Raw genomic sequence first — 455938 nt, 5'->3', positions numbered from 1 at the left:
GCAGCATGTCCGTCAGCGCTTCGCCAGCCGAGACAAAAGTTGGAAAAGAGGTGCTCATGCCGCACCGCCAATCACGTTCAGCACTTCATAGCAGGCGCCCATGGTGTGGTAATCGGTCTTGCCGGCCGGACTTTTCTCGTTGCTGATTTTTTGGTTCTCGGGCGTCAAGATGCGGTACCAGGCGCCGTGTTCATGGTCGACGAAGTGCTTCCAGCTGTAGTCCCATATCTTGTCGTAGCTTTGCCAGTAGGCGTCGTCGCCCGTGCGCGCGGCCAGCACGGCGGCTGCGGCGAAGCTTTCCGCCTGCACCCAGAAGTATTTGTCGCCATCGCAGATTTCATCGTGCGGGCCGAAACCGTAGTGGATGCCGCCATGCGCGCCATCCCAGGCCCTGGCCAGGGCCGTGTCGTACAGTTCGCGCGCGCGCGGCAGCAGCCAGTCGGAAGGACCGGCCATGAACTTGGCGTGCCGCTCCATGATCAAGAGCAGCTTGGCCCATTCCGTGAAGTGGCCGGGCTGGTAGCCCCACGGACGGAAGATATTGCTCTTGTCGTGCAGGTTGTAATCCCGGTCGATAGCCCAGTCGGGCGTGTAGTGTTCCCAGATCATGCCGTGCGCCAGGCCCGCCTGGCGCACGGTGATGTTGTGCGCCAGCGTTTCCGCACGGTGCAGATAGCGCGCCTCGCCCGTCGCTTCGAACGCGGCCAGCATCGCTTCGCACGCATGCATGTTGGCGTTCTGGCCACGATAGCCATCCAGAGCAGACCAGTCGGCGCTGGCCACGTCCGCGTACAGGCCGTGTTCGGACAGCCAGAAGCGCTGTTCCATCAATTCGAACGTTTCGTCCAGGTAGGCGCGCGCTTCCGGCATCCCCGCCTGCAAGGCGTGGGCATAGGCCAGCAGCACGAAAGCCAGGCCGTAGCAGTGGTTGGCGCCGTCTTCTACAGTCTTGACGCCGTCTTTCCATGACAGTTGCCAGGCGTAGCCGCCCGTGGCCGGGTCGCGGTGCGCGTCACGCAAAAAGGCCACGCCGTGGCGCAGGGCCGCCTGGTAATCGTCGCCGCCGAAACGGCGGTACGCCATGGCGTAATTGAAGATGAAGCGCGTACTGCTGACCAGGTGGCGCGTGCTGGCGTCGTACACCGTGCCATCGTCGAGGAAGAAATGATAAAAGCCGCCGCTGGGGTCAATGGCGCGCGGGTGATAAAAGTGCATCGTGTGCAGGATATGCGCTTCGAGCATCGCCTTGGAGCGGAAATCGGGATTCATGGTTCTCTCATGATATTGTTATCGATAACAATGATGATAGCATGCCGTTTCCGCGCCGTCATGCCCGGTCAAGGCGTCTTGGCCAGCCTGAGCTTTTCACGCCACAGTGCGGCCTGCGCGGGGTCGGCCGCCTGTCCCAGTTCGCCCTTATCGTACACCTTGACCAGCCGTTCGATGGCTTCAGCATCGCCCTGCTTTGCGGCCAGCAGGTACAACGCGAACGGTTTAGGAGCCGGCCCTTGCCGGGTCGGGCCGCCACGGCCCTGCTCCAGCAGCCGCGCAAAGCCCGTCTGCCCCGGCGGGCTTTTGGCGATGGCCGCCATCTCGTACCAGCCCAAGGCCGCTTCGTCGCTCTGCGGTGCGCCCTGCCCCACCTCATACGAGTACGCGACATTGTTCAAGCCGGACGGATCGAGCGCCTTGGCCGACTTCATGTACCAGCCGAACGCTTCCTTGCGCTGCGCATCATCCTTCGCCGTCATCATCAGGCGGTAGCCGATTTCATTGTAGGCGGGGATGAAGCCATTCTCGGCGTAAAACTTCAGCCAGTGCAGCGCATGCGCCTGTTCTTCCGCGCTGCTGTGGATGTTTTCAAAGTGCTGCGCCACCATGAAGTTGGCCAGTTCCACGCCTTGCGCGGCGCCCTGGCGCGACCAGTATTCGCCCAGCTTGCGGTCGATGGCCATGCCCTGTCCCAAGGTATAAGCCACGCCCAGGAATGCCTGCGCCGGACCATAGCCGCCTTCGGCCGATTTCTTCATCCAGGCCAGGCCGGCGTCGGCATCGCGCGGCGTGCCCTCGCCCTCATGCAGCATCTGCGCCAGTTCCAGCTGGGCGGCGGTGTCGCCCGCTTCCGCAGCGATACGCGCTTTCTCGAAGGCGGCGACCTTGTCCAGCGACAGGTCGGCCGGGCGGTTGATCACGGCCTGCACCTTTGCGCGCATGTCATCGAGGCCGTGTGTGTCGAATTCGGCCAGCGCCGGATGCTGGCGCGGTGCTTTGGTGGCTGCCTGTTGCGCCAGGACGGGCTGCGCCAGCGCCAGGCTCAAGATGAACAACATGGTCTTCATTTGTTTTCCTTTTCAGCCAATTTGCCGCGCCATCCGGCGGCGTCTTCGGCATTCGCCTGTTGTCCCAGTTCGCCCTTGACGTACACATCGACCATGCGCCGTATGGCGGGCACGTCGTCGCTCCATCCCGCCCGTTCGTACCACACCAGGGCCAGCTTGTCCGACTGTTTCACGCCCAGGCCCAGTTCGTGCGCGCGGGCCAGGTTGCGCATGCCGGCCGGCTCCTTTTCACGCGCCGATCTGTCATACCAGTGGAAGGCCTCGCCGCGCTGCTGCTCATCGGTGGCGGCGCGCATCAGATGCTCGCCCAGCGCATTGTAGGCGGGCACAAAGTGCTGCTCGTTCGCCGCCGCCTTCAGCCAGGTGATGGCCAGCGCCTGTTCTTCGGCACTGCTGCCGCCATCGATAAATTCCAGCGCCAGGATAGTTTGCGCCAGTGCGTCGCCCTGCGCCACGCCCTTGCGCAGCCAGTATTCTCCCTGCACACGGTCGATGGGTACCTTGCCACCCACGGCATAGGCCAGGCCCAAAGCCGATTGCGCCGGCGCATAGCCGCCCTCGGCCGACTTGCGCACCCAGGCCATCGACTGCGCCGTGTCTTGCGGGGTACCGACGCCCAGCTGCAGCATGCGCGCCAGGTCCAGCTGCGCCTCCACGTCGCCCGTTTCCGCCAGCCGCCGGGTCTCGGCAAATTCGGCGATACTTTGCGGGCTATGGCTAGCCACATCCGCCCTGGCCTTGATGGCGATCAGCTGCAGGTCGAGCAAGGTGGGCGAGGTTTGCGCCAGGACGGGCAGCGGCAGCAGAAAAGGAATCAGACAGAGTAATTTCTTGGGCATGCGACGGTGTCGGAAAGAAGAAAACACGCATGGTAGCCGATGGCTCGCCAAGAAGGCGCGCACGGTACGGGAAGTTTGACAGGGCACACCGGCGGGCTTACATTGCACGGGCCCACCACTGATACAGGAACACTATGAACCATCTATCGAAAACCGCCCTGACCTTGCTCCTTGCCATCGCCGCAAGCGGAGCCGCCAGCGCCGCCGACACCCAGCTGGCCGGCTGCGCCGCCAAGCGCGAAAGCATCCGCAGCGAATTGCGCCAGGCCAAAGAACAGGGCTTGTCCGACAAGGTCGCGGGCCTCACGCGCGCGCTCGATGAAGTCAACGCCCACTGCCGCGACAGCACCTTGGTCGAACGCAACAACAAGAAAATCGTCAAGGCGCAGGCGAAAGTCAACCAGACGGAGCGTTCGCTGCGCCTGGCCCAGGAAGCCAATAAACAGCCGAAGAAGATCGCCAAGCTGGAAGGCAAGCTGGAAAAAGCCAGGGCCGACCTGGCGGCCCTGCAGGCACAACAACCTTAAGCTTTTTCGCCCAGCAGTTGATAAATGCTGGAAAAATCCAGCGCGCCCGATCCCGCCTTGCTGTGCAAACTGTATAAATTGCGCGACAAGGCGCCCAGCGGCACGCTTGCGCCGCTGGCCAGCGCGCTTTCCACGGCCAGGCCCAAGTCTTTCAGCATCAGGTCGACGCCAAAGCCGCCCGTGTAGCCGCGCGACGCGGGCACGTTTTCGGCCACGCCCGGGCACGGGTTGTACACGTCCAGGGTCCAGTTGCGGCCCGAGCTTTTTGCCATCACGTCCGACACCACTTTGGGATCGAGCCCATTGGCCACGCCCAGGCGTATCGCTTCGCTGGTGCCGATCATCAGTATCCCCAGCAGCATGTTGTTGCAGATCTTGACCGTCTGGCCGCAACCCGAGCCGCCCGCGTGGAAGATGGCCTTGCCCATGACGTCCAGATAGGGCCGCGCCGCCGCCAGCGCGGATGCTTCGCCGCCCACCATGAAGGTCAAGGTGCCGTTGGTGGCGCCCGCCGTGCCGCCCGAGACGGGCGCGTCCAGCATGGGCATGCCCTGCTCCTGCGCCGCGCGGCCCACCTGGTGTGCCGCCTCGGTGGAAATCGTCGAACAGTCGATCAGCAAGGTGCCGGGCCGCGCCTGCGCCAGAATGCCCGTGTCTCCAAGATACGCGCCGAGAACATGCCGGCTGGCCGGCAGCATGGTGATGACGATATCGGCGGCCTGGATCGCCGCCGCCTGGTCATCGGATACGAGGCCGCCGCCGTCGGCGAACTGCCGCACGCTGGCCGGCACCAGGTCAAAACCCGTCACAGCATGGCCGGCCCGCACGAGGTTTTGCGCCATGGGCAGCCCCATGTTCCCCAGGCCGATGAAAACGATATTGGTGCCCATGGCGTCCCCTTATTTCATCGAGATGGTGGTATTGACGCCGCTGCCGCCGTCGTCCGGGGCGAACCAGCGCGCCGTGACGGTCTTCGTTTGCGTCCAGAAGTACAAGGCCTGCTTGCCGTTCGGACCCAGATCCCCAAGTTTCGACGCGCGCGAGCCCGTGAAACTGAAGTAGGCGACGGGCACGGGAATGGCCACGTTGATGCCCACCTGCCCCACGTCGATCTCGTTCTGGAACTTGCGCCCCGCCCAGCCGGACGAGGTGAAGATCGACGTGCCGTTGCCGTTCGGGTTGGCGTTGATGAAGGCGATGGCCTGATCCAGCGTGTCCGTCTCGACGACGCACATGGCGGGGCCGAAGATTTCCTGCGTATAGACGGAGTTCGATGCGGCCACCTTCGAAAAAATCGTCGGCCCCATGAAGTTGCCGCCTTCGTAGCCGGCCACCTTGTGGCCGCGGCCATCGAGCAGCAGTTGCGCGCCTTCGTCCACGCCCGCCTGGATCAGATTTTCCGCCCGCTGCATGGCGGCCTTGGACACCATCGGTCCCAGGTCGGCCGTGCGATCGCTGCCCGGCCCCACTTTCAGCGCTTGCGAGCGGGCGACGATTTCCGGCAGCCAGGAGCGGGCCTCGCCCACCAGCACCACGACGGAATTGGCCATGCAGCGCTGGCCGGCCGCGCCGAACGCGGCGCCGATCAGGTTATTGATCGCCTGTTCCTTGTTGGCGTCGGCCAGCACCACGCAGTGGTTTTTCGCGCCCATCATCGATTGCGCGCGCTTGCCCGATTCGCTGGCGCGGCGGTACACATGCGTGCCCACATGGGTGGAACCGATGAAGGAGACGGCCTTGATGTCGGGATGGTCGCACAGCATGTTGACGACGTCCGCGCCGCCATGCACGACATTCAGCACGCCGGCCGGCAAGCCCGCCTGGTACATCAGTTCAACCAGGTACATCGACGAGGACGGATCCTGCTCCGACGGTTTCAATACAAAGGTATTGCCGCAGGCGATGGCGATCGGGAACATGAAGCACGGCAGCATGACGGGGAAGTTGAAGGCCGTGATGCCGGCGCCCACGCCCAGCGGCTGGTAGATGTTGTAGACGTCGACGCCGGTGGCCGCGTTTTCCGCAATCTCGCCCAGCTGCAAGGTGGCAATCGAGCACGCGTGCTCCACCACTTCCAGGCCCCGCATCACTTCCCCTTCCGCGTCGGGCAAGGTCTTGCCGTGCTCGCGCGTGATCAGTTCGGCCAAAGTCCCAATGTTTTCGCGGATCAGGTGCTGGTACTTGAGCATGATGCGCATGCGCGCCGCCAGCGGCGTGTTGCGCCAGGTCTTGAATGCTTCCTTGGCCGTGGCCACGGCCAGGTTGACTTCATCCGGCGTGGAAAACGGCACCTTGGCGACGATTTCCTGCGTGGCCGGGTTGATGACGTCGCGCCATTCGGTGCTGGTCGAAGCGTGGTGCTTGCCGCCGATGTGCAGGGGGACAGCAGGGACTTGGGTGAGGGCTTGGTTCATTGTTTGACTCCGTGATTATTTTTTAACGAGGTTGCACGCGGCCGCATCCATCGGCTTGAACGCCTGGTCGGCGGGGATGGTCGACAGCACTTTCAGGTAGTCCCACGCGCCTTTCGATTCGGCCGGGGTTTTGACCTGCACCAGGTACATGTCGTGAATCACGCGGCCGTCGGGACGGATGGAGGCGTTGTTCATGACGGCGTCCTTGATCGGCAGCTGGCGCATTTTGTCGGCGACGATCTTCGAGTCGTCGCTCTTGGCGGCCGCCACCGATTTCAGGTAGTGATAGACGCTCGAATACACGCCCGCCTGCACCATGGTCGGCTTGGCGCCCTTGTTGAGCGCTTCAAAGCGTTTCGCAAACGCGCGGCTGCGGTCGTCGTAATCCCAATAAAAACCGTCCGCGTAGACGAGGCCCTGGGCCGTGTCCAGCCCCAGCGCGTGCACGTCCGACAGGAACACGAGCAAGGCGGCCAGGCGCTGGTCCTTGCCGCTGCCGATGCGGAACTCGCGCGCCTGCTTGATGGCCGATACCGTGTCCGCGCCGCCGTTGGCCAGGCCGATCACCTGCGCTTTCGAGCCTTGCGCCTGCACCAGGAAGGACGAGAAATCGGAAGCGTTGAGCGGATGGCGCACGGCGCCCACGACGGTGCCGCCATTGCGCTTGACGACATCGCTGGCGTCCTTTTCCAGCGAGTGGCCGAACGCGTAATCGACGGTGACGAAGTACCACGACTTTTGTCCCAGCTTGGTCAGCGCCGCCGCCGTGCCGGCCGCCTGCGAATACGTGTCGAACATCCAGTGGAAGCCGTTCGGCGAGCAGTCTTCATTGGTCAGGCGCCCCGTGGCCGGGCCGCTGAACATGGCGATGCCGCCCTTCTCTTTCATCAGCTTTTGCACGGACAGGGCCACCGAGGAATTGGTCAGATCGGCGATGGCGTCGACCTTGTCGCGGTCTATCCATTCGCGCGCCTTGGAGGCGGCGATGTCGGCCTTGTTCAAGTGATCGGCCGACAGGATCTCGATCTTCATGCCCTTGCATTCGGCCTTCAAACAATCCTCGACGGCCATCTGGCTGGCGACGACGGAGCCGCGCCCGCCCATGGCCGAATACGGACCGGACATGTCGGTCAGGATGCCGACCTTGACGACGCCATCGGAAATCTGCGCGTGCGCGCCAAAGGACAGGGTAAGCGCCAGCGCGCCCATGGCCAGAACGGTTTTTTTCATGCGTGTCTCCAGGTGGATGGGGTTTTCTTATATGTGTAGATGCATTCTGCATGTGTAAAAATATGCGCTCAAGTGAAATTAATGCATAATTCCTTTGCAAAAATGCACAGAGAGGGTTTGCCATGCTCGATTGGGACAATGTACGGGTCTTCCTGGAACTGACGCGCAGCGCCGGCCTCGTCGATGCGGCGAAAAAGCTGGGCATCGACCACTCCACCGTGTCGCGGCGCATGCGCAAGTTCGAGGAGCAGGTGGGCACGCAGCTGTTCGACCGCAACTACGTGGGCTACCAGCTGACGCCCGAGGGCCATCGCCTGATGGAATACGCGGAAACCATGGAAAGCACGGTGTTTGCCGCCACCGAGGAACTGGGCGAACATAACCGGCTGCTGTCGGGCCAGGTGCGCCTGGGCGCCACCGAGGGCTTCGGCGCCATCGTGCTGGCGCCCCACCTGGCGCAGTTTTGCGGGCGGTACCCGCACATCAGCGTGGACCTGATCGCCGTGCCCCGTTTTGTCAGCCTGTCCAAGCGCGAGGCGGACGTGGCCATTTCCATCGAACGCCCCCTGTCCGGCCCGTACGTGGTGACCAAATTGTCCGACTACCGATTAAAACTGTACGCCACGCCAGCCTACCTGGCGCGCCACGCGCCGATCACCAGCGTGGCGCAACTGGCGCAGCACCCGATCATCGGCTACGTGGATGACCTGGTCTTCAGTTCGGAACTGCGCTACATGGACAACGTGGCGCCCGACTCCCTGCGCGCGTTTCGCAGCACCAGCGTGATCGCCCAGTACCACGCGGCGCGCGCGGGCCAGGCGCTGGCGATCCTGCCCTGCTTCGTGGCCCAGCAGTCGAACGAACTGGTGCCCGTGCTCGACGGCGAGATCGACCTGCTGCGCGCCTTCTGGATGATTTCTCCCAGCGAGCGGCGCAACATCGCCAGGGTCAGCGCCCTGTGGAATTACCTGCGCAGCGCCATCGATTTGAACCATGCCTACCTGATGGGCGAAACGGCCACGCCCAGCTGGCCAGCTTGAGCACGCTGCGGCGCGCTACACTGTCGCCACATACTAATAAGGAGAACGCCATGCTGATGGATGCGAACCAGGCCGTGCTGGTCATTGTCGACCTGCAAGGCCGCCTGATGCCGGCCATCCACGATGCGGGCCTCGTGCTGGCGCAAAACCTGCGCCTGGCAAAGATCGCCCGCCTGCTCGACGTGCCCGTGCTGGGCACGGAACAGAACCGCCAGGGACTGGGGCCGAACGTGGAAGAGATCGCCGCCCTGTGCGAACGGACCTTGCACAAGACGCATTTCGGCGCCTGTTTTGACGGCTTGCAGCAGATGCTGCCCGCCGGGCGCAAACAGATCGTCGTCACGGGGTGCGAAGCCCATGTGTGCATGCTGCAGACGGCCATCGGCCTGCTGGAGCTGGGATACGAGGTCATCATCGCCATCGACGCCGTCGGTTCGCGCCAGGGGGCCAGCCGCGACGCGGCGCTGGCCCGCCTGGGCAAGCTCGGTGCCCATCTGGTGACGGTGGAGATGCTGGCCTTCGAGTGGCTGCGAGACTGCAAGCACCCGCGCTTCCGCGACGTGCTGGCGCTGATCAAATAGCCATACTTTACGCAGGATCAAGCCCGACCGCTGCTCATTTGCTAGCTTGGTAACAGCGCCGCCATTCCGGGCGGCGCGCCGTCCACATCAGCAAGGGAGCCATCATGGCCTATATCCTGCGGGGCAAGCTATGCGGCTTGATCTGTGCCGAGTGTCCTGAAGCCTTGTCTCACGTCATCGTGCGCCTGTACCGGCCGCGCGAGTCGCAAAACGTCACGGCCCTGGCCATGGCCAGCGCCAAGGAAACCTTCGCCATCCTCACGGAAGAAGAGGTGCAGGCGAAAGCACCGTTCCTGCTGGCCGAAGCGCGCACGGACGAGGACGGCAACTACAATTTCACCTTGGCAGGCGATTATCAGGGCGAGGCGGTCGAAGTCGATATCCTGTGCCCTACCGTGCCGCAGTTGAAACCGGGGCCGAAAGACCCCGTGCCGCTGCAGTTTTCCATCACCACCATCCAGCCCCGCTGGCGCCAGGCAGAGAACGACTTCCTCGCCATCTGGGACTATTGCCTGCCGCAACGCTTCTGGTGCCTCGTGCGCGCCCGCTTCGGCGCCTGGACCATCTGCGGCCGCCTGCGCACCTGCGACGCTCCCCACGCGCCGATCGCCGGCGCCACCGTGCGGGCATTCGACGCCGACTGGCTGCAGGACGATGCGCTCGGCGTCGCGGTGACGGACGCCAGCGGGCGCTTCCGCATCGATTACCTGACGTCGGACTTCACGCTCACGCCCTTTTCTCCGTTCATCAACGTGGAATTCGCCAGCGGACCCGACGTGTATTTCACGGCGCAGCTGGGTAGCGTCACCATCCTGTCGGAAACGCAGGCCAACGGCCGCCAGCCGGGGCGCGAAAACGTGGGTCACTGTTTCTGCGTGGAATTGTGCTCGAAAGAAGTCTTGCCGCCCGACGTGGAAGGCGTGCCCCACTGGCAGCAGGTGGAAATCTTCGACATCCACCCGTTTCCCTCGCTGGCCGGCTTTTCCGCGCAAGGCTATGCGGGCGGCGCCGGCGCCTCGTATGTGTTCGCCGGCGGCGTGACATTGAAAGGCAATTGCCCGCTGCGCAACAGCGTCATTCCCGCCAACCCGCTCGAATACCGCTTCCTGATCGGCGAATGGTCCTGGCCCGGCGGCAGCGACGACCCGGCCGCCATCCCCTCGGTGGCGCCCGCCAGCCTGGCGCCGTTGACGCAAATCCTCGGCACGCATGTCGGCTATGTGTTTTATACGAACGGGCTGGGCCTCGGCGATTCGGCGCCCGTCATCATCGATGCGGGCGATTTGAAGCCGGGCGGCTGGATACGGGTGGACGGCAAGCCCGTCACCGTGGACATGCGCGACGGCACGACGGCCATCGTCAACGTGGCGCCCAACATCTTCCTGCGCACGTTTGACTTGCTGACCGTGAATACGCCGGCCATCACGAGCCTGCATCCGGCCAAGCTGCCGGGCGGTTTGCCCATCCTCGACGCGGGCCGCAGCCTGACGGCGGCCGAGAGCGAACCGATACGCCGCTATCGCCTGGGCTTCGAAGTGCGCGACGGCGTCAGCATGGCCCTCGTGGCCACGGACGGGCTCGATTCCATCGTCTTCGACAACTCGCCCGTCATCGTGGCGCTGGACCTGGAAGAGCTGCGCAGCAATGCCTGCAACCCCATCGCGGGCGGCCTCGTGCATATCCTGTACACGATAGACCACCCGCATCTGCGCTTTTTCAATGTCACGATTTCCAACAACAACGGCATCACGCACCCGCCGCCACCGCTGCCAGCCGCCAGCTTCACGCCGCCACCACCGTCCAGCAATTATCTGTTCCGTGGCGGCGCGGGCGGGCTTCACCTGTCGGGCAACAATGGCGGCTTCCCCGTCAACGTGGCGCTCGATCCGCCGTGCGCCTACCGGGTGGCCATCGGTTGGCAGACGCGGCATTACCTGGCGTCGCCGCACAGCATTGACCGCCTCTACTGCAAATAGGCGAGCTTAGAAGTAGCGCACCCAGGCCTGCTTCGACGTGCGCTTGTAATTGGCGAACGCGCGGCAAGGAAAGTACAACACGGGCATCAGAGCCAGCGCGATCAGCCACACTTGCCAGATGTGCTCGACGCCATAGCGGGCGCCGTGATTGGAGCCCAGCACGGCCGTCAAGGTAGTGCCGATGAGCAGCAGCAGGTACAGGTGCAGCAGATAGTAGAACATGGGCGCGCCGCCAAAGGTGGCGCAAGCGCGCGTGAACCAGTTATCGACGCTTTCCAGCCAGGCCATGCCCAGCAAGCCCAGGCCCAGAGTGAACAGCAGGAAGTCCAGCGACGGCGGATACTTGGTGAAGTTCAGCACGCTCATGGCCGTGCGCAAGGCCGTGTCGCCGGCCACCCACGGCAGGTTTTCACCGTAAATATTGAAGCCGCGCAGCACGGCCAGCAGCAGCAAGCTGCCGCCGCCCAGCGCCAGCAGCAGGCGACGACGCCGGTCGGCAGACAATCCCCGTGCATACAGGGGCCCGGCCGCATAGCCGAGCACGATGACGCCTATCCATGGCAGCAGCGGATAACTGACCTTGATCTTCATGGCGCCATCGGCGACCAGATAACCGCGTTGCAGCAGCACCGTCAGCAGATAGTAGCCAAGGCTGCCCTCTTCCGCGTGCAGCCAGGTAAACAAATGCTGTCCCGCGATGATCGCCACGCCCAGCACGAGCAGCACTTTCAGCGGCAGCTTGTGCAGCACGGCCAGCGCCATCATGGCCAGGCCGATGACCCAGATCACCTGCAGATACAGGATCGCCGGCGTGAAAGTGCCCATCCAGGCAAAGTTGACGAACACCAGTTCAAGCACCACCAGCAACAAGCCCCGCTTGAACAAAAAGCCGCTGGCGCTGCGCGGACCGGCGGCCGGATGCGCATACAGCCAGGCCGACAAACCCGTCAAAAAGACGAACATGGGCGCGCACACGTGGGCCGCCAGGCGCGTGAAGAACAGGGCCGGGTCGACGTGGGCAGCATCCATCGGGTCGCCCACCTGGTGGTGCAGGAACACCGTTTCGCGCACATGGTCGAACAGCATGATCAGCATGACGAGGCCGCGCATGACGTCGATGACGGCGATGCGGGCGCGCAGGGTGGCGGGGGAAGTCAGGGAAGCAGTCATTTATTCATTTTTAATGTAAGGGTAAGAGTAGCGTGCGTACCCCAACGGCAGAAACTGGGGTCGGACCTTAAGGTCCGCCCCCCAGCACTTTGCTGTTGGGTAAATACATCAAAACCTGTAATGCGCATTCAACGTCACCGTACGCTCCGCCCCCGGCGCCACCCACAGCTGGCTATAGGAACTCGCATAATAGCTGCGGTTGAACAGGTTTTCCACGTTCAGGGCCAGGCGCAGTTTGGGGTTCGGCGAGTACGATGCCAGCAGTTTGGCCGTCGTATAGGCCGGCAAGGTAAATTTGCTGCTGACGGCCACGTCGCCCGGGCGCTCGCCCACGTATTGCACGCCGCCGCCCACGCTGGCCGTGCCCGTGCCCAGCGCGAATTGCTGCGTGGCCAGCAGATTGGCGCTATGGCGCGGCACGTTGGCGAAGCGGCTGCCCGTTACGATCGTATTGTCGCCGCGCGTGACGGTGGCGTTGGTGTAGGCATAGGCGCCCGAGACGCGCAAGCCGCGCGCCACTTCGCCCGATACGTCGAGCTCCAGTCCCCGGCTGCCCACCTCGCCCGCCGCGATGGCGAAGTCCGTGTTGGCGGGATTGGTCGTCAGCACATTGCTCTTGCGGATGTCGTACACGGCCACGGTACCCGTCAGCTTGCCCGTTTCCAGCTTGGCGCCCAGCTCATACGAGCGGCTGCGCTCGGCCGGGAACGCCTGGTTGGCTATGCTGATGCCGCTGTTGGGCCGGAAACCCTTGGCCGCGCTCGCATACAGCGACCACGCTTTCGACGGCTGGTAGACGAGGCCAGCGCGGGGGCTGGTAGCCGACAGCGACTGGCGGTTGCTCACGTGCAGGCGATTGTTCGTCACGTCCTGCGTGTAGCTATCGTGGCGCACGCCGACCAGCGCCTTCCATTGCGCGCCCAGGTCGATCTGGTCCTGCGCATACAGGCCGCGCGCCCTCTGCCCTTCCTGCGTATCGATGGACAGGGCCAGCGGATCGGCCTTGCCGCCGTACACGGGATTGAAAATATCGATGGCATAGGCATTCGCGGCCGAGGGATTGCGGCGCAGCTGCACCCGGTGGTCGTCGAAATGATAGGCGTCGACGCCGGCCAGCACCTCGTGCGCCAGCGCGCCCGTCCTGAACTTGCCCAGCACCTCCACGCGGGCGGAGACGTCGGTGGCCGAGAAATCGCGGTGGCGGCGCTGGCGGTTCAAGGTGCGGCCATCGGCCAGCAGCCTGTTCGCCTCGGTCGAATAACCGCGCAATTCGCTGTCGCGGTAGGAAGCGCCCGCCTGCACCGTCCAGGCGTCGGAAAGCGCGTGGTGAATGAACAGCTGCTGCCCCAGCGACTTGACCGTCATGGGCCCGTCGCCCGCCTCGCCCAGGAAGCGCGACACTGGCACCGCCCCCAGCCTGCCATTCACGGCGACGACGCCGCGGTCGAATGGCGCGCGCTGCCGCACGGCTTCGATTTCATACGACACGGTCGTGTGCTCGCCCAGCAGCCAGAGGAAGGAGGGAGAAAACAGGCTGCGCTCGACTTTCACCGTATCGCGGAAGCTGTGCCCCTCTTCATGCGCCGCGTTCAGGCGGTAGGCGATGGTGCCGCTCAAGGGTCCCGTCAAGTCGACGGCGGCGCGGCGCGTCTGGAAACTGCCGAGCGAGACATCGGCACTGGCTTCGGGCGCGAACTTCGGCTTTTTCGTCGTGATGTTCACCGTGCCGCCCGGCTCGCCCCGACCGTACAGGGCCGACGCGGGGCCTTTCAGCACTTCCACGGCCTGTGTATTGCCGCCGTCGCGCATGCCGTTGTAGCCGCGGCTGGAACTGAACCCGTTGACCATGTAGTCGGAGCCGAAATTCGGGTCGCCCGTGAAGCCGCGCATGGCGTAGCTGTCCCACAGGCCGCCCAGCGGGCTTTGTTTTGCAATGCCGCTGGCCAGGTCCAGCGCGCCAGCCAAAGTCGTCACGCCCGCGTCGCGCAGCAGGTCGCCAGTCAGCACGCGCACGCTTTGCGGCAAGTCCATCAGCAAGGCATCCGTCTTGGTGGCGCCCGTGGCGGACAAACTGCGGTAATGCTGGCGCTCTGCCTTGACGGTGACGACGTCCTGCGCGTCGGGTTGGTCGGCGGCAGGTTCGGCGGCCAGCGCCAGGGGGCTGGCGGCGGCCAGCAAAAGCGCCACGGGGCGGCGTAAAAACACGGACATGGGATTCCTGAAATGGGCAATTCAATGCAATAGGCTTGCATTATAATTGATAATCAATTCTCATTAAAGTCTTCATCAAACATCTGCGCCAAAAACTCCACGAACACTTGCACCTTGGCCGCGCGCAGCTGGCGCGGGTGGAACAGCGCCCACAGGTCCGGCCCGCGCGTGCGGAACGGTTGCAGCACGGGCACGAGGCTGCCCTCACGCAGCGGCTGCTGTACGGAAACGGACAGCGCCTGGACGATGCCGCAGCCGGCCTGGGCGGCGGCAATCATCGACTCGATATGGTCGAAGGCCAAGGCGGCCGGCGGCGTGTGCGCATATGCCGCATCGCCCTTCTCTCCCGCCTCGGCCTGGAACAGCCAGGGCCGCACCTGGCGCGATTTCGGATACAGGAAATGCAGGCAGGCAAACTGGGCCAGCTCCTGCGGCGTGCGCGGCAGGCCGTGCCGGGCAACAAAGGCGGGCGAGGCGCAGCACAGGTAATCCATGTTCAGCAGGCTGCGCGCGACCAGTGACGAATCCTGCGGTTCGCCGATGCGCAACATCACGTCGATGCCCTCTTCCACCATGTCGACCAGGCGGTCGCTGACGGTCAGGCGCAGGGAAATGTCGGGATAAGCGGCCATAAAGCGGGGCAAGGCGGGCGCCACCAGGTTGCGGCTGATGCTGCTGGGCATATCCACGCGCAAGCTGCCCGAGGGTTTCCCTGCCGCTTGTTCAAGACTGGTCTCCAGCGCCGCCATATCGGCCAGCATCTGGCGCGCCTGTGCGTGGCATTGCTGGCCTTCGGCCGTCAGCGACATGCTGCGCGTGGTGCGCTGCAAGAGCCGTACGCCAAAGTGTTTTTCCAGCGCCGCCACCTGGTTCGTCACGGACGAGGTCGAAATACCGAGGCGCTGCGCCGCCTTGCTGAAACCGCCCGCCTCGACCACGGCGCAAAACACCTGCATCGCTTCCAGCCTGTCCATGCATTCCCCTCCTGTTTGACTATGATTATCCACGATATCGAAATAGTGCATGGGGCCGCGTCCCGTTTTTCTTTGTGCCGGCCCCGCCTAGACTGGGGCATCAACCACAGGAGAACCCCATGCAAGCCCTCGTCCTCACCACCTTTGCCACCCCCATGAGCATCGAAAACGTTCCCGTGCCGCAGCCCGGCCCCGGGCAAGTCCTCGTGCGCATCGCCGCCAGCGGCGTCAATCCGCTCGACACGAAAATCGCGGCCGGCGCCGCCCCGCACGCCCGGCCCCGCCTGCCCGCCATCCTCGGCATCGATGTGGCCGGCACAGTGGCGGCCGTCGGCGATGGCGTGACGACTTTTCATAGTGGAGAAACAGTGTATGGCATGGCCGGCGGCATCGGCGGCATCCAGGGCTCGCTGGCCGAGTACGGCGTCTTCGATGCAGCCCTGCTGGCGCCCGTGCCGCTTGGGCTGAGCATGCGCGAAGCGGCCGCCCTGCCCCTCGTCTTCATCACGGCCTGGGAAGGGCTGGTCGACCGCGCCCACGTGAAGGCGGGCGACAGCGTGCTCGTGCATGGCGGCGTGGGCGGCGTGGGCCACATGGCCGTGCAGCTCGCCGTCGCCCTTGGCGCCACGGTGTATGCCACGGGCAGCGCCGCCAGCCGCGATGCCATCGAAGCGCTGGGCGCCCGTTTCATCGATTACCGGACCAGCACGGTGGACGACTACGTGGCCGAACATACTGGCGGCGCCGGCTTCGACATCGTCTACGACACGGTGGGCGGCGGCACCCTCGACGCCAGCTTCCAGGCGGCACGCCTCTACGGCGGCCACGTCGTCAGCTGCCTGGGCTGGGGCACGTTCGCGCTGAGCCCGCTGACGGCGCGCGCGGCGACGTACTCGGGCGTGTTCACCCTGCTGCCCCTGTTGAGCGGTGAACATCACGCGCGCCATGGCGCCATCTTGCGCGAAGCCAACAAGTTAATCGAGGCTGGCAAGCTGCAGGTGCGGCTCGATCCACGCCGCTTTACCTTGCACACGGCGCACGATGCGCACGCGGCGCAAATCGACGGCAGCGCGCGCGGCAAGCTCGTGGTGGAGGTGCAGGATTGAACGCGGGCTTGTTACTTGCAAGCGGAAACGTTAATATGCAAGAATAAACTTGCATATTAACGGGACTCTTGATGCGTGAAAATCTGGAAAAACGGCTGGCGCAGGGGCGCGACAACGCGCTGCTGCGCTTTGGCCTGGGAGATGCCTGCCTGAAAGACCATGACGCCGAGCAAGCGGCCCTGCATCTGGCGCAAGCCACCGTGCAACAGCCCGGCTATTCCGCCGCCTGGAAACTGCTGGGCAAGGCCTTGCACCAGCTGGGCCGCCTGGACGAAGCGCAGGCCGCGTGGACCACCGGCGTGACAGTGGCCCAGCAGCAAGGCGACTTGCAAGCCGTCAAGGAAATGACAGTGTTCCTGAAACGCCTGCACAAACAGCGCCAGACGGCAGAGTAAAAAAATTAATGCACATGCGCGGTGCCCTTGGCATCGAGAGGCGCCGCTTCGCCCCGCTCTTTCGCCAAGCGCTTGGCCAGCAAGCCGCCCGCTTCGGCCGCATAGGCGCGGCAGGCGTTGGCGTCGATCAGGGGATTGTCCGAGCCGCTGCGCCTGGCGGCCTTGCCCAGCACGTCCGTCGTGCCCGGATGCACGGGGATGATGATGTCGCATGGCAAGGCAGCCACCTTGGCGATGCTCGCTTCGAACGAGGCCGAAATATCGGGCGTGCCGCCTTTGCCCGCGCCTTTGCCCGTATAGCGGAAATCGCCGCTCGCATATGGGTTCAGGCTATCCGCATACACGACGTCCAGGCAGCGCTGGCCTTCGCACGACGTCCACGTCCACGTCGTGCCGCCGGGGGTGTGGCCCGGCGTCATGTGGGCCGTCAGGGCCAACGGTCCCAGCTTGACGGTATCGCCCTCGGCCACCACGCCGACCTTGCTCACCTTCGCCACATGCACGACAGGATTGGCCTGGTACTGCGGATCGTCCTTGCCATTGGTGCCGCTTTGCAGCACCGGGGCGGCGGCCGCGCTGGCCATCACGGTGGCGCCGCTGGCCCGCTGCAGCGCGGCGATGCCGCCCGCATGGTCCCAATGGGCGTGGGAGTTGAGGATGTATTTCACATCTTCGATACGAAAGCCCAGCGCCTTGATGTTCGCCACGATCAGGGGCGCCGATTGCGGCAGCGCGCCGTCGAGCAGGATATGGCCCTGCGGACTCGTCACCAGCACGGCGGATAGCCCACCCGTGCCCACATACCAGGTATTGCCAAAGACATTGAATGGCTTGACGGGCGCGTTCCATTCCTTGCAATTGTCGCAATTAACCGGCTTATCCTGCACAGTCGCCGGCGTCTTCGCCTGCACCGTACCAGCCGCCATGGTCGCAACCGTAGCCAGCATCAACTTCGCCAATAGTGTCATCTTCATCTCCAGAGTGTAAAAAAGAAGGGCGCCCGCACTGGCGCGCCCGGGGGGGTATCAATACATGCGGCCGGTCCTGTCGGCCAGAGTGTCGCGGATGTGTCCGGCGTCAAGCGAGCGCCGCTGCGCACCGTCGGCGTCCAGCAGTACGACGGTGACGTGCTTGCCGCCGCTGCGCATGCGCATGCTCAGGCAGCTGCCCGCCTCGTGGCTGCTGCCCGTCTTGGACAGCACAATGTCCCAGCCCTTGCCACCGACCAGCGGGTTGGTGTTGTGCAAGGTGCGAGTCTTGCCATTGACGGCCACGCTCGCTTGCGGATGGCTGGTGATGCGCGCAATGTCCGGATAGCGCGCGGCGGCCGCGACGATCTTCGCCACCTCGCTGGCCGTGGACGTATTCGCCGGCGAACTGCCGACGGGGTCCAGCAAGGTGGTGTGGCGCAAGCCCAGGCTGCGGATCTTCGCCTGCAAGGCCTGGTGAAACGCCGCGCTGCCGCCAGGATAGGTGCGCGCCAGCGCGGCGGCGGCGCGGTTTTCGGATGGCAGCAGCGCCAGTTGCAACAGCGCGCCGCGCGACACGGCCGCGCCATCGGCCAGCAGGCTGTGGCGCTGCAAGGACACATCGCCGTCGGCGCGCACGATGCGCAGCTGTTCATCGGGGTCGAGGCCCGCATCGAGCACCACCATGGCCGTCATCAGCTTGGTGATCGAGGCGATGGGCACGACGGCGTCCGCGTCTTTTGCCATCAATACCTTGCCGCTGGCGTCATCGAACACCAGCATGTGTTTGGCGCTGACGGGCAAGTCCAGCATGCCGACGGCGGCTGCGGCCAGGGTCGCCCCGCTGACGGCAGGCTTGCCCTGCGTCTGCAGCAGCAAGGTGGCGCAGGCCAGCAGCAAGGCGGGCACGGCCATCTTCCAGCTGCCGGTATCAAGGCCGGGTGTCATCAAGCGTTCGATGCGTGTGAGCAATGCCCCGCCCCGGGCCGACATCAGCAGGCCGGCATGCTGCGGCGCGGCAGTGTGCAAGGACAGCGCATGCAGCGCCGTGGCCAGCTGCTGCGGATCTTGCAGCGCTTGCGCGGCCAGGGCATCGGCCACCTGTTCGCGCTCGGCCCGCATGCGCGCCGACAGCCACCAGACAACGGGGTGAAAAAACAGCAGCGCCTCGGCCACGCTTTGCAGCAGGTTGACCAGGTAATCCCAGCGCCGCACGTGGGCCAGTTCATGTGCCAGCAGCGCTTCGAGCAAGGCGACGGGCATGCCGCTCAGCAAGGCGGCCGGCAGCAGGATGACGGGGCGCCAGAAGCCCACGGTCACGGGGCTGGACAGGCCCGCATGCAGCTTCAGCGGCGGCCGCCGTTGCAAGCCCATGCGCTGCGCCAGCGCATCGAGGCGCGCCTGCCAGACGGCCGGGGCCGCCACTGCCTGGCGGCGCAGCTTGCCGACCCACGCCAGACCCAGGCACAGGCGCAAGCTCATCAGGCCAACGCCAGCGCTCCAGGCCAGCACCAGGGCCGGCATCCACGCTTGCAGCGCGGCGCGCCAGGCAGGCGGCGCGGCCATCGGCAACTGGGCCAGTGATGTGCCCGACAGCAGAGACAACAGGTGGAGCGAGGGAATACCCAGGCACAGCAGCAGCGCCAGCGCGCAGACGGCGTAGCGCCAGCGCGCGCTGGCGTGGCGCAGCAACCACAGCAATACGGCGGAAACGGCGCCGACGATCACGCCCTGCCAGACGAAATACAGCAAGACCCAGCCCAGCGCAGGGACAAGCTTGCCCAACTCAATGCCCAAGCCCATGTCCAGGTTCATGGCGCGCCGCCATCCTTGCTGCGCAGGATTTTTTCAATTTCCAAGCGTTCCGCGTCGCTCACGTGTTCGCGCAGCGCCGTCAGCACGAGCGCCTTGCCGGAACCGGAAAACACCTTGCCGATCAAGTCCTTGAGCAAGCTGGTCTGTAACTTTTCCTGCGCTTCGACGGCAGCATACAGTTGCGGACGCTGGCTTTCATCGCGGCTCAGCAAGCCCTTGCCATGCATCAGCTGCAACTGGCGCAGCACGGTGGCGTAACTGGCGTCGGCACGCTCGGCGGCCAGGGCGTCATACACGGTGCGGGCGTCGGACGGGCCGCGCTGCCACAAGATGCGCAGCAGGTCCAGTTCGGCGGCCGTGGGATGGGGAGTGGAGGTATTTTTTAACATGCCGCCAGAATACCGATTCTAGAACTCAATGTCTAGAACTTTTTTTCTAGTTCGTGAAAAACTAAAATTCGCGCGAGCGGTCGAACAAGTCCAGCAAGGCCGTCTCATCGACGAGCGCCGCACCCTGCCCGCCCAGTTGCTGCCGCAGCTGTGCCAGCAGTTCCGCCAGCACCGAGTAGATTTCCTCGCGCTCGACCGTCTCGATGATGCTTGCCCGCCGCTCGATCTTGTTGAATGCATCGACATAGGCGGCGACCATCGCCTCCAGCGCGGCAGCGGCCGCCGTCGCGTCCATGGCGGCATCGATGCCGCGCGTCACGGCCAGCATGTTCTTGTAGGCCAGCGCCGCCTTTTTTGCATACGCAGGAGAAATATGTTCGCGGCCATCCCAGTCGCGGAAGGGGTTGAGCAGGTTGTCCGCCAGCCATTCCGGCTTGCGCGCCTTGGACACCGACAAGTCCAGCCCCAGCGCCGCCGCCCTCTTGTAGCCGGTCTTGATGGCCTTGGCCACATCAGCAGGCAAGCTGGTCAGCCACAAGGCCGATAGCTGCGGCAATTGCGTGGCCGATGGGAATTCCTCCGCCGTGTAACCGAACAGGTCATAGGCGGTGAACATCCGCAGCTGGCTCAGCTGCGCCAGGCTGGCCATCTGCGACGCCAGCCCCGGTTTGCCCCAGATGCGCAAGGCCGTCAGATGGGGAAAGCGCCGCGCCACTTGCGCCAGGTCAACTTCCTTCATGCTGACCAGCGACAGGCCGCCCAGCTGGCCGAGGCCGTGGAACGGCGCCAGCGTCTGCGTGCACTGCAGTGTCAGATGGCGGCCATCGGCGCCATCGTCGATGCGCAGCGCCGGCGATGGCGCGCCGCGCAACGCGAGCAAGCTCAAGCCTTCGTTCAAGACCAGGCTGGTAACGCCATCGGGCTGCAGGATCAAACGGCTCAAGCCGCTGCCGCTGAAATCGAGCGCATGCACCGTCGATGATTGCCACTGCAGCTCATTGATGAAGGGATTGCCCTGGATAAACTCCATCAAGTCTTGCGTGCCTTCGCTGGTCTCGATGGACATCAGGCAAGGCAGTTGTTCCAGCTCGGATATGTCGCCCAGCGCCTGCAAGACGCTGTCATTGATTTTCGTCGCGTCCTGCCGGAAGACCTGACCGCCGAGCGTCACTTCACGCTCGTCCGACGCAGCCTTGAATTGCTGGCGCCGCAGCGGATCGATGCGCTCCCAGTTGCGCTGGCGCAGCACGCTGTCGCCCACGTTCCAGCCGCTGCGGTAGCTGTTGACTTCCACATCGACCAGCGGCGCGATATTGCCCACGAGGGTATGGCCAGGCGGCACGTTTGCCGTGGCATAGCAGTGGTCGTGGCGATTATTCCAAAAGAAATAATCGCACAGCAGCGGCCGCATGGCTTGCACGGCCGCCGCATCGGGCAAGGCGTCGCCGGTCCAGTCCAGCTCCAGCACGGCAGCTACGGGCCTGGACGAGGAAGCATCCTTGATGCGGGTGACCTGGCAAGCCACATACTGCTGCAGCTCGGACGAAAACACACTATAAACATCGCCAACATTCGGTAGCACGCAACTTCCTTTCAAAACACCTGACGGTCAAATGTTGAAAGATAGCAAATATGACAGCGCAGCGTCGTCCTGTTCAGTCCGCGTGCAGCTTGTGGTGCATGCGCCGCAGGCCCAGCCAGACGGCGGCCGCCACGAACGGCACCAGGGCGCCGACGAGGATTTCCGGATTCACGGGCAGTCCCATCACCTTGGCCGCCTTGCCCGTGTAGCTGAACAGGCCGATCACGTAATACGAGATCGCCGCCACGGACAAGCCTTCCACGGCTTGCTGCAAGCGCAGCTGCTGCGCCGCGCGCGCGTTCATCGATTGCAGGATTTGCCGGTTCTGCAATTCCTGCACGATGCCCACGCGCGTGCGCAGCAAGTCATTCGTATTGGCAATGCGCTGCGCCATCGCTTCCTGGCGGCTGGCCATCGCTTCGCACGTGTTCATCGCCGGTGTCAGGCGGCGGTCCATGAATTCCTCGACCGTCGGGATGCCTTCGATGCGTACTTCGCGCAACTCGTCGATGCGCGCCTTGACGAGACCCATGTAGGCTTTCGAGGCGGAAAAACGGTAGCTATTGTCGAGTGACAGCTTTTCAATGCGGGCGGCCAGGCGCGTGATGCGGTCGAGCAAGCCTTGCTCGGAGACACCGTCGTCCGTCTTTGCCAGGCCCGGTGCGTCGTCCGTGTCGACCATGGCGGCGGCCAGGGTGGCCAGCTCATTTTCGATGGCGTTCAACGATGGCGCCGCCTGCATGGCGTAGGGCAGGCCCAGCAAGGCCATCATGCGATAGGTTTCGATTTCCAGCACGCGCTGCACGAGGCGGCCCGACTGCTGCGAACGCATGCCCGCATCGCGGATGACGAAACGGCTGAAACCATCGGACTGGATCGTGAAATCCGTCCACAATTCGCCGCCCTGCAGCACCTTGCTGCCGGCCAGAGTATTACCCTCGAACACGCGCGACAAGCCCTGCATGAAGATCTCGGCAGGCTCGGTCGCCTGCTCGAGCACCACGTGGGCGGCCACCATCAGCTTGCCCTTCAAACCCACCAGCCATTGCTGCGGCAATTGCTCCAGGGGCATGCGCTCGAACGCCTGTTCCAGAGGCAAGGCGGCACCAGGATGCTCGGCGAAGGTAAACGTGGCAAATTCCGTGTGGCATTCCCATTTCAGGCGGAAGCGGCCAAAGTCGTAATAAAAATACTTGGCTTCGGCAGCGGGCGGCGTGACGCCGAAATGCGTGCACAGGGCCGCCAAGGTGGCGTGCTGGGCCGCCATATTCGACGCACCGGGCGCCGCGCTGTCATCTTTATACACGGCCAGATGAGTGATCAGCTCGGGGGCGTCGAGCTGCAAAAACGGCCGCGAGTGGATTTCCGCAGCCAGCGGCACGCGCAAGGCGTGGTTCAAACTGGAGTTAATCAGGTGCATGAGAGCCAAAGGTAAAGTTGCAAAACTGCTTAGACCCTTGCGGGTCTGATTGTCACAGTGTAACAAAGCAGGAAGCATGCCTACCTTTTCAAACCTCGATCATGCCGTTTTAACAACCCCAGTCGCACCGAGCGCCGCGGTCTGGCGCGTGCCCAGCCACCAGAAAAACGCGGCCAGCGCCACGGCCGAGGCTTGCCCCAGCGCCAGCTTGAATGCGCTGTCGAACAGCAATGGTGCGACAAAACCGGACACCAGCGCAAACACCAGCATTTGCACGAAGTTTTGCAAGGAGGCGGCCAGGCCCCGCATCTGCGGGAATATGTCGAGCGTCGACATGGTCATGCCCGGCAAGGCCAGCGACATGCCGAACGCGTACAGCATTACGGGCACGACGGCGAACGGGATGCTGGCCGCGAACCAGTGGTTGTAAGCAATATTGAGCGCGCCCGTGGCCGCCATGGCCAGCAAGCCCCAGCGCACCAGCACGGTGCTTTTCACCGCGTGGGCCAGCTTGCCCGACAGCGCCGAGCCGCCCACCAGGCCCGCCACCATGGGGATGAACATCCAGCCGAACGCCGTTTCCGGCAGGCGCAGCAGTTCCAAAATAAAATGCGGTGCCGACGCGATGTACAGGGCGAAGCCGCCAAAGGCGAAAGCGACGGACAGCGAACGCAAGAGGAAAGCCCGGTGGCGCAAGGCCAGCCAGTAATTGCGCGCGATGTTGCCCGGATGAAAAGGCTGGCGCTGTTCGACGGCCAAACTTTCCGGCAAGCCTTTCAGGCAGGCCAGCAACAGCAGCACGGTGACGGAAAAGGTGAACACGAACGTCGATTGCCAGCCGTAGGCCACATGCAGCCAGCCGCCGATGATGGGGGCGATGGCGGGCGCGATGCCGAACACCATCATGATATTGGCCAGCATCTTTTGCGCGGCCGCGCCCGACAGGCTGTCGCGCACGATGGCTTGGCCGATGACCCTGCCCGCCCCCGCCGAGGCGCCCTGCATGCCGCGGAAGAACAGCAGCCAGCCAAAGCTGGGCGCAAACGCGGCGCCGATGGAGCCGGCCGCAAAGATCAGCAGGGAAGCGAGGATCACGGGACGGCGGCCAAACGAATCGGACAAGGTGCCGTAGAACAAGGTCATGAAGGCATACGCGGCCAGGTAGACGCTCAGGGTCTGCTGCACCAGCACGCTGCTGACGTCGAAATGCGTGCCGATCGCGGGGAACGACGGCAAGAAGGTATCGGTGGCGAACGGGCCCAGCATGGCCAGCCCGGCCAGCACGAGGGTCAGGTTTCTCGTCTTCATGCGACCGCCTGCGCAGGATGTTGGCGGCGCAAGCCGTCGAGGGCCGCCAGCGAAAACGCGGCGACATGCCGGGCGATATCGGCGATACCCGCCGCGTCATAGGTGATTTCAGGTACCACCAGCTCATGCACGATGCGCGAACGGGCATAAAACACCACCTGGCCAATCACGCTGAACACGCATTTCTGCACCACGTCGTCGGGCATGGCCGGCCCCACCACGCCACGGATCAGGCGAGTGAACAGCGCATGCTGCGGCCGCACATTGCGCTCGGCCAGCTTGTGGATGGCCGCCGTCGGCTCGATCAGTTCGCGCGCCACCAGGCGGCTGAACAGGGATGCGGAACCGGAGCGCAGCATGTCGGAGACGAGCGCCTCGATAGCCAGACGCAACTGTTCCACGGGCGGCAGCTGCGCCTGCGCACTGGCGGCGGCCACGTCCGCAGCCGAGGCGCGCGCCAGTTCGCGCGCATCGTCGAAGGCGGCCAGATACAGCTCTTCCTTGCCATGAAAGTAATAATTGACCATCGCCACGTTGACGCGGGCCGCCTCGCAGATCCTGCGCACGGACGCGAGCTTGTAGCCCTCATCGGCAAACAGCTGGACCGCCGCCTGCAGGATGCGCGTGCGCGCCGGTTCGCTTTCCTTGTCTTGCGTCATGCCATTCCCATCGTTTAAACAGCTGTTTAATATTGTGCGAAATTATATCAAACAACCGTTTAACTTTCAGGCGGGCGCAAAAAAGCCCGGCGAACCGGGCTTCTGGCCAGAATGATGGCGATCAGTGCTTCATCGCCGGCATCGGAGCCGAGGCGGTGCCCAGCGGACGGGCCACGGCATTGACTTCGATGGTTTCACGGCGCTTGTCCTCGCCTTCGACGACGAGGGTCAGCGGGATCTTGTCGCCCGCCTTTACCTGTCCTTTGAGTTCCAGCAGCATGACGTGGTAGCCGCCCGGCTTCAGCTCGACGGCCTTGCCGGCTGGCAAAGCGATTTCCTTGACCTGGCGCATGCGCATCATATTGTCCGCCATGCTCATTTCATGGATTTCCGCCACGCCGGCCACGGGCGAGCGCACTTCCAGCAAACGCATGGCTTTCGGCGCCGTGATCTGCATGAAGGCGCCCGTGGCTTTTTGCTGCGGCACGGTGGCGCGCACCCACGGGTCGGTGATCTGCACGGAGGTCTGGGCAGCGGCGGAGAAGGACAGCACGGCCAGGGCCGTGGCCAGCAGGGTTTTCAAATGGGTCATGATTATTTCCTCGCAATGGTTATAAGGTGTATTTCGATTTCATCAGGGTCTTGATGTCCTGCACGCACTCGTCGCCCGTCAACTGGTGCTTCAAGCCCAGGCGCATGCGCCCCTCGGTGTCGAGCACATAGCTGATGGCCGTGTGGTCCATCGTGTACGAACTGCCGCTGGGCACGCGGCGGTAGAAAACCTTGTAATTGAAGGCCGTCTGCGCCGTCGCCTGCGGGTCCGTGCGCAAGCCGAGGAAGCTGGGGTCGAAGGCGCGCATGTACTCGCCCAGCAACTCTGGTGTATCGCGTTCGGGGTCGATGCTGATGAAGATCACTTGCAGCTTATCCGCGTCCGGCCCCAGCTTCTGGCGGATTTCCAGCGCGCGCGACAGGGCTGTCGGGCACACGTCCGGACATTGCGTGAAGCCAAAGAAGACCATCACATACTTGCCCTTGAAGTCGGCCAGGGTATACACCTTGCCGTCGGGGCCGCTCAATTTGAAGTCGGGCTTGTAATCGCCTCCCGTCAAGTCGAGGCCGTTGTAATGGGGTTTCGGCGCTTGTTCGCAAGCGGCAAGCGTGAGCAATCCCGCCGTGCCGGCGAGAAGGAAAAGACGACGTTTCATGGCATTCTGGCCCGATGGGCGTAGTGGAGACAGTTAAGACGTGGAAGGCGTGACTGGTAAGTTCAGGCAGCCGAAGGGGGACCGCGCGGGCTGGCGGCCAGCCACGCGAACGGGGCTCGCGGCGCCTGGTAAAACAAGGGCGGATAGTCGTCGTGGCCCGTGATGACGGGCAGCGGCGATGAAGACGGCGGCGGCAGGCCCACGCTGCCCGCATGGCTGATGCAGAATGGGCAATGCTCGATGTGGTGCAGCACGGAACCGGTGGTGGATGTGGCGGCAGGCGCCAGATCGGCCTGCGTGTAGACGGCGCCGCTGGCCGAGCAGATGTCGACGGCGGCATTGTTCGCGTTCGCATGCTGCGAGGCAAACGCATATGACAGGGACGGCGACAGCGCATTGAGCAGTATCGCCAGGCAGGCGAACCACATGTGCCACTGTTTGCGCTTCAATAAATATCCCATGGTCCGATTATAACGGAGTCTGGCTATCCGGGCGCCTGGCCGCGCAGGAACAGGCTGGGGCGCACCCCGGCCACGTCCACGCAGGCGTCGCAAAACGCGGGGATCGAGGCAAAACCGGAGCCGGCCGCTACTTGCGCCAGGTCGCGCTCGCCATCTTCGCCATCGGCGCCCGCTTGCGCCGCCGTGTGCAGCGCATGCGCCAGGCGCTGCTCGCGCACCAGGCTGAGCAATGCCTCGCCTTCGGCAAACAGGCGCGCGCGGGCCTTGTGCGGCGTCACTTGCCACAGGGTGGCCAGTCGCGCCGCCGTCCATTTGCCTTGCGGCGTATCAAAGATATGCTGTGCCAGCGCCTGGCTCCAGCGCTTGCCGCCGCCGTGGCCGCCATCAGGCTCATCGTCTTCCAGCGCCAGGGTGAACACGGCCGGTTTGCCCCGCCCCGGCATCACGTCGCAGGCAAAGCGCAAGAAGGCGGGCACGACGAAACTGTCGCCGCTGGCCAGTTTCTTGGTCGTGATTTCATTATGCAAGGTCACGTAACCCTGGCGCACGGTGACGCGCAGCCGGAGCGGAAAGCGCAAGCCCAGCAAGTGCAAGGGATGATCGGAAACGAGGGCCATGCGTCAAGTCAATATGGTGAACGAGCCGCCAGCATGCCACACATCGCGCGTCCGGTCTGTCATCACAGCGACGCTACGCCATAACGGCGCAAGCCGTCGAGGTCGACGACGCGGATCGACTGATAGGCAATGCTGATGAGTTTCAATTCGGCCAGATGGCCGAGCGCCTGGTTCACGCGCTGGCGGGAAATGCCGGTCAGCAAGCCGATTTCTTCCTGTGACAGCTCAAGCACGCTGGAGGTGCGCGGATATAACATGGGGTGGAACAGCTGCGCGATGGCTTGCGCCACTTGCGCGTCGACGGCCAGCAGGCGCTGGTTCTGGATGGTGGCGATGAATTGCCCCATGCGTTCGTTCAGCTGGCGGATGACGAAGGCGTTAAAGGAGAGGCTCTCGGCCAGCAGCAGATGGAACATATCCACCGGCACGAGGAGGATGCTCGACGCACGCACGGCCACCACGTCGTAGCGGCGCAGTTCGCGCTTGAGCACGCTGCCCTCGCCGCACCAGCCGCCGGCCGGCACGCCGGAAAACGTGGCGCCGCGCCCATCGGCGTTGTAGACGGCCAGCTTGATCAAGCCCGTGTGCACGCCGATCCAGTGCGCGGACGGTTCGCCGCGCCGCGTGATGACGGCGCCCGCTTCGTAATGCCGGAGCACGCTGCCGGCACGCAACAGGGTCTGATGCCGGACATCGAGGACCGCGAACCAGTCGTGGCTGTCGAGTTCGGGCATCGCACGTTCTACACTATCGTTGCTATCCATTCCATCCTTCAGACCTGTCACTAAGATGACAGTGATTTTCCAGCACCGGTGCTATGCTAACCGGTATCAATCCCGAAACAGGGAGCTACAAGATTCTTTTACCAGGAGACAAGCATGACAGCTGATTTCAACACCGGCCTCGGCAAAAACAGCGCCAACTACGCCGCCCTCACCCCGCTCGACTATATCGCCAGGGCAGCCGCAGTATATGGCAATCGCCTGGCAATTGCACATGGCAGCCTGCGCCAGACGTGGCGCGAGACGTATGCGCGCACGCGCCGCCTGGCCTCCGGCCTCATCAAGCTGGGCGTGGGCACGGGCGATACGGTGGCCGTGATGTTGCCGAACACGCCCGCCATGGTGGAAGCGAGCTTTGGCGTCCCCATGGCCGGCGCCGTCCTCAATGCCCTGAACATCCGCCTCGACCTGGCCTCATTGACCTTCATGCTGCGCCATGGCCAGGCGAAAGTCTTGCTGGCCGACACGGAATTTGCGGAACTGGCGCGCCAGATGGCGGCGCAGATTCCCGGCTTGCGCGTGATCCAGGTCAACGACGTGCTGGGGCCCGAAGTGGAACCATTTGCCGAGCTCGACTATGAAAGCTTGCTGGCCAGCGGCGACCCCGATTACGACTGGCAGCCGCCGGCGGACGAGTGGGACGCCATTGCATTGAACTACACGTCCGGCACCACGGGCGATCCGAAAGGTGTCGTCTACCACCACCGTGGCGCGGCCCTCAACGCCCTGTCGAACATCCTGGAATGGGACATGCCCAAGCACGCCGTGTATCTGTGGACCTTGCCGATGTTCCACTGCAATGGCTGGTGCTTCCCGTGGACCGTGGCTGCGCGCGCCGGCGTGAACGTGTGCCTGCGCAAGTTCGAACCGAAGCTCGTGTTCGACCTGATGCGCGAATTGCGCATCACCCACTATTGCGCCGCACCCATCGTGCACGCGGCCCTGGCCAACGCACCGGCCAACTGGCGCGAGGGCATAGCCTGGACCGTGCGCGGCATGGTGGCCGGTGCGCCGCCGCCAGCGGCCATGGTGGCAAAGATCGAAGCCATGGGCTTTGACTTGATCCACTCGTATGGTTTGACGGAAGTGTATGGCCCGGCCGCCATCTGCGCGGAGCAGGACGAGTGGGCGGCCTTGAGCCAGGAAGAGCGCGCCGTATTGAAATCGCGCCAGGGCGTGCGCTACCACTTGCAAAGCGCCGTGGCCGTGCTCGATCCGGAAACGATGGAGCCCGTGGCGGCCGATGGCGAACAGATCGGCGAGATCATGTTCCGTGGCAACATCTGCATGAAGGGCTATCTGAAAAATGAAAAGGCGACGCTGGAAGCGTTCGCCGGCGGCTGGTTCCACACGGGCGACCTCGGCGTCATGTATCCGGACGGCTATATCAAGCTGAAGGACCGCAGCAAGGACATCATCATTTCCGGCGGAGAAAATATTTCCAGCGTGGAAGTGGAAGATGCGCTCTACCACCACCCGCAAGTGCTGGCCGCCGCCGTCATCGCCCAGCCGGACGAGAAATGGGGCGAGACGCCGTGCGCCTTCGTCGAACTGCGCGAGGGCGGCACGGTAACGGAAGCGGAATTGATCGCCTTTTGCAAGAACAACCTGGCCGGTTTCAAGGTGCCGAAAGCCATTTATTTCGGTCCCCTGCCCCGCACGTCGACGGGCAAGATCCAGAAGTTCGAACTGCGCAAGCGCATGCAGTCGGACAAGGCCATCGACGTCTAGGCGCTTAACTGCCTTTGCCTTGCAGCCACGCCGGCTGCGCCACCACGAGGCGCGAGAAGCTGGCGATGCTGGCCACGGCGGCGAACCCTGCCGCCAGGCACAGCGCATACGTTGTGCCCCGGCTGGCCGAGACCGTAAAGCAATACGCGACCAGCGCCGCACCCGTGGCTTGCCCGATCAGACGCGACGTGGCCACCACGCCGCTGGCGCCGCCGGCCCGTTCGGGCGGCGCGCTGCCCATGATGGCTTTCAGATTGGGCGCCTGAAAAAAGCCGAAGCCGATGCCGCACAAGGCCATGCGCCAGCCGATGTCGAACACGCTGGGGTGGGCCGGTATCCACACCAGAGTCAGCAAGCCGCCAGCCAGCGCCGCCAGGCCGATGCCGCCCAGCACGCCCGGCGAATACCGGTCGCTCAGGCGCCCGGCCAAAGGCGCCATCACGGCCACCAGCACGGCCCATGGCGTCATCAGGAAGCCCGTCTCGACGGGTGAACGGCCCAGTGTCACTTCAAAATAGAATGGCAGCGAGACAAAGGCCAGCCCCTGCGCGGCAAACGTGCAGATGGCCGTCAGCGACGACAGCAAAAACAATGGACGGCGAAACAGGTCGATCGGCAGCATGGGCGCCGCATGCCCCGCCTGGCGGCGCAGCAGCAAGACAAAGAAGACCGCCACGGCCACCAGTTCCGGCAGCAAGGTCGACAGGGCCGCGTGATGGGCCGCATCGCCAAACAACAGGATCAGCAAGCCAAAGGCGCCCACGTTGTACAGCGCCGTGCGCGCATCGAGCGTGTGGCCAGACAACTTGGTGGCCGGCAGCATGCGGCTGGCCAGGAAAAAACCGGCCACGCCCAGCGGCACATTGATGGCGAACAGCCACGGCCACGAGGCCGTCGCCAGGATCAGCGACGCGGCCGTTGGCCCGATGGCGAACGCGACGGCCACCACCAGCGCATTGTTGCCAAACGCGCGACCCAGCAAATGTTTCGGATACAGGGCGCGCAGCAGCGCCGTGTTGACGCTCATCATGGCGCTGGCGCCGACGCCTTGAAACAGCCGCGCCACCACCAGCGATGGCAAGGACCAGGCCAGTGCGCAGGCGAGCGAGGCCAAGGTAAACAAGAACATGCCGGAGATAAACACGCGCCGGTAGCCGGCGATTTCGCCGAGTGCGGAGAACGGCAGCAAGGTCGCCACCATGGCCAGCTGGTACACGTTCACGATCCAGACGGAGGCGGCCGGCGTCGTGTGCAGCTCGCTGGCGATGGCCGGCAAGGCCGTATTGGCGATCGCCGTATCGAGCGAGGCCATGCCCACGCCGATGGCCAGCGCCAGCATGGCCCATAAACGGGCGCCGGGCGGCAAGCCGTCCTCGCCTACCATGACGGCTTGCGTGTGCCGCTGCCTAGTCTGCTGCATAAACGACCTATTCATCTTGCTGATCCGGGCAATACACTAGCATGGATGGGCGGACTCTGCCGGGCAGGCAAGGTCCATCACTTCTGGCAATCGATGACCTTGAAATCTTTCGAATAACAGATGCGCAATTCGCCCGAATGCTTTTCATAGCCGAGCCAGCGGCCTTTCAGCTGCGGGTTATGCTGCTTCATCCACTGGAACAGCTCATTCTTTGGCATGGTGGAATCAGGCAACTTCAAGGCCTGGAACAGTTCGCGTTCCTTCTCGAAATATTCCTTCGCCGTATCGAAATCGCAGGCGCCATGCTTTTCCCATTCGCCCTGCAGCAAGGCTTCGCCCGGCTGCATGCACATGTAGGGCAGGATGTCGGACGGCGCCAGTTTCGGCAAATTGCCCTTGCAATAGCGCGGATGCATGTCCGTCTTGCGCGGCGGCGTCACGGAAATGTCTTCGCACGTGGCGGGATTGTTCGACTGCGCCCACAGCCCATGCACGATCCAGCCGAACTGGTTGCTCTCGGCGCACTGGAAGGCGGCTTTTTTCGACACGGCGCCACGGCGGCGCTGGCTGTCGCAAAAGCCTGGCGACCACGACAGCGCCAGCATGAAGTAATCGGTGGGCACGTTGGTGCTTTGCTTGTAGCACGTGTTTTTCTCGTCCGACGGCTTGACGTCGTAATCGTAGTAACTGACGTTGCGGGGAATGGCGCAGCTGGCATCAGCCGCATGGACGGCGCCAGTGGACAGGCTGAGGAAAACGGCGGCCAGCGCGGGCAGGACAGAGTGAATTTTCATCATATTCCTTCAGGATATAAAAACGCCGGCAACTGGGTGCCGGCGCGGTATCAGTCAAACGAGTGCATCAACAAACTTTATGCATCCAGCCATGCGTATCGGCCGCAGTGCCATGCTGCAGACCCAGCAGCGCTTCGCGCAGGGCCAGGGTGACGGCGCCGTTTTCATTGTTGTTGATCGTCATTTCAAAGCCATTGGCCTTGGCCACGCCCACCGGCGTGATGACGGCGGCCGTGCCGCAGGCGAACACTTCCGTCATGCGGCCCGAGGCGATGTCGTCGCGCCATTGCTGGACGGACAATTTACGCTCTTCCGTCGCATAGCCGAGGTCTTTCGCCATTTCCAGCAGGCTGCGGCGGGTAATGCCTGGCAGCAAGGTACCCGTCAGTTCCGGCGTCACGACGGTGATCTTTTCGCCATCCTTGTAGACGAAGAACAAATTCATGCCGCCCATTTCCTCGATGAATTCACGGTGCACGGCGTCCAGCCACACGACCTGGTCGCAGCCCTTTTCTTGCGCTTGCGACTGGGCCATCAGGCTGGCAGCGTAGTTGCCCGCGCATTTGGCTTCACCGGTACCGCCCGGCGCGGCGCGCACGAAGTCTTCGCTGATCCATACGGTGACGGGTTTCACGCCTTTCGGGAAGTAGGCGCCGGCCGGCGAGGCGAACAGCACGAACAGGTATTCTTCCGATGGACGCACGCCCAGGTACGGGTCGGTAGCGATCATCAGCGGACGCATGTACAGGCTCTCGCCCGTGTTCTTCGGCACCCAGTTGCGGTCTTGCGAAATGAGCGCGTCGCCCGCTTCCAGGAACAGCTCGACAGGAATGGCCGGCATGGCCAGGCGCGCGGCGCTGCGGTTGAAGCGCTCCGCGTTTTGTTCCGGGCGGAAAGTCTTGATGCTGCCGTCCGGCTGGGCAAACGCCTTGTAGCCTTCGAAGATGGCCTGGCCGTAGTGCAGGGACGAGGCGGATGGGTCCAGCATCAGCGGGCCGTAAGCCTTCAGTTCGCCCTGCTGCCACTTGCCGTCACGGTAAGGAATCACCACCATGTGGTCGGTGAAGATGCGGCCAAAGGCGGGATTGACCATGCGTGCGGCGCGCTCGGCGTCGGACAAGGGGTGGGCGGATGGAGTGACGACGAGATTCGATGTGGAAGTGGTCATGGCAGCAATGGGAACTAGTGAACAGTATCCCTATTGTAGCGCCTATGACGACCAATCAGGCAAACGAGGATGGCCCCCGCCCCGCGAACACAGGCTGCCATCATTTGCGAATGATTCTCGTTTGCGTTAAAATACCAGCCTTCCTTCTTCCCGCCATGCCTGACGCACTGCATGGCGGCGCTATCGAAAGCCGCCATGACCACTTCCTCCCTCCCCCAGTTGCGCGCCAGCACCGACGCCGTGTCCGCAGTGCGTCAGTCGAGCGCCGCCCCGCAACAACGGCGCTGGCACTGGACCTGGAAGCAGGTGTGGTTTCAATTGCATTGGTTCATCGGCATCACGGCCGGCACGGTGCTGGTGATCATTGGCCTGAGCGGCGCTACCCTGGCCTTCAAGGAGGAATTACTCGATGTGATGAACCCCGGCGTGCGACATGTGTCCTTGGAAACCCGGGCCCCGCTGACGCCGGCCCAGTTAAGTAGCATTGCCGCAGCCGAACACGGCCAGCGCGTGGCGTCGATCACCATGTATGCGCAAGCGGGCGCCGCGCCCCGTTTATTCTTCGCGCCGAAGAACGGCCAGCGGCGCGGCGAGTCCATCTATATGCATCCGTACACGGGCGCGACCCAGCCTGCGCTGGCGGGTGCGGAATTTTTCGAGTGGACGGAATCGCTGCACCGCTGGCTGCTGCTGCCGCGCGATCCGGGCCGGCAAGTGGCGGGTGCGCTGGCCCTGTGCCTGCTGGGCCTGGCATTGTCGGGCCTGTATCTGCGCTGGCCCCGCCGTCCGCTGGACTGGCGCACATGGCTGACCTTCGATCCCGCCCTGAAGGGCCGCTCCTTTTTGTGGAATTTGCACGCCGTGGCCGGCACCTGGTGCCTGGTCGTCTACGTGGCCCTGACCCTGACGGGTATTTACTGGAGCTATGACGTGGTGCGCGACAATATCGACGCCTGGGCCGGCAAGCCGCCAAGGATGGCACAGGCGCCCGCGAAAAAAGGCGGCGGCAAGGAGAAAGCGCCCGCCGTCGACATCAGCCTGGCCTGGACCAGCTTCCAGCAGCACGCCGCCGGCTGGACCCTGGCCAGCGTGCGCCTGCCCACGCGCGCCGGCGAAGCCGTGCAATTCACGTGGCTGGACAGCGACGCGCCGCACGAGCGGGCGCGCAGCCGCATGAGCATCCTGCCGGCCGACGGTACGGTCACGGAAAACGAGCCGTACGGCCAGCAGGGTCTCGGTGCGCGCCTCGTCAACATCATTTATCCGCTGCACATGGGCACGTATTTCGGCTTGCCGGGCCGCATCATCGTTACCTTGGCCAGCCTGGGCCTGCCCTTGTTCGCCATCACGGGCTGGATGCTGTACCTGGTCCGCCGCAAGGCAAAACGGGCAGTCCAAGCGCAGCGCGCCATGCTGGGTGCCGGCGCAGCGGACAAGCAAAATACCGGCTTGCCCACCCTCGTCGCCTATGCCAGCCAGTCGGGACAGGCCGAGCGCCTGGCCCTGGAAAGCGCGCGCGCCCTGCAGCAGGCGGGCGTGGACGTCGACGTGCAGTCGCTGGACCGGTTTGATCCCGCGCAATTGCGCCAGTACGAACGGGCGCTGATCGTCGCCAGCACCTTTGGCGAAGGCGAGGCGCCGGACGGCACGCGCCGCTTCGCGCGCCTGCTGCACGCAACATCGGGCACGCCGCTGGCGGGCCTGGAATTCGGCATGCTGGCCCTGGGCGATCGCCATTACAGCGCCTTCTGCGGCTTTGGCCATGCGCTGGCGCAGCAATTGCAAGCGCTGGGCGCCCATGCATTATTCCCGCTGATCGAAGTGGACAAGCACGACCCCGCCGCCCTGGCCGACTGGTCCCAAGCGCTGGCCCGCTGCAGCGGCAGCGCCATCGACGCCATCGGCGTACAGGAAGAAGCGTCGTATGCCGAGTGGTGCCTGGCGCGCCGCGTGCTGCTCAACCCGGGCAGCCTGGGCGGCGAATTGCATGAAATCACCTTGACGGGCCCGGCCGGCGCCACCTGGGAAGCGGGCGCGCTGGCCGAAATCATCGCTTGCAACGCGGACGGCAGCGAGGGCGACGCGCATCACGGCCAGCACGCGCCCCGCAGCTATTCGCTCGCTTCGCTGCCGTCCGATGGCGAACTGCAGTTGCTGGTGCGCCAGGAACGCCATGCAGGCATTGAGAACCAGGGATGTGGCGTCTGTTCCGGCTGGCTCACGCGCTTCGCCCCGCTGGGCGCCAATATCCGCTTGCGCCTGCAAGCCAATCCGGCCTTCGCGCCCACCTTGGTCGACGTGCCCTGCATTTATATCGGCAACGGTTCCGGCCTGGCCGGCCTGCGTGCGCATTTACGCGCGCGCCAGCGGGCGGGGCTGGCCCGCAACTGGCTGCTGTTCGGCGAGCGCCAGCAAGCTTTTGACAGCATCTGCGGCGAAGAGTTGCAAGGCTGGCTCGACGCTGGCCACCTAGGGCGCCTGGACAGGGTCTTTTCGCGCGATGGTGACACTCGGCAATACGTGCAAGACCGCCTGCGCGCCAGTGCAGACGAACTGCGCGAGTGGCTGGCGCAAGGCGCCATCATCTACGTGTGCGGCAGCCTGCAAGGCATGGCGGCAGGAATCGATGCTGTACTGCAAGAAGTGCTGGGCCAGGATGGCCTCGACACCCTGCTGGCGGCCGGCCGCTACCGCCGCGACGTGTATTGATCTGGCTCAGCCTATCGCCAGTACCGCCCGGCTATGTGGGCAGGCGCACGGTCAGCACCAGCCATCGGACTAGAGTGGAGGCATTCCCACCCACTGCCTGCGAGACTAACCATGAAAAACCCCTGGATGAGCATGTACCTGAGCGCGGCCAACCGCATCGCCAACACGGCGCGCGGCCACGCCACGGCCGCCGTCAAGCGCGAGGCGGCGAAAAATACGCGGCAGTTGACGCAAGTGTGGTTCGATTCCCTCCTGCCTCCCGCAGGCAAGCCACGGCGCAGCCGCAAGGCAAAATAGAGCGGTAACTGGTGCAGTGCACCACAGCAATAAGTTGAAGTTACGACCAGGTGAACTAAACTGCAAGCAGGGTAGTACATAAGGAAGTGACCGGCAGGCGCCGCATCCCCGCGCCGCCGCCGGGACACCGGGAGACGACCATGTTGACGCTCAAAGTGCTGGCCTGCCTTGCCCTGTCGGCCCTGATGCTTGCCCCCCTCGTGTTGAGGGATACGATGCAGCTATCCGCAGGGCAGCAGTTGCAGGTGCCCAATGTCGATGCGCATGCCATGTGGAGTCATTGGCCTCGGCAATAAGACGCGTGGCTGAGAAAACACCGCTGACCGCGTTGCCGTGCCTCGTCGTACATTCGTACTGCCTTCGGCACGGCGCCTTGCCAGCGGCGTTTTTCAGCGGCGCTCGGTAACGCGGCGCATCGCTGAAACCGCTTTATTACGGAGGGGAAATTGGTTCCTACATCCATTTGTTTTTGCTTTGTTTTCCTCGCCCCCTCTTCACCATACTTTTGATCCAGGTCATGGATTTCCCTCTTCGCTGCGCCCACACTGGAACAGTCCGCTTTGCACCGCGACGGACTTAACCGGGAGCATCGGCATGGGTAAATCGCATTGGAAGGATGAGATGGCGCTGGGTGTTCCCGTCATCGACGAGGCGCATGAGGCGCTGTTTCAGGAGCTGGCGCGGCTGCAGCAGTTGGGCGACCAGCATTTCAGCGTGGCGTTTCGCGAGCTGATTGCGGCCGTCGAACGCGATTTCCGCGAGGAAGAGGATTTGATGGAACAAATCGCCTTTCCCTCGCTGGCCAACCACCGCGAACAGCATGCGCGCGTGCTCAGCGGCTTGCACCATGCCTGGGCCGCCGTCGATGAAGGCGACCTGGAACAGGGACGCCATGCGCTGTCGCTGTTGCCGCAATGGCTGATCTTCCACCAGGCCACCATGGACCTGGCCCTGGCGGCAGCGCTGGAACTGGTGCAGCGCCAGCCGAATTAGCCCCTACAGCAGCAGCACCGTCGCCTGCTCGGGCATGACCACGCGGTAGTGTCCCGGGTATTTGTCTTCGCCATCGAAAATCTTGCAAAATACGGGCTGGTTGATGTCGTTGACGGCCGCTTCGTTCATGGGCAAGGTGGCAATCAATTGCTCGCCATCCATCAACTGCAAGGCGCTGCCCCGCTCGGCCGCGCAAAAGGCCAGCGATTGCACGTCGCTGGCGAACGGGCGCTTGTACCACGGCGTGATGGCCCGCACGGCGCGCCGGGCGTCGTGCAAGACTTGCCCCACGCGCGTGACGTTCCACGCATCGCGCGCCACGGCGGGCTGAAGGACGATATTCGCCGTCAGTTCGCCCCTGCCCTTGTTCACCAGGAAAGTGCCATCCTGCGCGGCGATATCGTCGTTGAGCGGCACGACAAACACGCCGCCGTCCGATACCTTGATCGGCATGGGCGCGCCATTGCCTTGCAAGGCCACGCGCACGTCGTCAATAGTAGCGCTCAGCTTGGCAGGAATCAGGCGCAGGGCCATGACCACGCTGCCGCTCGATACTTGCCACACTTTCCTGGCCGTCAGATAACTCTCGCGGTAAGCCGTGAAGCGCACGCGCGGCGCCTTGGCGTCGCTGCTGGCCGTGATCGTCACCGTTTGCGCAGGCAAGGCTTCCTCGGCGGGCGCCGTTACCTCGGGCGCTGACGCTGCGGATGTGGCTGGCGCAAGGGGTGGCGACACGGTATCGGCGGCGGGCGGCACGCTGGCGCTTTGCAGCTGTGCAGGAACAACCGGCGGCGGCGCGTGGTCCTGAGCCTGGCCCAGCGACACGACACACAACCAGCCGGCAGAAGCGATCCATGTACGCATGCATTTCTTTCAATGAGAAAAATATTTTGTCAGCGCCTGCATTATCGCAGAAGGCCGGACGTTACGCCGCCATGGGCTTTCTGCACAGTTTTGGTGCGCATGCTTGATTATTTGGCAAATATCACCTATATCGATAATGATTCCTATTCAAGAAATTGACGGGAATCGCGCGCCCTTCCTTTCCACTGCCCGTCCGCGCCGGGCCTTGCGGTGGAACTGCTATCCAAGCCAGACCACGGGCCAGCGTCACGCCATCCCCCCAGCTACTGCGCACCTCGCCAGACGAGATAGGAACACTCACGATTAAAAATATTCCAGGAAAATGATGCCATCAACGACAGTCCTCCCTTCTTCGCGCCAGCCCGCCTTGCGCCCCCTCCCCCATCTGTTACACCTTGCCCTGCTGAGCCTTGCCGCCGGCGTGGCCCTGCAGGCACAGGCTGCCGACGCGGCCGCGGCCGCCGTCACCATGCCGGCCATCACCGTGCTGGGCCAGTCGGCCGCGACGACGGAAGGCACGCAATCGTACACGGCGGGCGAAGCGCGCAGCGCCACGCGCATGGAGCTGACTTTGCGCGAGACGCCGCAATCGGTCAGCGTCATCACGCGCCAGTTGCTCGACGACTTGGGCGCCGTGCGGCTGGACCAGGCACTGGCGCAGACGACGGGTATCCAGGTGGGCCAGAACGACACGGAACGCACGCGGTTTTATGCACGCGGCTTCGGCATCAACAATCTCCAGATCGACGGCATGGCGCGCGGCGGCAATGCGCCGCTGCAAGACACGATCCTGTACGACCGCATCGAGGTCGTGCGCGGCGCCACGGGCTTGATGGGCGGCATGGGCGACCCGTCGGCCACCATCAACATGATACGCAAGCGGCCCACGAAGGAGTTCCAGGCCAGCGCCGGCCTGATCATGGGCCGCTGGGATGACCAGCGCTTCGAAGCCGACCTGTCCACGCCGCTGAACGCGGAGGGCAGCGTGCGGGCGCGCACGGCCCTGGCCTGGCAAAAACGCGATTCCTACCTGGACATGTATCACGAGCGCAAGACGGTCGGCATGGTCATCGTCGAGGCGGACTTGCGCCCCGGCACCCTGCTGACGGCCGGTGTCGACTTCCAGGACAACAAGCCCACGGGCGCCACCTGGGGCGCCGTGCCTTACTGGAATACGGATGGCAGCCTGGCGAACTTGCCGCGCAACACCAGCCTTACGACGCCATGGAGCACCTGGGCCAACAAGCAGCACACGCTGTTCACGTCGCTGGACCAACGCCTGCCCGGCAACTGGAATATGCACCTGGGCTACGCGCGCACGGAAAGCACGAACCGCACCACGGTCGCCTATGCGGGTGGCGGCCATCCAGACCCGGCCACGGGCGCAGGCATGCTCCTGTGGACAGGCGCTTATGGTCCGGGCAAGACCACCAACGACAATTTCGATCTGTACGCCAGCGGCCCGTTCACCTTGTTGGGGCGCAAGCATACGGCCATCGTCGGCTGGAACGGCGGCAACCAGCGCGCCCGTTCGCTGGGAGGCGAGGCGGACATCGATTACCCGGCCTTCGTTCCCGATTACCGCAGCTGGACGGGCAACATTCCCCGCCCCGTCTTCCATCCGGACGGCTCGCACTCGGAAACCGTCACGCGCCTGGCGGGCGGCTATGTCGCCACGCGTTTGCGCCTGGCCGATCCGCTGCATGTCATCATCGGCGCGCGCACGAGCACTTACCGCACGGACACGCGCAATTACGATACGCGCGGCGTACACACGGACAATAGCGACTTTGCCGAGACGCGCAATGAAGTGACGCCCTATGTCGGCGCCGTATTCGACATCAACAAGCAGTATGCCGCCTACGCCAGCTTCACGCAGCTGTTCAATCCGCAATCGAGCAAGGACCGCAACAACAAGTTCCTGGCGCCGGAAACAGGCGACAATGCGGAACTGGGCGTCAAGGGCGAATTCTATGAAGGCAAGCTGAACGCGTCGGCCGCCCTGTTCCAGACGAAGAAAAAGAACCTGGCGGAACTCGACCGCACGGTGCCGCCCGGCTTCTTGCTGCCCGATGGCGGCCAGGCCATGGTGGCCAACGGCAAGGGCGTGACGGCCAAGGGCGTCGAGTTCGACGTTGCCGGCCAGATCACGCCCGCCTGGGAAGCGAGCGGCGGCTATACCTATCTGCATGCGGCCGAGGCCGATGGCCGCCGCGCCGCCACCACGCAGCCGCGCCATTTGCTGCGCCTGGCCACCAGCTACCGTTTCGACGGCAAGCTGGCCGGCTTGAGGGCGGGCGCCAGCATGACGGCGCAAAGCGCCACCTACAGCGAATCGTGGTATGGCCGCCCGCCATCGAACGCGATCACGAACATCCCGCAAGCGGGCTACGCGCTGGTCAATGCCATGGCCAGCTACGCGCTCAGCAAGCATGCCAGCGTGCAGCTGAACGTGAATAACTTGCTCGACAAAAAGTACTACCGCAACGTGGGCTTCTTCGACGGCGTGTTCTGGGGCGAGCCGCGCAACATCAGCCTGTCCGTGCGCACGGCGTTTTAAGCACGCCAGTGCGCGGGCGCGGGCAAGGTAAAGCCTGCGAGCAAGGGACCGCCGACCGGTGCCAGCACGGCGGCGGCGACTTGTTCGAAGGCACGCTGGCCGGCCGGCAAGTCGCTGGCGACCAGGCGCAGCGCGCCGTCGAGCTGCGCGGCGATCGTGGCGTCAAATGTCTGCAGGCGCCGGAACAGATGCTTGCCGCCGCCGCTCCATTCGCCGGCCGCGCGCAAGCGCAGGTCGGCCAGCGCTTCGTACAGCTGGCAAGCGACGGCCAGCGCCTCGCCCGGGTGCGTGCTGTCGACGAGGTCTTCCAGCGCGGTGGTGATGGCATAGCGGCGGCGCTGCAGGTTTTCCACGTCGAGCACGGGCGGCCCGGCCGTGTCGATGGCGTGCGCCAGCGCATGCAGCCGGGCGTAGGCGTCGCCGGCAGCGACGATGTTTTCCCCTTCGACCACCATCATCGCCAGCGGCACCGTGCCGCGAGGCGCGTCCATCTCATGGCAAAAATATGTGAACGTGGCCACGTCGTGCCCGAACAGTTCCACCGTGCGTCCTTCGGCCACGAACGTGTCGCGCCAGGCGCAGTCGACGTGGTCGAACAGCAGCAGCAAGTCGATATCGGAAGTGGCCGTTTGCCGGCCCGTGGCGAACGAGCCGCCGATGATGGCCGCCATGGCCGTGGGATAGCGTTCGTGCACCAGCCGCATGGCAATGGCGCGGATATCGTCATAAGTAGGGATCGTCGTCAAAGCCTGTGCTCCGTGCCGAAAACGCCATCCTACACGCAATATGCGGCATGCCGCCATCCTGCTACACTGGCGCCATCTGACCGAGGAACAAACATGGAATACGACTGCATCGTGGTGCCCTCGCCCGTGGGCGAGCTGACCCTGGTGGCGCGCGGGGAAGCCCTGACCGCCATCCTGTGGGAAAACGACAAGCCGAACCGGGTGCGCCTGGGTGCGATGCGCGTCGATGACGGTTGCGCCGTGCTGCAAGAAACGGCGCGCCAGCTCGCTGAATATTTCGCCGGCACGCGTCAGCAATTCGACGTGCCGCTCGACTTTGCCGGCACGCCATTCCAGCAGGAAGTGTGGCGCGCGCTGCTGACGATACCGTACGGCCAGACGCGCAGCTATGGCGAGATCGCGCGCCAGATCGGCCGCCCCGCCGCCGTACGCGCCGTGGGTGCCGCCAATGGCAAGAATCCCATCTCCATCATCGCCCCCTGCCACCGGGTCATCGGCGCCACGGGCGAGTTGACGGGCTTTGCGGGCGGCCTGCATGCGAAGGAAACGTTGTTGGCGCTGGAAGGCATTTCCCTGTCCAGCGACCGCGAAGCGCTGAAGACGGGCCACGCCCGGCGCCGCGCTGTTCAAATAGATACGGCGCAAGGTTGTCTGTTTTAGGCTGCGGCATGGCGCCCCTTGTGGGATACTGACGCCCTTCGCTCAAGCAAACACATCCTATGCCCTACCTTGTCATCCTGTTCTTTGTCGTTGTGTATTTGCTGGCCACGTTCTTTTTCCACATCCCCGCCCTGGTCGCCCTCGTGTATGGCGTGCTGAGCCTGAGCTGCTTCGTTGCCTATGCGATCGACAAGTCGGCCGCCAAAGAGGGCCGCTGGCGCACGTCGGAGCGCACCTTGCTGCTGCTCGGACTACTTTGCGGCTGGCCCGGCGCCGTACTGGCCCAGCAATGGCTGCGCCACAAATCCAGCAAGCGCTCGTTCCGCGTGCTGTTCTGGCTCACGGTCGCCATCAATATCGGGGCCTTCGTGTATTTCAGCATGCATTACGCGGCGCCCGATATCGGCACGGAAGTCGCACCGATCGAGCTGTAGGCCTACTCGCCCAGCAAGCGCAGCGATTCCAGCCAGTCCGCCTTCCACTCGCGCAGCAACGGTTGCGTGGCGAACGCCTTTTTCAGATGCGCCATCGGCACGCGGTGCACGTCGTGCAAGCCGAATGCCAGGGTCACCGGATGCCACAGGTGGCTGTTCTTGCCGCCGCGCGAATTCTTGCGCACGCGCGCGCCATCGTCGCCAAAGATACCCACGCCGCTGGCCAGCCCCTGCTCCAGGTCGACCTTGCCCACGCCGGCAAAGGCCATCAAGATCTGCTCGCGCCCCAGGCCCTTCAGGGCGCTGGGCAGAACGACGGGCACCTTCTCCGCTTCCGCTTCGGCCGGCTGCGGGCGCTGCAACTCCTTGAGCAAACGCAACAGATCGCGCTCCTGGAAATGCAGGCCGTCCAGCGGCACGCGCAGTCCCGGCGCCTTCAGTTCGATGGCGATGTTGCTCGAATCGCGCGTAAAACGCAGCCACACGTCATCGGCGCCCGAAGCCAGGTGCTGCTTGTCGCCGATGAACACGACGGGCGCCGCATAGCGCGTCACGCCGTCATGGAACAGCTCGGCCCACGCTTCGCTGTAATCGAGCCAGACGTACGGCAAGCCGCCCTGCTCCAGCAGACGCGCCAGGGTCCACGGCGTGCCCGTCTGTTGCGCCAGCCAGGCACAGGCGTCAAGTGCGGTAGCGCGATATGGCAGGGAAAGGGAGGTCATGGCGGTTCCGTCGATAAAAGTGGAGCGCAGTGTAGCAGACGCCGCCCTCATCGCTTCGGCAGGCGCATCCGGCGCGCCATTCCTGCGCGATGTGCTAGGCTGGAAACAGCAGCACGCGCCACGGCCACCTCGGCAGCATGGCGCACCACCGCGAGGAGATCATCATGCATTCGAGCACCAACGCCGCCACCGCACCCGCCCCGCCGCCTGAGCGCGATTCACCCACGCCAGTGAGCGAAAGCCATGCCGAGGAAATCCTTGACGAAGCGCTGAAGGAAAGCTTTCCGGCCAGCGACCCGATTGCCGTGGCCACCCCGAAACCGGCAAACAAGGCGCCGGCCTGACGGTCACCGGCCACATCCCGAATAAAACTGCCCCGCCGGGCACGCAAGCGCCGGGCGGGGCAAGTCAAGCCGGCACGCGACTACTTCGGCGTGTCGCGGTATTGCTCGGGCGTCGTGTCGCCATCGGCGATTTCATACCACATCGCATTGAGCACGGCGAAAGTCGCCGCCAGCGGAAGACCCAGTATCCAGGCGAAATACCACATAGTTAATTCCTTTCTTCAATTCCAGCTTGATCGTTTTTAATATCAAACTAACGACACCTAACAAAACCGTAGCGAGCGGCAGCGATTGTGGCCGGGAAGCGCAACCGTACTCTAGTACGGTGAGCATCGCCGGCCGCAAAGTGCGACGCGCAGTAGGTTTGGTTAGGTGTTTCAATAAGCGTGACCGCTGTCGTCGTTGATGGCTTTTGCATCAACCTTACCCCACAGCACTTTATATACCCACGTCGTGTACGCCACGATGAGGGGAATGAAGACGGCCGTGACGACCAGCATGATGAACAGGGTCATGTGGCTGGACGAGGAATCCCACACCGTCAGGCTGGCGCGCGGGTCGATCGACGATGGCAGGATGAACGGGAACATGGCCGCGCCCACGCTGAGGATGATGCCGGCGATGCTGGCCGCGCTGGCCAGCAAGGCGGGCACTTCGCGGCGCGCGCGCAGCAAGGCGAACGCCAGCAAGGGGCCAAGCAAGCCCAGCGCAGGAGCGATCCAGGTCCACGGATGGGCGGCAAAGTTGAGGAACCAGGCGCCCACGTGCACTTGCGCCGTTTTCAGCATCGGGTTCGACGGGCCATCGACGACGACGGCGCTGGTGACGCGGTAGCCATCGACCCACAGCCACAGGGCCACGCCGGCCAGCGCATACAGCACGACGGTGGCGATCGCCGCCACGCTGCCGTAGCGGCGCGAGCGTTCAGCCACGGCACCGTCCGTTTTTACTTGCAGCCAGGTGGCGCCGTGCATCACCAGCATGGCCACCGAGACGAGGCCGCACAGCAAGGCGAAGGGGTTGAGCAGCGCAAAGAAAGTGCCGTCATAGAAGATGTGCATGTCCGGCGAGAAACGGAACGGCACGCCTTGCAGCACGTTGCCGATCGCCACGCCGCAGATCAGGGCCGGCACGAAGCCGCCCACGAACAGGGCCGCATCCCAGCGGGCGCGCCAGCGCGGATCTTCGCGCTTGCTGCGAAACTTGAACGCCACGGGACGCACGATCAGCGCCACGAGGATGACGAACATGGCCAGATAAAAGCCCGAGAACGAGACGGCGTACAGCTGCGGCCATGCGGCAAAGATGGCGCCGCCGCCGAGGATCAGCCACACCTGGTTGCCCTCCCACACGGGGCCGATACTGTTGATGATGACTCTGCGCTCGAGGTCCGTCTTGCCGGCGAACGGCAGCAAGATGCCCGTGCCCAGGTCGAAGCCGTCCGTGATGGCAAAGCCCACCAGCAAGATGCCGATCAGCAGCCACCAGATCAGGCGCAGGGTTTCATACGAAATCATTTCATGCAAAATCATGGTCTGGTCCTCCTCAGGCGCGTTGAGTATGAATGGCTGTGGCCGCTGGCACGGGGGCCGGCGCCGTCTCTTCCGGCCCCTTGCGGATGGCCTTGAGCATGAGCTTCATTTCAATAATCAACAGCACGGTATAGATGGCGGCAAAGCCGGCAATGGTGATGAGCAAGGTCGTCGCGCCCAGGTTAGAGACGGCCACGGCCGTCGGCAGCACGCCTTCGATGACCCACGGCTGGCGGCCCACTTCGGCCACGATCCAGCCCGCCTCGATCGCCACCCACGGCAGCGGGATGGCGAACACGGCCAGCTTCAGCAGCCAGCGGTGCTTGTCCAGCGTACGGCGCGTCGACAGCACGAAGAAGGTGCCGGTCAACAGGATAAAGAACATGCCCAGGCCCACCATCACGCGGAAGGACCAGAACAATGGCCCCACGGGCGGCACGGTATCGAGCGCGGCCTTGCGGATCTGCTCGGGCGTGGCCTGGCGCGGGTCGTCGACATAGCGTTTCAGCAGCAAGGCATAGCCCATGGACTGGCCTTTCGATTCAAACACGTCCTTCGCGTCCTGCGGCACGGGCGCGCCTGGCGCCACGCTGCGGATGGTTTGCAGCGCGTCATACGCCTTGATGCCATCCTGGATCAGCAGCTCGCCGCGGTCGACCAGCTGCTCGATGCCGGGAATTTCCGTCGTCAGCGAACGCGTACCGATCAAGCCCATCACCATCGGAATGTGCACGGCGTAATACGTCTCGCGCGCTTTCGCGTCGGGGAAGCCGATGGCCGTGAAGGCGGCAGGGGCCGGCTCCGTCGTCCACATGGCTTCGATCGCGGCCAGTTTCATCTTCTGGTGTTCCGACGACAGGTAGCCGCTTTCATCGCCGAGCACCACCACCGACAAGGTGGCGGCCAGGCCGAACGAGGCGGCTACCGTCATCGAGCGCTTGGCCAGCTGCACATGGCGGCCCTTCAGCAGATACCAGGCGGAAATACCGAGCACGAAAATCGATGCTGCCGTGTACCCGGCCGACACCGTGTGCACGAATTTCGCCTGCGCTACCGGGTTCGTCAGCACGGCGCCGAAATCCGTCACTTCCATGCGCATGGTTTGCGGATTGAAGGCCGCGCCGACGGGATTTTGCATCCAGCCGTTGGCGATCAGGATCCACAACGCCGAGAAGTTCGAGCCGATGGCCACCAGCCAGGTCGTGACCAGGTGGCCCCGCTTCGACAGCTTGTCCCAGCCGAAGAAGAACAGGCCGACGAAGGTCGCTTCCAGGAAGAAGGCCATCAAGCCTTCGATGGCCAGCGGCGCGCCGAAAATGTCGCCCACATAATGGCTGTAATAACTCCAGTTCATGCCGAACTGGAATTCCATGACGACGCCCGTCGCCACGCCCATGGCGAAGTTGATGCCGAACAAGACACCCCAGAACTTGGTCATGTCACGCCAGATGGGACGGTTCGTCATCACGTAGACCGTCTCCATGATGGCGAGCAGCACTGACAGGCCGATCGTCAGCGGAACGAATATAAAGTGGTACAGAGCTGTCAGCGCGAACTGCAGTCTGGATAAAGCGACAATATCGAAGTCCATATGATTTCCTTGGTGTTACCCTACTGTGTGTAAACTTGCTACCTTTCCAATACTGACCGGTTGCCCGTCAGTCCGCCCGCAAGCCCGCCAGAGCAGTCTCGAAGGCATCCGTGCCACGGCGCGCGTCGCCCACGATGTAGCCATTGCGCAAGGTGACCAGCCGGTCCGCCAGCGCCGCTTCGCGCCGCAAGTGGGTTGCGATCAGCAAGCTGCGCCCTGCGCTGCGCGCCCGCAGGCGCTGCAGCACGTCAATCGCCGTCTGCGCATTGAGCGCTTCCGTCGCTTCGTCCAGCAGCCACAAGGTCGATTCATGCAGGAACAGCCGCGCCAGCGCCAATCGCCGCGCCTGGCCGCCCGACAAGCCCAGGCCGCCCTCGCCCAGCATGGTGTCGAGGCCGCCCGCAAACGCGCGCACTTCGTCGTCCAGGCCGGCCGACTGCAGCGCCGCCCACAGCTGCGCATCGCTGGCGGACGGGTCGGCCAGGCGCAGGTTGTCGCGCAAGCTGTCCTGGAACAATTCCGTCTTCTGCGTAAACAGGCAGGCGCGCGGCGCGGCCACCTTGCCCGACAAGGGCGCCAGTTCGCGCGCGGCGATGCCCAGCAAGGTCGACTTGCCCGCGCCGCTGGGGCCGATCAAGGCGACGCGCTCGCCATCGGCGATGTGCAGCGATACGTCATGCAAGATGGCATTATTGCTGCCCGCATGCGCGGCGCTGACGCGTTCCAGGCGCAGGCCCGGTGCGCTGTCAGCCGGCGGCGCAGCGATCTCTTCAACATCGAGGCGCGTCGCCAGACGCCGTACGGCCAGCAGCATGCGTCCCGCTTCCAGCGCGCCGCGGCGCAGTCCCGCAAATGGCTCCACGGCCGTCAGGGCGATCAGCAAGGCCAGGGCCGCCAGCGGCAAACTCATCGTTTGCTGTTCCACCAGCGCGGCCACGGCCAGCAGCACGCCAGCCAGAGTCGTGCTGCCGGCCACGCCATACGCGGCGCCGGCCGCCGTTTCCAGGCGCAGCAGGGCAAAATCGGCTTGCGCCAGCGAACGGTCGATCTGCCCCAGCGCCGCGCACTGGGCGTCGATGCGGCCCGCCATGACGAGATCCGTCTGGCCCGCCACCAGGTCGATGGTGCCGGAACGCAGTTTTTCGATGGCGCGCGAGCGCACGATGGCGGGACGGCGGGCGCCGCGCGCCACAAGCCAGCTGATGCCGCCGCCGGCGGCCAGCAGCCATGCAGATAAGCCCAGGCCCAGCTGCCACTGCATCACGCCCAGCGCCACGCCGGCCAGCAAGGCCGCGCACAGGGCCGTGAAGGCGGGCACGAGCAGGCGCAAGTACAGCGATTCGAGCGCGTCGATATCGGCCGTCAGGCGGAACAGCAGCTTGGCGGGCTGGCGCAGCAAGCGGCTGGCCGCTTCCGGACGCGACCAGCCACGAAACAGGCGCACGCGGATGCTGGCCAGCGCGGCGAACGTGGCGTCGTGCGTGACGAGCCGCTCCGCATAGCGCGAACCCGTGCGGCCGATGGCCAGCAGGCGGATGCCGGCCGACGGGCCGAAGACGTCGAACACGATGGCCGTCGAGGCGTGCAGGCCGGCAATCGACGTGGCCGTGATAAACCAGCCGGACAAGCCCAATAACGCCATGCCGGCAACCGCCGTCAGGGCCGCCAGCAAGGCGCCCACGATCAGCTTGCGGGGCTGGGCCAGCAGCAATTGCCGCAGGACGGGGTTCAAGCTAAGTGAGTTTTTCATGCGCGCAACTCCTGCGTCGGAGCAGCGACCTGCACCGTGCGCTGCAGCCGGCCGGCCAGCACCGGATCGTGCGTGGCGACGATCATCGTCTTGCCTTTTGCCAATGCCAGCAAGGCATCCGTCACGCGCGCCGCCGTTTCGCTGTCCAGATGGGCCGTCGGTTCATCGACCAGCAGCAAATCCGCATGCGGATGCAGGGCCACGCGGGCCAGGGCCAGGCGCACGGCTTCGCCGCCGGACAAGCCCTGGCCGCCATCGCTGAGCATGACGGCCGGCTGCGCCTGCGCCACGCTAGCCAGGTCGGCCAGGTGCAGCGCCTGCGTCACTTGCGCGAGGTTCGCCCCAACGCGGCCCAGGGTCACGTTCTGGCTGACGGATGCGGCAAACACGTGCGGACGCTGGCCCATCCACGCCATGCGCTGGCGCAAGGTATTGACGGTGCTGTCGGTCAGGCGCACGCCGCCGATGCGGATGTCGCCGCCGCTGGCGGGCAGCAAGCCGGCCAGCAGGGACAGCAAGGTGGTCTTGCCGGCGCCGCTGGCGCCCAGCAGGGCCACGTGCTCGCCGGCGCGCACGGTCAGCTCGAAGCCGTCGAACACGGGCGCCTCGCCGGGATGGGCAAAGCGCAGTTGCCGGAGTTCCACGGCGGGCGCCGCCGCCACGGCCATGGCGGCGGCGGAAACGGCCGCGACTTCCACGCTGGCGCCAGGCAGGGGCACGCCATCAGCCGCCAGGTCGTGCAAACCGGCCAGGCCCGCTTCGCCGGCCGCCTTGTCGTGCCAGACGGCGGCCAGTTCGCGCAGCGGTTCGAAGAACGCGGGGGCCAGCAGCAGGATGAACAAGCCCTGCCCCAGGCTCAGCTCGCGGCCCCAGGTGCCGAAATTGATGCTGCCCAGCAGAGAGAAACCGATGAAGGCCGCCACCATGGCCACACCGAGCGCGGAAAACAGTTCCAGCACGGCCGACGACAAAAAGGCGATGCGCAGCACCACCATCGTGCGCCGGCGCACGGATTGCGACGAGGCATCGAGCCGTTCGGCCGTGGCGTCGACGGCGTCGAGCGCGCGCAAGGTAGCCAGGCCGCGCAGGCGGTCCAGCAGAAAGGCATTCATGCTGCCCATTTCCACCATCTGCGCGCGGCTGGCCGCTTGCGCGCCCATGCCGACGAGCGCCATGAAGACGGGAATCAAGGGGGCGGCGATGAGCAGGATCAAGGCGGCGATCCACGACAGCGGCGTCACCACGGCAAGGATCACGAGCGGCACGAGCATGACTTTCCAGCGCGCGGGTTTGTAGCGCACCAGATACGGCACGATGGCTTCGGCCTGCTCGGCGATGACGCTGGCCGCCTGGCCCGACTGGGCACGCTGGCGGTCCAGCGGCGAACGCTGCGCCAGCGCCTGCGCCACTTGCGCGCGCAAGGTGGACAGGTGCGCGCGCGCCGCCGTATACATGCGCCGCGCGCCCCATGCTTCGCAGCCGGCGCGCAGTAGGCCCAGCAGCAGCACGCCAGCGGCCGGCAGCAGGGCCGCGCGCCAGGGTGCGCCGCCCTGCATGGCTTGCACGGCCCAGGCCAGCAAGGCCGCTTGCGGCAGCCACAGCAAGGCGGCGCCGCCTTGCGCCAGGCTGGGGAGACGGGGAAGAATAAAGCGGGGCAAGGACAAGGGCGTGGTCGGCATCTTCTATACTTCTTGAGTTTTCAGAATTTTCTGTAAATTCGATATTTTGTATAATACTGCGAAACATGACATATATCAATTGACCCCACCAGTATGGCGTGAAAAAATTCAGATAATTATGAAAACTCAACATATCCAAATGACGCCGCTGATCCTGACCTTCGTCAGCCATTTCGGCGAGATGGGCAGCCGCTGGGGCTTTAACCGTACCGTAGGGCAAGTGTACGCCTTGTTATTTGTCGCGGAGCACCCTTTACACGCGGATGAAATCGCGGAACACCTGAGTTTTTCACGCTCGAACGTGAGCATCGGCCTGAAAGAGTTGCAGGGCTGGGGCTTGATCCGCCAGTCGCGCATCCCTGGCGACCGGCGCGAGTATTTTTCCTCGCTGGGCGATGTGTGGCAAATCTTCCGCGTGGTGGCCGCCGAGCGCCGCCGCCGCGAAGTGGCGCCTACCCTGACGGTGCTGCGCGAAGCGCTGCTGGCGCCGGCCACGGAACCGGTGGATCAATATGCGCAGGAACGCATGCGCGAAATGTATGAACTGGTCGACCTGGCCAATACCTGGTTCGACGACTTGCAGCGCCTGTCGCCCGAATCGATGGCGCAGCTGATGAAAATGGGCGCCAAGGTACAAAAGTTGCTCAACGCTAAGGATCGCCTGTTTGGCGTCAGCAACAACAACGACTGAAGCACCCGCCTCCCCTCTCCTTCCCAAAAAGCCGAAACGCCGCTAGCACAAGCTGGCGCGCCTTGTCACGCCATTTCCTGACGTCATGTTGTCTTGCGTTAACACAAGCGGACATAGCCGCATGCGATGTTGTCAACAAAACCAATAGTATTATTTAAATTGTATTAATTTACATCAAGAGTAAGCTTGCATTTGCGTACTCGCTACGTGCAGGAAAGAACTAAAAGCAGCTAAAAACGGGCAATGGGATGACTTCCCCGGTATGCAGGGACGCCTCCCAACACCATGAAGCGACTGTCTCAAGCACAAGGGGATTTTCATGAAAAGCGTAAAGAGCATTGCCATCAGGGCATCCATGCTGGCCGCAATGACCGTACTGGCAAGTGCGGCCCAAGCCGCCACCTGGGTGGACGTGGGCCCGGCCAGCGGTTTCGTCATTGACGGCAGCACCGTCACTTATTCGCCATCGCCGGCACTGCAGGTGAAATATTATGACGATAATCTCGTGCCGCAAAGCCCCTCGGACATCCAGGGTTATATCAATGGTGTGTTCGGCACCAGCCTGGGCGCCGCCGTGTCGTTTTGCGACAGCGCCACCTCGGGCTGCACTGCCGGCACCACGGCAGACGTGAGCGGCGGCGTCAATTCGTATACGAGCGCGGCCGCCTATGATTACCTGGCCATCCACTTCGGCCAGGGCGAACTGGTGTTCCACTGGGCCGCTCCCGTGGCTGCCGGCACCACCTTCACGATCTCGGGTCTGCCCAAGGATCTGAGCAACTATCGGGCTTTCATTTCCGCCGTGCCGGAACCTGGAACCTATGCCATGCTGCTCGCCGGCCTGGGTCTGCTGGGCTTTATGGCACGCCGCCGCCAGGGAAAGTAAGCCTCATCAGCGGCAGCGGCGCACCGGCGCCCGCTGCCGCCCTCAACGCCAGCGGCCTGTTTACGCCGCAGTTGCGGCGAAAGTCCCGCTTTTTACACCATCTTTAGACGCCCCTCGCTATGCTCGACGGCATCCACTGCTGACCGACGAGGGAGTACACATGCATGAACAACCGTTTCAGCCACGCGCGCGCAGCGTGATCCGCCAGCACCTGCCCGTGCGGGAACGGCTGCGCCTGGCACGACTGGCCAACAGAAAAATCATTTCGGCATGCTCGGCGCTGCTGTGCGCGGCGCCGCTGTTGTATTTGTTGAGCGTGGTGCTGTTTGCGCAGCCCTGAACAGGTGCGCGGAAATGCAATGAGGTGGAAAGATGAGGTATGTTGCGGCAGCTTGCCGCCAAATGACTTGTGGCCAGTATGAAACTGGTCCGCCCAGAGGGAATCGAACCCCCATTCACGGTTTAGAAGACCGTTGTCCTATCCGTTGAACGATGGGCGGAAAGGTGCAGTATTTTAATCCATGCGCGCCAGCGATGAAATGCCAGCGCGGAATAGAAAACGGGCTGTCATTTCTGACAGCCCGCTTATGACTTTGGTCGGAGTACAAGGATTCGAACCTTGGACCCCCTGGTCCCAAACCAGGTGCGCTACCGGGCTGCGCCACACTCCGAAGACAAGATAATAACGCCCCCACCCAATTTCGTCAATTGCCATAGACGAATTAGATGGAAATAACTATCGGCGCTGCCCCGTGCCTGCCCCTTTAAGCGCCGACTTTATCGGCGATGCGGCGCGCCATGCTCTCGGCCTTTTCCTTGTCCTTCGCTTCCACCATGACGCGGATCAGCGGTTCCGTGCCCGAAGCGCGGATCAGCACGCGGCCCGTGTCGCCCAGCTCGGCCTCGACCAGTTCTTTCTCGGCCACCATGGCGGCATTTTTCTGCCAGTCGAAACCGGGCGCCACGCGCAGGTTGATCAGGGTTTGCGGGAACAGCACCAGTTCGGCCAGGCATTGCTGCAGGCTCTGGCCGCTGCGCTTGAGCGCGGACAACACTTGCAGCGCGGAGACGATGCCGTCGCCCGTCGTGTGGCGATCCAGGCACAGCAAATGGCCCGAGCCTTCGCCGCCCAGTATCCAGCCCTTTTCCTTCATGACTTCCAGCACGTAGCGGTCGCCCACCTTGGCGCGCGCAAAGCCGATGCCCTGCTGCTTGAACAGCACTTCGAGCGCCATATTCGTCATCAGCGTGCCGACGGCACCGGCCACAGGGCCCGTCGCCAGGCGATCCTTGACCATGACGTACAACAACTCGTCGCCGTTGTACATACGGCCCGTGGCGTCGCACATGATCAGGCGGTCGGCGTCGCCATCGAGCGCGATGCCCAGGTCCGCGCCATGCTCGACGACGGCTTCGGCCATGGCCTTGGTTGCCGTGGCGCCGAAGCCCGCATTGATATTGAAGCCGTCGGGCTTGTTGCCGATGGCGACGACTTCCGCACCCAGCTCATGGAACACGTGCGGAGCGATATGGTAGGCGGCGCCATGCGCGCAATCGACGACGATCTTCAGGCCACGCAAGTCCAGCTCGTTCGGGAAGGTGCTCTTGCAAAATTCGATGTAGCGGCCCTGGGCGTCATCCAGGCGCTTGGCGCGGCCCAGCTTGTCCGATGGCACGCAAGTCATGGGTTCGTCGAGCGCCGCCTCGATTTCCAGTTCCACGCTGTCAGGCAGCTTGGTGCCCTGGCCGGAAAAGAATTTGATGCCATTGTCATGGTACGGATTATGTGAGGCGGAAATGACGACCCCGGCCGCCAGGCGCAGCGCCCGCGTCAGGTAAGCGATCGCCGGGGTCGGCATGGGGCCGGCCAGCATCACGTCCACGCCGGCGGCCGACAGGCCCGCTTCCAGCGCCGCTTCCAGCATATAGCCGGAAATGCGCGTGTCCTTGCCGATCAGCACGGTCGGGCGCGCCTTGCCGCCTTGCGACTTGGCCAGCACCTTGCCGGCCGCATAACCGAGGCGCATGACGAAATCGGGGGTGATCGGAGCCGTGCCCACGAGGCCGCGGATGCCATCGGTGCCAAAATATTTACGCGTCATAGTTTTCTCTTTTTGTTGTTTATAATAAATCTTACAGGCTCAGTGCGCCATGCGCCATACCTTCAGTGCATCGACGGTTTCCGCCACATCATGCACACGGATGATTTCCGCACCTTGCGCTACCGCAGCAAGCGCACCGGCAACGCTGCCGGCCAGGCGCTGCTCGACGGGACGTCCCGTGACGGCGCCTATCATCGACTTGCGCGACAGCCCGGCCAGCACAGGCAGGTTCAGGTCGCTGCGCAACTGGCGCGTGGCGCGCAGCAAGGCATAGTTCTGCTCCACCGTCTTGCCAAAGCCAAAACCGGGATCGACGCACAGGCGTTCGCGGGCGATCCCGGCCGCCGTCAGGGTGTCGATGCGCTCGCGCAGGAAGTCGATGACTTCGCGCACCACGTCTTCGTACTGTGGCTGGTCCTGCATGGTTTGCGGCACGCTTTGCATGTGCATGATGCACAGCGCGCAGTCGCTGTCCCGCACGGCCTCGATGGCGCCCGGCGCGCGGAAACCGTTGATGTCGTTGATCATGTCGGCGCCCGCCAGGATGGCTTCGCGCATCACTTCGGGCTTGTACGTGTCGACGGACAGGGGCTTGTCGCAGTCGCGCAAGGCGTACAGCACCGGCATGACGCGCGCAAGCTCGTCCTGCAGCGGCAGCGGTGGCGCGCCGGGACGGCTCGATTCGCCGCCGATATCGATGATGTCGACGCCGTCAACAATCATCTGCTCGGCGCGCGAGATGGCAAACTCCAGGTGTTGATACTGGCCCGCATCGGAAAACGAGTCGGGCGTGATGTTCAGGATGCCCATCACCAGCGCCTGCGTGCCCTGCAGGTTGAAGCCGAAACGGCCGAATTGCAAATAATGTCGCATGTAAATCTTTGTAGTCTTCAGGGAAATCTGGCGCGCCAACGAAAAAGGGCAAGGATTGCTCCTTACCCTTTTGATAGCGCGCCGCCGGTCGGGGCGGCCCTTATCAGGCTGGTGCCGTCACGTTTGGCGAGATGCCGCCCGTGCCGCTGTCGCCCGCATTGCGGCGTGGCGGAATGACTTTCGGCGGACGCGGCTCCAGGCCGGCCATGATGTCATTGATTTGCTCTGCATCAATGGTTTCCCATTCCAGCAAGGCTTTCGTCATCATTTCGACCTTGTCGCGGTTGCTTTCCAGCAAGGTACGCGCCAAAGCATATTGTTTGTCGAGAATGTTGCGGATTTCAGCATCGACCTTTTGCTGGGTCGCTTCCGAGATCGTCTTGGTGGCGCCACCGAAGAAACCTTCGTTTTCGCTGTCTTCGTAGACCATCACGCCCATGCTGTCGGACATGCCGAAGCGGGTCACCATGGAGCGGGCCAGCTTGGTGGCACGCGAGAAGTCGTTCGACGCGCCGGTGGACATTTGCCCCACGAAAATCTCTTCGGCGATACGGCCACCGAACAGGATGGAAATTTCTTCCAGCATCTTGTCCTTGTAGGCGGACAGATTGTCGTGTTCCGGCAGCTGCCACGTCAGGCCCAGGGCCCAGCCGCGCGGCATGATCGTGACTTTATGCACGGGATCGGCCTTCGGCAGCAGCTTGGCGACGACGGCGTGACCGGACTCATGGTAAGCCGTATTGCGACGCTCTTCCTCGCGGATGATCATCGATTTACGCTCAGGACCCATGTAGATCTTGTCTTTCGCATCTTCGAAGTCGATCATTTCCACCAAGCGCTTGCTGCGGCGTGCCGCGAACAGGGCTGCCTCGTTGACCAGGTTGGCCAGATCCGCGCCCGAGAAACCAGGGGTGCCGCGGGCCAGGATATCGGCCTTCACGTCGGTACCGATAGGTACTTTGCGCATGTGCACGTTCAAGATCTGTTCACGGCCGCGAATATCGGGCAAGCCGACGGACACCTGGCGGTCGAAACGGCCCGGACGCAGCAAGGCTTTGTCGAGCACGTCGGCGCGGTTGGTGGCGGCCACGACGATCACGCCGGAGTTCGCTTCAAAACCGTCCATCTCGACCAGCAACTGGTTCAAGGTCTGTTCGCGCTCGTCATTGCCGCCGCCCATGCCGGCACCGCGGTGACGGCCGACAGCGTCGATCTCATCGATGAAGATGATGCACGGCGAATGCTTTTTCGCGTTTTCAAACATGTCGCGCACGCGGCTGGCACCGACGCCGACGAACATTTCCACGAAGTCGGAACCGGAAATCGAGAAGAACGGTACCTTGGCTTCGCCGGCGATGGCGCGCGCCAGCAGGGTTTTACCCGTGCCAGGAGGACCGACCATCAGCACGCCGCGGGGAATGCGGCCGCCCAGTTTCTGGAATTTGCTCGGATCCTTGAGGAAGTCGACCACTTCGTTGACTTCTTCTTTCGCTTCGTCGCAACCGGCGACGTCGGCGAAGGTGACGGTGTTGCTGGCTTCATCCATCATGCGCGCCTTCGACTTGCCGAACGAGAATGCCCCGCCCTTGCCGCCGCCTTGCATCTGACGCATGAAGAATACCCACACGCCGATCAACAGCAGCATGGGGAACCAGGAAACAAAAATAGTTTGCAGGAAAGACGCTTCCTCAGGCGGACGCACATCGAAATGCACGCCATTGTCGCGCAGGTCGCCGATCAGACCCTTGTCGAGGCTGGTGGCGGTGGTACGCACCTTGGTGTCGTCCATCAGCTTGGCGGTGATCGACGAACCTTCGATCACGACATCCTTGACGCGCTTGGCTTTGACTTCATCCAGCAAATCGGAATAAGCGATGGCCTTGCTGCCGCCTGTGGCGCCATGACTGTCGAATTGCTTGAACAGCATGAACAACAGCAGCAATACGACTACCCAGATGGCAGATTTGGAAAACATGTTATTCACGAAGACTCCTTGGATGCAGTGCGCATCTCTTTACCTATAGCTAGAAACACGATTTTACTCGCAATAAGCGGGCCGTGCCAAAGCCCGCCGATCCGTGCGCGCGAAAAAATCGCGTTCACGCAAAAAAATGCAGTATAAACAATTTAGGCTTTTATACCATCAGACGCTACTGCACTTCTCGTTCCCATGTGCGGATTCACGCTTAAATATCAAGGGCGGAATCATCTTCTTCAACGGCATTTTTCAGCGGATTCTTGATTCCACGCCCCATCAGGAAGATTTCCGACGATTTATCGCGGCTGGCCTTGGGCTTTTTCTGCACCACGACCTTGAATTCAGCACGGAATTTCTCCACGATCTGGCTGAAACCCATGTCTTTGAAGCATTTCACCAGCAGCACGCCAGACGGCTTCAGGTGCAATTGCGAAAATTCGATGGCCAGATCGATCAAGTGCTCCATGCGCGCGGCATCCGCCGTGGCGATGCCAGACAGGTTGGGCGCCATGTCCGACAGGACCAGATCGACCTTGCGGCCCTGCAACACCACTTCCAGCTGGCGCAGCACGCGCGCTTCACGGAAGTCGCCCTGGATGAAGTGGAAATCGGCGATGGGCTCCATTTCCAGCATGTCCAGGCCAATCAGGGTACCATTGACCCCGCCGCCGTCCTTGCCGGCCAGCTTGCGCCGCGTGTACTGGGCCCAGCTGCCAGGAGTGCAACCAAGGTCGACAATCACCTGGCCAGGTTTGATCAGTTTCTCGTCTTCATCGATTTCTTTGAGCTTGTATGCTGCCCGGGCGCGGTAGCCCTCTTTTTGCGCCAACTTCACATAAGGATCATTTATGTGGTCGTGCAACCAGTTTTTGTTTAATTTCTTCTTTGCCATTCGCGTAGAATACTGCTTTTAAGGGAATTACTAAATATTATTATGCTAAAACTTACACCCGTAGAGCGCAGCGCACTGCGCGCCGAAGCACACGCGCTGAAGCCTATCGTCATCATTGGCGAAGCGGGCTTGACACCTGCTGTCCTCAAAGAGATCGACCTTGGCCTGGATTCGCACGGCCTGATTAAAGTCCGCGTGTTCGGCGACGACCGCGAAGCCCGCGTCGGAATGTACGATACGATTTGCGGCAATCTCGGCGCCGCCCCGGTACAACATATTGGCAAACTGCTGGTAATCTACCGTCCGAAAAAAGAAGTGGTTAAGGAGAAGGTCAGCGCCGGCAAAGGCATGCGCGAAGTGACCATCGTCAAGGCCAGCGCCAGCGGCACCAAGCGCCCGAGCGTGACGAAAGTCATGATCAAGGGCAATGAGCGCGTTACCGAAGGCGGTTCCATCAAGCGTGCCAAGCCACGTCAGAAAAGCGCCAAGAAAAGCGCACTGGGCAGCAAGTAAGCCTGTCGTTCAGCAGCCGCAAGGCTGTTGAAACAAGAAGCGGAGCACGGGATCTTCCCTGCTCCGCTTTTTTATTGCAATTGCGCTTGTCGGATTACACGGCGCCAGGGCGCCGCTAATCCGACCTACGATATCGACCGATAGGTCGGATTAGCGCCTGGCGCGTAATCCGACAAACAACAGCAATTATTGCTGCTTCCAGATCAGCACGCCCGCCAGCAGGCTTTGCACGGCAAAGATCAAGGTCGACACGCCATGCAGCATGCCGAAACGGCTGCGCATGGCCTCGTCCATGATGCCGGAGGAACCCTGTGCTTGCGCCTTGAGTTCGGCCATCAGCGGCGAGATGCCAAAATGGCTGAGCAGCGTGCACACCAGCATGGACAGCACCAGCGCCCCCAGCAGGCGGCGGCGCTTCAGTTCCAGCGCGCCGGGCGCCCATTGCAGCAAGGCCAGCAGTATCAAGGCGCAAACGATCGACAGCCAGGCCTCGGCGCGGAACATGCTGCCAGCGATATTGCCTGCCAGCACGCGGTCGCTCAAGGAAGCGAACAAGGTCGGCGCCACGATGAAACCGATGGTCCACAAGCTGCCGGCCCACAGGGTGGCAACGAGGATGCGCACGCGGGGGAGCATCAGATGTACAGCACTTCCAGGATTTCGTATTCGCGCGGACCGGATGGCGCCTGCACTTCCACCACGTCGCCGGCGTACTTGCCGATCAGCGCGCGGGCGATCGGGGACGTCACGGAAACCTTGTTCATTTTCAGGTCGGCTTCATCGAGGCCGACGATCTGGTACGTGACTTTCTGGCCCGATTCCAGGTCTTCCAGGTTCACGGTCGAGGCGAACACCACGCGGCCTTCCGCGTCGAGCGCGGTCGGGTCGATGATTTGCGCTGCACCCAGCTTGCCTTCGAGTTCGGCGATGCGGCCTTCGACGAATGCCTGGCGTTCCTTGGCGGCATCGTACTCGGCGTTTTCCGACAGATCACCGTGCGAACGCGCTTCGGCGATCGCATCGATGACGATGCGGCGTTCCTTGGTCTTCAAATGATGCAGCTCTTCTTTCAAGAGTTCTGCGCCGTATTTGGTCAATGGGACTGAGGTCATGTTATCTCTACTATCTGCTAGTTATCGGCGCCGTTTTCCGTGTTGTGCCACGGTTAACGGACTTACCAAGTGAAAACCACAGAGGCCGCGCGCTGCTCTGCACGGAACTCTGTGGTTGATAAGCATGCAGTGTACCGCCTAACGGCGGCCACTGCAAACGCACTTAGTTCAAGGTCTTGTGCAGGCCTTGCAAATCGTACACACGAAGCTCATCCAGGTGACGGATGCCTTCGACGGCCGCTTCCGCGCCCGCGATGGTGGTGTAGGTCGTCACGCGCGACGCCAGGGCCGAAGTGCGGATGGCCCGCGAATCGACGATGGCGCTGCGCTTTTCTTCCACGGTGTTGATCACCAGCACGATTTCATGGTTCTTGATCATGTCGACCACGTGCGGACGGCCTTCGATCACCTTGTTCACTGGCGTGACGGCGATGCCGGCAGCAGCGATCACGGCGGCGGTACCCTTGGTGGCGACCACGGTGAAACCGGACTCGACCAGGTCACGCGCCACTTGCACGGCGCGCGGCTTGTCCGACGCTTTCACGCTGATGAAGACTTTGCCCGATTTTGGCAGGTTGACGCCGGCGCCCAGTTGCGATTTCACAAACGCTTCGCCGAAGGTCAGGCCTACACCCATGACTTCGCCCGTCGATTTCATTTCAGGGCCCAGGATGGTGTCCACGCCAGGGAACTTGACGAACGGGAACACGGCTTCCTTGACGCTGAAGTAAGGCGGCACGACTTCCTGCGTAATGCCTTGCGAGGCCAGCGATTGACCGACCATGCAGCGCGCGGCGATCTTCGCCAGTTGCAGACCCGTGGCTTTCGAGACGAAAGGCACGGTGCGCGACGCGCGCGGATTGACTTCCAGCACGAAGACGACGTCTTTCATTTCGCCATCGATCTCTTGCTTCTGGATCGCGAACTGCACGTTCATCAGGCCGACCACGTTCAAGCCCTTGGCCATCAGCGCCGTCTGGCGCTTCAGTTCTTCAATGGTTTCCGGCGCCAGCGAGTATGGTGGCAGCGAGCAAGCCGAGTCGCCCGAATGGACGCCAGCCTGTTCGATGTGTTCCATCACGCCGCCGATGAACGTCGTTTCGCCATCGGAGATGCAATCGACGTCGCACTCAATGGCGTCGTTCAGGAAACGGTCCAGCAGCACCGGCGAATCGTGCGAAACCTTGACGGCTTCGCGCATGTAGCGCTCGAGGTCGCGTTGCTCGTGGACGATTTCCATGGCGCGGCCGCCCAGCACGTACGATGGACGCACGACCAGCGGGTAGCCGATTTCCTGCGCCAGCGCCAGCGCGTCGGCTTCCGTGCGCGCGGTGCGGTTAGGCGGCTGGCGCAGTTCCAGCTTGTGCAGCATTTGCTGGAAACGCTCGCGGTCTTCGGCCGCATCGATCATGTCGGGCGAGGTGCCGATGATCGGTACGCCATTCGCTTCCAGGTCCAGCGCCAGTTTCAAAGGCGTCTGGCCGCCGTACTGCACGATCACGCCGACCGGTTTTTCGATGGCGACGATTTCCAGCACGTCTTCCAGGGTCAGGGACTCGAAGTACAAACGGTCCGAGGTATCGTAGTCGGTCGACACGGTTTCCGGGTTGCAATTGACCATGATGGTTTCGTAGCCGTCTTCGCGCATGGCGAGGGCGGCGTGGACGCAGCAATAGTCAAACTCGATACCCTGGCCGATACGGTTCGGGCCACCGCCCAGCACCATGATCTTTTTCTTGTCGGTTGGATTCGATTCGCACTCTTCGTCGTACGTGGAATACATGTACGCCGTGTCGGTCGAAAACTCGGCCGCGCAGGTGTCGACGCGCTTGTAGACGGGACGGATGTTCAGCGCATGGCGCTGCTGGCGCACGGCCGTGTCGGTCGTCTGCAACAAAAAGCCCAGGCGGCGGTCCGAGAAGCCCTTCTGCTTCAACTTGTACAAGGTGTTCTTGTCCAGGTTTTCCAGCTTCTGCGTATCGAGCCACAGTTCCAGGTCGACGATTTCCTTGATCTGGATCAGGAACCATGGGTCGATCTTGGTCAGCTGGTGCACTTCTTCCAGGGTGAAACCCTGGGCAAACGCGTCGCCCACGTACCAGATGCGCTCAGGACCAGGCTCGCCCAGTTCTTCTTCGATCTTTTCGCGGTCCTTGGTCTTTTCGTTCATGCCGTCCACGCCCACTTCCAGGCCGCGCAAGGCTTTCTGGAACGATTCCTGGAAGGTACGGCCGATCGCCATCACTTCGCCGACGGATTTCATCTGCGTCGTCAGGTGGTGGTCGGCGGTCGGGAATTTCTCGAACGTGAAACGGGGAATCTTCGTGACGACGTAATCGATCGACGGCTCGAACGATGCCGGCGTGGCACCGCCCGTGATTTCATTACGCAGCTCGTCCAGGGTGAAACCGACGGCCAGCTTGGCGGCGATCTTGGCGATCGGGAAGCCCGTCGCTTTCGATGCCAGGGCCGACGAACGCGATACGCGCGGGTTCATCTCGATGACGATCATGCGGCCATCGACGGGGTTGATCGAGAATTGCACGTTCGAACCACCGGTGTCGACGCCGATCTCGCGCAGCACTGCCAGACTGGCATTGCGCATGATCTGGTATTCCTTGTCCGTCAAGGTTTGCGCAGGCGCTACCGTGATGGAGTCGCCCGTGTGCACGCCCATCGGGTCGAGGTTTTCGATCGAGCAGATGATGATGCAGTTGTCCGCCTTGTCGCGCACCACTTCCATCTCGTACTCTTTCCAGCCCAGCAACGATTCTTCGATCAGCAACTCTTTCGTCGGCGAAGCTTCCAGGCCGCGCTTGCAGATGGTTTCGAATTCTTCTTCGTTGTAGGCGATGCCGCCGCCGGAACCGCCCATGGTGAACGATGGACGGATAATGGTCGGGAAGCCCAGCGTGCGCTGCACGGCCCACGATTCTTCCATCGAGTGCGCCACGCCGGAACGGGCCGAACCAAGGCCGATCTTGGTCATCGCGTCCTTGAATTTCGAACGGTCTTCCGCCTTGTCGATGGCTTCCGGCGATGCGCCGATCAGTTCGACGTTGTATTTCGCCAGCACGCCATTGTTGAACAGGTCCAGCGCGCAGTTCAGCGCCGTCTGGCCGCCCATCGTCGGCAAGATCGCGTCAGGACGCTCCTTGGCGATGATGCGCTCGACGACCGACCAGGTGATCGGCTCGATGTAAGTGACGTCGGCCATTTCCGGGTCCGTCATGATGGTCGCAGGATTGCTGTTGACGAGGATGACTTTGTAGCCCTCTTCGCGCAGGGCCTTGCACGCTTGCGCGCCGGAATAATCGAATTCGCAGGCCTGGCCGATCACGATCGGGCCAGCGCCAATAATCAGAATACTTTTAATATCTAAACGTTTAGGCATTTTTCTTTTTCTCCTCCGCAGCCATCAAGTTGATGAAGCGGTCAAACAGGTAAGCAACATCCATCGGGCCCGGCGACGCTTCAGGGTGGCCCTGGAAGCAGAAGGCAGGCTTGTCCGTGCGGGCAAAGCCCTGCAGGGAACCGTCGAACAGCGATTCATGGGTCACGCGGCAATTCGCAGGCAAGGTTGCCGCGTCGACTGCGAAACCGTGGTTTTGCGAGGTAATCAAGACCTGTTTCGTTTCCAGGTCCTGCACCGGGTGGTTGGCGCCGTGGTGGCCGAACTTCATCTTCAGCGTCTTTGCGCCGGAAGCGATTGCCATGATCTGGTGGCCGAGGCAGATGCCGAAGGTCGGGATGCCCTTCTCGATCAGTTCCTTGGTGGCCGCGATCGCGTAATCGCACGGTTCCGGATCGCCGGGGCCGTTCGACAGGAAGATGCCGTCCGGGTTCAGTGCCAGGGCGTCGGCGGCCGTCGCTTGCGCGGGCAGCACGGTGACTTTGCAGCCGCGCGCCGTCAGCATGCGCAGGATGTTGCGCTTGACGCCGTAGTCGAAGGCGACCACGTGGTATTTCGCGTCCGCGTCAGCCAGCTGGCCATAGCCTGCACCCAGGGTCCATTCCGTTTCGCGGTATTCGTAGGCATCCTTGCTTGAGACTACCTTGGCCAGGTCCATGCCGGCCAGGCCGGGGAAGGAGCGGGCCAGTTCCAGCGCTTGCGCGGCGGACGGTTCGTTGCCTTGCGTGCCGACGAGGATGGCGCCGCCCTGCGCACCTTTTTCACGCAGGATGCGCGTGAGCTTGCGTGTATCGATGCCGGCGATGGCGACGATATTTTCAGCTTTCAGGTAATCGGACAGGGAGAGGGTGGAACGGAAATTGGATGCCAGCAATGGCAGATCGCGGATGATGAGGCCAGCGGCGTGTACCTTGGAAGATTCGACGTCTTCCGGATTGACGCCCGTATTGCCGATATGCGGATAGGTCAGGGTGACCATCTGGCGGCAATAGCTTGGGTCGGTAAGGATTTCCTGGTACCCGGTCATCGAGGTGTTGAAAACAACCTCGCCCGTGGTATGACCGGCGGCACCGATCGAAAAACCTTTAAAGATCGTTCCATCAGCAAGCGCTAATATGGCTGGAACGGCAGGGCCAGAAAAAAATGGCGGCAAGGGCAACTCCTGATAAAGTTACCGTAGCTGCGCCACGTCAGACCGACCGCCTATGTACCCGAGCCAGATGCACTCAGGGTGTTTCAACGGTCATTTTGAATGAGGGGATGGGTAGTCGCTACGGTATATGTGTGATTGGCTAAACCTTTGAATTATAACCAAAAGGAAGCTTTTCCACAAGGAAGAAAATACAGAAGCCCCGGCATTTTTTTGCGCAGCAACATAAATCCCCTGCCCCATGAAAAAAGCCGCCCGGCTTGCGCGGGGCGGCTTGCAAAGCAATATCGGTTACTACTTAGGCTGTCAACGCCGCGATACCCGCTTTCGCGATTTGCGCATCTTCCGCCGATTTGACGCCCGAGACGCCGACGGCGCCCACGTAGTGGCCATCGAACACGATGGGCACGCCGCCTTCGAGCAAGCCGTCGATTTCCGGCGCGCTCAGGAACGACACGCGGCCGCCATTGATCATCTCTTCATAGATGCGCGATTCGCGGCGGCCCAGTGCGGCCGTCTTGGCTTTCGATGGGGCGATGTGCGACGAGATCGGCGCCACGCCATCCATGCGCTGCAGCCACAGCAGGTGGCCGCCGTCGTCGACGATGGCGATCGTGACCGCCCAGTTATTCTTGACCGCTTCCGCTTCGGCGGCGGCAGCGATTTTCTTTACGTCGTCCAGGGTCAAAATCGGTTTCGATTGCATGGTGCATCCTTGTTATGTTGAAACAAAATTGTATACGAAATGCGCAGCGGCGCTCTTCCTTACTGCTCGCGCTTCGCTTTCAGCTTTTGCTTGAGCTGCGCCATCACGGCAAAGGTCGCCTGCTCGCCCGCCAGGATGGCCTGGTTGCGGCTGTTGAAATCGTTGCCCTTCATGGTGCCCAGGCTGGGCTGGATCACCACGTCCGCATCTTTCAATTCAAACTGATTGATGCGCTGGCCCATGATGGCGAACGTCTGCATCAGCACTTCCATCGAGCTGATGGCCTTCTGGGTATCCGTTTGCGACGAAATATTCACGGCGATGATGAAATCGGCGCCCATGTCGCGCGCAAAGCGCACGGGTACGGGAGCGACGAGGCCGCCATCGACATAGGTGTGGCCGGCAATCGTCACGGGCTGGAACACGCCGGGCACGGCCGACGAGGCGCGCACGGCCATGCCGGTGTTACCGCGCTGGAACAGGATCGGCTGGCCATTTTTCAGATCGGTCGCCACCACGCCGAATGGAATCTTGAGTTTTTCCAGCGGCACGCCGCCAACGGCCTTGTTGACATAGCTTTGCAGCGCTTCGCCTTTCAGCACGCCGGACGACTTGCCGAACAGGGGCAAGGCCCAGTCGGAAATGGCCGCCTCGTCCATGTCGAACGCCATCTTTTGCAGGGCAAAGCCGGAATTGCCTGCCGCATACATGGCACCCACCACGCTGCCGGCGCTGGTGCCGGTGACGATATCGGCCTGGATGCCTTGCGATTCAAGCGCCTTGATCACACCGATATGCGCGAAACCGCGCGCCGCGCCGCCGCCCAGGGCAAGGCCAATCTTGATCTTGCGCGGCGTGACGACGATGGGCTCGGGTGGCGTCAATACTTGTATCGGTTTCGGGGCGGTGGTATCGCAACCGGCCAGCACGAAGGCGGCCAGGGCAAGCAGGGTCAGGCGTTTAGGGAACATGGTGGAGAGGGGGAACCGCGCGCGGCAGTGGCAATAAAGGAGAGCCGATTGTAGCGCAAGCGGGGCGACCCGCACTGAAGGCGGTCTTAAATGTTTACAAATGACAATGCTCCGAACCGTGCGCACCCCTCCGGCTGCTAGACTGGTGCCTGGCCTCCCCCTCCCCACCTCCATTTGGCGACTTATGAAAACAGACCTATTCCGCCTCATCGCGCCCCCATGCTTGCTCGCTGCCGTCCTGCTGGGTGCAGCCTGCGCCAACGCCGTCGCGGCGACGGAGCGCCCAGATAGCATCGCGGCAAAAATGGAGAGCTTTACGTGTACGGGAAAGTTGCAGATTCCCAATGATCAAGAGGAGCACACGATTGAACTCAGCTTCGACGCCCCCGACCGGCACGGCGCACAAGGCACCCACCTGATTGACGGGCGCGGTAAAGCAGGTAACTTCTACGGCTGTCGGCAAAGCGGCGACAGCCTGTCTTGCACGTACGACGCGGGGCCGTCCAGCGGACCGCTGACCATGCGCTTTAACAGCGACTTGACGCAAGTAAAGGGCGAGTTCAATTCCCCCTTTGAAAACAGCGCCGCCATGCAATTTTCCGCACGCTGCCAAAAATTGGAGCACTAACAGCGTCCGGCATATTGGCCAAGCGAAGAGCTCCCCTTGGGTAGCTGCTTCGCATGCCAAATCGCCCCAACCTCCCCTCACTCGCCGAATTGATCAACATGTCCGACGAATATCAATTTTCCGACAGCCGCGCCCTGAGCGAACCGTTTGCGCAACAGTTATCACAACAGCCGCCCGACGGCGCCCTCACCTGGCTGACCGCCATCCTCGCCACGCAGGCGCCCGCGCTGCGCTCGCCGAACGCCATCCTGCTGGCCTACACGGGCAATCCGGACGCCATCGCCTGGATCGACGCCAACGTGGGCTCGCCCGTGGCCGGGCAATGGGGCGTGGCGGCTGCCCTGCTGGGCACGCCATGGCCCCGCATCCTGGAATGGCTGCGGCGTGGCGGCCCGCACCGGCTGATGGCGCTCGATACCTTGTACGCCTATCGCATGCCGGCCGCCAACATGTCCCCGCTGGAACGGATCGCCGCGCCAGTGCTGTCGCAAGCGCCACCACACGCCGAACTCGAGCAAGCGATAGGTACCTGCCTGGCAGAGGCCCCCACACCGCGCATCCAGGCAAGCGTGAGCGCCATCACCAGCCACGCCGGCGACATCCTGCGCGGCGGGCCGCGTGGCGTGGCCGTAGCCGACTTGCCGCGCCTGTACCTCGACCCTGAGCCATTCAAGGATGCGCCCGCCATCCTGGCGCAGCACGAAACGGTAGTCAGCAGCATGCGCGAAAACCTGCGGAACTTGCTCAAGGAAATAGTATGAATCGACAAGCCCTCGTGACAATCGACTTGAGCGACATCAACTCGCCGCGCCAGCTGCATGCGGCCCTGGCGGCCGCACTGGGTTTCCCTTCCTTCTATGGCATGAACTGGGATGCGTTCTGGGATGCCATCACGGGCCTGGTGGACGTGCCGCAACAGATCGAGCTGCGCGGGTGGCCAGCCTTCGCGGCACGGCTGCCCGGCGAAGCCGCCATCCTGCAGCGCATCCTGGCGCGCATGGCACAGGAAATGCCGGACGTGGCAGCGCACGTGCTTTACGTGTAGCACGGAAACGCTTGACAGCCCGGCCCGACTTCCCTTACATTGAGTGCATGTCCTCCTTCAAACATCCATCCCCTTCCCTGCTGTCGCTATCGCGACTACACCTAGCACGCGCATAAGTTTGCCGCTTTGCTTCGCCTGGCCACACGCCGGCGTGTTTCAAAAACCCTGGAAGGTTTGATGATGTTTGCACCATCCCCATTCGTACACGTAATCCCCACTGCGACCGCCCCCGCTGGCATCGCAGCCGCTCTGCTACCGCTACCGATCGCTTGCCTGGCCTAGTGTCTCGTGGCCGCCCGGCAAGCTTGCGCCACAACCATTGATTTCCCCCTATCTTCAGGAGTACCCGATCATGATGTTGCAAAACCCAGCTTCCAAATACCGCGCCTTTCCTCCCGTTAAATTGACCGACCGTCAATGGCCGAACCAGATCATCAGCAAACCGCCTATCTGGATGAGCACCGACTTGCGCGACGGCAACCAGTCGCTGATCGAGCCGATGAGCGCGGAAAAGAAGCTGCGGTTCTTCGAAATGCTGATCGCCATCGGCCTGAAGGAAATCGAAGTTGGTTTCCCATCGGCATCGCAGACGGATTTCGATTTCGTGCGCAAGCTCGTCGATGAAGGCCGCATCCCGGACGACGTCACCATCATCGTGCTGACACAGTCGCGTGAAGAATTGATACGCCGCACTGTGGAATCCGTCGTCGGCGCCAAGCGCGCCATCGTCCACCTGTACAACTCCGTGGCGCCCGTGTTCCGCAAGGTCGTGTTCGGCATGTCGCGCGAAGAAATCACGAATATCGCCACCACCGGCACCACCTTGGTAAAACAGCTGGTGGCCCAGCATCCTCAAACGGAATGGGGCTTTGAATACACGCCGGAATCGTTCTCGACCACGGAACTCGATTTCTCCAAGCATATCTGCGACGCCGTCAGCGCCATCTGGAAGCCGACGCCGGCCAACAAGATGATCATCAACCTGCCATCGACCGTGGAATGCAGCACGCCCAATGTGTATGCGGACCAGATCGAATGGATGTCGCGCAAGCTGGCGCGCCGCGATTCCATCATCATCAGCGTGCACCCGCATAACGACCGTGGCACGGCCGTCGCCTCGGCCGAACTGGCAGTGATGGCAGGCGCCGACCGCGTGGAAGGCTGCCTGTTCGGCAATGGCGAGCGCACGGGCAACGTCGACCTGGTGACGTTGGCGATGAATTTGTACACGCAAGGCGTACACCCGGGCCTCGATTTCTCCGACATCGACAGCGTGCGCAAATGCGTGGAAGAGTGCAACCAGTTGCCCGTCCACCCGCGCCACCCGTATGCGGGGGACCTGGTATTTACGGCCTTCTCCGGCTCGCACCAGGATGCGATCAAGAAAGGTTTCGCCAAGCAGCAACCGGACAGCATCTGGGAAGTGCCGTACCTGCCGATCGACCCGGCCGACCTGGGCCGCAGCTACGACGCCGTGATCCGCGTCAACAGCCAGTCCGGCAAGGGCGGCATGGCGTACTTGCTGGAACAGGAATACGGCCTGGTCTTGCCGCGCCGCCTGCAGATCGAATTCTCGCGCGCCGTGCAAGCCGTGGCCGATGCCACGGGCCGCGAAATCGCCGCGCAGGATATCCATGAAATCTTCCAGAAGGAATACCTTGAGCAGACGGCGCCGTACGCCTACGCTTCGCACCGCATGGTGGAAGACACGAGCAGCGACGAATCCGTGCAGATCGACATCAGCCTGTCGCACCGCCAGACGCCATTGGCCCTGCAGGGCGGCGGCAACGGCCCCATCGATGCCTTCGTCAACGCACTCGGTCTCGACATCAAGCTGATGGATTACCATGAGCACTCGATCGGCTCCGGCGCCAACGCGCAAGCGGCTTGCTACGTGGAATTGCGCCTCGATAACGGCCCGACCCTGTTCGGCGCCGCCATCGACAGCAATATCGTCACCGCCTCGTTCAAGGCTGTCTTGTCGGCCGTGAACCGCCGCATCAAGCAGACGGACGCCGAAAAAACAACAGCGGCCGACGTGGCTGCCAGCGCCGCCTGAACACGGATCAAGCATCCCTCATAGGGAGAAAAAGCGGTACGGCTTGATCGCCGTGCCGCTTTTTCATTTCTGTAGAGCAATTAGTAGTGCAAATCAGGTATCGCCAGCCGTATAATCGTTTCATAACAAGACCACCGGAGACAGATCATTAGCTACCGAGGGAATCAGTATGAAATTGACGGATATGAAGATAGGCGTGCGCCTGGGCGCCGGTTTTGGCGTGGTGCTGCTGCTGATGGCAGTGCTGGTGGGCACGGGCCTGCTGCGCCTGGACAAGATCGGCGCGCTCAGCGAAGCCATCATCGAGAAAGACTGGGCCAAGGCCGACGCCATCGCCACCATCCGCAGCACCACGCGCTCGAACGCGGCCCTGGTGCTGGAACTGTTCATCCATGAAGATCCGGCACGCGCCAGCGCCATCCATGGCGAAATCGACGCCAACAAGGCCACCATCACCGATGCGCTGGTCATCCTCGACCGCCTGATTGTACTGCCTGAAGGCAAGGAACTGCTGGCTACGCTGAAGCAGCAGCGCAAGGCCTATGTCGTCTCGTTCAGCCAGGCAGACAAGCTGCTGGTGGCGGGACAGCGCGCGGAAGCGGCCGTGCACGTGCGCGACGATACCCTGCCCGCCCTGAACCAGTTGCAAAAGTCCGTGAACCGCCTCAATGAACTCCAGCGCGAAGTGGTCGTGCAGGGCGGCCAGCAAATCCAGCAGAATATTTCCGCAGCCAATGTGCTGATGGCCAGCCTGGGCACGGCCGCCCTGCTGCTGGGTGTGCTCTTTGCCTGGCGGGTCACGCGCTCGATCACCACGCCGATCGCGTACGCCTTGCGCGTGGCGCAAGCGGTGGCCGGAGGCGACTTGAGCAGCAAAATCGTGGCCGACGGCAAGGATGAAGCGGGCCAGCTGCTGCAGGCGCTGCGCGACATGAACACCAACCTGGCCACCCTGGTGGGGCAAGTGCGCGGCGGCACGGGCACGATTGCCGTGGCGTCGAGCCAGATCGCCAGCGGCAATGCCGACCTGTCGGCCCGCACGGAAGCCCAAGCCAGCGCGCTCGAAGAGACGGCCTCGTCGATGATCGAACTGACGGGCACCGTGCGCAGCAACAGCGACAATGCGCGCCAGGCCGACAGCCTGGCCCGCTCGGCGTCAGCCATCGCGCAGCGCGGCGGCTCGGCCATGGCGGAAGTGGTCGGCACCATGGACGCCATCAATGCATCGTCGCGCAAGATCGTCGACATCATCGCCGTCATCGACGGCATCGCTTTCCAGACGAATATCCTGGCCCTGAACGCGGCCGTGGAAGCGGCGCGAGCCGGCGAGCAGGGACGCGGCTTTGCCGTGGTGGCGTCCGAAGTGCGCAACCTGGCGCAACGCTCGGCCGCGGCAGCGAAGGAAATCAAGGAACTGATCGCCGACTCCGTCGACCGCGTGGGCCAGGGCGCGCAGCTGGTCAGCCAGGCGGGCGCCACGATGGATGAAGTGGTGGCCAGCGTGGGCCGGGTCAGCGCCATCGTCGGTGAAATCAGCGTCGCCAACCACGAGCAAAGCGAAGGCATCGAGCAGATCAATGCGGCCATCATGCAGATGGACCAGACGACGCAGCAAAACGCGGCCCTCGTCGAGGAAGCGGCCGCGGCTGCGGCGGCCATGCATGAACAGGCGGGCGAACTGGAAACCCTCGTCAGCCAGTTCAAGCTGGAGCAAGGCGGCAAGGACAAGGCTGCGCCCCGCCCTGCTCCGTCCGCCCCGCGCTTGAACTAAGCGGGCTATTCCACCTGGCGTGCCAGGCGGATGCCGGAAAATTGCCAGCGCGCGCCGGCGGGGAAGAAATTGCGGTAGCTGGCGCGCGCATGGCCGGCCGGCGTGGCGCAGGACGAGCCACGCAACACATACTGGTTCAGCATGAACTTGCCGTTGTATTCACCGAGCGCCCCCGGCGCCGTGCGGTAGCCCGGATACGGCGCGTAGCTGCTGCTGGTCCACTGCCAGCAGTGGCCGAACATTTGCCGCAAGCCCGCTCCCGGCGCGCTGGCGGCCGGATGCAGCTGGCCAACTTGCAGCGCGACGCCTTGCGCCGCCAGCTCCCACTCCGCTTCCGTCGGCAGGCGCGCGCCGGCCCAGTGCGCATAGGCGTCCGCCTCGAACAGGGACAGATGCGTGGCCGGCGCCTGCAGGTCGAGCGGGCGCAAGCCGAACAAGGTGAATTCCTGCCAGTGTCCCGCCTCGTCGCGCTGCCAGTACAACGGGCATGCCAGCTGCTGGCTGCGGACCCAGTCCCAGCCTTCGGCCAGCCACAAATGCGCCGTGCGGTAGCCGCCCGCCTCGATGAAGGTAAGAAATTCCCCATTCGTCACGAGCGCACTGGCCAGTTCGAACGGCGCCACGTATTGCGGGTGGCGCGGCAATTCATTGTCGAAACAGAAGCCATCGCCCGCATGGCCGATCTGCGCCAGGCCGCCGTCGAAGGCAAGCCAGGCCGTGGGTTGCGCGTGTTCTTGCGCTGGCGCAGGCGCAGGCGCAGTGTCAAGGTAAGCGGGAAACAGGGCGCTCTGCGCCAGCAGGTGCTTGACGTCCGTCAACAGCAACTCCTGGTGCTGCTGTTCGTGCTCGAGACCCAGCGCCAGCAGCATGGTCAGCCGTTCGCGCTCGTCGCGCGCCAGTTCGCCCGCCAGCAGGCGCGCGATGCGCGCATCGACGTCGGCCCGGTAAGCGCGCACCTGGGCCATGCCGGGGCGCGTCAGCAAGCCCCGCTGGGCGCGCGGGTGCTTCTCGCCCACGCCGTTGTAATAGGAATTGAACAGCACGCGGAAGGCCGGGTGAAAGGGCGCGAACGCCGCTTCCATGCTTTCAAGGATAAACGTTTCGAAAAACCAGGTCGTATGCGCGAGATGCCATTTCACGGGACTGGCGTCCGGCATCGACTGGGCGCCGCAATCCTCGTCGGACAGCGGTTCGGCCAGCAGCAGCGAGTGCTGGCGCACCTTGTTATAGTGATCGATCAGCATCTGTTTCTTAATCCCTGATAACCCGCGCGTAGATGACGGCAAACCACTGCTGCGGGTCCGTCCAGACCTGCACAGTGGAAAACCCGGCCTGCTCCAGCAAGCCGACGAAGGTGGCGCGCGTGTATTTGTAGCTGTCTTCTGTATGGATGCGCTCGCCTTTCGCAAAGCGCCGCTGGCCGCCTTTCCAATGCACAAGCTGCTCGCTGCGCGCCTCCAGGTGCATTTCGACGCGGCGCTCGTCGGCGTTGAAAAAGCCGTGGTGCTGCCACGCACGCACGTCGAAGTCGGCGCCGATCAGGCCGTTCACGTGGCGCAGCATGTTCAGGTTGAAGGCGGCCGTGACGCCCAGCGCATCGTCATAGGCGGCGTCGAGGATGGCGTCATCCTTGATCAGGTCGACGCCGATCAGCAGGCCGCCATCGCCGTCCGCATTCGCGCGCAGGCGGCGCAAAAAGGCGGTCGCTTGCTCAGGCGCAAAATTGCCGATCGACGAGCCGGGGTAGAAGAACAGGCGCCGCGCGTCGCGCACGCTGTCGGGCAAGTCCAGGCGGCTGGAGAAATCCAGGCCCAGGCCCGTCATCTCGATGTGCGGAAAGCGCTGCTGCAGCCGGCTCAGCGATTCACTGAGGAAATTGTAGGAAATATCCACGGCCACATACTGTGCCGGGTGCAACAAAGGGAACAGGCTGGCGGCCTTGGCGCAATTGCCCGCGCCCAGGTCGATCAGGGTGCTGCCCGGCCCCACGGCGTGGGCGATCTCGGCGCCGTGGCGGGCGAAGATGGCCGCTTCCGTGCGCGTCGGATAGTACTCGGGCAAGGCGCAGATGGCTTCGAACAGTTTCGAACCGAGCGCGTCGTACAGGTATTTGGGCGACGTCCAGGCATCGCGCGCCAGGAGGCCGCTGCTAATCTCGGCTATCGTGGCAGGAGTGGCGCTGGCCGCTTCTGCGTTGCTGGCGGGATACAAATTGGACTGCTGTTGCGCAAGTGGCATGGTCATGGGCTGGCGTCGTCAATGTTAGGTTCACGAAGGGCTTGCACGGTCAGCCACCGGGCGCGCCGCCCCTGCCATAGCGGTTTGCAGGCGCCTTGCCGATGACTTTTTTCCATCATAGCGGAATCCGCATAAGCCAGCCGTGCGGCAGGTAACTTAAGGTCAAACCGGCAGCGTGCACACAACATTGGTATTACCAAGCAAAAAGCATAAGCCTGTCGTATACTACACATTGCCGGCCAAACAATCCGCGCGCCATTGCAGTTCCCAGGCCCCCCTCTCCCCCGCGTGCCTCCCTTTACGATAGCCGTTAACACCATGCTCGAATTGCGCCATCTGTCGAAGTCCTATGCCAATGCCCGTCCCGTGCTGGCCAACATTTCCTGCCGCTTCAAGGCCGGGGAATTCATCGCCATCATGGGCGATTCGGGCGTGGGCAAGTCGACCTTGCTGAACCTGATCGCCGGCCTCGATACGCCCGATGCGGGTGCCGAAGCGCACCCTATCCTGGTGGACGGCATTGCCATGTCCAGCCTCGATGACGCCGCCGCGACCCGGCTGCGTCGCGCCCGCATGGGCTTTATTTTCCAGGCCTTCCACGTCTTGCCGCACCTGACCCTGCTGCAAAACGTGGCCCTGCCGCTACTGCTCAACGGACTGCCCCAGGAGCGTGCCGCCAGCATGCTCGAAGCCGTCGGTCTGGGCGGACGCGGCGGCGACTTTCCGCAGCAGTTGTCGGGCGGCGAAATGCAGCGCGTGGCCATTGCCCGCGCGCTCGTGCACAAACCGGCGCTGGTGTTGGCCGATGAGCCGACCGGCAACCTCGACCCTGACACGGCGCACAGCATCCTGCAATTGCTGCGCGCCGAAATCAAGGCCAACGGCAGTTGCGCCATCATGGTCACGCATTCGCTGGCCGCCGCTGAAATGGCGGACCGGACCATGATTCTAACGAAAAGCGGCTTACAAAATACAACAACGGTCAGCCAAATTGATCAAACAATCAGTTAATTTAACTGACCATCTGTCACAAGTTTTGTTATCGTAGTATTATTGAAAACACTTGCCTGGTTATCAATGTTGTAACGCGCATGTTGTCACGTCACCTCAGACAGCCGTACTGCGATGACGAACTTTAGCCGGGACCGCATACAGTGGTCTCGTCCCTTGCATAACCTGAAGGAGGAGTAAATGAACGTTCGGCAAAAGAAGCTGGAAATGATTGAAGCGATGAACCGGGCGCGTGCGCTCGAACCATCGAGTTTTGTCCCCAACAAGCTGCTCGATACCTTGATCGAGAAGTTGAACTTGAAAAATGATGCGGAATTGTGCCGTGTCCTGGAAGTTCAGCCTCCCATCATCAGCAAGATTCGACACGGCAAACTGTCGGTCGGTGCAACGATTTTATTGCGCATGCATGAAAAATCGGACATCACCATCCGCGAACTGAAGGAACTGTCCGCCACGCCAGTCCATTAATTTGCCCGCTGTTGTAATGCCATGCCAGGTACCCCAGGCTCCCGGCGCAATGAACTTTTGCCATACAATTCGCGTAGTTCGCTCACCGCACAACATCCGAGCACGATAGCGAAGAGACCCAGCCCAAACCATGCTGACCGTTTCTCTGCCCTGCCGCTCCAGCCCTCCCGGCTTCTCCCCCCCCTGCATTTCCACTCAAACTTGATCTGACACAACACGCATAGTCCCCGCAGGCATCAAGGTCAGCTTTTAACCAGCGATCCCAACCGCATGTCCAGCGATCCCCTTGCGCCGCCCGTGCTGCGCCTGACGCTCACGCGCGATCCCCTCGCCAGCGCCGGCGACTGCCCCGCCGCGCCCGGCTGGCACGCCGAAACCCACGTGCTGTCCAGCGCGCGCGGCATTGGCAGTTGCCGCACCATGCTTGACATCGGTCCGGACGATGTGGCGCAACTGCTGCTGTGCGACGGCAGCTCGCTGCTGGCGGGCAGCCTCGACCTGCCACGCTACCTGGGGCCGGCCACGGTGGCGCGCGACGGTGCGCCCGCCAGCATCGAAGTGGGGCTGGCCCTGCGCCCGCAGGCGGCGCGCCAGCCGCCCGGCGCCAGCCGCGACGGCCTGGGCGCCTGGATGCTGCGGGCCGTGCGCGTGTACCGCTGCGGCGCCGCCGCCATGACGGCGCTGGCGGCGGCGGGCGCCTTCCAGGACCGCCAGCTGGAACAGCGCCTGGGCCTGTACCGCTGCGGCATCGAGGCAGGCAGCATGACGGCCGTCGCCAGCCTGCCCGCCGGGCCGGAACCGGCAATGCTGCTGTTGCACGGCACGGCCTCGTCGACCCAGCGCAGCTTTGGCGGCCTGTGGCGCAACGGCCTGGCACCGCAACTGGCGGCGCAGTACGGCAACCGCATCTACGGCTATGAGCACCGCAGCCTCAGCGACAGCCCCATCGAGAATGCGCTGGCCCTCGTGCGCCAGCTGCCGCACGGCGCCGTGCTGCACCTGCTGGCCCATTCGCGCGGCGGCCTGGTGGGCGAATTGCTGGCGCGCGCGCAGCGCATCGACAGCCGCGGCGCCGTCGACCTGGCCGGCGACGGCCTCGAGCGGTTGAGCGAAAACACCGTGGGCGGCGAAGCGTTCAACAGCCACGATATCGAACATTTCACGGCGCAGGCGCGGCTGGGCGGACGCGGCGGCTACGACGAGGATGCGGCGCGCCTGCGCGCGCTCAGCGTGGAACTGAAGACGCGCGCCATCCGCATCGCCCGCTTCGTGCGCGTGGCTTGCCCGGCGCGCGGCACCACCCTGATGTCGGGCCGCCTCGACCGCTGGGCCAGCGTGATGTTCAACCTGCTGCTGCACGGCGGCGTTCCCGATGGCGCCATGGCCTTCCTGCTGGCCGTGGTGCAGCAGCGCTGCGACGCGCGCATCCTGCCCGGCCTGGAAGCGATGATGCCCGACTCGCCGCTGGTGGCGCTGCTCAACGCGCCCGACGTGCGCGTGTCCAGTCCGCTGCACGTGCTGGCCGGCGCCTGCAGCGGCGATGGCTTGCTGGGCTGGCTGGGCGACTGCCTCGGCGACCAGCTGTACGGCGGGCAGAACGACCTGGTGGTCAATTGCGCCTCGATGGCCGGCGGCGCCACGCGCAGCACGCCGGTGCGGCAATTGCTGCTGCGCGGGCCGCACACGCACCACCTGAACTACTTCGAGCGCGCGCCGTCCAGCGCGGCCGCCGTGCAGGCGCTCACCGGCGACGAGGCAGCCTACCAGCCGCTGCCCGGCATCGAGCACGGCCCGCTGGCGCGCGGCGGCGAAGTGCCGAAACGGCGTGCGCACGCGCCCATCGTGCTGCTGTTGCCCGACATCATGGGCAGCCATCTACAAGTGGGCAGCAACCGCATCTGGTTCGACCCAGTCAACCTGGTCGAAGGGCGCATCGAACGCCTGGCAGTGGGCCAGCCGCACATCGTCAGCGCCGGCTGGATCGAGTCCTGCTATGAACCGTTTGCCCGCTTTCTCGCGCAAAGCCAGGAAGTGCGGCCCTTTACCTATGACTGGCGCTTGTCGCTGCAAGAGTCGTGCCGCGCCTTCCTGCCCGTGCTCGACGACGCCATGCGCGACGCGGAACAGCGCGGCCAACCGTTGCGCATCGTTGCCCACAGCATGGGCGGGCTGGTGGCGCGCCTGGCGCTGAAAGACCGCTGGCAGCGCTTCGGCGCCCTGCCCGGCAGCCGATTGCTGCAGGTGGGCACGGCCAACCGCGGCACGCAGGCGATGGTGCAAGTGCTGCTGGGGCGCGACCGGCTGGTGCAGATGCTGGCCTGCTGGATAGGCTGGAAGCACACGCGGCGCCAGTTTCTCGGCTTCGTGCGCGCCTTTCCCGGCGTGCTGGACATGCTGCCGTGGCCGCAGGCGGCAGGCGGTGTCGATTATTTCGACGCCAATACATGGGTGCAGCTGGCCGTCGGCGACGCGCAAGCGAACCTGCCCGGCGGCTGGCAGGCGCCCGAGGCCCAAGCGCTGGCGGCGGCGCGCGCCACCGTCGCCTTGCTGGAAACGGCCCCGCTCGAGGCCCGCCTTTGCAGCTACCTGGCGGGCAGCGCCGCCACGCCGGTGGCGCTGCGTCTGCGCAACGGCGGCATCGAGACGGCCTGGTCGCCGGACGGCGATGGCCGCACGGCCTGGCAAGGCGCGGTGCCCGACGGCGTGGCGGCCTGCTACCTGCCCGTGGCGCATGGCGATCTGCTGCTGCAAAAGGAAACCTACCCGGCCATCGCGCAGCTGCTCGACAACGGCCATGCCGCCGCCCTGCCGCGCCACCCGCCGCACGCGCCCGGCGGCGCCCCGCCCCGCTTCCATCCGTACGTGCCCGAGGCGACGCCGCTGTACCCGCAGCCGCAGGAATTGCTCGACGCGGCCATCGGCGCCGCCGGCCCGGCCAGCGCGCCGGAAAGCCGCGCGCCGCGGCTGAGCCTATCCGTCATCCACGGCAGCATGGCCTCGGCCGACGCGCCCGTCATGAGCGGCTGCTACGCGTCCGAATCGCTGCGCGGCAGCATGAGTTTTCTCGACCGCCTGCTGGCGGGCAAGCTGCAGGAAATCCACGCGCTGGGCCGCTTTCCGCAACGCCCCGACTCCGCCCTCGTGGTATTGCAGCCCGATGCGGCGCGCCGTCCCGGCGGCGCCATCGTCATCGGCCTGGGCGCGCTGGGCGAACTGACGCCGGGCGAACTGGCGCGTGCCTTTGCCGGCGGCCTGCTCGAATACGCGTGCGTCTGCCTGCAGGTGCGCGCCGCCGGCCACGTGGCCGCGCCGCCGATGGGCGAACACGGCTTGCGCGTGGCCAGCCTGCTGTCCGGTTCCGGCTACGGCGGCTTGAGCATCGCCCTGTGCGCGCGGGCCCTGATCGACGGCGCGCGCAGCGCCAACCGGCGCCTCGAAGACGCGGGCATGGCGTGCCGCATCGGCCACATCGCCATCTATGAACAATCCGAGGCGCGCGCCATCGCCGCCGCCGTGGCCATCGAGCAGATCATGGCAGAAGCACGCTACCAGGGCAGCTTCACGTTCGAGCGGCGCATCCGCCACAGCCCCGGCGGCTACCGGCGCATCCTGCCCAGCCTGAGCGGCGACAATGGCTGGCGCCGCGTGCAGATCGTCGCCGCCGATCTCTCCGGCGCCCTGCGTTTCACCGTGCTGACGGACCGCGCCCACAACAGCGTCGACGAGGAACCGAACCAGCGGCAAGCCGTCGATGGCCTGATCATGGATGCCACCGACAACACCACCGACCAACCGGGCCTGTCGCGCGCCCTGTACGAACTGATGCTGCCCAATGGCCTGAAGGCAGCCATCCCCGAAATGCGCGGCCTGATCCTGGCCGTCGACCAGAGCGCCGCCATCTATCCGTGGGAACTGATGCGCGACGAGGCGGGCAGCGAGGAAAGCCCGCTGTCGACCCGCATCGGCATGGTGCGCCAGCTGGCCAGCCTGCGCGAGCAGCCGTCCGCCGTCAGCCCGCCCAGCAACAGCGTGCTGGTGATCGGCGACACCGATTCCGGCCTGCCCGAGCTGCCCGCCGCGCAGGCCGAGGCGCAGGACGTGGCGCACATGTTCGGCACGTACGGCTACCAGGTGCGCGAGCTGCTGCGCCCGCAGGCCCAGCGCGTGCTCGTGCACCTGTTCGACGAGCGCTATTTCGCCATCCACCTGGCCGGCCACGGCGAAGTGGCCGGCCCCGGCATCGCCCATACGGGCCTGGTGCTGGGACCGAAGACGCGGCTGACGGCGGCGCAGGTGGGTAAATTGAAGCGCGTGCCGCAATTCGTCTTCATCAATTGCTGCCACCTGGGCGACATGCGCCCGGACGCCATCGCGCCGTGGTCGAAACTGGCCGCCAGCCTGGCCACGGCCTTCATTGAAATGGGTTCGCAAGCCGTGATCGCGGCCGGCTGGCGCATCGACGACCAGGCGGCCAGCATCTTCGCGCACAGCTTTTATCACGCCATGCTGAGCGGCGAATATTTCGGCGACGCCGTGCGCCTGGCGCGCGAGGCGGCCTACCTGCAGTTCCCGGCCTCGAACACCTGGGGCGCCTACCAGGCGTATGGCGACGACCGCTACCGCTTTCCGAACACCCAGAGCCGGCCCTGGCAAGCGCCCGACTACCACTACCACGGCCATTTGCTGGCCGACCTGGAAACCCTGCACGCGCGCCTGGCGGGCGCCGATCCTGCGCGCCGCGCGGCCATCGAGGAAAAGCTGGGCAGCATCGAGGAAGCCGTGCGTGCGCGCTTCTTCGGCTGCGCCGACATCCGCGAAAACATGGCCGCCACGCGCGCCGGCCTGGGGGGACTGGAGAACACCCTGCGCGCCATCGAACACTACCGGGCGGCGCACAGCGCGGCCGACGGCAAGGTGGGATTGCGCGCGCTGGCGCACTGGGCGGAACTGGAAATACGCCAGGGCGCGGCCCTGTGCGGCCTCGATGCGGGCGCCGGCATCGAGGTGCCGGCCGTGCCCGATATGGCGCAGGGACGCCAGTTGCTGCAGGATGGAAAACAGCATGTCGACCTGCTGGTGGCGCTGGCGCCCACGGCACAGCGCCTGGCCCTGCTGGGACGCTACTGGGCCTTGCAGGCGCGCCTGGCCTGCCGCGACGGAAACTCCGGCGCACCGGCCCTGCGCGCCATGACGGATGCCTGCCTGGCCGCGCTGGAAGAAGCGCGGCGGCGCACCGGCGTGGCCGACTGCGACCTGATTTTTCAAGTGCTGGCGGGGACCCTGCTGCTGAAAGCCCATGGCGACAGCGGCACCTGGCGCGCGCTCGATCCGCAGCTGGGCGACTTGCTGCACGACGCCATCGCCTATGCGCGCCAGCGCCACGCGGACGAACACCGCGCCATCGACGCCGGCGCCCCCGTGCGCGCCGCCCTGCTGGCGGCCCTGTGGCAGGTGCCGGACGGCCAGCCTTTCGACGCGCCCGCGCGCGCTGCTTTCCTGGCTCTGTACCACGACGCCGTGCGGCGCCACGGCAGCATCGGCGAACCCGAAACGATCACGGCGCCGCTGCGCTTCCTGCTTGAACTGCTGCCATACGACAGCCCGGACACCGGCTTGCGCAGCGCCGTGCAGGCGCTGGCCGGCCAGCTGCAGGCATCATTCCCCGCTATCAGCCAGGCACCACCCCGTAATGGCGCGCATAGCGTTCGTCCAGATTCGCCAGCGGCATCATCATGAACATGTCGGCGCTTTCGAAATCAGGATCCCACGCCGGTTCGCCGCAAATCCACGCACCCGAACGCAGGTAGCCCTTGATCAGCGGCGGCACTTGCGGCTTGTGCGCCGCTTCCACCTGGTGGATGGGGAAAGGCAGATGCGGCGTGACGCGGTATTCGCTTGGGGCCATGTGCTTTTCGGCCAGTGCCTGGTACACGGCGACGGCGTTATGGCCGCCATCGGCCAGGCTGATGCTGGCGCAGCCGACCAGGTAGTCGCAGCGCTCGCGGCGCATGTACTCGGCCAGGCCCGACCACAGCAGCATGATCACGCTGCCGCCCCGGTATTTCGGGTGGATGCAGGCGCGGCCCGCTTCGACCATGCGTCCGCGCAGGTTCTTCAGGCGGCTCAGGTCGAACTCGTTTTCCGAATACAGCCGGCCGATCTTGGCCGCCTTGGCCGCGCTCAGCACGCGGTAGGTGCCCACCACTTTCAGGGTGTCGGCGTCGCGCACGATCAGGTGATCGCAGTGCGCGTCGAATTCATCGCTGTCGAGGCCATCGGCGTTGGCCAGCGACGTCAGCCCCATGGTCTCGATAAACACCTTGTAACGCAAACGCTGCACTTCGCGCAATTCCGCCGATGTCGTGGCCTGGCTCAGCACCAGTTGGACCGGACGGGCCTTGGCTTCGTTTGATGCGATTATGTTTTGCATGGTTTCATCCCTGTGATCAAGACGACTCCAGCGTACTTGCCTAATATGTCAGGAAAATGACAGCCGAATGTCATTTCCGTGACGCAAGTCAATGTCATTCGGGGATCGTGCATAATTACCACACTCGCCCAGCCGAAAGAGCCCATGAAAGACCAGGACGCACCGCACATCACGCCCTACACCAAGCCGGCCGCCGGCTGGGACGCCCTGAAACACGTGGCCATCAGCCTACGCCAGGAAAGGGTCGCGCCCGAGAATCTGAAGGCGCTGCTGGCGCAAAACCAGCCGGACGGTTTCGATTGCCCCGGCTGCGCCTGGCCCGACCGCAACCACGCTTCCACGTTTGCGTTTTGCGAAAACGGCGCCAAGGCCGTCGCCGCCGAAGCGACCAGCCGCCGCGCCGGCCCCGAGCTGTTTGCCAGCCATACCGTCACGCAGCTGCTGGAGCAATCGGACTACGCGCTCGAACAGCACGGCCGTTTGACGGAACCGATGGTGTACGACGCTGCCAGCGACCGCTACGTGCCGATCTCCTGGGATGACGCCTATGCCCTCGTGGGCCGCCACCTGCGCGCCCTGCCCGACCAGAACCAGGCCGCCTTCTACACGTCGGGCCGTGCCAGCAACGAGGCCGCCTTTCTGTACCAGTTGATGGCGCGCCTGTACGGCACGAACAACTTCCCCGACTGCTCCAACATGTGCCACGAGGCGACCAGCCGCGGCTTGCCGGCCACCGTGGGCATCGGCAAGGGCACGGTGACCCTGGCCGACTTCGCACTGGCCGACACCATCCTCATCTTCGGCCAGAATCCCGCCACCAACCACCCGCGCATGCTGGGCGAACTGCGCGACTGCGCGCGCCGCGGCGGCAGCATCGTCTCCATCAATCCCCTGCGCGAACGGGGCTTGCAGCGCTTCATGGACCCGCAAAGCGCGCTGGAAATGGCGACCCTGGGCAGCACGCGCCTGGCCGGCCTGTTCGTGCAACCGACGCTGGGCGGCGACTTCGCCCTGATCAAGGCCGTCGCCAAGCGCGTCGTCGAGCATGACGATGCGGCGCAGGCGGCAGGCAGGCCCGCCGTCATCGACCATGCCTTCATCGCTGAACACTGCAGCGGTTTCGGCGCCTTCCGCGACGATCTGCGCGCAGAGAATTGGCAACTGCTCGTGGCAGAATCGGGCGTGAACCGTTCGCAGATCGAGGCATTGACGGACATTGTCATCAAAGGCCAGCGCATCATCGCCACCTGGGGCATGGGCCTGACGCAGCACAAGCACAGCGTGGCGGCCATCCGCATGCTGTCGAACCTGATGATGCTGCGCGGGCAGATCGGCAAGCCGGGCGCCGGCCTGTGTCCCGTGCGCGGCCACTCGAACGTGCAGGGCGACCGCACGGTGGGCATCGAGGAAAAACCGACGGCGGCCTTCCTCGACCGCCTGGGCCAGGTGTATGGCTTCAATCCACCGCGCGCGCACGGCCACGACGTGGTGGCCACCATCGCAGCCATGCAGCGCGGCGACGTCAAGGTATTCATCGCGCTGGGCGGCAATTTCGCGGCCGCCACGCCCGACACGCCGCTGACTTTTGCCTCCCTGCGCCAGTGCGCGCTGACGGTGCAGGTGGCCACCAAGCTCAATCGCAGCCACCTGGTCATCGGCAAGGAAGCGCTGCTGCTGCCCACCCTGGGGCGCACGGAAATCGACGTGCAAGGCGGCGTGGCGCAGGGCGTGACGGTGGAAGACTCGATGAGCATGGTGCATATCTCGTACGGCCGCAATGCGCCCGCTTCGCCGCAGCTGCGCTCGGAAGTGGCCATCGTGGCCGGCATGGCGGAAGCAACGGTGGGCAACAGCCTGGTCGACTGGCGCGCGTATGCGGCCGACTATGCGCGCATCCGCGACGACATCGAAAAGGTGTTTGACGACTTTTACGACTACAACGCCAGGGTGGCGCAGCCGGGCGGCTTTCATCTGACGGTGGCTTCGCGCGAACGCGTGTGGAAGACGGCCAGCGGCAAGGCCAGCTTCCTCGTCGCCCCGCTGGACCTCGATACGCCGTTGCACCGTGCTAGAGCGCGCCATGGCAAGCGCCTGATGGTCCTGATGAGCACGCGCTCGCACGACCAGTACAACACCACCATCTACGGCATGGATGACCGCTACCGGGGCGTGTACGGCACGCGCAAGGTCGTCTTCGCCAATGCGGACGATATCGCCATGCTGGGCTTTGCCGATGGCGAGCTGGTGGACCTGATCGGCGCCTGGGACGATGGCGTGGCGCGCCGCGCCGACGGCTTCCGTCTCGTCGCCTACGACATCCCGCGCGGCTGCCTGGGCGCATATTACCCCGAGACGAACGCGCTGGTACCGCTGGCCAGCACGGCCGACGGCGCCGGCACGCCCACGTCGAAGTCCGTGCCCGTGCTGCTGGAACGCAGCGGAAGCTACAAGGTAACGCCGGGCGTGTAATCGACGTAGGCATCCTGGCGGCAGAAACCCGCCAGCTTCATGCCCGCCTGCGTGGCGATGGCAATGGCCAGCGAACTGGGGGCGGAGATCGTCGCCAGCAAGGGAATCTGCATGCGCGCCGCCTTGCGCGCCAGCTCGTAGCTGCCGCGGCTGGACAGGAAGACGAAGCCGCGCCGCATGTCGATACCGTGCAGCGCAAGGTGGCCGATCAGTTTATCGAGGCCGTTGTGGCGGCCGACATCCTCGAACACGTGCACGATATCGCCATCGGGCGTGCACCACGCGGCCGCGTGCACGCCGCCCGTTTCCCGCATCAGCGTCTGGTGCTCGCGCAAGCCGGCGGAGGCACGCGCCAGCGCGGTGGGCAGGTCGACGCGGATCAGGGATGGCGGCAGCACTGCGGGCAGCAAGTCGAGCATGTCGATGCTGTCGATGCCGCACACGCCGCAGCCCGTGCGGCCCGTCAGCTGGCGGCGCCGGTCCTTCAGGCGCACGAAATCTTCCTGGGCGATGCGCAACGCCACTTCGGCGGAGTCGGCACGCAGGAACACTTCGCAATCGAAGATGGCATCGGCGGAAGCGACCACGCCTTCCGTCAGTGCGAAGCCGTAGGCAAACGCTTCCAGGTCGCGCGGCGTGGCCATCATGACGACGTGGGAAATGCCATTGAAGACCAGCGCGACGGGGATTTCCTCGGCGACGTGGTCGATGGCGGGGGTAGCAACGCCCGCCTGGTGGCGGACGATGGCGCGCTCGACGAAGCCGGCGCGTTCGATCTCTGTATCTTCTGACATGGCAACCATGGGGGAACTTTCACAGGCCCCCATGGTAAACCAGAACGGCCAGGCAGGGGGCGGCCCCTGCCCGCGCCATCAATCCTTCTTCGGACGGCCCGTTTTCAGCTGCGGCAAGCCGGCCAGCACGTTTTGCAGGGTGGCCAGGTCGATCTGGCTGATCAGCGCCACGCCGATGCGCAGCAATTCGCTTTTCTTGATCTCGAAACCGGCCTTCAGGCAGGCTTTCTTCACCTGGCCCAGGACTTCGTATTCCGCTTCCGGCATGGTGAAGCTGTCGCGCACCAGTTTCGGCTTGCGGGCTTTTTCCTTGACGGCGGCGACCTTGGCGGCCGGCGCTTTTTTCACTGCCGCAGGCTTGGCGACTGGTTTGGCCACCGGTTTGACGGCGGCTTTCGCTGCCGGCTTGGCGGCGGCGGGCTTGGCGGCAATCTTGGCCGCTGGCTTGGCAACGGCTTTCACTGCCGCCTTGGCGACCGGCTTGGCGACCGGCTTGGCGGCTGGCTTGGCGACGACGGCCTTGGCCGCCGGCTTGGCGGCTGGCGCCTTGGCGGCGGCAGGCTTCGCTGCTGCCGGCTTCGCTGCGGCCGGTTTGGCGGCCACCGGCTTGGCTGCGGGCTTAGCGGCAGGCTTCACTGCCGGCTTGGCGGCCGGTGCGGCCTTGGCCGCTGCCGCGTTGATCGAGGCGCTGGTGGGGAACATCGAAACGGGCGCGGTGTCGGCTTTTTTCGCCGGGACGGTTTTGCTCATGGATTTTCCAATCTAGTAAATAATATAAACAATATATACTGTTTTTTGAAAACTTGCTTGCCACACATCAAGTCGTGCAATGGCATGACCCAATGTCCCCTTACGCGCTGGCGCGGATGGTGAAATCGACCCCCACCTCGTCCCAGAACTCCTGCTCCTTCTCGATCCAGAACGACACGGTCGGATGGTGCGCCACCCAGCCGCGCTTGATATCGAGCTCGATGCGGTTCTTCATGCGCAGGCGCAGTTCGCTGAAATCGGCTTCGATGCGCGCATGCATGAGCAGGATCGACAGGCGCAGCGCCAGCACGGCCTTGGCGAAATCGGGGTCGGACAGCACTTCGCCGATCTTGCGCAAATTGCCCTTCTGCGCCAGGATCAGCCGGCTCATGGTCTTCTGTTCGCGCGTGGTAAAACCGGGCAAGTCCGCGTTTTCCACGATGTAGGAGGCATGCTTGTGGTAGCCCGTCTGCGACACGGCCAGGCCCACTTCGTGCAGCAGGCTGCTCCAGCGCAGGGATTTCACCAGGGCGTCGGACGTGGGCTTGAGCTGCGCGTACATGGCCAGCGCCTGCTCCGCCACCCTGCCGGCGCGCTGCTGGTCGATATGGAATTTCTCCATGCAGCCCTGCACCGACTGCTCGCGGCGGTCGCGCTTGGTCGAACGCAGGTACAAATCCCACATCACGCCCATGCGCAAGCCCGCCTCGATCGGCGTCATGGCGGGAATGGCCAGTTCGCGGAACAGGCCGATCAAGATGGCCAGGCCGCCGACGATGGTGCTGGCGCGGTCGGGCCGCAAGCCGGGCATGTCGATGCGGCTCGTGTGACCGAGTTCGATGAAGCGGCGCGCCAGCGCGTCGAGGCTGGCGCTCGTGAGCATGCCGTCGCCGAGCTTGTTGCGGGCGATGATGTCGGCGATGGTGCGGATGGTGCCGGAAGAGCCGTAGGCCGTCTTCCAGTGCTGCGGATGGTATGGCGGCGCGGCATCCTCGAAATGACTGCGCGCCGACAAAATGGCCGCCTCGAACGACGGCGCGTCGATGCGCCCGCCGATGAAGAACGACAGGCTTTGCTTGACGGTGCCCAGGCTGAACGACTCGACCCGCTCGATATCGTTGCCGCGCCCCAGTATCAGTTCCGTCGAGCCGCCGCCGATATCCATCACCAGCCGGCGCTCGCCGGGTATGGCCAGCGCATTGGCCACGCCCATGTAGATCAAGCGCCCCTCTTCCTCGCCCGAGATGATCTCGATCGGGTAGCCGATGGCTTGCTCGGCCAGCGGCAGGAAGACGGCGCCGTTGCGCGCCACGCGCATGGCCGACGTGGCCACCACGCGCACGGCATCGAGTTCGAAGCCCGCGAGGATGGCGCGAAAGCGCTGCAGGCAGGCCAGCGCGCCCTGCATGGCCGCATCGGTCAGGTCGCCATTGGCGTCCAGGCCGGCGGCCAGACGTATCGGGTCGCGCACGCTCTTGACCACGCGGATCGTGTCGCCATCATGCTTGCCGACGTGTAAACGAAAACTGTTGGACCCCAGGTCCACCGCTGCATACATACTGGCCTCTTGTCTTGTCATTGCAATGCCAACTGGAAAAGTTGGCGAACTCAGTTGCTAAACTATATAAATCATTTAAACGATTTAAAAATCCTACCACACTACCCCCATCGTATGACAGCGGCGTGACAGGATTGTGACAAAACGGCGCGTAGCGGTGACGTTTAAGAACGTCTGACAAAACCGTAGCGAGCGGAAGGAAGTTGTGGTTGAGAAGCGCAACTGTACGAAAGTACAGTGAGCATCGCAGACCACAGATTCCGACGCGCAGTAGGTTTTGACAGGTGTTCTACGGCACGATGGTGGTAAATAAATACACGGCGAAAATCACAAGGTGCACCGTGCCCTGCATGACCGTGGTGCGGCCCGTACCCAGCGACAGGGTAGCCACCATCAGCGACAGCAGCAACAGCACCGTCGACTTGATATCGAGTCCCAGGGTAATCGTCAGGCCCGTGGCCAGCGACACCACGACCACGGCGGGTATCGTCAGGCCGATGCTGGCCAGCGCGGAGCCGAGCGCCAGGTTCAAGCTTGTTTGCAAACGGTTTGCGCGCGCGGCGCGCACGGCGGCCAGGCCTTCTGGCAACAGCACGATGGCGGCGATGACGATGCCGACCAGGGTTTTCGGCGCGCCCATGGCGGCAATCGCCGTCTCCAGCGCGGGCGCCAGCGACTTGGCCAGCAGCACCACGGCGCCCAGGCACACCAGCAGCGCACCGGCGCTGATCCAGGCGACGGCGGGCGTGGGCGGCGCAGCATGCACCTCCTCGTCGCCGACGGCTTCCTTGGGCAGGAAATAATCGCGGTGGCGCACGGTCTGCACCAGCACGAAGGTGCCGTACAGGACGAGCGAGATGACGGCGATGAAGATCAGCTGGCTCGAATTGTAGTACGGGCCGGCGGCGCTCGACGTGTAGTTCGGCAGCACCAGGGTCAGAATGGCGATGGCCGCCAGGGTGGCCAGCGAAGCGCTCACGCCCAGCAGGCCGAAGGTCTGTTCGCGGTGGCGCCCGGCGCCCAGCAGCAGGCAGATGCCGACGATGCCGTTCAGGATGATCATGATGGCGGCAAACACGGTATCGCGCGCCAGGCCCGTCGTTTCCGGTCCGCCGGCCAGCATCAGCGAGACGATCAGCGCCACCTCGATCAGGGTCACGGCCAGCGCCAGCACCAGGGTACCGTACGGTTCGCCGATGCGGTGCGCCACCACTTCCGCGTGGTACACGGCGGCCAGCACGCTGCCGATCAGGCCAGCGACCAGCAGGATCTGGTAGGCACCGCCGACATCGAAGGTGGAACCGAACAGGAACAGCCAGCCGGCAAGCGGGGCGGCAAGCGGCCATACAGGCAGGGATTTAAGTATTTTCATATGGGCCTGGCAAGAGTAAAAAAGGGGAACAGCGGTGCGGATTGACCAAGCATAGCCCGGCGTGCATGCCACAGCATAACTTGCCTAGCTTAAATGAAAGTTAGGGAATGCACATGTTCCGGTGACGAAGCCCCGCGCCTGGGTCACCATTCAATCACCTTGCCGCAGTGCACCTGCCTGATACCAGCAACTATAGTTCCTTTGGTAACATGCCGTTGCAATTTCCTTGTCTTTTTGCTTCCGGCTGCCGTCATAATGCAGGGTCCGCCTTCCCGGAACCGACCAAGGACAAACCATGATTTCCTAAACAGCACAGCCATGCGCGCGTTCTTCCTCACGGGCAGCTTGTTGTGCGCCGCCGCGCACGCGGACACGCCGCCAGCGGACGCCGCGCAAGTTGACGCGGACTGGGCCACTGCACCCGCGCCTGCAACAGCGTCAGAGTCACGCTGGCAAGACAGCCTGCCGCCCGCGCCGCCCGTGGCGCCACGCGAAGAAAAGATACTGCCCAAAAGTGAATGGCTCACCGTCGAGCCGATGAAAGCGCCCGACCGGCGCTGCGATCCGGGCCTCGATGCCCTGTTCCTGCCCAAGGAATGCGGCAAGGAACCGAGCTGGCTGGGCTCGCGCAAGAAATAAGCTGGCTTATACGTCCAGGGTGCCGGCGCCCTGCGCTTCCACTACCCTGTTGCGGCCCGCCTGCTTGGCCGCCTGCAGCGCCTCGTCGGCCCGCTTGAACAGGCTGACGGTGCTGTCTTCGGCGCGGATGGTGGTCACGCCCAGGCTGGCCGTCAGCTGCAGCACGGCGCGCTCCGTCTTGACGGGCAGCGCTTCGACGGCGGCGCGGATGCGCTCGGCCACCATCAGCGCATCGACCAGGGTCGTGCGCGGCAGCTGGATGGCGAATTCGGCGCCGCCCAGGCGGCCCATCAGGTCACTGTCGCGCAACTGCTGGCGGCACGTGTCGACGATGGTTTTCAGCACCGCATCGCCCACGGGATGGCCATAGCTGTCGTTGACTCTTTTGAAGTGGTCGATATTGAGCACCACCAGCGCCGTCGGCAAACCGGGCCGGCGCGCCAGCGCCATCCATGGCGCCAGAGCCTGATAAAAGCCGCGCCGGTTCGGCACGCCCGTGGCCGCATCAAGCACTTCCAGGCGCGCCAGCTCGCCGCCCAGTTTTTCACGCGACAGCAGCAGATAGCCGAAGGCGTTCGTCAGCATCATCAGGTACAGGGCGCCGAAGCCGGCCAGTTGCATCAGCTCCGCGTCAAAACCGGGGACGGCGGCGGCCAGCACGCCGCGCGCGGCGATCAGCAGCGACAGGATGCCCATGCTGACGACGAGGAAGCGGCGCAGCATGCTCGCCTCGCGCCACTTCAGGCACAGGGCGGCCACGCCGGAGAGGAAGAAACCGGCCACGATCAGCGAACCGCCGGCGCTGCGCAACAGCGGCGCCACGTCGAACAGGTAGCAGGCGGCAAACAGCGCCACCGACAGGCCCAGCGCCGGCAGCACGGTGCGGCGCCAGCCGCTGCGCCCGGCCGCCTGCCACAGCGCGCCCGCATCGAGCGCCATGCCGGCAAACAGCAGGCTGTTGCCGAGCAGGATGGACAGGAAATCGGGCAGCACGCCGCGGAAATACAGCAGGCACCAGGCCACGGCCTGGCATTGCTTGGCCACCGCCCAGGTGGACATGCTGAGCGACTTCTTGCGCTCGTACTCGAAGAAGAACAGGGCCGCGCACAGGCTCAGGTTGCCGAGCGCCAGGGCCAGTACCAGGGTCTTGATATCCATGGGCTACGCTATCGATGCGCAGGCGCGGCGCGCCAGGTCAGATTTCGTGTTCGACATTGGTGCTGCCGTCGCCGATCTTGCTGGCCCACGCCTGCACGAAATACTGCTTTTCCACTTCGTTGGGTGCCTCGTGCCAGAACACGATGAGGGTGCCCTTGTGGTCGTGAATCTGCGCCACTTTTTCAATGAATCCGACATTGGCGGCCTGGTCGGCCAGCGCCGCCGCGTAGCCATACACGCGCGTCAGCCGCTCGATGCGGTCAGGCTCCGTAAAACTGTTCGTCGCCGTAATGATGGGGTGATCCAAAAACATGCTTGTCTCCATGGTGCCCGACTGCGCGGCCGTGCCGCCGCGCGCCGTAGATATACGCATGCTCGGCGCGGATTAATCGGGTATGCTCACGGGAGCTTATCAGATTTCTCTGAATGCAACAAAGCATCTCCCCCAGCCTACTCAGCGAAGTCGTCCCATGCCGGAAAGCAGAAGCACCACCCCACTTGCCCCGCAGGTGCATACCTGTGGCGACCGGCGCCGCCTGGAATTCCAGCCGGGCATGATCCAGAGCGAAATGCTGCTGTCGCGCCCCGACCATCTGCTGCTGCGCTATGCGCGCGCCATGATGTGCTTTACCCTGTTCGTGCCGCGCCCGCGGCACATCCTGATGGTGGGACTGGGCGGCGGTTCGCTGCTGAAATTCTGCCACCGCCACCTGCCCGACACGCGCATCACGGTGCTGGAACTGCGCGCCGACGTGATCGCCCTGCGCGAGCAGTTCATGCTGCCGCCCGACGACGCGCGCCTGCGCATCATCGAGACGGATGCCGTCAGCTACATCCGCCAGCATCCGGGCTGTGCCGACGTGCTGCTGCTCGACGGCTACGACGAAACGGGCTTGCCGCCCGCCCTCGGCAGTGCGCGCTTCTATGCGGACTGCCTGCGCGCCCTGCTGCCCGGCGGCGTGCTGGTGGCCAACCTGTTCAGTTATGACGAGCACTACCCCGCCATGCTGGCGCGGCTGATGCTCACCTTCCGCGGCGCCGTCTGCCACTTCGACGGCATCGCCGGCAATAACCGCATCGTCTTCGCCGCCAAGCCTGAGCAGGGTCACAGCGGCGATGGGCGCGCCATGCGCGTGGTGCGCCTGGTGCGCTGGCGCCGGATGGCCGGTCTGGCATTCCTGAACCGCTGGCTGCCGGCATGGCAATTGTGGCGTTTGCGCCGCCAGTCAGGCGCGGGCAGCGACTGAAAGTCGCCTTCCCCGGCCATAGATATTGTTGCTTATTTGCAGTGTTTTGGTGCAAAATCAGCATGCTGGATGTGGTTTATGACAAACTACGGCCTGCGTGGGGCCGGCAGGCGCCGCCGAACCCAAGTGTCCATGAAGTGAGATAGGAAAAACCATGCTGCGTGGCCGCCTGCCATTGTCGATTTCCGCCGCGGCCGCACTGACTTTTGCCTGCGGCGTCAGCGTGACGGCCGTGCTGTTCGCCGCCATCAGCCAGCTCGAATACGACAAGATGAGCCTGAGCCTGCAACAGCGCGCCGGCGCCAGGGTGGCCGCCATCGAGCAGGGACTCGACGATGCGGTCGAGGTGCTGACCACGACGAACCAGCTGTTTGCCGCCGTCGTGCCCGTCACGCGCGAACAATTCCACGACTTCACCACGCCGCTGCTGCGGCGCCACCCGTTCATCCAGGCCTTCAATTTCCACCGCGTCGTGCCGCATGCGCAGCGCGCGGCATTCGAAGCGGAGCTGCGGCGCATCGTGCCCGACTACGCCATGACGGAAATGCGCGATGGCGTCGTCGTGCCCGCGACGACGCGCGCCAGCTACCTGGTGGTGGACTACCTCGAACCCTTGCAGGGCAACGGCCCCGCCTTCGGGCTGAACGTCAGCCCGAACGGCGTGCTGGCGCGCGCGCTGGAACAGGCGATCGTCAGCGGCCAGACCACCGCCACCGGCTTGCTGGCCCTGGCCCAGGGACCGCAGCAAGGCTTCGTCATGGTGCATCCCGTGTACCGCCACGGCATGCCCCTGCAGACGGTGCAGCAGCGGCGCGCGGCGCTGATCGGCGATACGGCGGCCGTCATCCTGGCCGGGGAACTGGTGCAGAAAATCCTCGCCGGCGCCGATCTGCTGGGCGACCCGCAGCTCGAACTGAGCGTCTACGCGGACGCCAGCGCCGACCCGCGCCAATTGATCTTCCGGCATGGCCAGGCGCCCGCCGATGAACGGGGCGGCGCCTGGGAATCCTTGCCCCGCTGGCTGCACTTTGCCTATCACAACCATTACGACCGGGCCTTTGCTTCCGCCGGCCGGCCCTGGCACGTGCGCGTGGTGGCCCATCCGCGCCCCTTCCTGGCCGACCACCTGGGCTCCCTGTTCACCCTGATCACGGGCTTGCTGTTCAGCACACTGACGGCCGCCTTCGTGCAGTCGCTGACGCAGCGCTCGCGCCGCGTGCAGCTGCTGGTGGAGCAGCGTACGGCCGACCTCAAGCGCAGCAACGAGCTGCTCAGCGCCGACGTGCGGGCGCGCCAGCGCACGGAGCGCGCCCTGCAGGAAAGCGAAAAGCGCTTCCGCCGCCTGCTGGCCCTGTCCTCGGACTGGTACTGGGAACAGGATGCCAACTTCTGCTTCACCCACATCACCAGCGGCTTCACGGACAAGTCGAACATGCCGCTGGAACGCTTCATCGGCATGACGCGCTGGGACAACAACCCGGAAATGCGCAATTCGCGCTGGGGCAAGCAGCATATCGCCAACCTGGAAGCGCACCTGCCCTTTTCCAACCTCGAATATGCGATGCACGACCGCGACGGCCAGCTGCGCTGGTTCAGCATCAATGGCGAACCGCTGTTCAACGAGCTCGGTGAATTTCGCGGCTACCGGGGCACGGGTTCCGAAATCACGGAACGCAAGCTGGCCGAGCAGCAAATCCAGCACATCGCCCATCACGACGTGCTGACGGGCTTGCCCAACCGCGCCCTGCTGCGCGACCGCCTGGCGCAAGCGATGGCCCTGTCGCGCCGCAAGAACCGCGCGCTGTGGGTACTGTTGATCGACCTCGACCGGTTCAAATTCGTCAACGACAGCCTCGGTCACAAGGCTGGCGACCTGCTGCTGAAAACCATCGCCACGCGCTTGCAGGCCAGCCTGCGCGAAAGCGATACGGTGGCGCGCCTGTCGGGCGACGAATTCGTCGCCATCCTGTGCGAACAGGCGGACGAAGTGCTCAGCAGCGCCATCGTGCAGCGCGTGATGGATGCCGTGGCCCAGCCGGTATTGTTGGATGGCAAGGAATTTTTCGTCACCTGCAGCATCGGCGTGGCCGTCTACGACATCTCGCGCTACGACGCGCCCGGCGACGTGACCCTGAATGGCGAGACGCAGAACCTGATCGAGCAGGCCGACATCGCCATGTACTGCGCCAAGAAACAGGGCCGCAACAACATCAAGTTCTATACGACGGCCATGAACCAGGCCACCCTGGAGCGCCTGCGCATCGAGACGGCGCTGCGCAACGCGCTAGAACGCGAACAGTTCGTGCTGCATTACCAGCCGCAGGTGGACCTGGCCAGCGGGCGCATCGTCGGGGTGGAAGCGCTGCTGCGCTGGCAGCATCCGGACCTGGGCATGGTGGCGCCGCAGCGCTTCATCGCGCTGGCGGAAGACACGGGCCTGATCGTGCCGATCGGCGCCTGGGTCATGCGCGAAGCATGCGCGCAGGTGAAACGCTGGCATGCGGCGGGACTCGATACCTTGCGCCTCGCCGTGAACCTGTCGGCGCGCCAGTTCAACGAACCGAACCTGGTCGCCACGATCGCCGAAGTGCTGCTGGAAACGGGCTTGCAGCCTGCCTGCCTGGAACTGGAACTGACGGAAAGCCTGTTCATGCACGACGTGGCGCTGGCCGTCAGCCAGCTGCATGACATGAAGGCGCTGGGGGTGCAGCTGTCGATCGACGACTTCGGCACCGGCTATTCCAGCTTCGCCTACCTGCGCACCTTCCCCATCGACGTGCTGAAGATCGACCGCAGTTTCGTCGGCGACGTGGCGCGCGACGCGGACGACGCGGCCATCGTCGTCTCCATCATCGCCCTGGCGCACAACCTGAAACTGCGCGTGGTGGCCGAAGGCGTGGAAACGGCCGAGCAGCTAGATTACCTGCGCCGCCATGGCTGCGACGAGGCGCAAGGCTATTACTTCAGCCACCCGCTGCCCGCGCACGAAGTGGAAGCGCTGCTGCATACGGCGATGCAGGACAGCGGCGTCCTGTCCTGAACATACGGCGCGGGCCTTACAGCTTCTGCTGCAGGAATTCGAGGAAGCAGCTGATGCGCTGCGCCAGCTGCGTGTTGCGGTAATAGACGGCGTGAATCTGCTGGCGATAGCCCGTATAGAACGGCTGCAGCACTTTCACCAGGCGGCCGGCCGCGATGTCGTCCTTCGTCATGAAGTCGGACAGGCAGACGATGCCCTGGTCGTGCAGCGCCAGCTGGCGCAGGGTTTCGCCGCTGGAGGCGGCCAGCGCGGGCACGATCTGCAGGCTGTTGCCCGCTTCGTGGCGCAGCGGCCAGTTGTTGCCCAGGTCGTACTGGGCAAAGCCCAGCAGCGCGTGGCCGGACAACTGTTCCGGCGTGGCCGGTTCGCCGTGGCGCGCCAGGTAGGCGGGCGTGGCCAGCACGTGCAGCGGGCTGGCAGTCAAGGCGCGCGCATGCAGGGTCGAATCGACCAGGGCGCCGATGCGGATGGCGATATCGGTGCGGTGTTCGAGCAGGTCGGCGATCTGGTCGTTGCTGGTCAGTTCCAGGCGGATGTCCGGATACATGGCGCGAAATTCGGCCACGTGCGGCACCACGCAATGGAGCATGAAGGGCGAGGCGGCATCGACGGACAGGCGCCCGGCCGGCTTCTGGCGGCGGATGCGGATCGATTCCTCCACGTCTTCCATCGAGGCGAGAATGGCGCGCGCCTTGTCCAGGAACAGCTGCCCTTCTTCCGTCAGCTCCATGCGCCGCGTGGTGCGCGTCAGCAAAGAGGTGGCCAGCTTGTCTTCCAGCCGCGACAGGGCGCGGCTGACGCCCGACGTGGTTTGCCCCAGGTGCACGGCGGCCGCGCTCAGGGTGCCGCTGTCGATGACGGTGACGAAGATTTTCAGGTCGTCCGAAGTGATATCCATTGTTGCCTTATTATTGCCTGCGCTTCACATATCGCGCCATTATAATGGAACCATGGCAACAGTGAGGGCAGGCAACAACGTCAGGCAACGTAGAACAAAATGGCGACAAAATGGCAGCTACTGCCGGCCAGCACGAACAGATGCCAGATGCCGTGGCCATGGCGCAGCTTGTGGTCGGTGGCATAGAAAGCGATGCCGCCCGTGTAGCACAGGCCGCCCGCCACCAGCCACAGGAAGCCGTTCCACTCGAGCGCCGCCAGCAGCGGCTTGATGCCGACGACGATCAGCCAGCCCATGGCCACGTAAATCACCAGCGACAGGATGCGCGCGCCTTTCGCGTACACATATTCCTGCACGATGCCAAACAGGGCCAGGCCCCAGACGATGCCGAACAGCGACCAGCCCCACGGCCCGCGCAGGGTCACCAGCATGAATGGCGTGTAGGTGCCCGCGATGAGCAGGTAAATGGCGCAGTGGTCGAGCCGCTGCAGCACGGCCTTGGCCTTGCCGCGCACGCTGTGGTACAGGGTGGACGTCAGGTACAAGGTCAGCAGCATGGCCGCATACACGCTGCAGCTGACGATTTTCCACGGGTCGCCCGTGCGGGCCGCCACGACGACCAGGATGACGCCGCCGATGGCCGCCAGCGCGGCGCCCACCGTATGGGAAATGCTGTTGAAGCGTTCGCCGTGGTACATGGCTTAAGCCGGGTGGACAGGAACGCAGCAAAATGCCTGGGTCAGACCTTCAAGGTCCGACCCCAGTTCTTGCTTTGGGGTTTCAATCAAGCTTCTTCCGCCTTCTTGCGTGCAGGGCGGCGCGCCGGCGTCTTGCGTGGCGCCTTGGCCGGCTTGTCTTCGCCCACGACAGCCGCTTCGACCGGAGCAGGCTCGATGGTTTCGACCACGGCTTCAGCCGCCTTCTTGGCCGGCTTCTTCGCCGCTGCCGCCTTGCGGGCCGGCGTGCGCGGCTTGGCCTTCGGCTTCGCTTCGGCGACGGCTTCCACGATCGCTTCAACTACCGGCTCAGGCATGGCTTCCACCACGGACGCCACCTCGACTTCGACAACTTCGGCGCGCGCTTCGCGGGCGCCATCGCCATTCTTGCGGCCGCCACGGCCATTGCGGCGCGAACCGCGCTTGGCGTTGCCTTCTTCCGCCACCACCTCGGCGACCGTTTCAGCCACCTCGTGCTGTACTTCCGGCTGCGGCGCCGGCGCATACTGCTCGACGACTGTTTCCGCGTCGGCCACCGGCACGAAGGCCTGTGGCACGGACTCGCCGCGGCGTTGTTCGTTCTGCTTGCGGCCGCCGCGGCCATTGCGGCGCGAATCGCGGCGGCTGCCGCCTTCGCGATGATTGCCCTCTTCCGCCGCCGCGCCGGCCTCGCCGGTGGCGATAGCTTCGCTGGCGGCTTCCCCGTTCACGGGCGCGGCGACAGGCACCAGGCCGCTGCTGCGGTAGACATAGGCGCCCGATTTTTCATCGCGGCCAAATTCCAGCAAGCCGCGCGTCTGCGCTTCTTCCAGCAGGTTGCCGAAGGTGCGGAAACCGTAGTACGACTCGCTGAAGTCCGGCTTGCGGCGCTTGATCGCTTCTTTCAGCATCGAGGCCCAGATCTTGCCGCTGTCGCCCCGCTCCGAGACCAGCGCATCGAAGGTGGCAACGGCCATCTCGATCGCTTCCGTCTTGCGCGACTCGTATTTTTCCTTGCGGCGCACTTCTTCGTCGGGCGAGCGCTTGGCGGCCGGGGTTTCGCGCGCATCGCGCTTGGCGGCCGTGCGGTGGCTCTCGCGCACCAGGTCATCGTAGAAAATGAATTCGTCGCAGTTGGCCACCAGCAGGTCGGAGGTCGACTGCTTGACGCCCACGCCGATCACCTGCTTGGCGTTTTCGCGCAGTTTCGACACGAGCGGCGAAAAGTCGGAATCGCCGCTGATGATGACGAAGGTGTTGACGTGGGCCTTGGTGTAGCACAGGTCCAGCGCATCGACCACCAGGCGGATGTCGGCCGAATTCTTGCCGGACTGGCGCACGTGGGGAATTTCGATCAGCTCGAAATTCGCTTCGTGCATGGTGCCCTTGAAACTTTTATAACGGTCCCAGTCGCAATATGCCTTCTTGACAACGATGCTGCCCTTGAGCAGCAAGCGTTCGAGGATGGGCTTGATATCGAATTTTTCGTAATTTGCATCTCGCACGCCAAGCGCGACGTTCTCGAAGTCGCAAAACACGGCCATGCTGAGGTTTTCTGGGGATGACGCCATAAGGGTGAATTCTCGCTGATGATAAGGGCGGACGGGAAGCGCAACGCCTCCCTTTTCCCCTAGTATATTCGCCCATCCCCCGTTTCGGCGACAACTATCGTGCGCGGCAGCCTATTGCGCGCCGCCGGCGGCGCTCGCGCTGGCGCCGTCGACGGGCCAAACGACGCTTTCATCGACCGAATACAGCTGGCATGGCACGCTGCTGCGACGCTGGCACGAAGCGAGTGCACGCACATCGGGGCTTTCGCCCTCCTCGGCCCAGGCCCAGGCACCGCTGGCCGACAGGGCGAAAGCGCGCGGCGCGGTTTTTTCGAGGAAGTCGCGATAACCCGCACGCCCCTGCTCTTCCAGATAGGGCACGGCGGCGATATCGTCCTGCGGCGCGAAATGCGTGGCGGGCGGCGACGGCGCATCGGCCACGCGGTAGACCTGGCGCACCGGCATGCCGATTTTCTGCAGGAAGTGCTCGGTGGCCGGCAGCCACACGGCCACCCCATCGCGGCTGCCCAGGGTCAGGTGGGCGTCGCGCTTGAACGGGCCATAGGCGACCAGTTGCGCCTGGCCGCCGGAACCCGTGAACGAGCGAAACAGCCGCTGCGCCAGGGCCGGCCCGAAATAGGAATCGTTGGCGCCGTACAGCCACAGGCTGGGAATATGGTTATAGGCGCCCAGGGTGGCGAAGGTCTTCGCCAGCGCCCCTTGCCAATCGCAGCCGGGCATGTCGACGCGCAAGCCGCCGGAAAAATTGAGCACGCCGCGCACGCCGGGCACCACCCGGGTGGCCAGCGCCAGCGCCGCCATGCCGCCATACGACTGGCCCGCGACGACGATGCGCTGCGGGTCGACCCAGCTCTGGCGGCGCGCATACGCGAGCACGGCCAGGATGTCGCGCGCCTGGCCTTGGGCGTTGCCCAGCATGTCGCAGCCGAAATCGCGGTAGGCGCCCGTGGAACGGGCAAAGCCGGCGCGCATGGGCAGCATCACCGCATAGCCGCGGCGCACAAATTCCGTGGCCATATAGATAAAGCGCTCGCGCTGCTGCAGCCGGGCCGGGCCGACCTGCTTGCCGTGATTCATCAGCAGCAGGGGGAACGGGCCGGGGCCGGCGGGACGAAACACCGTCGTCTCCAGCACCTCGCGCAAACCGTCGCCGGCCGGCACCATGATGACGTGCTCGTTCAGGCGAGCGTCGAGCGGCAACGGCGAGGGGACAAGCTGGGCTTTCAGTGGCAGACAAGGCAGGCTGAGCAGCAAACCCAGCAAAATGGGGCGAAACAGGTGGAAAATGGCGGACTCCGTGGATGACTTCCCTGGCAGTCTAGACAGTGAAATGCCACAGAACAATATAAAAAAATTACGTGACGCACATATTTTTTACGGCAACCACCTGCAGGACAAATTGTTGCCTTGCACCAACCACTTTTTCTGTAGACGGGAGTACACTGGGCGCACACTGAAGGAGTTGCCATGTCCATATCCGCCCTTACCACCGGTACCTCGGGGCTGACCGCCAACCAGCGCGCGCTGGATGTGGCCGCCAACAATATCGCCAATGCGAATACGCCGGGCTTCCAGCCGCAGCAAGCCCAGTTCCAGGAAGCCAGCCCGGCCGGCACGGGCGTCACCCTGTCCGTCGAAGGACGCAAGCTGGCTGCCAGCGAAAGCGTCAGCGGCGCCAATGCGAATGCGGCCAAGGCGGCCGAAAGCCGGCCAAACGGCGTGGGCCTCGCGTCCGAACTGACGGATAACCTCGTCTACAAGGCCGGTTTCAACCTGTCGGCGAATGTCGTCAAGGCAGCCGACCAGGCCCTGGGCAGCCTGATCGACGTCAAGACCTGACCGCAGCGACTATCGGCAAGATAGTCTAGTTTTTCATTTCCAGCACCAAAGGCGCCATCGCCGGCCGTATCAGCGCCAGCAGCCGTTCGGCGGGAATGCCGTCGCGCGCCTGCACCGACAAGCCGTGCAGCAAGGCCGCATAGTAGTCGCCCAGCGCCTGCACGTCCGCTTCCGCTTTTAACTCTCCCGCCAGCTGCGCCGCGCGCAAGCGCTCGATGAGGGCTTGCGTCCGCGCGCGTCGGTGCTGCGCCAGCCAGTCGGCGATGCCCGCGTTTTCGGCGCTCGTATTCGTGGCGGCCGTGACCACCATGCAGCCTTGCGGCTGGCCGCCGCGCGTGTACAGCAGCACAGCTTCTTCCAGCATGCGCGCCACCGCATCGCGCACATTCAGGCTGGCCGCCAGCGCGTGCACGGCGAACGCACCCTCGCCCGTTTCATACAATTCCACGGCTTCGCGGAACAGCTGCTCCTTCGAGCCGAACGCCGCATAGATGCGCGCCGAGGCGATGCCCAGCGCCGCCACCAGGTCGGCCATCGACACGCCCTCGTAGCCGCGCGTCCAGAATGCGTCGCGCGCTTTTGCCAGCGCCAGCGCGCGGTCGAATTCCCTCGGTCTTCCTGCCATTTTTATCCTCTGCTTGCGAACTGGCAGCCAGTATAACGCCTGGCACCCGCAGCGCATTCGCGATTTATTTTGCATGGCCGCCTTGACTGCGCAAAAAATTTCGCCTATTCTTTGTCGATCGACAAATAATAGGAGCCGATATGAAAACCATTCAAGGACCGAGCCTGCACCTGGCCCAATTCGCCGCCGACACGGCGCCCTTCAACACCCTGCCCGCCATCGCCGAGTGGGCGGCCGGCATGGGCTTCAAGGCCCTGCAGATTCCCGCCTGGGATGCGCGCCTGTTCGACGTGGCGCAGGCCGCGCACAGCCAGCAATACTGCGACGATCTGGTCGCCATGCTGGCCGGCCATGGCCTCGTCATCAGCGAACTGACGACGCACATCTTCGGCCAGTTGGTAGCCGTGCATCCGGCCTATGACGCGTTGTGCGACAGCTTCGCGCCGGCACACCTGCATGGCCAGCCAGAAGCGCGCACGGCGTGGGCCATCGAGCAAGTCAAGCTGGCGGCCATGGCGTCGAAACGCCTGGGCCTCACGGACATGGGCACGTTTTCCGGCTCGTTCGCCTGGCCCTACCTGTTCCCGTTCCCGCAGCGCCCGCCCGGCCTGATCGAAACGGCCTTCGATGAATTGGCGCGCCGCTGGCTGCCCATCCTCGACGTGTGCGAGGAACAGGGCATCAACCTGTGCTACGAAATCCACCCGAGCGAAGACCTGCATGACGGCATCAGCTTCGAGATGTTTTATGAACGCGTGGGCCGTCATCCCCGCTGCAAGATGCTGTTTGATCCCAGCCACTTCGTGCTGCAGCAGCTCAATTACCTGGAATTCATCGACATTTACAAGGACCACATCCGCATGTTCCATGTGAAGGATGCGGAATTCAATCCGACGGGACGGCAAGGCATTTACGGCGGCTACCAGTCGTGGGAAAACCGCGCCGGGCGTTTCCGTTCGCTCGGTGATGGCCAGGTCGACTTCAAGGCAATCTTCTCGAAGATGGCGCAAAACGACTACGCGGGCTGGGCCACGCTGGAATGGGAGTGCTGCCTGAAAGACCAGGAGGTGGGCGCGCGCGAAGGCGTCGCCTTCATCAACGCCCACATCATTCCCGTGACCGACAAGATCTTCGACGACTTCGCCGGCGCCCCCGTCAGCGCGCAACAGATCAATACCCTGCTGGGCATCCGGCACAACTAATCAAGGAAACCATATGAACGACTTCATTCACGACTACGTCCGCATCGATGGCCAGCGCCTGCATTGCGTGATTGCCGGCGAAGGCAAGCCCGTACTGCTGATCCCCGGCTGGCCGCAGACCTGGTATGCGTGGCGCCACGTGATGGCGGCGCTGGCCGCCAGCGGCTACCAGGCCATCGCCATCGATCCGCCGGGCAGCGGTTACTCTGACCGCCCGGCCGGCGGCTACGACACGGGCGCCGTGGCGACCACCTTGCACCGCGCCATGCTGGCCCTGGGCCATGCGCAGTACGACGTCGTCGGCCACGACATCGGCATGTGGGTCGGCTATGCGCTGGCCAGCGACTTCCCGCAAGCCGTGACGAAACTGGCGCTGACGGAAGCCGTCATTCCCGGTCTGGCCCCCGCGCCGCCGATTTTTGTCGCGCCGTCCGACAACATCTTCCTGTGGCACTTCATGTTCAACCAGGTGCTGGACTTGCCGGAAATGCTCACGGCGGGCAAGGAGCGCGAGTACATCCGCTTCATTTTCGACCGCTGGTCGTACCGCCGCGACAAGGTGGCCGTCGACGTGTATGCGGACGCCTACGCCACGCCGGGCGCCCTGCGCGCCGGTTTCGCCTACTACCGCGCCATACCCGAAACCATCAAGCAAAACCTGGAGCGGGCCAAGCGCAGCCTGACCATGCCCGTGCTGGCCATCGGCGCAGACCATGCGACCAACGACGCGCCCCTGCTGACCATGCAGGGCAAGGCGGACAATTTACAAGGCGCCATCGTCGCCGAATGCGGCCACTTCATCATGGAAGAACAGCCGGAAGCGTTCATCGCCCACCTGCTGCCCTTCCTGGCAGGAGAGCCCACGTGAGCCTCGATCCGCTGATCGCCGCCTGGCTGGAGGAAACAAAGGATGCACCGCCGCCCGCCTCGCTGGCAGACTTGCGCACATCCACGGAAACGGGACTGCGCCGGCTGCACGGGCCATTGGAAGACGTCGCGGCCATCAAGGATTACGTGCTGCCCGGCGAGCATGCGCTGACCGTGCGCGCTTATGTGCCGGCTGGCGCGGACGCGGCCGGGAAGCTGCCGGCCATCGTCTTTGCGCATGGCGGTGGATGGTGTCTGTGCTCGCTGGACCTGTACGACAATCCGTGCCGCGCGCTGGCCAACGCCACCGGCTGCGTGATCTTTTCCGTCGACTACCGGCTGGCGCCCGAGCACAAGTTTCCCGTGCCGCTCGACGATTTTTACCGGGCCTTGTGCTGGGTCGCCGAACATGCGGCGGCGCTGGGTATCGACGCGCGGCGGCTGGCCGTGGGCGGCGACAGCGCGGGCGGCAACCTGGCGGCGGCCGCCGCCCTGATGGCGCGCGACCAGGCCGGGCCCGCGCTGGCGCACCAGCTGCTGCTGTACCCGGCGCTCGATTTCGCCTTCGACACAGCTTCGTATCAGTGCCATGCGGAAGGCTTTTCGCTGACGCGGGAAGCCATGCGTTTTTGCTGGTCGGCCTACCTGAACGAACCGGCCGACGGCATGCAGCCTTACGCGGCACCGCTACAGGCAGCTTCGCTCAAGGACTTGCCGCCGGCGACCGTGCTGGTATGCGAGTACGACCCGCTGCATGACGAGGGGGTGGCGTATGCGCAGCGCTTGCGCGACGGCGGCGTGGCGGCCGAGTGCGTGCAGCTCGACGGCATGATCCATGCGGCTATGCACATGCTGGGTTTGACGCCACAGGCGCGGGGATTGTTCGACGTGGCGGGACTGGCGATGAGGAAAGCAATGACAATGTAAAAAATCCGCCGCCGGGGATGGCTCCACGGCGGCGCTTCTTATTATTCCACCAGCTTGCGCACCTCGATGGCGTTCAACCACTTCACATGGCGCGGCCCCGTGCGGATATCCTTCGCCGAGATCAGGCCAATCTCGCCATCGTTCTCGTCGAGCGCCTTGCCGTTTTTTTCGTAATAGACGATGACGCCTTCGCCGGCCGGCGCGTTATACAGCTCGCCCCAGGAAAACACCACGGCATAACCATCGGTGGCCTTGGCGATGATGGCGAGCTTTTTGACGTCGTTGTGGCCAGGCGCATCGAGCGCCGCCTTGTCGAGGATGTCGCGCAGGCGCACGCCGCGATAACTGGTGATGGTCTCGGCCCTGTCGCCATTGTGGCGGGTGACGGCGAGCTCGCCGCCATTGGCCGGCGGCAGCTGGCGCAAGTCCGCCACCGTCAGGGTCAATGGCGTTGCCACCTTGCCCGTCACGGCCAGCGCGTGGCTCATGTGCTCGCGCGCCGGCGCAGGGTCGGCCCACACGGGCGTCGTTGTCAGCAGTGCGGCCGAAGCCAGGCCAAGGAATATTTTCTTCAACATGCAGCGTCCTTTTATGGAACATTCAATAAATCAGAACTGATACTGCGCATTGGCCAGCCACGTGCGGCCCGCGCCGGGGAAACCGTCTGCCAGCGCGTAATTGCGGTCAGCCAGATTGCTCACGCCCGTTTCCAGGGTCAAGGCCGGCAAAGGCCGGTACACGGCCTTCAGGTTCACGGTCGCAAAGCCGCCCAGTTCCACGGTGTTCGAGACCCAACGCCCGCTGTTCACTTCCGCGATGGCCACCACGTCGACCTGGCGCGAAGCGTGCAGCACGGCGTGCGCCGTCAACTTGTGACGCGGCACGTCCGTCAGGCGGATGGCGCGGTCGCTGACGTTCTGCATGTTCGTGTACGAGTAGTTGCCGCCCCAGTCCAGCCAGGCGCCGGCGCTGCCGCGCAAGCCCAGTTCCATGCCGCTGATGTGCGCCCTGCCCGCGTTCTGCATTTGCGCGCGCACGCCGGAGACGTTCGCCACGCTCTGTATCTTGCCCTTCACGTCGCTGAAGAACAGCGCCGCTTCCAGGCTGGCGCCCTGCGCGTTTCCTTGATATCCCACTTCATAATTAAGCGCTTCCTCGGCGCGCAGGTTCGGATTTTCGATATACGTGCCCAGGCGCTGCGAGTAGCGGTCCTTCAGGGTGGGCAGGCGCGACTTGCGCGCCACGGTGGCGTATACGCGCGACTCTGGCGTCACCTTGTGAAACAGGCCCGCCTGCAGGTCGGTGGCAGATTGATTGCCTGGCAAGGTATAGGCATTGCCGACGCTGTAGACGGTGTCTGGCCGCAGTGCATTGCGCGAGACGCCCAGCGACAGTTCTGTCGCCGCATTCAGGGCGATGCTGTCTTCCGCGCCCAGGGTCCACAGGGCATCCTTGTACCAGCTGGTGCGCGCGCCTTTGCCATCGCGTTCCTGGTGCTCGTCGGCCTTGTAGCTGGCCACTACGCGCAGGCTGTGCGCGGCCAGGCGGAACGATTCAAGTTCCACCGCAGCACCGTTCGTGCGGTCGTTATAGATGCTGCGCCCGCCGCTGACGCTGCCCTGTCCACTCGTCTTGATGGTGCCGTAGCTGCCGTTCGTGTACGAGACGATTTCATTGTCGTAGCTGTCGTGGTACAGGCGCAGTTTCAGGCGTTCAGCTGCACCCAGGTGCGTCTGCGAGACAAAATACACGCTTTCCTTGTTCCAGTACGGCCATTGCCAGTAGCGCGCGCCGACGGGATTCGTCGATGGCGGCTGGCCTTTTTCGCCATGCTGCTTGTAGTAGCTGAGTGCATACTCATCTCCGCCCACCGGCGTGTAGCCCACCTTGAACGACAGCTTGTGGTCCTTGCGATACGCATTGTTGCGCATGCCGCCATCTTCCGTGGCCGTGGGGCGGAAATCCGACGACAGGGGAAAACCGTCGCTGTCGATGTAGGACACGCCCGCCTGCAGATACCACAAGCCCTGGTTCGTGCCCACATTGGCCGACACCTGGCGCTCGCTGCCCGAGCCGAAGCCCACGGACACATCGCCTTCCGTCAAAGCGCTTGGCTTGCGCGACACCAGGTTGATGGCGCCGCCCAGGGTATTGGCGCCATACGCCACGGAGCTGTAGCCCTTGGCGACCTGGATGGCGGCCAGGTCGCCAGTCGTGAAGCGGTTGAAATCGACATAGCCGTCATACGGCACGTAGACGGGAATGCCGTCGATGTACAGCGGCACCTGGCGCGCATCGAAGCCGCGGATGGCCACGGTTTTTTCATTGCGCACATTGGTCGACAGCGACACGCCGGACAGCAGATTCAAGGCGTCGCTCACGTTGTCGCGGTTAAAGCGGCGCATCTGGGCGCGGCTCACTTGCGTCCCCACTTGCTGTTCCATTGCGCCAGCCTGCTCGCGCTGGCCGATCACCGTCACCGTGCCCAGCACGAACGGCGCCGCCACATCCGCGTCTTCCTTGCCGGCGGCCTGCTGCGCCAGCGCCAGCATCACGGCGCCCGCCATTACCTGTTTCAGCATCGCCATCTTGTTCTCTTCCGTCATATATCGCCTTATATAGCGACATGCAAAAAATCGGCCGCTTCTGCAGCGGCCGTCGTCAATAGCGCAATATACAGACGTATATAGCGATGCTCAAGCAGCAAGGCCGAAAACCGCTGCGCAGGTCAATTTTGCGGGTATTTTTCATGCACTGCAGCATTTCGCTGTGCGAACGAATGTTTCACAAAACGATTGACACGCTCCAGTTGGCTAGGCAAACTGATTTCCAGGGAACCTGACAATGAATGCAAATATGATAAATATTCAGACCGCGGCAGATCCGGAACTGATCGTCTTCGGCGATGACGAGGAAGGCAAGGACCGCCAGTTCGTCAACGCGCTGGCACGCGGGCTGGAAGTGCTGCGTTGCTTCCGTCCCGGCGAAGTCTATCTGTCGAACGCGGACATGGCCAAGCGCACGGGCATCCCGAAGCCGACGATTTCGCGCCTCACCTATACCCTCACCAAACTCGGTTACCTCAATTATTCGGACAGCCTGGGAAAATACCAGCTGGGCGCCGGCGTGCTGGCCCTCGGCTATCGCATGCTGTCGAATCTCGACGTGCGCAAGATGGCGCGCCCGCTGATGGAAGAACTGGCGGAACACGCGCAGGCGTCAGTCTCGCTGGGCACGCGCGACCGTCTCAGCATGGTCTACGTGGAAACGTGCCGCAGCAGCGCCAACGTCACCTTGCGCCTCGACGTCGGCTCGCGCATTCCGCTGATGACGACGGCCATGGGCAAGGCCCTGCTGTGCATCCTGCCGCAGGCCGAACGCGACTACCTGATGGACCACGCCAGGGTGCACGAGACGGAACGCTGGCCCCGCATCAAGGCCGGCATCGAACAAGGCTTCAAGGATTACCAGGACCGGGGCTTTTGCATCTCGGCCGGCGAGTGGCAGAACGACGTGCATGCCGTGGGTGTACCGATGCTGGGCGCCGACGGCGAACAGGTGATGGCCTTCAATTGCGGCGGCCCCGCCTTTTTGCTGTCGCGCGAAAAACTCGAATCGGACCTGGGACCGCGCCTGGTGGCCCTCGTCAAGACAGTGGAAAAAAACCTGGGCCGCGGTTAGACTGCGCGCCCCCTCTCAACGACAGCTCAAATCAAAGCGCCGAGGAAACCGATGATACGCGACGAAGAAACCCTGAACATCCTGCTCGACAGCATCGCCCGTTTCGTGCGCGAAGTGCTGGTGCCGAACGAGGCGCTGGTGGCTGAAACGGATACGATACCGCCCGCCATCGTGGCGCAGATGCGCGAACTGGGCCTGTTCGGCCTGTCGATTCCGGAAGCGTACGGCGGCCTGGAACTGAGCATGGAAGAGGAAGTGCGCGTCGCTTTCGAGATCGCCCGTACCTCGCCCGCCTTCCGCTCGCTGATCGGCACCAACAACGGCATTGGCTCGCAAGGCATCGTCATCGATGGCACGGAAGCGCAGAAACAGCACTACCTGCCCAAGCTGGCGGCGGGCGAGATCATCGGCTCCTTCGCCCTGACGGAAGCGGGTTCCGGTTCCGATGCGGCCTCGTTGCGCACGACGGCCGTGCGCGACGGCGACTTTTATATCCTCAACGGCAGCAAGCGCTATATCACCAACGCGCCCGAAGCGAGCATCTTCACCGTGATGGCGCGCACGGATCCCGTCAAGCGGGGTGCCTCGGCCATTTCCGCCTTCATCGTGGAAAAGGATACGCCAGGCCTCTCGCTGGGAAAAATCGATAAAAAAATGGGCCAGCAAGGCGCGCATACCTGCGACGTCATCTTTGAAAATTGCCTTGTCCCGGCCGCGAATATCATCGGCGGCAAGGAAGGCGTGGGTTTTAAAACAGCCATGAAGGTGCTCGACAAGGGACGCCTGCACATCGCCGCCGTCTGCGTGGGCGCGGCCGAACGCATGCTGGCCGACGCGCTGGCCTACGCCATGGAGCGCCAGCAGTTTGGCCAGCCCATCGCGGAATTCCAGCTGATCCAGGCCATGCTGGCCGACAGCAAGGCCGAGATTTATGCGGCGCGCAGCATGGTGCTCGACGCGGCGCGCCGGCGCGACAACAAGGAAGACATTTCGACGGAAGCGTCGTGCTGCAAGCTGTTCGCCTCCGAAATGTGCGGCCGCGTGGCCGACCGCTCCGTGCAGATCCACGGCGGCGCCGGCTACATCAGCGAATATGCGGCAGAACGCTTCTACCGCGACGTGCGCCTGTTCCGCATTTATGAAGGCACGACGCAGATCCAGCAAATCGTCATCGCCCGCAACATGATCAAGGCAGCGCAAAAGTGAAGGAGGCCGCGATGGACATCCCTTCCCTGCTGGCCGGCTTGCCGGCGCGCCTGTCGGCCATCCCCGCCTACTGGGCGGCGCGCGCGCCCGATGCGCCGGCGCTGCATGAAGGTGGCCGCCACTGGACTTACGCGCAGCTGCAGCACAGTGTGGAACATGCGGCGCTGCTGCTGCGCCAGTTGGACGTGCGCGCCGGCGACCGCTTGATGGTGGTAGGCGAAAATGGCGCGCTGCAGGTGGCGCTGATCTTCGCGGCCGCCAACATCGACGCGTGGATCGTCAACGTCAATGCCCGCCTGTCGGCGCGCGAAATCGACACCATCGCCACGCACAGTTCCGCACGGCGGGTGCTGTTCCTGGCCGGCGCCTCGCCGGAAGCGGCTGCCCATGCGGCGCGGCGCGGGGCCAGCGCCGTCACCGTCGATGGCATGGGCGAGCTGCTGGCGGGCGGCATGAACGAAGCAGCCATCGCGGAAGACACGGTTCCCGGCAATGAACAGGTGGCCGCGCTGATCTACACGACGGGCACGACGGGGCAGCCGAAAGGCGTGATGCTCACGCACCGCAACCTGCTGTTCATCGCCGCCGTCTCCAGCACCTTGCGGGGCTTGACCCGCAGCGACCGCGCCTACGGCGTGCTGCCGATTTCGCACGTATACGGCCTGGCCTCGGTGGCGCTGGGCACGCTGTATGCGGGCGCCGCTTTATATCTGGTGCCGCGCTTTTCCGTCGACGGCCTGCTCTCGGCCCTGAAGGACGACGGCTTGACCATCGTGCAGGGCGTGCCGGCCATGTACGCCAAGCTGCTGCAAACCCTGGGCGGCGCAAATACGCCGCTGCCCACGCGGCTGCGCTTTGCGTATGCGGGCGGCTCGCCGCTGGCGCCGTCGCTCAAGCACGAGGTGGAAAAACTGCTGGGCACCGCGCTGCACAATGGCTACGGCATGACGGAAAGCGCACCCACCATCAGCCAGACCCGGCTCGATGCGCCGCGCCATGACAGTTCCGTCGGCATGCCGATCCCCGGCGTGGAAGTGCGCGTGGTGGACGTGCGCGGCCTGGACGTGGCGCCAGGCGAAGCGGGCGAATTGTGGATACGCGGGCCGAACATCATGGCCGGCTACTACCGCGAACCTGCCATGACGGCGGCCACCATGCGCGACGGCGGCTGGCTCAATACGGGCGACATGGCGCGCCAGGACCCCGACGGCGCGCTGTTCATCGTGGGACGCACCAAAGAACTGATCATCCGCTCCGGCTTCAATGTGTATCCGCTGGAAGTGGAAACGGCCCTGAACGCCCACCCGTCCGTGGTGCAGTCGGCCGTGGTGGGACGCACCCTGGACGACGGCAACGAGGACGTCATCGCCTACGTGGAACTGGACCCGCGCCAGCCCGCCAGCGTGGCACAATTGCAGGCCTGGCTGGCGCAGACCCTGTCGCCGTACAAGTGCCCGTCCGCCATCATCGTCATGGAAACGCTGCCGGCGGCGGCCACGGGCAAGATTTTAAAGGGGCAGCTGCGGCAAATGGCGCAGAATGCACGATAAGTTGACCATGTTGTACCAGACCCGACAATAAAACCAAGCCACATCACCGGAGGAGACACGATGAAACGCACCTACACACGCATCGCCATGGCAGCGCTGGTTGCCAGCGCCTGGATGGCGCAGGCCAGCGCCGACGAATTCCTGGTCGGCGCGGAAATTCCGTTGACGGGCAACCTGGCGCGCGTCGGCGCCGGCATGCAGGAAGGGATCATGGTCGCGGCCGAGGTATTCAACAAGACCAACGGCAAGCACACGATCAAGATCATCACCGTCGACGACGAATCGGCACCCGCCAAGGCCATCGCCGCCGTGGAAAAGCTGGCCAGCCAGGGCGTGGTGGCGATCACGGGCGGCTACGGCTCGAACAATATCTCGCCCGCCTCGGACACGGCGAATAAACTGGGCCTCGTCTACATCACTTCGGGCGGCGTGGACGACAGCCTGGTAACCAGCGGGCGCAAGAATTTTTTCCGCATCAATAACACGGCAGGCTACGAAAAAGCCATGCTGGGATTGCTGCAGGACGTGGGCGCCAAGTCCGTCTCCATCGTGTATTCAACCAAGGACGCCACCACGGGCCTGGCCAAGGATGTGGAAAAGGCCCTGGCGGCCAGGGGCGTGAAAGTGACGACGCACTCGTTCGATCCGGCCATTACCGACTTCAAGCCCATCATCAACAAGATCAAGCTGCAGGACAAATCGGAAGTCGTCGCCATGGTCGGCTACGAAAACGATTACGTGGGCATCATCCGCGCCGCGCGTGTGCTCAAACCGAAGATCAAGGCCATGGTCGGCGTGTGGTCGCTGGCCACGCCGAAAATGGCGGCCGACTTTCCCGACCTGATGCCGAACGTGTTCGGCACGGCCCTGCTGCCATTCCCCACGGAATTCAAGACAGCCGACGGCAAGGCCTTCAGCGACGCCTACAAGCAGCTGTACAAGAAGGAGCCGGACTACCTGGGCCAGTTCGGCTATGTGCAGTCGATGCTGCTGTTCGAAGCGATCGCGCGCGCGGCAGACAAGGGCACCATCAAGAAAGGCGGCGTGGCCGAGGAAATGCGCAAGACGGACCGCGAAACCCTGATCGGCCGCGTGCAGTTTGCCGCCAATGGCGACAACCAGAACTTCGTGCACCGCATGGCGCAGCACCAGGACAAGAAAGTGGTCATCGTCTGGCCGAAGGAACACGCGACGGGCAAGCTGGCCTACCCAGCCCTGCCCTGGTAAACGGCAGCCTCCCGCTGCACAAGCGCGCGCCCGCACGGACGCGCACCGATGAACGGCGGCCATGGCGCATGCTTCGCGCTGCGCCAGGGTGGCCTGACGGGATGACGACATGACAGAATTAATCTTGCAAGCCCTGTATTCGGGCTTGCTGCAGGGCGGCTCCTACGCCCTGATCGCACTGGGACTGGCGCTGGTCTTCGGCACCATGAAAGTGATCAACCTGGCGCACGGCGAGCTGGTACTACTGGCCGCCTACATCGCCTACAGCGTGGAATCAGGCCTGGGACTCGGTCCCATGTTCGCCATTCCCATCGCGCTGGTGATCGTCAGCCTCACGTCCGTCGGCGTGTACCTGATCGTCAGCCGCATCAAGAAAGACCGCGAAATCAATTCGCTGATCCTCACCTACGGCATCGGCGTGATCCTCACCAATTTCATCCTGCTCGTATGGAAGGCGGACATCCGTTCGACGTCGTCGAGCTGGCTGCAGGAAGGTATCGAGATCGGCCCGTTTTTCAGCATGCGCAGCGAAGTGATTTTCTTTGGCGTCAGCCTGGTGCTGATGGCGGCCCTGTGGCGCTGGCTGTCGACCAGCTGGTATGGCCGCGCCGTGCGCGCCGTCTCCAGCAACCGCGACGCGGCCAAGCTGATGGGCATCGACCCGGGCCGCACGGAACTCGTGTCCTTTTTAGTCGCCGGCATCCTGGCCGCCTTCGCCGGCGTCGCCCTGTTCAGCTATGGCGTGATCCAGCCGGCCTACGGCGGCGCGCTGACGGTGAAAGCCTTCATCATCACCGTATTGGCCGGCATCGGTTCCATCCCCGGCGTGCTGCTGGCCGCCGTGCTGCTGGGCGTGGCCGAAGCGCTAACCGTCACCCTGGCCAGCTCCGCGCTGCAGGAATTGTCCGGCATGGTGCTGTTCCTGCTGGTGCTGTTCATCATGCCGAACGGCTTGTTCGGCGCACAACGGAGGCGCGGATGAAGCGCTCGACTTTGATTTCCACGGCTGGCCTGCTGCTGGCCGCCTATATCGCCGTGCCGCTGGCCCTGGGCGCTAACCAGTACGTGATGAGCATGGTGGTGGCGGCCCTGGTCATCGGCGGCGTGGCCATGTCCTGGGCCCTGCTGGGTAACCTGGGCGGCATGGTCAGCTTCGGCCACGCGGCCTTCTTCGGCGTGGGCGCGTATGTCTCCGCGCTGGCCACCGTGAAACTGGGCTTGCCCGTGTTTGCCGCCATGCTGCTGGGCGGCGCGGGCGCGGCCATCGCCGCCGTCATCATGCTGCCCGTGCTGCGCCTGCGCGGGCCGTATTTTGCGCTGGCCATCCTCGCCTACGCCCACATCTTCCGCATCCTGGCGACAGAATGGAGCTCGGTGACGGGCGGCGCCGGCGGCATCAACAATATTCCCACCTTGCCCACCGTCTTCGGCTTCGACCTGGCCAGCAAGACAGGCGCCTACCTGGTCGTGCTGACCCTGGTGGTGGCATGCGCGTTTGCCTACAGCCGCATCCGCGCCAGCCACTACGGCATCGCCCTGCGCGCCATGCACGACAGCGAAGACGCCACGCGCGTAGTCGGCGTCAACAGCACCTTGCTGAAAGGCGCGATGCTGCTCGTATCGGCCTTCATGGCTGGCCTGTTCGGCGCCTTCAACGCCCATTACATCAACTTCCTGGAACCGGACTACGCCTTCAACAGCCTGTGGGTGACCTTGCCGATCGTGGCGGCCATCTTCGGCGGCTATCGCACGATACTCGGTCCCGTGCTGGGCGCCGTGGTGGTCTATCTGGTCGACCAGCTCATTTTCAAGTCGCTGATCCCCACGGGCCACCAGCTGGTGCTGGGCATGCTGCTGGTGGCGATGATCGTCTTCAGTCCGAACGGCTTGCTGCCGCTGCTACGCAAAATGTTCAAAGCGAAGGAGAAAGCACATGCTTGAACTCGATAATGTATCCGTGCGCTTCGGCGGCCTGACGGCCGTCGATTCCGTCACGTTGAAAGTGGCCAGCCATGACGTGATCGGCCTCGTGGGCGCGAATGGCGCCGGCAAGACCACCCTGTTCAATGCGATCTCAGGCCTCGTGCGCCCCACCAGCGGCGGCATCCGCTTCGAAGGACGCGACATCATGGCCACGCCTATGTACCAGCGCGCGCGCCTGGGACTGGGCCGCACCTTCCAGATCCCGCAACCGATGCATGAATTGACGGTGCGCGAGAACCTCGTCGTGGCGCAGCGCTTCGGCACGGGCAAGGTGGACATGCGCAAGATCGATGAAATCCTCGATTTCACCAGCCTGGCGGACAAGGCCGGGCGCGACGCGGCCAGCGAACTGGCGCTGACGGAATTGAAAGCACTGGAAGTGGCCAAGGCGCTGGCCACCAACCCGAAACTGCTGCTGCTCGACGAAGTGCTGGCCGGCCTGGAAACGAACGGCAAGCGCCGCTTCATGGGCATGCTGAAGGACTTGCACGCGGCCTTTGGCGTGGGCATCGTCATGATCGAGCACGACATCGAAACGATCAGCAATCTGTGCCAGCGCGTGGCCGTGCTCAATTTTGGCCAACTGATCGCCGACGGCACGCCCGACGCCGTCTTCCGCGACCCGGCCGTCATCGAAAGCTATACAGGGGCGACCCATGCTTAAAGTTGAAAACCTGCGCGCCGGCTATGGTGCCATCAATGTGCTGTGGGATGTGTCGCTGTCGATCCAGAAAGGCAAGCTGACCACCATTATCGGCCCGAACGGGGCCGGCAAGACGACCCTGCTGCGCGCCATCATGGGCTTGCTGCCAGTGGGCGCGGGCAGCATCGCGCTCGACGGCCAGTCCATCAACGGCACGCCGACGTGGAAGATGATCGATGCGAGAGTGACCATGATTCCGGAGGGACGCATGACGTTCCGCGACATGAGCGTGGAAGAAAACCTGATCATGGGCGCGTTTCCGAAGGAACACCGCAGCCACATGCCGGCGCGCCTGGCCGAAGCCTACGCCATGTTCCCGCGCCTGCACGAACGGCGCAAGCAGCTGGCCGGGTCATTGTCGGGCGGTGAGGCGCAGATGCTGGCCATGGCGCGGGGCCTGATGTCGGACCCGTCGCTCCTGATCATCGACGAACCGTCGCTGGGCCTGGCGCCGCTGGTGGTCAATGAACTGTTCGATATCCTCGCGCGCCTGAACGACGGCAAGCGCACCATCATCCTCGTCGAGCAGAATACGGCGCGCGCCGTCGGCGTGGCCGATCACGTCTACCTGATGCAAAGCGGTAAAGTCGCGCTGTCGCAAAAAGCCGATGAGGTCGACCTCGAGCACCTGCACGAACTGTATTTTGCGCGCTGAGCGATATCGGCCGCACGCGGCCGGCATCAGTCCTCGTCGTCGGCCAGTTTGCCAAACGCCAGCAGAGCACTCTTGTCGAGTCCGCTCGTCACGAAAGGATCGTCGGCGGGGAAGCGGCCCGTATCGGCCAGCATGCGCAGCTTGCTCAAGCGCTCGCCCAGCGCCAGCGCTTGCGCCTGCGGATCGGCATCGGCTTGCCCCACCTGCCCGATCGCGCGGGTCACGGACTGGGGAAACTCCCACAATTCGGCGATCCGCACCGACAAGATGCGCGCTTGCGCAAACACCTGGGCAATGAAGGCGTCCGATTGGGGAAAGACATCAGGCGCATGCATCTGGTCGATCAGCCGGAATGCCACCACCAGGCCGACATTGGCCATCAGTCCCGCGAGATAGGCATCGAAGGCGTTGGCATGCATGGCCGGCGCGACCAGGCTGGCCGCCAGCGCACATTTCTCGGACTGGCGCCAGATCAGCGGCGCCGTGCGCACGGTCAGCCCACCGCTTTGCATGCTGACGATGGGACGGAAGGCGACGCGGGCGAGCAGCATGCGCATGCCGTTTTGCCCCAGCAGCATGATGGCGCCTTCCATATTGCTGATCGACGGGCTGGCGTTATAGCGCGACTGGTAGCAGGGCCGGTTCGCTTCGCGGTAGACCTCGGCGACCAGCAGCACGTCCTGGGCCAGCTGGGCCGACAGCTTGGCAGCGCTCATGTTTTCATCTTGCAAGGTACGCATCAACTGCGGAATGATGGCTGGAATGCGCGGTACCAGCGCAGCACCGGCGATCGGTTCACGGGCCAGGCGCGCCAATTCGTCCAGAATCTGCTGTTCGGTCTCCTCCGGCGCCTGCGCCGCACTCGCGGCCGCCAGCCAGCGGTAGTACATGGCATCGATTTCGGTGATGGTGGCTGGCTGCCGTGTCGCCTCGGCAGCCGCCGCTGCCGCGACTGCCGCAGGCTTGTTTTTTTCGTCGCCGCCGTTCAGTAATTTTCCTATCCAGCCCATTTTGCTATCCAAGCCCTATCTGCATCACTATCGCGCAATCCGCTCCATGATTTTACTTGATGATGGCAGCGCTGGTGCGGCTGGCGTGAGCGCTTTGTCCATCTGCCGCAACATGCTAAAGTGGCATTGTATGAACCCTGCCCTGCCCGACAAGCGATCCATCATGAACAATCCACTTGCGCACTACCTCACCAGCCAGGCGTATAACAACGGCTGGGCCAACCACCGCCTGCTGAAGGCTTGCGGACAGCTGACCCAGGCCGAATTCCAGGCCACGCGCGTCAGTTTTTTCCCCACCATTCAGTTCACCCTGAACCACATCCTCACATGCGACTGGTTTTATCTCGATGCGCTCGAACGCGAGCTGCGCGGCGAAGCACCGCATGCCGACTGCTACGTCTTCTTTGAACACGATGAACCGTTCACCGATTGCGCGGCCCTGCATGCGGCGCAGCGCGCGTCGGACCAGCGCCTGATCGCCCATTGCCGCAGCCTGTGCGACACGGACCTGGTGCGGCCCGTGACGATATTGCGCGATACGCCGCAAGTCGACACGCGCCAGCGCCTGCTGGCACACCTGTTCCAGCACCAGATCCACCACCGGGGGCAAGTGCACGCCATGCTGGCCGGCACGCGCATCGCGCCGCCCCAGCTCGACGAATTCTATTGCGCCGGCGAAGCGAATGAGCGGGCGCAGGATTTCCTGGAACTGGGCTGGACGGAAGACGACGTCTGGGGACCGCGCTGAGTTATTCCTCGGCGTGGCAGCAGACGCACAGCTTGTTGCCGTCGATGTCGCGGAAATAGGCGCCATAGTAATGGGCGTGATAATGGGGACGCAAGCCGGGCGGCCCTTCGCACGCGGCGCCCAACGCCAGCACGGCCTGGTAGCAGCGGTCCACCTGCGCGCGGCTGGCGGCCAGCAAGGCCGTCATCTGGCCATTACCGGGCGCGGCCGGCAAGCCGTCATGCGGCGCCGTCAGCACGAACAGGGGCCGCGGCGCATCCTTCGCCATCCAGCCCGCCCAGGGCTTGGCCGGATCATGAAATTTTTCGATCAGACCGAGTTCTCCCAGCAGGGCCGCATAGAAAGCGTAGGCGCGGGGAAAGTCGTTGGTGCCGAGGCAGATATGGGACAGCATGCTGCTCCTTCATGAGTTCAAATAGATGTGCGGCGCAATGCGCCAGCTGATTATAATGGCGCATCGCTTTCCGACATGCTCCCATGCCAGACCTCGACCGCCTTCAGCTGCACCCGCCCTCCAGCGCCGACCTTCCCGCTTTGCTGGCCTTCGAACTGGAAAACCGCGCGTATTTTGAAAACTGGGTCACGGCGCGCGCGCCGTCCTACTACCACCAGGAAGCCATCGCCGCCGCCATCGAGCAGGCGCAGCGCGAACGCGAGCAAGACCGCGCCTACCAGTACTTGGCCAAGCTGGACGGGCAAATCATCGGCAGGGTCAACCTGACGGGCGTCACGCGCCCCTATTTCAACAAGGCAGCGCTCGGTTACCGCATCGGCGAACGGTTCGGCGGACGCGGCTACGCCACACGCGTGGTGGCCCTGCTGCTGGACGAAGCGTTCGGCGCGCTGGATCTGTGGCGCCTGGAAGCGACGGCGCGGCCGCAAAACCTGGGCTCGGTCGCCGTCATGCAGCGCAACGGTTTTCATCAATATGGCAAGTCGGAACAAGCCATGTTTTTCCAGAATACCTGGTCGGACTTGCTGTATTTTGAGCGGCGCAACACGCAAGCCATGGTCTGAGACGCCGCATTTTTCTGGCAGCAACGCGACTTTTCTCCTATCGGGGGCGACTTTGTCACAGCGTAAAGCCGCACCATGATGGACTGATAACGTCAAGGCTCGGGAATCTTCCCAACCTTGCCAAGTCCAACATGAAACTGCGGCTACGCCTGTTCGAACATGTGCTGCTGGTGCTGGCCTTGGCCGTCGTCATCTTTGCCGCCGCCATCGTGCCGGCATCCTTGAAACCGCCGTGGTGATGCGTGCACGCAACAACGGTCACGCCAAGCCTGCCATTTGCCTGCGCAGTGCGCCTATTTAAGACTGGCTTCAGCCTCGCCGTGCATCGTGAACAGGTCGCCAGCAACCATGGCGTTTCCCTTCACCATCACGGGCACAGCCCAGCGAAAGAGCCGACATGAGCACATGGATGCGCGCCAACAAAGGTTTTTTGATGTTTCTCCTGCTGTTCGGCGTGTTCCGCACGGCCGTGGCGGACTGGAATCCCATACCGTCGGCATCCATGCGCCCCAACCTGCTCGAGGGTGATGTCGTCTTCGTCAACCGCCTCGCCTTCAACCTGAAAGTGCCGCTCACCGATATCGTGCTGCAGCGCCTGGGCGAACCGCAGCGGGGCGACATCGTCACCTTTTCCTCCCCGAAAGACGGCACACGATTGATCAAGCGTATCATCGCCCTGCCCGGCGACACGGTGGAAATGCGCAATGAACAGCTGGTCATCAATGGCCAGCCCGCCCAGTACACGGCGCTCGACACGGCGCCCGAAACCATCGCCCACGTGGGCCAGCTGACGGCCCAGCGCATCAGCGAACGCAACCAGACCGAGCAGCACCGCATCCAGATCTTGCCGCAAATCGCGGGCGCGGCCCGCAGCTTTGCCCCCGTGACGGTGCCGGCCGACCATTTCCTCATGCTGGGCGATAACCGCGACAATAGCGCCGACTCGCGCTACTTCGGCTTCGTGCCCCGCGAATTGCTGATCGGCAAGGCCGAGCGCATCCTCGTCTCGGCCAATATCCAGGAGCATTGGCAGCCGCGGCTGCAGCGTTTCGGCATGAAGCTGGAATAAACGTTGCCCTTGCAACGGCGCCGTGCTTTTCGGTTAGCATGGCGCATCATGCAAAACTTTTCCTCAGTCAGCCAGCAGTCCGCCAGCGACGATCCTGCCCTCGGGCAGTTGGCGCAGTTCCTGCAGCGCCATCCCGACGTGCTGCTGCTGACGGGCGCCGGCATCAGCACGGCGTCCGGCATACCGGCCTACCGCGATACGGAAGGCGTGCGGCGCGGCAATGCTCCCGTGCAAGGACCCGATTTTCGCCGCCAGGAAGCCGTGCGCCGCCGCTACTGGGCGCGCAGCATGGTCGGCTGGCCGACCCTGGCGCGCGCCACGCCGAATCCCGGTCACCTGGCCATCGCGCAACTGGCCCAGCGCCAGCAGGTCGGCGGCCTGGTCACGCAAAACGTCGATGGCCTGCATCAGCAAGCCGGCAGCCCCGCCGTCACGGAATTGCACGGCAGCATACATGGCGTCGTCTGCCTCGATTGCAGTGCCCGCCACACGCGCCGCCTGATCCAGGAGCAGCTCGAACGCGACAATCCGCAACTGCTGGGCGCCACGGCCACGCCGGCGCCCGATGGCGACGCCTTGCTCGAGCCGTCCCAGCTGGCCACTTTCCACGTGCCCGTCTGTCCCCGCTGCGGCGGCACCCTGCAGCCCAACGTGGTGTTTTTTGGCGATGGCGTCCCCGCCGCCTGCGCGGCCGAGGCCGAAAGCAAGATGCACGCGGCCAGCGCCCTGCTGGTAGTGGGCTCGTCCGTTATGGTGTATTCGAGCTTTCGCCTGTGCCGCATGGCGGCCGAAACGGGCAAGCCCGTGGCCGCCATTAACATGGGCAAGACGCGCGCCGACCATTTGCTGGCATTCAAGACCGATGCCCCGGCACAAGACATCTTGCCTGCATTAGCGGCCATACTGGGCTGATCCCGTGCCGGCCCTGCGCCGCTCTGGCTATACTGTGGCATTAACGAGGAGAATTCATGCTGGAACTGTTGAGTGAACACGCCTGTTTTGGCGGCGTACAACGCTTTTATCGCCACGACGCGCAAGCCATCGGCTTGCCCATGCGTTTCTCGGCCTTCATTCCCGACACGGCGCCAGGCGCGACGGCCGGCACCAAGCGTCCCGCCCTGTTTTACCTGGCGGGCCTGACCTGCACGGAAGAAACGTTCATGATCAAGGGTGGCGCCCAGCGCGTGGCGGCCGAGGAAGGCCTGATCCTGATCGCGCCCGACACCAGCCCCCGTGGCGCGAACATCGCGGGCGAAAGCGACTCCTGGGATTTCGGCGTGGGCGCCGGCTTTTACGTGGACGCCACCGAAACGCCATGGAACAGCCGTTATCGGATGTACAGCTACCTGCTAGAACTGCGCTCCCTGCTGGAGCAGGAACTGGCGATCGACGCGCAACGTACGGGCATTTTCGGCCACTCGATGGGCGGCCATGGCGCGCTGGTGCTGGCCTTGCGCAATCCTGACCTGTTCCGCTCCGTGTCCGCCTTCGCTCCCATCGCCGCACCGAGCCAATGTCCATGGGGCAAGAAAGCATTCACGGGCTACCTGGGCAGCGATGCGGCCAGCTGGCAGCAGTACGACGCCAGCGCGCTGATGCGCGGCCTGCAGGGCCAGCCGCCGCTGTTCCCCGAAGGCATCTTGATCGACCAGGGCCTGGCCGACAAATTCCTGCCCGAACAACTGCACCCCGACATCTTCGAAGCGGCGTGCCGCGACGCCGGCCAGCCATTACGGCTGCGCCGCCATGCCGGCTACGACCACGGCTATTACTTCATCGCCAGCTTCATGGAAGAGCATGTGCGCTTCCATGCGCGCAACTTGCGCGCCCTGATGGCATAAGCCAGCAAGGCACCGGAACACGCGAACGCCATCAATACCTGATTTTTTCGATTCCTCGCTCACGGCCCGTGACGAATCGGATCAGCTTGAGCCTGGCTAGTCACGACACAAACTTGCACGCCAGACTGCCGGGACCGATTCGGTTGCCACAAGCTTTTCAAGATGCCTGATTGTGTAAAACGGTACACCCGAATAGCAAATAGACCGGCAATACCTGCGCTCCTACAATGCGAGCAGCAGTTCAGGAAAAGACCGTCTTTTTCTGCTCGATATTCTGCTCACTACATAGGAGAAGGTCATGGGTATGTTTGATTTTATTGGCGAGATCATGGATGCAGCCGTGGATGCCATAGGCTCTGCCGTGGACACGATCGCGGAAAATCCCGTCAAGTCCATTGCGATCGGTGTCGCCACGGTCGCCACCGGTGGTACCGCGCTGGCGTTTGCCGGCCCGATTGCCGGCGTGATCGGCACGACAGGCTTGCTGGGGGCTGCCAGTACCGGAACGCTGATCAGCACCACGGCTGGGGCCGCGCTAGTCAACGGGTCCCTGGCAGCCTTGGGCGGCGGCGCTCTCGCGGCTGGTGGCGGAGGCATGGCGGCGGGCACGCTGGTTGTCGGCGCAGGAGGAGCGACGTTGGGAGCAGCGGTTTCCGGTGCGGTGGCGGCCGCTGCCACCTGAGCTGTGCCGCACCAAACCTTCATGAACTACAATCAGGGCGGACACTGAGCCGCCTTCACTTTGGAGCATGGGCATGGCCCGCATATCGGCATCTCACACGGCTGGCCTGGATCTGCTGGATCAATTATTCTTCAACCAGATTCTGGTGCATTGCCTTTTTAACCAGGAACGTCGCTGGCTGAAGAGTCTCGCCGAGGATCTGGATCGTGAGCTTACGGACAAGGGCATGGCCGGCGTACAACGGCAGGTCGTCAAACATGGCGTCTTGTGCCTGATGGAAGCAGAATTGTCCGACTCGCTATTTTTACTGAAAGAGACTTATCCGGACAATGTTCCTCCACTGCCCGAGGACATCACCATGGAGCGGCTTGAGGAAAGCGAAAGATACAAGCTGAACTTTTTTGAAGGGTATGTACTTGCCGTTCTGAGTAAGGCCCATGCGTGCGACAAGGACGTGATCATCGACATCACGAACAATTTGCTGGAAAAATACGCACAGGCACCATCCACCGTGCGTTACCGATTGATGGAGCGCATGTTTGCTTTTGAGTTTGTTGCCGCGCCCATCGATTGCTTTGCCTGGTTGTCCAGGATGGGCGTGCTGAAAAGCGTCAAGCATCCCGGTGCCGCCTTGACATCCTGCCATGCGCCGGAATTCCTGCCACGCCTCGCACTGCTTTGCGAATTCAATGTGCTGCGCGACCACATACGGCGCCAGGTAAAACTGGGCACGCAAGCGGCAGACGTGAGCGTGGAAAACATCAGAAAAATCGTGGAAATCTCGGATAAGACGATCCGCCTGTTATCCGAAAATAAGAGGAAAGAAACGGATGTCAATAACATGGCCAGTACGAAAAACAGCTTTGCCATCATTGACCTTGCGGAAATAGAAAACCCAGCCAAGGTGCATCTTTTTTTTGCCCGTTTGCATGCGTACACCGTACGGTTCCGGGTTTTTCAAGGCTCCTTGGCTAGCTGGGTTGGCATGCTATGTGGCGGCACAGTGGAAGTCTTGCAGCAATCTCAGGATAAAAAAATCCCCATCTTTACGGGTGAGTTCAATGAAGGGACCTCAACGCAAGAAGTTTACGAGCAGATGAGCAAGCGCGGCTTTGAGATCACCCCGCGTGCCATATACGATCGCCATCGTGACTTCAAGGAAACAGCGCTGCGGGCAGTCACGATTTACTACAAGATGAAACTTTTCGAGAACGCAGCTCTTCCCCCCGACGTCAAGGATCTGACCTATGAAGCGGTTTCCTGGCAATGTGAATGCCTGACGCCCACCCCACGGCGCAATGTCAGCTCGCCAAGCTGACAAGGCCTTGCCTCCACAGCAAGCGGACGGCGATCGCTACTGCGTCGTACTGGTATGTCCGTTGAAATGGCGCGTGTACCAGTCTGTTGCCAGCAGGGCCGCCTGGTGGCGCGTGTCGGGGCCGCTGGGCGCGGCGATCTGTTCCAGTTGCTTGTCGCAACGCAAGGTGGCAAATGCCATGCGGTTCAGGCCAGCCACGTCGGGGTCGCGTCCGCCCACGATCAGCAGCGACGGCACGCGCACGTTTTCCAGCGCCGCCTTGCCGGCCATTTCCACCTGGCCATCGCAGACGGCAAGCGCGGCGATTTCCGCGCTGCGCCAGGCCGCCAGTTGCATCACGACGGCCGCGCTGGTGCCATAGCCATACAGGCCGCAGGGCAAGCGCCGCGTGGACGGGTCCACTTGCAGCCAGCCCAGGGCTTTTTCCAGTTGACGCGCGAGCAGCACGATATCGCTGCGCACGAAATACGCGTGGCCATTGCTGCCGCCGCCAGGCTCGACACCGCCCTGGTCGAAGCGCAAGGTGGCGATGCCCGCTCGCAAAAAATCCTGGGAGGTGGCGTGGCTGGAAGCGCCCAGATAATCGCTATCGGCGCCCGCGCCGTGGGCAAACAGGACGATGCCCACGGGCCGCTCGGGCATTTCAAGCACGCCGTCCATTTGAAGTTCATCGGCCGTGATGCTGACAAATTGTTCTTGCATGGCTGCCTCCGCTATCGAGCTGGAATGACGCTGACATCAAGCTGAAATCACGCTGCTAATGCGCTGATCGGCAAGCATCAGTGTACCAGCCTGCGCCAGTTCTCGCGCGGCGCACGTCAAATTCGCCACGCGCGCCCATCAGACGGCGCCGTGCCGGTCCAGCCCCTTGAGCACGGCTTCCGGGCGGATCGGCAAATGCCGCACGCGCGAGGCCACGGCGGCAAAGATGGCGTTGCCGATCGCCGGCGCCACGGCCGTCGTGGGCGGCTCGCCCATGCCCGTCGATGTTTGCGTGCTGGCAACAAATTCGATGTCGAGCTCGGGCACATCGGCCATGCGCAGGGGCGTGTAGGTATTCAGGTTGGTATCCTTCACCTGGCCGTTGAGGAAAGCCGTGCCTTCATGCAAGGCCATGCTCACGCCCCACAGGGCGCCCCCTTCCGCCTGCGCCAGCGCGCCATCGGGATCGACGATGCTGCCCGCATCAATGACCATGAACAGCTTTTCGACTTTCACCATGCAAGTGCTGCGGTCCACTTTCACCCGGGCAACGCACGCCGTCCAGGTGGGCATGTCGCGTTCCTGGCCAAACGTGGCGGCAATGCCCAGGCCCGTGTCGGGCGGCATGGCCGTGCCCCAGCCTGCCTTGTCCGCCACGCGCTGCAGCACATGGGCCAGGCGCGCGGCGCCGCCGACGGCGTTCGGCGCGCTGCCCGCATTGCGCCCCGTCGCCTGCAACAGCGACAAGCGGAACGCCAGCGGATCGACCTTGGCCGCCTGCGCCGCCTCATCCATGAAACTTTCCACAGCCCAATTCGTCCAGCCCGGGCCCACGGAGCGCAGCCAGCCGGGGCGGAAACTGCTGTTGGCCAGGTCGTTCGACACGGCCCGCACGCGCTGCGCACCCACCGAATACCAGTGGTCGGCGCCGGCGATGGCGAACGGGTCATACGGATGGCCCTGCTTATCCTTGGCCAGGAAGGCGGGGATCATCACTTGCGTGGGCCAGCCCGCGCTGGCCTCGTGCACCATCGCCGACACCTTGCCCGCGTCGTCGAACGCCATGCGCACATGCTGCAGGGACGGCGAACGGGGCGAATCGACACGGGCGTCGTCGGCCCGCGTGCATATCATCTTGACGGGCCGCCCCACGGCTTGCGCCGCCAGCGCGGCCGGCACGCAATAATCGCCATTCAGGCGCCGCCCGAAACCGCCACCGAGCAGATAGGTGTGCAGCATGACATGGCTTTCCGGCACCTTCAACGCCTGCGCCAGCACGGGCAGTATCAACGATTGCCACTGGTTGCCCGCATGAATGTGCCAGACGCCGTCGATTTCCTGCGCCAGGGCATTCACGGGTTCCAGTTGGAAATGCAGCACGGTACTGGTCGTGTAGTGGCGCTCCAGCTGCAGGCTGGCATCGTTGAACGCTTGCTCCACGCCATCGTCATCGACGACGCGGGCGCCCAGGCTGGCGTCGGCCAGCTGCTTGGTCGCGTAGTTGACAATATCCTGCTCAGCCACGTGGGCCGCCGCGCCGGCCCGCCATTTGACTTGCACCAGCTCGGCCGCGCGCATGGCGGCCGCATACGTTTCGGCCACCACCATGACCCAGCCGGGTACCGTGCCGCTGGGATCCTGCAAGGCGAACGAACGCAGATAACCCGGCACCTTTTTCGCGTCCGTATCGTCGATGGAGACCACTTTCGCGCCGTAGCGGGTCGGCGGGATCTTCGGGCGCGCAAACAGCATGCCCTCGACTTCCGCATCGATCCCGTACACGGCCGTGCCATTGATTTTCGCGGGGATGTCGAGCGCCTGCACGTGCTGGCCGATCAGGCTGCGCTGCGGCGGCGATTTCAGCACGATGGCTTTCAGTTGCTCGGGCGTGTACTGGCGCGCCAGCTTGCCACGGCGCACGATGTCGCCATAGCTGATCGACCGCCCCCGGCCATGCACGACGCCCAGCCTCGCGTGACAGGCGGACACGGGCACGCGCAGCAGGCGCGCGCCCTCCTCGACCAGCGCGAGGCGCCCGGCCGCGCCGGCGCGGCTGAGCGGATCGAAATTCTGCCAGACGGACCAGCTGCCGCCCGTCACCATCAAGCCCCATTTCGGGTCCGTGTCCACGTAGTGCAGGCGTACTTTGCTCCAGTCCGCTTCAAGCTCCTCGGCCACGATACGCGCCAGGGCCGTGCCGATGTGCTGGCCCATTTCCGCCTTGGCGATGTTGACGGTGACGATGCCGTCGCGGCCGATCTGGAACCAGATGCTGGGATCGAACACGGGCGCAACGCTTTGCTTTGGCGGCACGGACGCCACCTTGCCTGCGGCCAGGGTGCTGTCGGCGCGCAAGAAGGCGAGCGTAAACCCCGTGCCGGCGGCGGCGATCAGGAAACCGCGCCGGCCCAGCGCGCTGGGGCGGGCAGCTGAATTTTCTTTCGGTAACTTAAACACCGGGCGCCTCCTGCATGCCGGCCGCCAGTTTGATCGCTTTGCGGATGCGCACATACGCCATGCAGCGGCACAGGTTGCCGCTCATGACGGCGTCGATATTCGCATCGGTCGGCTGCGGATAGTCTTTCAGCAGGGTGGCCGCCTGCATGATCTGGCCCGACTGGCAATAGCCGCACTGGGGCGCCTGCGTGGCGAGCCACGCCCGCTGCAACGGGTGCGTGCCATCGGACGACAGGCCTTCGATGGTGGTGATGGCGCAGCCGGCCACGGCGGCAATCGGCGTGATGCACGAGCGCATGGCGCGGCCATCCACGTGCACGGTGCAGGCGCCGCACATGCCGATGCCGCAGCCAAACTTCGTGCCTTTTAATTTAACTTCGTCGCGCAGCACCCACAGCAGGGGCGTCTCGGCGTCAACCTCGGTGCCGAAGGGCTGGCCATTCACAGTCATATTGTACATAGAGTCTTTCAGTAATTACTTGCCAGCGCGGGCGCGTGCCACGGCCGCTTCCAGATTCGTCCAGGCCGGCTGGTGGCTGCGGCTGCGGCGCAAATAGGCGGCCAGCTGAGCCACGTCGTTGTCCGTCAGCGAGGCGGCAAAGCCGGGCATCAGCACGCCGGGCATGGCTTCGTCCTTGCTCAAGCCATGCAATATCACCTGGATCAGGTTGGCGGGATCGGGCGCGCTGACGGCGCTGTTCAGGCTCAGTTCCGGCCGCAGCGCCGCGGGTCGGCCATCGCTGTTCGAGTGGCACGACGCGCAGGCGGCCACGTACAGGCTGGCGCCACGGTCGTTGTCGACCAGGCTGACGCGCTGCGAGCGGGCGATGCCGGCTTTTACCACGGTATCGGTATCAACCTGGCGTTGCTCTGCACCGGCCAGGCCGGCAAAATACACGGACAGCGCGCGGATATCGCTGTCGGGCGAGGCGCCCATGCCTTCGTGCACGACGGACGACATGGGCCCGGCCGCCACGCCGTGCAGGGCCGTCGCCCCCGTGCGCAAAAAGGCGTACAGCTCGTCCTGCGTCCACGGCAGCGGGGCCGTATTGGCGCTGGTCAAGGCCGGCGCATACCAGTGGTCGATGGCCGCGCCCAGATAGGATGAGCCGGCAAGCTCGGCGCCCAGCGCATTGCGCGGCGTGTGGCAGGCGGCGCAATGGGCCAGGCCTTCGGCCAGGTAGCGGCCCCGGTTCCAGTCCAGCCCTTGCGCGGGATTGAGTTGATAGCTGGCCGGCTTGAAAAACAGCAGCTTCCAGCCTGCCTGCAGCGGCCGCAAGTTCAGGGGGAAAGGCACGCTGTTGGCGGGCGCCACCGCATACACGGGCGGGCGCGTCATGAAATACGCGTACAAGGCCGCCAGGTCCGCATCCGAAACAAGATTGAAATGGGTGTACGGAAAGACGGGATACAGATGGGCACCGTCGCGGCCCACGCCTTCGCGCATGGCCCGCTGGAAGGCGGCCAGCGACCAGCGGCCGATGCCCGTTTGCCGGTCGGGCGTGATATTCGTCGCATGGATCGTGCCGAACGGCGTGGCCAGACCGTGGCCGCCTGCGTACTCGGCGCCGCCCTTGGCCGTATGGCAGGCGGCGCAATTGCCCATGCCGGCCAGGATACGGCCCCGCTCCACCACTTGCGGGGAAAATGCCGCGACGGCAGGGGGATCGATGGGCGCCAGCGCGGGACGCCAGTAGTACAGATACGCGGCCAGGGCCGCCACGATGAGCAATGCCAGCGACAGCATCAGGCCGGTGAAGATTTTCTTGAGCAAAACAGGAGTCCGGTAAAAGGCCAAGCACGCGCCTGCCGCGCACGGACGGCAGCAGCAGGGCAGATTGTGACAATGAATGGGAGAATCTTACCGCGATTGTGACTTGTTGTATGTACGCAATGACACGCAGATGCCGCCTGCAGGCGGGCTGCGCCTTATAATCAGCGTTTCAGCACGCCGCCGCTCCTTCATGCATACCGTTACCATCATCCTCATCCTCGTGCTGACCGTCGTCCTGTGCGGCTTTCTCGCCCGCTCGCGCTGGGTCAAGCTGCCGTTGCCGCTGATTCAGATCGCCGGCGGCACGGGATTGGCCGTGTTTGGCGTGCAAGTGCCGCTCGATCCCGACATTTTCTTCCTGCTCTTCATCCCGCCGCTGCTGTTTCTCGACGGCTGGCGCATTCCCAAGGGCGCCTTCTTTTCCGACGCGCGTTCGATCCTGATGCTGGCCATCGGCCTCGTGCTGTTTACCGTGCTGGGCATGGGCTTTTTCATCGACTGGCTGATCCCCAGCGTGCCGCTGGCCGTCGCCTTCGCGCTGGGCGCCATCCTGTCGCCGACGGACCCCGTGGCCGTCTCCGCGATCGCCGCAGGCAATCCGATCCCGCCGCGCCTGATGCACATCCTCGAAGGCGAATCGCTGCTCAACGACGCGTCGGGCCTCGTCTGCTTCACGTTTGCCGTGGGCGCCATGATGACGGGCGGCTTTTCCATCGGCGCCGCCTCGCTGAGTTTCCTGCAGGAAGCGGGCGGCGGCATCGTCATCGGCCTGGCCATCTCCTGGGGCGTGGGCCTGGCGAATAAGTGGCTGGTGAGCAAGGTCGGCGAAGAACCTGGCCTGCAAATCCTCATCAGCATCCTGATCCCGTTCGCCGCCTACCTGGGCGCCGAGCAAATCCACGGCTCGGGCATCCTGGCCGCCGCCACGGCGGGCGTGTCCATGCATTACGCCGACCTGATCGGCCGCCCGCTGGCCGCCACGCGCACTCAGCGCAAGGCCGTGTGGGATACGGTGCAGCTGGTCTTGAATGGCGTGATCTTCGTCATGCTGGGCGCGCAGCTGCCCACCACCGTTGCCGGCTTGCCGGCCGCATCGGCCGAAATCGGCGCCGGCAGCGCCTGGAAACTGCCGCTGTTCGTCATCGCCATCACGGTGGGGCTGACCTTCATGCGCTTCCTCTGGGTCTTCATTTCCATGAAACTGACCCTGTTCAAGCACCACAAGAAGGTGGCCGGCGAACCGAAGGATGCGGCGCTGCTGGCCCGTCCCAGCCTGCGATTGCTGCTGGTGGCGTCGTTCGCGGGCGTGCGCGGCGCACTGACCCTGGCGGGCATTTTGACCCTGCCCTTGTTCTTGCCTGACGGCACGCGCTTTCCCGCGCGCGACCTCGTCATCTTCCTGGCCATGGGCATCATTTTGCTGTCGCTGCTGCTGGCCAGCGTCACCCTGCCGCTGCTGACCAAGGGCCTCGTCTTCGCGCCGCCCGCGCGCCGTTCGACGGAAGAGCGCAATGCCCGCGCCGCTGCCGCCGAAGCAGCCATCGCGCGGCTGGAAAAAGTGTGCGAAGGCATCGACAAGAATGACAAGCAGCAAGTCGTCACGGAAGCGGCCAACCGCCTGATCGAAGCCTACCGGCGCCGCCTCGCGTATGGCGAGAGCAGCAACGACGAGGCGATGCGGCTGCAGGAACTGGCCAGGGCCGAGCGCTCGCTGCGCCTGGAAGCGCTCAATGCGGAGCGCGATGAGCTGTTCCGCCGCCGCATCTCGGGCGAGCTGGACGACACCATCCACTTGCGCCTGCTGCGCGAAATCGACTTGCTGGAAGCGACATTGGAAGAATAACAACGATCTGTTGCAGGAAACAATGTTGATCAGGTAATTCTCATGGCAAAGAATGCAAGTTTCCACATTCGTGTTTATAATGCAAGGTTTTATGGCGTCATGCCGTGATTTACTTTCAACATGGACTTCCGTAGAGTATGTGTTGCAGAGTAACTATTTGACTATCCACCGACCTGCATAAAGACACCGACGCCGTGCCCTTCTCCCCTCGCCACCGGCAGCGCCCCGCGCCGCCCGTCCTCCTTGCTGTCGTGCTGCTGGCCTCGCTGCTCGCCTGCGCTGCGCTGGCGCCGTGCGCGGCGTGGGCGCAAACGGGCGCGGCTGCCGATGCCAGGCGTCCCGCCGAAGTGGCCCAGGTCCTGTTTGGCATCATCAGTTATGTGCGCTGGCCCGTGGCGCGCCAGGAAGTGCGCGTCTGCATGCTCGGTGCACCCCGCTACGGCGCGGCCATCGTCGACACGCCCGCCTCCAGCCTGAGCCAGCGCATCCGCGTGAAAAGCCCGGCGATGGCCAGCGCGGCCAGCGAATGCGACGTCGTCTACCTGAGCAGCCTGCCCGAGAGCGAACGCGAGCACCTGCTGGCGCAGATCATCGGCAAACCGATTCTATCGGTCGCCGAACCGGGCACGTCCTGTACCGTGGGCACCATGTTCTGTCTGCGCCTGACCGAGGCGCAGATTGGTTTTGACGTCAACCTCGACGCCATCGCCCGCAGCGGCCTGCGCGTGCATCCGAACGCCTTGCAAATTGCACGTCGCAAGGGACCGCCGCCATGAACGCCCGCATGAGCAACAAACCTGCCCGCCAGCCCCGCCGCACGCTCGACAGCGTGCTGCGGCGCGCCCACCTGAGCGTGTCGCTGATCGCCGTGCTGGCTGCCGGCCTGACCCTGACGGCCGTGGCGCTGCTGGCCCTGCGCGTGTATTCGGACCAGAACCTGCGCCTGGTGGCCCGTTCGATGAGCTACACGGTGGAAGGGGCCGTCGTCTTTGGCGACTCCATGGCCGCCAGGGAAGCGCTGGCCCTGATCGGCGTCAATGAAGATATCGACCAGGCCCAGGTAAGCGACCAGGCCGGCAAGGTGCTGGCCCGCTGGGAACGGGGCGAACACGGCACGCGCTACTACATCGAGCGTGCGTTGACGGGCTGGATGCTGCCCGATTCGCTGACCTTCCCCATCATGCGCAATGACCAGGCCATCGGCAGCATCAAGCTGGTGCCGCACAGCCGCAGCCTGCTGCCCTTCCTGCTCAGCGGCCTGTCCTGCCTGCTCGCCTGCCTGGTGCTGAGCCTGGTCGTCGCCGTGCGCCTGTCGCGCAGCATGGAAACGGAAATCACGTCGCCCCTGCGCCACCTGGCGGAAACGGCCCACCGCGTGCGGCGCGACCGCTCGTTCGAACTGCGCGTGCCGCCCGCCAATATTGCCGAACTGAACCAGATCAATGACGACTTCAACGCCCTGCTCGACGAACTGGAAGCATGGCAAAGCCATCTGCAGAAGGAACACGCCTCGCTGTCGCACCGCGCCAACCACGACAGCCTGACGGGCCTGTCGAACCGCGCCTTCATGGAAGCGGAGCTGGAACGCGCCATCCTCGACGCGCGGGTCGGCAATGGCAAGGTGGCCGTGCTGTTCCTCGACAGCGACCGGTTCAAATACATCAACGACACCTTCGGCCATGCCTCGGGCGACCGCGTGCTGGTGACGATCGCCGCGCGCATCAAGCAGCAATTGCGCGAAGGCGACCTGGTGGCGCGCCTGGGCGGCGACGAATTCGCCATCGTGCTCAAGCCGCTGCGCAACAGCAGCGACGCCATGCACATCGCCGACAACATCATCGCCGCCATGGCGCAAGCCATTGAACTGCCCACTGGCAACAGCATCGTCAGCTCGCTGACCATCGGCGTGGCCGTCTTTCCCGATCACGCCATCGATGCCATCTCGCTCGTCGGCGCGGCGGACGAAGCCATGTACCGCGCCAAGCAGGCGCAGCGCGGCACGCGCCAGGTGGCGCGCCTGCCGCAACCCCATATTCACCCCTGAACCAAGGAGCAACACCATGCAATTCATCTATACGCAATTACGCCGCGGCTTACTCGGCTTGTTCATGCTGGGCCTGCTGGCCGCCTGCCAGAGCACGCCAGAAATCAAACCGCTGTTCAGTGCCGAGCAAGTGGCCACCTTGAAGGAACAAGGCTTCAACCAGACGGACGAAGGCTGGGAACTGAGCTTTACCGACAAGCTGCTGTTCGAATTCGACGCCGCCAAGCTGGTCCCGCCCAGCCGCAACGCCATCCAGAAAATCAGCGCAGCCCTGCTGAAAGTGGGCATCACGCACATGCGCGTGGAAGGCCATACGGATAACGAAGGCACGGAAGCGTACAACAACAAGCTGTCGCTGGCGCGCGCCAACGTGGTGGCCGACGCCATGAGCGCATCGGGCATTCCGCGCGAGAACATCACGGTCAAGGGCCTGGGCATGAGCAAGCCCGTGGCCTCGAACGCCAGCAAGACGGGCAAAGCGGAAAACCGCCGCGTCACCGTCATCGTTTCGGCGCCTTGACCATGGGCGTGCCCGCCGTGCGCTGGATCGTGATGGGCGTGTCCGGCTGCGGCAAGAGCGCCGTCGGCAGCCTGCTGGCCGATGCCTTGCACGTGGCCTACGTGGAAGGCGACGAGGTGCACTCCCCGGAAAACGTGGCCAAGATGGCGGCCGGCATTCCCCTCGACGATGCCGACCGGGCCGGCTGGCTGGCCGCCCTGCGCGAACGCATCGCCACGGCCCGCGCGCAAGGCAGCGGCCTCGTCGTCTCCTGCTCGGCCCTGAAGCGCCCCTACCGCGACGTGCTGCGCGAGGGCGACCCGGCCCTGCGCTTCATCCACCTGGACGGCCCGCGCGTCGTGCTGGAAAGCCGCTTGCAGCGCCCCGGCCATTTCATGCCGGCCAGCCTGCTCGACAGCCAGCTGGCCACCCTGCAACCCCTGCAGTTGGACGAGGCCGGCATGGTGCTCGACATCCGCCAGCCGCTGCCCGTTTTGCTGGAACAAATCCTGCAGGCGCCCTGACAGGCAGCCGCGCGGCTGGACAGCCTGCGGCCCCCTGTGTAGACTGGCGCGCACTTTCATGAGGGATTTTTATGAGCACACCAACGACAAAACCAGCACCGGGACCGGAATTCTGGGAACGCGCCGACCAGGTCATCGCCCTGGCCAATGAGCAATGCATGCACAGCGGCGGCAATGAAGTGGCCACCTCGCTGCTATACGCGGCCGCCCGCTTCAACGCCTTCCTCGTCGCCAGCAAGAGCAACGACGTGGCCAAGATGCAGGCCGAGAAGGAAGGGGCCGTGGCCTTCTTCACGGAACAGTACAAGCGCATGCTGACCGACAACTTCAACGACTACATCACCAACTTCGACAAGTACACGCAACCGTCGTCGGCTCCCAAGGCCTGATGACGGCGGCCAGCCTGGACAGGCACCGCGCCCGCGCCACGCGCGCCGATAGCGTGCTGCACGGCACGGTGCGCTTTGCGCCTTTACCATCGCTATGGCTGACGGCCATGCTGGCCGGCGCCGTGACGGGCGCCCTGTGCTTCTTCAGCTGGACCGGCCTGCTGCTGTTTGCGGCCGGCACGGCCATCGTCCTGCTGTTCGGCCACTCGCTGGGCAGCCACCGCAAGCTGATCCACGACAGTTTTCAATGCCCGCAATGGCTGGAATATGCGCTCGTCTACCTGGGCGTGCTGGTGGGCCTCAGCGGCCCGCTGGGCCTGCTGCGCCAGCACGAACTGCGCGACTATGCGCAGCGCCTGCCCGATTGCCACCCCTATTTGCGCCACGGCGCCGGCTTCTGGCGCGATGCCTGGTGGCAATTGTTCTGCCGCCTCGATCTCGACCACCCGCCGCACATCGCCATCGAGCCGCGCATCGCGCACGACCGCTTCTATCGTCTCCTGGAAAGAAGCTGGATGCTGCAGCAACTGCCATGGGCCGTGCTGTTCTTCGCCTGGGGCGGCTGGGGCCTGCTTTGCTGGGGCGTCTGCGCGCGGGTCAGCGCCGGCGTGCTCGGCCATTGGCTGATCGGCTACTTCGCCCACAACCATGGGCAAATGCACTTCCACGTCGACGGCGCCGCCGTGCAAGGCCGGAATATCCGCCTGACGTCGCTGCTGACGATGGGCGAATGCTGGCACAACAACCATCACGCGTATCCGGGCTCAGCCAGGCTGGGCCTGTTGCCGGGGGAATGGGACCCGGGCTGGTGGATGCTGCTGCTGTTGCGGCGCCTGGGCCTCGTCTCCGGACTGCGCCTGCCGGACGACCTGGCGCCACGGCCGGAACTGCGCCGGCTCGGCGACGCCGACGATCAGGCGTCGTCCTGGCCTGCCAGGTAATTGTTCTTCACGCGCACATAGTGCTCGGCCGAATAGCGCAGGTAGGCGATTTCCGCTTCCGTCAGCGCGCGTACCTTGGCGGCGGGGCGGCCCACGTACAGGTGGCCGCTTTCCAGCACCTTGCCCGGCGACACCAGGCTGCCCGCGCCCAGCATCACGTGTTTTTCCACCACCACGTCATCCATGACGATGCTGCCCATGCCGATCAGGCATTCGTCGCCAATCGTGCAGCCGTGCAAGATGACGGAGTGGCCGATGGTCACGTACTTGCCGATGGTCAACGGTGAACCGTCAGGCTTGGCCGCATTCCTGTGCGACACGTGACCCATGGAAAAGTCCTGGATATTGCTGCCTTCGCCGATGACGATGCGGTTGACGTCGCCGCGCAGCACGCTGTTGCACCAGATCGAGCAGTCGTCGCCGATCTGCACATCGCCAATCACTTGCGCCGTGTCATGCAGGTAGACGCGCTCGCCCACGACGGGGCGGGTATTCAGGTAGGAACTTATGGGCATAGTCTTCTCGTTTCTTCAATATTAAACAACAGGATTCATACCCAGCCGGCGGCCAGCGCAAAAATGGCCAGGCCATGGGCCAGGGACGCGCCCAGCAAGCCGGCACGGCAATATACCAGCCCCGCCACCACGCCTTCGATCACGGTAAAGACGACGATGGGCGCACCCACCTGCGTGACGGTGGTGGCAAGGAAGGCGTGGCACAGGCCGAACAGCAGGCCCGACACGAGCGCCGCGCGCCAGGCCGGCAACCAGGCGCGCAATTGCTGCTGCAGCAAGCCGCGAAACAGCAATTCCTCATAACAGTTGGCGGCCAGTGCAAAGCCCAGCAGCAAGGGTAGCAGGGATGGTGCGACGGGCGGCAGGGACGGCAAGCCGAACAGCGCTTTCAAGCCCGTCGCCAGCGCGATGATCAGTGCGGCGCCCGCCACGCCCAGCAGCACGGACAGGACCGGGCGCATGCCCAGCCAGTGGATCTGGCGGCGCGCCTCGCTTTCCAGCCAGCACGTGGTGGCCACCAGCCCCAGCGACATGGCGCCCAGCGTCAGCAAGACCAGCGGCGGCGCCGTGAAGCGCATACCGCCCGCCGCCACTTGCCAGTAGCCATGCGCCGTCATCGCGTCGCGCGCCAGCACGAAAAACACGATGTGCACGAGCACGCGCAGCAGCGGCACCGTCCGCGGTACCGCCAGCAGCAAGCCGGCGCAGACGAGGAAGGCGGGCGTAATCGCCAGCAGATACTGCGCCAGGGAAGTCAGGTCGGCCATCGCTCACATCGGGAAAAGGACGGTGCCAACGGGCACGGGCGCAGCAATTGTATGCGGCGGCTGGCAAAATGGGCAAATATCCAGGCTATGCCGCCTTGCGCCCCCAATGCATCAGCCCGTGCGCCGCCAGTCCCGCCGCCAGCCCCCACAGGGCGCCGCCCACGCCCAGCAGGGTCACGTTCGCAGCCGTCGCCAGGAAAGTAATCAAGGCCGTTTCGCGCATGCGCACGTCCGCCATCGCCTGCGCCAGGCTGTTGCCGATGGCGCCCAGCAAGGCCAGGCCCGCCAGCGCCGTGATGAAGGGGCGCGGCAAGACCATGAACAGGCTGGCCAGGGTGACGCCGAAGACGCCCACGAGGATATACAGCACACCGCACGCCAGGCCCGCGACATAGCGCTTCGACGGGTCCGCATGCGCATCCTTGCCCGTGCAGATGGCGGCCGTGATGGCGGCCACGTTGAAAGCGTGCGCGCCAAATGGCGCCATGAGCAGCGAACCGAGTCCCGTCACCGTCAGAATGGGATTGGCGCTGACCTGGTAGCCGTCATTGCGCAGCACCAGCATGCCGGGCATGTATTGCCCCGTCAGGGTAATCAGGAACAGGGGCAGCGCCATACCCAGCAGGGACGCCACGGAAAAGCGCGGCATCTCGAACACGGGCGCGGCGAGGGCCAGTTCGATGCCTTGCGCATCGATGCGCCCCTGCGCCAGCAGCAGGGCCAGGCCGATCAGCATGATGCCGACCACGGCAAAGCGTGCCGTAAAGCGGCGCAGCACCGCGTACGACAACAGCAACACCACCACCAGCACGGGATCGGCGCTGGCGCCGCCAAACGCGTTCACGCCGAACTGCAGAAGGATGCCGGCCAGCAGACCGGCCGCGATGCCACCGGGGATCAGCCGCACGAGACGTTCGAAGGCGCCGGACATGCCCAGCAGAATGAAGGCAATGGCGGAAATGATATAGGCGCCGATCACCTCGGCATACGGCGTATGCGGCATGACGGTGGCCAGGAAGGCCACGCCGGGCGTGGACCAGGCCGTGATGATGGGCGCGCGGTAGCGGTAGCTGAGCCAGATGCCCGTCACGCCCACGCCGATGCTCAGCGACCAGACCCAGGACGCCGTCTGCGCGGCACTCAGCTGGGCCAGCTGGGCCGCCTGGAACACCAGCACGAAGGTGCCACCATAGTTGACGAGGACGGAAATGAAGGCGGCCATGGCGGGGGACGCCAGGTCGCGCCAGCGCGCCCGGTCGGCCATGGCGGCGGTTGTTGTGGTCGTTGTCATGTATATGCCTCTGCCATTGAAAGCCAGCATATTAATGGCCACATGGACTGCTCAAGCATGCCAATTCAATCACATACAACAGACCACTTTGACAGCATTAACCCAGCGCGCGGGCCAGGCGGACGATGCCGCTGTCGATCTCGTGCGGCGTGAGCGCCGCAAAACCCAGCAGCCAGCCGCCGCGCGCCGGCGGCGTCGCGTACAGCCGGCTCAGGCCCGGCAGCGCGATGCCCGCCTGCGCCGCCAGGCGTATCGTGTCCAGCTCCACCCTGCCCTCGTGCAGCAGACACGGCATCTGCAAGCCGCCCGGCGGCAGCTGCGCCGTGACCACGTGCGGCAGGTGCCGCTGCACGGCTTGCGCCATCGCATCGCGGCGCACGGCATAGACCTTGCGCATGGCGCGCACATGGGCCGCGAAATGGCCATCGGCGATGAAACGGGCCAGTGTCAGCTGATCCAGTTGCGGCGTGTGACCGTCGAGGATGCTGCGTGCATGGGTCATCGGTTGCACCAGCGCGGGCGGCAGCACCATGTAGCCGATGCGCAGGCCCGGATACAGCGACTTGGCGAAGGTGCCCAGGTAAATCGTGCGCTGCTGCGTGTCGAGCCCCTGCACGCACGCCGTCGGCAAGCCCGCGTAGTGGAACTGGCTGTCGTAATCGTCTTCGATGATCCAGCCCTGGCGCTCGGCCGCCCAGGCAGTCAGGGCCAGGCGGCGTTCGAGCGCCAGGGTGGCGCCCGTCGGATACTGGTGCGACGGCGTGACGTACACCGTGTTGGCCCCGCTGCGGTCCGCGCGCAGGTGTGCGATGGACAAGCCATGCGCATCGACGGGCACGGGCACGACCTGCAATTGCGCCAGCTCGAACGCCTTGCGCGCGCCGAAATAGCCGGGGTCTTCCATCAGGATGGGGCCATGCGCATCGGCCAGCACCTGCGCGCACAGGTACAGCGCCTGGCGCGTGCTGCTCAGCACCAGCACCTGGCCGGCCGTGGCCCGCGCCCCCCGCTCCAGGTTCACATAGTCGGCGATGGCCTGGCGCAAAGGCTCGACCCCTTGCGGGTCGCCGTGCAGCAGCACATGGTGTTCGCTGGCCGCCTGGCGCCGCAAGCGCTCCCACACGTCAAGCGGAAAAGCCCGCGTTTCCGGCAAGCCCGTGGCGAAAGCTTTTACGGTCTGCTGGTCGGCCACGCCGCCGCTGGCGAGAATCTGCGCGCCGCGCGCGCTGAGCGCCACCGGCTGCGCCGGCATGGACAACGGCGCTACCGCCGGCTTGCCCAGCAAGCTCGCGCCTATCGTCGGCGAGACGAAACTGCCCGATCCCGCCTGGCGCTGGATATAACCGTCCAGGCGCAGCTGCGCGTACGCCATTTCCACCGTGTCGCGCGACACGCCCAGCGATTGCGCCAGCGCGCGCGTGGCCGGCAGGCGCAGGCCCGGTGCCAGCACGCCGTCGAGTATCAGCTGGCGCAGCGCGCGCTGCACGCGCACGCGCAAATCAAGCGCCGCCAGTTCGGGCGCGGCGATGCGGATTTTCAGGGTGTCGAGTTCGAACTGCGGCGTCATATGGCCTTGGCGCGGACGGCATCCACGACAGCCATGCTGCTGTCCAGCGAAAAACCGTGCTGCTGCAGCACGGCCACCAGCTGTTCGCCGGCGCAGCCCAAGCGCAGGTTTTCCGCCACCCAGTCTTGCCAGGCGGCGCCGATCTCCGGCATGGGCTCGGGCGCCAACGTGAGGCCGAGTATGCACTTGGCCAGCAAGCCGTTGATGCGCTTCGTGTCGATCAGGTGCTGCACGACGGCGTGGCCCGACTGGGGAAACGGGTGCAGGGTGCATTGACCATAGGCGGCCAGGCGCTGCGCGTGCATGGCGTCGAGGTTGACCGATTCGCTGACGCTGGCGCCAGGGTTAGCTACATCCGGTCGGGCCGCGTCAGGCCGCGTGCCGAACACCAGGTGCAGCTGCGTATGCTCGGTTGCCCTGGCGCGGCACAGGGTCGCCAGGTCGTAATAGCCGGAGGCTGGCGGGTCTTGCGCCAGCGATTCCATCACGGGCAGCCAGCGCAGCTCATGGTACAAGCGCGCCTGCTGCACGTCGAGGAAGGACAGCGGCCCAAAGGCGACGATCTGCTGCGCGTCCAGCAGCAAGCCATACATGACGGCCGCGTACGCACCCATGGACTGGCCGACGGTCGTGACCTGACTGGGCCCGATGCGGCGCACAAGTTCGCGCAAGGCTTGCGCCGTCTCGTCCACATGGTTGCCCAGGCCTGCGATGCGGCGGTGGTACCAGGCATTGCCCGAATCGCGCACGAGGATTTTGTTCAGATGCTGGCCGCTGGCCTGCTCCAGCTTTCTCAGGCGCCCGTAAAAATCGAAGGCGGGACGCGTGGTCCACGAAACAAAGCCGAAGGCGATGACCAGCGGCGCGCCGGGCACGATGCGGTCGACCAGCACGTCGTCGTCAGTGGTGGCCACCAGTCGATTATCCAGCGCTTGCGCTTGCAGCATCGGCCCGGCTCCCCGATCAACGTTAAAGAAAGCATGAGTTTAATGCCAGGACTGGCAAAATGGAAACAATCACCGCTGCCGTGCGCTGAGCGGCGCGAAAAACCTGCTAGTCTGCACGCATTCCCCCTCACAGGAGCATCCCATGCCGCATCGCCTGAAATACCTTCCCCTCGCCGCCGCCATCGCCATGGCCGGTGGTTGCGCCGCCACCAGCGACAGCGCCAAGCCGAACGCCAGCCTGGCGCCGCAGGCCAGCCTGACGAATACCTACTGGAAGCTGACGCAGCTCGATGGCGCGCCGGTGGCGATGGCGCCGCAGCAGGAGCGCGAAGTGCGCATCACCCTTACCGCCGATGGCAAGGTCACCGGTTTCACGGGCTGCAACCGCGTCATGGGCGGCTATACCGTGGCCGGCACGGCCCTGCGCTTTACGCAACTGGCCGGCACCCGCATGGCCTGCCCGCCCCCTTTGATGCAGCTGGAAAGCGCCGTGCTGGCCAATTTGAACAGCGTGACGGGCTACCAGCTCGATGGCGAGAAGCTGATCCTGCTCAAGGATGGCGCGCCCGTGGCCAGGTTTGAATCGGTGTACCTGTAGGCTGTCATCCGGCAGCAGGTCAGATGACCTTGAAGATTTCCGGCCCCCGCTGATTGCGCAAGCAGTACACTTGCTCAGATTGAAATGAGACGACAAATTTGCAGGGGCTCGATTCCACCAGGCAGGCAACGACTTCGCGCAAGGTGCTGCTGCAGGCATCGTATTCATCGCTGTTGTAGCGGAAATTGATCCCGTATTCCACCCGCCAGTCCTGCGGCGACGGCAGAAATTCGGCAAGCACGCAGTCAGGGCTGGCGCTTCCCATACCTTGCTCAATGCTCCTGATACGGACATAAAAACTCAGGCCCGACTCGGGGAACCAGCCATTGAAGCCCCTGTCGCTCGGCTCGACGTCCTGCGCCCCTCAGCGCATCAATACGTCGGTCAATACCCATTGCTCCAGCTGCGCATCCGCTTCCAACGAAAACTCGATTGCCACTATCTGTCCTTGTCCGTATCTTGCCGGCCACGATGACCGGTGCGCTGAATGTAGCACAGCACGCATATTGCGCTTTCACCTTACAATGGGCGCTTGCAAAAAAGCCTCGACCAACCCGCCTGGAAGGAAGCCATGTCCGCACTGCCCTCGCCGTCTTCATCCCCGACACCATCGGCCGCCGGCCGCTACCGCGCTTTTCTGTTCGACATGGACGGCACCGTCATCAATTCCATCGCCGCCGCCGAACGCATCTGGGGCACGTGGGCGCAGCGCCAGGGCCTCGACGTGGCGGCCTTTTTGCCCACCATCCACGGCGCGCGCTCGGTCGACACCATCGCCAAACTGCGCTTGCCCGGCGTCGACGCGCAGCGCGAGTCGCAGGGCATCACGGATGCGGAAATCATCGATGTGGAAGGGATTATTGAAATCGCGGGCGCGCTGCGCTTTTTACAGTCGCTGCCACCCGCGCAATGGGCCATCGTCACCTCGGCGCCGCGCGCGCTGGCCACTGCCCGCCTGAAGGCGGCCGGCATGCCGATACCGGCCATCATGGTGACGGCGGAAGACGTCAAGGCCGGCAAGCCGAAACCCGATTGCTACCTGCTGGCGGCTGAAAAATTGGGCGTGGCGCCCTCCGACTGCCTGGTGTTCGAGGATGCGTCGGTCGGCATCGAGGCGGGCGAAGCGGCCGGTGCAAAGGTCATCGTCGTCACCGCCACGCATGCGCACCCGCTGGCCACCCGCCACCCGGCCATCGACAATTATGAAGCCATCGTGGCAAGCGTCGATAGCGACGGCTTTATTGTCCTGGCCGAGACGGCTGCAGCACGCGCGACAAGATAGCCTGCTCCAGCGCGGCGAAGGCCGCATGGCCGCGCTGGCGCGGGCGCGGCAAGTCCACCTGCACGTCCATGGTGATCTGGCCCTCCTCGATCAGTAGCACCCGGTCGGCCAGGGCCACGGCTTCGGCCACGTCATGCGTCACCAGCACTGCCGTGAAACCGCGCGCCAGCCATAGCGACTCGATCAGCTGCTGCATCTCGATGCGCGTCAGGGCGTCGAGCGCGCCCAAAGGCTCGTCGAGCAGCAGCAGTTGCGGCTCGTGCACGAGCGCGCGTGCCAGCGCCACCCGCTGTTTCTGCCCGCCCGATAACGCCGACGGCCAGTCGTCGGCCCGTTCGGCCAGACCCACCGTCCACAGCGAGGCGGCCGCCGCGCCGACGGAACGGGGCAGGCCAAGGGCGACATTGTCGAGCACCGTCTTCCACGGCAGCAGACGCGATTCCTGGAACATGATGCGGATGTCGGGCGCGCCCACGCCGCTGCCGACGGCAACCTTGCCGTCATCGACGCTTTCCAGTCCCGCGATCGAGCGCAGCAAGGTGCTCTTGCCGCAGCCGCTGCGCCCGACGATGGCGACAAATTCTCCCGCTTCCAGCTGCAGGTCGACGTTTTTCAAAACAGGACGTTCGCCATAGGCCTTGCTCAATTGCGTCAGCTCCAAAGGCACGCCGCGGCGCGCCAAGGGAGCTTGCGGCGCGGCCTTGGCCTGCGGCGGCGCACTGGCCGGGTCGTATTGCACGAAATGCGACAAAAAATCCGTTTCAATCTGGATGGGGGCAAGCAGCATGGTGTCTTCCTTCGTCATTTCGTCACTATCGGTAAGCGGGATTCCAGCGCAGGCAGTGGCGCTCCAGCCGGCGCGAGAACAGATCGGCCAGTTTGCCCAGCAAGGCGTACAGCAAAATCCCCACCAGCACCACGTCCGTTTGCAAAAATTCGCGGGCATTCATCGTCATGTAGCCGATGCCGGCCTGCGCCGAGATGGTTTCGGCGACGATCAGCAGCACCCACACGAGGCCCAGCGAAAAGCGCACACCGACCAGAATCGAGGGCATAGCGGCCGGCAGGATCACGTCGCGGTACAAAGGCCAGCCCGAGAGACCATAGCTTTTCGCCATTTCGATCAAGCCCTGATCGGCCGAACGGATGCCGTGGAAGGTATTCAGGTAGACGGGAAAGAAGACGCCGACGGCCAGCAAAAACAGCTTGGCCGTTTCGTCGATGCCGAACCACAGGATTACCAGCGGAATCAGGGCCAGCGCGGGAATGTTGCGCACCATTTGCAGGGTCGTGTCGAGCAGGGTTTCCGCATGGCGGAAACTGCCCGTCAATAGTCCCAGCAGCAAGCCCAGCCCCGCGCCGACGGCGAAACCGACCGTGGCGCGCCACAAGCTCGTTTTCAGGTGCAGCCACAGTTCGCCCGACACGGCCAGGTTCCAGAAGGCCTTCGCCACGGCCCACGGCTCGGGCAGGATGCGGCTCGACAGCCAGCCCCACTGCGCCGCCAGTTGCCAGGCCAGCAGCAGCGCCACGGGCAAGGCCCACGGCGCCAATGCATTACGCCACGGCGCGGCGCCTGCCCATCGGATGGAGCCGGCCGCCATCTCAGGCCGCCTTTTTCTGCGGTGCGGCCGGCACGATATTGCTGGCCATGACTTCGCCAAAAGGGCCAGTCAGTGACTGCTCACCCACGGCCTTGCCCTTGCCCAGCAGCGGGAACACCAGTTCGGCAAAGCGGTACGATTCTTCCAGGTGCGGGTAGCCCGAGAAAATGAAGGTGTCGATGCCCAGGTCCGCGTATTCCTGCATGCGCGCCACCACGGTCGGCCCGTCGCCGACGAGGGCCGTGCCCGCGCCGCCGCGCACCAGGCCCACGCCGGCCCACAGGTTGGGCGACACTTCGAGCTTGTCGCGCCGCCCGCCATGCAGGGCCGCCATGCGCTGCTGGCCCACGGAATCCATCTTGCCGAAGGCCGCCTGCGCCTTGGCGATGATGTCGTCGTCCAGGTGGCTGATCAGTTCATCGGCCGCGCGCCAGGCCGCCTCGTTCGTTTCGCGCACGATCACGTGCAATCGGATGCCAAACCGGACCGTGCGGCCTTTTTTTGCGGCGCGCGCACGGATGTCGGCAATCTTTTCCGCGACGGCGGCCGGCGGCTCGCCCCACGTCAGGTACACGTCCATCTGCTCGGCCGCCAGTTCATGCGCGGGCTCCGACGAGCCGCCGAAATACAGCGGCGGATACGGTTTCTGTACGGGCGGATACAGGGTTTTCGCGCCCTTCACCTGGATATGCTTGCCCTCGAAATCGTAGCCGGCCGCGCCGCCCTCGCCCGCCAGCGTGGCGCGCCACACTTTGATGAATTCATCGGAGATTTCATAGCGCTTGGCATGGTCGGCAAACAGGCCGTCCGCTTCCAGCTCGCCCTGGTCGCCGCCCGTGACGACGTTGATCAGCAGGCGCCCGTTCGACAGGCGGTCGAACGTGGACGCCATGCGCACGGCCAGGCCGGGCGTGGACAGGCCGGGACGGATGGCGACGAGGAATTTGAGCTTTTGCGTCACGCTGATCAGTGACGACGCCACCACCCACGCGTCTTCGCAGGAGCGGCCCGTCGGCAGCAGCACGCCGTCGTAGCCGAGCGTGTCGGCGGCCACGGCCACCTGCCGCAAATAATCGGCGTCGACGGGGCGCGCGCCCTGCGACGTGCCCAGGTAGCGGCTGTCGCCGTGGGTTGGGATAAACCAGAAGACATTCAATGACATGGTGCGCTTTCCTTTGCTTGTTTATTTTGTGCTGGTGGCCAGTTGGCGCGCCGGCAGCAGCGCGTCCTTGACGACGATCGGTTTCGGAATCAGCTTCAGGCCGGAAAACGCATCGGCCACCCTTTGCTGCGAAGCGATGACGTCGACCGACACGGGTTTGACGCCATATGCATAACGCGAGGCGGCCAGCGCCACGACATCCTTGCCCAGCCCCGTCTGTGCCGACAGGATCGTCGCCACTTCGTCCGGGTTGTTGCTGCCCCAGTCGTCGACCTTGGCCACTTCATCGAGCACGATGCGCAGGATCTCGGGATTTTTTTCCGCATACGTGCGCGAAGCCAGATAAAACTGGTAGTTCGCCACCAGGCCCTTGCCATCGGCCAGCACGCGCGCGCCCAGCTGCTTTTCGGCGGCCGCCAGGAACGGGTCCCAGATGGCCCACGCATCCACGCTGCCCCGCTCGAAGGCGGCGCGCGCATCGGCCGGCGGCAGGAACACGGGCTGGATGTCGGCATACGCGACGCCGGCCTTTTCCAGCGCTTTCAATAACAGGTAGTGCACGTTCGAGCCCTTGTTCAGGGCGATTTTCTTGCCCTTCAAATCGGCCAGGGTGCGCAGGCCGGAACCCTTGGGTACGACGATGGCTTCGCTGGCCGGCGACGCCGGCTCATTGCCGACATACACGAGGTTGGCGCCTGCCGCCTGGGCAAAGATCGGCGGCGCCTCGCCCACGGTGCCGAAATCGATGCTGCCCACGTTCAAGCCTTCCAGCAGCACGGGGCCGGCCGGGAATTCCGTCCACTTCACGCCCACGCCCTGCTCGGCCAGGCGTTTTTCCAGGGTGCCGCGTCCCTTCAGCAAGGTCAGCGTGCCGTATTTCTGGTAGCCGATGCGAACTTCCCCCTTGCCCTGTACTTCACCCTTGGCCTGCGCCTGCGCCGCGACCGGCATGCCGGCCGCCATCACGCCTGCGGCGGCGGCAAACAGCAGGCCCAAAGTGGTACGGCGCGAAAGTCGTTGTGCGTGGCGGTGTGTCATGGCGGTTCCTTGGTCGGTGAATAATCAGGCGGCTTGATAGTGGGGCGCATACGGCTGGTCTTGCAGCGAACGCACGGGGTGCGGGATCTCGGCTGGCGCGGGCGGACGCTGTCCCTGCAGCACGAACAGGCCGGTGGAGAGTTCCTCGATGCCGGCCTGCACGCGGTCGGCAATCGGCGCGTCCAGGCTCAGGCCCCCGTCTTCGTGCCACGCCAGCTGCTGCGCATTGGCATAGATGCTCGTGAAGACTTGCTTGGCGCCCAGCGCATGCAGCACGGGACGCAGCGCATAGTCGAGCGCCAGGGTGTGGGCATGGCCGCCGCCCGTGGCCAGCGGCAGCACCAGCTTGCCCGCCAGGCCGTCTTGCGGCAGCAGATCGAGGAAGGCTTTCAGCAGTCCTGTATACGACGCCTTGTAGATGGGCGTGGCGATCACGATGGCGTCGGCGTCGGCCACGGCGCGCACGGCGCGGGCGATTGCCGCATCGTCGTAGTCGGCCAGCAGCAGGGCACTCGCCGGCAAGTCGCGCACATGCAGCTGGGCGTAGCTGTGGCCTTGCAGCGCCAGCTGTTCGCCGATATGCAGCAACAGGCGGCTGGAACTCGATGGGAGTTGCGGGCTACCGCCCAATAACAAGATGCTCATGTGATGCCCGTCCCTGTAGGTTGTCGAAAGTGGCGTTGCTCGGATGCTTGCAGCCTATCGCCATCAGAAGCCCGGTAAAACGAATGCTTTCGCGCTTCGATATGCGTTTTTTGACTAACCGGGCCTGACGCCCCGCAAGCGAAGGCGCAGGTCTCCGCATGCCTTTTTTCGCATATCCATGCGCGGTTTTCTTCGTGTACGGCGCACGCGGGGCGGTGCAATATCGGCGTCATCGTCTTTCTGGAATCTCACTCATGTCTAGCGTTTTTCTCCATGCCGCCCGCCCCCAGCCGCCTGTGCCGGAACCCCTGCAGGACGCCATCAGCATCGCTACGTCGCTGGCCGCGCGCCTGGCCGAAACGGCCAATGCCCGCGACCAGGCCGGCGGCCATGCGGCGCAGGAACGCGAATGGCTACGCGAGTCGGGCTTGCTGACCCTGTCGATTCCCGTGGAATTCGGCGGCCAGGGCGCGTCGTGGCCCCTCGTGTACCAGGTGATCCGCATCCTGGCGCGCGCCGACAGCGCGCTCGCGCATGTCTTCGGCTTCCACCATTTGCAGCTGGCCGGCTTGCAGCTGTATGGCAGCGCGCAGCAGCAGCGCCGCCTGCTCACCTTGACCGTCGACGAGCGCCTGTTCTGGGGCAATGCCTTGAATCCCCTCGATAACCGGGTCACGGCCACCGACAGCGGCAACGGCTATATCCTCGACGGCATCAAGAGTTTTTCCTCCGGTTCCGTGGGTTCCGACTGGCTGACCGTCTCCGCCTGGCACGCGCCCACGCAGACGGCGCTGATCGCCGCCCTGCCCACGCGCCAGGACGGCGTGACCGTGCAGGCGGACTGGGACGCCTTCGGCCAGCGCCAGACGGACAGCGGCAATGTGCATTTCCACGGTGTCGCCCTGCCGCGCGACCTCGTGCTGCAGGCGCCCGCGCAGGCCGCCACGCCGCAAGCGACCGTGCGCTCGCAGATCGCGCAACTAATCATGAGCAACCTGTACCTGGGCATCGCCGAAGGCGCGTTCGAGGCGGCGCGCCAGTACACGGACGAACAGACGAAAGCCTGGTTTGCCTCGGGCGTAGCCAAGGCAGCGGACGACCCATTGGTGCAGCACCGCTATGGCCAGCTGTGGCTGTTGCTGCGCCCCGCGCAAGTGCTGGCCGACTTGGCGGCGCAGGAACTGGAAAAAGTGTTCCGCAAGGGAGCGCTGGTGACGGCGCGCGAACGGGGCTTGCTGGCCGTGTCCGTGGCCGAAGCCAAGTGCCTGACGCACAAGGCGGGACTGGAAATCAGCAGCCAGATGTTCGAACTGACGGGCGCCCGCTCCACCTCGGCCCAGTATGGCTACGACCGCTACTGGCGCAACGTGCGCGTGCACACCCTGCACGACCCCATCGACTACAAGCTGCGCGACCTGGGACGCTTTGCCTTGACAGGCACGGTGCCCGAGCCGACGGCGTATTCCTGATTCACCCACCAAGGAGCCACCATGTCCATCGCCCGCCGCAGCATCCTCCTCACCGCCCTGACCCTGGCCTTGACGGTCAGCGTCGCCCACGCAAAGGACCCGAAAGACATCACCATCGGCACCAGCGCCGGGCCGTATGCGGACCAGATCAAGCTGGGCATCAAGCCTATCCTGGAAAAGCAGGGCTACAAGGTCAAGCTGGTGGAGTTCAATGACTACATCCAGCCGAACTTCGCGCTGGCCGAAGGTTCGCTCGACGCCAATGTGTTCCAGCACATCGTCTACCTGAAGAAATTCGCGCTGGAGCACAAGCTGGCCCTGACGGACCTGATCACGATCCCCACGGCGCCGATTGCCATCTACAGCAAGAAGCACAAGACCCTGGACGACGTGAAGGAAGGCACGACGGTGGGCTTGCCGAACGATCCGACCAACCAGGCGCGCGCGCTGGTGCTGCTCGACCAGCTGGGATGGATCAAGCTGCGCGCCAGCTTCGACCCCGTGCGCGCGTCGGAAAAGGATATCGCCGTCAACACGAAGAAAATCAAGCTGCTGCCGCTGGAAGCGGCGCAGCTGCCACGCTCGCTGGGCGACACCGATTACTCCTTCATCAACGGCAATTACGCGCTGGCATCGGGACTGAAACTGACGGAGGCGCTGGTGGCCGAGAAAATCTCGCCCAACTACATCAACCTGGTAGCCATCCGCACGGCCGACAAGGACAAGCAGTTCGCGAAAGACCTGGCGGCCGCCTACCGCTCGCGCGAATTCCTCGATATCACGAATAAACACTTTGCCGGCTATTCGAAACCCGATTACCAGCAAGCGTTGCAGACGGCGGCCAAGTAAGCCATGGCAAAGACGATACGCTTCAATGCCTTCCAGATGAACACTGTGGGCCACCAGTCGCCTGGCCTGTGGACGCATGCGCGCGACCGCAGCCACCGCTACACGGATCCCGCGCACTGGACGGAACTGGCACGGCTGCTGGAAGCGGGCCTGTTCGACGCGGTGTTCCTGGCCGACGTGCTGGGCGTGTACGACGTGTACCGGGGCAGCCTCGATGCGGCCCTGGAACACGGCGTGCAAGTGCCGTTGAACGATCCGCTGGCGCTCGTGCCCATCATGGCGCAGGCGACCACGCACCTGGGTTTCGGCGTCACCTGCGCCCTCACCTATGAACACCCGTACACGTTCGCGCGGCGCATCTCCACGCTCGACCACCTGACGGGTGGGCGCATCGGCTGGAATATCGTCACCGGTTATCTCGATAGCGCGGCGCGCAACCTGGGCTTGAGCCAGCAACTGGGCCACGACGAGCGCTACGACCTGGCCGACGAATACCTCGATGTCGTCTACAAGCTGTGGGAAAAAAGCTGGGACGACGACGCCGTCGTCAACGACAAGGCGCGCGGCATCTACGCCGATCCGGCCAGAGTCCATCCGATCAACCATGCCGGGCGCCACTACCAGGTGCCCGGCATCCATTTGTGCGAGCCGTCGCCGCAGCGCACGCCGCTGCTGTACCAGGCGGGCACCTCGCCGCGCGGCACGCGCTTCGCGGCGCGCCATGCGGAAGCGACCTTTGTCAGTGGCCCCAGCAAGACGGTGGTCAAGCGCTACGCGGACGATTTGCGCGCCGCCGTGCGGCAAAGCGGGCGCGATGGCGACGCGCTGCTGATCTACGCGCAGGCGCTCGTCATCACGGGCGCCACCGAGGAAGAAGCGCGCGCCAAGCATGCCGACTACCTGCGTCACGTGAATATCGAGGCGGCGCTCGTGCTGCTGTCCGGCTGGACGGGCGTCGACTTCAGCCGCTACCCGCTCGACGCCACCATCGACTACATCGATTCCCCAGCCGGCCGCTCGGCGCTGGCCTCGTTCAGCCAGGCCGACCCGGATCGCACGTGGACGGTACGCGAAGCGGCCGAATACATCGGCCTGGGCGGGCGCGGGCCCGTCATCGTCGGCGATGCGCGCCAGGTGGCCGACCAGCTGGAAAGCTGGCTCGATGAAACGGGCATCGACGGCTTCAACCTAGCCTTCGCCGTGGCCCACGACAGCATGGCCGACGTGGTGACCCACATCGTGCCGGAACTGCAGCGGCGCGGCCGCTACCGCACCCGATACGAGGAAGGCAGCTTGCGGCACAAGGTCTTCGGCCAGGGCCCGCGCCTGCCTGCCGATCATGCGGGGCGCCTGGTCAGCATCGCACCCGCCGACGCCGCCCGGGCAGCGGCCTGACACATCCAATTTCCCATTCAAGGACACCATGAAACGCAGAACCATCTTGCAACTGGCCGCCAGCGGCGCCGCCCTCACCGCCTTGTCCGGCCTCACCCGCGCCGCCGCGCAAGCACCGCTGAAGGAGCTGCGCCTCGACTACGCCTATTATTCGCCCGCCAGCCTGGTGCTGCGCCGCTTCGGCTGGCTGGAAGAAGCGTTCAAGCCGGACGGCACCAGCATCAAGTGGGTGCTCAGCGCGGGCAGCAACCGCGCGCTCGAATACCTGAACGCCAACAGCATCGACATCGGTTCGAGCGCCGGCCTGGCCGCCCTGCTGGCGCGCGCCAACGGCAACCCCATCCGCGCGCCGTATATTTTTTCGCGTCCCGAATGGACGGCGCTGGTGGTGCGCAAGGATAGCCCCATCCGCAGCCTCGCCGACTTGAAGGGCAAGAAGGTGGCCGCCACCAAGGGTACCGACCCATATCTGTTCCTGCTGCGCTCATTGAAGACGGCGGGCCTGAAACGCGGCGACATCGAACACGTGAGCCTGCAGCATGCCGATGGCCGCGCGGCGCTGGAACAGGGCAAGGTCGATGCATGGGCCGGACTCGACCCGCACATGGCCGCCAGCGAACTGGAAGCGGGATCGCGCCTGATCTACCGCAACGTGGCGTTCAATACCTACGGCTTCCTGAACGTGCGCGAGGAATTCCTTGCCAGCCGCCCCGCCGAAGTGGGCAAGGTGATACAGGCCTACGAACGGGCGCGCGCCTGGATACGCGACTATCCGGCCGAGGCGGCGAAGATCCTGTCGGAGGAAGCCAAGGTCAGCCTGCCGGTGGCGCTGCTGCAGGTGAAGCTGCGCAGTGACTTCAGCAATCCGCAGCCGTCGAACGAACATGTGAAGGCCCTGCTGTTGGCCGCGCCCATCCTCGTCGATGAAGCGCTGGTCAAGCCCGGCGCCGACCTGAACCGCGTCATCGCGGACCTGGTCGACACGCGCTTCGCCGCCCCCTTCATCGGCAAGGCGTAAGCGGTCATGGCCAGAGACACGCTCGCCGCGCCGGCACAGGCTCACGACACGGTCGTGCGGCACAGGCTCTTGCGCCAGCCTTTGCCGCGCGCCGCGCTTGGCCTGCTGCTGCCCGCCCTGGCGCTGCTGGCGGCGGAACTGGGCGTGCGCGCGGGTGCCATTCCCGCCAACCTGCTGCCTGCGCCCAGCGACATCGCCGCCACCATCGCCGACCTGGCGCGCCAGGGCCTGGCCGGCCACGTGCTGGCCAGTACCGCGCGCGTGGCCATCGGCTTTGCGGGCGGCGCGCTGCTGGCCATCATGCTCGGTGCGGCCGTGGGCTTGAACCGCACGGTGGAGGCGCTGCTCGACCCCACGTTCCAGGCCTTGCGCGCCATTCCCTCGCTGGCCTGGGTGCCCTTGCTGCTGCTGTGGCTAGGCATCGATGAAGCGCCCAAGCTGGTCCTGATCGGCATCGGCGCCTTCTTCCCCGTCTACATGGGCGTGGCGTCGGGCATCCGCGACGTGGACCGCAAGCTGATCGACGCGGCCCGCATGTACCGTTTGAGTCGCCCCGCGCTGGCGCGACGCGTGCTGTTGCCGGCCGCGCTGCCGGCCATCTTCACGGGTCTGCGCAATGGTTTGAGCCTGGCCTGGATGTTTATGGTGGCGGCCGAACTGATCGCCGCCAGCCAGGGCCTCGGTTATCTGCTCAGCGACGGGCGCGAAACGAGTCGCGCCGACATCATGCTGGCCGCCATCGTGCTGCTGGCCGTGCTGGGCAAGGCCAGCGACAGCCTGATGCAGCGCCTGGAAACCCGTTTGCTCGCCTGGCGCGACAGCTATGCCACTCCCTGACGAAAGCCCCCACGCATGACTGCCCTGCTTGACATTGCCATCCACGACAAATCCTATGGCGCGCGGCGCGTGCTGCATAACCTGCAATGGCAGCTGCACCGGGGCGAAATCGTCAGCCTGATCGGCGCCAGCGGCTGCGGCAAGAGCAGCCTGCTGTCCATCGTGGCCGGCCTCGATACGGACTTTCGCGGCACGCTGCGCCTCGACGGCAAGCCGCTGGCCGGCGTGCACGCGGACATCGGCCTGATCTTCCAGGAACCGCGCCTGTTTCCCTGGCTGACGGTGGCGCAAAACATCGCCTTCGGCCTCGGTGCCGGCGGCGCAGACGATCCCAGGGTCGCGCAGCTGCTGGAGGAAGTGGGTTTGCAAGGCCACGCGAACAGCCTGCCCAAGCAGCTGTCGGGCGGCCAGGCGCAGCGCGCGGCGATTGCCCGCGGCCTGTTTGGCCAGCCCCGCATCCTGCTGCTGGACGAACCGTTTTCCGCCGTCGACGCTTTTACGCGCATGAAGCTGCAGGACTTGCTGGCCGCCGTCGCCGCGCGCCATGGTTTGAGCGTGCTGCTGGTGACGCACGATATCGATGAGGCGCTGTACCTGAGCGACCGCATCGTCATGCTCGATACGCGCGCCGGACCGCCACGCGCCCATTACGACGTGGCCGCGCCCCGCCCCCGCCTGCGCACGCCGGCGGTACAGGCCCAATTAAAGGAGACCATCCTCGGCGAACTGCACGCCGCGCATGCGATCTGAGGCTGCTGCATGGCCGCCAGTGACAAGCCTGGTCATTCATGTTAGTTTGCCATCTTGAAAACAGACAGGCGGCTACGTGCATCTTCCTTTCCTTCCCGTTCTCGCCATCCTTGCCCTCAGCCACATCGCGGCGCACGCGGATACGCAGGCTGACACGCCTGCCGACGCAGCGGTCGACACCAGCCAGTCCATCCACGTCAGCAGCATCCGCAACCCGGAACTCAAGTCCTACCGCGTGATGACCGCGGGCCTCAATGCCTTTGACGACCACCATGCAATGGCGCCCAAGGCACGCGAAGTGCGCTTCCAGCTGATTCCCGGCCCCGGCGCACCGGACAACGCCATGCAGGATCTGAGCTTGCGTATCGCCGGCAATGAAACCTCGATCGTCCTGTCCCTGGCCGCCGACGGCAGTTTTACGCTGCCGCGCAACGCGCAAGCCGAGCGCGAAGACGCGGACCTGGTCACCAACAGGAGGAAGGACGCGTACCGCTGGCAAGCCAGCGTCCGCAGCGACGACGTACCGCCCGGCATGCGCCGCCTGGGCGACCTACGCCTGCAATGCCAGGTCGGCATCGCCATTGCCAAGAAAGAGACGCCCTTCTGGCTACGCACCCTGGTCGCCACCAAGCTGCGCACCACCGACTGGTGCTCCGCCGTTGAACTCAAGATGAGCACGTACAGCGATCCGGCCATCGCCAGCGCCACCCTGCTCGATGGCGGGCGCCGCGTCGCGCTGCAGGTGAAAAATGGCGGCACGTCCTTCCTGGCCCCCTTGGGCGACACCCGCTATGCGGACGATACCTTGATCGAACTGGTCTACAAGGACACTGGCGCCGCGCCGCCTGCCTCCCTGTAAACGTTTGCGTCGTGCCCCGTTCCGTGTCAGCATACGCCACCTTGGCAACACGGATAAGGATTGCAATGCACCTCACTCTGACACGCGCACTAGCCCTGGCGCTGCTGGTGGCCAGCCCCGCCGCCCGGGCGCAGACACCAGGCTGCGATGTCTGCGCCACCTGGAACGCGGACCAGACACCGTTCCGCATCTTCGGCAATACCTATTATGTGGGCGTGAAAGGCCTCAGTTCCGTGCTGGTGACGTCGCCGCAGGGCCACGTGCTGATCGACGGCGGCCTGCCGGAATCGGCGCCCAAGATCATCGCCAATATCGCCGCCCTGGGTTTTCGCATCGAGGACGTGAAACTGATCCTCAATTCGCACGGCCATATCGACCATGCGGGCGGCCTGGCCGAACTGCAGCGGCGCAGCGATGCGCAGGTGGCCGCCAGCCCGTCGGCCGCGCTGGACCTGGCGTCGGGCGAAGTGGGCCCGGACGATCCCCAATACCACGCGCTGCCCAAGTACCCGCCCGTCAAGGACATGCGTCTGGCGCGCGACGGCGGCCAGTTCAACGTCGGCCCCGTCAACGTGACGGCGCACGCCACGCCAGGCCACACGCCCGGAGGCTTGAGCTGGACGTGGCAATCGTGCGACGGCCCCCGCTGCCTGAACATGGTCTACGCGGACAGCCTCAACGCCGTTTCGCGTCCCGGCTTCAAGTTCAGCGCCAGCAGCGAGTATCCGAACGCGGTGGCGGACTTGCGCCACAGCTTCGAGACCCTGGAAAAACTGCCGTGCGACGTGCTGATCTCGGCCCACCCGGAAGCGTCGCAGCTGTGGGAAAGGCTGGAAGCGAGTGCCACGGCCGGCAGCGAGGCGTTCATCGACCCGCAGGCTTGCCGCGCCTATGTGGCGGCGGCGCGCTCCCTGCTCGAGTCCCGCCTGGAGCAGGAAAAACAGCAGTGAGCTTGTCAACCGTGCACGCTGGCGTGGCGCCGATCTGCTACGCTGGCGCCATTCAATTGAAGAAGGAAATGCCATGTTCACACTCGCCAGACTGATTCCTCTCGCCGCCATCGTCGCCATCACGGCCGGCTGCGCGCAAACGCCCGTGCGCAGCGACGCTGCCGCCGCCGCGCCGGGCGCCACGTCGCCCGCCAAGCCGGCGCCGAAGCTGACCGGCACGCAGTGGAAACTGAAGGAATTGAAGGGCAAGCAAGTGGTGCGCAAGGCGCCCGAGCAGCGCGAAGTGACCCTGCAGCTGGCTGAAGGCCGCGCCAGCGGCAACAGCGGCTGCAACCAGATGATGGGCGGCTACACCAGCGATGGCGTCAGCACCTTGAACTTTGGACAGATGGCCGGCACCATGATGATGTGCCAGCCGCAGGACATGGACCTCGAGCGCCTGCTGCTGGCCACCCTGGGCGAAGTCAATGGCTACCGCTACGCCGACCAGGAATTGCTGCTGCTGAAGGATGGCGTGCCCGTGGCGCGGTATGAAGCGCTGACGGTGAAATAAAACTGTGGGGTCAGACCCGTCGGGTCTGACCCCAGCCCTAACTCTGAGGTTACGCCCCATCCGCCGCACCTAATCGTTGCGCATCTGCGCCTGCGATACATTGCTCTCTGGCGGCACGCTCTGCGTCAGCCACACATTCCCCCCGATAGTCGATCCCGCGCCGATGGTGATGCGCCCCAGCACCGTCGCGCCCGCGTAGATGACCACGTCGTCCTCGACGATGGGGTGGCGCGGCGTGCCCTTGATCAGCGCGCCGCTTGCATCGGCCGGAAAACGCTTGGCGCCCAGGGTGACGGCCTGGTACAGGCGCACGCGCTGGCCGATGATGGCCGTCTCGCCGATCACGACGCCCGTGCCGTGGTCGATGAAGAAGGAGGCGCCGATGCGCGCGCCCGGGTGGATGTCGATGCCCGTCAGGGTGTGCGCGATGTCGGCGATCAGGCGCGCGAGGAACGGTGCACCGAGCGCATGCAGGCGGTGCGCCAGGCGGTGGTACAAGATGGCGATGGTGCCCGGATAGCACAGCATGATCTCGGCCACCGAGGTGGCGGCAGGGTCGCCCGCGTAGGCGGCCTGCACGTCCGACACGAGCAAGGCGCGGATGTCGGGCAGGCTGGCGGCGAACGCACGCGTAATGTCGCGCGCCTGCTGCGCCAGGGCCGCATCGTCGCTGGCGACATCGCCCTCATCGCCGGCCGGAACGGCGTGAGCCGGAGCCGAGAACAGCAGGCCGCGCCGCACCTGTTCGCTGAGGCGGTTCAGGGTCGTGTTGAGGGTATCGCCGACAAAGTAGTCGATACTTTCGTCCGTCAGGTTGGGCCGCCCGTAATGCGTGGGGAACAGGGCCGCCGACAGGCCGTTGACGATGGTGGTGAGCGCTTCGCGCGACGGCAGTTCGCGCACCCTGCCGTTATGGCGGATCTTGTGCTTGTCTTCGCGCGAGCTGCGCAAGGCCTGGATCACGGGCCCCAGGTTCCACTGGGCCGTGTCGTCGGCGGGCGCCGCGGGATAAATGCTGTGCATGGGTATCGCTTCCAGAAAACGGCAAACAAGCCGGGTCGCCCCAGCTTAGCGGCCAGGCAACGCGATTTCAACGAAGAATTCCAAGATTACATATACGAAAAACGCATATCGACCACGTGGCGGCCAGCGATCAAACCCGATTGTTGCCACTAGCGTAAAATGACGGACTAACAAAAACACTGTTTAACATGACTAAATTATTAACATGGATCTTGGCGGGCCTGGCGATGGTCGGACCGCTTGCAATTGACACCTATCTGCCGTCGTTCCCCGCCATCGTGCAAGATTTCAATGCCAGCCCCCTGCTGGTGCAGCAAACCCTGAGCTTTTTCCTGTTCACGTTCGCCTTCATGATGCTGTTTTACGGCACCCTGTCCGACTCGTTCGGCCGCCGTCCCGTAATTCTCGTCTCGCTGGTGCTGTATGTGATCGCCTCCGTGGGCGCCGCGCTGGCGCCGTCGCTGGGCTGGCTGCTGGCCTGGCGCGTGCTGCAGGGACTTTCGGCGGGCGCCGGTTCCGTCATCGGTCGCGCCATCGTGCAAGACCGCTATTCGGGCGCCGCCGCGCAGAAAATCCTCTCGCACATCATGATGGTGTTCGCGCTGGCGCCGGCCATCGCGCCCGTGCTGGGCGGCTGGCTGCAAGTGGGCCTGGGCTGGCGCTGGATTTTCTGGTTCCTCACGGCCTTCGGCGTGCTGATGTTCGTCGTCGTCTGGCGCGCGCTGCCGGAAAGCTTGCCTAAGGAGCAGCGCCACGCCTTCCACCTGGGCGACATCGCCGTCAATTACTGGAAGGTGCTGTGCCACCGCCAGTTCCTGCTGCTGTCGACGGCCATCGGCGCCGCCTTTGGCGGCTTCGCCCTGTACATCGGTTCGGCCGCCTACTTCATCATCAACATCCTGCACCTGCCGGAGACGGCATTCGCCTGGCTGTTCATTCCCCTGATCAGCGGCATGGTGTTCGGTTCGGCCCTGTCGGCGAAAATCGCCCACCGCTACAGCCAGCGCCAGATGATCTGGGCCGGTTTCATTTTGATGCTGGTGGCGGCCGCCGCCAACATCGGCTACAACTATGTCTTTGCCGCCGAAGTGCCGTGGGCCGTCCTGCCGCTGTTCTTCTACTCGTTCGCCCTGTCGATCGCCATGCCGCCGATGACCCTGATGGCCTTGAACCACTTCCCCAACAACAGCGGCCTGGCGTCGTCGATGCAATCGTTCATCCAGATGCTGCTGTTCGCCCTGGTCTCGGGCCTGGTGGCGCCGCTGCTGTTCGACAGCGCCTTGAACCTAGCGTATGGCGTAATGGCGGGGCTGCTGGCGAGTTTGGTTTGCTGGGTGTTTGCGCAAGGGAAGAGCAACGCGTAGGTCGGATTAGCGCGCAAGCGCTAATCCGACGACCAAGATACAGCCACGGTTACGGCCACGGCGCAGGGGTGACGTCAACATATTGCGCCCCGCCCTGCTCCGGTTCCGTTTCATCCTTTTGCGACGGCTGGTTCAACGACCCGGCCGGCGAACGCAAACTCAAGATCTCCTTGCGCGTTTCGACGAAGTCGGCGGAACTGAGCGGGTGCTGCTGGTCTGGCCAGTGGCTCACGGCCCATTCCTGCAAGGCTTCGAAACGCCGCCACAGTTCGGCGATGAATTCGCGGCGCGCTTCTTCCTGCGCTTCTTCCTGCTGCGCTGGCGTCTTGTCGGCGCCTTCCCCGATAGGTACTTGCATGGCTGCTCCCTGGCTGATCAATCGTCCTGCCAGCCTACGCAGGGGCAAGCCATGCGTCTGTTCGCGAACGAACAAAGAACTTATTCCGGCATCTTGCGAAAGCCCACGGCGATGCGGTTCCAGGTATTGATGGTGCCGATGGCCAGGGTGACGTTGACCATTTCCGCCGGCGTCAATTGTTCCGCCAGCGCCGCATAGTCTGCGTCGGACGCGTGATTCTGCGGCAGCAGGGTCAGCGCTTCCGTCCAGGCCAGCACGGCCCGCTCGCGCGGCGTGAAAAACGGCGTTTCGCGCCAGACGGACACGGCATACAAGCGGCGTTCCGTTTCGCCCGCCTTGCGCGCGTCGCTCGTGTGCATGTCCACGCAAAAGGCGCAGCCATTGATTTGCGAGGCGCGCAGGCGGATCAGCTCGAGCAGCGAGTGTTCGATGCCCAGCTTGGCAATCGCCGCTTCCAGCGCGTACATGGCCTTGATGGCATCGGGCGAGGCTTGCATGAAATCGAGTCGTTGCTGTGTCATGATGGCATTCCTTGATAAAGTAGAGATGCATCATTGTAGAAGCGCAAGAAGTACGTGCGGCAGGCCAATCTCCCCGAAAAACAGCAGACCACCAGCAGACACACCATGGAATTACATATCCTGATCGACGGCACGCGCGACCTGGGCGGCCAGCTGTACCGCCAGCTCAGCGAAGCCATCCGCTCGGGCCGGCTGGCGGACGGCCAGCAATTGCCGCCCTCGCGCCTGCTGGCCAGCCAGCTGGGCCTGTCGCGCAAGACGGTGTCCGACGTGTATGACAAGCTCGGTTATGAAAAGCTGCTGGTCGGCAAAGTGGGCGTCGGCAGCTTCGTGCAGACGCCGCACGCCTCGCCGCAACGCCGCCACGCCAGCACGCCGCTGGCCAGCGCGCAGCGCATCGCCCGCTGGGAAGCGACGCCCACGCCCTTGCGCCGCGCCAGCCAGGAAACGCCGGCGCGCTACGCCTTTATCGGCGGGCGCGCCACGCCCGCGCACTTCCCGCAGGATGAATGGCGCGCCTGCATGCTGCACGCGCTGCGCCAGGGTGGCCAGGCGCGCGGCCGCTATGGCCCCGTGGAAGGCTTGCCCGCCTTGCGCGCGGCGATTGCCGGCCATGCCGCCTTCAGCCGCGGCATCCATTGCACCGAGGAGCAAGTGCTCGTCACCAGCGGCGCGCAGCAAGGCTTGCACCTGCTGGCGCAAACCCTGCTGGAACCGGGCGACATGGTTGCCGTGGAAGAACCGGGATACCCGGTGGCGCGCGCCGTGTTCGCCAGCCAGGGAGCGCGCGTGGTGGGCATCGAAGTGGACGAGGATGGCCTGATCGTCGGGCAAATCCCGGATGGCACGCGGCTGATCTATGTCACGCCCGCGCATCAATTTCCGCTGGGTATGCCGATGAGCATGGCGCGCCGCCATGCCTTGCTGGAGCGGGCGCAGCAACTGGGCGCCATCATCATCGAGGACGATTACGACAGCGCCTTCCGCTACGAGGGCCGGCCCGAGGATGCGCTGCAAAGCATGGACCGCTACGGCATCGTCGCGCACGTGGCCAGCTTTTCCAAGATCATGCTGCCGGAACTGCGGCTCGGCTATGTGGTGCTGCCGCAAGCCATCGTGGCCGCCGTGCAGACGGTGAAATACCTGAGCGATTGCCATACTGCCAGCCTGGGCCAGCATGCGCTGGCCAAGTTCATCGGCGACGGCCATTTGCTGCGCCACATCCGCCGCTGCCACGACATCTATGCGGGACGGCGCGAGCGGCTGCTGCACTGGTTCAACGGTCCGCTGGCGCCGTGGTTCCGCCTCGTGCCGGCCAGCGCCGGCTTTCACGTGGCGGCGCTGGCGCAGGCGCCGCTCGATATCGCCGAATTGCAGCGCCGCGCGCGCCTGGCCGACATCAGCCTGTATGCGCTGGCCAGCTTTTACCATGGCCCCGCCCGCCATGAAGGCCTGTTCCTCGGCTATGGCGCCATCGACAAGCTCGATATCGACACGGCGCTGGCCAAGGTGCTGGCGATTCTGCAGGAAATAGCGCCGCTGGCCATCAACGGGGCTGCCAGCGGTAGTGTCCCGTGATCGGATAGCTGAACAGAATATTTTCCTCGCGCGCGCCCTCGCCGATGTTGTGGATGATCAGCGGCACGCCGCCCCACGACTGCTTGTCGCTGACGATGCCGATGTGCGTGAGGTTGCCCGGCAGGCGCCACGTGACGATGTCGCCCGCGCGGTAGGCCTTCTGTTCCTTGCTTGGCGGCAGGCTGGTGCCGTGGCGGGCAAAGTAAGTGCCCAGGTTCGGCACGCGGCGGTGGTCGATATTGCGGTCCGGCCCCTTCATCTGCCAGCGTCCCTGCTGCTGGTACACCTGCCACGCTTTGCGCATGTCTTCGTGCACAAGCACCTGCAAGTCCTGCCCCAGCTGGCGGTAAGCGCGCACGATCACGTCCGTGCACACGCCCCGCTCGATCGGCACGTCGCCGCCCGGATAGGCGAGCCGCTCATAGCGCGGATCGTACTGCACGGTCACGCCCACCTGCTTGCGGGCGGCGACGACGAGGGCTTGCGGGGTGGCGGGGACTGCCGACGCCAGCATGGGCGCCAGGGCAAGCATCAAGGTGGAGAGCAGTTTGATTGGCATCAACGTCGGTATTCGGATGGAAATGCCAACTTTACCTCAGCGGCAAGGAAAACGCCGTACGCTAAGTAACCCCCAATAAATTATTGTGATTTCTGACTTCCATAACCGGCGCTCTGCGGCGTTGCCCGCTGCTAGCAGTGCTCGCACTGCGTCGCAGCGGGCGCCTTGCATAGCATCCGGTTCTGTTCGTCATAATTTCACAATAATTTCCTGAGGATTACTTACGGCCGCCAGTTGCGCCAGGTGGCCAGGGAAATCCACGGCCGTGCCAGCCGCGTTGATGGTGTCGAAGTAATCATGCCAGCCCGTGGCGGCGATGCCGGCCAGCAAGGCGTCCAGTGCCGCCTCGTCCGGGAAGCGCCAGACGGCATAGAATTGCTGGGCAGCCGCGTGCAGCTTGCCGCCATCGATGGCGCCCATGGCCAGCGCTTCGGCGCCCATGCCGGACAAGGCCGCCATGCCGGCGCCGACCCTGTCGAAATACGCCTGGCGCGCGGCGCCATCGAGAGCAAGCCAGGCCGGTTTCGGGCTGTACAGTTCTAACAGATAATGCATGTTTTCCTCCCAAGAATTAAGAAAGCGAGCGCTGGGCGCGCTTGCAGATGCGTTGCGTCGCTGCAGCAGGGCTTTCCTGCAGCCATTGCGCGCACAGGCTGCGCACCCAGTCCGGCTGACTCTTGGCCGCATCGTTGAGCCAGTTGGCCACGGAATCCTGCACGTAGACGGCCGGGTCGGCGCGCAAAGGCTGCAGCAGGGGCAAGGCCAGCTGCGGCTGCGCTGTTAACCGGGCGATATGCGCGCACCACACGCCGCGCGGGCGCAGCGCTTCGCAGGCGAAACGGCGCAGTCTTTCTGACGAGTCCGCCGTCCACGGCGCCAGCAAGGCGATTGCCTCGTCAAGACTTGCCGCCAGTTGGGGACGCAGCGCCAGCCAGGCCCATTCACGCACGCCGAAGTGGCCATCGTCGGCCAGCGGCCGCATTGCGGCCAGCCGCTGCGGCAAGTCCAAACCAGCCTGGGCGGCGATGGCAAAGCAGGCCCATCCCCGTACCGTGTCGGATGGGTGCGCTTGCAACTGCGCCAGGTCAACTTGTGCGTCAAGCAGCAATTGCGCCGCCAGCGCCATGCGCCTGGTGATGCCGTCTGCGGCCAGCGCGCGCATCAGCTCCAGGCGGGCGGCGCCAATACCGGGCACGGCCGCGGCGAGCAGCTCGGCGAAATCGATGGCCAGCCCTTCCGTCAGGGTGGCGCTGGACACGCTGCCCTCGTTCAGCAGGACCAGCCGCGCGGGCACGATGTCGGCGACGCCGCGACTCATGGCACACCCCGGTCCGTCTTGCGCCAGGCTTTTTCCAGCAGCGCACTTAATAGCTGCATTTCTTCCAGTGTGAAATCGGCAAACAGGTTGGCAATCCATTGCGCATGCTCGTCGACCAGCGTCGCGGCAGCGGCTTCTCCCTTGGGACTCAGGCGCACGAGCAGCTTGCGCCTATCAAACTGGTCAGGATGGCGCGCGAGGAAACCGTCGCGTTCCAGGCCGTCGAGCAAGCCCGTGATGGTGCCGCGCGTCACGCCGGCCCGTTCGGCCAGTTCGTGCGGCGAAAGTCCGTCTTGCACGTCGCGCAACAGGGACAGCAAGACAAACTTGCCTTCCGACAAGCCATGACGGCCCAGGCGCGCGGCGCAATCGCCATCGATGGCGGACGCCAGGCCCAGCACTTCAAAGCACAGGCGCAAGCGCGCCGTGGACTGCATCATGTCGAGACCACTGGCGCGGCGCTGCACATCACCGAGCAAGGCCGTGTATTTCTGTTCGAGTTTTATCATATGGCGCAATATAATATGGCGCCATACTTCATGTCAAATGAAAAACCTCGACGGGTTTCCTGTCTGCTTAGAATCGCGCCTTGTCTCGCGCCCATGCGACGATGGCATTGGCATCGATGGCGCCCGGCTGTCGCGCCACTTCCACGCCCCTGCGAAACAGGGCCAGGGTGGGAATGCTGCGGATATTGAAACGGCTGCCCAGGTCCGGCGACGCTTCCGTATTCACCTTGACGACGCGAAACGCCGGCTCAAGGGTCTTGGTAGCCTGGACATAGAATGGCGCCATGCTGCGACACGGGCCGCACCACGGCGCCCAGAAATCGACCAGCACGGGAATGTCGCTGCGTTCGATATGCTTGAGGAAACGGGCGCTGGCCAGGTCCACGGGTTGGCCCGTGAATAAATCCTTCTGGCACTTGCCGCAAGTGGGCTGTTCTGCGAGCCGCGCAGCCGGCAAGCGGTTGACGGCGTCGCAATGGGGGCACACGATGTGCAGGGAGTCTGGCGTGGTAGTCATGGCATTCCTGGAAAGCATAGCGTCAAGTTGACGGCTATTCTACGGGGAATTGCCGCGCGCCGCAGGCAGGCTGCGGCGCTTGTCCCGCTCACAGGAACAGCGAGGCGGCGATGGCCCACATGACGAGGGCAATGATGCCGTCGAGCACGCGCCAGGCCATGGGCTTGGCAAACACGGGCGCCAGGTAGCGGGCGCCAAAGCCCAGCAGGAAGAACCACAGGGCCGACGCCATGATGGCGCCGCCGGCGAAGTAGAAGCGTCCCACGCCTTCATGCTGGCCGCCGATCGAGCCGAGCAGGATGACCGTGTCGAGGAAGGCGTGCGGGTTCAGCAAGCTGAACGCCAGCGCCGCGCCGATCACGGCCCAGTAGCCTTCGGGCGACTTGGCGGCCGACACCGTCAGGGCCGTTGGGCGCCAGGCGGACTTGGCGGCGCGTAAGCCATACGCGATCAGGAAGGTGGCGCCGCCGGCCTTGGCCCACAGCAGGAAATTCGGGTTGTCGGCAATGAAGGTGCCCATGCCGGCCACGCCGGCCGTGATCAACATCGCGTCGCACACGAGGCAGACCAGAATGCAGGTGAGCACGTAGTGGCGCTTCAAGCCCTGTTTGAGCAAGAAGGCGTTTTGCGTGCCGATGGCCACGATCAGGCTCGCCCCGAGCCCCATGCCTTTCAAGAAGATTGCGCTGTCCATATCGATTCCTTTCCATTGCTTTCCATCACGCGCACGGCCGCCCACGCTCTGCCGGCAACGGCAAAGTCATCAGAGGTAGGTGGAGGGTGGTGCGGAACCAGGAGGACCGCGCGGCAGAGTGGAGTTGTTACCCTATTTCAACAGTGTAAAGAAAAAGTAAATATAAGTATAATGAATGATTCTAACCATATATAAGAGAAACTTATGCGCGTGGTCGATTACCGTGGATTGGCCGCCCTCGACGCCGTGATCGGCCTGGGCAGCTTTGAAAAGGCCGCGCAGGCGCTGGCGATCAGCCAGCCGGCCGTGTCGCAGCGCATCCGCACCCTGGAAAACCTGGAAGGCACCCTGCTGATCATCCGCAGCCACCCGCCCCTGCCGACGGAAGCGGGCCAGCGCCTGATCGCCCACTACCGGCAAGTCAAGCTGCTCGAAGCGGCGCTCGACGCCCAGCCCGGGCCCACCACGCAATTGCCGGCGTTGGCCATCGCCGTCAACGCCGACAGCGCCGCCACCTGGATTCCGGAAGCGCTGGGGCCGCTGCTGTCGCCGCCGTCCTGCCTGCTCGACATCCGCCTCGACGACCAGGACCATACCCTCAGCCAGCTGCGCGAAGGGCGCGTGTTTGCCTGCGTCACCAGCGCCAACGACCTGGTGGCCGGCACCACGGCCACGCCGCTGGGCGGCATGCGCTACCTGTGCGTGGCCTCGCCCGCGTTCGCGCAGCAGTGGTTTCCCCATGGCTTTACGGTGGAAGCCGTCAGCCAGGCGCCCGCCATCACGTTTGGCAGCAAGGATGCGCTGCACGAGCGCTACCTGCAGCACCGCCTCGGCTACACGGGCCGCTATCCGCACCATGTGCTCGGTTCGGCGCGCGACTTCGTCCGCTTCATCGAAGCGGGCTATGCTTATGGCATGGTGCCTTTGCTGCAGGCGGAAACGGCGCTGGCCGCCGGCAGGCTCATCGATGTGGCGGCCGGGCAAGCGCTCGACGTGCCCCTGACCTGGCATGCCTGGGATATTCAGACGCCCCTCACGCGCACCCTGTCGGACGCCGTTATCGCCACGGCGCGCAAATGGCTGTTACAGGATTGATTGACGCATGCAACATTTATCTATGTTAGAAAGCAACTTCCCCGTGTGTGCCCTGCCCTGCCTGGCCTACACTGCAAGCATCGGCCATCACCATCGGGAGCCAGCATGACGATCTTGCGCACCACCCTGCTCGGCGTGCTGGCGGCCATCCCGCTCGCTGCCGGCCTGGCCGCCTGCTCGCCCTTGACCGCCATCAATGCCTTGTCGTCCGGCGGCGCCTCGCAAGTGACGCGGGGCCTGGCTTACGGCCCCCTGCCACGGCAGAAACTCGATGTGTATGCCCCCAAGACCCGTACGGGACCCGTGCCCGTGGTGGTGTTCTTTTATGGCGGTAACTGGACGACGGGCGAGCGCGCCGACTATGCCTTCGTCGGCCACGCGCTGGCCGCGCGCGGCTACCTGGCCGTGATCGCCGACTACCGGCTGTATCCGGACGTGCACTACCCCGAGATCTTGCAGGATGCGGCCCGCGCCGTGGCCTGGGCCGCGATGGAATCGCGCCGCCATGGCGGCGACCCGACGCGCCTGTTCGTCATGGGCCATAGCGCCGGCGCCTACAATGCGGCCATGCTGGCGCTCGACGCCAGCCTGCTGGCGCGCCACGGCATGCGTCCGCACGACTTGCGAGGCTGGATAGGCCTGGCCGGCCCCTATGATTTCCTGCCCATCGAAAATACCACCACCCGGCCCGTCTTCTTTTACCCGGACACGCCTGCCGCTTCGCAGCCCATCCACCACGTGACGGCCGAAGCCCCGCCCGCCCTGCTGATCGCCCCGCTGCCCGGCAAGGACAAGCTGGTCAATCCGCAACGCAACACGGGCGGCCTGGCCAGCGCCTTGCGGGCGCTGCACCGGCCCGTAACGGAAACCTATTTCGACCACGTGGGCCACGCCACCTTGGTCGCCACGCTGGCCGGCCCCTTGCGCAGGCTGGCGCCCACCTTGGATGCCGTCAGCGCCTTCATCGATGCGAACAGCGGAACCGGGAGCGGTGACGCGGTCTCGTCCCCGGTCTTGCCCGCGGTCTTGTCAGATACAGCCTTACCGGCAGGCATAGCCTTGCAGCCACGCGCACCTGGCGCGGCCACGCCGGCGCCAGAGCCGCACGCATGCGACAAAACGCCCGCCCCATGAAGGGCGGGCGCTCTCCCCGAATCAATACGCACGATGCCGCATGCCGACCGGCCGCATAACTAGCCGCATAGCAAGGCTCGGCCCTCGCGATACGGCTCAGCCGCAAGCAGCCTCGTACTTACTCTTTACGGCTGGTGCTGCCCTTGCTTTGTGCAGAGCCCGCTTGCGAGGCGCTGCCGCTGGCCGAGCCTTCGCTGCCGGCCGACTGCTGGCTGCCCTGGTGGCTGGCGCTTTGCAGGCTTTGACCGTCACGGCTTTGCGCCCCACGTTGCTGGTCGCGGTTGGCGCCGTTTTTCTGATAAGCCTGGAACGGCTCGGCCATGCGCTGCATCGCTTCCTGCTGCTTGCGCACGTTTTTCTCCGTTTCTTCCGAAGCGGTGCGGGCCACTTCTTCTGCCAGGGCCTTGGCGGTACGGCTCGTTTCATTCACATGACGCTCTGCCACATTGGCCAGTTCGACCTGCGTATCGGCGGCCAGGCGCGACACCTGTTGCTGGTACTTGCGCAGTTGCTCGGCGGCTGGCTGGCCCGATGCGGCAGCCACCTGGAACGCATCTTCAGCGCGCTCGACCGTCAGCAGGTTCTGGCTGGTGACCGTGGTTTCTTCCAGCAAGCCTTGCGCCAGCTGCATGTTCAGGTCACTGAACTGCTGCATCGATTGAAACAGCGACTTCGACAGGCCATTGAAAAAAGCCAGTTGGGCTTCGAGGTGATTTTTGGCGGCGGGGGTAACACTACGGGAATATGGATACATGGAGTTCCTCATTAAATAGCGGTTGGGTGAACATATGGCGGCACCGCCGGCTGTAGAACGGATAGGCAGACGGCCGGGCTACGCCACGAAACGCGAAAAACATATCCGGTTGGTGGGAAGATGCTTTGCAACGCGAGTCCCAAGGCTACGTGAGCACTGCAGGTGAGGGATGATCTGGATCAAAGGTGCGCCAGGCAACGCAGAAAGTTTGGGCTGGACGGCTTGCCCTTGGCAAACGTCAGTGACGAGGAGGAAAATCTGTGCCAGGCGCGCTCAGCCAGCGGTGCCCGTACCCGGCACGACGGGCTTGTAACCATGGCTGCGCAGCGAGGCTTCCAGCCAGCGGTTGCCATACCAGCCACGCGCCAGCAGGTAACTGAGTTCCGCGCCGGCCATCAGCAGCATCATCGGGCCGATGCGCATTCCGGTGGCGAGATGGCTGCCGAACCACAGGCACACATCCATCGCCAGCATGAGCAGCAACAGCCACCAGCGGCGCTTGGCGACGGCCCAGAACGAGCCCAGGAACAGGGCCGGCCAGGAAAAACCCGCTTTGACGTAGGCATAGCGGCCGGCATCGTCGGCAAACAGGGTGGCGCTGTGCTTCATGCTGCTCTCTTCAGGTAATGCACGGCGTCAAGGCTCGGGACGGTGGCAGACGGCTTCGACATTGTGGCCATCGGGCCCCAGCACGAAAGCGCCATAGTAATTCGGGTGGTACAGGGCGCGGATGCCTGGCGCGCCATTATCCTTGCCGCCCGCTTCCAGCGCGGCCTTGTAGAACGCATCCACCTGGGCGCGATTGCCCGCCGCGAAGGCGAGATGCATGCCGACATGCGGCTTGTCGCCCACGCCGAACCAGAAATCGGGCTTGCCATCCTTGCCCATGCCAACCCAGCCCTGCTCTTCCATCACCACCGATACACCGAGGGGCGCCAGGGCGGCCGAAAAGAAGGCCTTGCTGGCCTGTGCATCGCTGACATTCAAACCGATGTGATCAAGAATCATAATAGTGCTCCCTGGAGGTAGTGGAATGGGAAATACAGTATGCGCCAATATTGCTTTTTAGGCAATCATAACTATATGTCCGGCGAATTACGCCAGGAAGCGCCATGCGCCAGCCTAGCGCAGGTTGCCCGTATGACCGAGCGAATAGCGGCCCGGCTGCGGCCACACGGTCAGGCCATGCGGCTCCTGGCCGACTTTGACTTTGGCAACGTCGCCGCTGTTCGTATCGATGCGGTAAACCACGTCGTCGAAACGGCCGGACAGCCACAGGTACTTGCCGTCGGCGGACACATTGCCCATGTCGGGGCTGCCGCCGCCGGGTATCGGCCAGTTCGACACGACTTTTTCCGTGGCGAAATCGATCACGCTGACGCTGCCCTTGCCCTTCGGCTTGCCATGGATGCGGTGCGTGCCGCGGTTGGCCACGTACAATTTCTTGCCGTCACGGCTAGGGTACAGGCCGTGCGCGCCCACGCCCGTCTGGATGAAGCCGATTTCCTTCAGGGTGGCGCCATCGACGATGTGCACGCCGTCCGCGTCCATGTCAGCGATAAAGAATTTCTTGCCGTCCGGCGAGATGCGTATGTCTTGCGGCATGCCTTTCTTGACGCTGCAGATTTCATTCGCCGGGCCGCCCACGGGACCGGACTCGGCAAAGCGCTTGGCCGGCATCTGCAATTTCAGGTAGCCGTCGACCTTGCGGCCCACCAGGTCGATCTTGGCGATGGTGCCGTCGAACTCGCAGGTGAACATGGCGTAGCGGCCGTCATTGGAAAAATCGGCATGGTTGATGCCGCCGCACTGGGGCGTGTCGATCGAATACTGCACGGCCATGGTCTTCGGATCGCGGAAATCGAGGCGGTGACGCGCTTCTGCCACGACGATGGCGGACTTGCCATCCGGCGTGTAGTACATATTGTAGGGATCATCGACGGGCACTTCCTTGCCCGGCTTGCCCGTCAGGGGGTCGATCGGCGTCAAACTGCCCTTGTCCGTGCGCTCGGCATTGTTCGCCACCCACAGGGTGCGCAAGTCCCACGACGGCACCACGTGTTGGGGGCCGCTGCCGACCTTGAACTTGTCGACCACTTTCAGGCTGTCCTGGTCGATCACGTAGACATCGTTCGAGCGCAAATTGGGCACGTAAACCCGGCGCAAGTGATCCTTGACGACGGGGCTCATATTGCTGCCGGCGATGCTGCCGTACACGTTTTTCGGATCCACCAGCGGCGGCATGCCCGGCAGCGGCGAATACGCGGCGGCCGGCGCTACGGCGGCCGGGGCCGGCGTGCTGGCGCCGATGACCTGGCTGGCCACGCCCAGGCCGGCCAGTGCGGCAGCCAGGACGGACAAGGTGACGATGGTGCGTCTTTGGAATTTTTTCATGTGATTTCGCGTCGTTTCGTTGCAAAAGCCGGAAGTTCAGCACTTCCAGCGGAATTATTTAGTACGTTGCAGCAGCTGCTTGATGGCGGCCACCGACGTGTCCACCTGCAGCTTGATACCGATCTGGCCCAGTTCCGCCGTGGCGCGCGTCGCGTCGCCGCGCACGCCGTCCGCTACGCCAGGCTTGGGACCATGTGCCATGGCCTCGCTGCGCACCAGCGACGGGTCCGTCGCCAGCATCAGCGCCGCGTCCGCCAAGCCCGCATGCAGGCCGATCTCGGCGCTGCTGTGGCCGCGCTTTTGCAGCTCGGCAATGTAGGCCGATTGCGTGATGTCATAGTAGTCGAGCAAGGCGTAAGCACGCGCCTCCTTGCCGGTGGAAACTTTGCCCCAGGCACGGTTCAGCTTGTTGGCCACGTTCTGCTCGTTTTTTTGATAGCCGCCATGGTCGCCGAGGAAGATGATGTCGCGGAAACCATGCTGGCGCAGGCTGGCGGCCGCCCCCTCCAGCACGGCTTCGAAGGCGGCGGGCGGAATCGAGATGGTGCCGGCAAAGCGCATGTGGCCGGCTGGCGGAAAAATCGCCCCTTCCGGCACATAGGAAACGACGGGCGCGACGATGGTATTGCCCAGCTTTTGCGCAATCTGCCGCGCCAGCAGCCCGGCGCGCACATTGTGCTTGCCCAGCGCGATATACGGCCCGCTCTGCTCGACGCCACCTATCGGCACCAACACGGTCGTGGCGCCGTGGTCGATACGGCTGCGCAACTCCGTGCTCGTCAGCTCTTCCAGCATGACGCTGCTGCTGGCGGGCGCAGCCGCCATGACAGGCGCCGTGAGCAACAGACAAGAAAACGTCAGGACGAACAGGGAAACGAGGGGCTTGCGTGAAATGCGGAGCGTGGATGGCGCGCAAGGCGCCGTTCGCTGAGGGAACTGCAGAGTCATAAGCCAACATCTTTCCGAGGTCAAAGGCGCCGTGCCCGGCCTTGCCAGGCAAGCTGGCTGCCACGCAAGAATTGTATTCCATCACGAGAGGAAGGGCACGTTAATTTGACGCGGCAGTTTGCAAGGAATTGACGAGGGGAAACTATCTATCAGGCTGTTGTCGCGCTGGCCGCGCCGCCTCACCATCATGGAGAGTCTCGTTGCGCTTCTCGGCATAAGCCTTGAGCGAGCGCATCGTCCTGGGAAGCCCGTCCCGGACTTGTCTGGCAACGCCTGGCCCGAAAAAAAAGGCAAGCGCTCCCGTGAACCACACGCGGTGAACGACTTCCGATCCGCCATCTGCGGCAACCACCGTGTGCTCGAAATGGATGCGGAACAAAGGGATGTAGCCTTCGACGGTGAACGAGCGGCCCGCGGAGCGCTCCGTGACGAGCATCGGAATGCCCATCCCCTTGCTGGGAACGATCCTGCCATGTGTGCCCACCGCAAATGGCCCATTGAGCCGGGCTTGCTTTGTGTCCGGATCCCACTGATGCCATCGGTCGACCTCGCTCCAAATTTGATCGACGACCGTGGGCGGGACTGCAATGTGGATGCTTTCTTCGATTTGCATCAGTGGGTACCTCCCTATTAATATCAATATAATTGCATTCTGGCTGTACAAACAAATGACAAGGCATGTATTCACACCTGGACACGATGCTACCCTAGAAACGCTGGCCAAAAGCACCTTAGATTTTGAGAAATTATGAACGCAACACATTGGAGGGTTCAGGAGCTGAAGCCTCACTCAGCCGATATTGTCTGGCTTGATGCCGAGGAAGCTCGACGTGCCTATGATTTAGTGGGCCTTCATGACTCGAAAATGCATCCCGGCCTGAACGTTGACACCGTCGACTCAATCGAGCGGCTCGCCTTCGGAGACGATGTGGCCGCCGCAAGCAGCTGGTTACGCGCCCGTGTGCCAGGAATTCAGCAGGTCGTCGTGGTGTTTGGAGAAGACGAATGCTTCGTCTGCAGCAGTGTGTTCCTGATCGAGAACTGGTCGGATATTTTTGTGCCGTCGCGTGACGACGCGATGATCTATTCGAAGGACACGCCGCTTATCCTGTTTTATTGCCATGAGAATCAATTCGAGCTGGGGCAGCGGATTGTCTTTGATTGAACGGCCATAAGCCGTCATTGAAAGGAAAAAATGAAAAGCACGGATGGAAAGTTACGAGGTTCATGCCATTGTGGATCTGTAAGATTTCAAGTTCGACTTATCGACGGACTCAAGACAGCACGGCGCTGCAACTGTTCCTATTGCCGCATGCGCGGCGCGATAGCGGTTTCTGCGGCGCTTCAGGATATAGAGATCACTTCTGGAGAGGAATTGCTCACGCTCTATCAGTTTCACACCATGCAAGCGAAGCACTACTTCTGCTCAAAATGCGGGATATACACACATCACCAACGCCGGTCAAAACCCGATCAATTCGGGATCAATGTGGCCTGCCTGGAAGGAATCAGTCCGTTTGACTTTGAAGAGGTAGCGGTAAACGAAGGCCGACTCCATCCAAAAGATAAAAGTGCTGGAGGCGGACCTGACATCGCTGGATACCTGCGATTTTTTCCCAATACCGACCATTAAATGAATTTGATCGTTGAGCTACCTCAATAACCTCTTCAGGGCGAAACCCGCTGACGACGGCAACCCAAGCGGCCACGTGCTCCCGCATGGGCCAACCCCACCACCAAAGAAAAACCCCGGCGTACCGGGGCAATTACGAAGCTTAACCGCGGGCACTGCGGCCCGGCAGCGCCAGGCGCCGGCTCGCGGCAGCTGTTGCCGGGGCCGGCAAGCCGCCCGCCACTTTCAACGCCTTCCCTTGGGCATCACTACGCAGGCGGAACACGGCCACCACGTCGACCAGCTCGACGGCGCGGTCTTGCAGCAACGATGCGGCGGCGGCGGCCTCCTCCACCAGGGCCGCGTTTTGCTGGGTGACCTGGTCCATTTGCGAAATGGCCTGGTTGACCTGTTCGATGCCGGCGCTTTGTTCGTGGCTGGCGTTGGCGATGTCGCCCATGATGTCCGTCACGCGGCGGATGCTGGCGACGATTTCTTCCATCGTCGCGCCCGCCTGGTCGACGAGCGCGCTACCCGTGTTGACCTTGTCGACGGAATCCTCGATCAAGCCCTTGATTTCCTTGGCGGCCGCCGCAGAGCGTTGCGCCAGGTTACGCACCTCGGTGGCCACCACGGCGAAACCACGGCCCTGCTCGCCCGCGCGGGCCGCTTCGACGGCCGCGTTCAACGCCAAAATATTAGTTTGGAAGGCAATGCCGTCGATCACGCCGATAATGTCGGCGATCTTCTTCGCCGACTCATTGATCGAACCCATCGTGCCCACCACTTGCGCCACCACGGCGCCGCCCTTGCGGGCCACGTCCGAGGCGGACACGGCCAGGGTATTCGCCTGGCGCGCATTGTCCGTATTCTGACGCACGGCCGAGGTCAGCTCTTCCAGGCTCGACGCCGTTTCTTCCAGCGACGAAGCCTGCTGCTCCGTGCGCACGGACAGGTCCGCGTTGCCGGCGGAAATCTGCGCGGCCGCCACGCTGACCGTATCGGCCGAGGCGCGCACGGTGGCGATCACGCCGACGATGCGCTCGAGGAACTTGTTGAAGGCCGTGGCCGTGCGGCCCACTTCATCCATGCGCTCGACGGGCATGGCGGCGGACAGGTCCAGCGAGGCGCTGACGCGCTCCAGCGTATGTTCGATATTGCCCAGTCCGCCGCTGATGGTGCGGTAGATATGCCAAGCCAGCGCGCCCGTCAGCAGCACGGCCACACCGAGCACGGCCAACATGGTGTTGAACGCCGTGTCGTAGGCGGCCAGGCTTTCCGCTTTTACATCGTCGACCAGCTTGTTGTTGTAGGCGATATGGTCATCCATGCTCTTTTTCGCGGCGGCCGCCGTAATGGCCAGCGGCGTGCCGGCCAGCAAGGTGGCGCGCACGCCATCCATGTCGCCCGCGTAGGCGGCGGCAAAGAATGGCGCCAGCGCGCGGCGGTAGGCTTCCATGGCGGCCTGGTCGGCGTCGAGCATCTTGCTGTCCGTTGCGTCGTACAGGCGCTCGGCCCGGTAGGTGGCGATGACCTTGTCGAAATTCGTGTTCGCGTCGGCGACGGCCTTGTCCAGCGCCGTCTTGTCGGCCAGGTTAGAGAACACGGACAGGCGGTAGCCGGCCAGGCGCGAATCGGCCAGGAACCCCTTGGCCGCATTCAAACCCTGGATGCTGGGAATGATGCGGTTTTGCACGGTGTCGAAACGCTCCTGGGCGCGCTGCAGCTGGATGGCGCCGCCGGCGCCCAGCAATAGCAGGGCCAGCAAGGCGATGGTGAGGGTCAGAATTAATTGCTTGGTGATATTCATGGTGTGTCACAGTAAAAAAGGTGGCCTGGCAAGGCCAGGCAGGATAAATAGCTGCCGATCGGGTGGCCGGGATCGGTTGCTGGCGGCTAGGCCGCCAGCGGGGCGGCGTCAGGCAAGCGGCGCAGCAAGTCGCCATGCTGGCGGCAAAACGCCAGGCCCGCCTTGTGGCCCACGTCGAACAGCAACTGCATGTTCGAACTGGACCAGTCCAGGGTGTCGGGCCAGTGCTGCTCGGGAATGCCGCCCATCAGGTCGAGCTTGAGCAAACGCCGCTTGGGCTGGCCCGTGCGCGCATCCGTGTTGTGCTCGAGCTCAAACAGGCGCAGCTCGCTCTTGGAAATTTTCACCAGCGGCGTAATGATGGAGCGCACCCAAGCGTCGTACAGGTTGCGCGGCTTGCGCAGCAAGCGCTCGTCACCGAGGATGTCGAGAATGACCAGGGTATCGGCGTCATGGTGCTCGCCCCTGCCTTCGATAAACGGGTCGAAATTGAGCGTATCGAGGGCCGCGCCTTCGATGTAGTCGTCGCCGGCAATGGTCGTCGGCGCATACAGGAACGGGAACGACAGGGCCGCCCGCACGTGGATCGGTTCGATCTCGTGCTTGCCCCAGATTTGCATGCGGTGCTCGCTGAGGTTGTAGGCATTGATGTAGAAATCGGGGCGCATGCGCGCCACGCCCGAGAAATCCACGGCTTTTTCAAGGAAGGGCAAATGCGCGCACAGGCCCAGGCTTTTCGCCGACAAGTCCGATGGCGACAGCGACGACACCATCAGCTTGCCCCAGTCCGACCAAGCCGTGGGCACGCCCGCAAACGTTTGCTGGAAGGCCTGAAAAAAAGGATTGTTGGCTGGCGGCTGGAAGGCGTCGCGGAAAGTGCTCGCGTGCATGCCCGGCTTCTGGAAGACCTTGTAGTTGATCGGGATCATCTTGTAGATGCTGTCGGCCACGCCCGTGTCGGCCCAGCTTTGCAAGGCCTGGCGCGGCGTGGCCTCGTGCGGCGTCGTGTAAAGCAAACCCATCAACACGCCGGCGCCCGAGGCGGAAATGACGTCGAACTCGATGCCCTCGTCGAGAAAGGCGGCCAAGGCGCCGGCGATCAGGGTGGAATTTGGTGCGCCGCCACCAAGCAGCAGTCCCGTTTTGCGCGCCGGTTTCGCTGTCGTAGCTGGCGCCGGATCCGGCGTCGTCGTCGTGACTGTCTTCATGCACACTCCCTGAACGGAACGGGGTTACCATCCCTTAATTGTTGGTTACTACACGCTTATGGCGCCTAATTCTGCACAGGTCCCCGCCAGCGACCAGCCGATGCAACGTTGCAGAAACAGATATGAAATTAACATAAATAAATTCCTTATGGCAATTTCCATAACGAATGATGGGTATTCAGAAAGGGTATAAGTTGATGCCGTGCGGCATAGCTTGATGCGGTGCAGCAAATATAAATTCGGCGGCGTTAGGATTAATCGCTTTGGCGTAGGAATATTCCCCAGCCTGCCGCCAGGGCGGCGGCCAGGGACATCAAGCGATAGATGCAGGGTCGGGAGGGGACGAGGAAAAATGCAGGTGGGTACACAAATGGTCAACAAAGACGCGAATCTTCGGCGACAGGTGGCGGCTTGACGGCCACAGCACCCAGAACTTGCTCGAATGCAGCAAGTAGCTGGCCAGCACGGCTTGCAGTTCGCCGCGCGCGATGGCGTCTCGCACGATAAAGTCAGGTAAATAGGCGAGGCCCACGCCCTGCGTGGCGGCGCCGATCAAGGCTTCGATATTGTTGCAGGTCAAGGCGGTCGGCAAGCGCAACTCGCCGCCGCTGTCGCCCTCGGCGCGCCGCAGCGCCCATTCCTGCAGCTTGCCCGTGGTGGGGAATTTATAGCGTACGCAGGCGTGCCCTTCCAGCGCGCGCGGCGTGGCCGGCATGCCATGGCGGCCAAAGTACGCAGGAGAACCGACGATGGCAAAGGCAAACGGCCCCAGCTCGCGCGCCATCAGCCGCGAATCGGTGAGCGTACCGCTGCGCACGGCCACGTCGACGCCTTCGGCCACCACGTCGACGAGGCGGTCGTTGAAATCGAGGTCGAGCTCGATCTCCGGATACAGCCGCGCAAACTCGGCCAGCAGGGGCAGGATGATGCGGTAGCCGATCACGGGCAGGCTGACGCGCAGCTTGCCGCGCGGCGCTTCTGCCAGGTGCGACAATTCCGCCTCGGCATCGCCAAGGTCGGCCAGGATGCGCTGGCAACGCTCGTAAAACAGCGCGCCCTCGTTGCTCAGGCTGATGCGCCGCGTGCTGCGGTTGAGCAGGCGCACGCCCAGCTTTTCTTCCAGCCGCGCCACGCTCTTGCCCACGGCCGAGGCCGACACACCGAGCAGCCGCCCGGCCGCCACATAGCTGGAAGTTTCCGCCGCGCGCACGAAGGCGGCAATGCCATTCAGATTATCCATGCGATCTCACTAGGGAATATTTGTCCGTTATGAGCGGATTTTCAGCCACTTTTTCACGGATTACGTCCATATTATCATCGGATTCCCTCTTTCTGGAATCATTCTCATGGATACGAATCTTCCCGCGCACACCCCGGAACCAGCGACTGCACGGCGTACGCTGGTGCTGGCAGCCGTCTGTCTGGCCGCGCTGTGCATGCCGCTCAGTTTTACGGGGCCAGCCATCGCCATTCCCGCCATCGCCGCCGACCTGCACGGCACGCCGCTGGCGCTGGCGTGGATCACGAATGCCTTCATGCTCAGCTTTGGCGGTTGCCTGATGGTGGCCGGCGCGCTGGCCGACCGCTATGGTCGCAAGCGCGTGTTCCTGCTGGGCATGGCCGTGTTTTCCGCCGCCGCGCTGGCACTGGCGGCCGCGCCCGGCATTGTATGGCTCGACGTGCTGCGTGCCGTCCAGGGCCTGGGTTGCGCCATGGCCCTGTCGAGCGGACTGGCAGCGCTGGCGCAGGAATTCGACGGCCCCGCCCGTGCGCGCGCCTTCAGCCTGATCGGCACAGCCTTCGGCGTGGGCCTGGCCTTCGGCCCCTTCCTCGCGGGCGCGCTCATCGCCCACACGGGCTGGCGCGCCATTTTTGCCGCCACGGCCGCGGCCGGCCTGGCCGCCCTGCTGGCCGCCGCGCGCGCCATGCGCGAAACGCGCGACCCGCAGGCGCAAGGCGTCGACTGGCCCGGCGCCCTGACGTTTACCGGTGCATTATCGCTATTTACCTATGGCTTGCTGCAGGCGCCGCACAAGGGCTGGGGCAGCGCCGCCAGCCTGGGGCTGCTCGGTGGCGCGGCCTTGCTGCTGGCCGTTTTCATCCGCGTGGAGCGGCGCGCGGCGCGGCCCATGCTGGACTTGACCCTGTTCCGCCTGCCAGCCTTTGCCGGTGTGCAACTGCTGGCTGCCGCGCCCGCGTTTTCCTTTGTCGTGCTGCTGGTATTGCTGCCAGCCCGCTTCATCGGCATCGAAGGCTACAGCGCACTGGAGGCGGGACGCATGATGATCGCCCTGTCGGCGCCCATGCTGGTGCTGCCGATCCTGGCCGGCATGGCGGCGCAACGTATTGCCGCCGCGCACATCTGCGCCAGCGGCTTGCTGCTGGCGGCGGGCGGCTTGCTGTGGCTGTCCAGCTGCGCGCCGGGCCAGGCGCCTGCTACCTTGATCGGGCCGCTGCTGCTGATCGGCTGCGGCATCAGCCTGCCGTGGGGTTTGATGGATGGCCTGGCCATCAGCGTCGTGCCCGTCGAGCGGGCCGGCATGGCGGCCGGCATCTTCAATACGACGCGCGTGGCGGGTGAAGGCCTGGCGCTGGCCATCGTCAGCGCGCTGCTGGGCACGCTCACGATGGCGGCATTGGGCAAGGTGCCCGGCCTCGCCCCGGAGCAGACGGCACTGGCGGCGCCCTTTCTGGCGCTGGGCGAGCTGCACCATGCGGGCCAGCTGTTGCCGCAGACCGGCGCCGCCGAACTGGCGCAAGCGTATGGCGCCGCTTTCCGCCACTTGCTGTATGTGCTTGCCAGCATTACGACGGCCTCGGCCCTGCTGATACTGGCCTTCCTGCGTCATCCGGCGGCCGTGACAACGGACACGGCCGCCCTGCCCGCCTGCAAGACGCAGCAATAATTCAAGACCATCATTCCGTCTGCCGTACACGGCGGCGCCCACGCGCCGCCCGCCCTCCCTGATGTTTCTCCGCAACATTCACAAAGTTTTCAAGAATAAAACCAGTTTACTGATCAAAGCGCTTTGAACTATACTCAAAGCGCTTTGAAACATAACTAAAGCGCTTTGGTTGTGCAAAATTCTGCGCGCCAATCCCACACCTATAAAAACACTGGAGACACAATGAACAAATTTTTCTTGAAAGCGTTGCCAGCGGCAGTGCTCATGGCCTTGAGCGCGTCGGCCCAGGCCGCCCTGCCAATCGACTTCGGCGGCTATATCCGCTCGGGCCTCGGCACCAGCAGCGAAGGCGGCAAAGAAGCGTGTTTCGGCCTGGCTGGCGCCTCGTCCAAGTATCGTCTGGGCAATGAGTGCGAAACCTACGGCGAGCTGAAATTCGGCGGCGAAGCCTTCAAGGCAGCCAACGGCACCACGTTCCGCATCAATACCCTGGTGGCGTTTTCCGTCAACCAGAACCAGGACTGGGAGCAATCGGACCCGGCGTGGCGCGAAATGAACGTGGTCGCCGACAAGATCGGCACGGGCGCCTTCGCCGAAGCGCGCGCCTGGGTCGGCAAGCGCTACTACGACCGCCAGGACGTGCACATCACCGATTACTACTTCTGGAATAACAGCGGCCCTGGCGCCGGCCTGGAAAACATCGACCTGGGCGCCGCCAAGCTGGCCTACGCCATCGTGCGCACGGCCGACGACGGCGACAGCAAGCGCATGGGCCTGTCCCACGACTTGCGCTTCTCCGGCATCAAGGTCAACCCCGATGGCGAACTGACCCTGGGCTTGCAATTCAACCAGAAACGCAACGCGCAAGGCGCGGCCCCCATCGCCAGCGGCCACTTGCTGACCATCATGCATACGCAAGGCAATCTGCTGGGCGGCTTCAACAAGGTGGCATTGCAGTACGGCAAAGGCAGCGCTGCCAACACGGGCGGCTTCAGCCTGGGCGCCAGCAAGGATGACAAGGTCGTGCGTCTGACGGAACAAATCATGATCCAGCCCAAAGGCGCGTGGTCGGGCATGGGCACCTTCGTCTACGAAGACAAGGAAACGGCAGGCGTGAGCAGCAAATGGACGTCGATCGGCGCACGTCCCGTCTACCACTTCACGGACAACTACAGCCTGGCCGTGGAACTGGGCCACGACATCGTCAAGCCGGAAGGCGGCGAGAGCCGCAACCTGACCAAGCTGACGTTCGCGCCGCAACTGTCGGCCGGCAACAGCTTCTGGTCGCGCCCCGTGCTGCGTGCCTTCTACACCTATGCAAAATGGAACAAGGCAGCCCAGTCGGCCGCCGCCGCGGAATCGGCGCTGTCGTCGACGGGCGTGTTCGGTGGAAAGACCAATGGCAGCTCGGTCGGTTTCCAGGTCGAGTCGTGGTGGTAAGAGCATCTGAAAAACATCCATGGCGGCGTTGCACGGTCTTGCCGTACTAGCGTACTGTCTGCGACCGTGCGCCTTGCCCTGAACGTTTTATCAGACGCTCTTTATTAATCAGAGGCATCCAACATTGGCTGACGCCGTAAGGCGCCAGCCACTGGCAGCAGCACCGCCCGCTCATTCAGGGGCAGGTAGTAACCGGACCCACCATTTCGCCGCTGCACGCGATGGCCGGCAGCTTCAATGTAGTGATTCAGCAGTATCCTCTTTTAGCGCGGGCGCCCCTGGGTTTGCCCGCGTATTTTTTTGGGCGCTGCCGCCGCTTGTCAGACCCCTGATCATTCCGGCATTTATCAGATAAACTACCCGTCATCGCACCGCCCCCGACCCACCCTGGATAGACCCCGACTGCAGCATTCATGAACCTCAAAAATCTCGCCAAAACGCTAGGAATATCCGAAACCACCGTCAGCCGCGCCTTGAATGGCTATCCGGAAGTGAGCGAACGCACGCGCGAGCGGGTGCTGGCCGCCGCGCAGGCGGCCGGCTACCGTCCCAATCCCATGGCGCGCAGCCTGGCCGTGGGGCGCACGAATATCGTCGGCATCATCTACCCGCTGATGCCGAACGACCTGGCCGACCCCATGTTCATCGACATCGTGGGCGGCATGTCGGAAGCGCTGGAAGCGCAGCAGATGGACATGATGATCGCGCCCGCCTCGGCCACCAACGAATTCCACACGTATGAACGCATGGTCAAAGGGCGCCGTATCGACGGCCTGATCGTCGGGCGCACGAAACCGTTCGACGAGCGCATCGCCTACCTGGCGCAGCAGGGCATGCCGTTCGTCGCCCATGGCCGCACGCAGCTGAACCAGCCGCACGCCTGGTTCGACTACGATAACGAGGCCGGCATGCGCCTGGCCGTCGAGCGCCTGGCGCAGCTGGGCCACCAGCGCATCGGCCTGATCAGCGCCACGCCGGACCTGAACTTCGTGCGCCAGCGCGTCGAGAGTTTCCAGCACGCCATGCAGGCGGGCGGCCTGGCCGTCGACCCGGACAACCTGGTCGACAACGCCCACGACCGCCGCGCCGGCTACCAGGCCATGCAGCGCCTGCTGGCCCGCTCGCCCCGCCCTACCGCCGTCATCGTCGATAACCACATGTCGGGCGTGGGCGCCGTGCGCGCGCTGCTCGACGCGGGCATCAGCATCGGCCGCGAAATGTCGCTGATCGTCTGGGGCGTAATGGAAGATTCCCTGGCCGGCCACAACGTCACCACCATCGTCCAGCCCGACCCGCGCGGCGCAGGAGCAAAAATGATCAACATGCTGCTGGCCCTGATGGACGGCACGCCCGTCACCGACTTGCAGGAACTGTGGCCGTGCGAACTGTTGCCGGGCGAGTCGGCGGGACCGGTAATTAGGTAGCTAAATATTGCATTGGCCCGCAACAGAAAGCCGGGGTCAGTCACTGCGTGATCGGAATGGGTCCCACTGGGACCATTCCCCCGCCGGGTCTGACCCCGGCCCTCCCGTCTTGTTGTCCTGAATCACCCTCATAAAAAAACCGTATGTCTGGCGCGTGTATCGCTTTACTTTTCAAAGCGCTTTGAACTATACTCATTTCATACCCAAAGCGCTTTGAATTTTAAAATAAGACGTTCGCCTACCAACCAGCAGCGCCGCCCTGATAGCCAATGCTACAGGCAACTTTTAAGAAATCATTCATGCCGACCATCCAGAACAATCTTGCCCACCTGCCCGCCGACTGGTGGCGCAGCGCCGTCATCTACCAGGTGTATCCACGCAGCTTCCTCGACAGCAATGGCGACGGCATCGGTGACTTGCCCGGCATTACCTCCAAGCTCGATTACATCGCCGCCCTGGGCGCCGACATCGTGTGGATCTCGCCCTTCTTCACGTCGCCGATGAAGGACTTCGGCTACGACGTGGCCGACTTCTGCGACGTCGATCCCATGTTTGGCACCCTGGCCGATTTCGACCGCCTCGTGGCGCGCGCCCATGAACTGGGCTTGAAAGTGATGATCGACCAGGTGCTGTCGCACTCGTCCGACAACCATCCGTGGTTCGTGGAAAGCCGCTCGAGCCGCGACAATCCCAAGGCCGACTGGTATGTGTGGGCCGACCAGAAGCCGGACGGCACGGCGCCAAACAACTGGCTGTCCGTGTTCGGCGGTTCGGCCTGGCAATGGGAGCCGCGCCGCGGCCAGTACTACCTGCATGATTTCCTCGTCAGCCAGCCCGACCTGAATTTCCATAATCCGGCCGTGCAGCAGGCCCAGCTGGACAACCTGCGCTTCTGGCTCGAGCGCGGCGTCGACGGCTTCCGCTTCGATTCCTGCAACTTCCCGTATCACGACCAGTTGCTGCGCGACAATCCGCCAGCCGCGCAGCGCGACGCGAGCAGCGTGTCGGCCATCAACCCGTACGGTATGCAAGCGCACGTGTACGACAAAACGCAGCCGGAAAACATCGCCTACCTGCAGCGCGTGCGCGCCGTGCTCGACGAATACCAAGCCATCTCCATCGGCGAAGTGGGCGACGACAACGCGCTGGCCACCATGGCGGCCTATACGGGCGCCGACAAGCTGCACATGGCCTACAGTTTCAACTTGCTGACGGCGGAGTTTTCCGCCGCGCACATCCGCAAGCAAGTGGAAGAGTTCGAAGCGCAAGTGGCCGACGGCTGGGCTTCCTGGTCCGTGGGCAACCACGACAGCGTGCGCGTCATGACGCGCTGGGGCGGCGAGAACCCGTCGCCCTCGCTGGCCAAGGTCGTGCTGGCCGTGCAGGCCGCCTTGAAAGGTACGCCGTGCCTGTACCAGGGCGACGAGCTGGCCCTGACGGAAGCGGACATTCCTTTCGAGGCGCTGCAAGATCCGTACGGCATCCCGTTCTGGCCCCAGTTCAAGGGCCGCGACGGCTGCCGCACGCCGATGCCGTGGGTGGCCGAAGCGCCGCATGGCGGCTTCAGCACCACCACGCCGTGGTTGCCCGTGCCGCCGGAACACCTGGCGCGCGCCGCTGACGTCGAAGAACACGATAGCGGCTCGGCGCTGCGCTTTGCGCAAAACATCCTCGCCTGGCGCCGCACCCTGCCGCAATTGCTGCGCGGCGACATCGTCTTCTTCGATGCGCCGGAACCCGTGCTGGCCCTGCGCCGCGACTTGCCCGGCCAACCGTCGGTCCTGGCTGCCTTCAACCTGGGCACCGAGGCCGTCACCTTCGCCTGGCCGGACGCGGCGGAAGCGGCCGATCTTGCCGGTCATGGCTTGCCAGGTAGTAAAGATAACCAACAGCTCAGCCTGCCCCCGCATGGCGGCTGGTTCGGCACTTTGGCGTAAATCGCAGGCTTTGGCGGCCATGCCGCCAATTACAATAACGAGCCCCGCGCATCAGCGGGGCCAAATTGAGATGATGAGGACGACATGGCAGGACTGAAATTAGCAGGGCTGAAGAAGGCATATGGCGACGTGCAAACCCTGCACGGCATCGACCTGGAAATCGCCGATGGCGAATTCATGGTCTTCGTGGGCCCGTCGGGTTGCGGCAAATCCACCTTGCTGCGCAGCATATGCGGCCTGGAAGAAATCAGCGGCGGTGATTTGTTCATCGGCAAGACGCGCATGAACGACGTGCCGCCCGCCAAGCGCGGCATCGCCATGGTGTTCCAGAGCTACGCCCTGTACCCGCACATGAGCGTGGCGCAGAACATGGCCTTCGGCCTCAAATTGGCGGGCATGAGCAAGGTGCAAATCGCCGACGCCGTGCAGCGCGCCGCACAGATCCTGCGCATCGAACCTTTGCTGGAACGCAAACCGAAGGACTTGTCGGGCGGCCAGCGCCAGCGCGTGGCCATCGGCCGCGCCATCGTGCGCAAACCCGACGTCTTCCTGTTCGACGAACCGCTGTCCAATCTCGATGCATCGCTGCGCGTGCAGATGCGCATCGAACTGGCGAATTTGCACCGCGAATTGCGCTCGACCATGATTTACGTCACGCATGACCAGGTCGAAGCGATGACTCTGGCCGACCGCATCGTCGTGCTCAACGCGGGCCGCATCGAGCAAGTGGGCGCACCGCTCGAGCTGTACCACCACCCCGCCAACCTGTTCGTGGCCGGCTTCCTCGGTTCGCCCCGCATGAACTTCCTCAAGGGCAAGATCCACAGTTACGCCGACGGCGTGGCCACCATCGCCACCAACGCGGGCGGCATGCTGCAAGCCGTCTTGACGCAGCCATTGGCCAGCGGCACCCCCGTCACCGTCGGCGCGCGTCCCGAACACGTGCAGGCATGCGCGCCCGGCGCCACGGCAGCCATCACGGCCACCGTGCAGGCCGTGGAAAAACTGGGCGACATCAGCTATCTGTACGTGCACGTACCGGGCGGCGACGAGCCGCTGGTGGTGCGCGCCGATGCGGAAACGGACTGGGCCATTGGCCAATCCGTGGCGCTGCAAGTGGCGCCCGCCCGCGTCCACGTGTTCGACGAGCACGGCCAAACCCGTACCTGACACCCCGGCTTTAAGGGGCCAGGCGCTACAGGCGCCGCCTGGCCTGGTTGTATCGTTTCAGCCTTGATACTTAACATAAAAAAAGACACTGGAGATTGACATGTCCTTCACGCACCCGAAACGCAGCTTCATCAAAACCACCCTGATCGCCGCCGCCCTGGCCGGCATCGGCAACCTGGCCGCCGTCAGCATGGCGAACGCGGCCGAAGCAGGCACCCTGCTGATCTGGATCAATGGCGACAAGGGCTACAAAGGCCTGGCCAAGGTCGGCGAAGAATTCACCAAGAAGACGGGCATCAAGGTCGTCGTCGAGCATCCGGAAGATGCGCCAAACAAATTCCAGCAAGCAGCCGCCGCAGGCAAGGGGCCGGACATCTGGATCTGGCCGCATGACCGCATCGGCACCTGGATCGACGCCGGCTTGCTGCAACCATTGACGCCAAGCAAGGAAGCGCGCGCCGCCATCCTGCCGCTGGCCTGGAACGCCTTTACGGTGAGCGGCAAGACCTGGGGCTACCCGATCTCCATCGAAGCCGTCGCCCTCGTCTACAACAAGGACCTGGTGCCGACGCCGCCAAAAACCTTCGAGGAAATCGCCGCGCTGGACAAAAAGTTGTCTGCCCAAGGCAAGAAAGCCATCCTGTGGGATTACACGAATACCTATTTCACGTGGCCATTGTTGGGCGCGGGCGGCGGCTTCCCGTTTGAAGTCAAGTCCGACGGCCGCTACGATGCGGCGAAAACGGGCGTGAACAATGCCGGTTCGCAGGCAGGCGTGAATGCGCTGATGACCCTGATCAACAGCGGCGCGATGCCGAAGGGCGCCGGCTACGCGGAAATGGAAGCGGGCTTCAACCAGGGCAAGATCGCCATGATGATCAACGGCCCATGGTCGTGGGACAATGCGCGCAAGTCGAAGATCAATTTCGGCGTGGCGACGATCCCTACCGTGGCTGGCAAGACGGCCACGCCATTCGTGGGCGTGCTGGGCGCCATGATTTCGAAAGCCAGCCCGAACAAGGACCTGGCCACGGAATTCCTGGAAAACCAGATGCTGCAGCTCAATGGCCTGAAAACCATCAACGCCGACGTCCCGCTGGGCACGCCAGCTAATAAAGTGCTGTTCGCGGAACTGAAAGCCAATCCGAACATCCAGGCGACGATGGAAAGCGCGCAGGCGGGCCGCCCGATGCCGAACAACCCGGAAATGGGCCGCTTCTGGTCGTCGATGCAATCGGCGCTGGAAAACATCACGCAAGGCCGCCAGACGACCAAGGATGGCCTCGATGCGGCGGCGAAGCGGATTACGACCGCCAATTAAGCAGTCTTACACTACATCACGTAAATTCGCGTAGGTCGGATTAGCGCTTGCGCGTAATCCGACATGTGCAGCCAACAATGTTGTCGGATTACGGCCCTTTGGGCCTAATCCGACCTACACCACAACGCCTTCATCCAGCATCCATCTTCACAGGTATCCATCGTGCGCAAGTTTATCGGCCCTACGGTATTGACCATCAGCATGGCGCTGGGTCTGTATCTGCTCTTCATGTTGTACATTTCCGGCCAGACCATGCTGGCCGCCGTTTTCCTCGGCTTGCTGACCCTGACGACGTTCGTCTTCACGTCGCCGCGCGCTTATGCCTACCGTTATCTGTTTCCCGGCATTACGGCGGTCATCGTCTTCGTGCTGCTGCCGATGGTGTACACGGTGTCGATCGGCTTTACCAATTTCAGTTCGCGCAACCTGCTCACCTACGAACGGGCCACGCAATATTTGCTCGACGAAACGCAGCGGGTGGAAAGCGCCGGCTATGCCATGACCGTGCATGCCGACAACAAGGAATACCGCTTGCGCCTGGAAAGCCCGGACACGGGCGAAGTGCTCTTGACACAGCCGCTGGCCCTCAAGCGCTCCGTGCCCCTGAACGTGGAGGTCGCGCCGGTCGACCCCGTGCAGGCGCCCGTGCTGGCCGCGCCGCTGGGCATCAAGGACATCATCGCCCTGCAAAAGGATTTGAAGCTGCTCACCCTCGTGCTGCCGAACAAGATCGAGCTGCGCATGGTGGGCTTGCGCGAATTCGGCCCCGTCGCGCACGTCTACAAGCAACTGTCGGACAAGACCCTGAAGAAGATCGCCACGGGCGAACTGGTGACGCCGAACTTCAAGACGGGCTTTTATGAAATGCCGGACGGCACGAAACTGGAACCGGGCTTCAAGGTCAACGTCGGCTTCGCCAACTTCGTCAAGATTTTCTCCGATGAAGCGTTCCGCGGCCCCTTCCTGCGCATTTTCGTCTGGACCATCGTTTTCGCCCTGATCAGCGTGGCCACCACGACGGGCCTGGGCATGGTGCTGGCCGTGCTCCTGAACTGGGATGCGCTGCGCTTCCGCGGCCTGTACCGCACCCTGCTGTTCCTGCCGTACGCCGTACCGGGCTTCATTTCCATCCTCGTCTTCAAGGGTTTATTTAACAACAACTTTGGCGAGATCAACCTCGTGCTCGACGCCCTGTTCGGCATCAAGCCCGCCTGGTTCTCGGACACCACCCTGGCCAAGGCCATGATTTTGATCGTCAATACCTGGCTCGGCTACCCTTATATGATGGTGGTGTGCATGGGCTTGATCAAGGCGATTCCGTCGGACCTGTACGAAGCGTCGGCCCTGGCCGGCGCGGGACCGCTGACGAATTTCTTCAAGATCACCCTGCCCCTGATCATCAAGCCGCTCACGCCGCTGATGGTGGCCAGCCTCGGTTTCAACTTCAATAATTTCGTGCTGATCAGCTTGCTGACGGGCGGGCGTCCCGATTTCCTCGACACCACCTTGCCGGCCGGCACGACGGACTTGCTCGTGTCCTACACCTACCGCATCGCGTTCGAGGATTCCGGCCAGAACTTTGGCCTGGCCGCCGCCATCTCGACCCTGATCTTCTTCCTCGTGGCCGCGATTTCGCTGGTCAACATGCGCCTGACGCGCATGAACAAAGCATAAAGGACAGCCATGGCTATCGTTGTCGACCGTTCCAACCGCTGGCGCATCCTGGCGGCCCACGTCGCCGTGATCGCGCTGATCGCGCTGGTGATGTTTCCCTTCCTGATGATCTTGTCGATCTCCCTGCGGCCAGGCAATTTCGCCTCGGGCAGTCTGATCCCGCCCGAGATCAGCTTCGAGCACTGGCGTTTGGCGCTGGGCATGTCCTACCAGGCGCCCAACGGCGCCCTCGTCGAGCCGGACTTCCCCGTGCTGCTGTGGCTGTGGAATTCCATCAAGGTGGCCAGCATGAGCGCCACCGTCACCGTGCTGCTGTCGACCACCTGCGCGTATGCGTTCGCGCGCATGCAGTTCCGCTTCAAGTCGCAGACGCTGTCCGCGCTGATGCTGCTGCAGATGTTCCCCGCCGTGCTGGCCCTGGTGGCCATCTACGCCATCTTCGACGTGCTGGGCAGCTACGTGCCATGGCTGGGCATCGACCACCACGGCAGTCTGGTGCTGGCTTACACGGGCGGCATCGCCCTGCATATCTGGACCATCAAGGGCTACTATCAAACCATCCCCGTCGAGATCGAGGAAGCGGCCAAGGTCGACGGCGCCACGCAATGGCAAGCGTTCGTCTACGTGCTGCTGCCGATGACGGTGCCCATTCTGATGGTGGTCTTCCTGCTGTCGTTCATCGGCGCCATCATCGAGTACCCGATCGCGTCCGTGCTGCTGCATGAGCAGAACAACCTGACCCTGGCCGTCGGCTCGAAGCTGTTCCTGTACGAGCAAAAATACCTGTGGGGCGACTTCGCCGCGGCAGCCATTCTGTCCGGCCTGCCCATCACGGCCGTGTTCCTGCTGGCGCAAAAATGGATGATCTCCGGCCTGACGGCTGGCGGCGTGAAAGGCTGACATGAAGACCATGCTGACCGCCCTCGCCGCTTTGCTCGTCAGCCTGCCGGCGCAGGCGGGCAGCTTTGCGGATAATCCCATCGTCTACTTCGCCGTGACGGACCGCTTCGCCAACGGCAATCCCGGCAATGACCACAGTTATGGCCGCACCGCCGACCCGCAAGGCGGCGACGTCGGCAGCTTCCACGGCGGCGACATCGCCGGCATCACGCAGCAGCTGAAGGCCGGCTATTTCAAGGAACTGGGCGTCAACGCCCTGTGGATCACGGCGCCGTACGAACAGATCCATGGCTGGGTGGTGGGCGGCAAGCAGCAATTCCAGCATTACGCCTACCACGGCTACTGGGCGCTCGACTACACGACGATGGACGCCAACATGGGCACGCGCGAGGAATTGCGCGAGATGATCAATACGGCCCATGCGCAAGGCATCCGCGTGCTGTTCGACGTGGTGCTGAACCATCCCGGCTATGCGGATCTGCGCACCCTGGCGCAGTACAAGGTGCCCGTGCTGTGGCCGGGCCATGAAAAGGCCGTGCTGCGCGACTACCACAGCTTCATCGACTACAACAACTTTGAATTCAAGCAATGGTGGGGGCCGGACTGGGTGCGCGCGGGCTTGCCCGGCTACCCGGACGGCGGCAAGGACGATTTCACGATGCAGCTGGCCTACCTGCCCGACTTCCGCACGGAAAGCGGCAAGGCCGTCGGCTTGCCTCCCATCCTGCAACGTAAAAGCGACACACGCGCCGTGGCCCTGCCCGACACCACCGTGCGCGGCTACCTGGTGCACTGGCTGGCCGACTGGGTGCGCGAATTCGGCGTCGACGGTTTCAGGGCCGACACCGTCAAGCACGTGGAGCCGGCCAGCTGGCTGGCCCTGCGCGCGGCGGCCACCGATGCCCTCAAGGATTGGAAGGCGCGCCACCCGCAGCAGAAAATCGACGACGCACCATTCTGGATGACGGGCGAAGCGTGGGGCCATGGCCCCGAGCGCAGCAGCTGGCATGACGCGGGATTCGACTCGATGATCAATTTCGATTTCCAGAATCGCGCAGGCGGCGACTGGAAAAGCATCGACGGCGTATACCGCCAGTACGCGGGCTTGCTGAACAAAGCCTCGGGTCCCCGTTACGACATCCTGTCGTATATCTCGTCGCACGATACCAGTTTGTTCCCGCGCGACCGGCTGAAACATGGCTTGTCCGCCCTGCTGCTGGCGCCGGGCGGCGTGCAGCTGTTCTACGGCGATGAAAGCGCGCGCCAGCCTGGCGCGGCGCCCATCGGCGACGAACAGCAGGCGACGCGGTCAAGCATGAACTGGTCGTCGCTCGATGCGGCCACCCTGGCGCATGCGCGCAAGCTGGGCCAGTTCCGGCTGCGCCACCCTGTCCTGGCGCGCGGCGAACACCGGTTCATCAACGACAAGCCGTATGCGTTCGCCCGCGTGATGGATGGTGACGCTGTCATCGCCGTGCCCGAAGCCCAAGGCGCGCTCGAACTGAAAGTACACGGCGCCTTCGCCGATGGCACACAACTGCGCGACGCCTACACGCATCAAACTTATATCGTCAAGGAGGGTGCCGTCGCCGTGAACGCGGCCGGCACCGTCCTGTTAGAAAAGGCAGCACCATGAGCAGCTATGACATCTTAGTGGTCGGCGGCGCCGGCATCGACACCATCGTGCGCGTCCCCGACCTGCAATTGCCCGTCGCCGATTCGCTGCACGTGCCCCCCATCCGCGACTACGTGGCGCACACGGGCAATGGCGTGGCGCTCGGTTGCCATGCGCTGGGCTTGCGCTGCAAGTTCATCGACTTCATCGGCGACGATGCGCAAGGTGCGGCCATCCTGCAGCGTTACAAGGAAGCCAAACTCGATTTTTCGCACATCGTCGAACCCTCGGGCACGCGGCGCAGCGTCAACCTGGTCGACCCGCAGGGCCGCCGGCTGTCGCTGTACGACGGCCGCCATCCGGAAGACGTGCGCATGCCGGCCGCTTTTTATCTGCCCTACCTGGGACCGGCACGCCACGCGCACTTTTCCATCATGGGCTGGGTGGCCGAGCTGTTTGACGATGCGCAGGTATGCGGCACGACGGTGTCGACCGACCTGCACGACTGGGATGGCGTCAACCCGCACCACAAGGTCTTTGCGCTGCGTGCCGACGTGGTCTTCCTCAGCACGGCGGCACTGGGCGAGCGCCGGGACGACGTCATGCACGCGATTATTTCGGAAGGCCGCGCGCAGGCCGTGATCGCGATGGCGGGCGCGGACGGCGCCCACCTGCTGGAACGCACGAGCGGCGAAGTGCGCCACTATCCGACGGCAGGCTTGACGCTGCCCGTGGTGGACACGAATGGCGCGGGCGACTCGTTCGTGGCGACCTTTTTGCACGCCTGGCTCGGCGACGCGGGCATCGACACCGCCATGCGCCGCGGCGCCATCGGCGGCGCGTTTGCCTGCGCACAGAACGGTACGCATGAACGTTTCATCGGGCTGGCAGAGCTGGATGACTTATATCAAGTCCGCACTAGCTTATGACTTAATATTCTATCAAGCGTAGCAACGCGCCAAGGGGCGCATGGCACAATGGCTGCGAATTTCAAACGCTACACCATCGCAGACCATTCGAACCGGAGACCACATGAGAATCGAAACCCTGGCCGTGCACGCCGGCTACACCCCCGACCCGACCACCAAGGCGGCCGCCGTCCCCATTTACCAGACGGTGGCCTACGCCTTCGACAATGCCCAGCATGGCGCCGACCTGTTCGACCTCAAGGTGGCAGGCAATATCTACACGCGCATCATGAATCCCACGCAGGACGTGCTGGAAAAGCGGGTCGCGGCGCTGGAAGGCGGCGTGGCCGCGCTGGCCGTGGCCTCGGGCATGGCGGCCATCACCTACGCGATCCAGACGATTGCCGAAGCGGGCGACAATTTCATCTCCGCCAGCCAGCTGTATGGCGGCACCTACAACCTGTTTGCCCACACCCTGCCGCAGATCGGCATCGAAGTGCGCTTCGCCGACGCGCGCCAGCCCGAGACATTCGCCGCGCTGATCGATGCGCGCACCAAGGCCATCTTCTGCGAATCGATCGGCAACCCGCTGGGCAATGTGACGGATGTGGCGAAACTGGCCGAAATCGCGCACGCGCACGGCATCCCGCTGATCGTCGATAACACGGTGCCCAGTCCCTATCTGTTCCGCCCCATCGAGCATGGCGCCGACATCGTCGTCCATTCGCTGACCAAATACCTGGGTGGCCACGGCACCACCGTGGGCGGCGCCATCGTCGACAGCGGCAAGTTCCCGTGGGCCGAGCACAAGGAGCGCTTCAGGCGCCTGAACGAGCCGGACGTGTCGTATCACGGCGTCGTCTACACGGAAGCGTTCGGCCCCGCCGCCTTCATCGGCCGCGCCAGGGTCGTCCCGCTGCGCAACATGGGTGCGGCCATTTCGCCGCTCTCCGCCTTCCAGCTGATCCAGGGCATCGAGACCCTGGCCCTGCGCATGGACCGCATCTGCGACAACACCTTGGCACTGGCCAAACACCTGAAGCAGCATCCGAAGGTCGCGTGGGTCAATTACGCGGGCCTGGAAGACCACCCGGACCACGCGCTGGTGAAAAAATACATGCACGGCCGCGCCTCGGGCATCTTGTCCTTCGGCCTGAAACTGGCGGCTGGCGAGGATCCGCGCGCGGCCGGCGCCCGCGTGCTCGACGCGCTGCAGTTGTTTACGCGTCTGGTCAACATCGGCGACGCCAAGTCGCTGGCCACCCACCCGGCGTCCACCACGCACCGCCAGCTCAATCCCGAGGAACTGGCCAAGGCGGGCGTGTCCGAAGACATGCTGCGCCTGTCCGTCGGCATCGAGCATATCGACGACTTGCGCGAAGACCTGGAACAGGCGCTCAACGCCGCTTAAGCGCTGGCTTTGACCCCATAGCGCGATGCCGGCTTGCCGCGCATCGCGCCCGCGAACAGGGCCAGGCGCGCAGCGTCGAACTGCTCCCACAAGGACTGGTCTTCCACGGAAGGCAAGGTCACCAGCTCGCCCTGGTCCAGCCCCGCCAGCGCCGCATCGACGCAGTCTTCCGCGCGCATGATGGTGGCCTGGTCCAGCTGCGCCAGCGGCACGCCGCTCAATTCCCAGATTTCCGTCGCCGTCGACGCGGGCAGCACCAGCTGCACCGTGATGCCCGTGCCGGCCAGTTCCTGCTGCAAGCCCCGCGTGAAATTCATCACATAGCCCTTGGTGGCGCTGTAGATCGTGCTGACGGGCAGGATGTGGAACGACAGCACGGAGCCGATGTTGATGATGGTGCCGCTGTTGCGCTGCTTGAATTGCGGCAGCACGGCGTACGTCAGTTGCGCCAGCGCCGCCACGTTGACCTGGTCCATCGCGGCGATACCCTCGCGCGGCGAGTCCACCACGGCGCCCAGGGTCGAGACACCCGCGTTATTGACCAGCATGGTGATGGCAGGGTTGCTGGCCAGTTCTTCGGCCACGCGCTGCAGGTCGGCCGGTGCGGCCAGGTCGGCCGCCATGGCGCGCACGGCCACGCCATATTTTTCCGCCAGAGAGGCGGCCAGGGTGCCCAGGCGCTCGACCCGGCGCGCCACGAGGATCAAATCGAAGCCGCGCGCGGCCAGGCGGTCCGCATACACGGCGCCCAGGCCCGACGAGGCGCCGGTGATGAGAGCCGTGCCTTGGGTAGTAACTGCATTCATGATCATTCCTTCTTCAGTATGGGGTAGGTTGAGGCCATCAAACATGACAGCCATCATGCTTCAAGACATTAAATATGACGGTCGTCATGTTTAATGTCTTGAAGCATGACGAACATCATGTATGATGTCAACCATTATTTTCACACCGCGATCAGGAGCCTGCCATGCGTTATCCCGCCGAAGAAACCGCTGAAAAGCACCAGCGCATCCTGACGCAGGCGGCGCGGCTGTTCCGTGAAAAAGGTTACGACGGCGTCAGCGTGGGGCAGATCATGCAGGCGACGGGACTCACGCACGGCCCCTTCTACAACCACTTCGCTTCGAAGGAAGCGCTGATGGCGGAAAGCACCCTGCACGGCTCGGAACATTCGCGCGTGGCGCTCGATGCGGCAACGGCCAGCCCGGAAGCCATGCGCCAGTACGTGCGCGATTACGTGAGCGCGGCCCACCGCGACGCACCGGGCGATGGCTGTCTGCTGGCGGCGCTGGCGGGCGATGCGCGCAAGCAGCCGGCCGTGCGTCCTGCCTTCACCTTCCACCTGAAAGCCATCATCGGCAAGCTGGCGGCGCATTTCCCGTGGAAAAAGAAAAACCATGCACGGCAGGACGCCATCGTCATGCTGTCGGCCATGGTGGGCGCCGTGGCGCTGGCGCGCGCCGTCGACGATGACGCGTTTTCCGATGAGATTCTGAAAGCGGTGAACACGGCTTTTACCGCGTAGGTCGGATTAGCGGCGCAGCCGCGTAATCCGACAACATTGTTGACGTATGTGGTGATGTCGGATTACGCTCCGCTAATCCGATCTACGTGCGAGCAACTGGGCGACTTGTCCGACCCTGTCTGCGACCGTGCCTGACACATTGACATAGGCGATCCCCCGGCGCGCCAGTTCGGCCTGATACCACGCGTGCTGGCGCGCACGGAAATCCTCGTCGCGGCGCGTGCCGTCCTGGATGAACGGGAAGTCGGGCGCGCACAGCAGCACCACGTCGTAGCCATGTTCGGCCAGCTGCGCCAGTTCCTGCTCGGCCTTGCCGAACATCTCGACGCAGTAGAAATACGTGGTCATGGGCGAGGTATCGCAAAACAGCCAGCGCCGCGCGGCCAATAGCGCCTGCGCTTCGCGGCGCAGCTGCTCGCGGCCGATCTTGAGCAAATCATCATAGGCCAACACGCCACCCTGGCTTTCCCACAATTCGCGGCCATACTCGGCCACCCAGGCCGTCTCGAAATGCGCCGCCAGCGCTTGCGCCAAGGTGGTCTTGCCGCTCGATTCGCCACCGAGCACGCACACGCGCATGACAAAATCGGCGCGCACGATGGGCGACAGGAAGACGCTGTGCGCATGTGGATCTTGCCGCGCCACGGTGCCGGACACGGGCACCAACTTTCTCGCCTGGTCCACGCTCACGTGCGCCACAGGCCCGCTCGCATAGTGCCGTTCCAGTACCTGCGCAAAGCCGGGGCCATAGCCTTCGCTGGTAAAGACGGCATCGACGGGCCGCTCCAGCACCGTCCAGCACAGCCAGCCCATGAAGTGGCGATGCAGCTCGCCATCGTCGTCGTTGTGCGGCAAGGTCCGCGCCGGCACGCCGCGCGCGGCGCACAGGACGGCCAGGCGCGCATCGTCCAGCACGACGATGTGCGCCTGCGGGAACTGCGCCCGCAGCCAGCCTTCCCGGCGCGCCGGCTCGCAGCCGGGAAATTCGGGCTTGGTGTAGCTGACCACCAGCAGTTCTTCGCTGGCGTCTTGCGCACGATGGATCAATAGTTCATGGCCCTGGTGCAGCGGGCAAAATTTGCCGACCACGAGGCCGCGCTTGTAAAAGTTCATGCTGCCGCTTCCTGCAAATCCGAGGTGTATTGAATGATCTTGTCTTCCGCCAGCAAAGTCTCGACCGTGATGGCGCCGAAAAAAGGCGCGAGCAAGGCGCGCGCCCGGTCAGCCTGCGGCATGGCGCCCGGCGCCAGGCGCAGCGCGATGGCGCCGTCGCCATGCTGGTGCACGCCGAACAGGGCGATGGCCAGCGGTTTCAGGGCGTGCGTGATGTCGATATTATTGATCCACTCGCCGTTGAGCGTGCGATAGCGCAAAGGGCTGCGTCCCGCCAGCCCCACCAGCACGGGACCGTGCGGGCCGTGCGCCAGCGAAGCGTAGTCGCCCGTGCGGTAGCGCACGAGGGGCAGGCAGAAATTGAAGCCGCCCGTCACCGTGATTTCACCGCGCGCGCCCTCGGGCACGGGCTGGCCCGCGCCATCGAGGATTTCCACGTACAGCCGGTGCTGCAGCAGTACGTGGCCGCCCGCCTGTTCATCGTAGACGGCGACGGGCCCCACTTCATTGAGCGAATAGATGTCGAGCACGGGGCAGCCGAAACGCGCCTCCAGGCGCGCGCGCATGCCGGGCAACAGCATCATCGACACGGACATCAGCGCGGCCGGCTTGTGCGTCATGGGCAGGGTCAGCAGTTCGGCAAACGAGATGGGGTCGCCCGCGATCAGCTCCGGCGCCATGGCATCGAGGTAGCGCGCGCGGTCGTCCGGGTCGCGCCAGTCGTCCACGTGCAGGTTGATCTTCGCCAGGCCCGATTCGTTCATGGTGGGCGTGACGGAAACATAAGTGAAGCAGCGGCGCTGGTGCCCCAGCAGCATCACGCCCACCTGCCCCGCGCCATGGCGCAGGGTCACGCCGAAACGGCGCAGCGCGCGCTTGTGGAAGGCCAGATAGCGCCCCGCCACCAGCGGGTGCGAGGCGATCAGCAGCGGGTGGCCCGTGGTGCCCGTCGTCTGGAAGTTGATCATCCGCGCCAGGTCCGCATCGTCGGGCACGAAGGCGGCGATGTCGTGCGCCAGCTCGGCGCGGCTGATGGGCGCCACGTCCGCAAGGCGCGCGGGCGGCGAGCCGCAGGCGCGGTAATGCGGCACCGTGGCGTAGACCGTCCTGAGAAAACCGGCCAGCCAGGGTGGCGGCGCATCGGCGCTCCAAGCGACTACCGCGTCCATGACTTCCTGCTCATAGGCGCGCAGTGATTCGACCTCCGCTGCCAGCAGCTTGTTGCCGCTGCGGTTGCGGTACTGGGGCGCGCTAGGATGGCTGCGCATATGCGCGAGCATGCGCGCGCCCGCTGGCGTCAGGGTGGGACAGTAGTCGCGGTCCGATTTCCAGGCACCGCCAGGCAGATTGACGTCAGGTTTGCCAGCGAGCGTCATTCGCGCGACCACTTGTCGGCCGATTCCTCGGCCGCCTTCTTCGCCAGCGCTTCGCGGATTTCCCGCGCGCGCTGCTCGGCCAGCCGGCTCGCTTCGAGCAGGCGGCGGCGCTCCGTGCCGCTGATGGCGGACAATCTGTCCGTCGCCTGCGCCACGCTTTCGTCGCGCGGTCGAAAGCCCAGGCGCGCCAGCACGATGCGCGCCAGTTCCTCGCGCCGCTCGGGGTCTTGCGTGAACTGGTGGGCCGGCGTGGCGGCGGCCAGTTCGCGCGCCGCCTCGCCCAGCACCTGCAGCAAGGCCGGCTGCGGCAACTGCTGCCCGGTGAACCAGTCGTCGGCCAGCAGCCAGCACACGATCATGGCCAGCGCCAGCCGGTTGCGGTCCGCCTTCACTTGCGCGCCGATAAATCCCTGCAGGGACGCGGCCGGCGCACGCGCGCCATGCAGCAGCAAAATGTCGTTGACCAGCGCGGCAACGGCCACGGCCTGCGCATTGGCGACGCCGGTAATGCGGGGCTCGGCAAGGAATTCGACGGGCGTGTCGGCCAGGCGGTGGGTCAGGGTTTCGAGGTGGGGACCGATTTGCATCATGATGTCGTTACCTCAACCCAACGGCAAATGCCGGGGTCAGACCCGCCGGGTCTGACCCCGGCATTTTGCTGCGCATATTCATCTTATTAGCTCTTCACATAATGCCTGCGGCTGAACGCCCGCGCAAAGTCCAGCAAGTCCTCGTAGCGCTCGACGGCGTGGATGTCCCAGCCCTGCTCGCGGCGCGCGCGCTTTAAATCGTCATAGGTTTTCTGCAGCCACTTGTTGGCCGCCGCGCCCTCCCAGTCGCGCTCCAGGTTCAGGGCCATGGTGCCGCCCGCGCCGCCCTGGGCCAGCGCTTTCGCCGAGATATCCCAGCCGCTGTTACCCAGTTCATCGTTGTCGAACATGGTGGTGATGCCGTCGTCGGAAATCATCAGAATGTGCGCGGGGCGTTCACGCTTGGCCGCATAGGTCTGGCGCAGGCGGTGGATGGGGAAACAGGTGCCGCCGCCGAAAAATTCCGTCAGCACGCCGAGGATCAAGTCTTCATCGCGCACGAAACCGGGCGTTTGCATCACTTCGTTCTTGCCGCTCCACAGGGTCACCTGTACCTTCGCGCCGGCGCGCAAGGCCGATAGCGCGATGACTGCGCCTGCCAGCGTCAGGAACGAAGTGTGCGCCTGCGGGTTCGGCATGGAACCGGAACTGTCCACGTACATATCGAGGTCGACGGGCACGGCGTCGATGGCGCGCGCCGGTTCGCGGCCATACACGCGGCGCACGGTGGTCACGCCCGGCACGGGGCGCGGCGATTGCATCACGGATTGCAGCCAGTCGATGTCTTCGAGCGGGTCGCCGATTTCCCATGGTTCCAGCCCTTCCATCTGCGGCTCCTGCGATTCGGGCGCGGGGCGGCTGGGGAACGCCACCAGGTGCGGCAAGGCCCTCTCGCGGTAGTAGCGGATGGCGATTTCATGGTCGCTCAGGTTCACGCCCGACGCCTTTAGAATATCACCCAGCTCGAACGGTTCGCGCAGCTGGCCGCCACCCTGCCTGACCTTCGCCTCGGCAGGTGCTTCGTCCCCGTCGAGGCCCGAGATGCGCTTGTCGTGCACGGGATGGATGGCGCCGTCCGCCTCGTCATCCTCGATCTGCTGCGCGCCATAGGTCTGGCAGCCACGGGCCGCATCGCGCGTGTCGAGCAGATAGCGGCTCGGGCTCAATGCATCCGTATCCTCGACCAAGTAAGGCAGCAGCAAGGTGGCGAAGCGGCCCGCCGCCAGCATCCAGTCGTTCGCGTAGACGCGGATCAGGCGCGCGCCGAGCCAGGCATCCGTGTCCAGCCGTTCGTCAGCATGGCCGCCGCCCAGCTCTCCCTTTTCCAGCTGCCACAGATTTTCATAGATGCGCATGTACAGGGTCCATACGCCGCCGCTGGCCTTGGCGTCCACAGAGCGTCCCTGCTCCAGCTTGCGGTAGATATCGGCCATGCGCAGATTCGCCTGGCGTTGCAAACGGTCGTTGATGAACAGGTCCGTGTACAGATTGGCCACCATGGGCGCGTGCTGCTCCAGGGTCGGCAAGGCGCGGCGCATGCGCGCCAGCAGGCGGAACTGGTCACTGGCGCTGCCCGGCGCGAGGATGTGGTGGCCGATTTCATGGGCGAGCACTTCCAGCGCATAGCCGTCCAGGCCCAGCTCCGTCACCAGCGGCAAGTCCACCACGACGCTCTGGTCCAGCAGCCGGATCATGGCGAAACTGCCGGACAAGCCCTGCTTGCTGGCCTCGACGCGGCTGGCGCACAGGCTGGGGTCGCGCAAGCGGGTGAATTTGCTCCACACGGCCAGGGCCTCGGGCCAGGCGGCGCGCCACATGTCGATCAGCGCGGTATCGGCGGCCGTCTTCATGCGAGCGGCAGCAGGCGGATCGCATGCGTCCAAGGTGAAGTAATGGCCAGCGTGTGCGCATTCGCGGCAAGCGCGATGTCACCGGCCGGCAGGTCGAGCGCGATACTGCGCGCGCCGACGTGCACGGTCGCCCCATCGAGGCGCACGGACGATGGCATGCCGGTAGTGGCCTGCTCAAACTCCTGCGCCGTGGCGCTGTGCAGCACGGCGCCATGGGCGTCGGCCACCAGCAGGTAGTGGCGCCCGGCGCTGCGCACGACAAAGCCGTCCGCCGTCGCGCGCACTTGCGGCGGCGTGCCGAAGTCGCCACCGAGGCCGCTGAAGCTGCCGAACTCCCTGCCCTCGGCATTGCCGCGCCAGGGATAGTCCAGCAACTGCGCCCGCACCTGCGGCCATTGCGCACCCGGCTCGTCAAACGCGGCCAGCGCCAGCGCCGGTGGCAAGGTGTCGGCGGCGGCCAGCGCGCCCTGGCGGAAATGCGCAACGCCAGCGCGCCAGGCCAGCACCTGGCCCACGGCGCGCAGCTGCGCGACGCTGCCCACTTGCGGCGCCACGGCAGCCATCCCGGCCTGCCACTGCGCGGGCCGCGCGCCCGCCACAGAGGCGATGTGGATGGCGGCGTTACTGAGCATGCCCAATACATCCACGGGCGCGGTGACCAGCAGCGGAGCAAGCAGCGGCGCCAGTTCGCGCCACACGGTATTCAAGAAGGTATTTTTCGCGGCCGGGCCGGCCAGGCCATGGCCCACCAGTTCCAGGGCCATGTCGTAGGCGGCCAGGGTGACGCCGCCCACGCGCTCGGGTGCGGTAGCGGCCACGGCCAGCACCAGCGGATCGACGCCGTCGTGCAAGAAGGCGCCGAAGGCGGCCATGTCGAGCGAGGGGAAACGCCGGCGCGCTTCCGCCACGCGCGCATTGAACTGGGCGCGGCCGCTGGCAAGTATCGAGGCAAAAGCAGGAGAAATCATCGCGGCCCGTCAGTCGCTATGCGAAAAGTGCAGCAGATAGCGTTCGCCATCGCGCTCGAACGCGATCTCGTCCCAGTGGATTGCGTACCACATTGGTGGCGTCATCGTCACGGCGTGCCGGGAAAATCCACCGAGCGCGTCGTCGAGCGACTCGAGGAAGGCGGCCGCCAGCAACGCGCGGAAGCGCCCAGGTGGCGCCGCCTGCATGTGCCGCGACGAGAAAAACCAGCGCTGGCACACTTGTTCCAATTCCGCGCGCCCGCACGGCGCGACCTTGATGTGCCACAGGGCGGCCGGCAAATCGCGCGCGGGGGCGATGACGTGCAAGGCGTAATCTTCCACGCGCAAGCCCAGCGCCGTGGAGAGATCGGGCGCATCGGGCAGGCGCTGCAACTCGTAGCTCGCGCACAGGTCACTGGCTTCGCCATTGAGCAGGGCCAGCGCTTCCAGGAAGCCTTGACAACGCAGGACGCTCATTGCGAACGCAGCCAGCTGCGGTAGTTGGTATAGCGCTGGTGCAGGTACTTGAGTTTCAACAAGTCGTCGTACAGGGGACCGTATAGTTTTCTCCCTTTCGTGCGTTCGGCGATCAGCTTTTCGATGCGGTTCAAACGCGCCAGGGTTTCGCGTTCGCTGACGCCGTCGAGGCCCAGATCGAATTCGGCCGACAGCACGCCGACAGGATCGTCGCGGTCCAGGTCCAGGCGGTTGAATTCATCGTTGGACAGATCGAACAGGCGGCGCAGCCAGCCCAGCCTGTCGCTGCGGTAGGCGGCGTTTTCCGGCAGCGCGAAAAATGGCGCGTCCGGGTCCGGCTGCAGCTTGTTATGCAGGACGAATGGCAGCACCTGGCGCAAGTCTTCCAGCTCCACCTCGCCATTGCCGCGGAAGTAAGCCATGGCCTTGGCGTAGATCATGAGCGCCATCAGGGTGCGCACGGAGATGCCGTTCAGGGTCTGGCAACCGAGGTCCTTCAGGCGGTCGCGCCCATTGTCGGCCGCCTGCGCCTGCCCCCGGTCAGCGCCGGCCAGGCGGGCCGTGTCCTTGGTCATGTATTCGAACTGGCCGCCGGCCGTCTCGAACAGCTCGAACTGACTGGCGAAGAATTCCAGGCGCCGGCGCACGGCGTCGGGTATGCCCACCTGGCGAATCGCTTCCCCGATCTGGTCCACTTCGCCTTCCGTGAAGATGATATCGGGCGGCACCAGCTCTTCGGGGCGCACGTTTTCTTCCACGCGCAGCAGAAGTTCATTTAAAAAGCGCGGATTGAAGGCCAGCGCCTGCACCGTCACGTCGACCCGGTCGCGCAGCGCCTCGATCACCTGGTAGGTGCCGCCGCCCTGGTCGTCGTTGGCCGTCAGATACCAGGCAGCCTCCGGACATTCGTAAATATGGTTCAGCACTTCCGCATAATTGTCGCCCATGACGGTGAGCAGCGCGCTTTGCGTGCGCGTGGGGATGCGGTTGTATTCATCGACGATTTTCACGCGCATGCCCAGCCAGGCGCGCCAGGCGATGCGGATATCGTCCATGCTTTGCGCGTTGACCAGATCGGCCGGCAGCGGATTGCCGAGCAAGTCGGCCACCGTCATCTGCGGGTGGCCATGCTGCATGGCGCGTTTGACTTCCTTGACGGTGGAGCCGGCCAGCACGCCCATCAGCAGGGCGCTGGCCGTCTTGCCCCGTCCAGGCCCGCCGACGAACAGGCATTTGCGGCGCGTGGCGAACGTCAGCAGCGGCAGCAGGATAAAACTCGAATAGCTTTGCGCCGACGGCAGATTCAGTGTACGGCGGCTGTCGCCCACGGAATACGTCTGCGACGGGCCGTCGTTGTACTCGATATCGTAATGGGGACTGATGATGGCGTGGTTGACGATCCAGAAGTAGGCCTGACGCAGCTTTTCATCGAAAGGCCGCGCCTGCGCCTCGCCTTCCGCTCCCAGCGCGATGGGCCCCTGGTACAGGTCGGCCACGTCGAACTGCCGCGCAACGGGCGCGGACTTGGGTTTGGTGGGGGCCTGGGACAGGCGCTGGAACAGATTAAAAGACGGCATGGCAATACTCTTCCGTTAAGGAAATGAAATTATTGCACAAGCCGCCTGCAAGCACCGGTTCGGATGAAAGCAGATTATCCCGCCATCGGCGTAGCCAGAAACACCGGCTGCCGCTCGGCCAGCGCCGTCAGCGCGGCCACGGCCGGATAGTCGCCGGCCGCCATCACGTCGGGCACCATCTGCTGAGCAAAACTCCAGGCCACCGCAATGGTGATGCCGGCCATACTCAGGCAGTCTGGCGCCTCTTCGCGCAGCGACGCTTCCAGCTGCCGCCAGGCCCCATGCAACTGCAGCTGGACGCGGTCCAGCCAGGGCTGGTGCTGCTTTTCCTGCGGGCGCAAGCGCCGCTCATAGACGATCTGCACGGCTTTGTCGCAGGCCGCCAAAGCATAGCTGGTCTGGCACAGCGCGCGCAGGCGTGCAGGCTCCGGCTCCGGCCTGATGCGGGGAGCATGCGCGGCCAGTTCTTCCAGATATGCGAGGATCAGGGTCGAGTCCATCAGCACCTGGCCGTCGCCAGTGACCAGGGTCGGCACTTTGACGGCAGGATTGATCGCTTGTACCCGGTCGAAATCGGAAAACACCGACAAGGGCCGGTGTTCATGTTCCAGGCCCAGCACTTTCATGCCAATGGCAACGCGCCTGACGTAAGGCGAATCGAGCATTCCGATCAATATCATGGTCCCCTCCTCTCCATCCGATGAATAAACGCGATCACTTGTGCCGCGACGGCCGCTGGCGCATCTTCCATCAGGAAGTGCCCCGCCTCGTCAAACAGATGCAAGGTGGCGCCGGGAATATCGCGCTGCAGGCGATGGCCATAAGCGACCGGCTGCCACTCGTCCTGCCGGCCCCATAATATCTGTACCGGCAAGGTCAACTGCGGCAGTTTTTCGGTAAAGTCCATCGTATGGCAGGCGTTATAGTGCGCCACCTGATGCTGGTAAAACGAGGGCTGGCCCACCACGCCGCACAGCGGCTCCAGGTAACACCGCAGAAGCTCGCCCTGCATCCTGTCCTTGTGAAAAACGGCCATGCCCAGCTGGCGCGCCATCGTGGCGCGATGCTCGCTGGCCGGCATCAAAGCACATCGGGCGAAGTCGTCTCGCAGATGCTTCCAGGTGGGCGATGGCCAGGAATCGTAGCTGGGCGCGTCGGCGACGCTCAAGCTGCGCAGGCGCGCCGCGTGGTCGAACGCCAGGCGCAGCGCAATGGCTCCGCCGATATCGTGGCCAAACAAATGGGTGGTCGGCAGTTGCCAGTGATCGAGCAAGGCCACCAGCAAGGTCACCTGCGACGCTACCGAGGTATCGGCCTCGACGGGCCGCTCGGATCGTCCGAAGCCCAGCAAGTCATACAGGTGTACCTGGAAACCGGCATCGACGAACAGCGGCACCAGTTCGCGCCAGATAATGCTGTGCGCCGGCGTGCCATGCACCAGCACCAGCGGCGTGCCTGCGCCATGGATGCCGGTGGCGATACGCTGGCCGTGGATCAGGGCGTGGCCATTCAACAGCGGTTCTTGACTCGTCATCAGATGTCCTTTTGTTTGCAGAATCTACAGGCTAAGGCTAGACTGAACATGACACCAGTGACATTCTTTTAACCTTCAATCCAACTTTTGTCATAACCCATGAATTTGCGTCTATCCGTCGACGCCCTGCGTGTGTTCAGGGCAGTGGTACAAACCGGCAGCATGAGCCAGGCCGCCAGCCTGCTTCATCTGAGCCAGTCGGCCGTGAGCTGGAAAATCAAACGGCTGGAGCAGCAGCTCGATTGCCAGCTGCTGGCGCGCAGCGGCGGGCTGTTTGGCACGACCGACCAGGGAGCCGTGCTGCTGCGGCATGCGTTCAACATACTCGACGCTCACGATGACGCCGTCGCCCATTTTTCGCCATCGGCGATACAAGGCCGGCTGCGCATCGGCGTGACGGAGCAGATTTCATTGGCGGACGTGTGCGCGGTGCTGTCGCAGTTCTCGCATCATCACCCCAAGGTCGATGTGCAGCTGGTGGTGGAGCAAAGCCAGGTATTGCGCGAACGCTTTGCCGACGGCGTGCTCGAGGTGATTTTGCACCAGGATTTTGCCGGCAAGGCGGCGCCGGGCGACACGCTGTTATGGACAGAAACGCTGCATTGGTGCGCTGCCTCGGCAGAGCAGACCTTGCCGGGAGAAACCGTCAAACTGATCACCTACGGGCCGCACTGCTTTTACCGCCGTCTGGCCGAGGAAAAGCTGGGTCAGGCCGGCATGGCCTGGAGCGTGGGCCTGGAATGCCCATCGGTGGCGGGCATGCTGACCGCCGTTGCCGCCGGCCTGGGCATGGCGGTGGTCAATGAACGCAACCTGGGCCAGGGCGTGCACCGGCACGCGGTACTGGAACGGCTGGCACCGCTGCCCCGCGTCGCCAGCCTGCTGCGGGCCAATGACAACCTGCCCGACCCGGTGCGTGACGGTTTTTGCCAGCTGCTGCTGGCGGCATTGCAGAAAGCATGATGGATCCCGTCGCTAACGATGCGGCAGTTGGGGTTCCAGCTCTTTCCCTGGTTTCATGCTCATCCTTGCTGGATGACAGACACTGGCGCCTCGGCGCGCCAGCGCCACCAGCCCAGCGCCACGCACGCTACCAGCAAGGCCAGCAAGCCCGCCACTTCATGGCGGATTTCATACAGCGAGGCGCTCATCTGATTGAGCGCGACAAAGCCCTGGATGCCGGCCGTCGATGGCAGCAGCCAGCGCAGCCATTGCAGCACGACGGGCATGGACGACACGGGCCAGGTCAGCCCCGCGAGGAACAGCACGGGCATCGACGTGGCGATCATCAGCTGCGTGCCCCGTTCGCGCGTGCGGAACAGCATGCCCAGCAGCATGCCGAAGGCCGCTTCCGCCAGCGAGAACAGCACCAGCAGCAAGAGCATGCCGCCGAAGTTGCCGCCACGGGGGTAATCCTGGAACCAGAAGACGAAGCCGAAGAAATAGCAGCAGTTCAAAAAGGCCACGCAGGAAAACGCCAGCAGCATGCCCGCATAACCGCCCACCGTGCGCTTGCCGGCCACGGGGAAACTCTTGCGCTGGTACCAGGTGCCGAACAGCATGGTCATGCCGATCAGCAAGGTCTGCTGCACGATCAAGGTCGCCACGCCCGGCACGACATAGGCGCCATAGCCTTCCTTGACGTTAAACAGGGGCACGGCGTCAAAGGCGATGGGCGAGCGCTGCGCATTGGCCTGGATGCCCGATGGCGTACCCGCCCCCAGACGTTTCAATTCGATACCGGCCGACACGGTCCCCACCACTTCGGCCAAGCCGTTCAAGGCCACCTTGTTGAGCATCAGATACAAGCCGTTGCCCGCCACCTGCGCGTGGGCGGCGCGGCCGGCCAGCACGTCCGCCTGCAAGCCGTCGGGAATGATCAGCACGCCCATGACCTCATCACGCCACAATAAATCTTGCGCGACAGGCAAGTCCGGCGTGACGGCGATCACCTGCAGCGAGGGATGGGCCATGGCGAAGCGCGTCAGCTGGCGCGACATGGCGCTGCGGTCCTGGTCGACGACAGCCACGGGCACGCGCTGGACGATTTCCGTCGAGTACGGCAAAGGATAGAAGAAGGAATAGATGATGCCGCCGATGAACAGCAAGGTCAGCGCGCCCTTGTCCGTCAGCATGGCGCGCCAGGTGGCGATAAACGCAGACCACATCATGTGCGCCCCCAGGCGGCAGGCGCATTCGCGCGGCGCGCCAGCAGGAACACGCCCACGGCGCCGCAGCCGATGGCGATACCGGCCAATATCAGCATTTCCTGTACGCCATAACGCCATGGTGCGCCAGCCAGCCAGTACTTCGTTTGCAGCTGCAGATAATGCGTGAGCGGCAAGGCTTCCGCCCAGGCGCGGGCTGGCGCCGGCATGGCCATCAAGGGAAAGGCCTGGCCCGCAAACGCGAAGGCCGGCGCCGTGATGAAGGCCGCGCCCGACAGCGCCAGACGCAGGGACAAGGTGGCGGCGATCAGCAAGGTGGCCAGGCCGCAATAGGCCAGCACCAGCAGCAGCATGCTCAGTAGTAACGCCGGCAAGCTGCCCGCCACGGCCCAGCCCCGCGCCAGGCTGAAGAACAGCAAGTACAGCAGCGCCAGCGCGCAGTAGGCGATGAGGGGAAACAGCAGCTTGGCGCCGATGGCGCGCAGCCAGCTGCCATGGGCTGAAGCCAGCCATTGCGGCACCGTGCCGTCGCGCAACTCGCGTCCGATGCTCGTGACGATGGCGACGACGATGAAAATCTGCAGCATGGCCGGCATCAGGGCCAGGGTCAGGAAAGCTTCATAGCTGATGTTCTCGTTGTATAAACTGTTCAAGGTCGTGCGGATCGGTTCGAACTGGGCGGCAGCCTGCACGCCCGACATGCCTTTTTTCGCGCGCGCCGTCATCTCGATGCCGGCCGACAAGGTCGTGCTGACCGTGCGCACGTCGCGCAGCAAGGCACCCGCGTGCGAGGAAAACTGCGCGTTGTACAGCCATTGCACGGTGGCTTGGCGGCCACCCAGCAGTTTTTGCTCGAAATCGTCGGGAATCAGCAGATAGCCGAACGCCGTGCGTTCGCGCAGCCGGTGCAGCGCTTCGTCGCTGGACACCACTTTCGCCGCCACCTGGACACCGGGCGAGGCGTCGAGCCAGCGCGTGAGCTGGCGCGACAAGGTGGAGTTATCGTTGTCGATGACGACGATGGGCAAGTCGCGCGCGATGCCGGCGGAAAACACCAGCCACAGCATGCCGCACAGCACGACCGGAATCCAGCTGAGCATGCCAAAGTCCCAGAAGTCGCCGCGCAAGCGCCGCCACTCGCGTGCCAGCGCCGAAACCGGCTCTTTATCCGCTTCGTTCATCTAGTATCAGAGCGGTGGAAACACGACCGACATGCCCGGACGCAAGCCCTCGACCTTGATGGCGGGACGCAAGTGGATTTCAAACGTGCGCAAATCCGTGCCGCCCGGACGGGCCGCGCGCCACGTGGCGAAGTCCGGCAGCACGGCCACGGAGCTGACCTTGAAGCTAACCTGCTGTTTCAAGGCCGGCACATTCGCCGTATGCGTGCTTCCCATGGCAAACGCGGCCATTTCATCTTCACGCACTTGCAGCACGGCCCAGGCGTCGTCGAGGTTCACGAGCGTGATCACGGGGAAACCTTGCGGCGCCAGTTCGCCCGGCTGTATCTGGATCTTGCTGACCTGCCCGGCCACGGGCGCGGCGATCTTCGTTTCGGCCAGGGCGATCTGCGCTTCCGTCAGCACGGCGCCCACCTGGCGCGCCTGGGCGGCGGCGGCCGTCTTGTCTTCGGGACGGGCGCCCTTTTGCGCCATGTCATATTGCGCGCGGGCAGCCTGCGCCAGCTGGTCGGCGGCGCGCCATTGCGCTTGCGCCTCGTCGCGTTTCTGCTGGGCGATCACGCCTTGCTCGAACATATTGTTGACGCGGGTATACGTGGTCTTGGCGATGGTGGCCCCCGTCCGGGCCCGCTCCCAGTTGGCTTTCGCCGCCGCGACTTCTTCCGGACGCGCACCGGCTTGCGCCTTTTGCGCCACGGCCTCGGCCGCCTGTGTGGCGGCAGTGGCCTGCGCGATCTTCGCATCCACTTCCGGACTCGTCAGCTGGAACAGCAGCTCACCTTTCGGCACCGTCTGACCCAGCTTGACGTACAGCTCGCCCACCCGGCCCGGCACTTTCGACGAGACATTGACTTCCTGCGCATCCATCTGTCCCTGCAAAGGCAGGCGCTGCGGCTGGAAGGCCTGGTACAAACCCCAGCCGACGAAGGCCAGAACGATGACGGCGGCGCCGATGGCCAATGGTTTTTTGGAGGTACTCATTATTATTTGTCCACAGGTAATTGGATATCGGCCGCGGCGGCCAGGCTGCCCAGGCGTTGCGTTTCGCCCGTCGCTTCCAGCAATTGCGCCAGGCCCATCACATAGTTATAGGCAGTCTGCGCACGCTGGGTTTCGACCTTGGCCAGGTTCAGGCGCGCGTCGACCACTTCCAGCGACGTCACTTGCCCTTGCTGGAAAGCCACCGTTTGCAAGCGGATATTTTCGCGCGCCAGCTCCACCGATGACGCCGTGGACAGGTACTGGATGCGGGCGTTTTCCAGCGCGCGCCAGTTCTTCTCGATCAGGGTGGGAATGTCGCGCTCGGCCTGGCGCGCCACCACTTCCACCCGCTCCTGGTCCAGCTTGGCGGCGGCGATCATCTTGCCCGTATTGATGCGGTGTACGAGCGGCACGGACACGACCAGGCCGATGGCCCAGTTCGAGCGCACGAGCTTTTCGTTGCCGCGATTTAAATTGTAGTTACCGATGGCAAACACGGTGGGTGCGTATTCCTTGCCATGCAGCTTCAAGGCTTGCTCGGCCTGCACGCGCTTGCTGTCGATCTTTTTCCAGTTCGTATTTTCGCGCATGCCCGTGCTGATAAACGATTGCAAGGTGCCGACGGGCAAGCTGTTGACGAACAGCGGCGTGCTGGGCAGCACTTGCGTGTTGACGGCAAGCAAACGGTCGAGCGCCACCTGGGCGATTTCTTCGTCGCTGCGGGCCTGCGCCTCGTCGCTGCGGGCGCTGTCCAGGGCCACATCGGCGCGCAGGCGTTCCGCGCGCGAAATCAGGCCGCCCTTTTCCAGCCTGGCCGCGTCGCGCTGGTGCTGCGTCACGCCGGCCGTCACTTCGGCCCGCACGGCCACCACTCTTTTTGCCAGCAGCAACTGGAAATAGCGCTGCGCCACCAGGGTGGCCAGCTGCTCTTCCGCTTCCGTGCGCTCGGCCTGCGCGGCCAGGGTCAGGCTCGATGCGAGGCCCTTGACGGCGTCCAGGCGCCCGCCCGTGTAGATGGGCCACATGCCCAGCAAGCCGAACGACGTCAGGTCCGTTACCACTTCGCGGTTCAGGGAATTGGGAATGTGCGGCGTGGGCAAGCCGGGAATCGGCGGCAGCACGGATTCGATGCCGCCTACTACGCCGGCCAGGCCGCTCGTATCGATATTCAAATCCGTCGACAGGCGGCCGCGAAACGCCGTCAAGTCCACGGAAGGGCCGTCGATATTCGACAAGGCTTCCGCCTTCAATGTTTTTGCCCGCACGTCGAGCGCGGCGCCCTGCACGGCGCCCGAAGCCTTGGCCGCTTGCTGCAGCGCTTCGTTAAATGTCAGCGGTTCCGCCTGGGCGGGCATGGCCGCGCCCAGCGCGCTCGCCAGCAATAATGATAAGTGTCCTTGCAATCTGCCCATGTAGCGTCCAGTCAATGAATGAGGGGAAAGCACGGGGTTGCCATGTTTATACTTTCACAATAGCAATTATATCTACGGATGTCCATTCCAGCCTGCACTATTGGTTACCTGGACTGGCACATGAAAACGGGCGCCTCTTGCGGGGCGCCCGTTGCGGTCAAGCCTCTACCAAGCTAGTTATTTCTTGGCCTTTTTGCCGCCCTTCTCTTTTTCCTTTTCAAACACGGCAAAGAACTCGGACGCCATGTTGCGGATGGCGCGGCCGATGTTGGCGTAGTCGTATTCGTTCAGGTTGGCCAGCGATACGCGGCCCGATGGATGCGTGGTGCCGAAGCCGCGGCCCGGCAGCAGGATGACGCCCGTTTCCTCGGCCAGACGGAACAGCGCTTCATTCGGTTTGAGCTTTTTCAGCAGCCACTGCGAAAACTCCACGCCATGCATTTGCGCGGCCAGCGATTCCATGTCCAGCAAGTGGTAATAGCGCACGGAATTGGCGTCATGCACCATCGGCAAGCCCAGTTCGCGGTACAGCGCTTCCTTGCGGCGCAGCACGATGCGCTTCATCGACTGCTTGTACTTTTGCTCTTCATCCATCAGCGAGAACAGCGAGAACAAGGTCATCTGCGCCTGCACGGGCGTGGACAGGCCGGCCGTGTGGTTCAGCGCCACGGTGCGGCTGTCGGCCACCAGGCGGTCGATGAATTTCAGTTCCCGCGGTTCCGTCGTGATCGAGTGATAGCGCGCATCGAGCTGCTTCTTGATAGTTTCCGGCAACTTGGCAATCTTGGCGTCGAGCACGTTGTCTTCATGCGTGGCCACCACGCCCATGCGCCAGCCCGTCGCGCCGAAATATTTCGAGAACGAATACACGAGGATGGTGTTGAACGGGCAAATGGCGAACAGCGAGACGAAATTGTCGGCAAAAGTGCCGTACACATCATCGGTCAAAATGATCAGGTCCGGGCGCTTCTTGATGATCTTGGCGATGTATTCCAGGGTCTCGTCATCGATCTTGACGGAAGGCGGATTGCTGGGGTTGACGAGGAAGAAAGCTTTTACTTTCGGGTCAAGCAACTTGTCCAGTTCCTTCTTCGTGAATTGCCAGTTGTTCGATTGCGGCGCATCGATGTGCACGGTGTTCAGCTTGTAATCGTTCAGCTGGGGAATTTCGATGTACGGCGTAAAGATCGGCATGCCCAGGGCGATCGTGTCGCCTTCCTGGATGATGTGGTTCGATTTCAGGCTGGCGAACAGATACGTCATGGCGGCCGTGCCGCCTTCGACGGCGTACATGTCGAAGTTGCCGACGAAGGGATGGTCGCCCACCATTTCGCGGTGGATATACTGGCCGACGATTTTCTCGGACAGGCGCAGCATGCGGTCCGGCACGGGATAGTTGCAGCCGAGGATGGCTTCGCACATCTCGTACAGGAAGTCGCCCGCGCTCAAGCCCAGCTGGTCGCGCACATACGACACGGCCGCCTCGATGAAGTGCACGCCCGGGTTGCCCTCGTGCTTGCGCACGAAGATTTCAAAGCGCGCCTCGATGCCGTCGCGCGTGGGGAAACCGCCCACGTCGTCCATGTACACATAGGAACGTTCCGCTTCCATCATGGCGAACTGGCCGAACTGGAAGAAACCGTGGCGTGGCGTGGTGGCCAGGAAATTCGGGTTGCCGCGGCCCGCATTGAGCATCAAACGGTTGCTTTGCTTGGCCGTCTGGATCAGCGCATCCTTCAATTCGAATGGGCTCAACAGGGCGAGTTTGCTTGGGTTACTGAAATCCATGTGTGCTACTCCTTTAGACAGACAATGTGCAGGGTTCTTGCAGACTCAAACGAAGGCCACGATGAGCGGCCCCAGCAAGGTCAGGAAAACGTTGGCCAAGGCATACGTGATGGCAAACGGTACGGTGGGAATCGAGTTTTGCGCCGCGTTCAGCACTTCGCCGAACGCGGGATTGGCGCTGCGCGAGCCGGACAAGGCGCCCGCAAACACGGCCACGTTGTCATAACGCAAGATGTAGCGGCCGATCAGCATGGTCAAAATCATCGGCAGGATGGTCACCACCACGCCGACACCGAACAGGGTCAGGCCATGTTCGCGCACGGTTTGCACGGCTTGCAGGCCGGACGTGAGGCCGACGACGGCAACGAAGCCGGCCAGGCCCAGATCCTTGAGGATTTGCACGGCGCCGCTGGGCATGTAGCCGAACGTCTGGCGCTTGGCGCGGAACCAGCCGAATACCAGGCCCGACAGCAGAACACCGCCGCCGCTGCCCAGGGTCAGCGGAATCGAGCCGATGCGCGCCACCAGCAAGCCCACGAGCAGGCCGACGACGAGGCCGGCGCCCATGTAGACGAAGTCCGTCTTGGCGCTCGGCACGATCATGTAGCCCACTTCGGCCGCCACGCGCTTGACGTCCTGCTCGGCGCCATAAATGGTTACCACGTCGCCCGTCTGCACGACGGTTTCCGCCTGCATGGGCAAGATCTTGCCCATGCGGCTCAGCTGCACGACAAAGATGCCGTGACGCACGCCCGGCGCCGTCGCGCTGCGGATTTCACCCACCGTCTTGTTGTGGTAAGCCTTGTTGGTCAACACCATGTCGCGGCGCTGCATCACCAGTTCCATGCCTTCGACAGCAAGCAATTCCTTGCCCAGCTGGGAAGACACGCTGAGCATCGCTTCGCGCCGGCCCACCAGCAGCACGATATCGTCGGCCGCCAGCATCAGGTCGGGGCTGACGTCGATGATCTGGCCATTGCGTTTCACGCGCTCGATGGTGATGGCCGTGTTCGGATGGGCGCTTTCGATCTCCTCCACGGAACGCCCGGCACCGGGGCCCACTTCATAGATGCGGCCGATCAAGTCCGGTGCGGCCGGCGTCTGGCCCGGCCCCAGTACTTGCACGCCCGCCTGCAGCGCCGTTTCCGCCTTGATCGCATCTTCGCGGATGGTGCGACCCATCAGTTTCGGCAAGATGTTGACGCAAACGATGATGGCGCCAAACGAGCCGAACACATAGGTGACGGCATAGCCGACGGCCACATTACCCTGCAAGCGCGCCACTTCGTCGGCCGCCAGGCCCAGCTTGGTGATCGCGTCGCCGGCCGTGCCGATGATGGCCGACTGCGTCAAGCCGCCCGCCGCCACGCCGGCCGCCAGGCCCTTGTCCAGGTCGAACATCTTGGCCAGGATGACCACCGTCAGCAGCGCCGTCACGGCCAGCACGACGGCCAGGATGATTTCGCGCACGGACTGGCGCCCCAGCGAATTGAAGAACTGCGGTCCGCTTTCATAGCCGACCGCATAAATGAACAGCGCGAACAGCACCGACTTGACGCCAGGATCGATGGCGACGCCCACCTGGCTGACGAGTACCGCCACCAGCAATGAACCGGCTACCCCGCCCAGCTGGAACGAGCCGAACTTGATCTTGCCGATGTAGTAGCCCACTGCCAGGGAGAGAAACAAGGCAATTTCGGGCGACTTCTTGAATAACTCATGCAACCATTCCATGCGGACCGCCTTTCGTGTTGAAGGAATTCTTTACTGCCTGTGCTCTTGCAGGCTGCTCATGCGTGCACCGAGCCGGCCAGGGCCACGATCAGCGGCCCCAACAGGGGCAGCACCACGTTCGAGATGGCATAGGTAATCGTGTAGCCCAGCAAGGGCGTGGAATTGCCGGCCGCGTTCTGCACGGCGGACAGGGCCGGCGTGCTGCACTGCTGGCCGGCGATGGCGCCCAGGAGCACGGGCGCTTCCAGCTTGAGGAAAAAGTGCCCCACCAGCAGCGACAGCGAAGCGGGGATGACGGCGATCAGCACGCCCATCAGCGGCAGCGACAGGCCGTACTGGCGGATCAGATCGATCGCCTGCGGCCCCGACGCCAGGCCCACGCAGGCGATGAAGGTGGCCAGGCCGATATCCTTCATCATGTCGAGCGCGCTGGGGTGTATGCCCGGCATGCCCGGTGTGCGCGCCTGGTACCAGCCGAACACGAGGCCCGTCAGCAAGGCGCCGCCGCCCGTGCCCAGCGAAAACGGGATGCCGCCCAGCTTGGCACTGAAGCCGCCGATGACCACGCCGAGCACGATGCCGATGCTGGCGTAGACGATATTGCTGCGGTCGCCCGTGGGCACGCGCTTGCCGATGGCGGCCAGCGCCGTGTTCAGCTCACGACCTTCCGTCGTGCCGTACAGGCGCAGCACGTCGTCGCGCTGCAATGCAAGGTCCGGCAGCGGCGGCATGCTGTGCTCGCCACGGACGACGGCCGCCACGTGCACGCCCGAAGGCAAGGCCAGCTGGCGCAGCGGCTGGCCGACCAGCGATGCTTGCTGCAGCACCACTTCGACGGCGGAAACCGCCATGTTCAAGCCCGTCGTATCGGCAAATTCTTCGCCCAGGATGGCTTCGGCCGCCACCAGCGCGGGACGGTGGCCGATCACCAGTACTTCGTCGTTGTTGCGCAGGCGCAGTGCGGATTCCAAGGGCAATACCTTGCCATGCCGACGCACGCGCGTGATGCTGGCGCGGCCCGCGAAAATATGCTGCAAGGCGTCGAGACGGCGTCCCGCGCCGCGGCTGATGCGGTAGGCGCGGCCCACCATTTCCGGCGTCGCCTGCACGCCGTCGCCATCGGTCTGCGCGCCGCCCATCTTTTCCCACAATTTATCGGCTTCCTCGCGCAGGTTGACGCGCAGCAGCAGCGGAAAAATCTGGCTGGTGGCGATGACGATGGCGATCAGGCCGAAGATATACGTGATCGAATACGCGGTGACGACGTTGGCCTGCAGCTCGGCGATGCGGGCGGCCGGCAGCGCCAGTTTCGAGATCGCGTCCGTGGCCGTGCCGACGACGGCCGATTCCGTCGCCGCGCCCGCCATCATGCCGGCCGCCGTGCCCTGGTCCAGGCCCAGGAAACGCGTGGCCAGCAGCACCAGCGCCAGCACCACCACCACTTCGATCAGACACAACAAGCCCAGGCGCAAACCCTTGGCGTTGAGGTTGGCAAAGAACTGGGGACCGCCCGCATAACCGAGGGCAAAGATGAACAGCATGAAAAAAACGTTCTTGACGCTGGCGTCCAGGCCGATGCCCAGCTGGCCGATCAGCAGCGCGGCGATCAGGGTGCCGCACACGCCGCCCAGCTGGATGGGACCGAAGCGTATCTGCCCTACCGCGTAACCGAGCGCCAACGCCAGGAACAGGGCCAGTTCCGGCACCTGGTGCAATACCGACGTGATCGACTCGAGCATGGGTAAACCTTCGAAAAGATAACGGATGGTTACAAGGGAACAGAGCGTTCGGCGGCTGGCGACAGCTGGCTGTTGAACGGGCGCACGGATCCCGCACGGCACCGGCGTATCACCGCTTGTGCTGGGAACGTATTGCAAAAGTGTTGCAACGTGGAATTATATTCGGCGAAAATTTTATAAGTGTCAACAGGTGTTCTGTTGAACTCGCTTTGCGTTTCATCAAACATCGGGCGCACGATTGAAGCGCCTGTTTGACACTGATCAATAAAACTATTAGTAATGTTTTGGACGATACCAGAGTGCTTTGCGCGCCAGCGGCGTCTCTTCGGGCAGGTAGGGATTGGCCAGCTCCAGCACGTGGCGCCGGGACAGATGCAAACCATCGGCGAAGCGGCCGAAATGGCGCTGGAACAGCTGCGCGAAACTGCCATCGGCCAGCATTTTCTCCAACCCGATTTCAATATGGCGCGCCAGTTCCGGCCGGTGCTTGCCGACAAAAAAGTACAGCGCGGCCGGGTAGCGAATGACCAGATGAGTATCGAGCGCCAGCGGCAATTGCGCATGGCTGGCCAGCTCGCTTTGCGCCTCGATCACGGAACGGGGAAAGTAGTCGATGCGCCCCGCCGCCAGTTGCTGGAACAGGCCTTCATAGGTGCTCGAGGTATTGAGGCGCAAGCCGTTCGCCTGCAGGATGGCGGAATCGGGCCAGTCGCTCATCTGCCCGGCCGACAGCTGCGCCAGGGCGGCGATGCTGCGCACGTCGCGCAGCAGCTGTGGCTGGCGCGCCCGGATCAGGGCCACTCTCCAGCCGATCAGGCCGCGGTCGATGGGGATGCGCACCGGCACCAATTGCGTTTCGCGCGCGCGGCTCGTCATCGTCCAGACGACGTCGACGCTGCCCGACGCCGTGGCGATCTCCTGCATGGCGCGCGTCTGCACCATGCGCAGCGCGGAGCGGCGCAAGGCATAGGCCTGGCCCGAACGGGCCAGCGCCTGCAGCAGCAGGGCCGTCACATAGCCTTGCTGCGGATCATCGATCGCCTGGTGGCGCGGATACACGAGCGGCAGCGGCGGCGACTTGCCGGCGGCGACCGCGCCCAACGGCCACAGGGCGGCAAGCTTGAGCAGGGGGCGGCGCTGCATGGCCCCTCCTTTCCAGCGCTTTCATCAGCGTTCTTATCAGAATGACAGTATCGCGCAGCAGAGTACGCTTGTCGACTGGAATACGGCAACTGTGTATAAAACAACAGCACTTTCAGGCTGGCCAGCAGCGGTTGGAATTAATCCAGATCAATTAAACCGCAAATAGAAAATAAATCTTGCGTGCGGCTCTGGACGGCATGTTGCCCCTCGCCTACGCTCTTTTTTTATCTGAAAAACAAGAGGAACCCATGCAGACAGCGCGCTTGAATATCATTGGAATGGATCACGAAGGCTGCGCCGACAGGCTGACGGGCGCGCTTGAAGCCGTCACGGGCGTGGCGACCGTCTGCGTCTCGCTGGCGCGCCACGGCGCCACGGTGCAATTCGACGAACGCCTGGCCACGCAGGAACGCCTGCTGGCCGCCGTCAACGACGCCGGCTTCATGGGCGAAGCGACGGATGAAGAGCAGCTGGCCTCGTGCAGCGGCGCCTGCGGCCACTGCCGCCATTGAAGCCCGCCAGCTCCCAACTTACCCTCCCCGCGCGCCCCGGTCGCGCAAATGCGCCAGCACGCGGCGCGGTCCCAGCGCCTGCAGGTCGAACGGCGGCAGCTCGATGGCATCGAGCGTATTCTTGAACAGCAAGCCCAGCTCCGTATCGCCTTCCAGGCTCAAACGGCGGCTGAAGAACAGGGTGTCCGGATCTTCCTGGCGCCGCGCCAGCAGCATCAAATCATGCACGCTGGCGGCGATGCACAGGTCCGGCACGTCGACATAGCGCTCGGCCACGAACACCGTTCCCTGCCACTCGAAATCGAAGGCGATGCCCGCGTCCAGCAGCCGCAGGCGCAGGCTGCGCCCTTCCAGGCTGCTTCGCACGTCGTCGGGCAATTGCGGCGCCAGCAGGCGGTTCAAGCCTTGCACGAACAGCCAGGAGGCGGGATACGGCGGCAGCTTGGACAGCAATTCGGCCAGCGGTTCGGGCAGCCGGTACGACACGGCGGGCTTGCTCATACCGGGCTTGGCGGGGACGGGCAATCTTTCCAGTTGATCTTGCATGTGCTTCCTTTCGATGCGTTCAATGGGCGGCGTGCTGGTGCTGTTCCATGCCGGGTTGGCCGTGCCAGTAGCCATCGCAGGCGCCGGCCGGCTGGCAGGCCGCCAGCTGGGCCTGGGCGCCGATGCCGCTGATCTGGCCGCGGCGGGCGCGGTCGAAGATGGCGATGACTTGTTCCGTATGCATGGCCTGCGGGCTGATGCGCGCCACGGACACGCCCATGTCGCGCATGGCGTCGAGTTCGCGCACCAGGTTGTAGACGAGGGCCGACTGCGTCTGCGTGCCATTCAACACGAGGAACGGCACTTCATCGCGCGTGCGCAGCAGCAGGCCGTCCGGCTCTTCCAGGCAGCTGTAGCCGCAATCGTCCTTCGGCAGGTTGCGGTTGCGCGCCGTGAAGCAGCGCGCGGAAAACGCCAGCGGCATGCGGCCGTAGGCGAAGACCTCCGTCTCCAGCCCTTCCGGTTTCTGGCGCTGCATCTCGGCCAGCGCCGTCTGTCCCATTTCCAGCGGCATCACCCAGCGCCGCGCGCCCAGGCGCGCCAGCAGTTGCAAACTGGGACCGTTGAACAGGTTCAAATGGGGGCCGGCGACGAAGGACGTGCCCTTTTCCATGCAGTGCACGGCGCCCATGTCGTTCGCCTCGACGCCGTAGCGGCCATTGCCCGTGATGCGGCGCAGGGTCGCCAGTTCCGCGCCCGCCTCGATCAGCGCCTGCGTCGACAGCACCACTTCCTTGCCGGCAGCGGCCAGCATGTCGGCGATATCGAGCCAGTCGGCCAGGCGCACCTCGTGCCGGCGCGAGCAGACGGTTTCGCCCAGGTACACGATATCGACGGCCGTCGTGGCGATCTGCTGGTAAAACTCGAAAACGGTGGCGCGCGGCCAGTAGTAGAGCAAGGGGCCCAAAGAGAGTTTTAACATGTCTTTTCCATTATTTTTTAGTTGACAAAACCGTAGCGAGCGGTTCGCGGCGAGGCCGAGAAGCGCAGCTGTGCTAGAGCACAGCGAGCATCGCAGGCCACGCCCCGGGACGCGCAGTAGGTTTTGCTATTTCCAAGATCTATGGTAAGCGCCGAGGGTGTGCTGCTGGCCTTCGGCCAGCTTGTCCATGGACGCCATCCAGGCCGGCTTGACGGCGTAACGCGCATTGCCTTCGCGGCAGGCGTCGATCGCTTCGCGCCACACGCGCGTCACCTGCGCCACGTAGGCCGGGCTGCGCTGGCGTCCTTCGATCTTCACGGCGCGCACGCCCATGGCGATCAGCTGCGGCAGCAGCGCCAGCGTATTCAGGCTGGCCGGCTCCTCGATCGCGTAATACTCTTCGTCGTTGACTTCGAAACGTCCCTTGCACAGGGTCGGATAGCTGGCGTTTTCGCCCGGTGCGTAGCGGTCGATCAGCACGCCGTTCAGGCGCGATTCGAGGCCGTTCGGCGTTTCCAGCCAGCGCACGGATTTCGCCGGCGAGCACACGCCATGCGTGTTCGGCGCCTCGCCCGTCGCATACGACGACAGCGCGCAGCGTCCTTCGACCATCACGCACAGGCTGCCGAAGCCGAAGACCTCGATCTCGACTTCCGTCTTGGCGATCAATTGCTCGACCTGCGCCATCGACAGCACGCGCGGCAGCACGGCGCGGGCGATGCCGAAGTGTTCATGGTAAAAATTGATGGCTTCATAGTTGGTGGCCGAGCCCTGCACGGACAGGTGCAAACGCAGCTGCGGGTGGTGCTCGCTTGCATACGCCATCAGGCCGGGATCGGCCACGATCATGGCGTCGATGCCGGCCTGCGCGGCGCGGTCGATGGCGCTGCGCCACACGGCCCAGTTGTGCGGCTGCGGATAGGTGTTCAGCGCCAGCAGCACCTTGCGTCCATATTGATGGGCGTAGCGCACGCCCTCGGCGATGGCCTTCTCGTCGAAATTGAGGCCGGCGAAATTGCGCGCATTGGTGGCGTCGCGAAAACCCAGGTAGACGGTGTCGGCGCCATTGTCGATGGCCGCCTTCAGGGCAGGCAGGCTGCCGGCGGGGCAGACCAGTTCCAGCGGTCCGGCCACGCGGGTGGCGGTGGTTGATTCAAGCATCATGGTGTTCACAGTCCTGTATCGGCTCAGGGTGCAGACTATAGCCCCGCCCATACCGCCCAGTCCTTGACGCAGGTGAAGGAATGCATGCATGGCTGGCGCGCGTTCAACTTGCTTGACCTGGCTGTAAAATGCCCCACTTTTCTCCCTCACCGATTGCCTGCCATGCCCCGCAAACCGCTGCTGCTATTCCTGCTCACCCTATTCCTCACCGTGCTGCAAATACAGTGGGCATCGCCCGCCGACAGCTACGACGCCGGGGCGCTCTCCGTGCTCTCGCCCGAGGCGCTGGGCGTCTGGGCCGGCGTGCTGCTGCTGTTCCTGCAAGCCGTCTTCGCGCGCCGCGCCATGCCCGTGCTGCGCCAGGCCGCCATCTGCACAGGCCTGCTGGCCATCTACTGGCTGCTGGCGAACTACGTCACGTTCGACGCGCGCGTGGCCAGCTGGAGCACCTTCTCGGCACGGGAAATCTGGGCGCACGTGCTGCCCGCCTCCATCGTCAGCATCGCCGTCTGCGGCGCCATGTACTTTGGCCTGAGCTGCTTCATCCCGCGCCTGGGCCGCGTGAAAAAAAGCCGCTGACGCGCTTTCTTCACCTGCATCAAGGATTCGGCACGCAACTGCACGCACCCTTTGACGTCACTATATTTAGTGATTAATCTCCATAAAAACACCGTATGTTGTGTTTATTGGAGGTTTCATGACGACAAATGCAGTTTCCCCCACACGCGGCCAGGTCGACGTCGCCGCGTCCATCAATGAATACCTGGACCGGCGCGACTGGCGTGTCAACGCCAACGCCAACCAGGGTTACTCGCTGGGCGGCCTGATACTCAACGTGTCGGGCAAGGTCATCGCCAACTACTGGCTGGACCAGGTGTATCCGCCGGAAGTGGGCGCGGCGCACCGCGAAGCGGCGCTGCACATCCACGATCTCGACATGCTGGCCGGCTATTGCGCCGGCTGGTCGCTGCGCACCCTGCTGCACGAAGGCTTGAATGGCGTGCCGGGCAAGATCGAATCGGGCCCGCCGAAACACATGTCGAGCGCCATTGGCCAGATCGTCAATTTCCTCGGCACCCTGCAAAACGAGTGGGCCGGCGCGCAGGCGTTCAGTTCCTTCGACACCTATATGGCGCCCTACATCCGCAAGGACAGCCTGCGCTACGAAGACGTGCGCCAGTACATGCAGGAGCTGATCTTCAACCTCAACGTGCCATCGCGCTGGGGTACGCAGACGCCGTTCACCAACCTCACTTTCGACTGGGTCTGCCCGGACGATTTGCGCGAGCAGATTCCCGTCATTGCCGGCCAGGAGATGGACTTCAGCTATGGCGAGCTGCAGGCGGAGATGGACATGATCAACCGCGCCTATATCGAGATCATGATGGCGGGCGACGCCAAGGGCAGAGTCTTCACCTTCCCCATCCCCACCTATAACATCACCGAGGATTTCGACTGGCACAGCGACAACGCGGAACGCCTGTTCGAGATGACGGCCCGCTACGGCCTGCCCTACTTCCAGAACTTCATCAATTCGGAACTCAAGCCGAACATGATCCGCTCCATGTGCTGCCGCTTGCAGCTGGACTTGCGCGAGCTGCTCAAACGGGGCAATGGCCTGTTCGGTTCCGCCGAGCAGACGGGTTCCCTGGGCGTGGTGACGATCAACTGCGCGCGCCTGGGCCACTTGTGGCGCGGCGACGAGCCAGCGCTGATGGCCGACCTGGACCGCCTGCTGGAGCTGGGCAAGACCAGCCTGGAAATCAAGCGCCGCACCATCGAGGAACTGATGCAGCAAGGCCTGTTCCCGTACACGAAACGCTATCTGGGCACCTTGCGCAATCACTTTTCCACCCTGGGCGTGAACGGCATCAACGAGATGATCCGCAACTTCAGCGGCGACGCTTACGACATCACGGCGCCGGAAGGCCATGCGCTGGCCGTGCGCCTGCTCGACCACGTGCGCGCCCGCATGGTGCAGTTCCAGGAAGAGACGGGCCATATGTACAACCTGGAAGCGACACCGGCCGAAGGCACGACCTACCGCTTCGCCCGCGAAGACCGCAAGCGCTATCCCGCCATCCTGCAGGCAGGCACCGTCGACAATCCGTACTACACGAATTCGTCGCAGCTGCCCGTCGGCCATACGGACGACCCGTTCGAAGCGCTGGAATTGCAGGACGCGCTGCAGCGCAAGTACACGGGCGGCACGGTGCTGCACCTGTACATGACGGAAGCGCTGTCCGACGCGAACGCCTGCCGCGAGCTGGTGAAACGCGCGCTGAGCCGCTTTTCGCTGCCCTACATCACCGTCACGCCCACCTTTTCCATCTGCCCGCGCCACGGCTACCTGGCCGGCAAACATGAATTCTGTCCCACCTGCGACGCGGAACTGATCGCCCGCAAGCAGTCCGATCTCGCTCACCCACTCAAGGAAACACCATGAACGCACGTCCCGACTTCACCCCCGCCATCACCCTGCTCGATACGGAACGCCAGCGCTGCGAAATCTGGACGCGCGTGATGGGCTACCACCGCCCCGTCGCCTCGTTCAACATCGGCAAGCAGGGCGAATTCCACGAGCGCCAGTATTTTACGGAAGCGAGCGCCCGGGTTGGCCAGCCCGCATGCCATGGCGGCTGAACTGAAAGTGGGCGGCCTGACGCCCTTTTCCGCCACCGACTACCCGGGCAAGCTGGCGGCCGTGGTGTTCGTGCAGGGCTGCCCCTGGCGCTGCGGCTATTGCCACAACCCGCACTTGCAGGCGCGCACGCCGGAAAGCGCCATGCCCTGGCAGGACGTACTGACCTGGCTGCGCCGCCGCGTGGGCCTGGTTGACGCCGTCGTCTTCAGCGGCGGCGAAGCATGCATGGATCCTGCGCTGGCGCGCGCCATGCAGGACGTCAGGGCACTGGGTTTCGGCATCGGCCTGCACACGGCCTGCATCTATCCGCAGCGCCTGCGGGAAGTGCTGCCCCTGGCCGACTGGGTCGGCTTCGACATCAAGGCGCCGTTCGCCGACTATCGTCATGTGACCCGCGTGGCCGGCAGCGGCGACCCGGCGCGCGCCTGCCTCGATGCCATCCTTGCCAGCGGCGTGGCCTACGAATGCCGCACCACCACCCACCCCGACCTGCTGCCGGACGAGCAGTTGCTGGCCCTGGCTGCCACCCTGGCCGCGAAAGGCGTCGACAACTACGTGCTGCAGCAGTTCCGCGCCGAAGGCTGCGCGGACGCGGCGCTGTCCGGCCGCCCCCTGCACGGCTATCCGGCGGCGACGACTTTGGCGCAAATCGGCGCCATGTTTCCGCGATTTACATTCCGTAATCATGGCAGTTGATCCTGCGGCCCAAAAATTGCTGAAAGCTTCACAAAATTCCCCGATCTGCAACGCTGAAATGTCTTGCGTACTGTAATGTATCAACTGTGCCGCGCGACATGCGCAGCCCATCAGATTCCTCACTCCGCATTACAGATAAGCGTCATCCATGAACGATTTCACCGCAGTCAGACCAGGCATCCCTTCCACCCACGCCGACATCCTGTACGGCCCGCCGCGACCGGATCTGCAGCGCGAGGAAGTGCTGGCCGACCTGCTGGAAGCGACGGCCCGCCGCTGCCCGCAACAAATCGCCCTGATCGACGGCGCGCGCCGCATCACGTATGCGCAACTCGATGCGCAAGCCAGCTTGGCCGCGTCGCGCCTGGTGGCGGCCGGCGTCAAGCCCGGCGACATCGTGGGCCTGTGGCTGCCGCGCGGCGCCCATCTGCTGCTGATGCAGGCAGCCATCGCCAAGGCGGGCGCCGCCTGGCTGCCTGTCGATGAAGACACGCCCGTCGAGCGCCTGCAAGTGTGCCTCGATGATGCCAATGGCTTTGGTGTCGTCAGCTGCGCGCAGTTCGCGCCGCGCCTAGAAGAAGCAGGACTTGGCCGTCCCGTGTGGACGGCGGAAAGCCTGCTGGCCCCCGCCGCACCGGGCGAACTGCTGCCCGCGCGCGGCACCGTGCTGCCCGAACATCCGGCCTACGTGATCTACACGTCCGGCTCCACGGGCAAGCCCAAGGGCATATTGATCAACCAGCGCAGCATCTGCCACTTCCTGCGCAGCGAAAACGCCGTGCTGGAAGTGACGCAAGCCGACACCGTCTACCAGGGCTTTTCCGTCGCCTTCGACATGTCGTTCGAGGAAATCTGGATCGCCTACCTGGTAGGCGCCACCCTGTGGCTGGGACCCAAGGAGATTTCGGGCGACCCGGAAGCCTTGCCGCGCGCGCTGGCCGACAATCAAGTCACGGTGCTGCACGCCGTGCCGACCTTGCTGGCCCTGTTTGCCGAGGAAGTGCCGAGCCTGCGCCTGATCAACCTGGGCGGCGAGATGTGCCCGGAATCGCTGGTCGAGCGCTGGTCGCGCCCGGGCCGCGCCATGTTCAACACCTATGGTCCCACGGAGGCGACCGTCTCGTGCAGCCTGGCGCGCCTGCGGCCCGGCGAACCGGTGACCATCGGCACGCCGCTGCCCAACTACGGCTTGCTGGTGCTGCAGGTGGCAGAACCGGGAGAAAACCGTCCCTTGACTTTGCTGGCGCGCGGCGAAACGGGCGAGCTGTGCATCATCGGCCCCGGCCTGGCAGAGGGCTACCTGGGCCGGCCCGACCTGACGGTGGAAAAATTCCTGCCCAATCCCTGGAGCACGGGCCCCGACGACGCGCGCCTGTACCGCACGGGCGACCTGGCCCGCATCGATGCCGACGGCCAGGTCCTGTGCCTGGGCCGCGCCGACGACCAGGTGAAAATCCGCGGCTTCCGCGTGGAACTGGGCGAGATCGAAGCCGTGCTGGCGCAGCAACCGGGCGTGGGCACGGTGGCCGTCTTGCTGCGCAAGGATGACGGCATCGACCAACTGGTGGCCTACATCGTCGGCAGCGACGATATGCAGGCCGACGCCCTGGCCGCGAAAACCCTGCGCGCGGCCTTGAACCTGCACTTGCCGCCGTATATGGTGCCCGGCCGTTTTGAATTGCTGCCGCTGATGCCGCGCCTGACCTCGGGCAAGATCGACCGGAAGGCGTTGAAGGCCATGCCCCTGTCCGCGCCGCCGGGCGAAGCGGGAGAGTCAGACGTGCCGGAAACGCCGGCCGAAGCGGCCCTGTTCGCGGCGCTGGCCAAACTGTTCCCGGGCCAGGCGATTTTGCGCCAGCTGGACTTTTTCAGCGACCTCGGTGGCCACTCCTTCCTGGCCGCGCGCCTGGCGTCCGCCCTGCGCGCCGACCCGGCCTACGCCCACATGACGGTGCGCGATATTTACCAGAACCGGCAGATCGGCAAGATCGCCGCCGTGCTCAATGAGGCGCCCGCGCTGGCCACGCCGGAAGCGCAATGGACGCCGCCGTCGCCCCTGAAGCGCTGGACCTGCGGCGCGGCGCAGGCGGCGGCCGTGCCGGGTCTCGTCACCCTGCGCATGGCGCAGTGGATGGCGCCCTTCTTCACCTACCACTTCTTCACGGGCGACACGGGCGACACCGTGCCGCGCGCCATCGCCGCCTCGATCGCCGTGTTCCTGCTGGCGACCCTGGCCGAATTTGCCATTGCGATCGGCGGCAAGTGGCTGATCGCCGGACGCTTGAAACCGGGCAGCTATCCGCTGTGGGGTGTCACCTACTACCGCTGGTGGCTGGCCGACCGCCTGGTCGAATCGGCGCCCGCCTACCTGCTCAGCGGCTCGTCCCTGAACAGCTGGTGGCTGCGTGCGCTCGGCGCCAAAGTGGGCAAGGAAGTCGTCATCGGCTCGATGACCCTGCGCGCGCCCGACCTGCTGTCCATCGGCGACAACGTCAGCGTGGGCAATGCCGTCAACTTTGAAAACGCCCGGGTCGAGCGGGGTCGTTTGCTGCTGGGCCGGATCGACATCGGCGGCGATGCCTGCATCAGCTCTTATGCGATTTTGGAGGGCAATACCACGGTGGGCGCGTTTGGTCACCTGGAAGGCCAGTCCGCGCTGGCCGATGGCGCCGCGGTACCGGCCGGGCGCGTGTACACGGGGTCGCCCGCGCGCGACATTGGCGCGTTCGACCCTGCCAGCCACCCGCCGCGCCCCGCCGTCTCGCGCCTGCGCCTGACAAGCGAAACCGTGTTCTTCTGCTTCGGCATGGTCTTGATCGCCGTGCTGTTCTTCATGCCCGTCTTCCCCAGCTTCGTGCTGATCGACTGGTTCGACGAGCGCGAAATGATGCCGTGGCTGCAGGGCCGCGACGTGACGACCCAGCTGGCCCGCTACTTCCTGCTGGCCTTCCCCGCCAGCGCCGTGCTGATCGTGCTCACCGCCCTGCTGTCGGCCGCCATCCGCTGGGGCGCGCTGCCCCGCTTGAAACCGGGCAGCTCGCCCGTGCACAGCAATATCTATTGCGCCAAGTGGCTGGTCAGCCATATCCAGGAATCGAGCCTAAACGTCCTGCACGGCATCTACGCCACCGTGTACGCGCCGTACTGGTACCGCCTGCTGGGCGCCAAGGTGGGCAAGGGCGCCGAAATTTCCACGGCCCTGGGCGTGGTGCCAGACATGCTGACCCTGGGCGACGACACTTTCATCGCCGACGCCGTCATGCTGGGCGACGAGCAGATCGACGGCGGCTGGATGACCATGCGCCCCACCGTCGTCTCGCACCGCAGCTTCGTCGGCAACGGCAGCTATATCCCGGACGGCACCGTGCTGCCCGAACACGTGCTGATCGGCGTGCACACGCATGCGCCGCGCAATGAACAGATGCACAGCGGCGATACCTGGCTCGGCTCCCCGCCCATGCATTTGCCCGCACGCGAACAGGTCAGCGGCTTTGCCGAACACCTGACGTTCAAGCCATCGCTGTTGCGCCGCCTGGGCCGCAGCCTGATTGAAGCGTTCCGCATCGTCGCGCCGCACGCCGTGGTGATCGCCGTCGGCTACACCCTCGTGCTGGACGTGATGCCGATCGCGGGCGCGGGACGCTGGGGCGAAGTGGTGAGCGACCTGGCGATTGCCGGCCTGGCCTACGGCATCGGCAATTTCCTGGTGGTCGTGCTGTTCAAGTGGCTGCTGCTGGGACGCTACCGCAAGCATGCGGCGCCCATGTGGACGCCGTTCGTGTGGATTTCGGAAGGCGTGACCAATCTGTATGAAGGCATCGCCGTGCCCAACTTCATGCGCTACCTGCGCGGCACGCCGTGGCTGCCGCTGGCCTTCCGGCTGTTCGGCTGCAAGATCGGCCGCGGCGTCTACATGGACACGACGGACATCACGGAATTCGACTGCGTGCACATCGGCGACTACAGCGAACTGAACGCCCTCACCTGCCCGCAAACGCATTTGTTCGAAGACCGCGTGATGAAGATCGACCGCGTGGACATCGGCCAGCGCGTCTACATGGGCCCGCGCAGCTCCGTGCTGTACAGCGCCAAGGTGGGCGACAATGCGCGCCTGGGACCATTGACCCTCGTGATGAAGGGCGAGCACATCCCCGCCGGCAGCAACTGGGCGGGCTGCCCGGCCGCGCCTTTGCGCAACTGATCGTAGCTGATGGACTCTACGGTGCTCTTGTCAGGAGACGGCGTGCTGGTGATCGGCATCGCCGCCGTCCTGCCGCGCGCCGAAGCGCGCCTGTGCATCCGCGCCGCCGTGCGCGAGGCGGCGGCGCAGTGGTTGAAGTTAAATATCGAAGCGATTTCGGTGGCGTCAACGCCGGGCGCCCCTCCCCGCTTGCTGCTGGCCGGACGGGCGGCCAGCCTGTCGTTCAGCCATGACGAGGGACTCTCGCTGGCCGCCATCGGCCTGCATGGTCCTGTCGGCATCGACGTGATGCGCGTGCAGGACATTGCCGACTGGTTCCATCTGGCGCGCGATTATCTGGGGCCGCAGGTGGCCGAGGAACTGGCCGCCTGCCCCGATGCGCAGCGCCCATTGGCGCTGGCGCAGGCGTGGACGGCGCGCGAGGCGGCGCTCAAGTGGGCAGGTTTACAATTGATTGAGTGGGATGGGGCAGTATTGAGTTGTCATTTGCAAGCAGTGGGGACACCGCAAAATTTCGTGGCCATGTTGGCGACAATCCGGGGGCAGGCCCGGCGGGGGAATACGGTCTGATAGACCGTATTCCGATTCCGAAGGAACTGACCCCAGCTTTACGCTGTTGGGTTGAATCCCTATCAATCCTCTTTACCGTCATCAGCTCCGCCGATCTGGACGAAAATCAGTTTTACGATAATACTGACGAGCAGTCCCAGCACCCCGATCAATTCCAGCATGGCCTTTCCTTTGCAGTGATAGCAGACCAGGCCACTGTAGCGCGAACGGCGGGGCCGGGCCAATATCAAATCAGGCAGTCTCCGATCTCGAAAAGGCATACGATTGATTTCCATCAGACAGTTCCGCTACTTTGTCGAAGTCGTCGATGCGGGCAGCTACTCGCGCGCGGCGGAAAAGTTGTACATCGCGCAGTCGGCCCTGAGCCGGCAAATCAAGGAGCTCGAGGGCGAGGTACAAGCCCTGCTGCTCACGCGCGACGCACGCCATATCGAGCGCACGCCCGCAGGACAGGTCTTTTATGAGCGGGCCAGGCGCATCCTCGACGACATCGACGAAACCGTGCGCCAGACGCGCCACGTGGGACAAGGCGCGCAAGGCATCATCCGCCTGCTGCATTCAAGCTCCGTCACCCTCACGCCCGCCATCGGCGCCGTGCTGAACCGCCTGCTGGCGCAGTTCCCCGGCGTTTCTCTCGATGTGTCGAAGGGATCGTCGGAAAACCAGGCTGCCGACATCGAGGAAGGCCGCGCCGACCTGGGCCTCGTGCGCCTGCCCACCTTGCGCAAGCACGCCAACATCGTCGTGCGCGAACTGTTTGCGGAAAAGCTGGTGGTGGCCGTCTCGGCGGCGTCGTCGCTGGCCGCACTGGAACGCACGACGATTGCCGCCCTGCGCGACGAAGCGTTCGTCTCGATCCCGCACAAGGACCGCGGAGGCCTCAGCTACCTGGTGGCGGGCCTGTGCCTGGCGCAGGGTTTCTTTCCGAAGGCGGCGCGCGCCCTGTCGCGCAAGACGTCGCAGCTGAACCTGATCGAGGCCAACATGGGCATCGCCATCGTCCCCGACAGCATGCGCCTGGTGGCGCCGCCCGGCGTGCGTTTCATCGCGCTGCCGGACGAGGAATCGCACTCCGCCGTCGGCCTGATCTCGCCGCGCGCGGCCAGCGGCATGGTGGCCGCGTTTACGGAAGCGTTCGTGCGCGAGATGAATACACTCTAGCCTTCCGCATACAGCGCCGCATCGACGTCGCGCACGGCCGCCATCAGCAAGGCCAGCTTCATGACATCGAGCTGGCCATCCGTGCGCACGCGCGAACACAGGTCGATGCCGTAGGGGCGCACCTGGCGCAGCGCTTCCATCACATTGGTGTCGTCCAGCCCACCGGCCAGGAAAACGGGACGGGGGCTGGCGCGCACGAAACGCGCGCTGACGGACCAGTCGTGCGTGCGGCCCGTGCCGCCCAGTTCCGGCACCACCGCGCCGGGACGCCCCGAGTCGAGCAGGAAAGCATGGACGTGGGGCGCGTAGGCGGGAATCAGGTCCAGCGCCTCCGGCCCCTCCACGTGGATCACCTGCACGCGCCGCACGTGCGGCAGCAAGCGCGCCAGTTCCTCGACCTCGCCCGGGTCGATATGGCCGACGATCTGCACGGTCGATGGCTGCGTGGCGCGCACGTGTTCGGCGATGGCTTGCGCCGTCGTCTCGGACGTCAGCAGGAACGTGGCCACGGGCGGCGGCGTCCAGGCGGCGATCTGTGCGATGCGCGCGTCTGGAATCGGGCCGGGGCCGGACGGCATGGCCGCCACCAGGCCCAGCGCGTCGGCGCCGGCGGCAATGGCCAGTTGCGCTTCGTCGATGGAAGCGATGCAGCAGATCTTGATGCGGGTTCTCATGGCCTTGCGTGCTCAGTCGGGATGATCAACATTACAACACAGGGCGGCACGCGCGCCAAGACACGCGGTCAAGGCCGCGCACGATTGTGTGCCAGAATGGGGGCCGATCCTGTGGCGCCTGATCGCCAGCCCGCGCTGATTGACATGCGCCAGGTGCCGGACGATACTTGATTTATCCGGAATCGCCATTGGAAGCCGTACATGCGTATCGTCGACTTTGAAGTCCGCAAGGAGTGTCCGCCGCAGTTGTGCGACTGCGAGCGCGAGCGCCTGCTCGGCGATGCGCAGGCGGACCTGTCCATCCTGCGCCTGAACCTGACGGAAGAAAAGCGCCTGCTGGCGCACATCGAGGACATCGCCACCTATGCCCAACTGCAAAAGCTGCAACTGCTGTTGCAGAAAAACCTGGGCGTGGAATTGCAGATTACGCCGGGCAGCGGCGAAGTGCGCACCGTGCGCGGCTTCCAGATCCGCCTGCTGGAGCGGCCCGGCCTGTGCCGCAAGACGCGCGCCGCCATTCCGGCCGCCGTGCGGCGCTGCCTGGCCGCGCACCCCGAGATCGCGTTTGCGATCTTGAATGAAAACGATTTGCTGGGCGGGGTGTGAGCCGACACCATTGTTGGCGTATGCACGAATGTCGGATTACGCTCCGCTAATCGGCCTACGCCGTCACGCAGGCGCGGATGGGGATGACCTTGCCCTTCGCTTCGCGCGCCCGTAACTGGCCGCAGCCGCCCTCCACATCCTGCCCGGCCGAATCGCGCAATTTGGTCAGCACGCCGCGCGCGTGCAGGGCGGCGGCAATGGCGCGCGCCTTTTCCCAGCTGGGGCGCTTGAACGGCAAGTCGGCTATGGTGTTATACGGGATCATGTTGAGCACCGCATATTTTCCCTGCAAGAGCGCGACGATGCCATCCATCTCGTCGTCGCCATCGTTGACGCCTTCCATCAGGGTCCACTGGTACTGCACCGGGTAGCCGGTCAGGCGCGCATACGTTTCGCCGAACGCCACCAGTTCGCGCGGCGACAGCCTGGGCGCGCGCGGCAGCAGCTGTTCGCGCAGCGCCGGCTTGGTCGTGTGCAGCGACAGGGCCAGCGCCGGCTTGACCCTGCCTTGCGGCAGGCGCTCGAAGGCGCGCGGGTCGCCCACCGTGGAGAACACGAGGTTCTTGTGGCCGATATTGCCCTCGGTGCCCAGCAGCTCGATCGCTTCCATCACATTGTTCAGGTTATGCGCCGGCTCGCCCATGCCCATGAAGACGACTTTTTTTACGGGGCGCAGGGTGCGCGCCAGTACCACCTGGGCGACAATTTCTCCGCTGCTCACTTGCCGGATCAAGCCGTCGCGGCCCGTCATGCAGAACTGGCAGCCCACGGCGCAACCAACCTGGCTCGATACGCACAAGCCATCGCGCGGCAGCAGCACGCTTTCCACCGTCTGGCCATCGTGCAACCCCACCAGCAGGCGCGCGGAACCGTCGGCGCCCGGATGGGTGCTGAGCAGCTTCAGCATGCCCTGCAATTCGAGATCGAGCGCGGGCAAGGCCTCGCGCACGGGCAGCGGCAAAAAATCCTCGGCGCGGCGCCGGCCCTGGTCGTGCGGCTGCCCCTGTATCCAGTCGCGCAGCACGCGCTGTTCGTGCAGAGGCTTGGCGCCCAGGGCGCGCAGGCGCTGGCGGATGGTATCGATTTGCATGGCGTCTGAATAAAAAAACGGCGCGCAGGAATGAAACCGGCGCGCCGTGTTACGGGTAAAAGCTTTAGACCTTCTTGACGAATTCCGTTTTCAGGCTCATGGAACCGAAACCGTCGATCTTGCAGTCGATATCGTGGTCGCTGTCGACCAGGCGGATGTTCTTGACCTTGGTGCCCATCTTGACGACACCGCCGCCGCCCTTCAATTTCAAGTCCTTGATGACGCTGACCGTGTCGCCGTCCTGCAGGATGTTGCCGGCCGAATCGCGGTACACCTTGGCGCCCTCTTCCACCGCTTCGCCGGCCGTGGCCGACCATTCATGCGCGCATTCAGGGCAGATCAACTGGCTGCCGTCTTCGTACGTGAATTCGGATTTGCATTGCGGGCATGGTGGTAATGTGCTCATTTTCTTCTCTGTCTGGTGAACAGCGCGTGCTGTAAAAGCCGACATTATACTGCCTACGCCCCGCATCAGCGGGCTTGTTTCACCATCATTGTCAAGGCCGGCGAATAATCTCGATGGTGCTGTGGACGATTTCCTCGTGAATGCCGATGCGCGCACGCAGCTCGGCGGCCGTCAATGCGGCATCGCGGCTGACGACGGACAAGGCGCACGAATACAGCTGCTTGCCGACTCGCCACACGTGCAGGTCGACGATGCGCGGCGTATCGCCGGCGCTTTCCACTTCCACGGCCTCGCGGATTTCATCCACCACGGGATGGTCCATCTCGCGGTCCAGCAAGACCTTGCCCGTCTCCTGCATCAGCTTTTTCGCCCACAGGGCCACCAGCACGGCGCCCGCGATACCCATCACGGGATCGAGCCATTGCCAGCCGTAAGCCCAAGCGCCGCCCAGCGCGACGATGGCCAGCACGGACGTGGCGGCGTCCGCCAACACGTGGATGTACGCGGCCTTCATGTTCAGGTCTTCGCCATGGCCATGGTGGCCATGGTGGCCGTGATGATCGTGATGACCGTGATGACCGTGATGATCGTGCCCATGTCCATGGTGGTGGTCATGGTGCCCGCCGAGGATCAGCGCGCACACGAGGTTGACCAACAGGCCGAAGGCCGCCACCGCCATCGCCTGCGGATAGTGGATGGGTTGCGGCGAGAACAGGCGCTCGAGCGAGGCCACGACCATCAGCACGGCCACGCCCAGCAGCAGGATGGCGCTCGTGTAGCCGGCCAGCACTTCGATCTTCCACGTGCCGAAGGCAAAGCGGGGGTCGCGCGCATAGCGGCGCGCGGCCGCATACGCAAACGCGGCCAGGCCGATGGCCAACGCGTGCGAACTCATATGCCAGCCATCGGCCAGCAGGGCCATGGAGTTGTACCACCAGCCGGCGACGATTTCCAGCACCATGGTGGCCAGCGTGATCCACATGACGGTGCGCGCGCGGCGTTCGGCCTTGCCATTGCTGCTGTCAAAAACGTGTTCGTGCTGCCAGGCGGAGAGGTCTTCGCCGGGGGATTGCGTTTTCATGACGTTCTCCTTATTTGAGGTAGGTGCGCAGGATGCCCGCGATGTCGTCGGCGCCCCTGGCCCGCTCGTCGCCGGAGATATCGGGACTGGCCACGTGCTCTCGCAAGTGTTCTTCGATGACTTCGGCCATCAGGCCATTGACGGCGCCGCGCACGGCGGCGATCAGCTGCAGCACTTCGCCGCAGTCGCGCCCCTCTTCCAGGCTCCGCTCCAGGCCTTCCACCTGCCCCCGAATACGCTTCACGCGATTGAGCAGCTTCGTCTTGTTGTGCGCCGTGTGTCCCATGATTCCACCCTGATAAATACTATAGGGGGGTATGCTATCAGAAAGCACCACGCTACATCGACAAGGCATGCCCGCCTCAAGGAGCAGGCGCGATCTTTTGCAGCTTGCTGGCCAGCGAGGCATCGGACAATTCGCCCAGGTGCGTATCGACCAGGCGCCCACGCGCGTCATAAAACAGGGTAGTGGGCAGGGCCGAGGAACCGGCCGCCTTGCCCAGCGCCGCCTCGCTGTCGAGCACCACATTGCGCAGGGTCACGCCGCTCCTGTCCAGGAAAGCGCCAGCCGCCGCCGCATCCTCGCGCTGGTTCGCATACACGAAGACGATATCGGCGCGCGCCTGCTGCGCGGCGGCCAGCACGGGCATCTCGCGCCGGCATGGCGGACACCAGCTGGCCCACAGGTTCACCACCAGCGGCTTGCCGCCGGCCAGCGCGGCCAGGGCCGTTGGCGCACCGTCGAGCGCATGCAGGGCCACGGCCGGCAAGGCTGTCGGCTTGTCGTAGGCCAGCGAGATCCCAGCGCTCAACATGCCCCAGGCCAGCGCGCCGGCCGCCACGCTGATGGCCAGCGGACGGCGCATGGCCGCCATGGCGGTACGCCGGCAGCGCCACGCGGCGATGGCCAGCGCGGCCGCGATGCCGGCCGGTGCGAGGAAGCCGCCATCGCGGATATTGATGATGGACCAGGGCGCCGCCAGGTACTGCTCGTGCCAGCGCAAGACGAATGCCAGCCGCGCCGCCAGCAGGCCGGCGATCAGCATGTCGGAAACGAGGGGGCCGGCGTCCGGCAACTGGCAGGATCTGCGCAGCCACCACGCCACACCGTAGGCGACGCACAGGGAAACGAACAGCAGGACGAGGCCCGTGGGCAGGGCCAGGGGACCGATTTGCAGGGACAGCATGGGCGCTTTCAGGATCGTCGAGGGACGGCCATTGTGGCCCATGCGGATTAAGCGGGCGTTAAACGGCGCGAAAGTCAGGCTGCCAGCGCTTCCAGTCCAATGCATGAACAGGCGCTGTTGCGGATTGATCGACAGCGAGACATCGTCGGCTGCGCAGGTGAACTTCCATGTAACTGTCAGATCAGATCACGATTACTACATTTTATATTCATCAACTTCGCCTTTTCGAGATCGCAGGCGTTCCCATAAAGACAGGCTCCGAACGAACATATGAGGTCCAGACATCCTCTCCCATCGCCTCAGTAAGCAACATGATTGAGTTGGTCGAGCGCGCCATTAATTGTTGCACTTGCAGTACAAGCTCAGCTCTGGGAACGCGGATACAAACATGCGTCAGCTGAGAATCGGGATCCATTTGTCGGATGTAAACGTGGCCTTCATAAGCTTCGACCTCCATTGCCCAACCCTCGTCAATATCGTAATCCACTTCTCCAGACTCAACTGACAGCAAGGCTTTTAAGAACCACGATACCTCCGAATAAGTATCATACCAAGGAAAAGAAACAAGCACATCTTCTTCACTATTCCACATCCACAATCGCACCCAGAAGTAATGGCGGATGGAGTTGAATGGCAATCCATGATGGTTAGCCAATTCCACTACCTGTTTGTAGTAAGCAAATAACTCGCCCTCTCGTCCATCAAGCTCAGCCGTACGGACCATTGATGGTTTAGACCTTTGAAATGAAGGTAGCTTAAGCCGCTGTGTCAATTTTGACAAATCAAGGCCGGCGTGCCTGTCTGGACCAAAATAGAATTCTTCTTTCAAGAGAAAGCAAAGCTCTGCATTCAGCATTGAGACAGGTTTAGCGTCAGAAAACCATGGCTTCATATTGTTTTATTAAAGTTAATTTCAAGGGTTTTGCGGGAATGTCCGGTATTGACAGGTGGCGGGCATATCAGAAATCTACCCCATCTGACAGCTTGTCCCAAATCAAGTCTCAGCTACTACACCTAGGCCAAGCAGCGCCTCCTTGCGCACGAAATGCATGGCTTGCGGCTGGTCCACCAGCACGCACTGCTTGCCCGTGCGCTTGCAGTGGTCGTGCACGCGCCAATAGGCGTCGTGACTGACGCAGCCCGTCTGGCAAATCACCAGGTCGGCCGCCACCAGGCCCGCTTCCAGGGCGGCCACGTCATCGGCGCCGTCATCGCCGCCCGCATGGTGCAGGAAGCGCCCGCCCGCCCGCTCGATGGCCTGCTGCGCCACGTTGGCGCCGGCGGCCTGCTGGCCCGCATTCGGGTCCAGATAGCTGCCCACATACAGCACGGCTTTTTCGCGCACATCGGCCTGCATGGCTGGCGCGGGCAGCCACTGCAGGCGCAGCAACTCGCGCATCAGGTCCTGCACGCGCTCGCTGAGCCACTCGACCTTGCGCGCCAGCCTGGCACGCGTCGGCAAGCCCGGCACGCTGGCCGCCAGTTCGGCCAGCTCGTCGCGCGCCAGCGCCAGCTGCGTATCGCGGATCACCACCTGCGCCCGCGCGCGCATCAATTCCGACTCCAGCTGCGCGATGCGGGCCGCCTGTACAGCCAGCTGCGCACTGCAACGCACCTGCGCGCGGCCATACTCTCCCATCAGCACGCGATGCTCGCGCGCGATGCTCTCCTCGATACCATACAAACTGTCCATTGTGCCCTCCTCCACTGCCCGCAGCGCGCTGGCGCCCGCCCATCGTTCACGACCTTGCCCTCATTATAAATGAGAATCATTTCTATTGTGCTTGAGCCGCGCTGCTGGCATGGGTATAGCCAGCGAGATACCCATCCTTGCATATATGCATTTCAATCGAATCGCGCTTGTTAAATAATTATTTCTAGGGTGTAATCTTACAAATAAATCATCGCGTCCACTGCAAATCCGTACCATCCGCCACACGGAGCGCCAGGCAATGTCCGATACCACCCACGCAAGCGCAGCATCCTCCTCATCCAGTTCGCCGGCGCCGGCGGGCGGCTTTTCGCAGGCCACGCGCCTGCTGAAGCTGAGCACGCCGCTGGGCCAGGATGTGCTGCTGGCGGAATGCGTGCGCGGCGAGGAAGGCCTGGGACTGGGCTATGTCTTCCACATCGCCGCCCTGTCGCTCGACGCGGCCATTCCCCTCAAGTCGCTGATCGGCCAGCCCATCCTGCTGGAATTGCGCACGGCCGCCGGCGCCGAGAACTGGCGCCCTTTCCACGGCCATGTCACCGCGGCCGAGCTGGCGGGCGCGAACGGCGGCTTTGCCCGCTACAACCTGACCATGCAGCCGTGGACAGCCTTTCTGGCGCACGGCCGCGACAGCCGCGTCTTCCAGGACCTGGCGGTACCGGACATCCTCGAAGTCGTCTTTGCCCGCTACCAGAGCCAGGGCATGCTGGCGCCAGCCTGGCGCTTCGACCTGCTCGACCGTGCGGCCTATCCGAAACGCAGCATCTGCAGCCAGTACCAGGAAAGCGACTGGGCCTTTGCCGAGCGGCTGATGAGCGAGGAAGGCCTGTTTTATTATGCCGAACACACGGGCGACGCGGGCAGCGCCAGCCTGGGTAGCCATACCCTCGTCATCGCCGACCACAACGGCAGCTTCAAGCCCAACGCCCAGACCAGCATCGCCTACAGCCAACCCGGCGCCGTCATGCCGCAAGACACGATGGACCGCTGGCGCATGCAGCTGCGCCAGCAAACCAACGGCATCGAACTGTCCAGCTGGGATTACCGCGCGCTGGGCGGACGGCCCATCAGCGCCACTGGCGCCCATGACGGAACGATGGCGCTGGTCAGCCGCGACGCGCCCGGCGCCTATGCCTACCCGTCGCGCGAGCACGGACAACGGCTGGCCGAGCGCCAGTTGCAGGCGCTGACGGCGGCCAGGGAAGTGTTTACCGGCGCCGGCACCGTACGCACCCTGGCGCCCGGCACCACGTTTACCCTGAGCGGCCAGGCGCAAACGGATGCGGCGGGCGGCGGCGACGCTGCAAGCTTCCTCGTCACCCGCACGGTACACCTGATGCATAACAACCTCGATGCGGAACTGGGCGGCGGCCTGCTGCAGCGCTTCGGCCGGGGCTTGCTCGACGCGCTGATCGGCGAAGAGGCGGCCGGCAGCCTGCACGCCGTCGGCGACGCCATCAGCGAACGCCCGCCCTACCGCAACCGCATCGACGCCATCCGCAGCAAGATCCCCTACCGCAGCACCAATGCCAACGGCCACGGCCAGCTGCTGCATCCGCGCCCCGTCATCATGGGCCAGCAGACGGCCATCGTCGTCGGCCCGGCCGGCGCCCAGCTGCATACGGACCGCGATCACCGCATCAAAGTGCAATTCCACTGGCAGCGCGGGGCGCAAAGCCATAGCCGGCTGGCGCATCCAGCCGCCGACGGCCACACGGGCGCGCCCGGCGACGACAGCGCCGGCACCTGGGTCAGGGTGGCCACGCCGCTGGCGCCCGTCGCCGGCGCCAACTGGGGCAGCAACGCCCTGCCCCGCGTGGGCCAGGAAGTGCTCGTCGATTTCCTGGAAGGCAATATCGACCGCCCCGTCGTCATCGGCACGCTGTACAACGGCCGCGGCCAGGCCGACGCGCAAAACAACCAGGTCAGCCAGGGTACGGGCGCGGCGACGGGCAACGCGCCGGCCTGGTTTCCCGGCCAGGCCGGCGCCCATGCCCATCCTGCGGCCTTGTCGGGCATCAAGACACAGGCATTGCCAACGAGCCAGGGCGGCGGCGGCGCCTACAGCCAGCTGGTATTCGACGACAGCCCGGGCCAGGGCCGCGTGGCTTTGCAGCGCCACGCCGGCCCCCATCAGGGCACGGCCGAACTGAACCTGGGCCATTTGCGCCACCAGAGCGACAACCAGCGGCTGGCGCCTGCCGGCTTCGGCGCCGAGCTGAAAACGGAACACAGCGCCGCCCTGCGCGCGGGAGCGGGCATGCTGCTGTCGGCCCATGGCCGCGACGCCAGCGGCAGCCACCTGGATGCGAAGGAAGCGCTGGAACAGCTCACGCACAGCTTGCAACTGCAGACCTCGCTGGCTGAGCAGGCACAAAAACATTTCGCGCTCGAGATGGCCAGCCCGGATACCGCCGGGACAGCCGCCCCGACGCCCCCGGCCACGCCGGACCAGCCGGAGACGCCTTCGCCAGCCGCCCAGCTCCCCGCCCTCGCCCAGATGCAGCACAGCATCGAGGTCTTGGGCGCGACGGCCGAGGGCGCCGCCGCTGCGGGCCAGGGCCAGCAGGCGGCGGGCGGCGACGGCCAGGCCAGCGCGTATGGCGACCCGCTGCTGCAATTATCCAGCCCGTCCGGCATCGCCGCCACCACGCCAGCCAGCGCCGTCCTCGTCGCGGGCGGCAATGGCAGTCTGGCGGCGGGCGCCGATCTCAACTTTGCCGCGCAGGGCAACAGCCTGTACGCGCTGGGCAAGGGCATCAGCCTGTTCACCTACGGCAAGGCCAACAGCAAGGACAAGCCCAACCAGGAAACGGGCATCCGCCTGCATGCGGCCAGCGGCAAGGTCAGCAGCCAAAGCCAGTCCGATGCGACACGGCTGACGGCCGACAAGGCCGTTACCGTCAGCAGCACTGCCAAGAGCGTCACGGCGGCGGCCAAGCAGCACATCCTGATGACGGCCCAGGGCGCATACATCCGCCTCGAAGGCGGCAACATCATGCTGCATGGACCGGGCAAGATCGATTTCAACGCCAGCATGAAGGAATTGACGGGGCCGGCGAGCAGCCAGCCCACCTTGCCTGCACTGCCGAATGCGGCCGACCTGGGCCGGGCAGTCGAACTGAACCTGCATTATGGCGATCTCGAACCTGTCATTAACTCCCCCTACAAAATCACGTTCGCCAACGGCACGTCGCTGAGTGGATTACTTAACGACAAGGGCCATGCCCGCCTCGAAAACATTCCTCCCGGCGCGTATCACATTGAATATGGCGAGGACCAGCGCGACTGGGTGGCGCCGCCATTGGTAGCGGAGCCCCGTCTACAGCAAGCGAGGCAGCAGTTGAAACAGGCATCCGCATTGCTGGAGGCAGCCCGAAAAAACAGTAAGCCGGAGCCCAAGCCATGAGCCAGAATTTTGTCGATGAGATCGTGGAGTTTTTCAAGGACCTGATCCTGGGCGACTTCGAGGATGACCAGGGCAAGGCCGCCATGATCGTTGGCGGTGCCATTTCCCTGATCCCCGTGGTTGACCAGGTGATGGACGTGCGCGATGTCTCGGGCATGATCTACCGCGTCGGCAGGAAAGGCGTGTCGCGCGCGACCCGCGATGACTGGGTCGACATGGCGCTGGCGGCGTTCGGCTGCATTCCGGAAGTCGGCAGCCTGTTCAAGACCATCATCAAGCCTTTGCGCAAGTACCGCAAGGAGGTTGGCACGGCGGCCGCTGGCGGCAATGTCATGATCGAAGCCATGCTGGGCAAGAGCAAGGGCGCCGCGATCAAATTCCTGAAAACCTTCCAGTGGGCGCAAAACACCCAGCTGGCAATCAGCACGGCCATGAGCGCGCTGGACAACTGCGTGCAATTGCTCAGCTACCTGTCGACCAGCCATTGGTGGCTGCCGTCGGACTTGCAGCACTTGGCGCGCGACATGAAGCCGCAAGTCGAAGCGGTGCGCGGTCCGCTCAAAGCCGGCATTGCGCAGGGCGCCAAGGCGTTGCAGAACTTGATCGAAGACATGCTGGGTGAAGACGCCTTGTGGGCGGCAAAAAAAATCGCCGTCGCAGCCGGCACCGGCGCCAATACGGCAGCCAGGCACAATCACAAGCCAGGCAACGCGCATCCGCACAGCGCCAACGCCCAGTTCAAATCGCCCACGACAAGCACCGATAAAAAGCCCAAGGGCGTGGATGCAAAAGCAAAAACCAAAGAGCGGGACTCGCCGGGCAAGGGCAAGGAACACAAACCCGTAGCCGACTCGCACCGCCAGAGCAGCGACGGCGGCACCGCGCCGGCCAAGAATACGTCGCGGCCGATTCGGCAATTGCTGTCTGAAGTGCCATTCGGGCCAAAGGGACTCCTCGGCGAGCATATGGCAGATTATTACCATATGGAACACGTGCTTAAAAAAGCCACCGCCTGGCCGCACGGTAACGTTAATGGAAAATGGCGCTTTGACTACCCGCGCATTGTTGGCCCCGATAACGCACACAGACGCCCGACAGAGCTTGTACCCGAAGACTTAAAAAAAATGGTACAAAATGGTGTGGATACCATCTGGCAGACGAATAGTGACACATTCCATTTCATCGAAGCAAAATTCAGTGGGAGTGCCTACACACTGTTCAAGCGGCTGCAAAAGGAAGTGGAACGTGGCAACATCCCACGCCCCCCAGCATCCCTCAACGATAGAGAGCTGATGTTATGGACTTTGCTCAGTGATCGTATAAAGGGCACGCAAATGGGAAAAAAATGGCTTACCAACAGCACCAAAGCCGGTGTCATGCAATCCGATAAAAATTTAAAAAATCGCTGGACATATCTAATACTGGGAAGTACCGCACTCTCCAATCCGTTCGTGACGGCAGCCCACCCGCATGGCAAGCTCAAGCTAGCAGCAGCACCTGGAGTTGTCAACCATCTTGAAGCGACATTGGAGCTACTCGCATCAGGCGATCATTACAATATAAAAATACATGACAAACACAAAGAAACTCATGGAATAAGCGATACATTCAATTATATGGAAATCGATCGCATAGACAAAAGGCGTAGAAGCCTCGAAAAATCAACGTCCAAAAAACCAGCCGATCAGCAGGAACAGCAAGAAGGCAAGAATAAATCAAACAAAGCAGCTTCAGGAAAGAGAAACCGGAGAAAGGAAAAATGAAAATTCCAGAATTTCATGAACGCCGACGCCAACAATTCCTTTATGATGAGCTTTATACTAAAACCAGAAAAAACCAACTCTCACTGATTGAAGGCCAACTTGCCAATAAAAAAGTGGCCGACTCAACGCAAAGTCAAACTGTCATTTACCAGTTTTTGTATTTGGAAGCGTTCTGGATATGGATACTCGACTATACGGCAGGTGAACCGATTGATGTACTTGCGCCGCGCATTGCAGACATCGTGGATAAATTTGAAGAATGGAACGAGGTGGATCAACTCTATCAGCAAGAATTGGCGCTCGATTTCCCAGAAGATGGGCCATATGAATATGAGGGTGCGCCGCAGTTTTCCACCCTTTCCGACTATGAGGACACACTACAACTGCTCAGCATCGCCATTCTGCTGCGCGATCAGCGTTCGGTGCGACGTATTATTCACGTACTGCGCAGCCACCGTGGCCGCGATGGGCTGTTCGAACAATTGATTGGCGCAAATGTCGAGGACAGTCAAGACCTGGACACCTGCATTATCAGCAAGCCCTACAACACCCTGCTGCAAGTATTCTATGAAGAAGACGACAACGCTGCCTTAGCCCTGCTCCAGAAGTATTTGAAACAGTGGTATCCGGCCATGAAAAATCATCCACGCTGGTACGATGAGCATCTCAACATCAACGAGGAAGGCTATGCCGCGTATTACGGTTACTGGGCCTTTGAAGCGGGTGCGACCGTCTTTATACTCGACCTGGACGACAGCCAGATCGACCATCTGGTCTACCCCAAAGATCTGGTCGACTATGCGCGAACATTATGGGAAGAAGGCCGCTACACCAGTCAGGAAACAGAACCACTGATACGCAAGGGACGCGTCGAGGGTGGCCAGCCCTGCCCTCAAACAGGTTTCTGGGAAACCCCAGCAAAGTTACACAGCCGCAGCCATTTTGAGCAGGGCCAAATCATGCCTGTTTTTGATGATGCTGCATACGGTGAAACCATCTGGCATTGGAGTGAAGAACAATAGCCAATTTTCCATCTGGCACAGCCAGCGACTGACCCAGCGCCGCGATGACGGCGGCCCGGATGACGCCGCGCCAGCACAGGAGCCATTGGAATTACGCGCCTACGCCAGCGAGGCCTGCCCGCAGGCCGGACAATGGCAAGCACTGGACATTCCGCCGCAAACCCGGCGATTTGAACAAGGCGAGATCATGAGCAATCTGGATTCCGCCTATGGCTTGACGGTGTGGCGCTTCCTGAACGCATGAAGAAACAGCGACGGTACTGAGGTTCGAGACCATCGACCTGATGCTCGATTGGAAAAGGCAATCATGCATTGCGGTTCGAGCATACGCGTACCTTCTTTGACACGAATACAATTTACCCAAGAGAAAAGCACGTAGCCATGGAAGATTTACCCTTTCATCAACGACGTAGACAGCATTTTCTCCATGAAGAACTTTATCAAAAAACACGGACAAATCAACTTTCCTTGATCCGGGGAGGAGAGGAAAACAGAAAGGATGCATATTCGATAGGCGAAAGTTTCTCCGTTCATCATTTCCTGTATCTGGAACTACTCTGGATATGGATGCTTGACTACACGGCAGGCATAGCCCTCGATCAACTGGCGCCTCGAATCGCCGATATTGTGGACAAATTTGAAGAGTGGAACGAAGTGGATCAAAAGTATCAGCAGGAGTGTACGCCGAAGCTACCTGAATATGGTCCATATACATATTCGGGGGCGCCCGATTTCTCGATACTTTCCGACTACGAAGACACGCTGCAACTGCTGAGCATTACCATCTTGGTACGCGATCAGCGTTCTGTCCAACGCATCATCCACGTACTACGTAGCCATCGCGGTCAAGATGGCCTGTTCGAGCAATTGATCAGTGCTTATACCGACAACGTCGTCGAGCGCGATACCTGCGTACCTGGCGCCCCTTATGACACATTGCTACGTGTCTTTTATGAAGAAGATGAGACGGCCACACTCACCTTGCTCAAGAAATATCTGCAACAGTGGTATCCGGCAATGAAGGATCATCCACGCTGGCATGACGAGCATCTTAGAATCAGCGAAGGGGGCTATGCCGACTATTATGGCTATTGGGCATTTGAAGCCGGAGCGGCGGTCTTTATTCTCGACCTGGACGACAGCGCTATTGATCATCTGGTCTACCCCAAAGACCTGGTCAATTATGGCCGCAAGTTACGCGCGGAACACCGTTACACCAGTATGGATACTGACTTAATAAATAAGGCCGGTCGTGTCGAGGGAGGCCAACCCGGCCCGCAAACCGGCCTCTGGGAAACCCAAGCAAAGTTACACAACCGTAGCCATTTTGAGCAAGGTGACAGAATGCCAGTTTTCGATGACTCTAGATATGGAGAAACCATTTGGTATTGGAGTACGGAACAGTAACCTCCATGAAAGCATGGGAGATGCTTCCCTCGAAATTCGTCAGCGCTGATATATATTTACGTTCCACGGTGTTTAGCTTACAGGGAAACAATGAGTACCAGTTCATTCAATGCGCGGCGCCGGCAAAAATTTCCCCATGAAGACATTTACCATCACACGCGAAAAAACCAACTCGAATTATTTGAAGGACAGCTTCTCAACAAAAATATCGCTGAGTCGGCACAAAGTCAAACGGTCATTTACCAGTTTTTGTATTTGGAAGCGTTCTGGATATGGATACTCGACTATACGGCAGGTGAGCCGATTGATGCACTGGCGCCGCGCATTGCAGACATCGTGGATAAATTTGAAGAATGGAATGAAGTCGATCAACTCTATCAGCAGGAATTGGCGCTCGATTTTCCAGAAGATGGGCCATATGAATATGAGGGTGCGCCGCAGTTTTCCATCCTTTCCGATTATGAAGACACGCTTCAACTGCTCAGCATCGCCATCCTGCTACGCGATCAGCGGTCGGTGCGACGCATCATCCACGTGCTGCGCAGCCACCGTGGCCACGATGGGCTGTTCGAGCAATTGATTGGCGCATATGTCGAGGACAGTCAAGACCTGGACACCTGCATTATCAGCAAACCCTACGACACGCTGCTGCAAGTATTCTATGAGGAAGACGACAACGCTGCCTTAGCCCTGCTCCAGAAATATTTGAAACAGTGGTATCCGGCCATGAAAAATCATCCCCGCTGGTACGATGAGCATCTCAACATCAACGAGGAAGGCTATGCCGCGTATTACGGTTACTGGGCCTTTGAAGCGGGGGCGGCCGTCTTTATACTCGACCTGGACGACAGCCAGATCGACCATTTGGTCTACCCCAAAGACCTGGTCGACTATGCACGAAAACTATGGGAAGAAGGCCGTCATACCGGCTTGGCCGCGGAACCGCCGAAGCATAACGGGCGTGTCGAAGCGGGACATTCCTATCCCGACACGGGTCTGCGGGAGTAACGATGCAGACTCTGGACGAACACACTTTTTTGGCCAGGCGCAGGGAACCGTTGCTGTCATACGCGATCTACCTTGAAAGCAAGCATGGTATCGAAGAAGGTATCGGCATGGTGGCCGCCGGCTTGTCGCAGCCGGCGGAAGTGCTGCGCGATATTGCGCCAGAAAATTTCATGACGGCCACGCGCCAGCGGGCATGGGACGGCATCGACCTGCTCAGTCTGGCTTACAGCGCTGGCCACACGACAGCCGATCTGCGCGCGCTGTACCCCACGGTACTGGAATACTGGGAAGAGTATGCCAACTATGACAAGGCTTTTGACGTGCAGGCCGGCGCTGCGGAACAGGGGTTTCCCCACTTCGCCCTGCCTGGTGACGGCTACGAGCAGGTCAACCGGATGATCTGCCTTGGCATTCTCCTGGGTTGGGGCAATTTGCTACCGCGCCTGGCGCCTGTCATCGATTTCAACAACCCTGAAAAAGATGGGCTGGTCGAACGCCTGCTGGCATTTTCCGTCGATGGCAGGGAGACCGCCTGGCCAGCATGCACGCGCCACCTGCCCTATTTCAAGACACTCAAGATATTCGCGGCAGAAAAACAGGCGCGTCCGGCGCTGATGCAGGACTACCTGGACAAATGGTATGACGCCAGCCGCCGCGAACCCTACTATGGCAGCCACGAGCGTGACACGTCATTTTCAGGCTACTGGTCATGGGAAGCGACAGCCATCACCTGCCTGCTCGATATCGACGACAGCTGCTATCGCGATGCCGCATTCTATCCCGCCGACCTGGCGGCATTCCACCGTCAGCCACTCTCTATATGATTGGAGCCCGCATGCGCAGCAAACCCGCCATGATCGCAGCCTGCCTCATCTTCGCCACGCCCGCGCTGTCGCTCGCCGCCGACACGCCTTTCCCCGGCATTTATTCCGTCATCGATCCCGTCACGGGCATGACACAGGATGTGCTGAAGATCGAACCCTTCATCGATGGCGAATTCAACGTCTTTCCCCGTTTCGCGGGCGAACGGGCATGGGCCGGCGTGCTCTCCGCCAAGGTCATGGGCGCCGGGGACCGCTACCTGGCGGAACCATTATTCCCTCAGGACAGCAAGGTGCGCGCCCTGGCGATCGCAGACATCGGCTACCTGTACCGCACACCCGGTGACAGCTACTCGCGCGATGGCCGCTCGGATACGGGCTACCTGAGCCATATCTTTGCCATCGGCATCAAGTCCATGCAGCGCCGTCCGCTGCTGGCAGGCCATGCCGAACGGGGCGAACGCGGCCGGCATGATTACCAGCCCGGGGCCGATGAGGCAAAGATAGCGGTCAGCACCTTGAACTACAGCGCCCGTCCCATCCAGGTCGGCGTCAGCGATGCCGGCAATCCGGCCAACGCCGTCGATACCGATCCCCTGAACCCTTATATGGGCAGCGCCGCCAATTGCTGCTTCTACCTGCCAGCCACCCCGCACAAGCCGGTACGGGTCAACATCGAATACCGCTGGCTGCCGAACGGCAAGCCGGAAACGCGCACGCTGCCGCTGCCGGCCGGCACTGCCACCGAGGAACTGCTGGTCATCGTGCAAGCCGATGGCCAGCTGGCGCTGGAATTTCGCGCCCCGCACGCGTCGTTGGCGATGACGGAGGATGGCGGTGTGAATGCCGGCAATGGCCGGCTGTATCCGGCCCTGCCCGCCGCCGCGCGCAAGGCAGTGCTGGCAGCGGAACTGGCGCGTCAAAAGAATTCGCTACAAGACATCAGCAAAAAACTGGAGAAACTTCCCCCGACGACACCGTTGCAGCTCACGCAGCGGGCGGCAGAACAGGTCGCAGCGCGGCAGACTGCCGTGACCTATCTGGAAGCGTTTTCCGCATGCAAAGCGACGGTGCGCGAGTGCGACAAGCAAGCCAGGGCGGCGGCAGGCAGGCAATGATAGCCGGGGGCCGGACGCCGTCAGGCAACGGCCTCTTCCGTCGGCTGGCGATTGCTCGATATCAGCACGCTGTCGTAGCCGCTGTACACCTTGCGGTAGCGCAAATATCCGGCCTTGCCGGACAGGCCATAGCTGGCCCAGCTTGAATCGAACGGTTCGCGCCCTTCCGTCTTCATGCGCGGGATCTTGCCTGTGCGTTCGAACTCCTCCGCCGCCTTGCGCTCTGCATCGTCGAGGCCATCTTTTATCGGCGTAAATTGTTGCAGACCGGTAGTCGACTTCATGCCATAGGTGCGCGCCATCATCTTTTGCCGCTCTTCGTGGTCTTTTGCTTCGCGAATATTGTACTGTTGCACCCTTTTCCGCTTTGCATTCATGGCTTTCAGCTTCTCGATCAGAGCGCCTTCATTGTCTGGATTACCGGGAATCAGCTTGAACCACGCGCGCGAATCGTGCACATAATTGTCAAAGAAATTGAGCGTCTCCGCACCAAGCGGCGGCGCGCTGTTCCACCACGTCGCGATCTCTTCCCATTCATTGTCGTGGTCATTGTCAAAACCAGGTTCCTGTGCCTGCGGCTTGAAACCCTTGCCTTTCTCTGCCATCCATTTTTCGAACACCTGGATTTCCTGCTCAAATTCCTGGTTGGCGCTGTGCAAATCGTTCTTGTCGAAATTGGAAGCGCGGCCAAAGCTGGCCGTCGATTCCAGCGGTGTTTTGCTGGTGAGCCGCCGCGACCTGTGCCATAAAATATGATTCTTGCCCTGTTCACGCATGATGGCCGTCAAGGTGCCCGTCTTGACCTTGCATGTGGCGAGATAGGCGTTCAATGCCGTGATCGTCTCGGGCGCGACCTTGAAGCGCTCCTTGGCAACGTCATTGGCAAATTCCAGCTTCAGTGGCACGCCTGCCAGCCTGGCCGCACGGTACATATAGATCAGCGGTATGCGCGACAGCATGTCGCCCCCCATGCCGTCCAGTCCACGGCCCTGTTCGCCGGGCATATAGCCACAGCCGAGATCGGAGTGCACGCCAGGGACGACCACTTCATCGCAATTGGGCGGCAGCACCTGTTTGACGGAGATCGAATCGAGCGGAAAGCTGCGCCGCAATTCATGCGCGGCGACAAGATGCAAGCATGGTATGCCCTGGGGAATACGCAGGCTGTCATCCGTATCGGCCCAGCCGCCATGGCCATCGAACATCTTGCCCATCAGGCTGTTACCCAAGGTATTGCCGAGTCCGACGGACGCCACCGTATCAAACAAGCCGAGGAAGTTGAATGCCACCTCGAAACCGCCGAGTGTCATCACGCCCTCTTTCTTGCACATGCGGGCATCGAGCGTGCACATCGACATGAGCCAGTTGAGAAAAGCCCGCGCCTGCGTGGCGCCGCGCGAAAAACCAAAAATGGAGATGAAGATTTTCTTTACCGTTGCCGGGTCTTTTTGCCTGGCATTGCCGTATTTGTCGGGCATGTGGACGGCAATTGCCGCATGCAGGCGCCTGAGGATTTTTTCAAATTCAAGACGCGTCTTTTCATTTTGCTCGTCATTCGGCATTTCCGCTTCAAACCGGCGGCGTGGCTGCATCAGCCGCCGCCGTGCCCTGTCGAGCACGATTCTATTCAGGATCGACCTTGTTTCGTCAGGCGATAGCAATGGCTTTTTCAAAAAATAGCGGTGTACATTATTAATTGCCTGCAGCAGCGCCCACATAATACGGCCCTCGCCGCCATACCCGGCAGCGGCGCCCCGGGTCAGTTGCAGGCCGCTGCCGCTATCGCCGATCTGCTCGAACGGCGAAGCCACGCCAGGAATATACACCTTGAAGAAATGCGAATACGCCTCCTTTTCGTGTTTCCAATCGGTAACAACAGGCAGCACTGTCGGCGTGCTCAGGCCGGGAAAACAATCATATAACCGGGCGACATTCGAGTGATTCTTCGTGGCATCAGCCTGAATATAGTTATTTTTTGTGCCGTCAAAGAAAAAACCAAAAAACAGGTTGGTCTTGCAGGTTGCGCAGGGAGGGCTGGCGGCAGACTTCTCGATAGCCTCCGTCGTCTTGCGTATTTTTCTCGCATCAAGGTCAGAAAAAAAGGTAGCGAAATCAGCAGCCTTGGAAAACTCCGCCGGGACGGGCTCAATCAATCTGAAACTCATGGGCGTTCCTTTTTTAACTGTTCCAATTTGCTTCGGCTCCCCGCCAGCAAACGGGCATAGTCCGCGCGCAAATACGCATGAAAGCGCGCATCGCCGGGGCCCGTAAACTCGCCGAGCGCCTTCGGGTCCGATTTGCGTTCGGATTCCCATACTTCCCTGGCATGCTTGAGCGGCGCCAGCCGCATCTGTTCCAGCAGCTTTTCCCACAACGTAATATCGCCCGTCGCATCATCGATATACAAATCCCATCGTTTGCGCTGATACTCGAGCGACGGCACCGGCCACCCCTTGATTTTCCCCGGCCAGCTGGCGTGGTCGGGCTGGTAATCGCTGGTAACGATGCTCAGCTTCCCATCGGCGTCGCGCAGCACCCACAGCTCGCCCGGCTTGCCATCGGCATACGCGGGTACTTCGAGCAACTGCGTCTGCTGTACTTCCGGCAAGCTGCCATCGGCCTTCCTGGGCAGCCAGTGGGTGGCGTCGACCCGCACCTGGATGCCCGAGCGCCAGCGCCGGGGCAAGTCGTAGCAGCACAGGGTGCCGCCGGCGGCGTACGGGTCGATCAGCTCGCTGCCGCCCCTGTTCGCCTCGTTCTTTGGATCAACGATGACGTAACTGAAGACCTCGCCGCTGTAATTGACGCCGTGTATGCTGACGGGCACGTCCTTGTCGGCGCAGGCGCTCAGCATGGGCAGCAACAGCACGCCCATTGTCAACGCGCGCAAGCCCCTGCTGGCCGATGCGCGAACGCTCATCGTGCTTCCCCCTGCTCTTGCAGGCTGGCTTGCTGGTACGGCACGGCTTCGGCCGATGCGCCACGCCGCAGCCAGCGCTCGCACCAGTCGGCCTTGTCATAGGTATCGAGCGGCTCGTCCTCGATGGCGGCCAACGCTTGCGCCACGCGAAGGTAGGCGCCATGGCGGTCCTGGCTGTGGTCATGGCCGCGCTCGTAAAGCACGGCGAGTATTTCATCGGTTTCACTGTCACTGACCAGGCTGGCAAACTGCTGTTCGCTCAGCACCACCGGGCGTTCGGCATGCGCGCTGTCCTGCCGCAGCACGGGCAATTGCCGCCAATGGCCGTCGCGGGCGATGTACGACCAGCTGAAGGCAGGCCCCGCCAGTTGGGCCTGCTGTTCCCGTGTCAGCGCGGCATGGATGGCGGGCAACCGGCGCGTATCGGGAAAGCGGAAATTGAAGCGCTGTCCATCGGCCTCGACGATGCACCAGGCAGCCAGCCGCGAAGCCAGTTCCGCCTGGCTTTCGCGCGTGGCGATGGCGCTCAGCATGGGCCAGCCGCTGCAGCGCGCCAGCCACGGCGCCTCAAAGGCCACAGAGAAAGCGGCGGAGTAAGCCAGCAGCAGCGGCGACACATCGCGCGTGGCATCGGTGCACCCGGGCAGCGCCTCGAACAGCAGCGAAGGCGACAATGCTGCCAGATTCCGGCGCAGTCCCGGCAGGAAAACCCCGTCGAGCAAGAGATACAGCCGCGCCTGCCGCTGCGTGGCCTCGCGCGCCAAGGTATCGAGATGTGCCTGCCAGCCGTCGGCATAAGGGGCGATCAGCATCGTCTATCCTGCCATGGTAAAGGCGGAGCCGGCCATCAATGACTTCTTCAGGCACTCCACGCAGATACTGCTGGGCAAACCGGGCATCGCATATGCCATGCTTTCCGGACCAATAAAACTCTTCTTGCCGGCATGCACCGTGATCTTGCCCGGACACTGCACGGTGATGTTGCCGCCCTCGATCGTGATGTTCGCCCCGCCCGCCGTCGACAGGCGGATGCTTTTGGCCGCCGCCCAGTCGATGTGCGAGGCGGCGCTGACGATATTGACTTCCTCGCGCGCCTGCACGTTGAGCACGTCTGCCTGCGCCTCGAACTCGATGGCCTGTTTGGCGGCGATCAGTTGCAGGCCGGTATTGTTCTCGCCCGCCTTGACGACGCCGGCCAGCGCGCCGATGGCCTGGCCGCTGTGCACGCGCAGCTGGCCGCCGCCGACGAACTGGGTGTCCTGTCCGCTCATCAGGGCAGCCGTTTCGCCATTCGCCAGCTGGATATCCTGGCTGGCCAGCACGCCCAGGCCGGCGCGGGCGGCGATGGCGATGATGGCATCGCTGCTGTGCGGCAGCTTGCCGTCGCCGGGGCTGGTCGGCTTGCCCGCCGCGTCGCGCCGCGCGGCGGCGGTGCTGTCCTGGCTCAGCATGCCGGAAGCGGTGGTGAGAAAGGCTTGCAGGGGCGCCGCCTTTTCGTCCAGTACGCTGGTGTTCGCCTTGGCCGGGCCCAGGTGGCTGGCATATGCGACCGTCTTGTGCGTGACGGCGGCGGCGCTGAAGGTTTCGCCCAGCTTGGCCGCCTGCTTGAGCAGGACCATGCCTGGCGCATTGTCGCCGGCCGGATCGCGCGCCTGCGCGTCGTGGTTGACGAGGTAGCTGGAAATCAAGAGCCCGGCCCCGGCCCGCACGGCGCCGTAATCGTCGGTGCGCAGTTCGGCGCCCAGGCCGCGCAGGCTGCCCCGGTAATTGTCGGCCGCATGGATCAGGTGGCCAAGACTGAGCGCGCTGGCCGCATGGCTGCTCTTGAGCTCGATGCGCCCTTGCTGGTCCGTATCGTCGAACAGCAGCTGGTTATAGCCAGAGCCAGAGCCGGAGCCGGCGGTACCGAATTCCTTGCTGCGGATGCCCCATTGCGCGGCACCGTTGCGGTGGCCGGCGCTGCCGCCGGCCACGCCATGCCAGAGCGGGCTGTTGCCGCCCGCCACGTTACCCTGCGCCGAGGGCGCATGGTCGCGCGCCGGCTCGAACACGCTGGCGTCCGCGGGTTTGTCCGTGACGCCGCCCGGCGTGGGCGCGACGCCGCCCTCGCCTTGCCCGTTGTACAGGGCGCCGACGATGATGGGCCGGTCGATATCGTTTTCCAGGAATTGCACCAGCACTTCCTGGCCGATGCGCGGCAGGAACTGGCTGCCCATGCCGCCGCCGGCCGCGCGCTGCGCCACGCGCACCCAGCAGGTGGCGCTGCCGTCAAGTTGCCAGTGGAAACGGATGCGCACCCGGCCCAGCTTGTCGCAATGGATTTCGCTGCCGCCGCTCGCGCTGGCGCCGCCGTCGGCGCCGACGACGATGGCGCTCTGGCTGCCGCAGGCCGTCGGCTTCCGGTGATGGCGTATATCGTCCGTATCTTGCAGCGGCCGCCATGGCGTGTCGGCCGCGATGGCGTCAAGATGATTGGCATAGCCGCTCTCGACGGCCTGCGCGATCACCTGGGCGAGAGGCGCCACGCCCATCGACGGCGAGGCCAGGCCGGCGAACGCTGTTTGCAAGGTTTCCTGCAACAGTTCCGGGATCGGGCCGAACAGTTCAGCCAGGCCCTGCCTGGCGGGCGCCGGCAAGTTATTCACGCCTACGCTGCACACGCGCAGCACGACCAGCGCCGGCGCCTCGGCACCATCCTGCTGAAGCGGTCCCTGCGTCAAGGTAAAGCGGGTGCCGGCACGCAAGGTGCGCACGGTCGAACGGGCGTGCCAGCGTTCGCCACGCGCTTCGATCGCCTGCATCTGCAGCAAGGCATAGCGTTCGGCCTGGGCCGCATCGGCATAGAAATACTGGCCTGGCACATCATAGCTTTCCAGCGCGGGCGCGTTTTTCCCGCCCGGCGCCAGCCGCGTCGGCACGCTGGCGCTGACGGCTTTCTTGGCTTTGTAGTCGTAACTGAGCACTGTCGCCACCGCCGTGCACAAGGCGCGTGCCCGGCCGAGCGCCTGGATGGAGTCGGCCTGTTCCATGGCCCGCGCGCCATGAAATCGGATGCCGCCGCCTTGCGCGCTGCTGGCGTCTTCCGGCACCGCGCTCAAGGCGCTGCTGTCGGCGAACAGTACCAGGCAATGGCCGCCATCGTGTTCTTCGAAACGCCAGGCCAGGCCTTCTTCGCTCAGCAGGCGCGTGACGAAGGCCAGGTCCGACTCGCGGTACTGGCAGCAATAGCTGCGCGGCTGCGCCTCGGCCATAAACGGCCCCGTGTCGCCGCTCCAGCGCCAGTCGGCTTGCGGCGCGTAGGCCTGGAACACGCTGTCGACGATCTCGATCACGCTCTTGTCTTGCCAGACGCGGCTGTTGCGTACCTGGCTCAACAGCCATAGCCACGGCGTCAGGCGCAGCCGGAAACGGGCCAGTCCGCCGTCGCTGCCCAGCATCGCCGCTTCACTGATATAGCCGCTGAAGACGGCACGGCTGCCGTCGGCCAGGCTGGCGTGCAGCGCGGCCGGCTTGCCCAGCAGCGGCGCCAGCGCCACATTGGCATCTGTCGACAGCACGATGATGTCGCGCACGCCCACCGCCTGCAACTGCTCGTCGGCGGCAAACGCTTCCACCAGCCACTGTGCCGTCCCGCCCTCGCCGCCGTCCAGCGACAGCTCGTACAGCCGCGTCACGCTGCTGAAACCAGCCAGCGAGGCGTTGACCTGATCGACGCTTGCGGCACTCATTTCCCGCCTTTCGCGGCAGCTTGCCCGGCCTGGCATTGCGCGTTGTCGCCATGGCCCTGGCAGGCACGCGCGTGGCACGCCACGGCGGCGTCGCGCTTGAGCGCAGCGCATTGCCGCAACTGGGCCCGCAGGCCCGCAGCGGTTTTCTTTGGCGCCGGCGCGGCCTGCGCATGGGCCAGCAGGGCCGACAGCAAGGCGATATCGCTGTCTTCCGCACGGCGGGCGGGCGTTGCCGCAGGCACTTTCGCCGGCGTTTTTTTGGCTGCGGGGCGAGCCGCCCTGGCCACCTGTTTCGCCGCAGCGGCCAGTGGGGATGGCGTTTCCAGCGCCTTGCTCAGCACATCGCCGGGGTGCGCGGCACTCGCGTTACTGGCAGCGGCAGTGGCGACAGTGGCGGCCGCGCCGGCATCGAGCATGTCGCTCAGGCTCTGCTGCGGTACGGTGGCGCCGGACGGCGCCTCGTCACGGATGCTGGCGGCCGCCGGCGGCGCTTCCACGGCGGCGGGCGCGGTGGTGGCGACGGGCAGGGAAACAGGCGCCGCCAGCCCATCGTCGTCCCCGGTCCGTTCTCCACGCTGTCCCAGCCAGACGCCGGCGGCCAGTAACAGCAGCAGCGCGGCCCCCGCTCCCATGCCCTTGCGCAGGGACAGCCCGCCACGCCTGCTCCTGGCGGACGAGCCGGTATTGCCACCCTCGAGCGTGGTCAGGATGCGGTTACGGTCGGCCTCCGCCTGCTGCGCCTGCGTCAACAGGCTGGGCCGGGCCGGGAGCCGGGGGCTATCGTCATGAGTTCGCAAAATGTGCGCTCCTGTAATATTTGCAAGACTTTACGCTATTCAACAAAATCATGACGCGTGCCATAAAATCAACAGTGCGCCCCCCCCGCACAATTGAAAAACGCCCGCCTTAATTATCAGTTTTGTAAGATATACTTCCAGGCAATATCCATCTCTTCCCTGTTTTCGCCCGATGGACAGCACCGTTCCGCAGCCAAACATTTTTGATTGAGGTTAGCGTGTTCCTACTCGCGGTAGCGCTGTATTTCATCCTGGCATGCCTGATCAGCTGGCTGGTCCTGTTCCCTGCCGGGCGCGATTTCGTGCTGCACGCCGTCGATGGCGCGGAGCAGCGCCTCGCCGCCTGCCTGCAGCGCGTGGCCAGGCGCCGGCAGACGGGCATGGCCAGCCTGGGACAGCGCATCGCCACGCTGCTGGCCCGCACTGCCGGCCTGCTGCGCCGTCATTACCTGCTGTGTCTCGCGGGCGTGGCCGCGATCAGCCTGCCGACCCTGCTGGCCCTGATGGCCGACAGCAAATCCATGCTGGGCGCCTACGATGTATCGACGCGTGAAATGAATACGCAGGTGGCCAGCCTGCTGCAGGGCGAACAGCTGGTGCCCCCCGTCGACCTGCCGCCGCTCGTGTTTGCCACGGAAGAAGTGCGCCAGGAGCGCCCGCTGCTGGTATCGGCCAGCCGCAACTGGACCTTGCTGAATGTGGAATACGCGCAGCGCCTACTGCTGGTCTTCAAGATCATGAAGGAAAAACATGGCTACGAGATGGCGCTGCTGGAAGGCTACCGCAGCCCCGAGCGGCAAACCATGTTGGCGGGCATGGGGCCCAACGTCAGCAACGCGGCCGCCTTTCAAAGCTGGCACCAGTACGGCCTGGCGGCCGACTGCGCCTTCCTGCGCAATGGCAGGCTGATCATTTCCGAGAAGGACCCGTGGGCCATGCGCGGCTACCAGCTGTATGGCGAAGTGGCCGAATCGGTCGGCATGACGTGGGGCGGACGCTGGAAAATGATGGATTTCGGGCATACCGAGCTGCGCCTGCCCGGCGTAATGAAAAAACACTGAGAGGAGCGCATATGGCCGGTCCCGTAATCAGATTGGGCGACAAGACATCGCATGGCGGCACCGTGCTGGAAGCATCGGCGGTGAGCGACAGCGGCGGCATCGGCATGGCCCGGGTCGGCGACAAGGTAGCGTGTCCCCTGCCCGGCCATGGCGTCTGCCCCATCGTCAGCGGCGACCCCAGCCTCATCGTCGATGGCAAGCCCGTGGCGCGCCACGGCGACAAAACCAGCTGCGGCGCACTGCTGATCGCCAGCCAGCAAGCCACCACCGACCAGGCATGACGGCCCTGCCCGTATGCGGAGTAGCCCGCTGATGCGCCCCTGGCTGCGGCGCTGCCTGCTGACCGTGTCCGTCTTTGCGCTATGCTGGACGGGCGCCATCGCGTATTGGCGCGACAGCACGCGCATGCCTGCGCCGGGCGAGCTGGCCGGCGCCATGCTGGCGCTGCCGCTGGCCCTGCTGTTGATGCTGTGGCTGGGTAAAAAGCTGCTGGCCAGGATGCTGGCCGGACCCGCGCTAGCCGCGGCGCCGGGTCTTGCCGCCCCGCTCCAGGCCGAGGCGGCTGCCCCGCCCGCGAAACCGGCGCCGCTGCATATCGTGGCCGCCACCCTGCGCATGCCGGGCGGCGCCACGCCGGCGCAGTTGCTGGCCGCCATGCGCTCCCGGCAAACCCGCCCCGCGCTCGACGGGCAGCTCGTCGATGAAGACGGCTATCCGCTGCTGTGCGGCAGGGTGGACGGCATCGACGAAGAGGCGCAGCAGCCATTGCTGGCCGCTTGGCTGCGCGAACATCCGCAGACCGGCCTGGCCAGCGAACCGTTCCCATTCAACCCGGAAGACCTGCGCGCGCTGGCCCTGGGCGCCCAGGTGCTGGCCGAACTGCTGGACGAAGCGCTGCAGCATGCGCTGGCGGCAGGCGCACCGGCCTCGCTGGCCAGCGCGCTGCCCACGCTGCGGCTGCACCTGCTGATGCCGGCCGCTTGGAGCGCCGCCCAGCGCCAGGCCGGCGACGCCTGGCTGCGCCACCTGGCGCGCGAACAGGGCTGGCCGGCGCAGAAATTGCTGCCGGCCACCGGGCCAGCCACCGGGCAGCTGGCGCCGTTTGCGCTGTTGAATGCGCTTGCCGGAGACGCGCCACCGCAGCCGCCCTGCCTGTCCATCGTGCTGGCCTGCGACTCCTGCATAGGCGAGCTGCGCGTGCATGCACTGGCAAGCCAGGGTCAGCTGTTCAGCGCCGCTCAGGCGAACGGACAGATCCCCGGCGAAGGCGCGGCCGGCCTGCTGCTGGCCGGCCCTGGCGCAACGGCGCCGCTGGACGAGCCGGCGCCAGTGCTGCTGCACCGCGCCGCCACGGGCGAACTGCCGCAAGGCCCCAGCCGGCGCGGCGAAACGGACAAGAACCTGCTGGCGGACCTGGGCCGGCAGGCGCTGGCCGCGGCAGGCGACGATGCGGCGGCCGGCATCGTGCTGGTCAGTGCCGATACCGACCAGCGCGCCCCCCGCATGCTCGAACTGATGCAATGCGCCGGCGCCCTCTTGCCCCAGCTGGACCTGGGCGAACAGGTGCTGGGCGTCGGCGCCGCATGCGGCCAGTGCGGCGCCGTCACGACACTGGCCGCATTGGCCATGGCGCGGCAAGCGGCGGCCGACGATGGCGCGCAAGTCTTATGTCTCAGCAACCTCGATCCACTCCAGCGCGGCGCCCTCGTCATTGGTCCGCCCGCGGAAAGCAGTCACAGCACCACCTGATACGGCGACGTCCCCTCCACGCACATTAACGGTTTGCACACTATAAAATTATGATGCAACGATTCTGGCACTCCCTGACCTCACGCACCAGCCTCATCATCCTCGGCATCGCGGCCGCCGTCCTGCTGCTGTTCGCCTGCGCCGTCATTTTCGACTGGCCGGCCGCCCGGCTGCTGCCCTTGCTGGCTGCGGCGGCGCTGCTGGGCGCCATCGTGTGGTGGCTGCGACGCCGCCGGCGCCGGCGCGAGGGCGCCAGCTTCAACAGCATGCTCGAACAGCAGGCGGCCGGCGCCACGCCCAAGGCCGGCCCGGTGCAGCGCGAGGAAACCGAAGCCATCCGCAAGCGCATGCTGGAAGCGATCAATACCATCAAGACATCGCGCCTGGGCCAGCTGTCGGGCGATGCGGCGCTGTATGAACTGCCCTGGTATATGATCATCGGCAATCCCGCCGCCGGCAAGAGCACAGCGATCGCCAATTCGGGCCTGCAGTTTCCTTTTGTCGACAGCAAGATCGTGCAAGGCATGGGCGGCACCCGCAACTGCGACTGGTTTTTCACCACCGACGGCATCCTGCTCGACACGGCCGGGCGCTACGCCATCAGCGATGAAGACCGCGCCGAGTGGTTCGGCTTCCTCGCCCTGCTGAAAAAACACCGCAAGCGCGCGCCGATCAACGGCATCATCATCGCCGTCAGCATTGCCGAGCTGACCGGCAGCAAGCCCGAATTCGCCATCGAACTGGCCAAGAACCTGCGCCAGCGCGTACAGGAACTGACGGAGAAGCTGGAAGTCCATGCGCCCGTGTACGTGGTATTCACCAAGGCCGACCTGATCACCGGCTTCAGCGAATTTTTCCACGATGCCGAGCGCAGCGAACGCGACAAGGTCTGGGGCGCCACCCTGCCCTACAGCGTCAACAGCTCCAAGCAGGACGTGCTGGAGCAGTTCGACCAGCGCTTCGACGAGCTGTACGATGGCCTGAAGGACCTCAGCCTGGCCAACATGTCGCTGCTGGGACGCGAGCGCATGCCGCCCGGCGTCTTCACCTTCCCGCTGGAATTCAGTTCCGTGAAGGGGCCGCTGCGCGCGTTCATCGCCACGCTGTTCGAGGAAAACCCGTTCCAGTTCAAGCCCGTCTTCCGCGGTTTCTATTTCACCAGCGCCCTGCAGGAAGGCGCTTCCGTCTCCGCCTCGTCGGAACGGGTGGCGCAGCGCTTCGACCTCAAGCCGCAGCAGCAGGAACACAGGACGGTCCAGATGCAGGACCAGCACGGCTACTTCCTGCTGAACCTGTTTCGCAAGGTGATCTTCGCCGACAGGGAGCTGGTGGCGCAATACGCCAGTCCACGCAAGACGCGCTTGCGCTATGCCACGTTTTTCACCGCCATCGCGCTGGCCGGCCTGGCGCTGGGCGGCTGGAGCTGGTCCTACCTGGCCAATCGCCAGTTGGCGGCCAATGTCCAGGCCGACCTGGAGCAGGCCATCAAGGTGCAGGACAAGCGCCTGGACCTGCAGTCGCGCTTCCAGGCCCTGGAAATCCTGCAGGACCGCATCGAGCAGCTGGAATCGTACCGCAGCAAGCGGCCGCTGGCGCTCAGCCTGGGCCTGTACCAGGGTGACTTGCTGGAACGCAAACTGCGCGAAGAGTATTTTTCCGGCCTCAAGGAAGTCATGCTCGCGCCGGTGGCGCAGTCGCTGGAATCGTTCCTCGCGGAAGTAAACGCGGGCGCCGACCGGTTGCAGCCGCTGGCGGCAGCGCCGGCCGGCACGACGGCCGACGCCACAGTCATCCCGGCGGCCAGCACCACAGGCCAGCCCTTCAAGGATGCCGCGCCGACGAACGTGGAGGATGCCTACAATGCCCTGAAAACCTATTTGATGCTGGGCGACAAGTCGCGCGCCGAGGCCGGTCACCTGAACGACCAGCTGACCCGCTACTGGCGCGGCTGGCTCGACGCCAACCGGGGCAACATGCCGCGCGAACAGATGATCCGCAGCGCCGAGCGCCTGATCTCGTTCTACCTGACGCAGATCGACGACCCGTCCTGGCCGCAGATCGAGAACCAGCGGGCCCTGGCCGACCAGTCGCGCGACAGCCTGCGCCGCGTGGTGCGCGGCATGCCGGCGCGCGACCGCGTGTATGCTGACGTGAAGGCGCGCGCCGCCACGCGCTTCCCGTCGATGACGGTGGCGCGCATCGTCGGCGAGCAGGACAAGGAACTGGTGCTGGGCAGCTACGCCATCCCCGGCACCTTCACGCGCGACGCCTGGGAAAAATACATCCAGCAGGCGTTCCAGGAAGCGGCCAACCGCGAACTGCAAAGCGCCGACTGGGTGCTCAAGACGGCGTCGAAGGATGACCTGACCCTGGAAGGCAGCCCGGAACAGATCCAGAAGGCGCTGGTGGAACTGTACAAGACCGATTACGCCAGGGAGTGGCAGAAATTCATCCAGGGCGTCAGCATCCGCGAATTGAACGGTTTCGACAATGCGGCGCAGGCGATGAACCGCCTCGGCGATCCGCAAGCCTCGCCCCTCAACAAGCTGATCGAGACGGTGTACCAGGAAACCTCGTGGGACAACCCTTCGCTGCTGGGCCAGGGTTTGCAGCGGGCACAGCGCGGGGCAATGGACTGGTTCCGCGAAACGGTGCTGCGCCAGAAGCCCGCCGCCACGGTGACGGGCCAGGCCGGCGGCGCCATGCCGATGGGCCCTGTCGGCCGCGAATTTTCCGGCGTGGCGCGCCTGGTGGTGGCGCGCGACAAGGAAGCGTCGCCCATGCGCGGCTACCTGGCGGCCCTGTCGAAGCTGCGCGTGCGCCTCAACCAGATCAAGAACCAGGGCGACACGGGTCCCGGCGCCAAGCAGCTGATGCAGCAGACGCTCGACGGCAGCGGTTCGGAACTGGCCGATGCGCTGAAATACGTGGACGAGCAGATGCTGACCGGCATGAGCGACCAGCAAAAGCAGGCCATCCGCCCGCTGCTGGTGCGCCCGCTGATGCAGACCTTCGCCGTCATCGTCAAGCCCACCGAGACGGAGATCAACAAGGTATGGCTGGCCCAGGTACTCGAACCGTTCCAGAAAACCCTGGCGCCGAAATATCCGTTCGCGCCCGACTCGCGCATCGAGGCGAGCAATGCGGACATCGGCCAGGTATTCGGCCCGGAAGGCGCCATCGCCAAGTTCTTCAACACCACCATCGGCCCGCTGGTCGTGCGGCGCGGCGACGCCATCAGCGCCAGGACCTGGGCCGCGATGGGCATCACCCTGGCGCCGCCGGTGGTGGCCAGCCTGCCCGGCTGGGTCGCGCCGCTCAGCGCCAACGGCGTGGCCACGGCGGCCGGCGCCGCCGAAGCGCAGACGCGCTTCGACCTGCAGGCGCTGAGCGCGCCCGGCGCCACCGAATATACGATCGAGATCGACGGCCAGGCGCTGCGCTGGCGCGGCCAGCCGCAGCCCTGGGTGCACATGGTCTGGCCCAACCCGCAGGGCGTGCCAGGCTCGCGCATCAGCGCCATCACGCCGGAAGGGCGCACCGTGGTGCTGCTGAACGAACCGGGGCATTTCGGCCTGAAGAAGATGATCGATTCGGCCAGGCGCACGCGCAAGGAGGGCGGCGTATTTGAACTGAGCTGGGAAAACAGCGGCGTCACCGTGACGGCCAACCTGAAGATCGTGGCCGCTGCCGCACCGGCGCCCGCCTCCGCCGGCAACCAGGGTTTCCGTGGCCTGAAACTGCCGGAATCGGTAGCCATCGGCGCGCCGGAAACGGCCACCGCCATCGCCGGGAACACGCCATGAGCCGCCCTACCGCTACCCAGATCGGCTATTTCGGCAAGATTCCCAGCCGCGGCGACTTCATCAAGCATGGCGACAACCCGGCCCTGCTGAAGATGCTCGACGACTGGCTGGCCAACGCCATGGAGCTGATGACGGCCGATGCGCGCTGGAAGCTCACCTACGATGCGCTGCCGCCGCTGCATTTCGCCTTCATCGGCCCGCGCCGCGGCCGCGCCATCGCCGGGCATATCGCCGCCAGCAGCGATGCCTCGTCGCGCCGCTTTCCCTTCCTGATGATGGGCGCCATGGAAGTGGCGCAGCCGGCCGGCTTCGTGCCGACCAGTCCGCTGGTGCTGTCGCGCCTGTGGAACCGCCTCGATGCCATGAGCGCCGAGATGTGCGGCGCGGCGGCCGGCGCCGCGCTGCCGGCCGCCGCCGCGGGCGCCAGCATCGAACTGGACTTGCGCGGCAGCGCCTACGAGGCCGCCTTCGACGACTTCCTCGGCCTGCAGACGGTGGGCGCGCTCGACGCCCTGCTGGCGCCCACGGGTTTTGGCGGTTCCGTGCGCCAGGTGCTGCTGGCCCTGGGCATGCTGCTGCAGCCCGTCATGGCCAGCAGCTCCAGCCGGCTGGAAAAAAGCCTGGAACTGCCGCTGCCGGCCGATCCGCTCTACCGCAACCTGGTGGCGGCCTTCTGGATGCACCTGATCGCCCCGTTCCTGGCGCGCGCCGACTTCGAACTGGCGCTGTTCATCACCCGCATCCGCGGCCGCCATGCGCTGGTGCTGGGTTTTTGCGGCGCCTCGGCGCAAACCCTGCACGCCATCATGGAGCCGCAGGCGGCGCTGGAGCACCATATCGCCTTCGACGACCTGGCCTGGGTCGAGGAACAGGCCGACAGCGACTACGCCATCAAGAAAGCCTCGACCTATCTGGCGCAGGCCAACCTGTCACTCAAATCGGCGCACGACACGTTCCGTGCGGCCTTCATCGGGAGCTGATCATGCACATCCGCCTTGCCCTCCTTCTCGGCCTTGCATGCGCGCTGGCCGGCGCCAATGCGCAAAACGCCGCCGCGCCGGCGGCCGCTGTCTCGGTACCGGCCGCCGCCACGCCGCAACCGGGCCAGGTACTGGCCAGCGGCACGGTGCCGGACGAAGCGGCCAAGGCGGCGGTGCTGGCGCGCCTGCGCGAATTGTATGGCGCCGATAAGGTGGTCGACCAGATCGCCGTCGGCCAGGTCGCGCAGCCGGCAAACTGGAACGCCTATGTGCAAAAGCTGCTGACGGCCGACCTCAAGCAGATCCGCCGCGGCCAGCTGAAGATCGAAGGCAGCGTGGTCAGCGTGCGCGGCGAAGTGGCCAACGAGGCGCAGCGGCAAAAGATCGCCAGCGACTTCGCCACCAGCCTCAATCCCACGTACACCGTCAACAACGGCTTGCGCGTGTCCGCCTCCGAGCAGAACATCCTCGACGGCGCGCTGGCCAACCGCACCATCGAATTCGAGAGCGGCAAGACGACGCTGACGCCGTCGGGCCGCGCCATCCTCGACGAAATGAGCGCGGCGCTGCACAAGCTGGCGGGCCGCAAGGTCGACATCATCGGCCACACCGACAACCTGGGACTGCGCGCCAGCAACCAGAACCTGAGCCAGGCGCGCGCCGAGGCGGTCAAGACCTACCTGGCCGGCAAGGGCATCGACGGCGACCTGCTCAGCGCTTCCGGGCAGGGCCCGGACCGTCCCATCGCCAGCAATGACAGCGCCGACGGCCGCGCGCGCAACCGCCGCATCGAATTTCGCATGGTCCAGTAAGACCGCGCCGCCCCGAGCAAACCATCCGCCCCACTGCCGAGAACACACATGATTTCAGCCGACCAGCTCCTGCTTCCCATCAGCGCCGAACAGCCATGCGGCGTCGACCTGTCCTTCTCCACCGACTTCGACGCCATCGGCCAGGCGCGCAAGTTCGACGACCCCACGCTCGACCAGGGCGAGTGGGTCACCGACCTGAAGGAAGCCGACTGGGCCTTCGTACTGCAGCGCTGCGCCGCCCTGCTGGGGGAAAAGAGCAAGGATTTGCGGCTCGCCGCCTGGCTGGCCGAAGCCAGCGCCAGGCAGGACCATTTGCGCGGACTGGGCGAAGGCTATCGGCTGCTGGCGGGCCTGCTGCGCCAGTACTGGAACCTGGGCCTGTATCCGCAGCCCGATGGCGACGACCACGAGCAGCGCATCGGCAACCTGGGCTGGATCCTGGCGCGCACGCCGTCGCTCGTGCGCGCCATGGCGCTGACGGACAAGCAGTCGGGCGGCTGGTCGACGATCGACTTCGAGACGGCGCGCAAGCGGGCCGCCAGCAACCAGGATGGCGTCAACGGCACCAGGCTGGTGGACATGGAGGCGGCGCGGCGCGGCACGTCGGCGCAGTTCCGCGCCGCTTTTGCGGCCGACGCCCAGTTCTGCCTGGACGCGCTGGCCGAGCTGGAACAGGCCGCCGATAGCCGCCTGGGCAAGGACAGCCCGGGCTTTTCCATGGCGCGCGAAGCGCTGCAAACGATGCAGCTCGCCCTGCCGGCCGCGGCCAGCCCTGCCGCCAGCGTCGCGGCCGCGCCGGTGCCCGCTGGCAGCCAGGCGGCGGTGGCCGCCGTACGGGCGCTGCCGCCGGCGGCGCCAGGCGAGCTGCACAGCCGCGCCCAGGCGCTGGCGCAGCTGCGCCAGGTGGCGCAGTACTTCCGCCAGACGGAGCCGCACAGCCCCGTCTCGTACTTCGCCGACAAGGCCGCCAACGCGGGCGAGCAGAACCTGCACGAATGGCTGCGCGGCGTGGTCAAGGACGGCGCCTCGCTGGCCCACATCGAGGAGCTGCTGGGCATCGCGCCCGGCGGCGGCCACTGAACCGGTTTGGTGCCTATTTGATCGTATACCGGAACTGCCCCTGCTTGCCGGCGCTGGCCTTGATACGGCTGATGCCCTGCCCTTCCGCCATGCGCGCCAGCACGGCTTCGGCGATTTCCGGCAGCAGGCTGCCATTGAGGATATTGTCGACATTGCGCGCGCCCGAATCGACTTCGGTGCAGCGCGCCAGCACCGCCTCGACCAGCGCCTCGTCGTAGATAAACTCGGCCTGGTGATTGGCGGCGATGCGGGCGGCGATGCGGCCCAGCTTCAGGCCGATGATACGGGCCAGCACGTCGTCGCCGATCGGATAATAGGGAATCACCTTCAGGCGCCCCAGGAAAGCGGGCTTGAAGACCTTCAGCAGTTGCGGGCGGATGGCCAGCTCCAGCTGCTCCGGCGTCGGCAGCTGCTCTTGCGGCAAGTTCAGGCACGCCTGCATCATGGTGGCCGACGCCACGTTCGAGGTCAGGATGATGATGGTATTTTTAAAATCGATCTCGCGTCCCTCGGCATCGTCCATCACGCCCTTGTCGAAGACCTGGAAGAACAGCTCCATGACATCGGGATGCGCCTTTTCCACCTCGTCGAGCAGCAGCACGCTGTACGGATTGCGGCGCACCGCCTCGGTCAGCACGCCGCCTTCACCATAGCCGACATAACCGGGCGGCGACCCCTTCAGCCCCGACACGCTGTGGGCTTCCTGGTATTCGCTCATGTTGATGGAAATGAGCTTGCGTTCGCCGCCGTACAGCACGTCGGCCAGCGCCAGCGCCGTTTCCGTCTTGCCGATGCCGGACGGGCCGACGAACAGGAACACGCCTTTCGGCTTGTCGGGGTCGTCCAGGTTGGCGCGCGCCGTGCGCACGCGCTGCGCCACCGCCTCGATCGCGTGGGGCTGGCCCAGCACGCGCTCCTGCAGCAAATCCTTCAGCCGCAGCACGGTCTTGAGTTCATCCTTGACCATCTTGCCCAGCGGGATGCCGGTCCAGCCGGCGACGATTTCCGCCACCACGTGGCCGTCGACCTGCACCGGCACCAGCGGCGTCTCGCCCTGCAGCGACGCCAGTTCGGCCTGCAGCGCCAGCAGCTCGCGCCCCTGGCCCGCGTCGGCCGGCGTGCCGTCCTCGAGCTGGCGGCGGATCGCCTGGATCTGTTCCGACAGCGTCTTTTCGCTGTCCCAGCGCGCGGCCAGCTGCGCGTGCTCCTGCGTGGCGGCGCCGCGTTCGGCGTCGAGCCGCTGCAGCCGCGCGCCATGGCGCGCGCCGCCGCTCTCCTCGCGCGCCAGGGCCGATGCTTCCGCATCGATGCGCTCGCGCCGGCGCGCCACGCTGTCGAGCAGGGCCGGCGTGGCGCTCTGCCCCAGCGCCACCCTGGCGCAGGCCGTATCGAGCACGCTGATGGCCTTGTCCGGCAGCTGGCGGCCCACGATGTAGCGGTGCGACAGGCGCACGGCCTCGGTGATCGCCTCGTCGAAGATGCGCACCTTGAAATGCTGCTCCATCAGCGGCGCCATGCCGCGCAGCATGGCGCACGCCAGCTCTTCGCTCGGTTCCTCGATCTTGACGACCTGGAAGCGGCGCGCCAGCGCGGCATCCTTTTCAAAATATTTTTTGTATTCGCCCCAGGTGGTGGCGGCGATGGTGCGCAGCTCGCCGCGCGCCAGCGCCGGTTTCAGCAGGTTGGCCGCATCGTTCTGGCCGGCGCTGCCGCCGGCTCCGATCATCGTGTGCGCCTCGTCGATGAAGAGAATGATGGCGTGCGCGCTCTTGCCCACTTCGGCGATGACGTTTTTCAGGCGGTTCTCGAACTCGCCCTTGACGCTGGCGCCGGCCTGCAGCAGGCCCATGTCCAGCGTGTGGATCTCCACGCCCTGCAGGATGTCGGGCACGTCGCCCTGCACGATGCGCAAGGCCAGGCCCTCGACCACGGCCGTCTTGCCGACCCCGGCCTCGCCCGTCAGGATGGGATTGTTCTGGCGCCGCCGCATCAGGATGTCGATCGCCTGGCGGATTTCCATGTCGCGCCCGATCACGGGATCGACCTTGCCGGCGCGCGCGCGCGCCGTCAGGTTGACGGTGAACTGGTCCAGTGCCGGCGTTTTCGACGCTGCCGCCGCGCCGGCCAATTCCCCCACGGGATCGCCGCCGGCATCGCTCGCTTCCTCCTGCCCTGCGGCCGCCACGCCGGCTTCCTGCGAGCCCTCGGCCAGCTTGTCGAGCCCGTGCTTGATCTCGTCGAGCTTGAATTCGTGGAACAGCGCCGAGCCCCGGTAAGCCAGCTGCGCCAGTTCCGGCTCGGTCAGCAGCGCCTGCAGCAGATGACCGCTGCGGATGCTCACCTGCCGCCCGGCCCGCAAATCGAGCGAAGCGATCAGCCAGGCATGCTCGAACAGCTTCGGCAAGCGCACGGAAAACACGGGCGTGCGCGTGTTGCCCGTCTGCAGGCGCGCCACTTCGGCGCGCAAATCCGCTTCCAGCATGCTCACGCTGACGCCGCTCCTGCGGGCAATCAGCACGAAATCGCTGCGCGGCTGCTCCAGCAACGCGAGGAAGACGTGCTCCAGGTCGACTTCATACTGCCCCAGGCCGACACAAAGGCTGGCCGCGCGCGTGGCGGCCGTGCGGCAGGTGTCGTTCAACTTGCTGATCAATGTTTTCAGGTTGATGCTCATGGGGCGGCGGTCCTTGTCGGGTGATGGTTGGCGAAATCGGTGAAGTGGCGCGCTCAAGCCAGCGCATGCAGTTCATAGCGGACATCGACGCGGTCGCGCGCCTCGCCGCCGGTGATCAGAAAACTGTCCCAGCCCAGCCGCCCGCCGCTGCCCGGCACTGCCAGCGCAATGCCCTGCACGTCGGCGGCGCGCAGCACCAGCTGCACTTCGTATTCCAGGGTCAAGCCGGTGAACATGGCGAGCATCTTCTCGAGCGCGAGTGCGGCCGCGCCGCCCGGCAGGAACGCGTCGAAGTGGCAGCGGGCCAGCGGGCCGATGGTCAGCCGCAGGCGCAGGTCGCGCTGCCACACGCGTGCGCCGACCATGGCGGTGGCGCCCAGCAAGGCATTGCTGCCGCCCAGCGTGCTTTGCTGCTCGCGCGGCACGTCGTACCAGCAGCCGACAAACTGGCTGACGGCGATGCGCTGGCCGAAATACTCGGACAGCACCTGGCCGATCAGCACGGCAGACGGCGGCCGGTGGCGCATGGCGGCGGCGAAAAAACCCACCGATTCATCGAGCACGCCCGCACCGTCCCCGGCCAGGCGCTGGCGCAGCGAGGCGCTGCCCAGTCCCGCCAGCGACAGCAGCAGCGGCAGGAACTGGTCCTTGCCGTCGAGCTGGTATTTGAGCTCGAGCCGGTACTTGCGCCACGCTTCATAGAACAGGGCCAGGGCGCGGTTCGAAAACGTGTCGAGGAAGGCGCGCGGCCCCTCGTCCTTTTCATACAACTGGTGCGTGGCGATGCGTTCCGTATAGTGCAGCGGCAGCGCGCCGGCGACGCCGAGAAAGCCCATGAAGGCCGGCGTGACGCGCACGTATTTCAGCTGCCCGCAGCGCAGCGCCGCGCCCAGGGCGCTGGCATCCGTGGCCAGTTCGCGCGGTTCGGGCGCCAGCGCTTCGAGCTGGCTGGGGGCGAAGTCGAGCGAGATGGAATTCTGGAAGCGCAGGAAACTGGCCACCGCATCGTCGTGCGGCAAGCCATTGCGCCTGAGCCACAGCTCCAGCATGCGCACCGCCTGGAAGTACTGGAAGCGGCACGGCTGGGCAAACAGGCGCTCGATTACACTAGGCTCGAATCGCCGCTGCGTGGTTTGCATCGCCACAGCTCCTCTCCTGATTTTTTGGCCAGCACCACCAGTTGCGTGAAGCTGTTCGCATGCACATACAAGCCCAGGAAGCACTCGATCACGTGCGCAAAGGCGTGGATGCCGCTGCCGACGAAGGCCTCTTCGTCTATCGTCAGCCGCACTTCGACGCCGCGCACCAGGCAGGCGAAGGGATTGCCCGGCAGCCAGGCATTGACGGCCTGGTGGGCGATGGCGGTGATGCCGCGGATTTGCCGCTGCGACGTGGCCGAGCGCGGCAAATCGTACAGGGTCAGCATTTCCTGGAACGCTTCCAGGCCGCTGCCGGCCAGCGACAGGTGATTCAGCGACAAATGCGAAATCAGACGCCAGTGGGCGCCACGTCCCCGTTCGAAACGGTGCGACTCGCTGGGTTTGCGCAGCAGGCTGATGCTGCGCACGCTGGAACCTCCTTCGAGGAACAGGTCGCCGCCGTGCAAGCCGTAGGTCAGCTGCGCCGGCAAATCGCGGTTGGTGCAGCTCAGCTCCAGGCTGAGCGTGTCCGTTTCCACCGCGGCGGGGTCGAAATCGATGTCGACGATCGAGATCTGCGTTTCGTAGCCGGGGCTCTTGCCGGCGATGATCTCGTCGCGCCGCATGACCCAGTAGTGGCCATCCCTGGCCGGCGACTCGCCATGGCGCAGCGAATAGAACGGACGGAATTCCACCACGGATTCGCCCTGCGGCGTCTGCCGCACCAGTTTGACCGAGTCGATGGACTGCACCTCGAACGCATAGGCGCGGCGCGCATCGGCCAGCACGGGATAACTGGCGGCCGTGTGCGTGAGGCGGATAGGCTCGCCGCGCTGGCGGAACAGGTTGACCACCGGCGTGCAGCCCAGCAGCAGGTTGTGCGTGTTCATCGTCCCCAGCAGGCGCGCCGTGTTCGAATCGGTGCGCAGGCCGCTCAGCGCCAGGTGCAAGGTGATGCGGCGGCAGCCGGCCGGCAGCGCGGCGCACAACGCGCCGAGGTCGATGTCGAAAAAATTGAATTTCTCGGGAAAGCAGAAATACTCGGTCAGCAGCCGGTAGGCCGGATGCGAGCGGGCGGAAAACGGGATCAGCGCATCGTCCTCGGCAAAGCCGGCGCTGCGCACGGGAATGCCGTCGAGCGGGACCCAGCTGCCGCTGCCGTCCGCCTCGGCGTAGGCTTTCACGGTGCGCATGAACAGGGCGTCGCGCAGCGCCGCGCAAAACGAAGGCTGGCCATCGATGAACACGCGCAGCGAGGCCAGTCCCAGCTGGCCCAGCGCCAGCTGCGCGGCGCTCGACTCGATGGCGATGCTTACGCCCGAGGTGGCATTCGCCGGCAGCAGCACCTGTTCCGGCGCCTCGATGATGGCGCAAAACGCCGCGTGCGTGAGCGCCAGCGGCGCCACCGTCACGGGGTAGGCCGTGCGGAAGGTGCAGGCCACGCCTTTCACGGGACGCGTCGTCAGCTCCGTGCCGCGGGCGATTTCGGCAGGCGCCGTCAACTGCGCCGCCGCGGCGCCGCTATCCATGCGCGCGATCGAGCACGAGGGAAACGGCCGCAGGTAATGCGGGTACAGCACTTCGAACAGCGCTTCGGTAAACTCGGGATAATCATCATCGATGCGCTTCGAGATGCGCGAATTGAGCAGCGCGAACGACTGGATCATGCGCTCGATGTGCGGATCCTCGCACACCTCGCCGCCCATCAGCAGGCGGCCGGCGATCTTCGGGTAGCGCTCGGAAAACTCGCGCGAATAGCGGCGCAGGAAACCCAGTTCGCGCTCGTAGTAGGGCAACAATTCTTCCAAGTTCAGGCTCCCGTGGACGCGGCGCGGCGCCCTTTGCTGATCGTGTAATGCAGGCTGGAAGGCTGCAGGATGGCGTCGAAGCTGACCGGTTCGTGCGCCGCATGCACCACCAGCAATGCGCTGATGGCGAAATTGAGGCGGTTGATCGAGCCTTCCTCGATTTCCAGCGATGCGCGCACCTGGCGCAAGCGCGGCTCGTGGCGGGCGATGGCCTTTTCCAGGCACTGGCAGATATGGGCGCGGTCGTCCGTGCTCGACAGGCTAAGCCCGGCGAAATCGTTCAAGCCGTACGTGATGATCGACTTGCCGCACTCGGGAAAGGGTTTGAGCAGCGCCTCGGGCAGCACGGCGCGCGTGTTGAGCAACGCTTCCAGATCGCGCGCCACGGTGTCTTTCAAATCCTCGAGCGAGAGGCGCGAAACGGTGCCGCTGGAGGCGCCGTGCACGGGCGTATCCATCAGGCGGTCGAACAGGCCCGGCGTAAAACCTTTCATGGGCTTCCCGTTTCATGGGTGGCGTGGACACTGCGGCCGGCGGCCAGGAAAACCAGCGGCGGCGGCGCGCCGCTGGCGTACGCGGTCGGGTACGGTCAAGCCGTCTTGTTGGCCGACAGGTCCCAGCCGCCAGAGGTATTACCGCCCGAACCGCCGCCCACTTTTTGCTGGGTGTACTTCCACTTGACCTTCGAATACTTGAGCGCCAGGTCTTCGCCGAGAATGTCGCCCGCGGCCACCGATGGCGCCACGCTGCTGATCATCACGTTCTCCAGTTCGATTTCGAAGTACTTGATGCGTTCGCCCTGGCCATCGGCGCGCAGGAACTCGAGCTTGGCTTTCGGGATGGTCTTGCCGGACGAGCAAGTTTGCAGCAGCAAGGGGCTGGCGAGATCGGCCATCTTGGCGATGACGATATCCTTGTGCTCGGTACGTTCGGCGGTATGGCCGCCACCCGTCGAGGCGGTCGCCGATTTGGGTTGCAGCACTTGCCACTGGACCGACTTGCATTCGATCCAATCCTTGTGGCTGTTATCCGTGGATTCGCCCTTGATGCCATCAATTTGCAAGTATACGTCGATTGCCATGTTATTCCTTTCAATAGTGTAAAGAAAAATACATTACGATTTGGTCGACTGCGGAAGCTCCGCGACCAAACGGAGTGAAACGGACAATTCGTCCAGCTGGAAATGCGGACGCAAAAAGGACACGGCGCGGTATACGCCGGGCCGGCCCGGCACTTCCGCCACCTGCACCGAGGCTTCGCGCAGCGGAAACTGGGCTTTCTGTTCCTGGCTGGCGTTATCGTCGAGCAGCACGTACTGCGTCAGCCAGCGGTTGAGGAAATCTTCCACGTTGGAGGCGGCGGCAAAGCTGCCGATCTTGTCGCGCATCATGGCCTTCATGTAATGGGCGATGCGCGAGACGGCAAAGATGTATTGCAGCTGCGCCGACAGCACGGCGTTCGCGTTGGCCGCGTCCGTATTGTATTTTTTCGCCTTCTGCGCCGACTGGGCGCCGAAAAACGCGGCATAGTCCGTGTTCTTGCAATGCACGAGCGAAATGAAGCCCAGGTCGCTCAATTCCTTTTCGCGACGGTCCGTGATGGCGATTTCGGTCGGGCATTTCAGCGCCACTTCGCCCTCGTCCGTCTTGAAGGTATGCGTCGGCAAGTCTTCCACCAGGCCGCCCCCTTCCACGCCGCGGATCGCCGCGCACCAGCCGTAATCCTCGAAGGCGGCCGTCAGCTTGGTGCCGAAAGCGTAGGCGGCGTTGCACCACAGGTATTTCTGGTGATCGGTGCCGTCCACGTCCTCGACGAAATTGAAGCCGTCGACGGTGGCGCCATCGAGCGGATTGAACGGCAGCCGGCCCAGGAAGCGGGGCAAGGTCAGGCCCACATAGCGTGCGTCTTCCGATTCGCGCAAGGATTTCCACTTCGCATACTCGACCGTGTCGAATACCTTGGCCAGGTCGCGCGGCTTGCCCAGGTCGCTGTAGCTTTCCAGGCCAAACAGTTCCGGCGACGCGGACGAGATGAACGGCGCGTGCGCGGCGGCGGCCACATGCGACATCTGTTCGATGAAATACATGTCTTCCGGCTGGCGGCTGAATTCGAAGTCCCCCAGCAAGGTGCCGAACGGCGCACCGCCAAAGGTGCCGAATTCCTCTTCGTAGACTTTCTTGAACATGGTCGACTGGTCGAACTCCAGCGCGGTCTGGAAATCCTTGACCAGTTCGCGCTTGGTCGCGTTCATCAGCTTGATTTTCAGGTTCGTGCCGGTGGCCGTGTTCTTCACCAGGTAATGCAGGCCCGTCCAGCTGCTTTCCAGCTTCTGGAATTCGGGTGCGTGCATGATGGCGCTGAGCTGCGCGGAAATGAGCTGGTCCAGTTCGGCCACGCGGGCGTCGATGGTCGCGGCCAGGTTGTTCGACACCACCACCGTGCCATCCATGACCTGGCTGACCAGTTCGGAAATGAGATCCTTGGCGCGGGCGTGTTCGACGCTGGACTTGGCCACCTTGCTCTGCTCGACGATCTGGTCGAGCAAGTCGATTTCGGCGGTGCCGGCAGCGCTCAATGCGGGGGTCAGTTGTGCGGACATATCAATCTTTCCTGACGTGGGAATGTTGTTCCAGCTGGGCCAGTTTTTCCGTGCTGTTGAGCACGTCATTCAGGATGTCTTCCAGCTTGTCGTTGCCGGCCAGCTTGTTGCGCAGGTCGGCCAGCTTGGTGCGCGCCTCGAGCAGCTTGCGCAGCGGCTCGACCTGCTCGACCACCGCTTCCGGGCGGAAATCGGCGATCGAGCGGAATTTCAGCTCGACGCCGAACTGGCCGCCACCGGCGCCCAGTTCATTGGGCACGCGGTAGGTGGCGCGCGGCTCGATGCCCTTCATCACTTCATCGAAATTATCGCGGTCGATATCGACGAACTTGCGGTCCTTCAGGCGCTTCTGCTCGAGTTCCGAATTGCCGCCGAAATCGCCCACCACGCCCACCACGAAGGGCAGCTCCTTGTTTTCGATGGCGTCGCCGATCTCGACGTCGTAGGTCATCTGCACGCGTGGCGGGCGTACCTTTTGCAAGCGCTTCTGCACACTATCTTTTTTCGACATGACATCCCCTTCCCAAATGTTGGCGGCATCGGCGATGCGCCTGTTGAACTGCGGCGTACCTGTGCCTGGCTGGCTACTTCAGGGCATTGAATGGATTGGCGCTGCCCTCATCGGCAGCGCGCTTGCTTGGCTGCTTGCGGGCTTGGCGCACGGGCGGCTTGTCCTGCGGCGGCACCAGCACGGTTTCGCCGAGGCTCTCGCGCAGCAGCTTGGCCAGGTCCTGCGATTCCGCGCGCAGCGGACCGGACAGGTTGTTCTGGCGGCTCAGGTCGGCCAGCGCCCGCGTCGACAGGCGCAGTCCGCTGATGGCGATCACGCTGTTGGCCAGCTTGTCGGCAGGATCGCGCACCAGCACTTCCTGGGCATTGAGGATGGCTTCGCCATATTGGCCCGCATCGTAGCGGCTTTGCGCCATGCGCACCCAGGGCTGCTTGTCGGCGGGCGCGGCGGCGGCGGCCTCCTGCCACAGCGCCAGCGCCGCCGCCTTGTTGCCCGTATCCACTGCCTGCGTGGCCTTGGCCATCAGCGCCTCCAGCGTCGGCGGCGCCACGACGGTTGGCGGTTTGGCCACCGGCGCCGTACTGCAGGCGCCGAGGGCAAAAGCACAGGTGATAACGGCAAGAGTGCGTAGCGAAACCGAGCGTGTCATGTTGAGCGTTCCTTCAAAAAAGAAGACCGTTTTGACGACTGAAAAGTTGCTTTTTATAGTTGTTAATTGTTTATTTTTCGGAGCGTAGCATGATTTGAAAATTTACTGCGTTCAATAGAAAATACGCGAAAACTCACACTACTGAGGCTAAAAACGTACAGTACGCACCATTCCTCAAGATAATGTTAAGGTTCTTGCAGTTGCGAAAAAAGCACCAAGTTGCGCGATGCGAAGCATGTTTTTCAGTCGCCGCCGCGCGCCTCACTGTGTCTGGCATAGAGGGCAATTCATGAGCATGGCAAACAAATTGTTATGGGGCGAAGGCCTGTTCCTGCGGCCCCAGCATTTCCAGCAGCAAGACCAGTACCACGAACAGCGCCTGCACGAGAGCGTCAAGGCATTGCACCCGTATGCGTGGGGGGTGAACCAGCTGCAGATCGACCGCGATGCGCTGGCCAACAACAGCTTGCGCCTGCTGGAACTGTCGCTGGTCTTCCAGGACGGCGAAATCTACAATGCGGCCGGCGGCGATGAACTGCCCGAGGCGCTCGACCTGGGCAACTTGCCGTCGTCGCTGCAATCGGTGACCTTCCATGCCGCCTTGCCGGCCTTTAAGCCATTCGGCGGCAACTTCGCCGCCAGCGGCCAGCCCAACAACGCGGCGCGCTACGCCCAGGCCAATCTCAGCACGCCGGACCTGTACACCCAGGCCGCGCAGGCCGAACTGACCTACCTGAAAAAAACCCTGCGCCTGGTGGCCGATTCCGAACCGCGCGATTCCTACGTCAGTTTCCCCCTGCTGCGCCTGCGGCGCCTGTCGACGGGCGGCTTCGAGCAGGATCCGGCCTTCGTGCCCCCCAGCCTGTCCATCCGCAGCGCGCCCCTGCTGTTCCTGCAATTGCGCCGCCTGATCGACGCGCTGCAGGCCAAGGTCAATGCGCTGTACGGGCATCACCGCGAGCCGAGCAAGAGCGTGATCGAATTCCGCTCGGGCGACATGTCCTCGTTCTGGCTGCTGCATACGGCCAGCGCGGCCTACGCCTCGCTCAGCCACTACTACCATCATCCGGCGCTGCATCCGGAGCGGCTGTACGAACAGCTGCTGGCCCTGGCGGGCGGCTTGATGACATTTTCAAGAAGCCATGCGCTGGCCGACCTGCCGCCGTACCGGCATGCCGATCCCGGCCTGTCGTTCGCCCAGCTGCACGCCATGATCCGCGAATTGCTCGACACCGTGATCTCGTCGAAATACTTCGCCATCGCGCTGACGGAAACCAAGCCGTCCTACCACCACGGCAAGCTGGACTCGGAAAAGATCGACGCCAAGACGGCGTTCTACCTGGGCGTGTCGGCCGACATGGCCGGCGTGGAACTGGTCGACGTGGTGCCGCTGCGTTTCAAGGTGGGCGCGCCGGACGACGTGGAAAAGTTCGTCCTGTCCGCCCTGCCCGGGGTGCGCCTGCAGCACGCGCCGCAGGTGCCGGCCGCCGTGCCGGTGCGCCCCGACATGTTTTACTTCACCATCGAGGCCAAGGGCCAGATGTACGAACGCATGCTGCAGGCGCAGTCGCTGCTGGTGTATGTCCCTTCCGGCATGCGTGAACTGAAACTCGAACTTGTCGCCGTCACTTCCTGAGGTCCAACGATGCATTCCAGCGCTCCTCCTTCCCTAATGTCCGGCGGCCAGGCCGCCTATGCCTCCAGCATGGCTGCCGGTCCAGGCACGGAACACACCTTGATGGACTTGATGTACGACGGTTTTTACGCCCTGTTCATGCTGAAGAACGGCAGCGGGCCGCAAGACAATGCCGATTTCATCAGCAAGATGACGCACTTCCTCGATGAGTTCAGCCGCGGCGCGAAAAAACAGGGCGCGTCGGCGGACGATATCGACGCCGCAAAATATGCGTTCTGCGCGGCCGTCGATGAAATCATCCTGCGCTCGCCCTACAGCATCCGCGACGAATGGGCGCGGCGGCCGTTGCAGCTGGTGCTGTTCGGCGACCAGCTGGCCGGCGAAAACTTCTTCATCCGCCTCGAAGCGCTGCGCGCGCGCGGCAGCGCGCACCTGCAGGCGCTCGAGGTATTCCACATGTGCCTGCTGCTGGGTTTCCAGGGCCGCTACATCCTGGAAGGCCCGGAAAAACTCAACTACCTGACGGCGCGCCTGGGCGACGAAATCGCCCAGATGAAGGGCAAGAAAACCGGCTTCGCCCCGCATGCGGAGCGGCCCGACCAGATCATCCACAAGCTGCGCAACAACGTGCCGCCATGGGTGCTGTGTTCGGTGTTCGCCCTGATCTGCGCGCTGGGCTACCTGGGGCTGCGCACCATGCTGGCCAAGCAGACGGAAGTGCAGATCAATGCCTACAACGACATCGTCAAGCTGGCGCCGCGCGTGGCCAACCTGAGCATTACCCTGCCGTGATGGGCGGCGCACAACAAGCCCCTCCCGCCACGGGCCAGTTCGGCACCGGCTTGAGCCAGCATGCGCGGCTCATCACCCTGGCCACGGCGCAGCAGTCGGGGCAGCCGGAATCGCTGATGGCGGAACAGTTCGAGGGCCGCGAGGCCGTCAATGAACTGTTCCGCTTCGAAGTCGATGCCCTGAGCACCGCGGCCAGCCTGGACCTGGCCTCCTTTATCGGCGAGGAAATGACGCTGTGCCTGCTTCAGCCCGACGGCAGCCAGCGCGCCTGGCACGGCATCTGCACCGATTGCGCCTGGATGGGCGCCGACGGCGGCGTGGCGCGCTACCGGCTGCGCCTCGAACCGGCCCTGGCCCTGCTGCGGCTGCGCCGCGACAGCTATATTTTCCAGGACAAGCATGTGCGCGACATCGTCACCGAGCTGCTGGCCGACTACCCGCAGCTGCGCTTCGAATTCGACGTCAGCCAGGCGCTGGCCACGCGCGCCATCTGCACCCAGTACCGCGAAAGCGACTTCGATTTCTTCGCGCGCCTGCTGGCCGCCGAAGGCCTGAGCTGGCGTTTCGAGCACGACCAGCCTGGCGGCGCGCAGGAAGGCGGCGATGGCCAGGCGCAGGCCAGGCACAAACTGGTGATCTTCGACAGCAAGGCCACGGCGCCGCAGACGCCGGGCGGCGCCGACATGCGCTTTCACGGCGTGCGCGCCACCGATGCGGACGACGCCATCGACCGCTTCGGCGCGCGCCGCCAGGTGCAGTCGAATGCCGTCAGCATCAGCAGCTGGCACCCGGAGCAGGTGACGGCACCCGCCGCCGAGCAAGTCTCCAGCCTGGAGGCCGGGCAATTGCCGCAGCTGGCCGTGTATGACGGCGCCGGCGAGCGCCTGCATGCCGACCGCGCGGCGGCGGGGCCGCACAGCGAGCGCATGCTGCAAGCCCTGGAACTGGACAACAAGCAGTTCGACGGCGCCGGCGCCGTGCGCCGCCTGGCCGCCGGCCACGCCATGCGCCTGCTGCAGCACGGGCAGCATGCCGATGGCGCCAACGCATTCACCGTGCTGTGGGCCGAGCATCAGGCGCGCAACAATGCGGGACCGGCCGGCGCCAGCCTGGGCGGCATGCTGTCGCAGCTGGCCAGGACGGCCGGCCTGGGCGGCGTGGCCGACTGGATCGCCGGCCAGATCGAACCGGGCACCTACCGCAACCGCTTCGGCTGCGTGCGCGCCAGCGTGGCCATCGTGCCGCGCGCCACCGCCGCGCGCGCACCAGCCGTGGCGCTGGGTCCGCAGACGGCGCTGGTGGTGGGTCTGGCCGACAGCGTCGCCACCACGGGCCGCGACCATCAGGTGCGCCTCCAGTTTGCCTGGCAGCGCGGCAGCGCCGCCAATCCGGGCGGCCTGGCGCACAACACCGACCAGCAGGGCAACGCGCCCGGCAACGAGGCGTCCGGCGCGTGGGTGCGCGTGGCCGAAGCGCTGGCCGGCCCGAACTGGGGCTCGCAATTCACGCCGCGCCTGGGCACGGAAGTGCTGGTCGACTTCATCGAAGGCGACATGGACCGCCCGCTGGTCGTCGCCCAGCTCTACACGGGCAGCGACACGCCGCCCTATGCGGCCGGCGAGGATTCGGGCGTCAACCATGCAGGCGTCCTGTCGGGCATGCACAGCCACAATTTCGACGGCGCCGGCTACAACCAGTGGGTGCTCGACGATACCCGGGGCCAGCTGCGCACCCGGCTCGCTTCGAGCAGCGCCGCCACCGAGCTCAATCTGGGCTACCTGGTGCAGCAAGGCGCCAACACGGCGCAACGGGGCAGCTACCGCGGCAGCGGCTTTGAATTGCGCACCGACGCCTGGGCCATGCTGCGCGCCGGCGAAGGCATGCTGATCTCGACCACGGCGCGCGCGCGCCAGGGCGCCGGCGTGGCGTCGAGCCAGCTCGACACGAAGGAAGCGCTGGCCCTGCTGCGCGGTGCCTGTGAACTGAGCAAGACGGTGGCGACGTCGGCTAGCCAGCAAAAAGCCCTCGTCAGCAAGGATGCGAACCAGGCGCAGCTGGACATGGCGGCGCAGATCGACCCGCAGCAGGATGGCAAGTACCAGGCCGCGGTCGGCGGCCAGGAAGCCATCAAGGCGGGCAGCGGCACGCGCGCGCCCGATACGGCGCAGCCCGTGGAACGCTACGCCCAGCCGCTCGTGCTGATGGAGTCGCCCAGCAGCATCAACTGGGCCACGCCCGCTTCGACCGTGCTGTTCGCGGGCCAGCAGCTGCACTGGACGGCGCAGGCCGACCTGCACATGACGGCCGGCCAGACGGTCGCCTCGGTGGCGGCCAACGCGGCCACGCTGTTCAGCCAGGACGGTGGCATCAAGGCTGTCGCGGGCAACGGCCCCGTCTCGCTCGAAGCGCATACCGACCAGCTGGAAATCCTCGCCGATCAAGCCGTCACGGTGATCTCCGTGAGCGACAGCATCGACATCAAGGCCAACCAAAAGATCGTCCTGCAGGCGGGACAATCGTCGATCACGCTCGAGGGCGGCGACATCACCTTCCGCTGCCCGGGCCATTTTACGGTCAAGGGCGGGCAGCATGTCTTCAATGGCGGCGCCAGCGCCGCCGCCGGCCTGCCGCCGTTGCCCGACAGCCGCCTGAAACTGTTCGACGAAGGCTTCGTGCTGAAAGACCGCGACACAGGCGAACTGATGCCGCGCCAGCCATACCGCATCAAGCGCGCCGATGGCAGTATCGAAACGGGCATGACGGACGCCAGGGGCTTGACCCACGTCGTGGCTGCCGCCGCCGTCGAAGCGCTGGTGATCGAACTGCTCAAATCGCCGGGCCAGTTGCCCGAGACGCCGGACAGCCCTGCGCCTGCTCCCGCGCCAGACACGCGCGCCAAGGCGCCAGCGCCCGGCACGACAGCCAAGGTGCCGCCCAAGCCCGAGCCGAAATTCAAGGAAACGGGTATGTCGAGCACCAGCCCCGTCGACAACAAGCAGCGCAAGGAAGTGCTGATCAAGCGTCCCGCCTGCTGGATCGCCGACTACGAAAAGGAGATCGATGTCTCCAGCGTGCCGCGCTACAACAACACTTTCGGCGCCAATGGCGCGCCACATAATTATTTCGATACCGTGCGCTACAAGATCTACGTGCCCGTCAAGTCGAATACCAGCATCATCGCCGAATTGCGCGTCAAGGTGGTGACGGTGCTGTCGGCCGAAGACCAGGCGCTGGAAGACCGCGAGAAAGGCACCCCACAGGCCGCCACACGAGCCAAGCAGCGCGCCGCCGTCATCAAGTACGTCAAGGAAGTCGCCAGGACGGGCCTGGAACAACACTGGAACAATAAATTCCGCATGGAGATCGTCGATCCGGAATGCGGCACGCGCATCCTGCCCATCGTCTACCGCGTGGAGTACGTGGAAAGCAGGGAGCACTACACCATGCAGATCCACAAGCGCTACGACCGCGAAGGCGTGACCGGCACCGTGATCGACGTATCGATGGCCACCAATGGGCAAACCCATGCGCATGAATTCGGCCATTGCTATGGCATACCGGACGAATATTCCTATGTCGACGGCGATGACGAAACCGTCAAGTACATGAAGCCCGACGGCAGCTGGGATGCGCCTGTGCCGGCCCTGGCGGACGGCACGGAACCGGATCCGGCAGTGGCCAACATCATGAGTGCCTACGGCTCCGTGATTGTCCTCAAGCGGCACGGCTGGCAAATCGCGATCGAAGTGCAAGAATTGCTGCGGGCGAAAATAGGACGGAAAATCAAATGCGATATCATCCTCAATGGCTCGTGACCGGGCTGTTTGCAACCTTCCTACACCTCACAGGACACGCCATGCCGAACGACGTACTTTCCGTCAGCGCCCATTGCCTCGACAACCCGGCCTGCATTTTCACGGGCAGCGACATGCGCATCGAAGTCGTCATCAAGAATACCGGCAGCGCGGCCGTCGGCTATCCGCTCGACTACATCCAGCAGCGCGGCCCCAACCTGCGCCTGATCGACAACGTGAGCGAACAAAGCCAGATCCTGAAGACGAGCCTGGCGGACCATGCGCTCAAGCGCGCCTTCACCACCATCGCGCCGGGCCAGTCGGTGGCGCTGCAAACCATCATCAAGCATACGGAGCTGCTGCTGTTCCGCAAGGAATTCGTCGACGTGACGGCCGAAATCGGCGTCTCGGCGGGGATCCGGATCGGGGGCGGCGCCGCATCTGACATTGGCGAGGAAACGTTGCCGTTCAAGGGCGGGACGAGCTTGAAGATTATTGGCAGGGATACGCTGGAGCGGGAGGCGAAGCGGTGATGCTGGCCGTCTGGGTGATGCCGGGGGGACTGCGTGATGCTGGCTGTGGGAGGCGATGCGTAGGCGCTGGCCGCTACGGCTTGAGATGAGGGGACGGCGTTGGGCCGCTGCGCGGCCAACGTGCCGCGCGCAGCGCGGTGGTTGGGCGATTCGAATAGCCTCGCGCCCCTTAGGGCGCTCCGTCTTCGAATCCCACCGTTCCGTCCAGACAAATAAAAAAGCCTCCCGCAGGGAAGGCTTTTTTATTTGATTCTGGCGGAGACGGTGGGATTCGAACCCACGATACAGGTATAAGCCGTATGCATCCTTAGCAGGGATGTGCCTTCGGCCACTCGGCCACGTCTCCTAGCTGATTACTCAACTATGTCTCTGTAGCTAACTGCGCTGCAGCGACGAACGTCATAATATCGATTGCCCTCCCTTTGGTCAAGGGAGTGGGGCAATATTTTTGGATATTTAAGCTTTTTCCAGCTCGAACGCTTTATGCAGCGCGCGCACGGCCAGTTCCATGTACTTTTCATCGATCAGCACGGAGATCTTGATCTCGGAAGTGGAGATCATCATGATGTTGATGCCCTCTTCCGACAGGGTGCGGAACATTTGCGATGCGACGCCAACGTGGCTGCGCATGCCCACGCCGACGACGGACAGTTTCGACACTTTCGCGTCGCCCGTGATGCTGGCCGCGCCCAGCGATTCGCGGTTCGCTTCCAGCACGGCCAGCGCGCGCGCGTATTCGCCGCGCGAGACGGTGAAGGTGAAGTCCGTTTTACCGTCGACCGACTGATTCTGTATGATCATGTCGACTTCGATGTTCGCGTCCGCCACCGGTCCCAGGATGTGGTATGCCACGCCTGGACGGTCGGGCACGCCGAGCACGGTGATTTTGGCTTCATCGCGGTTGAAGGCGATGCCGGAGATGACTGCTTGTTCCATGTTTGTATCTTCCTCAAACGAAATCAGGGTGCCTGAATTGGCTTCTATTTCCAGCGGCAACATCGGGTCGGTCAGCGACGACAGCACGCGCGTGGGCACGCGGTAGTTGCCGGCGAATTCCACCGAACGCGTTTGCAGCACTTTGGAGCCCAGCGAAGCCAGTTCCAGCATTTCTTCAAAGGTGATGGTCTTCAGGCGGCGCGCCTCGGAGACCACGCGCGGGTCGGTCGTATAGACGCCGTCGACGTCCGTGAAGATCAGGCATTCGGACGCCTTCATGGCGGCGGCAATCGCCACGGCCGAGGTGTCGGAACCGCCGCGGCCTAGGGTCGCGATGTTGTCGTGCTCGTCGACGCCCTGGAAACCGGTAATGATGACGATCTTGCCCGCATCGAGGTCGCGTTTGACTTTTTCGTCATCGATCGACTGGATGCGTGCCTTGGTAAAGGCGGAATCGGTCTTGATCGCGACTTGCCAGCCAGCATAGGATACGGCTTGTTTGCCGATCGCCAGCAGTGCCATCGACAATAGGCCGACGGACACTTGTTCGCCTGTCGAGGCGATCATGTCAAGTTCACGGGGATCGGGTTGATCCATGATTTCCTTGGCCAGTCCAATCAGGCGGTTGGTTTCGCCCGACATGGCGGATGGCACCACCACGATTTGATGCCCAGCGTCGTGCCACTTGGCAACGCGCTTGGCGACATTCTTGATACGGTCAGTCGAGCCCATCGACGTACCGCCATATTTGTGGACGATTAAAGCCATAAGAGTGAAGTTTCCGCTCAAGAAGAATAAAAAAGGAGGGCTTTACTCTACATGCCGCAATGCAAAATAACAAGCTAAAAAGCGCATTAGCTCATACCGATTGCGCATATGGAAATAACCAATCCATGCAGTCCAGCTGGCTTGGGCAGCCACTTGCCAGCCACCCCGGGAGTGGCCGTGGTGGCGCCCCTTACGCTCAGCAGGAGACCCAGCGCAAGGCGACGCGGGGACGATCCAGCAGACTCAGGCAATGGCAATCGACGCCAATACCAGCCGCGAACAGCAATTGTTGCGCCGCACAGACAAGGGGCAGGCGTTCGCGCTCCCAGGCGGGCACGTCAAACGCCTGGTAATGGTATTTCAAGCTCTTCGTGGGACGGTTCAAGGCCAGTTTCAGGCGCTCGCCACCCTGGCGGAAATCGATGGTCAAGGTTTGAGCTTGCAACCAGGCAATATCGATACCCTGGCCGCCCTCTTCCACCGCATCGAAATGCAGCACGCCGCCATACGCGGGGAACGCCAGGCTCGCCTCGCCTTGCCATGTAAATTGCTGGCTGGCTTTTTCCAGGCCAGGAATCCCCGCGTCGCTCTTGTCGCGCATGCCGGCGAGATCATCGAGCTTCGGCGTCAGGTACAACCGGTCGCGGTGGCGCCGCACGTGGCATTCGGGATGCGTGACCAGCAATTGCGCATCGGGCCGCGCTTCCAGCAATTGCGCCAGCATTTCCGCCAGCCATGCCGTCGACGGCATGCGCAAGCCGCGCGTGCCGAACCAGTGGCGCAGCAGGTTGTAGCAGCGGTCCGCGCTCAGCGCGCGCAATTTCGCCAGCTCGATGCAATCGCCATCGAGGCACGCCGCCAAATCCTGCGTCGCCAGTTCCGTCAGCAGGCGCTGCGCCGATTGCGCGTGCTGGGCGCTGCGGGCGAAACGCTCCTGGAAACCGGGAAAGGCCTGCGCCAGCACAGGCATCACCTGGTGCCGCAGGGCATTGCGGGCAAAGCGGGGATCATCGTTCGACTCATCGTGGATGTGCGCGATCGCATGTTTTTCCACGTAGCTTTCCAGCTGCCTGCGCGACACGGGCAGCAAGGGGCGCGCCATCACCAGGTCCGGGTTGCCCAGCAGCTCGGGCGCACTGTTGGCGCCATCCATGCCGGACAAACCCGCCGTGCCCGAGCCGCGCAGCAATTGTAGCAGCACCGTTTCAGCCTGGTCATCCTGGTGGTGGGCCGTGAGCAGCAGGCGCGCGCCGTGCGCGGCGCACAACTCGCCCAGGGCCGCGTAACGGCGCTTGCGGGCCGCCTCTTCCGTGCCCGTCTTCGCATTTTTCTCCAGGGCGACCTTGCGCGCCTCGAAAGCGATGCCCATGCCGGCGCATAATTGTTCGCAGTGGGCCAGCCAGGCATCCGCATTCGGGCTCAGGCCGTGGTGCACATGAAAGGCGCGCAGGGCCACGCCGTGCTCCTGCGCCCAGGCATGGGCCAGGTGCAGCAGGGCCGAGGAATCGAGGCCGCCGCTGAGGGCGATGCCGACGGGGCTGCCGGGTGCCGGCGCGCAGGCGTCCAGCGCGCTGGCAAAAATATCGGCGACGGTGGCGGTTTGTTGCTTTTTCAATCAGGACTCCGGGAATGCAAAGAGGGACAGGCTGCTAAACGGATGGTGTCGTTTAGCGGACTGTCCCTGGTATTTTACTGTCTTGTCGGCTTACGTCTTGTCGGCTTACGTCCTGTCGGCTTACGCTGCGCTAAGCCGACCTACGCCGACCTACACCGACCAGCGATGGCTTACTCGCTCGGCGTCGTTTCCTTGAACTTGCCGTAGCTCAGCAATTTTTCATGGCGCGCGGCCAGCAGGTCCTTGGTTTTCATGCCGTGGAACTGGCGCAGGGTGTCGGCCAGGGCGCGTTTGAGCAAGGTGGCCATCTGTTTCGGATCGCGGTGAGCGCCGCCCAGCGGTTCGTTGATGATCTTGTCGATCAGGCCCATGGCTTTCAGGCGGTGGGCAGTCAGGCCCAGCGCTTCGGCCGCGTCGGAGGCGCGCTCGGCGCTCTTCCACAGGATCGAGGCGCAGCCTTCCGGCGAGATCACGGCATAGGTCGAGTATTGCAGCATCAACACGGCATCGCCGACGGCAATGGCCAGCGCGCCGCCGGAACCGCCTTCACCGATGATGGTGGCGATCAGCGGCACTTTCAACTCGGCCATCACGTACAGGTTGTGGCCGATGGCTTCCGACTGGCCGCGCTCTTCCGCGTCGATGCCGGGGAAGGCGCCTGGCGTGTCGACGAAGGTGAAGATGGGCAGGTTGAACTTTTCAGCCACTTTCATCAGGCGCATGGCCTTGCGGTAGCCTTCCGGCTTCGGCATGCCGAAATTGCGCATGGCGCGCTCTTTCGTGTCGCGGCCCTTCTGGTGGCCGATGACCATGCACGGCTGGCCGTTGAAGCGGGCCAGGCCGCCCACGACGGACAGATCGTCCGCGTAGCTGCGGTCGCCATGCAATTCGTGGAAATCGGTAAAGATTTCATTCACGTAATCCATGGTGTAGGGGCGTTGCGGGTGGCGCGCGATCTGCGCCACTTGCCAAGGAGTCAGCTTGGCGTAGATATCTTTGGTCAGCTGCTGGCTCTTCTTGGCCAGGCGGTCGATCTCTTCCGAGATGTCGACGGCCGAATCGTCTTGCACGAAGCGCAACTCTTCGATCTTGGAATCGAGTTCCGCGATCGGCTGTTCAAAATTGAGGAAAGTCGTTTTAGTCATTGTACCTCCAGGTTTTACCGGCCACGGCGCCAGGGCGCGCGGCGTCATCTATGTTTATTTTACCGTACCGGCTGCTGCGCCGGGGGCTCCATCGGGTGCGGCAGGAGCGGCTGCAGGGTCGAGACTGCGCCACAAATACCACGTCGCGACGGTGCGCCATGGTTCCCAATTGGCGGAAACTTCGCGCGCATCGCTGCGGGAAACTGGTTCGCCGGAGAAATAACTGACGCTGATGCCCTGGATCAAACCGGGGTCGTCGAGCGGCAAGACATTCGGCCGGAGCAGATTAAATATCAGAAACATCTCGGCTGTCCAGCGGCCGATGCCGCGGATTTGCACCAGTTCGGCGATGACGGCTTCGTCATCCATCTGATCCCACTGGCTCGCGTGCACGCGCTTGGCCTTGAAATGGTCGGCCAGGTCGAGGATGTATTCGGTCTTGCGTTTGGACAAGCCGCAGGCGGACAGCTGCTCGGCGCCTGCCTTCAATACTTGCGACGGCGTGCATTTCGGGCAAGCGAGCAGCAGCTTTTTCCAGGCAGCATCGGCCGCCTTGGGCGTGATCTGCTGTCCCACCAGCGAACGGGCCAGGGTCGTAAACGGGTCGCTGTGACCGACCAGGTGCAGGTCGCCAAATTGCGGGATGAGCTTTTTCATGATGCGGTCGCGCTTCATCAGCTCGATCTTCGCCTCTTCCCAGTAGTGCGGCACCTGGATCACCTGCGCGGCTATTACCGGCGCTTCCCCGTTTTCCCTGGACGTTGGCATCATGCGCGGCGCCAGTTGGTCGAGCCGTCAGGCTTGTCTTCGAGAATGATGCCCGCCGCCAGCAAGTCGGCGCGGATCTTGTCGGACTGGGCAAAGTCGCGCGCCTTTTTCGCCGCGCTGCGCGCCGCGATGGCCGCTTCGATGCCGGCTGCCTCATCGACGCCACCGGCGGCGGCGCCGACGGTCGCTTGCAGGAATTGCTGCGGCGTACGCTCCAGCAAGCCGAACACGCCCGCCAGGCCCTTCAATTGACGCGCCAGAGCCGGCGACTTGCTCTTGTTGACTTCCGTTGCCAGGTCGAACAGGGCGGCCACGGCCAGCGGTGTGTTGAAATCGTCGTCCATCGCTTCGCGCACGCGCACGGCATGCGCTTCGTTCCAGTCGATGGCGCCCTCTTCCACCACCACGTCGGCCAGCGCCGTGTACAAGCGGGTCAGGGACAGGCGCGCATCGTCGAGGTGCACGTCCGAGTAATTCAGGGGGCTGCGGTAGTGCGCGCGCAGGATGAAGAAGCGGATGACTTCGGCATCGAACTTTTGCAGCACTTCGCGGATGGTAAAGAAATTGCCGAGCGACTTGGACATCTTTTCATTGTCCAGGCGCACGAAACCGTTATGTATCCAGTAATTGACGCTGGTATGGCCGAACGCGCCTTCGGATTGGGCAATCTCGTTTTCGTGGTGCGGGAATTGCAAGTCCGCGCCGCCGCCATGGATGTCGAACTGTTCACCGAGCAAGGCGCACGACATGGCCGAGCATTCGATATGCCAGCCCGGGCGGCCCTTGCCCCACTTCGAATCCCATTTGACTTCTTCCGGCTCGGACTCTTTCGACGACTTCCACAGCACGAAGTCGAGCGGATCGCGCTTGCCCGTGTTCACGTCGACACGTTCGCCTGCGCGCAGGTCGTCGAGCGACTTGCCCGACAGCTTGCCGTAATGGGGGAAATTGCGCACGGCATAGTTCACGTCGCCATCCTCGCCCTGGTAAGCGAGTTCCTTCGCTTCCAGCTGCTCGATCAGGCGCAGCATCTGCGGCACGTATTCGGTGGCGCGCGGCGTGTGGTCGGGCGTCAAGATGCCCAGCGCGGCCGTGTCTTCATCCATGTACTGGGTGAAACGCGTCGTCAGCTGGGAAATCGTCTCGCCGTTTTCCACGGCGCGGCGGATGATCTTGTCGTCGATGTCCGTAATGTTGCGCACATAGGTGACATCGAAACCGGACGCTTTCAGCCAGCGGTAGATGACGTCAAACGCCATCATCATGCGCGCATGACCGATATGGCAATAATCGTAGATGGTCATGCCGCACACGTACATGCGTACCTTGCCCGCTTCCATCGGGACGAATACCTGCTTCTCGCGCGCCAGGGTGTTGTAAATCTTTAGATTGCTCATCGTACTTTGCAAGTGGAGCGGCCGCCAGCCTGGCAAAACGACAGACAGGCGCGGACACCGGGGGTGCCGCGCCACAGAACTGCCGTGTGCGCCGAGACGGGTCGACCCGCTATATTGTTGTTCTTGTTTGTTAGAATTAGGGCGTTAGCGGTCAAGTATAACATTGATAAAAACCATACTGGCCCGATATGAATCAGGTTTTTACGATGTTCAACCGAATTTTCATTTCTTTACAATTAAAGCAAGTTTAGAGAAAAATAACGATCAAGGACGCCTTCATGCAAGAAATCAAATCGAAACGCCTGTCTTTCCTGGCCCGTTTTTGCACCCTGTTTGCCGGCCTGACCCTGGGCAGCGCCGTCGTGGCAGCCGCACCGGCGACCGCCCTCGACCCCACGCCCCACGTGGCCCTGAAAACCAGCATGGGCGAGATCGTGCTGGAACTGAACCAGGAAAAAGCGCCGCACAGCGTGGCCAATTTCTTGCAGTACGTCAAAAGCGGTTACTACAAAGGCACGGTGTTTCACCGCGTCATCGATGGCTTCATGATACAGGGCGGCGGCTTCGACAAGAACATGAAGCAGAAAGCCACCAAGGCGCCGATCAAGAATGAAGCGCAAAACGGCTTGCAAAACGTCACCTACAGCATTGCCATGGCACGCACGGGCGACCCGCATTCGGCCACCGCGCAATTCTTTATCAACGTCAACGACAATGGCGCGCTCGACTACCCTGGCCGCGACGGTTTCGGCTACACGGTATTCGGCAAAGTCGTCAGCGGCATGGACGTGGTCGACAAGATCAAGGCCGTGCCCGTTGCCGACAAGGGCCCGCACCAGAACGTGCCGGTCACCCCCGTGGTGATCGAATCGGCGACTTTACTCAAATCCGCGCCCGCAAAACTGTAAAATAGCGTTTTTGCGGTGCCGGCCTGCCTGGCGCCGCTGAATCAATTATTCATCCAATTTATTAAGGATCATCATGACCTCCGTCATCATCACCACCAATCTGGGCAAGATCACCGCTGAACTGGACGCAGAGAAAGCGCCGAAAACGGTTGCCAACTTCCTGGCCTACATGAAAGCCGGTCACTACGACAACACGATTTTCCACCGCGTCATCGATGGCTTCATGATCCAGGGCGGCGGTTTCGAGCCAGGCATGAAACAAAAGCCAGCCGACACCACCGTGGAAAACGAAGCCAAGAACGGCCTGAAAAACGACACGTACACGCTGGCCATGGCCCGCACGTCGGACCCGCATTCGGCATCGGCCCAGTTCTTCATCAACATCAAGAACAACAGCTTCCTCGACTATCCAGGCCAGGACGGCTGGGGCTACGCCGTGTTCGGTAAAGTCACCGAAGGCAAGGAAGTCGTCGACGCCATCCGCGCCGTCAAAACCTCGCGCGCCGGCATGTTCGCCGACGTGCCAGTGACGGACGTGATCATCGAGAAGGTAGAAGCCGCGTAATCAGGCTTCAGCATCATGAATAACAGGCATTGCAGCGTTTGCGCTTTTCCATGCACATCACTTTTTGGGCGCGTTGAACGATGACAATGCCTGCCGCACTCTTTATTTCCGACCTGCATCTGCAGAGTTCGCACCCGCGCACGAACGCGGCGTTTCTTTCTTTCCTGGAACACCATGCGCAATATGCGCAAGCGCTGTATCTATTAGGCGACCTGTTCGAATACTGGGCCGGCGACGATGACCTGGAAGACCCGTTCAATGCGCGCATGACGGCCGCCATCCGCGCCGTCAGCGATGCTGGCGTGCACGTCTACTGGATCGCCGGCAACCGCGACTTTCTCGTCGGCTCCGGCTTTGCCGCCGCCGCCGGCGCCACCCTGCTCAGCGAACCGCACGTGGCCACGATAGCCGGCCAGCGCATCGTCCTGCTGCATGGCGACGCCGAATGCACGAAAGACGTCAGCTACATGGAATTTCGCGCCATGGTACGCCAGCCCGCCTGGCAACAACAGTTCCTGTCCATGCCGCTGGCGCAGCGCAAGGCCATCATCGACGGTTTGCGCAAGAGCAGCCGCGAGCACAATGGCGAAAAATCCATGGACATCATGGATGTCACGCCCGATGCTGTCGCGCAAGTGTTTGCCGAACATGCGAGCACCGTCATGATCCACGGCCATACGCACCGCCCCGCCCTGCACCAGGTCGACAATACCCTGCGCTACGTCCTGCCCGACTGGGAATGCGATGTCACGCCGCCGCGCGGTGGCTGGATCGCCATCGATGCGCGCGGCAACATCACGCGCCACGACCTGAACGGCAACATCATCGACTAGGTCTGCGCCGACGACGGCACGGGCGTTTGTCCGATAGCCGGGCCCGCCTGGCCTTGCTGTAATGGCGCCATGCATACTGTTTACATCGGCACGGCCGGCTGGAGTATTTCCAGCGCCGCCGCCAGCCACTTCCCCCTCGATGGCAGCCACCTGCAGCGCTATGCCCAAGTCTTGCCCTGCGTGGAAATCAACAGCTCGTTCTACCGCCCGCACCAGCCCGCCACCTACGCGCGCTGGGCCGCCAGCGTGCCCGCCCATTTCCGCTTCAGCGTGAAATTGCCGCGCAGCATCACGCACGAGCGGCGCTTGCGCGATGGCGCGGCCGAACTCGATCGCTTTGCATCGGAAGTGGGGGAATTGGGAAGCAAGCTGGGCTGCGTACTGGTGCAGCTGCCGCCCAGCCTGCGATTCGAAGCGGACGTGGCCGCCGCATTTTTCACCGCCCTGCGCCGGCGCTTCGACGGCATGCTCGCGTGTGAAGCGCGCCATCCCAGCTGGTTCGAGCAAGGCGCGACCGAGCTGTTAACAATGCAGCGCATCACGCGCGTGCGCGCCGATCCGCCTGCCGGCCAGCCGGGCCCGCACGTACCGACGACCAACGTGGCCTACGTGCGCCTGCACGGCAGCCCGAAAATATATTATTCCGACTACCCGGCCGATTACCTGGCGGCGCTGGCCGCTGAATTGCGCAACCCAGCGTATGCGGGCAGCTGGTGCATCTTCGATAACACGGCGGCCGGGGCCGCCCTGTTCAATGCGCTGGACTTGCAGGCGCGGCTGACTTGAAAATACGTGTTGATTTTTTGGGGCTTAGTGTTATAGTTAACTACAACACCAACTCAATACATCACGGAGCTTCGATGCCTACCGCATTTTTCACGCGCCGCGCCGCACCACCCTCATGGGAGCGCATCCCATGAGCGCGGAATGGAACGACAATAGCCCCATCTACCGCCAGCTCAAGGCCAGGGTGGTGGGCATGATGCTCGATGGCGTGCTGCAGTCGGGCGACGCCCTGCCTTCGGTGCGCCAGGTGGCGGCCGATTATCAATTGAATCCCATCACGGTGTCGCGCGCCTACCAGGAACTGGTCGACGATGCCCTGGTGGAAAAACGCAGAGGACTCGGTATGTATGTCTTGGAAGGCGCCCGCGACAAATTGCTGGCCAGTGAACGCGAGCGCTTCATGCGCGAAGAATGGCCAGCGATGCTGGAACGCATCACGCAACTGGGCCTGAACCTCGAGCAACTACTGCAAGCGAGCCGCGACAGCGGCGCACATGGAGCGAGCGCATGAATACATTGAAGAAGGACAGCGTCATCAGCGCGCGCGGCTTGCACAAGCAATATGGCAAGCAGGTGGCCATCGATGGCATCAGCTTCGATATCGCGCCGGGGCGCATCGTCGGCTTGATCGGGCCGAACGGTTCCGGCAAGACCACCACGCTGAAAGCCATCCTGGGCCTGACGGGCTTCGAAGGCGACTTGTCGGTGCTGGGGCGCGATCCGCGCGTGCAGCGCGATGCGCTGATGGACGACGTCTGCTTCATCGCCGACGTGGCCATCCTGCCGGGCTGGCTGCGCGTGGCCGACGCCATCGACTTCGTTGCTGGCGTGCATCCACGTTTCGACCGCAGCAAGGCCGAACGCTACCTGGCCCACACCAAGCTGGCGCCGAAGATGAAGGTCAAGGCCATGTCGAAAGGCATGGTGGTGCAGCTGCACCTGGCGCTGGTGATGGCCATCGACGCCAAACTGCTGGTGCTCGACGAGCCCACCCTGGGCCTGGACATCCTGTACCGCAAGCAGTTTTACCAGAACTTGCTGGAAGACTATTTCGATGAAAACAAGACCATCGTCATCACCACCCACCAGATCGAGGAAGTGGAGCACATCCTCAGCGACCTGATGTTCATTCGCGACGGCAAGATCGTGCTGGCCTCAAGCATGGAAGAAGTGGGCGAGCGCTATATCGAGGTGATGGTGGGTCCGCAGAACGTCAATCCGGCGCGCGCCCTGCAGCCGATCAGCGAACGCAGCGTGTTCGGCAAGTCGGTGATGCTGTTCGACGGCGTCGCCCGCGCCCAGCTGGCCGCCCTGGGCGAAGTGCGTACGCCCAGCCTGGCTGACCTGTTTGTCGCGACCATGAAAGGATCGTACCAATGAGTATTTCCCCTGCCAACAAGATGCAATGGCTGATCCGGCGTGAACTGTGGGAACACAAGGGCATGCTGATATGGACACCCGCCCTGATCGGCATCGCCATGACCGTGCTGGGCGCCTTGATGACGATAGGCACCATCGCCAGGACCAAGATGCGCACGGCGCTCATCGTCAATGGCGAGGAAGTGTCCTGGAGCACCGTCTTCAATACCCGTACCTTCGGCCCGCGCCGCACGGAAATCATCGACGCCGTCGCCAACAACTACACGTACGCGGCCGCGCCGCTGTTCCTGGCGCTGGGTTTTCTCGTGTTTTTCTATTGCCTGAGCGCCCTGCATGACGACCGCCGCGACCGCAGCGTGCTGTTCTGGAAATCGCTGCCCATCTCCGATGCGCAGACGGTGCTGTCGAAAGCGGCCATCGCCCTGCTGGTCGCGCCGCTGATCGTGGCCGCCGCCGCCAGCCTGACTTCGCTGGCCCTGATCCTGATCCTCAGCGGCGTGCTGGCAGCCAACGGCATCCACGTGTTTGCCGAACTGCTCGCCACCCCAGGCCTGTACCTGGGACCGCTGCGCGTGTTCGGCTTGCTGCCCGTGTATTGCCTGTGGGCCTTGCCGACGGTGGGCTGGCTGCTGATGGTATCGAGCTGGGCCAAGTCGAAAGTCTTCCTGTGGGCCGTCGGCGTGCCGCTGCTGCTGCTCATCCTGACCGTCTGGGCCGGCAAGCTGACGCAGACGGAAAGCAATGTCGGCTGGATACAGATGAATGTCATCGGACGCGCCCTGCTGGGTACCCTTCCTGGCAGCTGGTATCTGTTCGAGCCGGGCCTGCTGCCGCAAATGCACGCCCTGGCAGAGGGCGGATCGCATATGACACGCATCGATGTGTTCAGCAATTCCTGGTCCAGCTTGACCTTGCCAGCCGTCTGGCTGGGTGCGGCGGCAGGCGCGGCGCTGATTTACGTCGCTATCCGCCTGCGCCGCTGGCGCGAGGAAGGCTGACAGCGCAATATTCCCCCCATACAAAACGCCCCGCCCGCCGGGGCGTTTTTCATTTCTACTCCATTCAGCCCCCGAGATAATAACTACCTTAGCGATAGTTATTATAAAAATCCCCTCCCGCCACAACAAGACTATTCATTCGATAGCACCAACTCGATATTAAAATCACAAATAATTATTTCTATCGTATTTTATTACCAATCACATTTGATAATCGGCATTCAAAAAACAACAACTAGCAATTCGATAGCAAGGTGGTTTTTTGGATAAAAGACGCAGAAATACGCGGGCATGACAGCAGACTCAGCCGAAAACACCTGTTTCGTGACAATTCGTGATTATTCAGCCGCATGACGCCGGAGAAAATAATGTCATGGAAAGTAATTAAAATGAAATTGAAAGTTTCAAAATTGAAACTATCCTCAGAGTGGCAGCCAGTACATAGCTCGTGCAAAGGCTGCACCCTGCCGTTGCGTCCCGCCGGACAAGCCAGTTGCCTGCGCAACAGAACACAGGAAAGCGGCGACGCATAAAACGAATATGAAAATAACATTTTAAATATTGCCGAAGTAGCGCTCTTTTGCCCCAACGTTTTTTTCCCAATTATGTTTTACTTGCCACCATCAACATCGGAAACACCAGAGTTCAACCACGGCCCAAGCCTCGCCGGAGCAAGCAAGGAATCGCAGCAGATTATTGATTTTTTATTATTTATTATTTAGAAAATTGCACGAATAATTAACCTTTTCCGGAGACTTTTCAAATGGCCACCACCCAAAATCCAGCACAAGTTCCCGTCAATGCCGAAGGCGCTGGCGCCAAGCTCGCGACGCCCGCAAAAAAAGCCGCCGACCCCAAAAACGGTGACCGCAAGCAGTATGACGAAGATGAACTGATCAAAGGGGACGATGCCAGCGCGACCATGCCGCCTGAAAATGTCGTGGAAGTCACGGGAAGCGCCGCCAACGGCAATGCCGGCGCCGTGGGCGCGGCGGCCGCTGTGGCAGCCGCCGCCCTGGCAGCCGGTGGCAGTGGCGCGGCCGCAGGCCAGGCCGGCAATGGCAGTGCCGACCTCGGCACGCCGCAAAGCGATAACAATGGTGGCGCCGCAGGCGCGACGGGCACAGGCGCGGGGGCGGGCGCGGCCGGCATTCCCAGCGGCAGTGTCGTGGATGTCGCCGGGGGGGCGGCTGGCGCCGGTAGCGGTGCCGGCGCGGGCGCTGCGGGCGGACTTGGCGTGCTGGGCGCGCTCGGCGGCCTTGGCCTCGTTGCCGCAGCGGCAGGCGGTGGCGGAGGCGGTGGCGCCGCGGCTGGCGGTTCCGGCACAGGAGGCGGCACGGGCGGTACCGGTGGCACGGGCGGCTCGACCGGCGGTGGCACGGGCAATCAATCCACCACCACCGTCGTGACCGACGCAGCCGTGCTGGCCGCCGCCGCCGCCGCGGCGGCCGCCGCCAATGCTCTGGCCGATGACGCCGCGGCGGCGGCTGCAGCGGCCACGGCCGCAGCTTCGCTGGCCGCGGCAAATGCGGCCCTCCTGGCCGACCAGCTGGCGGCCCAAGCGGCCGCTGACGCTGCCGCAGCCTTGCTCGCCGCCAATAGCGCCACCAGCGACGATACGCTGGCGGTCAGCACTGCCGCTGTCGTCCCCGGTGCACAAGCGGCCGCTGACGCCGCCACAAGTGACGACAACGCTGCCGCTGCGGCGGCTGCTACCGCCGCCATATCCCAGGCTGCCGCCACCTCGGCACAAAATGACGATGCGGCTGCCGCCACGGCCGCCGCCAACGCCGCCGCCGCGCACGCCGCCGCCGATGCGGCGCAAACGCAAGCGGACCAGACCAATGCCCCTGCCCTGCAAGCCATCGCCGATGCGGCCGACGTGGTCGCCGCCGCAGCCAACACCCAGGCAGCACTGACCGATGCGGCAGCACTTGGCGTCATTTCGGCCAATGATGCCGCCGCTGCCGCCGCCGCCACGACACTGGCCAATGCCACGGACGCCGCCGCGCTGGACCTGGCGGCAACCGCCGCCGCCAACACCGCCGTCTCGGCCGGCATCCAGGCCAGCTTTACCGATGCCGCTGCCCTGGCCCTCATCTCGGATGCGGATGCCGCCGCGTCTGCCGCTGCGACCGAACTGGCCGATGTCACCGATGCCGCCGCCCTGGCTGCCGCCGCGAGCGCCGCGGCCACCGCCGCGGCCGATGCAGCGACAGCTGCCAATGCCAGCGACGCCACGGCACTGGGCATTGCCGCCACCGCCGCCGCGAATGCCTCCATTACCGCCAATGCACAAGCAAACCTCACCGATGCCGTCGCCCTGACGATGGCAGCGGACGCCGCCGCAGGTGTTGCCGCCCAGGACGCGGCCATCGCCAATGCCACCGACGCTGTCGCCCTGCAAGCGGCCGCCAATGCCGCCGCAACAAATGCAGCCAATGCACAGACGCAAGCGAACATGACGGACGCGCCCACCCTGGGCCTGATCGCCGATGCCACCACTCTGGCGTCGGACGCGGCGCAACTCCAGGCCGGCTTGACGGATGCGGCTGCGCTGGCCCTGATTTCCGATGCCGACGCTGCCACGGCGGCCGCCGCTGCCCTGGCCGCCAGTAGCGATGCCGCCGCGCTCGACGCCGCAGCAGCCCTTGCCGCCACTGTGGCGGCCAACGCCGTCGTCACAGCCAGCCTGAGCGACGCGGCAGCCCTGCAAATCACGGCCGATGCGGCCGCCAATACCGCCATCGCCGCCGCCGCGCAGGCAGCATTGACGGACGCGGCCGCCCTGCAAGTGGTTTCCGACGCCGATGCGGCCGCCGCGCTGGCCGCGCAAACGACGGCCAACCAGACGGATGCGGCGGCCCTGGCCGCTGCCGACGCAGCCGCAGCCAGCGATGCCGCCAATGCCCAGACAGTGGCGGACCAGACCGATGTCGTCGCCCTGCAGCAAGCGGCCGACCAGGCTGATGCCGACGCGGCGGCCGCCAATGCGCAAGCCAGCTTGCTGGACGTCAACGTTGCACTCAACGCCTTCAACCTCGCCAACCTCGCCGCTCTGGCCGCCAACGTGACGGCCGGCGAGACCAGCGTGCTCGATCTGACGGCCACCGTCAATGCCTTGCAGACCGATGCCGATAACGCCGAAATCACTGCCAGCCTGACGGATGCCATCACCCTTGCCGCGGTTGCCACCACCGACGCGGCGGCGGCAGCCGCCTTGCAAGTGACAGCCAACCTGACCGATGCAGTAGCGCTCGCCGCGGCGGCCGCTTCCGCCGTCTCGGCGGCAGAAGCCGCTGCCGCCCTTGGCGGGATCGATATCTCGGCAGTGAGTGCCGCCGCGGCCGCGCAAGCCGCCGCCACCGCCGCCGCCGCCACGGCCGCACTGACCGATGCCGGCGCGCTGGGGCTCATTTCCACCACCGACGCCGCCGCTGAACTTGCCGCGCAAACGGCTGTCAGCACCTTGACGGCTGCCAATACGCTGGCACAAAACGCGCTGACGGCGGCACAATCTGTTGCCAATTTGACCGACGCCGTGGCATTGGGCCTGGTCTCTTCCGCAGCCGACGCGGCCGCAGCCTTGGCCGTCACGACGGCTGGCCAGACCGATACCACCGCGCTGAGCCTCATCTCGAATGCCGATGCGCTGGTCGCCTCCTCGGCCGCCAGCCTGGCGGCGCTGACGGACGCCACGGCGCTGGGATTGATCTCGACCGCCGACGCCACCGTGGCCGCCACCCTGCAGGCAACGGCCGACTTGACGGACGCCGCCGGCCTGGGCCTGCTCGCCACGGCCGCCGCAGCCGCCGCCAATACGGCGACGAATGTTGCCAACCTGACCGATGCCGTGGCCCTGGGTACCGTCTCGGCGGCCGCCACAACCGCCGCCAATGCGGCGGCCGCTACCGCCGCGCTGACAGACGCCACGGCACTGGGCCTGGTCGCGACGGCCGATGCGACTGCCGCTGCCGCCCTGCAAACGACGGCCAACCTGACCGACGCAGTGGCATTGGGCCTCGTCTCGACGGCCGCCAACACGGCCGCCAGCACCGCCGCCGCTGTTGCCAACCTGACCGATGCGGTGGCCTTGGGCACGGTGTCGACGGCCGCCACGGGTGCCGCCAACACAGCTGCCGCCACCGCCGCACTGACGGACGCCGTCGCCCTGGGCCTGGTAGCGACCGTCGACGCGGCTGCCGCCACGGCAGCACAGACGACAGCCAACCTGACGGACGCCGTCGCCCTGGGCCTGGCTGCGACCGTCAATGCCACCGCCGCCACGGCCGCTGCCACCGTCGCCGGCCTCACGGATGCCGTCCTGCTCGGTACCGCCCACACGCTCAACGTCACGGCCGCCACCGTGGCGGCCACCAAGGCCGCCCTGACGGATGCCGCCGCCCTGACCACCATCGCCAACACCGACGCCGCGAATGCGGCCGCCCTGGCCGCTTATTCGCAGACCCATCCATTAAACGTGACGGCAGCGCTGGCGGCCACGGTCGCCGCCACCACGGCATCCTTGTCGCTCGCCGCCGCACAATCGGCGCAGGCCGATGATGCGGCGGCCGCTTCAACAGCAGCCGCGGCGGCGGCATCCCTGACCACCTTGAACAATGCGCTCGCGGCCGACAGTGCCGCCACCGCCGCCGCGACCCTGGCCCTGACTTCCCAGGCGGCGGCCACGGCGGCGGCGCTGGACGACACGCTCGCGGCCACCGCCGCCGGCGTGGCGGCCACCTCGCTGGCGGCGGCCCAGGCGGCACAGGCGGCCGATGCGGCAGCCGCCGCGACGGCAGCAACAGCGGCCAATGCCCTGGCCGCCCTGAATGCGGCCTTGCAGGCGGACGCGAACGCGGCCGCCACGGCCGCTGCCGCCGTGACGGCAAGCGCGGCCGCTGCCACCGCCGTCGCCGACGATCTGGCCGCTGCAACGGCCGCCACCGTTGCCAACGTCTCGCAAGCGGCCGCGCAGGCGGCGCAACTGGCCGACAACGCCGCCGCCAGCGCCGCTACCATCGCCGCCAACGCGCTGGCCGCCCTGAATGCGGCCCTGGCCGACGATGCGGCGGCCGCTGCGGCTGCGCTGAACGCTACCAATGCAACGGCCGCCGCCGTTGCCGCCACCGCCGCCGACACGGCCGCTGCGGCGGCCGCCGCCATTGCTGCCATCTCGGCCGCCGCCACGCAGCACGCGCAAGCGGACGATATTGCCGCTGCCACTGCAGCCCTCACGGCATCGATCTCGCTGGCCGCCACGCAGGCCGCCCTCGCCGCCGATGCCGCCGTTGGCACGACTGCGGCGGCGGCAGCGAGCGCACTGGCCGCGCTGAACCAGGCGCTGAACGACGACAGCCTCGCCGCTACGGCAGCCACGGCAGCGGCCAACGCGCAAACGGCCCTGAATGACGCCACGACCGCACTCAACGCGGCGATAATGACGGCCAGCGCCTCGCTCGCTGCCGCCAATGCCGCCGCGGCCGCCGACGCCACGGCGGCAAGCACGGCAGCGGCTGCGGCCGCGGCACAGCTTCTTTCCGACGCGGCGCTGGTGGCCAATGGCGCGCTGGCCACCCTCGCCACGGCGGCCAACAACGCACTGAACGCGGCCAGCCTGGCCCTGGCCGCCGACGATGCGGCCGCCAATGCCGCGCACACGGCCGCCCTCTCGGCGGCGGCTGCGCTGGCGGCGCAATTGACCGACACGGCAGCCGCCAATGCCCAGATCGCGCTCAACGTGGCCATCGCCAATCTGACTGCAGCCGTCACGGCCGATGTCAATGCCACGGATGCGGACAATGACAAGACCCTGAAACTGAACCTCCTCCTTGCCGCCCAGAGTGCGGCCGATGACGCGGCCCAGGCCAATGCCAATGCGGCTGCCGCCCATGCGGCGCTGGCGGCGGCCCAGGCCGACGATGCGGCGGCCGCCACCGCTGCCGCCAATGCGGTTGCCGCGCATGCGGCGGCGGTCGCGGCGCAAAACGCCGATGCCGCCGCGGCAGCGGCAGCCGCGCAAGCGGCCATTTCCCTGGCCGCCACCCTCAATGCCCAGGCGGACGACGCCACCGCGGCAGCAGCCGCCACAGCCGCCGCCAATGCGCAACTGGCACTCGATGCAGCGCTGGCCGCCGATGCCGACGTCGCCGCCACGGCCGCAGCGGCAGCGGCAGCCCAGCTGGCGGCGCAAAACGCGCATGACGCCGATGTTGCGGCAGCGGCAGCAGCCGTTGCCGCAGCCATCACCCTGGCGGCCACACAAGCGGCGCAGGCCGATGACGCGGCAGCGGCGCTGGCAGCAGCCAATGCCGCCAACGCCCAGGCAGCGCACGATGCCGCCGTCGCCGACGACCAGGCCGCCGCCGATGCCGCCGCAACCGCCGCGCTGGCGCAAGCGGCTGCCACAGCAGCGGCAGCCGCCGACGCCGCCGCCACCGCCAGCGCCGCCGCAGCGGCGGCATCGCTGCTTGCAGCCCAGGCGGCGCAGGCCGATGACACGGCCGCCAACCAGGCAGCGGCCAATGCCGCTGCCGCCACCGCCGCGCACACGGCCGCCATCGCCGCCGACGCGCTGGCCGTCAGCACGGCGGCAACGGCTGCCAGCGCACTGGCAGCGGCCACGGCAGCGCAGAACGACGATGATGCGGCCGCTGCCGCAGCGGCCCAGGCCGCAGCCTCGCTGGCAATCACCCAGGCGGCGCAGGCCGACGATGCGGCGGCAGCGGCCGCCACGGTCAACGCCAATAATGCGATAGCAGCGGCATCTGCAGCCCATGCGGCCGATGCGGCCGCGCCGCTGGCGCAGGCGCAGGCCGCCGCCTCCCTGGCGGCCCTGCAGGCGGCGCAAGCCGACGATGCGGCCGCCGCCAGCGCGGCAGCGGCTGCGGCGCAAGCGCATGCCAACGCGGATGCCGCGCAGGCGGATGACGCGGCGGCAGCACAGGCCAATGCCGACGCGCAGGCAGCCGACGCCGCCCTGGTGCAAGCGAACGCCATCGCCGCGCAAACCGACGCCAGCGCCCTGGCCGTCGTGGCAAATGCGGATGCGGCCAACGCCGCCGCCGTGCAAGCCATCGCCGACCAGACCGATGCCGTGGCGCTCACGCAGGCCGCCGATGCGGCAACGGCAGCGGCGCTGGCAGCGGCGCAGGCAGCGGCCCTGACGGACGCCAGCGCCCTGCAACTGGCAGCCGACGCGGCCGCGGCCGCCGCCCTGCAGGCCCAGGCGCAGGCGGACCTGACGGACGCCGGCTCGCTGACGGCGGTGGCGAATGCCGATGCCGCGGCGGCGGCTGCTGCCCAGGCCCAGGCCGACCTGACGGACGCCAGCCAGCTGTTCGTGCTGAGCCAGAATGCCCTGCACAACCCGCTGACGGTGGCCGACTTCAGCACCGGCCTGCCGGCAGCCGGCGGCGACGTGATCGACATGTCGGCCATCGCCGACCTGACGGCGTCGGTGGCCGTGGGTGTCAACGTGAGCACGGACTTTGGCAACAACAACCTGTTCATCTTCGACGGCACGTCCGTGTCGATCGGTGCGGCGGCCAGCGCCATCGCGGCCGACGACAGCGTCTTGTCGGGACAGGGCTACATCGTCATCGCCGATGCGCAAAACAGCGGCGCCGTGACCGTGTATCACTCGACTGACCTGAGCAACGCCAACGCCATCGACACGGCGCTGGTGCTGCTCAGCGGCGTGAACATCACGCAGCTGACGGGCGCCAACTTCGTCGTCTGAAGCAGGCCACCCACGCCAGGCGCCGCGCCTGGCACGGCAGCGGGAGCGTGCGGCAGCGCGCTCCCGCCCCTACCTTGAAATGCGTCAGGCCTGGTGCCGGAAAAATACGGGATGAGATTACGCGGTTCCCCAGCCTTGTTTTCACTGCCACGCATCGCGGCCGTACTGGCGGCCATGGCCATGGCATCCATCAACTCTTTCGCCCAGGCTCAGGGCGCCACGGCCTGGAGTTTCGACCAGGTCTTACAGCAGGCGCTGCAAAGCCATCCCGCCGTGCAGGGCAAGCGTTCGGCGCAGGCGGCCGCGCGCGCCGACCTCGATGGCGCTCAGTGGCAGCGCTTCCCCAGCCTGTCGGCCGAAGTCCCCACCGGTTCGCAGGAAACGGGCGGCGTGGTGCGCATCGAGCAGCCGCTGTGGAGCGGCGGGCGCATCGACGCCGGCATCGATGCGGCCGGCAGCCGGGTCGACGCGGCCGGCGCCGCCATCGAGGAAGAACGCCTGACCCTTTCCCTGCGCGTGATCGCCGCCTACACGGAAGCGCTGCGCCATACGGCCCGCATGCGCTCGGCCGAAGAGGGGCTGGCCGAGCACCAGCGCCTGCTCGACATGATCAAGCGCCGCGTGGCGCAGTCGGTCAGTTCGCAAACGGACCAGCGCCTGGCCGAATCGCGCGCCTACCAGGCGGCCAACGACGTGTCGAATGCGCGCCAGGCGCAGGAAAACGCGCTGGCGCAGCTGTCGCAGCTGGCCGGCAAACCCGTGCGCCTCGTCACCTCCACCGGCATCGGCGTAGGCGAACCGCTGCCCGGCGCCAGCCTGGAACGGGTCATGCGCCAGGCCATCGGCTATTCCCCCACCCTGCACCGCCTCGATTTCGAGGTGCAGGCAGCCAACTCCGAGATCACCATGCAGCGCTCGGCCTACATGCCGAAGGTGGTGCTGCGCATGGAAAAGCCTACGGGCGGCGGCATCAATGCCGACAACCGCGCGCGCGCCATGCTGGTGCTGCAGGCGCAGCCGGGCGCCGGCTTGTCGGCCAAGGCCGGCGTGGACGCGGCCGTGGCCCGGCGCGAAGGTGCGCGCGCCGCGCACGATGCGGCCGAGCGCGACGTGCGCGAGCGTTTCACCCTGGACTGGAACGAGGCCGAAGCGAGCCGCCAGCGCCTGGACAATGCGGGCGAGGCCAGCACCACCTCGACGCAGGTATTCGAATCGTATGCGCGTCAGTACGTGATCGGCCGCAAGAGCTGGAACGACGTGCTCAACGCCGTGCGCGAAGCGACCCAGGCGCGGTTTTCGCTGGAAGACACGCGCGCGCAGGCGATTGCCGCCAGCCTGCGCCTGGCCGCGCAGACGGGCACCCTGGCCGGGCGCACGGCGCCGCCGGGCCTGGCGCGCGCGAATTGACACCGACATGATGCACACAGGAGACAGCGTGGATAACTCCATCAAACATGGCTTGCTGACACTCGTCGAACGGACCGCCCGCCTGACAGGCCAGCATCTGGCGGCTGCGCGCCTGGCCGACCTGCAGCGCCAGCTCGAAGATATCGACGACAGCGGCGCACCCGCCATGGTGCTTACCGCCATCTGGCAGGCGGCCGGGCTGGAAGGCGCGGCGCGCCCGCTGCACGAGCCCACACCGGGCGAGCTGCCGTTCGCCGTCTACAGCGCCAGCACGGGCTGGGGCTTGCTGCAGTCGCGCGGCGCCGACGGCGCCTGGCGCGGCGAAGGCATCGACGGGCGCGCCCTGCAACTGGCCTCGCTGGCAGGTTTAGCTTGCGTGGGCCTGCCGCGCCGCAGCGAAAAAAGCGGCGCCCGCCCCGGCGCGCTAAGCCTGGTGCGCAAGGCCCTGTGGCTGAAGAAAAGCGTGTTCGTCGATGCCGTGCTGGCCACCGCGCTGGTGACCCTGCTGACCATGGCCACCTCGCTGTTTTCCATGCAGGTGTACGACCGCGTGATCCCGAACCAGAGCTTCAGCACCCTGTGGGTGCTGGTGGTGGGCGTGGCCCTGTCGATCGGCCTGGAATTCATCCTCAAGCAGGTGCGCAGCCGCATCGTCGACCACTCGTGCAATGACGTCGACCATGAATTGTCGGAATGGTTTTTCCAGCGCATGCTGGGCATCCGCATGGAGGCGCGCCCCGCTTCCGTCGGCACTCTGGCGGCGCAGGTCAAAGGCTTTGAAATGGTGCGCGGCGTGCTCACGTCGACCTCGCTGTTCGTGCTGACGGACGTGCCCTTCGCCCTGATTTTCCTCGCCATGATCACCATCATCGGCGGCTGGCTCGTGGTGGTGCCGCTGGTGGCCCTGCCGCTGGCCCTCGTGTGCGGGCTGATGTTCCAGCGCGCCATCCAGAGCCATACGCGCAAGAACCTCAACGCCAGCAACCGCAAGGCGGGCTTGCTGGTCGAAGCTGTCGATGGCGTGGAAACGCTCAAGGGCAGCAGCGCCGAATGGATGATGCGGGCGCGCTGGGCCGAACTGGTGGCCGAAACGAGCCACGCGGAACAGAATATCCGCGACTATGCGGCCCTGTCGCAAAACATCACGGCCGCCTTCCAGCAGCTGACCAACGTGGCGCTGATCTCCATGGGCGCGTGGTTCGTGGCCGAGAACCAGATGACCATGGGCGCCCTGATGGCGTGCACCATCATCAGCAACCGCGCGCTGATGCCCATCGTGCAGCTGCCCGCCGTGATGGTGCAGTGGGCGCACGCGCGCGCCTCGATCGACGGCCTGGAACAGGTCATCAGCCTGCCCAACGAAGCCGACACCGCGCAGTTCGCGCTGACGCCGCGCAGCCTCGACACGGGACTGCGCTTCGAGCGCATCCGCTTTACGTATGGCGGCGCGCAAAAGGTGGCGCTGGAAGTGGAAAGCCTGGCCATCCGCCCCGGCGAACGGGTCGGCCTGGTGGGCGCCATCGGCTCGGGCAAGAGCACCCTGCTGAAACTGGCCTCGGGCCTGTACCAGCCGGCCGAGGGCAAGGTGTACCTGGGCGACGTCGACATGGCCCTGCTGGCGCCGGCCGTGGTGCGCGAAATGGTCGGCTACCTGCCGCAGGAAACGCGGCTGTTCAGCGGCACCCTGCGCGACAACCTGTTATTGGGACTGGCCGACCCGGGCGAGGAAGCGATCCTGGCGGCGGCCAAGCGCACGGGCCTGATCGAGCTGATACTGGGCCAGCCACGGGGACTGGCACTGGGCATCACCGAAGGCGGGCGCGGCGTGTCTGGCGGCCAGCGGCAATTGATCGCCGTCACGCGCCTGCTGCTGGCCAAGCCGCGCATCTGGCTGCTCGATGAACCGACGGGCGCCATGGATGCGAAGACGGAGGCGCGCATCGTGGGGCTGCTGGGAGAACTGGCGGCCGAAGGCGTGACCATGGTCGCCACCACGCACAAGAACGCCCTCTTGCCCCTGCTCGACCGCCTGGTGGTGCTGCAGGCGGGCCGGGCGCTGCTCGACGGCCCGCGCGACTTTGTCCTGGCCAAGCTGTCGGGCAAGCCACAGGCCGTGCCCAGTTCCGCAACGACGCCGGTAGCGCAAGGAGCCGTCGCATGAAACTGGCCAAGGTCGAAGCGAAAGAGGAAGCGAAACGGGGACGGGTGCTGATCTGGAGCTGCACGGCGGCGCTGGCCGGCGTCATCGCCTGGGCTTCGTGGGCGGAGCTGGACCAGGTCACGCGCGCCAACGGCCAGGTGATCGCCAGTTCGCGCAACCAGATCATCCAGGTGGCTGATGGCGGCGTGCTGGCCGAACTGCGCGTGCACGAAGGCAGCGTGGTAAAAAAAGGAGCATTACTGGCGCGCTTCGACCGCACGCGGGCCGAGACGAGCTATCTGGAAAGCACGGCCAAGGCGGCCGGACTGAAGGCGGCCGTGGCGCGCCTGCAGGCCGAGGTGTTTGGCGGCGCGCCCAAATTTTCGCCCGAACTGCAGGCGTTCCCGGAATTTCGCGCCAACCAGCTGGCCCTGTTCAGCAAGCGCCAGGGCGCCGTGCAGGCGGAGGTGAGTTCGCTGGAAAGCGCCATGAAGCTGATCAAGGAAGAGCTGGAAATGAATCTGCCGCTGCTGGAAACGGGAGACGTCAGCCGCGCCGAAGTGCTGAAACTGCGGCGGCAGGTGGTCGACATCCAGGCGCAGATCACCAACCGGCGCAACAAATATCTGCAGGATAGCCAGACGGATCTGGTGAAAGCCCAGGAAGACCTGGCCGGCGTGCTGCAGACGGTGACCCAGCGCAAGGAGCAGCTGGGCTCGACGGATATCTACGCGCCCACGGACGGCATCGTGCGCAACGTGCGCCTCACTACCCTGGGCGGCGTGGCCAAGCCGGGCGAGGAAATCCTGCAGATCGTGCCGACGGACGATGACCTGATCATCGAGGCGAAAGTCAAACCGGCCGACATCGCTTTCATCAAGCCCGGCCTGCCCACGGCCGTGAAACTCGATGCCTACGACTACGGCATCTACGGGCGCCTGCGCGGCACCGTCAGCTACATCAGCGCGGACACCTTAAGTGAAGACAACAAGGGCAATGAACAGCCGTACTACCGCGTGCAGATCAAGACCAGCGGGCGCAATCTGATGGGCAAGAATGGCGAGCCTATCCTGATCCAGCCCGGCATGACGGCCACCGTGGAAATCAACACGGGCCGCAAGACGGTTTTGCGCTACCTGACGAAACCGATCACCAAGACGTTCTCGGAATCGATGGGGGAGCGGTAAGCTGGCGGGCTGTTAACCGGCAGGCTTCAGGCGGCCGATGACGCTGGCCACCTTGGCCGTGATCATGTCGACCGCGGGGCCATTGGCGCCATGCGGCAAGATGACATCGGCATTGCGCTTGGTCGGCTCGATGAATTGCTTGTGCATCGGGCGTACCGTTTCCAGATACTGCTCGATGACGCTTTCCACGGAGCGGCCGCGTTCCGTGATATCGCGCTGCATGCGGCGGATGAAGCGCACGTCGGAAGCCGTGTCGACAAAGATCTTCAGCGACATCATGTTGCGCAAGTCTTCGTCATACAAGGCAAACAGGCCTTCGATCACGATCACGGGCGCCGGCTTGACGGGGATGGTCCTGTTGGAGCGGTTGTGCAGCGTGAAGTCGTACTCGGGCATCTCGATCGCTTCGCCATTGCGCAAGGCCTGGATGTGCCGCACCAGCAATGGCCACTCGAACGCCTGCGGATGGTCGTAATTCTGCTGGCGCCGGACTTCAGGGGAGAGATGGGTTTGGTCGCAATAGTAGTCGTCCTGCATCACGACCGAGACCATGTCGGCGCCGAAGGACGCGAGCACTTGTTGGGATACGGTGGACTTGCCACTGCCGCTTCCGCCAGCGACACCAATAACAAACGGTTGGAAGGAAATATTATTCATGCCGAATGATACCGGAAACGCGAGCGGACTGACAGGGAGCGGAGGCAAAGCCGGGCCTGTCACGCAGGCACGCGCCAGCCGAAGAAGGGGCCGATAGGCGAACGCTTGGCAAGATGGTATTCTCAACAAGCTCAAGATGCGCAGACGGGACGCATCGCGCCGGCATTGCATGCCGGACCGCTCCCGGTATCGATTGACTATTTACCTGGAATGGACAATGAACGAAGAAAAATTTTGGCAACTGATAGAGCAAATCGGCCGTGAAGCCCTGGAAACCGCAAGCAATTGCGCCGCCTGGCCCAGCTAACGGCAATGGACGCCATCGCCGCAAGCAAGGCGCATATCAAGCTGGCCGAAGGCGATGCCGGGCAATGGGATGCGCACATGGCGGCAGCGGAAGCCGTGCTGCGCAGCGCCTTGCAAGCAGCCCGGCAAACGGATCGGCAAGACACCGCCCTGCTCACTTCCCTGGGCGCCGTACTGTGTGACCAGGGCAAGTACAGGAAAGCCGTCAACGTGCTGGAAACGGCGCTCAAGCTGGGTTCGACGGACAGCCATACCCATTACAACCTGGGGGTGGCCCTGGCGGGACTGGCAAAACCGCGCAAGGCCATGGCGCAATTTGGCAAGGCGCAGGACCTTGCCCCTTCCAGCCTGACCTGGACCGCCTATTTCGACCCGCAAGCCCAATAGGCGCGTGCCCGGAAATTACTCGAACTGCTTGCGGAACGCCTCGAACTGCGCCGCCAGGCCATCGAAGTCGCTGCGCAATTGCAGCACTTCCTGTTCCAGCTGGGCCACCCTGCTGCCCTGTTGCGGCGCACTAACGGCGCCGGCGTAGCCTGCCGCCGTCTCGATCTGCGCGAGCGCCTCCTCGCCGCCCAGCAAGTGGCCGTAGCGCGGTTCCTTGGCACCGGGTGCGACGGCCAGCTTGGCCACCAGTGGCGGATATTTGTCGATCAAAAATTGCAGGCCCGACTCCACTTCCGCCACGGACTTGAATTCATGTACGCGGCCGCTGCGGCTGCGGATCTCGCCCGCCGTCTGCAAGCCGCGCAGCATCAGGATCGTCAGGATGGCCAGTTTATCCTGTTCCAGCGACCACTTGATGCGCATGCGGTGTTCGTACTTGGCGACCCGCGCGCCGGCCTGCGTGATGCCGTTGACGAACTTGAGCTGCATCAGGCGCTGCAGCACATCGTAGACGGTTTCTTCGGACAGGGCCATGACGGGATCGCGGCTGGACAGCTGGTTGCAGCCGTTCGTCAGCGCGTTCAGCGACAGCGGATAGCTGTCCGGCGTCAGCGCTTCCTTTTCCGCCAGCACGGCCAGCACGCGGATCTCGAAGGGGTCGAGCAGATTCGGATTGTCAGTGCTTTTTTCTGCTGCGTTTTCAGCTATGTTTGCGTCTGTAGTCATGCCTGTATCCTTAATCAACCAGCTTGTTCATTTGCTCGGAATCGAATTTATCACACTCGGGCACGCCCTGGCAGCAGATGCCCGCCGCTTTCAGGGTGGCGAGGATGGTTTCGATGCGCTGTTCCTGTGCCACGGCGTGCGTGATCAGGCCCTGCAGGGCTTTCGACAGCGGGTCGTCGCCGTTGGGCGTGACGCCATACGCCGCGAACAAATGGGCCGTGCTGCCCTCGCGCAAGGCGCTGACATCCTTTTGCACGATGTGCGCGGGGTTGCCCACGGCTGTCGCGCCGGACGGCACGGGTTTGAGCAGCACGGCGTTCGAACCCACCTTCGCGTACTCGCCCACCGTGAAGCTGCCCAGCACCTGCGCGCCGGCGCCGACGATGACGCCGCGCTCCAGGGTCGGATGGCGCTTGGCGCCGCTGTGCAGCGACGTGCCGCCCAGGGTCACGCCCTGGTAGATGGTGCAATCGTCGCCGACGACGGCCGTCTCGCCGATCACCACGCCGAAGCCATGGTCGATGAAGACGCGCCGGCCGATGACCGCACCCGGATGGATCTCGATGCCCGTGATGATGCGGGCGATATAAGAAATGAAGCGCCCCACCCACTTCATGCGCCGCGTCCAGCACCAGTGCGCCCAGCCATGCATGACGATGGCGTGCAAGCCCGGATAACAGGTCAGCACCTCCCAGCCATTGCGGGCGGCCGGGTCACGTTCGATGATGCTGTTGATGTCTTCGCGCAGGTGGTGGAACATAATGAAAATGGATAAGGTGGAACGCAAATGGTAGCGTATTCGGCGGGGGAATGCTGGAGGGGCTGACGTCGAGAGGCCCCTCAACGGCAAGCTGGGGTCAGTTCCTTCGGAATCGTGATGCGTCCCATTGGAACGCGTCACCCCGACGGGTCTGACCCCAAGTGACGCTAACTTATGCTTCTAAAGCGATGCGCTGGCGGCGGGCTTCATAGAGACATACGCCCGATGCCACGGACACGTTCAGACTCTCGACGGAGCCGAACATCGGGATGCTGACGAGGATGTCGCAGGTGTCGCGCGTCAAACGGCGCATGCCTTCGCCTTCGGAACCCATGACGAGAGCCGTCGGACCCGTGAAATCGGCTTCGTACAAGCCTTTTTCGCCGTCGTCCGAGGTGCCGATCAGCCAGATGCCGCGATCCTTCAATTCACGCATGGTGCGCGCCAGGTTCGTCACCGTGATGTACGGGACGGTTTCGGCGGCGCCGCTGGCGACCTTGGCGGCCGTGGCGTTCAAGCCCACGGCGCGGTCCTTCGGTACGATGACGGCATGTGCGCCGACGCCATCGGCCACGCGCAGGCAGGCGCCCAGGTTATGCGGATCGGTGATGCCGTCGAGAATCAACAGCAACGGCGGGCCGTCGATGGCGTCCAGCAGCTCATCGAGATTGCGCGCCAGCGACAGCTGCGAGGCAAACGCGATCACACCCTGGTGGCGGCGCGTGCCGACGATCTTGTCCAGACGCGACGAGTCGACGGGCATGACGCGCACGTTGGCAGCCTTGGCGGCGGCGATCATGTCCTTCATGCGGCCGTCGACGCGGCTGGCATCGACGAAAATTTCTTCCACGGACGACGCTTCATGACGCAGACGCGAGGTGACGGCGTGGAAGCCGAAAATCATTTTATTCTTCATTTGTTATCGCTTCTTTTATCGCTTGTTCTTGCTTGATTTTGATACAGTTTTTGCTGCACGTGGTGCCGCCGCAGCGGGTGCCGCGGCTGGTTTCTTGCTGCGCTTCGGCGCGGCGGCCTTGGGGGCTGCCGCCTTAGGGGCTTCCTTGGCTGCAGGCTTGGCTTGCGCCTTGGCGCCATTGGATCGGCCGCCGGAACCCTTGCCGGGTTTGCCACCGTTGTTGCCGCCGCCATTGACGCTGGTTTTGATCTCGTGGCGCTGCTCGGTCGCGGGACCGGGCTTGACCATCGATTTCTTTTCGCCCTTGCGCTTGCCGCCAGCTTGCTTCGCTGGCGCATCTTCGCCCGCCAGTTCAGCATCGGTGACCAGGCGCAGGTCAATCTTGCGCGTTTCCAGGTCGACACGCGCCACTTGCACCGTCAGACGGTCGGTCAATTGATAACGCTTGCCCGTACGTTCGCCGCGCAATTCATGGCGCGCATCGTCGTACTGGAAGTAGTCGGTGCCCAGCTCGGTGACGTGCACCAGGCCTTCGACAAACAGGGTGTCCAGTTGCACGAAGACGCCGAAGGTGGTCACGCCAGTGATCGTGCCGGTGAATTCCTCGCCCAGTTTGTCCTGCATGAAGTAGCACTTCAGCCAGGCTTCCACGTCGCGCGACGCTTCGTCGGCGCGGCGCTCGTTGGCCGAGCAATGCACGCCCAGCGCGTCCCAGATCGTCAGGTCCGTCTTCTTCGGCTTGCCGTCGGCCTTGTCCTTCGCCTGCTGCTTGCGCGTGGCGTTCGACACGTTCGTGTTCAGCACGGTCTTTTCGGACAGCTTGGGCTCGTATTTCTTGCCTTGCAAGATGGCCTTGATGGCGCGGTGCGTCAGCAGGTCGGGATAGCGGCGGATCGGGCTGGTGAAGTGGGCATACGCCTCGTACGCCAGGCCGAAGTGGCCGATATTGTCCGGGCTGTAGACGGCTTGCTGCATCGAACGCAGCAGCATCGTTTGCAGCAGGGCCGCGTCGGGACGCGCCTTGATCTGCTGCATCAGGGTCTGGTAATCGGATGCCGATGGCGTGTCGCCGCCCGTCAGGTTCAGGCCAACCTGTTTCAGGAAAGTGCGCACTTGCGTGAGCTTTTCCTTGGTCGGGCTGGCGTGGATGCGGTACGTACCTGGGTGCTTGTTACGCAGCAACAGATCGGCCGCGCAGACGTTGGCCGCCAGCATGCACTCTTCGATGATCTTGTGCGCTTCGTTGCGCGTGCGGGGAATGATCTTTTCGATCTTGCCCACGCTATTGCAGACGATATACGTTTCCGTCGTCTCGAAATCGATGGCGCCCCGCTCCGTGCGTGCTTTCAGCAAGGCGCGGTAGACGGCTTCCAGGTTTTGCAGGTGCGGCAGGATGTCCGCGCGGCGTGCCGCTTCGGGTCCCTTGGTGTTGCCCAGCACGGCAGCGACTTCGTCATAGGTGAGGCGCGCGGCAGAGTGGATCACGGCCGGATAGAACTGGTACGCCTTCAGCTCGCCCTTGTCGCTGACGACGGCGTCGCAGACGAGGGTCAGGCGGTCGACGGCCGGGTTCAGCGAGCACAGGCCGTTCGACAGTTTTTCCGGCAGCATCGGGATCACGCGGCGCGGGAAGTAGACGGACGTGCTGCGCTCAAGCGCGTCGATATCGAGCGCGTCGTTCGGTTTCACGTAATGGCTGACGTCGGCAATGGCCACGATCAGGCGGAAGCAGTTGGCACGGCCGATCTTGACGGGCTCGCAATACACGGCATCGTCGAAATCGCGCGCATCTTCGCCGTCGATGGTAACGAGCGGCACGTCGCGCAGGTCGACACGGTCTTTCAGGTCGGCGGCGCGTACTTCGAACGGCAGCTTTTCAGCTTGCTTGAGGGCGGCGGCGGAAAAGATGTGCGGCACGTTGAATTTGCGTACGGCAATTTCAATTTCCATGCCGGGATCATCCAAAGCGCCCAGCACTTCGACGATCTTGCCGACCGGCTGCTTGAAGCGCATCGGTTGCTCGGTCAGCTCGACGCTGACGATCTGGCCGGCCTTTGCCTTGCCCACCGAACCGGTGACCAGAATGTCCTGGCCGATGCGCTGGTCTTCCGGCGCCACGACCCAGGTACCGTTTTCCTGGATCAGACGGCCGATGACGTGGGTATTGGCGCGGTAGGTGACTTCGACGATCGTGCCTTCCGGGCGGCCGCGGCGGTCCGTGCCGACGACGCGGGCCATGACCTTGTCGCCATGCAGTACTTTCTGCATTTCTTTCTCAGGCAGGAACAGGTCGGCGCTGGCGTCATCGGGAATGACAAAGCCGAAGCCATCGCGGTGGCTGGTGACGCGACCGGCGACAAGCGCGCTCTGGTCGGCCAGGCTGAAAACACCGCTGGCGTCAGACTTGAGCTGGCCGTCGCGCTCCATCGCCTTCAGGCGACGGACCAGGACATCCATGGAATCGGCATGCACTTGCAGCGTTTTCCCGAGAGACTGCGGGTCGAGAGGCGCGTTGACGCTGCGGAATATGCCGAGAATGTCCTCCCGGCTGGGGATGGTGTGGGTATTTTGGCTCAAAAGTATTTCTATAGTTGTTATTGACAGTGATCAAACGGAAGACAAAGACCGATGACATCACCGTCAATATTGACACGGTGATGTCCGGTAGTGTACCGGAGGACGCCTTGGTTTGCCTAACGGACAGCGTAGCGGAAACCGAACAAGTGCCTCGCCGATGAAAAAAAGCAGAAAAGCTGCGCAATGCATTTGACTTTGGCAAATATTGCTCTATAATCTAGCCCTCTTGCAGCGACAAACCTTCACGGGAATGCAGTTACAGGAAAGCGGTACAGGGTTGATGTGCAGTATGGAGCGAAAGCTCATCTGGCGCAAAACTCTTCAAGTCGCTATAATAGCAGAATTGTTGCTAAGTTATTTGGCAACAAGTACTCGAGCAGTAATGTAATAAGCAGTAAAGCAAGTAATAGCAGTATCAGTGCCCACGTGGCGGAATTGGTAGACGCGCATGGTTCAGGTCCATGTGCCTTCGGGTGTAGGGGTTCGAGTCCCTTCGTGGGCACCATTACCTCATTCGCAAAGAGCCGCAAACTTTCACGAGTTTGCGGCTTTTTTCATTTCCGCAGCGAAAAGCCCTCCCCTCCCGGCAGCCAACTCACCTGACATGCCTGCGGATGGGAAGCGGCTGAAAACCGCTGAAAAAATAGGCAAGTTCAGCCCTTTTTCATAGGGAACAGCCCTTTTCAGGCGAAAAAACATGTTTCTTGAAGAAAAGTGCAAAATGTTGATTGACCGAATGCGCGCCAGCCCTTATGATTTTGTCCTCGCTGCAGAACACGCAGCGACAAGCAGCAAGCAGTAACAATGCCCACGTGGCGGAATTGGTAGACGCGCATGGTTCAGGTCCATGTGCCTTCGGGTGTAGGGGTTCGAGTCCCTTCGTGGGCACCACCAGCAACAAGTTGTCGATTGTTGTGATCCGCAGTACAGTAGTAGAGAGTAGCAAAAGCAGCACAATGCCCACGTGGCGGAATTGGTAGACGCGCATGGTTCAGGTCCATGTGCCTTCGGGTGTAGGGGTTCGAGTCCCTTCGTGGGCACCACCAGCAACGAGTTGTTTTCGTTGTAGTCCGCAGTACAGTAGTAAGTAGTGAGATATAGCAGTAAGCAACAAGCAGCATCAGTGCCCACGTGGCGGAATTGGTAGACGCGCATGGTTCAGGTCCATGTGCCTTCGGGTGTAGGGGTTCGAGTCCCTTCGTGGGCACCATTACCTAATTCGCAAAAAAGCCGCAAACTTTCACGAGTTTGCGGCTTTTTTCATTTCCGGATGCCGTGCTGCCACGGCATCCTCCCTCCCCTTACTTGGCCAGCGCCGCCTTGACGGCGTCAAGCAGTCTCGTCGTCGGACGGCCGATCAGCGCGCTCAATTGCTTGCCATGGTCTTCCAGACCACCCTTGGCCGTCCCAGCATCGGAGTCGGCCAGCAGATCGGCAAAGCCTTCCGGCACGCCCACGCTCACCAGCGCCGCCTTGAAGTCCGCCTGCGGCAAGTCCTTGTACACAATCGCCTTGCCCGTCTGGCGCGCCACTTCGGCCGCGTACTCCGCCAGGGTAAAGCCCTGGTCGCCAGCCAGTTCATAGATGGCTTGCGGCTGGGCCGCCGTCAGCACGGCGGCAGCTGCCGCTGCGTAGTCGGCGCGCGCGGCGGACGAGAAACGCCCATTTTGCGCCGCACCCAGCACGACGCCATGCGCGAGCACGGGCGCCAGGTGTTCCGTATGGTTTTCCAGGTACCAGCCGTTGCGCAGGAAACTGTAAGGCAGGCTTGACGCGCGGATGGCCGCTTCCGTAATCACGTGCTCCGCGGCCAGGCCCAGCGGCGACGTGTCGGCGCGCAAGACGCTGGTATAGGCCAGCAGAGATACGCCGGCGCGCTTGGCCGCATCGATGACGTTCTGGTGCTGCTGGGCGCGCTGGCCCACTTCGCTCGACGAAATCAGCAAGATTTTCGTTGCGCCCTTGAACGCCGCGTCGAGGCTGGCGCCATCGTTGTAATCGGCCTGGCGCACTTGCACGCCCCGGGCGGCCAGGTCGGCGGCCTTGGCAGGGTTGCGCACGGCGGCGATGATATTGGCTGCGGGGACGGACTTGAGCAGGCTGGCGATGACGTGCTGGCCCAGATTGCCTGTGGCGCCGGTGATGACGATCATGATTTCTCCTTGGTACGTGGGTGGTAAAACCCTATAATAGGACTATTGCTTACTTATTGTAAGTACGTACCTTTTGGTAAGTATTATTGAAATCCACCTTAACAGGGCCAACTATCATGTCCACAGACACTCCCGGCGCCAGCCTGCGCGCCTCACTCGCCCGGCAAACCCAGGACGCCCACTTGCTGGCGGCCACCTGCCCGTCGCGCGCCGTGCTCAGCCACCTGACCAGCCGCTGGGCCGTGCTGGTGCTGGTACTGCTGCTGAGCGGCACGCGGCGCTTCAGCGAGCTGCGCCGCGAAGTGGGCGGCGTCAGCGAAAAAATGCTGGCGCAAACCCTGGAAGCGCTGACCGGCGACGGCTTCGTGCTGCGCCAGGCGTATCTGGTGATACCGCCCAAGGTGGAATACAGCCTCACGCCGCTGGGACGCGAAGCGGCCGAACGCCTGGCCGTGCTGGTCGACTGGATCGAGGATAATTACCCGCGCATCGAACAGGCGCGCGCCGACCTGGCCACGGCGCCCGCAGCGCAAAACGCCGCGTAAACGAGACCCATCCGCATTGCTTTTAATCATCAAGAATTATCGTTTACTCCTACTTGCCTTGATGTAATACTAGCCCCATGAAACGCGTAAGGGCGCGACACCATGAACCAGTTGATTTCTTCCATCACCGACCGGGCCAATGTGCTGCTGGTCAGCAATTCGCCGAACGATGTGCGCGAACTGCTGTATGTGCTGGACCGGCATAACCTGGGCACGGGACTGGCGGGCGATATCGACGAAGGCGTGGAACTGGCGGCCGGCGGCACGGACCTGATCCTGCTCGACGCGGCCCTGGCGGGCTCGAATATCGGCGCCACCTGCATGCGCCTGCGCAATGCGGGCGGACGCCACGGCGTGCCCCTGCTGCTGATGTCGGCCACGCCCAGCGCCGAGGAACAGGGCCGCAGCGTGGGCGCCGGCGCCTCCGACTACATCAAGATGCCCTTCAATGCGCGCGACGTGGCGGAAAAAATCCTCATGGAACTGGCGCTGCACAAGGCAGAGACGCCCGCGCCGCGCGCCGCCACGCCGCCGCGCCCCCTGCATCCGCAAACGCTGGAAGTCAATTACCACTCGATACTGGCCGGCTCGCCCGACGCCGTGCTGCTGTTCGATATCGACAACGGCCTGCTGATCGACGCCAACCACCTGGCCGAAGAATTGTTCGGCATGCCACTGGCCGAGCTGCTGCAAGGCGGCATGGAACCGCTGTTCCCCCAGCATCAGAGCGATGGCCGCGCCTCGCCGCAGCTGCTGGAAGAAAAGATCCGCGCTACCTTGCAAGGCAAGATCGTCGTCTTCCGCGCCAGCTGCTGCCACCGCGACAGCCGCCCGATCGCCTGCGAAATCCGGCTGATGCGCCTGTCCGTGCCGGGCCGCCAGCTCGTGCATGCGCGCATCATCGACTTGACTGAACGCAACCTGGCCGAAGCGATGCGCTCGGGCCAGAGCGCCCTGCTGGAAATGGTCGCCAAGGGCGCGCCCCTGATCCCCACCCTGAACCAGCTGCTGCTCCTGATCGAAGGCCAGTCGCGCGGCGTGCTCTGCTCCATCATGCTGCTCGACGACGACGGCATCCACATGCACAGCGCGGCTGGTCCCAGCCTGCCGCCCGAGTACATGGCCCTGCTCGAAGGCGTGGCCATCGGCCCCGGCGTGGGCTCTTGCGGCACGGCCATGTCCCTGCGCGAACCGGTGGTGGTCAGCGACATCATGTGCGATCCGCTGTGGGCGCCCTACCGCGAACTGGCCGCGCCATTCGGCTTGCGCGCCTGCTGGTCGCAGCCCATCTTCGGCCAGGATGGCGCCGTGCTCGGCTCGTTCGCCATGTACTACCGCGAGGTGCGCAAGCCCGATGCGCGCGACCTGGAGCTGATCGACACGGCGACCGACCTGGCCGGCATTGCCATCAGCCGCATGCGCCACGAACGCGAGCTGCAGCGCCACCGCACCCACCTGGAAGAGCTGGTGGCCGAACGCACGGCGGCCCTGACGCAGGCCAAGGAACAATCGGAGCAAACGAACCGCGAATTGGCCGCCGCGCTGGAAAACCTGTCCATCACGCAGGAAGAACTGGTGCGCCGCGACAAGCTGGCCGCGCTCGGCGCGCTGGTGGCCGGCATCGCGCACGAACTCAATACGCCGATCGGCAACGGCCTGGTGGTGGCCACCACGATGGCCGAACGCACGCGCGAAATCCAGGCCAGCTTCCTGGACGGCTTGCGCCGCTCCGAACTGGGCGCCTACCTGACCCAGGCCAGCGAGGCGGACGCCATCATGCTGCGCAACCTGCAGCGCGCCGCCGACCTCGTCTCGAGCTTCAAGCAGATCGCCGTCGACCGCGCCAGCTCGCAGCGCCGCCACTTCCTGCTGCGCCAGTTCGTGGCCGAGCTGATGCTGCCCCTGTGCACGCAGCTCAAGGCCGCCGGCCTGAGCCTGACGCAGGACGTGCCCGAGGACCTGGCCATGGACAGCTATCCGGGTCCGCTGGGCCAGGTGCTGAGCAACCTGCTGGAAAACTGCCTGCGCCACGCCTTCGAGGGCCGCAGCAGCGGCACCATTCACATCAGAGCGCGCGGCAGCGACGACGGCAAGACGATCACCATGTCCATCGCCGACACCGGTGTGGGCATCGCCGCCGACGATCTCGTGCACGTCTACGACCCGTTCTTCACGACCAAGCTCGGTTCCGGCGGCTCGGGCCTGGGCCTGCATGTGGCGCACAACATCGTCACGGGCGTGCTGGGCGGCCATATCGACGCCACCAGCAGCACCGGCGACGCCAGCGGCACCACCTTCACCCTGCAGCTGCCCGCCGTGGCGCCGCAATCGCCCGCGCCCTGAACGGCAAGCGCGCTACAATGCCCTCAAGCATTTCTTTCGGAGCACCCATGAAATACCTGATCGCCACGACCCTGCTGGCAGTGTGCGCCTGCGCAATGGCCGGACCTGCCCCCTGGTACAAATGGCGCAGCAAGATCGACGGCACGCTGTCGTGCGCCCAATCCACCCTGGGATTTGGCTGGGAACTGGCCTCGGGACCGTACAAAGATAGCCGTTGCGAAAAACCGGCGCTTGTTAAATAATGGGGCCATGACCACACGGGGGCACCGGCTTGATTGCAAGCGATGGCATTGCGGCGTCGAAAGAGTATGGAACGATAAGAACGTATCTATTCAAACCGAGGAGACCACATGTTTACGAATCCCGAACAATTCGCATCGGCCACCAAGGCCCTGTTTGAATTCCAGCTGATGACCTTCAACACCCTCACCTCGAAGGCCGTGCAAGGCGTGGAACAGGTGCTGGCATTGAACATGGCCACCGCCAAGTCCGGCATCGAGGATGGCATCGCCGCCGGCAAGGAAATCAGCCAGGCCAAGGATCCGAAGGCCGCCATGGCCGCCGCCGCTGCCCAGCTGCAACCGGGCGTGGCCGGCGCCAAAGCGTATAAACAGCAACTCGACGACATCATCAAGGAAATCCACACGGAATTCACCACGGCCGCCGAAGCCCACGTGGCCGAAGCGAAAAGCAATCTGAGCGCCCTGATCTACGACGTCACGAAAAACGTGCCGCCAGGCTCGGAAAACGCCGTCGCCATCGTCAAGGCCGCTATCGACAATGCCTTCCTCGGCTACGAGCAAGTGACCAAGGCCACGAAACAGGCCGTCAAGACCGTGGAAGAGCAGATCGCCAAGGCCAGCGCGCAAGTGGCGCAGGCCACGGAAAAGGCGACAAACGGCGCTACGGCAACAGCTGAAAAAGCGGCGCCGGCTGCCAAGCCGAAGGCGGCTAAAAAGTAAGCGATGTAGGTCGGATTAGCGCGGCAAGACCGCGCGTAATCCGACGCACTGCTGGCGCTAACGGTGATGTCGGATTACGCGCTTGCGCGCTAATCCGACCTACCCGACCTACAAGAATCCACCGGCAGGGTCCGGTATTCGCTCCCTCCCATCCCCCCGAAATAGCCTGAGCCTAGCTGCAGAAATCCTGGCATGCCTTCGCCTCGACGGCGCCGTCCAGCTGGCGGCGCCAGGCCGCCATGCGCCACGCGGCCCAGGCGGCGGACAAGGCGCCCGCGACGAGTATCAGCCGCGTGTCGATCAGGGTCAGCACGGAACCGCTGAGGGCGACGACGATGTTGGCGATGCAAAACGTCGTGGCCAGCAAACCCATCACGGCGCCCTGTCCGTGCGCGCTGAAGCGCTCGGCGCACCAGCCCTGTATCACCGTGTTGTACAGCGCATTCGGAATGCCGAACAGCACGATGGCGGCGATGCCCACCCAGATATTACCCAACGCCAATATCCCTACGGCCAGCGCCACGCCGCACGCATACCAGCAAGCCCGCAGCAACGGCGCATGGCGGCTGGGACCGCCCGCCAGCAAGGACGTGATGGTCATCGTGCCGCACAGGCCCACATTCACCCAGGCAATCTCCTGCGCATGGTAATTGGCCGTCTCGACCAGCCACAGCGGATAGAACTCGTAAAAGCTGGCCACGCCGCACGTAAATGCCAGTTGCACGATGAACAGGGTGCGCAGCTCCTCATGGCGCAGCAAATTGAGCGAATGACGGTCACGCGCAACCTGCCACCACGACGTCGTCAATAACGAGGGCGTTTCACGCTGTAAACCCACGGCCACCAGCACGGCGACGAGCATCAGGGCGGCGGCGGCGATCCAGAACGGCACCGTCACGCCCCAATGCAGGGTCGCACCCGCCAGGATCGGCCCCACCAGCCAGCCCAGGTAAAACGCGCCGTTCAGCCACGACATGGCGCGCAGGCGCAGCGGACCCGTCAGCTGGTCGGCCAGCATGGCGCGCGCCACGGCGCCGTTCCCTTCCAGCAAACCCGTGATGAAACGGGCGACAATAAACAGTGGATAGGACTGAATCACCAGCGCCCAGGCCGTGATGGCATGGCCGATGGCGGCGCCCACGGCCGTGCGCATCAGCAAGGGACGGCGGCCATAGCGGTCGGACAAGGGCCCCAGCAAGGCCGAGCCGATCAGCAAGCCCAGCGGGTTGATGGTCAGCGCCAGGCCGAACAGCAATTTCGACGGCAAGCCCAGGAAATTGTTGAAGGCATTTGGCGCCTCGGCTGCGAACAGGGGCGGCAGGATCGGGTATGGCAGCGAGGCGCCGATGGTCGACAGCAGCGCCAGCAGGCAGGCGGCGGAAATCAGGATGATGTTTTTCATGCGGGTTCGGCGGATGTTAGTCTGGCAAGCATACGTGACCATGCCACATAAGCAAACTTAAATTTTTATTAATGATATCCATCGTTGCTGTCGTGAAGCGTGCGAGGCACGGCCTCGGCTATCATGCCCACACGAATCACGTTGAACGGGGCAAACATGACACTGTCAGAAATTGAACAGCAGCACGGCTTCACCTATCCCGCATTGTATCGGCAACTGGAGCGCGACGGCATGTTGGCCGTGGGCGAATACGGCCCCGACTGGTACAAGCTCGTCTATCCCACCTTGACGGACCAGCCCACCCTGCTGCTGCATGCGGACGATTTCGAATTGCTCAACATCGAAGCCGTCGCCGCGGAAGCGGAAACCTTGCTGGACGCCGACGATTACCGTCAGATCGATCCTGCCTTCCAGTTCATCCCGTTTGCGCAAACGGGCGCGGGCGACCACTACTGCTTTTTCGCGTCAAGCGAGCAAGACGGCGAGATGCCCATCGTACTGTTGTGGCATGACGAGAATGAAGCCCAGTACCTGGCGAAAAACCTGCAAGATTTCATGGTTCACATGTTGTTGAACAGCATGGCCGACCAGGATACGTACAACGACGTCAGCGACGAGGCATTCAGGGAGCAACTGGCAAAAACCCTGGGCACGCACGCGCGCTACCTGACGGCGCGGCAAGCCGAAGTGTTGCACGCCTTGCTGGCCAGAGACATCATCGATTACGAGGTGGCGCTGCCGAAGGGACGCACGGAAACGCACAGGGGATTGCTGACCGATATCGAACTGGCCAGCCTGCGCGCAGAACTGATTCCCTGTGAAAAGTTCGACAGCTATTTTGCCTACAGCACGGCTGACTGAACATAAAATCGCTGGGCAAGCGGCGGCTGAAGGTTTAAACTGTATATAAACACAGTAAAAACCATCACCTTGCCTATTCCCATGTTGAGAGTCCTGGAAAATCCCCTGTACTATCTGGATAATTTCCAGGACGTGCTGAGCTGGATCAGCGCGCGTTACGCCGATCTGCTGAGTCCTGAAGAAACGCAGTTCATCGCCGCCTTCGGCGCATTGCCGCAGCCCTCGCGCGCCCTGTTCGTGCGCCTCGTCATGCGCAAGGGGTGCCTGTTTCGCGCCAGCAAGCTCAATTACCAGGAAATCGGCGACACGCGCGCGGCCGCCCTGCCCTTGCTGGCCCTGGACTGGGTCGAAGCCGATCCCGTCATTGCGCTCGCCGAACTGTTCGACTTGCTGCTGAAAGCAGAAATCGCCCAGGCCTTCGGCCTCGCCGCACCGCTGAAGACGGCGCGCAAGGCCGAGCAGCTGGACGCCTTGCGCGAGCAGCATACGGAAAGTAAACCATTCTCAGCATGGCATCCGGCCTGCAACGACGTGCTGTACCGCATCGGCCTGCAAGCGCTGTGCGACCGCCTGCGCCTGATTTACTTTGGCAACTACCACCAGGACTGGTCGGAATTCGTGCTGTCCGACCTCGGCGTGTATCAATACGAAAAAGTGGAATTCTCGCCGCAGTCGCGCGGCTTTCGCACGCGCCAGGATATCGAGCACTATGAAGTGCTGCACCAGTGCCGCGAACGCTACAACGACAGCGCGCCAGCCGACGAGGTGCTGCAGGAACTGGCTGCGCTGCCCTTGTCCGAGGACAATACCTGGCTGGCCAGCCGGCGCGACAAGCTGCGCTTCCAGATCGCCCAGCACCTGGAAAAATGCCAGGACTGGCCGGCTGCCTACCGCGCCTACGCCGATTGCCGCTATCCGGGCGCGCGGGGCCGCGCCATCCGCGTGCTGGAAAAAGATGATCAGCCGCAAGCGGCCTACGAACGCTTGACGATCGCCCTGGCGGCGCCGGAAAGCGAGGCGGAACAGCAATTGCTGCTGCGCATGGCGCCCCGTTTGCGGCGCAAGCTGGGCCATGCCAAACAGGCTGCCAACGCGGCCGCCGCCGTGGAACGCATCGACCTGCTGCTGCCCTATCCTGAACAGGCGTGCTACGTGGAAGGCGTGGTGCAGCAGCATTTGATGCGGGACGACTCTCCCGTGTACTACGTGGAAAACACCCTGATCAACTCGCTGTTCGGCCTGCTGTGCTGGCCCGCCATCTTCAAGCCCATGCCGGGCGCCTTCTTCCATCCGTTCCACCGTGGCCCGGCCGACTTGCACAGCGCCGATTTTTACCAGCGCCGCAGCAACGATTTTGCCGCCTGCCTGGCGCAGCTGGACGACGGCAGCTACCACGCGGCCATCCGCGCCACGCTTGCCGCCAAGCACGGCATCGTTTCGCCCTTCGTCAGCTGGGACGTGCTGGACGACGGCTTGCTGGACCTGGCGCTGGCCTGCATCCCGGCCGCGCACTTGAAGAAGGCGTTCGAGCGCATCTTGCTCGACATCAAAAGCAACCGCAGCGGCTTTCCCGACCTGATCCAGTTCTGGCCGGCCGAACAGCGCTACCGCATGATCGAAGTCAAGGGTCCGGGTGACCGCTTGCAAGACAACCAGCTGCGCTGGATCGCGTATTGCGCCGAACACACGATGCCCGTCAGCGTGTGCTACCTGCAGTGGCAGGTGGCCACATGAGCGGCATGAAGTACACGATCGCCGTACGCGCCCTGTGTGAATTCACGGCCAAGGTGGGCGATCTGGACTTGCGTTTCACACCGTCCCCCACGGCGCAGGAAGGCATGGCCGGGCACGCCACCGTCACGAGCCGGCGCGACGACGATTACCAGCGTGAAATCAGCTTGTCCGGCCACTTCGGCCCCCTGCACGTGCGGGGCCGCGCCGATGGCTACGACCCGGCGCGGCGCCAGCTGGAAGAGATCAAGACGTATCGGGGCGAACTCGACACGATGCCCGCCAACCACCGCCAGTTGCACTGGGCGCAGGCACGCATCTACGGCCACTTGCTGTGCCTGCAGCTGAACCTGCCCATGCTGCGCGTGGCGCTCGTGTATTTCGACATTGCCAGCCAGAAGGAAACGGTCATGCACGAGGAATGCATGGCCGAGGCGCTGCGTCTGTTCTTCGAACAGCATTGCGCCCTGTTTCTCGACTGGGCCGAGCAGGAAATGGCGCACCGCGCCAGCCGCGACGCACAGCTCACGGCCATGGCCTTTCCCCATGCGGACTTCCGCCCGGGGCAGCGACAATTGGCCGAAGCCATGTACAAGGCCAGCAGCCGCGGCTGCGGCTTGCTGGCGCAGGCGCCGACCGGCATCGGCAAGACGGTGGGCAGCCTGTTCCCCATGTTGAAAGCGACGGCCGCGCATGGCCTCGATAAACTGTTTTTCCTGGCCGCCAAGGTGCCGGGCCGCCAGATGGCGCTCGACGCCTGCGCCATCCTCAAGGACAGCGCCCCGCTGCTGCCCTTGCGCGTGCTGGAACTGAGCGCCAAGACCAGCGCCTGCGAACATCGGGACAAGGCTTGCCACGGCGAATCGTGTCCGCTGGCCAAGGGTTTTTACGACCGCCTGCCGCTGGCACGCGAAGTGGCGCTGGCCACCGGTTTGATCCTCGACAAGGAAGCCGTGCGCGCCGTCGCCTTGCAGCAGGGTATCTGCCCGTACTACCTGGGCATGGAGCTGGCGCGCTGGAGCGACGTCGTCATCGGCGACTACAATTATTATTTCGACCTCAGCGCCATGCTGTACGGCATGACCCTGGCCCACGACTGGAAAGTCAACGTGCTGGTCGATGAAGCGCACAATATGGTGTCGCGCGCGCGCAGCATGTATACAGCCGAACTGGCGCAGGTCGACCTGAAGATGCTGCGCAAGTTCGCGCCCGATGCCTTGAAAAAGCCGCTCGACCGCCTCTCGCGCCAATGGACGGCTTTGCTGAAAGAACAGGACGGCGACTATCACGTGCATGCGGCTCTGCCCGACAAATTCTTTGGCGCCCTGCAAGGCCTGGCGACGGCCATCGGCGACTACATGGCCGAGCATGCTGCCGCGCTCGATGAAGACTTGCAGCGCTTTTACTTTGACGTGCTGCTGATCAATCGCCTGGCGGAAAGTTTCGGCGAGCATTCGCTGTTCGACGTCAGCAAAACGGAGACGGGCTCCACCGTCTGCATCCGCAACATCGTGCCGGCGCCGTTTCTCAAGGAACGCTTCGCGGCCAGTCACAGCACGGCCCTGTTTTCCGCCACCCTGAGTCCATGGAATTACTACAGCGACACCCTGGGCATGCCGGCCGACACGGCCTGGGTCGACGTGGAGTCCCCATTCCAGGCGGAACAACTGTCAGTGCGCGTGGCCGACACGATTTCCACGCGCTACCAGCACCGCGCCGCGTCCTTGCTGCCCATCGCCCAGCTGATGGCGAAGCAATACGCGGAAACGCCGGGCAACTACCTGGCCTTCTTCAGCAGCTTCGACTACATGGAAAAGACGGCCCACTTGTTCGCCCAGCATTACCCGGACGTGCCCCTGTGGCAGCAGCCGCGCCGCATGGACGATACTGCCCGCGCACAATTCCTGGGCCGCTTCGGCCTGGACACGCGCGGCATCGGCTTTGCCGTGCTCGGCGGCGCGTTCGGCGAAGGCATCGACTTGCCCGGCGCGCGCCTGATCGGCGCCTTCATCGCCACCTTGGGTTTGCCGCAGATCAATCCCGTCAACGAGCAGATCCGCCAGCGCATGGGCGACATCTTTGGCGCCGGCTACGACTACACGTACTTGTACCCGGGCATGCAAAAGGTGGTGCAGGCCGCCGGCAGGGTCATCCGCACGCAGTCGGACAAGGGCGTCGTCTACCTGATCGACGACCGTTTTTCGCGCCCGGAAATCCGCCAGCTGCTACCTACGTGGTGGGATGTGCAGCTAGCCAACCAGTAACTTCAGCTTCTGATAGCCCGCCTTGCTCACGGGAATGCGCGTGTCATCGCGCAGGATGGCCACGTGGCTGTCTTTCGTTGCCGCCTCGATGCGGCTAATGCCGTCGATATTGAGCAGATACGATCTGTGCACGCGCAGGAACTTGGCGGGATCGAGCTGGCTTTCCAGTTCTGCTAAGGTCTGGCTTTTCAGGTAGGACTTGCCTTCGGAACGGATGCTGATGTAATCGTCCTGCGCCTCGATGTAGTCGATGCGCGCGCTGGCGATGACGTGGACCTTGGCGCCGTCGCGGATCAGCACGCGGTCCAAAGGCGCGGCGCGCGTGGCCGCCTCGCGCGCCAGCGTTTGCACAGCAGTGGACGCGGCGGGCGTGCTGCGGTTGGCGCGCGCATGGGCCAGCGCCTGGTCGAAGCGGTGTTCGCTGAACGGTTTCAACAGATAGTCGAGCGCATGGCATTCGAACGCTTTCAAGGCGTACTGGTCGTAGGCCGTGACAAAGATCAACTTTGTCTTCGCGCCGATCAATTCCGCCACTTCAAAACCGTCCAGGCGCGGCATCTGGATGTCGAGGAACACCAGTTCCGGTTCCAGTTCCGCGATGGCCTTGACGGCGTCAAAGCCGTTGGCGCACTCGGCGACGATCTCGATATCGTCATGGCGTGCCAGGTATTCGCGCAGCACGCTGCGCGCCAGTAATTCGTCATCGACGATGGCCACCCGCATTCTTGCCTGCATCAGGCTTCCTCCGTGTCGCCGGTCTGTGCCGGCATCGATAGCATTACTTCAAACGTCGCGTCGCGCCGCGCCCAATGCACGCCCGCTTCGTGGCCATACGCGCCGGCCAGTCGCAGGCGCACATTTTCCAGGCCCACGCCGTTGCCGCGCGCCGGCCCTTGATCCGCATCGACGGGGTTGCGCACGGCGATCTGCAGCAGGCTGCCCGCGCGCCCGACCTCGATGGCGATCAGGCCGCCCTCCGTCAAACCACAGATACCATGCTTGACGGCATTTTCCACGAGCGGCTGTATCAGCATGGGCGGCAGCAGACACACGAGCGCGGCGTCATCGATGCTTTCCGCCACTTGCAGGCGTGCGCCGAAACGCACCTGTTCGATGGCGAGAAAGTGGCGGATCAGCACCAGTTCCTCTTGCACGGTGATGTGCTTGTGCGCTTCCAGGCTCAGGCTCTGGCGAAAGAAACTGGCCAGTTGCACCGTCATCTGGCGCGCGCCCGCCGCATCGATAGACGTCAGAGCGCTGATGGAGTTCAGGCTGTTGAACAGGAAATGGGGATCGATCTGCGTGCGCAGCATGCGCAGTTGCGCTTCCTGCGCCATCAGCTGCGCTTCCAGGCCCCGCTGCTCGGCCATCCTGGCGCGCACGAATTCCAGCAGCAGGTAATGCACGGCGGCGGCCAGACAATACAGCAGCGCGCCCAGGCCGAAGAACAGGACCAGCAGCGATGGCGTCAGGTTCACGCCCAGCCAGTGCTGCTCCACCAACAGGCTGACGCTGTTCAAAAATTGCAGCAGGGTCGCCCACAGCAAGCCCGCGAACAGGGCCGCCACGCCCATCACGCCGGCTATCGAGAACGGATGGCGGGCATGCAAGGGATAGGCGCGGCACAGGTAAAACGCGGAAAAACCCGAGCCGATCGCATACACGAGCGTGGCGGGCGCCACCAGCAGCACGGCATTGAGCCAGGGCGCGTGCGCCACCCTGGCCAGGATGGCGGCCAGGATCAGGCCCAGCGCGATGCAGACCAGCAACACCACCACGGCGCCGCGCCGCTTCGACAAGGGGCCGGACATGCGCGCCTAGTTGCGGATTTCCAGGCCGCCCATGATGGCGTAGCCCGTCACGTACAAACGCTTGTTCTGGTTCGGCGGGACGATGGTCTTTTCTTCGAAACCGCCAAGGATGGGCGTGCCCTGCAGCACGACGCTCCAGTCGGGCGGAATCTTGATGGTGACGCCGCCGCACAGCGCAAATACGTTGAGCACGGCTTCGCCTTCGATCGAGGCCTGGCGCAAGTCGATTTCGCAGCCGGCCATGATGACGTTGATGTCGCCGCCCCTGAAGCGCTGCGACGACACGCGCCGCACGTAGCCGCCCAGGATGGCCGTCACTTCGATGATGCTGTCGTCATCCGCCTGGCCGCTGGCGCCGGGTGCTGCAGTGGCGTCGGCCGGTTCCTTGTCGAGCGATACGGCGCCATTCCTGGGCTGGCCGAAGGAATCGGGCGCGGCGCTGCCATCGGGCGGCACGGCAAAGTGCCGGCGGCGCTGGCGCTGCTGTCCGCCGGGCAGGGATTTCGACACGACGGCCACACCGGCGGCAATGATGAGCAGCGGCCACAGCATGCTCCAGTTGATGTAGAACAATCCCATGGCTTTCAGGGTCCAGCTCAGGCCCAGCAAGACCATCACGCCGCCGACGATGTAGCCGGAGCGGGAATGGCTTTGCGATATTTTCAGCAAGCCGAAAATGATGAGGATGGTCGGCCAGAAGCGGAAGGTATAGCGCACATTGATGAAGCCGAGGTTGTCGAGCAGGAACAGCAGCCCCAGGCCGATGACGATGACGCCCAGCACGATCTGCGATGGCGAGTGCGGCGGCGGTCTATTTTTCATGCTCGGACTCCCGGTAGGCAATAAAATGTTTGTTCAACAGCGGTTCCAGCACGAGGCCCATGCCCCAGGCAATCAGCAAGGCTGGCCAGCTATTGTAGAAATTCAAGTTCCACAGTTCTTCATACGATACGTACCACCAGGCGGCAAAGAAGATCAGCCACAGGCCGCTCAGTACCTGCTTGGCGGACACGGGCGTGAGCAGCTTGTTCAGGCCGAAGACGACCAGTATCACTGGCCAATAATGCCATAGTGCATAGTAATCATGGAGATAGATCACATCGAGCCGGTCCAGCAGGATAATGGCGCCGATGGCGATCAGCAGCATGCCCCACAGCAGCTGGGTACGGCGGTAATACGCTGGTTCAGGTTTCACGGTCACCCCTTGAAGTTGGTTGATCGTAAAGATACGCGGATTTCGGGCGCGCGAAAACACCGCTTCGGCGAATGGCGGACAGGTGGCGGTGAATGGCGCGGCGGCAGAAAAAACAGGCAAAAAGACAGGCAAAAAAAAAGACCGGCTAGGCCGGCCTTGAAGGGGTTCGCAGTATACACCGCGACCTGGAGTGGCAGTGCACGGCCGCAGAGCGCAAGCGCGCCGGCGGCGGAAATCTGGTGCCGATCCTCGAGGCGACCGGCTGACCTGCTGGAAGATCGAACATGCCGCCAACTTCACGGCAGTGCGTCTCAACCAAGCAAAGCCATCATACTCCCGATCGCAAAACAGCACCGTTCGCTAGCGCACACTGATGCGGTTTTGCTGAGCTGCATCAACCGGCGACGGCGTGCGGCGGCTTGAGCATATCGTTCTCGATCCATGCCAGCACGGACGGACCCTGCGGCTGCCAGTCCAGCAGCTTGCGCGCCCGCTCGCCGCGTACGCGGCTGTTGGAACCGAGGCCGTAGGACGCCATCTCGTAGCCCCATTCGGCAATGGCTTCCGGCAACGGCCAGTCCTGTGCTGGCCCCATATCCAGTGCCTTGGCGATGGCGGCCGTCATGTCGCGGAAAACCGCTTCGCCCGATTCGACGAAATAAAAGGTACCGGCGGGCGATTTTTCCAGCGCCAGCAAATACAGGCTGACGACGTCGCCGATATGCACGTTGGACCAGATGTTACGGCCCGGACCCACGTGGCGCACGATGCCGCTCTTGCGCGCCTGTTTCAATAAGCGGGGCAATTGCACGCTGTCGCGCGGCAAGGCGCCGTGGCCGTAGATCAGGGTGTTGCAGAGCACGCTCGCGCGCACGCCCTTGCCCGCGCTGGCCAGTACCAGATCATCGATGGCGACCCGGGCCGCCTTGTCGGCCGTCGGTGCCGGCAGCTTGTCTTCAAAATAAATCTGTTCCGTGCCCTCGCCGCCCGACGCGTCGCCCACGATGGACGAGCCGCTCGTGTGCAAAAACACTTTATTGGTGCCGGCCAGCGCTTCAAGGATCGCTTCGACGGCACCCCGGTGGTCGCTGCTGGCCGCATTGATGACGGCGTCCGCCGCCTTCGCCTGCTCGATGATGAGCTCGCGGTCGTTCAAATCGCCGTGCACGCCCAACACGCCGATGGTGGCCAGCTCGGCCACCTGCTCGGGTTTGCGCACGAGCCCCGTCACCTGATGGCCGGCCCGCACGAGGCCCGCCGCGATGGAACTGCCGATGAAACCTGCCGCGCCCGTCAAGAAAATCTTCATGCTTTACTCCTGTCTGGTTAGATTGCTGTCAATCACACCAGCCCAGTATGCCCGCTTTCGTCTTTCGCAAAAAGCCGCCACGCGGCAAAAGATCTATGACTTCGGCGCAACAATCTTCTGCTTGAGCTGCAGGGCGGCGATGTAGCGGCTCCGGTAGGCGGGGTCTTCCGGCGTCAGCAAGGTGAGCCTGTCGCGCGCGCGCGTGGCGGCCACATAGAAACGGTTTTCTTCTTCCAGCAGGTCGGTCTTGCTGCGCGGGAATTCATCGACGGCCAGGTAGGGCAAGATCACGTGGCTGTATTCGAGGCCCTTGATCTGGTCGATGCAGGCGATGAGCAGTTTGGCCTTGCCGGTCGAGACCGTCACCGCTTCTTCCATCTCGCCCAGCCAGCCCGCAAAGCCGCCCAGCGCCACGCCCGCTTCGCTGCACACGGCGATAAAACCGTGCAGGGAGCGGGCCACGACCCGCGCTTGGGCCGGGTCGACGTAGATGCGGCGCGCCGTCTGTTCCAGCTGCATCAGACCAAAGATGTACCGCAGCGCGTCGCCTGCCAGCGCATCGGGAGGCAGCGCGCGCAGGTAATCGACGGCGGCCAGGGTCAGCGCCGCCTTGTCCTGATTTTGCGACTTGGCCAGCTGGTTCGTCAAGAAACCTTCCAGCAAGTCGGGATAATTGGCCACGTCGGCCTTGGCTTGCTGCAGCTCCGCGCGCGTAAAAGGGATTTCCGCGAACGCCACCAGGGCTTCGAGGATCTCGCCGCGGCGCGGGCCGCTCTTGATCGCATGCAAATCCTTGCGGGCGATGGCAACCATGCCGCGCAGCATCAGCACTTCCAGGCTCAACAGATAGCTGTTCATGTCCACCAGGCCATATGCGATGCCGCTCTGGAACAGCGCCGTTTCCACGCGGATAGCCTGGTCGCGGTCGCGCAGCAAGATGGCCGTCGTGCCCGCATGCGCGTGTTCGAGCGCGGCGATCAGCTGCGCGCTGCACGCCTGCGGCTGCGCGTGGTCGTACTCGAGCAGCTCGATGTGGGTGGCGCGCGACAGGGCCGACACGCTGGCCTTGTTTTTCAGCACGCCCACGGCCTGCGCCAGCTGCGGGCCGTAGCGGTAGGATGCCGTCAGCGGCAAGCGCTGCAAGGTGGGGAATTCCTGCTCGAAGCGCTGGCGCAGGAAGCGGTGGTCGGCGCCCGACCACGTGTAGATAACTTGATCCTTGTCGCCGGCGCCGCAGAAAAACGCGTTGCCGCGGCGTATCAGCATGGTCAGCAAGCGGAACGACGCTTCATTCAAATCGTGCAATTCATCGGCCACGATGATCTGGAAGGCCGGCAATTGCTGGCGTAGCGGCTCGTCGCCATCGAGCATGCGCACGAGGTCGTAGGTGGCGTCGAATGGCGCGCGGAACTGGATGTCGCCCGTGTCGGCGCCGCGCAAGCCTTCGTATTCGCGCAGCCACAGATAATGCGTGCGCGACATGCCCAGCATTTCCAGGTTGTCGTCCAGGGAATTGCTCTCGAAGTCAGGATTCTGGAAATCCAGACGCGCCTTGGTGCGCAGCTGCAATTTCAAAAACTCGGCAATGGCCCCGTTCGTCGTATTGATTTCCAGCGGATAGCGGTGAGCGTACTTTTCCGACACCACTTCCAGCGCTTCCCAGGCTACCGGGCGCAGCTCTTCATCGCTGCGCATGGCTGCCACCTGCATGTTTTCCAGCTGCAGCAGCACCTTGGCGGCAAAGGCGTCGAAGGTGTCGATGGTCAGGCGCTTGACGACACCGAGCGGCACGCCCACTTCCAGCAGGCGCTGGCGCAGGGCCACGCGCGCCGCTTCCGTGAACACGAGGGCCAGCATGCGTTCGGGCGCGCGGCCCCGGTGCAAGGCTTCGGCCAGGCGCAGGGCCAGGGTCGTCGTCTTGGCCGCGCCGGCATTGGCGTCGATCAACACCACCTTCTTTTGCGCCGTCTGGATGGCCACCTGTTCCGGCGTGGGCGTGATACGTTTGGGAATGAACTGCGGGGCGTTATCTGTACTCAAGGGTATCCTGAAATGATGTCTGTTCTCGGCGCGCTACCAGGCGCAGGTGCGCAGGCCGGCAAAGATGTCGCCCCGTTCGGGCGCATGGAAGGCGCGCATGCGGGCCGAATGCAGGCGTGGCGGCGTGGCGAAGGCGGCGCCGCGCAGCACCTGGTGCTGCATGAAATACGGCGCCGAATATTCGCGCCAGGCATCAGCCGCAAAGCCCGGATATGGTTCAAACGGCGTCGCCGTCCACTCCCACACCTGGCCCCAGTGGAAGCGCGGATGGGCGGACAGCGCAGCATACTCCCATTCCGCCTCGGTCGCCAGGCGGCGCCCCGCCCAGGCGCAGTACGCCTGCGCTTCATACAGATTGATGTGGCGCACGGCTTCATTCGGCGGCAAGGTCGTGCGCTCGCCGAAACGCATGGTGCGCCACTGTGTTGCTTCGCGCAGCCAGTACAGGGGCGACGAGCGCTCCTGCTGCATCAGCCAGGCGCTGCCGGCCGCACTCCAGAACTGGCGGTTCTGGTAGCCGCCGTCGGCGACAAAATCGGCAAACTGGGCGTTCGATACGGCGCAGGCATCGATGGAAAATGGCGGCACGTAGCAGGCATAAGGCGGCGATTCATTGTCGAAGGCAAACCCGGCCCCGCGCGGCGAGCCCAGTTCGATGGTGCCGCCTGGAAAAGCGATCTCGCCCGCCCCCGGCGGCAAAGCCGGGCTGGCCGCCAGCGATTCCGGCGCTTCCAGGCCCAGCCATTGCAAACCGGCCAGCATTTCCTCGCCACACAAGTCTTCATGCGCCAAGGCCAGCCGGTACGGCGCCAGGGCGCTGTCGACATTGGCTTCGCGCGACAGTTTATCGAGCACCCGGTCGAGCACTTCGCGGCAATACGTCTTCACGGCGCCCGGACTGGGCAATTCCAGCTTCCAGCGCGCGCGGTGCTCCACCATGTTGGCGTCGAACAAGTCATCGCCGCGCGTCAGCAGCGAGTTATAAATGGCGTCGGCCGGATGGCTGGAAGCGGCTTCGCGCAGGATGAACCACTCGGCAAACCAGGCAATATGCGCGAGTTGCCACAAGGGTGGATTGAGGCGCGGATGACGGGGCATGCCGGCCACCACGTCCAGGCCGGCAGTAACGTAACAGTCGAACAGCGATAAAGTATCGTGGCGCGCAGCCTGCAGCGACTGGGCCAGTTGTTGCGCACCGGCGTGGCGAAAAGAGGCGTTGATTAAAGTCATGGCCTGATTGTAACGACTTATGCCAACCTTGCACCAGTCGCCGGGGAAACAAGGGGGAAACTAGCGTCCCCTGTGGCCTACTTGACCAGCAATTCGCCCTGCAGCGGCGTGACGACGGACTTGGGCATGCTGACGATAAAGCTGCTGCCCTTGTCCGCCACGGACTGGATGGCCAGGGTACCGCCGTGGCGCAGCAGCACGTGCTTGACGATGGCCAGGCCCAGGCCCGTGCCCTGGGTTTCGCGCGAACGGCTCTTGTCGACGCGGTAAAAACGTTCCGTCAGGCGCGAAATATGTTCCTGGCTGATGCCGATGCCCGTATCTTGCGCGATGAATTGCGGTCCCGCCGGACCATCCTGCCAGCGCAGGGTGATGGTGCCGCCCGCCGGCGTGTAGCGCACGGCGTTCGACGCCAGATTGCCGAAGGCGCTGTACAGCTCGTCGTAACTGCCCAGCACGTCGGGACCGTCGCATTCCATGGTCACTTCATGCTTGCCGGCTGACAAGCCCTTGGCATCGCGCAAGACTTGCTGCATCAGTTTCTTGATATCCACGGGCTCGGGGCGCAGCGGGTAGTCGACCGATTCCAGGCGCGACAATGTCAGCATGTCCTCGATCAGATGCTGCATGCGATGGCCCTGCTCCGTCATCAGCTTGAGGTGGGAGGCGCGCGTGGTGGCGTCCAGATCCAGCTCGGCGGAAGCGATTTCCAGGAAGCCGACGATGACCGTCAGCGGCGTGCGCAGTTCGTGCGACGCGTTGGCGATGAAGTCGCGGCGCATCATTTCGATGCGTTCCGTCTCCGTCACGTCGTGCGTGACGAGGATCTGGCGGCGGTTCTCGAATGGAATGATTTGCACGATCAGCTTGCGGTTGCGGAAGGTGATCGTCAGCGGCTGGTCGTAGCGGCCCAGGATGATGTAATCCATGAACTCGGGACTGCGGATCAGGTTGGTCACGCGCATGCCCTTGTCGCGCTCGTGCGTGAGACCCAGGTGTTTCTCGGCGGCCGGATTGCACCATTCGAGGAACAGCACGTCGTCCATGATGACGACGCCGTCGGGCAACAGGTGCATGGCCTGGCGGAAACGCGCCAGCCATTCCGTCAGCTCGGCCTGGTTTTTCTCGTCGTCGCGGCGCATGCGGTACAGGCGCGCGAAGATGCTGGTCCAGGCGCCCCAGCCGTCGGGCAGCTTGGCGCTTTGCGGATTGTCCAGCCAGTTACTCAGCTGGAACAGATACGACAGCTGCACGAACACCATCATGGCCATCAGCACGAAGGCGATGCCCAGCGCATACGTGGCGCCAAACAGATACCAGACGACGGCCACGCCCAGCAGCGCCAGCACCATGCGCAAGGCGGCCGGTACCCAGAACAGCAATTTCGGATTCATAGAGTCAAACTTTACTTTTCAGACAACATGTAGCCGACGCTGCGCACCGTCTTGATCAGGCTTTCCGCCTCTTTCAAGGCCTTGCGCAAGCGCAATACGTGGACATCGACCGTGCGTTCCTCGATCACCACATGGTCGCCCCACACCTTGTCGAGCAGCTGGCTGCGCGAAAACACGCGCTCCGGATGGGCCAGCAGGAATTTCAGCAGCTTGTATTCGGCATGGCCGATATCGATCTTCTGTTCATCCATCATCACCGTGCAGCTGACGGGGTCCAGCGCCACGTTGCCGGCGCGCATGGGCGCCTGCGCGTGTTCCGGACTCTTGCGTCGCAAAAGAGCCTTGGCGCGGGCCAGCAGTTCGCGCGGCGAGAACGGCTTGGTGACGTAATCGTCGGCCCCGCTGTTCAGGCCGGCCAGCTTGTCTTCTTCCATGCTCTTGGCGGTGAGCATGATGACGGGGATGGCGGCGAAATTGCGGTCGGCGCGGATGCGCGACAGCAGGCGCAAACCTGTTTGATCCGGCAACATCCAGTCCAGCAGGATCAGGTGCGGCGTGCGGTGCTGGATGAATTCCCAGGCATCGGCGACGTTTTGTACGGAACAGCAATTCCAGCCGGATTCGCGCAGCGAATAGGTCACCAGTTCAACGATGGCCGGCTCATCTTCAACAATCAATACCGTGGTTTTATCAGATGCCATAAAGCTTACTCAGGGAGCTCCTCGGAAATGGCGGGAGCAGCCACCTTGGTGTGGCGGATGTCCTTGCCTTCAACCACGTAAATCACGTATTCGGCGATATTTTTCGCATGGTCGCCGATCCGTTCGATGGCCTTGGCCACCCACAGGGTGTCGAGCGCCGCCGAAATCGTACGCGGGTCTTCCATCATAAAGGTAATCAGGTTGCGCATGATAGACCGAAACTCGTGGTCGATGATGGCATCTTGCGCAATTAATTGTAATGCCTGTTTGCCATCGTTGCGCGCGAATGCGTCGAGCGCGTCGTGCAGCATATCGGTGGCCGTATTGGCAATGCCGCGCACCATCTCGTAGTGATTGACGACGCCGTTGCCGCGCTTGTGCAGATTCTTCGCCACGCGGGCGATTTTCGTCGCCTCGTCGCCAACGCGCTCGAGGTCGGTGATCACCTTGATGGTGGCCATGATGGTGCGCAAATCGTTGGCGGCCGGCTGGCGGCGCACGATCAGATGGCTGCAGGCGTCGTCGAGCGACACTTCGAGCTGGTTGACGACGTCGTCTTCGCGCATCACGCGGTCGGCGCGCTCGGCATTGCCGATGCGGAAACACGTCATCGCGTCGAGGAACTGGGTTTCAACGATGCCGCCCATCAGGAGCACTTTCGAGCGGATCGCTTCGAGTTCGTTGTCGTATTGCTTGGATGAATGTTCGCCTATCATGCTGTCTCTCCGTATTCAGTTGTTGTGTATGCGCGGGGCGGATCAGCCGAAGCGGCCCGTGATGTAATCCTGCGTTTCCTTGCGGGCCGGATTCATGAAGATCTGGTCCGTTTCGCCGAATTCCACCAGCTCGCCCAAATACATATAGGCCGTATAGTCGGAGCAGCGCGCCGCCTGTTGCATATTGTGCGTCACGATGGCGATCGTGTAATCCTGTTTCAGTTCGCTGATCAGTTCTTCCACTTTCGAGGTCGAGATCGGGTCCAGCGCCGAGGTCGGCTCATCGAGCAGCAAGACGTCAGGCTTGACGGCCACGCCGCGCGCGATGCACAAACGCTGCTGCTGGCCGCCCGACAGCGACAGGCCGCTCTTGGTCAGCTTGTCCTTGACTTCGCCCCACAGCGCGGCCTTTTTCAGGGCCCACTCGACGCGCTCGTCCATCTCGCCCTTCGACAGGTCTTCATACAGGCGCACGCCGAAGGCGATGTTGTCGTAGACGGACATGGGGAACGGCGTCGGCTTCTGGAACACCATGCCGACCTTGGCGCGCAGCATGTTGACGTCCTGGTCCGCGTCAAGCACGTTGCGGCCGCGGTACAGGATCGAGCCTTCCGCGCGCTGGCCAGGGTACAGGTCGTACATGCGGTTCAGCGTGCGCAGCAGGGTCGACTTGCCGCAACCGGACGGGCCGATGAAGGCCGTGACCTTCTTCTCGTGGATGTCCAGATTGACGTTATGCAAGCTTTGCGTTTTGCCGTAAAAAAAGTTCAGGCCCGAAATCTCGATGGTTTTTTTCTTTGGTGCCAGGTCTTGTGCTGGATTCATTTGCGTATTCATATGGGTTCGCTTCGCTCGGTATCTGTTTAATTAGGGACTTTTTGGCTGAACACGGTGCGCGACAGGATATTCAAGGCCAGCACGCTGAAGGTGATCAGCAGTGCGCCGCCCCAGGCCAGCGAGCGCCAGTTGTCGTACGGGCTCATCGCAAACGATGCGATGACGGACGGCAAGTTGGCCATCGGCGCATTCATGTTGAAGCTCTGGAACTGGTTATTCAGGGCCGTGAACAGCAGCGGTGCCGTTTCGCCGGCGATGCGGGCCAATGCCAGCAGTACGCCGGTGATGACGCCAGCCTTGACGGCGCGCAAGCGCACCAGGGTGGCGACTTTCCAGCGCGGCGCGCCGAGGGCAAACGCGGCTTCCAGCAGGCTGTTCGGTACCAAACGCAGCATATTGTCCGTCGTGCGCACAACCACGGGCACGGCGATCAGCGACAGCGCGATGGCGCCCGCGTAACCGGAGAAGTGTTTCACATGCGCCACGTACAGCGCATACACGAACAGGCCGATGACGATCGATGGCGCCGACAGCATGATGTCCGTCACGAAACGCGTCACTTGCGCCAGCTTGTTTTCTTCGCCGTATTCGGCCAGGTAGATGCCGGCCAGGATGCCGATCGGGGTGCTGACGACAGTGGCCAGGCCCACCATCAGGGCGCTGCCGACGATGGCATTGATCAAGCCGCCGCCTTCGCTGCCGGGCGCGGGCGTCGTTTGCGTGAACAGGTCGATGGACAAGGCGCCGAAACCCTTGATCACCAGGGTGAACAGAATCCACACGAGCACGGCCAGGCCCAGGGCCATGGCGGCCACCGACAGGGCGATGCCGACACGGTGCATCAGCAAACGCTTGCGGTAGACGGGGTTCATGGCCGGCTTGGCCGGAACGTCGAGAGTGCTTACTTGGCTCATTTCGTGCCTTCCTTGCGGGACATGCCAGCCAGCATCAGCTTGGCGGCGGATAAGACGATAAAGGTGATGACGAACAGGATCAGGGCCAGCGAGAACAGCGAGGATACGTGCAGCGCCGATTGCGCTTCGCCGAATTCATTCGCCAGCAAGGAGGTGATGCTGTTACCGGCGGCAAACAGCGACCACGACAGTTTATTCGCATTGCCGATGACGAAGGTCACGGCCATGGTTTCGCCCAGCGCGCGGCCCAGGCCCAGCATGACGCCGCCGACGACGCCGGTCTTGGTGTATGGCAAGACGATCTTGCGCACCACTTCCCAGCGCGTGCAGCCCAGGCCGTACGCGGATTCCTTCAGCACGGCAGGAACGATCTCGAACACGTCGCGCATCACGGAAGCGATGAAGGGGATGATCATGATGGCCAGCACCAGGCCGGCCGTCAGCAAGCCGATGCCCATCATGGGGCCGCTGAACAGCTGGCCGATGACGGGCACATTGCCCAAGGTGGCTTTCAGCAGGGGCTGGACGTGGTCGGCAAACAGGGGCGCGAATACGAACAGGCCCCAGATGCCGTAGATGATCGATGGCACGCCGGCCAGCAGCTCGACAGCCGTGCCCAGCGGGCGGCGCAGCCAGGCCGGGCAGATTTCCGTGAGGAACAGGGCGATGCCGAAGCTGACGGGAAAAGCGATCAGCAAGGCGATGATCGACGTCACCAGGGTGCCGATGATGGGGATCAGGGCGCCGTACTGGTCATTGACGGGGTCCCATTCCGCGGACACGATGAAATGCAGGCCGAAGGTCTTGAAGGCCGGTATCGATTCCATGATCAGCGAAATGATGATGCCGACCAGGACGATCAGCACCGACAGGGCGAACAGCATCGTCACCTTGTGGAACATGAAATCCTGGAAGCGCTGCTTGCGCATGGTGGAAAGCATTTGCGCGTGACTGATGGAATCGGTCATGGTGCCGCCTGGCATGGGGATCGTGGAGGAGGTAGATTGTGCGCTCATAGTGTGCCATATGGGTGGTACTGCAGGTACTGCTATTTTTATCGTGCTCTTTTAGCCGGGAACGCCTGCAAGGGCTTGCGGGCGGTCCTGGCTAACTCCCTGCCCCGCCGTGCTGCTGGCGGGCCAAGGATGTCAGGTACTTACATGGTCAAGCTATCGAATTAATAGATGGCTTTGCCCGATGCATCTTTCAGATTGGCTTTCCACGATTCCTGCACCAGTTTCACGACCGATGCCGGCATTGGCACGTAGTCCAGTTCAACGGCAGCGGCGCCACCGTTTTTGTAGGCCCAGTCGAAGAATTTCAGGACTTCTTTGGCCTTGGCTGCGTCAGCCTGGACTTTGTGCATCAGGATGAACGACACGCCGGTGATAGGCCAGCTGTTCTTGCCAGCCTGGTCGGTCAGGACCACGCCGAAGCCTGGGGTTTGCGTCCAAGGTGCCGAGGCGGCTGCTGCCTTGAAGTTTTCGTCGTCAGGTTGCAGGAAGTTGCCGTCCTTGTTTTGCAGCTGGGTGTGCGACATCTTGTTTTTCTTGGCGTAAGCCCACTCGACGTAGCCGATCGAACCCTTGATACGCTGCACGTTGGCGGCGACGCCTTCGTTACCCTTGCCACCCACGCCCACGGCCCATTTCACAGCCGAGCCAGCACCGATTTTCGATTTGAATTCCGGGTTGGTTTTCGACAGGAAGTCGGTGAACAGGAACGAGGTGCCCGAACCGTCGGCGCGGTGCACCACGGTGATTTCCGAGTCAGGCAGCTTGACGCCACTGTTCAGTGCGGCGATTTCAGGCGCGCTCCACTTGGTGATCTTGCCCAGGTAGATGTCGGCAACGACTTTACCCGTCATTTTCAGCTGGCCTGGGGCCACGCCGTCCAGGTTGACGATGGTGACCACGCCGCCCATGATGGCCGGGAACTGCATCAGGCCCGCTTCTTCCAGCTCTTCCGCCTTCAAAGGCATGTCCGAAGCGCCGAATTCAACAGTCTTGGCCTTGATTTGCTTGATGCCAGCGCCGGAACCGACGGACTGGTAGTTCAGGCCATTGCCCGTGTTGGCTTTGTAGGTCTCAGCCCATTTGGCGTAGATCGGGTACGGGAAGGTTGCACCAGCACCTATCATATCTGCCGCCATGACGGAAGCGGAAGAAAATGCCATCGCTGCCGAAGCACCCACGACGATAAATTTGAACATTTGCTTCATTTGCATATCAAGTCCTCAGGGTTGTTAGGGCTCAAAGTCCCGGTTGAATGCTGCGCAGTCTAGCAAGCGAATATGACAGCTTTATGACATGGGTAAAAAATCCTGAAATAATTGCCTACGCCCCGGGAAATGCCATTTTCGGCGCGAAAAATGACAGCGCGGGCGACGCTTTATGACAGCTTATGTCACGCTTACGTCATATTTCATGATTACACTCACAACGCGTCATACATGATGAAATACGGCTAGAATTAACTATCTGCAAAGACAAAAGAATATGAAACCTGAACTGCACACGGAAGTGACCAAATCGGGCATCCTGCTTGACCGCGAGCTGTCGCAACTGACTTTCAACCGGCGCGTGATGGCCCAGGCGGAAGACCCGAACATTCCGCTGCTCGAGCGCCTGCGCTACCTGTGCATCGTCAGCAGCAATATGGATGAGTTCTTCGAAGTGCGCGTGGCCAGCCTCTTGGCGGCCGGCAGCATCGGCGGTTCGCTGGCCGGCCACCCTGCCCTGGCGGCCAACCTGGAGCGCATCGGCAAGGAATGCCATGCGCTGGTGGAACGCCAGTACGAGATATTAAATAGCGAGGTCTTGCCGGCCCTGCGCGAAGCGGGCGTGCATTTGCTGCGCGACAGCGACCGCAACGAGGCGCAGCGCGCGTGGGTCAAGCAGTATTTCGACCGCGAAGTACGCCCCCTGCTCACGCCCATCGGCCTCGACCCGGCCCACCCGTTCCCGCAAGTAGTCAATAAAAGCCTCAATTTCATCGTCTCGCTGAGCGGCAAGGATGCGTTCGGGCGCGGCACGGCGATCGCCATCGTCAAGGCGCCACGCGTCTTGCCGCGTGTCATCAAGTTGCCGGACGAGATTTCCGGCGATGGCGTGTCCTTCTGTTTATTGTCGTCCGTCATCCATGCGCACATTTCCGACCTGTTCGCCGGGCGCGAAGTGATTGCCTATTCGCAATTCCGCGTCACGCGCGACAGCGACCTGTGGGTGGACGAGGATGAAGTCAAGAATCTGCGCCAAGCCCTGAAAGGCGAGCTGGTCGGCCGCCAGTTCGGCACTTCCGTACGCCTGGAAGTGGCGCGCAATTGCCCGCCAGAATTGTCGCAATTCCTGCTCGACCAGTTCAGCCTGGATCAAAGCCGGCTGTACCGTGTCAACGGCCCCGTGAACCTCGTGCGCCTGTCGGAAATGATCGACCACGTCAAGCAGCCCGAGCTGCGCTTCCCGCCGTTCTTCCCCGGCCTCGCACACAAAGCCATCGGCAACGACATCTTTGCCGCGCTGAGCAAGCACGACATCCTGCTGCACCACCCATACCAGTCGTTCCAGACGGTGATCGACTTCATCCGCAGCGCCGCCTACGATCCCGCCGTCGTCGCCATCAAGCAGACGATCTACCGCACGGGCATGAACTCGGACCTGATGGAGTCGCTGATCACGGCGGCCAAGATGGGCAAGGAAGTGACCGTCATCGTTGAATTGATGGCGCGTTTCGACGAAGAAGCCAATATCAACTGGGCCGACAAGCTGGAACAGGCGGGCGCACAGGTCGTGTACGGCGTCGTGGGATTGAAAACCCATGCCAAGGTGGCGCTCGTCATCCGCCGCGAAGAAGGCGCGCTGCGCTTCTATGCCCACTTGGGCACCGGCAACTATCACCCGACGACCACCAAGCTCTACACGGACTTCGGTTTGCTGACGGCCAATCAGGACCTGGCCGTCGAAGTCAATGAAGTCTTCATCCACCTGACGAGCCTGACCAAGCCGCACAACCTGAACCACTTGTGGCTGGCGCCGTTCGGCCTGCAAAGCGAGATCATCAAGGCCATCCGCAACGAGGCGAAGATCGCCCGTTCGGGCCGGCGCGGGCGCATCATCGTGAAAGTCAACGCGCTGGTCGACGAATCCGTGATCCGCGCCCTGTATGCGGCCTCGACCGATGGAGTGAAGATCGACCTGATCGTGCGCGGCGCCTGCACCCTGAAGCCGGGCGTGCCTGGCCTGTCGGAAAACATCAAGGTGCGCTCCGTGATCGGCCGTTTCCTCGAACACAGCCGCATCTATTACTTCCGCAACGACCTGGCGCACGATGTCTACCTGGCCAGCGCCGACTGGATGAGCCGCAACCTGTTCCGCCGTGTGGAAGTGGCGTTCCCCGTGCTTGACCGGGCGCTGAAACGGCGCGTGATCGCCGAGGGCTTGAATCCGTATTTGAAGGATAATACAAATGCATGGGAACTGGAGCCGACCGGCCATTACGCACGCCGCAAGCCGCGCGGCAAGCAAACGCCGTTCAGCGCCCAGCAATATCTGATGCACACACTGGGCACGCCGGGCGCGGAGGTCGGCGAATAGGCAATTCAACACAGAGGAGTACAGCATGGATCTCATCTTGTGGCGACACGCAGAAGCCGAGCCGGGCGTCCCCGACCTCGAACGCGCCCTGACCGTCAAAGGCCAGAAACAGGCGCGCCGCATGGGGGAATGGCTGGCCTCGCAACTACCGGAAAATTGCCGTATCCTCGTCAGCCCCGCCCTGCGCACCCTGCAAACGGCGGAGGCGCTGGGGCGCAAGTTCAAGCTGATGCCGGAACTGGCGCCCGGCGCCGAGGCGGAAGACATCCTCAAGGTGGCCAACTGGCCCGGCGGCAAGGAAACCGTGCTCATCGTCGGTCACCAGCCCACCCTGGGCCAGGCGGCCGCCCTGCTGTTGACGGGCGAGGAACAGGAATGGGAAATGCGCAAGGCCAGCGCGTGGTGGTTTTCACAGCGCGAGCCAGGCGACCCCGTCAGCGTTTATTTGAAGGCCGTGATGGCCCATGATCTGGTGGTGAAATAAGCCACGGGGTCAGACCCGCCGGGGGAATGCGTCCCAATGGGACGCATTCCGATCACGCAGTGACAGACCCCAGATTGAAATGCGCAAAAAGTGCGCTGGGACAAATACCAGTGGCGTTCGCAACTCAGCAGCCTTGTAAAGCGCTGCCGATCTGCTAGAGTTTAATTGCATCAACTACGTGCAAGAGCGCTGCTCCGGCACATTGAGCAACCCAGCGGACAGCCGTCCAACGGCGGCTGAAAGACCATGTTAATCACCTTCCTCGTTTTTCTCTTCATCGCCATCTTCGCCGCCATCATCGGCTTTGTCGCCTTTGAACTGGTCGAAGAAATGCGCGGCAGCCACCATAAGCTGATGGACCGCTATCACGAGTAGCGCTCACCCCGGCACTATCGCATGGCGCCAGCGACGGCCAAACAGGCCCGTCCCTCGCGCCATCATCGTTTTTATACTCCCGTTTTGAACTTCGTATAGATGCGCGTCATCAGCCGGCGGATATCGGCCGTGGTCGCTTCCGGCGCAGCCATGCGCTGCTTGTCGGCGTCCGACAGGAAGATGGCCTTGTTCTCGCCGATGTCCTTGCGCACATATTTGATGCTGGCCAGATTCGGATTCGCATAAAACACCTTGTTGCTCAGGCTGGCATGCACTTGCGGACGCAAAATGTAGTTGATGAACAGGTGCGCATTGTTCGGGTGCGGCGCGTCGGCCGGGATGGCCATGGTGTCGAACATCAAGGCGGCCGTCTTCGGCACCAGCACCTGGATCACATTGCCGTTCTTCGCATCGATGGCGCGCTGGCGCGCGATATTGATGTCGCCCGACCAGCCCAGCGCGACGCAGACGGAGCCGTTGGCCATGTCATTGATGTAGCCTGACGAGCTGAACAGGGTCACGTAGGGACGGATCGCCTGCAGCACCTTGCCCGCTTCCTGGTAGTCGGCGGCCGCTTTCGAGTAGGCGGGCTTGCCCAGGTATTGCAGGGCGGCCGGCAGCACTTCCGACGGCGAGTCGAGGAAGGACACGCCGCACGATTTCAGCTTGGCTGCATATTTCGGGTCGAAGATCAGTTCCCACGCGTTGTCGGGCATGGGCATGCCGCCCAGCGCGGCCTTGACCTTGTTGACGTTGATGCCCACCGTCGTGTAGCCCCATAGCCAGTCGACCAGGTAATCGTTGTTCGGGTCGATTTTCGACAGCTTGGCCTGCAGGTTCGGGTCCAGGTTGCCCAGGTTCGTCAGCTTGCTCTTGTCGAGTTTACGCAGCAGGCCCGCATCGATCTGCAAGCGCGCCCACTGGGCCGTCGGCACGACGATGTCGTAGCCGGACTTGCCCGCCACCAGTTTCGCATTGAGGATTTCGTTGTTGTCGAAAACGTCGTAGCGTACCTTGATGCCCGTTTCCTTCTCAAAATTCTTGATCGTATCGTCGCCGATATAGTCGGACCAGTTATAGATGTTCAGGACTTTCTCTTCCTGGGCGTGAACAGGCAAGGCCAGTACGGCCGCCGCCAAGGTCAATCCCACTCCAATGCGCCGTCCTGCTTGCCATGTGTTTGCCATCGTACCGCCTCCGGAATTAGTCAGAAAATAGTGACGATGATAGCAAGAAGGGCGCGATCAGGTCTAGCCTGATCGCGCCCTGCCTGAGGACGTCTATCAAAACCTACTGCGCGTCGCGCTTTGCGGCCTGCGATGCTCACCGTACTAGAGTACGGTTGCGCTTCTCTGCCGCAAATCACTGCCGCTCGCTACGGTTTTGTTAGACGTCGCAAGTCTTCCTCACTGCAAATGCCGTGAAATTGAGGGCAGACCCGACGGGGGAAGCTACCCCAATGGGATGGCTTCCAATCCCGCAGGAACTGACCTGCCGGCATTACACCTTGTCCAGCCCCACCTGCGCGCCCGCAAACACCAGGTTGCCGTTCTGGGCGTCGATGCGGATCTCGTCTTTCGGGCCGAACTTGCCTTCCAGGATCAGCTTCGACAGCGGATTTTCGATCTGCTGCTGGATCGCCCGTTTCAGCGGACGGGCGCCATACACCGGGTCGTAGCCCGCTTCGGCGATTTGCTGCAAGGCCGCGTCGGTCAGGCTCAGTTGCATGTCCATGCGCGCCAGGCGTTCTTCGAGAATCTTCAGCTGGATCTTCGCGATCGCGCCGATGTTTTTCTCGTCGAGGCCGTGGAACACGACGATTTCGTCGATGCGGTTGACGAACTCGGGACGGAAGTGCGAGCGTACCTCGGCCATCACAGCCAGCTTCACGACGCCGGGATCATCGCTTTCCATGGCCTGGATTTTATGCGAACCCAGGTTCGAGGTCATGATGATGACGGTATTCTTGAAGTCCACCGTGCGGCCCTGGCCATCCGTCATGCGTCCGTCGTCGAGCACTTGCAGCAGCACGTTGAAGACGTCGGCATGCGCCTTTTCCACTTCGTCGAGCAGGATCACGCTGTACGGCTTGCGGCGCACGGCTTCCGTCAGGTAGCCGCCTTCGTCGTAGCCCACGTAGCCCGGTGGCGCGCCGATCAAACGTGCCACGGAATGCTTCTCCATGAACTCGCTCATGTCGATGCGGATCATCGATTCTTCCGTATCAAACAGGAAGGTCGCCAGCGCCTTGCTCAATTCCGTCTTGCCGACGCCCGTCGGTCCCAGGAACATGAACGAGCCATACGGACGGTTCGGATCGCTCAAGCCGGCGCGCGAGCGGCGGATGGCGTCAGCCACGGCCGTGATCGCTTCATCCTGGCCCACGACGCGCTCATGCAGCTTCTCTTCGATGTGCAGCAGCTTGTCGCGTTCGCCCTGCATCATGCGCGACACGGGTATGCCCGTCGCGCGCGACACCACTTCGGCGATTTCCTCGGCGCCCACTTCCGTGCGCAGCAGCTTCGGCTGGTCGGGGTCGAGTTTCGGCATGCCGCTGTCAGCCTGCTTGAGCTGGGCTTCCAGCTGGGGCAGCTTGCCGTACTGCAGCTCCGACACTTTCTGCCAGTTGCTCTCGCGCGTGGCCTGCTCCATCTGCAGCCTGACGTTCTCGATCTCTTCCTTGATGTGCGTGCTGCCTTGCACCACGGCTTTTTCCGCCTTCAGGATTTCCTCGAAGTCATTGTATTCACGCTGCAGCTTGACGATCTCTTCCTCGATCAGGCCCAGGCGGCGCAACGACGCTTCGTCCTTTTCCTTCTTGACGGCTTCGCGCTCGATTTTCAGCTGGATCAAGCGGCGTTCCAGCTTGTCCATCACTTCCGGCTTCGAATCGATTTCGATCTTGATCTTCGCCGCCGCTTCATCGATCAGGTCGATCGCCTTGTCGGGCAAGAAACGGTCGGTGATGTAGCGGTGCGACAGCTCGGCGGCCGCGATGATGGCCGCGTCCGTGATCTCCACCTTGTGGTGCAGCGCGTATTTATCCTGCAAGCCGCGCAGGATGGCGATCGTTGCTTCCACGGTCGGCTCGTCGACGAGCACTTTCTGGAAGCGGCGTTCCAGCGCGGCATCCTTCTCGATGTACTTGCGGTACTCGTCCAAGGTGGTGGCGCCCACGCAGTGCAGCTCGCCGCGCGCCAGCGCAGGCTTCAACATATTGCCCGCATCCATCGCGCCTTCGGCCTTGCCCGCGCCGACCATGGTGTGCATCTCGTCGATGAAGACGATGGTTTGCCCTTCATCCATGGCCAGTTCCTTCAGCACGGATTTCAGGCGCTCCTCGAACTCGCCGCGGAATTTCGCGCCGGCCAGCAAGGCGGCCATGTCCAGCGACAGTACGCGCTTGCCTTTCAGGGACTCGGGCACTTCGCCATTGACGATGCGCTGCGCCAGGCCTTCGACGATGGCCGTCTTGCCCACGCCCGGTTCACCGATCAGCACGGGATTGTTCTTGCTGCGGCGCTGCAGGATCTGGATGGTGCGGCGGATTTCATCGTCGCGGCCGATGACAGGGTCAAGCTTGCCCTTGCGCGCCCGCTCCGTCAGGTCCAGCGTGTATTTTTTGAGGGCTTCGCGCTGGCCTTCGGCCTCTTGCGAGTCGACCTTGTTGCCGCCACGCACGGCGTCGATGGCCGCTTCCAGTGCCTTGCGGGTGAGGCCGTTTTCGCGCGCCAGCTTGCCGCAGTCGGACTTGTCGTCCGTCATCGCCAGCAAGACCATTTCGCTGGAGACGAACTGGTCGCCCGCCTTTTGCGATTCCTTGTCGGCCAGGTTCAGCAAGGCGACGAATTCGCGGCTGACCTGCACGTCGCCACCCGTGCCCGATACCTTCGGCAAGCGTTCGATCGAGGCGCCCAGGGCCTTGGACAGGCCGCCCACGTTGACGCCGGCCCGCTGCAACAGCGAGCGGGCGCCGCCGTCGTCCTGGTTCAACAGGGCCGTCAGCAAATGGACCGGTTCGATATAGGGGTTGTCGTTGCCCACGGCCAAGCTTTGCGCATCGGCCAGGGCTTCCTGTAATTTGGTAGTGAGTTTGTCTTGTCGCATGAAAAGCGCTCCCGGTTAATTAGTTGTTAACCAAATTGGGGTGAGGCGGTACTTTTCAAGCATACACAAAGCATAAAACCCTGCACTTGGGCAAAAGCTGGCGTGCGGGGCGCGTATGATTCAAATGGCGCTTGCTTGTGCCGCCCACTTGTTTAACGCGGTCTCATCGCTGTCGCGCGCATCGACCCAGCGCGCCCCTTCGGGCGTGTCTTCCTTCTTCCAGAATGGCGCTTCCGTCTTCAGGTAGTCGATGATGAACTCGCAGGCGGCGAAGGCCTCGCCCCGGTGGGCGGACGAGACCGCCACCAGCACGATCTGCTCCTGCGGCAGCAGGGGACCTACACGGTGGATCACCAGCGCGCCGGACAAGGGCCAGCGGCCCCGCGCCTGCTCGACGATGGTTTCGATGGACTTTTCCGTCATGCCCGGATAGTGCTCGAGCTCCATGGCGGCCACGTCGAGCCCTTCGTTCATGTCGCGCACCGTGCCGACGAAGCCGACGACGGCGCCCACCTTGGGGTTGCCTGCACGCAATTGTGCGATTTCTTGACTCAAGTCAAAATCAGCTTGCTGGACGCGCACGGTTGTACTCATTTGACGTTGCCTCCGATACGGCGCAGCAAGGTTTCGATGCGGCTGGCCGTGCGCGCATCGGTGGCGGCCGCGATCGCGCACAGCTGCATCAGCTGCGACGCTTGCGTGAGCGGCTTCTGGCCCGATTTCAGCGACGATTGCAGCACCTCCACCTGCATTTTCAGGCGGTCGCGGGCAAACTCGGCGCCGCTGTCGACGCCGGCGACGATTTCCAGGCGCAACACTTCATCGAGCAAGCGTTCCTGGTTGGCCTGCAATTGCCGCACGTAGGCGGCACTGCCCTCGCCCAGCGCGGCCTGGGCGGCGGCAAAGCGCTGCTGCAGGCTGCGTTCGTACTGGGTGTCGAGCGGCGGCAAGGCGCTCCAGCGCTCGCTCCATGCTTGCGCATCGGTGCCGGCGCCATCAGCCAGTGAAACTTCCAGCGATTGCACCAATCGCAGCTTGTCGCGCAGGGCATTGGCCTGAGCGGCGCCAGTCCGTTCGGCGATGGCGTCCGCCTGCGCCTGCACGCCGGCGACGGCCGCCTGGTAGCGCTGCTCGATCTTCGCTTCGCTGGCGCGCGGCACGGGACCCGTGGCGCTCCAGGCGGCGCGCGTGTCGCGCAGCAAGTGGTTGATGAAGGCGGTGCGGCTCTTGTCGTCGCCCTCGGGCACGACGGCCGTTTCCAGCGCCGCGCACAGCGCTTCGCGCGCATGCAGGTGTTCGCGGCGCTCGTGGTCGGCCGCGTGGGCCGTTTCCTTGCGCTTGGCAAAGATGTCGTCGCAGGCGGCGCGGAAACGCTGCCACAACGCCTGTTCCGCGCGGCGTTCGAGCGGCAAGGCTTTCGCCAGTTCCTGCCATTTATCCTGCAAGGCTTTCAGCATGTCGACCGTGTTGCGCTCTGACGGCTTGAGCAAGCCCACTTCGACGATCAATTGTTCGCGGCGCGCCGTCTCGATCTGGCGCTGCGTATCGAGCGGCTTCGACAGGGCATCCAGCGCGGCGCCAAATTCCGCGTCCAGACGTTTCTTTTCCTTGCGGTCGATGGTGCCCAGGCGCGTCCACGCCTGGCGCAAGCGCTGCGAGGCGGACGCGACGTGTTTCCAGTCGGTGCTCTCCTCGGCCGCCAGGGCCGCCGTTTCCGCGATCAATTCCTGGGCCTTGGCCGCATTGCCGTGGCGCTCTTCGGCCAGCTGCTTGAAATGCTGGGCCGCCGGCGCATAGGCCACGCTGCATGCCGCGTCGAAACGTTCCCACAGGGACTTCGGTGCGGGACAGGACAAGGTGTCGAGCGACTTCCAGCGCTCGCGCAAGCTGCCCACTTTCTTGGCCAGCTCGGCCATTGGGAGTTGCTGCGCCGGCAATTCCTCGCCCGCCTTGACCAGTTCCTCCCGCGACACGTTGCCGCCCCAGCGCGCCCAGTCGGCCAGGCGCTTGAACTCTGCGCGCACATGGGCCAGGCGATCCGCTTGCGCCGGCGTCAATCGGCCGTGCTTGGTGTCGCGCAAAGTCTTGTCGTGCTCGGACGCCACGTGCAGCAAGCCATCCTGCAGGGCCGCTTCCATGGCGTCGAGCGTCTTGAAGAATTGCTCCGTCGCTTCTTTCGACACGGGCGCGTGTTCCTGGCGCGGCTTGCGCGGTACAGGTACAGGCTCGGCATGGGCCGCCGCGGCCTCTGGCGCTGCCGCTTGTACGGGCGCCGGCGCGCTGGCCAGCACGGCCGCAAATTGCTGCTGCAAGCTGTCGGACAACGGCGACTCGGGCAGGCGCGGCAAGGCTTGCCACGCGCGCTTCAAGGTGTCTGCATCGAGGGTGGCGGCGTCCTGCGCCTGCCACTCGGCCAGCGCGGCCTGGCGCGCGTCGAACACGGCCTGGTGCTGCTGCAGCGCCTGCAAGGCGGACTGTGCCTGCTCGCGCGCCTGCGTGAAATCGGTTTCCAGGTGTTTCGGCACGGAGGCGCGCTCGGGCGATTGCGCATGCTGCGCATGTTCCGCATCGAGGCGGGCCAGCGCCTGCGCCAGCTCGCCGGCGGACTGGCCGCTGGCAGCCAAGGCGCGCGCGGCGGCGACGGCGTCGATCACGGCGCGCTGCAGCGCCACTTGCGCTTCCAGGCGGGCGGCCAGCGCGGCGCGCGCGGCGGCAAACGCCGTCGCCAGTTCGGGCGTGGCCTTGATGACTTGCCATTGGCGGTCCAGCTCGGCCACCTGGTTCGGGCTCAGTTTTTCATCGTTCAACAGGCGCTGGGCCGTGGCGATGCTGGCCTGGGCGCGTTGCGTCTCGGCGGCCTGGTGACGGATCAGGTCGATGCGGCCCTGCATCAGCTTGGCCACGCGACGGTCCGTGTTGCGCATGGCGTGGTGGACTTTTTCCAGCAGGGGCAAGGCATGGACGTGTTCGGCCGCGATCAGACGGGCATCGGCAAATTCACTGGACATGATGAAATCGGCAGCGGCGGCTTCGTCGCCGGCCACGGCATGGGCACGCGCAACCTGTTCGGCGCGGCGCGATGCGCTCTGCGCCGAGGCGGCGGCCTGTTCTGCCACGGCAGGATCGGGTGCGGCAGTCTTGCTGGCAGAACGCTTGAAGAGAAATTCGAACATGACGGGTTTCGCGTGGATCAAAACCACCATCATAACAAAGCCCGGGGTATTGCATCGGACAGGTATGTACAAGTTACCAATTGAGTAACACAGTGAGTAACACAGCATTTCCCCTATGGGGGCGCCAGCGCAAAATCAAGGCGGCGCCCTCGGCGCAAGCGGGCGAACGGGGTGTGCGCTCGCTCCCCGTTCAAGCCTGCGCGCGCAGCGGCTGCGGCGGCACGGGCGACGCGGACTCTGTGCCATTCGCTATCGTTTCGGCGCTGCCGCCGGCTGCAGGCAAAACAAAGGGCAGCACCTGCGCCTTGCCACGGCGCGCTTCCTGCGCGCGCGCATCGTGGGCGAGGAACTGGTAGGCGATGGCAAACCACGCTTCACCGACGATGACCTTGCGCGCCAGCGCGAACAGTTCGCGCTCTTCTTTTTCCAGGCGCTGCAGCAAGGCCGCGCAAAAGGCGTCAATGACGGCGCACAGCTGCTCGGCCTGCAATTCCGACTGGTCGATGGCGGCGCCCGCGCGCTGCTGCACGACGTTGATGCTTTCCAGCGCCGCGTGGTTCAAGCCGTTGAGCTCATTGAGCAAACCGTCCGCATGCGGCGCGGCCTGGCGGATGGCGGGGATCAGATACATCTCCACCTTGCGCCAGTAGCCGCCCTGGTACAGTCGGCTCAGCCAGTCGCCCGCATACTGCAGCTGGGCCAGGTTGAGCTGGCTCTGGTGGCGCAGCTGCACATGCATGTACTTCTGAAAGGCCAGCAGGCTCATGCGGATGCTGGCCTGTTCCACCGACAGGGAAACCAATATGTATGTTGCCGTAAGCATGCACTCACTCCCGAAAATGGGCTGGATGTCTGATTCTGGAAGTGAAAGTGTAAAGACTACCGACAGCGGCCGGTTTGATCCTGCACAAACCCGCGGCGGGCCAGCCGCGCTTTCTTTTACGGCGCGCGCAGGCCGATATGCAGATTGACAACGCCAGGCTCTTCCGACGGCGTGACGTCGCCGCCAAAGCTTTTCACCAGACGCTGCATGCCCTTGTTGCGCGCCATGGCCTCGCCCACGAGCGCCTCCGTGCCGCGGCTGCGGAAATAATCGACGAGCTTTTCAAACAGGATGTGGCCCAGGCCCTTGCCTTTCAGGGCCGAGCGCACGGCGATGGCGAAATCGGCGTGGATATTGTCCGGGTCGGCCACGGCGCGCACCACGCCCAGGGTTTCCGGCTTGCCGTCCGGCCCCGTGTGTGTGGCGATGAAGGCCATGGCGCGGTCGTAATCGATCTGCGTCAGGCGCGCCAGCTGCGACACAGGCAGCTCGCGCATGGACGTAAAGAAGCGCAGGCGCACGTCGTCCGGATCCAGTGCGTGGAACAGGTCCATGTGCTGCGGCGCGTCTTCGGGGCGGATGGGGCGCAGCAAAATCGGCTGGTCCATCCACGTCACCTGCTCTTCCAGTTCCTGCGGATACGGGCGGATGGCCAGACGGTCGCGCTGCTGGCCCGGTTGCAAGCGGATGCGCGCGTCGAGGGCGATCACGCCGTCCGCGTCGGCCACCAGCGGGTTGATGTCGAGTTCGGCCAGCTCGCCGATGTCGGCCACCAGTTCGGCCACCTGGATCAGGGTGTAGCAGATGGCGTCGATGTCGGCCGGCGGCTGGTTGCGGTAGCCAGCCAGCAGTTTCGATACGCGCGTGCGCGCCAGCATGTCGCGCGCCAGCACCATGTTCAGCGGCGGCAGGCCGATCGCATGGTCGGCCGTCACTTCCACGGCGATGCCGCCCTGCCCCACGAGGATCACGGGGCCGAAGGCGGCATCGGTCGTCACGCCGACGATCAGTTCATGCGATTGCGGCCGGCGCGCCATCTGCTGCACCGTGAAGCCGTCGATCAGCGCATCGGGGCGCATGCGGCGCACGCGCTTGAGCATGGCGGCGGCGGCCGTGCGCAGGATGTCGGGCGTGTCGAGGTCGAGCGCCACGCCGCCCACGTCGGATTTGTGGGCGATGTCGGGTGAATGGATTTTCAGCGCGACGGGATAGCCGATATCGGCCGCCACGGCCAGCGCCTCTTCCACGTCGGCCGCCATGCGCGTGGTGGCGACGGGAATGCCGTAGGCGGCCAAAATCTCTTTCGAGCGGCATTCGCCGAGCACCGTCTGGCCGGCTGCCAGCGCGGCGGCGACGATTTCGCGCACCCTGGCGCGGCGCGGCGTGGCCGACATGGGCAGCTGCGCCGGCACCTGCATCAGGGTTTCCTGGTTGCGCCGGTACTGCACGATCTGCATGAAGCCATGCACGGCCTTTTCCGGCGTGTCGTAGGTGGGAATGCCGGCCCGGTTGAAGACCTGGCGCGCGGGCGCCACGGTGGTGCCGCCCAGCAGGCATGACAGCACCGTGCGCGAGGTGGCCTTGATCAGCGGCGTGACGGCTTCGGCGATGTCGATCGACGAGACCATGGCCGTGGGGGCGTGCAGCAGCAGCAAGGCATCCGCCTGCGGCTCGTCGAGCAGCGGCTTGATGGCGTCGGCATAGCGCTGCACGGCCGCGTCGCCGGGCAAGCCCACGGGGTTGTCGTGCGACCAGCCGCGTGGCAGCGCCTTTTCCAGCGCGATCACGGTATCGGGCGACAGCTCGGCCAGCTTGCCGCCGCTGCTCACCAGCGCATCGGTCGCCATCACGCCCAGGCCGCCGCCGTTGCACAGGATCGCCAGGCGCTCGCCGCGCTGCGAGCGGATGTGCGTGAGGGTTTCCACGGCGTCGAACAGTTCTTCGGCCGAATACACGCGCAGCATGCCGGCGCGGCGGATGGCCGCGTCGTAGACGGCATCGGAACCGGCCAGCGCGCCCGTATGCCAGGCCGCCATGGCCGCGCCTTCCGCCTCGCGCCCCGCTTTCAGGACGATCACGGGTTTGCTGCGCGCGGCCGCCCGCGCCGCGGACATGAACTTGCGCGCCGCCTGGATATCTTCCATGTACAGCAGGATGGCGGCCGTGTCGATGTCGCCGGCCAGGTAGTCGAGCAGGTCGCCAAAATCGATGTCGTAGCTGGCGCCGAGCGAGATGAACTTGGAAAAGCCCACGCCGTGCGCGTTGGCCCAGTCGAGCACGCCCGACACGAGCGCGCCCGATTGCGAGACGAAGGCGATCTTGCCGCTCGTCGCGCCGACATGGGCGAAGCTGGCGTTCAAGCCCAGTTTCGGCACGAGCAGCCCCATGCTGTTGGGGCCCAGGATGCGCAGCAAATGCGGTTTTGCCGCCTTCAGCATGGCCAGACGCAGCGACTGCTCGCGCACGGGATCGAGGCCCGACGTCATGACGATAGCCGCGCGCGTGCCCAGCGCGCCCAGTTCGCGGATCAACGCCGTGATGGTGGCGGGCGGCGTGCAGATGATGGCCAGGTCCGGCGCCTTCGGCAAGTGCGCCAGCTTGCGGTAGCATTTCAGGCCCATCAGCTCGTCGTATTTGGGATTGACGGGCCAAATCTCTCCTTGGTAGCCGCCGCCCAGCAGGTTGTACAGGGCGATGGCGCCCAGCTTGCGCTCACGTGCCGTGGCACCGATCAGGGCCACCGAGGCCGGCTTGAACAGCTTGTCGAGATTACGGATACTCATGTTCTGGCCTCATGGTTTGCCGGAGCGGCTTGGTCACGTCCAGTGTATAGGATGCGTTGCCAAAAAAACTTGACCTTGTCACGCGTTTCGCAAAAAATCACGCGCCTACCAGCGCGAGCGGTGGCTTTCCGTGACGCCCGCCAGCTGCGCCACGATGCGCTTGGGAGACTCCGCGCTGGTGCGCACCCAGCCGCTGAACGTGCCGATGGGCTGGATGTAGCGGCTGGCGGCGATCCACAGGTTTTTATCTTCGCGCCGCGCACCTTCCGGCTTGAAGTGCAGGTCGAGCAAATCGTCGTCCGTCCACACATGCCACGGCGCCAGCGGGTTGTCGGGATTGAAGTCGAAATGCGCGCGGCCCAGCGCATACAGCTGGCCATCGAGCCACAGCGCGTTTTCATGCGCGCCGAAATAGCCGGCCTGCAGATTGAAACCCAGGTCCAGGCTGTGCGCCGAAGCCCAGCGCCATTCCGTCTCGCGCGCCAGCAGTCCGTTCGAATAATCGAAGCTGGCCACGCCGTCGTCCAAACGGTAGCCGACGGCGCCGCAGCGCACGGTGCCCCACAAGGGACGACCGCCCGACTTTTGCGTCGCGTGCACGCTGCCGCCCTCGCCCACGGGGCCGATGGCCAGCAAGGTGGGCGCCACGGGCGGGCCGCATTCCGCATCGATGCCGAAATGGCCGCAATCGAGCCGCAAACGGTAGCGCTGCTGCGGCTGCGCCTCGATAGTGATGCTTTGCGAGAGAAAACGGAAGCGGCTGCTGGCGCCCGCATGCGGCGCCACCGATGCGCACAGGCCGGGCACGCCATCCTGCGAAAAGCTGGCTACGATCTTGCCCTTGTGGCGGTCGAAGGCATACGCAAACGCCGTGCTGGTCCAGCCCAGGTCGACGATGGCCACGCCGCAAAATACGGCCGGTGTCGACAGGGCCACGTAATGCCAGCGCTTGTGGTGGAACAGCCGCCAGAGACCGCCGCGCGCGTGCGGCGGCGCCAGCGCGGCCCAGTCGAAATCGTCCAGCTGGCCCGTGTAGCGGCCAAAACATGGCTGGCCGTCGGCGTCGAGCAGGTGGGAAGGAGCCGGCGGCAGCATCATGCGGCCTGCCTTGCGGCGGCGCCGCCGTCGTGCAGCGCCTCGGTCAGCAGCGCGCCAAAAGCGGCCGGCTGCGCCTGGGCTATCTCAATATCCGGGCAGGCATGCCAGAGCGCCAGGCGCCGCACGGCGCCGGCCACGTCCTGCACCAGGCGGGGGCTGACGCGCACGCCGTCTTCCAGCGCCAGCGACTTGATTTCGAAGCGCCCCTGCGCGCGGTGCGCCTTGGCGTCCAGGCGCCCCACGAGCGCGCCGCGGCGCAAGATCGGCAAGGTGAAATAGCCATAGCGGCGTTTTTCAGCGGGCGTGTAGCATTCGAGCCGGTAGTCGAAGCCGAACAATTCCAGGGCGCGGCGGCGGTCCCACACGACGGGATCGAACGGCGACAAAATCGTCGTCAGGGTGGGCGCCAGCTTGCCGGCGGCCGCGTCGCGCGCCAGTTCCGCGTGATCGGCATGCACGTAAACCGCATCGTCCCAGCCAGCTACCGTGCAGCGCAGCAGCGCGCCTTCGTCCACCAGCGCCTGCAAATCGTGCGCCAGGCTGGCGCGCGGCTGTTTGGTGCGGAAGTAGTCGCTGATCCAGCTGGCGCGCGCCAGGCCCAGCGCCTTCACGCTGGCCAGCAGCAGGCGCCGGCGCACCTGTTCTTCCGGCGGCAGCAAGCCGTCGTGCCAGCCCGGCAGCACCCGTTCGGCCAAGTCGTAATAACGCTGGAACTGATGGCGCTTGGCGATCATCAGCACGCCCGAGGTAAACAAGACTTCGAGCGAGCGCTTTTCCGGCTTCCAGCTCCACCAGCCACCCGCCTGGCCATCCGTGCGCTCAAAATCGGCCGAACGCGCGGCGCCGTTGGCGCGGATATGTTCGAGCACGGAAGCGACGGCCTCGCCCTGCTCGGCCATCCATTTGACCGAATACTTCCAGCCCATGGCGGCCGGGTCCAGCATGCGGTGGCGGTACAAGCCATAGTCTTCGATGGGCACGAAGCACGCTTCATGCGCCCAGTATTCGAACAGCGCGCCCTCGGCCAGCAATTGCTCGAGCCACGGCTGCGGATAGTCGCCCAGCCGGCTCCACAGCACCAGGTAGGGACTGCGCGCCACCACGTGGATGGTGTCGATCTGCAGCACGCCCATCTGGCGCACGGCGGCCAGCACGTCGGCCTTGACGGCCTTTTTACGCCTCGCCTGCAGCAAGCCCTGCGCGGCCAGGTGCAAGGCGCGCGCGGCGGCCAGGGAGAGCGGCGCGGGTATCGGTGCGGCGGGCGGAATCGGCAAGGTCAGTTCTTCCTCAAAAAAGGGGGCACGTCGGCGGCAGGCATTTCAGGAAGATACCGCATTCCCGTCGCGCGCCACGCATTTTTTTCTTGAATTTTATTCATGCCATCGCACATTTTCACTCACCTTGCGCACCAGCATAGTGCAAAAAATCCGGGCTATATGAACAGTTGATGACAAGCGCACGAGACTTCTTGACATGCCGTATGTGCTTCTATAACTTAAGAACAATATTGCCACACAGCAATTAAACCACTCCCCTATCTTTGCCCGCAAGGCGCTGCCGTGGCGGTGAAGCATGCGCAACACCATAGGCGGGGATGCGGAGATAGCCAGTCCAATCTTGCATCATCAATAAAAACAAGGAAGATCGCATGCACACATCCCTGCTTCGGCCCCGGCAGCACCAGACCGGCTTTATCCACTTTTCCAGGCGGCGCTTGCCGCTGGCCCTGGCCCTGCTGCTGGCGGCGTGCGGCGGTGGCGGCGACAAGTCGGCCACGCCCGCCATGGCGCAGCACCTGCTGGCGCAGACATCGGCGGAAACGGCCTTGACGCCAGTCGCCGCCACGGCCAGCTCGGCGGAACGGGGCGACCTGTCGGCCAGCGCCGCGATCGACCGCAACGACGGCACGCGCTGGGGCAGCGCGTTCTCCGACAACGAATACCTGACCCTCGATTTCGGCGCCTCGCAGCGCATCACCCGCGTGCATATCGCCTGGGAAAACGCGCACGCCAGCGCCTACCTGCTGCAGGTATCGGACGACAATACGCACTGGACCACCATCCAGAACGTCAGCGACAGCAAGGGCGGCATCGAGGACATCACGGGGTTCGACGCGAAAGGACGCTACCTGCGCATGCAGGGCGTCAAACGCGCGGGCCAGTATGGTTACTCCATCTTTGAAATCCAGGCATTTTCGGGCACCCCCGTACTGCCTCCCGTGACACCGCCCGTCACCGAACCGCCCCCGGTCACCATCGATCCGGGCCAGCCCGGCGTGGCCATCTCGCCCGTGGCCGCCACTTCCTCTCCCGTGGAAAACAACGGTATGTCGGCCGCCATGGCGATCGACGGCAAGACGGGCACGCGCTGGGCCAGCAAGTTCGAGGACGGCGCCTGGATCCAGTTCGACTTCGGCGCGAAGACGCCCGTCGGCTACATGAAACTGCTGTGGGAAAACGCGTACGGCAAGCAATATGCGCTGCAGGTGTCCGACGACGGGCAGAACTGGTCGCAAGTGCGCTACGTGAGCAATGGCCACGGCGGCACCGAGGAATTCTTCAACCTGGGCATCCATGCCCGCTACATCCGCCTGCAGGGCGTGGCGCGCGCCACGCAGTATGGCTATTCGCTGCTGGAAGTGAGCTTCAAGACGCCGGGCAGCGACAACAGCCTGCCGTCGACCACGACGTCGGCGCTGAAATTCCCCGCCAACGGTGCCGGCTGGACGCCGCTGCCCGCCGCCGCGCAGCCGCTGGAAAGCCTGCAATTCACGCTCGCCGACGGCACGCTGGTGACGCGCTTCGGCGCGCGCGGCCTGGCGCGCCATGGCCGCGAGCGGGGCGAGGAATGGAATGAGATCGGCTACGGCCCGAATGAAACGGTCGATCCCGTCACGGGTCTGCCGCAAGACAAGGGTCCGGGCAACTACCTGACTTTCGTGCCCCAGTACTTCAAGAACCGCACCTGGGGTGTGGAAATCATCGACAACAGCAAGGTAAGCGGCGTCACCAAGCCCACCTTGATCGTCAACCAGTACACCACCGTCGATTTCCTGTCCGGCGGCGTGGCCTTCTTCCGCGGCTTCGACCGTCCCGGCGTGACAGGCTACGGCTGGATGTCGCCCGGCGAACTGGTGGACCGCAACGTCCCCGTCTGCAAGCCCATGGCCTATCCGGCCAACGACAGGCTGACGAACGCCAACGGCATCAACGGCGCCTGCACCCTCTTGATCAAGGAATATCCGGGTCATGGCGGCCTCGATGCCGGCGGCATGCCGAATGGCATCGACGTCAAGGCGCGCGCGCTGAAGGCTGGCGACAACATCGAAGTGTCGCCATCGATGTTCTCCACCACCGCCGCGATGGCCTCAAAAGGCGACGATGGCGGCATCCGCTACTACTCGTACGAATGGACGTATGTGGTGGGCGCGGGACTGCGGCCGTGGTATGGCGTGCAGCCACGCCTCAATGGCGTGCCCCTGCCGGAAGAAACGCTGTCCGGCGGCCTCGGTTCCGTGTCGTATAACTACTCGGACAATGCCCTGTTCATGTTCCAGCAGCCGCACAACAACATCGGCATGCAGAACATGCAGCGCTTTGTCGAGGGCCGCCGCCTGGTGCACACCAACTTCACCACCGGTGACCACAACGAAGGCGGCAACGACCGCTACGCGCCCGCCGTCGGCCTGCAGGGACAGCGCTACGGGCAGTCGGCCTGCATCGCCTGCCACGTCAACAATGGCCGCAGCCCCGCGCCGATGGCCATGAACCAGCGCCTCGACACGATGGCCGTGCGCGTCGCCAGCCTGAATGCGGCGGGCCAGCAGGTGCCGCACCCGCAATACGGCACGGCGATCCAGATGAATGCCGTGTCGCCGTCAGGCGTGCCGCAAAACTGGGGCAACAGCGTCAGCGTGGGCGGTTTTACGACACGCAAGACTGCCCTGGCCGATGGCACGCAAGTCGAACTGCGCAAGCCGACGCTGGCCTTCGAAGGCCCCGTGCCGCAAATCGTCTCGCTGCGCGCGGCGCCGCCGATGATCGGCACAGGCTTGCTGGAAGCCGTGCCGGAAGCCGACATCCTGGCGCGCGCGCGCGGCACGCCGGATGCCGACGGCGTCATGGGCCGGCCCAACTATGTGTATGAACCGGAGACGGGCGCCGTGCGCCTGGGCCGCTTCGGCTGGAAGGCCGCGAAAGCCACCTTGCGCCACCAGGCCGCCGACGCGCTGCTGCTGGACATGGCCGTCACCTCGCCCGTGTACCGCAACCGCGCCTGCATGGCGGGACCGGCAGCCTGCGCGACGGGCGGCGCCCAGCCGGGCATCTCGGAAGCGGACCTGCAGTCGATCACGCAATACCTCGCCCTGGTGGCCGTGCCGGCACAGCGCAGCATCGCCAGCGGTTTCCCGAAAGGCGTGGCGCCGATCGAGGAACTCAAGGTCGACCCGCAGCAGGTGGCCGCCGGTTCGAAGCTGTTCCAGGGCATGCGCTGCGCTGCCTGCCACACGGTGGAAATGAAGACGGGCGCGGGACATCTGTTTGCGGAATTGCGCAACCAGACCATCCGCCCGTACACCGACCTGCTGCTGCACGACATGGGCCCCGAACTGGCCGACACCTTCACTGAAGGCCAGGCGCAAGGCAGCATGTGGCGCACGGCGCCCCTGTGGGGCATCGGCTACACGGAAAAGGTCATGGGCAATGGCGGCAAGGCCGGCTACCTGCATGACGGCCGCGCGCGCAGCCTGACGGAAGCGATCCTGTGGCACGGCGGCGAAGGGACCAAGGCGCGCCAGCGTTTCGAGAACCTGTCGAAGACGGACCGCGAGGCGCTGCTGGCTTTCCTGAAGTCGCTATAAAGTCGGTCTAAGCACCTTGCTCTGGCGGGGCCGTCATGGAAACACGACGGTCACCGCCAGCCCCCGCCCCTGGAGCCCTTCGCCAAGGACGATGTCCGCGCCATGCCGCTCGGCGATGCGGCGCACGATGGACAGTCCCAGGCCGCTGCCGGGCGGCGCTGTGCTCCCAAGGCGCACGAAGCGTTCGAACACGCGCTCGTGCAGCTCCTCGGCGATGCCGGGCCCCGTATCGGCCACGCGCAGATAGCTGCCTCCCGCTTCCACGCCGCAGCTGACGGCCACAAAGCCCGGCGCAGGCGTGTAGCGCAGCGCATTCTCGACCAGGTTACGCAGCAGCAGCTGCAGGCTGTCCGCATGCAGCGCGCACGGCGCCGGCGCCATGTTCACGCTCAGCGACAGTCCGTACGGCGCGGCCAGCGCCTGCCACTGTGCGGCCTGCTCTGCCAGCAAGTACGCCAGGTCGCCCGGTGTCAGGGCCAGTACAGTATCCTGCGCCTGCGACTGCGGATCGAGCTGCGCCAGCGCCAGCAGCTGGTTGACGAGGCGCGTGGCGCGCTCCACGCTGGCGCCCAGGGCGGCGATGAATTCCTCGCGTTCGTCCGCGCTGCGGGCACGCTGCAGCACTTGCAGATTGGTCTTGATGGCGGCCAGCGGCGTGCGCAATTCGTGCGCCGCATCGGCCGTAAAGCGCTGCTCGTTGTCGCGGCTTTGCCGCACCCTGCCGAACAGGCGGTTAATTTCCAGCAGCAGCGGATGCAGCTCGGCGGGCGCGCCCCCGAGCCTGACGTCGGCCAGTTCATCGGGCGTGCGCGCCGACACTTCATCGGCGGACGCCTGCAGCACGCGAAACACGCGGTGGATGCTCCACCAGATGGCGATGGTGGCCAGCGCCACCAGCAGCAGGCCGAACAGCGCGATGCGGTAAAAGAAGCCGCGGCTGATGTCGTCGCGGTGGCTGGTCGGCTCGGCCAACAGCAGCTGCAGGCTGCGCTGCGGGTCCCACAGCGAAAACAGACGCCAGCGCTGGCCGGCTATGCTGGTCCAGGACAGGCCGTCCGGCGCGCTGCGCGACAGGGCGATGTCGGTCGCCGCGTCATTGCGGTACAGCACGCGCTGCTGCGCGTCGCGCACCTTGAACAGCAAATACTGGTGGGGATTCGGATGGCCGCGCAGCGGCACGTCGATGGGACCCGTCAAGCCGTGTTTGCGCGCATCCTTTTCCACCAGCGACAGCAGCAAATGGCCCGTCTCGATCAGCGACTGGTCGAACAATTCCTGGCTTTCACGGCGCGCTTCCACGTACACGATGGCGGCGCTGCCCACCCACAGGGCCAGGGTCAGGCCCAGCAGCACGGCCAGCAGGGTGCGCCGCAAGGACCAGGTTTTCACGCCGCCGCCAGCCGTTAAGAATCTCTTAAGAACTTCTGCGCAAGATCCGGAGCGAAATATTTTTTGGGTAGCCATGGGCGCAATTGTAAATGATTCTTATTGCGTCAATGATTCCCATTAGCCTGCACCAGCAACATACGCCAATAACTCGTCCACCCTCAGGAGTTTGCATGTCCAACAGCACCCGCCGCGCGCGCCTACCGCGTCCCACCACCCTGGCCCTGGCCGTGGCCGCCCTGTCCTGCCTGCCGGCGCACGCCCAGACGGGCGCGCCTGCCAGCATGCCGGAAGTGGTAGTCTCCGCCTCCGGTTTCGAGCAGGATATCAAGCAGGCGCCCGCCTCGATCACGGTGCTGACGCGCCAGGAACTGTCGAAGGAACGCTTCGGCAACCTGACGCAGGCGCTGGAAAGCGTGGAAGGCATCGACGTGGGCGCGGCGGGCGACAAGACGGGCGGCATGAACATCAGCATTCGCGGCATGCCCAGCGACTACACGCTGGTGCTGATCGACGGACGGCGCCAGAACGCGGCCGGCAACGTCACGCCGAACGGCTTCGGCGGCACGCAGACGAGTTTCATGCCGCCGCTGGCCGCCATCGAGCGCATCGAGATCATCCGCGGCCCCATGTCGACCCTGTACGGCTCGGACGCCATGGGCGGCGTGATCAACATCATCACGCGCAAGGTGGGCAAGCAGTGGATGGGTTCCGTCTCGGCCGATTACACCGTGCAGCAGGAATCGGACTTTGGCGACGTGAAAAGCGGCCGTTTTTACCTGAGCGGTCCCATCGCCACCGACCTGCTGGGCCTGTCCCTGCGCGGCAGCAAGCAGCGCCGCGACGCGGCCGATATCCGCCACAGCAACGCGGCCGGCGTGCAAGTTCCCGCCAGCATGGGCGCCAACCCCGTGCGTGCGGACATTGAAAACTTTGGCGCGCGCCTGGCCTTCACGCCGAACCGCTACCACACCGTCATCCTCGACGCGGACGCGGGCCGCCAGACCTACGACAATTCGAAGGGCCAGCTCGGAACCCAGACCGTGCAGGGCGGCTACGGCCCGGAACAAAAATATAACCGTGACCAGTGGACCCTGTCGCACACGGGCCGCTTCGGCTTCGGCACCCTGGACAGCAGCTATATGGTGAACAAGACGGAAACCCTGGGCCGCACGATTCCGCCAGGCACGCCCGGCGCCGTGGCCGGCAGCGCGCGCACGCTGGAAGTGGAAAGCCAGGTGTTCGACACCAAGCTGGTCATGCCATTAGGTAAGCACATGGCCACCGTCGGCGCGCAATGGTGGAAGGCGGAAATGACGGACGGCGTGGCGCCGAAAAAATTCGAATTCACGCAAAAAGCCCTGTTCGTGGAAGACGAATGGCAAGTGCTGGAAAACGTCGCGCTGACCTTCGGCGCCCGTTATGACGATCACAGCATCTTCGGCGGCCAGACCAGCCCCCGTGCGTATGCCGTGTGGAACGCGACGCCGAGCTGGACCGTCAAGGGCGGCGTCAGCAAGGGCTACAAGACGCCGCGCGTGGAGCAACTGTCGCCCGGCATCAACGGTTTCGGCGGCCAGGGCACGATCCCCCTCGTCGGCAGCCCGGACTTGAAGCCGGAAACGAGCACGACCACGGAAATCGGCGCCTACTTCGACAACCTGGCCGGCTGGACGGCCAGCGGCTCCCTGTTCAACAACGAATTCAAGGACAAGATCACGACGGGCACCGGCCTCGTCAATTGCGACTACCGCCCGTCGCCGAACCGTCCCGGCTGCGTCAGCTTCGGCAACTGGCCCAACGTCGACGCGTTTGGCCAGTCCGTCAACGTGGACGAGGCCGTCACACGCGGCGTCGAGCTGAACACGCGCTTCCCGCTGGGCAAGACCTTGTCGGCCAGCGCCAACTACACGTACACGGAAAGCGAACAGAAGAGCGGCAGCAACGCGGGCAAGCCCTTGAGCGACACGCCCAAGCACGCCGTCAATGCGCGCCTCTCGTGGGATATCTCGCGCGAATGGAACGGCTGGCTGCGCGCCGAGTACCGCAGCGAGCGCTTCCGCGATCCGGGCACGTCGGCTTCCACGCGCGCCGCCAAGGCCGCGCTGGGCGACTACAAGGGCTACACCATGCTGCACCTGGGCACCAGCTACCAGTTGAACAAGCGCGTCACCCTGAACGCGGCCGTGTACAACCTGCTCAACAAGGACTTCATCGACTACCAGCCGTACCGCGCACCGGCATTGACCTACGCCAACCGCTATGTCAACAGCCTGGACGGTCGCCGTCTGTGGCTGTCGGCCACCGTCGATTTCTGATGAGTTGATGGCTGACCAGCCATAGCGCACAACGGGCTGCCTCAGGGCGGCCCGTTTTCTTTGTCAGGCCGCTTTCGGCTTGTCGATGCAATAACCGATCGCATGCACGGTGCGTATCAAGTCCCGTCCCAGCTTCTTGCGCAGGTGGTGGATGTGCACTTGCACGGCATTGCTTTCCACCTCGCCGCCCCAGCTGTACAGGTTTTTCTCCAGCTGTTCCCGGCTCAGCACCCGGCCGCCGTGTTCCAGCAGCAGTTGCAGGATGCGAAATTCCTTCACCGTCAGGGTCACGGGCAAGCCCCGTTGCGTCACCTGCCGGTCCGCGATATCGAGCACCAGGTCGCCGTGCACGAGGTTTTCGCGCAGGCGGCCGGCGGCGCGACGGCAGGCGCTGCGGATGCGCGCGGCCAGCTCGTCGAGGTCGAACGGTTTCACGATGAAGTCGTCGGCGCCCGCGTCGAGGCCGGCGATGCGCTCGTCCACCTTGTCGCGCGCCGTGACGACCAGCACGGCGCCGCTGTAGCCGTTATCGCGCAGCACGCCCAGCGCCTGCATGCCGTCCTGCCCCGGCAAGCCCAGGTCGAGCAGGATGCAGCCATAGTCGTGCAGACGCACAGCCGTGTGCGCGTGTTCGGCGCTCGTGACCCAGTCGACGGCGTAGCCGCCCTGCTCCAGGCCGATCTGCGTGGCGCGACCCAGCTGCGGGTCGTCTTCGGTCAGCAAGATGCGCATGGGGAAAGCGGGGTGGCCCGCTCAGTCCTTTTTCTTGATCAGGCCCGCCAGCGCGGCAAACGGATTGTGCGTGGCCGGCGCCACCTCGGCCGACAGCAGGCCGGCGCCACGGTCCGCTTCCAGGTAGCGCGAGTGCTCATTGTCGTGGCAATACAGGCACAGCAGTTCCCAGTTGCTGCCATCGGGCGGATTGTTGTCGTGGTTATGGTCGCGGTGATGCACGGTCAGCTGCTGCACGTTGGCACGCGTAAATTCGCGCATGCAGCGGCCGCATACCCACGGATACATCTTCAGCGAGCGCTCGCGGTAGCCGCTCTCGCGCTGGTCGGCGGCGCGGCGCGCTTCGGCCACGATCTTGTCCAGTCTTGCCGCGTCGGGCTTTTTACTCTGCATGACAACTTTCGATATGGGGGGGTGGAAGCATCCATTTTAATGAGGATGGGGGCGCAATTGTACTTTTTCTGCCACGGCCCAGGCCCGTATGACCGCCGCGGCGTTTTTTTTAGCATGCGCCGCGCCACAGATGCTTGATTTAACGCAAAATAAGCCCAGCGACAGACCGCGAACAGACGATGGGCGTGGCGGCGACGGGCTTATGCGCAAGGCAGCCGATTTCGGCTATCATGCGCGCCACGCCGCCCCTCCCTTTTTCCATGAATCTAGCCTGCAAGCGCCCGTGATAGCGATAACGAGACCCCTGCAACGCCTTGCCCGCCGCCTGTACCGCATCAGTCTGGTGCCCCTGTTCGCGCTCATCCTGCTGCTGGCGCTGTGGGCGGCCGTCTACTATCAGGTGGGCCAGGAGCGGGCCAGCGCCGTGCGCGACGCCGTGGCCGTGAGCCAGTCGCTGGCGCGTACCCTGGCCGACCATACCAGTTTCACCCTGCGCCAGACCGACCATGCCACGCAGCTGTTCAAGCTCAAATACGAGGAAACGGACGGCGGCCTGCGCCTCAATGAATTCACACGCCGCCAGGGCCTGCTCGACAGCGTGCTGCCATCGAAGCTGGAACTGCCGATCGCCCTCATCGACGCGCAGGGCAATGTGGTCGACAGCGCCCACGCCTATCTGCCGGAAAATCTGGCCACGCAGCCCTTTTTCAGGGCGCTGGCCGCCAATGCGTCCGACACGGCCCTGGTCGACACGCCCATGCTCGACGCGGACAATAAACACTGGACCATCCGCCTGGCGCGCCGCCTGAACGATGCGCGGGGCCGCTTTGCCGGCGCCATCGTCATCCACGTCGATCCCACATATTTTGTCGACGACTACGACCGCCTGAACCTCGATGAACATGGAGCGCTGATGCTGGTGGCGCGCGACAGCGGCCTGACGGTGGGCCGCATCGGCGAGCAATTGATCATCAGCGACCGCATCGACTTCCGCATGCCGGGACCGCCGCGGCACGCTCCCGGGGAACTGCTGATCGAGCCGCCCGTCGACGCGACGCAGCGCATCTACAGCTATCATGAACTGCCACGCTACCCGCTGCTGGCCGTGGTGGGCGTGAGCCGTACCGTCGCCCTGGCCCGTTTCGAACACCGCCGCCTCGTGTATATCGGCGCGCTGCTCGCCGCCAGCGTGCTCATTGCCGGCTTTACGGCCCTCCTGATGCGCCAGAGCGCACGCCTGCGCCGCAGCATCCGCCAGGCGACGGAAACGCAGGCGCTGCTGCGCGCGGCGCACCACGGCAGCCTCGACTCCGTGCTGCTGCTGAAAGCCTGGCGCCCCGCGCCGGGCAAGCCGGTGGAAGACTTCATTTTCGCCGACGTCAACGAGCGGGCCGCCGACATGCTGGGCAAGCCGCGCTCCGAGCTGCTGGGCCAGCGCGTGCTGGCGCACATGCCGCTGTTGCGCGGCGAGCGTTTCTTCCAGCGCTTCGTGCTGGTGATGGAAACACGCCAGCCGCTGGAAGATGAATTCGAGCTGACACTGGCCTCGGGCGCCACGCGCTGGCTGCGCCACCAGGTGGTACCGATCACCGACGGCGTGGCCGTCACCTCGCGCGACATCAGCGCGCGCAAGCACGACGAACTGGCGCTGCAGGACAACCGCAGCTTCCTGCAGTCGCTGATCGACCATTTGCCCGTGCTGGTCTACGTGAAAAGCGCGCGCCCGGAAAACTTCGGCCAGATGGAAGTGTGGAACAAGGCGGCCGAGGACATCACCGGCCACCTGGCCGCCGACGTCATCGGCAAGACCGATTGCCAGGCCTTCCCGCCCGACTTCGGCCTGCACGACGCCGAGGACGACCGTGCCATCCTGGCCGAACACGGCGTCATCGACCATACGGAAAAGCCGCTGCGCCTGGCGGACGGCAGCCTGCGCTACCTGCGCGCCGTCTCCGTGCCCGTGTTCGACGAGCGCCAGCAGATCGAACATATCCTGTGCATCGCCGAGGATATCTCGCAGCGCCGCCAGCAGGAGCTGGAACTGCGCCAGAAACAGGCCGAGCTGGCCGCCGTCAACGACGCGTCGCCACTGGGTCTGGTGCGCCTGGACCGCCAGCGCCGCTGCACCTATGTCAACCGCACCTTCGAATCGATCACGGGCTTACCCCGCGCGGCCGCCCTGGGCGCCGGCTGGACCAGCGCCCTGCACCCGGACGACTATCCGCTGATGCACGTGGCGCTGGAACAGCTCACGCGCAGCCATGCGCCATTCCAGTCGACCTTGCGCTGCCTGCAGCGCGACGGCCGGCTGGTCTGGGTCTCCGTCAAAATTGCCCCCATCCTCATCGACGGCAAGATCGAAGGCTACGTGGGAACCCTGGACGACATCACCACCTTGCGCGAATCGGAAGTGGCGCTGCTGGAAAGCGAAGCGCGCCTGCGCACCATCGCCGACACCTTGCCGGCCATGATCGCCTACATCGACGCCGACCAGGTCTACCGCTTCCTGAACATCGCCTATGAACGCGAATTCGGCCTGACGGGCCGCCAGGCGCTGGGCAAGAGCGTGCGCGACACGGTGGGCGAAACGCGCTACCGCACCGTGGCGCCATATATCGAACGAGTGCTGGCCGGCGAAACCTTGAGCTTCGAGGAAGAAGACGAGAAGGAAGGCATCGAGCGCTGCATGGAAGTAATCTACATCCCGCAAATCGGCGAAGACAAGCTGCAAGTGGTGGGCTTTCACGTGATGCGCCAGGATATCACCGTACAAAAGCGCGAAAAACAGCGCTTGCTGAAGCTGGCCCAGGTCGATGCGCTGACGGGCTTGTCGAACCGCGCCGGCTTCCAGCAAAAACTCAGCGACGCCATGCACGCGAGCCGCCAGAAGCAGCACCTGATGGCCGTCATGTACATGGATATCGACCGATTCAAGCCCGTCAACGACACGCACGGCCACGGCACCGGCGACGCCCTGCTGCGCGCCTTCGCCCAGCGCCTGACGCACACCATGCGCGCCACCGACATCATCGCCCGCCTGGGCGGCGACGAATTCACCATCATCATGGAACAGATCACCCGGCCCGACGACGCGGCCGTGCTGGCGGAAAAAATCGTCGCCGCCATGCAGCAGCCGTTCGAACTCGATGGCATCACCGTGCGCATTTCGGCCAGCATCGGCCTGGCCTTCTACCGCGACGAAGACATTTCCCCCGCCGTGCTGCTGCAACGCGCCGACGTGCTGCTGTACAAGGCCAAGCAGGATGGACGCAATACATACAGAGCTGGCGCATTGACGGCTTGATTTAGCCCCTGGCGCATGCCGTCATTCCTGCTATATTGGCGCCTGTCCTCCCTACCGTTGCCACACCATGCGCCTGCTGCACACTTCCGACTGGCATCTGGGCCAGACCCTGCACAATTTTGAAAGGGGCTACGAACACCAGCGCTTCCTCGACTGGCTGCTCGACACGCTCGTGGCAGAACATGTCGACGTGCTGCTGGTGGCAGGCGACGTATTCGACAACGCCAACCCGTCGGCCGCCTCGCAAAAGCAGTTATATGTCTTCCTGCAGCAGGCGCGCGCGCGCCTGCCAGCGCTGCAACTGGTCGTCGTGGCCGGCAACCACGACTCGGCCGGCCGTCTCGAAGCGCCCGGCCCCCTGCTGGCCGCGCATGGCACGAACGTGATCGGCCATTTGCTGCGCGACGAGGCAGGCAATATCGACCTGGAGCGCCTGCTGCTGCCGCTCACCGGCGGCGATGGCCAAGTGCAGGCATGGTGTCTGGCCGTGCCCTTTTTGCGCCCTGGCGACGTGCCGAAACTGCCGGCCGGCGACATGCAGGACGCCTACCTGGGCGGCATCGCCCTGCTGTACCGCCAGTTGGCGGACCTGGCGCTGGCGCGCCGCCAGCCCGGGCAAGCCATCGTCGCCATGGGCCACTGCCACATGGTGGGCGGCGAAATGTCGAACGATTCCGAGCGCCGCATCGTCATCGGCGGCACGGAAATGCTGCCCTCGGGGATCTTCGATACATCCATCGCCTATGCGGCGCTGGGCCATTTGCACAAGGCGCAGGCCGTGGGTGGGCAGGATCACATCCGCTACTGCGGCAGCCCGATTCCCCTGTCGTTCGCCGAAGTACACTACCGCCACCAGGTGCTGTGCCTCGATATCGACGGCGAAGCGCTGCAATCCGTGCGCGCCATCGAAGTGCCGCGCGCCGTGCCCCTGCTGCGCGTGCCAGGTACGCCGGCACCAATAGACGAGGTACTGGCGCAGCTGGCCGCCCTCGACGTGCCCGCCGCGCCAGCGGAAGCGCAACCCTTCCTGGAAGTGCGCGTGCGCCTCGATGCGCCAGAGCCGGGCCTGCGCACGCGCATCGAAACGGCGCTCGACGGCAAGCCCGTGCGCCTGGCGAAGATCGAAACGTCGAGCGCCGCGCGCAGCAGCACGCCCGAGAACTTGACGCTCGACCAGTTGGCCCAGCTGCAGCCCGACGACATCTTCCGCCGCCTGTACCTGCAAAAATACGGCAAGGAAGCGCCACCCGAACAACTGTCCGCCCTGGCCGAACTGCTGCTGCCCGGCGCGTGAGCGCAACTGAAGAACCATGAAAATACTGAAAATCAGCGGCAAGAACCTGGCCTCGCTGGCCGGCGAATTTGAAGTCGACTTCCAGCAGGAGCCTCTGGCGTCTTCCGGCCTGTTCGCCATCAGCGGGCCCACAGGCGCGGGCAAGAGCACCTTGCTCGACGCCTTGTGCCTGGCCCTGTACGACGCCACGCCGCGTTTGCTGAAAGTGCTGGGCCGGGGCAGCGCCCTGCCCGACGTGGGCAAGGAAACCGTCAACGCCCAGGATACGCGCACCCTGCTGCGCCGCGGCACGCCCGACGGCTATGCGCAAGTGGACTTCGTCGGCAACGACGGCGCAAGCTACCGCGCGCGCTGGAGCGTGCGCCGCTCGCGCACCAAGGCGGAAGGGGCGCTGCAGGCCACCGCCATGAGTTTGCACCAGTTGCCCGCGCTGCAGCCCATCGGCGGCACCAAGACGGAAGTCAAGGAAGAGATAGAAAAGCGCATCGGCCTGTCGTTCGACCAGTTTACGCGCGCCGTGCTGCTGGCGCAGAACGAGTTTTCCACCTTCCTCAAGACGGAAGACAATGAACGGGGCGAGTTGCTGGAAACCCTGACGGGCAGCAGCATCTATACCGACATTTCCATGCGCGCCTTCGAGCGGGCGAAAAAGGAAAAACAGGTCCTCGAGCGCCTGGGCGAAAAACTGGCCGACCAGCGGCCCTTGTCGCCGGAAGAACGGGCGGAGACCGAAGCGCTGTGCAGCGCGGCCGACACCGCCCTGCACACCATCGACTTGCGCAAGGCCGTGCTGGAACTGCAGCAGCGCTGGCACCAGGAGACGCACAAGCTGCAAAGCCAGATAGCGGCGGCGCAGGAGGCGCTCGATGGCGCGGATGCCGAACGGGCCGCTGCCGAAGAGCGCCGCACGGCGCTGGCGCAATGGGAATTGCTGCAGCCGGCGCGGTCCCTGATCGACGACGTGGCGCGTCTGGCGAACGACATCGCCAGCGCCGGCGCGGCCTTGGAAGCGTCGCGCGCGCAAGCGGCGCAGGCCGTGGCCAGCGAAGCGCAACTGGCGCAGGCCGTGCAGCTGGCGGCAGCGGACTTGCTGGCGAAGGAAGCGGCGCAGCGCGATTCCGCGCCCGTGCTCGACCAGGCAAAGGCGCTCGATGCCGGCATCCTGGCCCAGCTGCCCGCGCATGAGCATGCAAAGCAAGCGGCGCAAGGTGCCGACCAGGCCAACGAGGCGGCGCACGCCGCGCTGCACACGCTGCAGCAGCGCCAGCAGACCGCGCAGGCGGAACAGGAAGCGGGCAGCCAGTGGCTGGCATCGCACCAGCAGTGGCAGGCGCTGGCGCAATCGTGGCAATTATGGGATCAATTGTTTGTCCAGGCCGGGCAAGCGGCCGCGCAAGCCGATGCGGCCGACGCCAGCATGGCCGAATCGGCGCGGCAGGTGCGCCAGGCCTTTGATGCCACGCAGGCGGCGCAAGCGGCGCTGGCCAGCGCCGCTGCCGTGCTGGCGCTGCGCGATGCCGAACGGGGCGAGGCGCTGGCGGCCGTGCAAGCCATCGATGGCCAGGGGCTGCAGGAACAGCGCGGCCAGCTGGAGGCGCACGCGCACATCTTGAGCAGCGCGGAAAAAACCTGGAGCGAACTGGCACGCCAGCGGCAGGCGCTGGCGCACTGGCAAGCGAAGGCGGCCCAGCTGGCGCAGGCCGCGCAAACGGAAAGCACGGCATTGGCGGCGGAAGCGGCGCAAACGGCGCTGCTGGAAGCGCGCCTGGCGCAGGCGGAAAAGTCCTTGAAGGGCGCCGAAGCGGCATGCGCGGCCAGCGTCGAGCAGCTGCGGGCCAATTTGCAGGATGACCTGCCCTGCCCCGTCTGCGGCGCGCTGGAACACCCGTACAGCCACGCCGACGACGCCTTGCAGGCGATGCTGGCCAGCTTGCAGGATGACGTGCTGGCCTGCCGCACGCAGGTGCGCGGCAATCTGGAACGGCTGGCCACGCACAAGGCGGCACTGGCCGCCCATATGCGCGAACAGGCGCAGACGGCGGAAGAACTATCTGCACTGCCGTCCATCATCGACGGCCTGAATGCGCAATGGCAGCCGCATGCGGACACCCTGCAGCTGCCGCAGGAAGACCAGCGCGCGGACTGGTTCAGGCAGCAGCTGGCGGCCAATGCGGCAGGCTTGCAGGCGCTGGCGCAGCAGGAGGCGGCGCTGCGCCAGGCCGGCGCGCGGCGCGAGCACGCGCAGGCGGCGCATGAACTGGCGTCCAGCGAGCACGCGCGCTGCACAAGCACCGTCGCCGAGGCGCAAGCGCGGCTGGCGCAGCTGCAGGCGCAGCAAGCGGGCAACGCCGACAAGGGCGAGACGGCGCGCGCCGCGCTCGATGCCTTGCTGGCGCAGCTCGATGGCGCCTTTGCCGATGCCGACGGCGCCGAGGACTGGAAAGAGGGCTGGCGCGCCGGCCCGGCCGCCTTCCGCGCCGCGCGTGAATCGGAAAGCCGGCAATGGCTGAAACAGCAGGCGGACCAGGACAAGCGCGGCCACGCGCTGGCGACCCTGGCCGCGCAACTGGAAGCGGCGCTGCTGGCCGCCGGCAAGGCGCAGCACACGGCGCAGGAAGCCCATGCCACCTTTGCCGCCGCCGACAAACAGCGCACGGCACTGCAAGCGCAGCGCAACGCGCTATGGCAGGGCCAGAGCGTGGCCGAGGTCGAGCGCAGCCTGGCAGCGGCCATCGCGCAGGCCAAAGAACAGCTGGCGCGGCAGCAAACGGCGGCGCAGTCGGCCAGCCAGCAGCGCACGCGCCTGGACGAAGCGTGCGCGCAGCTGTCGCGGCGCCTGGCCGCCTTGCGCGAACAGGAACACGGCGCCGCCGCCGCCCTGCACGACTGGCTGCGTCAGTTCCAGGAAGCCCATCCGGCCCACGCGCCCGCCGACATGGCCGACTTGCGCGCGCGCCTGGCCATCGCGCCGGACGCCATGCGCGCCGAACGCGACGCCCTGCAAGTGATCGCGGACCGCCACACGGCGGCCGTTTCCGTGCTGGCCGAACGGCGGCAGCAATTGGCGATGCACGTGCAGCAGCCGCCCGAAGCGCTGGAAATGGACGTGGCGGCGCTGCAGGCCGCGCTCGACGCCCTGCTGCTGGAACGCCAGACCGCGAACGAGGAAGCGACGCGCTTGCGCCTGGCCATCGCGCAGGACGACGCCCGGCGCCACAGCGCACAAGCGATGCTGGCGCAGATCGAGGCGCAAGCCGTCATCGAGCGGCGCTGGGCCAGCCTGAATGAGTTGATCGGCTCGGCCGACGGCAAGAAATTCCGTAACTACGCGCAGCAATTCACCCTGGAAGTGCTGCTCGGCTATGCCAACGCGCACCTGAACCACCTGGCGCGCCGCTACCAGCTGGAACGCATCGACAACCCGAACAATCCGTCGCTGGGCCTGATGGTGCGCGACCAGGACATGGGCGGCGAGCTGCGCTCCGTGCACTCGCTGTCGGGCGGCGAATCGTTCCTCGTCTCGCTGGCCCTGGCGCTGGGCCTGGCCTCGCTGTCATCGAACCGCGTGCGCGTGGAATCGCTGTTCATCGACGAGGGCTTCGGCAGCCTCGATACGGAAACCCTGCGCGTGGCGATGGATGCGCTCGACGGCTTGCAAGCGATGGGCCGCAAGGTGGGCGTCATCTCGCACGTACAGGAAATGACGGAGCGCATCGCCACCCGCATACTCGTGCAGCCGGGATCCGGCGGCAAGAGCGTGGTGACGGTGCGCTGATTCAATAGCGACTGGCTAGCGACTAGCGGCTGGCTGGCTCCCGGCACAATCTGAGCATATCCCAGCCCAGCTCGCGGCGAATCTGCTCGGGGTCGGGCGGCGGCCGGCGCTGTTCCAGCTCCGCTTTCAGCCACTTTCTGACCAGCTCCTTGGCGGGCTGTGCAGGCTTTTCCTTGTCATGCTTGTCCATGGTGCTACCTCGTCAATGGATACCAGATGGCCTCCGTACTCTCTCAACGTGATAGACCTGATTCAGTTGACTTCCGCGTGGCGCAGTTGCAACAGTATGTAACAGCAGGCGGAGTGGGTTAAAATCCCGCCCTTCGCATATGCTCCCGTATGCCCCGCAACAGTTCAAGGAAGCCCATGAAAGCCGCCCGCAGCCTCACCTTCAAGTGCGTCAAATGTCACAAATCCATGCAGGTCTACCTGCAAAAAGTCTCCGCCTGCTCGCATATCCAGCCATACCAGGGCATTTGCGCATGCGGCGAACTCAAGCGCCACGCCACGGGCCAGGCCGATGCCGTCAAGTCCTACCTGGAGTCGGCGGACGGTAGCTGGTCGCACCACCACTAATGGTTAAAGAATGGGAAGATATTGCCGTTAATTCGCATATCTTCCCCATTTGAACCGACCATGTCCCAGCTTCCCGCCCTTGCCAGCCGTCAACCCGCCTCGAATACGCTGGCTGGCCAGCAGCCGTCCCGCACGGGCAACGGTGCCACGGGCCTGGCCGGCTCCCCCCTGATGCAGCGCACGGCGCAAGACGTCGTGGCCCTGTCGAAGAATGGCCTGGATCTGTCGGCCAAGGGACTGTCGCAACGGACCGATGCGCTGGGCAACGCCACCGTCGACGTGGCGCAGGATTTTCTGAGCAACATGACGCGCCAGCTGTTCGGCGACGGCGCCACCATCGCCTTCGATTCCGTTGACTTGCAGGCGGGAGCCAGTTTCAGCAGCGCCAGCGTCTCGGGCCCCAATGGCAGCAGCCGCGCGGCCGCCTTCAGCCTCGATGAAAACGCGCATTTCATCGGCAAGGGCAAGATCACGACGGCCGACGGCCAGACCTTCGACTTCGAAGTGGAAGTGCAATATCAATCGAACATCAGCGCGGGCGTGCTTGAGCAAACCCAAAACGAAACACAGGAAGCCACCTCACCCGATGACGGCGTCCTGCCCGCCAAACAGTTGCCCGACACGCATTTCGGCGGCAATCTGCACGACCTGTTCAAGCTGCTGGGCCAGCAATTGCAAAGCAATCTCTATCAGGGCATGTCCAACGGCGCCAGCGGCAACGATGGCGACCTGGCGGGCAGCCTGAGCTTGCGCTTGCTCAAGCTGGTGCAGCCGGACGCGGCGGTTGAAGCCGGCAAGAAAGCCGAAGAAGCCACGCCGGAAGATCAGGCGCGCGCCCGCGCGCTGGCACTCGCCTATGGCACGGACAGTGCCGGCAGCACAGACGGCACGGCCAGCAACGTATAATGGAAGACGGCCTGCGCAGGCGACCATGCCGCGCGCCCCCTTCTATCGATTGAATCCCATGTCCGACACTTCTTCACCTACCGTTCATCCGCAGATCCACTGGAGCGAAAACGGCGCCGAACACGCGGCCCGCTGGCGCTCGGAAAGCGGCATGCCGCCGCCCAAGCGCGTCGTCATCGCCGATGACCGCACGACGGCCGACCAGGCTTACCGCCTGGCCTGCGAAGGCACGGCCATGCTGTGGCGCGGCGACTTCCAGAACGCGCGCCAGTTGCTGCAGGCGCTGGCGCGGCGCGCCGACCACAAGAACGACAAGCCAAGCAAGAAGGCCAAGGCCGCCAAGCTGGCCAAGCCGGAACCGACCGCCACGGAAGCGTTCCATCTGCACCGCCAGGCCCAGTCGCAGCGCGCCCGCACCCTGGCCATGCTGCTGCTGCCCTTCGATGCCGACTACACGATCCCGCTGCGCCGCGCGCCGGACGTAAAACTGGCGTGCAATGAAGCATATGGCCGCGGCGAAGAGCCGTTTATCGCCTCCTTGCGCGAACTGCTGGGCCTGATCGGCGCGCACGAATGGCGCCGCACGGGCGTGGAACTGCCGGCCCTGGGCCAGCGCATCCATCCGCATTACGGCGTGTTCGCCCCGATCCGCGGCGAATACGTGGGCCTGGTGGCGGAAGCGCCGCTGCCCGCGCGCGCCAGCCGGGCCTTCGACATCGGCACCGGCACGGGCGTGCTGGCCGCCGTACTGGCGCAGCGCGGCATCCAGCGCATCGTCGCCACCGACCAGGACCCGCGCGCCCTGTCCTGCGCGCGCGAAAACCTGGCCCGCCTCGATGTGGCCGACAAGGTCGAGGTGGTGCAGGCCGACCTGTTCCCCGCCGGCCGCGCGCCACTCGTCGTGTGCAATCCGCCATGGCTGCCGGCCCGTCCAAGCTCGCCGATCGAATACGCCGTCTACGATCCGGACAGCCGCATGCTGCGCGGTTTCCTCGCCGGCCTGGCCGACCACCTGGAACCAGCCGGCGAAGGCTGGCTGATCTTGTCGGACCTGGCCGAGCACCTGGGCTTGCGCCCGCGCGCGCAATTGCTCGAGTGGATACAACAGGCGGGCCTGAAAGTCATCGACCGCCTGGACGTAAAACCCACGCACCCGCGCGCACAGGACGCCACCGACAGCCTGCATGCGGCCCGCTCGAAGGAAGTCACGTCGCTGTGGCGCCTGGCGGCGGCGTAATCGAGGGTCTGAAACCCGGCCATTGCGCATTGCAGCAAACCCCGCTATAATTCGCCTGCGGGGTGGAGCAGTCTGGCAGCTCGTCGGGCTCATAACCCGAAGGTCACAGGTTCAAATCCTGTCCCCGCAACCAATATATAAAAGCCGCTGATTCCTGCAAAGGGATCGGCGGCTTTTTCCATTGCGACGCAGCATGTCTACCGCCCTCATGCAAGCCCAATGCCCTCGGTTGCGATCCGCTCTTTCGCAATGCAACAAACTCGGTTATAATTCGCCTGCGGGGTGGAGCAGTCTGGCAGCTCGTCGGGCTCATAACCCGAAGGTCACAGGTTCAAATCCTGTCCCCGCAACCAATACATAAAAACCGCTGATTCCTGCAAGGGAGTCAGCGGTTTTTTCATTCCGGGTCAGGCCCGCTTTTTACACGGCGACGCTGGCCCTGATCTGCCTGGCCGCCGCGTGCAGGCTGGCAGCCACCCGTTCCAGCTTGTCGGCGCCCGCCGTTTCAGCCAGGGCGGCAAACGCACTGATATGAAACGTGGCCACCATGGCTGGCGACACTTCGAGCTCGAGCGCCGTCTTGCTCAGTTCCGTCGACGCCTCGAGGTAGGGTTCGCTGCCCGCCTCGAACGCCTGCTTGGTTTCCAATAGTTCCTGGCCGCCTTCGGCCTTGGCCAGGCAGGCATCGACTTTTTGCTGGAAGGCCGGCAAGGTATCGCGCACGGGTCCGGCGTCCGGCGCCGCTTCCGGTTCCGGCTCCACTGGCGCAGGCGTAGCTGCGGCCGGCTTGCCCGCCGCAGGCATGTCGCGCATCGTCAGCCAGCGCTCGACGGCGAGAAAATCGGCAAACGGCTCGGCCACCTTGGGATTCATCAGCCAGACTTCGCCCGTGCGCCAGTCGATCCGGGCGCCGCGCTCGTTTCTCGCCAACAGAATATCCTTGCCGCCATCGGCATTCGACACCCGGCCGATATCGAGCCAGTTCATCAATTCCGCCTGACGCGACATCGCGTTGACCCGATGAAAATAGGCCAGCCATAAAAATCTGGCGACCAATAGAACCAGGGCACCGCCAACCATCCACATCATTTTTCGCTCCGCTCCGCACCACATCGACAAGCCGCATTTTCTCACATGAAAGCTTGCGCCAAGGAAACTTTTACATCTGCCGTGCGCAGGCGCAAATCCGGCGCCGCGCGGCCCGGGCACGCAGTCGCATTTCAGCAACGCCGCGTTTTCCTGATTGCCTGGCGCGCGCCGCTGCGTTATTATGAGAACAATTCTCATTTAGATTAAGCTATCCCATCCTGTCCGCATGCTGTCCGCCCCTTCCCCGCCATCCGACTTCCAGGCCCTGTATGCCGAGCACCATTCCTGGCTGCTGCACTGGCTGAAGCGCCGCCTGCACGATGCGGGGCTGGCCGGCGACCTGGCGCAGGATACCTTCATCAAGATTTTCGTTGCGCGCAGCAGTGCGGGGATCGCGCAGCCGCGCCCCTTCCTGGCCACCATCGCCAAGCGCCTGCTGGCCAATCACTGCCGGCGCGAAGAGCTCGAACGGGCTTACCTCGACGCCCTGCTGTACCAGCCGCAAGCGTGCACGCCGTCGCCGGAAGCGATGTCCATCCTGCTCGAATCGCTGCAGCTGGTCGACCGCGCGCTGGACCAGCTGTCCGCCAAGGCCAGGGCCGCTTTCCTGCTGGCCCACCTGGACGGCATGACCTACGCCGAGATCGCCGCCGAACTGGGCACCACCACGCATTCCGTCAAAAAATACCTGAGCAAGGCCAACCTGCTGTGCTTTTTTGCCGTGCCCGATTTTGCCGCGTCCTGACATGCGCGGCGCCACCGTCTACGCACAGGGCCAGCCCATCGACCTGGCCATCGCCATGCAGGCAGCCGAATGGCTGGCCACCCTGATGAGCGGCGAAACGACGCCGGCGGAAAAAACGGCCTGGCAGCAGTGGCGCCAGGCGCACCCCGACCATGAACGGGCGTGGAAACACATCGAAAGCGTCAGCGGCGGCTTGCGCAAACTCGATGCGCAGGCCAGCCGCACAGCGTTGACCCAGCGCTCCCGCCCTGCCTCGCCCATCTCGCGCCGCCGCAGCCTGCAGTTGCTGGTGTGGGTATCGGCCATCGGCCTCACGGGCTGGTTCGGCGCGCGCTCGGAATACGCGCCCGACATGGCCCGCGCCGCGCTGGCCGACCTGTCCACCGGCGTGGGCGAACGCCGCGAGCTGACCCTGCCCGACGGCAGCCGTCTGCACCTGAACAGCGGCAGCGCCGTCAACATCCGCTACACGGGCACACAGCGCCTGCTGCAACTGGTGCAGGGCGAAGTGTTCATCGCCACGGCCCGCGAAACGGGCATGCCCTACCGCCCCTTCCTCGTCGAAACGGCGCAAGGCCATGCACAGGCGCTGGGCACGCGCTACTCGGTACGCCAGGCCGATGGCAGCACCCTGGTCGCCGTCGAGGAAGGCGCCGTCCGGCTGATGCCGCGCCATGGCGACGCCAGCCCGGTGCTCCGCGCGGGCCAGGGCGGCGGCATGACGGCGCAGAATACCTTGCCCGCGCACGCCGTCTCACCCGATGTCTGGGCCTGGCGCCAGGGCTTGCTGCTGGCCGACGCCATGCCGCTGCGCGACTTCCTGCATGAACTGAGCCGCTACCGCCACGGCATGCTGGGCTGCGACGACGCCGTCGCCGGCCTGCGCATCTCCGGCGTCTTCCCGCTGGCCGACCTGGACGCCGTGCTGCTGTCGCTGCCCGATTCCCTGCCGGTGGACGTGCGCCTGCGCACGCGCTACTGGGTGCAGGTCGAGGCGCGCCAGCCGCGCTGAAATATATTTGGACGCCAACGAAAAAAAAGGTACCCGCTTTCGATTCTCGCGTGACCTGTGTATGGAAAGTTCTTTTGACGACTACAACACAAGGTAACCATGTCTCCTGCCATTCATTCCAAGCCGCGTATCAAACCCATGGCGTATGCCATCCAGCTCGTCTTCATCGGTTCGGCCCTGCTGCTGAACGTCCAGGCGCCAGCCCTGGCGCAGGAAAGCGCGGCGGCGGCCACTGCCACGCTCGACTTTCAGGTGCCCGCCGGCGACCTGGCCACGGCGCTGCGCCAGGTCGCCAGCCAGTCGCGTGTCATCCTCAGTTTCACGCCCGAGCAGACGCGCGGCAAGACGTCGGCCGGCTTGAGCGGCCGCCACGACGTGCTGGCCGCCCTGAACGGCGTGCTGCGCGGCACGGGCCTGAAGGCCGAGCGCAGCGCCAACGGCAGCTATGTGCTGCGCCCGGCCGATGCGGCGGCGGGTGCCGAAGCGATGGCGATGATGCCGGAAGTGTCGGTCAAGGCGCAGCAGGATGCGACGGAAGGCTCGGGCGCGTATGTCTCCACCCTGCCGATCGCCACGGCCACGCCGCTGGGCCTGTCGGTCAGGGAAACGCCGCAGTCCGTCAGCGTCATCACGCAGCAGCGCATGCAGGACCAGGGCTTGAACACCATTGCGCAAGTGATGGCGCAAACGCCGGGCATCACGCTGTTCTCGCTGGGCAGCGAACGCTCCGGCTTTACTTCGCGCGGCTATGCGATTACCAATTACCAGCTCGATGGCGTCAGTACGCACTCGGAAAACCTGGGCCTCAATGCGATACCATCGCAAAGCCTGGCCGACATGGCGCTGTACGACCGTATCGAAGTGCTGCGCGGCGCCTCGGGCCTGATGACGGGCGCGGGCGATGCCTCGGGCGCCATCAACATGGTGCGCAAGAAGCCGACGGCGCAGTTCCAGGCCTCCGTCGAGGGCGAGCTGGCTTCCTACGATGAGCGGCGCGCCATGGCCGACGTCTCGGGTCCGCTGAACGAGGCAGGCACCGTGCGCGGCCGCCTTGTGACGGCGTATGAAGAAGGCGACAGCATCATCGACGGCTACAGCCGCGACAAGAAAGTGGTCTATGGCGTGGTCGAAGCGGACCTGTCACGCGACACGAAGCTGACGGCCGGCGTCACGCACCAGCGCAAGCGCTCGAACGGATCCTTGTCCTACCTGGGCTTCCCCCTGTTCTACAGCAATGGCGCAATGACGGACCTGCCACGCTCTTTCAGCCCGGCCGCCAAGTCGAATCGCTTCGGCACCAATTCGACCGACCTTTTCGTCACCCTGGAACACGCGCTGACAAACGACTGGAAGCTGAAAATCTCGGCCAACCGCGTGCAGTCCTCGCAGGAAGAGCGCTCCGTGTTCATGAACGTGAGTAGCGCCTTTCCCGACCAGGCCACGGGCGATGGCCTGCGCATGAGCGCCGACTACCGCGATTACCAGCTCCAGGTCAACAGCGTGGACGTCAATGTGCGCGGACCGTTCAGCGCGTTCGGCCGCCAGCACGAACTGGTACTGGGCATGGACTACAACGAATTTCAAAGCACGACGGACGGCCGCTTCGACAAGAACATCCAGGGCCAGCCCGTCAACCTGTACCGCTGGAATCGCATGGCAACGCCCGTGTTTGGCGATACCTTCGTCACCTACGACAGCACGCGTCGCCAGGCCAGCGCCTACGCGGCCAGCCGCTTTACGCTGTCCGAGCGCCTGAAACTGATCGCCGGCGCAAAAGTACTGCGCTATAGCGAAAACTACATCTCGGACGCGCCCACCGTGCCATTTTATAGCGCGTCCCCGGCATCGGACAGCAGCGTCTTCACGCCGTATGGCGGCCTGGTGTTCGACATCGACGGCACGCACAGCGCCTACGCCAGCTACTCCACCATCTACCAGCCGCAAGCGTCGCAAGACCGCTACGGCAAGCTGCTGGCGCCGCGCGAGGGCAAGACCTTTGAAGCGGGCGTCAAGAGCGGCTGGTTCGATGGCCGCCTGAACACGGCCGCCGCGCTGTATCTGATCCGCCAGAAAAACCTGGCCGAATCGGACCCGGGCTACACCCTGCCCGGCTCCAACGATCCGGCGTTCCGCACCATCAAGGGCGCCGATACCAAGGGCATCGACCTGGAAGCGACGGGCGCCATCACGCCAAGCTGGAATGTGTCTGCCTCGTGGTCGTACAGCCAGACGGAAAACAATGCCGGCAAGGCCATCCAGACCACATTCCCGCGCCACCTGATGAAGCTGTGGACCACGTACCGCCTGCCCGGCGAACTGAATCGCCTGACGGTGGGCGGCGGCATGAACTGGCAAAGCCGCGTGTATTCGGACATCGACGCGTGGCAAATCAACAGCACTCTGCACTGGGAACAGAAGGCGTACTCGGTGGCCAGTCTGATGGCGCGCTACGACGTCAACGACAAGCTGTCTGCCACCGTCAACGTGGCCAATCTGTTCGACAAAAAATACACGGCTTCCGTGTCGGACTGGTGGTACTCGGGCATGTATGGTCCGGCGCGCAAGGTGGCGTTGAAGGTGCGTTACCAGTTCTAGCATTTCACACCGGCGCAGGGCCGGTGATACAATTTTCCCGCTTCACGGGCGTTGCCGGCCATTGCCGCCAACGCCCGTGCCCATAGAGACACCCAAGGAGAATGTGTGAAGGACCTCGCCCCCGCCCTGCCAGCCGATCCGGCCGACCAACCCGCCAATCCCTCGCGCCGGCGCATTTTCCAGGCTGCTTCCGCAGTCGGCCTGGCCGCCAGCCTGCCGGCGCTGGCCGACGCCGCGCCAGCCAAAAAAACCATCGCCAAGAGTTCGCTCGACGCGAAACTCAAGGCGCACGTCAAGAACGTGGTCGTGATCTACCTGGAAAACCGCAGCTTCAACAACCTGTTCGCCAACTTCCCCGGCACCAGCGCGCCCCTGTCCGCCGTCAAGACGGAACAGGCGCAGCAGCTGGACCGCGACGGCAAGCCGCTGGCCACCCTGCCGAAGATCTGGGGCGGCCTCGTGCCGAACCAGCAAAATGTCGGCGGCACCGATTACCTGATCAAGGAAGACCAGATTTCCGGCCTGCCCAACGCGCCCTACAAATTGAGCGACGCGGGCGGCAAGCCCCTGCCCGAGAGCATCATCACGCGCGACCTCGTGCACCGCTTCTATAACAACCAGATGCAGATCAACGGCGGCAAGAACGACGGCTTTGCCGCGTGGGCCGACAGCGGCGGCCTGGTGATGGGCCACTACGGCGAAACGTCGAAAAACCTGAACCTGTGGCAGATCGCCGAGCAGTACACTCTGTGCGACAACTTCTTCATGGCAGCCTTCGGCGGCTCCTACATGAACCACCAGTTCCTCGTCACAGGCCGCGCCAACGAATATTTCAATGCATCCGAAACGGCGGCGAAGAAAAAGATCGCCGTGCTGTCCGACGGCCCGCAAGGCGTGCGCCTGGCGATCTCGCCCGACTGCCCCGCCTCCGCGCTGGACGGCAAGCCGAAATATGTGAACGACGGCGCCATCACGCCGGACGGCTATGCCGTCAACACCATGGCCCCGCCATATCAGCCGAGCTACATCCGCCCCGCCTTCGACGGCGACCCGCTGCATGCCGACCCGGCCGACGCCAACACCCTGCCGCCGCAAACTTACGACACCATCGGCGACCTGCTGTCGCGCAAGGGCGTCAGCTGGGCGTGGTATGGCGGCGGCTGGCAAGCGGCGCTCGACCACAAAGGCGGCGGCAGCAAGCCGAACTTCCAGTTCCACCACCAGCCGCTGAACTACTTCAAGCAGTTCGCCCCAGGAACAACCGCGCGCGCCGAGCACCTGCGCGATGGCGGCACGGGCGACAGCCCGATCTCGAACAAATTCCTCGCCGCCGCCGTGGCGGGCAAGCTGCCGGCCGTGACCTTCTACAAGCCGCAGGGCAATCTGAACCTGCACGCCGGCTATTCCGATATCGAATCGGGCGACCAGCACGTGGCCAACGTCATCCAGCACTTGAAGGAATCGCCGCAGTGGAAGGACATGATCGTCGTGATCACCTTCGATGAAAACGGCGGCTGGTGGGACCACGTGGCGCCGCCGAAAGGCGACCGCTGGGGTCCGGGCACGCGCATTCCCGCCATCGTCGTCTCGCCGTACGCGAAGAAAGGCGCCGTCGACCACAGTTTTTATGACACCACGTCGATCCTGCGCCTGATCACGCGCCTGCACGACCTGCCGCTGCTCGAAGGCCTGAAAGTGCGCAACGACGCGTTTGCGTCGCGCGGTGCGCTGCCGCCGGGCGACCTGACGGGCGCCCTGAGCTTCCGTTAATTAGACAACGGCGCCCCACACGGTGCGGCACGCCTGTGATACACTGCGTGCCGCACTTAAATCCGCAGGACAGGTATTCCTGACGGTTGTTCCAACAATGAGCCCGACTCCAGTAGCCGGGCTTTTGTTTTGTGGACGAAGCGTACAGAGTATTCACACTGCGGACAGCTTTTTGCCCGCTCCCCGGCGCCATGTTTTCGCGGCCAGGGACCAGAGGTTCAGAAATGAGAGATAAAAAAGACAACGCCACCATCGACTTGCCCGGTTTCGGCCCGCCGCCAGCGCACGAGGCGCCAGAGCCGGCGCCGGAACCGCAACGCCGCACGCGCGCGCGCGCGCGCAAGGTGGCGCTGAAGCAGGTGCAGCTCGAATTGCTGGAGCCGACCGACGCCACGGGCCTGCCCGTATGGACGCGCGACGCTGGCCTCGATCTGACCGGCTTGCCCATCTGGGCGCCCGACAATTAATATCCCAACGCCGGCGGCCGTTTGCCGCCAGCTTCCACAACCATCAGCACAAGGGCGTATAACGCCTGTAGACTGTGCCCATCCACCCGCTTTTTACCGGCTCCGCCCTTATGAACACCACATCCGCCACCACTTCTTTTTCCAGCCTGCCGCTGACGCCCGCCTTTTTGGCCAACCTGGACTCGCTCGGCTACCACGAGATGACCACCATCCAGGCGCAAAGCCTGCCGGCGGTGCTCGAAGGCCGCGACCTGATCGCCCAGGCGAAAACAGGCAGCGGCAAGACAGCCGCCTTCGGCATCGGCATCCTGCACAAGCTCAATCCCGCGTGGTTTGCCGTGCAGGGCCTGGTGCTGTGCCCCACGCGCGAACTGGCCGACCAGGTGGCCAATGAGCTGCGCCGCCTGGCCCGCGCGGCTGGCAACATCAAGATCCTGACCCTGACGGGCGGCGCGCCGATGCGCCCGCAAATCGCATCGCTGGAACACGGCGCGCACATCGTCGTCGGCACGCCGGGCCGCCTGCGCGACCACCTGGGCCGCGGCACGATCAACCTGAATCACGTGCAAACCCTGGTGCTCGATGAAGCGGACCGCATGACGGACATGGGCTTTTACGAGGAAATCGCCGGCATCGTCAGCGCCTGCCCCGTACGCCGGCAGACCCTGCTGTTCTCGGCCACGTACCCGGAAGACATCCGCCGTGCCACGGCGTCGTTCCTCGTCAATCCGCTGGAAGTGACGGTCGAGGCGCAGCACGACAACGACAAGATCGAGCAGCGCTTCTATGAAATCGGCTTCGACGAGCGCAATAGCGCCGTCGGCAAGCTGTTGAAACACTTCAAGCCGGAATCCACGCTGGCCTTCTGCAACACCAAGGTGCATTGCCGCGAGCTGGCCGACGAACTGCGCCAGCAAGGCTTTTCCGCGCTGGCCCTGTACGGCGAGCTGGAACAGCGCGAGCGCGATGAAATCCTCGTGCTGTTCGCCAACCGCAGCTGCTCCGTGCTGGTGGCCACCGACGTGGCCGCGCGCGGCCTCGATATTTCCGACCTGGGCGCCGTGATCAACGTCGACGTATCGAAGGACACGGAAGTGCACATTCACCGCATCGGCCGCACGGGCCGCGGCAGCAAGAAGGGTCTGGCCCTGTCGCTGTGCGCGCCGAACGAGAAAAAATGGGTCAAGCTGATCGAGCAGTACCAGAACAGTGCCGCCGAATGGCACGACCTGAAGGAACTGGCGGAAGATGACGGGATCGAGGCGCTGCCGGCGCCGATGGTCACCCTGTGCATCATGGGCGGCAAGAAGGACAAGCTGCGCCCGGGCGACTTGCTGGGCGCGCTGACGGGCGACGCTGGCCTCACCAAGGAGCAGGTGGGCAAGATCAACGTATTCGAGTTCATGACCTACGTGGCGCTGGACCGCAAGGTGGCCGAAGCGGCCTTCAAGCGCCTGAACGCGGGCAATACCTTGGGCCGCGACTTCGGCAACATCAAGGGCCGCAGCTTCAAGATGCGCTTTATCGAAGCGTAAGCTGCTGCAATGCACGCAGGGCCGCCATGGTCCTGCGTCCCGGATAGTCGCCCCACACGGGGTAGCGCCCGCGGTGGTAACAGCTCCAGTAACTGATGCTGCGCCGCTCCAGCGTGGCCACATACGCGGGGTTCTCCCGCAGGTAGCGCGCCAGCGCCGCCGCATTCCAGGCCGGCAGCGCCGCGCCAATTATCTCGACAATCTCCAGCACGTATTCGCCGCACAGGTGCACGACGAACGGCACCGTCCACGCCCGCTCCTGCAGCAGCAGCCGCCTTGCACACGCTTCGCGCACATGGCCGTCATGGTGGCGCGTGCCCAGGCACAGGGCGATCACGCCCGCGTCGCCAAGCAGCCGGGTACAAGCAAGCAACTGCTCGCGGTCATAATACGTGCGCGTCGGGATCAGCAAAGTCTCGCCATCCTGGCAAACGGCAAATGGCGGGTGTGCGTGGTTACTGTCCAGCGCAGGCAGCAGCTGCGCCACAGTGCCGGCCAATACGGCCGGAAAGGCGTCGGCTTCAGCCATCGCGAGCTTCCTTGCACACCTTGCGCACGCCCAGCGCAGGCTTGTCCACCTTTTCAAAGATCACATTCGAATACCATTCGGCAGGATCGCCTTCGGTAGGCTTGCCCAGCGAGATATAAAAGCCGCCATGCGTGAACAGGGCCGTGGTTTCCTTGCCCGGCCTGGCAGCTTGCAGGAAGGCGGGCCAGGCTGCCCTGTCGACTGGCGTGAAACGCGCGGCCAGCAGCGCCAGCAAGCGCGCATGCGTGGCCGGCGCATACGGGAACAGATACAGGTATTCGACCAGCTCACCGCCATCGGCCAGGCGCGTGACGGCGGATGTCGCTGCCTCCACTTCACTGCCAAAACTGCACAGCACCCCGCCGCTGTAGGCGAAATCGATCACGGTCGCCGGCGCGCACGCCTGCCGCTCGCGGTCGATGCCGACGGGCGGCAGCGCGCGCACTTGCGCCAGCAGCGCCTCGCCGGAGGTGGCAAGCGCGGGAAAGCCCGGACATTCGCTGGCCGCCCGGGCGGCGGAAAAGGCAAGGCAACAACTCAGTATCAGCAAACGGCGCTTCACGGCATCTCCAGTTTCATCAGGCGGCCATTATGCCGGACATCTTCACAAAGGCCGCGCCTGTTGCCCCTGCGGCGTATCGTCGATGTCATAGCCGGCCGCGCGCGCCAGTGCGCGCAAGCGGTCCGCCTCGGCCCACTGGCGCTGCGCGCGGGCGATGGCCCGTTCCGCCATCCACGCCTGCACGGGCTGCGGCACGGCCACCTGCGCCGGCTGCCAGGCCAGCAGATCGAGTCCCAGGGCCGCATCGAAGCGGGCCATCGTGGCCTTTTTTACGGCGTCCGGCAGGCTGCTTTTCAACAGTTCCCAGGCCACGGCCAGCGCGCGCGGAAAGTTCAGGTCATCGTTGACCTGCGCCGCAAAGCGCGCCAGCCAAGAGGGATCAACCTCACCCTGCGCTTCGCCAAGGCCATGCACGCTGACGCGCAGGCGCGCCAGGCCGCTGCTGGCGGCGCGCAATGCTTCGTCCGTGAAATTGAGGCTGCTGCGGTAGTGGGCGCCCAGGCACAGGTAGCGGTAGGCCAGCGGATCGATGCCCTGCTCCACCAGGCTTTGCAGGCGTAAAAAGTCGCCCGACGATTTCGACATCTTCGCATCCTGTGTTTTCAGGAAGGCGCCATGCAGCCAGAAGTTGGCCAGGCGCGTGCCGTGGCGCGCTTCCGTTTGCGCGATCTCGTTGCTGTGGTGGACGGCCACGTGATCCTCGCCGCCGCAATGGATGTCGAAATGCGTCCCCAGGTGCTTTTCCGCCATGGCCGAGCATTCGATATGCCAGCCGGGAAAACCCAGGCCCCACGGGCTGTCCCACTCCATCTGCCGCTGTCCCGGCACGCCGCTGAACTTCCACAGCGCAAAGTCGCAGATGTCGCGCTTCTCGCCCAGGCCCACCCTTTTCCCCGCCTGCAGGCCGTCGCGGTTCAGGCGCGCCAGTTTGCCATAGCTGTCCTGGCGCGTCGTGTCGAAATAGATGCCGTCGTCCGTGCGGTAGGTATAGCCCTTCGCTTCCAGGTCGAGAATGAAGGCGATCTGCTCGGCGATGTGGTCGGTGGCGCGGCACCAGACGGTGGGCGGCAGGATATTGAGCTGCTGCAGATCGCCCTCGAACGCGCGGGTAAATTCAGCGGCGATATCCCAGGCCGACTTGCCGCTGCGGGCGCTGCGCGCCTCGATCTTGTCGTCGCCGCTGTCCGCATCCGACGTCAGATGGCCGACGTCCGTGATGTTCATCACGTGGCGCACCTGCAAGCCGTTGAATTCGAGCGCGCGGCGCAAGCCGTCGACGAACAGATAGGTGCGCAGGTTGCCGATATGCGCATAATCGTAGACGGTGGGGCCGCAGGCATACAGGCCCGCCTCGTCCGGGGCGATGGTCTCGAAGGGCCGCAGGCTGCGGCTATACGTGTCGTACAAATGAAGTGTCATACGGGACTTTCATGCGCGTTGCGGAAAAAGAAAATGGCCACAGGTTTTTCAACGCTGTGGCCATCGGAATGAGGAGTAAAAAGTTTAACGGCGCCGGGCCGCATCCTCGCGAAGCCAGGTACACGGACACAGCGCAGCGGCGGCGCGGTATGCAAGGACTGGAGGGAGGATGGAAGAGATCATGGAGACAATATCGCATGCGCGCGGGCGGGCCGTCAAGCCCTCCCGCGGCGCTGGCTTACTTTTTCGCCTGCTCGATATGCGGCAGCAGCACCGTCAGGATGCCCAGCAGCGGCAGGTAGGAGCAGATTTTGTACACATAGGCGATGCCCGCCACGTCGGCCAGGTGGCCCATCGCGGCGGCGGCGATGCCGGACACGCCAAACATCAGGCCAAAGAAAATCCCCGCGATCATGCCCACCTTGCCCGGCACCAGTTCCTGCGCGAAGACGACGATGGCCGAAAACGCGGATGAAATCACGAAGCCGATAATCACCGTCAGCACGGCCGTCCAGAACAGGTCGACGTAGGGCAGCAGCAGGGTAAATGGCGCAGCGCCCAAGATGGAAATCCAGATCACGCGCTTGCGGCCAATGCGGTCGCCGATGGGGCCGCCCATGAAGGTGCCGGCCGCCACGGCGGCGAGGAAGAGGAACAGATACAGCTGGGCATCGCCGAGCGACAGGTGGAACTTGTCGATCAGATAAAACGTGTAGTAGCTCGACAGGCTGGCCATGTAGATGTACTTCGAAAACACCAGCAGGGCCAGCACGCCCAGCGCAGCCATCACCTTGTTGCGCGACAGCTTAGGTCCATGGCCGCCCGCCTTCGGCTTGAAGCTGGCCAGGTGGCCGCTATACCAGTGGCTGACCTTGTACAGCACGCCGATGGCCAGCACGGCCAGCAGGCCGAACCAGGCGATATTGCCGTGGCCACGGTTGACGATGACGGCGGCCGCCAGCAGCGGTCCCAGCGCGGAGCCGACGTTGCCACCCACCTGGAACAGCGACTGGGCAAAACCGTAGCGTCCGCCCGAGGCCATGCGCGCCACGCGCGACGCTTCCGGGTGGAAGGTCGAGGAACCGACGCCGATCAGGCCCGAGGCGATCAGCAAGGTGGGAAAGGTCGAGACGATGGACAGCATCAGCACGCCGGCCAAGGTAAAGCACATGCCGACGGGCAGCAGGAATGGCAGCGGACGGCGGTCCGTGTATAAGCCGATCCATGGCTGCAGCAGCGAGGCCGTGCACTGGAACGTCAGGGTTATGAGGCCGACCTGGGTAAAACTGAGTGAAAACTCGGCTTTCAGCATCGGATAAATCGACGGCAATAATGCCTGGATCAAGTCATTGAGCAAATGCACGAAGGCGACGGCGCCCAGGATGTGCATGGCCAGACCGGATTGTTGTTGGGAACTATGAAGCGAAGGAGCCGCCGGCACGGACTTGGCCAATGCTGGAGCAGTTGTGGTTGTGTGCATGTGTCATCCGCAATAATCGGGCTCGGCGGGCGGCCCGGCAAAGAAGCCAGTATAGTATGGTCACTGAACTGATAACTTCCAATAATCGTCGCCCAAGTGACAATCCAACGAACAGCATGTACACCCAACCACTGATCCAGACTCACCCTGATGGGGTGCCGTTCAGCCGCAGCACCAGCTCGCACGATTACCAGCACGTGCCTCGCCCCGTGACGGCCATGTCCAGGCAATATGCGGCGGGCGACTATACGGCACCGCACAGCCACGTGCGGGCGCAGCTGCTGTATGCGACGGAAGGTGTGATGCGCGTGTCCACCGAGCATGGCGTGTGGATATTGCCGCCGCGGCGCGCCCTGCTGATTCCCGTGGGCATCGTGCACGAAGTCCACATCTTGAGCGAACTGAGCATGCGCACCGTGTACATCGATGCGCAGGTGGCGGCCCGATATGGCGACGATTGCAAGGTGCTGGAAGTGAGCCGGCTGCTGCGCGAGCTGATCCTGGCCTTGCTGGCCGAACCGGTCGAATATGCACTGGCGGGGCGCGGCGACTGGCTGGCGCACCTGATCCTGTCGGAACTGGCGGCGGCCGATACCGTCCCCCTCGCCATCCCCTGGCCCCGCGACCGGCGCCTGGTGGCCGTCTGCTCGGCCATCATGGACGCGCCCGGCAGCCGGCGCAGCATCGAGGACTGGGCGCAGGACGCGGGCGCCAGCGCGCGCACGCTGATCCGCTTATTTCCCAAGGAAACGGGCCTGCATTACCGCCAATGGCTGCAGCAAGTCCATCTGGCCGAAGCCTTTTGCCGCCTGGACCGGGGCGAAGGCGTGGCGGCCATCGCCTATTCGCTGGGCTACGCCAGCCCCAGCGCCTTCAGCGCCATGTTCCGCCGCATTCTGGGCCGCACGCCGCAGCACTACCTGAGCGAGTGGCGCGCCGCCGAGTAAACGAAAAAAGCAGCCCGTGGGCTGCTTTCGTCAAGGCGTTTGCCGGCATTGTCGGCTTACGCCCTGCGGGCCAAGCCGACCTACTCTTTTTCGCCAGCAATCAGGCGGTAGGCGAGCGCGCCCAGCAAGGCGCCGATGATCGGTGCCAGCCAGAACAGCCACAGCTGGCTCGTCGCCCAATCGCCCACGTACAGGGCCACGCCCGTGCTGCGGGCCGGGTTGACGGAGGTATTGGTGACAGGGATGCTGATCAGGTGGATCAGGGTCAGCGCCAGGCCGATCGGCAGCGGGGCGAAGCCGGCCGGCGCGCGCTTGTCGGTGGCGCCCAGGATGACGATCAGGAAGAACATCGTCAGCACGATTTCAATGACCAGCGCCGACAGCATCGAATAGCCGCCCGGCGAGTGGGCGCCGAAACCGTTCGAGGCAAAGCCCTTGCTGACGTCGAAACCGGCCTGGCCGCTGGCGATCACGTACAGTACGCCGCCAGCCACGATGGCGCCCAGCACTTGCGCGATGATGTATGGCAAGAGTTGATTGGCAGGGAAACGGCCGCCGGCCCACAGGCCGATCGAGACGGCGGGATTCAGATGGCAACCCGAGATGTGGCCGATGGCGTAAGCCATGGTCAGCACCGTCAAGCCAAACGCCAGCGCCACGCCGACAAAGCCAATGCCAAGGCCGGGGAAAGCCGCGGCCAGCACGGCGCTGCCGCAACCGCCCAGTACCAGCCAGAACGTGCCGAGAAATTCGGCGCCATATTGTTTCATGATTATTCCTTTACATTGTCGAAAAAACGTACCCAGGGGACGACCAGTCAGACCGCTCATTGAGCTCGCCCTCACCGCATGGCGATGGCAAGGCAAAACACCAGCAAAGTACGGCTGCGCAATCGCAGCAGAGCGCGCATAATGACATATTGTCATTATCAAGGCAATATTAATCTAATACGACAATATCAATAGTTTTTATGGAATCAACTATTATTTTGATAATTTTACTGGCGCCGAACGGCGCATGTACTTTTGCGGCGCCTCCAGCGGCGTAAAACCAAAGCCCGCATACAGGCCGTGCGCATCATCCGTCCCCAGCATCCAGGCGACATCGCGCAAGCGCTCATCGCCGAGCACGGCGGCCACCATCTGCTTGCCATATCCACGCCCCTGGTATGGCGGCAGCACAAACACGTCGCGCAGATAGGCAAAATCCGTGTAGTCGGTGACGACCCTGGCGAATGCGACTTGCTGGCCATCCACATAGCCGCCAAAACACAGCGCATTGGCGATGCCCTTGCGCACCGTGTCGATCGTCGCGCCGCGCTTCCAGTATGACTTCTCGCTCAGGTAGCGGTGGATCATGGGCACGTCCAGCTCGTCGCGCTCGCTGGAAATGTGCAGTGGCGCGTGCATCAGTTCCTGGACAGCAAGTCGGCTTCGGCGATGCTGGGCTCGCCGAAGTAGACGGTGCGCGCGACGCCCTTGGCATCGCTGCCCATGTACACGCCCGTCATGCTGCGCGCGGCCGGGTCGTACAGGATGGTGTAATGGTGGCCGCAATTGTGCGGTTCGCAGACGCTGCTCAGCAGGCGCGCCTTGCCGTCGATCTCGACGGGCTTGAGCGGGCTGGCCACGCCATCGGGCACCCAGCGCTGCCGCTTCAGGCCCGCCTTTTTCAAGCCCACATTGAAGGCCTTGCGAAAGGCGTAGTCCGCCTTGTAGACGTCGGGGAAATACGGGCAGGCAGCGCTCCCATCACAGCTTTGCGCCTGCTCGATCAGCGACAGCCTGGGCGTACGCGCCTGCGCCGGCATGACGGCCAGCGCCACGGCAGCGCCCAGAAACAGGGGCAAGAGCAAACGTGCGGACATGCAATCTCCTAAAAACATCGGGTAATGCCGAAAGCATAGCAGAATGGCATGCTTGTGCGCGCGCCTCACGGAGAACAGCGGATGCCGACCACCCCGTTGACCTTGCCTTCCGGCCAGCCCGTCTCGCGCCAGCGGTACACGCCGGGCGCGACGATGATCAACTGCCATTCCACCAGCTTGCCAGCGGCATTGAGGCGGGTTTCATTGTCATAGCGTAGCGTCAGGCTATGCTCCGTTTCCGCCACGACCGTCGCGGCAAAGCGGTTGGTTTCGCCCAGCTTGCTTTTCCACGTGCGGTCGTTGAAGATCGCCAGCCGCTGATGGTCGTCAGACAGCTGCATGCGCGTGAAGTGGCGTGCTTCTTCGCACACACTATTCGTATTCACGCTGTCGGACCAGCTGCCAGACAATTGCTCGGCATCGAAAGGAGTCGGGGTGGCGGCGACGGCCGCACTCAGCAGCAAGATTGCAAGCATAATTTATCGAAAGAAAACGAAAGGAATCATCATGGTCGGCGCAGCGCCAGGGTGATACTCGATGGCAGTGCGGGCGTGCGCCGGTGCAAAGTCGCCTGCTCATAGGCATACGCCATCGCAATGAGCGGCTTCTCGCCGTGGGCAAGGCCGATGAAGGACAAGCCGACCGGCAAGCCCCCGGTCACGCCGGCAGGCACCGTGATGTGCGGCAAGTCGGACTGCGGCTGCGCTACGCTTTGGCAGGTGGGCCCCACCAGCGCATCGAGCCCATGCGAACGCAGCAGCGCGTCGATGCCGCCCGGCCCGGGCGCGGGAGGCAATTCGATCAGTTCCGCGCCCTGCTCGCGCAGCACCAGCAGCGCCTGCTCGATCACGGCATCGGTCCCGGCACACACGCCGAACAGGCTGCGCGCCACGCCGATGCGGCGCCCGTGCAAGCCGGCGGCATCGAACACCATGCCATCGGCCAGGCGCTCGCCGCTCAAGGCAGCCAGCAGCCAGGCCGCCTCGCGCACACTGGGCGCCATCGGTCCGGCAGTGGCTGGCTCACCGCCCTGCCCGCCTGCGGCCCTGCCGGTGGGCTTGATGGCGACCAGGCCGCAGTTTGAAGCAGGCGCGACGATGGAGCCGTCCGCCGCGCTGTCGACGGCCAGGATGGTGAGTCCGGCCCAGCTGGCACTGGCGTGCGGCACGCTGACGGCCGCCCACTGGCGCAGATTGCTTTTGCCGATGATGACGGCGCCGGCCGCGCGCAAGCGCGCCGCCACGAAGGAATCGCAGCTGGCATGCGTGTCCATGGGTGTCTGGGTGCGCGTCTTCATGCGGTCACCCGTGGCGATGTTGTCGCGCAAGACGATGGGGATGCCGTGCAAGGGGCCGCGCACCTTGTGCACTTGCCGCTCACGGTCCATTTCGAGGGCAATTTTCAAGGCGTCGGGATTGATTTCAATGCCGGGATAGGCGCGCGCGCCGATGCTGCACAGGGAGCGGATGCGGGCCAGGTACTGCGACGTCAGTGCGTGGGAACTGAGTTTGCCTGCCTGCATCATCTGCTGTTGCGGCAAGACGCCAGCGTCGAGCAGATGGGCCATGGGACTGGCCGGCGCCGTGGCTCGGGCCAGTACGGGGCGCGACACGCTCCGGGACGCGCCACTGCGTAACATCTGACTGCGCTGCATCGTATCTCCAAGAAACTTCAATGTTTCTACCGCAATAATGTGCTAGCCATAGCATAGCAGTCCTTGCAAGCTAATAGTTGTGATAAGGAATTATTTTCCAAGCAAAAAAAACGCCGCCCGAAGGCAGCGTTTCTTGATGGTCCAGTACTGGAGCAAATCAGTTGCGTACGACACGCTTGTATTCGTTGGTGCGGGTGTCGATTTCGATGACGTCGTCCTGCGCCACGAACAGCGGCACTTGCACGGTGTGGCGGTGCGCGTCGATGGCGTTTTCGATCTTGGCTTCTTTCAGGACGTTGCCCGACGTGTTGCCCTTGACCGCTGGCTCCGAGTACACCACTTGACGGGCGATGGTCGTAGGCAGTTCAACGGAGATAGCTTTGCCGTCGTAGAAAATGGCTTCGCATTCCATGCCATCTTTCAGGTAGTTCAGCGCTTCGCCCAGGTTTTCTTCTTCGATTTCGTATTGGTTGTACTCAGTGTCCATGAACACGAACAGCGGGTCGGCGAAGTACGAATACGTCACTGGCTTTTTATCCAGAACAACAACGTCGAACTTGTCGTCGCCGCGGAACACGTTTTCCATCGGGGTGTTCGTCAGAAGATTTTTCATCTTCCATTTGTAGGTGAAGCCCGTGCGGCTCGAACCGTTGACATCAGAACGCAACACGATCATAGGCTTGCTGTCGACCATGATGATATTGCCAACACGAATTTCTTTTGCGGGTTTCATAGGAATGTACGTAAAAAGTGGGTTGCATGAAGACCATCTGCCGCCTGTGCGCCATCAGCGCCGCAAGCTTGCGTTTGATCGGTTAAAAATACGTTAGAAATAACCGGGCATTTTACCTTAATTTTGGGCAAGCGCCTATCTCGTCGCGCCAGCGAACGCCAGCAAGTTACTTGCCAGATCGCCATTAGCCTGCATCTGCCGCTGCCAAGCCTGTGCGCGCGCCCGGATGCGCGGCAAATCGGCCTGCAATGCAGGCCACAGCTGGGCCCACGGCAAGGCGTCCGCGCTGGCGCCATTCCAGGCCAGCGCCGCCTGCACCAGGCTGTCGATGGGGCCGTCCGCATCCACAGCATTGCGCTGCAGGAAGGCGCGCAATTTCACGTGATGCAAGTTTTCATCCTGTAAATAGATATGCCAGAGAAACGGCTGGCCAGCCCATTGCGCGCGCACGAACGAATCCTCGCCGCGCACCAGGTTCACGTCGCAAGCCCACAGCAAGCGGTCGTAATCGTCCTGCGGCACGAAAGGCAGCACGCGCACGGTAAGCGCGCCGCGCGTGCGCGCCGCCCCGACAACCGCCGCATCGTCGCCGATAAACACCCGAACAGCATCGAACGCGACGCCTTCCGGCACCAGGCACGTGATGGGCTCGCTACCCGCCTGCCAGGCCGCAAACAGCTCGGCAACGGGAGCGGATGGATAGCAGAACAGCGACACTTTCAAGGCGCGCATGTCCTTCGCCGTCACGCCGAATTGCCCGAGGAATGCCGCCATGGCGGGCGCATCGGACTGGAACGCCAGCCGCCGCTCGTCGAGCGCCGCTTCGCGCAGCAAACCGCCCGTTTTATCCGTGAAGCCGGGGAAGAAGAAATGCTTGATCATGCCGTGGCGCGGCGACGTCAGCGCATGGCAGCCCTCGACCCACTCTTCGGCCGTCAAGCCTTCCAGGTTCAGCCACACGGGCTGCGGCGCGCACTGCGCCATGGCGGCGATATAGCCGGGCGGAATGTCGCAGGCAAAGAATTCGATGACGATGTCGGCGATATCGGCCGGCGCAAACACGCCATCCTGGCCGCGCCAGTGGCGGACCATGACGCCCGATACGTGCTGCGCTTCGGCTGCCACGTCGATCGCGGGGCAAATGCGCTGGAAGCTGCCAAGATCGTCGACCCACAGGGTGACGGCCACGCCGTGCTCGCCGCTCAATTGCCGCGCGAGGCGCCAGCAAATGCCGATATCGCCGTAGTTGTCGACGACTTTGCAGAAAATGGCCAGGGATGGCGCGCGATCGGTAGCTAATGGCATATTTAATAGGGAAGAGAAAAACGTGACATGGCAGCCCATAACAAAAAAGCCGCACTGTTACCAGGCGGCTTTTTTGTTGGCTGATTCAGCCGGTCTGGCGTCCCCAAGGGGATTCGAACCCCTGTACTCACCGTGAAAGGGTGATGTCCTAGGCCTCTAGACGATGGGGACAGAAAATCTGTCCTGGATGCGCTGCTTTGCATCCCGACCTTATTACTACGCGAATCTGGCGTCCCCAAGGGGATTCGAACCCCTGTACTCACCGTGAAAGGGTGATGTCCTAGGCCTCTAGACGATGGGGACAGAAATCTGTCCTGAATGCGCTACTTTGCATCCTGACCCGGTACTGCAGCAATATTGCAGAAACAAAAAAAGCCTGACTTGTCAGGCCCGTTCAGCACTGCACTCTTACTTTACAACGAAATCCTGGCGTCCCCAAGGGGATTCGAACCCCTGTACTCACCGTGAAAGGGTGATGTCCTAGGCCTCTAGACGATGGGGACCTGTGCTGGCTTTACTCTCAGCGGACTCTTCGTTGAAGGCTTTGCTTAGCCCCTCAAAAAAGCGTGCGCGAAGTATAGCACGGGGTGATTCACGAAATCAACTGCCGGCGGTTTTATTTTCCATCTTATTTGCAGGGATCTCCCTATGGGGCAGAAGATGCTCGTGCGATATGGCAATACTGCGTTATTGCAATTTCAGCAGGCGTAAAAAAAGCCGCATAAGCGACTTATGGATGCCGAGTTAGGCCGATGGCGTTGTCGGATTACGCTGCGCTAATCCGACCCACACCTTACTCCAGGATGGGGCACGGAAATAAAAAAAGCCGCTCGAGGCGACTTTGATGACTGTGTGATTTCTGCGCTGTTGGTGGAGGTTTGCGGGAGCTAACCGCTGACCTCTTGCATGCCATGCAAGCGCGCTAACAGCTTAGCCATATTCCCCCGAGGGTATGGCGGAAATACTTCGCCAAAATAAAAAAGCCGCTCTAGGCGACTTTGATTTATTCACTATCTGTTTCTGCGCTGTTGGTGGAGGTTTGCGGGAGCTAACCGCTGACCTCTTGCATACCATGCAAGCGCGCTAACAGCTTAGCCATATTCCCCCGAGGGTATGGCGGAAATACTTCGCCAAAATAAAAAAAGCCGCTCTAGGCGACTTTGATTTATTCACTATCTGTTTCTGCGCTGTTGGTGGAGGTTTGCGGGAGCTAACCGCTGACCTCTTGCATGCCATGCAAGCGCGCTAACAGCTTAGCCATATTTGCCCGAGGGCATGGCGGAAATACTTCGCCAAAATAAAAAAAGCCGCTCTAGGCGACTTTGATTTATTCACTACCTGTTTCTGCGCTGTTGGTGGAGGTAAGCGGGATCGAACCGCTGACCTCTTGCATGCCATGCAAGCGCTCTCCCAGCTGAGCTATACCCCCCGGGCGCAGAAACACTGCTACTTCCTTACTACAACACCAGACTGAACTGGCGTCCCCAAGGGGATTCGAACCCCTGTACTCACCGTGAAAGGGTGATGTCCTAGGCCTCTAGACGATGGGGACCTTGGTACTACATCTTTACTGCCACAGCTTGCTACTTTACTTCTGCGCTGTTGGTGGAGGTAAGCGGGATCGAACCGCTGACCTCTTGCATGCCATGCAAGCGCTCTCCCAGCTGAGCTATACCCCCCGGGCGCAGAAATAATAAAAGCCGCACTTGGCGACTTTGTTCCACTACTTGCTTTCCATTCAGATTCCGCTTTTTACGGGTCTGAACTTACAACAATCAGTACAAACAACTGCCACTACTATACCACAACAACCTGGCGTCCCCAAGGGGATTCGAACCCCTGTACTCACCGTGAAAGGGTGATGTCCTAGGCCTCTAGACGATGGGGACCGCGGAACTTCCAAACAACATCTGCACCACTTCAACGACTAACAAAACCCGACTGCGATTTTGCTGCTGGTGGAGGTAAGCGGGATCGAACCGCTGACCTCTTGCATGCCATGCAAGCGCTCTCCCAGCTGAGCTATACCCCCGTTGGTGCAGAAACAAGAGTATAGCAAAGAAGTTTCACTCTGCAAATACCCTTTTTTGTCTATGAACAACTTTTCATAGGGGCGGTTTCCGCACCGTCTTTTTACGCGTATTTAAGAGCGGCGATTACAGCCACTTTGCCAGGCGCGCCAGCACGGTGTCGCGGCCGAAGATCACCACCACCTGGTCGATGGCCGGGGTCTGCAATTGGCCCGTCAAAATCAAACGCAAAGGCATGGCCAGCAGCGGCATCTTGATGGCATTGGCGGCCAGCACGTCCTTGATCATGGCGGCGACGGCTTCCTTGCTCCACTCCACCGTGGCGATACGCTCGGCGAATTGCGCCAGCACGGGCTTGATGGCAGCCGTGATGTGCTGCGCCACCAGTTCCGCTTCCGGCTGCGGCTCGCGGAAGAACAGCATCGAGGCGGCAGCCAGTTCATTGACCGTGTTGGCGCGCTCTTTCATCATGCCCAGCACTTGCGCCAGGTCCGGCGCGCCTTCGAAGACGGCGCCGGCAGCGACCATTTGCGGACGCGCCAGGTCGGCCAGACGCGTGTTGTCGGCCTGCTTGATATAGTGGTTGTTCAGCCATGCCAGTTTTTCATTGTTGAACTGGGCCGCCGATTTCGACAGGTGGTTCAGGTTGAACCACTCGCAGAACTGCTCGGTCGAGAACACTTCATCGTCGCCATGGCTCCAGCCCAGGCGCGCCAGGTAGTTCAGCATCGCTTCCGGCAGGAAGCCCTGCGCCGGGTAATCCATCACGCTGACGGCGCCGTGGCGCTTCGACAGCTTTTCGCCATCCGCACCAAGGATCATCGGCAGGTGGCCGTACAGCGGCAGCGGTGCGCCGATGGCGCGCAGGATATTGATCTGGCGCGGGGTGTTGTTGACGTGGTCGTCGCCGCGGATCACGTGGGTGATTTGCATGTCCCAGTCATCGACTGCCACGCAGAAGTTGTACGTCGGCGTGCCGTCCGGACGCGCGATCACCAGGTCATCCAGTTCGCGGTTCGAGATCGTGATCGTGCCCTTGACCACGTCGTCCCAGCTCACGTCGCCATCGAGCGGATTCTTGAAGCGCACGACGGGCTTGCGGTCGGCAGGAATGGCCGGCAGGGTCTTGCCCGGCTCCGGGCGCCAGGTGCCGTCGTAGCGCGGCTTTTCGCCAGCGGCGCGCATGCGTTCGCGCATCGCTTCGACTTCCTCCGGCGACGAGTAGCAGTGGTATGCAGTGCCTTCGGCCAGCATCTGCGCCACCACTTCGCGGTAGCGGTCCATGCGCTGCATCTGGTAGAACGGGCCTTCGTCGTGGTCCAGGCCCAGCCATTTCATGCCTTCGATGATGGCTTGCACGGCTTCCGGCGTGGAACGCTCCACGTCCGTGTCCTCGATGCGCAGCACGAAGGTGCCGCCAAAGTGGCGGGCATACGCCCAGCTATATAAAGCGGTGCGGGCGCCGCCCAGGTGCAGATAGCCGGTCGGGCTGGGAGCGAAACGGGTACGGACGGGAGTAGCGGTTGTGGTCATCGAAGTAATCAGGCTTGAATAAGTAAAACGCCATTTTACTCTGTTGACCGCCGCCGCTCCACAAGCGCCGTCACAGCTGCAGCAAGCGCCTTTTTACTTCCTCAGCCTGCGCATGCAGCGCCTGCTCGAACAAGGAGACCAGTTGCGACAAGGGCCGGTGCAAAGGCTTGACCAGATTCACGGTGAACGGCAAGGACACGGCAAAGCGGCGGATCTGCAAGCCCTGCCCCGCATAATCGAGGGCCGTGAGCGGATTGACGATGGCCAGGCCCACGCCTTCGCGCACCATGGCACAAACGGAAGCGGCGCTGTGCGTGTCGAGCGCCAGGCGCCGCTCCACGCCGGCCTGCGCGAAGATGGCGTCGATCTGCTGGCGGTAAGGGTCGACGGCGGCCAGACTGATGAAAGGCTGGCCCGCAAAGTCCGCCGGCTGCAGCACGGCCTTGCCGGCGAGCGCATGGCCGTCGGGCAGCACGCACACTTCATCGACGGACATCAGGGTGGCGAGCACGGTGCCCGGCGGCGCATTGCCCACTTCCGTCAGGCCGATATCGTGGCGCTGCGCCGACAGCCACTCTTCCAGCAGCGGCGACTCCTGCGGCGTGATGCTGATGCTCACCTTGGGAAAATCGGCGACGAAACGCTTGCATGCCTGCGGCAGCAAGGACTGGGAAAACACGGGCAGGCAGGCGATCGACAACTGCCCCTGGTCGAACTGGCGCAAGGCCGCCGCCGTGCTGACGATGCGCTCCAGACCGAAATACGCGCGCTGCACTTCCTCGAACAGCTGCAGCGCCTGGGCCGTCGGACGCAGCCGCCCCCGTTCGCGCTCGAACAGGGTCAAGCCCGTCAAATGCTCGAGGCGCGCCAGCTCGCGGCTGACGGTGGGCTGCGACGTGTGCAGCATGGCGGCGGCCGCCGTCACGCTGCCCGTCGTCATGATGGCGCGAAAGACCTCGATATGGCGCAAGGAGATAGTCATGTCCATATCATAAATGAATAAAGTCAGCTTAAATGGATATTTTATGTTTACAAAGAAAACCCGCATCATGGCCAGCATCGCAGGTCGAATTAGCGCAAGGCGCGTAATCCGACACCCCCCTAAAAAAACATGACAAAGACAACCACCATGAAACCAGTGCCAGACGCCACCCTCGCCCAACTCGCCCAGGAACACGGCACGCCATTGTGGGTGTATGACGCGGCCACCATCCGCGCGCGCATCGCCCAACTGGCGCAATTCGACACGGTGCGCTTCGCGCAAAAGGCCAATTCGAACATCCATCTGCTGACATTGATGCGCGAAGCGGGCGTGCACGTGGATGCCGTCTCGCTGGGCGAAATCGAACGCGCGCTGCAGGCAGGCTTCACGCCGGCGCAAACGCATGGCGCCGCTGGCGTGGTGTTTACCTGCGACCTGTTCGACCGCGCCACCCTGGCGCGCGTGGCGGCGGCAAAAATTGAAGTCAATTGCGGCTCCGTCGACATGCTGCGCCAGCTGGGCCCTGTGTCGCCAGGCCACCGCGTCTGGCTGCGCATCAATCCCGGCTATGGCCATGGCCACAGCAACAAGACCAACACGGGCGGCGAAAACAGCAAGCACGGTATCTGGCACGAAGAGCTGCCGGAGGCGCTGGCCGTCATCCGGGCGCATGGCCTGCACCTGGTGGGCCTGCACATGCACATCGGCTCGGGCGTCGACTACAGTCACCTGGAAACCGTCTGCGGCACCATGGTCGACCTGGTGAAGAACATGGGCCACGACCTGGAAGCCATTTCCACGGGCGGCGGCCTGTCCGTGCCTTACCGCGAAGGCGAGCAGCCCGTCGACACGAATCACTACTTCGAGCTGTGGGATGCGGCACGCAAGCAGATCGAGGCGCACCTGGGCCATCCCGTGCACCTGGAAATCGAACCGGGCCGCTTCCTCGTGGCCGACGCGGGCTTGCTGGTGGCCGAAGTGCGCGCCACCAAGCAAATGGGCGGCAACCACTTCACCTTGCTCGATACGGGCTTTAATGAACTGATGCGCCCCGCCATGTACGGCAGCTACCATGAAATGTCGGTGATCGCGCATGATGGCCGCGCATTGAACGCCCAGCGCGCTACCGTCGTCGGCGGCCCCCTGTGCGAATCGGGCGACGTGTTTACCCAGTGTGATGGCGGCGTGGTCGAAACACGTCTGCTGCCAGCGGCGCAGGTGGGCGACTACGTCGTCTTCGAAGGCGCGGGCGCGTATGGCGCGTCAATGTCGTCGAACTACAACAGCCGCCCTCATGCGGCCGAATACCTGGTCGATGGCGAGCAGTCCCGCTTGATCCGCCGCCGCCAGACGGTGGCCGAGCTGATCGCGCTGGAACAACTCTAAGCGGCTTCAACAGCGCGCCGCGTGCGGGCATGCGCATCTGCTAACATCGGGGCAACTCGATGAAAGCCCGCCATGCCCGCCACCACCCTTGCCCGCCGCAGCGGCAGTTTCTTGCTGCCCCTGCTGCTGTCCGCCGTCCTCGCCGGCTGCGCTTCGCTGCCCTCGCTGGAAAGCCGCACCCCCTCCACCGTCATCGCCGACACAAAGCATACCCAGCTGGCCACGGCCATTGCGCCCATGGTGGCGCAGCATCCGGGCGTGTCCGGCATTTACCCGCTGGTCGACGGGCGCGACGCGTTTGCCGCGCGCGCCCTGCTGGCCGCCGCGGCGCAGCGCAGCCTGGACGTGCAGTACTACATCTGGCACAAGGACATCACGGGCACCCTGCTGTTCGATGCCTTGCGCCAGGCGGCCGAACGGGGCGTGCGCGTGCGCCTGCTGCTCGACGATAACAACACGGCGGGTCTGGACCAGACCCTGACCATGCTGGGCAAGCAGCAGAATCTGGAAATCCGCCTGTTCAATCCCTTTATTCCCCGCGCGCCGCGCGCACTCGCCTTTGCCACGGATTTTTCGCGCCTCAACCGGCGCATGCACAACAAGTCGTTCACGGCCGACAACCAGGCCACCATCGTCGGCGGGCGCAATGTGGGCGATGAATATTTTGGCGCGGCCGGCGACGTGCTGTTCGCCGACCTGGACGTGCTGGCCATCGGCCCCGTCGTCGATGACGTCTCGCACGATTTCGACCGCTACTGGAACAGCGCCTCGGCCTACCCGGCCAGGCTGCTGCTGACGAGCCCTGTCGAAGGCGACGCGGCCACCATCGCCGCCGAGGCGGACCGCATCGACGACACCGAGGCGGCCGAGGAATACGTGCAGGCGCTGCGCACCTCGCCCTTCGTCAAGCAGATGATGGAACGCACCCTGCCCTTCGAATGGGCCAGGACGCGCATGGTCAGCGACGACCCGGCCAAGGTGCTGGACAAGGCCAGGCCCGGCACGGGCGTGGCGGAAAACCTGCAAAACCTGCTGGGCGTGCCGGAAAAGGAAGTGGACCTGGTGTCGCCGTATTTCGTGCCCGGCAAATCGGGCACGCAAGCCTTTTCCGACCTGGCGAAAAAGGGCGTGGGCGTGCGCATCCTGACGAATGCGCTGGAAGCGACCGACGTGGCGGCCGTGCATGCCGGTTATGCGAAGTGGAGAAAACCGCTGCTGGCAGCGGGCGTGCTGCTGTACGAATCGCGCCGCTCGTGGGACGCGGGCGATGCGCGCGAACAGACAGGGCGCTTCGGCAGTTCCGCATCGAGCCTGCATGCGAAGACCTTTGCCGTCGACGACCAGCGCATCTTTGTCGGCTCGTTCAACTTCGACCCGCGCTCGATCGAATTGAACACGGAAATGGGCCTCGTCATCGACAGCCCCGAGCTGGCCAGCCAGCTGGGCCTAGCCATGCGCAGCACGATCCCGCAGCGCGCCTACCAGGTGCTGCTTGGCGACGACGGCGCGCTGTACTGGCTCGCCCGCGACGCCAGCGGCGCCACCACGCGCTACGACACGGAACCGGGCACCAGCGTGTGGAAGCGCATGGGGGTGGCGATTCTGTCGGTGCTGCCGATAGACTGGCTGTTGTAAGCGGTTTTGCCAACGATGTCGTCGGATTACGCGGGGCTTTGCCCCGCTAATCCGACCTACGCTCTTCGCAAGGCCAACGCCGGTCGTGTTGGTGGCGGCGCCGACACGCAAACCGCGTAGGTCGGCTTAGCGCGCAGCGCGTAAGCCGACAACACCACAGTCCAAGAGCCTTAGCGCACCGCTTCCGTCAAAATCCGCCCCTCCGACGCCGACGGCTGGCGTATGCGCAGCAGGTGGGCGAGCGTCGGCACAATGTCGACCACTTCCGCGTACTGCCCATAGGCGCCCGGCTTGATCCTGCGGGGGCCGAACACCATCAGCGGCACGTTGGTGTCATACGTGTATGGCGTGCCGTGCGAGGTGCCGCCGCTGCCCTTGCCGAAGTACCAGGCCGGCTTTGTCACCAGCATCAGGTCGCCCGACAGCTGGCGGTTCCAGGCGCGGCGCATCAGCGTATCCATGCGCGTGGCGACGGCTCCCGTTTCCATCTGCGTGCGCGTGTAGACTTGGGCCAGACCGTCCTGCTGCATCAGAAAGCGGGCCGCCGCGTCTTCCAGGGCAGCGCGATGGACGCCGCTCTTTTCCGCCAGCGCGTAATCGAGGTAGATATTCGGCAGCGACGACGCCGTCACCAGCTTGTCGATGCCCAGGGTTGCGGCCAGGTGCTGGTTCAGCGCATCGACCAGTTTGGCGCCGTCGATGCGCTTGGCGGAAAAGCCGCGCGTTTCGGAAAATTCCGGCACGTTGGCGAAACCATGGTCGGCCGTCAGCACCACGAGCACGTTATCCATGCCGACTTTTTTATCCAGGTCAAGAAAGAAACCGGCCAGCATGCGGTCCAGGCGCTGCAGATGGTCGTGCGACATCTTGCTTTCCGGGCCGTAGGCATGGTTCACGTAGTCGTGTGCGGACAGGCTCACGCCGAGGATATCGGGCACGCCGGCCGGGTTGCGGCCCAGGTTTTCGCCATCGATGGCGGCACCGGCGAATTCCAGGGTCAGTTCATCGAGGAAGGGGCCGGATTTCAGGCGGCTGTAGTACTCGCCATCGAGCTTGCCGCTGTCGCTGTAATAGGCGAACGGGAAGGTGTTGCGCGCGCCCGGCTTGGCCGCCACAAGATCATCACGGGCGTCGCGCGCATAGGCCGAATCGGCCAGCAGCGGCGTCCAGCTCTTGCCGTAATAACGGTCCTGCGGCTTGGCCGCCTGGTAGCGCTGCACCCATTGCGGATGCTGCTGCATATAATAGGTGCTGCTGGCGAAATTGCCCGTCTTTTCCATGTACATATAGGCCGTGCCCGTTTTCCCGGCCAGCAGGATGGCGCCGCGGTCCTTGCCCGACACGGTGACGACCTTGGCCTTGTCGCCCGTCGAGTAACGCAATTCGTCGCCCAGGGTGCTCACGCGCAGCCTGGTCGGCGCCGTGCCGTCATCGGGTTGCGTGTCTTCGCCGATGTAATGGAAATTGCCATCCTCGGTGCAGTACACGGATTTTTTCGTGACGGGATCGATCCAGTTATTGCCGATCACGCCATGCTGGTACGGGTAGGCGCCGGACAGCACGGCCGAGTGGCCGATGGCTGTGACCGTGATGCCATGCGCCTGGTGCGCATCGCTGAACCATGCGCCCTGCTCCAGCAGGCGGCGGAAGCCGCCCTGGCCGAACTGGTCGCGGTAGCGCGTCACCTGCTCTTGCGGCAAGCCGTCCACTACCAACACCACGACCAGCTTCGGCTGCGCCGCAGCATTGGGAACCACCTTGGCCGCATGCGCCTGGCACGCCGCAACGCCAGCGACCAGCAGCAGCGCCTGCGCCAGCTGCCGGGAAAGGGAGAAATGTTTCGTCATATCCGCTCATCAAAAGTTAGGCCACCGGGCAGCATACGCCGACTATATGACACAATAATGACAAAAAGCAATAACAAGAAAAAGGCCAGACCCCATTGCTGGAACCCGGCCCGATGCCGAAACAGATGACTTGACTATGCCTGGCTTACTTGACCGTCACCTTAATGCTTTTACTCAACTCCGGGCCATATGACTGGTGCGCGCCGTTGGCGAACTGCATGGTAAGCGTGTACTGGCCCGGCGGCAAGGTGACGTCCGTTTCCGTTTGTCCTTTGCCGAAATGCAAATGCTTGTCATCCATGGGTATCATCTCGTCCGCCTTCATCGGCCCCATATTGATGAGCAGATGATGGTGGCCCGTCTTGGCCGTCATGTCGCCGGCCGGCTTGACGTCCATGCCTTTGATGGCAAACTTGACCTTGAACGGGCTCGTCACTGTCGCGCCATCGGCTGGCTCGACGAAGGAAACGGATTGCGCAAACGCGCTGGCGGCCAGCAGGCTGCCGGCGATCATGACGGCTGCCTTACGCAGGAATACGGTGGTCAATTGCATGATGTCTCCTCTTGTTTAATAACAACACGGACTGCATGAAACCATATTCCTGGCGACCATGGCGCCGGGGAGCTGCTGGGGCCAGTCGCTTCGCGATCGGAGCGCATCCTATTGGGATGCACTCCCCCGGCGGATCTGACCCCATGACCCAACGTTTAGTCGTTCTTGATGACGATGCTCGGGAACTTGCTCGTCATATCCTTCGCCTTTTCCGCCACCTTGATCGCGATGGTGCGGGCGATCTGCTTGTAGATGACGGCGACGGGGCCTTCCGGCTCGGCCACGACGGTGGGCGTGCCCGAATCCGTCTGCTGGCGAATCGCCATGGTCAGCGGCAAGGCGCCGAGGAATTCCACGCCAAAGTCCGCGCACATCTTCGCGCCGCCGCCGGCGCCGAAGATTTCTTCCGCATGGCCGCAGTTCGAGCAGATGTGCGTGCTCATGTTTTCCACCACGCCGAGGATAGGAATGCCGACTTTCTCGAACATTTTCAAACCCTTGCGCGCATCCAGCAGTGCGATGTCCTGCGGCGTCGTGACGATGACGGCGCCCGTGACGGGCACTTTCTGCGACAGGGTCAGCTGGATGTCGCCCGTGCCTGGGGGCATGTCGACGATCAAATAATCGAGGTCGCGCCAGTTGGTCTGGTCGAGCAATTGCTGCAAGGCTTGCGTGACCATCGGACCGCGCCACACCATCGGCTCGTCCGGATCGATCATGAAGCCGATCGACGACACTTGCAGGCCGTGGTTTTCCATCGGCTCCATGCTCTTGCCGTCGAGGGTCTTCGGCTGGCCGCTGATGCCCAGCATCATCGGTTGCGACGGGCCGTAGATATCGGCGTCGAGCATGCCGACGGTGGCGCCTTCAGCCGCCAGGGCCAGGGCCAAGTTGACGGCCGTGGTCGATTTACCAACGCCACCCTTGCCGGAAGCGACGGCGATGATGTTTTTCACGTTGCTCATCGGCTTCAAGCCGCGCTGCACCGTGTGCGAAATGATTTTCGACGACACGCCCACGCTGACGTTGCCCACACCCGGCAGCACGCGCAAGGCGGCCAGCACGGATTTGCGGATCAGGTCGATCTGGCTTTTGGCGGGGTAGCCCAGTTCGATGTCGAGGGAAATATCATCGCCATCGACCTTCAGATTCTTGACGGTTTTGCTGGAAACGAAATCTTTATGTGTATTTGGATCAATAACCTGGGCCAGCGCGGCCTTGACGTCTTCTACTGTGATGCTCATGTAAATCTCCGTGTGTACTACATATGTGCAATACGCGCAGTCTAGCGCAATTTGCATGGTGCGATGGCGGCAAAAGCATCACTTGCCGGCGCTGCATCTGCTCATATTGCCTTTCCGCTGTTAAAATGTCCTATTATCCATCCCAAAAGTGCATCAATCATGACTCGCAAGCTGTTCGTCACCACTGCCCTGCCTTACGCAAACGCCGCTTTTCACATTGGCCACATCATGGAATACATCCAGGCCGATATCTGGGTCCGGTTCCAGCGAATGCAACGCGATGGCGCGGCCGGCCGTGAAGTGCACTTTGTGGGCGCCGACGATACGCATGGCACGCCGATCATGATCGCCGCCGAAAAGGAAGGCATCACGCCGCAGCAATTCGTCGCCAACATCGCGGCCGGCCGCGCCCAGTACCTCGATGGCTTCCATATCGCCTTCGACAACTGGTATTCGACCGATTCGCCGGAAAACGTCGACCTGTCGCAATCGATCTACCGCAAGCTGCGCGATACGGGCCTGATCGTCACGAAAACCGTCGACCGCTTCTTCGACCCGGTCAAAGGCATGTTCCTGGCCGACCGCAACATCAAGGGCGAATGCCCGAAATGCGGCGCCAAGAACCAGTACGGCGACAATTGCGAAGTGTGCGGCGCCGCTTACCAGCCGACCGACCTGGTCAACCCGTTCTCCGTGTTTACCAACGCGACGCCCGTGATGAAGCCGTCGGAACAGTATTTCTTCAAGCTGTCCGACCCGCGCTGCTTCGAATTCCTCAAGGATTGGCTCAACACGCCAGGCCGCTTGCAGCCGGAAATGGTCAACAAGGTCAGCGAGTGGCTGGGCGAAGCCGGTGAAAAGCTGGCCGACTGGGATATCTCGCGCGACGCGCCCTACTTCGGCATCCCGATTCCCGATGCACCAGGTAAATTCTTCTATGTGTGGATGGATGCGCCCGTCGGTTACCTGGCCAGCCTGAAAAACTATTGCGACAAGAAAGGCATCGATTTCGACGCCTTCCTGAATGACCCGTCGACGGAACAGATCCACTTCATCGGCAAGGATATCGTTTCCTTCCATTTGCTGTTCTGGCCCGCCATGCTGAAGTTCGCCAATCACCCGGTGATCGACAAACTGAAAGTCAATGTGCACGGCTTCCTGACGGTCAACAACGAGAAAATGTCGAAGTCGCGCGGCACGGGCATTTCGCCGCTGCGCTACCTGGACCTGGGCATGAACCCGGAATGGCTGCGCTACTACATCGCATTCAAGCTGAACTCGAAAGTGGAAGACCTGGACTTCAATGGCGAAGATTTTGTTGCCCGCGTGAACAGCGATCTGATCGGCAAGTACGTGAACATCGCCAGCCGCTGCGCCGGCTTCATCGCCAAGCGTTTCAACGGCAAGCTGGCATCGACGCTGTCGGAAGGCGCGCAAAGCTGGATCAACCGCGCGCTGACGGTGGACGCCAACGGCGTCATCGTCGAGCGCCAGGCCAGCATCGCCGCCCACTTCGAGAACCGCGAATTTGGCAAGGCCTTGCGCGAAATCATGGAAATCGCCGACATCACCAACCAGTATGTCGATGAAAACAAGCCGTGGATCCTGGCCAAGGACGTCGAAAAGACGGCGGAACTGCACGACGTGTGCACGACAGCCCTGATCCTGTTCCGCCAGTTGACGATTTTGCTGTCGCCGGTCCTGCCGGGCGTGGCGAAGAACGTGGCATCGTTCCTCAACGACGCAGAATTCACTTGGGCCGACACGCAAGTGTTCGGCGACGCCGTCTCGAACAGCATGCTGGGCCGTACCATCGGCGCCTATAGCCATTTGATGACGCGCATGGATGCGAAGATGATCGAAGCGCTGTTCGACGCGCCGCAAGCTGCTGCCATTGCCGCGCCGGCCGGCGACGCCGCGAATGACGCCGCATCCGTTGCGCCGGCCGCTGCCGCCATCGAAGAACTGGCGCCCGAGATCAAGATCGACGACTTCCTCAAGGTCGACCTGCGCATCGCGAAAATCGTCAACTGCGAACTGGTCGACGGCTCGGACAAGCTGCTGCGCCTGACCCTGGATGCGGGCGAAGGCCGCTTGCGCAATGTATTTTCCGGCATCCGCTCGGCTTATCAGCCGGAAGAACTGATCGGCAAGCTGACGGTGCTGGTGGCCAACCTGGCGCCGCGCAAGATGAAGTTCGGCATTTCGGAAGGCATGGTCATGGCCGCGTCCGCCGTCGACGAGAAGGCGAATCCAGGCATCTACATCCTGAACCCGTGGCCGGGCGCCGAACCTGGCATGCGCATCCGCTAAGCCACCACAAGGACCGATGATGAATATCGTGGTGCGCGAAGCAACAAATGCCGATGCACAACTGATGGCCGAGCTGACCCGCGCCGCGTGGGCCGGCAAGGTGGCCGCCTCGTCCAGTGGACACCACGAGACGGCCGAGCAAGTGGCGGAGCAATTGCGCCACGGCGGCGGTTTTCTGTTGCTGATCGACGACATTCCCGCCGGTTCGCTGCGCTGGATGCCGCTCGACAGCGACCCCGCCATCTGGAAGATTTCACGCATGGGCGTGCTGCCCGCTTACCGGGGCAGCCACGTCTCGCAGCACTTGCTCGAAGCCATCATTCATCACGGCCTGTCGTGCCAGGCCGAGGAATTGCGCCTGGCCGTGCGGCGCGACCAGCGCAAGCTGATCGATTTTTATGCGGCCTTCGAATTCGACCTGGCCGAAGAACTGGAATATTCGCACGCCAACCCCGCAGAACCGGCGCCGATGGTGATGCGGCGTTTGCTGCGTTATTGATTTTTAGCAATTTCGCCCCGGACTTGCCGATACAACAACCCGCCAAGCCGCACGGCGCGGTAAAATACGGCCGGCTGACCTTACCCATAAGACACTCAGAAGAAAATATGAAACTGCCTGCAAAACACACCAACTACGTATCCGACCACACCTTGTTCATCGCCGAACTGAAGGCCAAGAATCCTGGCATGGAAGCGGGCCAGCAAGCGGGCCGCGCCCTGCTGTGGGACAAGCCGGCCGTCAGCATCGATGAGCAGGAGCGCCAGCTGGCGTCGGCCGTCAAGCAACAGGCTTACGTTTACCAGAACAAGAACTAAGATCTGGAACCGGCACGATGTTGCCTGAAGAGTCTGCAGTCACGCCGGTAGCCGACGCTTCCGGCGCCGGCGCAGTCATCGAGTCGCCCGAACCTGTCGCTGAAGGCGACGGCAGCGGCGACCCTGCAGCATCCGCCACGGCAGTAACGGACGCGGCGCCCGCCTCCGACCCGCTGGGCATCGCCCGCCTGTATGGCGAGCCGATGATGCGCATGCCGACGGATTTGTACATTCCGCCGGACGCGCTGGAAATCTTCCTCGAAGCCTTCGAAGGCCCGCTCGATTTGCTGCTCTACCTGATCCGCAAGCAAAACTTCAACATTCTCGATATCCCGATGGCGCAGGTGACCCTGCAATATCTGAAATATGTCGACCAGATCCGCGTGCGCAACCTGGAACTGGCCGCCGAGTATCTGTTGATGGCGGCCATGCTGATCGAGATCAAGTCGCGCATGCTCTTGCCTTCGCGCAAAAGCGACGTCGAGGAAGATGGCGGCGACCCCCGTGCCGAACTGGTGCGCCGGCTGCTCGAGTACGAGCAGATCAAGCTGGCCGCCTACGACCTGAACGCCATCCCCCAGTTCGAGCGCGATTTCGTGCGCACGCAGATTTTCATCGAGCAAAGCCTGACGCCCACCTGGCCCGACGTGGAACCGGTGGACTTGCAACAGGCGTGGCTCGACGTGCTGAAGCGGGCCAAGCTGACCCAGCACCACCGCATCAGCCGCCAGGAACTGTCCGTGCGCGAGCACATGTCGAGCATCCTGCGCCATTTGCAATCGTCGCGCTTCGTCGAGTTCAGCGAACTGTTCGACATTGCCGGCGGCGTGCCCGTGGTGGTGGTCAACTTCGTGGCCCTGCTGGAACTGGCCAAGGAAACCCTGATCGAAATCACGCAGGCAGAACCGTTTGCCCCCATCTACGTCCGGCTGGCCTATTCGCCCGCCTGACCCCTTCCCTTTGTCACTGACCACCGTACAACGGGGTTTTAGCGAAAGCAATCCATGAAAATTATTTCCGACATCGAAGAATTGCGCGACCAGCTCAGCGGACAGCTGCGCACGGCGTTCGTCCCAACCATGGGCAACCTGCACGAAGGCCATCTGTCGCTGATGCGCCTGGCGCGCAAGCATGGCGACCCCGTCGTCGCCTCGATCTTCGTGAACCGCCTGCAATTCGGCCCGAACGAAGATTTCGAAAAATATCCGCGCACCATGGCGGCCGACATCGCCAAGCTGGAAAAGGAAGGCGTGTACGTGCTATTCGCCCCGACGGAAAAGGAACTGTACCCGGAACCGCAGGAATACCGCGTGCGCCCGCCAGATGACCTGGGCAATACCCTGGAAGGCGAATTTCGCCCCGGCTTCTTTGAAGGCGTGTGTACGGTCGTCACCAAGCTGTTCTCGTGCGTGGGTCCGCGAGTGGCCGTGTTCGGCAAGAAGGATTACCAGCAGCTGATGATCATCCGCAACATGGCACGCCAGTTTGCGCTGCCGACGGAAATCATCGCTGCCGAAACCTACCGCGCGGACGATGGCCTGGCCTTATCGTCGCGCAATATGTATTTATCGGAAAGCGAACGCGCGGAAGCGCCGGAACTGTTCAAGGGACTTAATTTCGTGGCCGAGGAAGTGCGCAAGGGCAATCTGGCCGTGGGCGAACTGGAACAGGCCAGCATGCGGCTGTTGAACAGCCGCGGCTGGAAATCGGACTACATCGCCGTGCGCAAGCGCGCCAACCTGCAAGCGCCTAGCGCCGCCGAACTGGCCGCCGGCGAACCGCTGGTGGTGCTGGCCGCCGCCAAACTGGGACAAACCAGATTGATCGACAACCTGGAAATCTAAGCGCAATCACAACGGGGCCATTCGGCCCCGTTTCTTTCTCTACTTCTCCATCCCTACCAGCTTGAGTTCGGCAAACAGCGGCTTGTTGCTGCCGCGGGCCGCTTGCAACATGTCATAGCTGGCCGCGTCGAGCACGATTTCCTCTCCTGCCCACAGTTTGCGCTGGTTCGCAGGCAGCCTCAGGCTGCGCAGGATGGCCCTTACCTGGGCCGGATCGGCCGCCAGCAGGCGGATGGCGCGCGCGTGGCGCTGCGTGCCCGTGAGGATGGGCAAGCCGCCCTCGGGGCCACTCTGGCTCAGGCTGACATAATCATGGCCGCCCACGCGGTGCAGATAGGCATGCCGGCCATCGGCTTCGGCAGGCGCCTGCGCGGCCGGCTCCTGCATCTCGACAGACGCGACAGGCGCAACGGCGGTTTGTTCAAGGCTCACGCCACAGGCCGCCAACAGGGCCGTGCTCAGGGCGAAAAATAATACGGGTGCTCGACGCATCGCGTGCTCCTTCTTGTCGGGGGCGGGGACAAAGGGGAAATACTGCAGCGATGATGGGCCAAATTATTTGACGTGTAAAGTTAACTTTAGGAAATATTTAATTCTTTTGCGCAATCTCATGTGATCGGTGCAATCGGACGAAAAAAACGCTGCCGGTTTGCACGGGCAGCGTTTTCTTGATAACGGTTAAGCCTGGATCAGGCGCCGGCCTTTTCCAGCTTCTCGAAAATCTTGTTCAATTTTTCATCGAGGGTCGCGGCCGTGAACGGCTTGACGACATAACCGCTGGCGCCAGCTTGCGCGGCGGCGATGATGTTTTCTTTTTTCGCTTCGGCGGTGACCATCAGCACGGGCAGCTTGGCCAGTGCGGGATCGGCGCGGATATGCTGCAGCATCGTCAGGCCATCCATGTTTGGCATGTTCCAGTCCGACACGACGAAATCGAACGATTCCGCGCGCAGCTTGGCCAGGCCCATCACGCCGTCTTCCGCCTCATCGACGTTGGCATAACCCAGTTCCTTCAACAGATTCCGGACAATGCGGCGCATCGTCGAAAAATCGTCAACGACTAAAAATTTCATCTTTGGATCAGCCATGAATAACTCCGTTGTTTCTGTAGCGGTTTGTTAATAATATCGACATGAATGCCGACATTATGGTCGACACTACGGCAGCAAGTTGTAGGATAGCATTTTCGTTGCTTTTAGGCGAACAAACTTGCCTCAGATCATATAAAACGTGGCTTACACGCGCAAAGCACGCATACCGTGCGCCGCCAGGTGTCCCAGCACCATGCCAGGCAGCGCCGTCAGAGCGCCGACCTCATGCGTAGCACCGACAGCGATCGCCTCGCGCGGCATGCCGAACACCACGCAACTGGCTTCATCCTGCGCAAAATTATACGCTCCTGCGGCCTTCATCTCCAACATGCCTTGTGCGCCATCCTTGCCCATGCCGGTGAGGATGACGCCAACGGCGTTTTTACCGGCCGATTGCGCGGCTGAACGGAACAGCACATCGACGGACGGGCGGTGGCGGTTGACCGGTTCGCCCTGGTCGATCTTGGTCATGTAGTTGGCGCCGCTGCGCGTCAGGGTCAGGTGCGAATGGCCGGGCGCGATGTAGGCGTGGCCGGGCAGCACGCGTTCGCCGCCCGCCGCTTCCTGCACCGAAATCTTGCACAGCGAATCGAGGCGGCGCGCGAACGAGCGCGTAAAGCCTTCCGGCATGTGCTGCGTGATCAGGATGCCGGGGCAATCGGACGGCATCTGCATGAGGAATTCGCGGATCGCTTCCGTGCCGCCCGTGGACGCGCCCACGATGATCAGCTTTTCGCTCGACGTCAATGGGCTGCGCAGCGCCGGCAGCGGCGCTGCCACCTTGTCGCCGGCCGATGGCAGTGTGCGCGCGCGGATGCGCGCCTTCGAGGCGGCGCGGATCTTGTCGGCGATCATGTCCGTGTACTCGCGCATGCCGCTCTGGATGGAAATCTTCGGCTTGGTGACGAAATCGACGGCGCCCAATTCCAGCGCGCGCATGGTGATTTCAGAACCGCGCTCGGTCAGCGACGACACCATCAATACCGGCATCGGGCGCAAGCGCATCAGTTTTTCCAGGAAATCGAGGCCATCCATCTTCGGCATCTCGACGTCGAGGGTCAGCACGTCGGGGTTGGTCTGCTTGATCATCTCGCGCGCCACCAGCGGATCGGGCGCCGCACCCACCACTTCCATGTCGGGCTGGCTGTTCACGATTTCCGTCATGACGCTGCGGATCAGCGCCGAGTCATCCACGATCAATACTTTGATCTTCATATATTTTCCTTTGGGCCTACCGGCCCACTAAAGCACCTGATCCCGCCTACTGCGCGTCGCGATTTGCGGCCTCCGATGCTCACTGTGCTAAAGCACAGCTGCGCGTCTCGGCCACAAGTCCCATCCGCTCGCTACGGCGTGACCAGGTGTTGTTATCTATATCTCACACTATTAAAACAACTCGACTTCGCCGCCGACCGGTGCCACTTTCAAGCGGCTGGCGTAATCGAGTTCGCGGCGTACCAGGGTATCGTTATGCGTCTGCATCAGCTTTTTCACCAGCACCTTGCCGCTGCGGGGGAAGAAGTAGACCTTGCGCGGGTGGATGTCGTTGAGGTCTTCGGCCACCACGCGCATCTTTTCCGCTTTCAGGTAATTGATGACGAAGGCCGCATTGCGTTCGCCGACGTTGATCGCCGTGAAGCCTCGCAGCACGGCGCCGCCGCCGAACACTTTCGCTTCCATGTTCTCGCGCCGCGCGCCCGCCTTCAGCAAATCGTTGATCAGGATTTCCATGGCGTAGGTGCCATAGCGCATCGACGCGGAAATCGGGCTGTTCGGATCGCTGCCGCCATCGGGCAGCATGAAATGGTTCATGCCGCCCAGGCCCGTGACACGGTCGCGGATGCAGGCCGAGACACAGGAGCCAAGCACGGTGACGATCAGCATGTCCTTGTTGGTAAAGTAGTACTCACCAGGCAAGATCTTGGCGGCGTCACAATTGAACGTCCTGTCGTAATAGACGTTAGTGGCGAATTGCTCTTTGGATTCCAGGCTCATATTTCACTCTCATGTACGATGCGACGTTGCCTTGGGCGCGGCGCCCCGAGGCTGGTCGAGCTCATAGACTGTTTTACCGCGCAGCTTCAATGAATCCGACACGTACAGAAAATTCTCCGAATGGCCAGCGAACAGCAGGGCATCGGGCTTCATCAGTGGCACAAAGCGCGACAGGATCTTGCGCTGCGTCGCCTTGTCAAAATAAATCATCACATTACGGCAAAAGATGACGTCGAACTGCCCCGTCACCGGCCAGCTGTCGGCCAGCAGGTTGAGCGGCTTGAAGGTGATCATCTGGCGCAGTTCCGGACGCACCCGCACCTGTCCTTCGCGGTCGCCCTTGCCGCGCAAGAAAAAGCGCCGCGCACGGTCGGCCGGCATCTTGTCGAGCCGGTCCAGGTTGTAGACGCCATTGGCGGCCGTGGCCAGCACGTTCGTGTCGATGTCCGTGGCGATGATGGTGACAGGCGGCGTGAGCGTATTGAACGCCTCGCACACCGTCATGGCGATCGAGTACGGCTCCTCGCCGGTGGAACTGGCCGAACACCAGATGGTGATCGGCCCGCTCAGTTTTTTCACATGCTCGGCCAGCAGCGGGAAGTGATGCGCCTCGCGGAAGAACGACGTCAGGTTGGTCGTCAGCGCATTCGTGAACGCTTCCCACTCGTCGCCCATGCGGCCCGCTTCCAGGTCGTCCAGGTAGCGGACGAACGAGGAGATGCCGGTCGCGCGCAATCGCCTGGCCAGGCGGCTGTAGACCATTTCCTGCTTGCTGTCGGCCAGCGCGATACCGGCCCGCTTGTAAATCATGGCGCGGACCCGTTCGAAGTCCTTGCCAGTGAAATCAAATTCCTTGACCGAATCCGTTTTAGTTTGCGGCATTTGTTTTTACCTCTCTATGACTACTCTGACCAATGCCTTTGCAAGTATAACTAGCGGGACCGGGTTGGCGTTAGAACTCTTCCCAATCGTCGCCGCCGGCCGCCGCCAGCTTTTTCGCGGGCGGTGGCGTACCGGCTTGCGCCGCCTGTGCCAACCGCCCTGTATTTGCCGCCACACTCGGTGCCGGCCGTGCCGCCGCTTTTACTACCGGCGCTGGCGCGGGTGCGGGCATGGCCGCCTGCGCCGCGCTCTCGCCGTCGAGCTTGAAGATGCTGACGGCGTCGCCCAGATTCTGCGCCTGCTCCTGCATGCTTTCGGCGGCGGCCGCCGCTTCCTCGACCAGCGCCGCATTTTGCTGCGTCATCTGGTCCATCTGCGCGATGGCCTGGTTGACCTCTTCGATGCCGTGGCTCTGTTCCTGCGTCGCCGCCGTGATCTCGCCCATGATATCGGCCACCTGCCGGATCGACGTGACGATCAGGCCCATGGTCTGCCCCGCCTCGTCCACCAGGCGGCTACCGGCATCGACCTTGTCGACCGAGTCGCCGATCAGGCCCTTGATTTCCTTCGCTGCGCCGGCCGATCGCTGGGCCAGGTTGCGCACTTCCGACGCCACCACCGCAAAACCGCGTCCCTGCTCGCCTGCGCGCGCCGCTTCGACGGCCGCATTCAAAGCCAGGATATTCGTCTGGAACGCAATGCCGTCGATGACGCCGATGATGTCGACGATCTTGCGCGAGCTGTCCTTGATGGAACCCATGGTATCGACCACTTGCGCCACCACCTTGCCGCCCTGCTCCGCCACCGACGATGCCGACACGGCCAGCTGGTTGGCTTGGCGCGCGTTGTCCGCGTTCTGCTTCACGGTCGACGTCAGCTCTTCCATCGACGACGCCGTCTCTTCGAGCGAACTGGCCTGCGTTTCCGTACGCGCCGACAGGTCCGCATTGCCGCTGGCGATCTCGCGCGACGCCACGGTGATGGTTTCCGTTCCCTTGCGTACGTCGCTGACGGTCTGCACCAGGCTCTCGTTCATGTCCTTGAGCGCCTGCTGCAGCGCGCTCGTTTCATCCTTGCCTTCGACCACCACGCGCGACGTCAGTTCGCCGGCCGCCACCTTCTGCGCCACGGCCACTGCGCCGGACAATGGCACCGTGATCGAGCGCGTGATGAAGATGGCGCACCAGGCGCCGATCGCCACCGCCGCGCCGCCCAGGATGAACAGTACCGTCATCAGGCGCGCATCGGCCGCCAGCGAGTCGTCCATGAAGCTTTGCTGCGCCACGTGCTGCAAGTCGAGCAGTTTGTTGATATCGGCCAGGGTCGTCTTGTTCAAGGGATCGATGCGGGTGGCGATCACCTTCGCCGCGCCCTCGCTGTTAAACGCCAGCACCTGCCCCATCGCTTCCTTGAAGGCGGCATCGACTTCGCCGTCGACCTTGGCGATATTGGCCAGCAGCGCCTTCTCGCCATCGGACAGGCCCAGGGTGGCCAGCTTGCCGCGCGCACCGTCGTACAGCTTGCGCTGCTCGCGCACCTTGCCCTCTTCCGCCTGCATCAGGGCCACATCGCCCTGCAAGCCGATGTTGCGCATGGCGATACCGGTTTCCAGCATCGCGCTTTTCATCAGCGACGCCTGCGTATTCTTTTCGCTTGCCAGCTCCAGGCCCGTGAGCAGCTGGGCCTTGTTACGGTAATTCAGTGCATTCGCCGAAACGATCACCACCACCAGGATGGCGAGAATGCTGCCAAAACCTATCCCCAGCCGGGTGCCTATCTTGAAATCGCGCAAACTCATTACAGTCTCCAATATTTATGTGAACGGCGCCCGTTCAACCGGACGGCGCCGTGTTGTGGCCTGGTCTCTGTCGGACCTTGCAGCCTGCCGGCGCGCCTCTAGCGACTGCTCGCGCCGGTACATGCATATCTGTAGTGATTCTTTGCGTGGTAAAACGGCGGCGCACCGGGCGCCGCCTTGCTGCCATGCGGTGGCTTACGCCGCCAGCTTGTCGATCAGGCCCATCTCGCTGCTCGACATCAGCTTGTCGATGTCGACCAGGATCAGCATGCGCTCGTCGATGGTGCCCAGGCCGATCATGTAGTCGGTCGAGAAGGCGGTGCCCATTTCCGGCGCCGGTTTCACCTGCTCCGGCGTCAGGGTGGTGACGTCGGAAACGCTGTCGACCACCATGCCGACGATACGGCCGCCGATGTTCAGGATGATCACCACCGTGAACTGGTCGTACACGGGCGTACCCAGGTTGAACTTGATGCGCATGTCGACCACGGGAATGATGATGCCGCGCAGGTTGATCACGCCCTTGATGAATTCAGGCGCGTTGGCGATGCGGGTGACCGCTTCGTAACCGCGGATTTCCTGGACCTTCAGGATATCGATGCCGTACTCTTCGGAGCCCAGGGTGAAGGCCAGGAATTCACGGCCGGCGATGTCCTTGCCGTCGCCCGCATTGCTTCCGGATGTTTGTTGAGTATCTGACATGGTGCGTTTTCCTATCTTTATCTATCGGTATTACGAAAAAATGGACTCGTCAGCCAGCTGGCGCGAGGAACGGATCAGGGCGGCGACATCGAGAATCAGCGACACGCCGCCATCGCCCAGAATGGTGGCGCCGGAAATGCCCACCACCTTGCGGTAATTCGATTCGAGGTTTTTCACCACGACTTGCTGCTGTCCCACCAGGTCGTCGACAAACAGGGCCGCCTTGCGTCCTTCCGTCTCGAGGATCACGCAGATGCCTTCCGAAGGGCTGGTAAAGCGCGGCGCGATGTCGAACATCTGGTACAGCGGGATCAATGGCAGGTATTCGCCGCGCACTTTCACCACTTGCCCCTTGCCACTGATGTCCTTGATGTCTTCAACGGCTGGCTGCAGCGATTCGATGACAAAGCCCAGCGGTAAAATATACACTTCGTCGCCGACTCTGATCGACATGCCGTCGAGGATGGCCAGGGTCAGCGGCAGCGAGATGGAAATCGTCGTGCCGAAGCCTTTTGCCGAACGAATGTCGACGACGCCGCCCATGGCGCTGATATTGCGCTTGACGACATCCATGCCCACGCCGCGGCCCGACACGTCGGTGACGGCTTCGGCGGTGGAAAAGCCGGGCGCGAAAATCAGCTGCCACACGTCGGCGTCGCTCATCGTCTCGGACACGTCCAGCCCCTGCTGCGCGGCCTTGGCCAGGATGCGTTCGCGGTTCAATCCCGCGCCATCATCGGATACTTCGATGATGATGTTGCCGCCCTGGTGGCTGGCCGAAAGGAACAAGCGGCCCGCTTCGGTCTTGCCGGCGGCCACGCGGGCAGCCGGCATTTCCACGCCATGGTCGATACTGTTGCGCACCAGGTGCGTGAGCGGATCGACGATGCGCTCGATGAGGCCCTTGTCCAGTTCCGTGGCGGCGCCATTCGTGATGAAATCGACCTTCTTGCCCAGTTTCGTGGCCAGGTCGCGCACCATGCGCGGGAAGCGCGAAAAGACGAAATCCATCGGCATCATGCGGATCGACATCACCGCTTCCTGCAAGTCGCGCGTGTTGCGCGTCAGGTGGCTGACGCTGTCGAGCAGCTTTTCATGCAACATCGGGTCGAGCGCGCTGGCGCGCTGCTCGATCATCGCCTGCGTGATCACCAGTTCGCCCACCAGGTTGATCAGCTGGTCGACTTTCTCGATCGAGACGCGGATCGACGACGATTCGGCGCCGGCCTTGTCGCCTTCTTTCTTGGCCGGTTTCTTTTCCTGCTCCGCCTCGGCCACGGCGCTGGCCACGGCCGGCGCGGCTACGGCACTGGCGTTGCCCGCCTTGGCGGCATCGGCGCGTATCTGTTCGAGGGGCTGGAAGAATCCGTAGCCCTGTTCGGCGTCGCTCTGCACGCCGGCGGCGGCGCGGATATCCTCGAGCGGCTGGAAGAAGCCATAACCGGGGTCCGTCGTGCCCTGCGCGGCTGGCGTGCCTGGCAGCGGGTCGAAGAAACCGTAGCCCTGGGCTTTTTCCTGCGCCGCGCGGGCCGCTTCGGCTTCGCCTGGCGCCAGTGGTGGCGCCTGCGTGATGACCATGTCGTCAGGATTGAGCACGAACGAGCAGATGGCCAGGATATCGTCGAGGCTTTCATGCGTCGTCACTTCCAGCACCTTGCGCGCGTCGGGCAAGGCGGACACGGCGACATCGCCCAGCAAGCCCAGTTCGGCCGCCAGCGCATCGACTTCGCGCGGCTCCATGGCTGGCAGTTCCAGGCGGATGCGATGGCCGCCGGCATGGCTGACGGCTGCTTTTTCCGCCGTATGGAAGGCCGGTGCGACGGGCGTGAGCGCAGCCACGGGCACGTCCTGCGAGAACGACTGCAGCATCATGCGCACATTGGCCACGGCATCCTGGTCGACGGCGCTGCCCAGACGGTGACCGTCAAGCTGCATCTTGAGGATATCCTTGGCCGCCAAGAAGGCGTCGACGTGTTCCGCCGTCAGGGCCATCTGGCCCTGACGGATGCGGTCGAGCAGCGACTCGAGGATGTGCGTCACTTCGCTCATGTCGGAGAGGCCGAACGTCGATGCGCCGCCCTTGATCGAATGGGCGGTGCGGAAAATGGCATTCAGGTCTTCGGCGTCGGGCGCCGCAATATCGACGGCCAGCAGCAGCCGTTCCTTTTCAGCCAGCAGTTCTTCGGCCTCATCGAAAAAGACCTGAAAAAACTGGCTAATATCGATGGTCATAGGGTGACTCCGTCAATTGCATCATTGCACTGCGCGGCTGGCATCAGCCGATCACCTTCTTGACCACTTCGATCAGGCGTTGCGGATCGAACGGCTTGACCAGCCAGCCATTGGCGCCGGCGGCACGGCCTTTCGATTTCATCTCGTCCGACGACTCCGTCGTCAGCATCAGGATGGGTACCTTCTGATAGGTCGGCAGTTCACGCAACAGCTTGATCAGTTCCAGGCCATCCATGCGCGGCATGTTCTGGTCCGTCAATACCAGGTCCACGGTTTGCAGCTTGGCTTTTTCCAGTCCGTCCTGGCCGTCGACGGCCTCCACCACCTGGTAACCGGCGGCTTTCAGGCTGAACGCCACCATCTGGCGCAATGAGCTGGAATCGTCCACTGCAAGTATCGTTTTGGCCATCTTTGCTCCCACTTATTCCGGGCATCCTGCCCGAGTATTTGATTAATCAATCCATGCAACCACAAGCGCTCCGCACTGGCATGCTAGAACAGCTCGATGTCGCCACTTTCCAAATGCTGTTGACTGACAGCCTTGCGCAGCACGCTGCGCAACTCCAGGCTTTGAATCGCCAGCGCCATGCTGACCCGCCCCAGCAAGGCGACAATTTCTTCATTGTCGCTCTCCGGCAACATCTCCGCGCCATGCTCGCCCAGGGTCCCGAGGAACTCGCGCAAGCCCGTCACGCGCTTCAAGGTGCGCTCGATCAGCTGGCTGGTCATGTCCTGGAACTGCAGGCTGGTGATGGCCGCATTCACATAGCCTCCCACCTCATCCTGTAACGCCAGCAGTTTTTCCCGCTGCTGCTCGGCCGGAATACCGCCGTCGAGCAGCAAGGCGATGGTGTCTTGCTGCGCAGCAACGGCTGCGTGTATCGCCATGAAATTGAAGGACAGCTTCTCGATCGCCTCTTCCAGCAAGATGCCGGTCTGCACCAGGTCGGTTTCCACCTCCGTCAAGTGCTTGCGGCCATGGTCCGACACGCCAGACAGCAGGCGCTTTACATGCGAGCCAAGTATTTTCTTTCTTGTCATAAAGGTCTCATTGTTTCAATACACCACGCGTCGACAGCCTTGCGTGTTATTTTTTCGCCGCAGCCGGGGCGGGAGCGGGCGGCGCACCGGCCGCCAGCCCTGACGCGACAGCGGCGGAAGCGGCATCGGTCACCGGCAGCTCGATCGCCGAACCATCGCGCAGGACATTTTCTTCCGTGCGCTTGTTCATGACGATGATGCTGATGCGCCGGTTGATCGGATTGAAGGGATCGAGCTTGTCCAGGTGGGCGGCCGAACCCAGCCCCACCACGCGCAAGACTTTTTCTTCCTTCATGCCGCCGATCACCAGTTCGCGCCGCGACGCATTCGCGCGGTCGGCCGACAATTCCCAGTTGCTGTAGCCGGCATCGCTCATATAGGGCGTCGAATCCGTATGGCCGGACAGGCCGATGCGGTTTGGCACTTCGTTGAGCACGAAGCCGATCGCGTGCAGGATTTCCTTGGTGTACGGTTGCAGGTTCGCATTGGCAAGCGCAAACATTGGACGGTTCTGCTCGTCGACGATCTGGATGCGCAAGCCTTCGCTGGTGATATCGAGCAGCAACTGGTTCTTGTATTTTTTCAGCAGGGGATTGGCGTCGATGGTCGCTTCGATGCGTGCCTTGAGCGCCTGCAGGCGCTTGCCTTCCTCACGTTCGAGCGCGGCCTTGGCGGAATTGAGATCGAACGATTTGCGCTGCTGCTCTTCCTGCGCCTTGCGCACCTGCCCATCCTGGCGCGACAAGTCCTGGCCGCCGCCCTGGATCACGGAATTGCTCTCGCCGCTGCCGGAGCCGCCCGCCATCGCCACTTTCAGCGGCGTCTTGAAGAATTCGGAAATGCCGTTCAAGTCGCCCTTCGAGGTGGAGCCCAGCAGCCACATCAGCAGGAAGAAGGCCATCATGGCCGTGACAAAGTCGGCGTAGGCGATCTTCCACGCCCCGCCATGGTGGCCGCCAGCTGTCTTCTTGATACGCTTGACGATAATCGGGCGCATGCCTTCATCGGCCATGGCGTCCCCCTTCCGTGTGCTGCAAATGACTCATGGTATCCAGGCGTATATTCACTGCTTACTTCGTTTTCGATTTCTTGATGTGGTCTTCGAGCTCATTGAACGTCGGGCGCTCGGTCGAGAACAGCACCTTGCGGCCGAACTCCACGGCCAGCGCCGGCGCATAGCCGTTCAGGCTGGCCAGCAAGGTCACTTTCACGCACTGGAACATCTTGCTCGACTCTTCCAGCTTCTGTTCGAGCAGGCTGGCCAGCGGGCCGACGAAACCATACGCCAGCAAGATGCCGAGGAAGGTGCCGACCAGCGCGTGCGCGATCAGCATGCCCAGCTCGGCCGGCGGGATACCCACCGACTCCATCGTGTGCACCACGCCCATCACGGCGGCGACGATACCGAACGCGGGCAAGCCATCGCCCACCTTGGCGATCACGTGGGCCGGCACGGCGCCTTCGTGATGGTGCGTCTCGATTTCGTTGTCCATCAGGTTTTCGATCTGGAACGCGTCCATATTGCCCGACACCATCAGTCGCAGGTAATCGGTCATGAATTCGACGATGTGGTGGTCGGCCAGCACTGCCGGGTACTTGGAAAACAGCGGGCTTTCTTCGGGCTTGTCGATATCGCCTTCGATCGACATCAAGCCTTCCTTGCGCACCTTGCTGAGCACTTCGAACAGCAAGGACATCAGTTCCATGTACAGCTCTTTGGTGTAGCGCGAACCCTTGAACAGGCTCGGCAAGGCGGCGATCGTTGCCTTGATGGCTTTGTTATTGTTACCAACAAGGAAGGCGCCCAGGGCGGCGCCGCCGATCATCAGCAACTCCAGCGGCTGGAACAGCGCCGCCAGATGGCCGCCGGCCATTGCGAAGCCGCCAAAGACCGAGGCGCAAACGATGATGTATCCGATTATGACTAACAAGTGCCCTGACTCCCAATAATGGCCGGGGCTGTATGCCCGGCATGTTCAAACCTGTTCCTGTCTTCTGGCGGCTGCGCCGCCGGCAAGGACAGTGGCAAAAAAGTAACCGAAAGTTAATTGAAATGCTCCGCTTTTCAACGCAATTCCGAGAAAATGCCGTGTGGAACTACAATAACGTGAGATTGCCCCACGGGCAAGCAAATAACGCAGACAATTGCTTAAAAGCACCATATGTAAAGCAAAGAACCACCCTCTGTGGCGGCGATGGTCTTATCGGGCTTGCGTGCCGCAATCTGGAATTCGTAACTAAGAAGCATGCTACCGGGCAACATTTCCCTTTCCGCCTTGCTCCACAGGGCTGCCATCGCCGCCGGCGACAGGTAGGCAAACACCACATCGTAGCGGCCGAAATCGAGCGCTTCGTAGTCGCCGCGCAGGAAGCGCGCGCGGCTGCCCGCCAGCTTCGCGCGCAAGCGGCTTGCCAGCCACGGCAGCGGCGCCAGTTCGATACCGGAAAACTGCCCATCGGGCCGGCGCCGCGCCAGGTCCAGCACCAGGTCGCCCAGGCCGCTGCCGATATCGATCAGGCGCACGCCGGGGCGGTCCGCGATCAGCTCGGCTACCGCCTGCCATACCTTCGGCCCCGACGGATAAAACGGCACTTGCGTGCGGAACGTGGACCAGTACAGGCTCAGCAGGAAAACAAAGGCCGCCAGGAACACGGCCGGGGGCCAGTCGAGCAGGCTGGCGGCCAGCAAGGCGGGCGCAAACAGCAGGCCGATGGCGCACCACCAGCGCGCCAGTCCCGCACGCCACGTGATGAGCGCCGCCAGCACGCCCTGCACCAGCGCCACGGCCGGCAGCGACATGGCGACGCCGGCGCGCGCCAGGCCATATACCAATAGCAACATCAAGGGAAAGGCCAGCACCTGGATCAGGATGGCCTTGAGCGCGGGCGCGCGCAGGATTTGTTGCAGCATGGGCAAGTTAAAGAAGGAAAACGCCAGTGTAAGCGATGAAGACATGAAAAAGCCGGAGTGCGGTCAGGCGACCGGCTCCGGCTTGCTCCCTGTCTTATATATATGTACGACTTAGATGCACGACTCAGGCAAGCGCGCCCGGCGCGACAGCGGCCGCTTCATCGCGCGCCTTCTTGGTCTTGCCGGCTCGCGAAGGCATGTGGCACAGGCCGCACACATAATCGGCGTTCAGGTCGAGGCAGTTGACGACGAACTTGCCGCCGCACTTGCCGCAGGGCGCCATGTCCAGCATTTTGCTGCTGAAAAAGCGCACCAGGGTCCAGGCCCGCGTCAGCGACAGCAGCGGCTCTTCGCCCGCTTCGGGCGGCATCTGCTCCAGATACAGCTTATAGGCCTTCATCACGGCTTCGATGCCCGTGGCGCCGGCGTGATCGACGAGGAATTTGTGGATATTGATGAACAGCGAGGAATGGATATTCGGTTGCCAGGTGATGAACCAGTCGGTGGAAAACGGCAACATGCCCTTGGGCGGCGAAACGCCCTTCAATTCCTTGTACAGATTCAGCAGGCGTTCGCGCGACAGCGAGACTTCCGTCTCCAGCAGCTGCAAACGGGCACCCAGCTGTATCAATTCGATGGCCAGCTGGATTTCCTGCGCTTCCGATACGACACTTTTCTTGGCCATGCTGTGTACTCCGCGACTGACTGATACTGACTAATAAGGTTTCCAGCAAAATGCTCAGGGCAAGGCGCGTTGCCGAAGACAGTACGAATGTACGGCAAGGCAATGCAACGCCGCCATGGACGTTTTGATGGGAACCTTAAGCGATTTCTTCGACGCCTTGGCCTGCCATCAGAATGGCTGCGTGCGACTGGGCCAGCGAGCGGTCTTTATTGTAGTTCGTCAACATGCCCAGGATGGCGCTGTCGTCGAAGCGGAAGCGGGCCAGCATCATGTTGCCGCCAGCGAGCTTCAGGATCTGCGCATTGCTCATGCCTTCGATCAGTTCGGCGATTTCGGCGGCAATGCCCAAACGGAAGATGGCGGTTACCTTGTCCGCACGAATCATTTGCTGGGCCAGCATCAGGTAGCTCAGGTTAGCGTCGCGAATCTCAGCCATCATGTCGTTAGCAGTCATTTCCATCTCCTCAATCCGTTGAATTCAGCTGGCATTGTTTGTTGCCAGTGAGATACATTCTGCAGGAGCAACATTAAACGCAACAGAGGCGCAGCGCTGTATTTTTGGTCGGGAAATGGCGGATGGGATCGTAGGTGTTTGTCTGACAAACACTACTCGATCATGGTCGCACGCCAGTAACGGCGCGGATGTGAGTGGTTGGCTGCATGCCGGATTTAGCCAATTTTTGGCCTGCAAAAAATATCACTTTTTTACAACAACTTGATCGGAATCAAGCCTGTCTACCTAGATAACGGCTGCCTGGACGGGAACTTTAGGGCTTTTTTGAAAAATATTTCAAAGATCCGCATTCTTTTTCGGCCGGTTTGACACCGTTCATGTAATCGTTGACGGCGGCGCCTGGGAAAACTTTAGGGCTATTTGAAAAATATTTTTAAAAATCGTGATTTTTTTCGTTGACGCCCCGCAGGCAGGCACTTCGCGCGCCTCATCGAGCGCGGAAATTCCGCTTTCCGGCGTGGATTTGCTACACTGCCTGCTCCCGCACAATACTTTAAGCTTCAAGCAATATCGTGCCATTGAGACAAGCACCAACATGAAAGCCACCATGATTTCTCGACATGACTGCAGCGCGCGCGACCTCGACGATCCCCTGGCGCCCTTGCGCCAGCAGTTCGACTTGCCGCAAGGCGTGATTTACCTCGACGGCAATTCCCTGGGCGCGCGGCCGAAAGCGGCCCTGGCCCGCGCCCAGCACGTCATCACGGCGGAATGGGGCACGGACCTGATCCGCAGCTGGAATACGGCCGGCTGGTTCGACCTGCCCAAGCGGCTGGGCGACCGCCTGGCCCCGCTGCTGGGCGCCGGCACGGGCGAAGTGGTGATCACCGACACCACCTCCGTGAACCTGTTCAAGGCCCTGGCCGCCGCCCTGCAGATGCAGGCCGGCGATCCTGCGCATGGCGCGCGACGCATCATCGTCAGCGAACGCAGCAACTTCCCCACCGACCTGTACATGGCGCAAGGCCTGTCCGCCTGGCTCGACCGCGGTTACCAGCTGCGCCTGGTCGACAGTCCCGAAGAACTGGCGCAAGCGATCGATGCCGATTGCGCCGTCGTCATGCTCACGCACGTGAACTACCGCACCGGCTACCAGCACGACATGGCCGCCATCAGCAGCCATTGCCACGCGCAGGGCGCGCTGGCGCTATGGGACCTGGCCCATTCGGCCGGCGCCGTGCCGCTGGACCTGAACGGCGCCGGCGCCGACCTGGCCGTCGGCTGCACCTACAAATACCTGAATGGCGGCCCCGGCTCGCCCGCCTTCATCTGGGTGCCGGAAAAACACCAGGCGCGCTTTCGCCAGCCTTTGTCCGGCTGGTGGGGCCACGCCACGCCGTTCGCCATGGACCCGGGCTTCGCGCCCGCCGATGGCATCGCCCGCGCCCTGTGCGGCACGCAGCCGATACTCTCGCTGGCCCTCGTCGAATGCGGCCTCGATATCTTTGCGCAAACGAGCATGGAAGCCATCCGCCGCAAGTCGCTGGCCCTGACGGATGTGTTCATCGCGCTGGTGGAACAGCGCTGCGCCAGCCATCCGCTGGGGCTCGTCACGCCGCGCGAGCATGCGCGGCGCGGCAGCCAGGTCAGCTTCACGCACCCGCACGGCTATGCCGTCATGCAGGCGCTGATCGCGCGCGGCGTCATCGGCGACTACCGCGAACCGGCCATCATGCGCTTCGGCTTCACGCCCCTGTACACGAGCTTTGCCGACGTGTGGGATGCCGTGGAAATCCTGCGCGACATCCTCGACACCCAAGCCTACGACATCGCAGCCAAGCGCGATGCCGTCACCTGAATCACCCCATGAACGACGACAAGAATATGAACAAGGAAAACACGAGCGGCTGCCCCATGCATGCGGGCGGCCAGGATGCGCAATGGCATGGCGCGCAGATGGATTTCAGCGAATCGATGAGCTACGGGAATTACCTGGCGCTGGACCGCATCCTCACGGCCCAGCATCCGCTGTCGCCGAACCACAACGAAATGCTGTTCATCGTGCAGCACCAGACGAGCGAATTGTGGATGAAGCTGATGCTGCACGAAATGCACGCCGTGCGCGCCAACCTGCAAAGCGGCGACCTGGCGCCCGCTTTCAAGATGCTGGCACGCGTGGCGCGCATCATGGACCAGCTGGTGCACGCCTGGGACGTGCTGGCCACCATGACGCCGCCCGAATACACGGCCATCCGTCCCTACCTGGGCGCCTCGTCCGGCTTCCAGTCCTTCCAGTACCGCGAAATCGAATTCATCCTGGGGAACAAGAACGCGGCCCTGCTCAACGTGCACACGACGGCGCCCGACACCTACAAGGTGCTCGACGCCGCCCTGCGCACGCCCTCCGTCTACGATGAATCGATCAAGCTGCTGGCGCGCAGCGGCCTGCCTATCGCCCCCGAGCGCCTGGACGCCGACTGGACCCTGCCGACCAGCGCCGACGCCTCCGTCAAGGCGGCGTGGCTGGAAGTCTACCGCGACCCGTCGAAACACTGGGCCCTGTACGAGCTGGCCGAAAAGCTGGTCGACCTGGAAACGGCCTTCCGCTTCTGGCGCTTCCGCCACGTGACGACGGTGGAGCGCATCATCGGCTTCAAGACGGGCACGGGCGGCACGGCGGGCGTCAGCTATTTGCGCAAGATGCTCGACGTGGTATTGTTCCCTGAGCTCTTCGCCCTACGCACGGAGCTCTGATTTCAATTTCAAAAGGAGAAATGATGTCGCCTCTGGTCCTGACCCTGGCCGGCCTGTGGAATTCCGGGCCGCAGCACTGGCAAACCCATTGGGAAGCGCGCCACCCGCAATGGTCGCGCGTGCCGCACCGGGAATGGCAGACGCCGGACAAGGACGAATGGGTGGCGGAGCTCGACCGCGCCATCGCCGCCTGCGAGCGCCCGCCCGTGCTGGCGGCGCACAGCCTGGCCTGCACGCTGGTGGCCCATTGGGCTGCCAGCGGCTCGCCGCACAAGATCGCCGGCGCCGTCCTCGTCGCCCCCAGCGATGTGGAAGCGCCCTCCTACCCCGCCGGCACGACGGGCTTTGCGCCGATGCCGCTGCAAGCCTTGCCGTTTCCCACCCTGGTGGTGGCCAGCGGCGATGATCCCTACGTCAGCTTCGCGCGGGCACGCGCGTTTGCCGCCGCCTGGGGCAGCGATTTCACCATGATCGGCGACGCCGGCCATATCAACGGCGACGCCGGCTACGGCCCGTGGCCGGACGGCGAACAGCTGCTGCTGGACTTCTGCGCCGCGCACCAGCCTTGAGCAAGGGCGCGCACACGCACACGATAGACGCGCGCCCATTTGCCCACAAGTAAGAACGCAGGCAGAATCGTGGCCTTTCCATTGCGGCGCCCCGGCGCCAGCCTCACGATGAAACGTCTGCTTCTGCCCTTGCTGCTCTGCTCCGCCCTCGCCCACGGCGCGCCCTTCTACGAAGGCAAGACCCTCGCCCATCCCGCCATCACCGCCTCGCAAGACAGCGGGCTTGACGTCGCCTTTCTCAAGGAAAAAGAAGGCGTCAACGGCTATTACTGCGAGTGCAAGAGCGACAGCTCGAAACCCATTTTGCTCGACCAGTTCGGCAACGCCGTCATCCGCTCCGTCTTCTACGTCTCGCTGGACAAGGAATCGGACGACAGCGTGCAAACCATGCTGGTGCTGTTCCGCCAGGACGGCAAGAACGGCTTGCGCGCCTACCGCTACCACCGCAGTTCCGGCAAGTACCGGCGCCTGGACGGCTTGCAGCCGGCCCTGAACCGCATCGTGGCGCAAAGCTCCGCGCCCAACGCGGGCCGGGTCAAGGAGGCGCTGGCCAAACTGGCGCCGATGGACTACAGCGTCGCGCGCGGCAAGAGCGGCAATGCGGACTTCGACGCCATCGACCATACGCAGGGCACCGTCGTCGGCTACTACAGCGACGAGGGCAAGCCCGTGGAGGCTGGCAGCCAGGACGCCATCATCTACAAGAAAACCTTCGAGAAAAAAGGCGAGCGTTTTCTCACCGCCAGCTACACCCTGTACAGCGATGCGGGCGCCGGCATCCTGCGCAATTACCGCCTGTGGCAAGTAACGTGGGAAACGGCGCCGAAGCAGTTCACGGGCAGCCAGGAAGGCCCTTCCGTCATCTACAGCCTGGCCTGGGACGACGGCTCGGTGGTCGAGCGGGGCCAGTACGCGAAAGGCAAGCGCCAGGGCCTGTGGGTGCGCGAAGGCATGCACGAAGGCAGCGAAAAAGGCCATTTCGTCGACGGCCTGCAGGAAGGCATGTGGTACTTCAATTATCCAAAACAGAGCGAGAGCGGCATGTACCGGGCCGGCAAGCGCGAAGGCCGCTGGACGGTCGTCAACTATGCCGATGCAGAGGAAGTGACGGGCTTCGACACCTACGCGGGCGGCCAGCTGAACGGCCCGCACGAACGCAGCATGGGCGGCAAGCTGCAAACGCGCGGCAACTACGTCAACGGCTCGCGCCATGGCGGGTGGATCACGGAAGACGGCGACGGCAGCTTCATCGAAGGCTTGCGCGACGGGCCGTGGAAGCTCAAGCTCAAGGACAAGGCCACGCAACGCGTCACTTTCGTGCAAGGCAAAAAACAGGGCGAAGCGATCGACACGGATGCGCAGGGCGCGCTGCGCCTGCGCGACCATTACCAGGCCGGCGTGCTCGAAGGCAGCCGCACGCGCTATCTGGGCCCTGCCGGCAATGAATACGTGGTCTACACGGCCACCTACCGCAACGGCCAGCTCGATGGGCGTGAACAGGCATTCGACGACAGCGGCAAGATCCTGCGCCTCGATACCCTGTGGGACAACGGCAAAAAGCAGGGCCTGGACGCGCGCTACTACCCGAACGGCAAGCCGGAGCGCCTGGCCGTCATCGACCAGGGCCGGCTCCTCACGCACCTGCGCGAGTACTATGAGGACGGCAAGCTGTTCAACGACATCCACCGCTGCACCTTCAAGGAGTACGGCAGCACGCGCGACGACGTATGCGAGTACCACCATATGTACTACCCGGACGGCAAGCCGCAGTATTACTACGCCTTCCAGTACGGCCAGCGCCAGGAAGGCTATTCGAACTACCCGAACGGCAAGCGCAAGGATGAACTGCTGGTCGACCGCGCAGCCGACATCTCGGTCTTGAACGTCTATTACGAAAGCGGCCAGCTCAAATGCACGGAGCCGCGCAGCGGCCACAGCACGCGCACGGTCAACGGCGAGACCATGATCAGCTACGCTTCGGCCGACCGCGACGGCGACAATATCTGCTACCACCCGAATGGCAAGGTGGCCAGCATCTACACCTTCCGCAAGCGCGTGCTCGTGGAGTGCGGCAAGCGCTACGACGACACGGGCAAGCAGACGTTTCCGGGACCGGAAGGCTGCCCTCCCCCCAGGAAAGTGGACTATCCGATAGGACTATGAGCATGACGCAAGCAACACAGCCGCTACGCATCCAGAATCCCGGGCGCATCGACGCCAGGGCGATCCGCGCCGCCATCGCGGGCGGCCAGCAGGTACTGGTGCAGTTCGATACCCTGGGCGAGCCGGAGCCGCTGCTGGCCGACCTCGACGCCCTGGCCGCCACCTGCGGCACGGCGCTGACCATCCGCATCTACGGTTACGACCCGAGGGTGTTCGATGCCCGCATCCTGCGCGCGCTGCCGCATGTGGCCAGCCTGTCCATCGATTGCCACTGGCAAGCCATCCATCTGGAAACCCTGGGCGAGCTGCGCCACCTGAAGCGCCTGAGCCTGGGCGTGTACAAGCTGGCGCAGGCCGACATCCTGCAGCTCGATAATTTGCGCGGCCTCGAATACCTGAACCTGGGCGCGTCGGCCAAAAACAATATCGACCTGGCGCCGCTGCGCCGCTACACGCAGCTGGCCAGCCTGGTCATCGAGGGCCACGACCAGCATATCGACACTGTGGCTGGCCTGCCGGCGCTGCACGAGCTGTCGCTGTACCGCATCAAGAACAAGGTAGCGCTCGATTTCATCTCGGAGATGGCCCGCCTGGACCGGCTGCTGTTGCAGCTGGGCGGGCGCGAATCGCTCGCGCACATCGAGGCGCCGCTGTTGCGGAAACTGGAAGTGATACGCGTGCGCGGCCTGGAAACCCTGGGCGACATCGGCCGTTTCCCGCTGCTGCAGGCGCTATGGGTGGAAGACCAGATCAAGCTGCGGAAGATCGCGCTCGGGCCCAATCCCGTGCTTGAACGCCTGCATCTGCACACCTGCAAGACGCTCGACAGCCTGCCCGGCCTCGCCGCCTTGCCCGCCCTGCGCCAGCTGTCGGCATCCGACACGATGCTCGACATCGACGCCTTGCTGGCGCATGGCTTGCCTGCGTCCCTCACGCATGCGCGCCTGCGCACGGGCAAAAAAACCCGCGACGACGCCATCGCCGCGCAGCTGGCGCAACTGGGCTACGAGCAGCCAGGCCCCTGCTAGATCAGCGGCTGGCGGCCAGCTTGCGCTGCCACAAGGCCACGTCGATCATCACGCCATCGGCGCCCGTGTTGCGGATGTAGACGCGGTAGCTGCCCTGCCCCATGTTGCCATCGAGGTAGGCCGTGCGTTCGTTGCGCTGCAGCCGGGCACCCTTGGCCAGCTGGCGGTAGCGCTCGACCACCGTGTCGAAACTGGCATAGCTGCGCAGCGCCACTTCCAGGTCGCGCGGCGGGCGGCCTTCGGCATGGTCGAGCACATTGTTCTGTTTCTTGCCCTTGAGGGTCAGCGGATAGGCAAACACGCCCGCGCCGGCCGACGTCAGCACCGTGGATTTATCAAGCAGCAGCGGCAGCAGCGCCGGCGGATACGCGGGCGGCAACTGGGCGCGGTTCCAGCCCGGCAGGGCCGGCTGCGCCAGCACATATTCGACGGTGGCGATCTTTTGCCCGTCGGCGCCCGCTTCCTTGTCGCCCGCGATCAGCGCCAGCATGGGCGGCAATTGCCGGGCCCAGGCCAGCAAGGGCGCTGCATCGCCGACCAGCATGCCCTTGCGGTGGAACACGGTCAGCACCGCGTTCGGATCGGGATTGCAGACCTTCGCCAGCGGCTGGCCCTCCAGGCGGCAATGCCCATTGACCAGGCCAAAGGCGATGATGGTGCCGCGCTTGTCGAGCAGCATGGCACCGCGTTCGCGGCCCTGCTTGCGGTCATTCATCGACGCCAGCAACTGGCGGCGGTCGGCCAGCACGGTGCGCGTGGCGTCGCGCTTTTCGCTGATCGCTTCGAGCGCCTGCGCCAGCAGCAATTCATCGTCTTCCGTGTAGCTGCCGCGCGCGTAACCGAAGAAATCAAACAGGGCCGCGCGCACTTGCGGGTCTTCGCTCAGGCGCGGCAAGGGACCGCCGGCCAGCAAGGAGGACAGGCTTTTTCCGGCCGGCGCCGAGGGCGCCGCCGTGGCGCGGGCGGGATGGGAAAGGATGCAGGCCGCTGCCAGCAAGGTGCCGCCCAGGGTGCGGTAATTCGAAAAAATGATATGCATGATTCTGTCTGTCGGGGATTTGGCCGCTCTTGCGGCCACGCATGGCGCGCCGGCGATTCTAGCATGGCGCCAGCCCCCATGCCGTGCGGCTGGCGGACGACGCGTGCGCCCGAGGGGCTGTTATGATGGCCGCAATGACGACATCAACCCACGCCTCGCCCCTGCTTGTCCTCCTGCCCGGCATGGATGGCACGGCCAGCCTGTTCCAGCATTTCGACGCCACCTTGCGCGCGCGCAGCGCCATCGATACCTTGGCCATCGCCTACCCGGCCGCGCCACTCGACTATGCGGCGCTGGAAGCATTCGTGCGCGAACGCTTGCCGCGGGACCGCCCTTTCGTCGTGCTGGCCGAATCGTTTTCGGGACCGCTGGGGGCAGCTTTGCGCGCCGATCCGCCGCCCGGCATGCGCGCCCTGGTCCTGTGCTGTTCGTTCGTGCGCAATCCGCGCCCGGTGCTGGCGCCGCTGCGCCACCTGCTCGGCCTCGTGCCCTTTGGCGCCATGCCCGGCTTCGCCCTGCGCCAGGCGCTGCTGGCGCCGTATGCGACGCCGCAACTGCAAGAGGAACTGGCCGCGGCGCTGGCGCAAGTGCCACCGGCAACGCTGCGCCAGCGCCTGCGCGCCGTACTGGAAACGGACGCCTCGCGCAGCTTCGCGCGCGGTAGCCTGCCCGTGCTGTATCTGCGCGCCCGCCACGACCGCCTGGTGCCGCCGGCGAACGCCGTGCAGATACTGCGGCAGGCAGCGGGCGCGCAACTGGTTGACATCGCCGCGCCGCACATGCTGTTGCAGGCCGCGCCGGAAACGGCCGCCATCGCCGTCGCCGCTTTTATTACGGGCCTGTCAGCCGCGCAAATATCGGCTTAAGCGCGCGCTGGCCAGCACGGCCAGCCAGCTCAAGCCACCCGCCAGCAAGCTGAAGTAGATCGCCCGCAACGGATGCTGGGGCAGCAGATACGCGAGCACCGCCGCGCCCAGCAAGCCGCACAACGCAGGCTTCCACCAGCCAGGCGGCAGCAGCGCCAGCAGCAGATTCGTGCCCGCGTACACGTAAAACACGAGCAGCAGGGCCAGGCCGCCGGCCACGCCGCGCGAGCCGAGGCTGCCGAACAGCTGCGTGTACAGGAAAAATCCCAGCCAGCTCAACACAATAAACAACAGGCAGCCCAGCGCGTGCGCTCCCAGGCCCGCCATCAGGCGGCTTTTCATGGCAATCATCCGTATCGTCCCGTGCAAAGCCGCATCATAGCGATTTTGCCGGCAATGCGATCGCTTGACTTGCCTACCTACTAGATGGTAGACTTATTTCGAAGCCGGTATTTCACCCGGCAATCCTTCCGCGCCACGGCGCATTCGACCTTTGCGAGGTATCACATGCATCAACTGTTCACCCCTTATGACCTGTCCGGCATTTCCCTGGCCAACCGCGTCGTCATGGCGCCGATGACGCGCACGCGCACGCTCGAAAACAATCCCGATGCGCTCACCGCGCTGTATTACGCCCAGCGCGCCTCGGCCGGCCTGATCGTCACCGAAGGCTTGCCCGTCTCCGATGAAGGCCGCGGCTATTTGTACACGCCCGGCATCTACAGCAGCACGCAGGGCCAGGGCTGGCGCCAGGTCACCGATGCCGTGCATGCCAAGGGCGGCAAGATCTTCGCCCAGCTGTGGCACGTGGGCCGCATGTCGCATGTGTCTATCCAGCCGGGCAACGCGGCGCCCGTGGGCCCCAGCGACGTGGCGGCGGAAAACACCACCGTCTACGCCTGGATCGAACCGGGCAAGGCCGGACCGGTGCTGCCCAGCGTCCCGCGCGCGCTGAGCGTCGACGACATCGCCCGCGTCACCGCCGACTTCGTGCATGCGGCAAAAGTCGCTATCGACGCTGGCTTTGACGGGATCGAGATCATGGCCGCCAACGGCTTCCTGTTCGACCAGTTCCTCAGCAGCGCCGTCAATACGCGCACCGACCAGTACGGCGGCAGCATCGCCAACCGCCAGCGCTTTTTGCTCGAGACCATAGACGCGCTGTCGGCCGCCATCGGCAGCGGCAAGGTCGGCGTGCGCATCTCCCCATTCGGCCGCCTGTACGACATGCGCGCCTATGCCGATGAAGCGCAGGTGTGGCGCAGCGTGGCGCAGGCACTCGATACGAGGCAGCTGGCCTATGTGCACCTGAACTACCAGCCGACCATCACGGCGGCGGAAGTGCCAGCCGGCTTTGGTGCGCAATTCCGCCAGGACTACCATGGCACCCTGATCGGCGCGGGCGGCTTCACGCAGGAACTGGCGCGCAGCGAGCTGGAAAAAGGCGACCTCGATCTGATCGCCTTCGGCATGCCGTTCATCTCCAATCCGGATCTGGTGGAGCGCATGCAAAACAACTGGCCGCTGGCCGACAGCGACCGTTCGACCTATTACGGCGCCAGCGGCGCCCCGTCCCACGGTTATACGGACTATCCCGCGTATGGCGCAGCGCCTGCCAGCAATATGCTCAATGGCATCAACGTGGCAGCATTGCAGCAATTCGCCCAAGGCGTGGCAGGGCATCCCGGCAAGGGCGAGGCGCGTTTCAACGTCAAGACCCGCTGGCAACACCAGACGCGCAGCGTGGCCACCGTCAGCCACTATGTGCTGGGCGGTGAAAAGCATGCGCGCCATTTCGAGATCGCCTCGGACGAACCGCATGAATTGCTGGGCCAAAACACTGCGCCCAATCCGCAAGAGCTGCTGATGGCCGCCCTCAACGCCTGCCTGTCAGTCGGTTACGCAGCCAATGCAGCGGCCATGGGCATCACCGTGCACAGCCTGGAAATCGAAACGGACGGCAAGCTGGACCTGCGCGGCTTCCTCGGCCTGGACGAGAACGTCAATCCCGGCTACGACGAAGTCAGCTACGTGGTGCGGCTGCGCACGGATGCCTCGCGCGAGCGCGTCGAGGCGCTGCACCAGGCCGTCACCAAAACGTCGGTCAACCTGGCCAATTTCTCGAAGGCCATCCGCATGCTGCCCACCCTGGAAATAATCGAGGCCTGATACCCATCCCGGGAATCATCTAGCCACCAACCCGCGCGCAAGCGCCTACATAGCGAGGAAATCATGGAAGACTGGAAACAAGCTCGGCAAGACATCAACACACGTGCGATGCAACTGAACGCACTGACGCCCGACACCATGAAGGGCATTGCCGCACTGGGCGGCGCCGGCGACAAGACCAACCATCTCGATGCGAAAACGCGCGAACTGATCGCGCTGGCAGTGGCCGTCACCACGCGCTGCGATGGCTGCATTGCCTTCCACGCTGCCGCCGCCAAGAAGCTGGGCGTGACCGTGGAAGAAATTGGCGAGGCGCTCGGCGTGGCGATCAACCTCAATGCGGGCGCCGCCGTTGTCTACAGCACCCACGTGCTGGACGCGTTCGACAAGGCTTGATACTGCCGCATCAGCCGGCCTGGCATGCGTGCACGCCAGGCCGGCCACTCAAGGAGCAACCATGAAAAACAACACACAAGCGCTGGTCGTCGACATCTGGTCCGATTTCGTCTGCCCTTGGTGCTGGATCGCCAAGCGCCGCTTCGAGAAGGCCCTTGCCGCTTTCGAGCACAAAGACGCCGTGCAGGTCAGGCTGCGCGCTTACCGCATCGCGCCGAACCATCAGGCCGAACCGATCAAGGCAGCCTTGCTGAAAAAATTTTGCGATCCGATGGCCGCCGAGGGCATGCTGTATTCGGTGCAGTCGCATGGAGCGGCCGAAGGCCTGGACTACCGCTTCGACAGCATGCTGTTTGGCGACACCATGGACGCGCACATGCTCGTCAAGGCCGTCAGCGACGAGGCTTTGCAACAGCGCCTGGTCGAAGTGCTGTATGCGCAGAGTATTTCGCACGGAAAATCGCTGTTCGACCGCGATTCCCTCGCCCTGCTCGCGACGCAGGCGGGCGTGCCTGCCGAGGCGGTGCAGCGCGCGTGGTCGACGCCGCAATTGCGCCAGCAGGTGCAGGACGATGAGCGCAGCGCCTCGCGCATCGCTTCCGGCGTGCCGCTGTTCGTTTTCGGCAATGGAGCGCACATTTCTGGCGCACAGCCGCCAGAAGTATTCAGGCAGGCGCTGGAGAACCTCCATGCGCAATCCCGGGAGAACCTGGCCGCATCGGCCGGGGAAATGTGTGGCCTGGACGGCTGCATCCTCCCTTAAGCGCTGGCGGCAGCTTCCCTGGCAGGTCCCGCCGTGTCCAGATAGCCGTGGACCGCGCGCCCCAGGCGCCGCGCAAGCGACGCCATATCCGTTTCTCCCCGCAGCGCCGCGGCGTCGATGATGCCGCGGCATAGCGCAATCACGTCGGCGGCGGCCATATCAGGATCCGCGACGCCATGACGCGCCAGCAGCCCCGCAAGCTGGCCGGCAAGCGCCAGCCGCAAGGCCTCGTCCTCACGCTGCAACGATGGCGACGACGGCGCCGATTCCAGCGCGAGGGCAAGCGCCGGGCGCCTGAACTGGTGCGCCAGGCCGGCCATGACACCCTGTTCTATCGCGAACGGCAATTCCCCCTCCAGCGCCATGGCTTGCCCCATGTCGTGCAGCAGCACTGCGCGTTCGCGGCGTACCAGTTCGGCCAGCAGCGCCTCTTTTGACGGGAAGTACTGGTACAGGGAGCCGATGCTGACGCCGGACAGCTCGGCAACATGATTCGTCGTCAACGCGGCCCAGCCCCGCACCTCAATAATGCGAGCAGCCGCCTCCACCATCGCCGCGACGGTGGCGGCCGATCTGGCCTGGGACGGCCGCTTGCGGGGCTCCACATGCGCTGCAGTTTTTGCCATGAATGCGAGTAGCGAAAGTGAGTAGTAAAACTTATTCTAAACGTTCCGCAAACAACCGTCCTTGCCGATACGAGAACGCCATGCACACCTATACATTCCTGCTGATACTGCACGTCGTCGCCGCCATCGCCTTCATCGGCCCGATGATGCTGACGCCGCGCCTGCTGAACCTGATGCGCGAGCCTGCCGGCCGCGATACCTTGCACAAACTCCATCAGCAGATCGCCGTCGCAGGCTGGATACTGCTTGCCGGCGGGCTGGTCCTGCTGTACCAGCAACAATGGGCCTGGCTGCACATGGGCTGGATGCGCCTGTCCCTCGCGTTTTTTATCGGCGCGCAAGCCATCGACCATTTCTGGGCGGACAAGGTGGAAGAAAAGGTGGAACAGGGATACGCGCAGGCGGGTGCCAGGCTGGGAGCCTGGCTGTGCCTCAAGCTGGCCGTGTTTTTGACCATCTGCGCGCTCATGATCGCCAAGCCCGCCCTGTTTGCCTGAGCGGGCTGGCCAGCGCTACGCCAGATTGTCGAGCATGTAATGGAAAGCGGCCAGCGGATCGGTCGATGGCCCCAGGGCCCAGCCGATAAAACTGGCGCCCTCCAATGCGCTGAGCAGCATGAAGGCATAGTCACGCGGCGGCTTCCGCAAGGTCCAGCCATGCATCTGCGCCGCCTGTACGAGATTGCTTTCCATCCAGTCCAGCTGCTGCGCCATCAGCTGCCTGCCCAGGGCCTGCAGCGATTCGGGCAGCGCCGCCATTTCGGCCGCGAGCGCGCCGCACAGCGGCAACAAATGGTCGTTGGCGCTGGCCAGGAACAGCCCGCCGAATTCGCGCAGGCGTTCGACCGGATCGGCATGCGCGGCATCGATCGCCTGCAGCTTTTCCGTAAATACCTCGATATATTGCGTGATCAAGGCCACGCCGAGGTTTTCCTTGGTGGGGAAATGATGGTGGATACTGGCCTTGCGTATGCCGATTTCTTCCGACAAATCGGCATAACTGAAAGCGGCGTAGCCTTTCGAACGCAGGTGAATCTCTGCGCTTTTCAAAAGGGCGTCGCGGGTACTCACTGACATGACAGGCTCCTGCACCAACGGCCATGCCGGCCATTGACGGATTAAATTCAACAAGGGGCAATTATGCCTGAAGTCGCCGCAGCCAGGGCTTGAGGCATGCGCATGAAAAAAGCCGGCCCTTTCACGAGGAAAGGGCCGGCTTCAGTACATCGGTCACCGCCGCCGTGTCGGATTACGCTGCGCTAATCCGACCTACGTCCGACGTCCGCAGTGGTGACTACTTCGCCGAATTGAGCAGCAATTCGTTGAGGCGTTTCACGAAACTGGCCGGATCGGCCAGCGAGCCGCCTTCGGCCAGCATGGCCTGGTCGAACAGGATGTTGGCCCAGTCGCCGAACTTGCCGCCTTCCGCATCTTCATATTTCAGGCGCGTCACCAGCGGGTGGTTCGGGTTGATTTCCAAAATCGGCTTCGATTCCGGCGCGCTCTGGCCAGCCGCTTTGAGCATGCGCAGCAGGTTGCCCGACAATTCGTTTTCATCGGCCACCAGGCAGGCTGGCGAATCGGTCAGGCGGAACGTGACGCGCACGTCCTTGGCCTTGTCGGCCAGCACGGTCTTCATCTTGCCCACCAGGTCGGCGTACGAGGTTTCCGTTTCTTCGTGCTCTTTCTTTTCCGCTTCGTCTTCCAGCGCACCGAGGTCCAGGCCGCCCTTGGCGACGGAAACCAGTTCCTTGCCTTCGAAGTCCTGGATAAACGACAGCATCCATTCATCGACACGGTCCGTCAGCAACAGCACTTCGACACCCTTCTTGCGGAAGATTTCCAGGTGCGGGCTGTTTTTCGCTGCGGCGTAATTGTCGGCCGTGACGTAATAGATCTTGTCCTGGCCTTCCTTCATGCGCGCCACGTAGTCGGCGAACGAGGTGATTTGCTCGTCGCTGTCGTTGGCCGTCGATGCAAAGCGCAGCAGCTTGGCCAGGCGCTCCTTGTTGGCCGCGTCTTCGCCGATGCCTTCTTTCAGCACCTGGCCGAATTCCTTCCAGAAGACGGCGTACTTGTCCTTCTTGTCCTGCTCGTCCGCGTTCGCCAGTTCTTCCAGCATGCCCAGCACGCGCTTGGTCGAGCCTTCGCGGATTACCTTGACGTCGCGCGATTCCTGCAGAATTTCACGCGATACGTTCAGCGGCAGGTCGGCCGAGTCGATCACCCCGCGCACGAAGCGCAGGTAGGTCGGCATCAGCTGCTCGGCATCGTCCATGATGAAGACGCGCTTGACGTACAGCTTGATGCCGCCGCGCTTGTTGCGGTCCCACATGTCGAACGGCGCCTTGGCCGGGATGTACAGCAGCTGCGTGTATTCGCTGCGGCCTTCCACGCGGTTATGCGTGTGCGTGAGCGGCGACTGGAAGTCGTGCGACACGTGCTTGTAGAATTCGTCGTACTGTTCCGGTGTGATGTCGGCCTTGTTGCGGGCCCACAGGGCGCTGGCCTGGTTGACGGTTTCGAATTCGTCTTTCAGGACGGTTTCTTTTTTCTCGTCGTCCCACTCTTCTTTCTGCATCACGATCGGCAGCGAGATATGGTCCGAGTATTTGCGGATGATGGACTTGATCTTCCAGCTCGACAGCAATTCGTCCTCGCCTTCGCGCAGGTGCAGGATGATGTCCGTGCCACGGCCCGTTTTTTCGATGGTCTCGATGCTGTAATCGCCTTCGCCGGCCGATTCCCAGCGCACGCCTTCGGAGGCGTCCGCGCCGGCGCGGCGCGTTTCGACGGTGATCTTGTCGGCGACGATGAAGCCCGAATAGAAGCCCACGCCGAACTGGCCGATCAGGGCCGCGTCCTGCTGCTGGTCGCCCGACAGCTTGCCGAAGAATTCCTTGGTGCCCGACTTGGCAATGGTACCCAGATGCGAGATCGCCTCGTCGCGGGTCATGCCGATACCGTTGTCGGAAATGGTGATGGTGCGCGCATCCTTGTCGAAGCTGACCTTGATCTTCAATTCGTGATCGTTGCCGTACAGGGCGTCGTTATCGATCGCTTCAAAGCGCAATTTGTCGGCCGCGTCGGACGCGTTCGAGATCAATTCGCGCAGGAAGATTTCCTTGTTCGAGTACAGGGAATGGATCATCAGGTGCAGCATTTGCTTCACTTCGGTCTGAAAACCCAGGGTTTGCTTTTCGGAGACAGCCATTTTTACCTCATAGTCTTGTGGATGGGACGGATTCTACGGAGTTGGGGATGGTACTAGCGATTTCAAGAGCACCCGGAAAATGTGCTGTTTTAGCCCAGCGCGCGGGCGAAAAACGCCCACACCCGCTCGTCCTGCACCGTGGCCAGGTTCAGGCGCATGCGGGTCGACGGCAGCTGGCGCGGCGAGAACAGGCTGCCCGGCGCCAGCACCAGCCCCTCGGCCAGCGCCTTTTCGGCCAATACATTCGTGTCGCAGCCCGCATCGGCCCACACGAACATGCCGGCCGGCGCGGGATCGAAGCGCAAGCCCGCCTGTTCGACCTTGCGGTACGTGCCATCGCGCACCTTGTCGAGCCGCGCGCGCAGGCGCTCCGCATGCTTGCGGTACAGCCCCTGCGAGAGGATTTTATACACGACCCTTTCGCCGATGTCGCTGGTGGTCAGGGTCGCCAGCATCTTGCGGTCGGCCAGGCGCTGCGCCCGCTCATTTGATGTGGCGATGAAGCCCACGCGCAGGTTCGCCGCCAGGCTCTTGGAAAAGCCGCCCAGGTAAATCACGCGGCGCAGCTGGTCCAGCGCGGCCAGGCGCGTGGCCGGCTGCACCAGGCCGGCTGCACCCGGGTGCATGTCGCAATAGATGTCATCTTCGACGATGAGGAAATCGTGCTGTTCGGCCAGGCGCAGCACCTGGAAAGCCTTGGCCGCCGACAGCGACGTCGAGCTGGGGTTGTGCAGCACCGAGTTGATCACGTACAGCTTGGGACGGTGCAGGGCCGCCAGCTCGGCCAGCACGGCGATATCGGGGCCGTCACCGAGGCGCGGGATGCCGATGACATTCACGCCCATGGCGGCAAAGGCGCCGAACATCAGCCAGTACGCGGGATCGTCGACGAAAATGGTGTCGCCGGGGCGGGCAAACTCGCGCGCCACCAGGTCCAGCGCCTGCATCACGCCTACCGTGGTGACGATCTGCTCGGGCGGGCAGGCGATTTCCAGCCCCGCCAGCTTCAGCTGCAATTGCTGGCGCAGCGGCAAAAAACCCTGCGGCATGCCATAGCCCAGCAGCAAACTGCCGGGCTGGCGGCTGACGTCGCGCAAGGTGCGCGCCACGAGGTCGCCATCGAGCCACTCGGCGGGCAGCATGCCGATGCCGGGCGCGGGAATGGCCGGCGTCTGGCGGAACATATTACGGATCAGCCACACGACGTCCATCGGCTGCGCCGCTGCTTCCTGAGCGCCAGCGGGTGGCGCCGGCGTGTTCAGGGGCGAGCGCTCGCGCACGAAAAAGCCGGCGCCGCGCCGCGATTCCAGGTAGCCGCGCGCCACCAGCTTGTCGTAGCTGGCCACCACCGTGGCGCACGACACGTCCAGGCTAGCCGCGCACTGGCGGATCGACGGCATGCGGGCGCCACCGCGCAGCAGCTTGTCATCGATGCGCGCCGCCAGCGAACGCGCGATCTGGTCGATCAGGGTTTCGCCCGAGGCGCGCGACAGCAAGGGCAGGGACGGAGAGGCGGGTGTATTGCTCATATGACCATGACAGTATGTGGAATTATGCGTAAAAGTGTATTTGTACTGTATTGCTATTGAGCCCTAGGATAGCAGTACCGGGCGCATTCAGCCACATCTGCCCGCCTTTATTCCACACCACCCGCACCAGGACAGCCATGCCATCGCACGCCACACCTTCCCCCAGCCATTCCCTGCGCCTCGGCGCCGACCGCAAAGGCCTGCTGCTGGGCTTGATCGCCGTCACCCTCTTCAGCCTGACCCTGCCCTTCACGCGGCTGGCCGTGGCCGAACTCGACCCCACCTTTGTCGCCCTGGGCCGCGCCTTGGTTGCCGCCTGCCTGGCCGGCCTGTGGCTGTGGCAGCAGCGCGCAACGCTGCCGCGCCGCGAACAATGGCTGCCGCTGGCCCTGGTGTCGCTGGGCTGCGTGGTGGGTTTCCCGTGGCTGACGTCGGTCGCCATGCGCAGCCTGCCCGCCTCGCACGGCGCCGTGCTGGTGGGCATTTTGCCGCTGGCCACCGCCGTATTTGCCGTACTGCGCGGCAAGGAACGCCCTTCCCCGGGATTCTGGCTGATGGCCCTGCTCGGCACGGCGCTGGTGGTGGCTTTCGCATTGCGCCAGGGCGGCGGCAGCTTCCACCTGGCCGACTGGCTGATCTTTGCCGCCGTGCTGCTGGCCGCACTCGGCTATGCGGAAGGTGGACGCCTGGCGCAAGCCATGCCGGGCCAGCATGTGATTTGCTGGGCGCTGTTGCTGGCCGTGCCTTTTGTCTTGCCCGTGGTCCTGTGGAACGCCTGGCCCCAGCGCGCGCTGATGGCGCAGGCCAGCGGCGCGGCCTGGCTGGGTTTTGCCTACATCTCCGTGTTTTCCATGTTTATCGCCTTCTTTTTCTGGTACCGGGGCATGGCGCTGGGGGGCGTGGCGCGCGTGGGACAAACGCAGCTGCTGCAGCCCTTCCTGACCCTGGTGGGCGCGGCCGTGCTGTTGCACGAGCCCTTGACGGGCGAAAGCCTGCTGTTTGCCGGCGCCGTGATCGCCGTGGTGGCCATCGGACGCAAGCTAAAGTGAGGTTCCTTGACGCCCATTTGCAACGCCGTTGCGCGTGCGGATGGGCACAGCGGCGTGCAAGCCGTACAATACCGCAGCACCATGGCGACGCCTATCCGGCGCCGCTTGCGAACGCACCGCCACAAGCGGGCCAACAAATCCAGCCGGCGCAGCTCGGCATCTTCCGTGAGACTCGTATGAAAATTGAAAATCCGAATCCGATCCAATGGCGCTTTGCCGAACGCGCGGAACAGCTGCAAAGCTCGTTCATCCGCGAAATCCTGAAGATCACGCAGCGTCCCGAGATCATCTCGTTTGCCGGCGGCCTGCCCTCGCCCGCCACCTTCCCCGTGGAAGAAATGAAGACCGCCTTCGACAAGGTCCTGTCGAACAATGGCAAGGTGGCCCTGCAATACGGTCCGACCGACGGCTACCTGCCGCTGCGCCAGTGGATCGCCGACTCGCTGTCCAGCAATGGCAGCACCATCCTGCCGGAACAGGTGCTGATGACGTCCGGTTCGCAGCAGGCGCTGGACTTGCTGGGCAAGGTCCTGATCGACGAAGGCAGCAAGGTATTGGTGGAAACCCCCAGCTACCTGGGCGCCCTGCAGGCGTTTTCCGTCTACCGTCCCGAATTCGTTTCCGTCGATACCGATGACGAAGGCCTGGTGCCGTCGTCGATCAACCCCGTCGCCGATGGCGCGCGCCTGCTGTACGCGCTGCCGAACTTCCAGAACCCGACGGGCCGCAGCCTGTCCGTGGCGCGCCGCGTGGAGCTGGTGGAAACCTGCGCCCGCCACGGCCTGCCGCTGATCGAGGATGATCCGTACGGCGCCCTCAGCTACAGCGGCGAGCCGTATCCGAAAATGATCAACATGAATCCGGACGGCGTCATCTACATGGGCTCGTTCTCAAAAGTGCTCACGCCCGGCATCCGCCTCGGCTACGTGGTGGCGCCGATGCCGCTCGTGCGCCGCCTGGAACTGGCCAAGCAGGCGGCCGACCTGCACACGTCGCAGCTGACGCAGATGGTCGTGCATGAAGTGATCAAGGATGGCTTCCTGGACCGGCACATCCCCAGCATCCGCAGCCTGTACGGCAACCAGTGCCAGGCCATGCTGTCGGCGCTGGAAGAACACTTCCCGGCCGGCGTCACGTGGACGAAGCCGGAAGGCGGCATGTTCATCTGGGTCACCCTGCCGAAACACATCGATGCGATGAAACTGCTCGACGAAGCCATCGCCAATAAAGTGGCATTCGTGCCAGGCGCGCCGTTCTACGCGAACACGCCGGACACGCACACTCTGCGCCTGTCGTTCGTGACGGTGCCGCCGGAACGCATCCGCGAGGGCATCGCCATCCTGGGCAAACTGATCGCCGCAAAAATGTAATGGCACTCTCCACGCCCCGCCTGACGCGGGGCGTGTTCCCCGCTGCCCCTGCACCAGGGGCACGCGTCTTTTCCGCCTAAAAACCGCTTTCATGATAGCAATTGCGTGTATTTATTTTTAAAAATATCATAAAAATAATACTTTCATTGCTCGTGCAACATCGATTTTTTCACCCAAAAAAATGGCGAGGCGGTATGATTTGACCGCTGTATCAGATTTGAACCCGGTCAGCATCACCGAATATGCAGCAAACGCAGGCAGCGCAGAGTACATCGAGAAGGCCGGAAGCAATGAGTCCAGGCAGTGTGGAGCATTCCCAGCGGCATGAAGCCGCCATTTTGATTGTCGACGATGCGCCGGCCAACCTTGAGCTGCTGCGCAAGCTGATGAGCGAACAGGGTTATCAAACCTATGTCGCCACGTCCGGCGAGCGGGCGCTGGCGATCGCCCAGCGCGCCCAGCCCGACCTGATCCTGCTCGACGTGCTGATGCCGGACATGGACGGCATCGAAACGTGCCGCCGCCTCAAGCAGCATCCGCTGACGCAGCGCATCCCCGTCATCTTCATGAGCGCCAAGACGGAAACGGAAGACGTGGTGGCCGGTCTCGACTGCGGCGCCGTCGATTACATCAGCAAGCCGCTGCGCATGGCCGAAGTGTGCGCGCGCGTGCGCGCCCAGCTGAAAATCCGCAGCAACAATGAAACCCAGCAGGAACAGGCCGAGCGCCTGCGCACCATCGTCAACAACATGGCCGAGGGCTTGCTGATCATCGAGGCCGATGGCCGCATCCAGTACACCAACCCGGCCTGCGACCAGTACCTGGGTTACCGCGAAAACGAACTGGCCGGGCGCTTCATCGGCGAGCTGCTCAGCCCCCTCGTGACGCAGGAATACCTCGATTATTTCGCCATGCACGCGGCCAATCCGGAAAAGGCGCACAACCACGGCACGCGCGAAGTGGCGATCCGCCACCGCAACGGCGCGGCGCTGAGCATGGACCTGACCCTCACGCCCATGTATCTGCGCCAGCCCCTGTATATCGGCCTGCTGCACGACATCACGCACCACAAGCAGTCGGAAGACGCGCTGCAGCGCGCCGCCTATCTCGACCCGCTGACGCAGATCGCCAACCGCCGGCATTTCGACAGTTTCCTGGAAAAAGAGTGGCAGCGCGCCGTGCGCGGCGGCGGCGCCCTGTCGCTGGTGGTGCTCGACGTCGACCACTTCAAACTGTACAACGACAGCCTGGGCCACCCGGCCGGCGACATCTGCCTGCAGCAAGTGGCGCAAGCGATCGCCGCCCACGCCAGCCGCTCCGGCGACCTGGCGGCCCGCTACGGCGGCGAGGAATTCGTGCTGCTGTTCGCCGACACGGATGCCGACAGCGCCCTGCATCTGGCCGAAGCCATCCGCGCCGGCATCGAAGCGCTGCAACTGCCGCACCCGCGCTCAAGCACTTCGCCGTGGATCACCGTCAGCATCGGCGTGGCCACCATCCGCCCGCACCAGCTGGACGACCGCGAAGCCCTGTTCGTCGCCGCCGACCGCGCCCTGTACGTGGCCAAGGAAGCAGGCCGCAACCAGGTCCGTGCCACGCACTCGGGCAGCACGGCCTGGGAAACGGTCAAGGCGTTGGTGTTACGTTAAGGCATGAAATACAACGCAAGACAGGCGAACCGGGAGTAGGCCCACGCCCGACGCAAAGGCCCACCGGGCCAAGCGAGCCTGAAAAATGTCGAGGGCAAGGCGCAGCGACGCAGACAGTACGCAAGTACGGCAAGGAAGCTGCAACGCCGCCATCGGTATTTTCTCAGGCCCGCGTCTCCGGCCCGCCATTCTTAAAACTGATCAAAACTTACGCGACACGCTCAATTTCGCATTCCTCCCCACGCCGGTAACCGCTTCGCTCAAATAAGGCATGTAATTGCGGTTGAAGACGTTATCAACCGTCAGCCGCACTTCCGTGCCGCGCCACATGCCTTGCCGGCCATTCCACGACGCAAACACGGTATGCAGCGCATAGCCTTTCGATGGCGGCAGGCGGTACACATTCCCCACCGGCAAGACGCGCTCCTGCTTCGCCACGAAGCGGCCCTGCCAGCCGATGCTGGCCCCAAGATCGGGCATGCGCCAGCCCAGGCCCGCCATCAATTTATCGGGCGCGATAGTCGACACGGGTTCGTCCTGGCCCCACGGGTCGCGCTGGGAACCGGTGCGCGTGCCGCGCTGCTTCGACAGCGAAGCGCTGGCAAACAGGCGCGGCGAATTGTAATAGGACTCGACCTCCACGCCCTGCGTGCGGAAACCGGCCAGGTTGCGGTAGGACGACAGGGCCGGCGGCACCTGGCCCGATCCCGGCACATAGCCTTCGATCAGGATGCCCAGGCGCGGGCCGATATTGTCGCTGACGCGGTTCTGGTACGCCGTCAGGCGCAGCTGCACGTCGTCGCGCTCCATGAACACGTTCTGCCGGTGCAGCATGACGCCCGTGCGCACGGCCGTCACGCGCTCGACGGCCAAGTCGCGACTGGTACCCGGCGTCGATGAACCCTGCCTGGCCGATACGTAGTATTCATTCGAATACATCTCGTCGATCGTCGGCGCGCGCCAGGTGCGGCTCAAGTCGCCGAACAAGGCCAGCGTGCTGGATGCCTTCCAGAACAGGCCCAGGCGCGGCGACCAGTCTTCGTGCGCCTTTTCGCTGAAGTCGTGGCCGGCCGCCGCCAGCGGGCTGTTGTAGCGCGACGCCTTGTTCGGCACACCCTCGGAAACGATGCGGTCATGGCGCAGGGCCGCCGTCACCGTCACGTCGCCATACGTCATCGCATCCTGCAGATACAGGCCCGTGGTTTCCTGGCGCCCGGCCGGCATGTAGTAGGGCTGGAAGTAGCCATAGTTGTAGCTGGGGTCCTTCAGCGCCGTCGACGACGGGTAGTACATCAGAGTGTCGCGCACGTTCTTGTGCCATTGCAGACCCGTCAGCAGCACGTGCGACACGGCGCCCGTCGTAAATACGCTTTCGTTGCGCACCTCGGCGATGCGGTCCACGTACGAGGCCCAGCTTTCATTGCCCAGTGACCCCAGGTAGGAACCGAGCGAAGCGGAGGGCAGGCGCTTGTCATGCTGGTCCGTGTGCGAATAGCCGGCGCTGGCCGTCAGCTTGATCCATCGATTATTTTGCGGCGCGTACTGCCACTTCACGGAATACGTATCGTCGTCCTGGTCGCGGTACACGGCCTTGCGCTGCCACGCCTCTTCCAGTCCGTATTTTTTGATTTCCGCCTCGGTCGGCGTGGGCACGTCCTCGCCCATGGCGGCGAACGGGCCCCAGCCCGAGCTGCCGCTCTTCATCGCCGTCAGGGTCAAGAGCTGCTCCGGCGTCAGCCGGATATTCAGCTTGGCCAGGCTCGATGGCGCGTCGATGGCGGAAAAGCGGAATGGCTTGCCATCGGGCTTGCGCAAGTCGTCTGACTTGCGCTGCGTCGTGAAGGCCATCGCGTCGAAGCGGCCGTCTTCCGTGCGGCCGTAGACGGCCAAGGTGGCGTCGTTTTCTCCATTGTTCGAATGGCGCGAGTACTTGAGCATGGCGCCCGCTTTCTCGCCGCTTTCCAACAAGTCTTGCGCATCCTTGGTCTCGACCGTGATGACGCCGCCGAAGCCGCCATTGCCATACAAGCTCGTATGCGCGCCCTTGTTCACTTCGATCTGCTTGATCAGTTCCGGCTCGATGAAGATGGAACCCTGGCGGTATTTCTCGAAGCCCTTGGGCACGCCATCGAGGATGACTTTCACGTCCTGCACTTTATTGAAGCCCCAGATATTGAGGCTCTGGCCGCTGGGACGGGCCGTGCCGGCCAGGTCCACGCCGGGCAAGGTGTCGAGCAGGGACGCGACATTGTCGGCCTGCTGGCGTTCGATGTCGGCGCTGTTGATATACGAGCGCCCGGCCGTGCCGGCGCTGATGGCGTCGCCGAACACGCTGATGGCCGGCATCTGCACGGCATCAGCCTTCTCGGCCTTGTCGGCCATCGCCGCCGCCCACGCGTGGCCGTGCGCGCCACCCAATGCCAGCGCCAGCGCGGCGGCCAGCGGGGTCAATCGTTGTTTGCTGCTGCTCTTCATCGCTATCCTTGCCTGGGTTTGCTTGCTGCTCGATGCTTGTGGAATGAAAAAATGCAAGGGCAGAGGGCAGCGGTGCACGATCAAGCGGCGGCGTTGAAGGAAGCGTTGCGGCGGAACTCTGCCCGCGCGGACACGCCGCCGGCGCATGGCCGGGGGCGCACTGCAGTCACCGGGATAAGTTGCCTTAGTGAAATGCGGAACACATCATATACTGGATGCGAATGATTCGCAATACGATTTAATGGCCAGCTATTCCGGATAGCCGGTGATGTCGGCGATCTCGCGGTACAGGGGCTGCAGCCGCGCATACATCTTGCGGTACACGCGCCGGTACAACTGTTCGTAGATCTTGCGGTGCTCGGGATGGGGCTGGAATACCTTGCCCTTGCGCGTCATCGCCCGCACGGCGGCGGGGAAATCCGCATGCCAGCCCAGGCCCACGCCAGCGGCGATGGCCGCGCCCAGGCCAGAACTTTCATACACGTGGGCGCGCGCGGCTGGCAAGCCGAAGATGTCGGCCGTCAGCTGCATGGCGGCGTCGCTTTGCGAACCGCCGCCCGCGATGCGCAGCTCCGTGATGGCGATGCCGCTGCGCCGCTCGATGCGCTCCTTGCCTTCGCGCAGCGCATACGCGAGGCCTTCGAGGATGGCGCGGTAGATGTGCGCGCGCGTGTGCACGTCGCCAAAGCCGATCATGGCGCCCTTCGCTTCCGGCCCTGGCACCTTGATGCCGGGGCTCCAGTACGGCTGCAGCATCAGGCCCATGGAGCCGGGCGGCACGGCGTCGACCAGGCGGTCGAACAGCGCCTCGGCGGACAAGCCCGTGCCGTCTTCGGCCGCTGCCGCCCGTTCGCGGTCGCCGAACTGCTCCTTGAACCAGTTGACCATCCAGTAGCCGCGGAATATCTGCACTTCCGTGCTGTAGGCGCCCGGCATGGCGGCCGGATACGGCGGAATGAAGCGCGTCACTTCCACGTAGTTGCGGTTGGTCGTATTGATGGTGGCCGTGGTGCCGTAGCTCAGACAGGCAACGTGCGGTTCGACGCATCCGGCGCCCAGCACTTCGCAGGCCTTGTCCGCGGCGGCCGCCAGCAAGGGCGTGCCTTCCAAAATGCCCGTCGCGGCGGCGGCCGATGCCGTGATGGCGCCCATGCGCGTGCCCGGCGTCACCAGCTCGGGCAGCATGGACGGCTTGATCGCCAGCGCCTGCCACTTCCAGTCGAAGCGCCCGGCCCACGCGTGACGCTTGTAGTCGAACGGGATGTACGCCACTTGCGAGCCCGTCGAATCGATGTATTTTCCGCAGAGGCGGTGGTTCAAAAAGCCCGACAGCAGCAGGAATTTGTGCGTGCGGCGCCAGACGTCGGGCTGATGCACGCTGATCCAGTTGATCTCGGCCTCGCGGCGAAAATAGGCGATCGTGCCATCGAGGCGCGTGGCGCGGAAGGTGGCGCGCCACCATGGCGCCAACTGGGGGATGTCGCGCGTGCTGCGCTGGTCCAGCCAGGTGATGGCAGGCCGCAAGGGCTGCCCCTCTTCATCCACGTTGACGACCGTGCCGCGCTGCGTCGTCACGGCCACGCCGGCTACCAAGGATTTACTGATGTCCGTGCTGCGCCACAGCTGCTGGCACGCTGCGCACACGGCTTGCCAGTAGCCGTCGGCGTCATGCTCGGCCCAGCCGGGGTGATCGGAATAGTACGCTTCGAGGAACACTTGCGCCTTCGCCGCCAGATTGCCATCCCGGTCGAACAGCAGCGCGCGCACGCTTTGCGTGCCATTGTCGATGGCGAGAATGTACGGCCCGGAGCCGGCTGCGCTGGCCATGGCCTCAGCCCAGTCTGGCCAGCGCGGCGCGCAGCGCCCGCAGCAGCGCTTGCGGATCTTTTTCCGGCCGGGCGCTGAAGACAGGCGCCTCCCAGTCCTGGCCCCGCACTGCCACCACGCGCAAGCGTCCCTGTTCGTTCCACGCCGGATACCAGCCCACGTCGACGATGTCGCCATTCGCGCACGTGATTTGCAGCAGGTCTTCGCCCAGGTCGTCCACGAGGGTGTCCACGCTCTGGCGCAAGTCCAGCGGCGACAGGCTGTCGTAGGTGATGCGCGCGTCGCCCAGTTCCAGGGGCTGGCCAAACAGGATGGTCTCGATGATGCTCTCCTTTTTTTATCGTTGCTTTTATCGTTTATTCATTCGCCTTGCGGCACGCTGTAATGGCGGCGCCACAGGGCCAGGTAGCGCTGCTGCTCTTCTTCCCAGCGCGCGTCGTCCCAGCCCAGTTCACGCTGGCAGATGGCGCGCAGGCGCGGCATGATAGCAAGCCCACCGCCGGCCAGCTGCAAACCGAGGCGCGTGCGCCGCAGCAGCAAGTCGTCCAGGTGCTGCACGTCTTCCATGCGCGCGCCCCAGCGCAGCTGCGCCCACAGGGTCTGCGTGCCGGGAATCGGCGCCAGCTCGCCATCGTGCGCCGCATCGCACAGCGCTTGCGCCCCCGCGCCATGACGGCCCAGCAGCCGTTCGCGCTGCTCGCCATCGAGTACCAGGGCCTTGCCCGACAAGGGCGGCGTCGTGTCGAAAATCGGCAAGGGGCGCAAATCCGCCTGCCAGCCCGGCAGCAGCGGCGCGGCGCGGCGCAATGCGTCGAGGGCGATCACGCGAAACGTCGTCAGCTTGCCGCCCGCCACCGTCAGCAAGCCGTTTTCCAGCCATAGCGCATGTTCGCGCGCTTCCTTCGACGGGTCAAGCTGGCCGCTGCCGATCACGGGACGCACGCCGGCAAACGTGGCCAGCACGTCGCCCTCGCCCAGCGCCAGCCGCGGGAACTGCCACTGCAAGGCGGCCAGCAGATACGCAAGTTCGCCGCGCGTGATGGCCGGCTCCAGGTCCAGGCTGGCGGCGTGGTCGACATCGGTGGTGCCCACCAGCGTCACGCCCTCCCACGGATACGCAAACACGGGGCGGCCGTCGCGCGGGTGCATCAGGCTGACGGCTTGCGCCAGCGGCAAACGCCAGGCGGGCAGCAGCAAATGGCTGCCGCGCAGGGGCCGCAGTTTCGGCGTTTCTCCCACTTGCCCGCGCAAGGCGTCGGCCCAGGCGCCCGTGGCGCTGATCACCAGGCGCGCACGCACGGTGAATGCCCTGCCATCGAGCGCATCGTTCAAGGTGGCGCCGGCGACCTTGCCACCGTCGCGCAGCAAGGACGCTACGCCCAGGTAATTGACGGCCACGCCGCCATGGCGGCGCGCTTCCTGCAGCACGCGCAGCACCAGGCGAGCGTCGTCCGTCTTGGCATCCTGGTACAGCATGCCGCCCTGCAGGCCGTCGCGCCGGATGTGCGGCGCCAGCATGGCAAAATCCGCCGCATCGACATAGCGGCGCGTGCGCCGGCCCGCCATCACGTCGTAGATGGCCAGCCCCAGCATGAACTGGCGCCGCCCCGGCTTCCTGCCCGTATAGTCGCCAAAGGCAAATCCTTGCGGCTCGACCAGCCCCGCCGCATCCGTCAGCAAGGCTACCCGCTCGTGCACCGACTCGCGCGTCAGCGCGAACTGGCCCTGTTTCAGGTAGCGCAAGCCGCCATGCACGAGCTTTGATGAACGGCTCGACGTGCCCCAGGCGAAATCGTGCTGCTCCACCAGCAGCGCCGTCAAACCGCGCCGCGCCGCTTCCAGCAAGATGCCGGCGCCCGTGATGCCGCCGCCGACGATCAGCACGTCCCACTCGCGCGCCAGGATGCCGGGCAAATCCTCCCTGTTCACAATCCGCTTCCCGCGTCAGGCAGCAGTTTGCCCGGGTTCATCATGCCCTGCGGGTCGAACTGCCGGAGCAGCGCGCGCATGGCGGCGATGCCCAGCTCGCCCTTTTCCGCCGCCAGCCACGGCGTGTGGTCCGTGCCCACGCCGTGCTGGTGGCTGATGGTGCCGCCGTTGGCGACGATGGCGGCGCCGGCCGCGTCTTTCAGGGCACGCCAGCGCGCCATGTTTTCTTCAAAGGTGGACGCCAGCCGGTAGACATAGGTCGTGTAGACGCTGGCGCCCTGCGCATACACGTGCGACAGATGCGTGTACGCGTGCACCTGCTCGCCATGCGCGGCCAGCGCATTGGCGCCCGCCTGCTCGAGCGCCGCCATCATCGGGGCCACGCGGGGCCAGTCGACGGCCGTTTCCACCGTGTCGATCACATAGCCATGCTCCCACGCGCCGTTGCGCAGGTAGACGTTGCGAAAACGCCCCTGCTTCCATTTGTCGCCCATGTGGCGTCCCACGTGCACGCCCCCATGCCGCCGCGCCAGCGCCAGGGCACCGCGCAGGGCCGCGCGCGCGGGGCCGGCTTCTCCGCTGACGCCCAGCATCAGCATGCACTTGCCGTCGCCGCAGCCGCGCAGCGACAAATAACGTTCCAGCAGTCCCACCAGTTTCTTGTGCCCGGCCAGGGTCAGCATGGTTTGCGTTTCCAGGGCGTTCGACAGGCGCAGCATGCACAGGGGCAGGCGCGACTGGGCCAGCGCCCGCACGGCCGCCTGCGCCTGGCCCCAGTCCGCAAAGAACACGGCATGGAATGCTTCGTAGGGCGGCAGCGGCGAGACGCGCACCGTCGCCTGTGTCAGGATGCCCAGCCGCCCTTCGGAGCCGAGCACCATTTCGCGCAGGTCGATGCCGGCCGCCGAAGCGGGAAACGTGGGGATGCGCAAGGTGCCGGCCGGCGTTTCCACTTCGCCGCCCGCGAACAGCTGCTCGATGCGGCCGTAGCGCAACGATTGCTGGCCCGACGAACGCGTGGCGATCCAGCCGCCCAGGGTCGAATACTCGAACGACTGCGGATAGTGGCCCAGCGTGTAGCCATGCGCGCGCAGTTGCGCTTCCAGGTCGGGACCATACACGCCGGCGCCGAACGTGGCCAGCTGCGCTTCGCGGTCCAGGTGGCCCAGCGCGCACAGGCGCGCGAGGCTGACCGACAGCACGGGGCGCGGTCCCGCCGCCACCGTCAAATGTCCGGCCACGCTGGTGCCGCCACCGTGCGGGATGACGGCCACGCAGGCCTGGCGCGCATACGCGAGCAGCTGGCGCACCTGCAGCGCGCTGTCGGGAAAGGCCACGCCATCGGGCACCGCGCCGATGCGGCCATGGCGCAACTTGAACCAGTCGGGCAGGCTTTGGCCGAGCGCATGGCGCACGCGCGTGGCAGGCGTGGTGTCGATCAGCGGATGCGGCGCCAGGCGCGAAGCCGGTACTTGCGCGCAGGCGTCGTCGAAGGTGGCATCGACGATGCCGCTGCCCGGCCCCAGGCGCTCACGCAGAAACGCCAGCGCGTCCCCGCTCAGCGCATACGTGATGCCCTCGTCTCCCCAGCCATTCCAGCGTTGCATCGACATCCCCTGTATTCGGCCAGTTGCGCGCCACGGCGGCTTGCTATACTGTTCTTGCCTGATTTTCTTGCTAGATCAATAGCATATGCCGCCACAGACGAAGGGTATTGGTTTTTCATGACAATCGCATTGTTCCATCATGCCAAGCACTGAAGGCCGGGTCGCCGGCGCCTATCTGCTGCCGCTGCTCGAAGCGGCCGGCGCGAACGGCATCGCAGCAGCCACCCTGGCGCAGGCGGCCGGCGTGGCGCCGCACAGCCTGGAAGCGTCCGTACCCAACCTTGCCGCGCGCGACTACGTGCGCCTGCTCGATGCGGGTGCGCTGCTGGCGGGCGATGCGCATTTCGGCCTGCACGTGGGCCAGCGGGTGCGCATGGGCACGTACAGCGCGTATGGCTTGATACTGCTCAGCTGCAGCAACGTGGGCCAGGCGCTGGAACAGACGGCCCGCTATGAACGCCTGGCGCACGACCTGGGCCAGTCGGCCCTGCAGCGCGATGGCGCCGTCGCGCATTACCGCTGGGCCAGCAACTACCCGGGCGCCAGCCGGCATTTGGTTGACAGCGTCTTTGCCGGCATTCGCGTCTGCGGCGACTGGCTGGCGGGCATGCCGCTGCCACCGGCCCGGCTGGCGTTCACCCATGATGGCGGCGGCGAGCTGCTGCGCCACGCGGCGCACCGCGACGAATACGTGCGCGTGCTGGGCAGCCTGCCCGCCTTTGGCGCGGACGCCAACACGGCCACCTTCGACGCGCAATTGCTGGACTGGCCCGTGCCGAACGCCGACGTCAGCCTCTACCCCGTGCTGTGCCAGCATGCGGAACAATTGCTGGCGCAGCGCGAGGCTGAAACGGACACTGGCGGCGCCATCGACGCGCAAGTGCACGCGGCCATCGTGGCAGGCTTGCGCCAGGGCTCGGCGCGGCTGGCCACTGTAGCCGCCGCCCTCGCCGTGACGCCGCGCACCTTGCAGCGCAAGCTGGCCGACGCGGGCACCAGCTTCCAGGCCCTGCTGGACCAGGCCAGGTACGGCCTGGCACGCGACTATCTGCGCGAGCCCCATTTATCGCTGGTCGACATCGCCTTCCTGCTCGGCTACCAGGAACAAAGCGCGTTCAATCACGCGTTTCGCACCTGGGCGGGCACCAATCCCGGCGCCTGGCGGCTACAGGAAATCCTTGACAGGCAGCAAGCCCCATAGACGTGCGCGGGGCATGCAGACCCCGTTTTCTCGCTATACTGGCAAAGTCAAATTTTCCACGATCACTCCAACCCGCAATGCAAAGGATTAATATGCAACTCAAAGACAAAGTCGCACTGATTACCGGCGCCGCCAGTGGCATCGGCAAGGAAATGGCCATCGAATACGCAAAACAGGGCGCCAAGGTCATCATCGCCGACCTGGTCCTGGAAGCGGCCAGCAAGACGGCCGAGGAAATCAAGCAATCGGGCGGCCAGGCGTTTGCCGTCGCCATGGATGTCTCGAGCGAAGAACAGGTTGACAAGGGCGTGGCCGATGCCGTGGCCCACTTCGGCGGCATCGATATCCTGATCAGCAATGCGGGCATCCAGATCATCAGCCCCGTCGTCGACTATCCGTTCGATCAATGGAAAAAGATGCTGGCCATTCATATGGACGGCGCCTTCCTCACCACGCGCGCCTGCATGCGCGAAATGATCAAGGCGGGCCGCGGCGGCGCCATCATCTACATGGGTTCCGTGCACTCGCACGAAGGCTCGCCGTTCAAGAGCGCCTACGTGGCCGCCAAGCACGGCTTGCTGGGCCTGGCCAAGGTGGTGGCCAAGGAAGGCGCGAAAGACGGCATCCGCGCCAACGTCATCTGCCCGGGCTTCGTGCGCACGCCGCTGGTCGACAAGCAAATCCCCGAACAGGCGGCCCAGCTGAACATCAGCGAGGAAGACGTGATCAAGAAAGTGATGCTGAAAGACACCATCGACGGCGAATTCACCACCACGCAAGACGTGGCGCAAACGGCCGTCTTCCTGGCGGCGTTCCCGTCGACGGCACTGAGCGGCCAATCGATTGTGGTCAGCCACGGCTGGCATATGCAGTAAACACGTAGCGTCTCCGGCAGGCGGCGCCGTCCGCCTGCATCACCGCATCTGAAGGTTCCCAATTGCAAGACAACACTTACCGCCACCCAAACGCGGGCTGGCCGGGGCGGCTCTTTGCCGCGCTCGCCAATTGCACGCGCTTAGCCAAGGTGCGCCAGGCCGTCATGTCGCGCCTGCCCTTCCTCACTTTGCACAGCGACGTGCGCGACGTCGTCTACGTGAGCTGGCTGGTCGACGCAGAGGCCGCACAGCGGCTGCTGCCTGCGGGCGTGACCCTGTGGCAACGCGGCGGCAAGACGCCATTCACGGTGCTGACCTACCGCCACGGGCATTTCGGCCCGGCCCTGCTCGGTCCCTTGCGCAAGCTGCTGCCATCTCCGCTGCAAAGCAACTGGCGCTTGTACCTGGACCACACGCCAGCGGGCGCGCCGGCCGTGCCCTGCGTGTATTTTCTGAAAAACATCATGGACAGCTTGCCGCACGCGCTGGGCACCCGGCTGTTCAGCGACATCTTGCCGACGCACCTGGCCGCCGGCATGACGCATGAGGTGACGGCCACACAGGCCCGCTGCAACATTGCCAGCGGCGCCGGCAGCGCCCCGCTGCTCGACGTGCAGGCGGACATTACGGCGGTGCATGGCCTCGATGCAGACTGGCAGCAACTGTTCGGCAACTGGCGCGACGCCGTCGCCTTTCTCGCCTGCCAGGATGCGGCCATCGCCCACGTGCCGCGCAACGGCAAGCTCGTCTTTGGCGAAATCGACTTGCCCGTCGATGTGGGTCAAGTGCAAGCGCTGACGACCTTGCGTGCCGACTGCGGCTTGCTGGGGCAGTTGCCGCCCCTGTCAGCACCATTTGCCTTTCTCGTGCCCGAGGTTGCCTTCAAGGCGCTGTCAGAGCGCCTGCTGTAGCGCGGCGGCACTCGGGTGGGCGTACAGGCGCGGCCTGGCCGCCGCGCCGCCGTTCCAGCTTGAACAGGGCCATCGCCTGCTCCAGCTGCAGGGTCTGGTCTTGCAGCGACGCCGAGGCGGCCGCCGATTCCTCGACCAGCGCCGCGTTCTGCTGCGTCACTTCATCCATCTGCGTGACGGCCATGTTGACCTGGCCGATGCCGTGGCTTTGCTCGCGCGAAGCCGAGGCGATCTCTTCCATGATGCCGTGCACGCCCTGCACGGCGCCCAGCATCTCGGCGCTGCTGGCGCCCGCCTGCTGCGCCAGCTTCGCGCCCGCCTGCACCTGCTCCAGCGATGCCGTGATCAATTGCTTGATTTCCGTGGCGGCGGCCGCGCTGCGGTGCGCCAAGCTGCGCACTTCACCCGCCACGACGGCAAAGCCGCGTCCCTGGTCGCCCGCGCGCGCCGCTTCCACGGCCGCGTTCAAGGCGAGGATATTCGTCTGGAAGGCGATGCCTTCGATAATGCCCGTAATGTCGCCGATCTTCTTCGATGAAGCGTTAATGTCCGCCATCATGCTCACCATCTGGCCGACGAGTTCGCCGCCGCGCCCGGCCAGGCCGTGGACCTTGCCCGCCATGTCGCTCGCCTGCACGGCGTTGCCGCTGTTTTGCTGCACCGTGGCCGCCAGCTGCTCCATGCTCGACGCCGTCTGCTGCAGGGCCGACGCCTGCGCTTCCGTGCGGCCCGACAAGTCCATATTGCCGGCGGCGATTTCCTGGCTGGCCATGCTGATGCGCAGGAAATTGCCGCGCACGTCGCCGACGATGGAATGCAAATTCACGCGCAGCTGGCGCAGCGAGCGCAGCAGCTGCCCCATTTCGTCGCGCCGCGTGGTGTCGAGCTCGCCCGTCAGGTCGCCGCCCGCCATCACGTCGCAGGCCTGGCGCGCCTGCTGCAACGGTTGCAGCACGGCACGGTGCAAGCTGTGCCAGAAATACAGGGTCGCACCCAAGGCCAGCACGGACAGGTCCGTCAGCCAGCCGCCCGCGCCGGCCGGCAGCACGCCCGCATTCCACGCCAGCTGCAGCAGCAATACCAGGCTCAGCAAGCCCAGATTGCAGCCGATGCGCTTGCCCAGCGGCAGGTCGCGCAAGCTCGCCAGCCTGGTCAGCCAGCCCGTGCGCACGGCAGCGCCCTGGCTGATGACGATGCCATCGGCCTGCCCCGCCCTGATGCGCGCGTACAGGGCGGACGCCTGCGCCACCTGCTGGCGCGTCGGCTTGGTGCGCACGGACATGTAGCCGACGCCCACGCCATCTTCCACCACGGGCGTGACGTTCGCCAGCACCCAGTAGTAATCGCCATTCTTGCAGCGGTTTTTCACCATGCCGCTCCACGAGCGCCCCGAGCGGATGGTGGCCCAGAAATCGGCGAACGCCTCGACCGGCATGTCCGGATGCCGGAGGATGTTTTGCGGTGCACCGATCAATTCTTCCGCGCTGTAACCGCTAACGGCGATGAAATACGGGTTGGCATAGGTGATATTGCCTTGCAAGTCGGTAGTCGAGACGATGGTCTCGCTATCGCTCAAATTGATTTCGGTATCGCTGACGGGAAGATTGAGTCGCATGGTCGGATCCTTGGCTGTCGCCCTTGCTGGCACGGGGGAACGGTCAAATGCGGCACGGCAGCAAGCCGGCTGCAATCTGCACCGATACATTAATTTTAATATTTAATTATTAATTTAAATCGGCAATTTTCACGGAGGAGATTGCCTTGTGGATCTGCAAATATTGCAGGCGGCGGCGTGGCCGCGGGGAATGGCAGGAATGATGCCGGAACAGCCTGGCTGTCCCGGCGGAAAAACGTTTAACGGGGCACGTAGCGCCAGTTGCCGCTCTCGAGCATGAACGTCAGTTCCGTCTTGATGGCTTCAGGACGGCTCGGCACGCTCAATTCCGTATCGCACACGAGGTAGCCCGTCTTGCGCTTGACGTCGCATTCGCTGACGGACTTGACCTGCATGGTGCTTTGCGCTTCCTGCATCTGCACGTCCTTGGCCGCTTCCGGATTGCGCGCCACTTCTTCCTTGGCCCACGCGCGTATCATCGCTTGCGCCTCGGCCGGCGACGGCCCCGCGAACTTGGCGTTCTTGCGCTCGACGCCGACCCAGGTTCCGCCCTCGTTACGCAGGGGCAGCACATTAAAACCATCGCGCATGCCGGCGCTCATGCCCACCAGGCACACCACTTCGCCCGGCACTTCCTGCGAGTCCTGGCAGCCGGCCAGGCTGGTGACCTTGATGACGAACGGCATGCTCGACTGCGTCTTCGCTTGTGTCTTGGCCACGCCTGCCTGCACGGCGGCGTGGATTTGCTCGAGCGTGGGCATGGTGGCGGCATGGGCCGGCAGGGCGGCGAACAGAGCCGCGGTCAGGGCGATGGAAGTCAGGCGCATGAGTATCAAAAGTAGTGATCAAAGGCCGGCAGTCTAGCACTTTGCATAAAAACAGCTGTTTCTATAGGGAATTATCCACGACATCGGGCGCGAGAAAGGCCCCGCCCGCGTCCGCCTGTCCGCGCAGGCGCAAGCCGATGGCCCGCAACATTTCGACCAATTCGCGCAGACGCAAGCCTTCGTCCGTCAGCCGGTATTCCACCTTGACGGGCACTTCCGCGTAAATCGTGCGCGTCAGCAAGCCCGCCTCTTCCAGCGCGCGCAAGTCCAGGGTCAGCATGCGCTGCGAGATATTCGGCACGGCGCGGCGGATTTCACTGAAGCGCTTCGGCCCCGCCATCAGATAGCTGAGCAGCACCACTCGCCAGCGCCCGCCCAGCAAGCGCATGGCCTCTTCCACGGCGCAGCCGGAGACATTATCTTTCATGGTTCGCTTCCCACTTGGTATAAAAAATGTATCTATACCACATTATTCTGCCTTCTTCCAAATAGTAACCATCGCGATTAGACTGCCCTTCCCTCATCCAACTTGGAGTCTTGACTTGGAAACCACCCTGATCTACAGCGTGCCGTTCGGCTGCTCGTTTGCCGCCATCGCCGCCCTCGAATGGAGCGGCTTGCCGTATCGTTTGGCCCGCGTGGAAGCGCGCGACCCGGCCAGCAAGCAGCATCCGGCCTTTCTCGCCATCAATCCCCTGAGCCAGACGCCGGCCCTGCTCACGCACGCGGGCACGCCGCTGCTGGAAAGCATGGCGATCCTGCTGCACCTGGCCGCCCGCGCGCCAGGCAGCAGCCTGGGCTTTGCGCAAGGCACGCCAGACTACGACCGCCTGAACAGCGTGCTGTCCTTTTTGCACACGACGTTTCACGCGGCCTTCATGCCCGCCTTCCAGGCCGCGCGCGCGGCACCGGACGATGCGCGCGTGGCCGTCTGGCGCGAGATGGCCGTCGAGAAGGTGAACAAAAGCCTGGCCCACCTGGAGCGCCTGCTCGATGGCCGCACTTGGCTGGCATCGGACACGGCGCCCACCATCGCCGACGCCTACCTGGCCGCCACGGCGCGATGGACCGAACCGCTGCAGCTGGCCAGCCTGGCCGATTATCCGAACACGGCACGCCTGCTGGCCGCGCTGGAACAAGACCCCGGCATCCGCTTTGCCCACGCCATCGAAGACGGCTTGCCGGCCACCAGCCGCGGCGGTTTCCTGGGCCACGTGGCGCTCGACCAACTGGCAGCAAAGGCCGGCTAACCGGCGGTCAACTCCCGCAGCAGGCGCGTCTTTATTGCTATGATGTCGGGCTGCCGGCGGTACAGCCGGCCACGTCAATACCATATCGATAACGTCGCAATATAAAACGGGAGTTTGAATGAGTTTACGTCTGCTGCTCTTGGGAGCATTCAGTGCCGCCATGGCCACCACTGCCGCCGTGCCGGCATTGGCCGCGCCGCGCGGTTTCACCGTGGAAGACATGGTGGCCATGGAACGCGTGGGCAGCCCCGTGCTGTCGCCGGACGCCACACGCGTCGTCTACACGGTGCGCACCACCAACCTGGACAAGAACCGTGGCAACACGCAGCTGTGGATGATCGACCTGCGCGCGCCGAACGCGGCGCCGCGCCAGCTCACGCGCGGCGATGCCAGCGCCAGCGATCCGCAATGGTCGCCGAACGGCGACGCCATCTTCTTCTTGTCCGGCCGTTCCGGGTCCTCGCAAGTATGGCAGCTGCCCCTGAACGGCGGCGAAGCGGCCAAGGTCACCGACCTGGCGCTGGACGTCGACACCTACCGCTTGTCGCCGCAGGGCGACCGCCTGGCCTTCAGCATGGGCGTCTTCCTCGATTGCGCGGATCTCGCCTGCACGAAAAAGCGCCTCGATGAAAAAGCCAAGAACAAGGCGAGCGGCATGGTCTACGACCAGATGTTCGTGCGCCACTGGGATACCTGGGCCGATGGCCGCCGCAACGCGCTGTATTCGGCGCCGATCGATTCGACCGGCAAGGTCAGCGCCGCGCCCGTCAGCCTGAGCGGCACCCTCGACGGCGACGCGCCATCGAAACCGTTCGGCGACAACGGCGAATACCATTTCAGCCCCGACGGCAAGACCGTCGCCTTCTCCGTGCGCGTGGCCGGCCGCACGGAATCGTGGTCGACCAACTTCGACGTCTACACGATTCCCGCCGCCGGCGGCCAGGCGCCGCGCAACCTCACGGCCGACAATCCGGCCTGGGATGCGAAAGCCACCTACTCGCCCGATGGCCGCACCCTCGCTTATGTCGCCATGACCAAGCCGGGCTTCGAAGCGGACCGTTTTCATTTGGTGCTGATGGATGTCGCCACCGGCAAGAAGCGCACCGTGGCCGACGATTGGGACCGTTCCGTGGCCGACTTCCGCTGGACGCCGGACGGCAAGGCTTTCCTTGTCGCCGCCGATGACGTGGGCCAGCACCGTCTGTTCCACATCGATGCTGCCAGCGGCAAGGTCAATGCACTGACGGGCAAAGGCGCCGTGGCCGACTTCGACGTGCGCGGCAACACCATCGTGCTGGCGCAAGCCAACCTGGCATCGGGCGCGCAGCTGTACACGCGCAAACTCGACGCCAAGTCGGAAAACGCGCCGATGGTGCAGTTGACGAAACAGAATGCGGCTGCCCTGGCCGACGTGCGTTTCGGCGAATATGAGCAGTTCTCGTTCGCCGGCGCGAATGGCGAAACCGTCTACGGCCACGTCATGAAACCGTGGAATGCCAAGGCTGGCGAAAAGTATCCTATCGCTTTCCTCGTTCACGGCGGCCCGCAAGGCAGCTTCGGCAACAGCTGGAGCTACCGCTGGAACCCGCAAGTGTATGCGGGCGCCGGCTACGCCACCGTCTTCATCGACTTCCACGGTTCGACCGGCTATGGCCAGAAGTTCACGGACTCCATCAGCGGCGACTGGGGCGGCAAGCCGCTGGTCGACTTGCAGAAGGGCCTGGAAGCGGCCACCAAGAAGTTCCCATGGCTGGACCGCGAGCGCAGCTGCGCGCTGGGCGCGTCGTACGGCGGCTACATGATGAACTGGATCGCCGGTAACTGGCCGGACGGCTTCAAGTGCCTGGTCAACCACGACGGCGTGTTCGACAACCGCGGCATGGCTTACGCGACGGAAGAACTGTGGTTCACGGAATGGGAAAACGGCGGCCCGTACTACGACGCACCGGCCAAGCACGAGCAGTTCAACCCCGTCAACTTCGTGAAAAACTGGAAGACGCCGATGCTGGTGGTCCAGGGCGACCTTGATTTCCGCATCCCGACCGCGCAAGGCCTGGGCACCTTCACGGCGCTGCAGCGCCAGGGCATCCCGAGCAAGCTGCTGGTCTTCCCGGACGAAAACCACTGGGTACTGAAACCGGCCAATTCGCTGCTGTGGCATCACACCGTTTTGGATTGGTTGAATACCTACACGAAGAAATAAGCCCAAGCGAAAGGGCTGGGGTCGGCCCCTCAGGGTCCGCCCCCGGTATTTCGCCTTCAGGGGTTAAAAAAGCCGCGCGCTGCATTTCTGCACCGCGCGGCTTTTTATCATGTAGATACTGTTATCCCCGTCAAGCAGCGTGCAAGGTCGGATCAAATATTTTGCCCGACCTGAGTACGCCGAATGCTACATGCACCAGCTTGCGCATCATGGCGCCGATGATCA

The 455938-nt window shown here is 63.9% G+C and carries 398 protein-coding genes, 17 tRNA genes and 1 pseudogene (1 of these 416 cut by a window edge); 184 read left to right on the top strand and 232 right to left on the bottom strand.

All coding sequences use genetic code 11. The features are described 5' to 3' along the window. From ACQ4WO_RS14410 to ACQ4WO_RS14395, 4 genes are all read right to left on the bottom strand, one after another. Positions 1 to 58 carry the start of a carbohydrate kinase family protein gene (locus tag ACQ4WO_RS14410; RefSeq protein ID WP_436482039.1) on the bottom strand. 863 nt of this gene lie to the left of the window's left edge, so 58 of the gene's 921 nt are visible here — the first part of the coding sequence; its start codon is at positions 56 to 58; the stop codon falls past the left edge of the window. Next, the gene (locus tag ACQ4WO_RS14405) at positions 55 to 1269 is read right to left on the bottom strand and encodes an AGE family epimerase/isomerase (RefSeq protein WP_436482038.1); all 1215 of its coding nucleotides are present in this window, start codon (positions 1267 to 1269) and stop codon (positions 55 to 57) included. The genes ACQ4WO_RS14410 and ACQ4WO_RS14405 overlap by 4 nt, the downstream gene beginning before the upstream one ends. A 68-nt stretch (positions 1270 to 1337) precedes the next feature. Further along, entirely contained in the window at positions 1338 to 2339 is a 1002-nt protein-coding gene (locus tag ACQ4WO_RS14400; protein ID WP_436482037.1) for a tetratricopeptide repeat protein, read from the bottom strand. Continuing rightward, on the bottom strand, positions 2336 to 3178 hold the full coding sequence (locus ACQ4WO_RS14395) for a tetratricopeptide repeat protein (protein WP_436482036.1): 843 nt from the start codon (positions 3176 to 3178) through the stop codon (positions 2336 to 2338). Before ACQ4WO_RS14395 ends, ACQ4WO_RS14400 begins: the two co-directional genes overlap by 4 nt. Positions 3179 to 3312: 134 nt before the next feature. On the opposite strand from ACQ4WO_RS14395, the gene ACQ4WO_RS14390 reads away from it, so the two are divergent. After that, positions 3313 to 3705 (top strand): DUF1090 family protein, encoded by a 393-nt coding sequence (locus ACQ4WO_RS14390; protein WP_436482035.1) that lies wholly within the window; start codon positions 3313 to 3315, stop codon positions 3703 to 3705. Here ACQ4WO_RS14390 and mmsB read toward each other — a convergent pair. The 3 genes from mmsB to ACQ4WO_RS14375 are packed head-to-tail and all read right to left on the bottom strand — an operon-like array spanning position 3702 to position 7349. Then, positions 3702 to 4595: a 3-hydroxyisobutyrate dehydrogenase gene (mmsB, locus tag ACQ4WO_RS14385; RefSeq protein ID WP_436482034.1), complete on the bottom strand. Its 894-nt coding sequence runs from the start codon at positions 4593 to 4595 to the stop codon at positions 3702 to 3704. The two genes, ACQ4WO_RS14390 and mmsB, sit on opposite strands and share 4 nt — an antisense overlap. Positions 4596 to 4604: 9 nt before the next feature. Continuing rightward, positions 4605 to 6119 (bottom strand): CoA-acylating methylmalonate-semialdehyde dehydrogenase, encoded by a 1515-nt coding sequence (locus tag ACQ4WO_RS14380; protein ID WP_436482033.1) that lies wholly within the window; start codon positions 6117 to 6119, stop codon positions 4605 to 4607. 15 nt (positions 6120 to 6134) lie between these two features. Further along, positions 6135 to 7349, bottom strand: coding sequence for an ABC transporter substrate-binding protein (locus ACQ4WO_RS14375; protein ID WP_319992783.1), 1215 nt, complete (start codon positions 7347 to 7349; stop codon positions 6135 to 6137). A gap of 122 nt (positions 7350 to 7471) precedes the next feature. Between ACQ4WO_RS14375 and ACQ4WO_RS14370 the strand changes: the two genes are divergently transcribed. From ACQ4WO_RS14370 to ACQ4WO_RS14360, 3 genes are all read left to right on the top strand, one after another. After that, positions 7472 to 8389: a LysR family transcriptional regulator gene (locus tag ACQ4WO_RS14370; protein WP_034757572.1), complete on the top strand. Its 918-nt coding sequence runs from the start codon at positions 7472 to 7474 to the stop codon at positions 8387 to 8389. A gap of 50 nt (positions 8390 to 8439) precedes the next feature. Beyond that, entirely contained in the window at positions 8440 to 8970 is a 531-nt protein-coding gene (locus ACQ4WO_RS14365) for an isochorismatase family protein (RefSeq protein ID WP_230519502.1), read from the top strand. 104 nt (positions 8971 to 9074) lie between these two features. Beyond that, a complete protein-coding gene (locus ACQ4WO_RS14360; protein WP_436482032.1) occupies positions 9075 to 10946 on the top strand; it encodes a transthyretin-like family protein in 1872 nt (623 codons plus the stop codon). Positions 10947 to 10952: 6 nt separating this feature from the next. Here ACQ4WO_RS14360 and ACQ4WO_RS14355 read toward each other — a convergent pair whose 3' ends face one another. From ACQ4WO_RS14355 to ACQ4WO_RS14345, 3 genes are all read right to left on the bottom strand, one after another. Further along, entirely contained in the window at positions 10953 to 12116 is a 1164-nt protein-coding gene (locus ACQ4WO_RS14355) for an acetyltransferase domain-containing protein (protein WP_436482031.1), read from the bottom strand. A gap of 108 nt (positions 12117 to 12224) precedes the next feature. Then, positions 12225 to 14327: a TonB-dependent siderophore receptor gene (locus tag ACQ4WO_RS14350; RefSeq protein WP_436482030.1), complete on the bottom strand. Its 2103-nt coding sequence runs from the start codon at positions 14325 to 14327 to the stop codon at positions 12225 to 12227. A gap of 53 nt (positions 14328 to 14380) precedes the next feature. Continuing rightward, entirely contained in the window at positions 14381 to 15301 is a 921-nt protein-coding gene (locus ACQ4WO_RS14345) for a LysR family transcriptional regulator (RefSeq protein ID WP_436482029.1), read from the bottom strand. A gap of 119 nt (positions 15302 to 15420) precedes the next feature. On the opposite strand from ACQ4WO_RS14345, the gene ACQ4WO_RS14340 reads away from it, so the two are divergent. After that, positions 15421 to 16407 carry a zinc-dependent alcohol dehydrogenase family protein gene (locus tag ACQ4WO_RS14340; protein ID WP_436482028.1) on the top strand — a complete coding sequence of 329 codons (987 nt, stop codon included), beginning with the start codon at positions 15421 to 15423 and terminating at the stop codon, positions 16405 to 16407. Positions 16408 to 16478: 71 nt separating this feature from the next. Then, the gene (locus ACQ4WO_RS14335) at positions 16479 to 16802 is read left to right on the top strand and encodes a tetratricopeptide repeat protein (RefSeq protein WP_436482027.1); all 324 of its coding nucleotides are present in this window, start codon (positions 16479 to 16481) and stop codon (positions 16800 to 16802) included. 5 nt (positions 16803 to 16807) lie between these two features. On the opposite strand, the gene bla (ACQ4WO_RS14330) is transcribed toward ACQ4WO_RS14335, so the two are convergent. From bla (ACQ4WO_RS14330) to ACQ4WO_RS14275, 12 genes are all read right to left on the bottom strand, one after another. After that, positions 16808 to 17770: a subclass B3 metallo-beta-lactamase gene (gene bla, locus ACQ4WO_RS14330; RefSeq protein WP_436482026.1), complete on the bottom strand. Its 963-nt coding sequence runs from the start codon at positions 17768 to 17770 to the stop codon at positions 16808 to 16810. 57 nt (positions 17771 to 17827) lie between these two features. Continuing rightward, entirely contained in the window at positions 17828 to 19585 is a 1758-nt protein-coding gene (locus ACQ4WO_RS14325; protein ID WP_436482025.1) for a M56 family metallopeptidase, read from the bottom strand. After that, the gene (locus ACQ4WO_RS14320; RefSeq protein WP_151094525.1) at positions 19582 to 19974 is read right to left on the bottom strand and encodes a BlaI/MecI/CopY family transcriptional regulator; all 393 of its coding nucleotides are present in this window, start codon (positions 19972 to 19974) and stop codon (positions 19582 to 19584) included. The genes ACQ4WO_RS14325 and ACQ4WO_RS14320 overlap by 4 nt, the downstream gene beginning before the upstream one ends. 61 nt (positions 19975 to 20035) lie before the next feature. Then, the gene (locus tag ACQ4WO_RS14315; RefSeq protein ID WP_436482024.1) at positions 20036 to 21556 is read right to left on the bottom strand and encodes a hypothetical protein; all 1521 of its coding nucleotides are present in this window, start codon (positions 21554 to 21556) and stop codon (positions 20036 to 20038) included. A 73-nt stretch (positions 21557 to 21629) separates the two neighbouring features. Next, entirely contained in the window at positions 21630 to 22976 is a 1347-nt protein-coding gene (locus ACQ4WO_RS14310) for a DUF3422 family protein (RefSeq protein ID WP_128139682.1), read from the bottom strand. A 99-nt stretch (positions 22977 to 23075) separates the two neighbouring features. Next, positions 23076 to 24284 carry a multidrug effflux MFS transporter gene (locus ACQ4WO_RS14305; protein WP_436482023.1) on the bottom strand — a complete coding sequence of 403 codons (1209 nt, stop codon included), beginning with the start codon at positions 24282 to 24284 and terminating at the stop codon, positions 23076 to 23078. Next, positions 24281 to 24943: a CerR family C-terminal domain-containing protein gene (locus ACQ4WO_RS14300; protein ID WP_436482022.1), complete on the bottom strand. Its 663-nt coding sequence runs from the start codon at positions 24941 to 24943 to the stop codon at positions 24281 to 24283. Before ACQ4WO_RS14300 ends, ACQ4WO_RS14305 begins: the two co-directional genes overlap by 4 nt. Before the next feature lie 121 nt (positions 24944 to 25064). Next, entirely contained in the window at positions 25065 to 25535 is a 471-nt protein-coding gene (locus ACQ4WO_RS14295; protein WP_436482021.1) for a copper chaperone PCu(A)C, read from the bottom strand. A gap of 19 nt (positions 25536 to 25554) precedes the next feature. Then, positions 25555 to 26151 (bottom strand): SCO family protein, encoded by a 597-nt coding sequence (locus tag ACQ4WO_RS14290; protein WP_223279117.1) that lies wholly within the window; start codon positions 26149 to 26151, stop codon positions 25555 to 25557. A gap of 62 nt (positions 26152 to 26213) precedes the next feature. After that, positions 26214 to 26600, bottom strand: a complete 387-nt coding sequence (locus tag ACQ4WO_RS14285; protein ID WP_436482020.1) for a DUF2946 domain-containing protein — start codon at positions 26598 to 26600, stop codon at positions 26214 to 26216. A gap of 35 nt (positions 26601 to 26635) precedes the next feature. Next, positions 26636 to 27229, bottom strand: a complete 594-nt coding sequence (locus ACQ4WO_RS14280) for a helix-turn-helix domain-containing protein (RefSeq protein ID WP_436482019.1) — start codon at positions 27227 to 27229, stop codon at positions 26636 to 26638. Between the two features lie 62 nt (positions 27230 to 27291). Further along, complete coding sequence (locus ACQ4WO_RS14275) at positions 27292 to 27963, bottom strand: Crp/Fnr family transcriptional regulator (protein WP_436482018.1); 672 nt, start codon at positions 27961 to 27963, stop codon at positions 27292 to 27294. 144 nt (positions 27964 to 28107) lie between these two features. Between ACQ4WO_RS14275 and ACQ4WO_RS14270 the strand changes: the two genes are divergently transcribed. Further along, the gene (locus ACQ4WO_RS14270) at positions 28108 to 29742 is read left to right on the top strand and encodes an acyl-CoA synthetase (protein WP_436482017.1); all 1635 of its coding nucleotides are present in this window, start codon (positions 28108 to 28110) and stop codon (positions 29740 to 29742) included. 4 nt (positions 29743 to 29746) lie between these two features. Here ACQ4WO_RS14270 and ACQ4WO_RS14265 read toward each other — a convergent pair whose 3' ends face one another. The 3 genes from ACQ4WO_RS14265 to ACQ4WO_RS14255 form a co-directional block, all read right to left on the bottom strand. Beyond that, a complete protein-coding gene (locus ACQ4WO_RS14265) occupies positions 29747 to 31177 on the bottom strand; it encodes an MFS transporter (protein WP_436482015.1) in 1431 nt (476 codons plus the stop codon). Between the two features lie 62 nt (positions 31178 to 31239). Beyond that, on the bottom strand, positions 31240 to 31956 hold the full coding sequence (locus ACQ4WO_RS14260; RefSeq protein ID WP_436482013.1) for a ribonuclease T2 family protein: 717 nt from the start codon (positions 31954 to 31956) through the stop codon (positions 31240 to 31242). Positions 31957 to 32023: 67 nt separating this feature from the next. Next, positions 32024 to 33124, bottom strand: coding sequence for a branched-chain amino acid aminotransferase (locus ACQ4WO_RS14255; RefSeq protein ID WP_436482012.1), 1101 nt, complete (start codon positions 33122 to 33124; stop codon positions 32024 to 32026). 195 nt (positions 33125 to 33319) lie between these two features. Between ACQ4WO_RS14255 and ACQ4WO_RS14250 the strand changes: the two genes are divergently transcribed. The 4 genes from ACQ4WO_RS14250 (at position 33320) to ACQ4WO_RS14235 (ending at position 37123) form a co-directional block, all read left to right on the top strand. Further along, positions 33320 to 35833: a PepSY domain-containing protein gene (locus ACQ4WO_RS14250; RefSeq protein WP_436482010.1), complete on the top strand. Its 2514-nt coding sequence runs from the start codon at positions 33320 to 33322 to the stop codon at positions 35831 to 35833. A gap of 111 nt (positions 35834 to 35944) precedes the next feature. Then, on the top strand, positions 35945 to 36130 hold the full coding sequence (locus ACQ4WO_RS14245) for a hypothetical protein (RefSeq protein ID WP_100427032.1): 186 nt from the start codon (positions 35945 to 35947) through the stop codon (positions 36128 to 36130). Between the two features lie 140 nt (positions 36131 to 36270). Beyond that, positions 36271 to 36426 carry a hypothetical protein gene (locus ACQ4WO_RS14240; RefSeq protein WP_161781522.1) on the top strand — a complete coding sequence of 52 codons (156 nt, stop codon included), beginning with the start codon at positions 36271 to 36273 and terminating at the stop codon, positions 36424 to 36426. A 298-nt stretch (positions 36427 to 36724) separates the two neighbouring features. After that, positions 36725 to 37123 (top strand): bacteriohemerythrin, encoded by a 399-nt coding sequence (locus ACQ4WO_RS14235; RefSeq protein WP_070304367.1) that lies wholly within the window; start codon positions 36725 to 36727, stop codon positions 37121 to 37123. A 3-nt stretch (positions 37124 to 37126) separates the two neighbouring features. On the opposite strand, the gene ACQ4WO_RS14230 is transcribed toward ACQ4WO_RS14235, so the two are convergent. Beyond that, positions 37127 to 37987, bottom strand: coding sequence for a hypothetical protein (locus ACQ4WO_RS14230; protein ID WP_436482008.1), 861 nt, complete (start codon positions 37985 to 37987; stop codon positions 37127 to 37129). Positions 37988 to 38312: 325 nt separating this feature from the next. Between ACQ4WO_RS14230 and ACQ4WO_RS14225 the strand changes: the two genes are divergently transcribed. Continuing rightward, positions 38313 to 40547, top strand: coding sequence for a TonB-dependent siderophore receptor (locus ACQ4WO_RS14225; protein ID WP_436482007.1), 2235 nt, complete (start codon positions 38313 to 38315; stop codon positions 40545 to 40547). Here ACQ4WO_RS14225 and ACQ4WO_RS14220 read toward each other — a convergent pair. Then, positions 40544 to 41293, bottom strand: coding sequence for a nucleotidyltransferase domain-containing protein (locus ACQ4WO_RS14220; protein WP_436482006.1), 750 nt, complete (start codon positions 41291 to 41293; stop codon positions 40544 to 40546). The genes ACQ4WO_RS14225 and ACQ4WO_RS14220 overlap by 4 nt on opposite strands. A gap of 93 nt (positions 41294 to 41386) precedes the next feature. On the opposite strand from ACQ4WO_RS14220, the gene ACQ4WO_RS14215 reads away from it, so the two are divergent. Further along, a complete protein-coding gene (locus ACQ4WO_RS14215) occupies positions 41387 to 41953 on the top strand; it encodes a methylated-DNA--[protein]-cysteine S-methyltransferase (protein WP_128139698.1) in 567 nt (188 codons plus the stop codon). A 59-nt stretch (positions 41954 to 42012) separates the two neighbouring features. Continuing rightward, on the top strand, positions 42013 to 42387 hold the full coding sequence (locus ACQ4WO_RS14210) for a DUF1294 domain-containing protein (RefSeq protein ID WP_436482005.1): 375 nt from the start codon (positions 42013 to 42015) through the stop codon (positions 42385 to 42387). A gap of 2 nt (positions 42388 to 42389) precedes the next feature. Here ACQ4WO_RS14210 and ACQ4WO_RS14205 read toward each other — a convergent pair whose 3' ends face one another. Further along, a complete protein-coding gene (locus ACQ4WO_RS14205) occupies positions 42390 to 43109 on the bottom strand; it encodes a hypothetical protein (RefSeq protein WP_436482004.1) in 720 nt (239 codons plus the stop codon). A 164-nt stretch (positions 43110 to 43273) separates the two neighbouring features. Between ACQ4WO_RS14205 and ACQ4WO_RS14200 the strand changes: the two genes are divergently transcribed. Further along, the gene (locus ACQ4WO_RS14200; protein WP_436482003.1) at positions 43274 to 43453 is read left to right on the top strand and encodes a hypothetical protein; all 180 of its coding nucleotides are present in this window, start codon (positions 43274 to 43276) and stop codon (positions 43451 to 43453) included. An 80-nt stretch (positions 43454 to 43533) separates the two neighbouring features. Here the strand turns inward: ACQ4WO_RS14200 and cydX are convergent, their stop codons facing one another. The 5 genes from cydX to cydD all read right to left on the bottom strand — a co-directional run bounded on the left by cydX (position 43534) and on the right by cydD (position 50005). Then, positions 43534 to 43659 (bottom strand): cytochrome bd-I oxidase subunit CydX, encoded by a 126-nt coding sequence (gene cydX, locus ACQ4WO_RS14195; protein ID WP_070258990.1) that lies wholly within the window; start codon positions 43657 to 43659, stop codon positions 43534 to 43536. A 171-nt stretch (positions 43660 to 43830) separates the two neighbouring features. Further along, positions 43831 to 44985, bottom strand: a complete 1155-nt coding sequence (gene cydB / locus ACQ4WO_RS14190) for a cytochrome d ubiquinol oxidase subunit II (protein ID WP_436482002.1) — start codon at positions 44983 to 44985, stop codon at positions 43831 to 43833. Between the two features lie 13 nt (positions 44986 to 44998). After that, positions 44999 to 46576, bottom strand: a complete 1578-nt coding sequence (locus ACQ4WO_RS14185; RefSeq protein WP_436482001.1) for a cytochrome ubiquinol oxidase subunit I — start codon at positions 46574 to 46576, stop codon at positions 44999 to 45001. A 67-nt stretch (positions 46577 to 46643) separates the two neighbouring features. Continuing rightward, entirely contained in the window at positions 46644 to 48326 is a 1683-nt protein-coding gene (locus ACQ4WO_RS14180) for an amino acid ABC transporter ATP-binding/permease protein (RefSeq protein ID WP_436482000.1), read from the bottom strand. Beyond that, complete coding sequence (gene cydD / locus ACQ4WO_RS14175) at positions 48323 to 50005, bottom strand: thiol reductant ABC exporter subunit CydD (protein ID WP_436481999.1); 1683 nt, start codon at positions 50003 to 50005, stop codon at positions 48323 to 48325. The genes ACQ4WO_RS14180 and cydD overlap by 4 nt, the downstream gene beginning before the upstream one ends. 139 nt (positions 50006 to 50144) lie before the next feature. On the opposite strand from cydD, the gene ACQ4WO_RS14170 reads away from it, so the two are divergent. From ACQ4WO_RS14170 to ACQ4WO_RS14160, 3 genes are all read left to right on the top strand, one after another. Further along, positions 50145 to 50696, top strand: a complete 552-nt coding sequence (locus ACQ4WO_RS14170; RefSeq protein WP_230517562.1) for a GbsR/MarR family transcriptional regulator — start codon at positions 50145 to 50147, stop codon at positions 50694 to 50696. Between the two features lie 319 nt (positions 50697 to 51015). Then, the gene (locus tag ACQ4WO_RS14165; RefSeq protein ID WP_436481998.1) at positions 51016 to 51582 is read left to right on the top strand and encodes a PEP-CTERM sorting domain-containing protein; all 567 of its coding nucleotides are present in this window, start codon (positions 51016 to 51018) and stop codon (positions 51580 to 51582) included. 160 nt (positions 51583 to 51742) lie between these two features. Further along, entirely contained in the window at positions 51743 to 51922 is a 180-nt protein-coding gene (locus ACQ4WO_RS14160) for a hypothetical protein (RefSeq protein WP_034757449.1), read from the top strand. 85 nt (positions 51923 to 52007) lie between these two features. Here the strand turns inward: ACQ4WO_RS14160 and ACQ4WO_RS14155 are convergent. The 6 genes from ACQ4WO_RS14155 to ACQ4WO_RS14130 all read right to left on the bottom strand — a co-directional run bounded on the left by ACQ4WO_RS14155 (position 52008) and on the right by ACQ4WO_RS14130 (position 57427). After that, positions 52008 to 52082 (bottom strand) — tRNA-Arg (locus ACQ4WO_RS14155). 94 nt (positions 52083 to 52176) lie between these two features. Then, positions 52177 to 52253: transfer RNA gene (locus ACQ4WO_RS14150), tRNA-Pro, on the bottom strand. 93 nt (positions 52254 to 52346) lie between these two features. After that, on the bottom strand, positions 52347 to 53684 hold the full coding sequence (gene glmM, locus ACQ4WO_RS14145; protein ID WP_436481997.1) for a phosphoglucosamine mutase: 1338 nt from the start codon (positions 53682 to 53684) through the stop codon (positions 52347 to 52349). A 39-nt stretch (positions 53685 to 53723) separates the two neighbouring features. Next, complete coding sequence (folP, locus tag ACQ4WO_RS14140; protein WP_436481995.1) at positions 53724 to 54557, bottom strand: dihydropteroate synthase; 834 nt, start codon at positions 54555 to 54557, stop codon at positions 53724 to 53726. Positions 54558 to 54660: 103 nt separating this feature from the next. Further along, complete coding sequence (gene ftsH, locus ACQ4WO_RS14135; protein ID WP_034757438.1) at positions 54661 to 56541, bottom strand: ATP-dependent zinc metalloprotease FtsH; 1881 nt, start codon at positions 56539 to 56541, stop codon at positions 54661 to 54663. 202 nt (positions 56542 to 56743) lie between these two features. Continuing rightward, the gene (locus ACQ4WO_RS14130) at positions 56744 to 57427 is read right to left on the bottom strand and encodes an RlmE family RNA methyltransferase (protein ID WP_034757436.1); all 684 of its coding nucleotides are present in this window, start codon (positions 57425 to 57427) and stop codon (positions 56744 to 56746) included. 42 nt (positions 57428 to 57469) lie between these two features. Here ACQ4WO_RS14130 and ACQ4WO_RS14125 point away from each other — a divergent pair, with 42 nt between their 5' ends. Then, positions 57470 to 57940, top strand: a complete 471-nt coding sequence (locus ACQ4WO_RS14125; RefSeq protein ID WP_010397237.1) for a YhbY family RNA-binding protein — start codon at positions 57470 to 57472, stop codon at positions 57938 to 57940. Between the two features lie 186 nt (positions 57941 to 58126). Here ACQ4WO_RS14125 and ACQ4WO_RS14120 read toward each other — a convergent pair whose 3' ends face one another. The 6 genes from ACQ4WO_RS14120 to ACQ4WO_RS14095 all read right to left on the bottom strand — a co-directional run bounded on the left by ACQ4WO_RS14120 (position 58127) and on the right by ACQ4WO_RS14095 (position 65291). Continuing rightward, positions 58127 to 58576, bottom strand: a complete 450-nt coding sequence (locus ACQ4WO_RS14120) for a DUF4149 domain-containing protein (protein ID WP_436481994.1) — start codon at positions 58574 to 58576, stop codon at positions 58127 to 58129. Beyond that, on the bottom strand, positions 58576 to 59052 hold the full coding sequence (greA, locus tag ACQ4WO_RS14115) for a transcription elongation factor GreA (protein ID WP_034757428.1): 477 nt from the start codon (positions 59050 to 59052) through the stop codon (positions 58576 to 58578). Before greA ends, ACQ4WO_RS14120 begins: the two co-directional genes overlap by 1 nt. A 163-nt stretch (positions 59053 to 59215) precedes the next feature. Then, entirely contained in the window at positions 59216 to 62446 is a 3231-nt protein-coding gene (gene carB / locus ACQ4WO_RS14110) for a carbamoyl-phosphate synthase large subunit (protein ID WP_034786033.1), read from the bottom strand. Next, positions 62439 to 63617, bottom strand: a complete 1179-nt coding sequence (gene carA / locus ACQ4WO_RS14105; protein ID WP_034757422.1) for a glutamine-hydrolyzing carbamoyl-phosphate synthase small subunit — start codon at positions 63615 to 63617, stop codon at positions 62439 to 62441. Before carA ends, carB begins: the two co-directional genes overlap by 8 nt. Positions 63618 to 63912: 295 nt before the next feature. Continuing rightward, positions 63913 to 64320, bottom strand: a complete 408-nt coding sequence (locus ACQ4WO_RS14100) for a GlcG/HbpS family heme-binding protein (protein WP_034786036.1) — start codon at positions 64318 to 64320, stop codon at positions 63913 to 63915. A 59-nt stretch (positions 64321 to 64379) separates the two neighbouring features. Continuing rightward, positions 64380 to 65291 carry a patatin-like phospholipase family protein gene (locus ACQ4WO_RS14095; protein WP_034757417.1) on the bottom strand — a complete coding sequence of 304 codons (912 nt, stop codon included), beginning with the start codon at positions 65289 to 65291 and terminating at the stop codon, positions 64380 to 64382. A 184-nt stretch (positions 65292 to 65475) separates the two neighbouring features. Between ACQ4WO_RS14095 and ACQ4WO_RS14090 the strand changes: the two genes are divergently transcribed. From ACQ4WO_RS14090 to ACQ4WO_RS14070, 5 genes are all read left to right on the top strand, one after another. Beyond that, complete coding sequence (locus ACQ4WO_RS14090; protein WP_436481992.1) at positions 65476 to 65919, top strand: hypothetical protein; 444 nt, start codon at positions 65476 to 65478, stop codon at positions 65917 to 65919. A 98-nt stretch (positions 65920 to 66017) separates the two neighbouring features. Further along, complete coding sequence (locus tag ACQ4WO_RS14085) at positions 66018 to 66680, top strand: hypothetical protein (protein WP_436481991.1); 663 nt, start codon at positions 66018 to 66020, stop codon at positions 66678 to 66680. After that, positions 66677 to 66964 carry a barstar family protein gene (locus tag ACQ4WO_RS14080; protein ID WP_436481990.1) on the top strand — a complete coding sequence of 96 codons (288 nt, stop codon included), beginning with the start codon at positions 66677 to 66679 and terminating at the stop codon, positions 66962 to 66964. Before ACQ4WO_RS14085 ends, ACQ4WO_RS14080 begins: the two co-directional genes overlap by 4 nt. A gap of 352 nt (positions 66965 to 67316) precedes the next feature. Beyond that, complete coding sequence (gene leuA / locus ACQ4WO_RS14075; protein ID WP_436481989.1) at positions 67317 to 69023, top strand: 2-isopropylmalate synthase; 1707 nt, start codon at positions 67317 to 67319, stop codon at positions 69021 to 69023. Positions 69024 to 69192: 169 nt separating this feature from the next. Continuing rightward, positions 69193 to 70794 carry a methyl-accepting chemotaxis protein gene (locus ACQ4WO_RS14070; RefSeq protein WP_436481988.1) on the top strand — a complete coding sequence of 534 codons (1602 nt, stop codon included), beginning with the start codon at positions 69193 to 69195 and terminating at the stop codon, positions 70792 to 70794. 5 nt (positions 70795 to 70799) lie between these two features. On the opposite strand, the gene egtB is transcribed toward ACQ4WO_RS14070, so the two are convergent. Beyond that, complete coding sequence (egtB, locus tag ACQ4WO_RS14065) at positions 70800 to 72038, bottom strand: ergothioneine biosynthesis protein EgtB (protein ID WP_436481987.1); 1239 nt, start codon at positions 72036 to 72038, stop codon at positions 70800 to 70802. A gap of 7 nt (positions 72039 to 72045) precedes the next feature. After that, complete coding sequence (egtD, locus tag ACQ4WO_RS14060; RefSeq protein WP_436481986.1) at positions 72046 to 73038, bottom strand: L-histidine N(alpha)-methyltransferase; 993 nt, start codon at positions 73036 to 73038, stop codon at positions 72046 to 72048. 312 nt (positions 73039 to 73350) lie between these two features. Between egtD and ACQ4WO_RS14055 the strand changes: the two genes are divergently transcribed. From ACQ4WO_RS14055 to ACQ4WO_RS14045, 3 genes are all read left to right on the top strand, one after another. Continuing rightward, positions 73351 to 74043 (top strand): ABC transporter ATP-binding protein, encoded by a 693-nt coding sequence (locus tag ACQ4WO_RS14055; protein WP_436481985.1) that lies wholly within the window; start codon positions 73351 to 73353, stop codon positions 74041 to 74043. A 180-nt stretch (positions 74044 to 74223) separates the two neighbouring features. Continuing rightward, a complete protein-coding gene (locus ACQ4WO_RS14050; RefSeq protein WP_034757399.1) occupies positions 74224 to 74511 on the top strand; it encodes a hypothetical protein in 288 nt (95 codons plus the stop codon). A gap of 270 nt (positions 74512 to 74781) precedes the next feature. Next, positions 74782 to 80247: a DUF7379 domain-containing protein gene (locus ACQ4WO_RS14045; RefSeq protein WP_436481984.1), complete on the top strand. Its 5466-nt coding sequence runs from the start codon at positions 74782 to 74784 to the stop codon at positions 80245 to 80247. Here the strand turns inward: ACQ4WO_RS14045 and ACQ4WO_RS14040 are convergent. After that, entirely contained in the window at positions 80180 to 80941 is a 762-nt protein-coding gene (locus ACQ4WO_RS14040) for a GNAT family N-acetyltransferase (protein ID WP_436481983.1), read from the bottom strand. The two genes, ACQ4WO_RS14045 and ACQ4WO_RS14040, sit on opposite strands and share 68 nt — an antisense overlap. A 144-nt stretch (positions 80942 to 81085) precedes the next feature. Here ACQ4WO_RS14040 and ACQ4WO_RS14035 point away from each other — a divergent pair, with 144 nt between their 5' ends. After that, entirely contained in the window at positions 81086 to 83410 is a 2325-nt protein-coding gene (locus ACQ4WO_RS14035) for an FdhF/YdeP family oxidoreductase (protein ID WP_436481982.1), read from the top strand. Here ACQ4WO_RS14035 and fdhD read toward each other — a convergent pair. The 4 genes from fdhD to ACQ4WO_RS14015 all read right to left on the bottom strand — a co-directional run bounded on the left by fdhD (position 83386) and on the right by ACQ4WO_RS14015 (position 87884). Beyond that, positions 83386 to 84204: a formate dehydrogenase accessory sulfurtransferase FdhD gene (fdhD, locus tag ACQ4WO_RS14030; RefSeq protein WP_436481981.1), complete on the bottom strand. Its 819-nt coding sequence runs from the start codon at positions 84202 to 84204 to the stop codon at positions 83386 to 83388. The genes ACQ4WO_RS14035 and fdhD overlap by 25 nt on opposite strands. 78 nt (positions 84205 to 84282) lie before the next feature. Next, complete coding sequence (locus tag ACQ4WO_RS14025; RefSeq protein ID WP_436481980.1) at positions 84283 to 84954, bottom strand: hypothetical protein; 672 nt, start codon at positions 84952 to 84954, stop codon at positions 84283 to 84285. A 100-nt stretch (positions 84955 to 85054) separates the two neighbouring features. Next, positions 85055 to 86512: a Ppx/GppA phosphatase family protein gene (locus ACQ4WO_RS14020; protein WP_436482050.1), complete on the bottom strand. Its 1458-nt coding sequence runs from the start codon at positions 86510 to 86512 to the stop codon at positions 85055 to 85057. Between the two features lie 289 nt (positions 86513 to 86801). Next, on the bottom strand, positions 86802 to 87884 hold the full coding sequence (locus ACQ4WO_RS14015) for a calcium:cation antiporter (RefSeq protein WP_128139721.1): 1083 nt from the start codon (positions 87882 to 87884) through the stop codon (positions 86802 to 86804). Positions 87885 to 88202: 318 nt separating this feature from the next. On the opposite strand from ACQ4WO_RS14015, the gene ACQ4WO_RS14010 reads away from it, so the two are divergent. Beyond that, positions 88203 to 88523: a hypothetical protein gene (locus ACQ4WO_RS14010; RefSeq protein WP_436481979.1), complete on the top strand. Its 321-nt coding sequence runs from the start codon at positions 88203 to 88205 to the stop codon at positions 88521 to 88523. 6 nt (positions 88524 to 88529) lie between these two features. On the opposite strand, the gene ACQ4WO_RS14005 is transcribed toward ACQ4WO_RS14010, so the two are convergent. Together ACQ4WO_RS14005 and ACQ4WO_RS14000 are read right to left on the bottom strand one after the other, a co-directional pair. After that, positions 88530 to 89681: a GGDEF domain-containing protein gene (locus ACQ4WO_RS14005; RefSeq protein ID WP_436481978.1), complete on the bottom strand. Its 1152-nt coding sequence runs from the start codon at positions 89679 to 89681 to the stop codon at positions 88530 to 88532. A 37-nt stretch (positions 89682 to 89718) separates the two neighbouring features. Beyond that, a complete protein-coding gene (locus ACQ4WO_RS14000) occupies positions 89719 to 89994 on the bottom strand; it encodes a hypothetical protein (RefSeq protein WP_139092464.1) in 276 nt (91 codons plus the stop codon). Between the two features lie 157 nt (positions 89995 to 90151). Here ACQ4WO_RS14000 and ACQ4WO_RS13995 point away from each other — a divergent pair, with 157 nt between their 5' ends. Both ACQ4WO_RS13995 and ACQ4WO_RS13990 read left to right on the top strand, forming a co-directional pair. After that, entirely contained in the window at positions 90152 to 90928 is a 777-nt protein-coding gene (locus ACQ4WO_RS13995; RefSeq protein WP_436481977.1) for a spermine/spermidine synthase domain-containing protein, read from the top strand. Positions 90929 to 91082: 154 nt separating this feature from the next. Continuing rightward, a complete protein-coding gene (locus tag ACQ4WO_RS13990) occupies positions 91083 to 93968 on the top strand; it encodes a bifunctional diguanylate cyclase/phosphodiesterase (RefSeq protein ID WP_436481976.1) in 2886 nt (961 codons plus the stop codon). Between the two features lie 16 nt (positions 93969 to 93984). Here the strand turns inward: ACQ4WO_RS13990 and ACQ4WO_RS13985 are convergent, their stop codons facing one another. The 4 genes from ACQ4WO_RS13985 to ACQ4WO_RS13970 form a co-directional block, all read right to left on the bottom strand. Further along, the gene (locus tag ACQ4WO_RS13985; protein ID WP_436481975.1) at positions 93985 to 94866 is read right to left on the bottom strand and encodes a LysR substrate-binding domain-containing protein; all 882 of its coding nucleotides are present in this window, start codon (positions 94864 to 94866) and stop codon (positions 93985 to 93987) included. A gap of 80 nt (positions 94867 to 94946) precedes the next feature. Then, entirely contained in the window at positions 94947 to 95564 is a 618-nt protein-coding gene (gene trhA / locus ACQ4WO_RS13980) for a PAQR family membrane homeostasis protein TrhA (protein WP_436481974.1), read from the bottom strand. A gap of 86 nt (positions 95565 to 95650) precedes the next feature. Further along, positions 95651 to 97132 carry an NYN domain-containing protein gene (locus ACQ4WO_RS13975; protein WP_436481973.1) on the bottom strand — a complete coding sequence of 494 codons (1482 nt, stop codon included), beginning with the start codon at positions 97130 to 97132 and terminating at the stop codon, positions 95651 to 95653. A 111-nt stretch (positions 97133 to 97243) separates the two neighbouring features. After that, on the bottom strand, positions 97244 to 98395 hold the full coding sequence (locus tag ACQ4WO_RS13970; RefSeq protein ID WP_436481972.1) for a dienelactone hydrolase family protein: 1152 nt from the start codon (positions 98393 to 98395) through the stop codon (positions 97244 to 97246). A 204-nt stretch (positions 98396 to 98599) separates the two neighbouring features. Here ACQ4WO_RS13970 and ACQ4WO_RS13965 point away from each other — a divergent pair, with 204 nt between their 5' ends. Next, a complete protein-coding gene (locus ACQ4WO_RS13965) occupies positions 98600 to 98971 on the top strand; it encodes a flagellar basal body protein (RefSeq protein WP_034757354.1) in 372 nt (123 codons plus the stop codon). A gap of 25 nt (positions 98972 to 98996) precedes the next feature. Here ACQ4WO_RS13965 and ACQ4WO_RS13960 read toward each other — a convergent pair whose 3' ends face one another. Beyond that, positions 98997 to 99596, bottom strand: a complete 600-nt coding sequence (locus ACQ4WO_RS13960) for a TetR/AcrR family transcriptional regulator (RefSeq protein WP_436481970.1) — start codon at positions 99594 to 99596, stop codon at positions 98997 to 98999. Between the two features lie 140 nt (positions 99597 to 99736). On the opposite strand from ACQ4WO_RS13960, the gene ACQ4WO_RS13955 reads away from it, so the two are divergent. The 3 genes from ACQ4WO_RS13955 to ACQ4WO_RS13945 are packed head-to-tail and all read left to right on the top strand — an operon-like array spanning position 99737 to position 102592. After that, positions 99737 to 100798, top strand: a complete 1062-nt coding sequence (locus ACQ4WO_RS13955; protein WP_436481969.1) for a sugar phosphate isomerase/epimerase family protein — start codon at positions 99737 to 99739, stop codon at positions 100796 to 100798. 13 nt (positions 100799 to 100811) lie between these two features. Continuing rightward, entirely contained in the window at positions 100812 to 101666 is an 855-nt protein-coding gene (locus ACQ4WO_RS13950) for an alpha/beta fold hydrolase (RefSeq protein WP_436481968.1), read from the top strand. Then, positions 101663 to 102592 (top strand): alpha/beta hydrolase, encoded by a 930-nt coding sequence (locus ACQ4WO_RS13945; protein WP_436481967.1) that lies wholly within the window; start codon positions 101663 to 101665, stop codon positions 102590 to 102592. The genes ACQ4WO_RS13950 and ACQ4WO_RS13945 overlap by 4 nt, the downstream gene beginning before the upstream one ends. Before the next feature lie 41 nt (positions 102593 to 102633). Here ACQ4WO_RS13945 and ACQ4WO_RS13940 read toward each other — a convergent pair whose 3' ends face one another. Both ACQ4WO_RS13940 and ACQ4WO_RS13935 read right to left on the bottom strand, forming a co-directional pair. Then, positions 102634 to 103170, bottom strand: a complete 537-nt coding sequence (locus ACQ4WO_RS13940; protein ID WP_436481966.1) for a molybdopterin-dependent oxidoreductase — start codon at positions 103168 to 103170, stop codon at positions 102634 to 102636. Between the two features lie 30 nt (positions 103171 to 103200). After that, positions 103201 to 105198 carry a TonB-dependent receptor plug domain-containing protein gene (locus tag ACQ4WO_RS13935; protein WP_436481965.1) on the bottom strand — a complete coding sequence of 666 codons (1998 nt, stop codon included), beginning with the start codon at positions 105196 to 105198 and terminating at the stop codon, positions 103201 to 103203. 250 nt (positions 105199 to 105448) lie between these two features. On the opposite strand from ACQ4WO_RS13935, the gene ACQ4WO_RS13930 reads away from it, so the two are divergent. The 8 genes from ACQ4WO_RS13930 (at position 105449) to ACQ4WO_RS13895 (ending at position 113597) form a co-directional block, all read left to right on the top strand. Further along, a complete protein-coding gene (locus tag ACQ4WO_RS13930; RefSeq protein WP_436481964.1) occupies positions 105449 to 106273 on the top strand; it encodes an IclR family transcriptional regulator in 825 nt (274 codons plus the stop codon). A gap of 51 nt (positions 106274 to 106324) precedes the next feature. Continuing rightward, the gene (locus tag ACQ4WO_RS13925) at positions 106325 to 107479 is read left to right on the top strand and encodes an acyl-CoA dehydrogenase family protein (protein ID WP_436481963.1); all 1155 of its coding nucleotides are present in this window, start codon (positions 106325 to 106327) and stop codon (positions 107477 to 107479) included. Positions 107480 to 107490: 11 nt separating this feature from the next. After that, positions 107491 to 109029 (top strand): class I adenylate-forming enzyme family protein, encoded by a 1539-nt coding sequence (locus ACQ4WO_RS13920; RefSeq protein WP_436481962.1) that lies wholly within the window; start codon positions 107491 to 107493, stop codon positions 109027 to 109029. A gap of 60 nt (positions 109030 to 109089) precedes the next feature. Next, a complete protein-coding gene (locus tag ACQ4WO_RS13915) occupies positions 109090 to 110256 on the top strand; it encodes an ABC transporter substrate-binding protein (RefSeq protein WP_436481961.1) in 1167 nt (388 codons plus the stop codon). Between the two features lie 109 nt (positions 110257 to 110365). Continuing rightward, positions 110366 to 111238, top strand: a complete 873-nt coding sequence (locus ACQ4WO_RS13910) for a branched-chain amino acid ABC transporter permease (protein WP_034757323.1) — start codon at positions 110366 to 110368, stop codon at positions 111236 to 111238. Further along, positions 111235 to 112197, top strand: a complete 963-nt coding sequence (locus ACQ4WO_RS13905; RefSeq protein WP_436481960.1) for a branched-chain amino acid ABC transporter permease — start codon at positions 111235 to 111237, stop codon at positions 112195 to 112197. The genes ACQ4WO_RS13910 and ACQ4WO_RS13905 overlap by 4 nt, the downstream gene beginning before the upstream one ends. Then, complete coding sequence (locus ACQ4WO_RS13900) at positions 112190 to 112903, top strand: ABC transporter ATP-binding protein (RefSeq protein ID WP_436481959.1); 714 nt, start codon at positions 112190 to 112192, stop codon at positions 112901 to 112903. The genes ACQ4WO_RS13905 and ACQ4WO_RS13900 overlap by 8 nt, the downstream gene beginning before the upstream one ends. After that, the gene (locus tag ACQ4WO_RS13895; protein WP_436481958.1) at positions 112896 to 113597 is read left to right on the top strand and encodes an ABC transporter ATP-binding protein; all 702 of its coding nucleotides are present in this window, start codon (positions 112896 to 112898) and stop codon (positions 113595 to 113597) included. Before ACQ4WO_RS13900 ends, ACQ4WO_RS13895 begins: the two co-directional genes overlap by 8 nt. A 26-nt stretch (positions 113598 to 113623) precedes the next feature. Here ACQ4WO_RS13895 and ACQ4WO_RS13890 read toward each other — a convergent pair whose 3' ends face one another. Next, entirely contained in the window at positions 113624 to 114619 is a 996-nt protein-coding gene (locus ACQ4WO_RS13890) for an HDOD domain-containing protein (RefSeq protein ID WP_436481957.1), read from the bottom strand. 151 nt (positions 114620 to 114770) lie between these two features. Between ACQ4WO_RS13890 and ACQ4WO_RS13885 the strand changes: the two genes are divergently transcribed. Next, complete coding sequence (locus tag ACQ4WO_RS13885; RefSeq protein ID WP_436481955.1) at positions 114771 to 115355, top strand: DinB family protein; 585 nt, start codon at positions 114771 to 114773, stop codon at positions 115353 to 115355. A 1-nt stretch (position 115356) separates the two neighbouring features. Here the strand turns inward: ACQ4WO_RS13885 and ACQ4WO_RS13880 are convergent, their stop codons facing one another. Then, positions 115357 to 115749 carry a VOC family protein gene (locus tag ACQ4WO_RS13880; protein ID WP_436481954.1) on the bottom strand — a complete coding sequence of 131 codons (393 nt, stop codon included), beginning with the start codon at positions 115747 to 115749 and terminating at the stop codon, positions 115357 to 115359. A gap of 83 nt (positions 115750 to 115832) precedes the next feature. Here ACQ4WO_RS13880 and ACQ4WO_RS13875 point away from each other — a divergent pair, with 83 nt between their 5' ends. The 6 genes from ACQ4WO_RS13875 to ACQ4WO_RS13850 all read left to right on the top strand — a co-directional run bounded on the left by ACQ4WO_RS13875 (position 115833) and on the right by ACQ4WO_RS13850 (position 121282). Beyond that, entirely contained in the window at positions 115833 to 116372 is a 540-nt protein-coding gene (locus tag ACQ4WO_RS13875; RefSeq protein ID WP_436481953.1) for a GNAT family N-acetyltransferase, read from the top strand. 397 nt (positions 116373 to 116769) lie between these two features. Next, the gene (lepB, locus tag ACQ4WO_RS13870; protein WP_436481952.1) at positions 116770 to 117441 is read left to right on the top strand and encodes a signal peptidase I; all 672 of its coding nucleotides are present in this window, start codon (positions 116770 to 116772) and stop codon (positions 117439 to 117441) included. Positions 117442 to 117489: 48 nt separating this feature from the next. Further along, the gene (locus tag ACQ4WO_RS13865) at positions 117490 to 118353 is read left to right on the top strand and encodes an NAD-dependent protein deacetylase (protein WP_436481951.1); all 864 of its coding nucleotides are present in this window, start codon (positions 117490 to 117492) and stop codon (positions 118351 to 118353) included. 56 nt (positions 118354 to 118409) lie between these two features. After that, entirely contained in the window at positions 118410 to 119282 is an 873-nt protein-coding gene (gene fghA / locus ACQ4WO_RS13860) for an S-formylglutathione hydrolase (protein ID WP_436481950.1), read from the top strand. Between the two features lie 298 nt (positions 119283 to 119580). Then, the gene (locus ACQ4WO_RS13855) at positions 119581 to 119964 is read left to right on the top strand and encodes a hypothetical protein (protein ID WP_436481949.1); all 384 of its coding nucleotides are present in this window, start codon (positions 119581 to 119583) and stop codon (positions 119962 to 119964) included. 73 nt (positions 119965 to 120037) lie between these two features. After that, positions 120038 to 121282: a hypothetical protein gene (locus ACQ4WO_RS13850; protein ID WP_436481947.1), complete on the top strand. Its 1245-nt coding sequence runs from the start codon at positions 120038 to 120040 to the stop codon at positions 121280 to 121282. Positions 121283 to 121318: 36 nt separating this feature from the next. Here the strand turns inward: ACQ4WO_RS13850 and ACQ4WO_RS13845 are convergent, their stop codons facing one another. From ACQ4WO_RS13845 to ACQ4WO_RS13830, 4 genes are all read right to left on the bottom strand, one after another. Next, on the bottom strand, positions 121319 to 121984 hold the full coding sequence (locus ACQ4WO_RS13845) for a dienelactone hydrolase family protein (protein ID WP_436481946.1): 666 nt from the start codon (positions 121982 to 121984) through the stop codon (positions 121319 to 121321). A 138-nt stretch (positions 121985 to 122122) separates the two neighbouring features. Continuing rightward, on the bottom strand, positions 122123 to 124441 hold the full coding sequence (locus ACQ4WO_RS13840) for a xanthine dehydrogenase family protein molybdopterin-binding subunit (RefSeq protein WP_436481944.1): 2319 nt from the start codon (positions 124439 to 124441) through the stop codon (positions 122123 to 122125). After that, positions 124434 to 124901 (bottom strand): (2Fe-2S)-binding protein, encoded by a 468-nt coding sequence (locus ACQ4WO_RS13835; RefSeq protein ID WP_436481943.1) that lies wholly within the window; start codon positions 124899 to 124901, stop codon positions 124434 to 124436. The genes ACQ4WO_RS13840 and ACQ4WO_RS13835 overlap by 8 nt, the downstream gene beginning before the upstream one ends. 15 nt (positions 124902 to 124916) lie before the next feature. Next, the gene (locus ACQ4WO_RS13830; protein ID WP_436481941.1) at positions 124917 to 126215 is read right to left on the bottom strand and encodes a cytochrome c; all 1299 of its coding nucleotides are present in this window, start codon (positions 126213 to 126215) and stop codon (positions 124917 to 124919) included. Between the two features lie 190 nt (positions 126216 to 126405). On the opposite strand from ACQ4WO_RS13830, the gene ACQ4WO_RS13825 reads away from it, so the two are divergent. The 7 genes from ACQ4WO_RS13825 (at position 126406) to ACQ4WO_RS13795 (ending at position 132455) form a co-directional block, all read left to right on the top strand. Further along, positions 126406 to 128058, top strand: a complete 1653-nt coding sequence (locus tag ACQ4WO_RS13825; protein ID WP_436481940.1) for a Na+/H+ antiporter — start codon at positions 126406 to 126408, stop codon at positions 128056 to 128058. A gap of 194 nt (positions 128059 to 128252) precedes the next feature. After that, positions 128253 to 128834, top strand: coding sequence for a regulatory sequestration protein YfiR (yfiR, locus tag ACQ4WO_RS13820; RefSeq protein WP_436481939.1), 582 nt, complete (start codon positions 128253 to 128255; stop codon positions 128832 to 128834). Positions 128835 to 128842: 8 nt separating this feature from the next. Then, positions 128843 to 130102, top strand: coding sequence for a diguanylate cyclase DgcN/YfiN (gene dgcN / locus ACQ4WO_RS13815; protein WP_436481938.1), 1260 nt, complete (start codon positions 128843 to 128845; stop codon positions 130100 to 130102). Positions 130103 to 130118: 16 nt separating this feature from the next. Next, positions 130119 to 130622, top strand: coding sequence for an outer membrane lipoprotein YfiB (gene yfiB / locus ACQ4WO_RS13810; protein WP_139092357.1), 504 nt, complete (start codon positions 130119 to 130121; stop codon positions 130620 to 130622). Between the two features lie 2 nt (positions 130623 to 130624). Continuing rightward, positions 130625 to 131125, top strand: a complete 501-nt coding sequence (locus ACQ4WO_RS13805; protein ID WP_436481937.1) for a gluconokinase — start codon at positions 130625 to 130627, stop codon at positions 131123 to 131125. Positions 131126 to 131196: 71 nt separating this feature from the next. Beyond that, on the top strand, positions 131197 to 131514 hold the full coding sequence (locus ACQ4WO_RS13800; RefSeq protein WP_436481936.1) for a DUF3144 domain-containing protein: 318 nt from the start codon (positions 131197 to 131199) through the stop codon (positions 131512 to 131514). Then, positions 131514 to 132455: an acyl-CoA desaturase gene (locus ACQ4WO_RS13795; RefSeq protein ID WP_436481935.1), complete on the top strand. Its 942-nt coding sequence runs from the start codon at positions 131514 to 131516 to the stop codon at positions 132453 to 132455. The genes ACQ4WO_RS13800 and ACQ4WO_RS13795 overlap by 1 nt, the downstream gene beginning before the upstream one ends. Here the strand turns inward: ACQ4WO_RS13795 and ACQ4WO_RS13790 are convergent. The 5 genes from ACQ4WO_RS13790 to ACQ4WO_RS13770 all read right to left on the bottom strand — a co-directional run bounded on the left by ACQ4WO_RS13790 (position 132428) and on the right by ACQ4WO_RS13770 (position 137509). Next, positions 132428 to 132970, bottom strand: coding sequence for a gamma carbonic anhydrase family protein (locus tag ACQ4WO_RS13790; RefSeq protein ID WP_436481934.1), 543 nt, complete (start codon positions 132968 to 132970; stop codon positions 132428 to 132430). The genes ACQ4WO_RS13795 and ACQ4WO_RS13790 overlap by 28 nt on opposite strands. 35 nt (positions 132971 to 133005) lie before the next feature. Beyond that, a complete protein-coding gene (locus tag ACQ4WO_RS13785; protein ID WP_436481933.1) occupies positions 133006 to 133737 on the bottom strand; it encodes a CPBP family intramembrane glutamic endopeptidase in 732 nt (243 codons plus the stop codon). A gap of 85 nt (positions 133738 to 133822) precedes the next feature. After that, complete coding sequence (locus ACQ4WO_RS13780; RefSeq protein ID WP_436482049.1) at positions 133823 to 135001, bottom strand: benzoate/H(+) symporter BenE family transporter; 1179 nt, start codon at positions 134999 to 135001, stop codon at positions 133823 to 133825. A 124-nt stretch (positions 135002 to 135125) separates the two neighbouring features. Then, the gene (pdxR, locus tag ACQ4WO_RS13775) at positions 135126 to 136595 is read right to left on the bottom strand and encodes a MocR-like pyridoxine biosynthesis transcription factor PdxR (RefSeq protein WP_436481931.1); all 1470 of its coding nucleotides are present in this window, start codon (positions 136593 to 136595) and stop codon (positions 135126 to 135128) included. Next, positions 136592 to 137509, bottom strand: a complete 918-nt coding sequence (locus ACQ4WO_RS13770; RefSeq protein WP_436481930.1) for a hypothetical protein — start codon at positions 137507 to 137509, stop codon at positions 136592 to 136594. Before ACQ4WO_RS13770 ends, pdxR (ACQ4WO_RS13775) begins: the two co-directional genes overlap by 4 nt. Before the next feature lie 175 nt (positions 137510 to 137684). On the opposite strand from ACQ4WO_RS13770, the gene ACQ4WO_RS13765 reads away from it, so the two are divergent. Next, entirely contained in the window at positions 137685 to 138140 is a 456-nt protein-coding gene (locus ACQ4WO_RS13765; RefSeq protein WP_436481929.1) for an META domain-containing protein, read from the top strand. A gap of 19 nt (positions 138141 to 138159) precedes the next feature. On the opposite strand, the gene ACQ4WO_RS13760 is transcribed toward ACQ4WO_RS13765, so the two are convergent. Beyond that, positions 138160 to 138405, bottom strand: a complete 246-nt coding sequence (locus ACQ4WO_RS13760; RefSeq protein ID WP_436481928.1) for a hypothetical protein — start codon at positions 138403 to 138405, stop codon at positions 138160 to 138162. A gap of 306 nt (positions 138406 to 138711) precedes the next feature. Here ACQ4WO_RS13760 and ACQ4WO_RS13755 point away from each other — a divergent pair, with 306 nt between their 5' ends. Beyond that, positions 138712 to 139422 (top strand): HAD-IA family hydrolase, encoded by a 711-nt coding sequence (locus ACQ4WO_RS13755; protein WP_436481927.1) that lies wholly within the window; start codon positions 138712 to 138714, stop codon positions 139420 to 139422. On the opposite strand, the gene ACQ4WO_RS13750 is transcribed toward ACQ4WO_RS13755, so the two are convergent. Genes ACQ4WO_RS13750 through ssuE form a run of 5 tightly spaced genes read right to left on the bottom strand, consistent with a single transcriptional unit; the run spans position 139379 to position 143871 of the window. Continuing rightward, entirely contained in the window at positions 139379 to 140209 is an 831-nt protein-coding gene (locus ACQ4WO_RS13750) for an ATP-binding cassette domain-containing protein (RefSeq protein WP_436481926.1), read from the bottom strand. The two genes, ACQ4WO_RS13755 and ACQ4WO_RS13750, sit on opposite strands and share 44 nt — an antisense overlap. 25 nt (positions 140210 to 140234) lie before the next feature. Further along, positions 140235 to 141026 (bottom strand): aliphatic sulfonate ABC transporter permease SsuC, encoded by a 792-nt coding sequence (ssuC, locus tag ACQ4WO_RS13745; RefSeq protein ID WP_436481925.1) that lies wholly within the window; start codon positions 141024 to 141026, stop codon positions 140235 to 140237. 1 nt (position 141027) lies between these two features. Beyond that, positions 141028 to 142188: an FMNH2-dependent alkanesulfonate monooxygenase gene (ssuD, locus tag ACQ4WO_RS13740; RefSeq protein WP_070279091.1), complete on the bottom strand. Its 1161-nt coding sequence runs from the start codon at positions 142186 to 142188 to the stop codon at positions 141028 to 141030. A 21-nt stretch (positions 142189 to 142209) separates the two neighbouring features. Further along, positions 142210 to 143226, bottom strand: coding sequence for a sulfonate ABC transporter substrate-binding protein (locus tag ACQ4WO_RS13735; protein WP_436481924.1), 1017 nt, complete (start codon positions 143224 to 143226; stop codon positions 142210 to 142212). A gap of 24 nt (positions 143227 to 143250) precedes the next feature. Next, positions 143251 to 143871, bottom strand: a complete 621-nt coding sequence (ssuE, locus tag ACQ4WO_RS13730; RefSeq protein ID WP_436481923.1) for an NADPH-dependent FMN reductase — start codon at positions 143869 to 143871, stop codon at positions 143251 to 143253. Positions 143872 to 144125: 254 nt separating this feature from the next. Between ssuE and ACQ4WO_RS13725 the strand changes: the two genes are divergently transcribed. The 9 genes from ACQ4WO_RS13725 to ACQ4WO_RS13685 all read left to right on the top strand — a co-directional run bounded on the left by ACQ4WO_RS13725 (position 144126) and on the right by ACQ4WO_RS13685 (position 152551). After that, entirely contained in the window at positions 144126 to 145340 is a 1215-nt protein-coding gene (locus ACQ4WO_RS13725) for an acyl-CoA dehydrogenase family protein (protein WP_436481922.1), read from the top strand. 21 nt (positions 145341 to 145361) lie between these two features. Further along, positions 145362 to 146189 carry a MetQ/NlpA family ABC transporter substrate-binding protein gene (locus ACQ4WO_RS13720; protein ID WP_436481921.1) on the top strand — a complete coding sequence of 276 codons (828 nt, stop codon included), beginning with the start codon at positions 145362 to 145364 and terminating at the stop codon, positions 146187 to 146189. 3 nt (positions 146190 to 146192) lie between these two features. Then, a complete protein-coding gene (locus tag ACQ4WO_RS13715; protein ID WP_436481920.1) occupies positions 146193 to 147584 on the top strand; it encodes an LLM class flavin-dependent oxidoreductase in 1392 nt (463 codons plus the stop codon). Positions 147585 to 147612: 28 nt separating this feature from the next. Then, complete coding sequence (locus ACQ4WO_RS13710; protein ID WP_436481919.1) at positions 147613 to 148602, top strand: aliphatic sulfonate ABC transporter substrate-binding protein; 990 nt, start codon at positions 147613 to 147615, stop codon at positions 148600 to 148602. Positions 148603 to 148608: 6 nt separating this feature from the next. Beyond that, entirely contained in the window at positions 148609 to 149439 is an 831-nt protein-coding gene (locus ACQ4WO_RS13705; protein ID WP_436481918.1) for an ABC transporter permease, read from the top strand. Between the two features lie 15 nt (positions 149440 to 149454). After that, positions 149455 to 150189: an ABC transporter ATP-binding protein gene (locus ACQ4WO_RS13700; protein WP_436481917.1), complete on the top strand. Its 735-nt coding sequence runs from the start codon at positions 149455 to 149457 to the stop codon at positions 150187 to 150189. Between the two features lie 76 nt (positions 150190 to 150265). Next, the gene (locus ACQ4WO_RS13695) at positions 150266 to 151048 is read left to right on the top strand and encodes a hypothetical protein (RefSeq protein ID WP_436481916.1); all 783 of its coding nucleotides are present in this window, start codon (positions 150266 to 150268) and stop codon (positions 151046 to 151048) included. Between the two features lie 65 nt (positions 151049 to 151113). Continuing rightward, positions 151114 to 151998 carry a subclass B3 metallo-beta-lactamase gene (gene bla, locus ACQ4WO_RS13690; protein ID WP_436481915.1) on the top strand — a complete coding sequence of 295 codons (885 nt, stop codon included), beginning with the start codon at positions 151114 to 151116 and terminating at the stop codon, positions 151996 to 151998. A 73-nt stretch (positions 151999 to 152071) separates the two neighbouring features. Then, positions 152072 to 152551 carry an META domain-containing protein gene (locus tag ACQ4WO_RS13685; protein WP_219328271.1) on the top strand — a complete coding sequence of 160 codons (480 nt, stop codon included), beginning with the start codon at positions 152072 to 152074 and terminating at the stop codon, positions 152549 to 152551. Positions 152552 to 152620: 69 nt separating this feature from the next. On the opposite strand, the gene epsC is transcribed toward ACQ4WO_RS13685, so the two are convergent. After that, on the bottom strand, positions 152621 to 153574 hold the full coding sequence (gene epsC, locus ACQ4WO_RS13680) for a serine O-acetyltransferase EpsC (protein WP_436481914.1): 954 nt from the start codon (positions 153572 to 153574) through the stop codon (positions 152621 to 152623). A gap of 188 nt (positions 153575 to 153762) precedes the next feature. Between epsC and ACQ4WO_RS13675 the strand changes: the two genes are divergently transcribed. Further along, positions 153763 to 154938, top strand: coding sequence for a multidrug effflux MFS transporter (locus ACQ4WO_RS13675; protein ID WP_436481913.1), 1176 nt, complete (start codon positions 153763 to 153765; stop codon positions 154936 to 154938). A 49-nt stretch (positions 154939 to 154987) separates the two neighbouring features. On the opposite strand, the gene ACQ4WO_RS13670 is transcribed toward ACQ4WO_RS13675, so the two are convergent. Beyond that, on the bottom strand, positions 154988 to 155296 hold the full coding sequence (locus ACQ4WO_RS13670) for a hypothetical protein (protein ID WP_436481912.1): 309 nt from the start codon (positions 155294 to 155296) through the stop codon (positions 154988 to 154990). An 80-nt stretch (positions 155297 to 155376) separates the two neighbouring features. Then, entirely contained in the window at positions 155377 to 155817 is a 441-nt protein-coding gene (locus ACQ4WO_RS13665) for a carboxymuconolactone decarboxylase family protein (RefSeq protein ID WP_436481911.1), read from the bottom strand. Positions 155818 to 155922: 105 nt separating this feature from the next. Here ACQ4WO_RS13665 and pdxR (ACQ4WO_RS13660) point away from each other — a divergent pair, with 105 nt between their 5' ends. Then, positions 155923 to 157395 carry a MocR-like pyridoxine biosynthesis transcription factor PdxR gene (gene pdxR / locus ACQ4WO_RS13660; protein ID WP_436481910.1) on the top strand — a complete coding sequence of 491 codons (1473 nt, stop codon included), beginning with the start codon at positions 155923 to 155925 and terminating at the stop codon, positions 157393 to 157395. Here the strand turns inward: pdxR (ACQ4WO_RS13660) and ACQ4WO_RS13655 are convergent. From ACQ4WO_RS13655 to ACQ4WO_RS13630, 6 genes are all read right to left on the bottom strand, one after another. Continuing rightward, positions 157364 to 157954 carry a DUF1287 domain-containing protein gene (locus ACQ4WO_RS13655; protein ID WP_436481909.1) on the bottom strand — a complete coding sequence of 197 codons (591 nt, stop codon included), beginning with the start codon at positions 157952 to 157954 and terminating at the stop codon, positions 157364 to 157366. The genes pdxR (ACQ4WO_RS13660) and ACQ4WO_RS13655 overlap by 32 nt on opposite strands. A gap of 189 nt (positions 157955 to 158143) precedes the next feature. Beyond that, complete coding sequence (locus tag ACQ4WO_RS13650) at positions 158144 to 158509, bottom strand: DUF6616 family protein (RefSeq protein WP_436481907.1); 366 nt, start codon at positions 158507 to 158509, stop codon at positions 158144 to 158146. 16 nt (positions 158510 to 158525) lie between these two features. Continuing rightward, on the bottom strand, positions 158526 to 159272 hold the full coding sequence (locus ACQ4WO_RS13645) for a HEAT repeat domain-containing protein (protein ID WP_436481906.1): 747 nt from the start codon (positions 159270 to 159272) through the stop codon (positions 158526 to 158528). Further along, a complete protein-coding gene (locus ACQ4WO_RS13640) occupies positions 159269 to 159778 on the bottom strand; it encodes a MarR family winged helix-turn-helix transcriptional regulator (protein WP_436482048.1) in 510 nt (169 codons plus the stop codon). The genes ACQ4WO_RS13645 and ACQ4WO_RS13640 overlap by 4 nt, the downstream gene beginning before the upstream one ends. A gap of 70 nt (positions 159779 to 159848) precedes the next feature. Further along, positions 159849 to 160298, bottom strand: coding sequence for a thioredoxin TrxC (gene trxC / locus ACQ4WO_RS13635; RefSeq protein ID WP_436481905.1), 450 nt, complete (start codon positions 160296 to 160298; stop codon positions 159849 to 159851). 88 nt (positions 160299 to 160386) lie between these two features. Beyond that, a complete protein-coding gene (locus ACQ4WO_RS13630) occupies positions 160387 to 160992 on the bottom strand; it encodes a LysE/ArgO family amino acid transporter (RefSeq protein ID WP_034757131.1) in 606 nt (201 codons plus the stop codon). 204 nt (positions 160993 to 161196) lie between these two features. On the opposite strand from ACQ4WO_RS13630, the gene ACQ4WO_RS13625 reads away from it, so the two are divergent. Beyond that, complete coding sequence (locus ACQ4WO_RS13625) at positions 161197 to 162087, top strand: LysR family transcriptional regulator ArgP (protein WP_133992429.1); 891 nt, start codon at positions 161197 to 161199, stop codon at positions 162085 to 162087. A gap of 105 nt (positions 162088 to 162192) precedes the next feature. Next, entirely contained in the window at positions 162193 to 163221 is a 1029-nt protein-coding gene (locus ACQ4WO_RS13620; protein ID WP_436481903.1) for an alpha/beta hydrolase, read from the top strand. A gap of 118 nt (positions 163222 to 163339) precedes the next feature. Here the strand turns inward: ACQ4WO_RS13620 and phaP (ACQ4WO_RS13615) are convergent, their stop codons facing one another. From phaP (ACQ4WO_RS13615) to ACQ4WO_RS13590, 6 genes are all read right to left on the bottom strand, one after another. Beyond that, entirely contained in the window at positions 163340 to 163975 is a 636-nt protein-coding gene (gene phaP, locus ACQ4WO_RS13615; RefSeq protein WP_436481902.1) for a TIGR01841 family phasin, read from the bottom strand. 273 nt (positions 163976 to 164248) lie between these two features. Next, positions 164249 to 164584, bottom strand: coding sequence for a DUF2628 domain-containing protein (locus tag ACQ4WO_RS13610; protein ID WP_436481901.1), 336 nt, complete (start codon positions 164582 to 164584; stop codon positions 164249 to 164251). Between the two features lie 27 nt (positions 164585 to 164611). After that, the gene (locus ACQ4WO_RS13605; RefSeq protein ID WP_436481900.1) at positions 164612 to 164983 is read right to left on the bottom strand and encodes a VOC family protein; all 372 of its coding nucleotides are present in this window, start codon (positions 164981 to 164983) and stop codon (positions 164612 to 164614) included. A gap of 114 nt (positions 164984 to 165097) precedes the next feature. After that, positions 165098 to 166369: a YncE family protein gene (locus tag ACQ4WO_RS13600; RefSeq protein ID WP_436481899.1), complete on the bottom strand. Its 1272-nt coding sequence runs from the start codon at positions 166367 to 166369 to the stop codon at positions 165098 to 165100. Positions 166370 to 166423: 54 nt separating this feature from the next. Then, a complete protein-coding gene (locus ACQ4WO_RS13595; protein ID WP_436481897.1) occupies positions 166424 to 167194 on the bottom strand; it encodes a creatininase family protein in 771 nt (256 codons plus the stop codon). Positions 167195 to 167459: 265 nt separating this feature from the next. Beyond that, a complete protein-coding gene (locus ACQ4WO_RS13590; RefSeq protein ID WP_436481896.1) occupies positions 167460 to 167930 on the bottom strand; it encodes an SRPBCC family protein in 471 nt (156 codons plus the stop codon). Between the two features lie 135 nt (positions 167931 to 168065). Between ACQ4WO_RS13590 and ACQ4WO_RS13585 the strand changes: the two genes are divergently transcribed. Beyond that, positions 168066 to 168482, top strand: a complete 417-nt coding sequence (locus tag ACQ4WO_RS13585) for a hypothetical protein (protein WP_436481895.1) — start codon at positions 168066 to 168068, stop codon at positions 168480 to 168482. Positions 168483 to 168512: 30 nt separating this feature from the next. Next, positions 168513 to 168950 (top strand): GFA family protein, encoded by a 438-nt coding sequence (locus ACQ4WO_RS13580; RefSeq protein WP_436481893.1) that lies wholly within the window; start codon positions 168513 to 168515, stop codon positions 168948 to 168950. A 142-nt stretch (positions 168951 to 169092) separates the two neighbouring features. On the opposite strand, the gene ACQ4WO_RS13575 is transcribed toward ACQ4WO_RS13580, so the two are convergent. From ACQ4WO_RS13575 to ACQ4WO_RS13565, 3 genes are all read right to left on the bottom strand, one after another. Continuing rightward, on the bottom strand, positions 169093 to 170739 hold the full coding sequence (locus ACQ4WO_RS13575; RefSeq protein WP_436481892.1) for a methyl-accepting chemotaxis protein: 1647 nt from the start codon (positions 170737 to 170739) through the stop codon (positions 169093 to 169095). 86 nt (positions 170740 to 170825) lie between these two features. Beyond that, on the bottom strand, positions 170826 to 171947 hold the full coding sequence (locus ACQ4WO_RS13570; protein ID WP_436481891.1) for a patatin-like phospholipase family protein: 1122 nt from the start codon (positions 171945 to 171947) through the stop codon (positions 170826 to 170828). Between the two features lie 313 nt (positions 171948 to 172260). Further along, positions 172261 to 173187 (bottom strand): LysR family transcriptional regulator, encoded by a 927-nt coding sequence (locus tag ACQ4WO_RS13565; RefSeq protein ID WP_436481890.1) that lies wholly within the window; start codon positions 173185 to 173187, stop codon positions 172261 to 172263. 106 nt (positions 173188 to 173293) lie between these two features. On the opposite strand from ACQ4WO_RS13565, the gene ACQ4WO_RS13560 reads away from it, so the two are divergent. From ACQ4WO_RS13560 to ACQ4WO_RS13510, 11 genes are all read left to right on the top strand, one after another. Further along, on the top strand, positions 173294 to 174853 hold the full coding sequence (locus tag ACQ4WO_RS13560) for an MFS transporter (protein WP_436481889.1): 1560 nt from the start codon (positions 173294 to 173296) through the stop codon (positions 174851 to 174853). Positions 174854 to 175075: 222 nt separating this feature from the next. Then, a complete protein-coding gene (locus ACQ4WO_RS13555; protein WP_436481888.1) occupies positions 175076 to 176293 on the top strand; it encodes a maltoporin in 1218 nt (405 codons plus the stop codon). A gap of 413 nt (positions 176294 to 176706) precedes the next feature. Continuing rightward, on the top strand, positions 176707 to 177717 hold the full coding sequence (locus ACQ4WO_RS13550; RefSeq protein ID WP_436481887.1) for a substrate-binding domain-containing protein: 1011 nt from the start codon (positions 176707 to 176709) through the stop codon (positions 177715 to 177717). Between the two features lie 299 nt (positions 177718 to 178016). Next, on the top strand, positions 178017 to 179654 hold the full coding sequence (locus tag ACQ4WO_RS13545; RefSeq protein WP_436481886.1) for an alpha-amylase family glycosyl hydrolase: 1638 nt from the start codon (positions 178017 to 178019) through the stop codon (positions 179652 to 179654). 84 nt (positions 179655 to 179738) lie between these two features. Next, on the top strand, positions 179739 to 180824 hold the full coding sequence (locus tag ACQ4WO_RS13540) for an ABC transporter ATP-binding protein (RefSeq protein WP_139092392.1): 1086 nt from the start codon (positions 179739 to 179741) through the stop codon (positions 180822 to 180824). 100 nt (positions 180825 to 180924) lie between these two features. Further along, positions 180925 to 182145 carry a maltose/maltodextrin ABC transporter substrate-binding protein MalE gene (malE, locus tag ACQ4WO_RS13535; protein WP_051991836.1) on the top strand — a complete coding sequence of 407 codons (1221 nt, stop codon included), beginning with the start codon at positions 180925 to 180927 and terminating at the stop codon, positions 182143 to 182145. 162 nt (positions 182146 to 182307) lie between these two features. Continuing rightward, positions 182308 to 183819: a maltose ABC transporter permease MalF gene (gene malF / locus ACQ4WO_RS13530; RefSeq protein WP_436481885.1), complete on the top strand. Its 1512-nt coding sequence runs from the start codon at positions 182308 to 182310 to the stop codon at positions 183817 to 183819. 9 nt (positions 183820 to 183828) lie between these two features. Next, entirely contained in the window at positions 183829 to 184719 is an 891-nt protein-coding gene (gene malG / locus ACQ4WO_RS13525; protein WP_070218276.1) for a maltose ABC transporter permease MalG, read from the top strand. 10 nt (positions 184720 to 184729) lie between these two features. Continuing rightward, positions 184730 to 186355 (top strand): alpha-amylase family glycosyl hydrolase, encoded by a 1626-nt coding sequence (locus ACQ4WO_RS13520; RefSeq protein ID WP_436481884.1) that lies wholly within the window; start codon positions 184730 to 184732, stop codon positions 186353 to 186355. Beyond that, positions 186352 to 187263: a carbohydrate kinase family protein gene (locus tag ACQ4WO_RS13515; RefSeq protein ID WP_436481883.1), complete on the top strand. Its 912-nt coding sequence runs from the start codon at positions 186352 to 186354 to the stop codon at positions 187261 to 187263. The genes ACQ4WO_RS13520 and ACQ4WO_RS13515 overlap by 4 nt, the downstream gene beginning before the upstream one ends. 103 nt (positions 187264 to 187366) lie before the next feature. Continuing rightward, positions 187367 to 188653: an O-acetylhomoserine aminocarboxypropyltransferase/cysteine synthase family protein gene (locus tag ACQ4WO_RS13510; RefSeq protein ID WP_436481881.1), complete on the top strand. Its 1287-nt coding sequence runs from the start codon at positions 187367 to 187369 to the stop codon at positions 188651 to 188653. On the opposite strand, the gene ACQ4WO_RS13505 is transcribed toward ACQ4WO_RS13510, so the two are convergent. Then, positions 188650 to 189459, bottom strand: a complete 810-nt coding sequence (locus ACQ4WO_RS13505; RefSeq protein ID WP_436481880.1) for an SDR family NAD(P)-dependent oxidoreductase — start codon at positions 189457 to 189459, stop codon at positions 188650 to 188652. The genes ACQ4WO_RS13510 and ACQ4WO_RS13505 overlap by 4 nt on opposite strands. Positions 189460 to 189623: 164 nt before the next feature. Between ACQ4WO_RS13505 and ACQ4WO_RS13500 the strand changes: the two genes are divergently transcribed. Further along, positions 189624 to 190181: a TetR/AcrR family transcriptional regulator gene (locus ACQ4WO_RS13500; RefSeq protein WP_436481879.1), complete on the top strand. Its 558-nt coding sequence runs from the start codon at positions 189624 to 189626 to the stop codon at positions 190179 to 190181. Positions 190182 to 190253: 72 nt separating this feature from the next. Here the strand turns inward: ACQ4WO_RS13500 and ACQ4WO_RS13495 are convergent, their stop codons facing one another. From ACQ4WO_RS13495 to ACQ4WO_RS13455, 9 genes are all read right to left on the bottom strand, one after another. Beyond that, a complete protein-coding gene (locus tag ACQ4WO_RS13495; RefSeq protein ID WP_436481878.1) occupies positions 190254 to 191294 on the bottom strand; it encodes an AAA family ATPase in 1041 nt (346 codons plus the stop codon). Beyond that, entirely contained in the window at positions 191291 to 192670 is a 1380-nt protein-coding gene (locus ACQ4WO_RS13490; RefSeq protein ID WP_436481877.1) for a phenylacetate--CoA ligase family protein, read from the bottom strand. The genes ACQ4WO_RS13495 and ACQ4WO_RS13490 overlap by 4 nt, the downstream gene beginning before the upstream one ends. Then, positions 192667 to 193260, bottom strand: a complete 594-nt coding sequence (locus ACQ4WO_RS13485; RefSeq protein WP_436481876.1) for a hypothetical protein — start codon at positions 193258 to 193260, stop codon at positions 192667 to 192669. The genes ACQ4WO_RS13490 and ACQ4WO_RS13485 overlap by 4 nt, the downstream gene beginning before the upstream one ends. Before the next feature lie 86 nt (positions 193261 to 193346). Beyond that, positions 193347 to 195110, bottom strand: a complete 1764-nt coding sequence (locus ACQ4WO_RS13480) for a VWA domain-containing protein (protein ID WP_436481875.1) — start codon at positions 195108 to 195110, stop codon at positions 193347 to 193349. After that, on the bottom strand, positions 195107 to 196078 hold the full coding sequence (locus ACQ4WO_RS13475) for a hypothetical protein (protein WP_436481874.1): 972 nt from the start codon (positions 196076 to 196078) through the stop codon (positions 195107 to 195109). Before ACQ4WO_RS13475 ends, ACQ4WO_RS13480 begins: the two co-directional genes overlap by 4 nt. Positions 196079 to 196087: 9 nt before the next feature. Next, on the bottom strand, positions 196088 to 196555 hold the full coding sequence (locus ACQ4WO_RS13470) for a hypothetical protein (protein ID WP_436481873.1): 468 nt from the start codon (positions 196553 to 196555) through the stop codon (positions 196088 to 196090). Continuing rightward, positions 196552 to 198132 carry an AAA family ATPase gene (locus tag ACQ4WO_RS13465; protein WP_046683631.1) on the bottom strand — a complete coding sequence of 527 codons (1581 nt, stop codon included), beginning with the start codon at positions 198130 to 198132 and terminating at the stop codon, positions 196552 to 196554. Before ACQ4WO_RS13465 ends, ACQ4WO_RS13470 begins: the two co-directional genes overlap by 4 nt. A gap of 74 nt (positions 198133 to 198206) precedes the next feature. Further along, positions 198207 to 198812, bottom strand: a complete 606-nt coding sequence (locus tag ACQ4WO_RS13460; protein WP_436481872.1) for a glutathione S-transferase — start codon at positions 198810 to 198812, stop codon at positions 198207 to 198209. Continuing rightward, positions 198809 to 199666 carry an alpha/beta fold hydrolase gene (locus tag ACQ4WO_RS13455; protein ID WP_436481871.1) on the bottom strand — a complete coding sequence of 286 codons (858 nt, stop codon included), beginning with the start codon at positions 199664 to 199666 and terminating at the stop codon, positions 198809 to 198811. The genes ACQ4WO_RS13460 and ACQ4WO_RS13455 overlap by 4 nt, the downstream gene beginning before the upstream one ends. Positions 199667 to 199765: 99 nt before the next feature. Between ACQ4WO_RS13455 and ACQ4WO_RS13450 the strand changes: the two genes are divergently transcribed. After that, positions 199766 to 200629: a LysR family transcriptional regulator gene (locus tag ACQ4WO_RS13450; protein WP_436481870.1), complete on the top strand. Its 864-nt coding sequence runs from the start codon at positions 199766 to 199768 to the stop codon at positions 200627 to 200629. Between the two features lie 59 nt (positions 200630 to 200688). On the opposite strand, the gene ACQ4WO_RS13445 is transcribed toward ACQ4WO_RS13450, so the two are convergent. The 8 genes from ACQ4WO_RS13445 to ACQ4WO_RS13410 all read right to left on the bottom strand — a co-directional run bounded on the left by ACQ4WO_RS13445 (position 200689) and on the right by ACQ4WO_RS13410 (position 211812). Further along, a complete protein-coding gene (locus ACQ4WO_RS13445) occupies positions 200689 to 201837 on the bottom strand; it encodes an ABC transporter permease (protein WP_436481868.1) in 1149 nt (382 codons plus the stop codon). Next, positions 201834 to 203015, bottom strand: coding sequence for an ABC transporter permease (locus tag ACQ4WO_RS13440; protein ID WP_436481867.1), 1182 nt, complete (start codon positions 203013 to 203015; stop codon positions 201834 to 201836). Before ACQ4WO_RS13440 ends, ACQ4WO_RS13445 begins: the two co-directional genes overlap by 4 nt. A 6-nt stretch (positions 203016 to 203021) precedes the next feature. Next, positions 203022 to 203996, bottom strand: coding sequence for an HlyD family secretion protein (locus tag ACQ4WO_RS13435; RefSeq protein ID WP_436481866.1), 975 nt, complete (start codon positions 203994 to 203996; stop codon positions 203022 to 203024). A 2-nt stretch (positions 203997 to 203998) separates the two neighbouring features. Beyond that, positions 203999 to 205408: a TolC family protein gene (locus ACQ4WO_RS13430; protein ID WP_436481865.1), complete on the bottom strand. Its 1410-nt coding sequence runs from the start codon at positions 205406 to 205408 to the stop codon at positions 203999 to 204001. Positions 205409 to 205585: 177 nt separating this feature from the next. Further along, on the bottom strand, positions 205586 to 207196 hold the full coding sequence (locus tag ACQ4WO_RS13425) for a bifunctional aspartate transaminase/aspartate 4-decarboxylase (RefSeq protein ID WP_436481864.1): 1611 nt from the start codon (positions 207194 to 207196) through the stop codon (positions 205586 to 205588). 45 nt (positions 207197 to 207241) lie between these two features. Beyond that, on the bottom strand, positions 207242 to 208930 hold the full coding sequence (gene aspT, locus ACQ4WO_RS13420; protein WP_436481863.1) for an aspartate-alanine antiporter: 1689 nt from the start codon (positions 208928 to 208930) through the stop codon (positions 207242 to 207244). A 56-nt stretch (positions 208931 to 208986) separates the two neighbouring features. Beyond that, positions 208987 to 210669 (bottom strand): aspartate-alanine antiporter, encoded by a 1683-nt coding sequence (gene aspT, locus ACQ4WO_RS13415; RefSeq protein ID WP_436481862.1) that lies wholly within the window; start codon positions 210667 to 210669, stop codon positions 208987 to 208989. A gap of 273 nt (positions 210670 to 210942) precedes the next feature. Beyond that, positions 210943 to 211812 carry a substrate-binding periplasmic protein gene (locus tag ACQ4WO_RS13410; RefSeq protein WP_436481861.1) on the bottom strand — a complete coding sequence of 290 codons (870 nt, stop codon included), beginning with the start codon at positions 211810 to 211812 and terminating at the stop codon, positions 210943 to 210945. A gap of 248 nt (positions 211813 to 212060) precedes the next feature. On the opposite strand from ACQ4WO_RS13410, the gene ACQ4WO_RS13405 reads away from it, so the two are divergent. Beyond that, complete coding sequence (locus ACQ4WO_RS13405; protein WP_077402408.1) at positions 212061 to 212324, top strand: heavy-metal-associated domain-containing protein; 264 nt, start codon at positions 212061 to 212063, stop codon at positions 212322 to 212324. Positions 212325 to 212342: 18 nt separating this feature from the next. On the opposite strand, the gene ubiT is transcribed toward ACQ4WO_RS13405, so the two are convergent. The 3 genes from ubiT to ubiU form a co-directional block, all read right to left on the bottom strand. Beyond that, positions 212343 to 212870, bottom strand: coding sequence for a ubiquinone anaerobic biosynthesis accessory factor UbiT (gene ubiT / locus ACQ4WO_RS13400; protein WP_436481860.1), 528 nt, complete (start codon positions 212868 to 212870; stop codon positions 212343 to 212345). A 19-nt stretch (positions 212871 to 212889) separates the two neighbouring features. Then, entirely contained in the window at positions 212890 to 213792 is a 903-nt protein-coding gene (gene ubiV, locus ACQ4WO_RS13395) for a ubiquinone anaerobic biosynthesis protein UbiV (protein ID WP_436481859.1), read from the bottom strand. 126 nt (positions 213793 to 213918) lie between these two features. Next, positions 213919 to 214956 carry a ubiquinone anaerobic biosynthesis protein UbiU gene (gene ubiU / locus ACQ4WO_RS13390; RefSeq protein ID WP_413774577.1) on the bottom strand — a complete coding sequence of 346 codons (1038 nt, stop codon included), beginning with the start codon at positions 214954 to 214956 and terminating at the stop codon, positions 213919 to 213921. Between the two features lie 162 nt (positions 214957 to 215118). Between ubiU and ACQ4WO_RS13385 the strand changes: the two genes are divergently transcribed. The 7 genes from ACQ4WO_RS13385 to ACQ4WO_RS13355 all read left to right on the top strand — a co-directional run bounded on the left by ACQ4WO_RS13385 (position 215119) and on the right by ACQ4WO_RS13355 (position 224228). Next, positions 215119 to 215535, top strand: a complete 417-nt coding sequence (locus ACQ4WO_RS13385; RefSeq protein WP_436481858.1) for a hypothetical protein — start codon at positions 215119 to 215121, stop codon at positions 215533 to 215535. Positions 215536 to 215653: 118 nt separating this feature from the next. Continuing rightward, positions 215654 to 217402 carry a ribonucleoside triphosphate reductase gene (locus tag ACQ4WO_RS13380; RefSeq protein ID WP_436481857.1) on the top strand — a complete coding sequence of 583 codons (1749 nt, stop codon included), beginning with the start codon at positions 215654 to 215656 and terminating at the stop codon, positions 217400 to 217402. Further along, positions 217399 to 217599 carry an anaerobic ribonucleoside-triphosphate reductase gene (gene nrdD / locus ACQ4WO_RS13375; protein ID WP_092712624.1) on the top strand — a complete coding sequence of 67 codons (201 nt, stop codon included), beginning with the start codon at positions 217399 to 217401 and terminating at the stop codon, positions 217597 to 217599. Before ACQ4WO_RS13380 ends, nrdD begins: the two co-directional genes overlap by 4 nt. Then, positions 217589 to 218296 (top strand): anaerobic ribonucleoside-triphosphate reductase activating protein, encoded by a 708-nt coding sequence (locus ACQ4WO_RS13370; protein ID WP_436481856.1) that lies wholly within the window; start codon positions 217589 to 217591, stop codon positions 218294 to 218296. The genes nrdD and ACQ4WO_RS13370 overlap by 11 nt, the downstream gene beginning before the upstream one ends. A 148-nt stretch (positions 218297 to 218444) precedes the next feature. After that, complete coding sequence (locus ACQ4WO_RS13365; RefSeq protein ID WP_436481855.1) at positions 218445 to 222497, top strand: Pls/PosA family non-ribosomal peptide synthetase; 4053 nt, start codon at positions 218445 to 218447, stop codon at positions 222495 to 222497. A gap of 21 nt (positions 222498 to 222518) precedes the next feature. Beyond that, the gene (locus ACQ4WO_RS13360; protein ID WP_436481854.1) at positions 222519 to 223067 is read left to right on the top strand and encodes a 4'-phosphopantetheinyl transferase family protein; all 549 of its coding nucleotides are present in this window, start codon (positions 222519 to 222521) and stop codon (positions 223065 to 223067) included. Positions 223068 to 223331: 264 nt separating this feature from the next. Beyond that, on the top strand, positions 223332 to 224228 hold the full coding sequence (locus ACQ4WO_RS13355) for a LysR family transcriptional regulator (RefSeq protein ID WP_436481853.1): 897 nt from the start codon (positions 223332 to 223334) through the stop codon (positions 224226 to 224228). Here the strand turns inward: ACQ4WO_RS13355 and ACQ4WO_RS13350 are convergent. Beyond that, a complete protein-coding gene (locus tag ACQ4WO_RS13350) occupies positions 224225 to 224902 on the bottom strand; it encodes a phosphoribosylanthranilate isomerase (protein ID WP_436481852.1) in 678 nt (225 codons plus the stop codon). The genes ACQ4WO_RS13355 and ACQ4WO_RS13350 overlap by 4 nt on opposite strands. A 201-nt stretch (positions 224903 to 225103) precedes the next feature. On the opposite strand from ACQ4WO_RS13350, the gene ACQ4WO_RS13345 reads away from it, so the two are divergent. Next, positions 225104 to 225508 carry a hypothetical protein gene (locus ACQ4WO_RS13345; protein ID WP_436481851.1) on the top strand — a complete coding sequence of 135 codons (405 nt, stop codon included), beginning with the start codon at positions 225104 to 225106 and terminating at the stop codon, positions 225506 to 225508. 55 nt (positions 225509 to 225563) lie between these two features. On the opposite strand, the gene ACQ4WO_RS13340 is transcribed toward ACQ4WO_RS13345, so the two are convergent. From ACQ4WO_RS13340 to ACQ4WO_RS13310, 7 genes are all read right to left on the bottom strand, one after another. Further along, positions 225564 to 226598 carry an RNA methyltransferase gene (locus tag ACQ4WO_RS13340; protein WP_436481850.1) on the bottom strand — a complete coding sequence of 345 codons (1035 nt, stop codon included), beginning with the start codon at positions 226596 to 226598 and terminating at the stop codon, positions 225564 to 225566. Between the two features lie 64 nt (positions 226599 to 226662). After that, positions 226663 to 227004, bottom strand: coding sequence for a zinc ribbon domain-containing protein YjdM (locus ACQ4WO_RS13335; protein ID WP_034756972.1), 342 nt, complete (start codon positions 227002 to 227004; stop codon positions 226663 to 226665). 91 nt (positions 227005 to 227095) lie between these two features. After that, positions 227096 to 228085 (bottom strand): CDF family Co(II)/Ni(II) efflux transporter DmeF, encoded by a 990-nt coding sequence (gene dmeF, locus ACQ4WO_RS13330; RefSeq protein ID WP_436481849.1) that lies wholly within the window; start codon positions 228083 to 228085, stop codon positions 227096 to 227098. 10 nt (positions 228086 to 228095) lie between these two features. Next, complete coding sequence (locus ACQ4WO_RS13325) at positions 228096 to 228371, bottom strand: metal/formaldehyde-sensitive transcriptional repressor (protein ID WP_151094243.1); 276 nt, start codon at positions 228369 to 228371, stop codon at positions 228096 to 228098. 76 nt (positions 228372 to 228447) lie between these two features. Next, positions 228448 to 229272: a TlpA family protein disulfide reductase gene (locus ACQ4WO_RS13320; RefSeq protein ID WP_436481848.1), complete on the bottom strand. Its 825-nt coding sequence runs from the start codon at positions 229270 to 229272 to the stop codon at positions 228448 to 228450. A 211-nt stretch (positions 229273 to 229483) separates the two neighbouring features. Then, complete coding sequence (locus ACQ4WO_RS13315; RefSeq protein ID WP_436481847.1) at positions 229484 to 230164, bottom strand: hypothetical protein; 681 nt, start codon at positions 230162 to 230164, stop codon at positions 229484 to 229486. 102 nt (positions 230165 to 230266) lie between these two features. Further along, a complete protein-coding gene (locus ACQ4WO_RS13310; RefSeq protein WP_436481846.1) occupies positions 230267 to 230965 on the bottom strand; it encodes a DUF2325 domain-containing protein in 699 nt (232 codons plus the stop codon). Between the two features lie 259 nt (positions 230966 to 231224). Between ACQ4WO_RS13310 and ACQ4WO_RS13305 the strand changes: the two genes are divergently transcribed. The 8 genes from ACQ4WO_RS13305 to ACQ4WO_RS13270 all read left to right on the top strand — a co-directional run bounded on the left by ACQ4WO_RS13305 (position 231225) and on the right by ACQ4WO_RS13270 (position 241531). Next, entirely contained in the window at positions 231225 to 234392 is a 3168-nt protein-coding gene (locus tag ACQ4WO_RS13305; RefSeq protein ID WP_436481845.1) for a type VI secretion system Vgr family protein, read from the top strand. Further along, positions 234389 to 236155, top strand: coding sequence for a hypothetical protein (locus tag ACQ4WO_RS13300; RefSeq protein ID WP_436481844.1), 1767 nt, complete (start codon positions 234389 to 234391; stop codon positions 236153 to 236155). Before ACQ4WO_RS13305 ends, ACQ4WO_RS13300 begins: the two co-directional genes overlap by 4 nt. Then, positions 236152 to 237177 (top strand): PoNe immunity protein domain-containing protein, encoded by a 1026-nt coding sequence (locus ACQ4WO_RS13295; protein WP_436481843.1) that lies wholly within the window; start codon positions 236152 to 236154, stop codon positions 237175 to 237177. Before ACQ4WO_RS13300 ends, ACQ4WO_RS13295 begins: the two co-directional genes overlap by 4 nt. Continuing rightward, positions 237128 to 237421 carry a hypothetical protein gene (locus ACQ4WO_RS13290; RefSeq protein ID WP_436481842.1) on the top strand — a complete coding sequence of 98 codons (294 nt, stop codon included), beginning with the start codon at positions 237128 to 237130 and terminating at the stop codon, positions 237419 to 237421. The genes ACQ4WO_RS13295 and ACQ4WO_RS13290 overlap by 50 nt, the downstream gene beginning before the upstream one ends. A 137-nt stretch (positions 237422 to 237558) precedes the next feature. After that, positions 237559 to 238584, top strand: a complete 1026-nt coding sequence (locus ACQ4WO_RS13285) for a PoNe immunity protein domain-containing protein (RefSeq protein WP_436481841.1) — start codon at positions 237559 to 237561, stop codon at positions 238582 to 238584. 90 nt (positions 238585 to 238674) lie between these two features. Then, the gene (locus ACQ4WO_RS13280; protein WP_436481840.1) at positions 238675 to 239592 is read left to right on the top strand and encodes a PoNe immunity protein domain-containing protein; all 918 of its coding nucleotides are present in this window, start codon (positions 238675 to 238677) and stop codon (positions 239590 to 239592) included. Between the two features lie 2 nt (positions 239593 to 239594). After that, complete coding sequence (locus ACQ4WO_RS13275) at positions 239595 to 240416, top strand: PoNe immunity protein domain-containing protein (protein WP_436481839.1); 822 nt, start codon at positions 239595 to 239597, stop codon at positions 240414 to 240416. 11 nt (positions 240417 to 240427) lie between these two features. After that, positions 240428 to 241531 carry a hypothetical protein gene (locus ACQ4WO_RS13270; protein ID WP_436481838.1) on the top strand — a complete coding sequence of 368 codons (1104 nt, stop codon included), beginning with the start codon at positions 240428 to 240430 and terminating at the stop codon, positions 241529 to 241531. Positions 241532 to 241551: 20 nt separating this feature from the next. Here the strand turns inward: ACQ4WO_RS13270 and ACQ4WO_RS13265 are convergent, their stop codons facing one another. Genes ACQ4WO_RS13265 through ACQ4WO_RS13245 form a run of 5 tightly spaced genes read right to left on the bottom strand, consistent with a single transcriptional unit; the run spans position 241552 to position 248976 of the window. After that, positions 241552 to 243696 (bottom strand): Tle1 family T6SS lipase effector, encoded by a 2145-nt coding sequence (locus ACQ4WO_RS13265; RefSeq protein WP_436481836.1) that lies wholly within the window; start codon positions 243694 to 243696, stop codon positions 241552 to 241554. Continuing rightward, entirely contained in the window at positions 243693 to 244451 is a 759-nt protein-coding gene (locus ACQ4WO_RS13260) for a DUF3304 domain-containing protein (RefSeq protein WP_436481835.1), read from the bottom strand. The genes ACQ4WO_RS13265 and ACQ4WO_RS13260 overlap by 4 nt, the downstream gene beginning before the upstream one ends. Beyond that, positions 244448 to 245263: a DUF4123 domain-containing protein gene (locus tag ACQ4WO_RS13255; RefSeq protein WP_436481834.1), complete on the bottom strand. Its 816-nt coding sequence runs from the start codon at positions 245261 to 245263 to the stop codon at positions 244448 to 244450. The genes ACQ4WO_RS13260 and ACQ4WO_RS13255 overlap by 4 nt, the downstream gene beginning before the upstream one ends. Positions 245264 to 245266: 3 nt before the next feature. Beyond that, a complete protein-coding gene (locus ACQ4WO_RS13250; protein ID WP_436481832.1) occupies positions 245267 to 248179 on the bottom strand; it encodes a type VI secretion system Vgr family protein in 2913 nt (970 codons plus the stop codon). Further along, positions 248176 to 248976, bottom strand: coding sequence for a hypothetical protein (locus ACQ4WO_RS13245; RefSeq protein WP_436481831.1), 801 nt, complete (start codon positions 248974 to 248976; stop codon positions 248176 to 248178). The genes ACQ4WO_RS13250 and ACQ4WO_RS13245 overlap by 4 nt, the downstream gene beginning before the upstream one ends. 218 nt (positions 248977 to 249194) lie before the next feature. Between ACQ4WO_RS13245 and ACQ4WO_RS13240 the strand changes: the two genes are divergently transcribed. Genes ACQ4WO_RS13240 through tssA form a run of 7 tightly spaced genes read left to right on the top strand, consistent with a single transcriptional unit; the run spans position 249195 to position 258464 of the window. Continuing rightward, entirely contained in the window at positions 249195 to 250037 is an 843-nt protein-coding gene (locus ACQ4WO_RS13240) for a M15 family metallopeptidase (protein WP_436481830.1), read from the top strand. Between the two features lie 11 nt (positions 250038 to 250048). Further along, a complete protein-coding gene (locus ACQ4WO_RS13235; RefSeq protein ID WP_058047875.1) occupies positions 250049 to 250318 on the top strand; it encodes a PAAR domain-containing protein in 270 nt (89 codons plus the stop codon). A 31-nt stretch (positions 250319 to 250349) separates the two neighbouring features. Beyond that, on the top strand, positions 250350 to 251786 hold the full coding sequence (locus ACQ4WO_RS13230; protein ID WP_436481829.1) for a hypothetical protein: 1437 nt from the start codon (positions 250350 to 250352) through the stop codon (positions 251784 to 251786). 53 nt (positions 251787 to 251839) lie between these two features. After that, on the top strand, positions 251840 to 255592 hold the full coding sequence (gene tssM, locus ACQ4WO_RS13225; RefSeq protein ID WP_436481828.1) for a type VI secretion system membrane subunit TssM: 3753 nt from the start codon (positions 251840 to 251842) through the stop codon (positions 255590 to 255592). Beyond that, a complete protein-coding gene (gene tagF / locus ACQ4WO_RS13220; RefSeq protein WP_139091258.1) occupies positions 255589 to 256572 on the top strand; it encodes a type VI secretion system-associated protein TagF in 984 nt (327 codons plus the stop codon). The genes tssM and tagF overlap by 4 nt, the downstream gene beginning before the upstream one ends. A gap of 2 nt (positions 256573 to 256574) precedes the next feature. Continuing rightward, the gene (locus ACQ4WO_RS13215; protein ID WP_436481826.1) at positions 256575 to 257384 is read left to right on the top strand and encodes an OmpA family protein; all 810 of its coding nucleotides are present in this window, start codon (positions 256575 to 256577) and stop codon (positions 257382 to 257384) included. A gap of 48 nt (positions 257385 to 257432) precedes the next feature. Then, entirely contained in the window at positions 257433 to 258464 is a 1032-nt protein-coding gene (gene tssA / locus ACQ4WO_RS13210; protein WP_436481825.1) for a type VI secretion system protein TssA, read from the top strand. A 13-nt stretch (positions 258465 to 258477) separates the two neighbouring features. Here tssA and tssH read toward each other — a convergent pair whose 3' ends face one another. The 8 genes from tssH to ACQ4WO_RS13170 all read right to left on the bottom strand — a co-directional run bounded on the left by tssH (position 258478) and on the right by ACQ4WO_RS13170 (position 267844). Then, on the bottom strand, positions 258478 to 261138 hold the full coding sequence (gene tssH / locus ACQ4WO_RS13205; RefSeq protein ID WP_436481823.1) for a type VI secretion system ATPase TssH: 2661 nt from the start codon (positions 261136 to 261138) through the stop codon (positions 258478 to 258480). 53 nt (positions 261139 to 261191) lie between these two features. Further along, the gene (gene tssG / locus ACQ4WO_RS13200) at positions 261192 to 262277 is read right to left on the bottom strand and encodes a type VI secretion system baseplate subunit TssG (protein WP_436481822.1); all 1086 of its coding nucleotides are present in this window, start codon (positions 262275 to 262277) and stop codon (positions 261192 to 261194) included. Beyond that, positions 262241 to 264085, bottom strand: coding sequence for a type VI secretion system baseplate subunit TssF (gene tssF, locus ACQ4WO_RS13195; RefSeq protein WP_436481820.1), 1845 nt, complete (start codon positions 264083 to 264085; stop codon positions 262241 to 262243). The genes tssG and tssF overlap by 37 nt, the downstream gene beginning before the upstream one ends. A 2-nt stretch (positions 264086 to 264087) precedes the next feature. After that, entirely contained in the window at positions 264088 to 264579 is a 492-nt protein-coding gene (tssE, locus tag ACQ4WO_RS13190) for a type VI secretion system baseplate subunit TssE (protein WP_058047868.1), read from the bottom strand. A gap of 95 nt (positions 264580 to 264674) precedes the next feature. After that, the gene (locus ACQ4WO_RS13185; protein WP_035817450.1) at positions 264675 to 265166 is read right to left on the bottom strand and encodes an Hcp family type VI secretion system effector; all 492 of its coding nucleotides are present in this window, start codon (positions 265164 to 265166) and stop codon (positions 264675 to 264677) included. Between the two features lie 33 nt (positions 265167 to 265199). Beyond that, complete coding sequence (gene tssC, locus ACQ4WO_RS13180; RefSeq protein WP_436481819.1) at positions 265200 to 266684, bottom strand: type VI secretion system contractile sheath large subunit; 1485 nt, start codon at positions 266682 to 266684, stop codon at positions 265200 to 265202. A 1-nt stretch (position 266685) separates the two neighbouring features. After that, positions 266686 to 267195 carry a type VI secretion system contractile sheath small subunit gene (tssB, locus tag ACQ4WO_RS13175; RefSeq protein WP_058047866.1) on the bottom strand — a complete coding sequence of 170 codons (510 nt, stop codon included), beginning with the start codon at positions 267193 to 267195 and terminating at the stop codon, positions 266686 to 266688. 73 nt (positions 267196 to 267268) lie between these two features. Continuing rightward, complete coding sequence (locus tag ACQ4WO_RS13170; RefSeq protein ID WP_436481818.1) at positions 267269 to 267844, bottom strand: hypothetical protein; 576 nt, start codon at positions 267842 to 267844, stop codon at positions 267269 to 267271. Between the two features lie 289 nt (positions 267845 to 268133). Between ACQ4WO_RS13170 and tssK the strand changes: the two genes are divergently transcribed. From tssK to ACQ4WO_RS13150, 4 genes are read left to right on the top strand one after another with little or no spacing between them, the layout of a single operon-like run. Next, the gene (tssK, locus tag ACQ4WO_RS13165) at positions 268134 to 269480 is read left to right on the top strand and encodes a type VI secretion system baseplate subunit TssK (protein WP_436481817.1); all 1347 of its coding nucleotides are present in this window, start codon (positions 268134 to 268136) and stop codon (positions 269478 to 269480) included. A 9-nt stretch (positions 269481 to 269489) separates the two neighbouring features. Then, complete coding sequence (gene icmH, locus ACQ4WO_RS13160; protein WP_436481815.1) at positions 269490 to 270272, top strand: type IVB secretion system protein IcmH/DotU; 783 nt, start codon at positions 269490 to 269492, stop codon at positions 270270 to 270272. After that, positions 270272 to 274087 carry a type VI secretion system Vgr family protein gene (locus ACQ4WO_RS13155; protein WP_436481813.1) on the top strand — a complete coding sequence of 1272 codons (3816 nt, stop codon included), beginning with the start codon at positions 270272 to 270274 and terminating at the stop codon, positions 274085 to 274087. Before icmH ends, ACQ4WO_RS13155 begins: the two co-directional genes overlap by 1 nt. A 41-nt stretch (positions 274088 to 274128) precedes the next feature. Continuing rightward, a complete protein-coding gene (locus ACQ4WO_RS13150) occupies positions 274129 to 274599 on the top strand; it encodes a hypothetical protein (RefSeq protein ID WP_436481812.1) in 471 nt (156 codons plus the stop codon). 253 nt (positions 274600 to 274852) lie between these two features. Here ACQ4WO_RS13150 and ACQ4WO_RS13145 read toward each other — a convergent pair. The 6 genes from ACQ4WO_RS13145 to cysS (ACQ4WO_RS13120) all read right to left on the bottom strand — a co-directional run bounded on the left by ACQ4WO_RS13145 (position 274853) and on the right by cysS (ACQ4WO_RS13120) (position 281228). Next, positions 274853 to 274945, bottom strand: a tRNA-Ser gene (locus tag ACQ4WO_RS13145). 110 nt (positions 274946 to 275055) lie between these two features. Next, complete coding sequence (locus ACQ4WO_RS13140) at positions 275056 to 276303, bottom strand: aspartate kinase (RefSeq protein WP_139091271.1); 1248 nt, start codon at positions 276301 to 276303, stop codon at positions 275056 to 275058. A 196-nt stretch (positions 276304 to 276499) separates the two neighbouring features. Next, positions 276500 to 277918, bottom strand: coding sequence for a tRNA lysidine(34) synthetase TilS (gene tilS / locus ACQ4WO_RS13135; protein ID WP_436481811.1), 1419 nt, complete (start codon positions 277916 to 277918; stop codon positions 276500 to 276502). A 170-nt stretch (positions 277919 to 278088) separates the two neighbouring features. Further along, the gene (locus tag ACQ4WO_RS13130) at positions 278089 to 279063 is read right to left on the bottom strand and encodes an acetyl-CoA carboxylase carboxyltransferase subunit alpha (protein WP_034756951.1); all 975 of its coding nucleotides are present in this window, start codon (positions 279061 to 279063) and stop codon (positions 278089 to 278091) included. Positions 279064 to 279117: 54 nt separating this feature from the next. Beyond that, complete coding sequence (locus ACQ4WO_RS13125; RefSeq protein WP_436482047.1) at positions 279118 to 279831, bottom strand: DNA-3-methyladenine glycosylase family protein; 714 nt, start codon at positions 279829 to 279831, stop codon at positions 279118 to 279120. Next, positions 279831 to 281228, bottom strand: coding sequence for a cysteine--tRNA ligase (cysS, locus tag ACQ4WO_RS13120; protein WP_436481810.1), 1398 nt, complete (start codon positions 281226 to 281228; stop codon positions 279831 to 279833). Before cysS (ACQ4WO_RS13120) ends, ACQ4WO_RS13125 begins: the two co-directional genes overlap by 1 nt. 278 nt (positions 281229 to 281506) lie before the next feature. Between cysS (ACQ4WO_RS13120) and ACQ4WO_RS13115 the strand changes: the two genes are divergently transcribed. The 11 genes from ACQ4WO_RS13115 (at position 281507) to ACQ4WO_RS13065 (ending at position 299173) form a co-directional block, all read left to right on the top strand. Continuing rightward, complete coding sequence (locus tag ACQ4WO_RS13115) at positions 281507 to 282136, top strand: peptidylprolyl isomerase (RefSeq protein ID WP_181877859.1); 630 nt, start codon at positions 281507 to 281509, stop codon at positions 282134 to 282136. A 73-nt stretch (positions 282137 to 282209) separates the two neighbouring features. Continuing rightward, on the top strand, positions 282210 to 282701 hold the full coding sequence (locus ACQ4WO_RS13110; protein ID WP_034756945.1) for a peptidylprolyl isomerase: 492 nt from the start codon (positions 282210 to 282212) through the stop codon (positions 282699 to 282701). An 86-nt stretch (positions 282702 to 282787) separates the two neighbouring features. After that, positions 282788 to 283534 (top strand): UDP-2,3-diacylglucosamine diphosphatase, encoded by a 747-nt coding sequence (locus ACQ4WO_RS13105; protein WP_436481809.1) that lies wholly within the window; start codon positions 282788 to 282790, stop codon positions 283532 to 283534. A 69-nt stretch (positions 283535 to 283603) separates the two neighbouring features. Beyond that, the gene (locus ACQ4WO_RS13100; RefSeq protein WP_436481807.1) at positions 283604 to 284320 is read left to right on the top strand and encodes a DUF72 domain-containing protein; all 717 of its coding nucleotides are present in this window, start codon (positions 283604 to 283606) and stop codon (positions 284318 to 284320) included. Between the two features lie 130 nt (positions 284321 to 284450). Continuing rightward, on the top strand, positions 284451 to 284831 hold the full coding sequence (locus tag ACQ4WO_RS13095; RefSeq protein WP_436481806.1) for a GntR family transcriptional regulator: 381 nt from the start codon (positions 284451 to 284453) through the stop codon (positions 284829 to 284831). Further along, positions 284828 to 285700 carry an ABC transporter ATP-binding protein gene (locus ACQ4WO_RS13090; protein WP_436481805.1) on the top strand — a complete coding sequence of 291 codons (873 nt, stop codon included), beginning with the start codon at positions 284828 to 284830 and terminating at the stop codon, positions 285698 to 285700. Before ACQ4WO_RS13095 ends, ACQ4WO_RS13090 begins: the two co-directional genes overlap by 4 nt. Next, positions 285697 to 286698, top strand: coding sequence for a hypothetical protein (locus ACQ4WO_RS13085; RefSeq protein WP_436481803.1), 1002 nt, complete (start codon positions 285697 to 285699; stop codon positions 286696 to 286698). The genes ACQ4WO_RS13090 and ACQ4WO_RS13085 overlap by 4 nt, the downstream gene beginning before the upstream one ends. A 763-nt stretch (positions 286699 to 287461) precedes the next feature. Continuing rightward, a complete protein-coding gene (locus ACQ4WO_RS13080; protein WP_436481802.1) occupies positions 287462 to 294439 on the top strand; it encodes a hypothetical protein in 6978 nt (2325 codons plus the stop codon). A gap of 135 nt (positions 294440 to 294574) precedes the next feature. Beyond that, entirely contained in the window at positions 294575 to 295846 is a 1272-nt protein-coding gene (locus tag ACQ4WO_RS13075; RefSeq protein WP_436481801.1) for a TolC family protein, read from the top strand. A gap of 28 nt (positions 295847 to 295874) precedes the next feature. Then, a complete protein-coding gene (locus ACQ4WO_RS13070; RefSeq protein WP_436481800.1) occupies positions 295875 to 298007 on the top strand; it encodes an ATP-binding cassette domain-containing protein in 2133 nt (710 codons plus the stop codon). Then, positions 298004 to 299173, top strand: coding sequence for an HlyD family type I secretion periplasmic adaptor subunit (locus tag ACQ4WO_RS13065; RefSeq protein ID WP_436481799.1), 1170 nt, complete (start codon positions 298004 to 298006; stop codon positions 299171 to 299173). Before ACQ4WO_RS13070 ends, ACQ4WO_RS13065 begins: the two co-directional genes overlap by 4 nt. 12 nt (positions 299174 to 299185) lie before the next feature. Here the strand turns inward: ACQ4WO_RS13065 and udk are convergent, their stop codons facing one another. Next, positions 299186 to 299830: a uridine kinase gene (gene udk, locus ACQ4WO_RS13060; protein WP_319992652.1), complete on the bottom strand. Its 645-nt coding sequence runs from the start codon at positions 299828 to 299830 to the stop codon at positions 299186 to 299188. Positions 299831 to 300142: 312 nt separating this feature from the next. Between udk and ACQ4WO_RS13055 the strand changes: the two genes are divergently transcribed. Then, positions 300143 to 300523, top strand: a complete 381-nt coding sequence (locus ACQ4WO_RS13055; RefSeq protein WP_436481798.1) for a tetratricopeptide repeat protein — start codon at positions 300143 to 300145, stop codon at positions 300521 to 300523. 15 nt (positions 300524 to 300538) lie between these two features. Here the strand turns inward: ACQ4WO_RS13055 and ACQ4WO_RS13050 are convergent, their stop codons facing one another. The 4 genes from ACQ4WO_RS13050 to rnr all read right to left on the bottom strand — a co-directional run bounded on the left by ACQ4WO_RS13050 (position 300539) and on the right by rnr (position 305502). Beyond that, positions 300539 to 301249, bottom strand: a complete 711-nt coding sequence (locus ACQ4WO_RS13050; protein WP_436481797.1) for a YceH family protein — start codon at positions 301247 to 301249, stop codon at positions 300539 to 300541. A gap of 10 nt (positions 301250 to 301259) precedes the next feature. After that, positions 301260 to 302009, bottom strand: coding sequence for a serine O-acetyltransferase (gene cysE, locus ACQ4WO_RS13045; protein ID WP_034756915.1), 750 nt, complete (start codon positions 302007 to 302009; stop codon positions 301260 to 301262). Between the two features lie 172 nt (positions 302010 to 302181). After that, on the bottom strand, positions 302182 to 302925 hold the full coding sequence (gene rlmB / locus ACQ4WO_RS13040) for a 23S rRNA (guanosine(2251)-2'-O)-methyltransferase RlmB (RefSeq protein WP_058048541.1): 744 nt from the start codon (positions 302923 to 302925) through the stop codon (positions 302182 to 302184). Positions 302926 to 302940: 15 nt separating this feature from the next. Then, the gene (gene rnr, locus ACQ4WO_RS13035; RefSeq protein WP_436481796.1) at positions 302941 to 305502 is read right to left on the bottom strand and encodes a ribonuclease R; all 2562 of its coding nucleotides are present in this window, start codon (positions 305500 to 305502) and stop codon (positions 302941 to 302943) included. A 420-nt stretch (positions 305503 to 305922) separates the two neighbouring features. On the opposite strand from rnr, the gene ACQ4WO_RS13030 reads away from it, so the two are divergent. Continuing rightward, positions 305923 to 306007: transfer RNA gene (locus tag ACQ4WO_RS13030), tRNA-Leu, on the top strand. 29 nt (positions 306008 to 306036) lie between these two features. Here the strand turns inward: ACQ4WO_RS13030 and ACQ4WO_RS13025 are convergent. Further along, positions 306037 to 306201: a hypothetical protein gene (locus ACQ4WO_RS13025; protein WP_436481795.1), complete on the bottom strand. Its 165-nt coding sequence runs from the start codon at positions 306199 to 306201 to the stop codon at positions 306037 to 306039. Between the two features lie 107 nt (positions 306202 to 306308). Between ACQ4WO_RS13025 and ACQ4WO_RS13020 the strand changes: the two genes are divergently transcribed. The 3 genes from ACQ4WO_RS13020 (at position 306309) to ACQ4WO_RS13010 (ending at position 306712) form a co-directional block, all read left to right on the top strand. Beyond that, positions 306309 to 306393 (top strand) — tRNA-Leu (locus ACQ4WO_RS13020). Positions 306394 to 306460: 67 nt separating this feature from the next. Continuing rightward, a tRNA-Leu gene (locus ACQ4WO_RS13015) sits at positions 306461 to 306545 on the top strand. 82 nt (positions 306546 to 306627) lie between these two features. Then, a tRNA-Leu gene (locus ACQ4WO_RS13010) sits at positions 306628 to 306712 on the top strand. A gap of 91 nt (positions 306713 to 306803) precedes the next feature. Here the strand turns inward: ACQ4WO_RS13010 and ACQ4WO_RS13005 are convergent. Continuing rightward, a complete protein-coding gene (locus ACQ4WO_RS13005) occupies positions 306804 to 307655 on the bottom strand; it encodes an SDR family oxidoreductase (protein WP_436481794.1) in 852 nt (283 codons plus the stop codon). A gap of 116 nt (positions 307656 to 307771) precedes the next feature. Here ACQ4WO_RS13005 and ACQ4WO_RS13000 point away from each other — a divergent pair, with 116 nt between their 5' ends. The 4 genes from ACQ4WO_RS13000 to phaP (ACQ4WO_RS12985) all read left to right on the top strand — a co-directional run bounded on the left by ACQ4WO_RS13000 (position 307772) and on the right by phaP (ACQ4WO_RS12985) (position 311505). After that, a complete protein-coding gene (locus ACQ4WO_RS13000; protein ID WP_436481792.1) occupies positions 307772 to 308200 on the top strand; it encodes a winged helix-turn-helix transcriptional regulator in 429 nt (142 codons plus the stop codon). Positions 308201 to 308302: 102 nt separating this feature from the next. After that, complete coding sequence (locus ACQ4WO_RS12995; RefSeq protein ID WP_436481791.1) at positions 308303 to 310543, top strand: ATP-binding protein; 2241 nt, start codon at positions 308303 to 308305, stop codon at positions 310541 to 310543. Between the two features lie 47 nt (positions 310544 to 310590). After that, positions 310591 to 310785 (top strand): hypothetical protein, encoded by a 195-nt coding sequence (locus tag ACQ4WO_RS12990; RefSeq protein ID WP_128139841.1) that lies wholly within the window; start codon positions 310591 to 310593, stop codon positions 310783 to 310785. A 108-nt stretch (positions 310786 to 310893) separates the two neighbouring features. Further along, positions 310894 to 311505 carry a TIGR01841 family phasin gene (phaP, locus tag ACQ4WO_RS12985; RefSeq protein WP_319992646.1) on the top strand — a complete coding sequence of 204 codons (612 nt, stop codon included), beginning with the start codon at positions 310894 to 310896 and terminating at the stop codon, positions 311503 to 311505. Between the two features lie 172 nt (positions 311506 to 311677). On the opposite strand, the gene ACQ4WO_RS12980 is transcribed toward phaP (ACQ4WO_RS12985), so the two are convergent. Beyond that, positions 311678 to 312907, bottom strand: a complete 1230-nt coding sequence (locus ACQ4WO_RS12980; RefSeq protein ID WP_219329798.1) for an MFS transporter — start codon at positions 312905 to 312907, stop codon at positions 311678 to 311680. A 156-nt stretch (positions 312908 to 313063) separates the two neighbouring features. On the opposite strand from ACQ4WO_RS12980, the gene ACQ4WO_RS12975 reads away from it, so the two are divergent. The 3 genes from ACQ4WO_RS12975 (at position 313064) to ACQ4WO_RS12965 (ending at position 317763) form a co-directional block, all read left to right on the top strand. Next, positions 313064 to 313768 (top strand): SMI1/KNR4 family protein, encoded by a 705-nt coding sequence (locus ACQ4WO_RS12975; RefSeq protein WP_436481788.1) that lies wholly within the window; start codon positions 313064 to 313066, stop codon positions 313766 to 313768. A gap of 81 nt (positions 313769 to 313849) precedes the next feature. Then, on the top strand, positions 313850 to 315502 hold the full coding sequence (locus ACQ4WO_RS12970) for a VRR-NUC domain-containing protein (RefSeq protein WP_436481787.1): 1653 nt from the start codon (positions 313850 to 313852) through the stop codon (positions 315500 to 315502). 5 nt (positions 315503 to 315507) lie between these two features. Then, positions 315508 to 317763, top strand: a complete 2256-nt coding sequence (locus ACQ4WO_RS12965) for an ATP-dependent DNA helicase (protein WP_436482046.1) — start codon at positions 315508 to 315510, stop codon at positions 317761 to 317763. On the opposite strand, the gene ACQ4WO_RS12960 is transcribed toward ACQ4WO_RS12965, so the two are convergent. The 14 genes from ACQ4WO_RS12960 to pstS all read right to left on the bottom strand — a co-directional run bounded on the left by ACQ4WO_RS12960 (position 317749) and on the right by pstS (position 332137). Next, complete coding sequence (locus ACQ4WO_RS12960) at positions 317749 to 318486, bottom strand: LytR/AlgR family response regulator transcription factor (RefSeq protein ID WP_436482045.1); 738 nt, start codon at positions 318484 to 318486, stop codon at positions 317749 to 317751. The genes ACQ4WO_RS12965 and ACQ4WO_RS12960 overlap by 15 nt on opposite strands. A gap of 11 nt (positions 318487 to 318497) precedes the next feature. Further along, positions 318498 to 319574, bottom strand: a complete 1077-nt coding sequence (locus ACQ4WO_RS12955; protein WP_436481786.1) for a sensor histidine kinase — start codon at positions 319572 to 319574, stop codon at positions 318498 to 318500. A 6-nt stretch (positions 319575 to 319580) separates the two neighbouring features. Then, positions 319581 to 320396 (bottom strand): LiaI-LiaF-like domain-containing protein, encoded by an 816-nt coding sequence (locus tag ACQ4WO_RS12950; RefSeq protein WP_436481785.1) that lies wholly within the window; start codon positions 320394 to 320396, stop codon positions 319581 to 319583. Further along, positions 320386 to 320769: a LiaF transmembrane domain-containing protein gene (locus ACQ4WO_RS12945; RefSeq protein ID WP_436481784.1), complete on the bottom strand. Its 384-nt coding sequence runs from the start codon at positions 320767 to 320769 to the stop codon at positions 320386 to 320388. Before ACQ4WO_RS12945 ends, ACQ4WO_RS12950 begins: the two co-directional genes overlap by 11 nt. Positions 320770 to 321163: 394 nt before the next feature. After that, positions 321164 to 322078: an NAD-dependent epimerase/dehydratase family protein gene (locus ACQ4WO_RS12940; RefSeq protein WP_436481783.1), complete on the bottom strand. Its 915-nt coding sequence runs from the start codon at positions 322076 to 322078 to the stop codon at positions 321164 to 321166. Positions 322079 to 322171: 93 nt separating this feature from the next. Next, the gene (locus ACQ4WO_RS12935) at positions 322172 to 324118 is read right to left on the bottom strand and encodes a UvrD-helicase domain-containing protein (protein ID WP_436481782.1); all 1947 of its coding nucleotides are present in this window, start codon (positions 324116 to 324118) and stop codon (positions 322172 to 322174) included. Between the two features lie 33 nt (positions 324119 to 324151). Then, positions 324152 to 325348, bottom strand: coding sequence for a selenoneine synthase SenA (gene senA, locus ACQ4WO_RS12930; RefSeq protein WP_436481781.1), 1197 nt, complete (start codon positions 325346 to 325348; stop codon positions 324152 to 324154). A 77-nt stretch (positions 325349 to 325425) separates the two neighbouring features. After that, complete coding sequence (phoR, locus tag ACQ4WO_RS12925; protein ID WP_034755076.1) at positions 325426 to 326742, bottom strand: phosphate regulon sensor histidine kinase PhoR; 1317 nt, start codon at positions 326740 to 326742, stop codon at positions 325426 to 325428. A gap of 11 nt (positions 326743 to 326753) precedes the next feature. Then, positions 326754 to 327443: a response regulator gene (locus tag ACQ4WO_RS12920; protein WP_034755074.1), complete on the bottom strand. Its 690-nt coding sequence runs from the start codon at positions 327441 to 327443 to the stop codon at positions 326754 to 326756. Between the two features lie 5 nt (positions 327444 to 327448). After that, entirely contained in the window at positions 327449 to 328159 is a 711-nt protein-coding gene (phoU, locus tag ACQ4WO_RS12915; protein ID WP_034755071.1) for a phosphate signaling complex protein PhoU, read from the bottom strand. 42 nt (positions 328160 to 328201) lie between these two features. Then, positions 328202 to 328984: a phosphate ABC transporter ATP-binding protein PstB gene (pstB, locus tag ACQ4WO_RS12910; RefSeq protein WP_373631409.1), complete on the bottom strand. Its 783-nt coding sequence runs from the start codon at positions 328982 to 328984 to the stop codon at positions 328202 to 328204. Between the two features lie 38 nt (positions 328985 to 329022). Next, the gene (pstA, locus tag ACQ4WO_RS12905; RefSeq protein ID WP_139091291.1) at positions 329023 to 329910 is read right to left on the bottom strand and encodes a phosphate ABC transporter permease PstA; all 888 of its coding nucleotides are present in this window, start codon (positions 329908 to 329910) and stop codon (positions 329023 to 329025) included. Then, positions 329907 to 330878 carry a phosphate ABC transporter permease subunit PstC gene (gene pstC / locus ACQ4WO_RS12900; RefSeq protein WP_436481780.1) on the bottom strand — a complete coding sequence of 324 codons (972 nt, stop codon included), beginning with the start codon at positions 330876 to 330878 and terminating at the stop codon, positions 329907 to 329909. Before pstC ends, pstA begins: the two co-directional genes overlap by 4 nt. A gap of 209 nt (positions 330879 to 331087) precedes the next feature. Further along, entirely contained in the window at positions 331088 to 332137 is a 1050-nt protein-coding gene (pstS, locus tag ACQ4WO_RS12895; RefSeq protein ID WP_436481779.1) for a phosphate ABC transporter substrate-binding protein PstS, read from the bottom strand. 271 nt (positions 332138 to 332408) lie between these two features. On the opposite strand from pstS, the gene ppk1 reads away from it, so the two are divergent. From ppk1 to ACQ4WO_RS12880, 3 genes are all read left to right on the top strand, one after another. After that, on the top strand, positions 332409 to 334502 hold the full coding sequence (gene ppk1 / locus ACQ4WO_RS12890) for a polyphosphate kinase 1 (RefSeq protein ID WP_436481778.1): 2094 nt from the start codon (positions 332409 to 332411) through the stop codon (positions 334500 to 334502). A 25-nt stretch (positions 334503 to 334527) separates the two neighbouring features. Continuing rightward, positions 334528 to 334986 (top strand): phosphohistidine phosphatase SixA, encoded by a 459-nt coding sequence (gene sixA / locus ACQ4WO_RS12885; protein WP_436481777.1) that lies wholly within the window; start codon positions 334528 to 334530, stop codon positions 334984 to 334986. A 246-nt stretch (positions 334987 to 335232) separates the two neighbouring features. Then, positions 335233 to 335361 carry a hypothetical protein gene (locus tag ACQ4WO_RS12880; RefSeq protein WP_256267160.1) on the top strand — a complete coding sequence of 43 codons (129 nt, stop codon included), beginning with the start codon at positions 335233 to 335235 and terminating at the stop codon, positions 335359 to 335361. 71 nt (positions 335362 to 335432) lie between these two features. Here the strand turns inward: ACQ4WO_RS12880 and ACQ4WO_RS12875 are convergent, their stop codons facing one another. The 8 genes from ACQ4WO_RS12875 to ACQ4WO_RS12840 form a co-directional block, all read right to left on the bottom strand. Further along, on the bottom strand, positions 335433 to 336548 hold the full coding sequence (locus ACQ4WO_RS12875) for a polyamine ABC transporter substrate-binding protein (RefSeq protein ID WP_436481776.1): 1116 nt from the start codon (positions 336546 to 336548) through the stop codon (positions 335433 to 335435). A gap of 313 nt (positions 336549 to 336861) precedes the next feature. Continuing rightward, entirely contained in the window at positions 336862 to 339468 is a 2607-nt protein-coding gene (gene clpB, locus ACQ4WO_RS12870) for an ATP-dependent chaperone ClpB (protein ID WP_331777688.1), read from the bottom strand. A gap of 120 nt (positions 339469 to 339588) precedes the next feature. Further along, positions 339589 to 340062 carry a molybdopterin synthase catalytic subunit MoaE gene (gene moaE, locus ACQ4WO_RS12865; RefSeq protein WP_436481775.1) on the bottom strand — a complete coding sequence of 158 codons (474 nt, stop codon included), beginning with the start codon at positions 340060 to 340062 and terminating at the stop codon, positions 339589 to 339591. After that, positions 340059 to 342641 carry a DUF349 domain-containing protein gene (locus tag ACQ4WO_RS12860; RefSeq protein ID WP_436481774.1) on the bottom strand — a complete coding sequence of 861 codons (2583 nt, stop codon included), beginning with the start codon at positions 342639 to 342641 and terminating at the stop codon, positions 340059 to 340061. Before ACQ4WO_RS12860 ends, moaE begins: the two co-directional genes overlap by 4 nt. Positions 342642 to 342831: 190 nt before the next feature. Then, on the bottom strand, positions 342832 to 343464 hold the full coding sequence (locus ACQ4WO_RS12855; RefSeq protein ID WP_436481773.1) for a hypothetical protein: 633 nt from the start codon (positions 343462 to 343464) through the stop codon (positions 342832 to 342834). A gap of 116 nt (positions 343465 to 343580) precedes the next feature. Continuing rightward, a complete protein-coding gene (locus tag ACQ4WO_RS12850; protein WP_072454757.1) occupies positions 343581 to 346247 on the bottom strand; it encodes a bifunctional acetate--CoA ligase family protein/GNAT family N-acetyltransferase in 2667 nt (888 codons plus the stop codon). Positions 346248 to 346352: 105 nt separating this feature from the next. Then, a complete protein-coding gene (locus ACQ4WO_RS12845) occupies positions 346353 to 347345 on the bottom strand; it encodes a DUF2804 domain-containing protein (RefSeq protein WP_436481772.1) in 993 nt (330 codons plus the stop codon). Beyond that, entirely contained in the window at positions 347342 to 348619 is a 1278-nt protein-coding gene (locus ACQ4WO_RS12840) for a winged helix-turn-helix domain-containing protein (protein ID WP_436481771.1), read from the bottom strand. Before ACQ4WO_RS12840 ends, ACQ4WO_RS12845 begins: the two co-directional genes overlap by 4 nt. A gap of 374 nt (positions 348620 to 348993) precedes the next feature. On the opposite strand from ACQ4WO_RS12840, the gene ACQ4WO_RS12835 reads away from it, so the two are divergent. Next, positions 348994 to 352206 carry a di-heme oxidoredictase family protein gene (locus ACQ4WO_RS12835; RefSeq protein ID WP_436481770.1) on the top strand — a complete coding sequence of 1071 codons (3213 nt, stop codon included), beginning with the start codon at positions 348994 to 348996 and terminating at the stop codon, positions 352204 to 352206. Positions 352207 to 352239: 33 nt separating this feature from the next. Here ACQ4WO_RS12835 and ACQ4WO_RS12830 read toward each other — a convergent pair whose 3' ends face one another. Next, a complete protein-coding gene (locus ACQ4WO_RS12830) occupies positions 352240 to 353595 on the bottom strand; it encodes a sensor histidine kinase (protein WP_436481769.1) in 1356 nt (451 codons plus the stop codon). 170 nt (positions 353596 to 353765) lie between these two features. Between ACQ4WO_RS12830 and ACQ4WO_RS12825 the strand changes: the two genes are divergently transcribed. After that, positions 353766 to 355910: a TonB-dependent receptor domain-containing protein gene (locus ACQ4WO_RS12825; protein ID WP_436481768.1), complete on the top strand. Its 2145-nt coding sequence runs from the start codon at positions 353766 to 353768 to the stop codon at positions 355908 to 355910. A gap of 63 nt (positions 355911 to 355973) precedes the next feature. Here the strand turns inward: ACQ4WO_RS12825 and ACQ4WO_RS12820 are convergent, their stop codons facing one another. Together ACQ4WO_RS12820 and ACQ4WO_RS12815 are read right to left on the bottom strand one after the other, a co-directional pair. Continuing rightward, complete coding sequence (locus ACQ4WO_RS12820; protein ID WP_436481767.1) at positions 355974 to 356642, bottom strand: response regulator; 669 nt, start codon at positions 356640 to 356642, stop codon at positions 355974 to 355976. Positions 356643 to 356663: 21 nt separating this feature from the next. Then, positions 356664 to 357035 carry a YajD family HNH nuclease gene (locus ACQ4WO_RS12815; RefSeq protein ID WP_034755042.1) on the bottom strand — a complete coding sequence of 124 codons (372 nt, stop codon included), beginning with the start codon at positions 357033 to 357035 and terminating at the stop codon, positions 356664 to 356666. 283 nt (positions 357036 to 357318) lie between these two features. Between ACQ4WO_RS12815 and ACQ4WO_RS12810 the strand changes: the two genes are divergently transcribed. From ACQ4WO_RS12810 to ACQ4WO_RS12800, 3 genes are all read left to right on the top strand, one after another. Continuing rightward, positions 357319 to 360339 (top strand): PAS domain-containing protein, encoded by a 3021-nt coding sequence (locus ACQ4WO_RS12810; protein ID WP_436481765.1) that lies wholly within the window; start codon positions 357319 to 357321, stop codon positions 360337 to 360339. Positions 360340 to 360406: 67 nt separating this feature from the next. Beyond that, positions 360407 to 361633, top strand: a complete 1227-nt coding sequence (locus tag ACQ4WO_RS12805) for an exonuclease SbcCD subunit D C-terminal domain-containing protein (RefSeq protein WP_436481763.1) — start codon at positions 360407 to 360409, stop codon at positions 361631 to 361633. Positions 361634 to 361649: 16 nt separating this feature from the next. Then, positions 361650 to 365408 carry an AAA family ATPase gene (locus ACQ4WO_RS12800; protein ID WP_436481762.1) on the top strand — a complete coding sequence of 1253 codons (3759 nt, stop codon included), beginning with the start codon at positions 361650 to 361652 and terminating at the stop codon, positions 365406 to 365408. Positions 365409 to 365430: 22 nt separating this feature from the next. Here the strand turns inward: ACQ4WO_RS12800 and ACQ4WO_RS12795 are convergent, their stop codons facing one another. Beyond that, the gene (locus ACQ4WO_RS12795) at positions 365431 to 365598 is read right to left on the bottom strand and encodes a hypothetical protein (protein WP_166449232.1); all 168 of its coding nucleotides are present in this window, start codon (positions 365596 to 365598) and stop codon (positions 365431 to 365433) included. A gap of 176 nt (positions 365599 to 365774) precedes the next feature. On the opposite strand from ACQ4WO_RS12795, the gene ACQ4WO_RS12790 reads away from it, so the two are divergent. The 5 genes from ACQ4WO_RS12790 (at position 365775) to ACQ4WO_RS12770 (ending at position 368480) form a co-directional block, all read left to right on the top strand. Then, positions 365775 to 365984 carry a hypothetical protein gene (locus ACQ4WO_RS12790; protein WP_034755039.1) on the top strand — a complete coding sequence of 70 codons (210 nt, stop codon included), beginning with the start codon at positions 365775 to 365777 and terminating at the stop codon, positions 365982 to 365984. 60 nt (positions 365985 to 366044) lie between these two features. Further along, on the top strand, positions 366045 to 366890 hold the full coding sequence (locus tag ACQ4WO_RS12785) for a hypothetical protein (protein WP_436481760.1): 846 nt from the start codon (positions 366045 to 366047) through the stop codon (positions 366888 to 366890). Between the two features lie 58 nt (positions 366891 to 366948). After that, entirely contained in the window at positions 366949 to 368127 is a 1179-nt protein-coding gene (locus ACQ4WO_RS12780; RefSeq protein ID WP_436481759.1) for a methyltransferase, read from the top strand. Positions 368128 to 368183: 56 nt separating this feature from the next. Beyond that, a tRNA-Met gene (locus ACQ4WO_RS12775) sits at positions 368184 to 368260 on the top strand. A 143-nt stretch (positions 368261 to 368403) separates the two neighbouring features. Continuing rightward, positions 368404 to 368480 (top strand) — tRNA-Met (locus tag ACQ4WO_RS12770). 67 nt (positions 368481 to 368547) lie between these two features. Here ACQ4WO_RS12770 and ACQ4WO_RS12765 read toward each other — a convergent pair. After that, entirely contained in the window at positions 368548 to 369216 is a 669-nt protein-coding gene (locus ACQ4WO_RS12765) for a hypothetical protein (RefSeq protein WP_436481758.1), read from the bottom strand. A 226-nt stretch (positions 369217 to 369442) separates the two neighbouring features. Between ACQ4WO_RS12765 and ACQ4WO_RS12760 the strand changes: the two genes are divergently transcribed. From ACQ4WO_RS12760 to dbpA, 6 genes are all read left to right on the top strand, one after another. Next, positions 369443 to 369961 carry a sigma-70 family RNA polymerase sigma factor gene (locus ACQ4WO_RS12760; RefSeq protein WP_436481757.1) on the top strand — a complete coding sequence of 173 codons (519 nt, stop codon included), beginning with the start codon at positions 369443 to 369445 and terminating at the stop codon, positions 369959 to 369961. Position 369962: 1 nt separating this feature from the next. Further along, positions 369963 to 370973, top strand: a complete 1011-nt coding sequence (locus ACQ4WO_RS12755; protein ID WP_436481756.1) for a FecR domain-containing protein — start codon at positions 369963 to 369965, stop codon at positions 370971 to 370973. Between the two features lie 99 nt (positions 370974 to 371072). Continuing rightward, positions 371073 to 373568 carry a TonB-dependent siderophore receptor gene (locus tag ACQ4WO_RS12750; protein WP_436481755.1) on the top strand — a complete coding sequence of 832 codons (2496 nt, stop codon included), beginning with the start codon at positions 371073 to 371075 and terminating at the stop codon, positions 373566 to 373568. Between the two features lie 105 nt (positions 373569 to 373673). Further along, positions 373674 to 375338: an acid phosphatase gene (locus ACQ4WO_RS12745; RefSeq protein ID WP_436481754.1), complete on the top strand. Its 1665-nt coding sequence runs from the start codon at positions 373674 to 373676 to the stop codon at positions 375336 to 375338. Positions 375339 to 375562: 224 nt separating this feature from the next. Beyond that, the gene (locus tag ACQ4WO_RS12740; protein ID WP_436481753.1) at positions 375563 to 375805 is read left to right on the top strand and encodes a hypothetical protein; all 243 of its coding nucleotides are present in this window, start codon (positions 375563 to 375565) and stop codon (positions 375803 to 375805) included. A gap of 110 nt (positions 375806 to 375915) precedes the next feature. Then, the gene (gene dbpA, locus ACQ4WO_RS12735; protein ID WP_436481752.1) at positions 375916 to 377340 is read left to right on the top strand and encodes an ATP-dependent RNA helicase DbpA; all 1425 of its coding nucleotides are present in this window, start codon (positions 375916 to 375918) and stop codon (positions 377338 to 377340) included. On the opposite strand, the gene ACQ4WO_RS12730 is transcribed toward dbpA, so the two are convergent. The 4 genes from ACQ4WO_RS12730 to ACQ4WO_RS12715 all read right to left on the bottom strand — a co-directional run bounded on the left by ACQ4WO_RS12730 (position 377327) and on the right by ACQ4WO_RS12715 (position 381240). Then, positions 377327 to 377869, bottom strand: coding sequence for a hypothetical protein (locus ACQ4WO_RS12730; protein ID WP_436481751.1), 543 nt, complete (start codon positions 377867 to 377869; stop codon positions 377327 to 377329). The genes dbpA and ACQ4WO_RS12730 overlap by 14 nt on opposite strands. Further along, a complete protein-coding gene (locus ACQ4WO_RS12725) occupies positions 377862 to 378431 on the bottom strand; it encodes a hypothetical protein (protein WP_436481750.1) in 570 nt (189 codons plus the stop codon). The genes ACQ4WO_RS12730 and ACQ4WO_RS12725 overlap by 8 nt, the downstream gene beginning before the upstream one ends. 42 nt (positions 378432 to 378473) lie before the next feature. Then, entirely contained in the window at positions 378474 to 379850 is a 1377-nt protein-coding gene (gene cysS / locus ACQ4WO_RS12720; RefSeq protein WP_436481749.1) for a cysteine--tRNA ligase, read from the bottom strand. A gap of 238 nt (positions 379851 to 380088) precedes the next feature. Next, positions 380089 to 381240: an MFS transporter gene (locus ACQ4WO_RS12715; protein ID WP_436481748.1), complete on the bottom strand. Its 1152-nt coding sequence runs from the start codon at positions 381238 to 381240 to the stop codon at positions 380089 to 380091. A 206-nt stretch (positions 381241 to 381446) separates the two neighbouring features. Here ACQ4WO_RS12715 and ACQ4WO_RS12710 point away from each other — a divergent pair, with 206 nt between their 5' ends. Then, positions 381447 to 382277, top strand: coding sequence for an AraC family transcriptional regulator (locus ACQ4WO_RS12710; RefSeq protein ID WP_436481747.1), 831 nt, complete (start codon positions 381447 to 381449; stop codon positions 382275 to 382277). 80 nt (positions 382278 to 382357) lie between these two features. On the opposite strand, the gene aqpZ is transcribed toward ACQ4WO_RS12710, so the two are convergent. The 17 genes from aqpZ to ACQ4WO_RS12625 form a co-directional block, all read right to left on the bottom strand. Beyond that, positions 382358 to 383047 (bottom strand): aquaporin Z, encoded by a 690-nt coding sequence (gene aqpZ / locus ACQ4WO_RS12705; protein ID WP_058048505.1) that lies wholly within the window; start codon positions 383045 to 383047, stop codon positions 382358 to 382360. Between the two features lie 213 nt (positions 383048 to 383260). After that, positions 383261 to 383686: a GNAT family N-acetyltransferase gene (locus ACQ4WO_RS12700; RefSeq protein WP_436481746.1), complete on the bottom strand. Its 426-nt coding sequence runs from the start codon at positions 383684 to 383686 to the stop codon at positions 383261 to 383263. Beyond that, complete coding sequence (locus ACQ4WO_RS12695; protein ID WP_436481745.1) at positions 383686 to 384144, bottom strand: Ivy family c-type lysozyme inhibitor; 459 nt, start codon at positions 384142 to 384144, stop codon at positions 383686 to 383688. Before ACQ4WO_RS12695 ends, ACQ4WO_RS12700 begins: the two co-directional genes overlap by 1 nt. Before the next feature lie 65 nt (positions 384145 to 384209). Continuing rightward, a complete protein-coding gene (locus tag ACQ4WO_RS12690; RefSeq protein WP_436481744.1) occupies positions 384210 to 384620 on the bottom strand; it encodes a hypothetical protein in 411 nt (136 codons plus the stop codon). Positions 384621 to 384649: 29 nt separating this feature from the next. Beyond that, positions 384650 to 385756 (bottom strand): amidase family protein, encoded by a 1107-nt coding sequence (locus ACQ4WO_RS12685; RefSeq protein ID WP_436481743.1) that lies wholly within the window; start codon positions 385754 to 385756, stop codon positions 384650 to 384652. Positions 385757 to 385955: 199 nt separating this feature from the next. Then, on the bottom strand, positions 385956 to 386531 hold the full coding sequence (locus ACQ4WO_RS12680; RefSeq protein ID WP_034758247.1) for an elongation factor P: 576 nt from the start codon (positions 386529 to 386531) through the stop codon (positions 385956 to 385958). Between the two features lie 135 nt (positions 386532 to 386666). After that, positions 386667 to 387836, bottom strand: a complete 1170-nt coding sequence (gene earP / locus ACQ4WO_RS12675; protein ID WP_436481742.1) for an elongation factor P maturation arginine rhamnosyltransferase EarP — start codon at positions 387834 to 387836, stop codon at positions 386667 to 386669. Positions 387837 to 387931: 95 nt separating this feature from the next. Then, a tRNA-Glu gene (locus tag ACQ4WO_RS12670) sits at positions 387932 to 388007 on the bottom strand. Positions 388008 to 388063: 56 nt separating this feature from the next. After that, positions 388064 to 388139: transfer RNA gene (locus ACQ4WO_RS12665), tRNA-Glu, on the bottom strand. A 124-nt stretch (positions 388140 to 388263) separates the two neighbouring features. Beyond that, positions 388264 to 388339, bottom strand: a tRNA-Glu gene (locus ACQ4WO_RS12660). A gap of 850 nt (positions 388340 to 389189) precedes the next feature. Next, positions 389190 to 389265 (bottom strand) — tRNA-Ala (locus ACQ4WO_RS12655). Positions 389266 to 389312: 47 nt separating this feature from the next. Further along, positions 389313 to 389388: transfer RNA gene (locus ACQ4WO_RS12650), tRNA-Glu, on the bottom strand. A 51-nt stretch (positions 389389 to 389439) separates the two neighbouring features. After that, a tRNA-Ala gene (locus tag ACQ4WO_RS12645) sits at positions 389440 to 389515 on the bottom strand. A 134-nt stretch (positions 389516 to 389649) separates the two neighbouring features. Then, positions 389650 to 389725, bottom strand: a tRNA-Glu gene (locus ACQ4WO_RS12640). A gap of 67 nt (positions 389726 to 389792) precedes the next feature. Next, positions 389793 to 389868, bottom strand: a tRNA-Ala gene (locus ACQ4WO_RS12635). 124 nt (positions 389869 to 389992) lie between these two features. After that, positions 389993 to 391399 (bottom strand): glutamate--tRNA ligase, encoded by a 1407-nt coding sequence (gene gltX / locus ACQ4WO_RS12630; protein ID WP_436481741.1) that lies wholly within the window; start codon positions 391397 to 391399, stop codon positions 389993 to 389995. A 70-nt stretch (positions 391400 to 391469) separates the two neighbouring features. After that, on the bottom strand, positions 391470 to 392381 hold the full coding sequence (locus ACQ4WO_RS12625) for a LysR family transcriptional regulator (protein ID WP_436481740.1): 912 nt from the start codon (positions 392379 to 392381) through the stop codon (positions 391470 to 391472). Positions 392382 to 392528: 147 nt separating this feature from the next. On the opposite strand from ACQ4WO_RS12625, the gene lysA reads away from it, so the two are divergent. Both lysA and ACQ4WO_RS12615 read left to right on the top strand, forming a co-directional pair. After that, positions 392529 to 393767 (top strand): diaminopimelate decarboxylase, encoded by a 1239-nt coding sequence (lysA, locus tag ACQ4WO_RS12620; protein ID WP_436481739.1) that lies wholly within the window; start codon positions 392529 to 392531, stop codon positions 393765 to 393767. 72 nt (positions 393768 to 393839) lie between these two features. Continuing rightward, positions 393840 to 395402 carry a phospholipase D family protein gene (locus ACQ4WO_RS12615; RefSeq protein ID WP_436481738.1) on the top strand — a complete coding sequence of 521 codons (1563 nt, stop codon included), beginning with the start codon at positions 393840 to 393842 and terminating at the stop codon, positions 395400 to 395402. Between the two features lie 170 nt (positions 395403 to 395572). Here ACQ4WO_RS12615 and ACQ4WO_RS12610 read toward each other — a convergent pair whose 3' ends face one another. From ACQ4WO_RS12610 to apbC, 3 genes are all read right to left on the bottom strand, one after another. Continuing rightward, the gene (locus ACQ4WO_RS12610; RefSeq protein WP_436481736.1) at positions 395573 to 397249 is read right to left on the bottom strand and encodes an alkaline phosphatase family protein; all 1677 of its coding nucleotides are present in this window, start codon (positions 397247 to 397249) and stop codon (positions 395573 to 395575) included. A 145-nt stretch (positions 397250 to 397394) separates the two neighbouring features. Next, positions 397395 to 397802, bottom strand: a complete 408-nt coding sequence (locus ACQ4WO_RS12605) for a DUF4399 domain-containing protein (RefSeq protein WP_436481734.1) — start codon at positions 397800 to 397802, stop codon at positions 397395 to 397397. Between the two features lie 155 nt (positions 397803 to 397957). Next, positions 397958 to 399046 carry an iron-sulfur cluster carrier protein ApbC gene (gene apbC / locus ACQ4WO_RS12600; RefSeq protein WP_034758315.1) on the bottom strand — a complete coding sequence of 363 codons (1089 nt, stop codon included), beginning with the start codon at positions 399044 to 399046 and terminating at the stop codon, positions 397958 to 397960. Positions 399047 to 399205: 159 nt separating this feature from the next. Between apbC and metG the strand changes: the two genes are divergently transcribed. The 5 genes from metG to panC all read left to right on the top strand — a co-directional run bounded on the left by metG (position 399206) and on the right by panC (position 404019). After that, a complete protein-coding gene (gene metG, locus ACQ4WO_RS12595; protein ID WP_436481733.1) occupies positions 399206 to 401359 on the top strand; it encodes a methionine--tRNA ligase in 2154 nt (717 codons plus the stop codon). Between the two features lie 19 nt (positions 401360 to 401378). Continuing rightward, on the top strand, positions 401379 to 401858 hold the full coding sequence (locus ACQ4WO_RS12590; protein WP_034758490.1) for a GNAT family N-acetyltransferase: 480 nt from the start codon (positions 401379 to 401381) through the stop codon (positions 401856 to 401858). Between the two features lie 107 nt (positions 401859 to 401965). Next, positions 401966 to 402175, top strand: a complete 210-nt coding sequence (locus ACQ4WO_RS12585; RefSeq protein WP_035826611.1) for a DUF3460 family protein — start codon at positions 401966 to 401968, stop codon at positions 402173 to 402175. Positions 402176 to 402192: 17 nt separating this feature from the next. Further along, positions 402193 to 403125: a segregation and condensation protein A gene (locus tag ACQ4WO_RS12580; protein WP_436481732.1), complete on the top strand. Its 933-nt coding sequence runs from the start codon at positions 402193 to 402195 to the stop codon at positions 403123 to 403125. Between the two features lie 54 nt (positions 403126 to 403179). Beyond that, positions 403180 to 404019 carry a pantoate--beta-alanine ligase gene (panC, locus tag ACQ4WO_RS12575; protein WP_436481731.1) on the top strand — a complete coding sequence of 280 codons (840 nt, stop codon included), beginning with the start codon at positions 403180 to 403182 and terminating at the stop codon, positions 404017 to 404019. A gap of 39 nt (positions 404020 to 404058) precedes the next feature. Here the strand turns inward: panC and ACQ4WO_RS12570 are convergent, their stop codons facing one another. The 15 genes from ACQ4WO_RS12570 to flhD all read right to left on the bottom strand — a co-directional run bounded on the left by ACQ4WO_RS12570 (position 404059) and on the right by flhD (position 417810). After that, positions 404059 to 404511: a hypothetical protein gene (locus ACQ4WO_RS12570; protein WP_436481730.1), complete on the bottom strand. Its 453-nt coding sequence runs from the start codon at positions 404509 to 404511 to the stop codon at positions 404059 to 404061. Between the two features lie 197 nt (positions 404512 to 404708). Then, positions 404709 to 405107, bottom strand: coding sequence for a chemotaxis response regulator CheY (gene cheY, locus ACQ4WO_RS12565; RefSeq protein WP_026132837.1), 399 nt, complete (start codon positions 405105 to 405107; stop codon positions 404709 to 404711). 147 nt (positions 405108 to 405254) lie between these two features. Continuing rightward, the gene (locus ACQ4WO_RS12560) at positions 405255 to 406325 is read right to left on the bottom strand and encodes a protein-glutamate methylesterase/protein-glutamine glutaminase (protein WP_035826603.1); all 1071 of its coding nucleotides are present in this window, start codon (positions 406323 to 406325) and stop codon (positions 405255 to 405257) included. A gap of 171 nt (positions 406326 to 406496) precedes the next feature. Continuing rightward, positions 406497 to 407105, bottom strand: coding sequence for a chemoreceptor glutamine deamidase CheD (cheD, locus tag ACQ4WO_RS12555; protein WP_034758343.1), 609 nt, complete (start codon positions 407103 to 407105; stop codon positions 406497 to 406499). Between the two features lie 9 nt (positions 407106 to 407114). Further along, positions 407115 to 407987 carry a CheR family methyltransferase gene (locus ACQ4WO_RS12550; protein ID WP_092712375.1) on the bottom strand — a complete coding sequence of 291 codons (873 nt, stop codon included), beginning with the start codon at positions 407985 to 407987 and terminating at the stop codon, positions 407115 to 407117. A 70-nt stretch (positions 407988 to 408057) separates the two neighbouring features. Then, positions 408058 to 409785: a methyl-accepting chemotaxis protein gene (locus ACQ4WO_RS12545; RefSeq protein ID WP_436481729.1), complete on the bottom strand. Its 1728-nt coding sequence runs from the start codon at positions 409783 to 409785 to the stop codon at positions 408058 to 408060. Between the two features lie 195 nt (positions 409786 to 409980). Further along, positions 409981 to 410487 (bottom strand): chemotaxis protein CheW, encoded by a 507-nt coding sequence (locus tag ACQ4WO_RS12540; RefSeq protein ID WP_034758356.1) that lies wholly within the window; start codon positions 410485 to 410487, stop codon positions 409981 to 409983. Positions 410488 to 410517: 30 nt separating this feature from the next. Continuing rightward, entirely contained in the window at positions 410518 to 412719 is a 2202-nt protein-coding gene (gene cheA, locus ACQ4WO_RS12535) for a chemotaxis protein CheA (protein WP_436481728.1), read from the bottom strand. A 43-nt stretch (positions 412720 to 412762) separates the two neighbouring features. Continuing rightward, positions 412763 to 413128, bottom strand: a complete 366-nt coding sequence (locus tag ACQ4WO_RS12530; RefSeq protein WP_034758362.1) for a response regulator — start codon at positions 413126 to 413128, stop codon at positions 412763 to 412765. Positions 413129 to 413211: 83 nt separating this feature from the next. Continuing rightward, positions 413212 to 413760: a hypothetical protein gene (locus ACQ4WO_RS12525; RefSeq protein WP_034758366.1), complete on the bottom strand. Its 549-nt coding sequence runs from the start codon at positions 413758 to 413760 to the stop codon at positions 413212 to 413214. 46 nt (positions 413761 to 413806) lie between these two features. Further along, positions 413807 to 414772: a flagellar motor protein MotB gene (gene motB / locus ACQ4WO_RS12520; protein WP_128139894.1), complete on the bottom strand. Its 966-nt coding sequence runs from the start codon at positions 414770 to 414772 to the stop codon at positions 413807 to 413809. 58 nt (positions 414773 to 414830) lie between these two features. Further along, positions 414831 to 415691, bottom strand: a complete 861-nt coding sequence (gene motA / locus ACQ4WO_RS12515; RefSeq protein ID WP_034758373.1) for a flagellar motor stator protein MotA — start codon at positions 415689 to 415691, stop codon at positions 414831 to 414833. Between the two features lie 218 nt (positions 415692 to 415909). Beyond that, positions 415910 to 416716, bottom strand: a complete 807-nt coding sequence (locus ACQ4WO_RS12510) for a class I SAM-dependent methyltransferase (RefSeq protein WP_436481726.1) — start codon at positions 416714 to 416716, stop codon at positions 415910 to 415912. A gap of 79 nt (positions 416717 to 416795) precedes the next feature. Further along, a complete protein-coding gene (flhC, locus tag ACQ4WO_RS12505) occupies positions 416796 to 417356 on the bottom strand; it encodes a flagellar transcriptional regulator FlhC (RefSeq protein ID WP_128139896.1) in 561 nt (186 codons plus the stop codon). Between the two features lie 136 nt (positions 417357 to 417492). Continuing rightward, positions 417493 to 417810 carry a flagellar transcriptional regulator FlhD gene (flhD, locus tag ACQ4WO_RS12500; RefSeq protein WP_034758381.1) on the bottom strand — a complete coding sequence of 106 codons (318 nt, stop codon included), beginning with the start codon at positions 417808 to 417810 and terminating at the stop codon, positions 417493 to 417495. Positions 417811 to 418417: 607 nt separating this feature from the next. Here flhD and kynU point away from each other — a divergent pair. From kynU to ACQ4WO_RS12475, 5 genes are all read left to right on the top strand, one after another. Then, positions 418418 to 419668, top strand: coding sequence for a kynureninase (gene kynU, locus ACQ4WO_RS12495; protein WP_436481724.1), 1251 nt, complete (start codon positions 418418 to 418420; stop codon positions 419666 to 419668). 26 nt (positions 419669 to 419694) lie between these two features. Further along, positions 419695 to 420564 (top strand): tryptophan 2,3-dioxygenase, encoded by an 870-nt coding sequence (kynA, locus tag ACQ4WO_RS12490; RefSeq protein ID WP_436482044.1) that lies wholly within the window; start codon positions 419695 to 419697, stop codon positions 420562 to 420564. Positions 420565 to 420587: 23 nt separating this feature from the next. After that, positions 420588 to 421133 (top strand): RBBP9/YdeN family alpha/beta hydrolase, encoded by a 546-nt coding sequence (locus tag ACQ4WO_RS12485; protein WP_436481723.1) that lies wholly within the window; start codon positions 420588 to 420590, stop codon positions 421131 to 421133. A 108-nt stretch (positions 421134 to 421241) separates the two neighbouring features. Then, entirely contained in the window at positions 421242 to 423296 is a 2055-nt protein-coding gene (locus tag ACQ4WO_RS12480; protein WP_436481721.1) for a hypothetical protein, read from the top strand. A 2-nt stretch (positions 423297 to 423298) separates the two neighbouring features. Beyond that, positions 423299 to 424324, top strand: a complete 1026-nt coding sequence (locus tag ACQ4WO_RS12475) for a leucine-rich repeat domain-containing protein (protein ID WP_436481720.1) — start codon at positions 423299 to 423301, stop codon at positions 424322 to 424324. 1 nt (position 424325) lies between these two features. Here the strand turns inward: ACQ4WO_RS12475 and ACQ4WO_RS12470 are convergent, their stop codons facing one another. Further along, complete coding sequence (locus tag ACQ4WO_RS12470; protein WP_436481718.1) at positions 424326 to 425363, bottom strand: hypothetical protein; 1038 nt, start codon at positions 425361 to 425363, stop codon at positions 424326 to 424328. A 134-nt stretch (positions 425364 to 425497) separates the two neighbouring features. Between ACQ4WO_RS12470 and ACQ4WO_RS12465 the strand changes: the two genes are divergently transcribed. Next, on the top strand, positions 425498 to 426229 hold the full coding sequence (locus ACQ4WO_RS12465) for an alpha/beta fold hydrolase (RefSeq protein ID WP_436481717.1): 732 nt from the start codon (positions 425498 to 425500) through the stop codon (positions 426227 to 426229). Here ACQ4WO_RS12465 and ACQ4WO_RS12460 read toward each other — a convergent pair. Then, positions 426206 to 426571, bottom strand: a complete 366-nt coding sequence (locus ACQ4WO_RS12460) for a hypothetical protein (RefSeq protein WP_436481716.1) — start codon at positions 426569 to 426571, stop codon at positions 426206 to 426208. The two genes, ACQ4WO_RS12465 and ACQ4WO_RS12460, sit on opposite strands and share 24 nt — an antisense overlap. A 165-nt stretch (positions 426572 to 426736) precedes the next feature. Here ACQ4WO_RS12460 and ACQ4WO_RS12455 point away from each other — a divergent pair. The 4 genes and pseudogenes from ACQ4WO_RS12455 to ACQ4WO_RS12440 form a co-directional block, all read left to right on the top strand. Continuing rightward, positions 426737 to 427831 (top strand): annotated as a pseudogene (locus ACQ4WO_RS12455) (alkene reductase); the annotation flags it as partial. A gap of 21 nt (positions 427832 to 427852) precedes the next feature. Continuing rightward, complete coding sequence (locus ACQ4WO_RS12450) at positions 427853 to 428398, top strand: OsmC family protein (RefSeq protein WP_436482043.1); 546 nt, start codon at positions 427853 to 427855, stop codon at positions 428396 to 428398. 63 nt (positions 428399 to 428461) lie between these two features. Then, positions 428462 to 428794, top strand: coding sequence for a carboxymuconolactone decarboxylase family protein (locus tag ACQ4WO_RS12445; RefSeq protein ID WP_436481715.1), 333 nt, complete (start codon positions 428462 to 428464; stop codon positions 428792 to 428794). Between the two features lie 61 nt (positions 428795 to 428855). Further along, positions 428856 to 429557 (top strand): DsbA family oxidoreductase, encoded by a 702-nt coding sequence (locus tag ACQ4WO_RS12440; protein WP_436481714.1) that lies wholly within the window; start codon positions 428856 to 428858, stop codon positions 429555 to 429557. Here ACQ4WO_RS12440 and ACQ4WO_RS12435 read toward each other — a convergent pair. After that, positions 429554 to 430183 carry a TetR/AcrR family transcriptional regulator gene (locus tag ACQ4WO_RS12435; RefSeq protein WP_436481712.1) on the bottom strand — a complete coding sequence of 210 codons (630 nt, stop codon included), beginning with the start codon at positions 430181 to 430183 and terminating at the stop codon, positions 429554 to 429556. The two genes, ACQ4WO_RS12440 and ACQ4WO_RS12435, sit on opposite strands and share 4 nt — an antisense overlap. Positions 430184 to 430263: 80 nt before the next feature. On the opposite strand from ACQ4WO_RS12435, the gene ACQ4WO_RS12430 reads away from it, so the two are divergent. Next, positions 430264 to 430680, top strand: a complete 417-nt coding sequence (locus ACQ4WO_RS12430) for a hypothetical protein (protein ID WP_436481711.1) — start codon at positions 430264 to 430266, stop codon at positions 430678 to 430680. 15 nt (positions 430681 to 430695) lie between these two features. Here the strand turns inward: ACQ4WO_RS12430 and ACQ4WO_RS12425 are convergent, their stop codons facing one another. The 3 genes from ACQ4WO_RS12425 to ACQ4WO_RS12415 form a co-directional block, all read right to left on the bottom strand. Beyond that, positions 430696 to 431259, bottom strand: coding sequence for a TetR/AcrR family transcriptional regulator (locus tag ACQ4WO_RS12425; RefSeq protein ID WP_436481710.1), 564 nt, complete (start codon positions 431257 to 431259; stop codon positions 430696 to 430698). Positions 431260 to 431476: 217 nt separating this feature from the next. Next, the gene (gene htpG, locus ACQ4WO_RS12420; protein WP_034758403.1) at positions 431477 to 433396 is read right to left on the bottom strand and encodes a molecular chaperone HtpG; all 1920 of its coding nucleotides are present in this window, start codon (positions 433394 to 433396) and stop codon (positions 431477 to 431479) included. Between the two features lie 89 nt (positions 433397 to 433485). Next, a complete protein-coding gene (locus ACQ4WO_RS12415; RefSeq protein WP_436481708.1) occupies positions 433486 to 434925 on the bottom strand; it encodes an aminotransferase-like domain-containing protein in 1440 nt (479 codons plus the stop codon). A 137-nt stretch (positions 434926 to 435062) separates the two neighbouring features. Between ACQ4WO_RS12415 and ACQ4WO_RS12410 the strand changes: the two genes are divergently transcribed. The 3 genes from ACQ4WO_RS12410 to ACQ4WO_RS12400 all read left to right on the top strand — a co-directional run bounded on the left by ACQ4WO_RS12410 (position 435063) and on the right by ACQ4WO_RS12400 (position 438993). Then, on the top strand, positions 435063 to 435974 hold the full coding sequence (locus tag ACQ4WO_RS12410) for a DMT family transporter (RefSeq protein ID WP_436481707.1): 912 nt from the start codon (positions 435063 to 435065) through the stop codon (positions 435972 to 435974). A gap of 176 nt (positions 435975 to 436150) precedes the next feature. After that, a complete protein-coding gene (locus ACQ4WO_RS12405; protein WP_046684799.1) occupies positions 436151 to 437344 on the top strand; it encodes an aminotransferase-like domain-containing protein in 1194 nt (397 codons plus the stop codon). Between the two features lie 290 nt (positions 437345 to 437634). Further along, positions 437635 to 438993: a diguanylate cyclase gene (locus ACQ4WO_RS12400; RefSeq protein ID WP_139092574.1), complete on the top strand. Its 1359-nt coding sequence runs from the start codon at positions 437635 to 437637 to the stop codon at positions 438991 to 438993. A 201-nt stretch (positions 438994 to 439194) separates the two neighbouring features. Here ACQ4WO_RS12400 and ACQ4WO_RS12395 read toward each other — a convergent pair whose 3' ends face one another. The 5 genes from ACQ4WO_RS12395 to ACQ4WO_RS12375 form a co-directional block, all read right to left on the bottom strand. Next, positions 439195 to 441468, bottom strand: coding sequence for a TonB-dependent receptor, heme/hemoglobin family (locus tag ACQ4WO_RS12395; RefSeq protein WP_436481706.1), 2274 nt, complete (start codon positions 441466 to 441468; stop codon positions 439195 to 439197). A 249-nt stretch (positions 441469 to 441717) separates the two neighbouring features. Next, a complete protein-coding gene (locus ACQ4WO_RS12390; protein ID WP_436481705.1) occupies positions 441718 to 443295 on the bottom strand; it encodes an FGGY-family carbohydrate kinase in 1578 nt (525 codons plus the stop codon). Positions 443296 to 443299: 4 nt separating this feature from the next. Further along, positions 443300 to 443527 (bottom strand): hypothetical protein, encoded by a 228-nt coding sequence (locus ACQ4WO_RS12385; protein WP_436481704.1) that lies wholly within the window; start codon positions 443525 to 443527, stop codon positions 443300 to 443302. A gap of 128 nt (positions 443528 to 443655) precedes the next feature. Next, a complete protein-coding gene (locus ACQ4WO_RS12380; protein ID WP_436481703.1) occupies positions 443656 to 445224 on the bottom strand; it encodes a glycerol-3-phosphate dehydrogenase/oxidase in 1569 nt (522 codons plus the stop codon). After that, entirely contained in the window at positions 445221 to 446831 is a 1611-nt protein-coding gene (locus tag ACQ4WO_RS12375) for an FAD-binding oxidoreductase (RefSeq protein ID WP_436481701.1), read from the bottom strand. The genes ACQ4WO_RS12380 and ACQ4WO_RS12375 overlap by 4 nt, the downstream gene beginning before the upstream one ends. A gap of 139 nt (positions 446832 to 446970) precedes the next feature. Between ACQ4WO_RS12375 and ACQ4WO_RS12370 the strand changes: the two genes are divergently transcribed. The 3 genes from ACQ4WO_RS12370 (at position 446971) to ACQ4WO_RS12360 (ending at position 449818) form a co-directional block, all read left to right on the top strand. Beyond that, the gene (locus tag ACQ4WO_RS12370; RefSeq protein ID WP_436481700.1) at positions 446971 to 448032 is read left to right on the top strand and encodes an AraC family transcriptional regulator; all 1062 of its coding nucleotides are present in this window, start codon (positions 446971 to 446973) and stop codon (positions 448030 to 448032) included. Between the two features lie 92 nt (positions 448033 to 448124). Then, a complete protein-coding gene (locus ACQ4WO_RS12365; protein ID WP_436481699.1) occupies positions 448125 to 448907 on the top strand; it encodes a 3-hydroxybutyrate dehydrogenase in 783 nt (260 codons plus the stop codon). 62 nt (positions 448908 to 448969) lie between these two features. Beyond that, positions 448970 to 449818 (top strand): DUF2071 domain-containing protein, encoded by an 849-nt coding sequence (locus ACQ4WO_RS12360; RefSeq protein ID WP_436481698.1) that lies wholly within the window; start codon positions 448970 to 448972, stop codon positions 449816 to 449818. Here the strand turns inward: ACQ4WO_RS12360 and ACQ4WO_RS12355 are convergent. The 3 genes from ACQ4WO_RS12355 to ACQ4WO_RS12345 form a co-directional block, all read right to left on the bottom strand. Further along, the gene (locus tag ACQ4WO_RS12355; protein WP_436481697.1) at positions 449790 to 451433 is read right to left on the bottom strand and encodes a methyl-accepting chemotaxis protein; all 1644 of its coding nucleotides are present in this window, start codon (positions 451431 to 451433) and stop codon (positions 449790 to 449792) included. The genes ACQ4WO_RS12360 and ACQ4WO_RS12355 overlap by 29 nt on opposite strands. Before the next feature lie 239 nt (positions 451434 to 451672). Then, the gene (locus tag ACQ4WO_RS12350; protein ID WP_436481696.1) at positions 451673 to 452260 is read right to left on the bottom strand and encodes a hypothetical protein; all 588 of its coding nucleotides are present in this window, start codon (positions 452258 to 452260) and stop codon (positions 451673 to 451675) included. Positions 452261 to 452321: 61 nt separating this feature from the next. Further along, complete coding sequence (locus ACQ4WO_RS12345) at positions 452322 to 452687, bottom strand: winged helix-turn-helix transcriptional regulator (RefSeq protein WP_436481695.1); 366 nt, start codon at positions 452685 to 452687, stop codon at positions 452322 to 452324. A gap of 115 nt (positions 452688 to 452802) precedes the next feature. On the opposite strand from ACQ4WO_RS12345, the gene ACQ4WO_RS12340 reads away from it, so the two are divergent. Next, positions 452803 to 453510, top strand: coding sequence for a glutathione S-transferase family protein (locus tag ACQ4WO_RS12340; RefSeq protein WP_436481694.1), 708 nt, complete (start codon positions 452803 to 452805; stop codon positions 453508 to 453510). Positions 453511 to 453628: 118 nt separating this feature from the next. Beyond that, positions 453629 to 455713: a S9 family peptidase gene (locus tag ACQ4WO_RS12335; protein WP_436481693.1), complete on the top strand. Its 2085-nt coding sequence runs from the start codon at positions 453629 to 453631 to the stop codon at positions 455711 to 455713. The last annotated feature ends 225 nt before the right edge of the window (positions 455714 to 455938 follow it).

It is taken from the genome of Janthinobacterium aestuarii (genome assembly GCF_051380835.1).
GTDB lineage: Bacteria > Pseudomonadota > Gammaproteobacteria > Burkholderiales > Burkholderiaceae_D > Janthinobacterium > Janthinobacterium aestuarii.
Note: the sequence above shows the minus strand (reverse complement) of the source record. Positions and strands in the feature narration are given on the sequence as shown.

Excerpts from the sequence above, each read along its gene's own strand:
- ACQ4WO_RS14405 (WP_436482038.1), bottom strand. The coding sequence starts at position 1,269 with ATGAATCCCGATTTCCGCTCCAAGGCGATGCTCGAAGCGCATATCCTG.
- ACQ4WO_RS14400 (WP_436482037.1), bottom strand. The coding sequence starts at position 2,339 with ATGAAGACCATGTTGTTCATCTTGAGCCTGGCGCTGGCGCAGCCCGTC.
- ACQ4WO_RS14395 (WP_436482036.1), bottom strand. The coding sequence starts at position 3,178 with ATGCCCAAGAAATTACTCTGTCTGATTCCTTTTCTGCTGCCGCTGCCC.
- ACQ4WO_RS14390 (WP_436482035.1), top strand. The coding sequence starts at position 3,313 with ATGAACCATCTATCGAAAACCGCCCTGACCTTGCTCCTTGCCATCGCC.
- mmsB (WP_436482034.1), bottom strand. The coding sequence starts at position 4,595 with ATGGGCACCAATATCGTTTTCATCGGCCTGGGGAACATGGGGCTGCCC.
- ACQ4WO_RS14380 (WP_436482033.1), bottom strand. The coding sequence starts at position 6,119 with ATGAACCAAGCCCTCACCCAAGTCCCTGCTGTCCCCCTGCACATCGGC.
- ACQ4WO_RS14375 (WP_319992783.1), bottom strand. The coding sequence starts at position 7,349 with ATGAAAAAAACCGTTCTGGCCATGGGCGCGCTGGCGCTTACCCTGTCC.
- ACQ4WO_RS14370 (WP_034757572.1), top strand. The coding sequence starts at position 7,472 with ATGCTCGATTGGGACAATGTACGGGTCTTCCTGGAACTGACGCGCAGC.
- ACQ4WO_RS14365 (WP_230519502.1), top strand. The coding sequence starts at position 8,440 with ATGCTGATGGATGCGAACCAGGCCGTGCTGGTCATTGTCGACCTGCAA.
- ACQ4WO_RS14360 (WP_436482032.1), top strand. The coding sequence starts at position 9,075 with ATGGCCTATATCCTGCGGGGCAAGCTATGCGGCTTGATCTGTGCCGAG.
- ACQ4WO_RS14355 (WP_436482031.1), bottom strand. The coding sequence starts at position 12,116 with ATGACTGCTTCCCTGACTTCCCCCGCCACCCTGCGCGCCCGCATCGCC.
- ACQ4WO_RS14350 (WP_436482030.1), bottom strand. The coding sequence starts at position 14,327 with ATGTCCGTGTTTTTACGCCGCCCCGTGGCGCTTTTGCTGGCCGCCGCC.
- ACQ4WO_RS14345 (WP_436482029.1), bottom strand. The coding sequence starts at position 15,301 with ATGGACAGGCTGGAAGCGATGCAGGTGTTTTGCGCCGTGGTCGAGGCG.
- ACQ4WO_RS14340 (WP_436482028.1), top strand. The coding sequence starts at position 15,421 with ATGCAAGCCCTCGTCCTCACCACCTTTGCCACCCCCATGAGCATCGAA.
- ACQ4WO_RS14335 (WP_436482027.1), top strand. The coding sequence starts at position 16,479 with ATGCGTGAAAATCTGGAAAAACGGCTGGCGCAGGGGCGCGACAACGCG.
- bla (WP_436482026.1), bottom strand. The coding sequence starts at position 17,770 with ATGACACTATTGGCGAAGTTGATGCTGGCTACGGTTGCGACCATGGCG.
- ACQ4WO_RS14325 (WP_436482025.1), bottom strand. The coding sequence starts at position 19,585 with ATGAACCTGGACATGGGCTTGGGCATTGAGTTGGGCAAGCTTGTCCCT.
- ACQ4WO_RS14320 (WP_151094525.1), bottom strand. The coding sequence starts at position 19,974 with ATGTTAAAAAATACCTCCACTCCCCATCCCACGGCCGCCGAACTGGAC.
- ACQ4WO_RS14310 (WP_128139682.1), bottom strand. The coding sequence starts at position 22,976 with ATGCACCTGATTAACTCCAGTTTGAACCACGCCTTGCGCGTGCCGCTG.
- ACQ4WO_RS14305 (WP_436482023.1), bottom strand. The coding sequence starts at position 24,284 with ATGAAGACGAGAAACCTGACCCTCGTGCTGGCCGGGCTGGCCATGCTG.
- ACQ4WO_RS14300 (WP_436482022.1), bottom strand. The coding sequence starts at position 24,943 with ATGACGCAAGACAAGGAAAGCGAACCGGCGCGCACGCGCATCCTGCAG.
- ACQ4WO_RS14295 (WP_436482021.1), bottom strand. The coding sequence starts at position 25,535 with ATGACCCATTTGAAAACCCTGCTGGCCACGGCCCTGGCCGTGCTGTCC.
- ACQ4WO_RS14290 (WP_223279117.1), bottom strand. The coding sequence starts at position 26,151 with ATGAAACGTCGTCTTTTCCTTCTCGCCGGCACGGCGGGATTGCTCACG.
- ACQ4WO_RS14280 (WP_436482019.1), bottom strand. The coding sequence starts at position 27,229 with ATGGCCCTCGTTTCCGATCATCCCTTGCACTTGCTGGGCTTGCGCTTT.
- ACQ4WO_RS14275 (WP_436482018.1), bottom strand. The coding sequence starts at position 27,963 with ATGCCCGAACTCGACAGCCACGACTGGTTCGCGGTCCTCGATGTCCGG.
- ACQ4WO_RS14270 (WP_436482017.1), top strand. The coding sequence starts at position 28,108 with ATGACAGCTGATTTCAACACCGGCCTCGGCAAAAACAGCGCCAACTAC.
- ACQ4WO_RS14265 (WP_436482015.1), bottom strand. The coding sequence starts at position 31,177 with ATGAATAGGTCGTTTATGCAGCAGACTAGGCAGCGGCACACGCAAGCC.
- ACQ4WO_RS14260 (WP_436482013.1), bottom strand. The coding sequence starts at position 31,956 with ATGAAAATTCACTCTGTCCTGCCCGCGCTGGCCGCCGTTTTCCTCAGC.
- ACQ4WO_RS14255 (WP_436482012.1), bottom strand. The coding sequence starts at position 33,124 with ATGACCACTTCCACATCGAATCTCGTCGTCACTCCATCCGCCCACCCC.
- ACQ4WO_RS14250 (WP_436482010.1), top strand. The coding sequence starts at position 33,320 with ATGACCACTTCCTCCCTCCCCCAGTTGCGCGCCAGCACCGACGCCGTG.
- ACQ4WO_RS14245 (WP_100427032.1), top strand. The coding sequence starts at position 35,945 with ATGAAAAACCCCTGGATGAGCATGTACCTGAGCGCGGCCAACCGCATC.
- ACQ4WO_RS14240 (WP_161781522.1), top strand. The coding sequence starts at position 36,271 with ATGTTGACGCTCAAAGTGCTGGCCTGCCTTGCCCTGTCGGCCCTGATG.
- ACQ4WO_RS14235 (WP_070304367.1), top strand. The coding sequence starts at position 36,725 with ATGGGTAAATCGCATTGGAAGGATGAGATGGCGCTGGGTGTTCCCGTC.
- ACQ4WO_RS14230 (WP_436482008.1), bottom strand. The coding sequence starts at position 37,987 with ATGCGTACATGGATCGCTTCTGCCGGCTGGTTGTGTGTCGTGTCGCTG.
- ACQ4WO_RS14225 (WP_436482007.1), top strand. The coding sequence starts at position 38,313 with ATGCCATCAACGACAGTCCTCCCTTCTTCGCGCCAGCCCGCCTTGCGC.
- ACQ4WO_RS14215 (WP_128139698.1), top strand. The coding sequence starts at position 41,387 with ATGGAATACGACTGCATCGTGGTGCCCTCGCCCGTGGGCGAGCTGACC.
- ACQ4WO_RS14210 (WP_436482005.1), top strand. The coding sequence starts at position 42,013 with ATGCCCTACCTTGTCATCCTGTTCTTTGTCGTTGTGTATTTGCTGGCC.
- ACQ4WO_RS14205 (WP_436482004.1), bottom strand. The coding sequence starts at position 43,109 with ATGACCTCCCTTTCCCTGCCATATCGCGCTACCGCACTTGACGCCTGT.
- ACQ4WO_RS14200 (WP_436482003.1), top strand. The coding sequence starts at position 43,274 with ATGCATTCGAGCACCAACGCCGCCACCGCACCCGCCCCGCCGCCTGAG.
- cydX (WP_070258990.1), bottom strand. The coding sequence starts at position 43,659 with ATGTGGTATTTCGCCTGGATACTGGGTCTTCCGCTGGCGGCGACTTTC.
- cydB (WP_436482002.1), bottom strand. The coding sequence starts at position 44,985 with ATGATTTTGCATGAAATGATTTCGTATGAAACCCTGCGCCTGATCTGG.
- ACQ4WO_RS14185 (WP_436482001.1), bottom strand. The coding sequence starts at position 46,576 with ATGGACTTCGATATTGTCGCTTTATCCAGACTGCAGTTCGCGCTGACA.
- ACQ4WO_RS14180 (WP_436482000.1), bottom strand. The coding sequence starts at position 48,326 with ATGAAAAACTCACTTAGCTTGAACCCCGTCCTGCGGCAATTGCTGCTG.
- cydD (WP_436481999.1), bottom strand. The coding sequence starts at position 50,005 with ATGCCGACCACGCCCTTGTCCTTGCCCCGCTTTATTCTTCCCCGTCTC.
- ACQ4WO_RS14170 (WP_230517562.1), top strand. The coding sequence starts at position 50,145 with ATGACGCCGCTGATCCTGACCTTCGTCAGCCATTTCGGCGAGATGGGC.
- ACQ4WO_RS14165 (WP_436481998.1), top strand. The coding sequence starts at position 51,016 with ATGAAAAGCGTAAAGAGCATTGCCATCAGGGCATCCATGCTGGCCGCA.
- ACQ4WO_RS14160 (WP_034757449.1), top strand. The coding sequence starts at position 51,743 with ATGCATGAACAACCGTTTCAGCCACGCGCGCGCAGCGTGATCCGCCAG.
- glmM (WP_436481997.1), bottom strand. The coding sequence starts at position 53,684 with ATGACGCGTAAATATTTTGGCACCGATGGCATCCGCGGCCTCGTGGGC.
- folP (WP_436481995.1), bottom strand. The coding sequence starts at position 54,557 with ATGCGACATTATTTGCAATTCGGCCGTTTCGGCTTCAACCTGCAGGGC.
- ACQ4WO_RS14130 (WP_034757436.1), bottom strand. The coding sequence starts at position 57,427 with ATGGCAAAGAAGAAATTAAACAAAAACTGGTTGCACGACCACATAAAT.
- ACQ4WO_RS14125 (WP_010397237.1), top strand. The coding sequence starts at position 57,470 with ATGCTAAAACTTACACCCGTAGAGCGCAGCGCACTGCGCGCCGAAGCA.
- ACQ4WO_RS14120 (WP_436481994.1), bottom strand. The coding sequence starts at position 58,576 with ATGCTCCCCCGCGTGCGCATCCTCGTTGCCACCCTGTGGGCCGGCAGC.
- greA (WP_034757428.1), bottom strand. The coding sequence starts at position 59,052 with ATGACCTCAGTCCCATTGACCAAATACGGCGCAGAACTCTTGAAAGAA.
- carB (WP_034786033.1), bottom strand. The coding sequence starts at position 62,446 with ATGCCTAAACGTTTAGATATTAAAAGTATTCTGATTATTGGCGCTGGC.
- ACQ4WO_RS14100 (WP_034786036.1), bottom strand. The coding sequence starts at position 64,320 with ATGCAATCGAAACCGATTTTGACCCTGGACGACGTAAAGAAAATCGCT.
- ACQ4WO_RS14095 (WP_034757417.1), bottom strand. The coding sequence starts at position 65,291 with ATGTTCCCTAAACGCCTGACCCTGCTTGCCCTGGCCGCCTTCGTGCTG.
- ACQ4WO_RS14090 (WP_436481992.1), top strand. The coding sequence starts at position 65,476 with ATGAAAACAGACCTATTCCGCCTCATCGCGCCCCCATGCTTGCTCGCT.
- ACQ4WO_RS14085 (WP_436481991.1), top strand. The coding sequence starts at position 66,018 with ATGTCCGACGAATATCAATTTTCCGACAGCCGCGCCCTGAGCGAACCG.
- ACQ4WO_RS14080 (WP_436481990.1), top strand. The coding sequence starts at position 66,677 with ATGAATCGACAAGCCCTCGTGACAATCGACTTGAGCGACATCAACTCG.
- leuA (WP_436481989.1), top strand. The coding sequence starts at position 67,317 with ATGATGTTGCAAAACCCAGCTTCCAAATACCGCGCCTTTCCTCCCGTT.
- ACQ4WO_RS14070 (WP_436481988.1), top strand. The coding sequence starts at position 69,193 with ATGAAATTGACGGATATGAAGATAGGCGTGCGCCTGGGCGCCGGTTTT.
- egtB (WP_436481987.1), bottom strand. The coding sequence starts at position 72,038 with ATGCTGATCGATCACTATAACAAGGTGCGCCAGCACTCGCTGCTGCTG.
- egtD (WP_436481986.1), bottom strand. The coding sequence starts at position 73,038 with ATGACCATGCCACTTGCGCAACAGCAGTCCAATTTGTATCCCGCCAGC.
- ACQ4WO_RS14055 (WP_436481985.1), top strand. The coding sequence starts at position 73,351 with ATGCTCGAATTGCGCCATCTGTCGAAGTCCTATGCCAATGCCCGTCCC.
- ACQ4WO_RS14050 (WP_034757399.1), top strand. The coding sequence starts at position 74,224 with ATGAACGTTCGGCAAAAGAAGCTGGAAATGATTGAAGCGATGAACCGG.
- ACQ4WO_RS14045 (WP_436481984.1), top strand. The coding sequence starts at position 74,782 with ATGTCCAGCGATCCCCTTGCGCCGCCCGTGCTGCGCCTGACGCTCACG.
- ACQ4WO_RS14040 (WP_436481983.1), bottom strand. The coding sequence starts at position 80,941 with ATGCAAAACATAATCGCATCAAACGAAGCCAAGGCCCGTCCGGTCCAA.
- ACQ4WO_RS14035 (WP_436481982.1), top strand. The coding sequence starts at position 81,086 with ATGAAAGACCAGGACGCACCGCACATCACGCCCTACACCAAGCCGGCC.
- fdhD (WP_436481981.1), bottom strand. The coding sequence starts at position 84,204 with ATGTCAGAAGATACAGAGATCGAACGCGCCGGCTTCGTCGAGCGCGCC.
- ACQ4WO_RS14025 (WP_436481980.1), bottom strand. The coding sequence starts at position 84,954 with ATGAGCAAAACCGTCCCGGCGAAAAAAGCCGACACCGCGCCCGTTTCG.
- ACQ4WO_RS14020 (WP_436482050.1), bottom strand. The coding sequence starts at position 86,512 with ATGTATGCAGCGGTGGACCTGGGGTCCAACAGTTTTCGTTTACACGTC.
- ACQ4WO_RS14015 (WP_128139721.1), bottom strand. The coding sequence starts at position 87,884 with ATGAAAATACTTAAATCCCTGCCTGTATGGCCGCTTGCCGCCCCGCTT.
- ACQ4WO_RS14010 (WP_436481979.1), top strand. The coding sequence starts at position 88,203 with ATGCGCGCGTTCTTCCTCACGGGCAGCTTGTTGTGCGCCGCCGCGCAC.
- ACQ4WO_RS14005 (WP_436481978.1), bottom strand. The coding sequence starts at position 89,681 with ATGGATATCAAGACCCTGGTACTGGCCCTGGCGCTCGGCAACCTGAGC.
- ACQ4WO_RS14000 (WP_139092464.1), bottom strand. The coding sequence starts at position 89,994 with ATGTTTTTGGATCACCCCATCATTACGGCGACGAACAGTTTTACGGAG.
- ACQ4WO_RS13995 (WP_436481977.1), top strand. The coding sequence starts at position 90,152 with ATGCCGGAAAGCAGAAGCACCACCCCACTTGCCCCGCAGGTGCATACC.
- ACQ4WO_RS13990 (WP_436481976.1), top strand. The coding sequence starts at position 91,083 with ATGCTGCGTGGCCGCCTGCCATTGTCGATTTCCGCCGCGGCCGCACTG.
- ACQ4WO_RS13985 (WP_436481975.1), bottom strand. The coding sequence starts at position 94,866 with ATGGATATCACTTCGGACGACCTGAAAATCTTCGTCACCGTCATCGAC.
- trhA (WP_436481974.1), bottom strand. The coding sequence starts at position 95,564 with ATGTACCACGGCGAACGCTTCAACAGCATTTCCCATACGGTGGGCGCC.
- ACQ4WO_RS13975 (WP_436481973.1), bottom strand. The coding sequence starts at position 97,132 with ATGGCGTCATCCCCAGAAAACCTCAGCATGGCCGTGTTTTGCGACTTC.
- ACQ4WO_RS13965 (WP_034757354.1), top strand. The coding sequence starts at position 98,600 with ATGTCCATATCCGCCCTTACCACCGGTACCTCGGGGCTGACCGCCAAC.
- ACQ4WO_RS13960 (WP_436481970.1), bottom strand. The coding sequence starts at position 99,596 with ATGGCAGGAAGACCGAGGGAATTCGACCGCGCGCTGGCGCTGGCAAAA.
- ACQ4WO_RS13955 (WP_436481969.1), top strand. The coding sequence starts at position 99,737 with ATGAAAACCATTCAAGGACCGAGCCTGCACCTGGCCCAATTCGCCGCC.
- ACQ4WO_RS13950 (WP_436481968.1), top strand. The coding sequence starts at position 100,812 with ATGAACGACTTCATTCACGACTACGTCCGCATCGATGGCCAGCGCCTG.
- ACQ4WO_RS13940 (WP_436481966.1), bottom strand. The coding sequence starts at position 103,170 with ATGTTGAAGAAAATATTCCTTGGCCTGGCTTCGGCCGCACTGCTGACA.
- ACQ4WO_RS13935 (WP_436481965.1), bottom strand. The coding sequence starts at position 105,198 with ATGACGGAAGAGAACAAGATGGCGATGCTGAAACAGGTAATGGCGGGC.
- ACQ4WO_RS13930 (WP_436481964.1), top strand. The coding sequence starts at position 105,449 with ATGATAAATATTCAGACCGCGGCAGATCCGGAACTGATCGTCTTCGGC.
- ACQ4WO_RS13925 (WP_436481963.1), top strand. The coding sequence starts at position 106,325 with ATGATACGCGACGAAGAAACCCTGAACATCCTGCTCGACAGCATCGCC.
- ACQ4WO_RS13920 (WP_436481962.1), top strand. The coding sequence starts at position 107,491 with ATGGACATCCCTTCCCTGCTGGCCGGCTTGCCGGCGCGCCTGTCGGCC.
- ACQ4WO_RS13915 (WP_436481961.1), top strand. The coding sequence starts at position 109,090 with ATGAAACGCACCTACACACGCATCGCCATGGCAGCGCTGGTTGCCAGC.
- ACQ4WO_RS13910 (WP_034757323.1), top strand. The coding sequence starts at position 110,366 with ATGACAGAATTAATCTTGCAAGCCCTGTATTCGGGCTTGCTGCAGGGC.
- ACQ4WO_RS13905 (WP_436481960.1), top strand. The coding sequence starts at position 111,235 with ATGAAGCGCTCGACTTTGATTTCCACGGCTGGCCTGCTGCTGGCCGCC.
- ACQ4WO_RS13900 (WP_436481959.1), top strand. The coding sequence starts at position 112,190 with ATGCTTGAACTCGATAATGTATCCGTGCGCTTCGGCGGCCTGACGGCC.
- ACQ4WO_RS13895 (WP_436481958.1), top strand. The coding sequence starts at position 112,896 with ATGCTTAAAGTTGAAAACCTGCGCGCCGGCTATGGTGCCATCAATGTG.
- ACQ4WO_RS13885 (WP_436481955.1), top strand. The coding sequence starts at position 114,771 with ATGAACAATCCACTTGCGCACTACCTCACCAGCCAGGCGTATAACAAC.
- ACQ4WO_RS13880 (WP_436481954.1), bottom strand. The coding sequence starts at position 115,749 with ATGCTGTCCCATATCTGCCTCGGCACCAACGACTTTCCCCGCGCCTAC.
- ACQ4WO_RS13875 (WP_436481953.1), top strand. The coding sequence starts at position 115,833 with ATGCCAGACCTCGACCGCCTTCAGCTGCACCCGCCCTCCAGCGCCGAC.
- lepB (WP_436481952.1), top strand. The coding sequence starts at position 116,770 with ATGAGCACATGGATGCGCGCCAACAAAGGTTTTTTGATGTTTCTCCTG.
- ACQ4WO_RS13865 (WP_436481951.1), top strand. The coding sequence starts at position 117,490 with ATGCAAAACTTTTCCTCAGTCAGCCAGCAGTCCGCCAGCGACGATCCT.
- fghA (WP_436481950.1), top strand. The coding sequence starts at position 118,410 with ATGCTGGAACTGTTGAGTGAACACGCCTGTTTTGGCGGCGTACAACGC.
- ACQ4WO_RS13855 (WP_436481949.1), top strand. The coding sequence starts at position 119,581 with ATGGGTATGTTTGATTTTATTGGCGAGATCATGGATGCAGCCGTGGAT.
- ACQ4WO_RS13850 (WP_436481947.1), top strand. The coding sequence starts at position 120,038 with ATGGCCCGCATATCGGCATCTCACACGGCTGGCCTGGATCTGCTGGAT.
- ACQ4WO_RS13845 (WP_436481946.1), bottom strand. The coding sequence starts at position 121,984 with ATGCAAGAACAATTTGTCAGCATCACGGCCGATGAACTTCAAATGGAC.
- ACQ4WO_RS13835 (WP_436481943.1), bottom strand. The coding sequence starts at position 124,901 with ATGTACAATATGACTGTGAATGGCCAGCCCTTCGGCACCGAGGTTGAC.
- ACQ4WO_RS13825 (WP_436481940.1), top strand. The coding sequence starts at position 126,406 with ATGCATACCGTTACCATCATCCTCATCCTCGTGCTGACCGTCGTCCTG.
- dgcN (WP_436481938.1), top strand. The coding sequence starts at position 128,843 with ATGAGCAACAAACCTGCCCGCCAGCCCCGCCGCACGCTCGACAGCGTG.
- yfiB (WP_139092357.1), top strand. The coding sequence starts at position 130,119 with ATGCAATTCATCTATACGCAATTACGCCGCGGCTTACTCGGCTTGTTC.
- ACQ4WO_RS13805 (WP_436481937.1), top strand. The coding sequence starts at position 130,625 with ATGGGCGTGCCCGCCGTGCGCTGGATCGTGATGGGCGTGTCCGGCTGC.
- ACQ4WO_RS13800 (WP_436481936.1), top strand. The coding sequence starts at position 131,197 with ATGAGCACACCAACGACAAAACCAGCACCGGGACCGGAATTCTGGGAA.
- ACQ4WO_RS13795 (WP_436481935.1), top strand. The coding sequence starts at position 131,514 with ATGACGGCGGCCAGCCTGGACAGGCACCGCGCCCGCGCCACGCGCGCC.
- ACQ4WO_RS13790 (WP_436481934.1), bottom strand. The coding sequence starts at position 132,970 with ATGCCCATAAGTTCCTACCTGAATACCCGCCCCGTCGTGGGCGAGCGC.
- ACQ4WO_RS13785 (WP_436481933.1), bottom strand. The coding sequence starts at position 133,737 with ATGGCCGACCTGACTTCCCTGGCGCAGTATCTGCTGGCGATTACGCCC.
- ACQ4WO_RS13780 (WP_436482049.1), bottom strand. The coding sequence starts at position 135,001 with ATGGCCGACCGGGCGCGCTGGCGCGACCTGGCGTCCCCCGCCATGGCC.
- pdxR (WP_436481931.1), bottom strand. The coding sequence starts at position 136,595 with ATGACGCCGCAGTTCGAACTCGACACCCTGAAAATCCGCATCGCCGCG.
- ACQ4WO_RS13765 (WP_436481929.1), top strand. The coding sequence starts at position 137,685 with ATGCCGCATCGCCTGAAATACCTTCCCCTCGCCGCCGCCATCGCCATG.
- ACQ4WO_RS13760 (WP_436481928.1), bottom strand. The coding sequence starts at position 138,405 with ATGGGAAGCGCCAGCCCTGACTGCGTGCTTGCCGAATTTCTGCCGTCG.
- ACQ4WO_RS13755 (WP_436481927.1), top strand. The coding sequence starts at position 138,712 with ATGTCCGCACTGCCCTCGCCGTCTTCATCCCCGACACCATCGGCCGCC.
- ACQ4WO_RS13750 (WP_436481926.1), bottom strand. The coding sequence starts at position 140,209 with ATGCTGCTTGCCCCCATCCAGATTGAAACGGATTTTTTGTCGCATTTC.
- ssuC (WP_436481925.1), bottom strand. The coding sequence starts at position 141,026 with ATGGCGGCCGGCTCCATCCGATGGGCAGGCGCCGCGCCGTGGCGTAAT.
- ssuD (WP_070279091.1), bottom strand. The coding sequence starts at position 142,188 with ATGTCATTGAATGTCTTCTGGTTTATCCCAACCCACGGCGACAGCCGC.
- ACQ4WO_RS13735 (WP_436481924.1), bottom strand. The coding sequence starts at position 143,226 with ATGACACACCGCCACGCACAACGACTTTCGCGCCGTACCACTTTGGGC.
- ssuE (WP_436481923.1), bottom strand. The coding sequence starts at position 143,871 with ATGAGCATCTTGTTATTGGGCGGTAGCCCGCAACTCCCATCGAGTTCC.
- ACQ4WO_RS13725 (WP_436481922.1), top strand. The coding sequence starts at position 144,126 with ATGTCTAGCGTTTTTCTCCATGCCGCCCGCCCCCAGCCGCCTGTGCCG.
- ACQ4WO_RS13720 (WP_436481921.1), top strand. The coding sequence starts at position 145,362 with ATGTCCATCGCCCGCCGCAGCATCCTCCTCACCGCCCTGACCCTGGCC.
- ACQ4WO_RS13715 (WP_436481920.1), top strand. The coding sequence starts at position 146,193 with ATGGCAAAGACGATACGCTTCAATGCCTTCCAGATGAACACTGTGGGC.
- ACQ4WO_RS13710 (WP_436481919.1), top strand. The coding sequence starts at position 147,613 with ATGAAACGCAGAACCATCTTGCAACTGGCCGCCAGCGGCGCCGCCCTC.
- ACQ4WO_RS13705 (WP_436481918.1), top strand. The coding sequence starts at position 148,609 with ATGGCCAGAGACACGCTCGCCGCGCCGGCACAGGCTCACGACACGGTC.
- ACQ4WO_RS13700 (WP_436481917.1), top strand. The coding sequence starts at position 149,455 with ATGACTGCCCTGCTTGACATTGCCATCCACGACAAATCCTATGGCGCG.
- bla (WP_436481915.1), top strand. The coding sequence starts at position 151,114 with ATGCACCTCACTCTGACACGCGCACTAGCCCTGGCGCTGCTGGTGGCC.
- ACQ4WO_RS13685 (WP_219328271.1), top strand. The coding sequence starts at position 152,072 with ATGTTCACACTCGCCAGACTGATTCCTCTCGCCGCCATCGTCGCCATC.
- epsC (WP_436481914.1), bottom strand. The coding sequence starts at position 153,574 with ATGCACAGCATTTATCCCGCGGCGCCCGCCGACGACACGGCCCAGTGG.
- ACQ4WO_RS13675 (WP_436481913.1), top strand. The coding sequence starts at position 153,763 with ATGACTAAATTATTAACATGGATCTTGGCGGGCCTGGCGATGGTCGGA.
- ACQ4WO_RS13670 (WP_436481912.1), bottom strand. The coding sequence starts at position 155,296 with ATGCAAGTACCTATCGGGGAAGGCGCCGACAAGACGCCAGCGCAGCAG.
- ACQ4WO_RS13665 (WP_436481911.1), bottom strand. The coding sequence starts at position 155,817 with ATGACACAGCAACGACTCGATTTCATGCAAGCCTCGCCCGATGCCATC.
- pdxR (WP_436481910.1), top strand. The coding sequence starts at position 155,923 with ATGGAATTACATATCCTGATCGACGGCACGCGCGACCTGGGCGGCCAG.
- ACQ4WO_RS13655 (WP_436481909.1), bottom strand. The coding sequence starts at position 157,954 with ATGCCAATCAAACTGCTCTCCACCTTGATGCTTGCCCTGGCGCCCATG.
- ACQ4WO_RS13650 (WP_436481907.1), bottom strand. The coding sequence starts at position 158,509 with ATGCATTATCTGTTAGAACTGTACAGCCCGAAACCGGCCTGGCTTGCT.
- ACQ4WO_RS13645 (WP_436481906.1), bottom strand. The coding sequence starts at position 159,272 with ATGAGTCGCGGCGTCGCCGACATCGTGCCCGCGCGGCTGGTCCTGCTG.
- trxC (WP_436481905.1), bottom strand. The coding sequence starts at position 160,298 with ATGACTACCACGCCAGACTCCCTGCACATCGTGTGCCCCCATTGCGAC.
- ACQ4WO_RS13630 (WP_034757131.1), bottom strand. The coding sequence starts at position 160,992 with ATGGACAGCGCAATCTTCTTGAAAGGCATGGGGCTCGGGGCGAGCCTG.
- ACQ4WO_RS13625 (WP_133992429.1), top strand. The coding sequence starts at position 161,197 with ATGCGCGTGGTCGATTACCGTGGATTGGCCGCCCTCGACGCCGTGATC.
- ACQ4WO_RS13620 (WP_436481903.1), top strand. The coding sequence starts at position 162,193 with ATGACGATCTTGCGCACCACCCTGCTCGGCGTGCTGGCGGCCATCCCG.
- phaP (WP_436481902.1), bottom strand. The coding sequence starts at position 163,975 with ATGTATCCATATTCCCGTAGTGTTACCCCCGCCGCCAAAAATCACCTC.
- ACQ4WO_RS13610 (WP_436481901.1), bottom strand. The coding sequence starts at position 164,584 with ATGAAGCACAGCGCCACCCTGTTTGCCGACGATGCCGGCCGCTATGCC.
- ACQ4WO_RS13605 (WP_436481900.1), bottom strand. The coding sequence starts at position 164,983 with ATGATTCTTGATCACATCGGTTTGAATGTCAGCGATGCACAGGCCAGC.
- ACQ4WO_RS13600 (WP_436481899.1), bottom strand. The coding sequence starts at position 166,369 with ATGAAAAAATTCCAAAGACGCACCATCGTCACCTTGTCCGTCCTGGCT.
- ACQ4WO_RS13595 (WP_436481897.1), bottom strand. The coding sequence starts at position 167,194 with ATGGCGGCTGCGCCCGCCAGCAGCAGCGTCATGCTGGAAGAGCTGACG.
- ACQ4WO_RS13590 (WP_436481896.1), bottom strand. The coding sequence starts at position 167,930 with ATGCAAATCGAAGAAAGCATCCACATTGCAGTCCCGCCCACGGTCGTC.
- ACQ4WO_RS13585 (WP_436481895.1), top strand. The coding sequence starts at position 168,066 with ATGAACGCAACACATTGGAGGGTTCAGGAGCTGAAGCCTCACTCAGCC.
- ACQ4WO_RS13580 (WP_436481893.1), top strand. The coding sequence starts at position 168,513 with ATGAAAAGCACGGATGGAAAGTTACGAGGTTCATGCCATTGTGGATCT.
- ACQ4WO_RS13575 (WP_436481892.1), bottom strand. The coding sequence starts at position 170,739 with ATGAATATCACCAAGCAATTAATTCTGACCCTCACCATCGCCTTGCTG.
- ACQ4WO_RS13570 (WP_436481891.1), bottom strand. The coding sequence starts at position 171,947 with ATGAAGACAGTCACGACGACGACGCCGGATCCGGCGCCAGCTACGACA.
- ACQ4WO_RS13565 (WP_436481890.1), bottom strand. The coding sequence starts at position 173,187 with ATGGATAATCTGAATGGCATTGCCGCCTTCGTGCGCGCGGCGGAAACT.
- ACQ4WO_RS13560 (WP_436481889.1), top strand. The coding sequence starts at position 173,294 with ATGGATACGAATCTTCCCGCGCACACCCCGGAACCAGCGACTGCACGG.
- ACQ4WO_RS13555 (WP_436481888.1), top strand. The coding sequence starts at position 175,076 with ATGAACAAATTTTTCTTGAAAGCGTTGCCAGCGGCAGTGCTCATGGCC.
- ACQ4WO_RS13550 (WP_436481887.1), top strand. The coding sequence starts at position 176,707 with ATGAACCTCAAAAATCTCGCCAAAACGCTAGGAATATCCGAAACCACC.
- ACQ4WO_RS13545 (WP_436481886.1), top strand. The coding sequence starts at position 178,017 with ATGCCGACCATCCAGAACAATCTTGCCCACCTGCCCGCCGACTGGTGG.
- ACQ4WO_RS13540 (WP_139092392.1), top strand. The coding sequence starts at position 179,739 with ATGGCAGGACTGAAATTAGCAGGGCTGAAGAAGGCATATGGCGACGTG.
- malE (WP_051991836.1), top strand. The coding sequence starts at position 180,925 with ATGTCCTTCACGCACCCGAAACGCAGCTTCATCAAAACCACCCTGATC.
- malG (WP_070218276.1), top strand. The coding sequence starts at position 183,829 with ATGGCTATCGTTGTCGACCGTTCCAACCGCTGGCGCATCCTGGCGGCC.
- ACQ4WO_RS13520 (WP_436481884.1), top strand. The coding sequence starts at position 184,730 with ATGCTGACCGCCCTCGCCGCTTTGCTCGTCAGCCTGCCGGCGCAGGCG.
- ACQ4WO_RS13515 (WP_436481883.1), top strand. The coding sequence starts at position 186,352 with ATGAGCAGCTATGACATCTTAGTGGTCGGCGGCGCCGGCATCGACACC.
- ACQ4WO_RS13510 (WP_436481881.1), top strand. The coding sequence starts at position 187,367 with ATGAGAATCGAAACCCTGGCCGTGCACGCCGGCTACACCCCCGACCCG.
- ACQ4WO_RS13505 (WP_436481880.1), bottom strand. The coding sequence starts at position 189,459 with ATGAATGCAGTTACTACCCAAGGCACGGCTCTCATCACCGGCGCCTCG.
- ACQ4WO_RS13500 (WP_436481879.1), top strand. The coding sequence starts at position 189,624 with ATGCGTTATCCCGCCGAAGAAACCGCTGAAAAGCACCAGCGCATCCTG.
- ACQ4WO_RS13495 (WP_436481878.1), bottom strand. The coding sequence starts at position 191,294 with ATGAACTTTTACAAGCGCGGCCTCGTGGTCGGCAAATTTTGCCCGCTG.
- ACQ4WO_RS13490 (WP_436481877.1), bottom strand. The coding sequence starts at position 192,670 with ATGACGCTCGCTGGCAAACCTGACGTCAATCTGCCTGGCGGTGCCTGG.
- ACQ4WO_RS13485 (WP_436481876.1), bottom strand. The coding sequence starts at position 193,260 with ATGATGCAAATCGGTCCCCACCTCGAAACCCTGACCCACCGCCTGGCC.
- ACQ4WO_RS13480 (WP_436481875.1), bottom strand. The coding sequence starts at position 195,110 with ATGAAGACGGCCGCCGATACCGCGCTGATCGACATGTGGCGCGCCGCC.
- ACQ4WO_RS13475 (WP_436481874.1), bottom strand. The coding sequence starts at position 196,078 with ATGATTTCTCCTGCTTTTGCCTCGATACTTGCCAGCGGCCGCGCCCAG.
- ACQ4WO_RS13470 (WP_436481873.1), bottom strand. The coding sequence starts at position 196,555 with ATGAGCGTCCTGCGTTGTCAAGGCTTCCTGGAAGCGCTGGCCCTGCTC.
- ACQ4WO_RS13465 (WP_046683631.1), bottom strand. The coding sequence starts at position 198,132 with ATGCCGTCTTTTAATCTGTTCCAGCGCCTGTCCCAGGCCCCCACCAAA.
- ACQ4WO_RS13460 (WP_436481872.1), bottom strand. The coding sequence starts at position 198,812 with ATGATATTGATCGGAATGCTCGATTCGCCTTACGTCAGGCGCGTTGCC.
- ACQ4WO_RS13455 (WP_436481871.1), bottom strand. The coding sequence starts at position 199,666 with ATGACGAGTCAAGAACCGCTGTTGAATGGCCACGCCCTGATCCACGGC.
- ACQ4WO_RS13450 (WP_436481870.1), top strand. The coding sequence starts at position 199,766 with ATGAATTTGCGTCTATCCGTCGACGCCCTGCGTGTGTTCAGGGCAGTG.
- ACQ4WO_RS13445 (WP_436481868.1), bottom strand. The coding sequence starts at position 201,837 with ATGATGTGGTCTGCGTTTATCGCCACCTGGCGCGCCATGCTGACGGAC.
- ACQ4WO_RS13440 (WP_436481867.1), bottom strand. The coding sequence starts at position 203,015 with ATGAACGAAGCGGATAAAGAGCCGGTTTCGGCGCTGGCACGCGAGTGG.
- ACQ4WO_RS13435 (WP_436481866.1), bottom strand. The coding sequence starts at position 203,996 with ATGAGTACCTCCAAAAAACCATTGGCCATCGGCGCCGCCGTCATCGTT.
- ACQ4WO_RS13430 (WP_436481865.1), bottom strand. The coding sequence starts at position 205,408 with ATGGGCAGATTGCAAGGACACTTATCATTATTGCTGGCGAGCGCGCTG.
- ACQ4WO_RS13425 (WP_436481864.1), bottom strand. The coding sequence starts at position 207,196 with ATGGATTTCAGTAACCCAAGCAAACTCGCCCTGTTGAGCCCATTCGAA.
- aspT (WP_436481863.1), bottom strand. The coding sequence starts at position 208,930 with ATGGAATGGTTGCATGAGTTATTCAAGAAGTCGCCCGAAATTGCCTTG.
- aspT (WP_436481862.1), bottom strand. The coding sequence starts at position 210,669 with ATGCTCGAGTCGATCACGTCGGTATTGCACCAGGTGCCGGAACTGGCC.
- ACQ4WO_RS13410 (WP_436481861.1), bottom strand. The coding sequence starts at position 211,812 with ATGCAGCGCCGCCCCCTGCTCAAGCTTGCCGCCCTGTGGCCGTTGGGC.
- ACQ4WO_RS13405 (WP_077402408.1), top strand. The coding sequence starts at position 212,061 with ATGCAGACAGCGCGCTTGAATATCATTGGAATGGATCACGAAGGCTGC.
- ubiT (WP_436481860.1), bottom strand. The coding sequence starts at position 212,870 with ATGCAAGATCAACTGGAAAGATTGCCCGTCCCCGCCAAGCCCGGTATG.
- ubiV (WP_436481859.1), bottom strand. The coding sequence starts at position 213,792 with ATGTTAAAACTCTCTTTGGGCCCCTTGCTCTACTACTGGCCGCGCGCC.
- ubiU (WP_413774577.1), bottom strand. The coding sequence starts at position 214,956 with ATGATGCTTGAATCAACCACCGCCACCCGCGTGGCCGGACCGCTGGAA.
- ACQ4WO_RS13385 (WP_436481858.1), top strand. The coding sequence starts at position 215,119 with ATGCCCCGCAAACCGCTGCTGCTATTCCTGCTCACCCTATTCCTCACC.
- ACQ4WO_RS13380 (WP_436481857.1), top strand. The coding sequence starts at position 215,654 with ATGACGACAAATGCAGTTTCCCCCACACGCGGCCAGGTCGACGTCGCC.
- nrdD (WP_092712624.1), top strand. The coding sequence starts at position 217,399 with ATGAACGCACGTCCCGACTTCACCCCCGCCATCACCCTGCTCGATACG.
- ACQ4WO_RS13370 (WP_436481856.1), top strand. The coding sequence starts at position 217,589 with ATGGCGGCTGAACTGAAAGTGGGCGGCCTGACGCCCTTTTCCGCCACC.
- ACQ4WO_RS13365 (WP_436481855.1), top strand. The coding sequence starts at position 218,445 with ATGAACGATTTCACCGCAGTCAGACCAGGCATCCCTTCCACCCACGCC.
- ACQ4WO_RS13350 (WP_436481852.1), bottom strand. The coding sequence starts at position 224,902 with ATGAGAACCCGCATCAAGATCTGCTGCATCGCTTCCATCGACGAAGCG.
- ACQ4WO_RS13345 (WP_436481851.1), top strand. The coding sequence starts at position 225,104 with ATGCGTATCGTCGACTTTGAAGTCCGCAAGGAGTGTCCGCCGCAGTTG.
- ACQ4WO_RS13340 (WP_436481850.1), bottom strand. The coding sequence starts at position 226,598 with ATGCAAATCGATACCATCCGCCAGCGCCTGCGCGCCCTGGGCGCCAAG.
- ACQ4WO_RS13335 (WP_034756972.1), bottom strand. The coding sequence starts at position 227,004 with ATGAGCACATTACCACCATGCCCGCAATGCAAATCCGAATTCACGTAC.
- dmeF (WP_436481849.1), bottom strand. The coding sequence starts at position 228,085 with ATGAAAACGCAATCCCCCGGCGAAGACCTCTCCGCCTGGCAGCACGAA.
- ACQ4WO_RS13325 (WP_151094243.1), bottom strand. The coding sequence starts at position 228,371 with ATGGGACACACGGCGCACAACAAGACGAAGCTGCTCAATCGCGTGAAG.
- ACQ4WO_RS13320 (WP_436481848.1), bottom strand. The coding sequence starts at position 229,272 with ATGCTGTCCCTGCAAATCGGTCCCCTGGCCCTGCCCACGGGCCTCGTC.
- ACQ4WO_RS13315 (WP_436481847.1), bottom strand. The coding sequence starts at position 230,164 with ATGAAGCCATGGTTTTCTGACGCTAAACCTGTCTCAATGCTGAATGCA.
- ACQ4WO_RS13310 (WP_436481846.1), bottom strand. The coding sequence starts at position 230,965 with ATGGACAGTTTGTATGGTATCGAGGAGAGCATCGCGCGCGAGCATCGC.
- ACQ4WO_RS13305 (WP_436481845.1), top strand. The coding sequence starts at position 231,225 with ATGTCCGATACCACCCACGCAAGCGCAGCATCCTCCTCATCCAGTTCG.
- ACQ4WO_RS13300 (WP_436481844.1), top strand. The coding sequence starts at position 234,389 with ATGAGCCAGAATTTTGTCGATGAGATCGTGGAGTTTTTCAAGGACCTG.
- ACQ4WO_RS13295 (WP_436481843.1), top strand. The coding sequence starts at position 236,152 with ATGAAAATTCCAGAATTTCATGAACGCCGACGCCAACAATTCCTTTAT.
- ACQ4WO_RS13290 (WP_436481842.1), top strand. The coding sequence starts at position 237,128 with ATGATGCTGCATACGGTGAAACCATCTGGCATTGGAGTGAAGAACAAT.
- ACQ4WO_RS13285 (WP_436481841.1), top strand. The coding sequence starts at position 237,559 with ATGGAAGATTTACCCTTTCATCAACGACGTAGACAGCATTTTCTCCAT.
- ACQ4WO_RS13280 (WP_436481840.1), top strand. The coding sequence starts at position 238,675 with ATGAGTACCAGTTCATTCAATGCGCGGCGCCGGCAAAAATTTCCCCAT.
- ACQ4WO_RS13275 (WP_436481839.1), top strand. The coding sequence starts at position 239,595 with ATGCAGACTCTGGACGAACACACTTTTTTGGCCAGGCGCAGGGAACCG.
- ACQ4WO_RS13270 (WP_436481838.1), top strand. The coding sequence starts at position 240,428 with ATGCGCAGCAAACCCGCCATGATCGCAGCCTGCCTCATCTTCGCCACG.
- ACQ4WO_RS13265 (WP_436481836.1), bottom strand. The coding sequence starts at position 243,696 with ATGAGTTTCAGATTGATTGAGCCCGTCCCGGCGGAGTTTTCCAAGGCT.
- ACQ4WO_RS13260 (WP_436481835.1), bottom strand. The coding sequence starts at position 244,451 with ATGAGCGTTCGCGCATCGGCCAGCAGGGGCTTGCGCGCGTTGACAATG.
- ACQ4WO_RS13255 (WP_436481834.1), bottom strand. The coding sequence starts at position 245,263 with ATGCTGATCGCCCCTTATGCCGACGGCTGGCAGGCACATCTCGATACC.
- ACQ4WO_RS13250 (WP_436481832.1), bottom strand. The coding sequence starts at position 248,179 with ATGAGTGCCGCAAGCGTCGATCAGGTCAACGCCTCGCTGGCTGGTTTC.
- ACQ4WO_RS13235 (WP_058047875.1), top strand. The coding sequence starts at position 250,049 with ATGGCCGGTCCCGTAATCAGATTGGGCGACAAGACATCGCATGGCGGC.
- ACQ4WO_RS13230 (WP_436481829.1), top strand. The coding sequence starts at position 250,350 with ATGCGCCCCTGGCTGCGGCGCTGCCTGCTGACCGTGTCCGTCTTTGCG.
- tssM (WP_436481828.1), top strand. The coding sequence starts at position 251,840 with ATGCAACGATTCTGGCACTCCCTGACCTCACGCACCAGCCTCATCATC.
- tagF (WP_139091258.1), top strand. The coding sequence starts at position 255,589 with ATGAGCCGCCCTACCGCTACCCAGATCGGCTATTTCGGCAAGATTCCC.
- ACQ4WO_RS13215 (WP_436481826.1), top strand. The coding sequence starts at position 256,575 with ATGCACATCCGCCTTGCCCTCCTTCTCGGCCTTGCATGCGCGCTGGCC.
- tssA (WP_436481825.1), top strand. The coding sequence starts at position 257,433 with ATGATTTCAGCCGACCAGCTCCTGCTTCCCATCAGCGCCGAACAGCCA.
- tssH (WP_436481823.1), bottom strand. The coding sequence starts at position 261,138 with ATGAGCATCAACCTGAAAACATTGATCAGCAAGTTGAACGACACCTGC.
- tssG (WP_436481822.1), bottom strand. The coding sequence starts at position 262,277 with ATGCAAACCACGCAGCGGCGATTCGAGCCTAGTGTAATCGAGCGCCTG.
- tssE (WP_058047868.1), bottom strand. The coding sequence starts at position 264,579 with ATGAAAGGTTTTACGCCGGGCCTGTTCGACCGCCTGATGGATACGCCC.
- ACQ4WO_RS13185 (WP_035817450.1), bottom strand. The coding sequence starts at position 265,166 with ATGGCAATCGACGTATACTTGCAAATTGATGGCATCAAGGGCGAATCC.
- tssC (WP_436481819.1), bottom strand. The coding sequence starts at position 266,684 with ATGTCCGCACAACTGACCCCCGCATTGAGCGCTGCCGGCACCGCCGAA.
- tssB (WP_058047866.1), bottom strand. The coding sequence starts at position 267,195 with ATGTCGAAAAAAGATAGTGTGCAGAAGCGCTTGCAAAAGGTACGCCCG.
- ACQ4WO_RS13170 (WP_436481818.1), bottom strand. The coding sequence starts at position 267,844 with ATGACACGCTCGGTTTCGCTACGCACTCTTGCCGTTATCACCTGTGCT.
- tssK (WP_436481817.1), top strand. The coding sequence starts at position 268,134 with ATGAGCATGGCAAACAAATTGTTATGGGGCGAAGGCCTGTTCCTGCGG.
- icmH (WP_436481815.1), top strand. The coding sequence starts at position 269,490 with ATGCATTCCAGCGCTCCTCCTTCCCTAATGTCCGGCGGCCAGGCCGCC.
- ACQ4WO_RS13155 (WP_436481813.1), top strand. The coding sequence starts at position 270,272 with ATGGGCGGCGCACAACAAGCCCCTCCCGCCACGGGCCAGTTCGGCACC.
- ACQ4WO_RS13150 (WP_436481812.1), top strand. The coding sequence starts at position 274,129 with ATGCCGAACGACGTACTTTCCGTCAGCGCCCATTGCCTCGACAACCCG.
- ACQ4WO_RS13140 (WP_139091271.1), bottom strand. The coding sequence starts at position 276,303 with ATGGCTTTAATCGTCCACAAATATGGCGGTACGTCGATGGGCTCGACT.
- ACQ4WO_RS13130 (WP_034756951.1), bottom strand. The coding sequence starts at position 279,063 with ATGACTAAAACGACTTTCCTCAATTTTGAACAGCCGATCGCGGAACTC.
- ACQ4WO_RS13125 (WP_436482047.1), bottom strand. The coding sequence starts at position 279,831 with ATGCCAACGTCCAGGGAAAACGGGGAAGCGCCGGTAATAGCCGCGCAG.
- cysS (WP_436481810.1), bottom strand. The coding sequence starts at position 281,228 with ATGAGCAATCTAAAGATTTACAACACCCTGGCGCGCGAGAAGCAGGTA.
- ACQ4WO_RS13115 (WP_181877859.1), top strand. The coding sequence starts at position 281,507 with ATGCAAGAAATCAAATCGAAACGCCTGTCTTTCCTGGCCCGTTTTTGC.
- ACQ4WO_RS13110 (WP_034756945.1), top strand. The coding sequence starts at position 282,210 with ATGACCTCCGTCATCATCACCACCAATCTGGGCAAGATCACCGCTGAA.
- ACQ4WO_RS13105 (WP_436481809.1), top strand. The coding sequence starts at position 282,788 with ATGCCTGCCGCACTCTTTATTTCCGACCTGCATCTGCAGAGTTCGCAC.
- ACQ4WO_RS13100 (WP_436481807.1), top strand. The coding sequence starts at position 283,604 with ATGCATACTGTTTACATCGGCACGGCCGGCTGGAGTATTTCCAGCGCC.
- ACQ4WO_RS13095 (WP_436481806.1), top strand. The coding sequence starts at position 284,451 with ATGAGCGCGGAATGGAACGACAATAGCCCCATCTACCGCCAGCTCAAG.
- ACQ4WO_RS13090 (WP_436481805.1), top strand. The coding sequence starts at position 284,828 with ATGAATACATTGAAGAAGGACAGCGTCATCAGCGCGCGCGGCTTGCAC.
- ACQ4WO_RS13085 (WP_436481803.1), top strand. The coding sequence starts at position 285,697 with ATGAGTATTTCCCCTGCCAACAAGATGCAATGGCTGATCCGGCGTGAA.
- ACQ4WO_RS13080 (WP_436481802.1), top strand. The coding sequence starts at position 287,462 with ATGGCCACCACCCAAAATCCAGCACAAGTTCCCGTCAATGCCGAAGGC.
- ACQ4WO_RS13065 (WP_436481799.1), top strand. The coding sequence starts at position 298,004 with ATGAAACTGGCCAAGGTCGAAGCGAAAGAGGAAGCGAAACGGGGACGG.
- udk (WP_319992652.1), bottom strand. The coding sequence starts at position 299,830 with ATGAATAATATTTCCTTCCAACCGTTTGTTATTGGTGTCGCTGGCGGA.
- ACQ4WO_RS13055 (WP_436481798.1), top strand. The coding sequence starts at position 300,143 with ATGGACGCCATCGCCGCAAGCAAGGCGCATATCAAGCTGGCCGAAGGC.
- ACQ4WO_RS13050 (WP_436481797.1), bottom strand. The coding sequence starts at position 301,249 with ATGACTACAGACGCAAACATAGCTGAAAACGCAGCAGAAAAAAGCACT.
- cysE (WP_034756915.1), bottom strand. The coding sequence starts at position 302,009 with ATGTTCCACCACCTGCGCGAAGACATCAACAGCATCATCGAACGTGAC.
- rlmB (WP_058048541.1), bottom strand. The coding sequence starts at position 302,925 with ATGAAGAATAAAATGATTTTCGGCTTCCACGCCGTCACCTCGCGTCTG.
- ACQ4WO_RS13025 (WP_436481795.1), bottom strand. The coding sequence starts at position 306,201 with ATGTTTTTTCGCCTGAAAAGGGCTGTTCCCTATGAAAAAGGGCTGAAC.
- ACQ4WO_RS13005 (WP_436481794.1), bottom strand. The coding sequence starts at position 307,655 with ATGATCGTCATCACCGGCGCCACAGGCAATCTGGGCCAGCACGTCATC.
- ACQ4WO_RS13000 (WP_436481792.1), top strand. The coding sequence starts at position 307,772 with ATGTCCACAGACACTCCCGGCGCCAGCCTGCGCGCCTCACTCGCCCGG.
- ACQ4WO_RS12995 (WP_436481791.1), top strand. The coding sequence starts at position 308,303 with ATGAACCAGTTGATTTCTTCCATCACCGACCGGGCCAATGTGCTGCTG.
- ACQ4WO_RS12990 (WP_128139841.1), top strand. The coding sequence starts at position 310,591 with ATGAAATACCTGATCGCCACGACCCTGCTGGCAGTGTGCGCCTGCGCA.
- phaP (WP_319992646.1), top strand. The coding sequence starts at position 310,894 with ATGTTTACGAATCCCGAACAATTCGCATCGGCCACCAAGGCCCTGTTT.
- ACQ4WO_RS12980 (WP_219329798.1), bottom strand. The coding sequence starts at position 312,907 with ATGAAAAACATCATCCTGATTTCCGCCGCCTGCCTGCTGGCGCTGCTG.
- ACQ4WO_RS12975 (WP_436481788.1), top strand. The coding sequence starts at position 313,064 with ATGACACTGTCAGAAATTGAACAGCAGCACGGCTTCACCTATCCCGCA.
- ACQ4WO_RS12970 (WP_436481787.1), top strand. The coding sequence starts at position 313,850 with ATGTTGAGAGTCCTGGAAAATCCCCTGTACTATCTGGATAATTTCCAG.
- ACQ4WO_RS12965 (WP_436482046.1), top strand. The coding sequence starts at position 315,508 with ATGAAGTACACGATCGCCGTACGCGCCCTGTGTGAATTCACGGCCAAG.
- ACQ4WO_RS12960 (WP_436482045.1), bottom strand. The coding sequence starts at position 318,486 with ATGCGGGTGGCCATCGTCGATGACGAATTACTGGCGCGCAGCGTGCTG.
- ACQ4WO_RS12955 (WP_436481786.1), bottom strand. The coding sequence starts at position 319,574 with ATGTCCGGCCCCTTGTCGAAGCGGCGCGGCGCCGTGGTGGTGTTGCTG.
- ACQ4WO_RS12950 (WP_436481785.1), bottom strand. The coding sequence starts at position 320,396 with ATGAAAAATAGACCGCCGCCGCACTCGCCATCGCAGATCGTGCTGGGC.
- ACQ4WO_RS12940 (WP_436481783.1), bottom strand. The coding sequence starts at position 322,078 with ATGAAGATTTTCTTGACGGGCGCGGCAGGTTTCATCGGCAGTTCCATC.
- senA (WP_436481781.1), bottom strand. The coding sequence starts at position 325,348 with ATGACTTTAATCAACGCCTCTTTTCGCCACGCCGGTGCGCAACAACTG.
- phoR (WP_034755076.1), bottom strand. The coding sequence starts at position 326,742 with ATGAATCCGAAATTGCTGTTCTGGGTACCGGCCGCCTTGCGCATGGTG.
- ACQ4WO_RS12920 (WP_034755074.1), bottom strand. The coding sequence starts at position 327,443 with ATGGCATCTGATAAAACCACGGTATTGATTGTTGAAGATGAGCCGGCC.
- phoU (WP_034755071.1), bottom strand. The coding sequence starts at position 328,159 with ATGATAGGCGAACATTCATCCAAGCAATACGACAACGAACTCGAAGCG.
- pstB (WP_373631409.1), bottom strand. The coding sequence starts at position 328,984 with ATGAATCCAGCACAAGACCTGGCACCAAAGAAAAAAACCATCGAGATT.
- pstA (WP_139091291.1), bottom strand. The coding sequence starts at position 329,910 with ATGAGCCAAGTAAGCACTCTCGACGTTCCGGCCAAGCCGGCCATGAAC.
- pstC (WP_436481780.1), bottom strand. The coding sequence starts at position 330,878 with ATGACCGATTCCATCAGTCACGCGCAAATGCTTTCCACCATGCGCAAG.
- pstS (WP_436481779.1), bottom strand. The coding sequence starts at position 332,137 with ATGCAAATGAAGCAAATGTTCAAATTTATCGTCGTGGGTGCTTCGGCA.
- ppk1 (WP_436481778.1), top strand. The coding sequence starts at position 332,409 with ATGAAACCTGAACTGCACACGGAAGTGACCAAATCGGGCATCCTGCTT.
- sixA (WP_436481777.1), top strand. The coding sequence starts at position 334,528 with ATGGATCTCATCTTGTGGCGACACGCAGAAGCCGAGCCGGGCGTCCCC.
- ACQ4WO_RS12880 (WP_256267160.1), top strand. The coding sequence starts at position 335,233 with ATGTTAATCACCTTCCTCGTTTTTCTCTTCATCGCCATCTTCGCCGCC.
- ACQ4WO_RS12875 (WP_436481776.1), bottom strand. The coding sequence starts at position 336,548 with ATGGCAAACACATGGCAAGCAGGACGGCGCATTGGAGTGGGATTGACC.
- clpB (WP_331777688.1), bottom strand. The coding sequence starts at position 339,468 with ATGCGACAAGACAAACTCACTACCAAATTACAGGAAGCCCTGGCCGAT.
- moaE (WP_436481775.1), bottom strand. The coding sequence starts at position 340,062 with ATGAGTACAACCGTGCGCGTCCAGCAAGCTGATTTTGACTTGAGTCAA.
- ACQ4WO_RS12860 (WP_436481774.1), bottom strand. The coding sequence starts at position 342,641 with ATGTTCGAATTTCTCTTCAAGCGTTCTGCCAGCAAGACTGCCGCACCC.
- ACQ4WO_RS12855 (WP_436481773.1), bottom strand. The coding sequence starts at position 343,464 with ATGCTTACGGCAACATACATATTGGTTTCCCTGTCGGTGGAACAGGCC.
- ACQ4WO_RS12850 (WP_072454757.1), bottom strand. The coding sequence starts at position 346,247 with ATGAGTATCCGTAATCTCGACAAGCTGTTCAAGCCGGCCTCGGTGGCC.
- ACQ4WO_RS12845 (WP_436481772.1), bottom strand. The coding sequence starts at position 347,345 with ATGATGCTGCCGCCGGCTCCTTCCCACCTGCTCGACGCCGACGGCCAG.
- ACQ4WO_RS12835 (WP_436481770.1), top strand. The coding sequence starts at position 348,994 with ATGCACACATCCCTGCTTCGGCCCCGGCAGCACCAGACCGGCTTTATC.
- ACQ4WO_RS12825 (WP_436481768.1), top strand. The coding sequence starts at position 353,766 with ATGTCCAACAGCACCCGCCGCGCGCGCCTACCGCGTCCCACCACCCTG.
- ACQ4WO_RS12820 (WP_436481767.1), bottom strand. The coding sequence starts at position 356,642 with ATGCGCATCTTGCTGACCGAAGACGACCCGCAGCTGGGTCGCGCCACG.
- ACQ4WO_RS12815 (WP_034755042.1), bottom strand. The coding sequence starts at position 357,035 with ATGCAGAGTAAAAAGCCCGACGCGGCAAGACTGGACAAGATCGTGGCC.
- ACQ4WO_RS12805 (WP_436481763.1), top strand. The coding sequence starts at position 360,407 with ATGCGCCTGCTGCACACTTCCGACTGGCATCTGGGCCAGACCCTGCAC.
- ACQ4WO_RS12800 (WP_436481762.1), top strand. The coding sequence starts at position 361,650 with ATGAAAATACTGAAAATCAGCGGCAAGAACCTGGCCTCGCTGGCCGGC.
- ACQ4WO_RS12795 (WP_166449232.1), bottom strand. The coding sequence starts at position 365,598 with ATGGACAAGCATGACAAGGAAAAGCCTGCACAGCCCGCCAAGGAGCTG.
- ACQ4WO_RS12790 (WP_034755039.1), top strand. The coding sequence starts at position 365,775 with ATGAAAGCCGCCCGCAGCCTCACCTTCAAGTGCGTCAAATGTCACAAA.
- ACQ4WO_RS12785 (WP_436481760.1), top strand. The coding sequence starts at position 366,045 with ATGTCCCAGCTTCCCGCCCTTGCCAGCCGTCAACCCGCCTCGAATACG.
- ACQ4WO_RS12780 (WP_436481759.1), top strand. The coding sequence starts at position 366,949 with ATGTCCGACACTTCTTCACCTACCGTTCATCCGCAGATCCACTGGAGC.
- ACQ4WO_RS12765 (WP_436481758.1), bottom strand. The coding sequence starts at position 369,216 with ATGATGTGGATGGTTGGCGGTGCCCTGGTTCTATTGGTCGCCAGATTT.
- ACQ4WO_RS12760 (WP_436481757.1), top strand. The coding sequence starts at position 369,443 with ATGCTGTCCGCCCCTTCCCCGCCATCCGACTTCCAGGCCCTGTATGCC.
- ACQ4WO_RS12755 (WP_436481756.1), top strand. The coding sequence starts at position 369,963 with ATGCGCGGCGCCACCGTCTACGCACAGGGCCAGCCCATCGACCTGGCC.
- ACQ4WO_RS12750 (WP_436481755.1), top strand. The coding sequence starts at position 371,073 with ATGTCTCCTGCCATTCATTCCAAGCCGCGTATCAAACCCATGGCGTAT.
- ACQ4WO_RS12740 (WP_436481753.1), top strand. The coding sequence starts at position 375,563 with ATGAGAGATAAAAAAGACAACGCCACCATCGACTTGCCCGGTTTCGGC.
- dbpA (WP_436481752.1), top strand. The coding sequence starts at position 375,916 with ATGAACACCACATCCGCCACCACTTCTTTTTCCAGCCTGCCGCTGACG.
- ACQ4WO_RS12730 (WP_436481751.1), bottom strand. The coding sequence starts at position 377,869 with ATGGCTGAAGCCGACGCCTTTCCGGCCGTATTGGCCGGCACTGTGGCG.
- cysS (WP_436481749.1), bottom strand. The coding sequence starts at position 379,850 with ATGACACTTCATTTGTACGACACGTATAGCCGCAGCCTGCGGCCCTTC.
- ACQ4WO_RS12715 (WP_436481748.1), bottom strand. The coding sequence starts at position 381,240 with ATGCACATCCTGGGCGCCGTCGCCTTCGTGCATTTGCTCAATGACTTG.
- ACQ4WO_RS12710 (WP_436481747.1), top strand. The coding sequence starts at position 381,447 with ATGTACACCCAACCACTGATCCAGACTCACCCTGATGGGGTGCCGTTC.
- aqpZ (WP_058048505.1), bottom strand. The coding sequence starts at position 383,047 with ATGAAACAATATGGCGCCGAATTTCTCGGCACGTTCTGGCTGGTACTG.
- ACQ4WO_RS12700 (WP_436481746.1), bottom strand. The coding sequence starts at position 383,686 with ATGCACGCGCCACTGCACATTTCCAGCGAGCGCGACGAGCTGGACGTG.
- ACQ4WO_RS12695 (WP_436481745.1), bottom strand. The coding sequence starts at position 384,144 with ATGTCCGCACGTTTGCTCTTGCCCCTGTTTCTGGGCGCTGCCGTGGCG.
- ACQ4WO_RS12690 (WP_436481744.1), bottom strand. The coding sequence starts at position 384,620 with ATGCTTGCAATCTTGCTGCTGAGTGCGGCCGTCGCCGCCACCCCGACT.
- ACQ4WO_RS12680 (WP_034758247.1), bottom strand. The coding sequence starts at position 386,531 with ATGAAACCCGCAAAAGAAATTCGTGTTGGCAATATCATCATGGTCGAC.
- earP (WP_436481742.1), bottom strand. The coding sequence starts at position 387,836 with ATGCCATTAGCTACCGATCGCGCGCCATCCCTGGCCATTTTCTGCAAA.
- gltX (WP_436481741.1), bottom strand. The coding sequence starts at position 391,399 with ATGACCACAACCGCTACTCCCGTCCGTACCCGTTTCGCTCCCAGCCCG.
- ACQ4WO_RS12625 (WP_436481740.1), bottom strand. The coding sequence starts at position 392,381 with ATGACTATCTCCTTGCGCCATATCGAGGTCTTTCGCGCCATCATGACG.
- lysA (WP_436481739.1), top strand. The coding sequence starts at position 392,529 with ATGAAACCAGTGCCAGACGCCACCCTCGCCCAACTCGCCCAGGAACAC.
- ACQ4WO_RS12615 (WP_436481738.1), top strand. The coding sequence starts at position 393,840 with ATGCCCGCCACCACCCTTGCCCGCCGCAGCGGCAGTTTCTTGCTGCCC.
- ACQ4WO_RS12610 (WP_436481736.1), bottom strand. The coding sequence starts at position 397,249 with ATGACGAAACATTTCTCCCTTTCCCGGCAGCTGGCGCAGGCGCTGCTG.
- ACQ4WO_RS12605 (WP_436481734.1), bottom strand. The coding sequence starts at position 397,802 with ATGCAATTGACCACCGTATTCCTGCGTAAGGCAGCCGTCATGATCGCC.
- apbC (WP_034758315.1), bottom strand. The coding sequence starts at position 399,046 with ATGAGCATCACAGTAGAAGACGTCAAGGCCGCGCTGGCCCAGGTTATT.
- metG (WP_436481733.1), top strand. The coding sequence starts at position 399,206 with ATGACTCGCAAGCTGTTCGTCACCACTGCCCTGCCTTACGCAAACGCC.
- ACQ4WO_RS12590 (WP_034758490.1), top strand. The coding sequence starts at position 401,379 with ATGAATATCGTGGTGCGCGAAGCAACAAATGCCGATGCACAACTGATG.
- ACQ4WO_RS12585 (WP_035826611.1), top strand. The coding sequence starts at position 401,966 with ATGAAACTGCCTGCAAAACACACCAACTACGTATCCGACCACACCTTG.
- ACQ4WO_RS12580 (WP_436481732.1), top strand. The coding sequence starts at position 402,193 with ATGTTGCCTGAAGAGTCTGCAGTCACGCCGGTAGCCGACGCTTCCGGC.
- panC (WP_436481731.1), top strand. The coding sequence starts at position 403,180 with ATGAAAATTATTTCCGACATCGAAGAATTGCGCGACCAGCTCAGCGGA.
- ACQ4WO_RS12570 (WP_436481730.1), bottom strand. The coding sequence starts at position 404,511 with ATGCGTCGAGCACCCGTATTATTTTTCGCCCTGAGCACGGCCCTGTTG.
- cheY (WP_026132837.1), bottom strand. The coding sequence starts at position 405,107 with ATGGCTGATCCAAAGATGAAATTTTTAGTCGTTGACGATTTTTCGACG.
- ACQ4WO_RS12560 (WP_035826603.1), bottom strand. The coding sequence starts at position 406,325 with ATGAAGATCAAAGTATTGATCGTGGATGACTCGGCGCTGATCCGCAGC.
- cheD (WP_034758343.1), bottom strand. The coding sequence starts at position 407,105 with ATGAGCCTGGAATCCAAAGAGCAATTCGCCACTAACGTCTATTACGAC.
- ACQ4WO_RS12550 (WP_092712375.1), bottom strand. The coding sequence starts at position 407,987 with ATGCCGCAAACTAAAACGGATTCGGTCAAGGAATTTGATTTCACTGGC.
- ACQ4WO_RS12545 (WP_436481729.1), bottom strand. The coding sequence starts at position 409,785 with ATGAGTTTGCGCGATTTCAAGATAGGCACCCGGCTGGGGATAGGTTTT.
- ACQ4WO_RS12540 (WP_034758356.1), bottom strand. The coding sequence starts at position 410,487 with ATGTCAGATACTCAACAAACATCCGGAAGCAATGCGGGCGACGGCAAG.
- cheA (WP_436481728.1), bottom strand. The coding sequence starts at position 412,719 with ATGACCATCGATATTAGCCAGTTTTTTCAGGTCTTTTTCGATGAGGCC.
- ACQ4WO_RS12530 (WP_034758362.1), bottom strand. The coding sequence starts at position 413,128 with ATGGCCAAAACGATACTTGCAGTGGACGATTCCAGCTCATTGCGCCAG.
- ACQ4WO_RS12525 (WP_034758366.1), bottom strand. The coding sequence starts at position 413,760 with ATGACAAGAAAGAAAATACTTGGCTCGCATGTAAAGCGCCTGCTGTCT.
- motB (WP_128139894.1), bottom strand. The coding sequence starts at position 414,772 with ATGGCCGATGAAGGCATGCGCCCGATTATCGTCAAGCGTATCAAGAAG.
- ACQ4WO_RS12510 (WP_436481726.1), bottom strand. The coding sequence starts at position 416,716 with ATGTCTTCATCGCTTACACTGGCGTTTTCCTTCTTTAACTTGCCCATG.
- flhC (WP_128139896.1), bottom strand. The coding sequence starts at position 417,356 with ATGGCCAAGAAAAGTGTCGTATCGGAAGCGCAGGAAATCCAGCTGGCC.
- flhD (WP_034758381.1), bottom strand. The coding sequence starts at position 417,810 with ATGACTGCTAACGACATGATGGCTGAGATTCGCGACGCTAACCTGAGC.
- kynU (WP_436481724.1), top strand. The coding sequence starts at position 418,418 with ATGATTTCTCGACATGACTGCAGCGCGCGCGACCTCGACGATCCCCTG.
- kynA (WP_436482044.1), top strand. The coding sequence starts at position 419,695 with ATGAACAAGGAAAACACGAGCGGCTGCCCCATGCATGCGGGCGGCCAG.
- ACQ4WO_RS12485 (WP_436481723.1), top strand. The coding sequence starts at position 420,588 with ATGTCGCCTCTGGTCCTGACCCTGGCCGGCCTGTGGAATTCCGGGCCG.
- ACQ4WO_RS12480 (WP_436481721.1), top strand. The coding sequence starts at position 421,242 with ATGAAACGTCTGCTTCTGCCCTTGCTGCTCTGCTCCGCCCTCGCCCAC.
- ACQ4WO_RS12475 (WP_436481720.1), top strand. The coding sequence starts at position 423,299 with ATGACGCAAGCAACACAGCCGCTACGCATCCAGAATCCCGGGCGCATC.
- ACQ4WO_RS12470 (WP_436481718.1), bottom strand. The coding sequence starts at position 425,363 with ATGCATATCATTTTTTCGAATTACCGCACCCTGGGCGGCACCTTGCTG.
- ACQ4WO_RS12465 (WP_436481717.1), top strand. The coding sequence starts at position 425,498 with ATGACGACATCAACCCACGCCTCGCCCCTGCTTGTCCTCCTGCCCGGC.
- ACQ4WO_RS12460 (WP_436481716.1), bottom strand. The coding sequence starts at position 426,571 with ATGAAAAGCCGCCTGATGGCGGGCCTGGGAGCGCACGCGCTGGGCTGC.
- ACQ4WO_RS12450 (WP_436482043.1), top strand. The coding sequence starts at position 427,853 with ATGCTCAATGGCATCAACGTGGCAGCATTGCAGCAATTCGCCCAAGGC.
- ACQ4WO_RS12445 (WP_436481715.1), top strand. The coding sequence starts at position 428,462 with ATGGAAGACTGGAAACAAGCTCGGCAAGACATCAACACACGTGCGATG.
- ACQ4WO_RS12440 (WP_436481714.1), top strand. The coding sequence starts at position 428,856 with ATGAAAAACAACACACAAGCGCTGGTCGTCGACATCTGGTCCGATTTC.
- ACQ4WO_RS12435 (WP_436481712.1), bottom strand. The coding sequence starts at position 430,183 with ATGGCAAAAACTGCAGCGCATGTGGAGCCCCGCAAGCGGCCGTCCCAG.
- ACQ4WO_RS12430 (WP_436481711.1), top strand. The coding sequence starts at position 430,264 with ATGCACACCTATACATTCCTGCTGATACTGCACGTCGTCGCCGCCATC.
- ACQ4WO_RS12425 (WP_436481710.1), bottom strand. The coding sequence starts at position 431,259 with ATGTCAGTGAGTACCCGCGACGCCCTTTTGAAAAGCGCAGAGATTCAC.
- htpG (WP_034758403.1), bottom strand. The coding sequence starts at position 433,396 with ATGGCTGTCTCCGAAAAGCAAACCCTGGGTTTTCAGACCGAAGTGAAG.
- ACQ4WO_RS12415 (WP_436481708.1), bottom strand. The coding sequence starts at position 434,925 with ATGAGCAATACACCCGCCTCTCCGTCCCTGCCCTTGCTGTCGCGCGCC.
- ACQ4WO_RS12410 (WP_436481707.1), top strand. The coding sequence starts at position 435,063 with ATGCCATCGCACGCCACACCTTCCCCCAGCCATTCCCTGCGCCTCGGC.
- ACQ4WO_RS12405 (WP_046684799.1), top strand. The coding sequence starts at position 436,151 with ATGAAAATTGAAAATCCGAATCCGATCCAATGGCGCTTTGCCGAACGC.
- ACQ4WO_RS12400 (WP_139092574.1), top strand. The coding sequence starts at position 437,635 with ATGAGTCCAGGCAGTGTGGAGCATTCCCAGCGGCATGAAGCCGCCATT.
- ACQ4WO_RS12395 (WP_436481706.1), bottom strand. The coding sequence starts at position 441,468 with ATGAAGAGCAGCAGCAAACAACGATTGACCCCGCTGGCCGCCGCGCTG.
- ACQ4WO_RS12390 (WP_436481705.1), bottom strand. The coding sequence starts at position 443,295 with ATGGCCAGCGCAGCCGGCTCCGGGCCGTACATTCTCGCCATCGACAAT.
- ACQ4WO_RS12375 (WP_436481701.1), bottom strand. The coding sequence starts at position 446,831 with ATGCAACGCTGGAATGGCTGGGGAGACGAGGGCATCACGTATGCGCTG.
- ACQ4WO_RS12370 (WP_436481700.1), top strand. The coding sequence starts at position 446,971 with ATGCCAAGCACTGAAGGCCGGGTCGCCGGCGCCTATCTGCTGCCGCTG.
- ACQ4WO_RS12365 (WP_436481699.1), top strand. The coding sequence starts at position 448,125 with ATGCAACTCAAAGACAAAGTCGCACTGATTACCGGCGCCGCCAGTGGC.
- ACQ4WO_RS12355 (WP_436481697.1), bottom strand. The coding sequence starts at position 451,433 with ATGCGACTCAATCTTCCCGTCAGCGATACCGAAATCAATTTGAGCGAT.
- ACQ4WO_RS12350 (WP_436481696.1), bottom strand. The coding sequence starts at position 452,260 with ATGCGCCTGACTTCCATCGCCCTGACCGCGGCTCTGTTCGCCGCCCTG.
- ACQ4WO_RS12345 (WP_436481695.1), bottom strand. The coding sequence starts at position 452,687 with ATGAAAGATAATGTCTCCGGCTGCGCCGTGGAAGAGGCCATGCGCTTG.
- ACQ4WO_RS12335 (WP_436481693.1), top strand. The coding sequence starts at position 453,629 with ATGAGTTTACGTCTGCTGCTCTTGGGAGCATTCAGTGCCGCCATGGCC.